This window comes from Ulvibacter sp. 2305UL32-6, from assembly GCF_058148545.1.
Genome location: NZ_JBYVKA010000002.1, coordinates 403,700 through 865,072 on the forward strand (window position 1 = coordinate 403,700; position 461,373 = coordinate 865,072).

A 461,373-nucleotide genomic window follows, 5' to 3' on the forward strand; every position below is an offset into this window, starting at 1 on the left:
GTTTTCTGAAGGAAGGACCTCACTTCCAAATTTCTTCTGAAATTCATGCATCAAGTCTAAAACCTCCTCGGCTTTTGAATAATCTCCCGTTTGTCTCGCATTCCGAAGACTATCAAAATACAAGGGAAGTACAGATCGTGTAAATAAAGAATCCTTTCCTTTGATGTTGCTTTCGGCTAACTCTGGATACGAAACCCATTTGTTTCCTTCATCATTCGGAACTGGAAAGATCTTTAAGATACTACCACTCAACGCTTGATTCAGTAAATAGACATTCTCATACGTTTTTACGAGGTCTTTTTGAATCTGATTGGGTGTATTGGTGCTCGTAGCAGCTTCGAGATAAGGTTCCAATTTATTATTCCCTCTGGCATCAAAAAGATCGATCAAAGCAATGCGCGATGCGCCTTCTTCGGCTCCTACAAGATGCCTTATACTATCGTTTTGCCACTTTACAGCAATTAAAGGAGTTTGTACCCATAGCTTCGGAAATTCGGTCATCGAAAGAAACACTTGATTGGCATCTAAGCCTTCATAGCTATTCTTTCTGCTTATTTTCCGAAGTAATTCGCTTGCAAATGTGTTTACAGGCTTCATTCTACCATTGTCCTGTAAAATAAGCCGCGCAAACTTCTCGGCGTGCTCCTTACTTACAGCATTGGCCTGAATAATAGAATCTATTTGCGCCTTGTTTTCTATACTGTGCTGCCCATTATTTGACGTTTGCGCCATGCTACTTCCAACGAATAAAAGCAAGGCCATTACCGTTAAAGAGGCCTTTTTTGCTTTTACTTTATCCAACGATCGTTTTAGGGAAGCGAAACGCGTATACCCATCAAACATAATGGCCATCAGGCCTATGTAGAGCAAGAAATATCCAATATAAGTGATCCATGTTCCAGCCATATCATGATTTACAGAGAGAATTGTTCCTTTTTCATCAGGATCAAATCCCGACTGGAAAAAGCGATATCCCTGATGATCCAGAACATTATTCATAAATATTTCGGTATCAAAAAACTCCGAATCACTATCGTTTACAGTTACTTTACTTTTAAAAGCTGAATATCCTTTTTCGGTTCCAGGATATTTATCGGCTATAAAATCGTTTAAAGTGATACTAAAAGGTAGATCGATTTTTCGCGAGCCATAGCTTAAATAGACATCGAGATCACCTACTTGCACCAATTCAGGATCGGGCTGCGAGCCTTTCCCTCCTAGCAACTCAATGGTTTTAGTTTCTCCATTTCCAGAAACCTCAACGATCAATGCATTTACGTTAGTTTTTTCGGGTGCTTCCGCTTTTACAATACCGTATGTTCCCGTCACCACTGGTTCTGGAATTACAAAGGCCATACCTGCCATTTGATACAGTGAACGCAGCATTAAGGGTTGGATACTATCGCTTTCTACGCTACCTCGCATTTGATCAGCCATTCTCATATACTCACCTTCAAACGGAGATGCAATGCTGTAGGCGTCTTCGGCCTCATCATATTGAATATTGATCGCGCCTTCGGTAGGTTTGTTGAGCGAAAATAAAATATTGTGAATATTGGCTACCTGCCCTACTTTTAGCCAGTGATCGTGTCTGTTTCCATCGCCAGCTTCGACTATCTTTAAATACTGCTCACCAGCATCAGACAGTAAAAGATCTTCCTTGGCATTTTCAATAAAGTCTTTGTAAGTAACCGTTACAGGAACTCCGTTATAATCGGTTTCTAAAGTAAAATCGTTATTTAAACGCTCTGAGAGTCGTAATGCTTTCGAGCTAAAATTACGTCGTTGTAGCACGCCGTCAATCTTATAATCGCCGTCGATCATCCCTTTTAAATAGGCTTCGCTTGACAAAATATGATTTGCCGTTGCGCCCTCACGAATGTGCATTACGCCTTCATAACCAATATAGCGCGTAACAAACGCCCCAACCAAGATGAGGATAAACGATAAGTGCAGTGTAAGCGTTGCCCACTTTTCTTTTCGGAAAAGATTAAAACGAAACATATTGCCTATAAAGTTGATCACAAAAAGGACCATAATGGCTTCAAACCACCAAGCATTGTAAATGAGCTCACGTGTATAGGGTGTTGGAGAAGTTTCAGAAGACGCATCTAAAAATGTTCCCACGGCCATAGCAATGGCAAAAACAATAAATAATGTGGCTGTTAATCGAGTTGAAAAGAGGATTGCGGCAAGTTTCTTTTGCATGCTGGCTATTTTTGTGCAAATTTAGGCAATTATGTCCATACGGTTTAGTTAAAATTGCTTCGAAATTCCTTCAAAAAAGTTAGTAACTTCGCAATATGACGAGCGTAGTTATTTTAGGGTATGGAAATGTAGGAAAACACCTTTGTAGCGGGTTCCACAAGGCTTCAGATGTTACTGTAAAACAGGTTTATAACAGAAAGAGCATCCGACTCACTTCGGAAGTAAAAGAAATTCCTTTTACCACCGACTTAACCGCACTGGAAACCGCAGATGTTTATATCATTGCTATTCCAGACGACGCTATCGCTTCCTTTTCCGAAGGTATTCCGCTTAAAGACGCGCTGGTCGTACACACCTCGGGCTCTGTACCCATGGAAATATTAGCCGATAAAAATAGAAAAGGCGTTTTTTATCCGTTGCAGACATTTTCAAAAGCGAGCAAAGTCGATTTTGCTGACATTCCTATCTGCATTGAAGCTGAAAAACCATCCGATTTGCAATTACTTCGGAAATTGGGCAATGCGCTTTCAAAAAAAGTGGTTGAAATTTCTTCCGAAGAACGGGCAAAACTGCATCTTTCGGCAGTGTTTGTAAATAATTTCGTCAATCATTTATATTATATGTCTGAAGCTTATCTGAACGAAAATCATATTGACTTCGACCTACTAAAACCATTGATCGCAGAAACAGCACGTAAAATGGAGCATCTTACGCCTACCAAGGCACAAACGGGCCCAGCTAAACGAAACGATCAAAAAACCATTGAAAAACATTTAAAATTAATGGGACCAAGCCCTATGGCAACTCTTTACAAACAATTTACCGACGCTATTCAACGAACCACAAAATCAAAAAGCAACTAACCACATATGGAAAAAAGCTATAAAGAATACCTTAATCACATCACCACTTTGGTTTTTGACGTCGATGGCGTGCTAACTGACGGCTCGGTCCATATTACAACCGACGGACAACTATATCGAACCATGAATATAAAGGATGGTTTTGCACTTAAAACGGCGGTTGATAGAGGCTATCATATCTGTGTGATCTCTGGCGGAAGCAATGAAGGTGTGCGCTTGCGTTTAGAAGGTCTAGGAATAAAAAATATTCACTTAGGAACCCATCACAAAACCGAAACACTCCGTAAATTTATGGTTGACAACCAAATTAAAGTCGAAAACGTGCTGTATATGGGTGATGACATTCCAGACTTAGACGTTATGCAACATGTAGGTCTGCCTGTTTGTCCGCAAGACGCCGTACCCGAGATCAAAGCCCTCTGTAAATATGTTTCTCATAAAAAAGGTGGTGAGGGATGTGTACGTGATATTATTGAACAAGTATTGAAAGTACAAGGAAAATGGATCAGCAATGGACCAACGAGCGCGAGCTATGATTAACTGCCTCCGACGACTCATCACCGACGAACGAAGTGAGAGGATGATGCCGAGAGGAAGACACTTCCACAAGCCTTGAAGTTTTTTATGAAGCAGGAAGCGCGAGCTAAGAGCAAAGATCAAAGACAAAATGACCATTTAACCACTCACCAATTTAACCAATTACCCATTCAACCATTTACTCATTAGTTCACTAAATCATTGAATCATTGACCCTCGCTTACCTCAAAATAATCCGTCCCATCAACCTCCTTCTTATGGCGGTCATGTTTGTGGTTTTTAAATACGGGTTTTTAGAACAATTGTCCATTGAACTCACATTAAACACACTTCAATTTACACTTTTAGTAATCGCTGTACTACTGATTGCCTCAGGTGGTTATGTGATAAATGATATTCAAGATATTACGATAGACAAGGTCAACAAACCAACACAGGTTTTAATTGGTAAAAAGATAAGCGTCAAGCGGGCTAACCAGTACTTTATCTTCTTAAATGTTTTGGGTGTTGGTATTGGGTTTTATTTAGCGAACAGTGTTGGGCATCCCGGATTTGCAGCTATATTTATTATGGTCTCCGGACTCCTTTATATGTACGCTACAAGTTTAAAATCGAAGCTACTTATTGGTAATCTCACCATCGCTTTTTTGGTCGCCCTCACCCCCATCATGCTCATCTTGTTTGATATTTTTCCTGCCATAACTACCGATGTTATGGATGGTCAGGTGATCGCTTCGGGAATCTTACTACATTATGCGTTCTTTGCTTTTCTGCTGAATTTTATACGCGAGATCGTAAAAGATCTGCAAGATGTAAACGGTGATAAAAAAGGCGGAAGAGCCACATTACCTATCGTTATGGGACGAAAATGGACGCATAAACTTGTTTTTATTCTTTGCGTGATCACCACACTTACCATTGTTTGGTACATGTATCATTTTCTGTATGCCTACCAAGCCATGGCGCTTTATTTCCTACTAGCCGTGCTTGCTCCCTTGTTATTTGTTTGTATCAAAGCATGGACGGCAGAAACGCTCAAAGACCTTTCACTCCTATCCAATATGCTGAAAGTGATCCTTTTTTTAGGTGTCTTGTCCATTTTTTTCTATCCAAAATTGTTACTTGTATGAAATTCGATACCTCTAAAAACATAATTATTGAAAACGATCGTGTTAGATTAACACCGCTTACTAAGGCTCACTTTAAAACACTTTTACCTTTTTCTGAAAACGAACCTGAACTTTGGACCTACTCCTTAGTTTCCGGCAGTGGCTCTGAAAACCTTAAAAAATATATGGATCATGCCTTTAAAAAACGTGAGTCGGGCGACAGCTATCCGTTTCTAGTCTTTGACAAGTCTACCCAGCAATATGCGGGAAGCACTCGTTTTTATGATATTCAGCAGCAACACAACACCCTACAATTAGGCTATACGTGGTATGGCAAGGATTTTCAAGGCACAGGACTCAATAAGCATTGTAAGTTTTTACTACTCTCATATGCTTTTGAAACACTAAACGCGGCACGGGTTGAGTTTAGAGCCGACGCAAAAAACGCGCGTAGTATCGCAGCAATGAAACGTATTGGTTGCACAGTTGAAGGTATTTTACGAAGCAATTGTGCAGGCCCCACAGGTCGACGAGATAGTATCGTTTTGAGTATTCTTAAAAACGAATGGGACAATAACAAAAAAGGTCAATTAAAAACACAGTTACAGTAAGCTCCAAATATGCTCAACCAAAAACTCAGCAATTACAATATCATCCTCGCCTCGGGTTCTCCGCGAAGGCATCACTTTTTTAATGAACTCGATGTCAATTTTACCATTGACGTTCGCGAAGTGGAAGAAGTATACCCAGACCAACTCAAAGGCGCTGAAATCACAGATTATCTCGCACAACTCAAAGCATCAGTGTTTACAGACCTTTCAGAAAAAGATATCGTCGTCACCAGCGATACCATTGTTTGGAAAGACAACAAAGCTATTGGAAAACCCAAAGATGCAGAAGATGCCAAAAAAATGCTCCGAAATCTCAGCGGCGCCATGCACGAAGTCATTACTTCGGTGTGTTTTACATCTAAAGATTTTCAGAAAACGGTGAATGACACCACCAAAGTTTGGTTTAAGCCTATTTCCGAAGAAGAAATTAACTACTACGTTGACACCTACAAACCCTTCGACAAAGCCGGCAGCTACGGCATCCAAGAATGGATCGGTTATATTGCCATCGAACGCCTCGAAGGCTGCTATTTTAATGTCATGGGCCTACCAACACGCCTTGTTTATAAAACCTTAATGGCGATTGCTAACAGCTGATTTTGTGTTATTTTTGTAGAAAGATCACACTATGAAATTGTTTAGTAAAGGCTTTCTTATTGCGTTGTTTTTCTTCGGAATCTATGCGTGCGGCGAAAAAGATAGTTCGTCGCCCAAGAATGTATCAGACGTAAAGCCCGTTTCTGTAACCGTTAAGGACCGAAACCTTTCCGAAGACTTCAAAAACTATTGGTATGACGGAACAGCCGAAATCACTTCGTATCAGCTTACCCAAGCGCGCTATGGCGAACTTCGTGAAGGCACAGCCGTAAACATTTTTGTCACCGAAGATTTTCTTCCAGAAATACAAGTCAAAGCCGATAAGGTTTCCGAAGAAAATATTCCCGTATTAAAATTTAACCAGACCAAAGACTTTAATACCGGCATCTACCCCTATTCTATCATGACCAGCACTTTTAGTCCGCTGCGATCAACCGCACACGCGCTAAAAGTAAGTCACTCGATGCAGGAATGGTGCGGACAAGCTTACGTGCAACTTAACAATCGTAAAGATTTTGAGATCCGTTCGCATTCGTACTTCCAAGGCGAAGCAGATGCTGAATTTAATCTACAAAAAACGTGGCTTGAAACCGAACTATGGAACCTCATTCGCATCAACCCAGAAGAACTTCCCACGGGTGATCTACAGGTGATTCCTTCTTTTGAATTTCTTAGAATGTCACATCAAGAAACAAAAGCATATGAAGTTTTTGCCAGTTTAAAACAGGGCGATTCGCTTACCAGTTACAAATTGATGTATCCCGAATTAAAACGTGAATTGATCCTCTATTTTAATAGTACCTTCCCGTTTGAAATTGAAAAATGGGAAGAAACCAACGCGCCTAGTAATGCTGAAGGCGAAGGACTTTCCACGACGGCAGTTAAAATGAAACGTATAAAAACTGCTTACTGGCAACAAAAAAGCAAAAACTTTGAATCGCTTCGCGACTCTTTAGGGCTGAAATAGATATGATGATATTTGAAGAGTATTTTCCGCAAATTGTAAAATCTGGGATTGTTTTAATCACCTTGTTCGTGCTTCGGTGGTCGCTTGTCTTTACCGTAAAACGCGTTGCAAAGAAATCGGAACGCCTAGAACATCGTACAGGACTTATTGTTAAGCTTATTAGCTACCTTATTATCTTTTTCCTCATCATCGGCTTTATATTTATTTGGGGTGTACAGATCAAAGACCTCGGACTGGTCATGTCTTCGGTTTTTGCCGTTATTGGTATCGGTTTTTTTGCACAGTGGTCTATCCTATCGAACATTACCAGCGGTGTGATCATGTTTTTTACCTTTCCATATAAAATTGGCGACTACATTAAAATTCACGATAAAGAATTTCCCTTTGAAGGATATATTGAAGACATTAAAACCTTTCATATTGTTTTGCGAACCCATCAACACGAAGAGGTAACTTATCCAAATAGTATGATGCTACAGAAAGGTGTGACGGTCATAAAACCAGAAGATTTCACCGAAATGGAAGCTAGGTTGGAAGAAGAAGACAAAAATGTGACCGAGCAGGCTTTAGATTAACTTTTCTTCGGAAGTTAAAAACTGTTAAAGAAATCGAAACGCCCCAAATCAATCAGTCATTTTGGGTATCTTTGGAAGGAATCTCAATGTACTAATCCATGCTCGCATTCCGCTTAGTTGCGCTTCTTTTTCTAGCTAGTTTTACTTCAACATTTGCGCAACAACCACAAAAACCAACGTCCTCCGAAATTTATCACAATCTCAAGAAATTAAATTTTCTAGGATCTGCCCTCTACGTAGCTGCACATCCCGATGACGAAAACACCAGATTAATATCTTATCTCGCAAATGATGTGTTTGCTAGAACCGCATATCTATCTCTTACACGAGGTGATGGCGGACAAAACCTGGTAGGTCCTGAAATACGTGAACTTTTGGGCGTAATACGAACGCAAGAGCTTTTGGCTGCGAGACGAACCGACGGCGGACAACAACTTTTTACTCGCGCCAATGATTTTGGATATTCTAAACATCCCGACGAAACCTTGGCTATTTGGAATGAAAAGGAAGTGCTAGGAGACGTAGTACGAGCCATTCGAAAATTTAAACCTGATGTGATCGTCAATCGATTTAATCATCGTACGCCAGGCTCAACACATGGGCATCACACTTCTTCGGCCATGCTTAGTTTTGAAGCATTTGACATGGTAGGAGATGCATCTAAATACCCTGAAACCGCTTCCGAATTTGGCGCTTGGCAACCCAAACGTCTCTTGTTCAATACTTCTTGGTGGTTCTACGGAAGTCAAGAAAATTTTGAAAAAGCCGACAAAACGAACTTAGTAGAAGTGGAAACAGGTAACTACTACCCTGCTCTCGGGCTCTCAAACGGCGAAATTGCCTCTTTAAGTCGGAGTATGCACAAATCGCAAGGTTTTGGAAGTACTGGATCACGTGGGAGTCAAACAGAATACTTAGAATTCTTAAAAGGTGAATTTCCAAAAGATAAAACAAACCTCTTTGAAGGCATTGACACAAGTTGGTCGCGCATCGAAGGTGGTGCCGCGGTTGGCAAGATTTTAAACCCGCTAGAAAATAAATTTGATTTTACTGATCCTTCGGCCATTGTACCCGACTTAGTAAAGGCATATACGCTACTAAAACAAACTAAAGAAAGTCACTGGCGCACCATTAAAATGAAGCAATTAGAACAGCTTATAGTAGACTGTTCTGGGCTTTATTTGGAAGCTGTTGCGAATGTGCAAGCAGCCGCGCCCAAAGAAAACATCAAGGTTACTGTTGAAGCGATCAACAGATCGAACGTGCCTGTAAAGCTCAATTCGGTTACTTCAAGCGTTATCGGTTTTCCTTCTACACTAACGGCCACGCCTCTTCCGAAGAACAAAAAATACGAACTTGAAAATACCGATTATACATTTTCAGCAACAAAATTAAGTGCGCCGTACTGGCTGCAAGAAAAAGGTACATTAGGAATGTATCGCGTTGATGATAAAAGCTTGATCGGTTTACCCGAACAGGTCGATCAGTTTCCCGTTACCTTTAACCTAAATATTGCTGGCGTTGAACTTTCGATTCAAAAAAATATCGTTTATAAATATAACGACCCAGTAAAAGGCGAAGTGTATCGCCCCTTTGAAGTACTTCCTACAGTGACTTCAAGTATTCCTGAAAAAGTGATCATTTTTGCTTCGGAAGCAACAAAAGACATTCCTGTAAACATACGCGCAGGCGCCGATAATGTCACGGGAAGTGTTACGCTACAGCATCCAAAAGGTTGGGTTGTAAGCCCCGCGAGTCAAGTATTTAGCTTAGCGCGAAAAGGCGAAGAACATACCGTGATATTTAAGGTCACTCCTCCAAAAGAACAAAGCGATGGCTATCTAAAACCTCGTGTTTCGGTAGGTGATCAATTATATGATAAAGAATTGGTTACTATAGACTATGATCATATTCCGTATCAAAGTGTGCTGTTACCTTCGGAAGCGAAAATAGCACGGTTAAACATTCAGAAAAAAGGACAAAGTATTGGGTATATTGATGGCGCGGGAGATGCCATTCCGGAGAGTTTAAAACAGATCGGCTATGAGGTTACTACCTTAGAACCTTCCGAATTAAACGCAAATGAACTCTCACAATTTGATGCTATTGTCATTGGTATTCGAGCGTATAACACGGTTCCAGAACTTGCATTTAAAAGAGCCGAATTAGACACTTACGTCGCCGATGGCGGGACGCTTTTGTTACAATATAACACTTCCCGCGGTTTAGTAACTGAAGATCTCGCGCCGTTTCCACTTTCGTTGTCTAGAGATCGTGTTACGGATGAGTTTTCCGAAGTGAAAATTTTAGCACCACAACATGAAGTGATGAATAGTCCGAATAAGATCACAACAGCCGATTTTGACAATTGGGTTCAAGAACGGGGATTGTATTTTCCTGACAAATGGGACGACAAGTTCACTCCTATTTTGGGGATGCACGACAAAGATGCACCGCAAAGTAATGGATCCTTATTAGTTGCTAAACATGGCAAAGGGCATTATATTTATACGGGGCTAAGTTTCTTTAGAGAATTACCTGCCGGTGTTCCGGGAGCTTATCGTCTTTTTGCAAATTTACTATCGATTGGAAATTAAATCTATGGAAGAACAGGACCAAAACAACATCCCTGAAAAAACCAAATTTGTTTGGAGTCATCGCTATACCTTGGTATTGTTCTTTAACGCGGCCTATATTTTATTCTTTTATTATCTTATGAAAACGTACGCCTAATGGAGAATATTGATTGGTACATTCTCATAGGAACCTTACTATTTATTGTACTCTACGGAACCTTTAAAACACGAGGAAACCAAAACGTAACCGATTACCTCAAAGGTGGAAATAGCGCCCGCTGGTGGACGATCGGACTAAGCGTTATGGCAACGCAGGCAAGTGCCATCACTTTTTTATCGACACCCGGACAAGCCTTTCATGACGGATTGGGTTTTGTGCAATTTTACTTCGGATTGCCAATCGCTATGGTGGTCATTTGTTTGGTTTTTATTCCTATTTATCATCGTCTCAATGTTTTTACCGCCTATGAATATCTCGAATCACGTTTCGATTTAAAAACACGTACGTTAACAGCTATACTTTTCCTGATCCAAAGAGGCTTGGCAGCAGGAATCACCATTTTTGCGCCGTCCATTATTTTGTCGGCTGTGTTGGGCTGGAATTTAATTCACTTAAATATTATCATCGGAATTTTAGTGATCATCTACACGGTAAGCGGTGGAACCAAAGCGGTAAGCGTTACTCAAAAACAGCAAATGCTGGTGATCTTTGCGGGAATGCTCTTTGCCTTTTTGATGATCCTCAATTATCTTCCGTTGGATATTAGTTTTGATAAAGCACTCGATATCGCTGGTGCCAACGGAAAATTAGATGTCCTTGATTTTTCGTTCGATTTTGAAAATCGTTATACCTTTTGGAGCGGTATCATTGGTGGAACCTTTTTAGCCCTCTCCTATTTCGGTACAGACCAAAGTCAGGTGCAACGTTACCTTTCAGGAAAATCGTTAAAAGAGATGCAGATGGGAATGATCTTTAACGGTCTTCTAAAAGTTCCAATGCAGTTCTTTATTTTGCTAGTAGGTGTTATGGTTTTTGTCTTCTATCAGTTTAATAGTTCACCTCTACATTTCAATCCGAGTGCGGTGAAAGATGTCATGGCTTCGGAATATGCTCAGGAATACGAGGCATTAAGTGATGAGAAAAGATCCCTTGAATTACAACTCAAAGAAAAACAAATTAGTTATGCCCGTCTCGAAGATCCTACGAGTAAGCAAACCTTGCTTTCGGAAATAACCGCCTTAAACACACAGGAAAATTCCTTACGCGCACAATCGAAAGAGCTGATTAAAAAGGCGAACCCGAATGCCGAAACAAACGATAAAGATTATGTATTTATACATTTTATACTGAACAACCTCCCTCGCGGATTGATAGGCTTATTGTTGGCCGTTATTTTAAGCGCAGCCATGTCTTCAACCGCTTCCGAATTAAATGCTTTAGGCTCTACCACAACGATCGATTTGTACAAACGTAACAAAAGTGGTAGGAGTGAAAAACATTATGTCTATGCGTCTAAGTGGTTTACGCTCTTATGGGGTGTTATTGCCATATTTGTTGCTTGCTTTGCCAATTTGTTTGATAATTTGATCCAGTTGGTCAATATCATAGGTTCTCTTTTCTACGGAAATATTCTGGGTGTATTTCTATTGGCTTTCTTCTTTAAGTACGTAAAAAGTCGGGCAGTATTTATCGCAGCCTTGATCAATCAAGTTTTAGTGATCGCACTTTATACCATGGACAAATTTGAGATCATCAATATTCCGTACTTATGGTTAAACTTTGTGGGTTGTGTAACGGCGATCGTAATTGCGTTTCTTTTACAAGCGGCTTCTGGCAATAATGACAAGGTTATTGAAGCATAAAAAGATTTCGCATATATTTATACGAACCAACCATCTAAAATTACACGTATGATTCTTTCTGAACTCATTGGTCAAAAAATTTCAAAGATCCGTTATTCACATAAAGTAGGCGACGGAATGCAACAATTTCAATCCTATATTAGACTTGCCGACAAAAAGATCATTTGTCTACCCAAGGGTCCCGATAATTCACTAGATCTGGAAGAATATTACAAAAAGCACAAAGAATGTTCATTTGAAGACGCTAAACGCTGTGCCTTAGCCTCCCGATTGCTTTTCAGAAATAAAAAGATCGTAGATATCCATTTTGGCTATTTGGACGACGAAGCTCGCGAAGACATGAGTGGTATTTTAGAACTGGAGAACGGTATTTTTATTACTGAGAACAATGCTGGACCGGAAGAGCGTGGTGATATTGACCTGCTTATTTTAAAGCGAGATCAATTTGAGGCATGGAAGGATGAGGAAACCGAGTATCGATCGTTTAAAAATTCGATTCATTCGTAGCAATCACTGCTCCGTTATTTAACTTTTTAAACAAAAAAAAGCCTCGATAAATCGAGGCTTTTTTTATTCCGAAGAAAGCAAAATTACATTGCTCCCCATTCTTTTAATGATTTTTTATTCAATGCTACGTAATCTGCATTTCCTGCTTTTTCAGCAAGTTCCATTGATGATTTAGCCGCTTTGATCGCACCTTTCTTATCTCCTGCTTTCGCATAGATAAGTGATTGTTGTCTTTGGTACCAAAAAGCTTCTCCGTTCATACTAACAGCTTTATCGATCCATGTTTTTGCTTGATTGATATCTTTACCATTTTCAAGGTGATATACAGCTGCAGCGTAGTAATCGTTAGCAGTAGGGCCATTCATTACTTGTTTGATACTTTCAGAAACTGCTTTGTCTGTATTTACGGTAATTGGCACAGCAACATAGCTCTTTTCCCACATGATACCTAAATTCACACTGCTTCCTGTAAGATCGTCAAAACTGATCGTAAAACTTTCAATATTCATTGGTATTGGATATACGTCAGCTTTTACCATAGCAACTACTTTAGCGTCATCCCAATTTTCTGGTGTTCCCCAATTGCTTGAATCGCTATAAAAATATACATCCCAGCTAGCTGAATTTGGTTTTGTAAATAAAGCATAGGTACCTGCTTTCACTTCTTTTCCACCAATCTTTACATCTTCACTAAAAGTGATTTTTGTATTGGCGTTCGCTCCAGTTCTCCACATCTTACCGTATGGTACTAGATCTCCAAAAATAGTTCTTCCACGCATTGCAGGTCGCGAGTACTCAACGGTCATCTCGGTTAAACCAACGGTCTGGGTCATTGTTTGCGCCGGACTAGCTGCTGGTGTCTTGATTTGTGCGTAACTACCCATGGTCATAACTATGGCAGCTACGTAAAAGAATGCTTGTTTCATAATGGTTTTATTTTGTTTTTAGATTGTAGCGAAGATACGGATAGACCAGAGGCAGAATAGTTAACAAAAACATAAAATGAACTCAATTTTTTTCTGAAAACACGATAATATTACCGGTATTTCCAATATTTTAGAATCGCTTCTTTTAAAAAAACATTAAAAGCTAACTCGTTCTATCTTAAACCAAATGATCGCTTACTAAAGAAATTTGTTAATGTTTTGTTTAAGGACATTTACAATTCGTGAAACAGCATTATCTTTAAACAAAAACAAAAATGGCAACGATTCTGAAAAATTTTTTAGCACTGTTTCGCTTCCGCAGAAAAAACAATCGTCGTGATTACGACAAGTATAGATTGCTTCAAATTAATAAGCGTGTTTTACACAAACGTGCCTATTAGATGAAGATATATACACTGCACGCAAAACAGAAACTACCAATTACCACCAAGCAAGCTTGGGATTTTCTTTCAGATCCTAAGAACTTGAAGGTCATAACGCCAGATTATATGGGTTTTCATATTCTTTCTGGTGCAGACAGACCTATGTTTGCTGGTCAGATCATTCAATACATTGTGACGCCTATTCTTGGAATAAAAACCAAATGGGTTACCGAGATCACGCATGTAAAAGATGGTAAGTATTTTGTAGACGAGCAACGATTTGGACCTTATGCGCTATGGCATCACAAACATTTTATCCATGAATTTGAAGGTGGCGTTGAAATGGAAGATATTATAGATTACAAAGTACCATTTGGCATTCTTGGTCGGATGGCTCATCCTTTTTTAGTAAAACCAAAATTGCAAGAGATTTTTGATTATCGCAAGCAAAAGCTAACCGAACTCTTCGGAAGTATCCAAAACTAAACAGCAGCATGGCTCAAAAAGTAAATATATTTTGGTTCCGAAGAGATTTACGATTAGAGGATAATGTGGGCTTTTCAAAAGCACTTCAAGGCAAATTCCCAGTATTACCACTTTTTATTTTTGATTCTGAAATTTTGGAAGAACTTCCAAAAGATGATGCTCGCGTAAGCTTTATTTTTGACAGACTGCAGGAAATGCGGAATGAACTTCAAGAACATGGGGCAAGCCTCGCGATGTATCACGGTAAGCCTTCCGAAGTATTTAAGGCGCTCTGTGCCGAGTTTGAGGTTCAAAATGTGATCACCAATCGCGATTATGAACCTTATGCGAAAGAACGTGATGCGCAAATTAAAAAGCAACTCGAAGCAGACAACATTGATTTCAACACCTATAAAGATCAAGTGATCTTTGAAAAAAGTGAAGTGGTTAAAGGCGATGGCGATCCCTATGTGGTGTATACGCCTTATATGAAAACGTGGAAAAGCACCTTCAATGCGCAAAAACATTTACAAGATCATGCTACCCAAAAGTACTACAACAATCTTATTGAACATTCTAGATTAGCTAATCTAACACTTTCAGATATGGGCTTTGAACGTTCTAAGATAGAAGTTCCAGAGTTCGATATACGTCCCAAAACCATTCAAAACTATGAGAATACTCGTAATTTTCCTTCGGAAGAAGGAACATCGCGTATTGGTCCGCATCTACGCTTTGGCACCGTAAGTATCAGACAGGTTGTAAAAAAAGCCATTGCCGAAAAAAATGAAGTATTTTGGCAGGAACTCATTTGGCGTGAATTCTTTATGACCATTCTCTGGCATTTTCCAAAAACCGTTGATAATGCCTTCCGAAGTAAATATGATCGCATAAAATGGCGCAATAATAAAGAAGAATTTGAGCTTTGGAAAGAAGGCAAAACAGGTTATTTACTTGTTGATGCTGGGATGCGAGAGTTAAATAAAACGGGCTATATGCACAATCGTGTGCGGATGTTGGTCGCGAGCTTTCTGTGCAAACATCTACTTATTGATTGGCGTTGGGGAGAGGCCTATTTTGCCGAGAAGCTACTCGACTATGAGCTTTCAAGTAATGTTGGAAATTGGCAATGGGCTGCAGGAAGTGGTGTTGACGCAGCGCCTTATTTTCGGATTTTTAATCCGATGACGCAAGTTGATAAATTTGATAAGGACAAACAATATATCAAAACATGGATCGACGAATATGACACTAAAGATTATCCTGAAAAAATGGTAGATCACAAAGAAGCGCGTGAGCGTTGTCTTCGCGTTTATAAGGAAGCTGTTTCCTAAGTAATTCAAAATAAATTCTTGAAAATTGTGTTTTGTCGATAATTTTAATACTTTTATCGATGTTATTATGATTTAGGCCTGCGAAGTCGTTCGCCCCAAACGAAACGTACTGTAGCACATAACCCCCAAATGTATGCTTATGGAAACCTATCAAAACGAATATAGTAATGGTGAAATTACCGTTACTTTTGCTCCCAGAAAATGTATTAATGCTGAAAAATGTGCCAAGGGACTTTCGGATGTTTTTAGGACCACTGTGATCCCTTGGATCAATTTAGAAGGTTCAGAAACCAGCAAAATAGTCGCACAGATCAAAAAATGTCCGTCGGGTGCGCTCAATTACTGTAGAAGTAATGCTTCCATGGCTGTTAAATAAAATCTAATTTTCTTTAAAAATTGGGCAGTTTTGCACAATTTTTCTACTCTTGTAGTGTTAAAGAGCCACAACAACCTAACATTAACAAAACCATGAAATTATTTACAGCTGTAATCCCTATGTTGCTTTTTTCTTGTGCACTATTTGCACAGGAAAGCAATACGCTAGAAGCGCAATTTGAAGCGACTATTGATAAATCTAACAATTATCAGGAATTTAAGGTTATTGAAAAGCGTAAGCTCGCTATTCTACGCAAAAACATACTTGATTCGGTTGCGAATCTTGAAACCGAAATTAAAACGCTGAACAATCAGATCGACACTCAAAAAGGAGAGATCACATCACTTACCAATAATCTTAATAAAGCCAATGAAGATCTAACGGTTTCTATGAGTAAAGAAGACGGGATTGAAGTTTTTGGTATGCAGACGCAGAAAACAACGTATAACACGATCATGTGGTCTATTATTGGGATTCTTTTAGCGTTTCTTGGACTCTTTATTTATAGATTTAAAAATAGTAATTCAGTAACGCGAGATGCAAAAATACGATTGGCTGAAATTGAAACGGAATTTGAAGAACACCGTCAGAAGAAGCTTGAAGAAATTCAGCAAATAAAAAGAAAGCTACAAGACGAATTAAATAAAAATAAAAAGGTTTAGTAGCATTATAAACTTATCAAGCATAAAAAAGCCCCGCTTTAAAAATTAAAGCGGGGCTTTTTCTATATAATATATTAAAACTGCTAGGCATCGATTCGGGTGATCTTTGCGCCAATGGCACGAAGGCGCTCATCTATATTTTCATAGCCACGATCGATCTGTTCTATATTGTGTATCGTACTTGTTCCTTGAGCCGACAAAGCAGCGATCAATAGTGAAATACCTGCTCTAATATCTGGCGAAACCATGGTTGTGGCTTTCAGGTTAGACTGAAAATCATGTCCTATTACAGTGGCGCGGTGCGGATCACATAAAATGATACGCGCTCCCATGTCAATCAATTTATCGACAAAGAACAGTCTACTTTCAAACATCTTTTGATGAATAAGCACGCTACCTTTGGCTTGCGTACAAACCACGAGAACGATACTTAAAAGGTCTGGTGTAAATCCAGGCCAAGGCGCATCGGCTACAGTAAGTGTAGAACCGTCAATATAGCCTTGTATTTCGTAATTTTCTTGAGACGGAATATAAATATCATCGCCTTTACGCTCTAAAGTGATTCCAAGTTTTCGGAAGGTATCAGGAATCAGTCCTAAGTTTTCCCAACTTACATCTTTGATCGTGATCTCGCTGCGAGTCATGGCAGCTAAACCGATCCAACTTCCTATTTCAACCATATCTGGAAGAACACGATGTGTACAACCGCCAAGGGCTTCCACGCCTTCAATGGTAAGTAAATTTGAACCAACGCCTGTAATTTTGGCTCCCATGCGGTTAAGCATATTACACAACTGCTGTAAATAAGGCTCACAAGCCGCGTTGTATATGGTAGTCGTTCCTTTTGCAAGTACTGCCGCCATTACAATATTGGCGGTTCCTGTAACAGAAGCTTGATCAAGCAACATATAGGTACCGGTAAGACCATTGGGTGCATCAACACCATAAAAGCGTTCTTCTTTATTATATCTGAAATTGGCTCCCAAACGAATAAATCCTTCGAAATGAGTATCGAGTCGTCGTCGTCCGATCTTATCTCCACCTGGTCTGGGAATATATCCTTTTCCAAAACGTGCCAATAAAGGTCCAACGATCATAATAGAACCCCGCAACGAACTTCCTTCCTCTTTAAATAATTCAGATTCAAGATATTCTAAGTTGACGTCATCTGCTCTAAACGCATATTTGCCTTTACCCAGTTTTTGAATCTTTACTCCAAGATTACTTAAGATCCCGATCAGCTTATTTACGTCACGAATGTCTGGAATGTTTTCTATTATCACCTCTTCAGGTGTTAACAGTACAGCGCAAAGTATTTGCAGGGCTTCGTTTTTGGCTCCCTGCGGACGGATTTCACCTTTTAGTCTGTGACCGCCTTCAATTTGAAAAGTTCCCATAAAAAATACGGTGGTTTTTAGTGACGCTTTCTACCGCGATTGTTATTCTTGTAGTTTTTCTTGGCTCCAGTATTGCTACTATTTGTATTGTAACGTTTTTTATTCTGAAGTAATTTTCCAGAATTACTAAGACCTTCATCACTATCTTTTAAGTTAATCTTTCCTTCTGAAAGTTCAAAAAGGTGATTAAAGATCACATCGTCTTCTACAGTATCCTTGTTCCAATTCAGAAAACATTTTTTCATGTGATTGGCAATGGTGTAAATAAGGCCATCTTTCATTTCGCCATCTTCCCAATTAACCGCTACATCGATCATTCGTTTTATATTATTTCCGTAGAAACGATACTTAGGATGATTCTGCGGATATGCAAGAGGCTCAGGACGAGCTGTTAGTTCTTCACGAGAAGGCTTATCGTAAGGTGAATCTGCATCCAGCTTAAAATCTGCTATAATAAATAACTGATCCCAAAGTTTATGTTGAAAATCGGGTACGTCACGCAGATGCGGGTTTAAATTACCCATCACATTAATGATGCTTTTTGCGTATTTATTGCGCTCTTCTTTGGTTTCTTTGGCTACTGCCTGTTCAACCATTTTTTGTATATGACGGCCGTATTCAGGAATTATTAAATGCGGGCGTTCTGTATTGTATTCTAAATCGTCTATTAAAACCATGTATTTTGTAATATATTCAAGGAAAGTTGTCTCTATGCCGCTATGAAAGATACTCAACGGCTTATGTCACGCAAAATACTAAAATTATAGAGAAATGACACCCTCGACCTTAGAAACTTCAAGATATTTTTCAATTACTGCATCTGGCGATTCCATCATAACTTTAATAGAAACACTCGTATATGTGCCTTTAGATGATTCTCGTGTATTGATCGTTGCCTTCAAAGTATCAAAAATACGCTCTATTTCAGCAATTTTCTCATTACTTGCAGGAACGATAAACTTGTATAAGTATGGAGCGGGCCAGTTTGTATCAGACTTAAGCTGTTCGCGTAAACGCTCGTAAAAGGCTTCAGATTTGTTTTCTTCTGTCATGCGGTAATTTTAAAACAAAGATACAATATTGGAATGAAAGTATGTTGTAGGCGGAAAGCTAGGTGCGGGATACTAGGAGTTCAATATTTAATTTTGGGTTTTATAGATCTACTCTTTTACTTATCGCATTGGAGGCGTAAATTGTTTAGTTCCTTTATGTTTATTCACGAATTACTGGATAGCAAATCACATCAATGACCTATGATTCCATAAATATTTCCGAACTTTGCTAATAAAGCTTTGTCTCATTAAAATATTCAATCTTTGACACCTAAAAGAATTGTCATTACTGGCGGACCCGGGTCTGGAAAAACAACACTTATCGAATTATTGGAAGCAAAGGGCTTTCCAGTCATTCATGAAATCTCTAGACAAGTGATTCAAGAAGCCCAAGCAGCAGGTATTGACCAGCTATTCCTTACAGATCCTTTATTGTTTAGCCAAAAATTAATGGACGGGCGCTTAAAACAGTTTGAACAAGCTAAAGATCATTCAGAAAAACATCTTTTTTACGATCGGGGTTTGCCAGATGTAACATCATATATGCATTATATTGAGGCAAAATATCCAGCTGCGTTTGATGCTCCTTGCTTTAACAATTGCTACGATCAGGTATTTTTACTTCCTCCTTGGAAATCTATCTATACACAGGATAATGAACGTTACGAATCATTTGAACAAGCCGAAACCATACACGATCACCTGCTCAAAGGATATGAAAAGTATGGTTATGACGTACAATTAGTACCTGTAGGAACTCCTTCAGAACGCATTGATCATATCTTAGAAAAACTAGAAATATTTTCTTGAAATCGCCCTCACATATCTTAACCGAGTTTTGGGGATATGCATCCTTTAAACCGATGCAGGAGGATATTATCAACTCGGTATTAGACGGAAAAGATACGGTGGCATTATTAACAACGGGTGGAGGTAAATCAATTTGTTTTCAAGTTCCTGCCCTTGTCATGGAAGGTATTTGCATTGTTATTTCTCCCCTTGTTGCCCTAATGAGTGATCAGGTTAAAAACTTGAAGACACGAAATATTAAAGCACTAGCCTTAACTGGCGGCATTTCTTTTGATGAATTAACCACACTTTTGGATAATGCACTCTACGGAAATTACAAGTTTTTATATCTATCGCCCGAAAGGCTGCAGCAAGAAGTGGTGCAAAATACAATCAAGCAAATGAACGTAAACCTTATCGCTATCGATGAGGCTCACTGTATTTCACAATGGGGAAATGATTTTAGACCTGCATACAAACAGGTCACTATTTTACGAGAACTACATCCCTTGGTACCCGTGATCGCTTTAACGGCAACCGCAACTCCTGAGGTTTTAACTGATACCATTTCTGAGTTAAAATTAGAACTCCCAGCCGTTTTTAAACAGTCATTTGTACGTGCTAATCTGGCCTACCTAGTCCAAAAAACCAATGATAAATTATATCGCACAACTCAGTTGCTAAAAAACAACACTGGCTCAGCTATTGTTTATGTGCGCAGTAGAAAGAGTGCTATTGAAACGAGTAATCATCTCGATAATATGAGCATTAGCAGCACCTTTTATCACGGTGGAATAAGTAAAAGCGAAAAACAAGATCGTTTAGAACAATGGAAAAATGGTCGTGTATCAACTATGGTCGCTACCAATGCTTTTGGAATGGGTATTGATCATCCAAATGTACGTTTTGTGATCCATATTCAACTTCCGGAAAGTTTGGAAAGCTATTTCCAAGAAGCAGGGCGTGCGGGGCGTGATGATCAATATGCGCAGGCGGTAATTCTGTATAACGATTACGATAAGGTTTTAGTTAAAAAACAATTTGTTGATGCGTTAGCGACCCCCGATTTACTAAAAAAGATCTACCGAAAATTAAGCAATTACTTTCAGATCTCTTATGGAGAAGGCGCTTTCACCCAACACAGCTTTAATTTTATACATTTTTGTGATGCTTATAAGTTAAATACACTATTTACATACAATGCATTGAATTCGCTTGATAGACTAGGCATTATTCAACTTTCTAAAGAATTTGGAAGAAAGTCGATTATACAGTTTATAGTTTCTTCGGAAAGAGCCCTGAATTATTTCGCCGGAGATCAAAAAGCATCTGTTATAGGTAAGACCATGCTTCGTCTCTATGGTGGAATTTTTGAAACTGCAACCAATGTCAATTTAGATCTTTTAAGTAAAAAAACCGGGCAGACTGTTGAAAACATCATCCCCGTACTTGAAAAACTAGAAAGGGATGGCATTATCGAACTGAGTTTGCGGGTGACAGACGCCACCATTACCTTCCTTAAACCTCGCGAAGATGACCGCACTATCAATGTTGTTAAGAAGGAAGTAGAAGTCTTAAACACCAGAAAAACTAAGCAAGTTGCATCGGTGATACGTTATATTGAAAACGACACAGAATGTAAGAGCAGACAATTAGTTAACTATTTTGGGGAATCAACTTCGGAAAAGTGCGGAATATGTTCGGTATGTGCTTCCCAAGAAACAATGGCTAGCAAAGATGAAATGAAGCTCATTTCCGCAGAAATACGCATCTTTTTAGAAGAAGAAGCGATGAGTTCGCGTAGCATTTCAGAAAAAAGTACCTTTGCCGAATCAAAGATCATCCACGTACTGCGATTACTTGTTGATAGTGGAAAAATAAGTCTGAACACCAAAAATCAATATTATATAAACTAATGAAAGATTTGCGAATTGTCTTTATGGGAACCCCCGATTTTGCTGTGGGAATATTGAAAAAACTGGTAGAATCGAAGGCCGACATCGTGGGCGTTATTACCGCCCCCGATCGCCCTGCTGGGCGTGGCCGCAAAATGCGCCCGTCGGCCGTAAAGGAATATGCCTTGTCTCAGCAACTCACTATTCTTCAGCCAAAAAATTTAAAAAACGAAGACTTTTTAGCCGACCTTAAAGCGTTAGATGCCAATCTTCAGATCATTGTAGCATTTAGAATGTTGCCAAAAGTTGTTTGGAATATGCCTAAATACGGAACCTTTAACCTGCATGCATCATTGCTTCCGCAATATCGTGGTGCGGCTCCTATCAATTGGGCGATAATCAATGGAGAAACCAAAACTGGCGTCACAACCTTTTTTATTGACGAGAAAATTGATACTGGAGCAATTATTAAAAAATCTGAAATTGATATTGAACCCCGAGAAACTGTAGGTACACTTCACGATAAGCTGATGAGTTTAGGTAGTGATTTAGTAATAGATACAGTAGATGCCATTGCCAATGGCTCTGTTACAACAGAAGTTCAGCCAAACAGCAGTGATCTAAAAGCTGCTCCTAAATTGTCTCCCGAAAATACACGTATCGATTGGAAACAAAGTGCTCAAGCGATAGATGCCTTGGTACGCGGACTTTCACCTTATCCTGTTGCATGGAGTCAACTTGAAGATAAAGAAGAAACGCTAAAGGTTAAGGTCTACGATACTAGCATTGATCTAACGACACATTCTGATGCTGTTGGAACTATTTTTACGACAAAAAAAGAAATTAAAGTAGCCGTAAAAGATGGTTATATATATATTAAGGAGTTGCAACTTCCTGGGAAAAGAAAAATGGATGCTGCCTCACTCTTAAATGGGTTTTCTTTTTCTGAAACCGCTAAAATGTCGTAAACCCCTATTCCCACTCATATGGCGATAATGCAACACAAAAGCAGTTTGGTTATTAACAAACGCTCCAAGTTATCAACAAATACGGCGATTTCCCGCGCTATTCCTTGCGTGAACCGATAATCCGATTAAATTTGTAGGGCAATTCATTTATGTTTAATCAACAATTTAATTTTTAATTATTTAACTATGAACAAATCAGATTTAATTGATGCAATGGCAGAAGATGCCGGTGTAACAAAAGCAGCAGCAAAAAAAGCATTAGAGTCTTTCCTAGGAAATGTAGAAGGATCTCTTAAAAAAGGAAACAGAGTATCTCTAGTAGGTTTTGGTTCTTGGTCAGTTTCTAAAAGAGCTGCAAGAGAAGGAAGAAACCCACAGACAGGAAAAACAATCAAAATTGCAGCTAAGAACGTAGTAAAGTTCAAAGCAGGATCAGATTTACAGAGCAGCGTAAACTAATTGCATATCCGCATTAATCAGCCCGTTTCAACCTAGTTGGAACGGGCTTTTTATTTTTGGTTAGTATAACTCCAAACGCTTTTCTGTTGTCTATCTAATTTTTTATGTTTAGATTTATTTTACCAAATAACCAAGATGACCACTCTAAAACCAAACAAAGGCGTGCTTCTCGTTGCTGAACCCTCTATTATTGGAGATGTTTCTTTTAATAGATCGGTCGTTCTTTTGGCTGAATATAGCGAGAATGGCTCTGTTGGTTTTATTCTGAATAAACCCTTACAACACAAATTAAAAGACTTTATTCCAGAGGTAGCTTCTTCACTAACAGTCTATAATGGTGGCCCAGTTGAGCAAGACAATCTGTATTTTATCCATCGAATTCCCGAATTGATCCCAGGAAGTGTTGAAATTTCTAACGGAATTTATTGGGGAGGTGATTTTAATGCGATCGTTGATCTACTCAAGGACGATCAACTTACCGAAAATCAAATTCGTTTCTTTTTAGGGTATTCTGGCTGGGAAAGCGAACAACTGGACCAAGAATTACTCGTAAATAGTTGGGTTGTGACTCCAAATTCTGATAAGAATGAAATTATAGGAAAGAGTTATACCGATTTCTGGAAAGAAAAAATGCTCGAATTTGGTGGCGATTACGTTTTATGGTCGAACGCTCCTGAAAATCCAAATCTCAACTAACCCAATCGCGCCTTTACATTAACCTTTGCTAATAATTCCTTCGGAATAGTTACCGAATACTCCTTTTTACGATACTTAGTAATTGGCTGAATTCCTGTGATCACATTGGTAATAAAAAAAGCATCAGCCTTTTGAAGTTCAAACGGAGAAACCGATTCAATCTCCAACACATAATCTGGTATGGTTTGAATGATCGAAATTAGCTGCTTGCGCATAATCCCGTTAAGACAGCCATCTTCTAAGGGTGGTGTTTTAATTTTATAGCCGTTAACCAAAAAGATATTTCCATTAAGCGCTTCGACCACTTGCTTCTTTTCATTCAATAACAAACAATTCTGATACGCATTCTCTTCAGCAAAAATGCTTCCTAAGACATTGATAATTCTGTTATTCGACTTTAAAGTAGACAACAGACCAGATGTGATGTAGTGATCTTTAAAAAGCTCTACTTCGTAGGCTGTTTCTGAAAGGGTATAAAACGGACTCTCAATAACTTCCGTAGTAATTAAATAGTCTACCTCTCGCGATGTTGGAGTGTACTTCCCTCCTGCTTTTCGCCAGACCTGTAGTTTAATTCGTAAAGTATCTTTTGAATTGGACGAAGCAACAGTCTTTTCAATTTCCGAAGCTAAAAATTCCATGGTGAAATTCATCGGGATCTCCATACGCATAATTCGCATAGATGCCATAAGTCTGAAATAGTGATCTTCCCAGAAAAAGATCTTTCCTGCCGAATATCTCAAGGTTTCAAAAACCGCGTCGCCATAGGCCAAACCACGGTTATCATGAGTGATAAGTACCGCTGAAGAATCGAAAAGTGTTCCGTTTAAATTTACCATAAAAAAAGCCGTTCTACTTATTTTAGAACGGCGCAAAGATAGTATTTTAGTTCAAGAATTATTTAGAACCTAAGATCTGCTTTAGCTCAGAGATCATATTCTGCCATAGCATTTTGCCTTCCTCTATTTCATCCTCTTCGGCAAAATCGGTAACCATAAGCGAAACATCTTTCGTTATTTCATCTACCTGAATACGCAATTCAAAATAATAATCGGTTCCTTCATCGTCCATCCATCTAAATTTGATGCGTTCCGGACTTTTCTTTGTGAGTAGTTTCGCTTTTTCTTCGCTTCCATCCCAGATAAAGGTGAAAAATTCTCCGCGTGAATTCACGTTATCGGCGTACCATTCACTCATTCCTGAAGGAGTTGATATATATTGGTATAGTAACGATGGAGATACTTGTATCACGAACTCCATCTCGTATTTTATCTTGTCGCTCATAGTTTTGTTAGTTGCAGCCCAATATATAGATTAATTTAAAACTTAGAAAGAAAGCATTGCGATTATTCTATTAATTTTGACTGAAAACAAAAAAACCTAATACTGCGTGTTTTTAGGTTTTTAATTTCCTATTGTCTGAAAGCAAAATTTTACTTTTTGCCAATCTTACTATCGAGAATTACTTCAACTTACATTCTGCACCCTCGGCCAGTCTTTTGGGAAGGCCTTGCCTAGTCCTCCAAAACACTTCGTGTTTCAGCACTGTAAATAAAAACACCCAATACTTTCGTATCGGGTGTTCTATGTAGCGAGATCGAGACTTGAACTCGAGACCTCCGGGTTATGAATCCGACGCTCTAACCACCTGAGCTACCTCGCCATATTTTGAGGTGGCAAATATAAAAACAAAAATAGCTGCCACAAAGATAAGTTCCTATTATTTTCTAAAGTTGAGTGTTATATTTTTAGGCCTTTCTAATTGACCCTTATTTTTCTCCTTTAACTTAAAAACCTTTGAAGCGCAGGACCTTTTAGCATTTATTCCACAAAAAAAACCGCTCCTAACTTCAGCAAACATAGTACTTGACACAGTATTTCTCAATGTATTTAAAAAATAACAATAATCAGAGGGTAACAATTTGGGTAGTGAGAGTATATAGAATAAAGAAGCAATCTTAAAAACTTCGATTGCATTTACTAACTCATAAAAACAAAAATTATGAAATCAATTATCAAATTAACCCTAGTAACAACTGTTCTTTTATCGGCTCTGGTTAGCTGTTCAAAAGATGAAATTAGAAATGAAGAAAACGCTGATCTGTCTGAACAGGTGGTAGAACAATCAAGATATCACAACTTCCCGTGGGTGTATATCATGGATACCAATTTCAGTAAAGAAACCTGCGCTACCGGGCCTGGTGTTTGCTTCCAAAATGAAGGTGGTGATATACTTATTTACGGCAACGGTGGCAATGGAGGTGGTAATAACGGCAATTATGTGGAAGAAGTGAGAGATCAAATGGCTATCCTTATGGAAGGAAACAATGATCCAGACAAGGGTGTTGTAGCGTATCGATTAGTTGACAAAACGCTTCAGATCGTTTTTTCCAGATCCTTAGAAGAGCAAAACTTAGTAGTGTTAGAAAACTATGAGCTTCGCAGCGACTTAGCAAGAGCTTTTAAAATGTCTGGGCTAAAACTTCCCCAAGGCGAGTATCAAGTGGATCGCAGCAATTTTGAACACGGTGAAGTGCGTCTTTCCTTACGATAGTATTTGATGCACTAAAACAAAAACCCCATCATTTCTGATGGGGTTTTTCTATATTGTGGAAATTTAAAAATATCCGTTATGAAATACCTTTTATCATCATTTATGATCGTATTGCTGTTTTCAGCCTGCTCTAAGGACAGCGAAACAACCGAAGATGATAATACACCACAAACTGCTTTAAAATTGGTGAAAGAAGCTGTATCCGTATTCAGGCCAAATGGTGATGAGGAGCAATATACGTTCCTTTACTCCTATAATGAAAATGGCACTTTACATCAATTTACCAATCAGACTCCTGATACGACCTATATCAATACGTATGGATATGATGGAGATAGAGTTATTTCTATTGAATCAAACATTGCACAATTTGTGACCTTCGAATATGAAAATAATCTTATTTCAAGTAGGCTATATCAGTCCGAGACTGATATATTCACTGAGGAATATATCTATAATACTTCTAATCAAATGATTCAAGTAAGAAAATATTTTGAAAATAGTTTATCCTGTACGCATGAATATGACTACTCATCCAACAATAATATCATTACCATTGAAAATGAATGTGAAATACGTAATTTCGAGATGGAATACAACAATATTAAAAACCCTCAACATCTAGTCCACTCTCAACCATATACTAAAGCTGTTGGCATCAGTCCGAATCTCACTTCCTCCCAAATTATTACAACAAATCCCGTCAACAACCCTGTTTCAGTAGAATCTACGTTTACCTACGAAACAAATGAGCAAGGATATCCTACCCGTTCAAATAGTTTTGTTGGTGATGAATTAAGGCATACTATTGTACATACCTACGAAACCATTGAAATAACTGATTAACGATTTTTATTCGATCGAATCGATCACACTTCCACACGTTAACATTTGCTCCCCGTAATACGGATTGCGAATATCTTTTTCAGTGCTTAACCAAAAAGCACCTTTATTATTATTCGCCATTGGGCATTTCTGAACATACATTACAGGCTTGACAATTTCAACATTCATCGCTATAACAACCATATTTTCATTTAAAATCACAAAATGTTCACGCTGATTCTCAAGATCATCACTTTCAGCAATAACATCGAGCATCTCAATACTTTTCGCGACATGTGCTTGTTCCATTTTTCCGAGATCTTTAATATTAACCAACTTAAAAGACTTCGACGCGACTTTTGCGAATGTTGAAACTTGCCCTGCATTACTTGCTATAAAAGCATCTTTCATCTCTAAATACGCATTGAGCACTTCTTTAAAAGGCATATGAAAGCTTTTCGGAAATGTAATTTTCATTGCGGTTATTGGCATCGAAACTACATCCTCATTATTTCCTTTATACATCATTGATTTCTTTCCTTGTAATTGAGCTGCCGCATCTACGGTAAACGTACCATGGGTTACAATCTCCTCTCCTATTTTTAGGCCGTCTATAATTTCATAATTTTCTCCTCTTCGATTACCTATGGTTACTTCTCGCATTTCAAATACCGCTTCACTAGGCTTGGTTTTTACATAAACCAATGAGCGTTCCCCGGTCCACATCACAGCGGTTGCAGGAACGAGAAGTGTTTCTGAAATATTCACCACAACTCCTTTAAGTTTACCCGTTACAAACATGCCAGGTTTAAAGAGATCATCCGTGTTTTTAAGCGTTGCTCGTACAGTAACCGTACGTGTTGCATTATTGAGTATAGGATCTATAAAAGACACTAAAGCGTCAAACTCTTTATTCGGATAAGCATTGGTTGTAATTTTAATTTTTTGTCCTTCTTTTAACTCTGAAATTTGACTCTCATAGGCATCAAATTCTGCCCAAACAGAGTTCAAGTTACTTACTTTAAGTATTGGCTGCCCTTGCTTTACATAATCGCCTTCTCGTGCCATTACTTCGGAAACAGTTCCTGATACAGTTGCGTAGATCGAAAAATTATCTCGAACCTTCCCTGAAGCTTCTATGGCGTCAATCTGATTATCTGAAAGTTTCCAATTCTTTAATTTATTACGGACCGCTTTATACAATGCAGGCTGTGATTCTTTTAAAGAAGCTGTGGTAATAAGTTCTTGCTGTGCCGCGACCAAACTAGGTGCATATATGGTTGCTAATAACTGACCGCGATTCACTTTTTGACCTTCAAAATTTACATTCAGGCGTTCAATACGGCCATCAAAATAGCTTGCTTGTACCGAGTTGTTTTCTTCGTTGGTCGCAATCTTTCCTGAAAGCGAGATCATTCCATCGTCGTTGGCTGCTGCACCACTTCCTACAACTGTGGTTTGAATATTAGCCAGTGCCATTGCATTTTTAGTAAGCTGTATCTCATTGACAGCAAGATCTTCAGTGTTAGCTTTAAGAGGAATGAGCTGCATCCCACAAATAGGACAGTCGCCCGGCTCAGATTGTCTAATTTGAGGATGCATAGAGCAGGTCCATAGCTGTTCGGAGTTTTCTCCCGAATGATCATGGACATCTATTTGTTCCTTGTTTGAGATGGGTTTAGACGTATTATTTCCAAACAAAAGCCATCCCAGCAAAAGACCAACTACTACTGCAACTCCTATATATAAAATATTTTTATTCATAATTTCTGTTTTTAATGGTATCACTACACTGCGCTAGGGATAGGAGTGAAAATCCTTTTTGTGAGGCACGAGCAAAAAGATTGTAACAAATAGCCCGCTCGAGCGCCCAAAATCTTTTAGTCCTTAGTTTCCAATCGTTTGATCATCGCCTTCATTTCTTCAATTTCTTTTCGTTGCGCCTTAATGATATCATTGGCCAATTTTTTCACTTCTGGATCTTGGATATCAGCGCGTTCGCTGGTCAAAATTGCTATTGAATGATGAGGAATCATGGCCTTTAACCATAACACATCGCCAACAATTGGGGCTTGAGCACGAACCAATCCGAGGGCTCCAAAAAAGAGCAGACTACTTACTATTACAATGGCTATATTCTTCTTTCTATTTTTGTACATAGCGCGCATCGCAACAAACATTATGATCGCCATGGTAGCAATACCCATGCAACTCATATAAAATCGAGTTAGGCTAAAATACACATGGTCAATCGCGTACGTATTGAGATACATAGTGACATACATTGCTATAAAGGATGCTGCGAGCATGCCTACAAATTTTGTGTATTGATTTTTATTCATTGTATCCTTTTGTTCCATTTTGCTTAATTTTAATGGTTATTGAATTGATTTTGATCGTAATCGCAAGGCATTTGCAATGACCGAGACCGAGCTAAAACTCATGGCGAGCGCTGCGATCATAGGAGATAATAATATTCCGAAAAACGGAAATAGCAGCCCTGCGGCAATGGGAATGCCTAGGGTATTATAAATCAGTGCAAAAAATAGATTTTGCTTGATGTTTCGCATAACAGCATGACTCAGATTTCGGGCTTTTACAATTCCATGAAGATCTCCTTTGACCAAAGTGATCATGGCACTTTCTATTGCGACATCGGTTCCTGTTCCCATAGCAATACCCACATCACTTTTAGCAAGTGCCGGAGCATCATTGATCCCGTCGCCAGCCATTGCCACTACTTTCCCTTCTGCTTGTAATTTTGTGACCACCTGAAGCTTGTCTTCTGGCAACATGCCAGCTTTGAAATCGGTTAAGTTAAGCTCACCTGCTACAGCTTGAGCGGTATCATAATTATCGCCCGTAAGCATAATAACGTCAATACCTTTATTTTGTAGTTCTTTGATTGCCTTGGCGCTCGTTTTTTTAATCTTATCGCCAATGACAACATAGCCCGCAATGACCCCGGCTACTGCCAAATAAGAAACAGTTTTACCTTGTTTCTGAAAAGATCGCACTTCTGTTTCCATTTCCGAAGATATCGTAGCCTTGGCGTACTCCATCATCTTTGTATTACCCAAATCAAGATTTTTGCTGTCAACCGTCCCTTCCACCCCTTTTCCTGTTACGGCGCTAAATTTTTCAGTTTTTGAAAGTTTAGTTTTCCGTTCCTTAGCATATTTTACTGTTGCTTCGGCAAGCGGATGTTCGCTAGCGCTATTTAAAGAGGCGATAAAATGTAAAATTTCATTTTCACTAAACGCCTTACCAAAAACTCCAATTTTTTCTACGGTAGGTTTTCCTTCGGTAATGGTTCCCGTTTTATCCACAATAAGTGTATCTACCTTGTCCATTTTTTCTAAAGCTTCGGCATTTTTTATTAGCACGCCGCTCTGCGCACCTTTGCCGACGCCAACCATGATCGACATAGGTGTTGCAAGCCCTAAAGCACACGGACAAGCAATTATGAGTACGGCTATGGCATTAACCAATGCAAATACGTAGGCCGGATCTGGACCCCAAATAGCCCAAACCCCAAAAGTGATCAAGGAAACGATTACAACAACCGGCACGAAATATCCCGAAACAGTGTCGGCTAGTTTCTGAATTGGCGCCCGACTGCGACTGGCATCGTTTACCATGTGTATAATTTGAGAAAGCAAGGTGTCGCTACCTACTTTTTCGGCCTTCATTAAAAAAGATTGATTGCCGTTGATCGTTCCACTGCTTACTTGATCATTTTCAGCTTTATTGACAGGAATAGGTTCTCCTGAAATCATCGATTCATCAACGGTCGTTTCGCCTTCTGTTATTTTGCCGTCTACTGGAATTTTATCCCCAGGCTTAACACGTAAAATATCGCCTTTCTCAATCTGATCTATGGAAACCTCTTCTTCATTTCCTTCTTTGACACGAATTGCTTTGTTGGGTGCGAGTTTCAATAATTCCTTTACGGCGGAATTGGTCTTACTATGGGCACGTGCCTCCAAAACCTGTCCCATAAGCACGAGTGTGAGTATTACGGTAGCCGCCTCAAAATAAACGTGTACGGCTCCAGATGCTGTTTTGAATTGCGCAGGGAAGAAGTCGGGAAACAACATTCCAAACACACTAAATACCCAGGCAACACCGGCTCCAATACCAATGAGCGTAAACATATTAAGATTCCATGTCTTGATGCTTCGATAAGCCCGCTCAAAGAACATCCACGTGGCATAAAATACCACGGGAAGTGACAGACCGAATTGAATCCAGTTCCACCATTTTTGTTCCATTAGGTCATATAACGGATTATTCGGAATCATTTCGCTCATCGCAATCAAGAATATGGGCAATGTAAATGCAAGCGCAAGCCAGAATTTACTCAAGAGCTTTTTATATGTTTTTTCTTCGGAAGATAGATCTGCCTGCAAAGGAACTAGGTCCATTCCGCAAATCGGGCAAGCACCAGCTTTATCTTTAACTATTTCTGGATGCATGGGACATGTCCATTGTTCACCTATGCTAACCGATATATTTTGTTCTTCTACGAGATCCATTCCGCAGACCGGACAATCGCCTGGTTTGTTATACGTTTTGTCGCCTTCGCAATGCATGGGACAGTAAAACGTTCCTGTTCCTTTGCCCTTGGGTTTTTTTAAAACTTCTTTCGAAGAAGCATATTCGCCAAGATTATTAATAGCGTAGCTTCCGCCATCATCTTCTAGCGCTTTTTGAAAATTCGCTAGCGGAATATGCATTTTCATTTCAATCGTCGCTTCTGCTTTTTCTAGATCTACGGAAACATTATTCACACCTTCCACTTTAGAAAGTGTCTGTTCAACGTGGTTTCGGCAACCATTACAGGTCATTCCGTATATTGAATAGGTATGTTTCATTTTACTTAATTAAATAATTAATAATAGACTGTTGCACAAAATACTGTTGCACAGATGCTATTTGATTGATTTGAAATTTTAATTGTAATTCCTGAATATCGAGTACATCATTAAAATCAATGGTTCCCGTCTCATAATTCTTAATAAGAATCTCTTCAGCATCTTGGGCCTGTTTGAGGTTTTTTGCTTGTGTATTGAATTTGATGCGCGCTTGATTCCGTTGCGATATCGCTGTTGCAAAAGCAGATTCTAACACGTTCAGTCGTTGCTCTTTTTGAATCTTGATCTCCTGTTGTCGCAATTCGTTCTGTTTTGTGATCGACTTATACTTATTGTTGAAGATAGGTATGGAGACCGAAACCATTGGCATCAGTATATCTTTTCCATTATCAAAAAGATCCATATCAGTTCGTTTGCTAACCGTTAGATAATCTATGCCAAAACCTATCATTGGCAATCCGTCTCGCTGATTGAGTAATTCAGATTGCGCAACCGATTCGTACAACTTATCATATTTAAGCAATTCAGGATTTAGCGATAATGCTTCATGACCAAGGTCTATGTTATTTTCAGGGAGCGCTAAAGTTAAAGCCGTTTCTATTGTTTCGTCGTGTTCCCGATTAAGTAGATTATTGAACGTTGTTTGAACGGAAATGGCTTGTTGCATTAAGACTTCCTTTTCTTGCGATAATTCGTTTTGTCTTATTTGCAGGCGCAATACATCCACGGCCGATGCTTTACCCACTTCTACCGATGTTAGCGCAAGACGCTCATAGGTTTTTAAAAGTTGAATATTATCATCGAGGACCTTTTGTTTCGCTCGTATTTCATATAGTTTGTAGTAGGTTTCGGCAACCGATAATGCCAATTTCCTTTTTGCTATAGTAACTTCAACATATTCGGTTTCTGCCATAGCGGAAGCATAATTTTCGCGAGCAGAAATAGTTCCAAACCAAGGTAACATCCGTTTCACCCCAATTTTTGTGCGCTGTGCGCCTACTCTAGTTTCGGGCTCACTTATAAAATAACCGGCGCTAATTTCGGTATTAGGTATCCAATTTGCCTCATTTACTTTTTCTTCCGCAATGTTATGGCGAAGCTCAAAAGCTTGAATTTCAGGATTATTCGACATTGCTTCTTCAATATATGATTGCAATTGCTGAGCATTTCCTGTAGCCGAAACAAACAAGAGACAGACTATGATTTTTATATTTTTCATTTGTTAACTCTTTTAAGTTGGTATTCTTTTTTCCAGCTATATAAAACGGGTACGAGAAAGTAGGAAGTAATATCGATAAGCATTCCACCAAAAATTGGAATAGCCATAGGAATCATTATATCGCTTCCTTTTCCGGTCGATGTAAGAATAGGCAATAGCGCAAGTATCGTTGTTACCGTGGTCATTAAACACGGACGAATACGTTTGCCAGCGGCTTCCATTGTTGCCAGTCGGATGCCTTTTTTATTATTCGGACTCTCTTTATTAAAGGTCTGGGTAAGATAGGTAGCCATGACCACCCCATCATCTGTAGCAATACCAAACAAAGCAATAAAACCTACCCAAACTGCCACACTTAAATTGATTGTTTTCATATTGAAAAGCGTCCGCATATTTTCACCAAACAGATTAAAATTGAAGAACCAATCTTGGCCATAGAGCCATATCATTATAAATCCTCCAGCAAAGGCTACCGCTATTCCTGTAAATACCATCAGTGAGGTAGAAACCGAACGAAACTGGAAATAGAGAATCAAAAAGATAATAAGCAATGCTAATGGGACCACCACTGAAAGTGTTTTCTCTGCACGCAACTGATTCTCATAGGTTCCCGTAAATCGGTAACTAATTCCTTGCGGAACCACTAAATCACCATTCGCAATTTTTTGTTGAATCAGTGATTGTGCATTTTCAACAACATCAACTTCGGCGAAGCCATCGAGTTTGTCAAAAAGTACATAACCCACAAGAAAAGTATCTTCACTTTTTATGACCTGAGGACCTTGCTCGTACCGTATCTCAACCAATTCGCCTAAAGGTACAGGGCTTCCCTTTGCAACAGGAACATAAATATCTTTTATGTCATCAGGATTAGCACGCAATTCTCGCGGATAACGGACTCTCACGCCATAGCGCTCTCTGCCTTCAACTGTTTGAGTAAGCGGCATCCCGCCCACGGCAACTTGCAGCACTTCTTGCACATCCATGATAGAAATTCCATAACGTGCTAATTGTTCACGCCTGATGTCAATAAGCAAATACGGTTTCCCTACAATGCGATCTGCAAAAACGGCTTGCTCTTTTACACCTTCAACCTGTTTTAAAATTCCTTCTAATTCAATTCCGAATGCTTCTATAGTTTTCAAATCGGGACCTTTTACCTTTATCCCCATCGGTGCTCGCATTCCGGTTTGTAGCATTACAAGACGCGTTTCAATAGGTTGTAATTTGGGTGCAGACGTCACTCCTGGAAGGTTGGTTACCTTTATAATTTCATTCCAAATGTCATCTGGGCTATTTATTTCGGGGCGCCAGTTTCGGAAATATTCACCGTCATCGTCTTCTATCAGCTCTTTGCTTGTTGGATGGAACATATTGGAAATAGTACCCTTTTGCTGTGCGTTTTCGACGGCACTGGATCTGACATCACTATTTTGGTTGTGGTACAATTTTTCATTTTTCAGAATAAATAAACCATCATCGTTTACCCGATAGCGTTGTCGCTCGCCATTGGCATTTCGCATATACTCAGACTTATACTGAATTATATTTTCATACATCGAAAGCGGCGCAGGATCGAGCGCAGATTCTGTTCTTCCTGCTTTTCCTACAACAGTTTCAATCTCAGGAATACTAGCTACAGCCATATCCAATTGCTGAAGGACACGTTTATTCTCTTCAACTCCGGCATGTGGCAGCGACGTAGGCATCAAAAGGAATGAGCCTTCATTAAGCGCTGGCATAAACTCCTTCCCTGTATTGCGCATAATGACCACACCTAAGATCAATACCGTGGTTGGAATAGCCAAAAATAAGAGTCGGTTGTGCAGCGCCCAACGTAAAATACTATCATAATACCTTCGGAAGACAGAAAACACACCCAGCAATCCGAAACAAATTATAGCCACAAAAATTAGGTTTATTAATACACTTCGATCAAAACCAAGCGGTCGCCAATATTCGGCAAGTAGAATTACAATTGCAATGGTGGAAATGATGATATTAACGAGATTTGCTCGCTTAACAGCGAAGAAATCCCGAATTCTAAATAAAGCAACCACGCCAAAAGAAATCAATATCAGTCCTAACCAATAACCATAAACAATCGCTATGATTCCGAGAATGATCAGTAAACCATTCAGAATATACTTTGAGCGTTCTCTTATATTACTTTTTCTAAAGAGGAAAGCTGCAAATGGTGGTAATAAGAAAAGTGCGACCACCAACGATGCCGTAAGCGCCATGGTTTTAGTAAATGCTAAGGGTCTAAAAAGCTTTCCCTCGGCACCAATCATTGTAAATACAGGTATAAAACTTATGATCGTTGTTAAGACTGCAGTCAAAATGGCGCCAGAGACTTCAGCGGTTGCGTTATAAATTATTTCATTGGTGGTGTATTCAATGCCGCTTTCGCGAAAGCGTAATTTTTTATCTTCCAAATGCCGAATCATATTTTCGGCAAGTATAACTCCTACATCCACCATGGTTCCAATCGCAATGGCGATGCCCGAAAGCGCTACAATGTTGGCATCGACATTAAAAATTTTCATCGCAATGAATACCATTAAAATCGCAACAGGTAACAACCCAGAAATTAGAATGGAGGCTCGTAGATTAAATACCATCATAATAATGACTAAAATGGTAATTAGAATTTCAAGTGTAAGCGCTTCGTTAAGCGTATGTAATGTTTCTTGAATAAGTTCAGTTCGATCGTAAAATGGGACAATGGTAACCTGTGAGATACGTCCATCTGCCAATGTTTTACTGGGAAGCCCAGAGGAAATCTCGGCTATTTGATCTTTAACATTATTGATCACTTCCAGCGGATTTGCGCTATAACGAGCCACAACGACACCTCCAACTACTTCTGCGCCTTCTTTGTCTAAAATACCACGTCTGGGTTGGGGGCCTAATTGTACTTTGGCAATATCTTTAATTCTAATGGAAGTAAAATTTTCGGAAGTAATCACAGCGTTTTCGATGTCTGCAACCGACTTGACATAGCCTAGACCGCGTACTAGATATTCGGCTTGATTGATCTCAAGCGTTTGCGCACCAATATCCTGATTGCTTTCCTTGACTGCTTTTACAACTGCGCTTAAACCAATGTTATATTGACGCATTTTTTCAGGATCAACGTCTACTTGATATTCCTGAACATAACCTCCTATAGAGGCTACTTCGGAAACACCACTTGCCGAAGACAATCCATATTTTACGTAGTAGTCTTGAATACTTCGTAGTTCCTGTAGATCCCAGCCACCTGTTACATTTCCGTCGGCATCTCTCCCTTCGAGGGTGTACCAAAATATTTGCCCTAAGCCTGTTGCGTCTGGCCCTAAGGCCGGATTAACACCATCGGGCAGTAGATTTGCTGGAAGAGAATTGAGTTTTTCAAGTATGCGGCTCCGCGACCAGTAGAATTCGACATCCTCTTCAAAAATAATATAGATACTTGAAAACCCAAACATGGAAGAACTACGGATGGTCTTAACTCCTGGAATTCCTAGCAATGATGTGGTAAGCGGATAGGTAATTTGGTCTTCAATATCCTGTGGCGACCGGCCCTGCCATTTGGTAAAAACAATTTGTTGGTTTTCGCCAATATCTGGAATTGCATCAACGGCAACGGGGTCTGTTGGTAAAATACCAGTCTCCCAATTAAAAGGTGCATGAACCACTCCCCAACCCACAAATAAAGCGAGCAAGAGAACCGCCACAAGTTTATTTTCTATAAAGAACTTAATGCTTTTATTGAGCATACTTTTGATTATTAGACAGTTATACAAATAAAGTTTCGCTTGTATTTTAAAAACTAAAAACAACAAAACCTCCCCAAAACGGCGTGCCGCTGGGCTTATTTCCCGATTTCACTCGGGACTGGCTACTAAATCAAATTAAAAATGTCTGGTGCAGGACTTGCACATTCCGTTTGACAAACGGTGGTGAGTCATCTGTAAAAGGAACTTCCGTAGATTCGGTTCCCTCAAAAAGACTGATATACGCATATGTGAATGAAGCAACAAAGACTTGCTGCTCAAATGTAAGCTTGTCAAATGAAACTTTCAGATCGTTGGTACCTTCCTTGATCAATTGCTTATCTGTACAGCATGACTTTTGGGAGAGCGCATCATTATCACAAGCCGAAGTGTCCTGCGCCTTTTCCATTCCGCATGTTTCTGCTTGCTGAACAAACGAAAAATCTACTAAGGTATCTCCACAATAATGCATAGCAACAGAAAACGACATCGTAGTCATAAGAACTACGGCTGCCATAAAAACTGCCATTGATTTGTGGATAAATTGTTTCATTTACTACAAAGCTAGCGATTAATTTGACAATTGCGTGAGTTTTAACGCTTTGTTAGGTATTAACTCGCACCTACATAATGGCAATGCTAGCCTCTTTCTCTTCTGAAATTACTATAGCAAGAAGCTACATATATAATATAAACTATCGTTTTAATTTATTAGATTTTGACTACCCACGAAAATACATCGCTCAGGCGGCACTCGACTAGACAATTTTGATATGTTTATGTCAGCGCATTTATTAAACTAGCGAGATCTGTACCTTCCTGCTCCCCAGTCTTCATATTTTTTAGCGTAAATTTTTCTTCGGAAATTTCTTTGGAACCTGCCAAAATTGTGAACTTTATGTCACATTTGTCTGCATAACCAGCAATTAGTCTCTTCTGGCCTATCGAAACTTTTTCGAAAAATTTGAAGTGAAGTCTCCGTAAAATTTTAGGCTGCCTGAGCCAGCCCAATTAAGATCATAGGAATTATTTTAACGGCGAGTTCCTAAAATTTAGGAGATGAACAATGAATTTAGATAAAGTTTCGTAAGCCTAGATTTTTTTGGTTCGTTTTTTCATCAATGGAAAAAATGAACATGTTGAATTACGTCAACGACTTTATCAAACCAGCGAGATCTGTACCTTCCTGCTCCCCAGTCTTCATATTTTTTAGCGTAAATTTTTCTTCGGAAATTTCTTTGGAACCTGCCAAAATTGTGAACTTTATGTCACGTTTGTCTGCATAACCCATCTGTTTGCCCATTTTGGCTTCATCGGGATACAGTTCTGCTGAAATGCCAGCCTGACGTAACTTCTGAATAGCTTTCATTGCGTATAAGGCTTCTGCCTTTCCGAAGTTTATAAACAATACTTTGGTGGTTGCTGAAACCGTTTCGGGAAACAAATCGAGTGCTTCGATAACGAGATAAATTCTGTCTAATCCGAAGGAAATACCAACTCCACTCATATCTTTCATTCCGAAGATACCCGTAAGATCATCATAGCGTCCGCCGCCACCAATACTCCCCATAGCCACACCTTCTGGAGCACTCACTTCAAAAATCGCTCCCGTGTAATAGTTGAGTCCGCGTGCCAAAGTCACATCAATTTCTAAGCTTGCGGTTTGCAATCCTAAAGCGGTCACATTATCAACGATAAATTGTAATTCATCTACGCCTGCGAGTCCGATTTCGGAAGTACTTAAAAGACTTTTTAGCAGATCTAATTTTTCTGAAGCATCACCAGATACTTCGAATAATGGATCTAACTTTTCAATGGCGTCATCGCTAATTCCTTTTTCGCGCATTTCTTTGACCACGCCTTCTTTACCAATTTTGTCGAGTTTATCGAGTGCTACGGTAAAATCGATAAGTTTATCTTCGGCGCCAATTACTTCTGCGATCCCGCTTAAGATCTTTCTGTTATTGATCTTGATGGTTGTCCCTTTGAGGTTTAATTTTGAAAAAACCGTGTCGTATAACTGCACCAATTCTACTTCTTGCCAAAGTGAAGTACTACCAACGACGTCGGCATCACACTGGCAAAACTCACGAAAGCGTCCGTTTTGGGGTCTATCGGCGCGCCAAACGAGTTGCATTTGGTAGCGTTTAAACGGAAAAGTAATCTCGTTTTGGTGTTGCACTACATAACGTGCAAAAGGCACGGTAAGATCATAACGAAGGGCTTTTTCAGAGATCTTTGGTGTGATTTTTTGGCTGTCTTTTGTTGAATATAAATTATCATCTACTTTTCTAAGAAAATCGCCACTGTTTAAGATCTTAAAAATAAGTCGGTCGCCCTCTTCTCCATATTTCCCCATGAGAGTATCGCTGTTTTCGAAGCTTGGTGTTTCGATAGGCTGAAAACCAAAGTTCGCAAAGCTTTCACGAATGGTGCTCATTATATAATTACGCTTTGTCACTTCCTGTGGAGAAAAGTCGCGCGTGCCTTTGGGTATGGATGGTTTTTTAGACATTTTTTGTTCGTTGGGTGTTTGGTGTAAAGTTTAAAGTTTAAAGTTTAAAGTTTAAAGTTTAAAGTGAAGTATAACACTTCGCATCATTCTTATTCGATATTACACCAAGTGTTTTCATTTTTATCTTTATTCTTTGTTTCATGAGAATTTTTGGAGTGTGATTTCTCGCGCTACTCGAAATGACAAATAATTCTTCTCGCTCCTATTGCAAATATCTTAATTTCTGAAAGAACTATAAACCAAAATGATGCTTTGTTTTGAGAAGCCAGAGCCGCGTTAGGGTTTGAGCGCCCAGACTGCGCTCGGCGCAGGCAATGTTTGAGCTCACCAGCCGCTTCGGTCTGGTAGCGAGAAGCGAAAGCCCGACCGAGCCTTAGGCTCGGTAACGCCCAAAAAAGCAATATTAAATAAAACAATATGTGTAACTTTATCTTCGGAAAGGAGTCTAACGATAAACCGCCACTCAAAACTATGTTTTCATTATTTAGAGAGAATGTCCGAATTGCCCTCGACGCTATCAAGAGTCAGTTGCTACGTACCATTTTAACCGTGATCATTATTGGTATCGGTATTTGGGCCTTGGTTGGCATTTTAAGTGCCGTAAAAGCGCTTGAAAGCAATATTGCGGGGAATTTTGAATCGATGGGTGCAAATACGTTTAACATTCAACGCTATGAATTTTCGTTCGACAATAATAATGGTCGTGAGCGTAAAAAGGTAAATCCAGTAATCGACTATAACGACATTCGTGAATTTATTGCTAAATACGACTATCCGTTAACGCAGACCTCGGTTTCTTTCAGAGGTACTTCGGTTGCCGAAATACGTTACGAAAGCGACAAGACAGATCCCGAAGTACAGGTTTATGGAATTAATGAGCATTTTATTGACAATACCGGTTCAAAGATAGAAACGGGACGAAATTTTACCGTTTTTGACATTGACAATAACAATAAGGTGTGTTTGTTGGGTTCCGATTTTGTTTCAGGACTTTTTAAAGATGATAACCCGATTGACCAAACCATAAGTGTTCGCGGTGTTAAATTTAAGGTGGTTGGTGTTTTAGAGTCGAAAGGTTCCAGTTTCGGAAACAATCAGGATCTTACCGTATATCTGCCTATTCAGGTGGCCCGAGGAATCTATACAGACGCTAATATTAACTATTCGATGAGCGTTAAGGTTGACAACAAAGATATGATGCAACAAGCACAAGACGACGCTATTGTGACTTTCAGAAACATACGCGGACTGAATCCCATTGAGGAGAATAACTTCGGAATTGTGCGCTCTGATGATCTATTGAATCAGATCAATGACATAAGTAATATATTGCAAGTTTCGGCTTGGATAATTAGTATAATTACCATTCTTGGTTCTTCTATTGCCTTGATGAATATCATGCTGGTTTCTGTGACTGAACGAACCCGTGAGATCGGTGTGCGAAAAGCATTAGGAGCAAAAAATTCAACAATTTCTACACAGTTCTTTATTGAAACAATTGTTGTTGGACAGTTTGGAAGCGTACTCGGTATCATCCTTGGCGTTCTTACTGGCTATGCTTTTGCCAAAGGATTTGACTTTGAATTTACCTTACCCTGGACCGCAATGATCTGGGCAACTATAATCACCTTTTTGGTAGGCGTTATTGCAGGGAGCTATCCGGCTTCAAAAGCAGCCAAATTAGACCCTATTGAGAGTCTGCGGTATGAGTAGAGTTGATTGGGTAACTAGCAACTATGTGGCTAGGTACTGGGTGTTTAAATGTTTGAAGTGCGAAAAGCGAAGCATGTAATTTCGGGTAAAAATATGACATCTATTTTTTATCCATATTTTGCCTTTCCTCTTTTTAGGGATTCAGGATCTTATGAAAAAACTCGTAAAGTTCTCCTTTAGTGATGTTAGCTCCTTGTTGGATCAAAGAAAAAATATCTGCGTTTTTATCTCCTGAAAATTTCTTTTCCGAAGTAAAAAATTCGACCGAATCACCTGCAAAATTTTCTTGCAACCAACGATATCCAGTTGCTGTATTGATATCTTTAGTAAGATCTGTCACTTTAACCATAATAAGTTTTATGACATCTTCTTCTACTTTAAACAAAAATAATTGTTGCGAAGAAATATTTTCAAGGTATCTAGCTTTACTTAACACACCTTCCCATACTAGGTCGCTGAATATATCAATTTCTTCTTCTGCAACTTCAGGCTTTTGATCTTTGATATCATTCCATTCACTTGCTGTTATAGATTGAGTAGCTAAAAAGGTGATAAATTCTTGATGCAATTCGTCAAGTTGTTCTTTTGTGAGTCTTGCGTATTTCATTGTATTAGATAATAGGTGTTATGTGCTGGGTACTAGGTGTCTTGTTTCCGAGGCGAAAGGTACGAAAGGAAGACACGAGCGATTTCCTAGCAGTGGCACTAAAGAATTAAAGTCTGAGGTATAAACTTTCTAGTTGAACAATTAGAATCGTCTTGCGTCTTTCTCTAAAAGAAAAAACCCTCCTCAATAAAGAGAAAGGTTTTCCTATTAATTTCCGAAGAAAGATTATTTAGCTTCTGCTACCACATCAAATGAGAATGTTGAAATAACATCTCTGTGGAAACGGATGGTTGCTTCGTACAAACCTGTACGCTTAATAGCTCCACCAGCGATAGAAATAAATTTCTTATCGATAGAAATACCTTGCTTCTCTAAAGCTGCTGCCAGGTCTAAGTTAGTTACAGAGCCAAATAATTTGTCTCCTTCACCTGTTTTAGCCGTGATCTTGAATTCCTGTAATTGGTTCAGTTTATCAGCTTCTTGTTGCGCTGCGTCAACAATTTTCTTCTCTTTATAAGCACGTTGCTTTAACGTTTCTGCTAATACTTTTTTAGCAGAAGGAGTTGCCAATATCGCGTGACCTTGTGGAATCAAGAAATTTCTTCCATAACCGTTTTTTACAGTAACCAAGTCATCTGTAAAACCTAAGTTCTCTACGTCGTTTTTTAATATAAGTTCCATGTCCTTTTGCTTTTTATTTTAATAAATCTGCTACGTAAGGCATTAATGCCAAGTGGCGTGCACGTTTTACGGCTACAGCGACTTTACGTTGGTATTTTAATGAAGTACCTGTTAAACGGCGTGGTAAGATCTTACCTTGCTCGTTTACAAACTTCAATAAAAAGTCTGGATCTTTATAATCAATATATTTAATACCCGACTTCTTAAAACGACAGTATTTCTTCGCTTTATTTGTCTCGATATTTAACGGAGTTAAATATCTGATCTCTCCGTCTTTCTTTCCTTTTGCTTGTTGTTGTAAAGTTGCCATGGATTACGCTGTTTGTTTGTTACGGTTTCTTCTTTTCTCTGCCCAAGCAATTGCATGCTTATCTAAGGCAACAGTTAAATAACGCATCACGCGCTCGTCACGTCTAAAAGCTAATTCCATTTCATTGATAGCTTCACCGTCTACGGTGTACTCAAATAAGTGGTAAAATCCACTTTTCTTGTGTTGGATTGCGTAGGCTAATTTTTTTAGCCCCCAGTCCTCTTTTGATATCATCTTAGCACCTTTAGAAACAAGAATATCTTCGTATTTCTTTACTGTTTCCTTTATCTGTTCTTCAGATAAAACGGGATTTAAGATGAAAACAGTTTCGTAATGATTCATAAATAAATCGGTTCAATTATTATTATTAACTCTAGGCACCCTGCCAAGAGCGTGCAAAAATACTACTTTATTTGCAATCTACAAACCTATTTTACGGAAGAAATTAATACCCCATATTCTTAAAATAAAATTATAAATCGGATGAAACGGTTAACTTTTACGATAAAAGTTAAAAAAAGTTGTCATTCATCGATTTTTTGGCTATCATTGTAAGAATATAAAAGACAAACCCCGTGGATAAACCTGTACTTAAATGTGCTATCGTGGACGACTCTACGTTGCAGCGACTCTCTATCGTAAAACTCATTGAGAATCACCCCTCATTAAATTTAGTTGCTGAATATAACAACGCAATTGAAGCGAAGATGGGGCTGGCAAATACCGATATCGATCTTATCTTTCTTGATATTGAAATGCCTATTCTCTCTGGTTTTGACCTTTTAGATGATCTTACTCACAAACCGCAAATTATTTTTGTGACCGGTAAGACCAAATATGCCTTTAAAGCATTTGATTATGACGCGGTTGATTATCTTCGGAAACCAATATCAAAAGAACGTTTTTTAAACGCTGTCCATAAAGCGCTTACAAATTACAAGCTTAAAAATGATGATGGTTTTGATGATGAAGATTTTATCTTTGTAAAGAGCAATTTGAAAAAACGGAAAGTATTTCTGAACGAACTCCGTTACATAGAGGCGTTAGGTGATTATGTTAAATTAGTAACCGAGCACGATGCCCTTGTTGTACTTTCTACCATGAAAGCTTTTGAATCATTGCTTCCTGCAGAACGTTTCTTACGAATTCACAAATCATATATTGTAAATCTTGATAAGGTTGAACGTTATAATAGTAAGGTCATTGAACTCGACAAAGAAGAACTTCCTTTAAGTCGAAACCGAAAGGCCGATCTTATTGAAGCGCTTTCAGCACAACTTCGCAATTAATAGTGATCTACGTCTAGCGTAACTCGTACAGTTGAAAATTCTTTCAACGCATTAAAGCTTCGCTGAATTTTCCCTATATACGTTTTGGTCTTTGCCAAAGATTGTTTCTTCGGAATTTTAATCAATACATTGGTGATGTACAGATTCCGAATTCTAGAAACTGGCGGCGCCTCTGGACCCAGAACATTTTCTTTTAATTGCATTTCCAACGCTTTTGCATACCAAACAGAAGCTTTCTGCATTTTATGAAGGCTCTTATCCTTAAAAGTGATCTTGATCGTTCTATAAAACGGCGGATATTTATATTGATGCCGCTCTGTTGTTTGCTGATCATACATTTCCTGATACGCATTGGTACTCACCTGCTGCAAAATCTGATGAAACGGATTGAATGTTTGAATTAATACCTTTCCACGGTTTTTGGTTCGCCCTGCCCTACCCGCAACTTGTTGTAACAATTGAAAACTTCTTTCGTGTGCTCTAAAATCTGGGAAATTCAATAAATTATCTGCATTCATCACACCCACCAATCGAACATTCCTAAAATCTAAGCCTTTGGCCAACATCTGTGTTCCCACCAAAATATCGATCTCCATATTTTCAAGTCGGTCGATCAATTTGGCATACGCATGCTTCCCCTTAGTGGTATCCTGATCCATCCGTGCAATATTCTTCTCTGGAAACAAAGCTTTTAGCTCCATTTCGATCTGCTCAGTACCAAAACCTTTATTATCTAAGGTTTCACTTCCGCAGGCCATGCATGAAATAAGCATTGCCATATGATAACCACAATAATGACAGCGCAATTCATTTTTATATTGATGATAGGTTAAACTCACATCACAATTTGGACATTGGGGTGCGACCCCACAGGTTGTACACTCTATGATTGGCGAAAAACCACGTCTATTTTGAAACAGTATTACTTGCTCTTCATTCGCTAAAACCTCCCGTATTTCTTCCAATAAACGATCACTAAAATGACCCGTCATCTGCTTTTTACGGTGCTTCTCCTTAATGTCGACCAATTCTATTTCGGGCATGAGTACATTTCCAAAACGCTTTTTTAAGGTCACCAAACCGTATTTACCCGTTTCAGCATTGTGAAAACTCTCCAAGGAAGGCGTTGCACTTCCCATTAAAATTTTTGCCTGATGTAAATTACCTAAAACGATGGCAGCATCGCGTGCGTGATAGCGTGGCGACGGATTGTATTGTTTAAACGATGGCTCGTGTTCTTCATCCACGATTATGAGTCCGAGATTCTGAAACGGCAGGAACAAGGAAGATCGCGCTCCAATCACGATCTGCGCTTTCGGTTTGGCGCTCAATACGTTTTTCCAAACCTCTACCCGTTCATTTACAGAATATTTTGAATGATAAACGGCTACTTTTTCAGCAAAGTAATGCTGCAATCGGCCAATAAGTTGGGTAGTTAGCGCAATTTCTGGTAGCATATATAAAACTTGCTTTCCTTTTTGAATTGCTTCGGAAATAAGTTGGACATAAATTTCCGTTTTTCCGCTTGAGGTCACGCCGTGAAGCAAGGTCACTTCCTGACTTTTAAATGTTTCTTTTATTTCTGAAAGCGCTACTTGTTGCGCCTCGCTTAATGTTTTCACTTCGGAAGCGGCGTCTCCGGCATATTCTATTCGGTCTTTTTGAATAAAATATTCTTCGAGAACTCCTTTATCAATTAGCGCTTTAAGCACCGAAGCAGTGACATCACTTTTCTTTTGTAGGCTAACGGAATCGATTCGCTTTTTACTTTGCGATTGCAACATAAAAAGGGTCATTAACACGGCACGTTGTTTAGGTGCCCGAGTCATATCATCTAAAAGCAACCGGAGTTGTTCCTCGTCTGTATAGCGTGCATTCAGTTTTACGTAGCGTTTCAACTTTGGGGTATATTGTTCATAGACCTCCTCGTGAACTGTTATCACCTCTTTTTCCAACAAGCGCTGTAATACCTTTACTACATTATGTTGGTCTAAAATGGAGCGTATATCATTAATATGAAGTTGCGATTGGTGTTGTAACGCTTCGTATACTAAGAATTCTTCATCTGTTAATGAATTTTCTTGATCCTTGCTATCCGAATCACTTTTAAGCGAGATGATTGTTTCACTCTCTAGTAAAAATGCACTAGGCAGGGCAGCTTTAATCACTTCGCCCAAAGTACACATATAATAAGAAGCCATCCATTCCCAGTGTTTTAACTGAACTTGCGTGATCAACGAAGTCTCATCGAGAATATGATCAATCGATTTGGTTTCATAACCTTGTGGTGCCTGATCGTGTACTTGATAGACAATCCCGGTATAGATCTTAGATTTTCCGAAGGGAACTGCTACGCGAAAGCCTTGTTTTAAAAACGCCGCCTCATCCTTATTTACACTATATGTAAAGGTTTGTTTTAAAGGGATCGGCAATATGACGTCTATAAAGAACAAATCGGCTGTTAATTAATTAGTTAATCGGGTAATTGGTGTTGGGTGTTCATTCAAAAATGGTATTTATTATTTACCATTAAACGATGAGTAAATAGCTATTATCTGCTCACAGCTCATTATTTACTCGCCTAAACGATAAAAATAGAAAAGGCTGTCCAATTAACGAACAGCCTTTGCTTTAATTTATGAACAAACCTTAGTCGGCTCGATACCAGTATTGTGTTCTTCCTAACAAGGAAAAACCAAGATAGCCTCGAACCTTCAATTTATTAGGTTCTTCGAGTGCAATATAACATTTGTATACCTTTCCGCTTTCAGGATCTAAGACCCGTCCATCGGTATATTCATCTCCGTCTTTAGATAGATCTTTAATAAAAACGAGGCCGATAATAGGCACATTAGCGTCATCACCCGGACAGTTCTGGCAGGTTGCATTTTTGGGTGCATTGGGGTCGAGTAATTTCAAGATCTTTCCGTAGGCCATACCGTCCTTTTTAAAGATCTCAACAATCGATTTTTCAACACCAGTTTTGTCGTCAATGGTCTTCCATGTTCCGAAGACATCTTGCGCTGTTACATTTCCGAAGAAAGCCAACGCAAACAAAAAACTTGTGATAGATTTTATCATTTTTTATTTTCCTAACATGGCTTTTTTAAGCTTGTTATCTGCTGGATCGCTACCTAACCAAATTCCGAATAAAGCCTTTTTAAACGCCATTCCCTGAATAGTTCCAAGCTCTTTTCCATTTTTATAAGCAACAACACCTTTGCCTTCTTGATGTGTAATATCAAAAATATTTCCTTCGGTGATCTCTTCGCTAAAAAATGTGATAAACTTGTCGATCTCTGTTTTTAAAGGAGCCATATTACCATCTGTAGAAGCTTCGAAACCGTCTAAAACAGCCTCACTCATCGCGTCACTTGACACAAAACTAGAAGTAATGACCAATTTGATTGCCATATTACCTGTTCCATTAATGATCGCTTTAGCATCACTTGACTTGCTCGGCAGGTATAATCCGCCTGAGTACAACTTTAAAACCATCGCCTTTTTACGAATTCCTGCACCATTAAGCATAAGTTCAGCTCCTCCAAAATTAACTGTATTTGGCAAAGTAACTTCGCCAACTTGGGTTTGAGCTGTCGCAAGATTCATACTTACTAAGGCCACAAAAATCATGAGTATTTTTTTCATCTGTTGGGTTTATTTAATTAATTATTATGTTCGTTATTCATTTTATCTTTTAATCGTTGCAGCGATACGTTTAATTCAAAACCCAGCAACAATAAGTTTGAATTTATCCAAATATAAAACATCATGATCAAAATAGCACCTAACGAACCATAGAGTTCGTTATAAGTTGAAAAATTATTGATATACACTCCAAAAAAGTAGGTGGTCAATAAAAACAACAAGGTTGTGACTAAAGCACCTGGTGAGAAGAAACGTGAGCTTCTACCTTCTTTTGTACCAAAGTAATAGAGTGTCGCAACAGCTAAATAAATCAGACTAATAAAGACCGTAATTTGTAGGGTTTTGATCCAAAACAGATCGTTACTTATATAATCGTACCCCTTAAATGTATTGATAGCATATTCACCATACAATATCACTCCTACCGTAACAAGCAACAACAATGCCAAAACAATGGAAACTCCCAAGGCAGCAAAATATTGGCGGAAGAACGTACGGTTTATCGTTACATGTACCGAATACTCAAAAGCGCTAAAAATAGAATTCACTCCGTTGGCCGCTAAAAAAACAGATAAAATTATTACAAAGGAAAGCAATCCGCCTCTTGGATTTACAGCAATATCAGCAATTACTGGATAAAACAGATCTGAGGTTTGCGCGGGTAATAAGGATTCAATAAAAATTAAAAAACGTGTTTGAAAGCCTTCAACTGGTATATACGGGATCAAGTTTAGAATAAATAGAAGAAACGGGAATAAAGCAACAAAAAAACTATAAGCTACTGAACTCGCTCTGGAAGAAAAAGTTCCTTCTATAATACCATTGATATAAATGGTCAATAGATCATGGAGCGATAATCCTTTAAACCCGGGGATGACAATACGTTTGCTTAGGTTTACAAAAAAAGCCCAAAGCGGGACCAGCGTTCGATTATAAAGTTTGGTGACCCACAAGAGCACTTTACTTTTTGATTTCGCCGAATTCTCGTCCGTCATTAAACAGCTTTTAAACTAAGGTCCATATTATAGACCGAATGCGTTAATGCACCGCTACTAATATAGTCTACACCACATTCAGCATATTTTCTGGCAGTTTCTAAGGTGATTCCTCCACTTGATTCTGTTAGGCAGGTATCGCCTATGAGCGCAACGGCTTTACGGGTATCTTCGTAATTAAAATTATCGATAAGTATACGATAAACACCTTTCGACTGCAAAATCTCCTCAATTTCGGCAAGATCACGAGCTTCGACAATAATTTTAAGGTCGAGATTGTGATCTTTAAGATATTCTTTGGTTTGTGCGATGGCCTTTGTAATTCCTCCGCAGAAATCGATATGGTTATCTTTAAGCATGATCATATCATACAACGCAAATCGGTGATTTTCTCCCCCACCAATCTTTACCGCCCATTTTTCAAGCGCTCTGATCCCTGGAGTTGTCTTTCTGGTGTCCAAGATCTTTGTACCAGTACCTTCAAGTAATTTTACATAGGCATTGGTCTTTGTGGCAATCGCACTCATACGTTGCATGGCGTTTAAAACCAGGCGTTCACTTTTTAAAATGGACTGAGAGTTTCCTGAAACGTAATAAACGATATCACCGTACTTCACTGGAGATCCGTCAGGTATTTTGATGTCCATTTTTAATCCCGGATCTACAAAATCGAATACCAGTCTAGCAAATTCAACACCAGCAATAATACCCTCATCTTTTACCAAAAGTTTAGCCATTCCTTGTGCGTCATAAGGAATACAGGCCAACGAACTATGATCGCCATCACCCACATCTTCGCGGATAGCATTCGCAATTATCAAATCCACTTCTTTATTGAATCTTTTATCTGAAATCATGGCAAATCAATTTTTAGCTAATTTATAAAAACCGTAGCAGTATGCCGCGCACCTTATGAGATTTTTAGCACGATAACTATTCAATGGTCATGTAAAAATTTATTCGGTTATTAAAGCTTTAATTACCTTTACAAATAATACGCGCAACATGAAGATCACACTTTTGGCCATTGGCAAAACCGACAGCAAACAGCTAAAACAGCTAATCGACGACTATACAAAGCGCCTTGGTCATTATGTTTCTTTTACTGCCGAAATTATTCCAGATCTAAAAAAAGTGAAACATCTTTCGGAAGCGCAACAAAAACAGGCTGAAGGTGATGAAATTTTAAAAAAATTGCAGGCCAGCGACGTGCTTATTTTACTGGATGAAAACGGAAAAAGCTATGATTCGGTTGGATTTAGCGGATTTCTTCAGAAGAAAATGAATAGCGGACTCAAAAACCTTGTCTTTGTTATTGGCGGATCCTACGGTTTTAGCGATGACATCTACAAACGTGCTAACGGAAAAATTGCCCTTTCGGCAATGACATTTTCACACCAGATGGTTCGTCTATTTTTTATTGAGCAATTATATCGTGGCTTTACCATTCTTCGGAACGAGCCCTATCACCATAGATAAACCTATCGCTTTAGCAAGAAATAGTCGTAACTATTCGATGCGGATCTTTTTGTAATCCGACTTCTTTGCGAAGAGAAAGCGATACGAATTTACACCTTCAAAATTAGGTGGAATAGTGACCTCAATGATCTGTCCTCCTTTTCGGTAAATCTTTACAATATTGCCTTCGCGGGTTTTTGAATCGATCAACTTAAATTTTAAACTTGCAATTTGACTTAAGAAAGATTCGTAGTAGATCTTATCGCGAAAATAAATTTCAATAGCACTTGAATCGTCCACTTCAGAATAATAATACGTACTAAAATATACGGCAGTATCTTTCATCGGATCGAACTTCGGACGATCGAATACAAACTTTGCATTTCCGTAATTCTTTTCAGTTTCATCGGTCGCTAAGTAGAAATGCCAATTATTAGAAGTCATATATTCTTGAACTTCGCCAAGACTTTGATCACATAGATCGATAAGCTTTGTGCTGGTTAGTCCTTGCGCAATTGAGAGGCTGCTAATCAAGAAAACGGTTAGTATAAGTACTTTCTTCATAATCATTTTTGATTCTTCAATATTACTATTTATTGTCAATATACGCAACTGAGGTTTCAACAAGCGTACCAAAGTTTTACATGAGGGAACAATCCAGGAAGTCGGTTGCCATATGTAAGAGCAATCCGATGGCTACAATTCTGGTTTTCTTCGGAAGTAATAAAAGCAAATATACAGCGATAGCATAATATGAATGTAACGGATGAAACCCAACACTACAGCGGTCTGCCATAAACACAGGATTAGCAATGAGATGATCAAGATCAACCAACATGGTCGCTAATAGAATTAGATAAGCTTTTACCCAATAATCTCGAAAGAAAAACCATGCTATAAATGCTGGGAATAGAAGATGCAGGCTGTAATGAATGATTGTTTGAAACATTATAAATATTTCAAAATTTTCTTTTTCCATTTTGTATATGGAGAAAATTTAATGGGTAATTCGAACCAGGTAGGTTTATCTAAGATGCTTTTAAAATGACTAAACGTTTTAAATCCTGCTTCGCCGTGATAGCTCCCAATACCACTGTTCCCTACTCCACCAAAAGGCAGATTTGGGTTGCTAAAGTGCATTACGGCATCATTGATGGCGCCGCCGCCAAAAGATAACTCATTGAGTAATTTACGTTTTTGCTTGTTACTAGAAGTAAAAACATAGCACGATAATGGCTTAGGTAATCGTCGAACTTGTTCAATGGCTGCATCTATTGAAGTGTACGATATAACAGGTAAAATAGGTCCAAAGATCTCTTCCTGCATAACCTTATCATTAAAAGTAACGTTCTTTAATAATGTAGGTTGAATATACCGCTTTGTCTTATCTTTTTTTCCTCCATACACCAAGTCGCCCGAATCTAACAGCTTTTCTAAACGTTCAAAATGCTGGTCACTAATAATTTGCACATAATTTTCATTGTCGAAATGATATTTTGCACTTTCGATCTCTTTTTGGGCATATGCTATAAATTCTGCTTCTATCTTGGCATCTATCATTACATAATCTGGAGCAATACAAGTTTGCCCCGCATTTAAGAACTTAGACCAGATAAGCCTTTTTGCAGTCATTTTCAGATTACAATTGGCTGTTACAAAGGCTGGACTTTTTCCGCCCAATTCAAGTGTCACAGGTGTCATGTGCTTTGCTGCTGCTTGATAAACAATCTTTCCTACTTTGGTACTTCCGGTAAAGAATATTTTATCAAATTCTTGTGCTAGCAATTCGGTTGTTTCAGGAACACCCCCTTCAATTACCTTTAAAAAAGATGGATCGAAATTTTCATTGATCAGTTTGCCAAGTAGTTTAGAGGTTTCCGAAGCGATCTCACTAGGCTTAATTATGGCTGTATTGCCAGCTGCTATAGCTGCAACCACTGGCCCTAATGTAAGTAGATACGGATAATTCCAAGCACCAATAATCAAACAGACACCAAGTGGTTCGGGAATGATATAACTAGAAGCTGGAAAATTTGGGATGTTTGTAGGAACCTTGTGTTTTTTTGCCCAACGTCCTAAATGGTGTTTGGCTTCGCTGATATCTTTAAAAAGAATTCCTAATTCGGTAAGATGGGTTTCAACAGCAGATTTCTTGAAATCGGCGTAGATTGCTTTATTTAGTGAACTAAGATTGTCTTTAAGCACTTTTTCGAGGCGCTTAAGCTCGTTAAGTCGAAAGGAGATCTCTTTTGTAGCGTTCGTGTTAAAGAAGGTTCTTTGTGTATCTATATATTTTTTCATTGGGAAGCACTTAAACTATAAAAATAGAATATGAAGCTGGCTTTTAATTGATGTTAACCAATTTTTAGCATTTCCGAAGAAAAAAAAATCTACTTTTTCCTATTCAGTACGCGATACTCTTCATAACATTCGCTGATCGCATCGAGAATTTGCAAATCGTTTGCGGTTCGAATAAAGTCTTTAGAATAGCTACACTTATTGAGAATTTCGTCAATATCGACGCGCTCCAATTGTAGTACGGCCATCAATGTTTCACGATCGTATTTAGATTGCAATAAGGTTCTGATCTCGTCATCTTCTTTCATCTTACGCAATTTCCTCATTTGTTGAGGCTTTGTGCCAAAGACATTGTATAGAAAATCGGCTGGATTAAAGATTGCATTAAGCACTTTGGTTACAGCGCCGGGCGAGGTGCTTCCACCCTCATATCCTGTGCTCAAACCTGAAATTCTATAGCGATAGTTATCATAAATAGGGATGGTTTTGGCATCCACTTCAACATAACCGGTCAACTGTACTGGTCGTACCACAACTTCTTCAAGCGCAATCCCCAATTCGGTCATTTTGATCTTGATATCGCCAAATTTTAGCCAGTCGTTATTCACACGAACACGAATAGATTTAAAACCTAAGTAGCTAAAATACAAGGTATCGTTAACAGTTGCCCGAATTTTAAACTCCCCCTTTTCATTAGAGGTAGCCCCAATTACACTGTTTAGATTTACAATGTTCACATTCTCCAAAGGTTTGTTATTTGCATCATTCAGTACAGTTCCCTCAATAATTGGAGGTTGCGCGATTGATTCCTGAGACCAGGCACCCATAGAGCAAAGTATTAGAGAAACAAGGAGAATTATTTTTTTCATAATAAGTACATCATAAATATACGATATAGACGATAAGTTTACGGTAAAATTTCGTCCGACTTCAAATTAATGTTGAAAAAATAAAATCGGACTTATACCAAACTAGTCACGTTTTCGGCGTCTACCACCAGTACCACCAGCATTAGGCTTCGCTTTTCCGCGACGCTTCCCGCTAAATTTTGATTTGCTGTCATCGCTTCCGCCATAACCACCACGTTTTTTAAATCCGCCTCGGTTTCCGCCACGATCTGAAGATTCGTCACGTCCTCTTCCTCGTCCGCGTCCGCGATCTCTTCCACCGCCTCCACCGCTTCGTCCGCCGCGACCTCCGCGATCTGTTGAGATTTCAATATTGATCTTACGACCTTCTAATTCAAAATCAGCAAAAACAGACATCACAACCTCTTGATGTTTTTTATCAGTATTAAAGAATGAAAAAGTATCCTTAACATCTACTTTATATACATCGTCTTTATCTAAACTTAATACATCACGTAAAAAGTCTTTTAAACTCATCCAGTCGAAGTCGTCTTTACCTCCAATGTTCAGAAAGTAACGTACGCTATCAACATCTTCGGTATAACTAGTTGGATCACCAGCTGAGCTATTAAGGTCTTTCGCTTTTTTATAATAATTGTAAAAACGAGTAAACTCTACTGAAAATACCTTTTTTATCAATTCTTCTTTACTGAAAGATTCCAGTACTTCATTGATATTTGGCAAATAAGCATCAATATCGTGATTGATCTCAGTTTCTTTAATATTGTTAGCCAAATGAATTAATTGGCGCTCACAAATTTCCATTCCTGACGGAATTTCCTTTTTAACAAAACTCTTTTGAATGATCTTTTCAATACTTCTGATCTTTCTAACTTCACTTTTAGAAACGATCACCATAGAAATTCCATCTTTCCCCGCACGACCAGTACGACCACTACGGTGAGTGTATGTTTCGATCTCATCGGGAAGCTGGTAATTAATTACGTGAGTAATATCATCCACATCAATTCCACGTGCAGCAACATCAGTCGCTACAAGCATCTGTATTTGGCGTTTTCTAAAAGAATTCATCACCATATCACGTTGATTCTGACTTAGATCTCCGTGAAGCGCACCTGCGTTGTAACCATCATTAATTAATTGCTCAGCAACTTTTTGTGTATCGCGTTTCGTTCTACAAAACACAACCGAAAAGATATCGGGATTGGCATCTGCCAGACGTTTTAGCGCGGCATAGCGATCTCGAGTATTTACGTGGTAATATTCATGAGTCACATTTTCGGCACTCACGTTTTTTGAACCTACAGTCACCTCAACAGGATCATGCATAAATTTCTTAGCAATACTTGACACTTCTTTAGGCATAGTTGCACTAAAGAGCCACGTACTTTTTTCTTCTGGTGAATGCGAAAGAATCTCAGTAATATCTTCGTAGAAGCCCATATTCAGCATCTCATCAGCCTCATCGAGAACACAATATTCAATTTTTGAAATATCGATCATACGACGACCGATCATATCTTTCATACGACCTGGTGTCGCTACTATGATCTGAGCTCCTTTTTTTATCTGTCTAGCTTGATCAGAAATACTGGCGCCACCATAAATAGCAACTACATTAAGCCCTTTCATGTACTTACCATATTGATTCATCTCATTGGTGATCTGCATACACAGTTCACGTGTTGGAGAAAGAATAAGGCCTTGAGTTGTACGACTTTCGACGTCAATTTTTTGAAGCATCGGAAAGCCAAAAGCGGCTGTTTTACCGGTACCTGTTTGAGCTAAAGAAACCAAGTCGGTATCTTGCTCTAAAAGAATTGGGATTGCTTTTTCTTGTACTTCAGAAGGTTTTTCAAAACCTAAATCTGTGATAGCCTTTAGTAAATTTTCGTTAAGGCCTAACGATTGAAATGTAGACATAAATCTGTTTAAAATGTTTATTTGTGTTGTCTTGAAGCGATAACAAATAAACCACAGCTTCTACAACACCCCTCACCCTGAGGATCTTCGGTTTCTGAATTCTTCAGATTACGAAGCGGCAAAAGTACATCTTTATTTAGGAATATGAGTCAACAAGCTGTTATTTGTGATATTGTTGGGAAATGGCAGTACAAAAAACTTGCTATATATCTTAAAATGAGGTAATTAAAATAACGCGTTGCGTATGTAAATTAAAAAATCATCCATAGTCCATCATCCATATTCCATATTCCACCTTCCCTCTCGATTTCGCTACGCTTTAGACAGAAATTCAATAAGCTGCCTCATTGCCTTTCCTCGATGACCGACTGTGTTTTTTTCTTCGGAAGTCATCTGGGCAAATGTCTTATGGTGATCCTTCGGCATAAAGATAGGATCATAGCCAAAACCTTTTTCGCCTTGGCGATCTTCGGTGATTTTTCCTTCACAAATACCTGTAAATAGGAATTCCGAAGTACCCTGAAGCAAGGCTATAACCGTTTTAAAATGTGCTGATCTATCCCGTTTTCCTTCCAAATTTGTAAGAAGCTTGCTCATATTAGCTTCGGCGTTATTTTCTGGCCCCGCATATCGAGCACTAAAAACACCAGGTTCATTATTTAAAACAGCTACCTCTAAACCAGTATCATCGGCAAAACAATCGTAGCCGTAATGCTCTTTCACGTAACGCGCCTTTAATAAGGCATTCCCTTCAATGGTGGCTTCAGTTTCAGGAATGTCTTCACGACAATCAATATCGTTTAGACTTAAGACTTCAAAATGCTTAGGAAGTATAGATTGAACTTCTTTTAGCTTATTCTGATTATGGGTAGCAAAAACGAGTTTCATGGTTTTAGAATGATTGAATGATTGAATGATTGAATGATTGAATGATTGAATGATTGAATGATTGAATGAAAATAAACTATTCGCCTAAGGAATTTATAAATGAATTTTGGTACACGAAGGTGAAGTTTTAAATTTCAAATTCGATTTTACCGTCGATCACCAGATTTTTTATTTCCGCGAATGCAAAGCGATCCTATTGCCTTCCGAATCAATAATAACTGCCATAAAGCCATGTTCGGGTGAGATTTGCGTTTTTCCTTGGCGTACCGTTCCCCCAGCTGCATCTACCCGATCTAACTCAATTTGTACGTCTTCCGAAGAAAAATACACCAAACTACCTTTTTCGCTTGGAATATAAGCTTCATTCTTAATAAGACTCCCGCTTGCACCAGGCGCATCTACTGCATTTGGAAACCATCCCATGACAACACCTCCAAAATCCTGAACAGCGATCTTACTATTGAATACGCTTTCATAAAAGGCTACGGCTCGCTCCATGTTGGTCACAGGAATTTCAAACCAGCCTACCATATTAGTTTTCATTTACTCTTTTTTTATCGTTAAAGCGCTCAATAATTTCATCAGCACTTTTGATGGTTTTCTTTGCCCAATTTAACTCAAGTGCCATTTTTTCTTCTTCGGAAAGTTGCCAGGCAACATCGCTTGCTTTTAGGCGCGTGACCAATTCCTGTAAAATAATAGCTGCTGAAACTGAAATATTAAAACTTTCAGTAAATCCGTACATAGGGATCTTTAAATATCCATCTGCCGCTTGCATGGCTTCCTCGCTTAATCCGTCACGTTCTGTTCCGAAGAAAAACGCTGCTTTTTGACTTACATCAAAATCTTGTAACAACTGTGAATCGTTGTGCGGTGTGGTCGCAATAATTTGGAACCCTTGATCTTTTAGTTCAGAAATACATTCCTTTACAGAACGGTGCCGTTTAACATCAACCCACTTTTGGGCACCCATAGCGATCTCCCGATCCATTTTCTTCCCTAAACGCTCTTCGATGACATGAAGATCCTGTATTCCGAAAATATCACAACTTCGCATCACCGCACTTGTATTATGCAACTGATAAACATCTTCGGTAACCACCGTAAAATGACGGGTTCGTTCAGCAAGTACTTTTTTAAAGAGCGAGCTACGCCTTTCGGTCAAGTACGTTTTCAAATGCGAAAGTAAGGCTGGGTCTGTCTGTTTCATCTTTGCGAAGATAAAAAGATTCGGGATATGTTGGGTGTGGGATGCTAAGTACTGGATATTCTCTCCGACGAGTGATGTACAAACTAGAGGAAGACACAAACTACATGTTGGGTGCTCTTTAAAAATTCTTCCAGATTCTAATTTTTATATTCTATTTACTGACTTCTTCCTCTTTGTCAAATAATAATTACTTTTATTGCAAAAGGAAAACTATGAAGATTGTCGTTTTAACCGGCGCTGGGATAAGTGCTGAAAGCGGACTCAAAACATTTCGGGATAGCAACGGACTCTGGGAGGGGCATGATGTTATGCAAGTAGCAACTCCCGAAGGCTTCCAAAATGATCCTGCCTTGGTTCTCGAATTCTATAATCAACGTCGAAGGCAATTACTTAAGGTGTTACCCAATTTAGCACACACAGCTTTAGCTGAATTAGAATCAGCACATGATGTGACTATTGTTACGCAAAATGTAGATGACCTGCACGAGCGCGCCGGAAGCACCTCCGTAATACATCTACACGGTGAGTTGTTAAAAGTTAGAAGTTCCAAGAATGAGAGCTATATTCTGGATTGGAAAACTGACGTACGCATTGGTGATCTTTGTCCGAATGGCCATCAACTTCGTCCGCATATCGTTTGGTTTGGTGAGGCGGTACCTATGCTCGATCTTGCCATTGACCATGTGGAAAAAGCAGATGCACTTATTATTGTTGGAACCTCTATGCAGGTTTATCCGGCGGCTGGTTTGATGCAATATGTGTCAAATAATGCGCCTATTTACTTTGTTGACCCTAAGCCTTCAATTGATTCATCAAACCGAATCACCGTACTCGCCGACAATGCAACCGTTGGTATTCCGAAGGTTATTAAAATGCTAACCTAATTTTTAAGGTTTAGGCATTCATCTTTAAAAATTGCTAATTGTAATCTGATTTGGAGACACTTTACGAAAAATTAAACAATATCAAAGCCTACCGGCAAACACGGTTGGATGTTGCACGCTGGGTGTTAGACCGACCCGAAACGATCGACGAGTTGTTGTCTTTTTGCTTTGAAGTAGATGCTGAAATTTCATATAAAGCAACATGGATACTTGAATTCGTGTGCATTGAAAAGCTCGAATTGCTATACCCGAGGTTAGATCTCTTTTTTAAAAATCTTCCAAAAGTATATCGCGATCAGGCGTTGCGCCCCCTGGCAAAGATCTGTGAAATGCTCACCAAGGCTTATTACAAAGAAAAGAATGTGTCGGCACTTCAATTTTTAAATTCTTCACATAAAGAGCAGATGACATCACTTTGCTTTGATTGGCTCATCACAGATCAAAAAGTTGCTGCAAAGGTTTACGCCATGACCGCATTGTATTTTTTAGGAACAGAATACAAATGGATTCATCCCGAACTTGAATCAATCATAAAGCAAAATATCTATAATGCTATGCCCGCCTACAAAGCACGTGGAAAATATGTGCTAAAACAGTTAGCAAAAACGCAAGCCTCAAAACGTAAAAAATAGGAACACTTCCCTATCTTTGCGTTTTTCTAAATTATAGATATGTCGATTCACGCACTACAAGCTATTTCTCCTATTGATGGTCGCTACGCAGCAAAAACAGCGCCTTTAGTTCCTTTTTTTTCTGAAGAGGCCCTCATTCGTTATCGCGTATTGGTAGAGGTCGAGTACTTTATTGCGTTGGTCGAATTACCACTTCCGCAGCTTAAAGATTTTAATAAAGATCATTTTGAAGCGCTTCGGAAATTATATACCGAATTCACTACGGAAGATGCGCAACAGATCAAAGACACCGAAAAGGTGACGAATCACGACGTAAAAGCTGTTGAATACTTTATCAAAGAGAAATTTGACGGTCTCGGATTACAGAAATACAAGGAGTTTATACACTTCGGACTCACATCACAAGATATCAATAATACGGCGATCCCTTTATCATTAAAAGATGCCATGAACGAAGTTTATGTGCCGCAATTCTTTGCCGTAAGAGATAAATTAAAGTCGTTAGCCCAAGAATGGGCCGATATTCCTATGCTTGCGCGTACACATGGTCAACCCGCTTCTCCTACTCGATTGGGGAAAGAGATCAATGTATTTGTAGTTCGTTTGGAAGAGCAATTTGATCTATTGAACAACATAAAAAGTGCTGCGAAATTTGGCGGAGCCACAGGAAACTTTAACGCACACAAAGTTGCATATCCTGCAATAGATTGGAAAAAATTTGGTGGCGAATTTGTTCAGCAAACCTTAGGTTTGCACCACTCGTTCCCAACCACGCAAATTGAGCATTACGATCATATGGCGGCCTTGTTTGATTGCCTTAAACGCATCAACAATATTCTAATTGATCTAGACCGTGACATATGGACCTATGTTTCTATGGACTATTTTAAACAAAAGATCAAAGCGGGAGAAATTGGTTCTTCGGCTATGCCACATAAAGTAAACCCAATAGATTTTGAAAATAGTGAAGGTAATTTAGGCATTGCAAATGCAGTGTTTGAACATCTTTCGGCAAAATTACCTATTAGCCGTTTGCAACGTGATCTAACAGATAGTACAGTGCTTCGAAATGTAGGTGTTCCGCTTGGACACACACTCATTGCTTTTGCCAGCACTTTAAAAGGACTAGATAAACTATTATTAAATGCTTCAAAATTTGCAGAAGATCTAGAAAATAACTGGGCTGTTGTAGCTGAAGCTATCCAGACTATTCTACGTCGGGAGGCATATCCTAATCCGTATGAAGCTTTAAAGGGTTTGACCCGCACAAACGAAGCAATTAACAGAGAGTCAATAGCTAATTTTATAGAAACCTTAGACGTTTCCGAAGATATCAAGAAAGAACTTCGCGCTATCACTCCTTCTAATTACACCGGTATTTAAAACAAGTAAAATCAAAAGGCTCCTTGATAAATCAAAGAGCCTTCTTCTATATTGCCTATCCTAGCGACTCTAGGGTCTCTGGCAGTGGGGTTTCCGTGCTATACAAATATAGAGTAAAAAACATCTCAAACAATACGTAACGCACTGACAAACAGCGGTTTTCGACTATAAGCAATGCTTTTTCGCCAAAATACAAGAATAATAATCTTTAGGGGGAAATATCTGAGAACTACATAAGCCATTTCAACAGTAATAATAGAAAGAGGATCAGTGATAATTAATTGGTTATCAAATTTGCACCCCAAATAAGTTGTTAGTCACAACTGATCTCAATTGATCATGTCTGGGAATAAACTGTCTATATTTTAAGATTGTGAGAATCAAAAAAGCCCCGAAATTTCTTTCAGGGCAAAACGCTTATAACCTATCTCTGAGGAAGAGGTCTCTGGCTATTTGGGGAATGATTCTTTACCTTAGTTTCATGGGGCTCATAAACAATCACTCGGTTAGCGTTCGATAAAGTTACATCATCTTTAGAACATTTGAAAATGCCTTGTTAGCGTTTTCAATAAAATACAATATGGAAATATAAGTCCATAAAAAAAGCTTCAGCGGGGAAACTGAAGCTTTGATTTAGTCATTTAACCTATCTTGATGGTTACAAGGTCTCTGGCTAAAGAAGTAAATATAAAATTATTTTTTAATTAGGCAATAGTTATTCAGCCAATTCAAATTTTACACTTTCATCTTTTGGTAGATCCAGAAGATTCCCAAGGCTTTTTAAACTTGAAACATCAATATCTCCTTTGTCAATTCCTTTCATCAACTTAAGCATATCTTCAGGTCTCATATTATCGCCCAACAATCGGAATACAGCAAAACCCATTTCATTATCGCTCGCAAAAACGATGAGTTCATCAATGGCTTCTTCTTCTCCAAGGTACTTAAGCGTAGCGCCTCGAGAGTTAGAACCATACTTCATCAAGGTTTTATACTTTTCTTGCGAAAGCACATCGATAGCATTCTGTTTTTCGATCTCGTATTCAGCCATATTATCATCCGTTAATGGAAAGGCAACTACATTGATCTTCTTAACAGTGTTAAGGATGTTTTTTTCTTCTTCAGAAAAATCATTTCCTTCAGCCTTCAAGAGACTTGTTGCTAGGTCTATCTTTACAAAGTTATTGTCATCTTGCTTTTCAACCAGATACTTTTGTAAAGACTTGTCGTTACTACAACTTGTGAGTGCCATTGCGGCCATCACAGTTGCAATTATATATTTAAGAACAACGCTCATGGTTATTGCTTTTTATTTCCAACATTCTTAAGAGCATCGCCCCCAGGAACATTTAAATCCTTTGTAAGTTTAGAGATCTTTTTAAGATCGATATTTCCGGTAATGCTCATAATCACAGTCATGTTTTTACCATCAACATCACCTTGAAGGTGCATTAACAGCTCACTTACAAAGTTCTCATTTTTACCTTCCTTTGAATAGAATTTAATATTGTTTCCGTCATCCTTAACCCGCATCAATTCAGCAAGTCCTTTAGATTTAGAGATATACGAAGCGACAGCACTATTCATTCTTCCTGCCACTACCGGGTTTTCTGTGGTGTAGATCTTAATATTTTCAAGATTATCTACAAGTTCCATATATTCCTTTACTTCTGGATCATCAGATTCAAGGTCGATCTTGCTCAATAATTTGAACATATTCTTTGTAACGACCACAGAGGATACGTCTTTGTCATTTTCAAAAGCATCAAATGCATTTTGAGCCGAAGCGACCATTGGCGCTACTATAAATACGAGTAATAAAGCTAATTTTTTCATTATAATTGTGTTTAGATTATTTTAAAATTTTGTTTGTTGTTTTTGTAAATTGATTGATTAGACGCAACTCTTCTGCGCCCTTGTTAAAATTCTGAGACAATAAACGCATTGCGTCTTTGCTTTCTTCAAAAGCCGCTAATGCTTCTTGCTCTTCTTGGGTAAATGATGGTTGATTGAACATGTAATTACCAAGGCCAATGGCAAGTACAAATGAAGCGGCAATACCATACCACCAAATCCGAACGTTCTTCGATTTGCTCATAGGTAATTTCACCTCTTTTTTAGAAACCTCTTGCTTAGCAATATCTAAACCAATAAATAACGGTCTATACATCTCTAAATGGGGAGCTACATCTTCTTCAGAAAAATACGTGCGCAATGTACTTTCTTCTAGCAAAGTGGTATTTCCTTCAAAATAAGCCTCTAAAAGTTGTTCAATTTTAGCTAATTCCATAATTGTATTGTTTCAATAATTGTTCTCTTACTGTTTTGCGTGCTCGTGATAAACTCACTCGCACTGCTGTTTCATTACTATCTAGCATTTCAGCGATTTCTTTGAATTCATATTGTTCAACATCGCGCAATTGTAAAATGATACGTTGTTGCTCTGGTAATGATTCCATTAATTTAAAAACCATTGAAACACCATCGTTAGCCTCAATCTGCTTTTGTAAATTATCGCTGTTATGATAATTACTATGCACGATTTTTAAATTAGAGGCCTGCTTCGATTTTAGCCGATCTAAACAATAATTCTTCGTCATTGTCATAGCAAATGCCTCCGGGTTCTTATAATCTTTGATCTTTTCTTTTCCTTTCCACAATTTCAAAAAAACTTCCTGTACAGCATCCTCAGCTTCATCTGTTGAAACCAGTATTCGTCTAGCAAGTCTGTACAACTTGTCTTTTAACGGCAGTACCATGGCTGTAAATTCTGTCTGCTTCATCATGCTATCCCTACGGGATCTTTTTGGTGGTTGAAAGGTTCAAATTAAGCGCCTTCTATTAGTACGACGAACCACCCTATTTTTTGTTACAATTTATTTTAAGTTCGCAATAATGTCCCTAAATTAGGAGTTTAGAAGATATATCCAATTCCACACAATGAAAAAAAAGCTACTTATAGTCCTTATCGCCATAGCAGCAGTCTGCCAATCTTGTTTTGAAGATCTTGACGACAATCAAACCCTCGCCTCCAATCTTGATATCCAAAACTTTATTTATCGCGGACTCAATTACTATTATCTCTATAAAGCTGATACGGCTGAACTTGCAGATGATGCATTTGACACACAGGATGAACTCAATAATTTTTTAGACAATTATAATTCACCCGAAGATCTGTTTGCTTATCTCAAATCTGACACCGATCGCTTCAGCATTCTCGTAGATGATTATGTGGCTTTAGAAAATGCACTCGACGGAACTACTGTCAACAATGGAATGGAATACGGACTCGTACGCTATCCAGAACAAGACGGACGGGTATTTGGTTATGTACGCTATGTTTTACCAAATTCGTCGGCCTCCGATGGCGGATTAAGTCGCGGGGATATATTTAATACCATAGATGGTACCCAAATCGACGAAAACAATTTTACCGATTTGCTAAACCCCACTTCTTACACCATTGGTCTTGCCACCTTTGATGGTACAACCATAATCCCAACAGGTGAAGATGTAAATCTTATTAAAGAAGAGATCACAGAAAACCCAGTTCAAACCGTTCGTACCTTGAACGTACAAGGTCAAGCCATCGGTTATTTACACTATACTGGTTTTGTACAGGACTTTGACAGTCAGTTGAACAGTGCTTTTGCGCAGTTTAAAGGAGATGGTGTAACCGATCTTATTTTAGATATGCGCTACAATGGAGGTGGATCTGTTGAGACTGCAGTTGATCTAGCCGGAATGATCACGGGACAATTCAACGGACAAGTATTCTATTCGGAACAATGGAACGCCGACAGACAAGATCAATTTGCCGAAAACGGCTTGTTTGATGGTTCGATTAGTAATGGGCAAGCACTCAATAGCTTAAATTTAAATCGTGTTTTTGTAATCACTTCCTCGCGAACTGCATCTGCAAGTGAATTGATCATCAACGGACTCACACCTTACATCGATGTTATTCAAGTGGGCGATTTTACTACGGGTAAATATCAAGCCTCTTTCCTTCTCTATGATTCACCAGATTTTAGACGCTCAGGTGCTAATATAGGACACACCTACGCGATGCTCCCCTTGGTTTTCAAGACAGCAAACAAGAATGGTGAAACCGATTTTGACGAAGGTTTACCACCAGATATAACGATCAACGAAGATTATGCCAATTTGGGCACTTTAGGTGATGTGAATGAGCCTTTATTGGCTGCTGCACTGAATGAGATCTTTCCAGGACCTCAGCCAGTACAACAGACAACTTCTTTGGAACAAATTTCAGATAGCAAAACGCATGCTCCCCTAGACGGAATCATGATCGCTACACCTTCAATAAATAATTAGAGGCTCAAACGAAATCCAATTCTCGCATTTCTTCCTGTGGTTTGATAACGATACAATTCTTCGTATTCTGAATCTAGCAGGTTAGAAATACTTGCAAATACCTCAAGATTTTTTGACACGTTTGTTCCGAAGGAAAGTCCGAGTAAATTATAGCTCTCCAAAGCGATGGTTTCGTTTTCAAAAGTTTCAGAATTAAAGAAAGAATCGTCACGCTCCCCTACATATTGAAAAGTCAATCCAAGATTCGTAGCCTTTCCGAAGGTATAGGCAGCACGTACATTTGCCTTATGCTCTGGAATTCGCAATGAAAATCGGTCGTCGGGCGTAGTGTTGGTATAATTTGCTGTAAGCATTAATTTTTTGGCGATGGTCGTAGCCACTTCCACTTCAATTCCGCTTGCGGTAAATTCATCACCCACATTTTGGTATTCGTAAAGAAACAGATCTGGATCAACAGTCACAAAATCTACAAAGTTATTTTCGTTTCTTCGGAAGTAAACAACGCTTGCTCGTAACGGCGATTGGTTCGAAAATTCTAACCCTGCTTCAATCGTTGTATTTTCTTCTGGCTCCAACTCGGCATTACCGTAAATTGGGTCGTACAATTGAAACAATGAAGGCGTAATATAAGCCGTGCTATACGAAGCCAATACCTTTAAAGTGTTTTTTCCGAAGTCAAAATTATACGACGGATTTAAATTATAAACCACATGCGTACCATAATCACTATGGTTATTTAATCGGCCACCAGCATTAATTGTGAGTCCGAATTTTGAAGTATACACCACATTTACATACGGATCGATACTTGAGTACTTCGCGTTTTCCTCATCAACTTGTTGCTCGAAATCATTTGCTCCAAAAGGAATTGAAAAGGAATTGAACTTGGCATTTACATACTGCAAACCAACCAAAGCGGTAATTGATTCACTGAAATTATAGGTTAGATAATTGTCTAATGTATAGTTTTTCGCATCGTATTTAGCTGGATACGACGATTCGATCTCACGTTCTAACCACGTATAACTATCGTTAAAAACATAGACTCCTTTTTTATATTTCCACTGAAAATTTCCGCCCGTTCTAATTTGGCGACTCACAGATCGATTGTTGGCATCCACATAACTAAAGTCATCAAAACCAGTCTTGAATTTATCTAAACTCACAAACTGACTAATTTGAATGTCTTCGGAAATATGCACCCCGAGATTAAGGCGCGTATTGAAGGTGTTATAATCATCTGCATCAAAAGCTTCTACTCCTTCGGGCGCTGCTACAGCCGACAACCCGTCGATATAACGCTGTCCAAAATCGGCTTTATAAAAGAACTTGTTTAATGTCCCGTATATCGAAGCTGCATTGGTGAATTCGGCAATTTGATACTTTTTGTCTTCCGTTTCCGAAGAACTATTGCTCCCTACACTTGAAGTAAAAGTAGCCGCAATGGGTTGTTTCGATTCAGGCTTGGTCGTTAAACTAATGACTGCAGTTCCCGCTCCCGAACCATACAAGACGCTAGACGCACCTTTAATGATCTCGATCTTGGAAAGTGAACTTGCGGCCACCAAACGAAGGTCATATTCGTTGTTGATACTAGACGGATCGGTTAACGGCACCCCATCAACCAAAATAACGACTTGACGGCTATTTCCGCCACGCGCAAAATAGCTCAAGTTCTGTCCGGCGTTACTTCGCGAACCATTGATCTCAATACCTGAAACCTCATTGATAAGCGTTGCAACATCAACGCCTGGACTGTTTTGAAGGGTTTCTTCTGAAATGGTGGTGATCACTTTTCCACTTTCCTTACGCGGACGTTGGATTTTGGAGTCAATAAATACCGAATCGAGTTGTGATACGGTTTGTGTTTCTTGAGCGCTGGTAAGAGCGGCAGTTGCAAGAAATACGAGCATACATAGGTTTTGTTTCATTTTTACCAATTATTGCTCGGGAAAAGATACGTAGGGCTCATGGTCGCTCAAAATATGAGCTTCCATAGGCTTTAGTGTCTCAAACTTTTATCCCGAAAGTTAGACTTGTGAAAATGGGCAGGTCTCCTGGCTTGTCGTTGTGTACCTTCCCATCCTATTATGTAAAGGACAGTGGTTTTGAAGTTTCACACTCCGCTGAGGCGGAGGACTTACAGTTGCGGGAACAGCTTCGGCATTAAACCGAATTCCCTTTTAAGAGTGATTACTCACCAAAATTCGAGTGCGAAAGTAGGACAAAATTTTAATCGAAACTAAATTCTATACATAAAATGCTAGTCTTTACTTTATGCATGTCTGAGATTTGCGATAGAAGTATTTTGGAACTTAGATCGCTTCAATTTTCAAGAAAAATCAATAATGAAATAGGCAATCGTTTAGTGTTACAAACAAATAATCTTATTTTTGGGCATGAATAAAATTATCCTTGCTTTTATTGTGATCATTTGCTTTGGCTGTAAAGAAACTCCCAAAACTCCCATTGTAGAAAATAAAGTACCTAAAGAAGGTATTCGTTATGCCAAAGGGTTTACGCTTGAAAAAATGGGCGAGCACACCGTGATCAATATTAGTAATCCGTGGCCGGGTGCAGACAAAACCTTTCGTTATATTCTAGTAAAAGACAAGGCAAATTTTGTTACTCAATATGCTTTTGATGCTATCGTGGAAGTTCCTATAAAAAATATGATCGTTACGTCAACCACCCATATCCCGTCTTTAGAACAATTAGGCGTGCTCGAAACGCTCAAGGGATTTCCTAACTTAGATTACATCTCTTCTGAAGCCACCCGCAAGCTCATTTCCGAAGAAAAGATAAAAGAAATTGGTAAAAATGAAGATCTCAATACCGAGGTGCTTATCGAACTTGCGCCTGATGCCGTGGTGGGTTTTGCGGTAGATGGAAACAACGACACCTTTAGCACCTTACGCAAGGCCCGAATTCCTGTGCTTTACAATAGCGATTGGACCGAAACTCATCCGTTGGGAAAGGCCGAATGGATCAAGTTCTTTGGTGCGCTCTATGGAAAAGAAAAGGAAGCCGATAGTTTATTTAATCGTGTAGAAGCGGCATATTTGGAAGCAAAAGCCATTGCCGCCAAAGCATCAAAAAAACCAACTGTTTTAAGTGGTGCCATGTATAAAGACGTTTGGTATCTTCCGCAAGGAAATAGCTGGGCCGCGCAATTTATTGCTGATGCGAATGGTGATTACTTATGGCATGAAAGTCAAGGTACGGGAAGTTTATCTCTCAACTTAGAGGCTGTTTTGGATCAAGGAAGAACGGCTGAGTTTTGGATCGGTCCGGGTCAATTTAGTAGTTTGTCACAATTAAAAGAGACCCATTCGGTCTACCAGCAATTTGATGCTTTTAAAAATCAAAATGTCTTTAGCTTTACTAATAAAATAGGTGAAACGGGTGGTGTTCTTTATTATGAACTTGCTCCCAATCGCCCAGATATTGTGCTAAAGGACATCATTAAAATTTTACATCCTACCCTCCTTCCCGAACACGAATTGTACTTTTTTTCTAAATTAAAGTAATGGAAACGAGCCAGACATATCGCGGCTATTTTATAGGTCTTACAGGACTTTTGGTCGTGCTATTTTTGATCAATATGAGCTTAGGTTCGGTGGCTATTCCTTTTAAAGATGTGTTGGCGAGTCTTTTTACAACTAATATCTCCAAGGAGAGCTGGCACTATATTATTATAGATTACCGCTTACCCAAAGCGCTCACAGCCATTATGGCGGGTGGTGGTTTGGCTGTTTCAGGACTATTGATGCAAACGCTATTTCGGAACCCACTTGCGGGTCCGTTTGTATTAGGCTTAAGTAGTGGTGCCAGTTTGGGTGTTGCAATTTTGATCTTAGGCGCTGGTGTTTTTGGTGGTTTCTTCGGAAGTGTACTATTAAGCGAATGGAGCTTGGTGATCGCTTCGGCATTAGGTAGTTTTCTAGTATTACTAGCTGTACTCGCAGTCACCTTCCGAATAAAAGACACCATGGCTATTTTGATCATCGGACTCATGTTTGGAAGTGTCACGGGAGCTGTGGTGGCCGTTTTATCGTATTTCAGCAATGCCGAACAATTACAGCAGTTTATTTTTTGGTCCTTCGGAAGTTTAGGAAATCAATCGTGGTATGGCGTGTTTATTTTAGCACTTTGTTTTGGTTTAGGAATTGTACTCAGTTTGGCAAGCAGCAAAGCATTAAATGGTTTGCTACTTGGCGAAAATTACGCCAAAAGTATGGGCTTGCGGATCAAACGAACCACTTTAATGATCATTGTTGCCACAAGTATTTTGGCGGGAAGCATCACAGCCTTTGCGGGACCGATCGCTTTTGTTGGGCTCGCGGTCCCGCACATCACACGACAATTTTTTAAAACATCCAATCATCTCATATTACTTCCTGCCGTACTACTTTGCGGAAGTATTTTAATGTTGATATGTGACACTGTAGCGCAATTACCCTTTAGCGAATACACCTTACCTATTAACGCTATTACCTCCTTGGTTGGTGCTCCCGTGGTGATATGGTTATTAGTTCGAAAACGAAAATTATTGTTTTAATGACTTCGGAAATGGAACATATCGTTTTAAGAGCCAATGCATTATCGATTGGATATGCAACGAAGAAAAATCGCAATTTGATCGCCGAATCAATAGATCTTGCCCTTCCGAAGGGAAATTTAATTGGACTCGTAGGTGCTAACGGTATTGGGAAATCTACGTTATTGCGGACCTTAGCAGGTATGCAAGCACCGTTGCAAGGTTCTATATCGCTTTTAAATCGAGATTTATTAGATTACGCGCCCATGGAGTTAGCGTCCAAATTAAGTGTTGTGCTTACTGAAACGCCTGCTTCTCAGAATTTAACGGTAAGCGAATTGGTCTCTCTTGGAAGACAACCCTATACCAATTGGATGGGAAAACTCACTTCGGAAGATCTTTTGGCTATTTCACACGCCTTAGAAATTACCGACACAAAAAAACTGGCGGAACGAAAGTGTTTTGAATTGAGCGATGGTCAACGACAGCGGGTGTATATCGCTCGTGCTTTGGCTCAAGATACACCTATCATTATTTTGGATGAGCCCACAACCCATCTTGATCTATATCATCGCGCCTATGTTTTAAAATTATTAAAACGACTCGCTTCCGAAGAAAAGAAAACCATCCTTTTTTCTACACACGAAGTCGATCTGGCCATTCAACTATCAGATCAAATGATCGTCATGACGCCGCAGGCTACCTATATCGATGATCCGTGTAAATTGATTGAAGCAGGTTGTTTTGAAAGTCTTTTTCCGAAAGAGATCATTCAATTTGACAAAAATAACGGTCGGTTTACGATTAAACCTTAAGCCTTCTACGGAAATAGAACTTTTTATACGCCAAGCCAAGAAGACGTAACCTTTAGCTTTTATTAAATTTAAATGAGCTATTTAATTTTTCATATTGTTGGAAATGCGCATTGAGCTCCATCATCAAACTCTCAGCACCCAACATCCAACTTCTTCCCCGCTTCTTTCTTCTTTTGAAATCGAACTTACTATCTTTACGCTTTACATCACAATACAATGAACGAAACAATCCTTTTTCTCCTTCTGGCTGCATTTTGCATCCTCGTTGGTGCCTTTCTAGGTAACCTTTTCGCACGTCTTAAACACAAAAGTGAGAATAGTAAGCTGGAGGAACGCTTAGCACAGGCGGCAGATCAAACGGAGCGTTTGAATGAGCAGTTTGAACGAACCATTCAGGAACGTGAGCAAATTCGAAGTGAAAAAGATTTTCTAAACGGTGAACTTATTAAACGTAATGCAGAGTTTGACAATGTTGAAAATAAGCTACGTGAGCAAAAACAGGAGGTTGAAAAATTGCAGGAAAAATTTACAATAGAATTTGAAAATTTAGCAAACAAGATCCTAGATAGTAAAAGCGAAAAATTCACCAAACAGAACAAAGAGAATATTGATGGTATTCTAAAGCCGCTTCAAGAAAAAATCGAAAAATTTGAAAAAAAGGTAGACGATAGTCATAAAGAAAGTATCGATAGACACGCCATGCTTCGTCAGCAGATCATTGGTCTAAAAGAACTCAACGAGCAAATGAGCAAAGAGGCCACCAACCTTACAAAGGCACTCAAAGGAGATTCAAAAATTCAAGGAAATTGGGGCGAATTGGTGCTAGAGCGAGTACTTGAAAAAAGCGGCCTCGAAAAAGATCGTGAATATTTTGTTCAAAATAGTTTTACCACAGATGAGGGTCGCCGCGTATTGCCTGATGTTGTACTACACTTGCCAGATAACAAACGGATGATCATTGACTCTAAAGTTTCGTTGGTGGCATACGAGCGCTTTGTTAATGAAGACGATGATGATTTGCGTGGGCAACATTTAAAAGAGCATATAGCCTCCCTTAGAAAACATATTGACCAATTAAGTGCAAAGAACTATCAAGATATCTATCAAATTGAAAGTCCCGATTTTGTGCTTCTTTTCGTTCCTATTGAACCAGCTTTCGCTATAGCGATCAATCAGGATAACAATATTTACAATTCGGCTTTTGAAAAGAATATTGTGATCGTTACACCAACTACACTACTCGCTACACTTCGTACTATTGACAGTATGTGGAATAATGAGAAGCAGCAGCAAAATGCCCTAGAAATTGCCATACAAGCTGGAGCGCTTTATGATTCATTTACCAATTTAACCGACGAACTTATTAAAGTTGGAAAACAAATTGGAACGGTTCAGGGAAGTTATGAAAATGCCATGAAAAAACTTACCGGAAAAGGTAATCTAGTACGGCGTGTGGAGCGTTTAAAGAAACTGGGAGCGAAAGCAAGTAAAACTATAGACGAAAAACTTCTTAAGCGAGCCGAGGAAGATGAAACTGATTAAGCTTTTAGAATTAATTTGGGCTGCAATTCAAATTTTGATATTGGTAGTTCTAGGTATAGGCGTTCTAGGAGGTGGAATTTATGAAGTAATAATATCGCAAACCGAAACCTTTGAAAAAGAATATCAGACAGGTATGCATCTAGGATTAGGCATTCTTTTTATCATTGTTGGCTTACCGGTTGCTTGGGCGTGTTTAGTACACATCGTTACTATCTACCGAAACTATTGAGTTATTGTTTGACAAATTTTCGTGTCATCACAGCGTCACCCGATTTCAGTTGGAGAAAATAGACTCCTGATGCTAATTCAGAGATAGGCAGCGATACGTTAGCTTCATTTGATGAAGTCTTAGACATACGTTTTCCGAAGATATCATAAACTGTGAATTCAGTATCAATCGCTTCCTTAAAGGTGATATTAACTTCTTCGGAAGCTGGATTGGGATATATAACTGCCAACTGTAGCGCTTGCTCCGCAATATTTAGCAATTGATCAACATATATTAGTTCTATTTCTAAGGTTCCAACAACTTGATCTCCGTCAAAGCTAAAGTTTTCATTGTGAAAAACTCTCATTTCTTGCACATCTGCCATCGTCTCCTCTACAGTTCCTGAGCCTGAAACCACTGCTAAATGCGGAAAATAGGGTTCTAAAAGCAAACCAGTCCAATCTGAGTTCGCTGGTAGTACAGCTGCGTTCTGAGAAGCGACAAGAGTCCCGTTAGCACCCACAAAGCCTATTCGGATATGAAGGTCGAAGGCATTTTGATTTCTAGTAACTACCGTAAATTCTCCAAAACAATTAATTCCACTAGGATCATCACAAGTATAATCTCCGTTATAATCAAATCCATTTACAATAGCCATAAGTCCTTCGCCACTTAAGCTACCATCGGTGATCTTTTGTAGATACATACTGCCGGGATCTCCTTGTACCGACATACCGTCTGTTGTGGCATCAACATTTAGCCAATTTTGTAAGGTACCATCTTCAAAGTCACTAAAATAAGTTTGAGCAGTACAAAAAGATGCAAAAAATAACGAAAAGAGTAGGGTATAAATAGTTTTCATAGCCAAGGTTTTGATTAAATTTAAGGATTATTAGCAATAAAATCATGAAAAAGGTTCTTTTTATTATCCTCGGAAGTCTGTTAGCGCTCTATTTACTGTACTTCGCATTTGTCTATTTTGTGCCTTATTCTGAAGGAACTCGGGCGGGCGAGCTTATAAAATTTAGCCATAAAGGTGTAATTGTAAAAACATGGGAAGGCGAGATAAGTCAAGGGATTAGCGGTGCCCAGATATTTCCTTTTTCAGTATTAGACAATGAAGAGGAAGTGATTAAAAAGATGCAAGAATATCAGGGTAACTATGTCAAACTTACCTATATTGAGCGCTTTGACACCTTCTTTTTCTGGGGAGACTCTAAGTATTTCGTCACGGACGTTTCAAAGGAGAATTCGCCGCATTTTAATAGAAACTAGAATACGCGGCTTAAGTTAAATCCGAAGAAAAAATCACCATCACTCCAATCGCCTTGGCCATTTACTATAAAGCCTTCTTCAAACATAGCTTGCGCATTGGTAAAATGCATCTGGAAAACATGGCCTCCTGTTTCTAAATCAAATCCAATAGATAGTGGGTTCTTATATACTGAATTCTCATTTCGGTTTAAATGCACACCATAATCCATATTTATACTCCAACGATTCGTTAGTTTATAGCGTCCTCCAAGACCGACGGCAAATTGATTGTTGTTCTCATCAAAAGTATTCGAGCCACCCCCAAACATGGGTACTATGCTTCGTGTAGCTACATTCTCATGGATAAAGGTTGGCGCTAGCAGTAACGAAAGATCCTCAGAAAACTTTCTTGATATTAAAATTTGCGAAGTATATGTTAGCTTATCACTAAGATCAATGTTTGGATAAATGTCCTTATCTAAACTTGTATTTATCGTAACCAAGTTATAACCTACAATTGTAACAGGAAAGCCTTCCTCCTCTTGCTGCCTTAGTCTGTATTTAATGTGCGCGCCATATTTTTTCAGAAAAGAGCTTCTCGCGATTCCCACATTTAACCATTCCTTTATTCCGTAGATAAATTTTATTTGTGTTACAGCATTATCTAATCCGAAGAAATCATCAATACCATTTTGAACAGTTCCAAATCTATGAGAAACGACAAGAAAAAGGTCTTTATGACTGGCAAGTTTAGTGGATTCGAAATTAACAACCTTTAAACCTTTGAAGGCGGCTATCACCGAATTATCTCGAACAAGCCCCTCTTCAAGTTCATCTAGCAAATCATCTTGTGCCAATAAACAAAAAGGAGTAAAGAGCATGAAAATAATGAGTTTCTTCATAGGAGTTATTAGTTAATGATGGAACATTGGTCCAATTTTACAATTTCGAATAAATCATCATAGCCTATACACCGTCCTTTTACAACAACCTCGTCCCCTACTTCTACTTCTAATGGCAAGCTTGAGAAGCTACAGTGTACCATTTCATCTAAGGTAATTCCACCTTCCTCCATCTGAGTAACGGTGCCTTTGACCATTACAGTTTGATTTAAAACCTTTGGCGTGCTTGAATCGGTAAATAGACGGACGATTCCTTCACTATCTGTTTCTAAAAAAGTAGTTTCCGTTTGAATATCGCGGTGCTCCTGATAGAGATAATGATAGCCGAAATAACTTCCAATAAGCAACAATATTAGAGCAATAAGCATTCGTTTTCTTCGCATAAGTCTATTAATTACTTAAGTTGAGTTGTGCACTAACATTTACTTCTTCGGCTACTTTGTTACGAACAATTCCGGGGATCTTTATTCCAAATGCTTCTGGTTTTAGCGTAAAATTTGCTGTTATTTGAATGATTCCGCCAGAAGACTGTTGCAGCATTATAGGAATAAGCAATTTTTGTTCTTGTCCGTGTAAATTGATCACACCTTCAAGTTCATATTCCAAGGGCGATGTACTTAACTGATCTACATCAAAATTTTTGAGTGTTCCTCGTACGATGGCTTTTGGGTATTTGGAGGATTCAATATAGTTTTCATTGAAGTGTTCCTCCATAAGAGCCACTTTAAACCTAAAACCTTTGACTAGTGCAAGGGCGGCGAATTCTGCCGTGTCGGTATTAAAAATAGCACTAACATTGGTGTTCTCTGCCTTTACTTCTTCAAAAGAAGGAACGGAAGCCTCAAAGTGAATAGTGCCTGTTTTGGTCGTGTATTTAGATTGAGCAGTGAGAAGTGAAAGACTCCCAATGCTTATCCCTAAAATTAAAATAATTCTTTTCATAGCAATTTTTTAATTTTCTATTAGACCATCATCAACCCATTGTACAATAAGATTTATTGATGTTTGCGGTAATCGTGGTCCACCCAATGGCATAAGCCCACTTTCTCCTTCGTTTCTGCTAATTCTATTTAGTAAACCTCGAGTATTTACAGCATTGACAACAGCATCAAAGGTCATCAGCGACATGGGGGCACCGTTCTGTGGCGGATTTGAATGGCAAACAATACAATTATTAACGAATATTGGCTGTACATCTTGATAGACCACAAGCTCCATTCCACCATCGTCATCCCCTTGTTGTATTCCCTCCAAATCATCTATGGTATTATTAGTACACCCAGCGAATAGGAACCCTACCAGAAAAAAACACACGAGATAAAACTTCATATAAGAATGATTCTAATTTTTAATAATCTTTTGAGATGCAAAACCATTTTCGGTTGAAACATTAACCAAATAAAGACCTGTAGATAATGCTGAAATATCAAGGATTGTACTTTTTTCTGAAATTACAGTTTGCTGAACAGCTTGTCCGAGCATTGAATACAATGTAATGGTTGCTGAACCACTATTAAAATCTGCAATAGATACGGTTACTAAATCTGATGCTGGAACTGGGAATATCTTCAAATTATTAGATAAACTTTGATCATTTACTCCCAATATAGGTTCTAAAGCCACAACAATATCATTTTTATTATTTGCTCCGTGATAACTTAAAGTATCTGTTCCATCACCATGTGCCCATACAAGTAAGATGCTCGATGCAGTATCGTCAAAAGTAAAATCTGTAGCATCAGAACCTGTAAGTGACCTGGTAACAACCAAAGTACGAACGCCACTAGCAACATCGTTAGAAACCACGGTCCAATCTTGTGTATCTGTTGTAGGAGGAGTTCCTATTCCCAAAAATTGACGATCATTAAAACCTGTTGAGTCATGTGTAATTACATCACCACCATTGGTCATAGAATCAACGCCAAATCCAAGTCCGAGCCATAAATCACTAGGCCCAATTAATGTAATAGTGACATCTGTATTGTCAATTTCGATCGTGCCGGTGTATCCTGCTGTAAAATTAATCACACCAGTTGTTACTTGAGCATTCATTGCAAATGCGAAAATTAAAGCGAATAAAGTGGTAATTTTTTTCATTGATATTGATTTAAAAGTTTGATTAGTGTTTCGTTTTGTCTCAGTATTGCGTAATCTAATGCGTTATTGCCGGTATTGTCCTTCAAATTAGTCGTTGCTCCTGCTTTTAAGAGTTTTTCTGCGATAGTATTTAACCCAAAAGTGGAACAATACAGCAAGGCTGTTTTGCCGTTAGTATCTTGTATGTTTGGATCTGCTCCATTGGCTAAGAGTAAATCAACAATTGCCTCATTATTTTTAACGGTAGCTGCCATGATAGGTGTTCCATATTTACTTTTTCCGTCGATAACCGCCCCTTTCTTGACTAAATAGGTAGTCATTTCTATATGTCCATAATAGGCCGCTAACATCAGCGGAGTATAACCTTCGGCATTTGCTTCATTTAAAATTTCCGCGGTAGACCCACACAAAGCCTCCATGGTCGCCACATCTCCTTTTCTCGCGGTTTCAAAGACATCCTGAGCCATGGTGGTCATGCTAATAATTAGAAAAATGCAGCTAAGTATTTTCATTCTATATTGTTTTCTTTTATCCTATTCTATAAATAGAACAACTCAAACACAAAAACTCCGAATTTTAGAGTAAAAAAAAATCCCTTACTTTAAAAAGTAAGGGATTTTCTCTAGAAGAAAGCTTGTAATTATTTACTCAAGTACATTTTTCGTCTTGAGTACAGATCGTAGAACTGATCGTCTTTCAAACTATCAATAAATAGGATGCTTTCACCTGTACTTTTCATTTCAGGTCCTAGCTGTTTATTCACATTTGGAAACTTATTAAAGCTAAATACTGGTTGCTTTATCGCGTACCCTTTGAGTTTTGGCTCAAATTTGAAATCGGTTACTTTCTTTTCACCAAGCATTACTTTGGTTGCATAATTTACATATGGCTCTCCATAAGCTTTGGCAATAAAAGGAACGGTTCTCGATGCTCTAGGATTAGCTTCAATAATATAAACCTTATCGTCTTTAATAGCAAATTGAACATTGATCAAACCTACTGTGTTTAGCGCTAATGCAATTTTCTTGGTGTGATCTTTTATTTGTTGCATTACAAACTCACCAAGATTAAATGGTGGTAAAGTTGCGTTTGAATCTCCAGAATGGACACCACATGGTTCAATATGTTCCATAATACCAATGATATACACATTTTCACCGTCGCAGATCGCGTCTGCTTCCGCTTCTATCGCTCCATCGAGATAATGGTCTAGCAATAGTTTATTATTCGGAATTTTCCGAAGCAGATCTACTACGTGATCTTCTAATTCTTTTTTGTTAATTACGATCTTCATTCCTTGTCCACCAAGAACATAAGAAGGTCTTATCAATAGTGGAAAATCTAGGTGATCTGCAAGCTGCAGGGCTTCTTCAGTTGTTTCAGCAACACCAAATTCAGGATATGGAATGTTGTTTTCCTGCAAAATTCTGGAAAAGCTTCCACGATCTTCTGCTAGATCTAGGGCTTCAAAACTTGTCCCCATGATCTTGATACCGTATTTCTCTAGCTTTTCAGCAAGTTTCAGAGCTGTTTGTCCACCAAGCTGTACAATAACACCCTCAGGTTTTTCATGCTGAATGATATCATAAATATGTTCCCAAAAAACAGGTTCAAAATAAAGCTTATCTGCCACATCAAAATCGGTTGAAACAGTTTCAGGATTACAATTGATCATGATAGTTTCGTACCCACATTCGGCGGCAGCAAGTACACCGTGTACACAGCAATAATCAAATTCAATACCTTGACCAATCCGATTAGGACCAGAACCAAGTACGATTATTTTTTTCTTATCGGTAACTACGCTATCGTTTTCGGCATAACGATTACCATCTGCCGTCTCCATGTCATTTTCAAAAGTTGAATAATAATATGGTGTTTCGGCTTTAAATTCGGCAGCGCAGGTATCCACTAATTTGTAAACACGCTTAATATTTAATTCCTGACGTTTTTTATGCACCTGGCTTTCAAGACATTTCAGCATATGAGCGATCTGTCTATCTCCATATCCTTTCTGTTTCGCTTCAAGGAGTAATTCTCGCGGTAAGGTATCAAGTGTAAATTTTGAGATTTCCGTTTCAAGCATGTATAATTCTTCATATTGCTTGAGATACCACATGTCAATTTTTGTGATCTCGTGGATCCTACTTAGTGGAATTCCCATTTGAATGGCATCATAAATAACAAATACGCGATCCCAACTTGCGTTCTCCAGTTTATCTAAGATCTGTTGGTAATCTGTATAGCTTTTTCCATCGGCTCCAAGACCATTTCGTTTGATCTCTAAAGACTGAGTAGCCTTGTGCAGGGCCTCCTGAAATGATCGGCCAATACCCATTACTTCTCCAACTGCCTTCATTTGCAATCCTAATGTTCTGTCTGAGCCTTCAAATTTATCGAAATTCCAACGCGGAATTTTTACAATAACATAATCTAAAGTAGGTTCAAAAAGAGCCGAAGTTGACTTCGTAATTTGATTATCCAATTCATTTAGATGATACCCAATAGCCAATTTTGTCGCGATCTTAGCAATTGGATAGCCAGTCGCTTTTGATGCAAGTGCAGATGACCGAGACACTCTAGGATTGATCTCAATAGCGATGATGTCTTCCTTTTCATCCGGACTTACAGCAAACTGTACATTACATCCCCCCGCGAAATCACCAATACTGCGCATCATATGGATTGCCATATCACGCATACGTTGGTAGGTTCTATCGCTCAATGTCATCGCAGGAGCCACGGTGATTGAATCACCTGTATGAATTCCCATGGGATCCATATTTTCGATGGCACAAATAATAACGACATTATCGTTTGAATCACGAAGTAGTTCTAATTCGTATTCTTTCCAGCCCATCATGGCCTTATCGATCATTACTTCATGGATGGGTGATATTTCTAATCCGCGGGTAAGTAATTCATCAAAATCTTCTGGCTTATGAACAATCGATGCTCCAGCTCCTCCTAAGGTATAAGACGCTCGTATCACTAATGGAAACCCAAATTCTTGTGCAATCTCCTTACCTTTTAAGTAAGAAGTTGCTGTAGCTTGAGGTGCCATAGCCACACCTATCTTTTCCATTAAAGTTCTAAACTGTTCTCTATCTTCAGTAATGTTGATCGCGTCAATATCTACTCCAATAAGTTCAACGCCAAAATCTTTCCATATTCCTTTCTCATCAGCCTCGATGGCTAAGTTAAGGGCGGTTTGGCCACCCATAGTAGGAAGTACCGCATCAATTTGTGGATGCTCCTTTAATATCTGTATAATTGATTTTGTTGTTAATGGCAGTAAATAAACATGATCTGCCATGGAAGGATCGGTCATGATGGTTGCCGGATTTGAATTGATCAAAACGGTCTCAATTCCATCTTCTCGCAACGAACGTAAAGATTGGGATCCGGAATAGTCAAATTCACATGCTTGACCAATAACAATAGGGCCTGAACCGATAATTAAAACTGATTTTATTTGCTCGTTTTTTGGCATTTCGAAGGTGCTTTTTAGAGTTCGGTAAAATTACGACGCATTGGGGTATAAAAAAAAGGTGTTGCTTATAAAACAACACCTTTTTATTTATGACTTATCAACATTATTTTTTGTGACGAGTTTCAGAAGACACAGAAAGTTTCTTTCTACCTTTTGCTCGACGAGCAGCAAGTACTTTTCTACCGTTTACAGATGCCATGCGCTCTCTAAAACCGTGTTTATTTCTTCTTTTCCTTTTCGATGGCTGAAATGTTCTTTTGCTCATTATAGTATAACTTTAATCTACTGATATATCTTAGTGCTTTTCAAACCTTTTTATAAGGTTCTTCTACCAAAGCAACATATGTATGTTTGCGTAGGCGGGTGCAAATATACAATCTTTTTTTTCGTACCCAAATGTAAAATGTAAATATTTTTCATTGTTTTTCGTACCTTTGCGCGTTCAAAACCTTAAAGCCTTGATCATGGCTTTCATCGCACATAAAACCTATACATGTTCAACAAAAATATAAAATTAGTTTTAGCCGTATTAGTTATCGCAGCAGCCGTTTGGCAATTTGTAGAAGGTAACATTGGTAATGGCATCATGTTCATCCTTCTTGCTGGAATGTTTGTACTCCTCTACTTTAAAAATGAAATGATACTGTTAGCCTTTTTACGACTTCGGAAACAAGATTTTCCTGGAGCAAAAAAATGGTTGGATCGTATTAGTAATCCCGAAGGTGCGCTTGTCAAAAAGCAACAAGGGTACTATAACTACTTAAATGGTCTTATGGTTTCACAAACCAATATGAATGAAGCCGAAAAATACTTTAAAAAAGCCGTTAGTCTTGGTTTAAGTATGGATGCCGATATGGCCATGACAAAACTCAATCTTGCAGGGATAGCAATGACCAAAAATAGAAGACGTGACGCTGAGATCTTGCTTTCGGAAGCAAAGAAGTTGGACAAACACAATATGCTCGACGATCAAATAAAAATGATGAAGCAGAATATGAAACGTGCTGGACAGCCAAAACAACAATATGGCGGTGGACGAGCAGGACGAGGTGGTAGACGCTAAATTCCTTCAATACAATCTGTTACTGACAGAATTGTCTTACTAAAATTAGTAATTCAACGATTATTTAATTAATTTGGTCGAATAGTTCAGGCTACATCGATTCTGACTACGTACTTTTGTACCATAAATTTCACAGAGGCGTATGGTAAAAAAACTACTCCTATTGATCTTATTGGTTACTTTTTCAGCTCAAGCACAAGACTTGGAGCCAAAGAACCTATTCTCTCAAGCGATTGGTAAAAGTATTAAGAAATATAATCGCCAAGCTGCAGAGGCATATGCTATGCAAGATTTTGAACGCGCCGAATTTCTTTTCGATTCTCTGGTTAACAACGTGATCAACAAAAGCTACCTTGATAATTTTAAAGTAAGAAAGCTTTCTGGCCGAAAAGTAGAACTCAATGATTTTGAAAAACCAGTCTTTTTAATGACCTATGCCTCATGGTGTACACCAGGTAAAGGAGAGATCCCTGCTCTAAATGGTATAGCCAAGGAATACTCAAAATATATTGATTTCGTAGTACTGTTCTGGGACAGCAAAAGCAAGGTTCGCAAGGCGTCTAAAGAATATAGCAAGAACATAACTATTTTGTATGTTGACGAAACGGAGAACACCCATGATCATATAGTGGAAACCATGAAGCATAGCTTAGGCTTTCCTACTTCCTTTTTTATCAATAAGGACAAAATGATCGTTGATGTGCGCCGCGGGGTATTACATCCCTATAATGAAGAATATGAGATCTCTTTCGAACTCAATTACAATGCCTTTTACAACGGGATTTCTTTGTTAAAGAACTTTTCAGACGACAAACAAAATGATTTGGTGACTCAAGATGATCCAAAACCATAACTCATAAAAACCAAAGTAACAAAAAGATCGGCCTAAGGCCGATCTTTTTGTTTAAAGCAAATTTATAAGTATTCTAAATATTAAGTTTATTTCTTATTGAGGATTTCTTCAGAAGAAAACTATTTCCCAAAAAACATCTTGATCGCGGCAATAACTAATATAACGGCAAAGATCTTTTTTAATACGTTTTGATTGATCGCGACAGCAAACTTTGAGCCTAAAAAGCCCCCTATTACAAAAAAAACAGCGATTACAAGGGCAAACTTCCAATTGATAGGATGTCCGGAAGTATGGTAGGTGTATGCGGCTACAAAAGTTACGGGAATCGCTAATACCGCCAAACTCATTCCTTGGGCTTCGTGCTGATCAAACCCAAGCAACATCATCATTAGCGGAATCATTACTACTCCGCCTCCAACACCCATAAAACCGCTAAGAATTCCTGCCAATAGACCAATGATAACTAGCGATAATATTAATGTCATGTTCATAGAATTGTCTGGTTTCAAAAGGATACTAATTATAGGGTAGTTCTTTATTGTCCAGTTGAGTAAAAGCCTGTTTCTGGGATCTCAATATAGTACTGTTTTCCAGAGGCATTTCTTAAATATGTATCTCGTAGCCACGGATTGTGAATTTTTAAGATCTTATAATTGATCCCAAATCGCTTAGCAAACTGAGCAAAATCGGTGACCGCAGTATCAACTAAAACTTTATTGGTTGGCACGGCAGTATAGAGGTCTTTATCTCTATAATTAAAACCATATTTCTTCGGATTATTTAAGATCTCCTTAAATGCAAGTATTCTAAATACATATCTGCTGGTCTCGCTATTAAGCAACAGATCGTAATAATCATCAACATCCTGGCGCTCCATTTGTTTACTTACACCTGCATTTCCGGCATTGTAAGCCGCACAAGCCGCAGTCCAACTACCAAAACGAGATTTTGATTTTATTAAATACTCAGCCGCAACTTCGGTTGCCTTCTCTAAGTGGTAGCGTTCATCTACATATTCATTGATCTCTAAGCCGTATTCCTTACCCGTACTTTTAAGAAATTGCCAAAATCCGGCAGCACCGGCTGGCGATTGTACATTGTCTAATCCGCTTTCAGCAACCGCTAAATATTTAAAATCGTCTGGCAAACCATGCTTGGCAAGTAAAGGTTCAATGATCGGAAAATATTTATTCGCTCGTTTGATCATGATGAGCATATTAGACTGCCAATAAGTATTTACCAACAACTCACGATCCATACGCTCGCGTATGTCTGGATTATTTAAGGGCACAGGTTCTCCCGCAAACTCCATATAATCTGGTAGTTGCAAGGCATAAACGTTGTAATCATTAATCAACTTCTTCTCTAAAGTTTCGTCGGTTGGCGGCTCTTGAACGGCATAGGTACAAAGCGCTCCAACTGCTATAAGTATAGTCAGCAGACCGATTTTTGAAAGTAAAGACATATCCTCTATTTTTTTTTAAAGATAAAAATTAAGTAGCCTGCTCAAAAGGAAATATCATTAATTATTTTCAATGATATCTATCAATTTATCTGAGATCTGACGCGCCTTATTGAGGATCATTACATGAGTCCCTCCTTCAATGCAGATAAAATTGCTGATATTTTTGGAAGGAAGTACCACATCTCCGTCTCCATGTATATGCACCACTTGCTCTAAAGGTTCTTCTCGTTGCCAACAAACCATATTTTCAATAGCCCAATCGAGATATTGCTTATTCCGAACATGCAGATATTCGTTGTAGATCGCCAAGCGCTTTCGCGAACGAGGCCCTACAGCATAATTAGTAAGATCTTGAGCACTCAAAATTAAACCCGTAGGCACCAATCTATGAAGCCTTGTTTTACGGGTAAGTTTTAACCGAGCAGGTAACTCAGCCTTGCTTTTAATACTTGAAATAATGATCAGTTTCCGAAGTGATAAAAATAAACTCATCTCTTGCGCCACAACACCTCCAAATGATATTCCAACCAAGATGGCATCTGTTTCAATTATCCGTGCGGCCATTCGCTGGGCGTAGGACTCCATAGGTTCTTTCTTTTCCGGAATAAGCCATTCCAATATATGAACCTCATATCGATCCCTTGGAAGATCAATGTTTTTAAAGATTTCCTTTCCCGCCGCTAAGCCCGGAATAAAATAAATTGCTGTTTTTTTATTGTGCATATTGCTTTGTAAGCCGATTTAATGGGTTACAACAAAGATATTTCGTAAATTTACATAACCTGTGAGAAAAAACGCTCAAGAATTGAGCATTCTTATGAAAAACATCCTACATGTTATCGCTTCAAAACCCGCTTTTTGCAACGATAATGACAAGAAAACTAACCAAGAAAACCAACGTAGCTATATTTTCGTAATTAACGGCACTGTACTTGCTGATAACGAGGCACTTGACAGTACAATTCAAACTTTGAAAACACATTTTGTTAAAAGTTTGAAAAATAACGAGTTACAGCGGTTTTAATGAAAAACTAATTGAATCAAAACAATTCCCTATGATTGAAGATGTAGAAATAACCGATAACGAATTCTTAAGACAATTCGAGCTGGAAGTGGGCGACAACATGGCCCGCATTGAATACGCGCTTCAAGACCGCAAAATCTTCTTGACCAAATATGAGATGTGCGAAGAAATGGAAGAACAAGGCTTCCGTGAAATTTTTATAAAAGCTGTATTTGAAGAGGTCAAGAACAGAAATATAAGTCTCGTCCCCACCAGTCCCGAAATTGCTGGTTTCCTTCGTAAAAATCGCAGAAAATACAAATCGTTACTTCCTGTAGGTATTAATATTTAGTTGGGCATGCCCCTACTCGCACATTGTAATCCAATGTACGAGTAGGGTCGCGCTTTCGGCAGTCGCTTTACACTTTTAGCGTAAGAGCTCCAACAAAGCCTCAATCGCTCATGCAAATTCGGCTACAACAAATTTAGCTTACGCAAATACAGGACGCTGTACAAAATCAAAACGTACAGAACCGTCTTCATCAATTTTACTGAGCTCAACCTGATGTAAAGTATTAACTAAGCCTGGGTTCCATGGAGTTTTCACCTTGACATAGTTTTCAGTAAACCCATGAATATATCCTTCTTTGTTCTCGCCTTCAAACAAAACACTTTGAACACTACCTAATTGCGCTTCATAAAAAGCGCGCCTTTTTTTAACCGATAATCCGCGTAGCATCTTACTGCGTTTAGCCCGAACCTTCTTCGCTACAACACCGTCCATGGCAGCAGCAGCGGTATTTTCTCTTTCCGAATATGTAAAGACATGCAAATACGAAATATCGAGTTCATTTAAAAAGTGATAGGTATCCAAAAAGCATTCTTCGGTTTCCCCGGGAAATCCTACGATTACATCAACACCTATACAGGCATGAGGCATAACTTCCCTAATTCTCGCAACCCGTTCAACATAAAGCTCACGCATATAACGACGACGCATTAGCTTTAAGATCTTATTGCTTCCACTTTGCAACGGAATATGGAAATGAGGCACAAACGTACGTGAATTCGCTACAAAATCGATTGTTTCATTCTTTAACAAATTGGGCTCAATCGATGAAATTCGCAGGCGTTCAATGCCTTTAACCTCGTCAAGGGCTTCGCAAAGTTCAAAAAATGTGTGCTTGTGTTTTTTATTCCCGAATTCTCCCTTTCCGTAGTCACCAATATTAACTCCAGTAAGAACGATCTCTTTAATTCCCTTTGCAGAAATTTCCGAAGCATTTTGCAACACATTCTCTAAAGCATCGCTTCTTGAAATACCACGCGCTAAAGGAATGGTACAATAGGTACATTTATAATCACAACCATCCTGAACTTTAAGAAAAGCCCGGGTGCGATCGCCAAAAGAATAAGAACCCACATAGAAATCGGCTTCCTCAATTTCACAAGAATGGATCTCAGCACCATTTGTTATTTTTTCTGGATGCGCCAAAAGGTCGTTAATGTAGGCTGTGATATTAAATTTTTCGGTAGCTCCTAAGACCAGATCTACGCCCTCAACATCAGCCAATTCATTCGGTTTTAATTGTGCATAACACCCAATAGCGGCAACAAAGGCATCCGGATTGGTCTTTTGCGCTTTTTTTACGATACTTTTAAATCGCTTATCAGCGTTTTCGGTTACACTGCAGGTATTGATCACATAAACATCAGCCTTTTCGGTAAAATCTACACGCTCAAATCCTTCCGAAGAAAACCCACGCGCGATCGTAGAGGTCTCACTGAAATTGAGTTTGCAACCTAAGGTGTAAAATGCGACTTTCTTGTTGTTTGACATATACTTTTGATGGTTTGCAAAGATAAGAAGTTATTTTGAAGAGTGAGACGGTTACTTGTTGGATGCTGGGTGTTGGGTGTTATTGTAATAATTGCCGTATCTTTATTCTATGAACTCTATACTAACTTTAATTTATTGATGAATATGACAATAGCGCTTAGACACACCTTAAAAAACAACTAAATTATCTTGTTCTCTTCAACTAGCACCCAGTTCCCAACACCCAGCATTAAAATCTATTTGCTCCTCATCATTATCTTAGGAGTAACGTTCTGTGTATCCTGTAGCGACAGTAAAGACTCCTCAAGAAACCACCTCGTCTTCCGCTACAACGAGCATAGCAATATCGCTTCTTTAGATCCTGCCTTTGCCCGAAATCCGCAGACGATCTGGCCAAGTAATCAGTTATTTAACGGCCTTGTACAATTAGACGATTCACTCAATGTACAACCAGATATTGCAAAATCATGGACGGTAAACGACTCGACAAACACGTATACCTTTTATCTTCGGAATGATGTATTTTTTCATAAAAGCGAAGTATTCTTAGCTGATTTCCCAAGCGATTCAACACGACAGGTTGTAGCCCAGGATTTTGTCTATAGTTTTGACAGACTTACTTCAGATGCGCTCGCCTCTCCTGGAAGTTGGGTTCTACAGAACGTACATAGCTATCATGCCGAAAATGATTCTACTTTGGTTGTACAACTCAAACAGGCCTTCCCTGCTTTTATTGGGCTCCTTTCTATGCGCTACTGTTCGGTGGTACCTAAAGAGGCTATTGATCGCTACGGAAATAAATTCCGCAGAAACCCCGTGGGCACCGGCCCCTTTCAGTTTAAATTCTGGGAAGAAAACGTCAAACTCGTCCTTAGAAAAAATCCGATTTATTTTGAAAAGGATGATCAAGGGAATCAACTACCCTATTTGGAAGCTGTTTCAATTACTTTTTTACCCGACAAGCAAAGTGAATTTTTACAGTTTGCTCAAGGTAAAATCGATTTTATTTCTGGTTTAGACAATTCCTATAAAGATGAGATCATTACAACCACAGGAATATTGCAACCCGCATACAAAGACAAGGTCACTCTTTTAAGCACTCCATATCTTAACACCGAATACCTGGGGTTTTTCTTAGGCACGAAAACTTCAGAAATCAATTCAAAAGCACTCCGGCAAGCAGTAAATTATGGCTTCGATCGCGTAAAAATGGTGAAATATCTTAGAAATGGTATGGGAATTCCCGCCGTACACGGTTTTATTCCAAAAGGACTCCCAGGTTTTGATGCCATTGAAGGATATCATTATGATCCCGAAAAGGCGCGCATCTTAATTGAACAATACAAAGAGGAAACTGGCGACACACAACCCGAGATCGTGATCGGCACAAATAGTCAGTATCTGGATATTTGCGAATATATTCAGCGCGAACTTGAAAAATTAGGCATACAAGTCACAATCGATGTGGTGCCTCCTTCTACGCTACGACAAATGAAATCAAGTGGCGAGCTGGATGTCTTTAGAGCAAGTTGGGTAGCAGACTATCCCGATGCCGAAAACTATCTTTCCTTGTTTTACAGCAACAACTTTACGCCAAATGGCCCCAATTACACCCATTATAAAAATAAAACTTTTGATAGCCTTTATGTGGCTTCTCAGCAAATTTCAGCAATTGAGCAAAGAAAAAAGCTCTATACCCAAATGGATAGCATCGTGATCGCAGATGCACCAGTGGTTCCGCTATATTATGATATGGCAGTTCGTTTTGTAAGTAATAAAGTAAGCGGCTTAGGTATTAATCCGCAAAACTTCCTTATTTTAAAACACGTTAAAAAAACAGAGTAATTGGTTAAAAAAATGCTTTTTTTAAGGAGAATTGAGCCTTTTTTGTGCATTTTGACCTAAAAACAGCAAAATATTGTAACATTTCTATCTTCTACTGCGTACAATATAGAAAGAGAATATGAAGTATAAAAGTACAGGCACACGACAAGGGCATAAAATTTTCGTTCGAAAGCGAGAGACAGCCTTTGATGCGCCCTTGGGTCAAACCCAAAGTACTTTTGGCACTTTTGAAGATCATATTGAAATGAAGACTTGGCAATATGCTGCCTTTCAGAAGGAACAATTCTCAAAGAAGAGAAAAGAGAAACGTAAAAGACGTATTGTTCTAGTTTTATCGCTAATTATTGCAATAACCTTTATCGCTTTTTTACCATTGATCTTACGATATATTATTGATTCAACAGTTGCCTAACTTCTAGTAGCCCTTTCGCCATTTTGCAGTTTCCTCAAACACATGCTCTAGAATTCGAACATCGGTTTGTGTAAAATCGATTCCGCGTCGGCTCATCACAACAGTGGCAACCTCAAAGGCCTTATCGGTTTTATAGGTTGTCATACCTGCGCTTCCACCCCAGCTAAAACTTGGAACAAAATTACGTGGAAATCCGCTTCCGAAGATATTCGCACTCACACCAACCACAGTTCCCGTGTTAAACATAGTGTTAATTCCACATTTACTGTGATCGCCCATCATGAGACCACAAAATTGTAATCCGGTACGCGCAAACCCCTCGGTTTCATAATCCCAAAGCCGCACTTCAGCATAATTATTTTTAAGATTCGAATTATTTGTGTCAGCCCCAAGGTTACACCATTCTCCGATGACAGAGTTTCCTAAAAAGCCATCGTGCCCTTTATTTGAATATCCAAAAATCACGGAGTTATTGACCTCACCTCCTACTTTACTATGCGGACCAACAGTGGTAGCGCCATAGATCTTGGCTCCCATTTTAAGTGTTGCGTGATCGCATAACGCAAAGGGCCCGCGTACCATACAGCCTTCCATGATCTCGGCATCTTTTCCTATATAGATAGGTCCGTTTTCAGCATTTAAAGAACATAAGGGTAGTTTTGCACCTTCTTCAATAAAGATCTGCGCGCTATTAAAGGCTACGGTAGTTTCAGGAATTGGCTCAGAAGTTCTTCCTTTGGTCAGCAATTCAAAATCACGCGCGATTGCCATGTCATTTTTTGAAAAAATGTCCCATGTATGTTCAATTCTTATAACATCATCATAAGTATACTGAATAACTTCATAGGTATCAAAATCTACTTCTTGCTCGTCTTCGGTAAAAAACGCAAGCGGCTCATCATCATAAAAAATAGCCTGATTTGGTGAGAGTCCTTTTATAAGATTCGTTAAATTTTCCGAAGGTAAAAAAGAAGCGTTGATCAAGACATTTTGCTCAATTTCAACCATCGGATACTTTTCAGTAAGATATTCTTCGGTAATTGTAGTTGTAGTAAACCCCAAATGTTTTTCCCATTTCTCACGAATGGTCAGGATCCCTACGCGGATATCGGCAACAGCACGCGTATAGGTAAATGGTAATAATTGATCGCGAACAACGCCGTCAAAAAGAATATAGTTCATAAAAAGGTATTTAGATGTGAGACGCTGCCAATGCATCGCAGCATTTTACAAAAGTAAATATACTAAAGATGCCTTAGAAAAAAATTTGGCACTAAAAAAGCCTTCGATTTCTCGAAGGCTTTCTATATATCTAATACGAAAGACTATTCTTCTTCCTGAACTGCAGCAGCAGCAGGCTTCTTGAATTTTGCGTATTTGTTCTTAAACTTATCAATACGACCAGCAGTATCGATCAATTTCGATTTACCAGTGTAGAAAGGGTGTGATGTTCTAGAAATTTCCAACTTCACTAAAGGATATTCAACACCATCTACTTCTAGGGTCTCTTTTGTGTTGGCAGTTGATTTTGACAAAAACACCTCTTCATTTGACATGTCTTTGAATGCAACTAATCTATAATTTTCAGGGTGGATACCTTGTTTCATTTTCTTGCTCTTTTAAAATATTCTTTCCCGACCTTTCCGGAAACGAGAGTGCAAATTTAAGCATTATTGGTAAATCTACAATATTTTTTAATTTATTTTTTCTGAAATAAAGCACATCTAAGATCTGCTAACCAAATTTGAGACATTGTGTTATGATTTCCGAAGAAATCTTCTGTAACATTTCACTACATTTGTTTACTAACTAGCCGAACCATTCCGTAGCTAATTCGGAACCAAAAATTTAAAAAACATGGAAACTCAACAAGCATCACTTAAAAAAATCGCTATTAATTATGGCCTTATGCTATCATTGATCACCATTGCAGTATCTGTAATCGTATATGTTATGGGTATGACCTACGATCAACCTTGGTGGCAAAGTGCAATTAATTTTATTGCCATGACGGCTATTATTGTATATGCTATAAAGGCATTTAAAGCTGACAACGGCGGATTTCTATCTTTAGGCGAGGCATTAAAGGTAGGTTTAGCTATCGCACTTGTTGCGGGGCTTATAGGCTCAGTTTTTACGTATATTTTTGTAGAATTCATTGAACCAAATTTTGTAGAAAACATGCTTATAGTTACCCAAGAACGCATGATCGAGCAAAACCCTAGCATGACCGAAGAACAAATGGATATGGCAATGGGAATGACAGAAAAAATGTTAAGTCCAACAATCATGATCGCTATTGGTATTATTGCTTCTCTGTTTTTTGGCTTTATTATTTCGCTTATCGCAGGGCTGATCATGAAACAACCTAGACCTGTTCATCAATAGACAATATGAATCTCTCTATAGTCATTCCACTTCTTAACGAAGAAGAATCTTTGACCGAATTACACCATTGGATTGCACAAGTTATGCAGTCCAATGGTTTTTTGTATGAAATTATTTTTATTGACGACGGAAGTACAGATACGTCTTGGGAACATATTAAGACGCTATCTAACAAACATCCCGAGGTAAAAGCAATTCGGTTTTTAAAGAACTTTGGAAAATCGCAAGCGCTGCATGCAGGCTTTGCCATGGCAAAAGGCGAAGTGGTTATCACTATGGATGCAGATCTTCAAGACAACCCCGAAGAGATACCAGAGCTTTATAAAATGATCTCCGAAGAAGGCTTTCAGCTCGTTTCAGGATGGAAAAAGAAACGCTATGATTCTGTGATCTTTAAGAACATGCCGTCTAAACTCTTCAATTTGGCCGCCCGAAAGACTTCTGGCGTAAAATTACACGATTTTAATTGCGGACTCAAAGCCTACAAAAACGAAGTGGTCAAAACCATCGAGGTTACTGGCGAAATGCATCGCTATATTCCTGTTCTTGCAAAAAATGCCGGTTTTAACAAGATTGGCGAAAAAATAGTATTACATCAAGCACGAAAATACGGAACGACCAAATTTGGCGCCGAGCGCTTTATAAGAGGCTTTTTAGATCTTATTACCATATCTTTTCTGTCAAAATTTGGCAAAAGACCCATGCATTTATTTGGAGCATTGGGCGCAATCACTTTGTTTATTGGATTTTGTTTTGCGCTTTACCTAGGTATAGACAAGTTGTTTATTAATCCTGAAGGAAGATTGATCACCGAGCGTCCCGAATTCTTTTTGGCACTTACAGCCATGATCTTAGGAACACAGCTTTTTCTCGCCGGATTTTTAGGGGAACTCTTCCTAAGGAGTAAAAAAACCGGACAAAACTATATAGTTAAAGAAACAATCGGATAATAACTTCTTGAAAAAGAGTCATTCTTTGTTGTTTCTTGCTAATTGACAATTGCCTATTGATTCCCTTCTCTATCCTTTCCTAAAATCTTATTTTTGCTGAATAATTTGTAATTCATGATTTACATAGATCCAAAAGTTTTAGAACGCGTTAACCAATGGCTTACCCCAGTTTTTGACGAGATCACCCAACAAGAGATCAAAGAAATGATTGCTAGCGATCCTGAAGGACTTGAAGATAGTTTTTATAAGAACTTAGCCTTCGGAACGGGTGGAATGCGTGGTGTTATGGGCGTTGGCGATAACCGTATCAATAAATATACCCTCGGAAAGAACACCCAGGGAATTTCAAATTATCTACATAAAGAATTTCCCAATCAACCCATAAAAGTAGCGATAGCTTACGACTGTAGACACAACAGTAAAGAATTGGCCAATGTGGTAGCCGATGTCTTTTCAGCAAATAATATTGAAGTTTTTCTTTTTTCTGAATTACGACCGACCCCCGAACTGTCTTTCGCGGTAAAACATTTAGGATGTCAATGCGGTATAGTACTTACAGCATCCCACAATCCGCCTGAGTATAACGGCTATAAGGTGTATTGGGAAGACGGCGGGCAACTTGTACCACCACAGGATGGCGAGATCATTGCAGCGATCAATGCGCTTCAATATGGCGAGATTAAATTTGAAGCAAATAATGAATTGATCACCTTAATTGATTCTGAAGTCGATAAAGCCTTTGCCAAAGCATCTGTTCAAAACGGAAGTTTTAATACCCCGCAAAGCGCTAAAGATGATCTAAAGATCGTATTTACCTCTTTGCATGGCACATCTATTACTATGATCCCGAAGGTACTTGAAATGGCTGGCTATACTAATGTTTCAGTTGTTGCAGAACAAGCTGAACCAGATGGAGATTTTCCAACCGTAGCTTCACCAAATCCGGAAGAACCAGAAGCGCTTTCCATGGCAATCGCCTTAGCCGAAAAGCAGGGAGCTGATATTGTTATTGGAACCGATCCCGATTGTGACCGTTTGGGAATTGCCGTTCGTGATTCCAATAATAAAATGATCATTTTAAATGGGAATCAGGCAATGGTCCTGAAAACGCATTTCTTACTCGAACAATACAAGCAAGCTGGGAAACTAAATGGTAAACAGTTTATAGCGTCAACGATTGTTTCTACACCTTTGATGCGAAAAATTGCAGCAGCATATAATGTAAAATATATGGAAGGCCTCACAGGCTTTAAGTGGATCGCCAAAATGGTAAAAGACTTTCCGGAACTTGAGTTTATTGGAGGTGGAGAAGAAAGCTTCGGATTTATGGTTGGCGACTTTGTACGCGATAAAGACGCGGTGACCGCTACCCTATTGGCATGTGAAATGGCCGCTCAGAAAAAAGCGGCGGGAAGCAGTCTTTATAACTATTTACAAGAAATTTTTAAAACCTACGGAAGCTACCAAGAACACCTTATTTCTATTGTAAAGAAAGGAAAAAAAGGTGCTGAAGAGATCACTAAAATGATGAAAGATCTTCGGGAAAAACCCTTTACTACCATTGCAGGATCGCGCGTGGTCTCTATTGAAGATTACGCGAGTAGCGAAAGACGCAATATGATTAAAGGTACTTCGGAAGCGATTGACATTCCGAAATCAAATGTACTCATCTATTATACAGAAGATGGTTCTAAAGTCGCAGCCCGTCCTAGCGGAACCGAACCCAAGATCAAATTTTATATCAGCGTTCAAACCTCTGAAGTAGCCGAAGGCACTTCCGAAGTACTTCAGAAAAAAATAGCCGATATTCGTACTGAATTAAATAATCGTTAGTGGAATACATTAAAAAAATATATAAATATGTGGTGCCGTACAAGCGGTTCGCCATAGGAAACATTGTTTCAAATATCTTTTACGCTTTGTTTGGAAGTTTAGCATTTGTGTCGTTGATGCCCATGCTTAAAGTACTTTTTGACGATAAAAAAGAAGTATACAGTATGCCTACATACGAAGGCATCATGCATATTGGAGATTATCTTGAGCAGTATATCAACTTCTATATCACCGAAAAAATTGCGGCGATCGGTGAGATGAATACGCTCATGATCATGATCGTATTGGTGATTTCTACCTTTTTGCTGAAAAATTTCTTTGGTTATTTAGGTATGTGGTTTATTACCTTTCTTCGGAATGGCGTTTTGGAAGATATTCGCAACGACCTCTACCACAAAACGGTTGATCTCCCTGTTTCTTTTTATTCTGAAAAGCGCAAGGGTGATACCATTTCGCGTATTACGAGTGATGTTCAAGTGGTACAATCATCTTTTTTATCGATTCTTGAATTAGTAGTTCGCGAACCATTGACCATCATTTTTACCATTATTATTATGGTAATCCTAAGTCCGAAACTCACCATTTTCGTCTTTATCTTTATTCCGATCTCAGGATTTATCATCTCTAGAATTGGTAAAAATTTAAAGAAGAAAAGTGATCGGGTACAACGTGAACAAGGATTCTTTCTATCGATTCTCGAAGAAACGCTTGGCGGACTAAAAATCATTAAAGGTTTTAATGCTGAAAAAAGGTTTGATGATAAATTTCAGGAATCAACACGTCGATATTACAAATACTCAAATAGCTTATTGAATCGTCAAAATCTAGCATCTCCGGTAAGTGAATTTTTAGGAATTGTTGTGATCGCTATTCTTTTATGGTTTGGCGGACGCATGGTACTTGTTGAAGGCACCTTAGACCCTGCTGCGTTTATTGCCTATATGGGATTGGCCTACAACATCTTAACTCCAGCCAAAGCGATCAGCAAGGCGAGTTATGGTGTAAAAAAAGGAAATGCAGCTGCCGCACGAATTCTCGAGATCCTAGAAACGGAATCGGCCATTAAAGATGCGCCTAACGCTAAGGTAAAACAAGGATTTACGTCACAGGTTTCTTTAGAGAACATTTCGTTTAAATACGAAGATGAATATGTCTTAAAAAACTTCTCACTACAAGTGCCAAAAGGCCATACGGTCGCTTTAGTAGGACAAAGTGGTAGCGGAAAAAGCACCATTGCTAACTTGGTGACTCGTTTTTACGATGTAAATGAAGGTGCTATAAAAATTGACGGTGAGAATATTAAAGACATTACCCAACGCTCACTTCGTGACCTTTTAGGATTAGTGACTCAAGACTCTATACTTTTTAATGACACCATAAAGGATAACTTACTAGTAGCAAAGCAAGATGCTACGGAAGAAGAGATCATTGACGCATTAAAAATTGCGAATGCCTGGGAATTTGTAAAGGACTTACCTCTTGGTATTCAAACGAATATTGGCGATAGTGGTAATAAATTAAGCGGCGGACAAAAACAACGTCTCAGTATTGCACGTGCTGTACTGAAGAATCCTCCTATTATGATCCTCGATGAGGCCACTTCTGCCCTTGACACAGAAAGCGAGCGTTTGGTTCAAGATGCTTTAGAGAATATGATGAAAAACAGAACTTCTATTGTTATAGCGCACCGTTTATCTACTATTCAAAGTGCCGACAATATCGTGGTACTCTCAAAAGGCGAGATCGTCGAGCAAGGAAAGCATGATGAATTGATGGCAAAGGAAGGTGTTTATCACAGTCTTGTTGCTATGCAGTCACTCTCATAAACAACATCTTCAAGAGAAAAAATCTTGTAACTATTTATATTTCAAGGAATTATTTAAACAAAAAAAAAGAGCGATTTGGGGCTTCGCTCTTTTTGTTTTTTTTGCTAGCATCTTTGGGGCTGATGCTAACAAAGCACATAAGTATTTCAATATGGTGTAAATATAGAATGGTTTTTTTAATTCACAAAGAAAAAATACACTTTATCTTAATTTAAATACACTTTATCGGACATTCCCCTATTAAATGTTAATGAATTTCCTACAATAATTTGATTAATTCGATTAGCGATATTATAGAATGAAAAAACGGGTCAGCCCCCGCTAAGACCCGTTTTTAGGTTGTTTTTATTACGCTTGGGGCTAATAATAAAAACTATACATAAGAAGTATACCCCAAATGTAGGGTAAAAATTCCTACAAAAAAAATAATATTGTCATTTATCCTTAAAATTTGCTTTTTGTCGGTTTTTTTAGAGAAAAACTACTGGAATAGAAGTCTAGAAATTTTGTTGCGTCCACTTGCAAAGGCTATCGAATCGTTTACAAAAGACAAGGCGTAAAAACCTTCAGATGATAATTCGGTCCAAGTGTCGCCTTGATCTGCACTATAAGAAATTCCAGGTGATCCTACAGCTACAAGTCCGTTGCCATTTGTACCAGGCACAAACGCAACCGCAGATCGGTATCCAGGACCAGAACCGTTGCTTAGAAGTTTCCATGTTTTACCCCCGTCATGTGTAATGGCCTTATTTCCTTCATTAAAATCTTTTTTATCCCAGTTACCTCCAAAAATTACGCCTGTATGCTCGTCAAAAAAAGTAATGCTATAAATACCGGTCATTGCTTTACCTTGTACTATAGGTGTATTAAAGACTTCCCAGGTCTTCCCACGATCGGTAGAGTGAAAAATACGTGCTCGCTTCCCTCCCGATGCGATCCAAACATGATCATTTACAATGGCAATATTTGTATTGCTTGCAGCAAATGCAGCTTCTTGATCTTCTGTTTTGGGTAAATTTGTACATGGAATTTTCTTCCAGTTGTTTCCTCCATCTCTGGTGATTATTATAGACAGGCAGTCTTCAGTGGGATCGCCCATGGCAATACCTTCATTATCATCCCAAAAAGCCATAGCATCATAAAACACCTTCTCCCCTTTTTCAACATATACCTCCTCAATGGCAGACGCTTCGTTCTTGTCGACACTTATTTTATATAAAACACCGGGATTTCCAATACTCAAAACAAAAACAGCGTTTGGTCGGACAGCTATAGAGCGAAACTGCAACAAGGAGTCTCCGTATTTAATATTAGCAAGCTTTGGTATTTTACCGTCAATAAATCCAACCCTACCTTTGTTAGCCGCAAACCAAACTTGATCTTCAGAAATAGGTGCAATAGCACGAATGCTTAGACTGTCTTGAAAAACAGGAGTGATCGTCACCTTTGAAAATGAATCTGATTTTTCCGAAGTACACGAAAAAACTAGCGAACTGATTAAAACAAATAAAATAATGCGCATCTAGAATTTTTAACCAAAAGTAACTAAAATACTAGTGCTTATTATAATACCTTTGCAGGCAATTAAGATAAAATGAAGTTACACAGAAATTTAGTATTTGCTACCATTGATTCCCTTGATATGATCTTCAATGAGGGCAAACAAGCTGATAAGGTACTGCGAGGTACTATTAAGAGAGATAAACGTTGGGGTGCACGCGATCGTGGTTTTATTGCTGAAACCACTTATGACATTGTACGTTGGAAGCGTCTTTATGCCGAAATTGCCGAAGTAAAGGAACCTTTTTCACGGCCCAATTTATTTCGTCTATTTACCGTTTGGGCTACGCTTCGCGGAATTAAACTTCCAGATTGGAAGCAACTCGAAGAAACACCTACACGCCGTATCAAAGGAAGGTTTGACGAACTTTCAAAGGATCGAAAAATTCGTGAATCCATTCCAGATTGGTTGGATGAATTAGGACAGAAAGAATTGGGAAAACGATGGGAGAAAGAACTTGCTGCGCTGAACCAACAGGCCGATGTTGTGCTTCGTTTGAATCCGTTAAAAGCCGAGATGCAAGCCCTTCAAAATGAGTTATTTGATCAAGACATAGAAACCGAAAGAATTAAAGGCTATCCGCATGCCCTTAAATTAAAGGAACGCGCCAACGTTTTTGTTACAGACCAATTTAAAAATGGTTGGTTTGAAGTTCAGGATGCTTCTTCTCAAAGAGTAGCTGCAGTCTTAGACCCGAAGCCCGGAATGCGTATTGTTGATGCCTGTGCAGGTGCTGGAGGAAAGAGCCTTCACATTGCCTCTTTGATGGAAAACAAAGGTCAGGTGGTCTCTATGGACATTTACGAAAAGAAACTCGTTGAATTAAAACGCCGTGCCCGTAGAAACGGTATTCATAATATTGAAACGCGGGTAATAGAATCAAGCAAGTCTATCAAAAAATTATTAGGAAAAGCAGACAAAGTACTTATTGACGCTCCTTGTAGTGGTTTAGGTGTTTTAAGACGAAATCCAGACACCAAATGGAAGTTGACGCCAGAGGCTTTAGAGAATATTAAAAAAACTCAAAAAGAAATTCTTGAATCGTACTCTCGTATGGTTAAGGACGGTGGTCAACTTGTTTATGCTACCTGTTCAATATTACCTTCTGAAAACACAGAGCAGGTTGCTAGTTTTCTTGCTTCGGAAGCAGGAAGTGATTTTACCCTTGAAAAAGAACATAAAATTTTTGTGAGCGAATCTGGTTATGACGGATTCTATATTGCGCTCCTACAGAAAAAATAGAAAAATGAAAAAATTACTACTTTCTTCTTTACTTTTTATTGTCGTAAGCAGCCTATTTGCACAACAACCTTACTATGATGATGTTGATCTAACACTTACTGGTCAAGATCTTTATTTCGAATTACAGGCTAAAATTAATATTGCCAGTGGCTCTTTTACGTACGGAGACATTAGAGATACTGTAAAGTTCACGGACGAAGACCCAGGTAACAGCAACAACGTTTTGCTTGTATATGGATATGACGATACAGGAAGTTGTACTACCGATCGCAGTCGTGATAAAGATGATTTTGGAGGAACCTCTTGCGAATACAATAGAGAACACGTTTTTGCTAGATCGAATGCTAGTCCGGATATGGGAAGCGTTAATAACAGCACCACAGGTATTGGCGCCGATCCGCATAATCTTCGCCCTAGCGATCAACAAATGAACAATGACAAAGGGAATAAAAAGTTTGCAGACGGCTCGGGTAATGCAGGAAACGTGGGTAGTGGAAACTGGTACCCAGGTGACGAATGGAAAGGTGATGTAGCTCGTATGATGATGTATATGTACACACGCTATGGTGATCGTTGTCTTCCGTCGTTAAACGCAGTTGGGACAACCCAAGGAAGTACTGATATGTTACAGATCTATTTACAATGGAATGTCGATGATCCCGTGAGTGCTCTCGAGGAACAAAGAAATCCGTATTTAGAGCCTAATTACGGAAATAGAAATCCGTTTATAGACAATCCAGCTCTAGCGACAATAATTTGGGGAGGGCCAGTTGCTGAAGACACTTGGAATATTTTAGAAATTTCTGAAGTTGCTTCGGAAAACATCTCAATTTATCCTATTCCAGCGCAAGAGATCCTTTGGGTACAATCAACATCTGCTTTTCAACCTTCTGAATTTGCGATGTACGATATCAATGCGCGTAAAGTGTTGGGAGAAGTTCTAAATACTTCAGAAGGAATTAACGTCTCTTCTCTAGAAGCTGGTATTTATTTCTTAGCGCTCACTACTTCCGAAGAAAAAGTAGTTAAAAAGGTGATCATTGAGTAGTATTACTAACTTTTACACTCTCACAAATATGATTCAAATTAAAAGACCTGTTTTGGTTATGGCCATCCTTATGGCTATGAGTTGCAATAAAAAGGATGATACAGGTAAAACAGACTTACCAGACGAAACGGCACTCAGTTTGGTGACTGGCATCAATGCTCGAGAGACTCCAGGTCAATTACCCTTGACGTTAGGAAACCCAAATGTGTTAACACTAAGCACCTTATCTGTTTACCCTACAGTACCCAGAAGCATCATAAATATTGCTTCAAATAATACCATTACAAGCGTTTGGATCATTCCTGCTACAGCCGAGAAAATTTATCAAGAAGTTGACTTCGGAAATGTGCTCAATAGCAGTTTATATGCTGAATCTGAATTAGAGACCGCCTCTATAATAAGTTTAAACAATCAGTCTTCGAACGTTTTATCGGTTGATTTAGAGAGTACACCAACAGGTTACTATCGTGTATTTGCAAAGATTTCAGGTGTTATTTACTGGGATAATATTTACGTCTTAGATGATTCAGAAGAAATTGAAGATCTAATTGATTTCTGGAATTAACAACGCATTATGTTATCAAACAAAAAGCCCTCCAATTTGGAGGGCTTTTTTTATATAGTAGTATGATCTAAATTCTTAACGAACTAGGATCTGCTTGCTTGTTGTATCGGTACCATTGGTAATTTGAACAATATAAACTCCAGTTGCAGCAGCACTTAAGTTTACACTATTTTTGTAACCATTACTTTGCTTATCTAACGTTCCAGTTCCAAATACCTTACCAGAGATATCAAGTACTTTGTAGTTGATATTTCCGTAGTCGGTAGTTGTAGAATAAAAGATCTCATAGGTACGTGTATCACGGATAGGATATATTAACAATCCTTTTTCACCTAGACTTACGTCATTTGTACTAAGAACATCATCACGAAATTGTTTCATAACACTATCGTTAGTTCCTAATTGGTCACCAGATAGATCTGTAGTTACTTCGATTTCATAATCTGTATTAGGAACAGACATATCAACCGTTTGTACAAAAGTGAAAGCCTCTGTTGTATTTGGCGCAATAGTTCCTGTAAAGGTTTCTGTAGCAACCAAAGTACCATCAAAACGCAATTCCACGTCAAAATTTGACTGAGGAGAAGAACCGTAGTTGTAAAGATCAACTGTTACATTTTCAGCGGCCGTATACGGTCCTGAACCTGATGGTGATGTAATGCTATAAGCTCCAACATCATTAGACAGGTCGGAAACAATTTTAAAACTTGCAATACGTGTTGCCCAAGAATTAATAAAAGCGAAATACTGACTTGTAAACCAGAAAGTACTTCCGTCAGGGTCTAAAGTCATTTGTGCGTAATCACCATAACGATTTGAGATCGATTGGTAGCTACCTCCTGGGAAAATTTCCGTTTCAGGAAAGGTCATAACGCCAAGTGGATCGCCATCAAGACGTCCAGTAAAACGAAGACCTGTTTTAGTTTCTGGGCTCACCACACTATATGCTAATGCTATGTTTCCGTCTTGATCCATTGCAGTACTACCCATAAAGCGACTTACTCCATCTGGAATCGTCCAAGTTCCTTCTTGATACAATGAAAATGGTCCCGTACCAGTGTTACGTAATTCAATCCAACGAATACCAGAAGTGGCAGCACCAAGATCTGAGTTAAAGTTAAGAACGAATGAGTTATGCCCTGGGAAGCTTCGGTAATTAGCCATATAAGACACAACACCGGCTTGGCTGTCTAGTTTTTGATTTGTAGTAGGCTGTAATAAATCTCCTGAACCAAAAGGTGCAAAGAAACTATCAAAATTTGCTACTGGAATTACTTGAGGTGCAGAGATAGTACTTGTTCCTCCAAAATTTACATCAATTTCCCATACTTTTAAATGGTCATCAGAAACACCTGGCCATCCGTCATCTTGCATGTATACAATTAGCCCTGGAGCACCTGCAGGCACTGTTGTACCAAGTAAGTTAGCAGGTTGTGCACCAAAAACAGTATTAGGGTTTCTAATCAAACCTGGAAGGTCAAATCCAACAAGGGCTGGATTTGGATCACCTGCTATCATTGCTGCACGATCAAATGCATAGGTTGTATTTCCAACAAATTTATTGGCTGTAAGATAGTATGCATCTGGCCAAACTCCATAGTGTGGGTAATCTGGGAACGCATCTAAAGGAAATTCATAAACATTATATGTTCCTGTGGGATCTGATGTTGTAGAAATACCAATAATTAAAGCATCTGTTGCGATTTCAAACTGACTTACAAAGTAACGATCAGCTAATTGGTCATACATTACAATTGGATCTCCATTATTTGAACCATTTCCTAAGAAAGTTCCTAATTGGATAGGTCCTGCTAATACATTTCCAGTTTTATCAAATATTTTAACAATAGAATTTACAGCATGTACATAGTGATTTGGCCCTACAGCACCAGATGGATCTGGAGGTATAAAACCACCTGATTCACTAATTCCTGATCCTTGAAAGTTTTGTAAAATATTAATTGATTCATGATAAGGTGCTTCCGTTTGCATTAATGGATCGTGACCATCTGGAGAACCTTGCACTCTTGATTCTGTTCCCTGAACAAATTTTTGGTTGATAGTTCCTTTAAGTTCACCACCGGTCCATGGCTGAGCCAAAGGAGCATCGCGGAGCGCGATAGTCTCTCCTCGTAGTGTTCCTTGCGAAATACTCACTGGAGGAAACGCCTCTTGTGCTACAAGTCCGATACTTGCGAAAAGAGCAACCATCAAAAGTAATTTTTTAATTGTCATAATAATTTTAGTTTAATTTTTAATAGAACGCAAGATATTGATTATATACCATATATACCAAGAAACAAATAAAAAAGACCCCTGGTTTTCACCAGAGGTTTTTTCCAAATATTTAACAAAATTTACTTAACAATAATCTTTGTAGATACCGCTTTAAAAGCACCTTGGCTTCCCATTTTTATAAAGTAGACACCTGCTTGTGCTACAGACATGTCTAAATTTACTCGATATACATCACCGTCTTTAGCAACGTTCTTAAATTTTAATTGTTGACCCAGTGCATTGTAAATACCAATATATACTTGACCATCAATATCTGCTCTTAATGTAACTTCAAATTGATTATTTGGAAGTGTTGTAGCAATTAATTCGGCATTTTCCAATGCTATATCCTGCACACTTAACGTTCCTAAAAAGGCAGTATAATCTTCGGTTTCACCAAAATCAGTATCGTCACAAGCATTGGTTGGCACTGGTGCATTCCAGTTTGTTTTAGCGCGCATGATATGTGACCCTGCTGTTGCATTTGCAGGAACAACTAGATCCATCGTTTCTGTATATGAACCAGCACCTTGTCCTGAAGCGATCACGTAATTATCAACTACAACTTCGTTGGTTGTAAAAATAAAATCGTCATTATAATCGATCCAAACCGTTACAAATTGATCTCCATACCCTGTGGTTACTGTAAGTTGATTTGTTGAATCAATCCCAAAGTTCGCCACCTGCGTTCTAAAGTCGCCATAACCTTCACAAGCCGAAGGATTATTGATCTCTGCTACTGAAAAGAGCTGAAAACCATCCCCGAAAGAACAATCTGCCGATGGCTGACACAACAAATTCTCAACCATAACAGTCACCGTATCATTTGAAGCATCTGAGTCTCCTACTAATAACGTAGTAACTTCAATAGTGTATACTCCCAATACCGAAAGATCGGCTTGTGTCGCAAAATCGAAAACTAGGTTTTCACCAGACGCGATTGTAGGCATATATGTTTCCACTACTGGAGTATCGCCATTAATGGAATACTGAATATCAAAACCGGTTTGTGAACTTGCTCCAAAATTCTCAAGAGCAATAGAGATGGTTTCCATCCCTAATCCTGATCCTGTTTCTGGAGATAATACAGCGGTTGGTCCTATATCGTTAGCGAATAGATGACTAATCTCTTTTGTAAATGGGTCATTATTTGTAAACTCATCACTACCTAATACGGTCTTAGCTTCAAGACTGTATGTTTGACCTTGTGTAGACATATCAACCGTTTGAGCAAAAGTGAATGTTTCCACATCGCCTGGATTGATAGTTCCAACAAAATTTTCAGTTGCTACCAACGTTCCATCTAATCGTAGTTCAATAGGGAAATTTGTTTGTGCAGCCGACCCGAAGTTTCTAACACTTACTTCAACCGTTTCAGCAGCAGTCAATATACCATCTATTGGTGTTACAATATCATTGATCCCTAGATCATTACTAAAGCCTCCCGATAAAGTAAAGGATGCCACTCGTGAAACCCAGTTATTTGTGCTTGAAAAGTACTCTGCCGTATGCCAGAATGTAAAATTATCTGGGTCCATAGTTAAGTGCGAATAATCTCCAAAACGATTTGAAAATGTCTGTACACCTACTCCATCAATAATAGTGGTTTCAGCAACCGTCATCAATCCTAGTGGATCTCCATCAAATCTTCCTGTATAGCGAATTCCAGCCGGAAGCGTTGCACTTGCAACGTTAAAGGCTAACCCTATATTTCCTGCTGCATCAATGGCTGCACTTCCCATAAAGCGACTGATGCCATCTGCTGGTGCGTAAGTTCCTTCTTGAAATATACTCCAATCATTCGAAGCGTCATTGCGCAATTCGATCCAACGAACTCCAGAAGTGTCATTTCCATCTACATCTGTGTTGAAAGTAATAACCCATGAGTTATGCGTTCCGAAGCTTCTATAGTTTGCTGCATAAGAAATAATCCCACCAATCATATCAATTTTTTGACTAGTTCCTGGTTGTGCCACATCTCCTGATCCAAATGGTGCAAAAACCGAATCAAAAGGTGCTGTCGGGATCTCTAAAGCAGCAGAAATAGCCGAATTACCAATGGTAGCCCAGTCTAAAGTGATCTCCCATACTTTTAAATGGTCAAAGCCAATTCCACCCCAACCATCATCTTGTAAATAAGTTACATAACCTGGTACATTAGCAGGATACGAAGTACCTAGCAGGTTTGCTGGCTCCGGACTTAAAACTGTATTTGTATTTTGAACGCTTCCCGGTAAAGGAAAACCAACGATCTGCGGGTTTGCTCCTCCTGCGAGCATTACATCACGTTCTAGGGCATATACTTTATTTGTCCCCCCTTTGTTAGCTGTTAAATAGTAACCATCGGGCCAAACACTAAAGTGCGGGTAATCAGGGAATGAATCAAAAACAAATTGATATACACTATAAGTTCCTGTTGGGTCTGGTGTATCAGAAACACCAACAACTATCGAATTACTTGCTGCTCCAAACTGACTTACAAAATAGCGATCGGCTAAGTGATCATACATCAAAATTGGATCTCCACTATTATTCCCCGAACCTAAAAAGCTTCCTAGATCTGTTGGGCCAGCCAAAACCGTTCCTGATTTATCAAAAATTTTGATCGCAACATTTACTGCCGCTATGTAGTGATTAGGTCCTGCAGCTCCTGTTGGATCTGGAGGAGTAAAACCTCCACCTTCACTGCTGTTTAGGCCATCAAAGTTCTCTTCTAAAGCATAACTGTAAATTCCGCCTATATCAGCCTGACGTAAACCATCACCGTTTAACGGAAGTGCATTTGCATTAACCTTTTCGTTTCTTCTTAGATCATTTGGTATGATCTTAATGTCTTTGACTCCATATGACTCATTTGGGTCAACCGTTGGGAAATCCCGCAGTGGAATGGTCTGACCAATAAAAGTTCCATTAAAAACCTCTGTTGGTGGAAAGGTTTGACGTTCTTGCGCCCAACTGTTTATGCTAAAAAGCACAGCAACCGCAATGAGTAGATGTTTGAATTTCATAGTTTTAGATTAAGTTTTTTAAAAAGAGTTTCAAATATAGAACTAATTTTTCACTCCAAAAACCTAGTAGATCAGTGGGTTAATAAAAGAAGTGGCCTGCTAGAACCACTATTATATATTAACCCACATTTCACGAAAATTCGCTATCTTTGTTTCTTACAAAATCGCTTAAAACCGCATAGGATGATCTACTTTTTTGGAGACGTAAATAATACTGTTTTTGCTGTCCAAACCACTTCCGAAATAAATAATGACGCCGTTCAAAAATTAGTATGGCTCTTTGGTAACCAACCAAAAATTGACAAATCCGTTCTTACGGATTTTTTTATTGGTCCGCGCGCCGCCATGATAACCCCATGGAGCACTAACGCTGTTGAGATAACCCAAAACATGGGGATTTCAGGCATTGTTCGAATTGAAGAATTCAAAAACACTTCCAAGGAAAAAGCAAACTTCGACCCCATGCTTTCGCAACGTTATCAAAAATTGGATCAAAATATCTTCACTATTAATATTGAGCCAGAAGGAATTCTGGAGATCGATGATATTTCAGCATACAACCAACAAGAAGGACTTGCACTTAACGATGAGGAGATCGACTATCTCAACGCGCTTTCAGAAAAACTAGACAGAAAACTAACCGACAGTGAAGTTTTTGGTTTTAGCCAAGCTAATAGTGAGCACTGTAGACATAAGATCTTTAACGGAACCTTTATTATCGACGGAAAAGAGATGCCTTCCTCTTTGTTTAAATTGATCAAAAAAACCTCGCAAGAGCATCCAAACGATATTGTTTCGGCATATAAAGACAATGTTGCCTTTGTTAAAGGTCCGAAAGCCATTCAATTTGCTCCTAAAACAGCAGATAAACCCGACTTTTACCAAAACACACCTTTTAATAGTGTTATTTCAATAAAAGCGGAAACTCATAACTTTCCTACTACCGTAGAGCCTTTTAATGGAGCTGCTACAGGAAGTGGTGGTGAGATCAGAGACCGCCTCGCAGGTGGAAAAGGCTCTTTACCACTCGCTGGAACTGCGGTTTATATGACTTCATATTCTAGACTAGAAGACAATCGCCCGTGGGAAAAAGGGATGACCGAACGCAAATGGCTTTATCAAACGCCACTGGATATTTTGATCAAAGCGAGTAATGGTGCTTCCGACTTCGGAAATAAATTTGGACAACCCCTGATTTCAGGCTCTGTACTTACATTTGAGCACGAAGAAGACGCCCGTAAACTTGGTTTTGACAAAGTCATTATGTTAGCTGGCGGAATTGGCTACGGAAAAGCCGATCAAGCCCTAAAAGACATTCCTAAAACTGGTGATCAAATCGTAATTCTCGGGGGTGAAAACTACCGAATTGGTATGGGTGGTGCCGCTGTTTCTTCGGCAGACACTGGTGAATTTTCAACAGGAATTGAACTTAATGCCGTACAACGTTCCAATCCAGAAATGCAAAAAAGAGCAGCAAATGCTATTCGCGGAATGGTAGAAAGCGAACACAACCCGATTGTTTCTATTCATGATCACGGGGCTGGCGGCCATCTTAACTGTTTAAGTGAATTAGTAGAAGATACCGGCGGATTGATCGATTTGGATAAACTTCCAGTAGGTGACCCAACTCTTTCTGCTAAAGAAATTATTGGCAACGAATCGCAAGAACGTATGGGGCTTGTTATTGGAAAAGACGATATCGATATGCTCCAGCGTATCGCCGATAGAGAACGCTCTCCAATGTATAATGTTGGTGAAGTAACTGGTGATCATCGATTCACATTTCAGAGTAAAAAATCTGGCGCAAAACCAATGGATTATGCCTTGGAAGATTTCTTCGGAAGTTCTCCTAAAACCATTATGAATGATATTTCGGTAGAACGAAACTACAAAGCACCTTCTTATAACATTTCCGAAGTGAAAAAATATGTAGATCTCGTTCTACAACTTGAAGCAGTGGCTTGTAAAGATTGGTTAACGAATAAAGTAGACCGCTGTGTTGGCGGTCGCGTAGCAAAACAGCAATGTGCAGGACCTTTACAACTCCCGCTTAACAATTGCGGTGTTATGGCGCTTGATTTTGCTGGTAAAGAAGGTATTGCAACCAGTATTGGGCACTCCCCTATTTCTGGCTTGATCGATCCTGTAGCAGGTTCGCGAAACGCCATTACCGAAGCACTCACCAATATTCTATGGGCACCTTTAGAAAAAGGCTTAACAAGTGTTTCACTTTCGGCAAACTGGATGTGGCCTTGTAATAATGAAGGAGAAGACACTCGTTTGTATCAAGCGGTTGAAGCAGTTAGTGAGTTCGCGATCGATTTGGGAATCAACGTACCTACAGGTAAGGATTCACTGTCAATGAAGCAGAAATATAAAAATGAAGAGGTCATATCTCCAGGAACGGTGATCATCTCAGCGGCAGGACATTGCAGCGACATTAAAAAGGTTGTTGAACCTGTATTGCAAAAAGATGCCGGAAGTATCTATTACATTAATATTTCACAAGATGCATTTAAACTAGGCGGCTCATCGTTCGCACAAGTGATGAATACGGTGGGTAATGAAACGCCAACTGTTCAAAGTGCGAGCTATGTTAAAAATGTGTTTAACGCTATGCAGCAGCTTATTTCTGAAGGAAAGATTGCTGCAGGACATGATGTGGCTTCAGGTGGATTGATAACAACCTTGTTAGAACTTTGCTTTGCTGATGTCAATCTGGGCGCACGTTTAGACCTTTCTGGACTAAACGAAAACGATATGGTCAAGGTGTTACTTTCTGAAAACTGCGGAATTGTGATTCAGGCGGCAGAAGATGTTTCGGTGGAAGCTCTCTTAAACAAAAACGCAATTGATTTTGTTAAGCTAGGGACAGTTTCCGAAGGAAACGAACTTTATATAAAGAATCATTCCGAAGAACTTACTTTTAATATTTCGGAAACACGCGATACCTGGTTTAAAACCTCATATCTATTAGATCAGAAACAAGCGGCTGGTAGCACATCGCACGACCGCTTTAAAAACTATAAAAATCAGCCACTTCACTTTACATTTCCGAAGCATTTTACAGGAATTCTTCCCCAACGCCCTGCGACAAATCGCCCGAAAGCAGCAATCATTCGTGAAAAAGGAAGTAATAGCGAGCGTGAAATGGCAAATGCCATGTATTTAGCTGGCTTTGATGTAAAAGATGTCCATATGACCGATTTGATCGCAGGTCGAGAAACACTGGAAGATATTCAGTTTATTGGAGCTGTAGGTGGATTTTCAAACAGTGATGTGTTAGGTTCAGCAAAAGGATGGGCAGGCGCTTTTCTGTATAACGAAAAGGCAAATACGGCACTTAAAAAGTTTTTTGAACGTGAAGACACACTCTCTGTTGGAATTTGTAATGGATGTCAGTTGTTTTTGGAACTTGATCTTATCAACCCAGATCACAAAAAGCTTTCTAAGATGAAACATAATGATTCGCATAAACATGAAAGTAGCTTTACAAGTGTGACAATAGAAGAAAATAATAGTGTAATGCTTTCTTCTATGGCAGGAAGCACCTTGGGCGCATGGATCAGTCATGGCGAAGGCAAATTTGATCTTCCTATGTCTGAAGATCATTACAATATAGTAGCGAAATACGGCTATGAAGGCTATCCTGCAAATCCAAATGGCAGTGATTACAATACAGCTATGTTAACCGACAAGACTGGACGTCATTTAGTGACCATGCCGCATATTGAGCGCTCAACCTTTCAATGGAATTGGGCGAATTACCCTGCACATCGAAATGATGAAGTTTCTCCTTGGCTGGAAGCGTTTATTAATGCACGTAACTGGTTAGCAGACAAATAAAACAATTTTTTAACAAAGCATTCGTTGTTAATTCAAATACTATAAACCAAATAACTATGAAAAAAGTTCTACTTCTACTCCTTATTCTCGTTACTCAGCTTGCAGTGGCTCAAGAATTTCAAGAGCAATATCAACACGCAAAAATTAATTATCATACCGCTTCAGATCTGTCTCGTTTAGAGGCGATGGGCGTTCCTGTAGAACATGGAAATCATAAAAAAGGTTTTTATGTGATCTCCGATTTTTCAGTATCTGAAATTGCCAAGGCTAGAAATGCAGGCTATGATGTTGAAATACTTATTGAAGATTCTAAAGAATATTTTCTTCAGCAAAATAGGAATCCAACTTCATCAAGACAAAATTTAAATTGTGATAACCCAAGTGATGATTACCAAACACCTGCCAATTTTCATCAGGGTTCAATGGGCGGTTATCTTACTTATCAAGAATTACTGGATGAACTCACGGCAATGCAGGCAGCTTATCCAAATTTGATCACAGCACAAGCTAATGTGGGTAATTTTTTAACCGAAGGAACTTCGGACAACAGCACGACTCCTTCTATTGGTGGCAATCCGTTAAAGTGGGTAAAAATTAGTGATAACCCAAATACTTCCGAAGCAGAACCACAAATATTATATACCGCAGTACATCATGCCCGGGAGCCTGCTGGTCTTTCGCAACTCGTTTTTTATATGTGGTATCTATTGGAAAATTATGACACCGATCCCGAAGTAAAAGGCATTGTAGACAATACTGAACTTTACTTTATCCCAGTTCTTAATCCCGACGGTTATCTGTACAATGAAAAAACCGACCCGAATGGAGGTGGATTTTGGCGTAAGAACCGTAAAAATACCTACGGAACTGACTTAAACAGAAATTACGAATATTTTATTAATGGTGATCCCAACAACGGTATGTGGGGTGGTGATGGATCTTCAGGAGATACTGGTGATCAAACCTATAGAGGGCCGTCGCCTTTTTCAGAAGTTGAAACACAGGCAGTCAAATTTTTTGTAGAGAATCACGATTTTATTATGGCTATTAATAATCATACCTACGGAGATTTACTTCTATATCCTTATGGATATACACAAAATTCACCAACACCCGAGGATGATCTTTTCCGCGGTATTTCTGAAGAACTTGTTTCTAAAAATGGCTTTAACAATATATTATCCTCAGAGCTGTATTCGGCTGCCGGTGATAGTGACGATTTTATGTACGGTACGGTAGGAACACACGACAAGATATACGCAATGACCCCCGAAATAGGTTCTGCTTTTTGGCCTCCTGCTAACCAAATTGAAGAGATTTGCAAAGGAATGATGTATTTTAATCTCACGTCAGCTAAAATGGTAAATAATTTTGCTTCCTTGTCTGATACATCTCCTCAATATACAGGAAACCTACCAACCGCGTCACAGGATTTTAGCCTTCGGCGTCTTGGCATATCGGGCAACGGAAACTTTACCGTGACCTTTGTACCCGTTTCTTCAAACATTACTGCTGCAGGATTGCCTGTTACCTTTACGGGAATGGATATTCTTGAAACTGAAAATGGCACCATATTGTACACTCTTGCACCCGGTACTGCTGGGGGTGATGATATCACCTTTGACCTAGTAGTGAATAATGGCTCTTATAATACTACCACTAGAGTAAACAAAAAGTTTGGTGCATTGACGACTATCTTTGAAGATGCTGGTGATAGCGTTACCGATAACTTTGTCAATAACGGTTGGGGCACAACCACACAAACATTTGTATCGCCGTCAAGTTCAATAACGGAATCGCCAACGGGAAATTATCCAAATAATGCCAACGAGACCATTACTTTATCTAATGAAGTTGATCTTACAAATGCTATTGGAGCTAACGTGACCTTTTATGCTAAATGGGAGATCGAACCTGATTATGACTATATTCAATTTGAGATCTCTATCGATGGTGGAAACAACTGGATTCCACAATGTGGAAAATATACAACGGAAGGAAGTACCAACAGTTCACAACCCACTGGAGAGCCACTGTATGATGGGTTTCAAACTGATTGGGTATTAGAAGAGATCAATTTAAGTGACTATATAGGAGAAACCTTATTAGCTCGCTTCCAATTTAGATCAGACAACGGATCCAGAGAAGACGGGTTTTATTTTGACGATCTAACATTTAATGTTGTGGAAGACGACGTTCTTAGCACAAATGATGTGGCTGCAAGTCAGTTTTCTATTTATCCTAATCCTGTTTCAAACTTGATCAACATAACAACTCCTGTATCAAACTATGCTATCGATATTTATAATATCCAAGGGCAACTTGTGGCTTCGGAAGTTAACAAAGTAGGTTCACAAACGTTTGATTTTAGTGCATATGCCTCCGGGTTATACCTAATCAAACTTACCTCTGAAGGTGCGAGTGAAACATATAAGATAGTGAAGGAATAGGCTACATTTTTAAAATTACAAGCTAAAAAATAGAGACCGCCAATTGGTAGTCTCTATTTTTTTTATGGCTGAATCTGGAGGATCCACTTCTTGTCCTTCACTGCTATTTACATCTGCTTGCTAATTACTTCGGAAAGTAAATAGCGTGGTAAGGCGATTATGGCATATAAGGTTACATCGCGATCTAATGCAGTACCAAAACTCGATAAATCGTTTCGCTGCGTTCGTTCTTGGCAATAAAGAAGGTTCCGTTACTAAAGCGTATCATCTTCCCTCGTATAAAATTAAATTACTCTGCTATCTCTTCTTAGTCAAAATGGTTAATACATCAATTGAGGATGACCATTCATCAATTAACACCCAAAACATGGCCAGTACAGAATTAGTTTTGGGGTATTAATCTTAAAAAACTTATTATGAAAACAATTCTATTAAAAACCTATTTGATGCTGACGGCACTGTTTGTCACATCAATAACTTTTGCCACTGAAGATATCCTTGTCCCGCCAGACAATGATCTTATTGAAAATGCTATCAATTTAAATTTTGGCCCATCTCCTTATCTTGAGAACGATGTTAATTTCCCAGAAGCAACAACTACAAACGACCAAACCTTTCCTGGTAATGGATGCTCTTTAACACAAGCAGCCGTTTGGTACAAATTTACAGCTACGAAAGCAGGGAACGTGGCCGCAGGAATTTTAAATCCGGATGGAGCTGTTGTTGTATTCTTTTCAGGGCCTGAAAATGCCACTAACGGACAGAATTTAATTTTTGTTGATCAAAGCAATAACATCTGCGGTAATAGTCCGCTAGGAAACATCAATACTACTGCGGGCACCACATATTACCTTTATATGCGAAATGCAATAACTTCGGATGTGTCAATCAATGTTTCCGCAGCATTTAAAGCACCAGACAATGATCTAATAAGTAATGCTACGAATTTAAATGGAGAGATCAATTTTTCGGAAGTTGTACATTTTTTGAATGCAACCAACACTGATGATGGCGGACAGATAGATTGTCCAAGCAACGAATTGATTGGTATTTGGTATAAATTCACTGCAGACATAGATGGTGAAGCTTTAATTGGTTCAAATCTTCCAATTCAAAATAGTGCTTTAATATTTTATTCCGCTGAAAATGAAAATGCAACTACAGGAGCCGATGTAACCCATGTTGATCAACCCACAAATCCGTGTAACGTTGGGAATTTAGCATCAATCAATGCGGTAGCAGGAACTACCTATTACATTTTAGCGGTAACCGATTTACCGTATGTAGAAATTACAGTTAATCTTTCTGGCGTTCTGGGTACTGCAGATAATCAATTAGATGGTTTCGATTTTTATCCAAATCCAGTAGCTAATGAGATCAATTTAAGCGCAAGTACAATCTTGAATGAAGTTTCTATTTATAATGTCTCTGGACAAAAGGTGTATGCCGAAGATGTGAATGCTACAAAAAAGAGTATAAACCTTTCAGCTTTAACAGCTGGTTTATACATTCTTAATGTTTCTTCCGAAGGAAAAAATGCAAACTTTAAAATAATAAAAGAATAGATATAAGTTTTGATTCCCCACTATATCTATTTCACGGAAGTCGTTCATTGTAAAATTTGAACGGCTTTTTTATTGCTACCATCCACCTTTACCCATGTATCAATTTAAAGCTACCATTTATCAATTTGCAAAAAGTAAACGTGATTATTGACGCTATTTTTAAAGTATTCATTTTAAATAAAAACTATCACGCTGCGCACATTAACGATTGCAATGGTCCCTGTTGAAAAAATAGTAATGATCGAATGATGTGGTCTAAAAAAAACTGTTCTCAATTAAACTGGAACAGCTTAATAAATTCCCGCACATTCAACGTATAGAGAGCATAATCCCCCTTTTAATTTAATGATTCAGAATTTGAGAACAGCATATACAGAAAATTCAAAACAATTTACCTCAGATCAATTTGAAGAAATCCTAGTTTATTTTTTAAAATCAATTCACGGTAAAGAAAACGAAGATGAGATCTTTTGGGATCTTGCAAAAAATTGCATTGCGAAATTAGGTCTTGTAGATTGCGTTGTTTATACGGTTGATCACAAGAGCAATCAATTAATTCAAAAAGCTGCTTTTGGATCGAAAGACGCTAAAAACAATGAAATTTATAGTCCGGTGGCCATCAAATTAGGTCAAGGAATTTCTGGTAGTGTTGCTCTTTCGGGAATTCCAGAAATAGTTAGTGATACCTCAAAAGATAAAAGATATATTCTAGACGATGAAAATCGACTTTCAGAAATAGCTGTTCCAATTGAGATCAACAGGGGTGTTATTGGTGTTATTGATTGTGAACATCCTGAAAAAGGATATTTTACACAACAACATCTTCGTATGCTTACGGCGGTTGCATCTATCTGCGCCATAAAAATTCAAAATGTACGAGCAGATAAAAAGATTAAAGAGGAACAAGAAAAGCTCTTTAAAATACGAGAGGAAATGCTTCATTTAAAGCTTAAGGCCTTTCGTTCACAAATGAATCCGCATTTTATTTTTAACGCATTAAGTGGGATTCAATATTTTATAACCTCTGGAAATAAAAAGCAAGCCTTAAATTATCTCTCCGTTTTTAGCCGGCTTATTCGATTTTATCTAAAACACATCGAAAAGGAGACTGTTCATTTAGCCGACGAAGTTGCAATGTTAAAGGGGTATTTGATCCTTCAGAAACTAAGATATAGCGATCATTTTAATTACAACATTTATTTTGAGGAAAGCTCGAAAATAGAGGCTACTATTCCTTCTTTCGTGCTTCAAACGCTATTTGAGAATATTATTGAACACGCAATTTATAATCAATATAGAAATTACACCATTCAGGTTGTTTTTAAAACTACCAAGAAACATGTACTAATAAATATCGCCTTTACATATGATATTACAAAAAAGGAAGATGTGAAATATATTCCAGACTATAGAGAACAAGTAATAAAATGGCAAGATCAAATTCGTTTACTTAACAAGTTTAAAAGTTATAAAATCGAAAAAAAGGTTACTTTTAATAAGAATTCTGCTTTAAACGGAGGAACCATTGAATTAATCTTACCCAATTTGTCATAGCTAATGCTGCACTATCTAAAGTTGCTTTTTTTCTTCAGTCTACTTTTAAATAGTATTAGCTCTCTAGTGCACGCTCAGAAAATTACTGTTGAAAAAGAAAACTTCATTCCGTTTACGGTCTACAAATCTGAAGGTGATAGCCTTAAAATTGCTTCTCTGATTAACAATTCCAACTTATTTACAACCTCAAATATAAATACTGGAAAGACTAATACGAGTAATGCATATTGGGTTAGAGCAGATTTATCAACTTATCTACCTCTTATAGAAAGTGATAGTTTGTGGTATTTGCAAACTGGTAGTTTTTATGATATAAGCTTATATTTTCAGGGAAGAAATGCCATTGAATCCAAAGCATTTGGTCCTCTAAACACCGAAGAAAAGTACTCTTATTATTCGCCGAAAGACGGAGCTTATTTTAATGCAGAAAACCTTATAGATGGAAGATATTTATTTTTAAAAATTAAATTTTATTCATCCAATCAAAATTTCAATTCATTAAAATTAAATCTTCGCAGCAGTGCTTCCAAAGAAATTGAAAGTAATTATTACCGCTGGGAAGATGTTGTTGAAGCTTCCCGAGACTACTTATTTGTTGGGGCATTTTTTTTTATTTTCATCTTTACATTTATAACGTATTTTGTTTCGAAAAAACTAGAATTTCTATTCTATTCTCTCTATACCTTGACGTTGTTGCTATATTTAGGAAGAAGCGCCTATAATGCCATCGTTTTTATTACTTATGATTACACTATTTTCTCTCTCTGGTTACATTCAAGTTTACAAATATTCATCAATTTATTTTATGTAGCCTTCGCCAAGTATTATTTAGAAACTAGTAAACACTATCCGAAATTAAATAAGGCAATTTTGGGTATTTCGATCTATCTTGTTTTAACAATTATTTTCAACTCATATTTCACTATTACATTTCAATTAGATGAATATACCGTGGTTATGAATATTCACAGATTGGTTATGTCACTTTTTGCATTAAGCGCAATAATCTATCTCCTTATATATGCAAAAAACTCCCTCGCCTATTTTATTATTATTGGGTCACTAACCTTTACCACTGGTGCTTTAATTATGCTTTTTACTGAAGACAGACATTATATGATGCTAGGGAGCGTAATTGAGGTTCTCCTATTTGGTCTAGGTCTTAATTACAAGATGCGAAAGGACAACGAAGAAAAAATAATGTTGAAACAAAGCGCATATAACAATCAAATAAGTGCCTTACGTGCACAAATGAATCCGCATTTTATTTTTAATTCATTAAGCTCTATTCAACATTTAATTACTTCAGATAAAAAGGAATCTGCTGTTAAGTATTTAAATAAATTTAGTCTTCTAATGAGAAATCTATTGGAAGGTTCAATTGAAGCAAATGTGGTGTTAGCCGAAGAGATTCTGTTACTTGAAAAATACCTTGAACTAGAAGCGCTTCGTTTTAATAATTCATTTCATTATAGCATTACAGTCGAGGAAAATCTAGATCCAAAAGCCGTTGAGGTGCCTTCGTTAATTATTCAACCCTTTGTAGAGAATGCGATACTTCACGGACTTTTAAAGAAAAGAGAAGATGACAAGCAAATACTAATTCGTTTTAGGAAACAAGACAGCTTTATTATCTGTGAAATTGAAGATAATGGTATTGGAAGAGATGCTTCGGAAGCAGTGAAATCTGTTTTAAAAAATTCCAAAAAATCAAGAGGAATAGAAGTTACCGAAAAAAGGTTACAATTACTTAACCATTCCGAAGAAAACAGCATTCAAATTATTGATAAAAGAAATAATCAAGGTCGGCCAACAGGGACCTTAGTGATTATCAAAATCACTATCGAATAAACTCACCTAACTATGAACCTAAAAGCAATTATTGTAGATGATGAAAATCACAGTAGAGAGACCTTAAAAAATCTTATTGAAGAATTTTGTATAAATGTTGAAGTGTTAGCATCAGTAAATTCTGTTCAAAAGGCTCTTATAGAAATTCCCCGTCTTAAACCTGATGTTGTATTCTTAGATATAGAATTGCAAACAGGAACGGGATTTGACATCTTAGAACAATTAGACACAATTAATTTTGAAGTAATATTTACTACAGCTTTCGAGCAATATGCTATAAAAGCTGTAAAATTTAGTTCATTAGACTATTTACTTAAACCAATCGATTTAGAAGAACTTCAAAAAGCTGTTGAAAAAGCCAAAAAAGCAAAGGATAAGAACGTTTATAATAAACAACTTGAAATGCTCCTTTTTAATTTAAAACAAAATCACTCGGGTCTTACTAAATTATGCCTCTCAACGGCAGACGGGTTTGAATTTATAGAAGTGGATGAAATACTATATTGCAAAGCAGAGGGGTCATATACTAGCTTTAAACTCAAAAACAATGAATCTCTTTTAGTGAGCAAGCATTTAAAAGAGTATGAAAATTTACTTAAAGATCAAAAATTCATGAGAGTGCATAATAGTTTTTTAATAAATCTTAAGGAAGTTAAAAAATATTATAAATCTGACGGCGGTTATATTTTAATGAATAACAATGACCCTGTGAGTATCTCACGAAATAAAAAAGATCAATTCTTTGAGGCAATGAACTTTAAATTATCATAGTAAGCATCTGAATTACATGTATTTATAGGTATAGTAAAATAATATTAATTCTTCGCAACTTATTTTTTGGCAGATGTCAAAAGATTTCCAAACAGAAAGCATAGTAGTGGTTGGAGGCAGCGTTTATGGCTAACACCCTAATTTTGAGTCAAGCATCTAATGATCAATTTAAGGAGTTAAGAGAGTTGTTATTCCTGTCAACAGTATTAAAAAACTGAAAAAAAATCCCTAATTTGCATTATTGTAAAAACGCGAACATGACCGAAGTAAAAAGACTCTTTGACTTTCCATATTACCAATTAGAAAATTATCCACAAGACGGCGCTTTAGTAAGTAAAGTCAATGGTACTTGGATAAAAACATCTACACAAGAATACATTGATAAAGCGAATGCTATCAGCCGTGGGCTCATTAAATTAGGGGTTCAAGCTAACGACAAAGTAGCCATTATCTCGATGACCAATAGAACAGAATGGAATATCTGTGATATCGGAATTTTACAGATAGGTGCTCAAGATGTGCCTATTTACCCTACTATTTCAGAAGCAGATTACGAGTACGTTCTGAACCACAGCGAATCAGTTTATTGTTTTGTTTCCTGTACTGAAGTCCTTGCTAAAATAAATAAGATAAAAGCAAATGTTCCATCGTTAAAGGGTGTTTATTGCTTTAATACCATTGATGGATGTGCAAATTACAATGAGGTCATCAAGCTCGGAAATGAACACATGGAGCTTCAGGAAGAAGTTGAAAAAAGAATGGCGGCGGTGCACGAAGACGATCTTGCTACCCTAATTTATACTTCTGGAACCACAGGAAGGCCAAAAGGAGTTATGCTCTCTCATAAAAACATTGCAAGTAATGCAAAACACAGTAAGGGAAGATTACCTATTGAACTCGGTAAATCTAAAGCGTTGAGCTTTCTACCTGTTTGTCATATTTATGAGCGAATGCTATTATATATGTATCAGTATTGTGGCGTAAGTATTCATTTTGCTGAAAGTTTAGAAACTATTAGTGACAACCTAAAGGAAGTAAATCCACAAGTTATGTCGGCCGTTCCTCGTTTGCTTGAAAAGGTATACGACAAAATTATCGCTAAAGGAGCAGATTTGACAGGTGTTAAGAAAAAACTCTTTTTCTGGGCTGTTGACTTGGGTCTCAAATGGGAACCATATGGCCAAAATGGATGGTGGTACGAAAAACAACTCAGCGTTGCTCGTAAACTAATTTTTAGTAAATGGCAAGAAGCACTAGGCGGAAACTTAAAGGCGATCGCTTCTGGAAGCGCCGCATTGCAACCACGTTTAGCGCGAGTATTTAATGCAGCCGGATGTCCTGTCATGGAAGGATATGGTTTAACCGAAACTTCTCCAGTAGTGAGTGTAAACGATATGCGCAATGGTGGCTTTAGAATTGGAACCGTTGGAAAACCCTTACCCGATACTGAAGTTAAGATCGCACAAGATGGTGAGATCCTAATTAAGGGTCCACAAGTGATGTTAGGCTATTACAAAGATTCAGATCAAACGAGCGAAGTTTTAAAAAACGGATATTTTCATACGGGTGATATTGGTGAAGTCGATAGCGATGGATTTTTAAAAATCACGGATCGTAAAAAATCGATGTTTAAGACCTCTGGCGGAAAATATGTTGCACCACAGCTTATAGAAAATGCCATGAAACAATCAAATTTTATTGAGCAGATCCTAGTGGTGGGTGATGGTGAGAAAATGCCAGCCGCCTTAATACAACCAAATTGGGAATTTATAAGCGATTGGATCGATAAAAAGCAAAATGGCGTCTCTAAAGATCCTGCGGAAGCTGTGAATGATGAAAAATTAATTGCGCGCATTCAAAAGGAAATTGACACTTATAATGAACAATTTGGAAAATGGGAAAAAGTAAAGACCTTTCAACTTACGCCCGATGTTTGGAGTATTGAGGGCGGGCAACTAACTCCTACCATGAAGGCCAAACGCAAAGTAATCAAAGAAATGTACAAAGATTTGTATGAGAAGCTCTATGGAAGGGCCTAGATCCTTCCCCCAACTTTTGCAGGAAGAATAAGAAGGATATAATGATGATTGAGCTTTTCAATCTGTTCCCTATTGCCATCTCTTAGCGAGACGTTGGAGCCCTATTTTGCTAAAATTGAAGTGGATGGAATTAAAGCTATCAAAAAAATTATTAAGCAATGATCTAGCTTCATTTTTTTTCAGCTAACAAGCTGTTAGACCAACCCCTTAAAAATTAACACAAGTTTTACGTTGCTCGTGCAATGATGTCCTAACTTTACGATAGCAATATGCGTTATGAAGATCGTGAGAAAACTTGCCGTTTTAAGCAGTATGAGTCTGATGCTCATGGCGTTTCAATGTGACGATGATTCATGTGATTTTGAGACCTTTGGAGGCTATAAAATTTCAGTTGAAAACAACAACAGATCTTATGCTGTAGATGATACATTCTATCTAACCGCTTCAACTCCTCCCCGACTCACAAACTATTGTGATGGCAGTCAGGCTAGTGCTTTTATTAATGAACCTGAGCGATTCTTTGATGGGTTTTTCTTTGTTAAACTGAAAGAACCAACAGATCTACCACTTCCTTATAATGGCGATCTAGCAAAAAATAATTTTGAACTTGCATTAGAAATTGGCAATGAATACAACCGTGACCTTTGTGAATCGAACAAATTGTTTGAACTACTTCCAGCACTAACTACAGATCAAACCCTATTTCAGTACAAGCTGGCCATAACCCCAAAAATACCTGGTGACTATGCCCTTACAATCGCTTACTACGGAACATTTACCGAAATTACAGATACGCATCAGGATATATTAAACCCTTATAGCGAAACTGCAACTCTAAGGTTTATGGGTTGTAATGATCGTATATATGAAAGATCGTGGAACGATGAAACCTTTTATTTTACAGTCACTGAATAGCTCAAAAGGGTTTGAACGTTTACTGGGTCTGAAATGATTGTATTTTTTACTTATTTTACTATGCGTGCATAGTAAATTTTTGTATCTTTGAGTTATAAAAATAATTTTTGAACTCTTGAAAGAAAAAACCATCGATTACATACTGCGTTCAACTTGGATGAGTGTAATGAAAATGTATAACGAAGAAGCTGGGAAGAAAGGTAGTACGATGGCAACCGGATTCGCACTAATTAGCATTGATCCCGAAGAAGGAACCCCATCAACAGCTTTAGGCCCTAAAATGGGTATGGAAGCTACAAGCCTGTCACGGACTTTAAAGTCGATGGAAAGTAAAGGTCTAATTGAACGTAAACCAAATCCCTTAGACGGACGTGGAGTACTTATTCATCTTACTCCCTTCGGAAAAGAAATGCGCGCATTCTCAAAAAATGTCGTACTCGGTTTCGACGAAGCCGTGAAAGAAAATGTTTCTGCAGAAGATCTAGCTACTTTTAAAAAAGTAGCTAGTACAATTCTGGAACTGATTAACACAAAAAAGATTTATTCTCCTAAAAAACACACTATATAATATGTCAAAAAGAAGAATCAACAAAGTAGCCGTTATAGGCTCAGGTATTATGGGAAGCGGTATTGCTTGTCATTTTGCCAATATTGGTGTGGACGTCCTATTATTGGATATTGTACCACGCGAATTAAATGATAAAGAAAAAGCTAAAGGCCTTACCCTCGAGGACAAGGTTGTTAGAAATAGGATGGTAAATGATGCACTAGCTGCGTCAATTAAATCAAAACCTGCACCTTTATATCATATCGACTTTGCACAGCGTATCACTACTGGTAATCTTGAAGATGATATCGCCAAAGTTGGGGAAGCAGACTGGATCATTGAAGTGGTTGTAGAACGCTTAGACATTAAAAAACAGGTGTTTGAAAATCTGGAAAAGTACCGCAAACCAGGAACGTTAATTACCTCAAACACATCGGGAATTCCTATTAAATTTATGAATGAAGGTCGAAGTGAAGACTTTCAAAAGCATTTCTGCGGAACACACTTTTTCAATCCGCCACGCTACTTAAAATTATTTGAAATCATTCCAGGACCAGACACCGATCCCGCTGTTCTTGAATTCTTAAATAGTTACGGAGAACAATTCCTTGGAAAAACAACCGTAATTGCAAAAGATACTCCGGCGTTTATAGGAAATCGTATTGGAATCTTCGGAATTCAAGCCATGTTCCACCTTGTTAAAGAAATGGGACTCACTATCGAAGAAGTTGACAAATTAACAGGTCCCGTTATTGGAAGACCAAAATCTGCCACCTTTAGAACTGTAGACGTTGTTGGATTAGACACTTTGGTGCATGTAGCCAATGGTATTTATGACAATGTTCCTAATGATGAAGAACACGACATCTTTAAGCTGCCGGACTTTATCGCAACCATGATGGAAAACAAATGGTTGGGTAGTAAAACTGGACAAGGTTTCTATAAGAAAGTAAAAAAGGACGACGGAAGTAGCGAAATTTTAGGTTTAGATCTAGATAGTCTTGAGTACCGTCCGGGTGCAAGAGCTAAATTTGCGACCTTAGAATTAACCAAAGCTGTTGATAATGTCGCAGACCGCTTCCCTATCCTTGTGAATGGAAAAGACAAAGCTGGCGAGTTTTACCGTAAGAATTTTGGGGCAATGTTCGCCTATGTTTCTAAACGTATTCCAGAGATAACGGACGAACTTTATAAAATTGACGATGCTATGAAAGCTGGTTTTGGCTGGGAGCATGGTCCGTTTGAAATTTGGGATGCTATCGGTATTGAAAAAGGTATTCAACTAATAAAGGATCTTGGAAAAGAGCCTGCAGCTTGGATCACGGAAATGACTTCGGAAGGAAAATCATCTTTCTATACGGTTAAAGACGGAGCTACCTTATATTATGACATTCCGAAGAAATCATACGAAAAAGTACCTGGGCAAGATGCATTTATCATTTTAGATAATATCAGAAAGTCTTCCGAAGTATTTAAAAATAGTGGCGTTGTTGTAGAAGATTTAGGCGATGGAATCCTAAATGTAGAATTCCGTAGTAAAATGAACAGTATTGGCGGTGATGTTCTTGCCGGGTTAAACAAGGCTATAGATATGGCAGAAGCCAATTTTGACGGACTTGTTGTAGGGAACCAAGGCACTAACTTTTCAGTAGGTGCTAATATTGGAATGATATTTATGATGGCTGTTGAGCAGGAATATGATGAGCTTAATGCCGCCATTAAATACTTTCAAGATACTTGTATGCGCTTGCGCTATTCATCAATCCCAACTGTGGTTGCGCCTCATGGCATGACCTTGGGTGGAGGTTGTGAGATGACCTTACATGCAGACCGCGTTGTAGCCGCTGCAGAAAGTTATATCGGCCTTGTTGAGTTTGGTGTAGGTGTAATCCCCGGTGGCGGTGGTTCAAAGGAAATGGCACTTCGCGCGAGCGATTCATTTGCTGAAGGAGATGTTGAATTGAATCGTTTACGTCAGCATTTTCTAACTATTGCGATGGCTAAGGTTTCAACTTCAGCTTATGAAGCATACGATCTTGACATTTTAAAACATGGCAAAGATATCGTTGTGGTAAACAGAGCACGCCAAATAGCTACGGCTAAAATGGTTGCAAGACAAATGGCAGACATAGGTTATACCAAACCTGTACCTAGAAAAGATATAAAAGTATTGGGTAAACAAGCTTTGGGGCTCTTTATGGTAGGAACAGATTCTATGGAAGCTAGTCGATATATCAGCGAACATGACCAGAAAATTGCCAATAAGTTGGCTTGGGTTATGGCCGGTGGAGACTTATCTGAACCTACGTTGGTGAGTGAGCAATATCTATTAGACCTAGAACGTGAAGCTTTTTTAAGTCTTAGCGGAGAACGTAAAACCCTTGAACGCTTACAACATATGATTCAAAAAGGGAAACCGTTGAGAAACTAAGGTTTCAGCTATAAGCCTTATGCAATACGCAATAGGCATCAATTAAAAACCGCTTAAAGCCTAGCGCTTAAAGCCTAAAGCAAATAAAAAATGAAACAAGCATATATAGTAAAAGCATATAGAACAGCTGTTGGCAAAGCTCCAAGAGGTGTCTTCCGTTTTAAAAGAACGGATGAATTGGCTGCAGAGACCATTCAGTATATGATGAACGAATTACCTGGTCTAGATAAAAAACGTATTGATGACGTGATCGTAGGTAATGCCATGCCAGAAGGTTCTCAAGGATTAAATGTTGGTCGACTTATCTCGTTGATGGGTCTAGACATAGTTGATGTACCCGGAATGGTTGTCAATCGTTTCTGCTCCTCTGGAGTTGAAACCATTGGAATTGCAACTGCGAAGATCCAAGCGGGTATGGCCCATTGTATCATTGCTGGAGGAGCAGAAAGTATGAGCTCGGTTCCTATGTCTGGTTATAAGCCAGAATTAAACTACAATGTTGTTAAAAGTGGTCATGAAGATTACTATTGGGGTATGGGTAATACCGCTGAAGCCGTTGCAGATCAGTTTAAGGTTTCACGAGAAGACCAAGACGAATTTGCATATAACAGTCATATGAAAGCCCTTAAAGCCCAGGCTGAAGATCGTTTTCAAGATCAAATTGTTCCTATTGAAGTTGAGCAAACCTATGTTGATGAAAACAACAAAAAAGCAACTAGAACATATACTGTAAATAAAGATGAAGGCCCCCGTAAAGGGACTAGCTTAGAAGCTCTCGCAAAATTACGCCCTGTATTTGCACAAGGCGGAAGTGTAACCGCTGGTAACTCATCACAAATGAGCGACGGCGCTGCATTCGTTATGGTAATGAGCGAAGAAATGGTCAAAGAATTGAACTTAGAACCTATTGCGCGTATGGTAAATTATGCCGCTGCAGGTGTTGAACCTCGAATTATGGGAATCGGCCCTGTAAAAGCAATTCCAAAAGCATTAAAGCAAGCAGGATTAAAACAAGACCAGATCGAGCTTATCGAATTAAATGAAGCTTTTGCTTCACAATCATTGGCTGTAATTCGAGAACTTGGTTTGAATCAAGACATTGTAAATGTTAACGGTGGCGCAATTGCATTAGGCCATCCTCTAGGATGTACCGGAGCTAAACTCTCGGTGCAATTATTTGATGAAATGCGCAAACGAAACATGCAAGGTAAATATGGTATGGTAACTATGTGCGTTGGTACTGGTCAAGGTGCCGCGGGAATTTTTGAATTCTTAAAATAAAACAAATGATTTATGTACGGTTGAGCGTAGTCGAGACCTAATAAATTGATAATTTAATTATAAAAATATGGCAACAGAAGCAACAAATAAAGAACTCTTACGAGGTGGACAATTTTTAGTAAAAGAAACAGCTTGTGAGGACGTTTTCACACCAGAAGATTTTACAGAAGAACAACTAATGATGAAAGAAGCGGTGATGGAATTTAACGATCGAGAGATCGTAGCCCACCGCGACCGATTTGAAGCAAAAGATTACGCATTGACCGAAGAGGTGATGCGAAAAGCTGGAGCCTTAGGCTTTTTAGGTGTTGCTGTACCCGAAGCTTATGGCGGATTGGGTATGGGTTTTGTTTCTACCTTGCTTACCTGTGATTATATTTCGAGCGGAACCGGTTCCTTTAGTACGGCTTTTGGAGCACATACAGGAATAGGTACCATGCCGATCACTCTTTATGGAACAGAAGAACAAAAGCAAAAATACGTTCCCAAATTAGCTACAGGCGAATGGTTTGGCGCTTATTGCCTAACTGAACCAGGCGCGGGTAGCGATGCTAATAGTGGTAAAACCAAAGCCGTGTTAAGCGATGATGGTACACACTATAAAATCAGCGGACAAAAAATGTGGATCTCAAATGCCGGTTTTTGTAACCTTATGATTGTATTCGCCCGTATCGAAGATGATAAAAACATTACAGGATTTATCGTTGAAAATGACCCTAGTAATGGAATCAGCATGGGAGAAGAAGAACATAAATTAGGGATTAGAGCTTCATCTACACGTCAGGTCTTTTTTAATGACACGGTAGTTCCTGTAGAAAATATGCTTTCTGAACGTGGAAATGGTTTTAAGATCGCTATGAACGCACTTAATATAGGACGAATTAAATTAGCTGGAGCTTGCTTAGATTCACAAAGAAGAGTTACCTCAACGGCAGTTCAATACGCTGTTGAACGAAAGCAATTTAACACCCCTATTGCAGAATTTGGCGCGATCAAACAAAAAATTGCTGAAATGGCTACCAACGCATATGTAGGCGAATCGGCTACTTATCGTGCTGCAAAAAATATTGAAGACCGCATCAATTTACGTGTGGCAGCTGGAAATACGCATCAAGAAGCTGAACTTAAAGGCGTGGAAGAATATGCTATAGAATGTTCTATTCTGAAAGTGGCTGTTTCTGAAGATATTCAGAACTGTGCCGATGAAGGAATTCAGATTTTCGGTGGAATGGGCTTTTCAGAAGACACCCCTATGGAAGCAGCTTGGCGTGATGCACGTATAGCTCGCATCTACGAGGGAACCAACGAAATTAATCGTATGCTTTGCGTAGGTATGTTGGTTAAAAAAGCGATGAAAGGACATGTAGATCTTCTCGGACCAGCACAAGCTGTTGCGGCAGAATTAACAGGTATTCCATCTTTTGATACTCCAGATTATTCAGAACTTTTTTCAGAAGAAAAAGAAATGATCGCTAAATTGAAAAAAGTATTTTTAATGGTTGCAGGAAGCGCAGTTCAAAAATATGGAGAAGCCATAGAAGAACATCAGCAAATGCTCCTATCGGCCTCTAATATTTTGATCGAGATCTATATGGCAGAAAGTGCTATTCTTCGTACCGAAAAGAACGTGAAACGCTTTGGTGAAGACAAACAAAAAGAACAAATTGCTATGGCTAAATTATATTTGTACCATGCAGTTGATGTTGTTGAAACAAAGGCAAAAGAGGCCATTATTTCGTTTGCCGAAGGTGACGAACAACGCATGATGCTTATGGGACTAAAACGTTTTACAAAATATCAAAATATGCCAAATATTGTTGGCCTTCGTAAAACAATTGCAGAAAAAGTAACCGCAGAGAAAAAGTATTGTTTCTAAGCACATAAACTCTTTAAACGCAGTAAAAGCCGCTTCAATTGAAGCGGCTTTTTTATACAGGTAATTCATGAATGGCGAGTACTAAAACGGAAAGTAAATTTTAATTTTTATATCTTTAGATGTAACCAAATCAAAGTTATAAGGATGAAAAGACAACTATATCTCGTTTTGATATCATTTGTTATGATGTCCTTTTTTGTTTCAGATACGGACAATTTTAAGCTTTTAGTCATTAATAAGCTAAACACTTATATTACCACCTCCTATCCTGAAAAGGTGTATGTTCATACCGATAAAACCTATTATGTTGCGGGCGAAGATCTTTGGTTTAATGCGTATTTGGTTAATGGAGTTACACATCAAAAATCCAACAAGAGTAAAGTAGTTTATGTTGAGTTGATCAATGAATTAGATAGCGTCGTAATCTCAAGAAAATTATTTACTGAAGAAAATCGTGTTAAAGGAGATATTGAACTTCCCATAAAAATGAAGGCGGGTAAGTATGTCTTACGCGCGTATACCCACTATATGAAAAATGAAGATCAGAGCTTCTTTTTTCAGAAAGAAATCCCAATATTCTCTTTTAATGATCGCCAAAAAGTACGCTCAACAGATTCAATCAGTACAACTTCTTCAAAATTACGCAATCCTACAAGGGCAATGTTTCCAAACATTGAGTTTTACCCCGAGGGCGGATATCTAATTGAAGGGCTCACAACGAAAGTTGCGATCAAAGACAAGAATCAATCATTATCCAGCCCAAGTATCGTAGGTTTTATTGAAGATACTCAAGGGAATTGGATCACTGATTTCAAAACCTTTGAATTTGGATTAGGCTCGTTTTTTCTGAAACCAGAACCTAATAAGACCTATCGCGCGGTTATTGAAACTGAACATGACAGGTTTGAGTATCAACTTCCAACGGCTCTAAAAAAAGGCCATACAATGTCTGTTTTAAATATTGAAAAGGAATTACGGATTGATGTTAAGACCAATCTTAAAAATGGATTACACAATAGCTTTATTATTGCACATCAAAGAGGTATCATAGCCTTTGAGCGAACTTTAAATACTAAAGAAAAGCATAAATTATTAAGAGTTCCTAATGATATCTTGACTTCTGGAATTTTAACGATCACCTTGTTTAATAATGATAAAAAACCCGTAGCAGAAAGGTTAATTTATATAAACTGTGAAAAAGATAAAGTTGATATCAAGATCAAGCCGAATGCTGAAAGTTTTACCACCAAAGACAAAGTTCATTTAAACATACAGGTAGAAAATGCCCAAGGACAAGTTTTACCAAGCACATTTTCAATGGCTGTGCGAAATACTGATATAGTTCCTCAAGATATCTATTCTGAAAACATTAAAACCTATTTACTTCTTAACTCTGACCTTCGTGGAAATATAGAATCTCCTTCATATTTTTTCCAAAAAGGAGATACAATAAAAAAAGCGTATCTCTTGGATCTTGCAATGCTTACTCATGGATGGCGGCGATTTACCTGGCAAGAATTACTGGAAGAAAAATCTAAAGCTCATTTTGAGCCAGAAAAGGGATTGTACATCAAAGGTGTTACGGTATCGACGGAACCACCGTATCTACAAAAAGCTGCAAACACAAGACTTACTTTCAAGCGACATAATGGTTTATATCAGGAAATGCAAAAAACCGCAGTCAATGGCGTCTTTCAATACGGCCCATTTGTGCATCATACTCCCATAGATATTGTAATTGAAGCAAGTACCGATGCTTTTTCGTTAAATGCTCTTGTAAACCGCACTAGTGTAGGTATTTTATTGAAGGATACCATTGTAAATAAAGTAAATATTGTACGCAACCCTACTAAGGAAAAGACTATTATTTCTGAAGAGGTTTTGGATAAGTTTTTAAAACAATCAGAACATTTAGCAGAATCTAGGTATTACTTTGACAAAGACCGAGAACAACTGAATGAAATCACAATTCAAGCAAAACGCAAGAACCAGGCAAGTAAAAGAAGAATGGCACTTAACAAACGTACACGCTATGGCACACCATCGCATCGCATTATTGTTGAAGATCTTGGGTTTACCGGTGCAGTTAATTTTTTAGACCTTTTAGCAAATCTACCTGGTGTTTATGTTAGATCATCCATTCAAGCCACTAATGCTGATCCACAAGTCACTATACGCGGATTGCGTCCAGCTTTCTATTTAAATGGCATTAAAGTCCCTATCGATTATTTAATAGATCTGAACTCTGATGAAATTGAATTTATCGATGTTCTAACAGGGTCAAATGCAATGGCATTTGGTCTTGAAGCCCAAGGGGTAATTGTTGTTTATACCATGGGCGGAAGCTCTAGAAGGTATAGAACAAAAGAAGTTGTTTCAAACACAATTAACTTTCAATCCGAAGGTTTCTATTCGGCACGCGAATTTTATTCCCCTAATTATGCCAATGAATTTTATCCGAAGAATTTACAAGATCTTCGTAGTACACTCTATTGGGATGCCTCATTAGCAACTTCCAAAAAAGATAAAACCATTGTATCCTTTTATACATGTGATGAAAAAGGCAACTACATTATTGAAATTGAAGGCATGACAAATACTGGAATTCCTTTTTATAATACGGCCATGTTCGAGGTTGAGTAAATTATGTTGCTGTTTCTATTGGAATTGTTCAAGATACGCGAGTATTGTTTGTAGATTTTCATTGTTGGGTAGCGCCACATCATATACATAACTAAGGTCGTTATAAAAACAGTTCATATACGCTTGCTTTAATTCTCCGTTGATACTTCTGGCTTTATCATCAATAGTTGTTTTTGCATTTTCTACCCAATAGGATTTGTTTATATTTTCTTCTAAAGACCGAAGGTATAATTGTGCTCGCATAATATTAGTCTTATAATACGAACTATTATCATCTTTATAATTTTGAATAAATTCAATTTCTGCACGTGTAAGACCCTTGTACTTTTCTTCCATGCAATACTCGCCATGTTTTGTCACAACAGTTTCCATTTTCATAATAATCTGATTGGTTTCCGTTAGATTAGGATTCGCTTGTTTGTTTGCAATAGGATTACCACTTAAAAGACCGTGCTCTTCCTTAACACTTGCAAGCCTTTCCTTTAATGCATCTAAAGACATACGACCTTTTAATTCACAGGATTTAATTCTAGAGGCCACGTGGTCAATATCTTTTGCAATTTTATCTAGAGCTGCTGAAGAACTATCTCCTGCCGTTCCACTCGCTTGGTCAGCTTTAAACGAACTAAGTTCACTTTCTATGGAAGCTATTTTTGGAGTGATCAAACGTTCACACATATTTTGTGCGCTTAAGCCTGAAATATTAAATGATATGATAATGGCAAAAACATAAAGCTTCAATGATAAATGTCTCATAGTTCTAGTTTTAAATTTTTAAAATACTCTTGAATTATTGTTTGATGATTTTTTCGGAATATATATTGCCTTCCGTGCTGGTGATCGCTAGAAAATAAATCCCTGGTGATACACCTGAGAAATTGACCCTATTTCCCTTCTGAATCGAAAGGATGCTACCTTGCACATCGTAGACAGCAACCGTTTCGATCAAAATTTCCGAAGCGATATAAAGCACATCCGTTGTTGGATTAGGATATATTGAAATCACAGCCGCGGAAACTGGATCTACACCCAATAACATACAGTCATAACTGTACATCGCAGTAGCATCTTTAAACCAACCGGCAGGAGGATTGTTCAAGTCAATATCCCCATCTACCTGAATACATTCGAGATTTGGATTATCTATAACCTCCATGTCTTCTAAAACAGTATTGCTAGTACCCGTAGCAATGTTTAAATTGACTAAGGCATTGTCACGAAGGTAGAGTCCGCGTAAAGCCGGATTATTAGACAAATCAACGAAGATCAGATTATTTTCTTCTAAATCTACGACCTCCACATTGAAATTCTGAGACAGATCTATCGCGTTTATGCCATTACCCGTAAGGGTTAACGTTCTTAATTCCGAGTTTTGTGTTAGATCGATTGAAGTAATATTATTTCTACGTGCCCCAAGATTATCAAGCAAAGGAAGGTTGGTCACATCTAGTGACGTCAAGTTGCTATCTGAAATAATTAGGTATGTTATCTCCGTATTTTGCGAAACATCCAGCGAGCTTAGGTTTGTTTCTTTTAAGTAAAGACTATTCAATTGAAAGTTTTGAGTTATGTTTAATTCAGAAATTTCAGAGTATCCAGCATCCAAACTTACTAATTCAGAGTTCTGTGTAACGTCTAAGGCGGTTAATGGATTGCTGCGTAGATTTAACTGTTTTAGATCGTCGAGAGCCGTGACATCAGTCGCTGAAATCGCATTTAGCTGTAAGTACACATTTGAGACATTGATGAATTGCTCAAGACCCACAGTGCTTGTAATTCCCATATCGATACATTCTATAGTTCCTGTAAATGAGGTCGCTTCACTTAATTGTATTTCCCCATCACTATTGGTGTTGATCGCTGCATTTGCCAACAGACACGCCTTAAAATTTGAATCAGGAATAGTAATAGGTGGAGATGCTATAGAACAATCATAGCTCAACGAAGTTCCCGAACCAAGTATCCAACCCAAAGGAGGATTAGCAATGTCTATAGTATTATCAACTTCAACGCAGAAAAGGGAAGTACAATTATCTACATTCATTGAGGTGATTACATTATTATTTCCCGAAGCCAAAGTAAGTTCCGAAAGCATCGGTGATGATGAGAGTTGCAACACTTCTAAAGCAGTATTTGCAGAGAGATCTAAGCTGGTGAGTGCTGAAGCTTGATCAAAATATATTTCCTTGATCGCAGGGTTATTCGTCAGATCCAGATTTTCTAGCCCTGCTTGATAAAAAAGCACCTTCTCTAGATTTGGATTGTTCGAAAAATCTATTTGCAACATCGTGTTCTGCTGACCCCAAAATTCTTCCAACGCGGGTAAACCTGAGAGATCTACCGAGCTAAGCGATGTATTATCCACCACTAAGGTTTCGAGATTATTATTTCCAAGGGTTAAACTTGTTAAGGGCGTGTACCCAATAATTAATTCTCTTAGCGCTGGAAATTGTGATGCATCAAAACTTGTAAAATCGTTGAATTGAATAAAAAAGACTTCCAATTGATTTAATCCCGTTGCGTTGATATTGGTAAGATCACAGTTTTCACAGGTAAAAAACCTCAAATTGGGACTATTTGACAAATTTATTGTTCCTATCGGATTACCGCTGAGGGTCACACCATTTGCAAGCGCTGTGAATGCTTCGATACCTGTTGTATCTGTAATTCCAAGTACGGTACAGTTTATTGATCCTGCAAAATTTTGAGCTTCAGTGAGCTGTACTTCGCCGTCGCCATTGGTGTCAATATTAGGATTGGAAACAAGGCAAGCTTTAAAATTAGCGTCTGGGATATTCACATTTTGCGCTAAGGTGGAGATCGAGACTAGAAATAGTACTATTGTTAACTTATACATAGGGCTGTTCATTTACATGTGATATGTAAAGAAACTATTTACTATGTGCCAAACACAACGCTATTTCATGAATCGCTATTTTCAATTCACAAGCTGTAAAAGTCATCACTACAGTCGGATATCCTTAACATACGCTTCAAAATCTGACTTCTTATCTCTGGCGACGCGTATGGTTTTTTTATTCTGAAGTAAAAGATAACTTTCTGCCTTCGAGTATTTTTCAATAAAATTGATATTGATGATCGCTGAACGATGCACCCTAAAAAACTGATTGCGATTTTCTAGCAAAAGTTCAAAATATTTTAACCGCTTACTCACCATGATCGTTTTTTCATCTCGGCAAGTTACATGCGTATACGCACCGTCTGCCTCAATACAAACGATCGCATTGACATCAACAAAAAGGAGTCCGTCAAAAGTAGGAAGCGCAATTTTATAGATTTCAGCCTGTTTTAAATTTTCCTTTAGCGCTTCTAGACGCTCTTCCATAGTATAATCTTTTGCCTTTTTCACCTTAGCCACAGCATTTTCTAATTGATCAATTTGAATGGGCTTCAGCAAATAATCAATGGCCGAAACTTGAAATGCTTTTAATGCGTATTCGTTATACCCCGTAGTGAAGATAATCTCAAAGGTAATTTCAGTAAAAAATTGAAGCAATTCAAATCCCGAATAACCAGGCATTTCGATATCTGTAAAAACTACGTCAGGCTGCGTTCTGTTAATCGCTAAAACCGCATCTGGGACATTGCTACAAACTTCAAGTATTTCAACTTCTGGGCAAAATTGGGTCAATAAATTTGTGAGTACCCGACGTGCGCGTTCTTCATCATCTATTATTATTGCTCTGATCATCTTAGAAATAACGGAATTTTAATTAGATTTTAGCCATACCGCTTTATAAAGTGTGGTTTACAATTCATCAATCGGAAAATAAAGAAAAACAGTTGTGCCTGAAGCTTTGCCATTAGCTTGTTTATCAATTATTTTAATTTTAATTTTTTTCTCGCGCTCTGCATTTAGTAGATCAATACGCTCTTGATTTGCCTGTGTAGAAAACCCAAGGTGATTTCCTTTCCCTTTAGATCGAATCTCATTCGCCTTCTTCCGTCCCACCCCATTATCATCAATGGTACAAACCACATCGTGATCATTTTTATAAAAATGTATTGTTAACTTTTTAGTTCCCTCTTTGTGCAGTAGGCCGTGCTTTAAGGCATTTTCGATATAGGGTTGAATAAACATAGTTGGAAGAAAAAAGTCTTCACTGATCTCTTCAGAAACATCATTAATAAATACAATTTGTAATTGCTCCCCAAAGCGTAATTGCTCTAATTCAGCATATAATTTTAGCGTTTTTATTTCTTCGGAAATACTTACAGAACCCACGTTGCTACTCGTTAAAATTCGTCTAATAAGATCACTGAATTTCCCCAAATATTTATTCGAATTACGAATGTCTTGCAGCAAAATAAGATCCTGAATACTATTCAAAGCATTAAAAACAAAATGCGGATTCATCTGTGAACGCAATGCCTTTAATTCGGAAATACGAGTTTGCTGCTCTAACCGAAGTCGTTTTTCAGATTCCTGTAACTGAAGCGAAAGCACCTCTTGCTTTTTCCTCGATTTAAATCGGTAGAATACAAATAATGCCACAGCCAAGATCAATGCTCCCAATGCAGCCATGGAAATAGCAAAATTTTTATTCGTTACAGCCTTTTGCTGCGCCAAGGCTGTATTTGTTTCAGCCAACTCCTTATCCTTTAAAATACGATCTGTCTCGTATTTGGTTTGCAACTCTTTTGTGATCCGTATTTTTTCAATTTCAGTGATTGAATCCTTTAACGTAGTGAACAGCGCTAAATGTTGATACGCCTTACTCCATTGTTTCTTTTCAGAATACAATTCATACAAAGCCTTTTCATTACTTAAAAGCGCCTCATGGTTGTGCGTTTCACTCGTAAGCATATTAGCTTGAAGAAGATAACTTTCGGCTTTTTTCAAGTCTCCCTTTTTGTGATAAATAATCCCTAGGGTATTATAACTTCCCGCTTCTCCATTCTTATTATTCATCAATTTATAAGCAGCTAACGCCTTTTCCATATACTCGATACTCAAGGTATCATCCCCTTCCTTGCTGGCGATCATTGATAAATTACCATAAGCATTTGCCAAGCCGTTGATGTCCTTTAGTTTTTGCTTAATGGCGATTGATTGCTCAGTATATTTTTTAGAGTTTTCAAGATCTCCTAACTCATTGTATGTGATGGCAAAATTTGTATATAGCGCACTTTTGCTACGTTCATCCTTTTCACTCAATAAAGCTTCCGCTTTTTTATAGTAATTAATGGCTTCTTTATGATCCCCTTTCGTGCTTAGTAAGATCCCAAGATGTGTGTTGGTGGCTAGTCTGCCTTGCTGAAAATCAATCGTTTCAAACAGTGAATCTGATTTGATAAGTAGCGCAATACTTTCAATATAGTTTCCACGGGCTTTTTCGATGTTTGAAAGTCTTGAATACGCATTTCCTATATTTTTTGCACTTCGGAAAAATGGAATAGCCTCTTTATAGTAATAGTACGCTGAGTCATAATGATCTGCTTTCTGATAATGTGATGCGATCTCGGAAAGCGCAATTCCCTGCGTTTTTATATCCGAAATCTTCTGAGCCTCGGTCTTTGTCTTTCTTGCGTAGAAAAGTTGTTCTTCCGGATTGGTTCGTCGATTCAATTTAGCTAGTTTTAAATAGATTCCTATTTTATGAGAACTACTTAGTGTATCTGAAGTTTTTAAAACTTGCTTTAAACTATCAATTTGCGCTGTATCTTGAGCACTCACTATTGGTGAACAACAAAGACAACCAACACTAATTGCAATAATAAATAAAGGTTTGAGACGAGACAGAGCGCTGTTTTTTTAGCATTAGATGTACTAAAATAGAGAAAACGATTCTAGTAATAGAAATAATAGTAATAGAAATTTTAAATCTCGTAAAACCGTACTTCCATAAATCTCGTATATAAATTGTTCTACGTCATTGTGAGGATGAGTATGCGCAGAGCAGCAACTTTTAATGAAACAACCTGCCCCAAAGAGTTGTTATCTTATAAGTTTTAAAGTCGTTTTTTAGTAAAAAAGCGACTTTTTCTTTGCCGTAAACTTTGGTATCTTTCCATCAGATTTATACGAAATGAAAACGATCACTCAATTGCTCGCTGCACTTCTCTGTAGCCTTACTATACACTCTCAAACTAATCCCGATGTCTTTTTAGCAGACATCAACGCCAATTCGGACAATCTTGAAATTACGAATATTCGTAATGTTTCAAACGACTCTGGCTATGATAGCCAACCATCGTTTTTAGCAAATGATCAATTGTTATTTGCCGGAAACAACAAAGGGCAAACAGACATTGCGTATTATAATCTAGAACGATCGCAGAAATTATTTTTAAACAAACCCACTTCAGGTGGTGAATATTCGCCTCAAATAATTCCGAATTCTCCAAATATTGCAGCGGTTCGATTAGACACAACGGGCAAACAAAGACTCTATCGTTATGGTTTAGCCGAGCAAACTTCCGAAGAAATTATTCCCGATATTCAAGTTGCTTATTTTGCTTTTTATGATCAAAACACCATCCTCGCATCAGTCCTTTCAGACGATCGTTTAGATCTGGTTCTTATAGACCTTCAGAAAAAAACAACAGACACGCTATTGTACAATAGTGGAAGATCCATTCATAAAATCCCTGGCAAGAATGCTATGAGTTATACAGCCGTCAATGAAGAAGGGAATATGGATATCTACCAATTTGATATTGACGATCGTGAAAGCTATTTTGTTTGTCAGTTGCCAATTGGTATACAAGATCATATTTGGTTAGATGAATCACGCTTGCTTATTGGTAGCGGAAGTCAGTTATTTTTGTATGATCTCTTCGGAAAAGGTGAATGGAAACCTATTGCCGATCTAAAAGAGAAACACATTGCCAACATCTCCAGACTCGCCATCAGTCCCGACAAAAAATCCCTCGCGCTCGTTGCTGAATCAACACAAACCGATCCTAGTAAAATTGTGCAACGACACATTGAACCCTTTAACATGAGGGATCTCGATGCCTTTGCTACGTGTTTTAGTGAAGATGTTGTGGTTGGCAGATTTCCAAATGATGTAATATATACAGGAAATGAAACGCTTAAAACTGAATACGCCCGTTTTTACGAACGCACCAAGGGCGAGATCAATGTGCAGGTATTGAACCGTATTGTTTTTAAGGATATCGTTATTGATGAGGAGCAGGTGACATTGGCAGGCAAAACAAAAAAACAGGTAACGATCTATTCTGTAGACAAAGATAAGATCTCAAGTATGACCTTTATTGCCGACCAAAAGCTTTCCACCAGCCCAGAAGGTATTGTTCAAAAGCAACTTGACGCATATAATAATCGAGATATAGAAGGGTTTATGGCAACGTATGCCCCAAAAATAAAGATCATGCTTTATCCGGATACATTAATTTACGACGAGAAAAACAGTGTGACTGAAAGCTATAGTCAGTTTTTTGAATATACGCCTGACCTTCACGCAGCAATCAAAAATCGAATTGTAATAGGAAATAAAGTCATAGATGAAGAGTATGTAACCATGGATGGGAAAAATTTTACGGCCATTGCAATTTACGAAGTTGACAATGCACTTATAAGCAAAGTATATTTTATCCGTTAATAGTTTCTCGCTCTTTTCTGAACTTACCCGGCGTCATTCCTGTACATTTTACAAATGCTTTATTAAAGGTAACATTATTATTAAAACCACATTCGAAAGCAACGGCCAAAATTTTTAGATCATCCTTTTTAGGATCTTGTAGAATACACTTAGCCACAGCTACCCGATGTTCATTTACAAAGCTGGAAAAAGAGGTTGAAAATTCCGAAGAAAAAACTTGAGAAACATGATGCGGCCGCTCCTCGATCTGATCGCAAAATTCGGTTAATTTTAAATTACTATTTAAGTAGATTTGTATATCTCCAGAAACCTTTTCTATCTTAGAAATAATTCTTTTCCTATCAGACTCCTTCAAATTACTGCTAAAATACTTCTCCTGAAATCGTTCCAACAATTCTGGGTAGCTGTATAATACAATTCCCGCAATCAAAAAGATAGTTGCTGCCAAAAAGAAATACAATGAAAATTGCCGATAACTATCAGCAAAACGAGTCAAATACGATTGCAGCACGGCCGTAAAGAAATAAATTACTGCGATCAAGGTTAGATAAATTCCTTGCCGATTACTTTTGTAAAGTCTTTCTTTTATAATAACAAAAACCATCATTATTCCGTAGAGCATAACATGAGTGGTTCTAATATAATTAAGCGGCATCATATAATTATTAAAATTCTCACGAGTGTATTCTATGCGCGCCATTCCTTCCAAACGAAGTATGGGTGCCAACAAAAAACCAACAAAAAACAGAAAGGGAAGAACATGGAGTAATTGCGTGTATGTAAATTTGCGATCTGGGTTTTTTATAAATGTAAAGTGTAGCCATAAAGTGGGACCAAAAAGCAAACAAATAGGATAGATATACAAATAATATTGTGGATACATAAGTACAACATCATTAGTGGTATATAGGAAATCTATAAGTTCAAGAGTGAAGAGAAAAATATACACCGCCATCATTATATTGGCCGGTGACCGTTTATTAAAGAATAATCCACCAGAAATAAAGATCCCTACAAAACAATAAAAGAAAATAAAATATCGTAAAAATTCCACCATATAAAAATAGCGGCTTAATATCGTTAGCCGTTTAAGAATTATTATTATTACCTAAAAAGGTACAGAAAAAATTCGATTGCCATCTATCATCTCATACCTTGTAGTAAAAAAAACCATGAGGTATTTTGCTCTAATTGTCATTCCCGTAATACTCTTTACCTTCTGCTCCAGCGATTCCAACTTTCAAGCAGCGGATGGGAGTCAGAATCAAAATGATGACCCAAACTCAACAACGGGTTGTGATGTTGAATATCCCGATTGGAAATCATCACCCTATGTGCTTCCCTATCCAATTTCGCGTACCTATCGTGTTAACCTAAGTCATTGTACGAGTTCTTACCACAGACCCGGTTCACCAGATCAATTTGGGATCGATTTTGACATGGAAATAGGAACGTTTATTACCGCTGCGCGCGAGGGAGAAGTTGTGCATATAGAAGAAAGCGGTTATGACGGAAGTTTTCCGAACAATATTGTCATAGTAAAACACTCAGATAATACCTATGCTCAATACATGCATCTCACAAATCAAGGTGCTTTAGTTGATGTTGGTGATCTAGTTACAAAAGGCGACACTATTGGCTTAAGTGGCTCTACAGGGCTTGCTGGCTATCCACATCTCCATTTTATTGTCACAATAGGTGGTTATATGTACCCTTATACAGGAATTCCGTACAATTTCAGTAACACAAGTGCCAACCCGAAAAGCTTAAAACAAAACCGCTCGTACACAGCAAAACCTTATTGAACTTTTATTCTGAAAAGTCTGTACATAAAAGAATCTTTTACTTATTTTTAGGCAAAAGTAAGTACTATGAAAAAATATTTTTTGGGATTACTGTTTCTAATCTCGACAGTGATGTTAGGGCAAACAGATTCCCGTATCTACAACATCATCGAGGCCGTTTCTTCTGAAAGAATTGAAGCAGATATTACAACACTTACTAATTTTGGAACACGAAATACCTTTAGCGATACTATAAGTAACACACGAGGAATCGGTGCGGCGCGTAGATGGATCAAAAAAGAATTTGAAACTATCTCGCAAAACTGCAATAACTGCTTACATGTTTTTTATCAAAAAGATTTTGTCAAAGCCGAAGGTAACCGCCGCGTGCCTCAAGACACTTGGATCGTTAACGTTGCGGCTGTACAAAAAGGAACGAAATATCCCAATCGATATATTATAATGAGTGGTGATATTGATTCAAGAAATAGCGACGGATCTAACTTTACAAAAGACGCTCCGGGAGCGAACGATAATGCGAGCGGTATGGCTGGAGCCATTGAAGCTTCTCGGGTTTTAAGTAAATACAAATTTGAAAACAGTATTATTTACCTTGGCCTCAGCGGTGAAGAACAAGGTCTTTTTGGAGGTGCTGGATTTGCCGCTTATGCAAAAGAAAAAGGATGGGAGATCATTGGGGTTCTTAACAACGATATGATTGGAAACATCAAAGGAGTTGATGGCGTAATAAGCAACGTGGATTTTAGAATTTTTTCTGAACCAGTTCCACCAACCGAAACTGAACGCGAACGCAACGCAAGACGCTTTTATGGTGGCGAAGTTGACGGTATTTCTAGACAGCTAGCACGTTATGTACATAAAACAACAAAAACATATATGCCGGAAATGAATCCCATGCTGATTTACAGGCTGGACCGTTTTGGTCGTGGCGGACACCATCGACCGTTTAACGACTTAGGCTGGGCGGGTATCAGGATCATGGAAGCCCATGAAAACTACACCCAACAACATCAAGATATACGCACTGAAGACGGTATTGAATATGGCGATCTCTTAAAATTCGTCAATTTTGACTATGCGAGAAAATTAACCGCTGTTAACGCTATCAATATGGCGAATCTCGCTTGGGCACCACCAGAACCGAAAAATGTTTCTATTGGTGGTATTGTGGAACCTTCAGCTAAGTTTAAATGGAACAAAGTAGACGGAGCTGTGGGCTACAAGATCTATTGGCGTGATACCACCTCTCCTACTTGGGACCATAGCAGGTATGTTGGTGATGTAAATGAATTTGTTTTAGATGGCATTGTAATTGACAATTATTTCTTCGGAATTGCTTCCGTAGGAAAAGATGGTCATGAAAGTGTTGTCGTTTTTCCTAATTCGGTTTTTAGATAAAAAATATCCATGAAATTACTTCTTACCTCACTTCTTATCTGCTGCTGCCTAGCAGTGTCATATGCCCAAGATTTCACAAAAGCCGACGAGCTCCGTGGATCCATAACCGAAGAACGCGCCTGGTGGGACTTGCAGCATTACGATCTCCGGGTGGAGGTTTTTCCGAAGAAAAAAGAAATACAAGGAACCAATACCATTACCTATCGTGTATTGGAAGAAAAAAATACCATGCAGATCGATTTGCAGGAGCCTATGCAAATTGATAAGATCATTCAGGATGGAAAAAATGTCAAATTTAAAAGTAAGGGTTCCGCTCATTTCCTAAAGCTGAAACAAGATCAGAAAGTTGGCGAAGAACAAACCATTACCATTTACTTTTCTGGTGCTCCTAAAGAAGCGGTTCGCGCGCCTTGGGATGGCGGATTTTCGTGGGACAAAGACACAAATGGTAAAGATTTTATCGCTACATCAAACCAGGGAATTGGCTCGAGCATTTGGTGGCCCAATAAAGATCACCCTGCCGACGAGCCCGACCGCGGTGTGGATATGCAAATTACAGCGCCTGCCGACCTTACAGCTGTTGGAAACGGACGATTGATTGAAACCACAGATAACGGAAGCACTAAAACATGGCACTGGAAAGTTATCAATCCTATAAATAATTACGGGGTTAACATCAATATGGGAGATTATGCACATATCAGTAAAAAATACGAAGGCCTACAAGGTGAATTAGATACCGATTTTTATGTGTTAAAATATAACGTAGAGCGCGCTGAAGATCAATTTAGTCAAGTACCTATGATGCTTCAGGCTTTTGAATACTGGTTTGGCCCATACCCCTTTTATGAAGATAGCTACAAATTGGTTGAAGTACCTTATTTGGGTATGGAACATCAAAGTAGTGTTACCTACGGAAATAAATTTCAGAATGGCTATTTAGGGCGTGATCTCTCGGAATCTGGCTGGGGTTTGCGTTTCGACTTTATTATCATTCATGAATCTGGTCACGAATGGTTTGCAAATAACATAACGAATAAAGATGTAGCAGATATGTGGATCCACGAAGGATTTACGGCCTATTCAGAAAATCTCTACCTAAATTATCACTATAGCGAAGAAGCCGCAAGTGAATATGTCATAGGCACAAGGCGTATGATCCAAAATGATCGTCCGTTGATAGGTGTTTATAACCGAAATCACGAAGGAAGTGGTGATATGTACTACAAGGGTGCAAACACGCTCCACACGCTTCGCCAATGGGTGAATGACGATAAAAAGTGGCGTCAAATATTGCGAGGTCTAAATACCGAGTTCCGTCATCAAACGGTGACCAGTAAACAGATCGAAGATTTTATGGCGCAGCAGAGCGGTTTGGATCTTACCGCTTTTTGGGAACAATATCTACGGACGACAAAAATTCCTAAATTACAATACAAAAAAGATCATAATTCGCTCCAATATAAATATGATAACGTGGTGGATGGCTTTACTATGCCAATCATTATGATGATGAATGGAAAGGAAGAGTGGATTACACCAACTTCGGAATGGCAGACCCAAGATTTTACAGGGGATATTAATGAGCTGTATGTTAAACCTGATTTCTATATAGATTCTGAAGAAATAACCGAATAAGCTTCCGAAGAAAAACGTAAAAAATGAAACCTTGAACGAGCGACCTGAACTTTATTTTCATAGAGATGTTGATTGGTACGACTGGCTTCTTGATAATCATAAACAACATCCACAAGGAATTCATCTTATTTTCTATAAATTAGAAATGAATCAACCCACCATGCGCTGGGAAGAAGCTGTAAAAGTTGCGATTTGCTTTGGTTGGATCGATAGTACGGTTCGAAGTCTGGGTGGCGGGAAGCGCTTACAATATTTCTGTCCTAGAAACCCCAAAAGTACCTGGAGTGCGCTCAATAAAAGTTATGTTCTAGAACTGCAAGCAACAAATCTTTTACACCCAAGTGGCCATAAGATGATCGAGCTTGCTAAAAAAACAGGAACCTGGACCGCCATGGAAGGACCTGACGCAGGAATTATCCCACAGAATTTACAACAAGCCTTCGACGAAAATATTGAAGCTTATAATTTTTTTCAAAGTCTTACGCCAGGATACCAAAAAAGTCATTTACGCTGGTTAGCTACCGCAAAACGACAAGAAACACAAAACAAACGCATTGCAACCATTATTTCATTATGCGAACAAAAAATAAAATCGAGATAGCATCAATTTAAAACTTAAAACGCATTGACTATCTTTAAAAACTAAATACTCTAATCATGCGAATCAAAATTACACTGCTGCTGCTTGTAACCACTACCCTTCTATTTTCACAGAAAAGTAAAAAAGAAGAAACGGTTTCTTGGGATGTTGCCAATCCGGGTAAAGATTTTAACTACAAAACTCATAAATTCACCACAGAGGAAGGAACATGGATGAATCTTGATGTAAGTCCGAATGGCCAAACGATCGTCTTTGATATGTTGGGAGATATCTACAGCATGCCAATTTCGGGAGGTGATGCCAAGGTATTACGTAGCGGGATCCCTTTTGAAATACAACCTCGGTTTAGTCCGGACGGTAAGAAAATCTCTTTTACTAGTGATGCCGGCGGTGGCGATAATATTTGGACGATGAATGTTGACGGAAGTGACGCCAAACAAGTAACTAAAGAAGACTTCCGATTACTCAACAACGCAGTGTGGACGGCAGACGGAAATTATCTGATCGCCCGCAAACACTTTTCTTCTGGGCGGAGCTTGGGCGCTGGTGAAATGTGGCAATATCATAAAACAGGCGGCAGCGGACTCCAACTTACCGAACGCAAAAATGATCAGCAGGATGTCAATGAACCCTTCGTTTCTACGGATGGTAAATATTTGTATTATTCTGAAGACATGTATCCCGGAGGCTTCTTTCAATATAACAAAGACCCAAATCAGCAGATCTATGTCATCAAACGTTATGATTTTGAAGATGGAACCACGGAAACGATCACAGGTGGCCCCGGTGGGGCAGCACGCCCTACAGTTTCGCCAGATGGGACTTTACTGGCTTTTGTAAAGCGAGTTAGAGAAAAAACAGCGTTATATGTTCACAATTTACAAACTGGTGAAGAATGGCCTTTATATGACAAGCTAAATAAAGACCAACAGGAAGCTTGGGCTATTTTTGGGGTCTATCCAAATTTTGACTGGCTTCCTAACAACAAAGAGATCGTTTTTTGGAGCGGAGGAAAAATCAACAAAATAGACATCAATAGCTTGCAAGTAACCAATATACCCTTTAAAGTAGATGTGAAAATTGATCTGGCTAAAACAGTTCATACCTCTACGCCTATTGAAAGAGATATGATGACCGCCAAGGTTATCAGAAATGCAATTACCGCTCCTAATAATAATTTTATTATCTTTAACGCGCTGGGTCAATTATGGAAAAAGGACCTTCCTAACGGAATACCGAAAAGACTAACCACCGGCACCGATTTTGAGTTTGAACCTAGTATCTCCCCAAACGGTAGTGATATCGTTTACGTAACATGGAACGACGTAGAAAAAGGTGCCCTTTTTAAAGTACCAGCCACAGGAGGCACGCCTGTAAAAATTTCTTCGGAAAAAGGTATCTACCGCACCCCTTCCTTTTCGCCTAACGGAACACAAATTGTCTTCAGAAAAGAAAACGGAAACACAGATCAAGGACTAACTTTTGGTAAGAATGAAGGAATTTATACCATCTCTGCCAATGGACAAAATCTAAAAAAAGTAAGTAAAGAAGGTGAGTATCCTACCTTTACAAAAGATGGTGATCGCATCTTCCTTCAAACTGGCGGAACCTATTTTGGTGATAATACCAAAAAATTGATCAGTGTTAATCTCAATGGAAACGAGCAACGAGAACATATTATTTCAAAATATGCGAATCGAATAGTCCCTAGTCCAGATAACAAATGGGTGGCGTTCTCTAACCTACATAAAGTTTATATTGCTCCTATGGTGATGAATGGATCACCTATCACCTTAGATGGTGCAAGTAAATCAGTTCCCGTACAACAGATCGCTAAAGACGCGGGAATCAACATTCATTGGTCAAAAGATAGCCAGAAAGTGATGTGGACTCTTGGCGATGAATATTTTAGTAATACGCTGCAAGAAAAATTTAGTTTTTTATCAGGTGCTTCGGAAACACCTTCGGAAATGCCAACCAACGGACTCAAGATCGGTTTAACTGCGCCCGTTGATAAACCTAGCGGACGAATTGCTTTTACGAACGCGCGAATTATTACGATGAATGGCAATGAAGTGATCGAAAACGGAAATATTATCATCAATGGAAATACAATTGAAGCTGTGGGACCAGCAGACAAAACACCTGTGCCTGCAGACGCTAAGATCTTTTCGGCAGCAGGAAAGACCATCATGCCTGGAATGGTAGACAGTCATGCGCATATTGGTGCTTTTCGCTACGGAATCCCAGCACAGCAGAATTGGCAGTTTATGGTGAATCTGGCTTTTGGCGTAACAACGGCGCATGATCCTTCAGCAAACACAGAAACCGTATTTACGCTTTCAGAATTACAAAAAATTGGAACACTTGTTGGTCCAAGACTCTATTCTACGGGCTTCATTCTATACGGAGCTGACGGCGATTTTAAAGCCGTAATTAATGATATTGAAGATGCTCGTAGCAGCATTCGTCGTACGAAAGCCTTTGGCGCTAAAAGTGTAAAAAGTTATAATCAGCCGCGCCGAGAACAGCGCCAGCAAGTATTGCAAGCCGCACGTGAGCAAGGTATTAATGTAGTTCCCGAAGGCGGATCCACCTTTTTTCATAACATTTCTATGGTGATCGATGGTCATACTGGTGTTGAACACAATATTCCCGTTGCTCCTGTTTATAAAGATATTTTGGAAATTTGGGGTCACAGTGGTTCAGGCTATACACCAACCCTTATTGTAAATTATGGCGGTCTCAATGGTGAGTACTACTACTACCAACGTGACAATGTTTGGGAGAATGAAAAGCTTCTCACGTTTACGCCACGCGGTATTATTGACGGCCGCTCACGCCATAGAACGATGGTTCCACAGAAAGAATATGAAAATGGTCACATTTTAGTTTCTGAAACAGCCAATGCCCTAAGTAAAGCTGGCGTTAAAGTGAATATGGGTGCGCACGGCCAGATACAAGGCTTAGGCGCACACTGGGAAACATGGATGCTTGCTGCCGGAGGTATGAGCAATCATGAAGCGCTAAAAGCTGCTACTATTAATGGAGCAGAGTATATTGGTGCTGGCAATGATATAGGTTCTTTGAAAAAAGGAAAACTGGCCGATATTCTTATTTTAAGCGAAAACCCACTTGAAGATATCGAAAATACCCAAAGCATCGAAAAAGTGATGGTAAACGGTAGACTTTATGATGCTAATACACTCAATGAGATCGGAAACCACCCAAAAGATCGTATGCCGTTTTTCTGGGAAAACAATAAATACAATGAAGCTTTTCCATGGCACGAAAAATCACAAGGTTTTATGGATGGCGGATGTACTTGTCATTAAATCGTTATGACTTTTTGAATAAGATGGCCAATTACCCATTAATTCAATCAATCATTAAATCATTAATTCATTTAAAAATACATGTCTCTAAGACCTTATTGGCACTATTATAAAAATTGCTTTCCGTTTATTTTCGGATTTGGATTTTTCTTTGTTCTTGCCTTCGGTTGGATCATTGGTGCTTTTATTTTTTGTACGATTGCCGTATGGATAGGTCATCTCGCCGTTGCAGTTTACAAAAGCGATCAATACTATTTTTTCTATAATATGGGAATTACCAAAGCCAAGCTTTTAAAAAAAAACTTCCTTATTAATTTATTTGTTGCCATTCCAGTAACCCTTATTTTCTTCTTAATTTCTCAGCTCATTGGCAACCCTTCAGTTACATAAAATTTCTAAATCGTATGGAGCCAAAGTGATTCTAAAGGAGGTCTCTTTTGATGTTAACACTGGGGAGATCTTGGGAATTTTCGGGCGTAATGGCTGTGGAAAGTCAACTTTATTAAAAATGCTCTTCGGAACAATGAGCGGTGGAATTGTTAACCTGACCATTGACGATGTGCATATTATACCTTCGGAAGTCATCGCGAAACAACACATTGCCTATCTTCCGCAGCATCCTTTTTTACCTAAATCACTTCTAGTTCGTGATATCATTCCAATGTATTATTCCGAAGAAAAAGAACAAGACGCTATTTTCTACGATCCGCATATTGCGGTGCTCACCAAAAAACGAGTGGGCGAACTTTCTTTGGGAGAACTCAAGTATTTGGAAGTTATTCTTGTAGGGAATGGCAAACACCCCTTCTTAATGCTCGACGAACCTTTTTCGATGGTTGATCCACTGAAAAAAGATGCACTCAAAGCTTTTTTTAAAAAGATCATTAAAACCAAAGGACTTATTTTAACCGATCATTATTATGATGATGTTTTGCAAACCACTACTAAAAATATTGTTTTAAAAGATGGAGTTTCTTTTGAAATTACTTCGGAAGCTGATTTGCAAAAATTTGAATATCTTCGGAAGAGAGATTGATCAAGCATGAAGTTAAAACTTTGAACTTGAAACTTGAAACTTTAAACTTTAAACTTGAAACTTATTCCACATGCATTTAGCCCAATTGAATGTTGCACATGCTCTTGATGATATGGAAAGTACTGTAATGTCTGGCTTTGTCAACAATACCGAACGGATCAATACGCTTGCAGAAGGTAGTCCGGGCTTTATATGGCGTCATAAAGGCTATGACAGTGATGCCGATGAAATTGCGAGAATCTTTGGGAACAACCGTACAGTAGCCAATATGAGCGTTTGGGAGAGTAAAGACCATTTATTTGAGTATGTTTATAATTCTGGACACAAGGAGATCTTCCGAAGAAAAAAAGAATGGTTCCATAAAATGCCAAAAATGCACGCTGTGTTATGGTTTATTCCGAAAGGTCATATTCCCACACTCGAAGAGGCTAAAGAACGCCTTAACCATTTACAAAAACGGGGCGAGAGTGCGTATGCTTTCAGTTTTAAAAGCACTTTCACGCCGAAAGATTTAACAAACTAATATTCCTACATGAAAAATAAACTAATTGCTTTATCCTTTATTTTAGCCTGTGTTTCGTGCACAACTAATACCGAAAAATCTACGAAACAAACCACTCCAGAAGTCGATTATTTGTCTTATGAAGGCCGTAATGATCAATTTACGGGTGGTGTAAAGATGATTCCAATTAAAACACCAAAAGGAACGTTTGATGTTTGGACAAAACGGGTAGGAAACAATCCGAAGAAAAAGGTGCTTTTGCTGCATGGCGGCCCAGGAATGACGCATGAGATCTATGAATGTTTTGATGGTTATTTTCCGCAGGAAGGCATTGAATATTACTACTATGACCAATTGGGTAGTTATTACAGCGATCAACCAGACGACTTGAGTTTATGGGATACAGCACGTTTTGTGGAGGAAGTAGAAGAAGTGCGAATTGCTTTGGGCTTGAATAAAGATAATTTTTATTTATTCGGACAAAGTTGGGGAGGGATACTCGCGATGGAATACGCCTTAAAATATCAACAAAATCTAAAAGGATTGATCATTAGTAATATGGTTCCATCAATTCCCGATTATATAGAATATAGCGATAAAGTACTTGCACCCAAGATGGATCCGGAAATCCTAGAAGAGATCATGCTATATGAAAATGCTGAAGATTATAGCAACCCCAGATATCTTGAACTTATAGTAAATAATTATTATACAGAACATGTGATACGTATGCCTGTTGACAAATGGCCAAATTCGGTGAATCGTGGATTCAATCATTTAAATCCAAAAGTATACGTAACGATGCAAGGGCCCAGCGAATTTGGTGTTAAGGGAAATCCAGTCTTAGAGAATTGGGATGTTAAAGATCGTTTAAAAACCATCACCGTCCCTACCCTGTCTATTGGTGCCGAGTACGACACTATGGATCCAGAGCAGATGGAATGGCTTGCTAATGAAGTTCAAAATGGGCGATACCATCATTGCCCCAATGGCAGTCACTTATCACAATATGACGATCAAAAGATATTTTTTGAAGGCCTCATTGGGTTTATACACGATGTTGATGATGAATCAAAAGAATGAGAATAAAAAAAGGCTTCCATCTGGAAGCCTTTTTAAGTTTTAAAGCATGCTGTATTATTGCTTCGGCATAATTACTTTATCAATGGCATGAATAACACCATTTGAAGCATCTACATCAGCCATAACAACAGTTGCAGTACCTCCTTTGGCATCTTTGATCATTACTTTTCCATCTTTAACCGAAAGAACAATATTTTCACCTTGTAAGGTAGTTACGTTGTAAGCGTTCTTGTTATCTGCGATTGCTTTCATAACTGCAGGTGCTTTCCACTCACCAGCTACTACGTGATACTTCAATAAATTTTGAAGTTTTGCCTTGTTCTCATCTTTCAATAAGTTGTCAAGTGTAGCCTTCGGTAATTTAGCAAAAGCATCATTTGTTGGTGCAAATACAGTGAATTCATCTTCACCCATAAACGTACCTGCCAAGTCGGCTTGTTTTAATGCAGTAACAAGTGTCGAAAAATTTTCATTTCCCATAGCGATCGATGCAATGGTATTCTTCTCAAATTCCATTCTTGCCATTTCCGCTTCTTTCTCGGCTTCAGCTGCAGCAGTTTTAGCTTCCATTTCCATTCTTTCTGCTTCAGCTTTTGCTTCAGCTTCCTTTTTCTTTGTGTCATCACAAGAGACAAATAGCATACCTACTGTGGCTAATGATAGCACTAACATTTTAAATTTCATAGTTTGTTTTTTTAAGGTTGACTCCAAAAGTAGCTATATGGATGTTGCATTTATATTAAGGATTCACTAATGTTTAGTTAAATATGAGTCCAATCGGTTAAACTTTCCCAATAAACGAAAACACGATTTTTTAAAGGTATTTTTTAAAAGCTTTTAGAAAACTAAAATTCAATTTTTGTATCTTTAAACCTCAACTTATAAATAACAGAAAATGGTTAAAGCAAAATATCAGAAAGTCTTGGATCTCGGTGAAGAGTTAAAAATTCAAAACGGTGATGTAAAAGAAGAAGGTGGAAAACTTCACGTAACAGGAACAGCCAATACGCAATACGAGAAAAATCAATTGTGGGACGCTATTAAAGCAGCTGGAGGAGAAAACCCTGCAGATATCGTTGCAGATATTAAAGTAGCTGATTCTACAGTATATGCACGCCATACGGTATCAAGTGGAGAATCTTTAAGCAAAATTGCGAAGCACTATTATAAAGACCCTATGAAATACAATGCCATTTTTGAGGCAAATAAAGATATTCTTAAAAACCCAGACACCATTCATCCTGGGCAAGAGTTAGTGATTCCTAACTTATAAGCGCTGACTTGAATTCATAAATTAAAAACTCTCAACACAAGTTGAGAGCTTTTTTTATGTTTTACAGTCAAAGATTACAGCCCACTAATATAACTTCCGTAGACATCTTTAAAACGGATTCCGTCAGATAAATTATACTTACTCAGTTTTTTAAACTCAACCAAGGCCCAAAGCACAAATTCTTTAAAAAACGGTCTATCTGCTTCGGAAATATCTGGGGTGTACTTATCTAGCAAAGCTTCTAGTGGTGTGATCTTATTCAATTCTGCAATATACTCGGCGTCCGAAAGAGTATCTAATAGTTCAAAACCACTTTCTTCAAAAAACCAGTTTACCACATCGGCATACGGATCTACATCGCCTTCCTTTTGTAACTTTTCTATCTTCGGAAAATAATTTAAAAACTGAGTACGCACCGCATCAGCGATCAATTGCTTAGCTACCTCGTTAGCTCCTTCCTGTTCGCCTTCATATACCAACTCTACTTTTCCCGTGATTGCCGGAATAATACCCATAAAATCGCTCAATCGTAAGGTGGTTGTCTTATCACCATTATGAAGCGCTCTACGTTCGGCAGTACTTAATAAATTTTCGAAAGCCGTAATGCTCAAACGCGCACTTACGCCACTTTTGGCATCAATAAATTCACTTTCCCGAGCCTCAAAACTGATCTGCTCCAAAATATCTTTGGCAATTTCAGGAATATAAACATGTTCTTTTTCTAACGCAGCCAAGGCTGTTTCTTGTTCTGTAATGGTTCGCGCTATGTCTATATCACTCGGATAATGTGTTAGAATCTGAGAACCAATACGATCCTTAAGTGGTGTTACAATACTTCCTCGGTTGGTGTAATCTTCAGGGTTGGCCGTAAATACAAATTGAATATCTAAAGGCAATCGAACCGCAAAACCACGAATTTGGATATCACCTTCTTGCAAAATATTGAAAAGCGCAACTTGAATTCGAGCTTGTAAATCGGGCAACTCATTAATCACAAAAATACAGCGATTGGCTCTTGGGATCATTCCGAAGTGAATCACACGATCATCGGCATAGGTTAATTTCAAATTTGCAGCTTTTATTGGGTCTACATCACCAACCAAGTCTGCTACCGTCACATCCGGCGTTGCTAACTTTTCAGCAAAGCGATCTGAACGATGCAGCCATGTTATAGGCGTATTATCTCCTTTTTCATGAAGGAGTTCTTTTGCGTAACGTGAAATAGGCTGAAATGGATCATCATTGATCTCACTTCCTTCAACAACAGGAATATATTCATCCAATAATTCGACCATCTGACGAGCCAAGCGTGTTTTTGCTTGTCCGCGTAATCCTAAAAGATTGATATTATGTTTTGAAAGAATAGCGCGTTCCAACTCTGGGATAACCGTAAACTCATAGCCGTGGATACCCGTAAACGTAGTTTCCTTCTTCATCATTTTCTGAAGAAGATTACGCCGTAATTCTTCTTTGATCGTTTTGTATTCGAATCCGGCTTTTTTAAGTTCGCCAAAGGTATTTATATTCTCTATTTTCATAATTTTTCTTTACTTTTTACTTTTCCCCTCACCAATCACTCTTTACACTTCACCTTAATTTCTTCTTCCTATTTGTTTCATAATCTGTAAAGATCATTTCGCCTAATCCCTGAATACCCGTATAAAATGCCTTTCCCTGATTGGCAGCTGTAAAATTATCTACAAATTGCTGCAAATAAGGATCGGTCGCGATCATAAAGGTAGTGATAGGAATATGTAATTTTCGCGCCTGACTCGCCATTGCGTAGCATTTATTTACAATAAACGGATCTAAGCCATTGGGATTTTTATAATACTGACCATCGGGCATTTGTAAGCAACTAGGCTTTCCATCGGTGATCATAAAGATCTGCTTGTTTGTATTTTTCTTTCGTCGTAACATGTCCATTGCCAATTGCAATCCAGCAACCGTATTGGTATGATAAGGTCCTACATTTAAATAGGGAAGATCCTTGATCTTGATAGGCCATGCATCATTTCCGAAGACCAAAATATCTAAGGTATCTTTTGGGTAGCGCGTAGTGATCAATTCTGAAAGCGCCATCGCTACTTTTTTTGCAGGTGTGATTCGATCTTCGCCATAAAGAATCATACTATGGCTAATATCGATCATAAGCACCGTGCTCATTTGCGCCTTGTACATGCTTTCTTCAACAACAAGATCATTTTCAGTAAGATGAAAATCACCTATTCCGTGATTGATCTGTGCATTGCGAAGACTTTCGGTCATTGAGATCTTATCTAATGCATCACCAAACTGATAGCTTCGGAATTCTCCCGCTTGTTCATCACCGCGACCCGTTAGTTTTGTTTTATGGTTCCCCGCCCCACTGCGTTTCAGCTTTCCGAAGATCTGATCTAAAGCTCGTTTCCGAAGAGACCGCTCTAATTTTTCTGTGATCGAAGTTTTTCCATCTTCCTTACCACTGCCTTTACCATTGGGAACAAATTCTTCTCGAATAAAGCCTTTATCTTTTAACTCCTGAATAAAATCGTCAATGGTATAGTCGTCTGTTGTGAGTTTGTATTCTTTGTCTAATTGTCGTAACCAATCGATCGCTTCATCAAAATCTCCCGAAGTATGGGTTATAAGCTCTTGAAAGATCTCAAAAAGTTGTTCAAACAAAGTTTGCTCTTTTGGGGTGTGCTTGGTAAAAATAAAGCCGCTCTTTCTGTCATTCTTCATACCTTAAAAATACTACATTTAACCTCAAGACTGCACCTATTAACATCCCTTTAAGAGTTTGCATAGTTGTTTTCACTAACTTTAAATCGTAAACCATTTAGTCAACTATTAGCCAACCCATTATGAGAAAAATTATTTTCCTGTTGCTTATTTCTATTGCAACCACTTTATCTGCACAACAACTTACCAATGACCTTTTAAAAGACATGAAGCCTCGAAATATAGGGCCTGGCGGAATGTCTGGTCGTGTCACAGCTATTGATGTCGTAACCTCAGATCCCGACGTGATGTATGTGGGTACTGCTTCTGGCGGACTGTGGAAATCGAATAGCGCTGGTATCACTTGGCAGCCTGTATTTGACAATGAAAAAACCGCATCTATTGGAGCGGTTGCCATTCAGCAATCGAATCCATCAGTAATTTGGGTTGGAACGGGTGAAGGAAATCCACGAAATAGTCTAAATGGTGGCTTCGGAATTTATAAATCACTCGATGGCGGAAAAACATGGAAGTCGATGGGACTTGAGAACACAAGACACATTCACCGTGTGATCATTGACCCAACCAATCCAGATGTCGTTTATGTAGGTGCTATTGGATCTCCATGGGGAATTCACCCAGAACGTGGTGTCTTTAAAACTATGGATGGTGGAAAAACGTGGAAGAAGATTCTCTTTCAGAATGACAAAACGGGTGTTGCCGATATGGTGATGGATCCAACAAACCCAAATAAACTCATCGTCGCGATGTGGGAACACAAGCGTGACCCTTGGTTCTTTAAAAGTGGTGGTGAAGGCTCCGGTCTTTTTATAACATACGATGGTGGCGAAACTTGGGAAGAACGTACCGATAAAGACGGGCTTCCTAAAGGAGAACTCGGACGTATTGGTTTATCTATTGCTCCCAATAAACCAAACATCGTTTACGCACTGATAGAAGCCAAAAAGAATGCCCTTTATAAAAGTGAGGACGGCGGATTCACATTTAAAAAGATAAATGATAAAAGTGATATTGGTAATCGTCCGTTTTACTACAGCGATATTTTTGTAGACCCTCAAAATGAAAATAGAGTGTATTCAGTGTTCACCTATGTTAATGTTTCGCAAGACGGTGGAAAGAATTTTGAAGAACTTATGCCTGCTTATGGTGTAGATAATGGTGTGCATCCAGATCATCACGCATGGTGGATCCACCCTACCGATGGTAGTTTTATGATCGACGGAAATGACGGTGGTATGAACATCACACACGACGGAGGTAAAACATGGCGTTTTGTTGGAAACCTTCCCGTTGCGCAATTCTATCATATTAATGTCGACAATGAATTTCCGTATAATGTTTACGGCGGAATGCAGGATAACGGTAGCTGGCGCGGACCCGCATACGTATGGAAAGCCCAAGGGATTCGTAACAGCTATTGGCAAGAAATAACCTTTGGGGATGGTTTTGACGTGGTGCCAGACCGTGACGATAGCCGTTACGGTTGGAGTATGAGTCAGCAAGGTTCTGTAAGCCGCTATGACCATATCACTGGAAATAATTATACGGTAAAACCTACGCATCCAGATCCAGACGTATTTTTACGTTTTAACTGGAATAGCGCGATCAATATAGATCCATTCGACAATAATACCATTTACTTCGGAAGTCAGTTTGTACATAAAAGTAGTGACAAAGGACTCACTTGGAAAGTGATCTCTCCCGATCTAACTACAAATGATCCCGAAAAACAAAAACAAAGCGATAGCGGTGGAATCACTATGGATGCTACTGGTGCCGAAAACCATACAACCATCTTGGTCATTGAACCATCTCCATTAGAACGCAACATGATATGGGTAGGAACAGATGATGGTCGGGTACATTATACGCAAAACGGTGGTGCTACTTGGACTGATATCTCAGGAAATTTAAAAGGCCTACCGAAAGGCAGTTGGATCACACAAATCAAAGCATCTAATAAACGCAAGGGCGAGGCGCTCTTGGTTGCCAATGACTACCGAAGGTTTAATTACACTCCTTACGCCTATCGCACTACAAATTATGGAAAAACATGGGAACGCATTGTTGACGCAAACGATGTGGAAAGTTATGCTTTAAGCATTCTTGAAGATCCCGAAGAGAAGAATCTACTCTTTTTAGGTACAGACGACGGATTGTATATTTCAACCAATGCAGGAAGTTCATGGATGAAATGGACGCATGGTTTCCCTACGGTTTCAGTAAAAGATTTAGTTATTCAGCCAAGAGAGCACGATCTCGTAATAGGTACCTTTGGAAGAGCAGCTTGGGTGTTAGATGATATTAGACCGTTGCGCGCTATTGCCCAAAACAACAATATATTGAACAGTAGCATAACTGTGTTTGAGGCACCCACTGCCTATCAGGCAGCTTATCAACAACCCACAGGAAGCAGGTTTGGAGCAGATGCTATGTACCAAGGAGAAAATCGCGAATACGGAGCAGCTATTTCATATTTCTATAAGGCTTCGGAAACTGCTAAGACAGAAAAAGCTTCCGAAGAAGATGATTCAGATAACAAAGACGATAAAGACGAAACCGCTTCCGAAGAAGTTGAAAAAGGGGCATCTAAAGATTCTATTTATATGGATATTTATGACGGAAAACGTCTTATTAGGAGTCTAAAACGTAAAAATCACGATAGTACTGGCATTTATAAATGGTACTGGTATCTTGACGAAGCTGGTGTTGACAGACCTTCGAGAAAGATCAGAGAACGTAAAAATGAGCCAGGCGGAACAGATGTAAAGCCAGGTACGTATACCGTTGTTTTAACAAGCAATGGCAATGCAACCGAAACAAAAGTTACCGTAGAAAGTGATCCACGTTTAACTGTTTCAGAAAAAGCCATAACCGATGCATACAATGCTTCCAAACAATTAGAAGCAATGACACAAACTGCGGCAGATGCGGTGAAACAATTGGTTGAGAGCAAATCAACGGCAAGTGAATTCAGCAAAAAAATGAAAGCCGACGATGATAAAAAGTATAAGGATGAGCTGGAAGCGACCAAGGAAGTAAACAAAAAAATAGATGAATTGATTGCCCTTTATATAGGCAAAGAAGATAAACGTCAAGGAATTACTAGAAATCCGGAGATCAATGTTATGCAGCGCCTTCGTTCGGCGCGCTGGTATAGCGGAAGCAGACCTAATGGACTTACAGATACCGAACGCACTTTGATAAAGCACGCCCAGAATGAACTCAACGATGCTCTAAAAGAAACAAATGCATTTTTTGTAACCGAATGGGCAGATTATCAGTCTAAAATGAAAGACGTGCAAATTTCACCATTTACAGAAACAACCACCTTTAAAACTAACTAAAACCAGCTCATATGAAAAAATTAATCGTTCTATCACTCGCCCTACTGGCATTTACTGCCTGTAAGGAGGAAAAAAAGGAACCCGTTAGCGAACCGGTATCTGTTGCTCAATATACTATTGAACAATTCATGGATAATGAAAATGCTTCCGCGAATGGATATTCGGCAGATAAGACAGAAGTACTTGTTACAAGTAATCGTTCTGGTATTTACAACATGTATACAACCAGTGCAAAAGGAGGCGATCTAAAGCCTATCACACAAAGTGATAGTGCATCTGTGTATGGTATTTCATTCTTCCCAGAAGACAATAGAATTCTCTTTAGAATGGATGGAAATGGCGATGAGATCTTCAAGATCTTTATGAAAGATGGAGAAACCATTAAACGTCTAACACCCGAAAAGAATGTGCGCGCCTTGTTTAGAGGCTGGGCAAAAGACGGGAAGAGTTTTTTCTACGGAAGCAATGAACGTGATCCTAAATTTATGGATCACTACGAAATGAACCTTAGCGATTTTAACTCTAGTATGATCTACAAAAATGAAGACGGTATGAATTTTCAAGGCATGACCGAAGATCGCACCTACGTGGCGCTCTCAAAATCGATCAATACCAATGACACCGATCTGTTTATTTTAAATACTAAAACAAATGAAAAGCAAAAAGTAAATGATAATCAGAGTGGTAATAGTGCCGAAGACTTCTCTCCAGATGGGAATTGGTTATATTACACCACCGATGATGGATCTGAATTTAGCTACGTAATGCGCTATAATCTGAAAGATGGCACAAAAGAAAAAGTCCTAGAAAAAAATTGGGACATTAATGGATACATATTTACTCAAAACGGAAAGTATCAGATAACATATATTAATGAGGACGGCGCAAACGCATTGGAAGTTAAGGATGTTGCTACCAATAAAGCGGTTGAATTTCCAGCATTTGATAATAAAGAAATTACTGGTGTTTCTTTCTCTCGTGATGAATCTATGGCCTTATTGCGTGTAGGGGGTTCGCATACTCCTAGCGACTCATATTCGTATAATTTAGCGACCAAAGAACTAAACCAACTTACTACCAATTTAAATAAGGATATTAATGGTGACGACTTGGTTACAGCTGAAGTGATTCGTTATAAGTCGTTTGACGGACTCGAAATTCCGGCTATTTATTACAAGCCTAAGCAAGCTTCCGCAGAAAATAAAGTACCCGCCCTTGTTTGGGTACATGGTGGGCCTGGCGGGCAATCACGTCAAGGGTTTAATTCGACCATACAGTATCTTGTAAACCATGGATATGCTGTTTTAGCCGTAAACAACCGTGGAAGTAGTGGTTATGGAAAGTCTTTTTATAAAATGGATGATCTAAATCACGGAGATAAAGATCTAAAGGACTGTGTAGCGGGAAAAGATTGGCTTGCTGAGCAATCGTATATCGATGCCGATAAAATTGGTATTATTGGCGGTTCGTATGGTGGTTATATGACGATGGCAGCACTCACCTATACGCCGGAAGAATTTAAAGTAGGTGTAAACATTTTTGGTGTTACTAACTGGATTCGAACACTTAAAAGTATACCGTCTTGGTGGGAGTCACAAAGAGAAGCACTCTTTTTAGAATTAGGAAATCCAAATACTGCAGACTCTGTACGTCTGCGAGAGATCTCTCCCCTATTCCACACTGAAAAAGTGACCAAACCTTTAATGGTGCTTCAAGGAGCCCAAGATCCACGTGTGTTGCAAGCCGAAAGCGACGAAATTGTTGCAGGTGTTAGAAAAAATGGTGTACCTGTAGAATATGTGTTATTTGAAGACGAGGGGCACGGTTTTGTAAAAAAGGAAAATCAGATTGAAGCCTACGGAAGTATTTTGGAGTTTTTAGACAAGTATCTCAAAGGAGAAGGAATGCAGGCTATGGATAGTGAGCAAACCGAATCAATCGAAATTGAATGATTTAAAAAATAGGGTCTAAGACGCGTTATACCAAGTAGCGTCTTTTTGTCTAGCTTTAAAGCAAAGTATGTATCGTGCTGTAAGAAATATTTATTTTTTGCAGCACGATATTCAGTTATACCGTTAGTTTCAAACATAATTACCGACTTATATTAAAACCTGTCATTATGAAATCAAGTAAAATATCTTTTCCAAATCACCACGGTAAAATGTTATCAGGGCGTTTAGATCTTCCACTCGACCAAGACCCGCATAACTTTGCTATTTTTGCCCATTGTTTTACTTGTACAAAAGATTTTAGCGCTGTTAGGAATGTCAGTAAAGCACTGGCAAGTGAAGGATTTGGGGTATTGAGATTTGATTTTACAGGCCTGGGTGATAGTGATGGGGATTTTGCAGACACTAATTTTTCGAGTAATGTAGCTGATCTAATAAGTGCAGCCAATTTTTTAGCGAAAGAGCACAAGTCGCCTTCTCTTTTGGTCGGTCATTCTTTAGGAGGCTCCGCAGTCATTTTTGCAGCTTCTGAAATTGAAACTGTGCAAGCCCTTGCTACAATTGGTGCACCAAGTAACCCTGTACATGTTCAGAAACAACTAGGTTCACAAGTTGATGCTATCGAAAATAATGGAGAAGCAGTAGTAAGTTTAGCAGGTCGTGATTTTACGTTTAAAAAGCAATTTCTGGATAATTTAAAGGAACAATCTTGTCAAGATGCCGCTCGTAATTTAAAGAAAAAAGCATTACTCATCATGCACTCACCACAAGATGCTACTGTATCAATCAAAAATGCGGAGGAGATCTATCAAGCTGCTCACCACCCAAAGAGTTTTATTACCTTAGATGGTTCCGAACATTTATTGATCGATAAGAAAAGTGCGGCCTATGTAGGAAAAGTAATTGCCGGTTGGGCAGCGCGCTATATTGATGTACCTTCCGAAGAGATCATTCGAACAACACATAATGTTGTGGCTAGTTTAGATGACGAAGACGGTTTTACGACCAATCTAAAATTGGGTAATCATTATTCTAAGGCTGACGAACCGTTACGGGCGGGCGGAAACGACTATGGTCCTACCCCTTATGAACTCCTTGCGGGAAGCTTATCTGCATGTACTGCCATGACCATCCAAATGTATGCAAAGCGCAAGGGTTGGCTTATTGAGAATGTTGAAGTACATACCAGTTATTCAAAAGATTACGCTGCCGATTGTGCAAGCTGTGGAGATGATCCTTCTGCTAAAATTGACACCTTTCATAGGGAGATAAAATTGACAGCCGATTTAGACGAAAAACAGCAAAAACGTCTTCTTCAGATCGCAGATAAATGCCCAGTGCACAAAACGCTCCATAGTCAAACTCAAGTTATTTCGACCCTTGTTTAGTTTCACCAATAGTGAGATCAAGAAATCACCAATAGCCGGTACTGTTTGTCTATACAACATACAATGCTATGAAAATGATCTATTCTAGACCCAGTTCCTCGTTATAGTTGTGTTACATTATAGCTACAAAGACACTTTTTTTCGCAATAACTAGAGCGTTAAGATTGCTCTAAAATGTTGTGAGTGCTAAATTTGTATAGTACCTTTAATACAGAATAATCAAACAAAACAATCAAAATAACATGAAAAAAGTAGCAATCACATTGACAGCTTTCGCTTTATTAGCTCTAACCGGCTGTAAAGACGAAAAAAAAGACGCTGAAAAAAGCGCTGAAAAGGTAATAGAAAAGGTAGCTGATGACGCTCCTTCAGAAATCAAAAAAGTTACATTTAATTTAGAATCAAAAAGCAATTCGACCGCAACTGGAACGGTTGTTTTTTCTGAACAAGATGGAATTGTATCGTTAAATGCCAATCTATCTGGACTCGAACCAGGAACTCATGCGATACATATTCATGAAAAAGCAGATTGTAGCTCAGAGGACGCTACCTCTTCTGGAGGGCACTGGAATCCAACATTTAAAAACCATGGTAAGTGGGATGATCCTGCTGGCTATCACAAAGGTGATATCGGAAACTTTGACGCCGATGCTGATGGAAATGGTTTTGTATCGATGAAAACATCTGAATGGTGTATTGGTTGTGATGATCCTAATAAGAACATTTTAGGCAAGGCGATCATTGTCCATAAAGGTGCTGATGACTTTACTTCTCAACCTTCCGGAGCGGCTGGAGCTCGTGTAAGTTGTGGCGGAATTATTATGTAAAAAAAAGGAACAAACAAAAACCCCGATGGATATCCATCGGGGTTTTTTAATTTAGGACCAGTATGTTTCTTCTTAGGGGCACAGTACTATTTTAGTGCTTACTTTATGTTTCATAAGGACCCTCAAATGTATAGAATCAAATACAATACCAAAAGCTTTATTTAATAAAAAACCCGCCATCTAAAAGATAGCGGGTTTGTTTAATATTAAATGATCGTTATTAATTCTTAATGATCTGTTTTACAATACTTGCATCTTCGGCAGTAATGTTTACAAAGTACATTCCTGCTGCTAATTTAGCTATAGAGAAATTTGTCTCAATTCCTGCTGTAGATAAATCTAATTGCTGAATTATTCTACCATTAACATCCATAATTGTAGCATTAACTAATCTACTTGTGCTATTATTTACAAGGGTCAAGTTACCAGAAGTTGGGTTTGGATAAAGAGTAACATTTGCATTAAACTCATTATCATTAACACCAAGAACATCTTCGATTACCGTCACAGTAAATGTACAAGTATCTTCATTTAATGCTTCATCTGTAGCTGTCATTGTGACAATTGTATCTCCTGCACCGACTTGTGTTCCTGCTGCCGGACTTTGAGTAATTGTTGGTGAAGCTGTACAGTTATCTGTTGCAGAAGCTAGACCTGTATAATCAGGCATAGTAAACATAGTTCCATTTGGAATTGTTACCGTTTCATCTGCTGGACATGTGATCACTGGAACTTCTGTCTCAGCATCAACAGCCGTAGGTGTTCGTGCTGCTAAACATGCACCACCATCTAAATTAATATCGTCGTTTGGCGCGCCGTAGCTTGCTGCAAGACAAACATCAAGCCAGTCTGAAGCATCATCATTATCACCAATTCGGTGGAATGACTGACCACTACACGCCTGCGTGAATGATGTTCCAGGACCAGTCCAATCTAGGTCTGCTGCTGTTATATTGAATCCATTAATAGTTACATTGAATGTCGCGATATCTCCTGCTGAGAAGCCCCAGAATACAGAATCAACTACATTACCTACGTCATCAATAATAACAACCCATCCTGTCTGGCCACTACCCCAGAAAATATTACTTCCCCAGTATCCAGGTTGTCCATTATCATCAGTATAGTCAACCACCGAGTTCGCTGCCATATTTCCTAAAGTTGCAATATCTGAGTTTACAACATTAATATCGGCATAGGGGTCAGAACTAACTGCAACGCTATATCCTGTGTAATCTGTAGCAATTCCAACATTTTGTATTTCAAGTCTGTCTGGAGTTTCCAAAGTGACTTCAGAAATAACCAATTGAGACAATGGACCAGGAGCTTGCTCTTGGGCGTATACTGTGGTACTTATTGTTGGATTAAAGGTATATGATGTTCCTTCAAATAAGAAGTTTCCTCCGGTCAAAGCGTCATACCAGCGAATAACATTTGCTGGGTCACTTAATGTAGAGGTAACAGTAACCGAATCACCAGGGCAGAAATCTGAAGCACCTGTGGTCGTTGGGCCATCTGGCACATCAATCACTTCGACAATATCTGTATCTGAAGAAGCAATAGAACATGCTCCCGCTTGAACGTCATACGTGATAGTATGGAAACCAACACCTGCTACTGTAGGATCAAAAGAATAGGTATTCCCATTTCCGTCGTCGGTTACACCAGGTCCCGAGTATACTCCACCAAATGGAGTTCCTCCACTAAGACCCGTAAGAATTGGTGAGCTTTCACAAACATCACCAAAGGCAGTAAGACTTGCTACACCAGATGGTGTATCAAAAGCTTCCGTTCCATCACTTCTACTTCCAGAAGATCCTTGAGAAGCGCTAACTCCTAATCCTCGCGCAGCGAAAACATCCCAGATCAAGCATTCGTTTGCTCCTCCGTAAAGGGCAATGTCTGCTGCAAAAATGGCATCTCTACCATCTACAAAACCTGGATTACATGGTTGTAATTTCATTCCTTCCATAACAAGTGCCATGGCTTGAACGTTACCTTTATCAAGGGCTACATCACCAGCAAAGTTAAATATATCTGCATCATAACCGTATTGATCAACTAATGCCCAAGTAAGATCCCAAAGCATTGTTGCCCATACAGAACCTACACCATGAGGTACTGATTCTGTTTTAATATCGTCATATGTAAAAGGATTTACTGATGTATCTGTACTATAAGGGAATGATCTAATACCTCCCGCGTTTGGACCTTGGCCGAATAAATAAGTACCAACGCCACGAGCGTCTGTTCCTACATCCCCTGGCTCAATAGTTAAAACCGTTCCTAAATAGTCACTCCATCCTTCACCCATTTGTTCCGAATTTCCAAGACAGGAAGTATTTGCTCCTCCTCCAGTAAGTCTATTTGATACGCCATGACCATATTCATGAAATACAACCAGATTATCAAAATCTCCATCTTTATCGTTACAGATAAACATATTCATTGAAGGATTTTGTCCATCAGGAGGTGTTCCGAAAGAGGCATTACAATTTTGTCCAATTTGGGCGCCTGCATTTACAGAGTCACTTCCGCTTCCGCCATTTCCGTAGTTATTTTCTTGAAAATTACCAGCAGCTTCATCTAATCCATATGCATAAACGATATCGTGAAGCGCATTGTTTAAATAGAATAAATTAGTAATAGAAGCGTCTTCATACTGATTTGCGTTGGTATAAACTTGATCGAAAGGATATCCAACAAACTCCAATGTAGCACCACCATCTGGTTGGTAGCCTGTGTTTGCATCTTCAGCGTTTACGTTGTTACCTTGTGTTACCGTAAATTCTGCTCCAGGAGATCCGTCGGTATCATGCCATCCAAATGGCGATGCTGTAGGATTTGCAGCTGCTGTTAAGATCGATCTAGTTCCGTAGTACGGACTTTCTAATGGTAGTGCAAATACCTCATAACATTCTGTACATCCTGCTGTTGCTTCTGCAACTAACTCATCATAGTTAGGAATATCAAATAAATTTGCATTATAATCTAACAATTCAGCATGATCCTCGCTGTGGTCGTGCTCGATAGCACAACTAAGCATCCAGTTTAGCTGATCTATAATTGCTCCATTAGAAGCATCTACACGAACACTCCACCAGTTCTCTCTTGACACTTCTTCTATAGAAATATCCCAAGTTAAAACCAATTGGTTGTTGCTATCCTTAAAGTACACTAACTTAGCTGGGATGCTGCTACGAGAGATCCCTCCATCAGTTAATAAATATTCTTTATTACTCTTATTCTGAATAACAGAAACTGAACCAGAAATATTATAGTTTAATTGAGATGCCGCTGCTTGTACAGCTTCAACAGCATTCAATGTTGGTGGTACATCACTAATACGTCGTGCCGCATTATTAATAAAGTTATTGTTAGAAGTAAGTGTTTTACCATTTGGTAAAATATGAATACTGGAGTCAGTTCCATATACTTCAAAACCATTAGCTACCTGCCTAAAGTAAATGTGGTGAACGCCACTCGTTTTACTAGTATGTTGGCTCGTTATAGCATAGTTAACATCTTGTGCTAGCAATTGGCTATTCTCAATAAGCTGTTCAAAATGTGCGTTTAGATTCGGACTTGAATTTTGGGCAGTTAATTGTGTAGCAAAGACACATGCTAAAATAAGCAAACTGCAGAGTAGTTTCGTTTTCATAGAAAGATGTTTAAATTAAATACTGAATTGATGTAAATTTATTAAAAAATGAAGCTTTTACCAACAATTATTGAATTTCTTGCAAACTTTAACTATAACAGAATGAAACTGTATAAATAAATGGGTATTAAACCGATACCTAGCTCATTGTTTTATAATTCGTTTTAGGATCAATTCTTTTGAAGTGTGAATAGTCATGAAGTACAAGCCAGCATCAAGTTCAGATAGAGACAATTGATAAACAGCTACTTTGGGTGTAAGCGGTATTGTCTTTATCAGCCTACCTCTTACATCAAAAAAGGATACTTTATCAATATCTAAAAGCAGATCATTAAATAACTCAAGAGAGCCATCTGATGGGTTGGGAGATACTTCAATTGAAGCATCGAGTAAATCCTGTGGAATCGACACACGCTCTACTTCAACCATAAACGAGCACTCAGAAATATTTCCGGAAAAATCTTCAGAGTACAAAGTTACTTGTTGAATACCTAATGAAAAAACCTCCCCAATAGGTGGCAACTGACTTACTACCGGGTTTTTATCACATTCATCATAGGTACTAACGCGTCTTGTATAGTCGGGAACCAATGGCAAAGCTTCTGTTGTCATCTCTATAAGAACGTCATTACCACATGTAATTTGAGGGGCAGTTTCATCGAGGTAAATGGTTAGGTTGGCTACATTTGAAGAAGCAATACTACAATCAGTATCCATTACCTCATATGTTATTATATGTTCTCCTTGTCCCGCCTCAGCGATATCCAAATTAAAAGTTAAGCCGTCTCCATTATCTATAACCCCTGGCCCACTGTAAACACCTCCATAAGGTAATCCCCCAGACAGGTTTGTTACAATTCCGTCTCGATAGCAAATAAAAAAGTCATCAGTAAAATAAGCATAGTAGCTAGGCTCGGCATATGATTCAATACCATCGGTAATGGTATCTTCATCACCTTGTGATGCCCCTACGCCAAGCCCTCTTTTTGCAAAGGCTTTCCAAATCAAACAATGGTTTCTTCCTTGATAAATAGCTATATCTGCCCTAAGAATTGCGTCTCTAGCACTTACAAAACCAGGCTCGCAAGGTTGTAGTTTCATTCCTTCGGTAACCAAGGCAAGTGCTATAATGTTGCCGGCATCTTGATTAACATCTCCTGTAAAAGCGGTTAGATCTTTATTAAAACCGTGGCTATCTATTAATTCCCAAGTCATTTCCCAAAGCATATTTGCCCAAACCGAACCCACTCCATGCGGAATAGACGCGCTCTTAATATCGTCATAAGTATGTGGATTTATGGCAAAGTCTGTACTGTATGGGTATTCTCTAATTCCAGGGCCATCTGGACCTTGGTCAAAAAAGAATTTTCCAATATGCCGTGGCGTATTTCTGGTATCTTCTTCTTTCATGGTTAGCATCAGGGCATACCAATCTGCTACGCCTTCAACTGTTCTCTCAGCATTGTACAAACAAAGAGTAGAGTTAGGGCCGCCGGTAAGGCGTCCATAAATCCCGTGGCCATATTCATGGATGATCACGGTGGCATCATAATCTGCATCTCTACCTCTACATATATTAGTGGTCATAACGCCTTTAGCGCCATCCGGCCCAACACCAAAGGAAGAATTACATTTATTTGGACTCTTTTGTACTTTCGCCTCAACATGATCACTGCCAGCTCCTCCTAAATCAAAATTTGTTCGTTGAAAATTTCCTGCAGATTCATTAAAACCATACACAAACAAAATATCATGAACTTTGTTGATCAAATAGAACACATTCGTGATTGATGCGCTTTCATACTGATCATTTTCTGAATATTCATCTCCAAAATCAAAACCTGTAAAATCAAAATCCTCTCCTCCATTGGGTTGATACCCATAATTGTCGTTTGCGTCAAATGCAACTACATTATTTCCAGATGTCGTCAATGCTGTTGTAGTAGACCCTTCCACAAAATAATGCCAACCTCTAGGCGATGCTACAGGATGCGCTGGATCAATAACAATCTGCCGTTCTGCTTCATACGGACTCTCAAATGGCAGAGCGATGACCTCATAGCAGTTTGAGCAATTTGTACTTTCTCCTAGCTTAGATCTATAATGATCTTCCAATTGAGGAAAAAGAACCATTGGGCTAGATTCTTCTGAAATAGTACATTCCTGAACCCAGTCTAAAATTTGAATGATGTTTCCTGTTTGTGCGTCTACAATGATGGTCCATCCCGCCCCGCTCTGATCCTCCTGAATGAGAAACTGCCAAATAAGTTTGATCTCTTCGGAAGGCATTCTAAGCCATTTCAAACTTGCTTTCGCCATACTAAAGGTCATGTCCTCATCCCCAAACTCAATATTTTTTGCATTTTTCGCTTCCGAAGTGATCTTTAAATTTTTCAATGAAGTATAACCAAGAGAGTGTATTGCCGTTTTAAAACCTTTGAAGGCAGTGACTCCTGGTGTACTATTTTGAGATTGTCTTTTTAAATCGCTAGAAAGAAAGTTGATATTTTTAGAGATCTCATCTCCAGATTTTGTTGTATGAAGTGATGATTCTGTACCTAAAATTTCTAGACCATCGAGTTCTTGTGAAAAATATATATGCGTGGTCTTGCTTACGGAACTTTCGTAACCACTCGTAATTACAAAGGAGCTTCCAAGCGGTGTTAATTGAGCACTTTGTACGTGACTAGCATATTTCTGAAATGCAGCTGTATATTTCTTTTGTGCATGAACACTTCCGAAGAAAAAGAAGAAAACAAAAAGGCAGATAACAAAAACTCTCATAATGAAGGTATTAATGGTTGACTAGAGCGCAGGTGAGTTACAAAGCCATGAGTAAAGTAAGTAAAAAATATTCAAAAAAAAAATACGCTACTCTCATTATCAACTAATTAAACCAAATCGCTTAATTTAGGGTAATTTGAAAGCTCAAAAAGTTTAAAAAGTACGGATCATTTTTTTACAAAACGTCTTACGGCATCTGATGATGGTGTCTGTATAAGCGCAAAATAGAGTCCGTCAGCCAACTCCCCAATAGCAATCTCTGTCAATTCTAAAGGTCCTCCAACCGGTATTGTTTTAATCAATCTTCCCTGAACATCAAACAAGCGTATGCGATCAATATTTAGCAAGGTTTTGTTGGTAACAAACAATGCAGCGGACGTGGGATTTGGATATAAATGAAAGGTATCTGAATCTTCTAGTTGGTCTTTATCCAATACATTGATTAAAAATTGACAGCTATATGAATTACCTGCAACATCTGTTGCGCTCATGGTAATATAATTTTTGCCCAGCACTAATGTTTCTCCTGGTAGTGGGTTTTGAATAAATTCAAGATCTGGATCACATTCATCGTTATAATCAATAAGATATGCATACGATTCAACTAATACCTGTCCGTTATCTGGCATTTCAATTTCTTGAGGATGCGGACAAGCAAAAACAGGGTCTGAATCATCTAGCGTTAAATATAATTGTGTGGTGTCACTGGAAGCTACAGTACAATCTCCATCGAAAACCTCGTATATAACCTCGTGTGTTCCCACACTTAAATTTTCTAAATTTAGATCAAAACTCAAACCATTTCCATGATCCACAACCCCTAGCCCACTATAACGACCGCCCACAGGCTTTCCTCCAGAAAGATTGGGGTATGTCACGGTTGGGTTAAAGCAAAAGGAAAATGTATTATCAAACTGCGCATATGGTGTAGGCATATCAAAAGACTCATAATTATCATGAATATTTGTCACGCTACCTTGGTGTGCATTAACACCTAATCCTCTTTTAGCAAAAGCTTTCCACAAGGCGCAATTATTTCGTCCGTTATAAATTGCCTCATCCGCCCGAAACATGGCGTCTCTCGCATCAACAAATCCGGGTTGGCATGGCTGAAATTTTAGTGCTTCTGTAACTAATGCAAGAGCCATAATATTTCCTGCATCTTCTTCATAATTACCGGTGAAGGATGATAAATCGCTATTATATCCATGCGCATTAATGAGTTCCCAAGTAATCTCCCAAAGTATATTGCCCCACACTGCCCCCACCCCATGCGGTACAGTCGCTAAATCAATGGAAGCATATGTTTGTGGGTTTACCGCTATGTCAGTGCTAAACGGATAATCTCTAATCCCGGGTCCATCAATGCCTTGATCGTAAAAGTATTTGCCAATCTGTTTCGGTTTGTCCTCTGTGTCTGTTGCTTTCATCGTTAACATCGCCGCATACCAATCTGCAATTCCTTCGGTAGGACGTTCGGCATTATAAGAGCACGTTCGGGAAGCTGGACCTCCCGTAAGTCGCCCGTAGATTCCGTGGCCATATTCATGGATAACTACTGTACTATCAAAAACACCATCTCGATCCCTACATATATTGAGTCTCATAACGCTACGTGTGCCATCACGACCAAAACTTAACGAAGCATTACACCGATCGGGATCATACTGTGCTATGCCCTGTATACGATCATTTGGTTCCCCCTGATCTATTGGATTATTTTGCTGAAAATTCCCAGAATCTTCATTAAAGCCATAATGATACAAAATATCGTGCGTCCTATTCAGAAGATAAAATAAATTGGTAGCTGACGCCGATTCGTAACGCATTTGCTCGCTAACATATCCATTCCAATCATATCCTGTAAAGTTAAATTCGGCACCGCCATCTGGTCTAAAACCATTCTCTTCCACCATTGAAACAATTGCATTATTACCTTCTGTAGTTCTGTTTAGCTGATTGTCTACTTGATGCCAACCAACATATGAAGCTTCTGGATCCATGGGGCTTTCAATAATTTGACGATCGCTTTCATACGGGCTTTCGAAAGGCAACGGAATCACTTCATAACAATTTGAACAACTCGTCTCGCCTGAATGTTGGCCATTTTCTTTAAAATAAGACTGTGGCTGGGGAAATATTGCTACCGAACTATCTTCAATTTGATTTGAAAAACATGCATGTTTCCATGAAATACGTTCCAAGAGATTGCCAGAATTTGCATCCATCAAAACGGTCCAGCCGTCTCCTGACTGTTTCTCTTGAATATCAAATTGCCATGATAATTGGAGTTTTTCGTCGGAAGTCTTAAAATATACCAATTGGGAAGATACATCTTCAAAGGCGCCACTAGCATCTTTCCAAATGCGTTCTCCTTTTTTTACTTCTTCTGAAATATCACTAAAACCAGTATTTGTATAGGAAGAAACACTCGAAACCGCTTTTAGAAGAGCTGTTCTTTCCGAAATCCCCGGATGGGCAGAAACGGCTTGCTTTTTGTTTTGATCTGTTAAGAAATGATTTTGTGCAGATACAAGTCGGCCATCACCATTAATATGCAGCGAAGATTCAGTTCCAACGACTGTTAATCCATTTATGGTTTCAGATAAATAAATATGTAAGATACCTGTGGGCGCACTTTTATAGGCACTGCTAATTATGAACGATTGTTCATCGCCAAGTATCTTGGCATCCCTAACGTGTGACTCAAAAATCTTGAATGGGTTAGATCTATCTTGCTGTCCCGAGACACTTCCGAAGAAAAAACCAAAAAATAAACACATGAAAAATAATCTCATTGTAATGGTTTAAGTTGATTAAAAAAATGCCGGTGAGTGCAAAATGCACTAGTAAGTTACAAAAAAAAGATTAGTTCCTTTGTGTTATTTAAATTAGTGAATTCATTATTTGATATTTGGCAAATGTTATACCTTAGTTCAAAATCTAAGAAACTGTATTAATTATGGAGCAACCAAATGACCTAATCATCAAAATGCAAAATGGTGATGAAAGGGCCTTTTCTATTTTATATGATAATTATTCAGAAGCTTTATATGGAATTATATATAGCATTGTGTTGAACGAAGATGTAGCCCAAGAGGTATTGCAAGACGTTTTTATAAAGATTTGGGATAAATCTAAAAATTATGATATCAACAAGGGGCGATTCTTTACTTGGATTCTCAATATTGCTCGCAATAAAGCTATCGACTTTACTAGATCAAAGGCTAGTAAGAATGCTAAAAAAAACTTAGAGGCTGCAAATTTCGTACATATATTGGAGTCTAATGATAATCTAGAAAACAAGACAAACGGCATCGGACTCAAAAAATTGATAGACGCGCTTAAACCTGCGTGTATAAAAATAATAGACCTCCTATACTTTAAAGGTTTTACGCAAGTAGATGCTGCAACAGAATTGGATATACCTTTAGGTACGTTAAAAACAAGAAATAGAAATTGCATCAACGATTTAAGAGGAATGGTATTAAATTAAAATATGACCACAGAAGAATTAATATTATCGGGACAGCTAGAACTGTATGTAACGGGTTCATTACCTCCAGAAGAGGCTGATGAAGTAGAACAGGCTATAAACAAGCATCCTGAAGTAAAAAGAGAAGTAGAAAAGATTGAAGCAACACTACTTCATCTAGCGAAAGCAGTCGCTCCAGGAACACTGCCCGTTCGATTATGGGCGTATGTAACAGGGGCTGTTCGCGGTGTGCGAGGCTTAGACACTACACAAACAAAAGCTACAAATTGGGCTTCTATGATAGGTTGGGCCGCTGCGATCCTATGTTTCGGGGGAATTTTCTGGATGTTAAAGCAAAATAACGGACTTCAAGATACCATTCAGTATACAACAACACAGAACACGATATTAAAAAAGCAGAAAGAAAATGCACAAAATGATCTTGAAAGTGCGAACGCGATGCTATCAGTATTACGTTCAAAAGATTATAACGTGTATACATTGCCAGGAAATCAAGCGGTTGCTCCAAATGCATTTGCGAAAGTCTACTATAACAAGGAAGAACAAATTGCTTATATCGATACCAATGGGCTACCTGAAGTCCCAAGAGATAAAGTCTATCAAGTATGGTCTTTAATCATGGAACCTCTTACACCGAGAAGTGTAGGTCTTATAGAAGCTGTTTCTGAAGTAGAAAACGGAATCTTTCGCTTTGAAAATGTACCCGACCCTGAAGCATTTGGCATTACCCTTGAGCCTGCCGGCGGCAGCGAAGGACCAACTCTTTCTCAATTGTATACTTTAGGAACTGTAGGCCAATAAATAAACACCAACCACTAGTTCATACTTGAAGGGTAGAGTTCTTATAACAAAAGATACTTTACCCTTTTTTCTTTGCTTTTTCCTTGTCTAGACAAGGCTCTTAGACTTCTCACAATACAAATGATTGGCAATTGTTACTTTATACTTGAAAAATTAAAATCAAAAAAAAAAAAGCGCCCTAACCACAGGGCGCTTCAACTAACAAAAAACTCTGAAAAACTGGTCATACCAGCGATTGATTTTGTACTTGAGAACTTATTCCAAAATCAATCTTCTTATTCTATATACGTAAGGCAAACGCGAACGGTTTTCTAATTATTAGAGATTTTTTATTTTAGACAGCATAACAGGACCTAATTCAAATCCAGCCTCCATTAGCTCTTCTTTCAGTGCTTCCACTTTGGTTGGCATGTTATTGGCTTTATAGACCAACGCGCTATAATACTGAGCCATGGGCTCAAAAGTCTTTCCTTCCACATGTTGCTCTATGGTTTTTAATGCAGCTTCCTTATCATTATTCTGAAGTTGTGCATATGCTAACAATTTATATGTTTCGGGTGTTGCTCTATTACTAACTTCTTTTTGAGCTAACGCAAGTGCTTTTTTAGGATCTGATTCGGCATAAAGTTCTATAAGATAGGTATTATACATGTTTCCGTAATTACCTTCGTTTACTGCTTTAGTAAAGGATTGTTGCATTTTCTTTACTTCGGAAGAGTTTTCGTCAAATTCAGCCATTTCGGCCTTTAATAAATAATAATCAGGAAGTTTATGATTTACCATAAGCGAATCTAATAGCCGATTAGCTTCAGTGGTATTTCCTTCTTCGGAATACAAGATCCAAGCGATTCCCTTTATTGAATAGGCATTTTCAGGATCTAATTCGAGCGTTTTTAAATAATGAGTATAAGCATCATCAATTCGGCCAGCATGTCCATAAAAATCTGCTATATTACTATATGTCCAAATTTTTAACGGTTTGCTGTCTCGTGATTCGGCAATGGCCATGGCTTGCTCTAAATATTTAATGGCGGCATCTAGATTTCCTTTATGGTCGCTCCATTTTGCCAAACGAATTAAATAATTATAGTCGCTGTTATTTTTTAATTTTCCTAAGAACTCATCTGCTTTATCATATTCTCCAAGCTCCATATAGACATCAAAAAGCATATATTCGGTAGATCGTTTGTGAGAAACACCAGCGTAGGCTTTTTCTAGAACTTCTTTTGCTTCTTTAAAGCGGTGTTGCGAAATATAATTATGCGCAAGTGCTCTGGTATAACCATCCGAATTAGTATAAGAAAACTCGATCCCTTTTTTGTACAGCTTTTCGGCATCGTGAAGATATGATGCCTTCCCTGTAGCGACAAACATTTTTTCATAGGCTCCACCAAGGGGTGCTAAATTTCCAACACCAGTACTATCTGGAGTAAGGCGTTCTGACCAGAATTCTTTTTCGTTCAGCGCACTTTTGTACGTTTCATTTGACGCAGTAGTTAAGTATTGATCGTATTGTGCCTTGTTTGTAATAGGTTCTTTTTTTTCTTCAGAACAAGAAATAAGAACAAATAGTATGCTAATAAATAGTATGGGTTTTATCATGGCTCTTTTTCAGAAATAAATAAATTAACAGCAAATGTTATAAAACAAGAAAAGAGCAAATTCATGCCCTTTTCTTTAATTTTTCTTGTAAAAACTATTGGTTTGGAGCTTCCAAATAAGGAAAAGCACCTACGATACGATCTCCAAAATCAACACCATCGCTGGTAAGTTGTGGCGTCCCGTTGTTACCGTCAAAACGATCTCCGTTCATACCACCAAACATTAGGGTAAGGGATACATCGATCACATCATCTGGAATTCCACGACCTGTTAAAGCTACTCCTGTATCTCCGTCATAATAGACTGTTTGTCCCGTTGGAGAAACCTGCAAAGCATCAAAGTTGGCTAATACCGTTGTAAAGGTCGCTGCATCTAATCCTAAGATATTTGTTTCGTAATCGATATCAACACCTAAAGCATCACCATAAACATCGTGATATAACTCTAATTGATCCTGAAATCCTTGTTGGAAAGAAGCACGATCACTTGTAGCTGTTACGTTGTATGAGTTCTTAATTTCATTGGTCGCACCAAATACAGTATTAATACCGGGGCGTCCCATTACGTCTTCTTGTACCCAGTTTCCTGAGAAATCGACTGCCACTGCACAAGGTTCGCATTCAGTACCACCACAATCTATACCTTCTTCGTCACCGTTTTTAACGCCGTCTTCACAAGTTACCAAGTCGATTACATTTCCATTGTCATCATCATCACCACAAGCTACCAAGAAAAGAGAGGCACAAACAGCAACAACTAGTATATTGAATTTATATATTTTCATTTTTTTGTATTTTTTTAATTGATCTTATTATTGCTTTCTCTTTGTTGCTACCCACATATTATATGAATTTGGCAGTGCCCCCGGAGGAAATAATCCCGCAGTGACAGCAATATGTTCTGGTGCAGTACCTAGAAGGGAATTTGGCACTTCAACTACAAGCGCTAGAACATTTAAGTTCTCAAAGAAATCTGTTGCTTCGCCTGGAGGTAAAAACCCTTCCGGAGCTACCGCTCCGCTTGCAACCATATTAAATCGTTCAAAATCAAAGAAAAACGCATCCCTACGCGGTCCGGCATAAAATTTAATACCGTTCTCGGTAGTGATTTCAAGATCATCTGAAGTAGATATTTTCACTACACTTGGAGTTTGTTGCGTATCTATAGTACTTGTAAGTCCAGCAGCTGCTTTCATATAAGGACCGAAGAAATACATAGAGTCTCCACGACGAACCGCCTGAATAACAAGATCTTCTATAAAGTCGCCAGTATTATCGATGTTAAATTCAATCATGACGTCTTCATCAAATGCTGCTGTATTGGTTTGCTCGCCTGGCATTAATGGACCTTGCGTTGTTGCAATCAGTACAGTATTACTAGGATCATCCCCTTGAAACGCGTAAAAATCGGCAATGTCTGATGTTTGGCCAGCTACCGATGGAGCATCTACGTGATCTGCAGCGATCAAGAATACAGATAGCACTGCTATACCGATTCCGCCAATGGCTGCAAAAAGTTTTGTTTTTTTCATAATTGAATTTGTTTCTTATTAATTAATTTTACTTCTTATTATAACATCTACGACGAAAATACTCCTATGGTTTTTTTTGATGAGTTAATAGTATGTTAATCTAAATAAAACACCTTTACTTGATGCTAACCTATTTATCTATATATTACCTCATCGCATGAACCCATCGGCATCAGATTGGATATCTAAATTCCTCGATCTTTATTCAGAGGATCACCTCTTTAAACACTTTGACGACGCAGCACAACTCTATGAAGCATTGCGCAGCGCTGGTTTCGCCTATGGCTTATCTCAACAATCTATTCTTGGCAACAATATTAGCAGCTTAAAACTAACCAAAGACGAATTTACGAAGGTTAATCTTTTCCATGCGTTATTGTATACCTATTATAAACATAAAAAAAATCCCAGTATTGTTGATGGAATAAATGAATGCATAAAATTCTACAAGTCGTTGGACAAAGGTAAAACAGGTTTTCTAAAAAAATTGTCCTTTTCTCAAAAACCTACCCACATCTTAGAACAAATTATGTCGGCTAGGCTATATGAGACCAATCATATCCTTAGAAAAAACACAATTTCTATTTTTACCTATGCATTTTTATATATTGACATTCTCGCTTTTGATCATTGGCTAAAACATCCTAAGACGGTAAAGTTATATGCTTCGGAAATGGAAAGCAGTACGATTACTTGTTGTTATCTCGCTTTAAAATCGAAAGCAAAAAAAAATAAGTACGATCGGCTTCTTATCGAACTCTTTGAATCGTCTTCCAATTATCTTATTGAATCTTCCGAAGTAAACCAGCTACTCTCTTTAAAGAGTATCTCTTACCTTAGTCATCGCTCTAGACTGGAAAAACAATTTATTCTTGACCTTTGTTGTATTGCAGTTTGGGATGATCACACCATGGATGAAAGCGAATTGCTATTCTTGAAAGAAATGAGTGCTATTTTAGTTATTTCTGAAGAAGATCTTGCGCTTAGTATCAATCAGCTATTGGTTTTTTCTGAAAAGAACACCAAAAAAGTTAGCCTCTTTGAATACGCAAATCCAGTAAAACAATTTTATAAGCAATCTACAGCAACGGTGAAATTATTAATTCTTCGGAATAAAAATCGTCTGCTCAAAGAGTTAGATGAGAGTGGAGAATTGGTTGTGTTGTTAGGGCAATCTGCCATTAGAGAACTTTCTGAAGAAGAGAAGGACAAAGTTAAAAATCAGTTGCTCGATATTTGTAAAACCATTCCGTCATTAACTATCTTTCTTTTGCCGGGAGGAACTATTTTACTTCCACTACTCGTTAAGTTTATCCCTAAACTATTGCCCTCTGCCTTTGATGAAAACAGAGTAAAGAAAAAGGGCTAGACGTTATTTGTCTCGCGACGGCTGTCGCCTATTTATAAAATTTAGGATAACTCGCTTTCGGTCTATTAAAAAACATTCCATATCTTTATGATTATCAAACGAATACACAAATAAAGACACATGAATGACCAGGAATTAGGTGAAGCCCGGCAACGAGCACGCATGCGAAATTTGGAAAATGTACCAGGCACCAATGAACGCAACTCAAGTTATGTAAAGCCTAGTACGCCTAGTTATACCGCACCAAACTACAAAAGCTCTAATGGTAGTTCAAACAATAATACACAGCAAACGCGGGCTTCAAGAAACGGTGGACGAACTACAACGAAGTCGGTGTCAAATGCTAGAAATAATACGAATTCAGCACGGACAATTATTACAATCGCTTGTGTTTTGGCCGCTGCGTATTATGCCACCATTTGGCAAGAAGAGGAACAAAACTTAATTATAACGGGTATTGCAGCTGCAGTAGCTGGTTTTATAGGTTATAAATTATACCGTGTTATAGGGGTTGTCCTTTTTTGTATCGCTGGGTATTATATCTATCAATGGCTCGAAGCCTAATACGCTATTCTAGCCACGTTTTAAAATCTTTGACCCTTTCCCGCGCAACAATTACCTCGTGATCTTTATAACTATTGAGTTTTAATTGCAAACGCGAATTGGTGTAACTGATAATGTCTTTAATGGCATTGATATTTATATAATACTTTCGGCTGATTCTAAAGAATGTTTTAGGCGATAATTCTTCTTCGAGTTGTTCTAGGGTAGTGTCTAAAAGATAGTCTCGTCCTTCAACAGTATGAGCATAAGTACCTTTATTTTCAGAATAGAAACACTCAATTTCGTCTACCGAGATCATTTTTATATGCTGACCTATTTTGGTAGTAAAACGCTTTTTATACTCGCGTTCCAAAGGATTGGTAAGTAACTTCTTAATATCCTCAAAATTAAGCTGCACATTCGTTTCTTGCGGTTTTAGTTTTTTATACTTTGTAACAGCTGTCGCGAGTTCTTCTTCGTCAATAGGCTTTAACAAATAATCAATACTATTGAGTTTAAAGGCCTGTAGCGCATATTCATCAAAAGCTGTGGTAAAAATAATGGCACTTTTAACATCAACAACATCAAAGATCTCAAAGGAGAGTCCGTCACTCAATTGAATATCTAAAAAAATAAGGTCGGGATGTGGATTATTTTGAAACCATTCAACAGATTCTTCCACGCTATGCAACATTTTATTTGCGTTGACATCTTGTTTTTCCAGCATACGCTGAAGGCGTCTTGCCGATGGTTTTTCGTCTTCAATAATGAGTACGTTCATGATTTGGTTGTTACTTATTATTTGGTTCGTTTTCTTGGCGCTCTATAAATTGTTGGATCTTTCGTTCTTCCCATTTTCGTATGGGAGTTATATTATATCCAAAGGTCTTCAGCCCATGAAAAAGCAAGGCAATACCCCAAAAGATCGGTGTTGTAAAATATCCCCAATGCGGCATATAGAGTGCGTCTAGGCTACCATTAAAAACGCCCATAGCATTTAATAATAACAGGGTATTAATGATTAAATAGATCGTTAGATGTGAATAAAATCCTTTGATCTGTGCAACTCGTTTTTTAGCTAATTCGTATTTGGTTTGTTCTGTTGGACTCATCATCGCTAATCTTCTTTATTTTTTTGATCTTCTTTGTTCATGTATTCTTTTATTTTTCGCTCTTCCCACTTTTTTAGGAAATTAAATTTTTCGTGAAATACAAAAACACCGTGTAATAGCAAGCCTATGCCCCAGAGAAAGGGTGTGAATAAGGCGTTCCATGTGAGCCAACGTTCAAAGCCAATCTCAAAAGGCGCATCACTGACTAAAGGAATGATAAAAAACCGAAGCACTAAAAGCATAAAATTTATGATAATATAAGCGCGTAGGTGCGTATAAAATTTCTTTATCTTTTCTACGCGTTGTTGCGCGCGTTCGTATTTTGACCGATTTTGATCTTGCATGACGTTGGTTAAAATTTCCATGTCTCCTCGTTTTTATCCTCTTCCTCCATAAACTCTTTTAGTTTACGCTCTTCCCAGCCTTTACTTACAAAAGGATTCCAGTCAAACGCTTTTGCGGCTTGAAAGACCAGGCCTATGCCCCATCCGAAAGCTGCCCAAAGAAACCAAGGATAACTCCAACCTGTAGTATAATAATTGACCCCTGCCAAAAAACCAATGAAAATTACATATGCCATGAGACCTGTGTAAAACTTTTTCATTTCACGAACCCGTTCTTGCGCTCTGTAGTACTTATTGTCTTTGTTTGGTGTTTCCATGATGCTGTGTTTTTAAATTCCTTATAAAAGTACTTCGGAAGCGTTAATTTTAAAAAAGTGAGAGACTCAATTGTCGATTTATACTTCCGAATTGTAAGGCTAGTCTTCCTTGTCCATCAATTCCCTAATTTTTCGCTGCTCCCAATCTTTTCCGAAGAAAGGATTCCAATTGAAAGTGTCGGCGGCATGACCTGCAACCCCAAAACCCCAACCTGCAATAGGGAAGATAGCCCAGGGGAAATTCGCATTTGAAATATAGTTTAGGTAAATAAAAATAGGCACAAAAATAAGGTAGATAGTAAAATGCACATAAAAGCCCTTTAACTTTTCTACATGTTCCTTAGCGTTTGCGTATCGCTTTTCTGAAATATATTGATCTTGTGTATTCATGGTCATTGTTTCTTTAGTGAGCATGGGGATGGCAATACTAAATTCTTTATCAGATTGCTGAATCATCACAGCTCGATTTGTAATTAATTTATAACGTTGGGTAATATTTTGAAGCCCCACACCACTACTCTTTCTAACTACTTGTTTAGGCTGCAAATTATTGGTGACCCGAAGCATCCCATTATCTTCGGAAATGGTTATATGCAATTTTTTGGTAGGTGTGACCATATTGTGCTTTACCGCGTTTTCAAGTAACAACTGAAGCGACAACGGAACTACCTTTGCTTCTTCATTGCTGATGTTTTCTGAAATCGTAAAAACAATACTATCTTCAAAGCGCAACTGAATAAGCGACATATACAGTTTTGCAAATTTCAATTCTTCGGCAACGGTCACCAGATCCTTATTTTTTTGTTCCAAAACATATCGATACACTTTAGACAATGCTGTAGTAAAACGTGTTGCTGCCTCCGGATTCTCTTCAATTAAGCTGGTAAGTACATTCAGACTATTAAATAGAAAATGCGGATCTAATTGATTTTTTAACGCGTCAAATTTCGCCGATGCCGTTCCCGCAATAAGTTTCTGCTCTTTTACTTTATTCTCTTGGGTATGACGATAATAAAAAACAGAATAAAATATACTATTTACCACCATGGAGATCACAAAAGAAATAGTGTAATATTCACTTTTCTGATTGGCTAAAAAGTAGGCAACCGACTGACCATTGACTCCCACTGAAATAACAAAGTGAATGATAAATAATGTTGCCAGTGTAATGCTAACGCCTCCTACAAAACCTTTAAAAAGATTTTTCTTTGTAAATAATTCACCCTTGTACTTCCGAAGCAAATACATGATCAATCCGGCATTCGCCAAATAGAGCGAAACTGCGTACAGCTGATTGTATCCAAAATCTTTAAGAACTCCTATAACACTATTGTAGGTATAACCATTAAGGTATCGAACCACACCTAGTACTAAAAACACTAGGGTTCCTACAAAAAATGCCTTTAAAAATTCTTTCAACAATCTATTCATCTTATTCTTTTTTACAGCTCTCCGCTAATACTTGCTGCGCACGTTCTAGTCCGCCACGTGGATGGAATGGCGTCTCAGGCTCGAAGCTTGCAAACAATTCAATTGCGTGTTCAATGTCTTTACAATAAGGTTCTGTAGGTTTTCCCCAAAACTTGGCGCTTCCCATATCCCACTCTGCTTTTCCTAATGCAACTCTGGGATTGTTTGGAGCAATGGCAGCTGCCCTTTGGTAGATCTCAGCAACTTTTCCAGCATAGGTCATTCCGTATTTCTGACCATCAAACGCGATCCAAGCTGTGTATAATTGCGCTTCTACAACCAATAACTCTGGATTCTCTTTAGAAATAGCTGATGCATCATTTAAAAAGTCACGGGCTTTTTGAAGTTGTGCGGTTAATTTAGCTTCGTCTTTTTCACCAAAACTATAAACTACATTGATCTGTGCTGCATAATAAGAAGGCAACCAATTATCAGGTTCAGCCTGTGCTATGCGCTCAAAGAGATTGGCTGCTTCCCATGGCTGATTGTTTTTCCATAAGTCAAAAGCTTTGCTCATACCTTTTTCAAAATTACCTTGTGCAATTGCAAGTGTAGAAAAAAGAAGCGTACAAATAAAAATGATCTGTTTCATAAGGTGGGTTTTAATGGTTAGAATGATACCACTCACTAAAAGTAGCATTTTGAGAGTAAAACAAAAATTATAAGTGGGTTAACTTTATTGGTATTGAAGTTTGCTGATCTAAAACTTGATCTCAACGTTTTTTACTTCGCCGTTACTAACCTCAAATTTCGCGTCAGACCATTTTGGGGGTCCAAACATCCCCGTAGCGCCATTGGAACAAGCATAAGGCTCTTTTGGGAAAAATCCCATATACATGTCAAATTTATTGTTGTCATTTTCATCATGATAGCATGAAATTGCATACGTGCCATCTGGAATATCGGTAAAAACTACAGATGCCTTTTTTCCAGAGATCGTTGCGCTATCAAATTTGTAGCCTTGTTCAAGGAAATCTCCTTCCGAATTATACAACCCTATTTTGACGGTTCCGTTGTCACTTTTAAAATTATTCATGGAAACTTCAACAGTATTTTGTGCTTGCATGATCACGCCAGTAAGCAAAATGGTTAAGTAAGTGAGTACAGTATTCATAGTTGAAAATTTTTAAGAGTTAATACGTTTTTATTGATAGGTCAAAGATGCTGCGAAACCAGAACTCTTGAAATTGTGTTTTACTGAAATGTAGATTTAAATGGATGAATTGTAACAGGGCGAGATAGGCGAATGATGGATGATGGATGATGGATGAAAATGGAATATGGAATATAATTTTTTACGTTACATTCCATTCTTCCTCTTTCAAGCATTCTATTCCATGTATCTTCTATAAATTATCCAACTGGTTATCAGTTCCATCATCGCTGATGGTCCAAAAGAAGCCCACAAAGAAAAATTGATCGGCTGCTGGTCGTAGCGCTCTGCGGTTAAAAGTACCTGAAGCGTCTGGCGCATTCGCATATTGGTAGCCATTGATATTCTGAAAGCCCAACACATTATTTACAGAAAAATACAAGATCTGCTGTTGGCTAATTAAATAGGCCCAATTCAGACTTAATCCATTATAATCGTTTGTTTTTTCCTGAAGAAACCCAGAACGGTTTGGATTGGTATAGGTACGCCCTGAAGCATATTGATAACTCATTCCTACTTGACTCTTCCAATCGGTGATCCAGTATTTTGCCACTACCGAAACATTATGTGTATTGGCGAACGATGGCGTTGCTTCGGAAGGATAATTGCGATACTTTCTTTGACTGTCTAAAAACGAATAACTCAACCAATAATCTACATTTTTTATACTGGTATTATCGCGCCAAAACAGATCGATTCCTTGTGCATAACCATCCCCTTCATTTCCGAAGTTGCTTTCAAACGAAGCTTCTTCGGTATCAAAAGTGATCAAGTTATTGTATTCCTTGCGATACGCTTCTGCTCTAAAAATTCTATTGTTATGGCTGTACTGATAGTTCATGATGTAATGCTGTGTCTTTCTAGCCGAAAGATCTTGATCAAACTTTAGCACTTCACTGTTAGGCTGTTGGTAAAAGTCGCCGTAAGCCACTGACAACTGACTCTTCTTCCCTGTTTTGTATGCAACACTTACACGTGGTGAAACCGTTAGCTCATCAAACAATTCACTATACGATGTCCGAAGCCCTAGCTTTACGGCAAACTTTCTACTAAAAATAAGGTCGCTCTCAGCAAAGGCTGCGGTAATATTATTATTAAAACCATAGGTTCCTGTAAAAAATTCACTTCCAAGGTCTTCAGAAAAATCTGTAAGAAATTGCTCAACCCCAAACGCAAGTTTTACCCGACTACTAAACCGTTTTTTGAATTTTAGCTTTAGATGGGCCGAGTTTTCGGTGTCGGCAATTGAAGTATCTGTAAGTCCGATGTCCGTTTTTGCAATGGTATAACTTCCACCACCAAAGATCTTCCATGTATCACTTAGATCACCGTCATAGCTTACATTGGTGTAAAAATTATTGTTTTTAAGTTTAATATCTACTCCTTCGGGTACATTAATATCTTCTTGCGTCAATTCAAAATTAGTGGTGTCGAAAGCACCATATACCTTCAATATTCCGTTGTCGAATTGTCTTCTAAAAACACTCTCTCCTGCGATGGCCTCAAAAGGCTTTTCCCAATCATTTCGTCCTGGAAATACGGCGATATAAGGCGCTAGATTGATATAAGAAGTATTAACACTCAACGAGCTTTTTTCCCACTTCTGAGTATTTCCAATACCTCCACCAACGCTCATTACGGCTATTTCAGTTTTTTCTTGATCTGGTGAATCGATCGTATTTAAAAGTAATACAGACGATAATGCTTCTCCATATTCTGCGCTATACCCTCCGGTTGAAAAAGTTATTCCATCGAAAAGAAACGGGCTGTATCTTCCACGTGTAGGAATATTGTTTGTTGTTGGCGTATAAGGCGTAAACACGCGAATTCCATCGATAAAAATTTGAGTTTCACCGGCATCACCTCCCCGAACAAATAAGCGTCCATCTTCGGCCACAGTACTAGTTCCTGGTAGTGTTTGCAAAGCACCAACAAAATCACCTAATGCACTCGCCGTTGTCACAACGTCTAGCGGTTTTAATACTGAAACCTTGCTGTTATCGCCTGCTTCAAAAGTACCTGCCGAAATAACAACCGTATCTAAGGAGTTGACATCTTCACGTAATACAATAGAAAGATTAGCTAGTTCTGCAACATCTGCTATCTTTCGGTAGGTTTCAAAAGATAAAAATGAGATCACTAAGGTTTGTGTTCCTATTTCCGAAGTAGTAAAAGAAAATCTGCCATCTTCAGACGAAGTAGCACCGTCATAAGTTCCCTCTAAGTAGACATTAGCGCCTAATATAGGTGTGCCGTTTGCTTCGGTGACAGTTCCGTTGATTGTGGTTTGAGCTATAAGAACATAACTAAACAAAAGTAAGAATAAGGTGATTTTTAGTGTTTTGGTTTGAAAGAAAAGAATCATGATGATGAATTTTTAAGTTGAAACAAAGATGTGATGTCTTTGTGTTTTTTCAGAAAAAAACAAACTGAATTGTCTATTTTTAATGCTCAACTGTAATTTGAAAAATAGTTTCATTTTCTGTTATCTTTAGACAAAACCAATCAAATATAACATGCTAAGACCTTTGTTTATGTATTCAGGCAGCTATTCTATGAAAAATGTTAACCAATTAGGTTGTGCTACCCTTACATTTGCTATGGTTTTTATTATTAAAAAGATCACGATATGACCACTTCACAAAAGATCCAACAATATATTGAGAAGCACGCTCACTTTAAAACAGAGCTTACTATGCTTCGGGAAATATTGAACGAAACTGAATTGATAGAAGAAGTTAAATGGGGAGCCCCTGCTTATACATTCAATGGTAAGATATTGCTCGGGCTAGGAGCATTTAAAAATCATCTTGGGCTTTGGTTTCATCAAGGAGTGTTTTTAAAAGATGACAAGAAAAAGCTGCTTAATGCTCAAGAAGGGAAAACAAAGGCCCTCAGACAGTGGCGCTTTCACAAAGGCGATGTCATCGAAAAAGAAATAATTCGTGATTATATTCAGGAAACGATTGAAAACTGTCTGGCTGGAAAAGAAGTTAAAGCGGTTAAAGCAAAGGCCTCTATGCCATTACACCTACTTCTAAAAGAAGCCTTGGAGCAGGATCATTCATTAGAAAAGGCCTATAAAGCACTTACCCCCGGCAAACAAAGGGAGTACAACGAATATATCCACGAAGCAAAACGAGAAGCTACACAACATAGCCGTATGGAGAAGATCAAACCAATGATCTTGGCCGGGCAAGGGCTTCACGATAAATATAAAAATTGCTAATGAAAACAAAGTTTCAAGGATGGAACAGCCTCCAATGGTGGTATTATGTACGAAGAGCCTTTTGGATACTGTTTTCGTGGCTGCTCATCTCAACCCTCTTCTTTTTCTACGACTATTTTACACTTCGGGAAAATGGGGTGTTGAGCTCGGCATACGACTTTAAACAAAGTTTTACAGCGCATTTGATCGTTGCCATTATTGCTGGTATTGCAGGCGGAACTATAACTGTTAACATAATGGATCGTTGGCTACGAAGGCATCCATTTTTAAAGGCGCTTACCTATATCGTACTACTCTACCTTAGCACTGCATTGATAGTGAGTTTGGTTGGAGCGCTATACTTTTACAGCGAAGAATTTGGATTACCATTTTATGACCAAAAAGTAATACAAGAAGTGGTACGGTTTTCTGGAACCTGGTTTTTTCTAAAACAAATTCTGGTATGGCTCTTTATTGTAATTGGAACCCTCATTGTTTTGATGGTAAATGATAAATACGGACCAGGAGTGTTTCCCGATTACTTAAAAGGTCGCTATTTTAGACCTAAGAACGAGCGACGAATCTTTATGTTTGCAGATATTAAAAATGCTACCGGAATCGCCGAAGAATTGGGCGAAGAAAAATATTTTAATTTTTTAAAAGATTTCTTCCGCGATATCGCTCCTGCCATTGTGCAAACCTACGGTGAAGTATATCAATACGTGGGTGACGAAGTAGTTGTGTCATGGAAAATGAAACAAGGTCTTAAAAAAGGAAATGCCATTCGTTGTTTTTTTGAAATGAAAGCAATAATTAAACGGAAGAGAAAACGCTACCTCAGCAAATATGGTCATCTTCCCGAGTTTAAGGCTGGGTATCACTTCGGAAATGTGATGGTGGGCGAAATTGGGCAAATCAAACGGGAGATCGTTTTTTCTGGAGATGTTCTCAATACGGCCGCTAGAATTGTTGGGCAATGTAACGAATACAATGTCGATATTTTAGCTTCGGAAGTATTTGGAAATGTAGCTTATCAACTTCCGAAGAAAGTAAAAAAAGTTCCCATGGGCGAAACCGAGATCCGTGGTAAATCTGAGGAAATAGGACTTGTCACCTACATTCGAAACTAGCAATCAGACCTTTTCAAAGAGCGAATATTGCCGTTTTTATACGATTCACATCGCTTTATTAAAATTAACGGCATTAAAATTGTTGATAATTCCGAAGAAAGGATATCAGTTTAAAATTGACGCCTTTTATAAAAGTATTGTAGAATCCATAAAAAATCATCTTATGAAAGCAGATCTTTACACCAAAACTATCCTAACTATTATCGCTATTTGTTTAAGTCTAAACGTTGTGCAACAATTAGATCTTATTCCAAAGGCTTATGCTGCTAGTCCGGAGCCTAATGCCGAGATTTCAACTCAATACCGTTTAGTTCCAATCAATGAATTTGACACAATGGACGTTCGTATTGTAGATATCAATACCTATGATGAACTCAATGTAAATTTAAAGAGCGTTGACACCTATGATGAAGTTAAAGTGAATATTAAAAGTATTGACACTTCAGACGAGTTGGATGTCAACATTGATGAGATTGGTGGTGGTTGGATTTCAAATGGAGGTCCAATTAAGGTAAAGGTAGAGTAGTTATTTCCTTTTAAAAGGTCTAATAATAAGCCTAGCCGCACGATCATAATTAATATAATTGTAGGTCCAATTAAAAAAGGTAACCACCCGATTTCTAAACCCTACAAGAAACCAGAGATGAACAAACATCCATAGGAACCAAGCAAAGGCACCGCCAAAATGTAGTTTTTTAAAATCTACAACTGCTTTATTTCTACCTACAGTAGCCATAGAGCCTTTATCGAAATATTTAAACGGCTGCATTGGTTTTCCAGCCAATTTATTTTTAAAATTTTTTGCAAGCTGTCTGCCTTGTTGAATTGCAGGTTGTGCAACCTGCGGATGCCCTCTGGGATAATCATCTAATTCCATCAGCGCAATGTCACCAAGGGCATAAATGGCCTCTTGCCCTAAAACCTTGCTAAAAGGATCTACACGATATCTATTGGATCTTTCCATTAACGAATCGCCACCAATACCCGCAATTGGCGCACCAGTAACACCCGCCGCCCAAATAAAAGTGGATGTTTTAAAACTCAAGCCATCTTTTGTTTTTACCAGTTCCCCATCGTAATCAGATACATATGTATTTAAATGCACCTGCACACCTAAACCTTCAAGAAAAGTCTGAGCTTTTTGAGAAGCAGTTTCACTCATGGGCGGTAAAACACGATCTCCTCCTTCCAACAGGTGTACTTCCATTTGTGCTTCTGTAAGCTCACGATAATCGTGCTCTAAAATTCCTTTTCTGAATTCAGCAAGGGCACCAGCTAGTTCTACGCCCGTGGGACCCGCCCCTGCAATGACAAAGTTGAGCAGCTTTTTTTGTTCTAAAATATCTTCGGAAACCGCCGCGGCTTCAATATTTTGCAAGACTAGACTACGAATATTAAGCGCTTGTGGCACAGTTTTCATAGGCATGCTATTGGCTTCAATGTTCTTATTTCCGAAGAAATTAGTACGCGTCCCCGTAGCGATCACTAAATAATCGTAATGAAGCTCCCCAATAGACGTTTTTAAGATCTTTTTTACAGAATCAACATGCTCTACATCTGCCAATCGAAAATGAAAGTTGTTATTTTTTCTGAATACCTTCCGAAGAGGATAAGCGATAGAATCGGGTTCCAAGCCCGCTGTAGAAACTTGATATAACAAAGGTTGGAACGTATGGTAGTTATGTTTGTCGAAAAGAACGATCTGCACAGCGCTTTTACGTAATTCCTTTATAAATGAAATACCCCCAAATCCACCACCTACTACTACTATTCTCGGCAAACTCGATTCTGGAATATTCATATATAAAAAGCTATGCTACAAAGGTACTATATGCTTTGTTTTTAGGTGTAAAATTCGCTTATTTTTAGCATTTTTGTAACAAAGAATTACTTCTGTATACTAATGGTATAACCAATAACCAACCATTGAACAAAGAACTTGAACATCGTTTTGTGACTCAGCTTGAGGAGAACCAGAACATTGTGCATAAAATTTGTCGCTTATACACGAACAACAGCGATGCGCACAATGATCTGTTTCAAGAGATCACCATCCAACTATGGCGAGCATTTCCCAAATTTCGGGGAGATTCTAAGTTTAGTACGTGGATGTATAGAGTTGCGCTAAATACAGCAATTACGTTGTATCGTAAATCAAAACGCTCTGTAAAGACACAGGATTTTGAGGGGGTCAGTTTTAAGATTTCTTCGGAAGCTTATGACGATACCGTTGAAGAACAATTAAAATTGATGTATAGTGCGGTGAAAAACCTAAATGACATTGACAAAGCATTGGTTTTTCTGTATTTAGAAGATAAAAATTATAAAGAGATCTCACAAACTTTAGGTATTAGTGAGGTTAATGCGAGAGTGAAAATGAATCGTATAAAAGAAAAATTACGTAAAGTACTTAATCCGTAAGCCCGATGGATGAATTAGAATTATTAAAACAAAAATGGCAAGCAAGAGAGCAAGATCTCCCAACATTGTCTTATAACGATATTTATAAGTTGATTCTTAAAAAATCGTCATCCATTGTAAAGTGGATCTTTATTATTGGTGTACTCGAGCTTTGTTTTTGGATCGGGCTGGTTTTGCTCACACCAGAATCTCAAATGAAAGTTATGAATGACATGGGGCTAAAAACTGCCTCTGTGATCACCAATGTTATTCATTTTGCGATCATCGCTGTATTTATCTGGTATTTTTACCGCAATTATAGGTCTATTCAGGTAACCGACAACACAAAGATGTTGATGAAGAATATCTTAAAGACACGTAAAACAGTTCGCTATTTTGTTTTCTATAACCTAGCGATGTATGCTGTATCGAGTATTGTGATCGTCACGTATTTCTATATGAATAGCGGCCGTTTGTATAGCGTAATGGACTTTGCAAGTCGGGGTATTTCGCCTGAAAACTTTGACAACCGTTTCTTGATAGGCTATATTATTGTTAGCGTTCTCTTTATTGGCATCCTCATGCTCTTTTACTGGCTTATCTACGGAATTCTATTGGGAAGACTAAAGCGTAATTACAAAGAATTAAAACGAATGGAAGTATAATGCTAGTGGTATGAATTTAGGTGACAAATAAAAAATATCAGATCAACATTCTAGTTAATCCTTAATTCATTTAGTATCTCCATTCGCGCTCTTTATTGAGTTCTTCTTCACTTTTTAGTTCTTCGGAAGGAATTACCTTTAAAAAAGAAGGGTGTTGCTCAATAGCATACTCTAGTTTTTCAACGATGGTCTTTACATCATCATTTTCGTAATCAATATCAAGAGGTGGCTTGATCTCCATAGATTGGAGAATACCTCGCTTTTTAATTCGTATCCCTTTTTTATCGAAAGATCGTCTAAATCCGTCGATAACAATAGGTACTACGATCGGTTTATTCTTTTTGATCAAATGTGCTGTTCCACGTCGAATAGGCCTCCAAGGTTTGGTAGTCCCCTGCGGAAAAGTGATCACCCAACCATCATTCAATGCTTTTGTAATATTACTTACATCACTCATCTTTACCTGTCGGTTAACATCTTTTCCTTCGGCACGCCACGTACGTTCAATACTTATAGAACCCGCGTAGGCCAAAATTTTTGGCAATAACCCCGATTGCATGGTTTCCTTAGCTGCTACAAAATACAGATTCAGCTTAGGCTTCCACAAATAACCGATATTCTTAATATTATCATCTCGCCCACTAAGGCTCGCGTTAAAGACATGAAACATGGACACCACATCAGCAAAATAAGTTTGATGGTTTGAAACAAATAACACATTTGTATCAGGCAGTTCCCGAAGAATCTCACTACCCTCAATTTCCAGCTTGTTAAATCCTTTAAAACGCCGATGTGTAAGCGCCCCTAAAATTCGGATAAGCCAAAGTTTTAAAAAAAGAATATGCCCAAAAGGATTTTTCTTAAAAAGCCCCATACATTGATTTAATTGGTTTGTCTGTAATTTTTTTTTAAGAATAAACAGAACTTCAAAGATACAAAAATAGAATGTTACAGCAGCGTTTTAAGGATTTCTCGTACCTCGCTCAGCATCATTGCTGTAGCGCCCCAGACAACATGTCCGTTAAGTTCATAGGCAGGTACTTTGATGTCAATGGCATAACTTGTGGTCAAGGTTTTTGTAATAATAACAGCTTCATCCATTAAATGCGCTAGCGGCACTTCAATTAACGCTTCTACTTCTTCCTCCTGCGGAATGAATTCAGGCATTTTATCTGTATATCCCAGAAATGGTTGCACAAAAAATTTACTTGGTGGAATATAGATCTCCGTGAGTTCGCGTAAAACTTGAATGGCTTGCCTGGGAACACCTACCTCTTCTTCAGTTTCTCGCAAGGCGGTATCTTGCATAGAAGTGTCTTCTGGTTCTGGTTTTCCGCCAGGAAAACCAACTTGAGCAGAATGAACGCCTTTGTATGTTTTTCGAAGTATTAATATAAGGTGGGTTTCTAAGTTTTCATTCGGATAAAAAAGTACCAAAACTCCTGCCCTTCGCGCTGAATTGTCTTTATACGCTTTTGCCTTGAGATCTTCTAAACGTTCAATAGGTGCCATTTTCATGTGCGCAGCCTCGCCAGGAAGTTGCATTTTTCCTACTTTTACAATTGCAGTTTTAAATTCTGAAAATGTCATATTACAAATTAGGTTTGGCGCTTGTGTTTACCTGTTTTACGCTTTGCACAAGTTGTGAAGATACTAAAAAGCGAGATAATCTTTCATCAGATCCAGTTGTGGAAGATTTTGATAAGGTTGATCTTTCCGAAGAAAAAACAAAGACAATAGATAGTTTGAGAAAAGATCTATTTCCGAAGTTAACAACCGAAAATGCTGTTGATTTTCTCACTAAATACGGTAAAGAAAATAATGAAACTCAGGTGCGTATTAAAACACAACACGGCGATATTGATATTGAACTCTATACAGACACCCCTATTCATAGAGCTAATTTTATTTATTTAATCAAACAAAAGGTATTCGATGATAGTTTTTTTCATCGCGTGGTTCCAAATTTTATCATTCAGGGTGGAAATGCCGATACAAGAGAAGTACATGAAAAACGGGCTGAAATTAGTGCTGGCTACCTGCTTCCGTCCGAAATTAATAATAGAAAGCATACCTACGGAAGTGTTTCTGGCGCTAAAGAATATCGTAAGAATCCCGACAAAAAAACTTTTCCATTCGAATTTTTTATCTTCTTAGGTCCACAGACGAGTACCAGCCATCTCAATGGTAATTACACCATCTTCGGAAGAGTAACCAAAGGAATGGATGTCGTCGAGAAAATAGCAAACTTGCCAACCGACCCAGATAGTGATTGGCCGCAAGTGAATGTATTTATTACAGCTGAGGTTCTAGAGTAATAAAATCAGTCTTTCTTCCGAAGAAAAACCAACACGACTTTCTGTAATTCAATTTCGAGACAATTTTAAATGTTTACTCAACGCATTTGAAATAGTTGGCTACGCTTGTGCATTCCCTATTGCACAGCTATTATAATACACTCATCTTTAGTAAAGTATAGCGAAAGTCGCTCTTCACATTTTTTCAACAACACTAAAACTCACGTATTATGAAAAAGCTATTACTAGTATTTGTCTCCTTACTTTGCACCAGCCTCATGTTTGGGCAATTTGATCTCTTGGAAAGCAATCTTGGCTACGAAAAAGCCCTACGTTTTAATATGAATAATGGTTTGAACATCAAGGCTATTCAACTTATTTCTAAGTCGGATGAAGGCTTACACTTCCAATCTAAAGCTCATAACTCTTGGAGCACTTCCATGATCCTAAAGCAGGGTAAACTTGGGATCGGGACAACCACTCCTTGGGAAATGCTTGATGTGAATGGCTCTGCTAAAGTGAAGACATTGGTTATTGCTCCTACCGCCAATGGTAATTTTTTACAAATGGGACCAGTCACTGGTCTCGGACAGCGGGTTTTTAGTTTTAATTCTAGCGGAAGTTATGCGGGCTTTAATGTTTTAAATTCTACAGGAATTCAACGATTAGCTTTTAGTTCAAACAATACAGACTATTGGTTTGGAATGAAAGACGATAATGGTCTTGAGATTTTTAAAGCAGCTCGAAATCCAGAATATGGTTCTTTTGTTCACTTGCCGCAGTCTGACTCCCGATTAGTAATAGGCGATTATGGAAGCTACTTGCATGACAAAGGGTATAAATTAGTCGTAAAAGATGGAGATGCCATTGTTCAAGGAACATTAGTTGCCGAAGAGGTTGTAGTTAGTTTGACCGTACCGCCAGATTTCGTTTTCGAAAAGTATTATAAAGGTGAATCTACTCTTAAAGCAGACTATACCATGCCAACTCTAGAAGAGGTTGCTGCCTTTACGAAAGCTAATCACCACTTACCAGAGGTGCCTTCCGCCAAAGAAATTCAAAAAAATGGTATGCAAGTTAGTGAGATGACAAGTCTTTTATTGCAGAAAGTTGAAGAATTGACATTATACACCATTGAGCAACAACAGCAAATTATGGAACTGAAAAAGCAAGTCACCGCATTAAGTCAGTCAAGTCACTAATCTTAATACGGACATTATGAAACTATATAAATTTAAAATAAAACTGCTCTCTATTGCGCTGCTGTTATTTGGAATGGGTGTGTTTGCACAACAGGAGAATGACAAATGGAATTTTGGCCAAAACCAATGGGATTTTAATGGTCCCAATTTTACATCAAGCCAATTTGGATATTACAATAAGTATGCGACCGCCTCTATTAGTGATAAAACAACAGGACAATTACTCTTTTATTCTAACGGACTTGCCGTGTCAGATAGAAACGGAAATTTAATGAGTAATGGAAATGAGTTGGTTGGTCCTAATGCTGCGTTTTATGATTCCGCAGCGATATGTGGGGGAAATATGACAAGTCAAGGAGTTGTGATTTTACCAAAACCTAATAGCCCCAATCAATATTACGTGTTTACTACAGTATCCACTCGATTTGAGGATTGTTCTTATGCTGGTAATATTAATTACAATTTTGGAGTGCGCTACGCGATAGTCGATATGTCATCGGGATTAGGTACAGTCACTAGTAAAAACAATATTATTCAAACTGAAGCGAGTAAAGGTCTTACCCCTGTTTTAGCAAGTGACGGTACATCTTATTGGATAATTGTCACGAATGCAGGAAGTTTTAACGCCTATAAAGTTGACAGTAGTGGTATAAGTAGTTCACCAATTGTGAGCACAGTTGCCACATCTTCTAATTTCTATGCTAAAAATGCCATAAAAGTATCTCCAAATTCAGAGAAGTTGCTTTATGGTTATATGCTGTATGATTTTAATAATGCAACAGGCCTCATTTCGAATCCAATTGATATCACAGCCAGTGCCCCTCCTTTCACATATTATGAAGACCAATCTGTGCATCTGAGCAGTACTGAATTTTCTGAGGATAGTAATATTATTTATTTTGTAAGCGCCCTACAATCTGGCACAGTAGGACAAACCATTATTGCTAGCGGACTTTGTATGTATAATATTGGTACAAATCAACTATTTGGAGCTGATCCAAACGGTGGGTATATCAATGAATTCATTTATCCTGGTGCTGCGTATGGTGCTAACATACAACGGGCGGCAAATGGTAAGATTTATCTTATTTTTAATCAGCAAACAGAAGAAGCCCCTTTTTATGATCAAGAGGTGAATTTTGGCTATTCAGATTATCAACCTCCATTCACCTACCATTCTTACGATTGGGGGGTTATTAATAATCCAAATGTTTGGAACACCACTTCCAATCCAGTATCGTACATATCCGTGCCTTTGGGTATGAAGAATGGTTATGTTTTTCCGCAGTTAATTCCAGAAGGGCCAACCTGTGTAGCCGACCTCATCATTACGGCAAATGTTCTTTCCGGACAAACAGACATCCAGGAAGCGGGTAATACTATAATCGCAACAAACACCATATTTAATGGTGGTACCGCGGAGTACGATGCTGGGTCTACTATATATTTAAAACCCGGCTTTAGATCAAACGCTGGCTCCGAGACACGACTCTACATCGAAGGTTGTACACAACCAAAACCTATAGGCGACGATGGTGACATCAAATCGATGAACAATACAGTCTCGGGCTTAAAAAGTCCAATGAACCCATCAAAGGTTTTAGATCTGTATCCAAATCCTACGTCAGGGAGTTTTAGTTTAAAAAGTAAGCACGAAATGCTCGATTGGGAAATCACCAATCAGGTAGGTAGTATACGCTATACCGACCTTATGCAAGACGCCAATCAAACAGAAATAGACATTAGTAGATTTGCGACGGGTGTTTACTTCTTAAAAGTGGCGTTTAAAGATGGTGACATTGTTATGAAGACCATTATCAAAGAATAATAGTCTTAACATTTTTATTTGGTGAATGAGCAAGTTGTGTAGTAAAATATACAGCTTGCTTTTTTTATTCTTCGGAAACCTCTTTTACAGTATAAATAGAAGGTAATGACCAATTAAATGTCACTGCTAATAAACGTACAGTGATCACAATAGATCCAGAAATGATCACGATCCAATTTTCAGTCAAGCTTGTTTTCAGCAAGAGAAAGTAAAAAATCCCTCCCAAGATGCAGGCGGTTGCGTAAATATTCTTTCTGAAGATCACAGGAATCTCATTACATAAGATATCTCTAATTACCCCACCAAAACATGCAGTCATAGTACCTAAAGCAATGCAAATCAAGGCCGGCAGCCCCGCAGCTATACCTTTTTCTATCCCTACCATCGTATACAATGCAATTCCGATAGTGTCAAAAAGAAATAATGATTTTCGAACGTAATTGAGTTTTTTGCGGAAGATAATCGCCAAAATCGTTGTAATAGCGATCACATACACAAATGTTAGATCCCGCATCCAAGTAATATTTGCATCCAATAATAGATCTCGAAGGGTTCCACCTCCAACCGAAGTAACAAAGGCGATGATAAAAATTCCGAAGAGATCCATCCTCTTTTTCATAGCCGTAAGTGCGCCTGATACCGAAAAAGCTATGGTTCCTAAAATATCAATAATTAAAAATACGCTCACATGTTCTGGGTGTAATAGTTATAATCTTTAATAACCTTATCAATAAATGATATGGGAGTTTCTTCAAAAGTAATATCCATAACATTTGATACTTTAACCGCCAATTTTAGAACAACGTTGTGGTTTCCTCCATATTTCGCTTTGGTAAAAACATCTTTGATCGTTTGCATTTCAGAATCTGAAAAAACAGTCACCTGTGGATATTTAGGCTGGTAATCTTCAGGAAGATCCATAACAAGCATTTGCGAATGATGAATAGGCGTCTTTTCTGAAATAACTGTAGTTGAAGCCGCCAGATCGCCCAAACGTTGTCCGCGCCCGTTGATCAAGATCGTGACCAGAGCTACGGCCCCACTTGCCAAACTAATATCGATAACACGCAATAACCAGCGCAACAAATAATTTGAAAATGCAGGTTTTGAACCGTCGAGTTTTACAACGCGTATTTTCATAACACGTTTGCCAGGGCTTTGTCCGTTCCAGAACATTTCAAAAACGAGATGATATACCAAAATGGGAAGCACTGCGACCATAAACAAAAGGAACAAAGCACTATCTCCGAGGTTCATTTCAGAAATAATAAAACCTATAATAATTATATATAAAATAAAGATATAGGCAGCAATAAGTAAACTATCAATGATATAGGCAACAATGCGGTCGCCAATGCCCGCTACATTTTGAAATATGTTGACATTTTGGGCGGTTTCTATTTGAAAATTATCCATTAAATCTGTTTCTTTGGTAAAAAACACTGCTACCCATGCGTGAAGCTGCTTTTGCGAAGCAAAATAAGGATAAATGGTTAAAATTTGAAAGTGTTCTTCGGAATAATATTCAAATAAATCCCGATGAACTAAGCGCGCTCTATATTGAAATTACCGACCACCTTAGTTACGCCCAAACTTTTTATCCCAATAGTAACACACATCGCTACCTAAACGGGATTTCGGTATTGGCACATCAAAAAATTTATAAGACCAAGCGCGAATCTCGCAAACGTTTTATAACATTCTACACCCAAGAATTTCCATTATTTTTTTCGCAGTACCACAAACAATTGCTTATCGCATTTCTAACCTTTACACTGTTTGCCGTTATTGGGGCTTTCTCGGCTGCTACAGATGGTGATTTTGTTCGCCTTATTTTAGGGGATGGTTATGTAAATATGACTTTACAAAATATTGAAAACGGTGATCCTATGGCAGTTTATAAAGACATGGAGGAAGTCCCCATGTTCTTAGGAATCACAGTCAATAATATTCGCGTTGCACTAATGGCTTTTAGTTTTGGAATCTTACTTTCTTTGGGCACCATCTACATTATCATGCGTAACGCCATTATGCTGGGCTCATTTCAATACTTTTTTTATGAAAAAGGTCTTCTCTGGGAATCGGCTAGAACGATCTGGATACACGGAACTATCGAAATTTCAGTGATCATTATTGCTAGCTGTGCCGGTCTGGTTCTGGGTAACAGTATTTTGTTCCCAGGAACATATACCCGACTTCAATCTTTTGTGCGTGGTGCCAAAGACGGAGTCAAAATATTAATAAGTACTATCCCTTTCTTTATTATCGCTGGCTTTTTAGAAGGTTTTGTTACAAGACATACAGAAATGCCAGATTGGCTTGCTATTTTAATTATAGTGAGCTCCTTGTTTTTAATTATATATTACTACGTAATCTACCCCATAAAACTCAAAAAAAGATATGCTGCAGCGGAACTTCGTCAACTTTAAACAACAACGAGATCTAGGCTCTATTCTAACGGATACTTTTAAATTTATTCGTTTAGAGTGGAAACAACTCTTCACCCTTGTATTAAAAATTGCAGGACCTGCATTGCTTGCGGTTATAGCAGCCTATGTTTTTTATATGAGCACTACCTTGGGTAGCTTTGGTCAATTGGGCACTGGGCCAAATCCGTTTGGCGATTTTACTTTTAATACCATCCTCTCTGTCATACTGCTACTTATCGCAACGATGGTCTTCTATTCTCTCCTCTACGGAACAGTCTTACACTATATTAAATCATATGTCCAAAATAACGGTATGGTTGATCCGAACGAGGTAATGGCTGGAGTAAAAGCTAAATTTTTAAGCCTTACGGGGCTCAACTTCCTTGTTGGAATGATCGTTGTTGTTGGATTTTTACTGTGTATTTTGCCTGGTTTCTATTTCGGGACCGTCTTATTTTCTGCCTATGCGATCCACGTATTTGACAATAAAAGTGCAACCGATTCGATCAGCTATAGCTTTGAACTCATTAAAAATGAATTTTGGATCACCTTAGCAACCATTCTTGTGGTCGTTATGTTGTATTATTTTATTTTAATGATCTTTAATGTACCGCAATACATCTACTTTTTTATAAAAATGTTCACATTCGCCGAACAATCGTCACCAGATCCGGCCGAGATGTTTGATTGGGTGTATATTGCACTTACGGCTTTTGCTTCATTATGCCAACATATTCTACATACCATTCTTGTAATTTGTGGCGCGCTGATCTATTTCAATCTTAACGAACGTAAAAACTTTACAGGAACCTTAGAAACGATCGATCGCCTAGGAAATTCTCAAGAATAAATGCCAAATTATCTTTTTTTACTGTTTTTTCTTTGCTTCGGAAATGTAACAACTCCGCAGGAAACGGCTATTCAAAAAACACAGAAAGAGGTAAAATACGATCGTGACAGCACTCAACAGCCGTTAGATTTTGATGATAAAAAGCTTTCGGAATATAAAGAAGACAATGCCTTTAATTATGTTGAAATAGAGGAAGAGGAAAATCTATGGACCCGTTTTGTGCGCTGGATCGGAAATCTTTGGGACCGTTTTTGGAGATGGGTCTTTAACGGTGTTGAGCCTGGTCCGTTTTGGGGATTTATAGTGCGGGTGCTCCCCTACCTTATTGCAGCAGCCATCGTTATCTTTATTGTTTGGTTGTTTTACAAACTAAATCCTGGGGCGACGCTTTTCGGAAAAAAACCGCAGCCTGAAGTTTTCTTTACCGAAGAAGAAGAGATCATCAAAACTAAAAATATTCAGAAATTGATCGACAAAGCCGTACGAAACAAGAATTATCGCCTTGCGGTACGGTATCACTACTTATTGATCTTAAAAAAGCTTTCGGAAGGAGAACATATTGATTATGAGTTCGACAAAACAAACAACGATTATATTTCAGAAATAACTTCAGAAAACATTCGATTTCCATTTTCAAAGGCAACCAATATCTATGATTATATCTGGTATGGCAGCTTTGATGTTGTAGAAACAGATTACCACAAGGCGCGTAATACATTTATGAATCTAGAAAAAAGCATGAATAAACAATGAGCAAACTGCAAAAAATATTGCTCGGGTTATTCATTGTTCTACTCGGCCTCATGGTCTACGCAGAAGCAACAAAGCGTCCGCCTGTCAATTGGTTTCCAAGCTACAATCAATTAGACAAAATCCCCTTAGGGACGTATGTGCTTCACGATATGCTAGAAGAATCATTTAGCAGTCGTTTTACTGATGTGCAAAAACCTCCCTTTGAACAATTAAAGGATTCTACCTTTCAAGGCACCTATTTTTTTGTGAATGATCGTATCAATTTTGATGAAATAGAGCGCAATGCACTACTAGATTGGGTAGCTCAGGGAAATACTGTTTTTATTGCTGCCAATAGTTTAGGGCACCATTTAAAAGACACCCTGCAACTAGTTATCCGAAATGAGGTCTTATTAGACCGCATGAGCACAGAACCTTTACTAAATTTGACCAACAATCATTTAAAAGCAGATTCGCCCTACCATATAAAACGAGATCTTTCGATTCGTTTTTTTGAAGAAATTGACACGCTCTCACAAACAGTATTGGGCGTCACACAAGCATATCAAGACACTTTACAAATAACAAAACCCTTGATCAATTTTCTTAAAGCTCCTATTGGCAAAGGGGCATTTTACTTACATACGCAGCCAGAAGTTTTTAGCAATTATTTTTTATTAGAAGATAAAAATAACCCTTCGTACACAGAAAATGTTTTGTCTTATATTAATAACGAGAACCCTCTTTATTGGGATATGCATTACAAATCTGGTAAACGCATCAATGTATCGCCACTACATGTTATTTTAAACAGTAAATACTTAAGGTGGGCATATTATACGGTTTTACTTGGTGCGCTGTTATTTGTTCTTTTTGAAGGAAAAAGAAAACAACGCAGCATTCCAATTGTAACTCCCCTCTCTAATAAGACCTATGAGTATACCCAAACCATTTCTGGGATGTATATTGATAAAAAAGAATATCACCAAATTGCCAAAAAACAAATAGTCTTATTTTTTGAATATGTACGTACCCAATTACGCGTACCTTCTGAACATATCAACAAACGCTTTTTTACAGCTGTTGCAGCTAGAAGCGGTAATACCATAGAAGATACCCAACAACTCTTTACTTTTATGGAAAAAGTACAAAATCAGCACAGCACTAGCGAAGCTGAACTTTTAAAATTATACGATCAAATTAGCACTTTTAAAAATAAACTCGATGGAAAATCCTGAAGCACAAAACGAAGAACTACATTTTAACAATCGCATTCCATTGGATGAGCTTAAAACTGCTGTTGCTGCCATAAAAGAGCAACTTGGCAAGATCATTATAGGGCAAGAAGATTTTATTGAATTACTTATTGTAAGTCTTTTAGCAAAGGGACATGTGCTAATAGAAGGCGTTCCTGGAATTGCTAAAACAATTACGGCTAAACTGTTTGCGCAGACCTTGAAAACTAATTTTAGTCGTATACAGTTTACCCCTGATCTTATGCCAAGTGATGTTTTAGGTACCTCTATTCTTAATATGAAATTATCGGAGTTTGAATTTAAAAAAGGCCCTATTTTCTCAAACATTGTACTAATTGATGAGATCAACCGTGCGCCTGCAAAGACCCAAGCCGCACTGTTTGAAGTAATGGAGGAACGTCAGATCACCATGGATGGTAAACGCTATGTTATGGAATATCCATTTATGGTATTGGCAACACAGAACCCGGTGGAACAAGAAGGAACCTATGCTCTACCTGAAGCCCAATTAGATCGATTTTTGTTTAAGATCAAAGTAGGATACCCGAAAGTAGAAGATGAAGTAACCATCTTAAAAACACACCATGTTCGGAAACACCAAGATCCAAAAGATCTTATTGAAAGCGTTATGAGCACAGATGATCTCAAAAAATACAGAGAGCAAGTCCAAAATATATTGATCGAGGACAAGATTTTCACCTATATCGCTCAGGTCGTAGATAAAACCAGAAATCATCCGCATCTCTATTTAGGAGGCTCACCCAGAGCGTCCTTAGCTATCATGAACGCGTCTAAGGCTTTTGCGGCCATCAACGGACGAGATTTTGTGACACCAGATGACGTAAAACGCGCTTTGGTTCCCGTGCTTCGTCATCGAATAATTTTATCGCCAGAGCGTGAAATGGAAGGCATGACCCCAGAAACAGTTATTGATATGATCGCACAATCTATTGAAATTCCTCGCTAGTGATCAAATTCATTAAATCATTATACTTAACGCCGCGTTTTTTTTACGTGTTGACAGGTATTGCCATACTTTTCCTATTGTCATATTGGTTTACGCCGCTCTACGGAATCACTTGGCTTATTGTGTTCACAATTTTCCTACTCACCATTTTTGAGCTAAGCATGCTATACAGTAAAAATGGATTGGAAGCAGCACGAGTACTCCCCGAAAAATTTTCAAATAGTGATATCAATGAAGTGATCCTTCAGTTAAAGAATAAATATGCATTCCCAATTGAAGTCGCCATTATCGATGAATTGCCCGTACAATTTCAGAAGCGAGATTTCTTCCGAAGCACAAAAATACCTGCTAGACTTTATACAACGTATCGATATAGTGTACGTCCTGTAGATCGTGGTGAATATATCTTCGGAAATCTAAATTGTTATACAACGACTGTTATTTCGCTGCTTCGCAGGCGCTATACATTTAATAAGGAACAGATGGTAAAAGTGTACCCATCGTTTATTCAGATGAAGAAATACGACTTTCTAGCTATTGATAACCGTTTGTCGCATATCGGACTCAAAAAAATAAGACGTATTGGTCACACCATGGAATTTGAGCAAATCAAAGAGTATGTGGTGGGCGATGATGTACGTACGGTTAATTGGAAATCGACTGCCAAACACGGGCAGCTTATGGTTAACCAGTATCAAGACGAAAAAATGCAGCCTGTCTATTCGATCATTGATACGAGTCGCGTGATGAAGATGCCTTTTGGAGGATTAAAGTTAGTCGATTACGCGATTAACAGTGCTTTGGCCTTTTCAAATATTGCCCTTAAAAAGAATGATAAAGTAGGACTGATAGACTTTAGTAATGAGATCGGTGGTTTTTTGCCCGCCAATGCAAAGAAAACCTATCTCAATGCTATTATGGAAAATCTATACAATGTAGATACAAAGTTTTTAGATTCAGATTTTGGCGTTTTACAATCACTGGTCAAAAGGCGTATCAACCATAGAAGCTTGCTACTCCTCTACACCAATTTTGAACATATCTCATCACTCCATAGACAACTTCCGTATTTAATGGCTATTGCTAAAAAACACGTATTGGTGGTGATTTTCTTTGAAAACACTGAACTTAAAACCTTAACAGATTCTAAAGCTGATAATGTTCATGCTATCTTTGACCAAACCATTGCACAGCAATTTGAGTTTGATAAAAAAGTGATGGTACGGGAACTACAACAACGGGGCATCCAAACTGTTTTAACGCAACCAAAAGACCTTACGGTCAATACCATCAATAAATATCTGGAGATCAAAGCCAAAGGACTTTTATAATATTTTGTGCTTAATAAACGCCTAAAAATGAGTACTTACTTCTAGCTTTAAACTTCCCGCCTCCAATTCCTAGCATCAAACTACAATTCATCCTAAACAATCAACAGTTGGGTATTCCATAGTTTTTCTGAAGGCGCTTCTGCCGCATCTTTGTTTCAGAAATTAATAACAACTAAAATATATCTTTATGAAAACTGTACTCACCACCCTCGCATTAGCATTCGCACTTTTAACAGCAACAGCACAAACTACGCCTACCGTAACTACTAGCGGAACCTCAATCACCGTAACGGTTCCTGTTCAAAGTAATGAAGGTTCGGTATTCTTTGCATTACATACTGAAGAAACTTTTCTGAAAAATGGACTTGCAACTATGGAAGCACCAATTGTAGATGGATTTGCTACGGTAACTTTTAACAACGTTACTGAAGGCGAATATGGAGTTACCTTATTTCACGATAAAAACAGCAACAAGAAAATGGATTTTGAGCCAAATGGTATGCCAAAAGAAATGTACGGAGTTAGCAACAACATAATGAGTTTTGGACCACCACAATGGAATGACGCAAAATTTGAAGTCGCTAATGAGCCAATTACGATGGAAATTAGAATGTAAATTTCACTAAAAAACGAATATAAGCTCTCCATTGGAGAGCTTTTTTTATAGTCTAACTCTATTCTACATGCTACTACAATAAATTATTACGATTGATCTTTGTATCTTCGTCAAAAGCATCTTGAATATGACGATCACCCAATTAAAATATGTCCTTGCAGTAGCTGAACAACAAAATTTCACCAAAGCGGCCCAAAAAACTTTTGTTACGCAGCCCACCTTGAGTATGCAAATTCAGAAGCTGGAAGAAGAACTTGATATTTTGATCTTTGACCGGAGTAAAAAGCCCATTGAGCTTACAGCAGTGGGAAATAAAATTGTGAATCAAGCGCGGAGTATTGTCAATGAAGCTGCGCGTATGCAAGATGTGGTGGATCAAGAAAAAGGGTTTATTGGTGGGGATTTCCACCTAGGAATCATCCCAACAGTGATGCCTACATTGCTTCCTATGTTTCTAAAAAGCTTTACAAAAAAATATCCAAAAGTTCATTTAAAGATCGAAGAGCTCACCACCGACGAGATCATTTATAAGATCAACGAGGGACATTTGGATGCTGCTATTGCTGCCACTCCTTTAGAAAATGATAAGATCAAAGAACGCCCTTTATACTATGAGCCGTTTGTGGGTTATGTTCCAGATAATCATCGTTTAGCGAGTAAAACTAAGCTCGATAGTAAAGATCTCGATCTCGATGATATTTTACTATTAGAAGACGGTCATTGTTTTCGGGATGGAGTGATAAATTTATGTAAAGCGTCAAAACTTCACCCAGACGATACTTTCCAACTACAAAGCGGAAGCTTTGAAACCTTGATCAAATTATCAAATGAAGGCCTAGGCATGACCTTACTTCCGTTTTTACATACGCTTGACATTTCAGAAAAGGACCAGAAACGACTTCGTTACTTCAACGAGCCATCACCCGCTCGGGAGGTCAGTATTATTTACAGTAAGAATGAATTAAAGATGCAAATTATCAATGCGCTCTATGATCTAATTGCTAGTATCATACGCGGTGCCATTGCATTCCAAGACGTTAAAATTATTAGTCCGAAGCACAACTAAAAAAGCCTTCGATTTCTCGAAGGCTCCTATTTATGTGTTTAGATGAATTAGACATTGATTTAATTGGGGGTTCTGTTTAATTAGGTCGTCGACCCAAATCTTCAGTTCTTCAATTTCATAAGGAAGTAATCTAGACATTGCTTTTTGAAGCTCCTTACAGAACAAATTTACATCAAAGCTAACTTTATTAAGCACCGCTTTGGTGTAATCATACATAGCTCTAGCCATAGGTGTTCAGAATTTAAGGTTAAGTAGTTTACAATCTATAGGCGCTGTTTTTTTGATTAGCTGTCCTTAAAGGTAACGAAAAAAACAATGCGATCTTGATCCTACAATTCTTAAAAAAATGTTAAAAACGATTATCGCCGTCCAAAAGGTCGCCTAAGCCCCCTAGAATACTCCCCTCGCCTTTGTCTTTACCGCCTCCTTTTGGTGCAGCTGCCCAAACGCGATTTGCGAGTCTGCTAAATGGTAAAGATTGAATATAAACCGTTCCAGGGCCCGTGAGCGATGCAAAGAACATTCCTTCACCACCAAACAGTGTATTTTTTATCCCTCCTACAAATTCAATGTCGTAGTCAACTGTTTGATCAAAACCAATGATACAGCCTGTATCCACCTTCATCTTTTCACCAACCGCTAGCTCTTTTACCGCGGTAGTACCTCCTGCATGAACAAACGCCATTCCATCCCCCTCTAGCTTTTGCATGATAAAACCTTCGCCTCCAAATAAGCCTCGACCTAGTTTTTTAGAAAATTCAATTCCAATAGATACACCTTTTGCCGCACAGAGAAAAGCATCTTTTTGGCAGATAAACTTACCTCCAAATTTATTGAGATCTATAGCGATGATCTTACCTGGATAGGGAGATGCAAAACTCACGCGTCTTTTGCCTGTAAAAGCGTTGTAAAAGGCAGTCATAAATAGACTTTCTCCTGTAAGTAAACGCTTTCCGGCACCGAATATCTTACCCAAAACACCTTGATCCTTTGAAGAACCATCACCAAAAATGGTCTCCATCTTGATACCTTCCTCCATCATCATAAAGCTACCAGCTTCGGCAACCACGCCCTCATTAGGATCGAGTTCGATCTCCACATACTGCATTTCTTCGCCATAAATAATGTAATCTATTTCGTGTGCTGTCATATTTTTAAAATTTTAGGTTTGACGCTTATTTGTAGAATGTCAAAGCTATTTGTTACAAAAGTCGACTAGTTTTGGTCTGCCTTTTTATTCAGAAAAAACCATTGGACAGCTACCAGCGATTTTGCATCTGTAAAACACTGCGATATTCCTCTCTTTAATATTTCAGAAAGAGCCATTTTTACCAATGCAATATCTTCTTTTTCTGAAACCAACCCGCCTCCCATTGTTGTTTTATCTTCGGAAGTGACTTCAGCATAAAACAAAAAGATCCGCTCTGAAGATCCGCCGGGAGAAGTAAAAAATGTAGAGATAAGCTTTAATTCGTGAAGTTGGTAACCTAGTTCTTCGGAAACTTCCTTTTGGGCTCTTTCTGAAGGCAAATCACCTTCCTCCATGCTTCCTGCGGGAATTTCAAGGATCCAACCATCACCATCGTTAACTGTTGGGTATCGAAACTGTTTGGTAAACAATAGACTATCTGTGTCTTTTTCATATATAAGGACAGCCACCGAGTCACCACGCTCAAAACTTTTGCGTTTTACTTGAATTTTCCCTCCTTTAAAGGTGTCGTGTAGAATGGAAGCCTCTTTTATTTTGAAATAGTCATCAAAAACAACGGTTTCATCTTGTATTTTATATTTCATTTAGTTTTAGAATATTGACTAGCATTAGCGTTTGGTTCTAAGTGTCCACTCAAAATGAAATGTTGAAACTAGATCCCCGGCTTCGTCTACACCTTTAGATTCCATCCAAATGGTCTGCCCTTCGCCTGTTTCAATAGCCTTAGCTATCGCTGCTTTGCATGCGAGTCCGTCGTTACATGTAAAGGTAATTCTCCCGCGGGCTTTCTTACTAAAATTACCCTTGTTGTTTAAAACGAGCATAGATATAGGCGTATCAAATTCTTTAATATAACCCATTACCAAAGCGCCGGTGCTCAACTCGGCGGCCATTCCTTGTATGGCCCAAAACATCGATTTAAACGGATTTTGATTGATCCAACGAAATTTAACGGTGGTGATACATGAAGTATCATTAATAGATTTTAACCGAACACCCGTAAAATATGCCGAGGGCAATTTGGCCATTAGAAAAGTGTGTATTCCTTTGATTTTATTGGGCATTGAAAGATATTTTCGGCTAAGATATTACATTTTAAACAAATTCAATTTCTTAAAGTTTTGTTAAATTTTAGTACTATGCGTAACATAATACCTTCTTAAAGACATATATTTGTATAAGATTCTAATCAACTATGGAAACAAACCTTATAACAACCAACGAAAAAAATGCAGCAGCACTTATACATGCTTCTACATTTTTAAAATATTTTTTTCCATTGGCCAATTTTTTTGCGCCACTATTACTTTGGACTTTTAATAAAGAAAAGTCCTTTGTAGATGAACATGGAAAACAGGCCATTAATTTTCAACTAAGTATTATGGTATATACCATAATAATAGGTCTGTTATGCCTCCCGTTCTTTATCATTTTTGCAACAGACTTTATATCGTTGATCGAAGCACTAGATCGGGCAAGTGATACAATTTCGATCCAAGAGATTAAAAATATCTCAGGATATATTGCTCTGTTCGGCATTGCTGCCATACTTCTCTTCGGACTTTTTGTCTTTGAATTGTATTGTGTGATCAATGCCACTATGCATGCTGCTAAAGGCAAAATGTATCGTTACCCTTTTACTATTTCGTTCTTAAAAACTATAACCAACTCCGAACCCGTTTCGGAACAAAACCAACCAGACCATGAGCACGCTAGTTAATTTATTAATCGCCGCGGTATTAAGCGTTCTAGGCCAAGATGTTGCCCAGAATGTTTCAGAAATCAGCATCCAAAACGTCATAGAGTGTATTCAACAAACAGAACAAACTGCACTAACTATTTATCCCTTGGATGCCGCAAAATTTGAAATGAAAGAGATCTAAGGTAAAAAAGCATCAATCAAACCTATGCGATAAAACATGATCAAACATGAGCGTAGGTAAATCAAAACGAACACCATTAACAATGTAAATCAAGCAGATGAAAATTGAAAACACAAAAGCGCAAATGCGTAAAGGGGTTTTAGAGTATTGCATCCTTTCTATCCTAAAAGATGGTGAGGCTTATACAAGCGATATTCTCGACACCTTAAAAGACGCAAAAATGCTGGTGGTAGAAGGCACAATTTACCCTCTACTCACTCGCCTCAAAAACGCAGGACTGCTCGCTTATCGCTGGGAAGAATCTACCAGTGGGCCGCCACGTAAATATTATGATCTGACTGAAACAGGCAGACTATTTTTAAAAGAATTAAATACGACCTGGAGCGAATTGCAACAGGCAGTAAATAAAGTAACAAGCGAAACCACCAAAAAATGAAAAAGACAGTCAATATTAACCTAGCCGGGACTTTTTTCCATATCGATGAAGATGCCTTCGGAAAATTACAACGCTATCTAGATGCTATTAAACGTTCACTGAGCGATCCGCAAGGAAGCGACGAGATCATTCGTGATATTGAAGCGCGTATAGCCGAACTTTTTTCAGAAAAACTAGAGACGCAGTCGCAAGTCATTTCAATCAAAGAACTCGACGAGGTGATAACCGTAATGGGACAACCCGAAGACTATATCGTAGATGAAGAAATTTTTGATGATGTTCCGCTTTCAAAAAAAGTAGATCACTCTTCGTACAAACAACTCTATCGAGATATCGATAACAAATTTGTTGCAGGGGTGTCTTCTGGATTAGGACATTACTTAAAAATAGATGCCATTTGGGTTCGACTTCTTTGGATCCTCCTAACCATTGCTACTAGCGGATTATTCATCCTAATTTATATTATGTTTTGGATCTTGGTTCCGGCTGCGATCACAACAACAGATAAACTTAAAATGGGCGGTGAAGCCGTAAACATCTCCAACATTGAACGTAAGTTCAAAGAAGGATATGAAAACGTGGCAGATCGTGTAAAGAATGCTGATTATGACAAATACGGCCAACGTGTAAAAACAGGGACAACGAGTTTTTTTGATACGGTGGGCAAAATAATCATGACGTTGCTTACAATTTTTGTAAAACTCATTGGCGTATTTCTTGTATTTATTTCGCTCACAACCCTTATTGCATTGATCGTAAGTTTATTTACAGTAGGTACTGTAGGTATTTGGGGTGATAATGAGGTGATGGATTATATCACCATTGCTGATGCCACAAACACACCTGTTTGGGTCATTTCGTTACTTGCGTTATTAGCTATTGGTATTCCATTTTTCGCCCTCTTTATCTTAGGTCTGAAGATGATCGTAGACAATCTTAAATCGATTGGAACCACAGCCAAAATTGCCTTACTCGTAATCTGGTTTGCTTCGCTTATTGGAATAGGTGTCGTAGCCGTACAACAAGCAACAGAACGCGCATATGATGGTGATGTAATTTCTGAAACGATGATCCCAATTAAAGCTGGAGAAACAATTCGTATGGCAATGCGCGCAGATAATCAATACGAATACGAAGTGTCTCGTCAAGGCGGACCGCAATTAAAATATGACCAAAATGACAATCAATTTATCTACTCCAATGATATTCGATTGATCGTTCGTTCTACAAAAGATTCGGTTGGAAAATTACTTGTGGAGCGCAAAGCACAAGGAAGCAGCTCGTTACAGGCAAAAGAACGTGCTGAAGACATCATCTATAACTATTCATATAAAAACAACATTCTCCTACTCGATGGTTTCTTTATTACCGACACCGAGAATAAGTTTAGAGATCAAGAAGTAGAACTCGTGTTGTATTTACCAATTGGAACCATTCTAATTGCTGATGAAAACACTTATTCATTCCATCGAAATGATAGCCGTTATCACGATATTTTAGACAATGGAGATGAAGGACGGCAATTACTTATTCAAGACGGACTTACAAAATGTCTCGATTGTCCAGTTTCAAACGAAACAGAAGACAACGATTGGCCGAACGATGATAAAGACACTGATGATAGCCCTTCGGAAAATTGGGAGCAGGATATCAATAACTCCTTTTCTGATGATGAAGCACCCATTAAAACTCCAGAAACTCCTGAGGTCACAACCCCTTCCGAAGTTCTAGAAAATACAACTATACAAACCGATTCTATTAACAACTAAACCAATACTTATGAAAACAATTCAGCTATTCATTTTAAGCATTACGGTACTCTCATTAAGTGCTTGTAATTTTGACCTTAATATTGGTCAAACCAATGGTAACGGTAATGTCACTACCGAAACTAGAAATATTGAACATGACTTTACAAAAGTAAAGGGTTGCTGCGGACTCGATATCTACCTTACTCAAGGCGACGAAAACAAAGTTGTTGTAGAGGCGGATGAGAACCTACAGGAACAAATTGAAACTTATGTTGACAATGATCGTTTGGTGATGCGCGTGGAGGGAAATATTGGTCGGTCGAAAGCTAAAAAAGTGTATGTAACCTATAAATCTATTGACGAAGTAGACGCTAGCAGCGGTTCAGATATGATATTTAACTCGGTACTTAAAGCGGAAACCATTTCTTTAGAATGTAGCAGTGGCGCCGATATTGAAGTTGAAGTTTTTGCTAAGGAAGTACTAGCAGATTGTAGTAGTGGCGCCGATATTGAAGTATCTGGAAAAGCTACCTCGCTACGTGCTGATGCCTCTAGCGGTAGTGATATCGTAGCTAAAGATCTCTTAGTAGTAGATTGTCGAGCCGATGCCTCAAGCGGTGGTGATATCACTGTTAATGTAAAAAACAAATTAGTGACTGAAGCTAGTAGTGGTGGTACCATTAATTACTACGGAAACCCTTCGGAAATCTCAAAAAATAAAAGTCGCTCAGGCAGTGTTCGGAAGCTGTAATTAGCTATTGACTTACTTCCGAACCTAAAACTCCGAAGTTCTTTCCATGGCTTCGGAGTTTTTTAACTTTAATAATCATCAAAATGAAAAATACCATATACCCTATTAGTTTCTTTGCCCTTTTTTTCTTCGGAATGGTACAGGCACAAGTTCCTACCGATTCAGAATTATATAAAACATTTATTCAAAAAGATAGCATCTTATTCGACGCAGGGTTTAATAACTGTGATCTAGTGGCCTTAGAAAGTGTTTTGGCAGAAGACTTAGAATTTTATCACGATGTGGCCGGAATTCAAGACAAAGCTTTATTCATGAAAGCCATGAAGGAAAATATTTGCTCATCGCCAGAACGTAAACCCATACGAAAACTAACTCCAAATACGGTTAAAGTATATCCGCTCTACGAGAATAAAGTACTTTATGGTGTGATTCAAGAAGGTGTTCACGAGTTTTACATACAAGAATCTGGTAAAGAATTATATCAAACAGGTTCTGCCCTATTCTCTATTCTTTGGATTAAGGAGAATGAAAATTGGCTAGCGAAACGCATTTATAGTTATCATCACCAAGCGAAATAAGCAATGCTTTTTGCATTATACAGAAAATGAAATAAAAAAAAGCCTTAGATATCTCCAAGGCTTTTTTTTGTTATAGCATCATTTTTTAAGCTGTAACTTCCGTTTCAATAGTTGCCAAATAGCGTTCTGCATCTAGTGCAGCCATACATCCAGTTCCCGCAGCAGTTACTGCCTGACGATATTCCTTATCCTGTACATCTCCGCTTGCAAACACACCTGGAAGATTGGTTTTTGTAGACTTTCCTTTGGTGATCAAATAGCCAGTGTCGTCCATATCAAGCTGTCCTTTAAAAATATCGGTATTTGGTTTATGTCCGATAGCAATAAACAAACCAGTGATCGCGATCTCTTCCTTTTCGCCCGTTTTATTATTCACCATTCGCAGTCCTTCAACCACCATATCACCCAGTACTTCATCAACTTCCGTGTTATAACGTAAGTCTATATTTGGCGTAGAAGTCACTCGATGTTGCATCGCCTTACTTGCTTTCATGTAATCTTTACGAACTAACATGGTTACCTTATTACAAATATTAGCAAGATACGTAGCCTCTTCGGCAGCTGTATCACCGGCGCCTACGATCGCCACGTCTTGTCCTTTATAGAAAAAACCGTCACAAACCGCACAGGCTGAAACTCCACCACCACGAAGTTTTTGCTCACTTGGGATCCCTAAATATTTTGCTGTAGCTCCCGTTGAGATAATCACAGTTTCGGCTTCAATTTGCGTTGTATTATCAACCGTAACCTTATGTATTCCACCAACTTCTTTGCTGAAGTCTACTGCCGTTACCATTCCAATACGTACTTGGGTTCCAAATCGCTCAGCTTGTTGTTGTAGTTGAACCATCATGGTAGGACCATCGATTCCTTCAGGATACCCCGGAAAGTTATCCACTTCGGTGGTAGTTGTCAATTGCCCTCCTGGTTCCATCCCGGTATACATAACAGGTTTTAAATCTGCTCTCGCAGCATAAATAGCCGCCGTATAACCTGCAGGCCCAGAGCCTATGATCAAACATTTAATTCTTTCAACTGTATCTGACATAATAGTATTCTTTGCGTTTTATAAGCCGTAAAAATACCCAATTTAGTTATGCTAGTAAAGTAAAAGTTATTAAGAATTGTTATGATAATATTTGGGAAGACAATAGTCTTGTATCTCTATAAATATCCATTAAAAAAAGTGCTTCAAAATTGTGATTTCTTTAATCATTTTGCGCTGCTTTAATAAATATCTTTAAAATGCTAATCGAATAATATGGAGCTAGAGGTCATTTATGTTTTTGCTATTATTATCATCACAATTGTATTATTTATTACTGAATACTTTCCGATCGATAAAATTGCCTTCTTTATCATCGTAGCCCTGCTACTCCTCAATCTTACGACACCCCAAGAAGCCATTAGCGGATTTTCAAACCCCGCAACGATAACTATTTTAGCACTCATGATCCTTGCGGTTGGACTCGAAGAGAATGGCGTAATTCAATGGCTCACCGACGGGATCAAAAAACTTAAAATACTTCCCCTTGTTCTTCTCACACCAGCCTTTATGATTGTTTCGGCTGGAATCTCAGCATTTATAAGCACCACAGCTGTTGTAATAATTTTTATAAAGATCATCTCTCAACTTTCTGAAAAGTATAATTTTTCGAGCTCAAAACTACTTATGCCTATCTCATTCGCTGGAATTCTAGGAGGAAGTTGCACCTTAATGGGGACTTCAACGAACCTTTTAGTAAACGCTATCGCCCAAGATCTTGGAGCCGAAAAGCTTGGCTTTTTTGAGTTTGCCCTTTTCGGTTGCATATTCGTAGCGATCGGGATCGTATTTATGACGCTTGCCTCTCGATTTCTGCCGAAAGACGCAAAAACCAATATGTTGGATTCCTATCATTTAGATAACTATATGTTTACAGTGAATGTAGGAGGGGAATCTGACCTGATCGATAAAAAAATTGGTGATATTGACATGTTTACTAATGGTTCCGTTTCTATTGTTAAGCTCGTACGAAATAAACAAGTGATCAATGCGCCCGGAAAATACATTGAACTGAAAGAAAATGATAGCCTCATTTTAATGAGTGATCTTGATAATGTAAATACCTTACTTACTGACAAAGGTTTACATTTTCATGAAAAAAAGACACAGCTAGAGAACGCTTCCGAGGAACAAGAGAAAATACCATTAGAAAATCTCTCTTATGTTGAACTTCTTATTCTTCCAGGTTCAAATCTTATCGGAAAAAACTTAAAGCAATTGCGGTATATGATTTTAGAGGGCGCCTACCCGATCGCTATAAAAAAACGTAAGAACATTCGAAATACGAAAGAGCGTTTAGTTCGGAAAAATTTAAACCAAATCAACTTAAAACCTGGAGATCGAGTTCTCGTAGAAATGCAAGAACAATCCATAAATAAACTATACAATCTTCAAAATGTCGCGATTCTTAATCAACACGACTTTATTTCATCAAAATCATTTGGTAAAAAGCTTACAGCCTTACTCATACTACTAGGTGTTATTGGTTTGGCAGCTTCTGGAGTTCTTACCATTTTAACGGCTTCTCTAACCGGTGTAGCGGCCATGTTACTTACTAAGTTGATCTCGTTGGAAAATGTATATCAAAAAGTGAACTGGCAAATCATTTTTTTACTTGCAGGTATGATCCCTCTTGGCGCTGCAATGGCTAATACCGGTGCAGACACTTGGCTCTCGGAGCAATTACTTCAATTACTAAATGGACAAAAACCAATGATCGTAATCGCTATACTTTTTGGTTGCACCATGCTTATTAGCGGAACCATTTCAAACAATGCAACCGCCATCATCATGACTCCAATTGCCATAGCTATAGCTAGCGGACTCGATCTATCGTTAAAACCATTTATCCTAGCAGTCATGTTTGGTGCCAACTTTAGCTTTTTTACGCCTGTAGGCTATCAAACAAATACCCTTATTTACGGTACAGGAGCCTATCGATTTAAACATTTTTTACTAATTGGTGGAGGCTTGTCTGCCATATTATGGGTTGTAGGAACGCTTTTATTAACCACGTTACTATAAGAAATATATAAATTAGACATAAACTTTAGATTCTGATTGCCCTTAAGGCTATTATTAAATACCAAACTTTAACTCAAATTACTAAACAAAGAAATCTATTTAAAGAATTTAAACTAAACTATCATGAAGTCGAAGCAGCACATTTCCGAAAAAATAAACGCCGCCATTACTTTACATAACGATCATCATCGTATTTTTCTTGACGCAGTAAGTATGGCAGATGCAAAATCACTTCAAGGTTTTTTAAAACTTCAAACCGAACTTCGTAGGAAATTTGCACAACAACTAATAAGCGCACTAAAAATATTTGACCCGCAGGCTTCTATTGATGTAGACGGCAGTTTTGTTGGTTCTTTAAAACGTGGTTGGCAGGATATAAAAAGTAGTTTTGCGATGGAAAATGATTTTGACCTCATCAACCAAAGTATGGAACTTGATGCCGAAGTTATACAACATTACACTAAGGTTTTGCAGAAGCATGAGCAAGATCTTACAGAGGCTTTACTCAAGGTGATCAATGAACACCAGACAAAACTGGAATCTCAACAGGATGCCGCTAAGAATTTAGAGGATTTGATGTGATTACTTTACCCAAAGACTGTCGGTAAAATATTGCTTGCTATCTTTAAAATGCGTAAGCACCTTAAAGCCCGACGTTTCAGCTAATTGTTCAATTTCAGGAATAGCGTATTTCTTTGAAAGTTCAGTCCAAAGCAATTCATTTTTTTGAAATTGAAAGCTCTTTTTAAGTCCTTTGATCTCAACAACTTGGTCTTCTAAACTTACAAGATAACTTTTCACCTCCCCAGTTTCCGGACTGTAATGACAATAGAAATCGAATGCTTCGAGATCAAAATCTGCTTCAAACTCACGATTGATCCTTTTTAGCAAATTGATATTAAAGCGCTTAGTTATTCCGTGACGATCAAAATAGGCTTCATGGATGGTTATAGGGTTTTTCTTAATATCCATACCAATCAAAAGCTTGTCGCCTTTATCCATATTTTGATAAAATAATTGCAACAATGCTAACGCCTCTGCTTCTAAATAATTTCCAATATTTCCACCAAGAAAAAGCAGTAAGCTAGGGGTTTTATCGGCTTTGGTTTCCTTTAGCATTTCAAAATAATCGCCCACTTTTGGCTGAATAGAAAGTTGCGGCAACTTCTCTTTTAACTTTTCTGAAAGGATATCGATCGCTTCTTGAGAAATATCTATGGGTGTATAATGGAAATCAACTTTTTTATTAACCAAATATTTAAGCAACTGAAATGTTTTTGAACCATCTCCAGCTCCTAATTCTACAATGTTAAACGGTTCCTTAAACTGAAGCGCACTGTAAATTTGCTGACCTTGCTCTGAGAGGATCTCAAATTCGCTATTGGTCAAATAATATTCGGGCATTTGCATGATCTCCTGAAAGATCCTACTTCCCGCATCATCATAAAAATACTTCGAAGACAGGTGTTTTTCTGAAGCAGAAAGCCCTGAAATGATATCGTTTGCAAACTGTTTATTCATCTATTTTGCGAGTCTAATTCCTGAAAACAACCAACGGTGCTGTGGGTGAAAAAAATTGCGATATGTAGTCCGGCAATGTCCTTTTGGCGTGGCTATAGAGCCTCCACGAAGTACATGCTGACTCACCATAAATTTCCCGTTATATTCGCCTAAGGCACCTTCATCTTTGGTGAAGTTAGGATATGGCAGATAAGCACTCCCTGTCCACTCCCAAACTTGTCCGTGTTTTATTTGTGGCGCCGCAATTTCCCATTCAAATTCGGTGGGAAGTCGCATTCCTTTCCATTCGGCATAGGCAAAAGCTTCATAAAAACTCACATGCATTACAGCTAAGTTAGGATCTACTTTTTTTAAACCATCGTAATCGTAATAATGCCATTCACCGTTTACTTTGTGCCAATACATCGGTGCTTTTATATCGTTATTCCTAATAAAATCTAAACCTTCTGCATGCCAATAATTAAAATTTTTATAGCCGCCGTCGTTTATAAATTCTAAATATTCTCCATTGGTAACGGGAGCCATTGCTATTTTATAATCTTGCAGATACACTTTATGAGCGCCCATTTCATTATCAAAACAAAATGAATCATCCTTATGTCCTACTTCGTAAATGCCTTTAGCAATATGAACAAAGGAAGGCGTATTTTCAACGGGCGACAAATGCATTGTAGTTTCATATGAAGGCAACAGCGGTTGATGTCCTAAAATATATTTTATATCGTAGGCCAATAATTCTTGGTGTTGCTGTTCATGATTTATGCCGATCTCAAGTAAATCTAAAACAGATTCATCTTCAGTTTGCTCCAATAGATCCAAAACATGTTGTGTCACATACTTTCTATAGGCATATACTTGCGAAACTGTAGGACGCGTCATGAGGCCACGGTTGGGTCGAATGACACGATCACCAGCATTGTTGTAATAACTGTTAAATAAATACGCGAAATCTTTATGAAAATCTTGATAGTTGACGTCAAACTTCCGAAGTAAAAATTCTTCAAAAAACCACGTAATATGGGCAAGGTGCCATTTGGGCGGAGACACATCAACGATGGGCTGAATACTGTAATCTTCAGTTTCTAAAGGCTTACAAAGCATTTCTGTTTGCGCGCGCACTGCTATAAAAGCATCAGTGAGTTTCCTTTTTCTAGTCGTTATGGTCATATGGTTGTTAGTGGTAAGCTACGCTCTGTACGCAGGTGTAAACCAAATTTTTCACGTAACATGTTTAACTTAGGATCTATATAGCGCTCGCAAAATGGCCTATTGGGATTGCTGTAATAATAATTTTTTAAAGACTGTCTTGAATGCTTGAAGATACCAAAATCGTATATTTTCGTCACCAAAGTTTTGTTAAAAGATAACTGAAATTTCTTCGACAAAAGTATCGCTTCTTCTTTTTGTTCTTCGGAAAAGGTATAAATTCCAGATCGGTAGCGTGAACGTAAAGCGTGATCGGAGGCACTTTGATGCGTTCTTAAGTGAATTTCAATCAAGGTTTCAAGTGTGATGATTTCGGAAGAAAACACTACTATAATTCCTTCTGAAAAAGATCCAACTTCCTCTGCGGAAGAAATATAGCCTTGCGCTACACTCGAAACACCTTTAAGCGATTGAAAAACAGCTTCGGTACACCAATGGCAACCGCCACTTAAGCCAATTTTTGAACTATTCAACAATTTCAACTCCTTTCCAAAAAGCTACATACCCTTCAATTTTCTTTGCTAATGCAGAAACTTTTGGGTAGTACCAAGCCGCGTCTTTGTTTTGTTCGCCATCTACCTCAACATTATAGTACGAGGCTTCACCTTTCCATGGGCAATGACTATGAGTTTCACTGGGTTTAAAAAACTCCTTGTGAATACTTGCTGCCGGAAAATAATGATTTCCTTCAATGACAACAGTTTCATTGCTTTCTGCAATGACGGTATTATTCCAAATGGCTTTCATACATTGTTTATTTATATAGGCTAAGTCTCTTAAAGATACGGAGCATTACACGGCCCTCCGAAAACTTATAAAATGTTTAACAAACAGCTACGCATCGTAAGGATTCCTTTCATTCATCAATTATTTTATAGCCAATGGGTTTAAATGAGCCGCCGTTGCTGTCTTTTGCCGAACAAGCCGTAAGACCAACGATCAAATCCATTTGTGCTTTAAAACAAATATGGTCGCCCGCTTTGGACGTTGGAGGCACTACTTTAATTTTTCCAGCGGAATCAAAAGTAACATTCATAAAAATGTTGAAAGCCGAAGGTATATCGTCCTTTTCTATTCCAAATTCTTTTAGATTTTTATATAAATTTCCAAAACAACTGGGGTGATCGCCTGTCATATTATAAAAGTGTTTAAATGTTTTCGGGTCACACGGTGCTAAGAGAAAATCATTTCTCCCATTAGTATCTTCCAGAATTTCGACCATTTTATTACTCCTATTGCTCCACAAATAATTTCCTTTGGTCAATAAAATAGTTTCTTCATAATCGAAAGTCTTACCAGAGGAGATCTTTTCTTTAATATCTGAAGCATTATACAAAAGCATATCAGAAACTTGCCGACCTTCAATATCGTAAACTTTTAGGGTTTGGCCTTTTTTTAAATGAAAGGCAACGCCAGATTTTACCGGAATTATATTCATGACTCTTTATTAAAATGATAGGGACATTTCCAGCTTGAATCTACTGCACGGCCACTATATTGTCTTGCTTCACTATTTGTTCCGAAGTCTTCTAGCATGGGGTTGATGGATCCTTGGTAGGCTTTATCTCTTCTCCGAATGATGTTTCTAACTCGATCATATCTGCCTGCACTTCGCAATAGTTCAAATTGCCCATGTAAATTAAAAACGATCATAGGAAACGGCGATTGTCTTGCATTTCGCGAAGATTCTGGATGCATTCCAACGATATAGAAAGATGTGCCAAATAAACTGTAACTGAATTTCGATGATTCGGGATCTGAGCTTGTGGTCTCATCCCACGGACGATCATCTATTTTATGAAGAGCATAAAGCAATTGCCACAATTTGTTCTCAAATTCAACCTCCGTAGATATATTTTCAGTTTCAAAAACGGCAATAAATGTTTGAAACTTCATACTATCAGAATTGACATCATCAAGATATTCCTGCAAATCCTGAAGCAGCTTAGTCTGGGTTAGTACATCGTTCATGACTCCATAATTACAGATCGTTAAATTATCATCTGCAACGATACTCTGTGCCATAACACAGGGATGATCGTCTAAAATAAATTCACGAACGGCTTCTTCAATATGTGTTATGGTATATTCTTTTTCACTAATATTTTTCATTTTCCTTATTTTTAGATTTGAAATAAATAATAAGCATCGTGCCGTTTAAACAGAAAGACACAGCATTCGTAATAATAATGGGCCAGTCGCTTTTTACAATGCCGTAATACGTCCAGAGCCCTACTCCTATTAGTAGGATCGAAAAGAAGGTTGGACTTATATCCTCAGCTTTTCCTGTTTTGATCGCCTTTAAGATCTGTGGAATTACTGCCACCGTAGTAAAGATCCCCGCAAGGATCCCGATCACGTCTGTAAAGCTCATATTACGCGCCCTTTACATTAAAACCTTTTACCCCTTGTAGCAATTTCTCCATAAGTTTTTTGTCTGAATTCGTATGAAGCACAGACATATCTCCTGTACTTTCTAAAACAACAGCAAGAACTTCGTCAAAATGGATCACATTAGCTTCGCGTAGCTTAGCGATAAGATCATCCTCCCCAACATTCGTCTTATTCAGATTTTCATAATAGATCTTACCATCTTTCATAAGAATGATGGGATCATTTGTAAAAAGTCTATTTAAAGTCTTTGATTTTCTAACCGCAAAGGCAAAAGAGGTTTGAAAAAGTACAATAGCCGATAAAGCGATCGCTCCTTTGACCAACGATTGGTTAGTATCGAGAATAATGGTAGCTAAGATCGAACCAATAGCAATGGTTGAGGCAAAGTCAAAACTAGACATCTTGGCAAAGGTTCTCAATCCTGATATTCGTGTAATGGTTATAATTATCGTAAAAACTATTATAACCGATATTGCTACCTTTCCTAAGATCGGCAGCGAAGCATAGACCCAATTTTCCATATTTTCTAGATTATAAACCCGCCATTGTTGGGAGTCATATTTAAATTAATGGTCTTATTTAACTTTTTATTTAGACCATTTCTTACTAATCTAGCACAATCAGGCAACAATTCATTTTAAAGAAATCATAAAACTTATTGTTCAAAGCATTTGGGTTACACATTTTCTGAATAATGTTAAAACCAATCCTTTTTATGTTAAAATATGCGCCTACACGAGCTAACTTGACAAATAAGGGACAAAAAAAACCTGTGAGAGATCTCACAGGCTTTAGATAGTTTTATATATATGTTTCCTAAGTTTTAAAACAATTCATTTTTTACTTTGTCGTAATAAGAATCACTCACAGCAATGATATTAGTCCCGATCAATAGATCTCTACCTTTCATTCCTGTCACTGCATTTTTATTCACAATGTAAGATCGATGTACACGCATAAAGCTAGCGGCTGGTAGTGTTTCGACCAACGATTTTAAGCTTTGGTAGGCCATGATTTTTCGGTTTTCTAAATAAAACATCACATACTCACTGTCACTTTTTATATAAAGAATATCAGCCAAATTTACCTTGTGAAGATCATAGCCCGATTTAATAGTGATAGTTTGTATGCTACTTTCTGAAGTTCCTTCCGAAGCAATTTTCACCTTATTCACCGCTGCGAGAAAACGCTCAAACGTAATAGGTTTTAAAAGGTAATCTATTGCGTTCAATTCAAATCCATCTAAGGCGTATTCTGAATATGCCGTTGTAAAAATGACACGCGTGGTTGCTGGGATAAGCTTCGCAAAATCGGTTCCTTTAAGTTGTGGCATCTGAATGTCTAAAAAAACCACGTCGACTGGTTGGGACTTCAGTATTTCCAAGGCATCCAATGGATTCTCAAACTCACCTTTAAATGTCAAAAAAGATAGTTTATCGACATACGATTTCAATAAAACTCTCGCCAATTCTTCGTCGTCTATGATGATACAGTTAAGCATGGATTTTAAGTATTAATTCGACCTTAAATATTTCGTTTTCTTCGGAAATGTTCAAGGTGTGTTTATTGGGATATAATATAGCCAGTCGTTTTTTGACATTTTCTAAACCAATACCACCAACTTCATCTTTTGTTACCTCGTTCTCAGCAAGGGTATTTTCAATTTTAAAAACAATCTGGTCGCTATCGGAATCAATTTGAATCTTTATAAGTGTATTATCGATCTTTTCAATATTACTGTGTTTAAACGCGTTTTCAACAAAAGGAATTAAAAGCATCGGGGCAATTTCTACATGGGCATCTGCCATTGAAAATGCAGTATATATAGGATAGTCCTTGCTGCTTTTTAAAACAAATAGCCTAATATAATCTTCAATATAGTCAACTTCTTTCTGAAGCGACACATAGGGTCTTTCACATTCATACAATACATAGCGCAACATGTTTGAGAGGTAGCTAATACTTTTTTGAGTTTTATTGGCATCTATAGCAGACAAAGCGTAGATATTGTTGAGTGCGTTAAATAGAAAATGCGGATTGATCTGCGATTTTAATAACTTAAGTTCAGTTTCTAAGGTTTCCGTTTTACTCAAAATTAAATCGGCTTCCTTTCTTTTTGCAAAGAGAAAGATCTCGATTACCGATGTCAAAACAAAGGTTAGACACAGTAATAAAAAGTTGATCAGAAAAGGTGAATTTAGTAAGCGTCCAAACGGATTTAACTGTCCGCGACCTTTTCTAATAGGGGGTCTCCGAGCATCATCGTTGAGAGAATCTTCCAACGTATCGTACTCTACACCATCTGGCGGCCCTAATGGAAGTTCATCTGCAGAATGTTGTTCAACCCCCTGAGGCGGATGATTTGGAGGTAAAATAACTGAGAATTGATATGCTAAAAGCGCACTTAACAGAAGTGAAACTAAACCAAACGCAATAAGTAGTTTGGTATTTTTTTTCGACAATATCTTCTGCGCCAAAGTGACTGTAATAGTTACAATTATAATAACCTGAATGACACAGATCATCCAATTCTTTTCAAGGAAATCAACCTTGTTCTCATGCCCCAACGCAAGGATAACCCAAACAATGGCCCAAAAGATAAGCTGAAAAAGGATCTTTTTAAACGCTTTCATGCTGCAAATAAAACGAAATAAAAAGTAATGTTCTTTAGAATTGACAGAATCTAAGCGTGTTAAAACCAAGTTTCAACAAATGAAATGTGCCATTCGCTGAAAACTTTAGGCAATTCACTGAAAACTCAAATTCTATATAAGTGATACTCGCACCTTTGTACTTCAATTTAAAAACTTTTCTGATAGATATGGAACCAAAAACACTACAATTAAAATCATTATTCACGCTTGTTTTGGGCATTATGCTAAGCGTTTTTGCAACGAGCACATCCTTTTCCCAAGATTTCTACGACATTGCTGATATTCAGACCATCGAGATCGTATTTACACAGTCTAACTGGGATGAGATCTTAGACCTTGAAAAAGCAGGTGACAATAATTACACAGAAGCCGAATCTGTTACCATCAACGGTGAAATTTTTAATCAGGTTGGTGTAAAATATAAAGGAAATAGCTCTTACAATCCTAACTTTGATAAGAATCCGTTTCATATTGAACTTGATACTTATGTAGATCAAGACTACGAAGGTTATAAAGACATCAAACTGGCCAATGTTTATTTCGATCCATCTTTTGTTCGGGAAACAGTTTCGTATGCCATTGCCGGACAATATATGGATGCACCAAAAGCAAACTACGCCAATGTATATGTTAATGGTGTTCTTATTGGCCTTTATACCAATACCGAAGCCATTACTAAAACGTTCGTCGATTCTAGATTTGGTTCAAAAAGTAACGCCTTCTTTAGTTGTAGCCCACCCGATGGAGCTGGCCCTGGAACAAGTAACTACCCTAACTTAGAGTATTTAGGAACCAATAGCAGCAATTATGAAGAAGCTTACGAAATAAAATCTGATGGCACTGATGATTGGAATGATCTTATTGAATTGACCAATATCTTAAACAATGACATTACAAATATCGAATCTGTATTAGATGTTGACAGAGCCCTTTGGATGCTTGCATTTGATAATGTGTTGGTTAATCTAGATAGTTATATTGGAGCCTTTAAACAAAACTATTATTTGTATCAATCGGATGCAGGTGTATTTAACTCGGTTGTTTGGGATTTGAACATGTCATTTGGCACTTTCAGTATGACAGGTTCTGGTGGCGGCCCTGGTGGCGGTGATTTAAACACTACAACAGAAAAGGCCGAAATGGATCATTTGTTACACGATGATAGTAATGACTTCCCATTGGTAAAAGAATTACTTGCAATTCCTCGTTACAAAAAAATGTACTTAGCCCATTTTAAAACAATTCTTACTGAAAATATCACAAATTCGAATTATTTGACGATGGCAAACGACTATCAAAATATCATTGATGCAGCGGTTCAAGCCGATTTCAATAAGTTTTATACCTATGCTCAGTTCAACGGAAATATTAATACAGACTATAATTTAGGTATGAACACTGCACCAGGGTTAACCAACCTTATGGGAGCCCGAGGAAATTATTTGTCTGCACTCAATGATTTTACCGTTGTGCAGCCAACTATTTCTAATGTGAATGTTTCAAATACAGATCCAACGGTTGGTGATGTGGTAACCTTTACTACTACTGCCGTTAATGCCAATACAAACGGTGTTCTATTAGGGTACAGAACCGATCAGTACGGACCATTTACAAAAACTCAAATGTTTGATGATGGCGCACATAACGACGGTGCAGCTGGAGATAATGTGTATGGCGTTGACTTTACCATTACAAATGATTATACCCAATACTTCATCTATTCAGAAAATGATGATATTGGAGCTTTCTCACCAGCTAGAGCTGAGCATGAATTTTATACGGTAAACGCAACCTATGATCCATTACCAGTAGGTTCTATTGTGGTAAATGAATTAATGGCAGACAATGAAACAACTGCAGCCGATCAGGATGGAGAATTTGATGATTGGTTAGAATTGTATAATAATTCTGCCGAAACGTTAAGTTTAGATGGTTTGTACCTTTCTGATGATGCAAGCGATCTATTAAAATGGGAATTTCCAGATGGCCTTACGATGGCTCCAAATAGCTATCTCATTATTTGGTGTGATGGCGATCTTGAGCAAACCGGACTACATGCCGATGTAAAGTTTTCAGCAAATGGTGAAAGCGCTATTTTATCGTATTCTGATGGAACTATCATTGAGAATATTACCTTCGGTGAACAAGAAACAGATCTGAGCTATTCGAGAATACCCAATGGCACAGGAGATTTTATCATTAAAGACCCCACCTTTGGATATGACAATGAATTGATCCTTGCGGTAGACTCCTTTGATGCATTGGCAGCTTTACAATATTATCCAAATCCAACGAACAACTTGCTAACTATTGAAAATCCATCAGCGGCTATTACGTCGGTTCGAGTTCAATCGGTTTTAGGACAAGTACTACACAGCGAATCATTTAATAGTTCTTCCCCAATCCAAATCGATTTTTCAGGTTTTTCTGAAGGAATGTATCTTGTTACGATCAATGATACTAAGGTGATCAAGATCCTTAAAAACTAAACATTCGTTAGAATCAACAAGCCGTAATTTAGAAAAAGACCCTACGATTTAATCGTGGGGTCTTTACTTTTATAGCAACTACTAAAACCAATTTGAATTAAACAGCACTTTTACTTAAAAGTGGTGTAGATTCACTGAAAACGCACCTTTCACATGTATCTATTCGCGACATTTGTTCTATCAAATATCAATTTAAATTATTGACAGTATGAAAAAGATATCTTTAAAAACAGCAGTATTGGTAGTAGCCTTTGTTTGCTTCGGAATTACATTTTCAAATGCACAATCGAAACGCGAAAGACCAAAAAACCCACCAACTTTTAGTGAAGTGGTAACCGAATTGGATAAGAATGATGACGGAAAACTTTCGCTCTCGGAAGTTAAAGGACCATTAAAAGAAATGTTTGCAGATATAGATACAAACGAAGATGGTTTTATCACGGAAGAGGAATTTGAAAAAATGCCCAAGCCCGAAAAAAGAGAACGGCGTTCAAATTAGTTCGAACGACGCTAACAAAATCTTAAAAAACAATTTTTTTATAGTTGTTAGGTTAGTTGGTCAGTGCCTCGTAAATGATGGCGAGGCACTCATTTAATCACACCTCTAAAAAAACAAAATCATAATTATCAAAATAAAAACCCTGATGCCATTATCAACTTACCTCCGTTACACTTTTTTCATGGGAGCGCTTTCAGTTATAACAAGCTGTAAAAATAGTGCGAATCATGATGCACACTCACATGATGATAGTAATCACACCCACGAAGTAGTAAATTATTTTGAATCCTATACACTCGATGACGAACAATACGGAACGAAAACCGTAGTTACGGTGAATGGCAGTATGCGCAAAATTGAAACCAATGCCCTACCAAACCACAAAACCGGAACCTTTCCTAATGAAGGAAACCCAAACACGATCAAACCACAAAACAGAAGCTATACGTTGCCCGTAAACCCTAAATATATTGGAAAAGCGGAATGGATTCGAGAACCCGGTGTTGCGCTAAACGGAATCAAATTTGAACCCGAAACTGCCGAGGTTGTACTCTGTGATACTGGTGAGCGCTATCGTGTGGAGGCAAAACAAGATCTAATCGATATGGGGTTAGATTTTAACAATGCGCATGTACAACCCACAGGTGCATATCATTATCACGGTACACCAACCTCAATGATAGAAAAATTTGATACGGGAGAAGATTTAGTCCACGTTGGGTTTGCAAAAGATGGATTCGCTATGTATTATTCCAAAAGTGGCGTTTATAGCCCCAGTTATAAATTGTATGACGAAAATCGTGAAGGTGAAGATTGTTCTTATAACCGACCAGGGCACCATTTAGATGTTCCTATCGACACGAGTCATCCCGACGGCACCTTTGTATCAGACTGGGAATATGTAGAGGGGTTAGGAGATCTCGATGCCTGCAACGGTACCGAGATAAATGGAACTTATGCCTATCTAATTACGGACAAATACCCTTATGTGCCTCGTTGTTTAATGGGTGAATTTGAAGAAGAGCATCACGGTCCACCACCAGGTCAAGGCCCGCCTAATGGAGAAAGACCAAGAGAAGACGAAGGTGATCTTAACCAACCTCGCAGATAGTACATCCACCCATTAAATTTGCTGGTTTAATTTTTCAAACTATCAATAAGAACTTAACTCCTAGTTGAATTAGCCGTTCCTACTAAACGAGTTATTCCTTTGCGAGGGGCTTTAATTATCATTAAAGCCCCTCAATGGGATATATAAAGGCTCTCTACACACTATTTAATTCAAAATGCTAATGACGTTTTTCGGGAAATTTCGAAGAAAGATGATACTCAATGGTAAGTTCAAAAATTACCTGCTCTATGCTATCGGAGAAATTCTATTGATCGTAATAGGGATCTTAATTGCATGGAAGATCAACGATCTAAACGAAATAAGAAAGAATAGAATTGTTGAATTAAAGATCTACGACAGTTTATATGAGGAGTTGCGTACAAATCTAAACGTCTTGGATAGTGCTATCGTTCGATATGATAACAACGTACTATCTCTACAAAATTCGCTTCAATACGTAGGCGAACAGAAACAACAATTACCGCAAGAGACAAAAGATCTTATTGTACAGGTAAAATTCAGAAATACAAATTTGAGAAATGATGCCTTGCATTCGATCAATAATACCAACAAATTTGAATTTCTTCAAGACGAGTCACTAAAGAGTCAAATTGTAGCCTACCCAAATGAAATCACCATATTTAAAAATCAGGAGGTAAAGATCAGAAACATTGTTGACAACCGACTAAAACCAGTGATTGAAAAACACATTTCATTAATTGATTTGCTTCCGAAGACAAACAAAAAATATGCTCAAGTAAGAAGCGTCGTGCAGCAATCAAATTATTCAGATCTTTTAAATAGCAGAGAATATCAAAATACCGTCATTGATCAATTATTACAAACTGAAATTCATATAGGGCTTACAAAAAACCTTCGAAAAAAAACAGAAAACCTTGCTGTCAAATTAAAAAATGAATTAAAAAAGTGACCCCTGCTATCGTTTTATGATTTCAAATATTGCTAGTTCTTTTCCACCGAAATAATAGTAAAAATTCTTTCTGAAAATCTGATCATTTTTATTTAACTGAATAAAACTGCGAGTTCGCTTAAAGTTAGTACCTGTAGGTTGATTGATACATTTTGGTATCCTTGAAGTGATTACTTTGGTGTAGCATTAAAGCAGAATTCACCAATAAACACATAATAGTATGAAACGAACAACCTCTCTGAAAACCGAATTCCGTTTCGTTCCAGCCGGTTCAGATTTTACCTACGAACGTTCATTTAAATCAAATTATTCAAATTCTTACAATCAATTAAAAAATAAAAAAGATGAAAAATTCCTTTAAAATAGTACTCCTAACAACCGCGTCTTTCCTTGCATTTTCAGCCTGTTCAAGTGACGATTCAACGACACAGGAAGAAGATGAAGAAGTGGTAACTGAATTACACGCTGCTTTTTCGGCTTTTAACACCGAAGCGACCACGATCTATTTAGATGGATCTAACGTAGTTATTGAAACGACAGGCTTACCCAACCACGAAACAGTATATTGGGGAGAGGGTCACCCGTTATATAGAGAGGAACCAGATGTAGAGACTACACCTTCTATTATGTCGAGCAACAATAATGCAGTTACCATTACTGTAGATGCTACACCAAACTTAACTGGAAGTACTGTTGCTACCGAGTTAAATACCATTGGGATTGCCGTGAGTGGAGCTTCCATATTTAATGACCAAGAAGGTAATGGCCCGTTAGATCAGGCGGCTGCCAGCTTAGATTGGACAGGAGCTCACATTGGCCCCGGTGTATATCACTATCATTTAGAGCCTAAAGCCTTTACTAACGATGATGAAAATCTAGTAGGAATCCTTATAGATGGTGTTTTTCTCTACGGAAGAAAATGTAATTCTACCGGAACCTATCCTACAGATCTCGATGCATCGGGAGGTCACACAACTACGACACAATATACGCTAGGCGAAGAAGAGTACCACTATCACATAATTAATGAATTATACTCTAATACAGGTTCTTACATTGCCTTTACTGGTCCGTATCAAGGTTATTAATCTATACTGTATGAAAACACTTCTTTTAATACCTCTTATGCTCGTCCTTTTTGCTAGTTGCAATAAAACGTTGGTGGCGAATGACAAAGTTGAGAAAGAGGAAACGATCGTGATCGAAGATACTGAGGTATTAAAAGAAGAATTGGTCTTGAATCAGATAGAAGGAGAATGGTACTACAAAAATGAACCTTACTCTGGTTATTCCTTGAGATTCTACCCAAATGATACTTTGGCAGAACGTATTGGGTACTACAAAGGAAAACGAGAAGGTATTGCCAGAAAATGGTCCGAAAATGGGGTGCTTCGTATAGAATCCTATTATAAGAACAACCGCTTAGACAGTGTGTATAAAAGCTGGTGGGGAAATGGTGTTTTATCTGCGGAAACCAACTATACAAATGGTATCAAGCAAGGTATAGAAACGGAATGGTATCCTACAGGACAACTAGCAAAACAAAGACAACTTATCGATGGTAAGGAAAATGGGTTGCAAAAGGCTTGGTTAAAAAATGGAACCTTATATATTAATTACGAAGCCAAAAATGGACGAATTTTTGGTATGCGCAAAGCAAATTCGTGCTATGAATTAAAAAATGAAAAAGTTATTAGAAATAAAAAATTATAGCCTTATAGTATGTCTACTGCTTGTATTTGGTACGGGTTGTGATAATACGTCTAAAAAGGAAAATAAGACTGTTGTTGAAACGAGCAGAACTGATTACCTCCCCTATTATAAGGAAGAATCTTTTACACCAATCTGGTTGACTCCAGGCTCTAAGGAGGAACAAGATTTTCATAAAATCCCTGATTTTAAACTAACAAATCAGTTAGGAGAAACCGTTACCCAACAAACATTTCAGGATAAAATCTATATAACCGATTTCTTCTTTACAATCTGCCCCGGTATTTGTCCGCAGATGACCGATAATATGTCAAAATTACAGCAAGAATTTAAAAATGACTCGGACGTGCTTTTGCTTTCGCATTCCGTGATGCCATCGTCAGATTCAGTGCCCGTTTTAAAAGAGTATGCTGAAATTCATGATGTTATTGATAATAAATGGCATCTAGTTACTGGTGATAAAGAACAAATATATAAGCTGGGTAGAGATTCGTATTTCGTTGAAAATGACTTGGGAGAACCTAAAAGTATGGACGATTTTCTGCATACCGAAAACTTTTTACTGATTGACAAAAACAAACATATTCGAGGGATCTATAATGGATTGAACCGAGCTTCCATAATGCAATTGATCACAGATGTAAAGACATTACAATTGGAAAAGTAATGATAAAATTGCTTTTCCAAAATGTCTAAATAGCCCTTTTGTACCCTTTATTTTAAGCACAATCTAAAAAATGGGGCCTCCTAAAGAATCTACTAAAAAACGCTTTAATGAACTATTAACTCAACTCACTGAAAAGTAAGACTTGTTGGCTGAAAACTCATTTTTGGTGTCTATTTAAACTGGATATTTGATCTTATAAATAATGAATTTAAAAAATAATACTATGAAAAATATAAATTTAAAAACCGCTCTACTTACTGTAACTCTTGTTTGCTTCGGAATTACCTTTTCAAATGCACAAGAAAAAGGTGAACGCCCTAAAAAGCCACCAACATACAAGGAGTTGTTGAAAGAGATGGATGCTAATGAAGATGGAAAACTTTCCGCAGATGAAGTAAAAGGACCTTTAAAAGATGACTTTGCCAAGATCGATGCGGACGAAGATGGTTTTATTTCCGAAGCAGAATTGAAGAAAGCTCCTAAACCAAAAGGCAGAGAAAAACGCGCGAACAAATAATCAGTTAAAACAACATTCTATGAAATCAAGTTTTATAAAAATACCGATCCTTGCCATTGCGATGATCGTTGCCGCCTTAACAAGCTGTACATCATGCTCAAGTGATAACAGTTCTAGCACAGATGATGAAACTACAGATGATGTTGTGGTAAACGTAGATGCGTCCCTCTTCTATACAAATGACGGATCGGTTATTATTACTACTGTTCCATGCACACTTTCAGACGAAACAACCACCAATTGTTACCAAATTGTAGCTACAAGCACCCCTGCCGATCATGAGATGGGGCCTTGGTGCCCAGACAATATTACCGATGGTGCAGAAGCTGGAGGTATTTGGTTAGAAAACGGACAAGTATATGATGTTGATGGCGCCTTTATCGAAAATATGGCAAGCTTTTACAATGATAATACTTGGCTTATGTATGATGCCAATGGTGATATCTACACCACCGATACGGAAGAAGATTGTGCCAATGCAGCAAATCCAGATGTAGGTGAAGAGTATGAAAATTTTTGTGTAGAATGCCTGCCATCTTATGTAACTGGTTTAACTCAAACATATCTAATACCCATTACTCCTGTAAAACAATCAACCTCAACAGATTTTGGCGGTTTTGGTCCTCCAGGACAAGGAAATGGTCCCTCAGTAAGAGGTCTTGCCTTTAATGGCGTCCGGTTTGATGCTCCGGCACCCACAGATGTAATTCTAAGTGCGTATACCTTAGCTCCTTTTGACGATGCGGGTGGGCATATCAATTTAAACGCTGGCTACCACTATCATGCGGCAACTGGGGGAAGTACGCAATTAGCACAAACCGATGGGCATGCTGCGATGATCGGTTATGCAATTGACGGCCATGGCTTATATGCAGAACTCGATACCAACGGTAATGAAGCGACAGATCTTGACGACTGTAGAGGGCATACCGATGAAACCAGAGGGTATCACTATCATGTGGATAATGCAGGTACTAACAATTTTATCAATTGCCTATATGGGGCCTATGCCGAATAGAGCTGCGATAGGTCAACTTTAAAAATAGTTTATCATGAAAAATCTTTTTTTGTTTTTAACCATCTTGACCGTATCTGCGAAGGTATTCGCGCACCAACCCGATGTCTCAACCACTATGTTCGTAGAGAAAGAAAACAATACTTGGGTATTACAGGTTAGCGCTTCTTTAACTGCCTTTCAGTATGAAATAAAGACTCACTTTTCTGAAACCCCGTATAAAACACCTGAAGAATTTCAAGCAATGGTTTTGGCCTATGTCAAAAAGAATTTGGAATTACAAATCAATGGATTGCAGATTGCATCCTTTGGTGACGGAGTGGTAAAATTAGGTCATGAAACAAAAGTTGTTTTTGAAGTCTTCGGAATACCTTCGGAAATACATTCGGCTGTTATAAAGAACAATGCTTTTAAAGATATTTATAAGAGTCAGAGTACGCTTATCATAGCAAAGGAAGGTTTTAAAAAAGAACATTTTGTGATGAATGATGTAAATGACCATACAATTGCTTTAAAAGTAACCAATGAGGCGTTCATTTTGCGACCTGAAACTACCAATATTATCAGCTTTAATTCCCCTAAAAAACTTTCTCTCGGGATCGCTATGTTGGTTGTTTTTACTGGTTCATTTTTTTGGATCTTTCGGGTTATTCGGGAGAAAAAAGAAAATATATAACTGTACCAACCCAAAATTCAGCATTAAAAATTTCATTTTGTAGTTAGTTGTTTGTTCAGTAAAAGCTTCGGGAGAAATCGCGAAGCTTTTTTAATTCAGAAAATCCTTAATAATCTTATTTCGTCCAAGAACAAAGCTATATGCTTTATATATTCTGGTTAGATCTATACATTTTAAGGCCATGACAACCGTCATTTTTTAATCTTTTTGGCTATCTTACTTTGGCACTGTAAAATTCAGAAAAATGAAGAATATCCTTTTACCTACAGACTTTTCAGCCAATTCAATGAATGCCATTGAATATGCGATGCACTTTTTCGAAAATTGGGAGTGTAATTTCTACATCCTCAATGTTCAAAAAATTTCAGAATATATCAGTGATGATCTGGTTGCAGGATCTAAAACAGATTCAATTTACGAAAGTATCGCTAGCGATAATAAAAAATTGATCAATGAATTGGTCAAAAAATTAAGTAAAAAGTATAAGACCCAATCTTACACTTTTCAGGGCTTGTTTGATTATGACGATTTTGTTGCTGCAGTAGATCAAGCCGTAAAATTTCATTCTATCGACCTGATTATTATGGGTACTAATGGAGCAACCAGTGCCAAAGAGGTTGTTTTTGGCAGTAATACATTGCAGATAATTAGAGGAAGTAATTGTCCGATGTTAGCCATTCCCGAAAATTATAAGTTCAAAAAAATTAGCACCGCTATGTTTTGCAATCAAAACTCTGAAGATTTTAGCGAACAAGAAGTAAAACCACTAAAAGACGTGATATCGATGCATCAAGCAGTTCTAAAAATTGTTGAACTTGATGAAAATAAAACAGCTTTGAAAGATCAGAAAGAAAACACCAACCTGAGTACGCTTTTTAAAGATATTCCGTATACGTATTATTCACTTGATCAGCTTGCAGGCTGGACTGCCATCAATACAGCTACTCAGTTACTGAATGTTGATCTAAATGCGATTTTCGTTGAAAACAAAACACTTTTAGAGCGGCTCTTTTTTGGCTCTGACACTTCTGCAATGCTCTACGGAACAAAGGTTCCCCTCCTATTACTTAAAAGATAAGTGAAAAATAATTAAGACAGCTCGTTTATAGCATGTTTTCCACTATCCCAGGCATTTAAATTTTCGAAAGTTGCCATAGCAATATTTTCTAAAGCTTCTTTGGTTGCAAAGGCTTGGTGCGGGGTCACTAAAGTCTTATTATGACATAAAAGTTCGTGAAGAATAGGATCCTTTGGTGGATCTGTAGAACGGTCGTAAAAGAAAATACCATGCTCATGTTCATATACGTCCGTGGCATAACCGCTAACGAGATTCTTATCTAATGCTTTTAAAATTGCATCTGTTTTAACGATTGCTCCCCTCGCTACATTTACGATCACAGGATTTTTTTTAAGAGAACTCAAATAATCCTCATCGAAGAGATGGTGTGTAGTCGCTGTAAGTGGCAAGCAAATAAAAATGACTTCGGCTTCCATAGCAATTGAGTCTTTTGAAATATACTCTACGTTAAAATCCTTGATCAAAATTTCATTACTGATTGTATCATTAGCTAAAATAGTACATCCAAAACCATGCAGCATTTTTACAAGTTCAGTTCCTATGTTGCCCGTACCTAGAACTCCAACTGTTTTTTTGTGTAAATCGAAGCCAATTAAATTGTCTAGCAAAAAATTATGTTGAAGAATCTGAATTTGTGCTGTAGTGATATGTCTATTGAATGAAAGAAATAACGCCATGGCATGCTCAGCCACCGCATTCGGAGAATATCTTGGTGTGTTAGCCACTTTAAGTTTTAACTTACGTGCTACCTTTAAATTAATATTATCATGACCAGCAGAACGCAATGTGATATACCGAACTCCAAAGTCACGTAACTTTTCTAATACGATAGGAGAGGCATCATCAGCAGAAAAAATTGATATGGCATCATAATTCAATGCCAGCATCGCTGTTTCCGAGGTGAGTCTTTCTTTGGTGAATTCTAGTTTGTGTTTTCCAGAATTTGATGCTTTTAGTAATGGAATTTCAAATGGTTTTGCGCTATAGATAAATACCTTCATTATTCGAGTAATAGTAATTTATTTTCTTTTAAGGTTTTGAATAATACAGAGATATAACTATTGATGTTCCTGTTTATTTTATCTGCATCTACGACTTCTATTTCTCCGCGCCATAGCAATTCTCGTTCTTTTCCTGGGCAAATGCAATAAAGAGAAGTTTCTGTAGTGTATACTTGGTATTGTTCCTTCCCTTCTTTAAAATACAGATGCTGATTTCCATAGTAGTAATCTTCAAATGTTTGATAGCTCTTCGCGAAATTTCGGTATGCATCTACCATAGTGACTCTACTTTCTTGATCGGTAATCTTTGTTACGAGAATGGCATCAAATCCCGCTTCGAGTAATCTATTCTCAATTCCGTTAAGGTCTTCTAGAGATTGTTTATTATTAGAAAATGCCGATTCGAAAAAATCCATACTTTTTACAGCAATAACGTCTTCCTTCTCTAAGGCATCTATCATTCGCTTTTCATAGGATCGACGAACTTCTTTATTTCCAGAGATACCAACTACTAGCACCTTATTGGCTTCAAAATTGATCGTATCCGGGTTTTTATACTGTTGTGTTATCTTTGTAGTCCCACATCCCAGCATGAGGATAGAGAGTAATAGAACGGAACTAAATACAATAGAATTTTTCATAAGGTTGCTTTTGTTAATAGGTACCATTTACTTGGCTAGCCTTTCTGGATGCTTATTTTTCATTATTTTCTTTAATTCATCAAAAAGTGATGTCTTCGTTTCTCGATATGCACTAGTATAACGATTTACATCTAATTTGAGGTAGTAATGAGCCTCTTCGTAGGCCTTTTTTATTCTTGGATCACTTTGAGTGTCAAATAGTTTTTCTACCATATTGCGATGGTCTTTAACACGGTCTATTAGATCCTTTAGACTCTTCTCTTCTTTTAACAAACTACTAACTATAGGCAGCGAAGTATCATAAACCTTTGATGCGATCAAAGGAATAGTATAATCTGTAATGAGTTCGTTCAAGAAAAGTTGCTCATCTCTTATAAATTCTAATTGAGACAACCAAAGCACACACTCCTCGTGCAATTCTTCTGGTGTGCTCCACTGTATTATTTTATAGGTTATATTTTTCATGTTGAGCTGATCCTGATCAGGAAAGTTTTTTTTGTTTACTCTTTTTCATTATTTCTGAAAGCATTTCAAAAATGGCTCGCTTTGTCTTTTTAACATCTGAATGAAAATCCATTTCTTCCAAAATAATTTTGTAATGTTCATCCTTGTACATTTTCACTTCTCCCGGAACCTCTTTATTGTCTAACAATATTTGAAGCTTATTACTATGAGCCTCTAATTCTTTAAGTAATTTCTTTAACCTTTTAGTATGACCAGTTAGTTGATTAAAAATCGTCTTACTTTCTTCGGAAGATTTTCCGGAGATAAGTTCTAGTGTATGCTCGGCTACCAAGTCTGTTAAAAACTGAAGCTCATCCTTTAAAAACTTCAGATCTGAAAGTGATCTCATTGTATCTTCGTGAAGTCCCTTCGGGTCACGCCATTCAATATACGTGAAATGGGTTGTAGTTTTCATAGTAGATTTATTTATGAAAGGTAGCGTTCGTCTTTAAAAGTGACACGCTGCCTTAAAATTAAAAATTAGACATTCTTAAGAGTGTGAAATTAACTGACATTCAGCAAATAAGAAATGATAAATATCAGTTTCTATTGCTAAATGGAACGCTCAGTTTGTGGCTGTAATTCTATTTCCGAAGTTTATACAAACTGAGTGTATAAACGACCTAATAGCTATGAGCTTTATAAAGTTATTTCGACAACTTCATTTAGTTTAGGAATAGTAACATGCCATGAAAAACTGTCTTGGATTTTAACTCTAAGCGTTTGTAAAGCTGTTGGCTCACCGTGTATCAAAAAGGTGTTTTCAGGAATATTTTTTATTTCACTTAACCAATCTAAAATTCCAGCTTGATCGGCATGTGCCGAAAGGCTTTCTAAATGATCTACCTGAGCTTTTACGGGATAATATCTACCAAAGAACTTTAGTTCATGTGCGCCTTCCAGCAATTGCCGCCCGCGGGTTCCTTCGGCTTGAAAACCAACCAACAAAACCGTTGTTGTTGGCTCATCAATTAACTGCTTTAAATACGTAAGTACTCTCCCTCCTGTTATCATTCCGCTACCCGCAATCACTATTTTGGGACGTGGGTCGTCTATTGTTTCCCATGTTTCTTTATACGAACTAATAATATTCATACGTTGTTTCATCGCGCTAAATTCAGCTAGCGGAATTTTATGCCATGATGCAAATCGTTCAAAAACGCCTAATACGTTATTCCCCATAGGACTATCAATAAATATTGGGAGTTTTGGAATACGGCGCTCATTGTACAATTTCCAAAGAATAAACATTAAAGTTTGAAGTCGTTCTACCGCAAATGATGGAATAATCAAACTTCCTCGATTGTGTACAGTACGGTTTATAAGCTCAACTAGCTTATCAGACACACTTTCCTGTGGATGCAGCTTATTTCCATACGTGCTTTCCATAAATAAATAATCTGCCCACTGAGGTCGCTCTGGTGGAAATAACAGCAAATCATCATGTCGCCCAATATCCCCAGAAAAAACAAAGGTCTTACCAAAGATCTCTAGCTCGATAAAGGTGGCTCCTATGATATGGCCGTTATATCTAAAGCGATATTTAATATTTTCGGTTAGTGTATGCCATTGATCTTTTTCACTTGGAGCAAACATTTTAATAGTTCTTTCTGCATCCTCAATAGTATAGAATGGAAGCGCAGGATGGTGCTTACTATAGCTTTCTTCATTGGCTCGTTTTGCGTCTTCTTCGTTAATTTTAGCACTATCTAACAAAATGATCTTGGTGATCTCTAAGGTTGGAGCTGTACCAATAATACTCCCTCTAAAACCCTGTTTTACTAATCGTGGCAAATAACCTGTATGATCTAAGTGGCCATGTGTTAACAAGACCGTGTCTATACTTGCAACATGAAAGGGCAATTCCTTCCAGTTTTGTTCTCTAAGCTCTTTTAAGCCTTGAAACATTCCGCAGTCAATAAGAAGGTTATGTTCAGGGGTTTCCAATAAGAACTTAGAACCTGTTACCGTTCCGGAAGCTCCTAAAAAATGGATTTTTATTTTATTCATGATGTTGAGGATTACAAAGCATTGAAATTTCGGAAAGGATCTTTGGTTTTCTGACTTCAGAAATACCCAAATGATCTAGATAAAATACATCTTGCAATAATTGGCGGCAGAGCACAATGTCCCGACTCAATAAAAATTGCTTTTCTCTATTTGTAAGCAGGGTTGAAACAGTGATGGGATACAATCCTAATCGGTCAATACGATCTTTAAGTCCGTTGTCTTTGGGATAATCCCAACTTAACAGAAACAGTCCTACACATTTTCCGTAGGTAATTGCATCTGTAGTAAAACGCGTATTGGTAACAACCCAGCCTTCATTTGGGCAATTCGGTGAATTTTTATACTGGGTCACCACGTCGTTGTACCTTGAGTTGATATACAAGGGTACTTTTACATTACAGGTTGTGGTTTTTTCATTGTGAAACTTACATTCTGCCATTATGTGCTGTCCGTTTTTAACAGCCATAACATCAATCTCATGAGCAACACATTTTCCTTGAACGACTTTTCCAACTTCTACCTTGAATCCTGAGTATTCCATTAGGGCTCCAATAAATTTTTCAAAAGGAAAACCGGTTGGCCCCAATTCATAGATCGCTTTTTTTAGTTTGTATTTGGAAGCATAAATTGATTTGCTTTTTTTTAGTAAGGCAAATGCTCGATTATAAATTTCCTTGGTTGAAATACCTTGGTATAATTCGTCACGAACCACATTTAGAATGTTATCGACCGTTAATTCATCGGCGCCGCTTCTATATAAGCTGTTTCTTAACTTTGAAATAGAAAAATCAACTTTTTCTCCTGACGATTTGATTACTTTAAACGTTTTATCATTCATAGTTTTAGTTACGTAAATCGTGTAAGGCAAGAACTGGTACTTTGGCATTATTCCCTAGGTTCTTAACCATCGGATTTGAAAATATGGAACTAAAAAAGCCGTGCTTTTTATTTATAAAAGCAATCATTTCGCTATTTCGGCTTTCAATAAAAGCGTTCAATCCGGCTTGTACATTCGTATCCTCTTGGAAATGAAAAGTATATATAAGTCCGTCAAAACACTCTTCCAAAAGTTCTCTTTTCTCCTTTTGAATTGTAGAAAGTGCTTCTTCCTTCCCTACGTGCAGAATGCGGATTGGCGCGTTGGTTATTTTAGCAATTTCATATAAGTGAATCAGCTCTTTGCGTTTAAAATGTGTTTTAAAGCTTGTTGGAAATACAATTTCGTTGGGTTCCTTAAAGGTTGTTTCTGAAGGGATCATAAAGACAGGACAGTTACGTACCTTTTCCATAAAATCAATGGTATTGCTTCCTATGAGAATATCGATAGCATCTGTTTCTCCTTTATTACTAACTACAACCAGATCAATATCTTTATCTTCAACAAAAGTTTTGACCGCATCTAAAGGAAGTCCGTAAACTGTTTTTGTAAAATAGCTGTGGTTACTAGGAACCATGAGAATTTCGATCCGTTTTAGTAGTTTTTGTAAGCCGAGTTCCGAATTAGATTTTGCATCGTCGTAGTATTTTTCACCTGGCTCTGGGATCATCATATTGTCAATAGAATAATTTTGCACCATAAATGCGTTCAGCAGAAAAAAATCTACTTCTTCATGTTTATACAATTCACTGGCGTATCTAAGCGCATCCCACGCGCTTTTAGAAAAGTCTGTTGGTAAGAGTATCTTCTTTTTCATTTTGATTACTTTATAAGTTGATGTATGTTAAAAGTAATCCACATGTGTGCAACTAACAATGATAAATATCAGTCGCGTGACGGTAAAATCAAAAAGGGAATCTTACTGTATTTGGCAATATTTTTAACGGTAGCCTCTCTAAACAATCGTACAATTGCATTGTGCTTATAATAGATCATTGCCAGCAAATTGATTTTTTCGTTATTGAGAAAAGTATTTATTGCATCGTAATTATCTGAATCATCTGGCAACCAATTACTCTCGGGGTCGCTATCTCTTAAAATATTAAAAAGGTCATGGAAATTGGCTCGCTGGTCTTCGGTCATTTTTTCTCTTTTATAGACATGCAAAACCTTTATGGTAGCATTATTCAAAGATGAAATATAGATCAAAGGTCTTAGCTCACTTTTTAAATAGGCTCGCTTAAAGCCCGTAGCGAAAGCAATATTTTGAATGGGTTTATAAATATAGCCTCCAGGAATAAGTAACAATGGCGCCTTTTTTATCTTCTGTATCATTGAAAGCGCATTACTTCCAACCAAAATATCACTTGATCCAGTATTTCCTTTACTCCCCATAACCACAAAGTGAGCTTGTTCTTTTACAATCAGCTTATTGATGGCGCTAGACAGTGACAAAGAAGTAACTGTGGCTGTATAATGATGATTTTCATTTGGGGCGTTTAAATTTATCTTTTCTATAAGTTTATCACATTTTGCGTCGCTGGTAGTATATAATTCCTCTACAATAGCTTCTGTTTTGCCAATATCAATTCTACTTGTAAGGTTGGTTACTTGATTTTCGAAGGAGTGTAAAATTATAAACTTACAGGGTCCTTCAGCAAATAATTGTGTGGCACAATAAAGTGCTTTATACGCATTTTTAGAGAAGTCTGTAGGTACAATAATAGTTTTCATATCTCTTACTCTTTTTATTGTCTTTCTACGGAAGGAATCACCAAAAATGGAACATTAGTATGATATACAATTTGATTGATAACTGGTCTGAAGAGCAGGTTTTCCAACAGATTATGTTTGTTATGGATCATTACTAAGAAGTTAATTTTGGCATTAATCTGAAATTGAGCAACAGCTTCAACTATATCGACATCTGTTGCAATATGAAAAAGATGTGCGTTGTCTATAAAATAGGCATCTAAAAACGCCTTGGTATCTAGTTGTGCCTCACTTAACGGCGATTCATGATAAGCATTGAGAATATGCAATCTTGAAACATTTGCGTCACATATGTCACGCAACAATGCAAGATATTTGTTTTTTCTATCGACGTTGTAGTCTGTGGGAAATAATATTTCTTTGGGCGTCTCATAATGAAAATTAGAGGGAACCGCTAATACTGGGCACTTCATCTTTTTGATAGCGTACATTGTTTGCGTACCTAGAAAAACTTCTTTGGCTCCTGTAGCTCCTTGAGTCCCCATGATCACAAAGTCAATATTATTGTCGGTTATTAAGTTCTTCATTTCAGCGATCAACATATTAAAAGATGCTGTAGAGACAAAGCTATGATTCTTGTTTGGAAACTCACTGTGTATTCTTTTTTCTAAAGTTTCTAACTTGTTCTCAGCAGTTTCTTGTGCAATTTTCTGTAAAGTTAGAGCCGAATAACTATCTATCATACTGCCCGAACTTACCAGAACGGGTGTGTATGTATGTAATAGGAAAAATTCACAAGTATCTTGCTTAAATAATTGAACAGCATATTTAATAGCATTAAATGCATTTTCCGAAAAATCTGTGGGTAATAAAATACGTTTCATAATAAGTAAGTTTAGTTGCGTTGTAAGTTTTGAAGAACCAAGAATGGAATTTGTATATTTAAACCTATTTTTTCTATAGTAGAGGTATAAAGAATATTCTCTAAATACGAATGACGAGAATTCACCATTACCAACATATCTATTTCATTGTCTTTGATAAACTGATTAATTGCTGCTGTAATATCTTCGCCTTCTAATTGTAAAAAGGTGATCTTATTTTTTGCAAAACTGAATTCTAAAAGCGCCTTGTTATCTTGCTGTCTATTAGATAATTCGTCAAATTTTGACAAATGCAGACAAAATATTGAAGCAGTAAGTCTTTCGGCCATCGTTCCAACTAATTTCAATTCCCGCTGTTTATAGGGAAGCATATAATCTGAAGGAAACAATATCTTTTTAGGCAGGATCTCTTGATAGTTCTCAGGAACGGCTAAAACTGGACAATTCACATACTTTATTACTTGTACTGTATTGCTCCCAAAAGTAACATCCTTGTCGTTTGTAGCTCCTTTAGTTCCCATAACAACTATATCGATATTTTCCTTCTCCACGAGATCATTAACACAATCTACAATGGCACAAAAGGTTGACTTTGTAAAAATAATATGCTTTGGGTTGTGAAAGTGATCAATTAAACGAGTTTTAAATTTTTGAAGTTTAGCATCCGCCTCTTTTTCATTTTCCTTTTTCAGATCTTCGAAAATGGCTCGCTGCATTGATATTTTTTTGCTGTATACCTCATCAGCATATGCATGTGTTATAAATATTTCGCACTTAAAATATTTAAACATTTCTAATGCATATTTCGCTGCATTAAAAGAATTCTCTGAAAAATCTGTTGGGATCGCTATCTTTCTCATCTTCAAGTAATTTTATTTTCAAAAGTAATTGTAAGTCGGTCGCAGAAAAATGATATATATCAGGCCTTTTCAGAAAAAATTTAAGAAATATTTAAAAGTAAAAATGCGAAACAACGTGTACCTTGTAGTTAAAAAATGAAAAATTCTGGCATTCCAATTTTAATAATCACATCGATTATTTTAATAATAACTGTTGTTTTCTCTGGGTTAGACCTTCCTTTTGGATGGGTTTTTTACAGTATGGTTTTAGGGCAGGCGGCTCTTGCTGTTTCAGTATATCGAGTACTTAAAGATGAGTATTACACAACTAAAACATTTAAAGATTTTTATGAAGATAAGCCTATTGCAGATTAATTTTTATTCGTGCAGTACCAAAAAGGGAATATGTACGTGATAACTTATTTTTGCAACCTTTGGTTTAAATAAAATGCGTTCAAAAAAATTGAGATTCTTTGCTATCATGGCGACCATATCTATTTGCATGGTAGAAATAAATAATTGCAAAGCATTCTCTAAATTAGGATGCTCTATTACATGAAAGCTGTGAGGAATTTCACTTAAGTATTCCTTTAAGATGGTTCGGTTGTTATTTTGAAAGTTATCCAATGGTTTTTGGGTCTGGGCCACACGCAGTACTTTAATAGCGGAATTATGCATTTCGGCAATCTCACGTAAGGTATTGATTATTTTATCTCTGTAAAGCAAATTGAAATCTGTAGGAAATCCTATGTTGAGCAGTTCCTTAAAACGTGCCTTCTCTGGAACTACCAAAATAGGGCATTTTACGCGAGTTATGATAGCTCCTGTTTTACTCCCTATGGTCATCTCCTTTAATCCGGAAACGCCTTTAGTTCCCATCACAATAAATTGAATATCGTTTTTAATGAGATATACGCGTACTCCTTCTACAAATGGAGCCTCTAAGATGGACTGTTCAAAGGTGTGTTTCGGATTTGGGTAGTTAACTTTTACTTTTTTGACCCAATCGTGCATTTTTAATTTTATCTCCTTAGAAATTCCTTCCCTCGCAGATAAACCAGCACTGTGAAGTTCTGAATCTTCAAAAGTCTGTAATGAGACTGCTATATGTAAAAAATGAAATGTAAGCTTTTGAGCATGGAAAAACCGCATTGCATAGGCTGTAGCGTTCCAGGCATTCTCAGAAAAATCGGTAGGTATTAATACGCGCTGCATTGTAACTCTTATACAAGCAAATGTATCTAGAGGTTTACTGGTATTCTATGATATAAATCAGTTTGACGCTTATTCAACTTCTTCCAAAGCTTTTAATTGTAGGATCTTAATATTTCTGCCTTCTATTTCAATCAAACCATTTTTTTTGAATTCTGAAAGCGTTCGTATAAGACTTTCGGTCGCGATCCCAGCTACACTGGCTAAATCGCTACGCGAAATTTTAATGGCATCTTCTGTGCGTTTGTTTAAAATACCTGCAAATTGAAGTATGGTTTGAGCAGTTTTTTTTCGTACCGAACTATACGCCATTTGTAATAATTGATCTTTTACTTGAGAAACCGTATTAGTAAGCACATTCATGATCTCTAGCGAAACATTTTGATTATTTTCAAGAATTTTAACTAATTCGCTCTTGCGCAACCCAGCAAGTGCGACGTCCTCAATTGCGGTTGCGGTTTCTTGATACGGAATAGCATCTAAAAACGAAGTGAACCCTAAAAACTCATCAGGCCTATTGAGTGCCACAATTAGTTCCTTGCCATTTTCTTCCATTTTATGACTTTTTACTACCCCTTTAAGAATAAGATAAATGTAATTAGAATGCGCCCCTTCATGATATATAATCTCACCTTTTTGAAAGGAATTTACTTCTCCTGTATCATCAAATAGATTTTTTAATTCGTTTAAATTGCGAATAGATTCGTTATTCTCGTTTTCTTCTGTAGCTACATGAATCGCATTCGATAGAATTTCTGCCTTTGCCAATCTACTCGCTAATGCGCTTAAGAGCTCCTCTTCTTCAAAGGGTTTGGTTAGGTAGTCATCGGCACCTAAATCCATTCCTTTTCGTATTTCCTTATGTTCTGTACGTGCCGATAAGAAAATAAAAGGGATATGGGTTGTGGTTGGTTCCAAAGATAGTGCCTCTAATACACCATATCCATCTACTTCTGGCATCATGATATCGCAGACAACAATATCTGGCAACGCACTTTTAGCTAGTTTAATACCTATACTACCGTTTGCAGCTGTGAGCACAGCATAATTTGCCAACTCTAATAATTCGGCTGTATTCTCGCGCAAAGCGGTATCATCTTCAATTATAAGAACGGTTTTCATAGTGTTTTCTCTTGGCCTAATGGAATGGTGACAGTAAATGTGGTCCCAATATTTTGTTCGCTGTTAAAGGTAATAGTACCCCCCAAATTTTCCAAGTGTGTTTTTACAATATTAAGACCTATACCCGTTCCTTGATCCAGCAGTGCATTTTCTGCCCTAAAATAACGATTAAAAATATATTTCTGCTCCTCTTTTGGGATACCTATACCTTCATCCTGAACAATTAAAACTAAAATATGCTTTTCTTCCTTGGCCTTTATACGAATGGTAGAATTTTCAGAAGAATATTTAATCGCATTGTTGACTAAGTTGGTTAAAATAAGTTCAAGTATTTTTTCATCAAAATCAATAAAGATAGCATCAATTCTTTCAGGATATTCTATGTGCTGTCCTTCCTTAAGTAACATATTAGCATCGTAGATAACTTCATTCACCACCTTACTTAAAGGAAAGTGGGTAAACATATAATTTACCTTGCCACTTTCTAAGCGTTCAATAGATAAGAAGTCGTTTATAATATGATTGAGATATTTTACTTTGCCTTTTATGGTCTTTAAATGTTTTTCCCGCTTTGTATGATCCTCCTCTTTTGGGTATTTTCCAGCGAGTGTGGCAGATGTCATTATTCCACTTAATGGAGTTTTAAATTCGTGAGAGACCAGCGAAAGAAACTTCGTTTTTAATTCGCCTAGTTCCTTTTCTTTATTTAAAGCTTCTTCCAATTGCCTTGTTCTTTCTGTAACCGTTTTTTCAAGCTTTTGGGTATATTTCTCTTGCTCTGTAATATCTAAAATTATGGCAACTAACGTATTCTTATCTCCAGCAACAGATTTCTGAAGATGTACTTCTACCGGATAGGTCGTACCATTTTTACGTTCATGAACAGTATTAAATATAAGCTTATCTGTAACGTTCTTAAGCAAAGGTTCTATTTGATTTAGAAATTGCTCTTTGCTTAAATTGGGTTTAATATGAACCGGTGTCATTGTTCTAAGCTCATCTAATTCATACCCTATGTTTGCCAGGGCGCCTTTGTTTACATCAATAAATTGCAGCGTTTTTGCATCGAAGATATAAATTTCATTAAGCGACTCATTAAATATATTAGCCCAATGTTTTAGTTCTTGTTCGGCTTCTTTTCTTACTGAAATATCAATAATTAGGGCCATGACATAATCAGTTTCATACACTGTAAATGGGTTTAGCCCTGCCTCTACTGGAAATTGAGTGCCGTCTTTGCAAAGACCAAAAAGATCGCGGCCATGACCCATTTGCCGCTTTCCACTCTTACTCATAAAATCACTCACGTGTTTGTGATGATTATGGTGATATGTCTTCGGAATAAGTATATCGAGATGCTGTCCGATCAATTCCTTCTCTTTATAACCAAACATCTCGTTGGCAGAAGTGTTCGTTCCAACAATCACTTGTTCTTTATTAACAATGATAATTCCTTCTGAAACAGCTTCAGAAAGAATTCTAAAGACGTTACTTCCTTTTTTGAAAACTTCCATTGTATAAAGATACGGAATTATGGAACTGATAAATATCATAGTCCAACTCATTTTCTGAAGGTATTTTTACTTCATTAATACCAAAAAGTGATGAGTAAAGTAAATACACCAGAATTGTTATTTTATCAAAAACTTGGAGAACTTTTTTATGCTATTGCAGCATCAGATAAGATCGTTCGAGAAGCTGAATATAAAGCACTCACAAAACTTGTAGAAGAAGAGTGGAAAGTCATGGACGACTACGAAGATGATTTTAAAACCGACGCCGCTTATCAGATCTCAATTGTTTTCGAATGGTTCGATTACGAACGTATGGATGGCAATGATTGTTATGAAAGTTTCGTTGATTACTATAAAGAGCATAAAAATCTTTTTTCAGAAAAAAGAAAAGATCTTATTCTTCAAACCGCTAAGAAGATCGCTTTTGCTTTTCGAGCTGCAAATAAAAGTGAACTTATCATGCTTACTAAGCTTGAACTGCTTTTAAATAAAAAATAAAACCTCAACTATGAGATACATTCTATTACCCCTAATTGTTTTTCTGTTGTTTTCTTGCAAAGACGAAAAAGCAAATACCGATACAACAAAACCTATAGATAATGAGTCGGTTATCAAAAGTGAAGAATCCTTTGAAGATGTGCTACCATTTGATTCTATCTACACTAATAATGATACAGAATTAAACAAAACTAAATCTGTAGTGATTAAGCGGCAAAATCTTATAGACAAAAAGGATGATAAGGTAGAATTAAAAGCATTAGTGATTCAAAAAACCTTTAAAAAGGACGAAGATCTTTACTTGATTGATTTTACCTATCCGTATTTAAACGAAAGTTTAAAACCCTCGTATCATAATTTTAACGAGTATTTAGAAGAAACCTATATGGATCTTGCAGGAGTTGAATCAAGCATCTTAGAGGATAAAGAAACCATTTGTGATACGCTCCGAATTAACAGGTTTAAAGAAAAACGCTTTGTAGATTATAAGGTCTATAATCTCAACGAGAAGCTAATTAGCGTGTTATTCTATAAAGAAAATTATTATTCCGGAACCTTGCACCCCTCCTACACTTTTGATTGTCTCAATTTTGATTTAGAACGTTCTGTATTTATGAATTACGAAGACTTTTTCAATGAAGGCAGTGAAGAAGAAATGACAGAGATTCTTAATGAAGTACTTTCCGAAAAAATGCAGCGAGGTGATATTTATTTTGATTGTTGGGAAATTGAATTTGACGATTTCTTTGAATACAAAGACAATTTTGTGATCAACGATCTGCAAGTAGAATATTACTTCGACGATTGTGTTATTTGTCCGTCATATACAGGAACCTTTTCCGTGGAAATTCCTCTAAAACGCTTACTGCCAATTCTTAAACGATATAGCGAGAATCCGCTCATAATATAAAATGAGACTATACGCTTCCATATATGTTTTAGCTTACATATTGTTGATCACAGTTGCCTTAACCGCTACTCTTTTCAGCGATACTAACATGACCCTTATCGGAAATTCTTTAAGCGAGTTAGGGGCACAACAAACGAGCGAAAACTGGATCATAAATATCTCATTTGCTGCTATGAGCCTGGCTACGCTTATTTATGGCTCTTATATTTTAAAACGTCATTGGATACCCTTTATAGCCTTGTATTTTTTTGGGATCTCCTTCGGAATGACAGCCATATATCAATTAGCAGGTTTCAATAGTTTAATACATTATAACTACACACACGATGCCTTACATTCGCTATTTTCTGTGTTATCAGGTTTTGGGTTTATAGTACTATGTTTAAGTATTTTCACTAAAAATATAGGAAAAACGCCTAAAATACAGACAGCTATAGTCTTGGGATTGACCATTGTATTATCAATTCTTCAATTTAGCTTTCCAGAATATGTTGGACTCTTTCAGCGATTGATGTTCCTAATCTGCTTCGGATGGTTGTTTTACGCACTTACAAGTTATAAATTTGAAAAAATAGAGCCATAGTATTTCAACAAAAAGAAGGAATACCAAAACTAAAAACACAACTCTTGAAAAATGAAAAGTAATTTTAAAACCATAATAAGTTCTGAAACTCCAGTGCTTGTTGACTTTTTTGCTGAATGGTGCGGGCCATGTAAGACCTTGGCGCCAATATTAAAACAAGTAAAAGAAACATTGGGCGACAGCATAAAAATTGTAAAGATCGACGTTGACAAAAACCAACCTCTCTCTGCAGAATATCAAGTTCGCGGTGTCCCCACTATGATCCTTTTTAAGGGTGGAAAGCAAGTTTGGAGACAATCGGGAGTACTCTCAAAAAACGACCTAATAACTATTATAAACTCGAAGTAATTTGACAAATCTGCACACCTATATTGAGCATACAAAGTTAAAGGCTACTACCTCCGTAGATGATATTATCAAGCTTTGTGATGAAGCGAAGCACTACGACTTTTATGGAGTTTGTGTAAATAGCTGTTACGTATATTTGGCTGTAAATGAACTAAAAAACCACCCAGCCAAGGTGATCGCGACCGTTGGATTTCCTTTGGGAGCAACTTCTACAAAAGCAAAAATACAGGAAGCAAGACAGGCGGTTAAAGAAGGTGCAGATGAAATTGATATGGTTATAAACTTGGGCTTCTTAAAATCACAACTCACTAAATCTGTTAGTGAAGAAATTAGAGCCATTAAAAAAACGATAGGTCGCCGAAAGCTTAAGGTGATTATAGAAACTTGTTATCTTGATGCTACGGAAATTGAACTAGTCTGCGAAATTGCACGTATCGCAGGAGCCGATTTCATCAAAACTTCCACCGGATTTGGCAAAAAAGGAGCGCTCTTAAAAGATGTAAGACTGATTCATAAAAAAGTAAAAGACAAAATGGGGATTAAAGCCTCTGGCGGAATTAAAACGGCAAAACAAGCCATTGCATTTATTCAGGCGGGTGCTACACGAATTGGCACCTCAAATGGAGTTGCCATGGTTTACGACCCAGAAAACCACACCAAATGAGCACACATATAGAAGCCAAAAAAGGAGAAATTGCCGAAAATGTATTATTACCAGGCGATCCGATGCGTGCCAAATGGATCGCAGAGAATTTTTTAGACAATCCTAAATTATACAATGATGTACGCGGAATGCTTGGATATACCGGAACGTTTAAAGGTGTGCCTATATCGGTTCAAGGAACAGGAATGGGTATTCCTTCGGCACTTATATATTGCCATGAATTGATCAATGATTACGGAGTTAAAAACCTTATTCGGGTAGGAAGTGCAGGTTCTTATCACAAAGACATTAAACTTCGCGATATTGTGATTGCCATGGCCGCTTCGTCTACTTCAGGAATTAATAATTCGCGATTTATTAATTCCGATTATTCTCCAACTGCCAATTTTGAATTATTTCTAAAAGCAGCTAAATATGCAGAGCAACACAATATTTCAATAAAAGCTGGTAATGTTTTGTCAAGTGACGAATTTTATGAAGATGATCTGGACAGTTATAAGAAATGGGCCGCTTTTGGCATACTTTGCGTTGAAATGGAAGCTGCAGGTTTGTACACAATAGCTGCCAAGCACAATGTAAAAGCCTTAGCAATATTAACGATCTCAGATTCACTGGTGACCAAAGAAGCCACTTCAGCAGATGATCGTGAGACTAGTTTTTCGACCATGATCGATATTGCACTTCACACTTTATTATAAATAACAATGGATTATTCGATCAAGGCAACATCTTTTTCAGAAAAAGAAGGAACAATACATTTAAAAAAAGTAGAGGTTCCCTTCGGAATAACGAGTGAAACTCAAGCTATTCTCTCGAGTCCGGCAGACATATACTTAAGCTCACTAGCGGCTTGTATCCTAAAAAATATTGAACGTTTTTCAGGAATGATGAAATTTCAGTATGACCAGGCCACTATTGAAGTAACAGCAACCCATTTTACCAAGCCCGCGAGGCTAGAAAATATTGTATATCAGGTAATTCTTATTAGCCGAGACGATAAGATCAATCTTGCGCTCTTAAAAAGAAATCTTGAAAAATTTGGAACTATCTACAATATGGTCAAAAAGACAACTACAGTTACTGGAGAGATCATTCATAAAAAAGCATAATTAGACCACTTCGCAGCTTATCTACACTTTAAAAGTCATAATAGGTAGATCGCTATGATTTACAATTGCTTCACCTATGTTTTCTGAAAAGAAATGGGCCAAGCCTCTTCTCCCATGCGTAGGAATTACCACTAGATCTGCCTCGTAAGAATTAGAGAAGCTATAAATACCGTGTTCCAATCGGTAATCGCAATAGTACACTATATTGTCAAATACCTCTGTATTCTCTATCCCACTCTGCAACATAAACTTAAATGCGCGTTCCTCCATCTGTTGGTTGCTTAAAAATTTCTCGGGTGTATTAATAAATACAACCTGAAATTCAGTTCCGAGTTTACCAAAGAACTCCCAAGCCTTTTTAAAAGGTTCTATAAAGTCTAAGTTAAAATCGCACGCAAATACAACTCTTTCCATTTCAAAGTGCTTCATGCTATTTTTTACAACAAGTACAGGAATATCTGAAGTACGCACCACCTTTTCGGTGTTTGACCCTATAAAGACTTCTTTTACACCGCTAGCGCCGTGTGATCCCATAACGATTAGATCGACAGCAAATTCTTGAGCAACTTGGTTGATCTCATGAAATTCTTTATAGTTTTGAACGGTGGTTTCAATTGAAATCCCTTTGAGATAATCGCGATCTAAGAAATCTTCAAATCGCTTTTCAGCTAATTTCATATAATAAATCGCTTCAAACATTTCTTGGGATTCGTTTTTGGTTAAAACGGCTTCCGACAATCCCATCATGTGAAGAACAACCAAAGAAGCATTATGCTTTTTGGCTAAGGTAGCTGCAACTTTTAAGGCATATTCTGAATGTTCAGAAAAATCGATAGGTATAAGTATCTTTTTCATCTAGGAGGATATGTTTTGGTCTGTAAATTTTCCTTTTCGTTTTTTGAGTTGCGTTTCAATGTCGCTTATGGTCTCTTTTACTGCCACTTCAAAATTCTTTTCATTTGAAGTTGCAAATATCTTTGGACCCGGCAGACTTACTTCCATTTCGCAAATATGTCCTTTTTCGGTTGGGTCATTTTCCATTTTGAAAAACACATCAACATTGATCACCCAATCATACTTTTTCGAGATCTTCTGAAGTTTTTTAGTAACGTATTCAGACATGCTATCGCTCGTCTTCATTTTTACAAATTGAATATTGATCGTCATAATTTTTGATTATAAGATTAGCTTAAAATTAAGCATCATTCGGAAAATAAACTATGACAAATATCAGCTCAACTAAAATCACTTACTCATTTTAATCTCAGGAATTTTAATCACTTCAACAGTTGCTGATGCTAGCTGTACCAATCCTTCGGTGTCATTTATCTTATTGTGTATATTGTCGAATAACAAATGCTGAGTAACTCGCCGCTTTTTATAATCTACTATATATCTCAAATTAAATTTTACCCAATTATCGGTTAGTGTAATAGCGAGGGTAGGATCTAAAATGGCATCTTCTACATAAAATTTGTTTACCACTTGTTCCCATTGTTTTTTTGAATCGGCCGTATATTTGCTTAAGACCTCCGAAGCCACAGAAATAACGATCTCTTTCGCTTTATCCATATCAGACTGATACCTTATTAAAATATTCAGTTCGTCCCATATAAATGGAAAATCCTTAGAATAATTATATACAGGACCTTTAAAAACAAAGGCGTTACTGAGTTTAACAATTCGTCCGCTATAATTATCGCTGGTTACCCATTGCCCAATTTCCATCATAGTTGTATAAATACTATCGATGTCAATAACGTCACCTTTAATTCCGTTAATTTCAATTCGGTCTCCGGGTGAATATACTCGAACCAAAAAAATATAGATAGATCCGGCTAAACTCAGAAAGAGTTCTTGAAGGGTTATAGCAATACCCGCTGAAAACAAACCTATTGCTAAGGTAAAGTCCTTGATATTTCCTGTAAAATAAGAAATGGTCAAAATAATGATAAAGAAATATCCAAAAATCTCAATCGCTTTTTGTGCCTTGTATCGAGAAGAGGTCTCGGGCATTTTTTTCTTTAAAAACCTTCGGAAAAATTGAATTACCCCTATTACAAAAACGACCCAGAGTAAATATTTAAAAACACTTGTGGCGGTTGGGTGATTAGAGAACCATTCTTTTAGTAATTCAAAAATATCCATTGTATTTTCTTGTTTGTTTTCGGAAGAGGTGCGCTACCTACCGTTAAATTAGTTTGGAAAACAGTTTTAGTGACTGAAGATAAAGAACTTTAAATTACTGTCAGCAAAATGATCTACAGTTAAAAATAACTGCTATTCTCAATGAATAATTTTTTCGACCTTCTCGATAATAGCATCTGAATAATCGCTCGCATTTTCGAGTATGGATTCTCCAGATAAAGCGTCGATTCCTTCTATTTTATTTGTGCCTTGTCCAGAAGTTGAGAATACGATCAATTTATCCTTCGCTACCTTATGGGCTTCAATAAAATTGCTCACTTCTTGCGGAGGATTTCCGTATTCCCAAGTATGTATGATAATAATGACGTCATATTGATCGAATGATAAGGTAGCTAAATTTGATATATCAAAAACATTTATATAAACACTGTCCTTTTTATACTGATTAATGATATTGGTCACAACGGCTTCCTTAAAGGCACTACCTTGAGTTGCAATAGCAATTTTATTAGGCATTTCTTCTGAATTGACCGAATATGCAGAAATTTCTTCCATCTTATAAGTTGCGCGATACCACATGGCAAAAGCAACTAATAGCAACGCTATTATTCCGAAAAAAACCAGTATGTTTCTAAATTTTGATCCCATTATGTTTATATTTTAGTTGTTTTATACTTCAAAATTAAAGACTGTAAACTTCTAGATGCTGCGATTCATTCGAATTGATCAGCCCATTTTCAAACAATTTTTCTACAATAGTCTGTGCAAAATCATTTACACTAATTGACGTAAGTTGATAATCATAGAAACCAATGCACAAAGAACCCACCAAAGAAGAACCGTTATCATGGAGTTTAAAAACGTTTGTAGTAAAGTGATAAATTTCGAAGTCTCCGAAATAGCCTTCAGCATCAAGTTTTGTGTGTTCGATATCTGTTAAAGCTGAAATAAGCAATCGGCTAAAGCCTTTTTTCGACAAGGATTTAATTAATTTTTCAAGTTCTATTTTAGTTGAATTATCTTGCGTGAGACTCTTCGGGATGTAATCAGAACTATTCTCAGCATGAACACCATGAGCTAGTAATTCTCTTTTCATTTCAACCTCAAAAGAGGTTCTAAATTCGTCTACAGGAGACAAGCAAAGCACCATGGTCTTTCCAATAACCACAGGTTTTTGAAGGTTCAATTCCCCTACTTGAGCTGATTCTTGTACTCCGCAGTTTGCGAATATAACACTCAAAATAAACAACACTAACCATTTCATAGTTTATCCAATTTCCGAGTGTAAAGTATACAGTTGACACTATAATTACCATGATAATTATCATGTTGCGACGAACCTAAACGAACTGACAATTATCATTTCGATTGTAATGCATTTGTTCCAATTTTGGGAAAAAGTGTACTAAATGCAAAAATTATTATGGATCGTCACGATAGCAATTGTTTTCAATGCCTGCAATAAAAAAGAAACTACAGTAAAACCAGTCGTTGGAACCATCACTAAATCTGTCTATGTTTCCGTTACCGTCCAACCCGATAGTTTGTATGAAGTATTTGCCAGCGTAAACGGTATTTTGGAAAGTAATTTGGTCTCTGAAGGTACTCTGGTACAAAAGGGCACTCCTTTATTTCAGATCACAAACAGCAATCCTAAGTTAAATTCAGAAAATGCAAGACTTGCCTATGATCTAGCCCAAAAGAACTACAGCGGCAATAACGCGGCACTACTCGCCATTGAAAATGAGATCAAAGCTGCACGACTTAACTTGCAAAACGACAGTATCAATTACTACAGACAGAAAAATCTTTGGGAACAACAAATAGGCTCTAAAGCACAACTAGATGCAAAGCAACTTGCATTTGAACTTAGCACAAATACGGTTGCTACACTTCAATCAAAATATGAACGCACCAAAAATGAACTACAAACCCAGCTAAACCAAGCCGCCAATACTTATAAAAATTCGGTCATTACTACGCAGGATTACACGATAAGCAGTAAAATGAACGGCAAAGTTTATGCACTCTTCAAAAATCCAGGGGAGGTTGTAAACCCTCAGCAACCACTCGGACTCGTGGGAAGTAAAGACAAATTTCTCTTAGAAATGCTGGTCGATGAAGTCGATATTGTGGCTATTTCTAAAGAACAGAAAGTAGTTGTTGCACTCGATGCCTATCCAGATCAAATTTTTATAGCACATGTCACAAAAATTTATCCAAACAAAGATGAACGCAACCAGACTTTTAAAGTTGAGGCCATTTTTTCTGATGCACCCAATACACTCTATCCAGGTCTGTCTGGTGAAGGGAATATCATTGTGGAAATAAAGGAAGACGTTCTTATTATTCCTCGCGATTATCTCTTCGGAAATAATAAGGTTAAAACTGCCTCTGGGGTCGTAGAAGTAACTACAGGCCTGCAAACACAAGATCAAATAGAAATAGTTTCTGGGATAACGGCCGAAACCATATTGCTAAAACCCGATGCTTTATGAACAGTCGTTTACTTCTAGGGATTGCAAAAACTCATCTACTAACCAAATTAAAACAAACGGCCATTGCGGCCTTAGGAGTCACTTTCGGGATTGGTTCTTATATTACCTTGGTTAGCTTTATGACAGGCCTCAATGAAATGCTCGACAGCCTTATTCTAAATCAAACGCCTCATATACATATCTATAATGAAATAGAACCATCACAAAAACAGCCAATTGCTAAGTATTTAAACTTTAAAGATGCAATAAACATAGTACAATCTGTTAAGCCAAAACAAACCGAGAAAAAAATACACAATGCACTCCCGCTCATCAATAAACTAAATACAAACGAAAAGGTTAGAGGGGCACTTCCGCAGCTAAACAGCCAATTATTTTATATTTCAGGACCTATAGAATTGGCAGGTAATTTAAAGGGCATCGACGTACTAAAGGAAGTAGCCTTATTTAATTTTGGAGACTATATTATAGAAGGAACAGCTCAGGATTTACACAATAACAGCTCAGGAATCTTTCTTGGGTCTGGTGTTGCCGAAAAAATGTCGCTACATGTTGGAGATCGCATTCAAATAAGTACTATTGATAATGGAATTTTCCCTTTAAAAATCGTTGGGATCTATCAGAGCGGGATTGCCGATCTAGACAATGTTCAGAGTTATGCAAATCTTAGTACTGTTCAGCGAATCTTAGGTGTGACCAACAATTATATCACAGATATCAATGTAAAATTGCACGACATAGAAGATGCACCCGAATTAGCCAAGACCATTGCATCTCAATATCAACTGAAAGCAGTTGATATTGCAACGGCCAACGCACAATTTGAAACGGGCACAACTATAAGAAACCTCATAACTTATGCAGTCTCAATTACCTTACTAATTGTAGCTGGCTTCGGAATTTACAATATTCTAAATATGCTTATTTATGAAAAAATGAACGATATCGCCATCCTAAAGGCCATTGGATTTTCTGGGAAAGATGTGCAATTTATATTTTTGAGTCAGGCGATGATTATCGGACTGGTGGGCGGAATTCTCGGCCTTGGTTTAGGCTATTTACTTTCAGCAATGATTGACCGTGTACCTTTTGAAACCGACGCATTACCAACTATTTCAACCTATCCGGTTAATTTTAACGGTTGGTATTATATTATCGGGATCTCCTTTGCAATGATCTCTACATTTCTTGCAGGGTATCTTCCCTCACTCAAGGCTAAAAAAATAGATCCAGTAGAAATAATTAGAGGTCAATAAATAAAAAATGGTAGTACTAGAAGCAAAAAATATTAATAAGCATTTTAAGAAGCCTGTAGATTTTCATGTGCTAAAAGATATCAACTTTACTATTGATGATGGTGAGTTTGTCTCTATCATGGGAAAATCTGGCTGCGGAAAGTCTACGCTCCTCTATATTCTTTCTACAATGGATACTAATTATGACGGCGACCTCCTTATTCAAGGAGAAAAAATCACGGGTAAAGGTAGTGATGAGCTTTCCCACATACGAAATAAACATATCGGTTTTGTTTTTCAGTTTCACTATTTGCTTTCAGAATTTAGTGTATTAGAAAATGTAATGCTTCCTGCAAAAAAACTAGGCGAAAAATCATTGCCTCAAATAGAAAAAGATGCTATAGAAAAACTTAAGATCTTAAATATTGAACATCTGGCACACAAAAAGGCATCTCAAATTTCTGGGGGTGAAAAGCAACGAGTTGCGATTGCCCGCGCGCTTATCAATAACCCATCTATCATTATGGGCGATGAACCTACAGGAAATTTAGATAGTCACAATGCTGAAAATGTTTTTTCAATTTTTAAAAAATTGAGTGACGAACACGGTCTGTCATTACTTATTGTAACACATGATCTTGATTTTGCAGAGAAGACTGATCGGATTATTGAAATGCTCGATGGTTATATTATTAATCCATAGTTGCTATATGAGGCTGAAATTCTTATGTTAACTTTGCATCAGATCGACAGATAATTTTACAATGAAAACAGGTTTAGTTTTATCAGGTGGTGGTGCTCGCGGAGTGGCCCATATTGGCGTCCTAAAAGCACTGGAAGAAAATAAAATTGAAATAACACACTTGTCTGGCACTAGTGCCGGCGCAATTGTAGGCGCCCTCTTTGCAGCAGGTCATACATGGCAGACCATCTTCGATTTTTTTAAAAAGGTTCCCATCTTTCATTATACACGATATGCCCGAAATAAACCAGGCTTTATAGATACCAGTAAATTCTACAAAGATTTTTTTCCGTTTTTTACATTAGACGATTTTGAAATTCTAGAAAAAGAACTTTTTATCTCCGCCACCAATCTGATTGAAGGGAAGGAACGAATTTTTCATAAAGGAGAGCTTATAAAACCTATTCTAGCGTCGGCTGCCTTCCCAGGAATATTTACCCCCGTAATTATTGATAAGATCCCATATGTTGATGGCGGCGTTTTAAACAACTTTCTTGTGGAGCCCCTAAAGAGTCAATGCGATACGATTATTGGAGTGTATGTAAATCCGCTTCAAGATATGTCTGTTGGTCAGCTCAAACATTCATATCAAGTGGCAAACAGGGCTTACAATATAAGTTTTGACAGTCAGTGTGCCTCCAAATTCAAAGAAGTCGATCTTTTAATCGCTCCCAAAAAACTTGAACAATACGGGATGTTCAATCTAAAAAACATAGATGCCATTTTCGAAATTGGTTATGAGGCCGCAATGGAAAGTCTAAAAAATTTCAAATTTTAAGAAGGGCTATAGCCTACTTTCGTTCTTTTATTTGGCACCTCCCACTGAATCATTTCCTTTAGAAAATCATCTACTTTGTCAATGATCACTTTCTCGGTAATTTCTGAAGGATTCATGATCCCAAACTCTATCATATTATTTTCGGTAGACGTTGCTTCTATTTCAGGATATAGCACAAAAATGTAAACGTCTCCACTATAAGTTTGCGAAAAAACCAAGGCACCTCCTGGTATAAACTGAAAGGTGGGAATTCGGTTGGTGCAATCCATCAACTCTTCGGGAAATGATTCAAAACTAATATTAATAGCCTCACTGTTATAGATCCAATTAAGTTCCTGCACTTTCCAGCCGATCTTGTATTTGGAAGCAACGGCTTTTAGTGTTTTTAACAGCAAGGGTTTGGTGCTCTCTTTCCATTTTGTCTTTTTAGTGACTACGGTTTCAATGGAAGTTTTATAATCTAATATCCGTTCTTCTAAGTGTTCTACTTTCATGCGTTCTAATCTTTAATTGATTTAGCATTTTTTTTGGCTTCTCGCTCCTGCTTTCTAAAATAAGCTCGGAAGAGGAAGTTATGCTTTAAAGCTTCCATATTTTCATTTAATTTGGTCGAAGCCGCTTTTATCTCTTGCATCGTTGAATCGATCGTTTTGGGCAACCTCGTGTCTTTTGTAAGATAATTGAAGGTGCTTTCCGCAGAATTCATGTCGGAAACTAAAATTTCAAGTTGCTGTGTGGTTTCCGTGATAGATTCACTTGAAAGCTCCAAGTTTGACACCAAACTTTCAATTTTATTTCCAACAACTGTGTCATTCAATAAAACCCCGGCAGCACTATCTTTCATGTCAATTTGTGAAAATTTGTAGTTCAGCGTAGATACCAATCGATTGGCACCTTCTGTGGTCTGTTTTAAATTCGATAGTGTTAACTGTATGTCTTTAGAAAGTAATGAATCTGTGATCAAAGTACCCAACGCACCTTCTCCATTTAAAATTTTATTGGTGATCTTTAATAAATCGGCTGTAAGTAATGCAGCATTCTCATTGGTTACATTGAGTGTTGATAGCATATCATCTGCACCAATTTTGCTGTAGGTTGGTATGGTATCCCCAGAAGTGATGGCTAGTAAATTTTCTTTCCCTGGCAAAATATTAACTACCATACTACCTACTAGTCCATCAGAACCTATAGTGGCAATGGCATCTTTTCTAATAAATGCTCCCGTTTTTTCTTCAACCATCATTTGTACCACAATCGTCGCTTCATCAATCATTTCTATCTTTCCTACGGTTCCTATATTGATGCCTGAATAGCGAACGTTATTGCCTAATTGTAAACCATTGACATTTTGAAAAACCGCATATACCTTTATGTTTTTACTAAAAATATGTTGCCTATTTCCGATAAAATACAATGCGGCAACTAGGACAAGGGTGCCTAGAACAACAAACAATCCGACGCGGGTTTTATGAGTAGCTGATTTTTTATTCATAATAAGATCTTTGTTAAACGAGAAAATTGATCGCCCCTGTCATTCTTCTCATTTTGTCTATACATTGAAAATGGGCTTTTCATATAAATCAATTTTTAAAAAAGGCTTTAATTTTTGGGTCTTCGGAAGTGGAAAGCTCCTGAAATGTTCCTTCGGCATAATTAATCCCATCAACAAGCAAAATCATCCTGTTACTAATCACTCGTGCACAGTCAACATCATGCGTTATGATCAAGGATGATGTTTTATACGTTTTCTGAATGCTTCGCATTAGTTGAATGATCTCTTTTGAAGTAATTGGGTCTAGCCCTGTGGTGGGCTCGTCATACAAGATGATCTTTGGTTTTAAGATCAACGCTCTCGCCAGCGCTACCCGTCTTTGCATTCCTCCAGAAAGTTCGGCTGGCATAAGATCTATTGCATCTAATAAACCAACATTTTTAAGGGCTTCCACCACCAATTCTTCAGTTGTTTGAGAACCACTGATCTTTTCGCGATTTCTTCGCAAAGGAAATTCAAGGTTTTCTCTTACGGTCATTGAATCGTATAGGGCGCTTCCTTGAAAGAGAAACCCAATTTCGGTGCGCAATACATCCAATTCTTTTTGGCCCAAAGAGGTAATGTCTAAATCTCGGATCCTGATCGATCCGCTATCTGCGGCCATTAAACCAACCAAACACTTTATCATAACCGATTTGCCAGAACCAGATTTCCCCATGATCACCAAGTTCTCCCCTTCGTACAGTTGTAAACTAAAACCATTCAAAACGTGGTTATCACCAAAGCTTTTGTGTAAATTTTTTATTTCTAAAACAGGTTGCTTCATATATCAAAGAATATATCAGTTAGAAATACAGCTATAAAATCGATAACAAAGAGCAGCATAGATGTATATACTACCGCAGCGTTAGAAGCTTCCCCTACTCCTACCGTTCCTTTAGAGCAGTTATAACCTTTATAACAACCTATTAAACCAATGGCGAAACCGAAAAAGAACGATTTAATTGTTGCAGGAACCACGTCACTAAATTTTAATGCATCAAACACTTTATTAAAGTACAATACATAAGAAACCTCCCCTTTTAAATTTTCAATGATCGCAGAACCCAAAAGGGCTATTGCGTCACCCATGATAATAAGTAATGGGAGCATGAGCGTCGTTGCTAAAATGCGGGTTACAACCAAATATTTAAACGGATTGGTTCCTGAAACTTCCATGGCATCAATTTGTTCGGTCACTTTCATACTACCTAGCTCTGCACCAATCCCCGACCCGATCCTACCTGCACAAATAAGGGCAATGATAACAGGTCCAATTTCACGAACTATAGATATACTCACCATGGAAGGCATCCAAGATGCGGCTCCAAATTCAAGCAAGGTGGGTCTTGATTGCAACGTAAATACTAAGCCAAGAATAAATCCCGTGACGCCTACCAATAGAAATGAGCGATTTCCCATATAGTAGCATTGCCGAATGAACTCTCTCCATTCAAAAGGCTTTGTAAATACTTCCTTAAAGAATCGGATAGCGAAATATGTAATATCGCCCACCTCTTCAAAAAAGCGTTTTGCTTTAAATACTATTGTATTTGTCTCGTTCAATATTTATGAATTAGTTCGAGTAAAAATAGCTCGCATGCAAAGAAGGAGAAATGATATCGGTCAGTTGTGTAAACTGATTTATATCATGTTTAAAACATTGCTTATGATGTATTTTTATGTCATAGTATTTCTTAGGAAAAAGAAGGGCTACTTTAAAAATAGCTGAACAGACTTTTGACTAGAGAAATTCAGAAAAATCATAAAACTGATACTCTGGATATAATACTAGCTAACCTAATTCCCAAGACCAGAAGCAGAATATAATTTCAAAGCTGATCTTGGGATTTTTTTGGCCGATAGATTCAAATAGATAGCTCTTGTTTTCAAGAAAACAAACGTTCCACTATTTCTTGCGAGTGCATTGGGTTATTGTCCATTTATGACCACTATTTACTGCTATTTAATATACCACAAGTAGTTTCTATGATGAACGCTAACAACATAAATATCAAATAATAAAGATAAAATGACCTAGGTCATTTGGCACAATAAGTCCCTTATCTACATTTATAATCTAAAATTTCCTATTATGAATAAGATAAATATTAATGACCTTCTTTGGATGTATCGTGCTATGAAAAAGTCAAGATATTATGAAGAAAGGATCGAAAAGGCTTACTTAGAAGGTAAACAACCAATATTTAACATTGGAGCGGGCCCTATCCCGGGAGAAATGCATCTATCTAACGGACAGGAACCATCTGCTGCGGGCATGATCGTTCATCTAACAAATAATGATACGGTTTCAGCTACGCATCGTCCGCACCACCAAGCCATAGCCAAAGGTGTAGATCTAAAGAAAATGACCGCAGAAATTTATGGCAAGAAAACAGGTCTTGGAAAAGGAAAAGGCGGGCATATGCACTTATTTGATCCCAATGTGAAATTTTCCTGTGGTGGTATTGTTGGAGCTGGGATTCCTCACGCTGTAGGAGCTGCTTTAGCAAATAAGAAAAAAGGGACCAGTGATATAGCTGTTGCTTTTATAGGTGAAGGTGCGGCCAATTCGGGAGCTTTTCACGAGTCTATGAACTTGGCAGCACTATGGAACTTGCCTTTCATATTAGTGGTGGAAGATAATTCTTGGGGGATCTCTGTTTCTCAAAAAGCTTCAACCAGTGTATCATCTAACGACTTAAGGGCTCGAGGATATGGCATAAAAGGCTATTTGGTAAAAGATAATGATCCTCTTGAGATGTACAGAGTAAGTAAAGAAGCTGTTGAAAGAGCAAGAAAGGGTGAAGGACCCTCTATTATAGAAATTAAAACCTATCGCTACCTCGGTCATTTTCAGGGAGATCCTGAATTATATCGCAATAAAGAAGAAGCTCCAAGTTTAAGAGCAAAGGATCCTATTGAACGGTTAAAGGAATATATACTAAAAGACAATTTGTCAACTACAGAAGATATTGATGCTCTTGAAAATGAAATTTATACAGAAGTAGATGGCGCTTTTGAATTTGCGATTAAAAGCAGCTATCCAAAACCAGAAGAAGCCTTAGAGAATGTGTTTTATTAACCGTGTAATGGCAGGTAAAAATTTAAAATAGTATAAGATGGAAACAACAAAAGAAAAAATAAAAAAACTCACCGGAAGCAAAGCCATGATTCAGGCTTTAGAACAAGAAATGGAAAGAGATGGCAGCATCTTTATAATGGGTGAAGATGTAGGGAAATATGGAGGAATCTTTGGCTCAACCACAGGACTGTACGATAAATTTGGAGGAGAAAGAATTATGGATACCCCTATTTCTGAAACAGGATTTATAGGAGCTTCGGTTGGTGCAGCAGCAGCAGGATTGCGCCCCATTGTAGAGTTAATGTTTGTTGATTTTCATGGGGTAGTAATGGATCAAATTTACAATCACATTGCTAAAATACCGTATATGAGTGGTGGCAATGTAAAATTGCCAATTGTCATCTTAACAGCAGTTGGTGGCGGTTATAGTGATGCAGCGCAGCATTCTCAAACCTTATATGCCAGTTTCGGACATCTGCCTGGTTTAAAAGTAGTAGCACCTACTTTCCCTCAAGATATAAAAGGAATGTTGATTTCAGCAATTCGCGATGACAATCCAGTTATTTTTATGTTTCATAAAACCCTACAAGGTCTTGGATGGATGGATCAGTTGGATGCTTCTTTAGGACCTGTGCCGGAAGAAGCTTACACAATACCTTTAGATAAAGCGAATGTCGTTAGAAAAGGTAGTGATGTCACCATCGTTGGAGTGCAAATGATGACGGTGAAGGCGCTAGAAGCAGCTAATGAATTAGCTGGCCTAGGAATTGAGGCTGAGGTAATCGACCTACGTTCTATAAAACCGATTGATAAGAAAACCATTTTAAAATCGGTTGAGAAAACGGGACGCTTGTTGGTAGTCGATGAAGATTATTATTCCTACGGAATTACCGCCGAAATAAGTGCAATAGTTGCTTCGGAAGGGTTTCATTACTTAAAAGCTCCCATAGTAAGATTAGCTATCCCAGATGTTCCAATTCCGTATAGCCGCGTGATGGAACATTACGTGATCCCAGATGCCAAAGACATCGTAGCCGCAGTAACAAACATGAAAATAGTTTAATATGTCAAAGCTGAAAGAAATAGTTCTTCCTGAAGAATTAGGAGAAGGAACCGAAAGTTCTATAGTACTCTGGTATAAAGAACCCGGGGATTCTTTTGAAGAAGGAGAAACACTCGTCGAAGTACAGACTGAAAAAGTAGCCTATGAAGTAGCAGCACCTTTTTCAGGAACACTTAAAGAAATAAAAGTAAAAAGAGGTGAATCGGCAACGGTTGGGCAGGTTATTGCCATGGCTGAACCAAACTCATAACAACGTAATAAATAAATCTAAATATGAACGAATTCAGAAATAGGCCAAAAGATGATTACATTCTAGAAGCCGATTGGTCAAAACTATATGTTCTAACAGAACATTGGAAGTCAGATCTCTTATTCTATAAAGATGATCTAACATTTCTACATCATCTAATCGACAAATATTTTCTATATCTCTCAAAGAGAGAGAATATTGATAGGGTGCAGGAAATTGAAGTAAACTTGCTTAAAGTGGATAAACAATGTGCTTCATTATTGGAAAAAACAACAAAACATTTAATGCATCTTGCAGAGCTGATGGATAATCCGTTTGCTTACGATTCACATAAATTTAGAGAGGAACATGCCAATCTAGAAGATGGACTCGCTCAATTTGTAAAAGACTTCAGAAAAAACAGAAAGGAAGTTTTTACTATTACAGAACACATAATTGATGGAGAAGAATTAGTGCGCCAGCTTAACCTTCTTTCTAAATAACCTATTCAAATTCACTTTTACCCATCGCATTTATTGTAACAGCATATGTTGCATTAAGTGCGATTTTTTTTTTGGCAACTAATTCCAAACACTGACCTATATCATAAGAATAATCCACGCAACTACATAGATTTGCCATTACAAAGTTGAATACAATGAAAAAGTACAGATGGTTAATACTACTAGTTATAGCAATTGCGGCAATAGGCTATTTTTATGTTATGCCAAAATTAGAGTCCAAAAAACTTGATTATACCTTCACCTCATTACAAAAAGGAAATATTGAAGCAGATGTTTCAAGTACAGGTACAGTTGAAGCTATAAATACTGTAGAGATAGGAACCCAAATTTCAGGGACTATCAAAAAAATAAATGTGGATTATAATGACAAAGTAACTGCAGGACAAATTTTAGCAGAAATGGATCTAAAGCTACTAAGTACCAATCTTACTAGTGCACAAGCAAATTTGGGAGTAAGTGAGGCACAACTTGCGCAAGCCAAAGATGAATATGAGCGAAATAAAACGCTTTTTGAAAAAGGTGTAATTGCAACGAAAGAATTCAACACCTCTAAATTTACTTACAACCAAGCTTTAAGTGCAAAGAAAGCGTCTGCCGCCTCCGTAAATAATATTTTGGTTAATATGGGATATGCACATATTACTTCTCCTATTAATGGTACCGTCATTGAACGTAGCGTAGAAGAAGGGCAAACCGTAGCGGCCTCTTTTTCTACGCCTACCCTATTTGTAATTGCTGAAGATCTTTCTAAAATGCAAATTCTGGCAGATATGGACGAAAGTGATATAGGCTATATCAAGAACGGAATGCAAGTTCGCTTTACAGTTCAGACATATCCCGAAAATGAATTTCATGGTACTGTTAGTCAAATTAGACTACAACCTATCGAGATTAACAATGTGGTCAATTATCAAGTCGTTGTTGATGTTGATAACAAAAATGGCTTGTTGTTACCCGGAATGACGGCTAACTTAGAATTTATCACAAATTCGGCCAAAAATGTATTATTGATTAATAATTCAGCATTGCGATTTAGACCTAATGAAACTATGCTTGAAGAAATCAAACCCGTTCTCCAAGAAAAGGCAAAAACTATACTTCCAGATTCGTTGCAAACTCAATTTAATGCGACAATTAATAATGAAGAATTATATACTCCTACAAGTTTCAAAAACAATTTACCCTCCAATATTGACGGTTTCTTTTATGAAAACGAACAAGGAAAATTAGACTTTATGTTTATTGAAGTTGGAATTAAAACAGGTTTACAATCTGAAATCAAACGATTTATGGACGGGACAGCTTTATTTGAAAATAGTAAAGTAATCAATGGAATCAAATCGAAAAAATGATCATATGCCTGCAAAAAAAGTAATAGAAACAAAAAAATTAAGTCGGATATTCAAAAACGGCGAGATTGAAGTTCGGGCACTTACTGATGTCGATATGATTATTGAACAAGGCGAATTTGTAGCAATCATGGGAGCATCGGGCTCCGGAAAATCAACACTATTGCATATTATTGGATGCTTAGACCGAGCAACTTCAGGTGAATACAACTTAGACGGCGTTCGAGTAAATTCACTTAACAAAAATCAATTGGCTGATGTTCGAAATCAAAAAATTGGTTTCATATTTCAGAGCTATAATCTATTATCTAGAACAACAGCCTTAGAAAATGTAGAATTGCCTCTCATTTATGATAGAACCGGGCAGTTTTCAAATTCAAAAGAAATTGCCAAAAAGGCATTAGAACAAGTTGGTCTAGCAGATCGTATTTATCATAAAACCAATGAACTATCTGGTGGACAGCAACAACGAGTTGCCATTGCCAGGGCATTAGTGAATAATCCAGCCCTTATTTTGGCCGATGAGCCTACTGGAAATTTAGATAGTAAAGCCAGCATCGATATCGCCAACCTTTTTGTACAGTTGAACAATAAAGGAAAGACAATTGTAATGATCACTCATGAACCCGAGATTGCACAGTTTGCGAAACGTATGATCTATTTAAGAGACGGACGAATAATTTCTGATAAGATTATAGAAAATAGAAGCACTAAAGAATTCGCTCTAAAAGAATTGGAAAAACCTGTAACACCATAAAAATATACTAATGAGAAGGTTTTTTAAAATATTTAAAGTTGCTTTCCATTCTATTAATAAAAATAGAACCCGAAGCTTATTGACTATGCTCGGCATCATCATTGGTGTGGGTGCTGTGATAATGACGATTTCCGCAGGAGAAGGAGCTACACTACAAGTTCAAAATCAAATATCCGGTTTGGGGACAAATTTATTGATGATACAGACTAAGTCTGAACATAAAGCGGGAATAAATGTAAGAATGGGTCGCCCTATTGATAAAAAGGACTTTGACATGTTACAAAAAAACTCGGTTTGGATGCCTCAATTATCTCCCTTAGTAGCAATTGGAGCTCAGGCCATTGGTCCAAATGGATATATGTCTACAACTGTTTATGGTGTCTCATACGACTATTTTTATATTACGAGCAAAGAAATAGAATTAGGAAATTTCTTTACAAAAGAAGATGTAAAAACAGCTAAAAAATACTGTGTTATTGGCGAAACGATCCGACAAGAATTATTTCCAGGACAAGACCCTATTGGAAGACAAATACGCCTCGACAAAGTGCCTTTTACTGTAGTCGGATTATTAAAAGAAGAAGGAACTGGCGGTATGGGACAAGATATGGATGATATAGTAATTGCACCTTATACCACCGTTCAAAACAGATTATATGGTCATCAGCGAGGTTACAATTTGATCATGGCAAGCGCATTGAGTGAAGACCACATTGCAGATGCTGAAATAGAAACTACCGAGTTGTTACGAGAGTCACATAAAATAAAAGATGGAGATGACGATGATTTTGAGATTACCACACAAATCGAACTTCAAGAAATCACAGGAAATATTACCGGTATATTAACTATTTTACTAGGAGCTGTAGCGAGTATTTCTCTTATTGTTGGCGGGATTGGAATTATGAACATTATGTTGGTCTCTGTCACAGAGCGTACGCGAGAAATAGGTACCCGATTAGCTATAGGTGCTAGAGAAAGCGATATTTTGACTCAATTTCTAATCGAGGCCATAGTATTAAGCCTATTTGGAGGAATTTTAGGGGTAATTTTTGGAGTGATCGGGAATCAAATTATTTATAAAGCAACCGGCTTCTTCATTCCAACCGCCGTATACTCAATATTGATCGGTTTTGGATTTTCAGCTTTGGTAGGTGTTGCATTTGGATATTTTCCTGCCCGAAAAGCAGCAAAATTAAATCCAATTGATGCATTGCGCTATGAATAACAAGAATCATAAATATAGGATTAATCAAACAAAAATTAGATGAAAGATTTAAATAAAATACTAAGAGAAATAACACAACTTACTACAAATATTGAAACAAATTATCCAGAGCTCTATCGCTCTTTAGATGAAGATCCATTGACCTTAACAACTTCTGGTCATCCACACGTAGATAAGAACGCAATGCAGGAATATCTAGAAACTTTAAAACAGGTATTGGAGCACTATTTAGAAGAATGTAAAGTAAAGAAGAATAATATTTAACATCAAAACCATGGGAGAGATCGCAACATCAAATAGACAAATAACACTTTTTTATAGCTCTAAATCTGTAAGAGCTAAACAAACCTTAGCGTATGCCAAAGCAGAAGGATTAAAGATCGAAGAAATTGATATCCTTAAAACAAAGCTAACGGGCACGCAAATTGTAGAACTTGCAGGCCGATTACATCTTGTTGTATCTGAATTGGTTAATCAAGAACACCCGTCTTACAAATCACATTTTGAGCACCATGATTTTTCTACCGATGATTGGATAAAACTAATACAACATAATCCAGAGATTATGAAACAACCTATTGCTTTACGAGGAGATATTACTATTTTAGTTGAAACTCCCTCAGACATTATCAAGATATAGTTTTTTAATTCACCATAGAGAAACGAGCCTGCAAAACCCTCTATATCGATAATAAAGATCCTTCCGTTAGCCTTCTAGGCAAATATTTAAAATAACCATTTTTCCATATCTGGCATTGTTCTTAAGTGGTTGACTAATTCCGTAAGATTCGATCATTAAAATTATTCACGCACTGGAGAATGTACTCTAATAGTCACAAAATATTAGATCAATTAACCATAGTAAAGATTGAAATGATTAGAGATTAAAAAAGAGTTGTCATCAAAAGATAAAATCACTGTAGAAAATCATTGACACAAGTTTTTAAAGACTGATCTAAGTCATTTCAAATATCACTACAAAACGAAACCTTTGCATAAACTAATAACACATATAATATTATGGAAAAAGAAATTCTATATAACTCCAATATGCATTTCGAACACGAGCAGTGGAAACTTGAACTTGCCTTTTGGAAGGACGAGCTAAAATCTTTCAATAACAGATTAAGTGAGCTGGTTACACGTTGGACCGATAAAGACGTACTCGCTCAATTAGAACATTATCAAAATGAATTTGTTCTTCATGGTGATGTTATTGAAGATCTACAAGAGATCATTGAAAAACATGAAGCCCGAATAGCCGGACAAAGCAAAATTGGTGAAGACGCAATTGACTCACAATTAGCAAAAAAACATATTGAGTTTAGAAATCAAATAGAAACTCAGAGACACATATATTCAGAACTTAAAAAAGAATTTTTTAGGTTTCTTGAAAAATATATGTAAACCCACATTTCATATGATAGGCCTAAAACTTTCCAAGAAAAGGGAGATTATGAGATATAATAAACTTTTTAGTGTACTCACAAAGTATGGCTTTGAAGATGTTATGGCGAGTAGTCAACTTAAGAAATTAGTTCCAAACAGCTATCTCAAAAGTCATCCTGAGACTCAAAAATTGCTCTCGTTTACAAAGTATGAGCGCATTAGAATGGTGTTAGAAGAATTAGGCCCATCGTATGTTAAACTGGGGCAGATCTTTAGTAATCGGGAAGATATGCTACCGCCAGATCTAGTTAAAGAACTAGCAAAATTACAAGATCATGTTCCTACGCTAAAACACTTTATTGTCGATGAAATGGTTGAAAAAGAACTAAACATTTCAATTTCAGACCATTTTAAATATATAAACCCTACCCCTCTTGCAGCTGCCTCTTTGGCCCAAGTACACAGAGCACAATTACTCTCTGGAGAAGAAGTAGTTATTAAAATTCAACGGCCAGATATTGAAGAAATAATTGATGCAGATATCTTGGTAATGACCCAAGTTGCTAAAAGTTTGCAAAAATATAGTAGTAAGGCCAAGGCGATACAACCAATGCGCATTGTAGCATCTTTTGAAAAAAGTATCAAAGAGGAGCTTCATTTCTTAAAGGAGGTTGGCAATATGGAACGCTTTGCCTTGGATTTTAAGGGGAATGAAGCTATTTATGTACCAAAAGCGTATCGAGAGCTATCTACCGATCGTCTTATTTGTATGGAGTTTATTGATGGTATTAAAGTATCTAATACAGAAGCACTCCATTCTTTACATATAGATCCCACTGCGGTGGCAAAAGTAGGTGTAGATTTATATTTGAAGCAAGTATTAGAACACGGTTTTTTTCATGCCGATCCACATCCAGGAAACATTTTTGTACTACCACAAACTCAGCAAATCTGTTTTATAGATTTCGGTATGATGGGAACTATCATGCCTAATGATAAAGAGACATTGGGTGATCTTTTACTTTATTTCTTACAAAAAAACGTCAAGAAGATCATCACTCTATTGGAGAAAATTGCCGTAAACGTTGAAATTCCAGACTATAAAAAGTTAGAATACGATTTGTATGAACTAATAGAAGATGTTAGTAATACATCTCTTCAGAATATCAAACTAAGCAGCGTTCTCGGTCAGTTTAAAACAGTTTTATATGAGAATAAAATAACACTCCCTCATTATTTATATATGCTTATACGAGCATTAATAATTATTGAAGGTGTTGGCGTTAAATTAGATCCAGCATTTAATATTACTGATAACTTACAGCCTTATACTTCAAAAATTACGCGAAAACGCTTTAACCTAAAAAGATTATTTAAAAAGAACATAAATCGCATTCAAGACATAAATGAACTTGTAGATACCCTACCCGATGATATTAACACCATCCTAAAGAAAATAAAAGAAGGTAAATTAGTCATTATTCATGAACATAAAGGGCTTAAAGAATTTCAAGACGCATCAAGTAGCGCTGTCAATCGTCTCGTATTTGCTGTTATTATTGCCGCTCTATCTATTGGCTCTTCGCTTTTAGTTATGGCAAAAATGCCGCCTTTAGTAAACGGCATTCCGTTATTGGGAGCTATTGGGTTTTTATTATCAGCTATCTTGGGGTTTTATATTGTCATCTCAATTTTTAGAAATAATCAATTTTAGAGATATATTTACAGTAAATTGAAAGAAATTTATGGACGTATTTCAAGGAATAAACGAACTGTTTGGGTCGTATATTCTAGGAGTTCTAATTAGTTTGGGGATTGGCCTTATTATTGGTCTAGAAAGAGAATACGACAAACTCAAGGAAGAAAACGGTATCGCCGGAATACGCACCTTCCCTATCGTTGCTATTTTAGGTTTTTCGTTGGCGAACCTCACTACCCTATTTACACCCTGGTTACTCATTATAAGTTTAAGCGCTTTTATCTTGTTTTTGGCGTTTTATCACTTTTCACGAAAACAAGAAGATCATGGTCAGGGTCTAACTACTAATTTTGCATTAATAGCAACTTTCGTTTTAGGTATTATGGTTTCTGCTTCCTATTACAGAGATGCCGTGGCAACCGCAGTCATTATTGTTACACTGCTATCTCTAAAAACTAGATTTCGTTCAGTCATAAGCAATATTACTTCCGAAGAACTTTTCGCGTTTATAAAATTTTCAATAATTGCACTGTTGATACTCCCTTTTCTACCTAACAAAGAATACGGTCCAGACAACTTATTGAATCCGTTTGAAATTGGCTCCATTATAGTAATTGTTTCTTTTTTAAATTTTATAGGCTACTTTTTAGTAAAATTTGTTGGCTCCAAAAAAGGTATTATCCTAACCGCTCTTTTAGGCGGACTCATCTCCAGTACAGCAGTTACATGGAATTATGCGTCGAGAAGCAAAGAATCACCAGAACTCTCCAAAAAATATAGCGCAGGAATTATTGTGGCATCAGCCATTATGTTCCCAAGACTTGCCTTATTAGCCTATATTTTTAACAGTGAAATTTTAAAATATCTAGCATTGCCATTTGGCTTACTTACGCTGGTCTGTACTGTTGCAGCTGTAATCCTGATGCGCGGAGACAAAAAATGTACCAATCACCAACATCAAACTTGGCAATCCCTTAAATATGCTAAATGCTATAGGCTTTGGTGCGGTATATGTAATTATTCTATTCGCCGTCTTCTATAGCAATCTATTTTTTGGAGAGAGCGGTTTGTATTACTCCGCTTTAATCGCAGGTTTAGCCGATACTGATGCTATCACTATCAGTATGTCAAAATTTTCTTTAGAAGTAGAAAAACTCAAGCTTGCATCATCGGTCATCATTGCCGCCACCATCAGTAATATGCTGGTAAAATTGGTCATTACCTTGTTAAAAGGTTCTAAAACTACGGCTAAGTTAGTAGGCTATGCTTTCGGAATTGTAATTCTTTTGGGCATTATGTACATTCTTGTTAGTAAAGGTTAATTGAAAAAGTTGGGCGTGACCGCAAGGGTCAGGCTTTCCGTTCCAATTCCTCGCATCTCCTTCGTCATGCTGCGGGATTTCCACTGCAATCCTTCACGCAAAAATTCTGTGCTTATTTATTAAAATAGATCCTTTCTTTATTTACTACACTGATCTAGATCAGTTTACTCCCACTGACCCAAGTCAGTGTTCAGGTTATTATAACCCATTAATTTTGATCTCATCATTTATAACAGGATTATAAAAAATACAAATACTATAAAAGAAAAAAAATGGAAACAAGATCAGAATTTTTAAGTGAGGCAATGGTTACGTTACTTAACTACCGTGTAGAACAAGAAGAGTTTTCTTCACGATTATACTTGGCTATGTCTATATGGTTAGACGATAAAGGATTTGTAGGAGCCGCAAAGCTTTTTAAACAATATAGTGATGAAGAAACTGTACATGCGGTTAAAGCGAAAAAAATGCTTCTAGCAAATGGTATTAGACCTATTACACCCGCTCTAGAAAAACCTAAACAAGATTACATAAGCCTTCCCGATGTGATAATATCAGCATTAGCACACGAAAAAGAGATCACCACACAATGTTACGCACTCACCAAAGCTGCCCACGATGAGGAAAATTATATGGTGGTAGAACTTGGTCTGTGGTATTGCAAAGAACAGGCAGAAGAACTTAGTAAAGTACAATACCTAATTGATCGACTGGAAGCCTTTGGCGAAGAGTCCATTATGTTAAGAGAATTAGATGAGGAAATGGGTGAGCTAGCAGCGTAATCCATCCATTAATAAAAAATAAATAACAATTAGTACTAACAGTAAAAATCAACAAAAATGGCAAATATTATCGTAGTTCCATTTAAGGACGAAACAAAAGCTATTGAAGCCTTGCACAGAATTAAAGAACTGGATGCTTATGGAGATATTACCCTCTATGAACATATAATGATCCGTAAAACAGAAAATGATCGATATGAAGTATTAGACGACACAACCGATGGAGAAGGATGGAGAACATTTACTGGAATGGCGCTCGGCGGACTCGTAGGAACGTTTGGAGGACCTCTCGGATTAATTATTGGTCTATATACGGGCACAGCCATTGGTGCCATTTGGGATGTTAGTCGTTATGACTTTGAAGATCAATATATTAAAGAAGTTAGTAATAAAATGAACATAGGAACCATTGCCATTGTAGCCGAAGTAGCCGAAGATAGCGCTGTGTTTATTGATGATGCGCTTAAACCGTATAGTTCAGAAATTATAAGAAGTGAAAGTGAGGCCGGAGTAGAATTTGACGACTATGTAGACGAACAAATACTAATATTAGAAGAAGAGATTGAAGGTGAGCGCGAAAAGCTCAAAAAAGCAACAGCAACCGAAAAAGCTAAAATTAAAACTCAAATCGCCAATTTAAAAGTAAAGCGCATCGCTAAAATGAATGAGTTTAAAGCAAAAAGAAAATCTGCATTAAAGGAAATCAAGGAAAAGACGAAATCAAGAATTAACAAATTGGAATCAGACCTTAAGGATTATGAACATACTGTTTCTGATTCCTACTCCAAAGCAAGAAAAAATAGACTGAAAAAGAAAATCAAGAGACAAGAAGAAAAGTTGTACCAGTTGCATAGTGCATTAGGCGAAGATATGGTGGATTGATTGTCAAGAAGTAAGGTTAATGCATAATTTCAATATAAAATAGAGATGGGAAAGCTAATATTGGTGAGGCACGGAAAGAGCTTTTGGAATAGCAAAAACATCTTTACGGGATGGACAGATATCGATCTTGCTCCTGAAGGAATTGTAGAAGCCAAAATAGCCGGAGAAATTATCAGAAGTCAGAATATTACGGTAGACATCTGCTTTTCTTCCTATCTAAAAAGAGCCATAAGAACGGCCCTAATTATCCTAGATACTGCAGATCTGATGCATGTCGATTTTTTAAAGAGCTGGAAATTAAATGAGCGAAATTACGGCGCTTGGCAAGGTCGAAATAAGAATGATGTAAAAATGGAAGTAGGAGAAGATCTTTTTTGGTCGATTAGAAGGGGCTATAGCACGCCTCCACCGAGTCTCTTAAGAGATGACGAAAGACATCCAAGATTTGATCAGAAATACGATAATCTTAATATAGCCGACTTACCCGTAGGAGAATCTCTGGAACAAACACAACAAAGAGCTGTTCAGTATTTTTTTGAAGCCATCATACCAGAACTAGTAAAAGGAAAGACTGTTTTGGTTTCGGCGCACGGTAATTCTATTAGAGCCTTGATGGGCTATATTGAAAACATAGCAGCTACCGAAATTTCTAAACTCGAGATGCAAACAGGAGTACTTCATATCTATGAGTTTACTAGTGCTATGCGCTTAAAAAATAAATATTCTTTGAATCAAGAAAGTCAAGTATTTATTTAAATGACTGTGAATATGAAGCGTAAATTTATGTTTCCAATGGTGTTCGTATTACTAGCAGGAGTAATTTCTGCAAGTTGCGGTGCGCTTACAAAAAAGGATAAAAAAATCGTCTTAGAAAACTCGAAAGAAACAGAATTGTTTTCAAATCAGTTAGAAAACACGTCGCAAGACCATACTAAATTAACAGAAGAGGTAGATTGGAGAAAATTTTATAAAGCCTCCCTAATTGAACTTAACGAAAGAAAAGTTCAATTAGAACAAATAAGAGGAGCCATTTCTCAAGCCAGTAAAGAAAAACAACAAAGATTGAACCGTGCACTTGATTCTTTAGATAAGAAGTACGGTGATCTCAAAGTGAGATTAGTTCACATGAATACTAGGCTCAAAGTAAATATGGAACATATGGCTGATTCACAAGAGCTAATAAAAATAGCTTTTGAGAGAGCTTTTGTTCGCGATATGAATGAGCTCCTAGCAGAGCTCAAAAAATTAGATAAAAACAAACAATAAACACTTAAAACAATTCATTATGAAAACACGTATTCTATCCTTAATCGTAATAGCACTTCTGGCGGGAACCATTTTAACAAGTTGTGGCGAGACATCAAAAAAAGATGTGAAATCGGCACAAGAAAACCTAAAAGAAGCAGGAGGAGATCTAAATCAGGCCAGAAAAGATGCTGAAGCAGAAATCAAAAAGACGGTACAATCTGACTGGCAGAAATTTAAAATGTCATCTGAAACTTCTATAGAAAACACCAAAAATCAGATTCAAGAAATCAGAGCGAAAATTGCAAAAGCAAGTAAATCTGAAAAAGAAAAATTGACTAAAGAACTCGATAAGCTCGAACAAAAAAATAAGGAACTTGAAGAAAAGTTAATGCAAAGAGGCAAAGAGTTTAAAGAAGATATGATCGATTTTAATGAATCGGCAAAAGCGAATGAACAAAAGTTTGAACGCGAGTTTACAAACGATATGGATGAGTTAGGAACCGCTTTAAAGGACCTATTCAAAAATAACGTTAACTAATTGTTTCCAAAAATATAATTATGACAACTACAATTTTAAGTTCAACAAGGTCAGTAATAAAAAATTGGTGGATATCGCTTTTATTAGGAATCTTATATCTTTTCGCAGGGGTATGGGTATTTCAAACACCATTGGAAAGTTATGTGTCATTAAGTATTCTTTTTAGCGTATTTATATTCGTTTCAGGAATATCTCAAATTGTTTTTTCAATTTCGAATAGAAAAAACACACATAATTGGGGCTGGTACCTAGCTGGGGGTATTTTAGATCTTATGATAGGATTACTGCTAATAACTCATCCATTAATGACAATGTCCATTTTGCCATTTTATGTTGGCTTTTGGCTGTTATTTCAAGGGTTTATGGCAATTGGTCTTTCATTTCAATTTAAAGCGGTTGGCGTTTCGTCATGGGGATGGATGTTACTTTTCGGAGTTTTAACCCTGGTTTTTTCCTTTCTTTTATTAGCTAATCCAGTTTTTGCAGGTTTAAGTATCGTTTATATGACAGCTATGGCACTCATTACTACGGGTGTCTTTAGAATATTTTTAGCTTTCGATTTAAAGAAAGCCAAAAAACAGCTTGAATAATAAGTTAAAGCAGTGTTATAATTGTGAGAGGATATATGCTTCTTTAGTTTGGTCTCTGTTGGTTGTTGTGGCGTGGTTAAATTCTTTCGTTTACACTACAGATATCAAAATTGAGTTTATAGAAAATACGCTAACGGTCATTGCACTGCTTTTTTGGTAGTGAATATAATTTTATTAAAAAAAGTGGAAATATGGAAAACAAGAAAAGCGTTTTAATCCTTGGATGCAACTTTGCCGGACTTACAGTTACTCGTTATCTACATAGCGAAGCGGGTGACCATATAAAGATCACAGTTATTGACCGTAAAAACTACATTAATTTTATTCCTAATATTCCTATTGAAGTTTTTAACAACCACAATCCAGCTGATACTTTAGAATTTCAATTTCAAAAATTTTTAAAATCGGATGGAAGTGAATTCATTCAGGGAGAAGTGGAGAATATTGATGCGGCCAATAAAAAGGTATATTTTACACCTAATGAAAGAAAAGGTTCAGCTCAAGAAAATATAGATTATGATTACTTGGTGGTCGCTTTAGGTTGTAAACTAGCTTACGATAAAATTGAAGGATTTGCCGAATTTGGACATACATTTTCTGACACTTTTTACGGTAATGAAGTTCGAAAATATTTATACAACGATTACAAAGGTGGGAATATCGCAATAGGGTCAGATCGTTTTATTCAGGGTCAAAGTCGAAAGCTTCCCAAAATACCTACTGCAATGGCAGCTTGTGAAGGGCCTCCCGTGGAAATAGCTTTTTCTATGGCTGATTGGCTAGAAAAACATAAAAAAGGAAATACAAAAAATATCACTTTATTTACGCCAGGTGAGGTTATTGCTGAAGATGCGGGTAAAACTATTCTCGATCAATTACTTCCAATGGTATCCGGAATGGGCTATGGTTATAAAACCAATACGGTAGGAATAAAAAGAATTTATAAGGAAGGAATAGAATTTAAAGATGGAACTAGCTTAGATGCCGAAATGAAAATTGTCTTTCCAAATTGGGAACCACATCATTTTATGAAGGGCCTTCCTTTTGTAGATGATCAAGGATTTGTTATTACTGATCTATTTATGAGAAATCCTGATTATCCAGAAATTTTTGCAGTAGGCGATGCAGCAGCCATTACTGTTCCTAAACTAGGCTCTTTAGGTCATATGGAATGTGAAATTGCATCAAAAGTTATTGCGAATGAAATTCTTGGAAAAGAAGAGCAAATAGCGCCTTTACATCCTATGCTATTGTGCTATGGAGATATGGGAAATCACAAAGGGTTTTATATGCATACCGATGAATGGTGGGGTGGCAAAACAAGCATCTTAAAAATGGGGTATACCCCGTATGTTTTAAAAATGGGTTTTAAAACAATGTATCAAACCTTAGGAGGAAAAGTACCAAGTTGGGGACTTCCATTGTCTGAAATAGTTGGCGATCGTTCAATAATATAAACGATAATCACGCACAATGTACCTTTAAGAGTAGATAAAAAACGCTAAATTTGATTGAAATAACAATTAATCAATGGTTGCGTAATTTGACGGGCTGGAACTCAAAAATCCTTCTCTCTCTATAACCAAACCGTTATAATTATAACTACGTATGCGTTGGTTGGTCTTTTTTAGCCTATTGTTTATCGCGGTATGGGCAAATTCATTGATTGGCACTACTGACGTTAACAATTGGCTTATAGAAAACACGCTAACGGTTCTTTCTTTACTTTTTTTAATTTTCACCTACTCCAAGTTTCGTTTTAGTAATTTTAGTTATTTCTTGATTTGTATTTTTTTATGTCTACACGTTTACGGTTCAAAATATACCTATGCAGAGAATCTATTTGGCTATTGGCTTCAAGATTTACTTCATTCTTCCCGAAACCAATATGACAGATTGGTTCACTTTAACTTTGGCTTACTTCTGTACTATCCCTTGCAAGAATACCTTTTAAAATGGTTTAAAATTCCGAAGTATACAGCATTAAAACTGCCTGTTTTAATTATCCTTTCAGCAAGTGCTTTATATGAAATTATAGAATGGTTAGTCGCCGATGTTTTCTTTGTAGAGGAAGGTATTTCGTACTTAGGAACTCAAGGAGACGTATGGGATTCGCAAAAAGATATGGCAGTGGCCTTTTTGGGTGTTTTACTCGCTTCACTACTTCATTATCTGTACCGACGATCAAAACCTACCAATTAGAACATTACTTTAAAACATTAGACTTTCCGAAGTTTTAATAATAATACTCTAACCTGATGTAGGTCAGTGTCAATATATTAGAACCCTCATACCTTTGATCTATTATTAATATAAACATATAATATTATGAGATCAGATTTCAGTATCAAAGAAGATGTCTTGGATGAATTAGAATGGCAACCAAGTATCGATGAAACCCAAATTGGGGTTGTTGTAAAGGATGGTATCGTAACGCTATCGGGAACTGTAGACAGTTATGTAAAAAAGCGTGAGGCAGAAAAAGCTGCTAAAAGCGTGGCTGGAGTAAAAGCAGTAGCAGAAGATATCGAGGTTAAATATGGTGCTTCCTCGCAAAAATCAGACACGGAAATAGCAACCGCAGCAGTAAACGCTTTAAAATGGAATATCTCGGTGCCTGAAAATAAAATCGATGTCAAAGTCGAAGATGGCTGGATATATTTAACCGGTGAAGTGATGTGGGCTTTTGAAAAAAATGCAGCTAAAAAAGCCGTAGAAACTCTTCCAAGTGTAAAATATGTAGTGGACAATATTACATTGAAAAATACAGTAAATGCTGGTGATATTAAAACAAAAATCAAAAAAGCATTTGAGCGTTCTGCAAATATTGACGCGAAAGGCATTACGGTAACAGCCGAAGGTCATACCATAAAGTTAACAGGTAAGGTACACTCGTTAAAAGAAAAGGATGATGCAAGACGAACTGCTTATTATGCACCTGGTGTGTGGGCTGTAGATAATGAGTTAGAAATTGTGTTTTAATGTTTTTCTGAAGCTATATAGGAAGTCGAAAAATATTCTTTCCTATAGAAATTGCCCTAATTCAGTAAAACGAATTAGGGCAATTTTTTATCACTGATCTGGGTCAGTATTTAGTAAAATTGACTCTGCTAATTTTGTATTAGCTATTCCTTATCAAATCAAAACATAATAAAATGAAAACAGATTTAGAAATAAAAGAAGATGTATTAGCGCAACTAGCATGGCAACCCAATATAGATCAAACCCAAATTGGCGTAACGGTTAAAGATGGTATTGTGACACTTACAGGTTTAGTCGACGATTTTTCAAAAAAAGGCATCATTGATATCGCCGTAAAAAGTATTGCTGGAGTAAAAGCAATAGCAGAAGATATTGAGGTTAAGCATAAATATAAGGATGAATATTCAGATGAAGAAATTGCTAAGGCCGCAATCAATGCTCTAGAATGGAATGCCTCTGTCCCTTCAGAAAACATTATCGTAGAAGTGGAAAATGGAATTATCCATTTAACAGGTGAGCTGGAATGGGCTTATCAAAGGGATTTCGCAAAAAGAACAATTGAACATTTGATCGGTGTAAAAGAAGTTGTAAATAATATACAGTTAAAGCCTAAATCAACAGTTGTTGACGTAAAAAATAAAATCGAGAAAGCATTTGAACGTGCTGCAAATATTGATTCAAAAAACATCATCGTTACACTGGATGGGCCAACCGTCATATTAAGCGGAACTGTTCATTCCATCAAAGAAAAAGATGATGCAGAAATAGCTGCCTACAAGGCTCCTGGAATTACTAATGTAATAAACGATCTCAACGTAGAATACTATCCAATATACATGTAATAGTAAGATCGTATAACCTTGTTAGGAAAAGTGCTTTCAGTTTTTTTAGTAAATAATGCTGTAAAAATTAAAAATATGACCATAACTGAAAGAGGTATTCTTGGATAGTACATTGCGATAAAATTAGTTTTTTTTAAAATAGGCGTAAACCAATTCTATAGGTTTCGTTATATGGCTACTGAAGAAGATGAATAATATGTCGGGCTTACAATAATCATGAAAAAACATAAAAAATTAAGTGAATTAGCAGCAACTGCAATATGCGGAAATGATATCAGCTCATCCGTATTATATGTGTCTGCTTTGGCCATAGCTTTTGCTGGACAATATGCTTGGATTACGTTACTAATCGTTTCTTTGGTTCTTTACTTATTCAGAAAAATTTATGGAGAAGTAGTTGGAGCTTTACCATTGAATGGTGGTGCTTATAACGCTTTGTTAAATACAACAAGCAAGTTTATGGCATCCTTTGCTGCCACATTAACGTTGTTATCGTATATGGCAACGGCTGTTATTTCAGCAAATGAAGCTATTCATTATCTACATCATTTAGTTCCTGCGATTTCTATAATAATTTCGACCATAATACTTCTTAGCTTTTTTGGAGTTCTAACAATTATAGGAGTTTCAGAATCTTCCAAAGTCGCGATAGGCATTTTCCTTTTTCACTTATTATCTTTTGCCGTATTAAGTGGATTTATCATTTACTTCTTGCTAAATAATGGGCTTGGCTTATTTCTAGAAAACTGGCATTTTCCTACAACATCAGGAAGTATCACGAACGCTATTTTTCTTGGTTTTGCCGCTTCCATGTTAGGTGTGTCTGGATTTGAAAGCTCTGCAAATTTTGTAGAAGAACAAAAAAAGGGAGTCTTTCCAAAAACACTTAAAAATATGTGGATGGTAGTAAGCGTTCTTAACCCCCTAACTGCATTATTCGCTCTTTCTTTGTTTGCAATACCTTTATTACAAAGTGACTCATATCAAAACACCCTTTTAATTGAAATGGCATCGCACGTAGGAGGCAATTGGTTAGCGATCTTGATAGGAATTGACGCATTTTTAGTGCTAAGCGGAGCTGTACTAACTAGCTTTGTTGGCGTTTCGGGACTATTGGAACGGATGGCACTAGATAGAATTTTGCCTCAATATTTTCTGAAGAAAAATAGCAGAGGAAGTTCTTATCGTATTATAATTATTTTCTTAGCCTTAACCATTTCGGTTTTACTTATTACTAAAGGTGATGTAAAACTCTTAGCCGGTGTTTATACGATCTCTTTTTTATCTGTAATGGCTCTCTTCGGAATAGGAAATATTCTGTTAAAAGTTAAACGAAATAGTCTACCACGTCCTGAAAAAGCAAGTTGGATAGCTATAATAATCGCGATTACGGCTGTAATAATCGCGTTGGTAGGAAATATTACAATGCCAACAAAAGATGAAGGCCCCAGTAATTTTACAGTCTTTCTAGATTATTTTATTCCTGCAATTATATTTACCACTGTAATGCTTAATAGAACTTTGTTGTTAAAACTTTTATTAAAATTGATTCATTCAGTTTTTGACCCGGTACGAGGTTTCGTTATGAAAACAGACAATAAAATATTGTCGGTAATAGATGCTATTAATTCTCAGGAGTTTGTTTACTTCACCAAAGATGATGATGTGGAAACACTAAATAAAGTACTCTTATACATTCAACGAAACGAACATACAAAAAAATTGAAGGTCGTTACCGCTGTTAAAAATGGAAATGTAATTACCGAACAATTTCGAAATGATATAAATGTAGTGGATCGAGAATATCCATTAATTAAAATTGAATTTATTGAATTAGATGAGAATTTCGGACCAGAACTAATTACTAAATTATCGAAGGAATGGAATATCCCGATCAATTTTATGTTTATTGGTTCACCAGGTGATCATTTTCCATATAAAATTGAAGAATTGGGTGGCGTGCGATTAATCATTTGATTGGAATAACAGAATATTATTTGAACTCGAAAAACGAGAGATACAAAAAGATTTGTTTACTTTATAGTTACTCTAGATCACAAAATGGATTGATACTGTAATTTCTGAAAAAATCAATTTCAATCGCTTATGCGAAGGCAAAAGTTGTAATGTCTGTAAAGATCAGCAGCTATTAAAGTATTTATAAAACAACCTATTTTGTGCCAGGTTTATCGAGAATAGAAATCGAATTGAAAGTAATAGATCACGTATTATTCAGAAAAAAAAAATATGAAAATTATCTCTTGGAATGTAAATGGTATACGAGCTATTGTAAAAAAAGATTTTTTTGAATCTATTAAGACATTGAATCCCGACGTATTGTGCCTGCAAGAAACAAAAGCGCAAGATAAGGAAGTTGAAAAAGTGCTTTTATCAATGAAGGATTATAATCACTATTATAATTCAGCAAATAAAAAAGGATACTCAGGAACAGTTATACTAACCAAAACAGAGCCATTATCGTTTCGCAATGATATCAACATTACTGAGCATGATACTGAAGGAAGAGTGCAATGTGCTGAATATAAAGATTTCTTTTTGATAAATGTTTATGTACCCAATTCTGGCCAACAATTGGATCGATTAGCCTATCGAAAGAAATGGGATGCCGATTTCTTGGCTTATTTAAAAGATTTGGAGAAAACCAAGCCGGTTGTAATTTGTGGTGACCTAAACGTAGCACATACATCAATCGATCTAAAAAATGATAAGGCTAATTACAATAAAACAGCCGGTTATACACAAACTGAAATTGATGGCATGGATAATTTTATCAAAGCAGGATTTGTAGATGCCTTTCGATATTTGCATCCAAATGATATCGCATATACGTATTGGAGCTATCGTTTTAAGGCCAGAGAACGGAACACGGGTTGGAGAATTGACTATTTTTTAGTGAGTAATTCTTTGGTTGAGAAAATAAAATCTGTGAATATATTATCCAGCTATTATGGGTCAGACCATTGTCCCATTAGTTTAGAGATTACTTTTTAATTTTATCATGCAATCAAAATCACCCGTTGAGATATTCCTTCTTGATATTAGGAGATGACACCTTGTAAAGAGCGCACCACTTCGTGTAGAAGTCGACTAAAATAATTGTTTTATAATTGATATACTTTAAAATTATCTTCCCATATTTTTATTACCAATTCTATGTATAAAACGAAGAAGAAAATTTTGAAGTAATCTGAAATGTTCTATGATAAAAATCTGGTGAAATTCACCTAAAAAATTATCGCCCATTAACCTTATCGTATTCCAGGGGTTACTATTGAAAAAGGAAAACTATTCATTATTTGCGATATTTCTCAATTTAGGTTTATCCAATAAAATAAGTCTTTTATTGGGTTCTGAACTAATTAATCCTTCATTTTTAAATTCAGTCAACATTCTAATAGCCGTTTCTGTGGCAGTCCCAATTAGTCCAGCAAAATCTTCACGAGGAATATTAATTCCTTCGTGGTCTTCATTTTTGATCATTCCTTTTTCATCTAAGTCTAGTAGTGCTTTTGCGGTTTTTTGTCTCACAGTTGCAAATGCCATAGCTACCAATTGCTCTTGCAATTCAATTACATTATTAGAGATCATATCAACAAATTTATTTGACACTTCCCGGTTTCCATAGAGTAGTCTTATAAAATCTTGCTTCGGAATAGGGTAGATCTCTGCATCTTCTAAAACACTGGCAGTTTCAACATAAGTGCCTGAATGACCTAGTAGGGATAAATGTCCTATAAAATCTCCAGCACCGTACAAGCCCGTTACAAACTCTTTGCCTGTCTCTGTTGTTCTATATGTTTTTGCATTTCCACTCTGAAGAAAGTATAATTGATGCGCCGCACTCCCTTCAGTAAAAATATCTTCCTTGTTCTTGTAAGTAATAAGACTTCTATTTTTAGATAAATCTTCAAGATTTAAATATTCTGAAGCTTCGTTTAAAAACTCATTGATACCTTGAAGATCTTTTGAAAACTCCTTTTTTAAAAAATCATTTTTTTTCAAACGACATGTGATAACATCCAATAGTTCTTCTTCTTCAAAAGGTTTGGTTAAATAATCATCGGCACCTAAATTCATTCCTTTTCTTACATCCTTTCTTTCAGTTTTAGCAGTAAGGAAAATAAAAGGTATACTCGCTGTTTTTGAATTATGACTTAAGTGTTCGAACACACCATAGCCATCCAACTCGGGCATCGTAATATCGCATAGAATTAAATCTGGAATATCCTTTAAAGCTTTCTCAACCCCTATTCTACCATTTTCAGCAGTAGTGACATCGTAATTTTCTAACTCAAGAATTTCAGCAGTATTTTCCCGTACATCTCGATTGTCTTCAATTAATAATATTTTTTTCATCTTATTTAGTATTTAGAGGAAATTCAACATAAAAAGTAGACCCTATGTTTAGGGTGCTTTTAAACGATATGTTACCACCCATTAATTCGGTATATTGTTTTACGATATTTAAACCTAAACCCGTTCCTTGGATAGTAATAGCGTTATTTGCGCGAAAAAAGCGTTGGAATAAATAAGGTTGATTTTCAATAGGTATACCGATACCTTGATCTGTTATTTCGATGAACAAATGCTCTTTATCTCGATCAATTTTAAATGTAATTTTCTTGTTTTCATCCGAATATTTAATAGCGTTTACAAGGAGGTTAGATAAGATGTGCCGCAACAATTTTGGATCCAAATAAACTTCAATACATGGAGACTGACATTCGAATATCAAGGTTTGCCCTTTCTTTTTATTAACTTTCAATTCATCTACCAAGGATTTCGAAAAAGCGGCAAAATCAAAAAATTCAGGTTGTGCTGCTACTTTCCCCTCTTGTAATTTACTCAGCGAAAGGAAATCATTGAGGATCACCACAAGATTTTTTACGTTAGTTCTTATTTTAGACACATGGTGGAGTCTTTTCGCTTCTTTTCCTGCTTCATTTTGTTTCTCAATTAATATAGCAGAAGACAGAATAGCACTTAAAGGAGTTCTAAACTCATGGGATGCCATCGAAATAAAACTCGATTTTAATTCACTCAGTTCCTTCTCTTTTTCAAAAGCACTAAACGTTTCAAGTTCAGCCTTCTTTTGAAGCGTGATGTTGTTATGCACCAATAAGACACGATCTATCCTATTTGCTTTATTAAATAATGGTGTGGTATTGACCAGATAATATCTGTTTTGAAATGTAATTTCGAAAGAGCAATGTTCACCTTGAAGCGTTTTTTTTATTTTATCTTTAATTAATGCCTTTACGTTTTCTGGAACTCCTATAACGTCATCAAATTTAGTTTTGCTATCTGCCAAATTCTTAAAGCCTAACTCATCCACTTCCTCCCCTTTGATAAATACAGTTGAAAAATTTGAATCGACAACTGCCACAAACCCTCTTGGAAAGTTGTGAAAAATGTCATCGAGCATTTGCTTACTTCCCAAAGCTTTATTTTCTATCTCTTTGGTTTCTTTTATCTGGATTTCGAGATTTAAATTAGATTCCATCAACTTTTGAACAATGTCTTTCAATTCTGCAGTACGTTCTGCGACTTTGTTTTCAAGTTGTTCAGCGTATACCGCAAGCTTTTTTGAACTTTGCTTTAGGGCATTACTTGAATTGTTTTGTTCAATTGCAACACTTGCTACACGAGTGATGTCTTTAATAGTATCCAGTTCAGTAATCAACGGCTCTCTTGCCTCCTTAGAATAAATGGCAAAGGTGCCCAACACTTCTTGGTGGGAAGAAAATATTGGAAAAGACCAGCACGCCTTTAAGTTATTGGCTAGCGCTATTTCTCTATAGTCTTCCCAAAGAGCACTCTGTTCAATATCAGAAACAATTATTTCTTTTTTTAAATAGGCAGCAGTACCGCATGAACCCATATTCTGGCCTATTAAAACTCCTTCTATGGCTTTGCTAAATGATTTCGGAATTTTGGGTGCCGATAATTTGTGTAGCGTGTTTCTCTCTTTGTTCAAGACCAAAATAGACCCCATGCAGTTAGGGATGGCTGTTTCTATCGTTTCAATTATTTTATCTCCTATTTGTTTTAAAGGTTTGTGTTGAATGATCATATCCATCACATGATTGCTAGCACTTTTAAAGAATTCTTCTTTTTTACGCGTCGTAATATCATTCTGGACACTAATAAAATGCGTCAAGATATTTTCGGAATTATAAATTGGTGTAAGTGAAATCTCATTCCAAAATTGTGACCCGTCTTTTCTATAATTACGTAACACGACATTGCAGGCTTGACCTTCCTTTATAGCAGAAGACATAATTTTAATTTCTTCTTGATCTAAATCTCCGCCCTGTAAAAAACGGCTATTCTTCCCAATAAAATCAGTCCTTTTATAACCTGTAGTATCTAAAAAAGCTTGATTTACATAAATGATGGGTGTATTTGGTTGTTGCGCATCGGTAATAACAATACTACTACTAGCACACTCCAATGCTCTATTTCTAATTTGAAGAATATTCTCAACGGTCTTTTTAGCAGTAACGTTCCTTGTGATCGTTAGAAATTTACCATTTCCTTTTGACACGATTCGTGCCTCATAATATTTTAAATCTCCCGCAACTTTAGTGGAATACTCAAGGGTTTTAACCTCTTTCGTCTTTTCACTATCCGCCATGACCCTTTTCAATTCTTCACAACGCTCTTTTGGGTGAAAATCGTAAATTGTTTTACCTATTACTTCTTCAATGGGGACTGGGAATATGTTTGGATCGGGTGCATATAGATTTAAATATGTTCCTTTCTTATCGAATACAGTTATTATATCTGGCAAGGCCTTTATCATAGCCTTATTCTTTATTTCACTTTCCTTTTTTTCGGTTATATCCTGTAGTGTTCCAAATATTTCTATTGGCTTGCAATTCTTGTTGGTGGTTACTTTGCCATTGGCAATAACATGTCGTATGGTACCATCTGGTCTTACAATGCGTTTCTGATATTGATAAGGTGTTTGGTTCTTAATGGCAAGATTAACCGCATTTATTGCTTTCTTTCTGTCTTCTGAATGAATAAAATTAACTGCTGTTTCCGCGTTTAGGCGTTCGTCACCTGGTGGAAGTCCACAGATCCTATAGAATTCGTCAGACCAGCTTCTTTCATTGGTTTGTAGATTCCAATGCCAGTTTCCTACATGTGCAATGCGCTGGGCTTCTGTCATTCTACGCTCACTTAAGATCAATGCCTGTTTTGAAGACATCCGTTCTGTGATGTCTATTACAAAAACTATGACTACTGATTTAGCGTCAATTTCAGTTGGACTTAAACTTATTTCTATTGGGAACTGTGAACCATCTTTTTTTAATCCCCATAAATCTAAATCCTGGCCCATCCGACGTGCTTTCGGCTTTTTGGCATAGTTGGCTCTATGTATTTTGTGGTTTTTCCTAAAAGAATCAGGAATCATTGCCTCCACTTTTTTGCCTACTAAATCTCCAATTTCATAACCAAACATTTGTTCACTGGCGGGATTTGCTTTTAAAATAGTGCCATCATCAGATATAAGGAGAATTCCTTCGAGAGAAGCATCGAAAATTTTATGCAAAAACAGGGCTTCGTCTACGCTATTATTCATTTGCTCTTATTTTACAATCTTTTAATTAGTTCTATTATTCTCCGATAGTCGAATAGCAGGAAGGCAATCTGTATAGTTTTCCTGAATAAATTCAATCAATTTTTCTCTTACGATACAACGTAAATCCCACACATCTGAAGCATTTTTCGCACTAAAAGTCGCCCGTAACTCCATTGTACTTGAATCGGTATTGGTCACTAATAATTTTGCGACATTTTTATCCCATAAGGCATCATTCTTCAATACCTCCAACAACTTTTCTCTCAACACTTTAACGGGGAATACATAATCTACATGTATAAAAACACTTCCTATTATTTCCTTTGAATTAAAAGTCCAATTGACAAAAGAATTATCACTGAAGTAATTGAGTGGTAGAACCAGCCTTCTCCAGTCCCATGTTTTAATGACTACATAGGTTAGTGTTATATCCTCTACCGTACCAAACTCTCCTTGTATCATTACCTCATCATCTATTTTAATAGGTTGTGTAAATGCTATTTGAAAGCCTGTAATAAGATTGGCAATTGATTTCTGAGCAGCAACGCCAGCTATGATACCTATAACTCCAGCTGATGTCAATATTGTGGTGCCAATTTTTCTTGCAGCAGGAATATTCCATAATATGGCGGCGGTGGCGAGAGTGATAATAATGACGATGGAGACACTTTTCATAAAGCGCAGTTGCGTTAGTACTTTTCTTTCTTTTGCTTGATGATCTCCATCAACAGTAAATTTTTCTTTGATTACTTCTTCCGCTGCATTTAATAAAGCAATGACAATCCATGAAAAATTGATAATAATCAGACTTTCAGTAATCTTATGCCAAAATAAATCCAACTGAAGAATGCTATGAGAACTATAGATAAATAGAAGGGGAAGTAGAAATTTAGCTGGTGTTCTTAAGTGTTTTAGCAGTTGTACTTTTAAAACTGTTGGTTTTCTTCGATTAGAAAACTTAATCACTGAAAATAGGACCCATCGCAAGAGAAGTCCGAGTAAAATACAGCCGAGGATAACAATAATATAAGTGATCCCTGACTCTAAATTGAATAGTGTTTTTAATTTAGTGATATCCATATAGTATAGCAAAACTATACGAACATCTATTCATTAAAAATGATATACGTCATGCTCTTAGGATGAATTCGAGATGGAGATCTATTTTACAATACTACTTGTGAAGATATTTCCATTTTCTTCCAAAACCTTCTTGGCAGTGTTATAACCTAGTTCGAAAATGGCATCTATATTATTCATTTCAAACGTTGCAAAATTCACTAAGCCCTGAGGATATATTACTACATCACAATCTGCGAATTTAAACATTGATTCCGCAGCAACTTTAATTTTGTAAGCTCGTTCAACTACTGTATAGGAATGTTTTAAATCTTTAATACTAATCTTTTTTAGAGGATTGACATACACACCAATAATTTTATCACATACCGGTTTTAATGGTTCTACAGGAAAATTATTTAAAGTACCTCCATCTACGTAAAACTTTCCGTTAATTTCGGTTGGCGTAAAAACGCCTGGAAACGAAGCAGAAGCTATAATAGGCTTTATTAGTTGCCCTTTGCTAAAGATCTTTAACGTTCCGTCGATTATGTTTGCTGCTGTAACAAACAATGGCTTTTCTAAAGAATCGAAGTTGTCTTTTATAAAATAAGCTTGGAGATCATCATAAAACTTTTCGGTATCAATAAATCCAGGTTTATTTCGTGCATATCTGTTGGTTTGAAATATAGATATGGTTTTAAAGAAATTTAACATTTCAGACCAACTTACGCCTGCGGCGTATAAAGCTCCCACTATAGCACCAGCACTCGTACCCGAAACATGGGTTGGGAATATCTCATGCTCTTCCAATGCCTTGATCGCTCCTATATGAGCCGCTCCTCGCGCGCCACCACCAGAAAGCACTAATCCTGTATTCATTTTGATTTCTTTTTGTGTTGCATCAAAGGTATCACGTTGATCGTAATTGAATTATGACGACCGTCAGTTTATCATAAAATAGGACTAAATACTTTCGCTATTCCTTCTTTTAACCTTTCTAATTTAGACCTTTTTAAATGTTCTTGATAATCCATTTGAACACTTTTTTTGTAATCCTTCAAAAGGTCACGCTTTAAATTTGTGGTTATATCTTTGTCGTAGATCAAAACATTTACTTCATAATTTTGCTCAAAGCTTCTAATGTCAAGATTGGCGGTTCCAATAGAGGTTAACTCATCATCCGAAATAATAACTTTTCCATGTAAAAATCCATCTGGATATAAGTAAATTTTAACTCCCGATTGAAGTAAATCCTCAAAATAAGAACGAACATTCCATTTTACTAAAACACTGTCTGAATTAGTAGACAGCAGTAATCTAATGTCTATTCCGCTCATTGCTGCTACTTGCAAAGCTTCCATTAATGCCTCTCCAGGAATAATATAAGGGTTTGTGATATAAACGTATTTTTTTGCACTATTAATTATTGAAAAATAAAGTTGCTGAATGGAAGAAAAGTCGGAGTCCGGACCACTTGCCACCACTTGTGCAACTGATTTACCTGGATAAGAATGCTTTAAAAAATAGTGTGTGTTTAATAAATCATCAGTTCCACTGGCAAAGCTCCAATCCATTGCAAAAACCGCCTGTAAGCTATTAACCGAAGTACCTCGTAACTGCAGGTGCATATCGTACCAATTTCCCAAAACAGGGTCACCCGTAATGTATTTGTCAGACACATTGATCCCACCGGTAAAACCAATAAGGCCATCTACAATAACAATCTTCCTGTGATTTCTATAATTAATAGATGAGAGAAGTCTTCCTAAGCGCATCGGTAAAAAGCTATTCACTTGTATTCCTGACTCTTTTAGCTCGTTAATATATTTGTTGCTTAACGACCGACTGCCTAATGCATCGTAAAGAAAACGAACTTCAAGGCCTTCTTCTGACTTCCGTTTTAGTATTGTTTTAAACTTTTCAGCCAGATCACCATCTTCAAAAATATAATACTGAATATGAATAAAATGTTTAGCAGATTCCATCGCTTTAAAAATCGCGTCAAAGGTGGATGCTCCATTTATTAATGGAATTAACTCGTTTCCCTTGCTAGGTAAGAACTTTGATCCTGCAGAAATTAGTTTTGCTAACTTAATATGCTCTTTTATAACCGTTGGAACATTACTTTCTTTGTTCTCATCCAAAGAATTATAGTATTCTTCCACTTTACCATAATACTGAGAGATCTCTTTGGTTTTTTTTAGTCTATAAAATTTATTTTTTTTTCTGTTTCTACCAAGAATAAAATAAAATAGCATTCCTCCTACAGGAACGGTAAAAATAGCCAAGAGCCAAGCCAAGGTTTTAGTTGGCCTAATTCCGTAAAGAAGCAATCTTCCCATTAGGGCGAATGCCAATAAAAAATATAATGAAATTGCCAGTATCATAGTCTAATTTTTATTCTTTGCAATGATTTCAAATGAAATAACGCCACTATCAATAGTTGCTTCTTTCAAAACGCCCGCTTCATAATAGTATATATTTTCATTTCCTTTTGAATTCACTTTTTTGTACGTGTGATTTCCCATGGCTAGGATGGTATTAAAACTACCATTTTGCTCTGAATAACACGTTCTAATATCAACAGGTTCTTCAAAAAATAACTGTATTGTGGCAAAAGAAATAGAATCTCTCATGGTTTTTTCTATTTCGTCATTTTTTATTATTTGATAACTTGGGTCTGTCCATTGCGTCGATGTTTCAGCATGAGGTTTTTCATTTACAGAAATATGAACATCTGCCTTTTCTAACAAGGCAGCATCAAAAACTACATCGTACATATAATTTACACGAATATCTTTTATGATTCGAGTCTCGATCGTGGTTGAGCTCTGATAATAGGTTTTAGCCCCTTTGATCGTTTTAGTAGCTTCTAAGTTTCCAATTACCCGCTTGTTATGCACCACATCAAAATAAACACTTTCTTCCGAAGAATTAAAAGAACTCCAAGAAGTAATTAACGCACTAATAATCAATACACAATACATCATATTACAAAACTCAATTATGTTGTTACAAATTACGTCATTCAAAAAATCAAAAAGCCTGACCTAAGTCATTTCAAGATATAACACCTATCCATAATTTTGGCTTATTAAATAAATGTTTTATTAAATAATACAATAGTTATGGAAACAATACAAGAAAAAGAGCAGATAACACCAATGCCAAGAATAGGAGATGAAGCGCCAAATTTTAACGCAGTAACCACGCAAGGAAATATTAACTTTCCAGATGATTACGCTGGTAAATGGGTTATACTATTTAGTCATCCAGCAGACTTTACACCAGTATGCACTTCCGAATTTATAACATTTGCACATCTTGAAGATAAGTTTGACAAAGCCAATTGTAAGTTAGTTGGTTTATCTATTGATGGTTTATACAGTCATATTGCGTGGTTGCGAACCATAAAGGAAAAGATTTCCTTTAATGGGATGAAAAATGTTGAGGTTAATTTCCCTCTAATTGAGGACATTACTATGGAAGTAGCCAAAAAATATGGAATGGTCCAGCCTAACGAAAGTAAAACACAAGCGGTAAGAGCTGTATTCTTTATTGACCCATTGGGCATTATTAGAGCTATAATTTATTATCCTTTGAGCCTTGGAAGAAATTTTGATGAAATCTATAGAGCTTTAATAGCAATGAAAACTGCAGATGAATTTTCAGTTGCAACCCCCGCAGATTGGAATCCAGGTGATGACGTCATCGTTTCACCCGCAGGTTCTTGTGGAGTTGCCAAAGAACGCATGGAATCTCCAGACGAAGAATTAAAATGTGAAGATTGGTTCTTCTGTACCAAAAAGCTAGACAAGGAAGAAGTACTAGCTGCTGTTCTAAAAAAATAATTACTTCCTTAACTCTAATCTAAGAGTAAATCATTAAACCTAAACTTAACAGATAATAAATGAAATCACAAAAAAACATAGGCATTTGGATGGATCATTCAAACGCAAATCTGATTGACTTAAATTCCAAAGAAGACAGTCATTCGATAGTATCAAAATTTAAGCTTAATACAAAGGAAGAAGCTTTGAAAAGAAGCGAAAATATTATGCATAATAAGGAGCAGCAAATGACTGAAGCCTACTACAAAAAAATTGCAAGTGAGCTAATAAATTATGACCATTTGCTGTTGTTTGGTCCAACAAATGCAAAAGCAGAACTACATAATTTATTGAGCAAGGATTTACATTTTAAAGACGTTAAAATTGACGTTGAATCCACGGATAAGATGACGGACAATGAAAAAGTTGCTTTTGTTAAAAAACATTTTCAGCAGTAAATTTTTCTTGAAAAGCAATCAAAAGCTTAATTAGTATAATCTTGTTAAAATGAAACTTCGTATGAAATATGTACTATCATTCATGATAGTACTCGTGATTATTTCCTGTAACAATTCAGAAAAAAAACCTTTGGATACGAATACAGATGTAAAAACTACTGAAATTGAACCTATGTATTCAATAGATACTTCAGGAAGTACTATAAATTGGACCGCCTATAAATTTACAGATAAGGTTGGCGTAAAGGGAGGTTTTGACAATATTATACTATCTCCAAAATCAAAATCTGGGTCTGTTGAAAATATTTTGCTGGCATCCAAAGTAACTATTAATACAATGTCGGTTAACTCTGGGAACGAAATACGGGATCCAAAATTAAAAGAATCCTTTTTTAAGGTATTTCATACCGATACTATTAAAGGAGAAATTTTAAAAGTTGATCAAAATAAAGGATTATTGACGCTAGAGATGAATAACATAACGAATGAGATCCCTTTTAACTACGCGCTTAAAACCGATACTATTTTTATGGAGACAACCATTAATTTGAAGGATTGGAAAGGAGAAGAAGCAATTAGTTCTTTAAACGAAGTATGCTATGATCTTCACAAGGGCGCTGATGGAATATCTAAACTCTGGCCAGATGTGGATGTGGAAATTAAACTTCCCATTACTAAAACGCTGCTTGCAAAAGAATAACGTTAAATATGTTTCCATAATAACAAAGAAAAAGCAGGAGATAATAGTTTTATCTCCTGCTTTTTCTTTAATAGATTTTGAGATTATGCAATCTCTACTTTCTTTGGTTTGTGATTTTTAGATTCCTCTTTTTTGGTAAGATTAAAACTAAGAACACCATCTTTATACTTAGCCTTTACATCTTCCTCTTTTACTGAATCAGGAAGTTGCAATCTCTTCTCAAAAGAATTGTAACTAAACTCTTTACGCGTATAGTTGTCTTCTTTTTTCTCTTTAGCGTTTGAACTTTCAGCAGAAATATTTAGGCACCCATTGTCAATGGTTACTTCAAAATCTTTCTTTTCAAATCCAGGAGCCGCCAATTCAACCTCGAAAGCATCATCTGTTTCTTTTATGTTTAATGCAGGTTCGTCCAATTTCTTGTTCCATAAACGATTGTCAAAAAAATCGTTATTGTCAAAAAAATCTGATGTAACAAGATTGTTCCAAGGTTTTCTGTTAAATTTCACTAGTGACATAATTTTATGATTTTAAGTTAAACAATTATTACATAGCTAAATTAGAACCAAGACACGACTAAAGAAATGACCTGGATCAGTTGAACTTGTTAAATATTAAGACTCTAGAACCTATTTGAAAAGCTATGCTCTCCACATTTATGAAGAAAAAAAGCCAGCAAGGTTTTGCTGACTTTCTTGGTCGGGATGACAGGATTTATAGAATCTCTTTACATCGCTTTAATTTTATCTAAAGCAAAAAAGCTTACTTAAGAAAATAAATTTTCTACGTAAGCCTTTCGCTTTAGTTTGTCGGGATCACAGTCCTCGAAAGCTATTTATATATCCTTTCACTATTTAGTACTTCAGTTAGACTAAGTACTAATAATAATGCTATTTATAAAATTTAGTCATTAACTCACAATACAAAATTCTGTTTCAATAATTTCTCTAATTTCTTTAATATTCGTAAATTTATGTTCCTAATGTGTTCTTTATAAGATAATATGAGTTATTCCAAAGTTACTCTTTATAAACAAAACAGTCAAAATGAATCCTTTGTGGTCGTCTACTACCAACACAATGGTTCAGCGGTAAGACAGCGAACTAGTGTGACCGTTTTGAAGAAAGACTTTGACAAGAAATCTGGAATGGTGAAACGAAGTGATTCAGATTCAAAGGTTAAAAATGAAGTTATCGCCCAACATTCCTCTATGGTTGAGGGAATCATTACCAACTTTATAACAGAACATCAGTTCAAACCAAGCTCTGAGTATGTTAAGTCTCAAATCAGTTCCGAATTCAACAAAAAAATGAGCATACTGGGTTCTGACATATTGGACCACTTTGCAGAATTCTTTGAAGAAAAACGAATCCAATTCAACTCACCTGATTTTAGCTCTAGCTCGCTTAAAGACTATCTGTCTACACTTAATGCACTTAAAGATTACAGCGTCGTTGCGGGAACTATTAATCCATCAGACCTCAACAATCGTGTTTGGCTTGATAAGTTCAATACCTTCTTAAGTGACAAGAGACCTAAAATTAAAGGGTATAGGTTTCTCACTGGAAAACAAAATGATAAAACTAGACACAAAAGATTTGGAGTGCTGAAGAGCTTTGGGAATTGGATGGTAAAAAACGGACACATAAAAAATATCGATGTCTTGGTAGATTTCAGAGTAAAAGTGGTCAAAAAAGTATACTACACCCCAAACCTTGATGACATTAAAACCATACAATGTGCTGAGTTCAAGTCACCAACTCATCAAAAAGTGGTGGACCTTTTTATTGTTGCTTGTCATACTGGGGTGAGGTTCAGTGATGTTGCTAGGATATCAAGGGCTAGAGTTAAAAAAAAGAGTGAACTTCCTATATTGATATTAAACAACCAGAAAACTAAAGAAAGAATCGAAGTGCCACTCACAAATAAGGTGATGGAGATTCTTGAAAAATACAGCTATAATCTGGATATTATGACCAGCCAATCAGTCAACAAGTATCTACACACTGCTTTGGCAACCATTGAAAGATTTCAACTACCGCATGAATTTGGAACCGATGGACATACCAAGCCGATTTATGAACTAGTTACGTTTAAGACTGGTAGAAGAGCATTTATAACAAACTTGGTTAATAATAATGTGAGTCTAAATGCTATTATGAAAATGACTGGTCATAAGAAACTATCAACACTTCAAGGGTACGTCAATCCCGATTATGAATTGATGATGGGAAATGTTCAAATTTTTAATAATCTGTAACTATGAAAAAAAGAGAGGCAAGAGAGATTATCGAATATTTTTATTCTTTCAAAAAGACAGACAATAAGAATGTGGATGAAAATATTCAATCGGCAATGGACGAATGGGTGGACGAATTCTTCATAAATAACCCTGGTACTTCTTTAAAGGTTTTAAAGAGAACATTTATTATGAGGTCGGACAGATTGAAACGTGAAACGGCAAGGGCTATGATAAACAAAATCTCCAAAATATATAAAATTCAAGGAGATGATTCTTCCATAACAGATAAACCTGAAAAAGAATACATCATTAAAGAGGCGTGTGAAATATTGAGCCTAACACCTCAACATGTAAATAGTATAATTCGAAAATATGACCTCCCTTATCGACAAGTGTCACCAAGAAAAAAATATATCAGCGAATCGACAATGGAGTTAATTCGAAGTGGTAACTACAAAAATTTGAAATGATTGAAATTTTAAACAAAAACTATGGAAGACCCAATAGATAAATTAAGAAAGGAGATAATGGAATCTATCTTAACTAAGGCTTCTGATTGGCAAGAAAAAGTCTATGATTCTCAACAATATCAGCAAGAAATTAAATCTCTTGAAGCGGTATCAATGGATTTTATCAATGCTGTTAGAGCTGTTTCCATTTATTCCAAAAGAGGGGGAGATATTTACAATAACTTTTTATGTATCAGAACAATTGACGATTTAATTCAGTCGGCGATTGGAATTCAAACAATGATAGAAAATGGGATTCACAATACTGTTAGAAGAGAACTAAGATATCTTATTGAAATGACAACCAAATATGTTTTGGTTGATTATGCAAAAATGGGAGAAAGTTTCGACACAAAAACAGAGTATTTGAGAGACCAGGTTCCTAATTCATCAATTGAAGTAATTGAAGATTATTCGACTCCTTTTTCTGATGACTTAAGATTGCAGTTCAGAAGTGAGGTAAAAGATTTCTTTTATAAAGCCTGTGCTTACGTCCATCCTTCTAAAAGACAGATTGACGAGCAAATGACCAATTATGAAAGAAAAAATACGATTGGATTTGAATCAGCTAAAATGTTTACCGATATAAATAAAATTGTATTCCGAGCATACGATATGATTTTACTTATGGTTTTTCACAGCTTTGGTCACTCAATGTCTAAAGATTTATTTGAACAAATCTTTGATGAAAATCCTAAATGGAAATTCCACAAAGGGAAGTATGTGAAAGAATTTAGAAAAACCCTATTTAGCTAACAAGAAATAGAATAGCGGTAACACCAAAACATCTCTTCTGGCGAAGTTATATAACATAATTGAAGGCGAATTCAATAAAACTGAATAAACATATCTCAAAAATTCTCTCTAAACCTAAGTTGCATCTGATTTGAAGTCGTTGGCTATACTGCTGCATATCTATAAATATGACCTTAAAAGACGATTACATTACATATCAAATCAAACTTTTAGAAACAAACAAATTTATTTTTGTTAATTTTCAGTATTAATTGTAAACCATAGTAAAAATGGGGTTCTGGGTCTGGGTAAAAAAGAATATCGGTATAAGTTATAATCAAGAGATGCTTGATACTCTTGCAAAGAGCATAACCGAACAATCACATGAAATTCAAGGGAACAAGGAAATTATTAAATCACTAAAAGAAGGAATTGAGATTCAATCTGAGGAAATTAGCAAAACCCAGTCAATTAGTGAACAGATTTTAACAAAATTTGAAAACAAGGATGAAATAATAGCCATAAAAGACCTTACTGACATACATTTGAAAAACTTACACAATAAGTCATTATTAAGTTTTGTTCGACTCGATGAGTCTCTGAAGAAAAAAAAGAGAAAATTAGTATCCAATGAACAGATAATTGGAGGGTTAAGCTCAATACCTGAAATTACTTCAGGTTTGTTTCTCGCCGATTCTTATGCCTTTAAAATACCAAGTGGAATATCCAATTATAATGTGATTGGTATTGGAAATGGACAAGGAACAGCTTTAATAGGCACGAACGGGAAAATCATAGGACATGGTCATTATATACAGCAACTCACAGAGGCAAGTACTTTGTTAGCAATAGGTGCTGCGAATTTGATAATTGAACAGCATTATTTGGCTCGAATATCAAAACAACTAGACGCAATGTCTGAGACATTGAGCTTTATAGAGTCTTTACATTTCATACAGAGAGAATCAGAGATAGATTCTCTTATTCAATCATTCGGAGAATGGTCATCGGAGCTTCATCATAATTTAAAAGACAATGTTGTTAAGACAGCAGTATTGACGAACATAATTTTTGCGAATACTAAAATTAAGGAACTCATACTTTGGTATACCAAGATTATAAATGGAATTGATTTAACAAAAGCGGAGCAAATAAATTTGGATTATCTACGCTCCCTTCAAGAACTTTTCTTGTATGGTAAACTTTTAGAAATATCTTACAAGAGTAGATTTGATGATAAAACCATTTCTTCATTAATCAATGAATGTAGAGATGCTAACGAATCATTTAGGGTCTTGTATAATCAGATAATAGATTTACAGAAAGAAAACAAACTTATTATTGAAAGACCAAAATGGTACGACTGGATAAAGGGAAATAAAGGCTCCAAAAAGGAAAAACGGGATAATATAGTAATTGAAAGCATTACGCTTCTAGAGACTCTGCAAAAAGATGGTGACAACAGCTTCCAAGCTAGAAGAAAACTGCTTATGGAATTAAGGGAGAAAAATTCCCAAGAAACGATTGTTATTGTTGAAAAAGGAAGAGTTTATGAGTTAGTCGACTAATTTTATCCCCGTAAGTGAGTTTCTAGACGAACGAAATAGGTAACAGAATCAACTATTGAACTGATTAGAACTGGTAAGTACAGATAATAATTAATTGAATATTAAACAATGTATATACATAGTCTTTTAAATTACTCGGAATACCAAAAAAAAATTATGAACCACTCGGATGTATATACAAATTAACACGAAGGAGTGCCTATGTAAGAGGGTTCACATTGTAGTTCCTTTTTTTTGAACTAAAATTTTATCATTGATGGTTGAATGACTTCATATAAAAAGCTGAATAATACACGTACGACACGATTTGGACAAAGTATATACATCGTTTAGGGGGAGATGAGAGGTACAAAACGGAATAATGGAAAACAGACTAAATCTCTCTAAATATTGTAGTTCATTTTTTTTTATTTGAAAGTTTCTGGCATTTTGTATAAACACGCAATATTTATTAGAATAACATTCAACTTATTGAAAAAAAAAAAAAAACCAAATGAAATTACCAAATCCAGAAAAGAACGAAGTATTTATAATGCGTATTAGTAAAACAATGAAGAAGAAGCTGGAAGACCTGGCCAAATCACCTAACTATAATAACAACAGTTCTGAAGTGGTTCGCTCTCTTATCGAATCAGAATACGCCAAGAAACGATTATAGATTCCTTATAAAAATGATTATTAAGTCTAAACGTAAGAATAAGTCATGACATTTATTATATTTTCGGTATAGTTAAAATATGGGGAATACTACTAAATATAGGAAATATAGAACCTTTTACCTACCAAAGGTAATAGTGGATTATTTGTTTATTAAACTTAGTGAAAATAAACCTAATGAGGAACTTGATGTAGCCATCTTGATTTCTATAATCAATGAAATATTAACTAAAAGTAATCAGAATAGAAAGAATGAGGAATATCCATATCATGTATGTCCACTAGATTCAAGATATCTTAAAGCAAAATATGGTCATAGATATTATAAACATATCAGATGGTTGGATACCTCTTCATTTACAATATGGAGTGATAAACCATATAAAGGAAGAACAACACATTACTACTTACAAGATTTCTTCTATTATAAAAAATATTGTGATGAGTACCTACTAACTAACATCCCCTATACCTATTGTATCTCAAATAACCTAGACATAACCATTAAAGCCATTGTTAATAAAGGGATTGAAGACGTTCAAAAAAATAGGATTTATAAAGAGTGGTGTTCAATAAAACTACTTATCACAAAGAGTAACATCAAGTTCTTGACATACCAGTATAAGAAGGATTCTATCGAAATTAACAATGCTGCAAAACACATCAAAAAAATGGGCAGTCACTTTCGTAAAAACTTAAAAATATATAGAAATGAGGCCATTACCTACTGCGAGTTATTTTTAGACGAAAAATTGGCTAAGTCCAAAACTGAGGAAGAAAAAAATAAAGCATTTAAACGTTACAGTACACGCATTGCCTCTGTTGAAGCTATTGAAAATGGCAAAAACAATAAGAGTCTTAGATTCAGTAGAAATACTACCAATAATAGATTGGATACAAATTTAACCAACATGGCAAGCGACCTAAGACCATTTATTGTTGGATATGAAAATATGTCTTATCTGGACCTAAAGAACTCACAACCCGTATTGTTTAATATTTTATTAAATAAACATCGCAAACATGCTTCAAACAGTCTTATCGAAGAACTTGACAAATACTTTGATTTAACCACATCTGGCAAATGGTATGAGGCTCTGCAAAAAATATACAATCAATCTAGAGATGAGTGTAAAGAAAGATGGATGGAAATAGCATATTCAAAAAACCCACACTACAAGGAACAAAAGGATGTCTTCGAGAAAGAGTTTCCATTAATTTATAACATCATAAAAAAGATTAAGCGAACCGAACATAGTGAATTTGCTATTCTGTTACAGAAAATAGAAAGTCACATATTCATAGATGAAATATGCAAAGAACTAGGAGGTCGCAATATAATTCCATATTCTATGCATGATGGGTTGTTGGTTCCCAAGCAAAATGAAGCGGAAACTTTACAAGTTATGTCAGATATATTGAAATCTTATCTGGGGAAAGCACCAACAATTTCCGTAGAATAATTGGCAGTCATCTCTCAAACTTCATTTCTTCTAAAAAACTTTTACTCTTCCTATGGGGAGAAAAACTAACAATCCAATAGTGATATTATTCACAGTTAAATTGGTACTTTTATATCAATATTTTCCGATAGTATTAAAATTATATCTATGAACAGAATCAAAGAAGTTCTGGAAGAACAAGGAAGAAGTCAAAAGTGGTTGTCCGAAAAGGTTGGCAAAAGCCATAATACTGTCAATTCTTATGTTCAAAATAGAAGTCAACCAAGTGTTGAAGTACTTTATAAAATATCAGAATTACTACAAGTCAGTGTAAAAGATTTATTAATTGACAACAAAGAATTAGAAAACTAACTATGACAAACGTAAAAGAATCAGCAAATTTTATATGATCAATTGCAGACCTTTTAAGAGGCGATTATAAGCAAAGTGATTATGGTAAGGTGATATTGCCATTAACGGTTCTACGGCGGCTGGACTGCGTTCTGGAGGAATCCAAAGCTGAGATACTGAAGAAGTTTGCCCAAGTTAAGAGTATGCACATTCAAAACCTGGACCCAATCTTAAATAAAGTCGCTGGATACAATTTCCATAACAGAAGTCAGTTCGATTTTAACAAGTTGGTTGCGGACCCAAACAATATTGCAGCCAACCTTAGAAACTACATCAATGGTTTTTCTGAAGATGCTAGAGAAATTATCGAACAATTCGAATTCGAGAACCAGATAGCTAAGTTGGAAGATAACAACTTGCTTTTTATAGTACTTAAACGATTCCAAGAAGTGGACTTGCATACCGACAAGATATCCAGTATGGCCATGGGTTATATGTTTGAAGAGTTGATTCGAAAGTTTGCAGAGATATCAAATGAAACAGCGGGTGAACACTTCACTCCTAGAGAAGTGATACGACTGATGGTGAACCTATTGTTTATGGATGATAGAGAAACCTTAACAAAGAAAGGGATTGTTAAAACAATATATGATTGTTGTGCTGGTACTGGTGGTATGCTATCGGTAGCCGAGGAATATTTACATGAGCTTAACCCAAATGCTCGATTAGAGGTGTTTGGTCAAGAACTGAATCCAGAATCTTACGCCATTTGTAAATCAGATATGTTAATTAAAGGACAGAACCCCACCAACATAAAAAAGGGTAACAGTATTTCAGATGACCAATTGGCAAATCAGAGATTTGATTACCTCATCACCAATCCACCATTTGGGGTAAAATGGAAGAAAATTGAGAAAAAGGTAAAAGCTGAACATGAAGAATTGGGTCATGGTGGTCGGTTTGGTGCTGGACTGCCTTCGATTAGTGATGGTTCATTCTTATTCTTGATGAGTTTAATGAGTAAGATGAAACCAGAAGGGTCTCGATTGGCTATTGTGTTCAATGGTTCACCATTGTTCTCTGGTTCACCTAGCAGTAAAAAGAACGAAAGCAGCATCAGACAATGGGTGATTGAAAACGACCTCTTAGAAGCCATTATAGCACTGCCTAATCAATTGTTTTACAATACTGGTATTAGTACTTACATCTGGATAATAAGCAACCACAAACCAAAAGAACGCAAGGGAAAAGTTCAATTGATTAACGCAGTTGATTTCTTTAAGAAAATGAGCAAATCGTTAGGAGATAAGCGAAATGAATTGAGTGACCAACACATTGCAGACATTACCAAATTGTACGGTGATTTTGAATCAACCGAATACTGTAAGATTTTTGACAATAAAGACTTTGGGTACTCAAAAGTAACGGTGGAAAGACCGATACGGAACGCAAAGGGGGAAATCATAAAGGATAAAAATGGTAAACCAAAAGCCGATAGTAGCCTTCGTGATACTGAAAACATTCCTCTAAAAGAAAATATAGATGATTATATTAAGCGTGAAGTAATACCACATGTTCCAGATGCCTGGGTGGATGAATCTAAGACGAATGTGGGCTACGAAATCAACTTTACCAAATACTTCTATCAATACAAGCCTCTGAGGTCGTTAGATGATATTAGAAAAGACATACTTGCCTTAGAAGAAGAAACAGATGGGTTAATTAAAAAAGTGATTTTATGATGTCGGTTTCAGAAAAAACACTTGAAATAGCAATAACCCATGAAATCCTATCATTAGCCGATAATTTTTTAGGGTTTTCATATTTGTATCGTCATCCATATAGAAGACATTGGGCAAAGAGACTACCCTATGTAACGGGTTTAACTTTAGATGCAGAGAAAAAATCTGGATATGATGTGAAAATAACATTGCCTAGAGATTTTACTGGTTTCGGTGCTCCCTACATTTACTTTTTACAGTTCAAAAAAGGATATCACAAAGATTTTTCAACCATATCTTCTAGTGTATTCCGTGGTAGTGTTAACAACAAGCAAAAACATATGCTTTTTGGAATAAATAATAACTCTAGCAAAGACCAACATATTAAGTTAAGGAATCTTTACAACTCGAATAGAACTAATAATCGGGTATTAGTAGGATATGCATTACCCTTAATTAATAGTTCGAAAATGTATAAGAACTGTATTGGAGACTTGCTAATTAGAACACCTATTTACGAGATTAGGGATGTTGACAACCTTGCTTCAAGTGGAAGGGTTGGAACAATAGTCTCTGGCAGTGAACATCATATAGCCATAAGTTATGATGGTTCAAGAAAGGAAATTCGCTCAACACCTCAAGAGATTAAACCTAAAGATATTTCACTGGATTTCTTTAAAGAAATTTTTGCAGTTAGATGGTATAAGTCAATTCAATATTACGGAAATCAGTATCCTCGAAACTTTGGTATAAGTATCAATGGATTTTTTCAAACCCTAGTAGGGCTAGGAATTTATTTAAAGGTCGAACCAGAAATAATCGAAGAATCCATTTCAAACTTAATTTATGAAAATAAAAACAACATTCAAACTGAAAATATAGACTCTGTTATTAGACATGTTAAAAGAAGTATCCGTTTTAATCGAGCAGAAAAAAGAAATTTAATGGAAGGGGATGAACAATCAAAACTTCTATTTATTCGGAGACAAGAGCTTTATAACCAACTAATAGATACAAGCTGGGAACTTTATTTGGAATTCGATTCAGATAATGAAAAAATTAGACCATTGGAGGATATAATCCAGATGAAATACTTATCACCATTAGAAACGAAGAGGCATCAAATCACATTAAATTTTGACGAAATTAAATTGAAGGATACAAATCTTAAAGGTATTAGCTATACAATTATATGAGCCAGGTTATAGACATAGTAAAAGATATTGAAACTCTTTCGAGTTTGTTGCCAAAACTACCCCCTAAGCGGAAAAAGAACTTCTTTGATATTTTGGGTGTTCGTAATAAAGAAACTATCAATTCAAGGGTGATTGCTTACTTTTTAAGAAGCCATGAAGAACACGGACTTAATAGTTTGTTTTTTGACAGTCTATTGGAAGTTTTAAGAAGAAAGTTAAGTGAGAAACCAGATAACTATTTCGATAATTTTTCTGGGGATTATCAAATTACCACCGAGGAGTCTACGACTCAAGCAGAAGAAGACTTTAATAAGAAAATAGATATAGCCTTAACGGGAAATAATTGGGCTATTATTATTGAAAATAAGCTTTACCATAACCTGAACAACCCATTGTTAGCTTACTGGCAACATGCCAAGGCATATTCAGTTAATGTTATAGGAATCGTGTTGTCTATTCATAAACGAACTGAAAATGAGTGTAGGATAGATGATAATTTGCATTTTGTGAATATCACGCATCAAGAATGGATAAAGCAAATTGAAGATAACCTAGTCTTAAGTGACATAACCAACACTTCAGTCAAATTTTATATCACCGAATATATTAAAACCATAAAATCACATTACAAACAAAAAATGGACGAACCAAAGATGAACGATTTAGTAAACACCATTGCTCACCATCACGATGAGGTCAAAAGGATTCAAAATAAGGTAAATGAATCATTATTGTTTTTAGAACAACAAACTATCGAAGTATTTGAGTCCTTTGGCTATGAAAAAACGGGAACCTGGTTTACCAATCGGAAATACTCACACGAGCTTTTCTTCTATATGGCTCCCGTCCAAGAAATTCTATTAAACAATAGACTTTGGTTTTTTTATGAGGTACGAAATACTACTAACAATTTGTATAAGAATAAAATAAAACCCAACGAATTAAAAATTCACTTTAAAGAGGTCATTTACGATAAAAGCAAAATAACAATAATAGGAAATGATAAAAAGACCCATCATTCGCATATTGCCAAATATGGAGAACACAATTTTTTAGGTGATGGAGAATTTTTTAAAGATAAATTAACCCAAATTCTTGCCACGCATTTTATGAACAAAGGCGGTATTGTAGATGAAACTATGAAGTTTTTAAATAGCAAACTAATTTCATGAAGCAATATAACTCGTATAAGGATTCTGAAAGACCCTATTTAGGGGAAATCCCTACGCATTGGGTTCCAACTACATTGAAAAGAATTGCCGAAGTTAAAGATGGTACTCATGACACTCCAAATTATGTAGAAGACGGGGTTCCTTTTATAACAACTAAAGACATAGGTCCAAATGGTATTTCCTTTAATGAGTGTAAATTCATTTCATATGAGGATTATATACAAATAAATAAAAGGTCGGATGTTCAAGAAGGAGATATAATAATGCCTATGATTGGAAGTATTGGTTCTCCAATAATTGTTAAAACAAATAAACCTTTTTCAATAAAGAATCTTGCTCTTATAAAGAAAGGTCTTTTATGCAACATAAGTTATGTCCGCTATTATATTGATTCAGAAGCCACTAATTATCAATTTGGTCTTAATACTGCTGGGGGAGTACAAAATTTTGTTTCCTTGGGAACTTTAAGGAATCTGGGTATACCGAAGATTCCGATAGACGAACAAACTCAAATCGCCAACTACTTAGACCACAAGACGAAGCAAATAGATAACCTCATCAGTAAAAAGGAGCATTTAATTGAACTATTACAAGAAGAGCGTACCGCAATTATTAATCAAGCTGTCACCAAAGGATTAAACCCTAATGTCCCAATGAAGGATTCGGGTATTGAATGGTTGGGGATGATTCCAGAGCATTGGCAGTGTGCAAAGCTTAAATTATTTGTAGATAAAATCACGGACGGTTCTCATCACAGCCCACCATCTGAAGAAAAAGGCAAAAGATATTTGTCCGTAAAGGATATTGGTAATAATGAAATACTTTTTGACAATTGTAAACTTATTTCTGATAAAGAGTTTGAGCTACTTGTTCGCAATGGATGTCAACCAATCGAGGGAGATATTTTATTAACCAAGGATGGAACAATTGGAAGGGCAGCAATTGTATCAATTGACAATGATTTTGTGGTATTATCCTCTTTAGGTATCATAAGGCCAAACCCAGCAAGCTTTGATTCAGAGTTTCTCAGAGAGTGGTTGGTTAGTGACTTAAATGTTAATCAAATGTTGAGCTTTATAAAAGGTGCGGCTCTTACTAGAATAACAATTACCATCATAAATAATTTAATTGTGGCTGTGCCTCCAATTACTGAGCAAAAAGAAATAATGCAAAATCTAAATTCATCCATCGAAAAAATGGACAAAATAATGGATAAGGTATTAAAGGAAATAGAATTATTAAAAGAATATAAAACAACACTAATTAGTGAGGTAGTTACTGGTAAAGTTGATGTTAGAGAAGAGATGATAAATTAGATAGATTATGGAATTTAAAGGAAGTGCTAAACATGTTTTAAAATTAATCGATAGCCCCAAATTTCTTACAACCATAAATAAAATTTTAACTCCATTCGATGCGGTTTTAAAGAACAATAAAACAATACAACCTAAAGGTAAAATTGATTATTCGGAATACGCATTGCAACATTATATTAACAAACATAAACTTGCCAATACATTCCCTAATCTTGCTATTTTTAATTTCAATTCATGGTGGAACCCTCGTGGTGGTAAAGCTCCAACATGGGATATGATATCTTTGTGCAAACTAAATGGAAAAGACGCCCTTTTGTTGGTTGAAGCCAAGGCTCATGTCAGCGAATTTAAGACTAATAGAAAACGAGTAGTAGCTAATCCAACTGCTGGGTCAATCGAGAACCTTACCAATATCGAAAATAGAATCAAAGAAGCTTGTGATGATTTAAACTGTATTAACAATGGTTTTAATATTTCAATAAATACACATTATCAGTTAAGTAATCGACTTGCATTTTCTTGGAAATTAAATCAACTTAATATTCCAGTAGTATTACTTTATATTGGTTTTACGGGAGACAATCATTTTAATGATTGTTTTACTGATAATAGCCATTGGGAACAACAACTTAAGATTTACTTGCAAGATGTAGTACCGTTTAGTTTTTTAAATTCAACATCCTCAGATTTTTTATTCATCCATTCATCAATACCAATATAGTTATGAATAACAAAATGAACTTAAAAGAGTTTTTACACCCAAAAATGGATTTGTTATTTGTGGCTTTAAATGCACCCAAAAATTCGAATAGAAATGCACATTGGTTTTCGAACAACTTGTCTTTTTGGAATCTCTTGCATCGAACGGAAATTATTACCCGACCAATTTTTGATAAACTTGAAGGAGATGTGAAAATCTTTGGAGATAATACCATTAACTATAAAAATTGGAAAATAGGTGTTACTGACCTCAACCGAAGAGACGTTGAAACAAATAGTAATAATGTGATTGTACAGCCAAATGACGTTCATAGGGTGCTTTATCTAATTAAATCCAATAAAGTACGTAAAGTATGTTTAATGCATAGTCACGTGGGCAAAGCGTTCCGAGATTATGCTCATGAGGTAAGGTTTAATACAAATCGATATGGTGAAATAGGTAGGATGAATAAAACTAAAATTTTTGAAGTGCCGTTTCACTCAGCGATGGTAAAAAATAAGGAACTATATTATAAATTGTTACTGGATTAATATTAATGGAACATTTAGTTAAAAGGGTAAAAAATATAATTGGTATTTGTTGGGAGAGTTTCTCGGCAAAGGTGGGATGTGGATTAATTGGAGTTAACAAAGAAGCCTCGATGCAACTTCAGTTTGCTTATATTTTAAAGAATACTATTGATTTAGCTGTATATCATGAAGATGAAATAGTATCTATTGAATTAGAAACGGGGATAAAGATTGATGGAAGATTACGGGCTTGTGATATTGTTGTTCATATTCGTAAAGGCGAGGAAGAAAGGTTTTTACCCATCGAAGTGAAATGTTACAAAACCAAGACCTCCACTGGAAAATTGAGAGGAGCACAAGATATATTTAAGTTGGGGGTTTATGAAGACCTTTTGTTATTAGAGTCATATAGAAACGAAACCATGTTATCTGGAATTCAATTAACGATGACAGATAGTAGAAATTTCGTGTGGCCAAAAAGTAAAGATGCGAAGAGTTGGGATTATGATATTTCCCATGGTGCTAAAATTGAAAATGGTATTGATTTAACCACCCCAATTGGAGGCAAACCAGTAAACATTAGTTTAGTTGGCACTTATCATTTTAATTGGGTTGAGGTGGGTGAATTTTATTTTTTAAAACTAGAAAATCATGGATAATTGGGTTTTTAAACATAATGTAGATGATTCAGTAAGATACACTTTGGGTAATCTTGGTGAGAATAATTTGATATGCATAGGAATCAACCCAAGTACAGCAACGCCAGAAAATTTAGACAAAACGGTTAAAGGCGTTCGTGAAATAGCCAGGCTAAATGGTTATGACGGATGGTTGATGTTAAATGTATATCCCCAAAGAGATAGGAATCCAGAAAATATTCATTGCGAAGAGGAACGTGAAATAATCGAACTTAATCAAAATGCCATACGAGAAATATTATCCAAACATAAGTTTAAAACCGTATGGGCAGCCTGGGGAGTAGAAATAGACCGTAGGCCATATCTGTACAATTGTTTAAAGGGATTGGTACAATGCTTTGATGACAAGTACAGATGGATAAATTATGGCAATCTAACAAAGTATGGTCATCCACGTCATCCATCAAGAATGTCATATTCTGAAAAGTTCTCTACATTTGATATTAAGCAATATATTAAAAAGCGATAATGGCAAAAGGAATACATACCGAACTTACGTTTGAAGCTGCAATTGAAACTTCTCTACTAGAAGATGGGGGTTATATAAAAGGTTATTCAGAAGACTATAATCCAGAGTTAGGGCTCTTCTCTAAATATATTATCGGTTTTATTCAAGAATCACAACCCAAGGAGTGGGATAAGATTGAAAATATTCATAAAGGTGAAGTTGAGAACAAGGTAATTAACCGACTACTTCGTGAGTTAGATTTAAGAGGGACTCTGGATGTACTCCGTAATGGTTTTACTGACTATGGTGTTAAATTCAAAATGGCCTTTTTTAGACCAGAAAGTACCTTGAACCCAGATGCTGAGGTTTTATACCAAAAGAATCATTTATCCGTCACCAGACAGCTTTATTATGAGCGTGAAGGGAAGAACTCATTGGATATGGTATTAAGCCTTAATGGACTTCCCATAGCCACTATTGAGCTGAAAAATCAGTTCTCTGGTCAGAATGTATCGAATGCGAAGAAACAGTACGTATATTACCGAGAACCAAGCGAACCTATTTTTCATTTTAAGAAGCGTTCTTTGGTTCACTTTGCCGTAGATACTGATGAAGCATTCATGACTACACGCTTGGCTGGAAAGAATACCAGATATCTGCCTTTTAACCTGGGATATCAAAATGGAGCGGGTAATCCTCCAAATAAAGATGGATACCGAACGGCTTACCTCTGGAAATACGTCTGGACCAAAGACAGTTTAATGGATATTGTTGGGAAATTCCTTCACCTTAACGTAGAAGAATATCAAATTAGTGGAATTAAAAAGAAAAAGGAAACCATGATATTCCCACGGTATCATCAAATGGATGTCGTGAGAAAATTAACTGCCGATTCCCGCTTAAAAGGTGCTGGTGTCAATTACCTAGTTCAGCATTCGGCTGGTTCTGGGAAGTCAAATAGTATTGCATGGCTATCTTATAGATTGTCTAGTTTACATGATAACTTGAATAAGAGGGTATTCGATTCTGTAATTGTTATTACCGACAGACGAGTCTTGGATAACCAGTTACAGAACACCATCTACCAGTTCGAACATAAAGATGGTGTGGTAGTAAAAATAGATAAGGATTCCCAACAGTTGGCTGATGCCATTGCTGCGGGTTCAAATATCATCATTACCACTTTGCAGAAGTTTCCATTTGTATTGGACAAAATTGGTGAAATACCAAATAGAAAATATGCAGTTATAATTGATGAAGCTCATTCCTCTCAAGGAGGTGAGGCAACTAAAAAGATGAAGGAAGTATTATCAGCCAAATCTCTGGAAGAAGCTGAAAAAGAAGAAGTTTATTCTGGTTTAGATGAAGACGCGGAGGATGAAATAAGAAAATCGATGGAAGCTAGAGGAAAACAAGATAACCTCAGCTTTTTTGCATTTACCGCAACTCCAAAACCCAAAACAGTGGAGGTGTTTGGAACTCCAGACTCTTCTGGAAAGCCAAAACCTTTTCATTTGTATTCAATGAAACAAGCCATCGAAGAAGGGTTCATCCTTGATGTGCTAAAAAATTATACTACTTATAAAACTTACTTTAAATTATCTAAACAAATTGAAGAGGACCCTAACGTAAATAAAAAACAAGCGGCAAGGGCAATAGGAAGATTCTTGTCATTACACCCACATAATCTTGCCCAGAAAACCGAAGTCATTATAGAGCATTTTAGACTAGTTGTGTCTAAGAAGATTGGTGGTAAAGCCAAGGCAATGGTGGTGACAAGCTCAAGATTACACGCTGTTAGGTATAAAGAAGAATTTGATAAATATATAGAAAGTAAAGGCTATACCGATGTAAAAACTTTGGTGGCCTTTTCTGGAAAGGTAATTTATAATGGTCACTTAGAAGGTGTGACAGAAGTAGAATTAAACGGATTCAAGGAAAAAGAACTTCCTAAGAAATTTTCCACAGATGAATATCAAATCCTATTGGTGGCGGATAAATACCAAACTGGATTTGACCAGCCTTTGCTACATACCATGTATGTTGACAAGAAATTATCTGGAGTAAGATGTGTGCAAACTCTTTCAAGGTTGAACAGAATGCATGCGGGTAAGGAAGATACGTTCGTCCTTGACTTTGCAAATGACACAGAGGATATTCTTAATTCCTTCCAACCATATTACGAATTAACGACAGTCGAAGAAACTACTGACCCTAATCATTTGTATGATTTGAAAGGCGAAATTGAAAAGGCACATGTCATTTGGGATACTGAAGTTGATTCTTTTTGCAATGTGTTTTTTAAATCGGCTAAGTCGTTATCGGTTAAAGAACAAGGCAAGCTGAATGCATATATTGACCCAGCAGTTGAAAGATACAAGCAATTACCAGAAGAGAGTTCAAAAGAGGATGTAATGGGAACTGAGATAACTCAAGAAGATTTTAAGAATGCTCTTCAATCCTTTACCAGGCTTTATTCATTTTTAACCCAAATTATGCCCTTCACAGATGTGGATTTGGAGAAATTATTCACATACAGTAGATTCTTATTAAAAAAATTACCCCGCAAGAATCAAGCAGATAGATTTAAGTTAGGAGATGAGGTTTCTTTGGAATATTATAGACTTCAAAAAATAGCAGAACACAACATAGCTTTGGAAGACCAAGGAGAATATGGACTGGATGGTAGCATAGCTTCTGGTATTCGAGGTACGAAAGAGGAAAAAGTAGCTTTATCTGAAATCATTGAGGTATTAAACAAACGCTTTGCGACTGAATTTAATGATGCTGACAAGCTTTTCTTCGACCAGATTGAAGCTGAGTTGGTGGCAGACGAAAAACTCTCTGAACAAGCTAAAAACAACTCCATGGCCAACTTTAAGTTTGGTTTTGACGATGTCTTTATGGATAAACTTATTGGCCGAATGGACCAGAACCAAGATATCTTCACAAAAATGATGGACGACAAAGATTTTGGTAATTTAGTAAGGGAATATATGCTTAAGAAAGTTTTTAACCGATTGAATAAGTAGTATGACAATAGGACTTTCAATTGAAGAAGAAATAATGTGAGTTTATAATGGTGCATGAGTGGGTTCACCTTCATGAACGGAATCACAACGACCGCTTCATTGGGTTAATGGACCAGTTTATGCCAAAACGGAGGCTCCACCGAGATTAATTGAACAGCCTACCAATCGTACATAATGATTGGGGGTATTGAATTTTTAAAATTCGGTGGTATTAATAAAATTGTGAGTAAAAGGATAACTCAACTGATAATAAATTAAAACTGAAAAAATGAGACTTCTAATGATTCTTTTCTTATCAATTCTGACTAGCTGTCAATCAGACACATCACGAGTACCTTTAGTCAAAGAAATTCCAGAGCGTAGCTATGCGGGAAATGTTAAGACCATTGTCGAGTTTCACTGTGAAAGATATTGGACAAATGAAACTCCAATGAAAATTGACAAACAAAGTTGTAAGATTTATGAAATCTCTGAATTCAATCGGGAAGAAGTTTTAATTAAACAAAGGACATGGTATGATTTAGACTATCCAAATGACCCTGGGTTTATTGAAACCGTGAAGATTAATGACTCTGGTCAAGTCATTGAAAAAAATTCTAAACAATTTGATGGAATCGATTTTAATGTAAGAAGAAACTATTCATACAACCCTTCTGGTTTCAAAACAGAAGAGATAGTATATAGAAAAGGTGAATTCTCTAACAGAGAAGAGACTATATACGATGAATATAATTGTCCTATTAAAGAAATTTCTTATGGTGAGAATAATAAAATGAGGCACTATTATAGCAATGAGTTTGATAACAAAAATCGGGAGGTAATAACCCAAAAATTTGACAGTGATAGTAGCTTAGTTTTCAAATCGGTCAAAGAATATGAAGGAGATAGTAAATCTTGGGTAGTGAGAAATACATATAATGCTGAAGGTGAATTAACTGAAACAAAAGATAAAAGAGACTCCTATAAGACAAATAAAGTTGACTATTTGTATACATCAAGTTTGCCAAACGAAGATTTTAAGGATATTGAGTATTATCCAAATGGGAAAATCAAAACATGGCATTTCAAAAATCAATATAACAATGATGTTTATCAAACTTATGACGAAAGTGGTAGACTCATTGAACGAAAAATATATAAAAATGATGAATGGTTAGAGTCTTTTACCTGGAAATACCGAGAAGATGATGTAATACTGGAAGAGAGTAATAGCAAATCTACAATTGTCGGTATGGCATATTACAAAAAAACGACTCATTACAGAATTGACGTAAAAGGCAATTGGATTGAGAAATATTCTATTGATAGTGAAGGAAATGTTACAGAACTTGTCGTTCGGGAAATTGATTACTACTAATTTTCTATTCTTAATCGTTAAACAAATAAATATAAAATCGTGTGACTATGGATAAGCATTTAAAAACTTTCTTTTGGATTGCGCTGGGACTTCTGGTAATAACTATATTATATCCAATTGTTCTATATTGTTTTTTTGGAGATTGGACAGAGAGTGGAACATTTGGTGATTCGTTTGGAGCATTAAATGCACTTTTTTCGGGCCTTGCATTTACTGGGGTAATTGTAACCATCTTAATACAGAAGAATGAACTGCGTCTTCAACGACAAGAACTCACCTTGCAAAGAGGTGAAATGGCTCAAACAAGAGAAGAATTCTTGCTGAACAGAACTACGAATATTGTATATCAACAACTAGAAAGGTTTGAAAGGGCATTGGCTGGATTTGAAATAATTTACAACGGTGACTCCTATAAAGGAGATAATGCCTTATTTATACTTGATGAGCATCGTACTCAAAATCCCACATATGACCACACATTGTCCGAAGCAGATAATCTAGAGAAGAAAAAGGTTGCCTTAAGCGAAATGGCAAAAGTTCACAACGAAAATGAGCAATCCATCGAAATGCTTGCACATGCACTGTATAATTCGATTACTGCTTTACAAGGCTTATTTTATAAGTCTAACCTTTCACCAGACATAATTAATGACCTTAGAAATACTTTTTTCGACAATATTGGATGGATAAATATGGGGGTGATTAAAAATATTTATAAAGTTCAAAAAGAGCAAATTGATGTTTTTGAAACCAAAGATTATTTGAGATTTAATTTAGGTGTAGGAGTTATGATGCATACTAATATTTTTATCGAACCAATTATAGAGTTCTGTGACACGAAAATCGCCAATGAGAATTTCAATGAATTGAGTGCTAAATGGCTTAAAGACCATGCCAGATAAATACTTTTTTATCTATCTGACTGTTTTACTTTGTGTTGCATTTTATAATTTAATATCCTATTTTTTTGTGGGAGAGGGTAAACCCAATCTTCTCCTAGCATCCTTGAGGCTCTCTATCAATAAGGGGATAGGTTAAAATGTTCTAATAAGTCTCAAATCGAGAAGAAATGGAATAATATTATACCAAGTTAGGACTCGGAATGACCACTGGAGCGAAACCAAAAAAGAAAGAGTAGTTTCACTAATTTCATAAAAACTAAAAATTAAGCAAAAATCAGTGCTAGAAAGGCCAAAATCCTTCTTTAGTGTTCCAATTGTGTTCCTTAAAAAATAAAAAGACTTAACTATCAAATAGTTAAGTCTTAATTTAGTCGGGATGACAGGATTTGAACCTGCGACCACTTGACCCCCAGCCAAGTACGCTACCGGACTGCGCTACATCCCGAATTTTAATTTTGTCAAGATATCATTACTAGCTCGACTCTTTATCTGGTACCTATCTATGTTACTCTACACGATATGCGAAAATAAGAATTTAATGGCATCCAACATATTACAATATTGTTTAAAATTAAGATTGAAATAACCTTTTTAACTTTATATAAACTTTAACTGCGAACAATGAAAAAGAAAGTACATTTAAATGACAAAATGAGTAACACGGATTGAAACCATATAAATTCATCTCTAGAGCCAAAATTCATCAATAAAATTATAATTTAAGTAACACTAATTTGTAACTTTCAGAAGTCATAAAAATTGAAACGCCGTTTAACCTAGTGAGAAACATTTGAAATGTAACGAGTTTATAAATCGATTCATCTATTAAATCATTCGAATTATGATATTAAAGATAATTGCAATTGGAATACTGTCCACCTTAGCTATGACTGCTTTTAGTTATGCGCTTTCAATACTTACCAAAAATAAGTTTGAAGAACCTCAATTATTAAATGAACTCATAGGCAGATTACCCAAAGTTCATATTACGCTACCGCGAGAGCATGTTCTTGGATGGCTACTTCATGTTTTAGTCGGAATTTTTTTTGTCGGAATATACGCTGTATTATATCACTATAATATTGTGACCCGTTCTATTCTTTCGGGCGGTATATATGGATTTGCCGCGGGACTCTTTGGAGTTCTTATTTGGGCGATTAATTTATCTATTCATCCCAATCCTCCCGTATTAAACAGGCTTGCCTTTTATCTACAATTGGTACCAGCCCACGTTATTTTTGGTATCACCATGATCTTACTTTATTGGTAGAAAAACCAAAGTACTGAAGACTGAAATACAGAACTTTTAGCATAGCCTATCATCTCCGATAAGGCCTTTAGATTTCTATAATCCGTAAAAAGATACTACAAGGGAATATTCCCATGCTTGCGTTTTGGCGAATCAACATGTTTCGTCTCTAACATGGCAAAGGCTTTCAACAGTTTTCGTCGTGTTTCCTTCGGAAGGATAACCTCATCAATAAAACCACGCTGTGCCGCTTTAAAAGGATTTGCAAATTTTTCGGCGTATTCTGCTTCTTTTTCTGAAAGTTTTAAATCCGGATTTTCAGCAGCAGCAATTTCTTTTCTGAAAATGATCTCACTCGCTCCCTTCGCTCCCATTACAGCAATCTCGGCTGTTGGCCATGCAAAGTTCATGTCTGCGCCAATATGTTTACTATTCATCACATCGTATGCACCACCATACGCTTTACGGGTAATTACTGTAACTCTCGGAACAGTGGTCTCACTTAACGCGTACAGCAATTTTGCGCCGTTTAATATAATTCCATTCCATTCTTGATCGGTTCCTGGTAAAAATCCAGGAACATCCACTAAAACCAATAAAGGAATATTAAAACAATCGCAGAAGCGCGTAAAACGTGCTGCCTTTATAGAACTTTTTACATCTAAAACACCTGCCAAAATCATAGGTTGATTAGCAACAATACCGATACTTCTACCTCCCAAGCGTGCAAAACCTACAATAATATTATCTGCATAGTCTTTATGTACTTCAAAAAAAGAATCTTTATCTATGATCCTCTTGATCACCTCATGCATATCGTAAGGCTTATTTGATGAATCGGGTACAATGGTTTCTAGCTCTTCCCGTATTTCATCACCTAATTCATAAGGCAAAGTTTCTGGAGTTGTCTTATTATTTTGCGGAAGATAGCTCAGTAATTGTTTGATCTGTTTTAAACAAACAATATCACTGCTTGCCGTAAAGTGAGTTACACCACTTTTGGTTGCGTGTGTTCTGGCACCACCTAATTCTTCGGAAGTAACCGTTTCATTCGTAACCGTTTTTACCACATTAGGCCCCGTCACAAACATATAACTACTATCCTGTACCATCAGCGTAAAATCGGTCATGGCAGGCGAATATACCGCTCCTCCAGCGCAAGGTCCCATGATCGCGGAGATCTGCGGAATGACCCCCGAAGCCTGCACATTTCGGTAAAAAATATCTGCATATCCTCCCAAAGAACGTACGCCTTCTTGAATTCTCGCTCCCCCCGAATCATTCAGACCAATGAGCGGCGCACCTACCCTGAGGGCGTGATCCATCACTTTACAGATCTTTTCTGCATGCGTCTCCGAAAGCGCACCTCCAAAAACCGTAAAATCCTGCGCAAACACATAGACCAGTCGGCCATCTATAGTTCCATATCCTGTTACTACGCCATCTCCGTAATAGATTTCCTTATCCATTGCAAAGTCTGTAGTACGATGGGTCACCAAAATTCCCATCTCTTCAAAAGATCCATCATCTAACAAATACTGAACCCGTTCTCTTGCGGTTAGCTTCTTTTTATTGTGTTGTTTCTGAATGCGCTTTAATCCGCCACCCAAATGGGCTTCAGCAATTTTTTCCTGTAATTTTTTAATATTCTTACTCATAACTGCATTACAAATTATTTATTGGGAAGACGTACTAATTTCATGTCCTTAAAATAGGCTTGCAACGCAATTTTTGCTGCAATTTCAGCTTCCGCTCTTAATAAAGCTTCCATTTTTTCTTCGGAATAATACATTTTTACAAAATGCGTATTAAAATTTCCGCTTCGAAAGGCCTCGTGTTCAAAAACAAACCTTCCGAAGGGCAAGGTCGTACTCACCCCTTCTACTTCAAACAGCGAAATAGCATCGAGCATGTATTGTATTGCTTCATTTCTGGTTTTTCCGAAGGTAATCAGTTTAGAAAGCATTGGGTCGTACTGAATAGGAACTTCCATTCCTTCTTCATATCCGTCATCTACACGAATATGTACTCCTGACGGCGGACGATAGACATCTAATGTACCTACACTAGGCATAAAGTTATTCAGGGAGTCTTCTGCATAGATTCTAAGTTCCATAGCATGTCCCTTGATTTTTAGATCCTCTTGTTTAAAAGAAAGACGTTCTCCATTTGCCACCAGAATTTGTTGCTCAACCAGGTCGATCCCAGTTATTAATTCGGTTACGGGATGTTCTACCTGAAGGCGGGTATTCATTTCCAGAAAATAAAAATTTAGATTTTCATCCAATAAAAATTCTACGGTACCTGTCCCTACATAATCACAGGCTTTTGCCACTTTCACAGCCGCCTCGCCCATTTCTGTTCTTAGTTTTGGTGTAAGAACCGAAGAAGGCGCTTCTTCTACTACCTTTTGGTGTCTTCGTTGAATACTGCATTCCCGTTCAAAAAGGTGAACAATATTTCCATGTGTATCGGCCAGTACTTGTATTTCAATATGGCGCGGAGATTTTACATATTTTTCAATAAAAACAGAGCCATCTCCAAAAGCATTTTCAGCCTCACTGATAGCGCGTTTCATTTGTTCTTTTACTTCTGAAGGGTTTTCTACAATACGCATTCCTTTACCGCCACCACCTGCAGAAGCTTTGATAAGAATGGGGAAACCGATCTCTTTGGCTATCTCTGAAGCCTTTTCAACATCTGTTACGGCTTCATCGATTCCCGGAACCATAGGAATACCATAGCCTTTTACTGCATCTTTAGCGGCCAGTTTACTTCCCATTATTCGAATAGCGTGAGATTTTGGTCCGATAAAGATCATGCCACTATCTTCTACTTTTTCAGCAAATTCGGCGTTTTCACTTAGAAATCCGTATCCTGGATGAATAGCATCCACATTCAATTTTAATGCAACTTCGATAATATGTTCGCCACGTAAATAGGATTCATTGGAAGGTGGCGGCCCAATTAAAACGGCTTCATCTGCAAATCGCACATGAAGTGCATTCCTATCTGCTTCAGAATAAACCGCTACAGTTTTAATGCCCATATTACGGGCAGTCTTCATAACCCGCAATGCTATTTCTCCTCTATTTGCTATGAGTATTTTCTTTATCATCATTAGGATTCAAATTCAATTAACAAATCTCCTTTATCTACTGTGTTACCTTTTGAAATATGAAGTGCTTTTATAATACCATCACGCGGAGACATCAATGCGTTCTCCATTTTCATGGCTTCCAGTACACAAACCGACGCTCCTTTTTTCACTTCTTGTCCTTCAGCAACACTCACTTCTATGATCAACCCTGGCATGGGTGCATGAATTTCATTAGCAACCGTGTTTTCTCCCACCGCAAGTCCCATTTCAGCGATTAAGGCATCTAATTCATTTTCAATACGAACGTGATAGCGATTGCCATTTACTTTAACCGTATATTTTCTGTTTAAAAAATCGGTATCAGTAATTTCTGCTGATATCGAAACTCCTTTTTCAATTATATGAAGTTTATTTTTGGAAGCGATCAAATCGAACTGCTCTAATTGATCTTTAGACATCTTAAAAGAATGGAGATCATCTACAATTACAGTAAACATTGGTTTCATAAAGATTAATTTTTGATAAAGGTAAGGTTTGTGCTTTTATACAGCAAAGGCGCTAAAACGATTTTTAAAACCAAATGCACTATTTCTAATATATAGAAAAGGTCAAAGAAGCGAAAACTATTTTTTTTGAAGAGACCTACTTGCGGTAACCCCTTAAAGACTTTGGCAATTCCTAGCAACAAGGCTTTTACATTTCCGGCATTTTTTAGTATCTTTTCCTACCAATACTCTTGCTATGTTTAAATACAGTTTTCTTCTAATCACCCTCTATATTTTCACGGGCTGTCAACCACCAAAAAAGGAAAAAGACGTTGCCTTAAATACTAAACAAAGAACCTATGCCATTGAGTCTGTAATTGATGGTTTGAACAATCCTTGGGGTATGACCTGGTTGCCCAATGGAGCCATGCTTATTACTGAAAAAAGCGGTGAATTGATCTATTTTAAAGACGGAAAAAAAACAGAGGTAACCAATGTTCCTAAAGTTTATAACCGTGGTCAAGGTGGTTTATTAGACATTGAGTTGCATCCTAAATATGCTGAAAACGGTTGGATCTATATGACATACGCTTCTTCCGAAGGCGACGACAACGGTGGAAATACGGCGCTTATTCGCTGTAAACTCAAAGATGATATGTCGCTCGACAACATCGAAAAACTTTATAAAGCAACCCCAAACACTACTCGCGGGCAACATTTTGGCTCCCGTATCGAATTTGATAATGAAGGCTATCTCTACTTCTCCATTGGCGAACGTGGAGATCGAGATGTAAATCCACAAGACATTAATCGCGATGGCGGAAAAATTTACCGACTTCACGATGACGGAAGCATCCCTAAAGACAATCCCTTTGTGGGCAAAGATGGTTTAGACGCTATTTATACCTACGGAAATAGGAATCCTCAAGGTATGGCCCTTCACCCAACTACAGGTAAAATATGGATCCATGAACACGGTCCTAAAGGTGGAGACGAGATCAATATCGTTAAAAAAGGCGCCAATTATGGTTGGCCTGTGATCTCTTATGGCGTAAATTACAGCGGCACCAAGTTTACAGACGAAACCGAACGACCTGGGATGACACAACCTATCTATTACTGGGTCCCTTCTATCGCGCCCTGCGGAATGGCTTTTGTTACCGGGAATATCTATCCAGAATGGAAGGGAAAACTATTGGTGGGATCCCTAAAATTTAACTATGTTGAGCTGCTTACACTTAAAGGCGATAAGGTAACCGACCGACAAAAAATAGCCGAAGATGTTGGGCGGGTTCGAAATGTAAAGCTAAGTCCCGACGGTTATATTCATATCGCTATTGAAGGCCAGGGTATTGTTAAAATGGTACCCAATTAAAACTGAATCAAAAAAAAAATAACTTCTATGAAAATATTTTGGCTTCTTTGCCTTGCTGTAATCTTTGTATCCTGTAATACTTCCGAGGAAAAAAATAGTTCGAAACCCGACCTTCAAATAGGTAAAAACAGCAACTCAAAAGTTCTACAACAAACGGATTTAGAAAAAAGCATGGAACGCGGTGCGCTTGTCTACAAAGACTTTTGCAACCAATGTCACCGTCCAAAAGGCCAGGGTGTGGGTAAAAGCTTTCCGCCTTTGGCTGGTTCCAACTGGCTTACAGAAAAACGCGAAGAAAGTATTCGTGCCGTTAAATACGGACAAAAAGGAGAGATTGAAGTGAATGGGCAGGTCTATGATGGTGTTATGATGCCCATGGGGCTCAGTGATGAAGAAGTTGCTGATGTAATGAATTATGTGATGAATTCATGGGGAAATATCCAAACCGAGATGGTCACCGAAGAAGAAGTGAGCGCTGTTGAAAAGTAAAAGGCTTCGATCGAAACCGAAGCCTCATTTTATTTACTTCTTAGCAGGTCTATTCGCGCTTTTGTTGGTTTCAACAAACATCAATTCAGAGATTATTGGATTGGGTTGCTGAACCGTGAAATTGGTGATCGTGATGTATTCACCAGTACTAATCTGACCGTTAAAGATGCCAACCTGACCTAAAACATCGACACGAATTTGAAAGGTCGCCGGTGATGGTCCGCTATAATGATCAAGCGCCACCACATACTGCCCTTGAGGCGCTGTTCCTGTTAGCCAGAATATGTTTTCGGGTCCGAAGCCATCCACATCATCAACATCTAGTTCTCCGCCACTATCGGAAGATTCATTTGAGTATGAAATGGTTTCTCCAAAAGGATCGGTCACATACAGATCCAGATCGGATGTATTATTCCACGTAAGTGTCACCTGAATATCACCATACCCATACATCAAAGCGGCTTCCGTAGCATTGATGGTATCGGCATACGTATCTTGGTGATTGTTTCCTGCGTTGACCAACAAGCTAGAAATATCAATAACATATCCAATGCAGCTTCCTGCATCTCCCGTTACACACCCAATTGTATTGGCATACGTACTAAATCCCGCTGCAAAGGCGTCTGTAGGTGTGTCATTGGGATCTAAAGCACCAATAATAGCCAATAAAGTAGACCCACAACTTACGGCTGGTAAAACAAATGCCAGTCCGCCGGTTCCTGTTGCAAGCGCAAGACCTAACGCACAATTAAATACTCCTACCCCAATACCAGCCGCTTGTAAGGCCGTTCCTAAATCGTTAGGTTGACGAAACTGATCAAAATTATACCCTTCTAAAACAAGGTCTCTAAAAATATAGGATTCGCCACTAGGATCAATTACCGCCATATCCAGGGTGTTTCCATCGTAATTATCGAACAAAAAGGTGTGTTCTAGCATATAACCTCTTGTTGGAAGTCCGTTTTCAGCAAACTGAATCACCGCCTCCTCATCGCCGTTAAAATAAACGGCACTATCTACCAAATTTGTCTGTGCATTGGTATGTAATACTAAATGCTCTCCATCTTCGTGATTGATGATCAACGGAAATTCTGCATCGGCTGTCTCAACCATGGCAAATTCTAAAAATTCGTCTTCTTGATCTGACTCCTTATCAGAATCACATCCAACCAAACCCAATACAAAGGTCACTACCAATAAATAAGCTGTTTTTTTCATAATATCTTCTTTTATAATATGTTGATGTATAAAACTTAAAATAATCGACGCTGTGTAATTACAATGCAATATAGTTGCCTCAACATGTGGAATAAATACCCAATACTGGGGAATTTCAGAAAAGAATATAGTTGTCAATAGACGTAAAAATGACATAATTTTCTACCTTTGAACAAACCATAATTTATGCTCATTATTGGGATCGCAGGCGGTACAGGCAGCGGAAAAACAACAGTAGTACAACAAATTATTAGCCAACTTCCAAAGGATGAGGTATGCGTGATTTCACAAGATTCGTATTATAAGGACACGAGTCACCTCACTTATGAACAACGCATAGCGATCAATTTTGATCATCCCAACTCGATCGATTTTGCCCTTTTGGCTGAACATCTCGCGCTATTGCGTGACAACAAACCCGTTGAGCAACCTGTGTACTCGTTTGTAGATCACAACAGAACAAAAGAAACCGTAACCACTTATCCCAAAAAAGTGATCATTGTTGAAGGGATCTTAATTCTTACACACCCCGAGATCCGAGAACATTTTGATATAAAGATCTATGTGCATGCCGATAGTGACGAACGCTTGATACGCCGACTCAAACGCGACATTGCAGAACGCGGTAGAGACCTCGAAGAAGTCCTTACACGCTACCAAACGACACTAAAACCGATGCATCAACAGTTTATTGAACCCACCAAGGAGTTTGCTGATGTCATCATTCCTACCAATCGATATAACACGGTTGGAGTCGATCTAATTCGCTCCATTATTCATCAAAAACTAGGTTAATGGCAGCGAAATTTTCAGAAATAAAACAGCAAAAATGGTTCAAATTTATCAGCAATAAATACGTGCTGATCGTTCTGCTTTTTTTTGTGTGGATGTTTTTTTTCGATACCAATTCGTGGTTTATTCATAACGAACTAGATGGCGATATCGAAGCGCTCAAGGAGAATAAAGAATTTTATCAAAACGAAATTAAAAAAGACAAAGCCTTCATTGAAAAAATGCAGGATAGCAACGAACAAGAAAAGTTTGCGCGTGAAAAATACTATCTAAAACGCGAAAATGAAGACATTTTTATCATCGAACACGAGGATAGCTTAAAGCAAGAAAAAGATCATGAGTAAGCCTTTATTTACAGCCTTTGAACCCGTTTCTTCCAAAGCTTGGAAGCAGAAAATTCAATTTGATTTGAAGGGAGCCGACTATAATGAGACGCTCGTTTGGCAGTCGCTCGAGGGGATTAACGTAAAACCGTATTATCATCGCGATGATTTTTCGCAGCCGTTCAACGCAATCCCAGGACACCCAACCCATTGGGATATTGGTCAGCATATCTATATTGGCGATGAGAACATTACTAACAAATTAACACTTGATGTCTTAGATCGTGGTGCCGATGCCCTGATCTTTACTTCAGAAAAAGTCTTTGACCCTAAGGTTATTTTTGCTGGGGTTGACTTCGGAAATGTAACGATCTACTTTCAATGGCGCTTTCTCGACGCTTCGTTTGTCAAGACGCTTCGCTCCTTTTTCACTTCGGAAAATGCCCGCGTTTTCTATACTATCGACATTATCGGAAATCTAGCAGCCACCGGAAATTGGTATCACGATCTCAAAACAGATCACCAAATACTCGATACGCTCATTTCCGAAGCACCTTCAGAACAAATCATAAGCGTTGATACTACTCACTATCAAAATGCAGGCGCTAATATGGTACAGCAACTCGCATATGCCATGGCACATGCCAATGAGTATCTCAATCATTTTGATGGCAACAAAGACCTCAACATGAGCTTTCAAATTGCCTGTGGCAGTAACTATTTCTTTGAAATTGCCAAGATCAGAGCCCTTCGTAAATTGTATGCAGCTTTGGCCAAAGAATACAATTTTTCAGAAAGGTGTCATATTGTTGCTGTTCCTAGCAAACGAAATAAAACGATCTACGATTACAACATCAATATGTTGCGTACCACTACCGAATGTATGAGTGCCATTTTAGGCGGGGCAGATATGATCTATAATCTACCTTATGACGCGCTTTACCATAAGAGCAACGAGTTTGGCGAACGAATTTCCAGAAATCAACTATTAATTCTGAAAGCAGAGAGCTATTTTGATATGGTGAGCAATCCCGCCGATGGATCTTATTATATTGAAGCACTTACCAGCGAACTTGCCGAAAAAGCCTTGAGCCTCTTTAAAAATATTGAGGAAGGTGGCGGATTTCTAGCACAACTCAAAGAGGGAACGATTCAACGAAAGATCAAAGAATCTGCTCAAAAAGAACAAGCCTTATTCGACGATGAAAAGCTGATCTTACTAGGTACAAACCGACATATAAACCCAAAAGATCATATGAAAAACGATCTTGAATTGTATCCTTTTGTAAAAATGAAAGCGCGCAAAACGCTCGTCGCGCCTATTGTAGAAAGAAGACTCGCTGAACAAATTGAACAAAAACGTTTAGAAACCGAATCATGAAAAAAATCTTATTCCTTTTTAGCATGATCATCCTTATGGGATGCAAAGAAACGATCGACTTCAAATACACCGATCGAGATAAAGTGCTTAACTGCAAAGATGCAGATAACAAACTGATGCACGAGGCATTGTATAGTTTTCAGGATGACATTGGAAAAGCTACGCCTAATAATCGCTATAAGGAGGGCACTCCTCCGTACTACAAATTTGCCTATGCAAATTACATTTATAAGGGTGTGAATGAAGAAGCCAACTACCAAGAAATAGCCAGCCTACATTCTATTGCCATTGCCGATCTTTTACATGATGACCAGGATCTATGGGTAGGAAGCAAGCCCAATATAAAGCTCAATTATCAAAGCGATTATGTGCAATGCCTGATCGATAATTTTGACAATAAAGCCGTAAAACAGACTTTTCAAAATTTAAACGAAGCCAATTCGTTGTCATTGCGATTACTCGTAGACACTTTTATGCTTAATATAAAAGATACCGAAACCGATAAAGACTTTGCTCTATTTATTGCACTCGACACCTATTATCGGCCGTTGTTAAATCGTGATTTTTCTAAATAACCATGTAATGAGTAGAAAAAATATTCAACATATCAATTTAGACGTTGCCGAAACGGTTTCAGAACAAACCATACTTGCTGTCGATACTGCCGAAGGTATTTCAGTAAAAAAGGAATATCACGCAAGCGATCTGGAAAAACTTCATCACCTCGATTTTGTGGCGGGAATTGCGCCCAACCTTCGTGGCCCCTACTCGACCATGTATGTGCGTAGACCTTGGACCATTAGACAATACGCAGGTTTTTCTACCGCGGAAGAAAGCAATGCCTTTTATCGCCGAAATTTAGCTGGCGGACAAAAAGGGCTCTCTGTTGCATTTGATCTGGCAACCCATCGCGGCTATGACAGTGATCATGATCGCGTGGTAGGTGATGTTGGAAAAGCAGGCGTTGCAATTGATAGTGTGGAAGACATGAAGATCTTGTTTGACCAGATTCCGTTAGATAAAATGAGCGTTTCTATGACCATGAACGGCGCCGTTTTGCCCATTATGGCGTTTTATATTGTCGCTGCGGAAGAACAAGGTGTTTCACCTAAAGATCTGGCGGGAACCATTCAGAATGATATTTTAAAGGAATTTATGGTGCGAAACACCTACATCTACCCACCTACGCCCTCAATGAAGATCATCAGCGATATTTTTGAATACACTTCGCAAAACATGCCGAAATTCAATTCGATCTCTATTTCTGGTTACCATATGCAAGAAGCTGGCGCCACCTGCGACATTGAACTTGCTTACACCCTGGCAGACGGAATTGAATATATCAAAAAAGGTCTCGAAGCAGGTATGGATATTGACACCTTCGCTCCCCGACTCTCCTTTTTCTGGGCCATCGGGATGAATCATTTTATGGAGATCGCTAAAATGCGCGCCGCGAGAATGCTTTGGGCAAAGCTCGTTAAACAATTCAATCCAAAAAACGAAAAATCATTAGCACTCCGAACCCATTGCCAAACCAGTGGTTGGAGTCTTACCGAACAAGATCCATTCAATAACGTAGCAAGAACCTGTATTGAAGCCTCTGCTGCGGCTTTCGGTGGAACACAGTCGTTACACACCAATGCTTTAGATGAAGCCATTGCGCTGCCAACCGACTTCTCCGCGCGTATTGCTCGAAATACACAGATCTATTTACAACAGGAAACCCAGATCACCAAAACGGTTGATCCTTGGGCAGGGAGTTATTATGTAGAATCATTGACCAACGATATTGCTGAAAAAGCCTGGGAACTGATTCAAGAAGTAGACGAACTCGGCGGAATGACCAAAGCCATTGAAGCGGGTATTCCGAAATTACGTATCGAAGAAGCTGCTGCAAAAAAACAGGCGCGTATTGACAGCGGACAAGACATCATTGTAGGTGTTAATAAATACCGATTAGACAAAGAAGATCCACTGCAGATCTTAGATGTCGATAATGAAAAGGTACGCCTATCACAATTGGAGCGTTTGGCAAGTGTTAAAGCCGAGCGTAACGATGCTAAAGTGAAAGCTGCCCTTTTAAAATTAACCGAATGTGCTAAAACAGCTGACGGAAATTTATTAGCTTTAGCTGTTGAAGCAGCTCGCGAACGTGCAACACTAGGTGAAATAAGTGATGCGTTGGAAGTGGTCTTCGGAAGATATAAAGCACAAATCAAATCATTTAGCGGTGTATACAGTAAAGAAATGAACAACGATCCCTCTTTTGAAAAAGCGCGTGAAATGGCCAATCAGTTTGCTGAATTGGAAGGGCGTCGCCCGCGCATTATGATCGCAAAAATGGGTCAAGATGGTCACGATCGTGGGGCCAAGGTAGTGGCTACAGGCTATGCCGATGTAGGCTTTGACGTAGATATTGGTCCGTTGTTCCAAACACCTTCCGAAGCTGCACAGCAAGCTATAGAGAATGATGTTCATATTTTAGGCGTATCTTCCTTAGCTGCAGGTCACAAAACCCTGGTACCTCAAGTGATTGAAGCTTTAAAAAGTCACGGTCGGGAAGATATTATGGTGATCGTTGGTGGTGTGATTCCAGCACAGGATTATCAATATTTATTTGATGCAGGCGCCGTTGCGGTTTACGGCCCGGGAACGCGTATTAGCGATGCTGCGATCGAAATGTTGCAAATATTAATTGATTCGGTGGCGTAAAATATAATTATGAAAAATATAGGTTTACTTATTGTGATGACCCTACTCCTCTGCTCCTGCCGAGAAGAAACGGCGATGAGTTCTATTGACCCTGAGAATTGGACGATACGCGCTGCGACGATCAAAGCTTCAGATTCATTGGAATACGGCAAGTCGTACCTATCTATTTATTCACAGATCTATAGCATGTCTGAACACAAAACACACAATCTTACCGCCATGGTGAGTTTGCGAAATACCAGTGACAAAGACACTATCTACCTCCTTCGAGCCACCTATTACGATACCCACGGAAAGGAAGTGCGCACCTATTTTGATACGCCTATTTATTTAGGCCCCATGGAAACCACCGAGATCATCATCGATGAAAAAGACGTTGCAGGGGGTACAGGCTCCAATTTTATCATTGAATGGAACAAACCAAACGATAGCCCCGAACCCCTTTTTGAAGGCGTTATGAGTTCTATTATTGAGCAACAAGGGCTTTCTTTTACTACGCAATCGAAAAGAATTCAATAATTCAACAGCACCTTAAAAAATTAGGTGTAAAGTAATAGATTAAAAAAAAATGCGTTCTCTTAGGGTAACTATTAACCTCCCATTTATGAAACGTGTCCTTTTTTATGTATTCGGAATTCTTGTTTTAAACCTTACATTGTCTTGTGCTTCAGATGATTCAAAAAGCAGCAACGATGGTGACCCGTTGGCTAATGTGGTAATCTCATCTAAAATCGAAACCTCCATAAATACAGCTGTGGATCCCGCCGATGACAACTATACCATTGTAGAAAACACACCCCTCAACGCTAATAAATATACAGAGACAACGAGCGAGTTTTATACAAATGATATATTGACAACTAGTTCAGTTGATACTGAATATGAGTACAATAATGCTGGCTTTTTAACCAATCAAAATAACGCTGATATTATATTTTCACGTGAATACTTCTACGATACAAGTAATACTGTGATCGCTGGATATCTTTATTTAGACAATGGAGCGGTTTCCTATTACCGTTTTGTAAGTCAGCCAAATAACGTTTATTTCCACGAACGAATAGACTCACCTCATACTGACCCTAGTGCCGAGATCATCAGAAGAGTGATCATTGAGTTAAATGATAACGGACAGGTAGTTTCCGCAGGAAGAGATATTGATCTGGACGGCGCTATAGATAATGTTCGCACTTTTACATATGCCGAAAACGGTAATTTATTGACCGCTACTGACACCTCTCAAACGTTTATTTTCTCTTATACAGATATAATTGACACCGAAAATTTTATTCAGAATGAAATGATTGGCGTAAAAAATATCTCTATTATTTACGGTGAGCTTTATGGGTTGTATGAACTTGATAGGCTTTATGAAGATCCTAGTTCTTACAATCTTTCTACGGAAGAAGCTGCCAATGCTACTTATGAAGTAAATCAGGCCAACTTTTACACCAAAATTACCTACCCTGAAAATAACGATGGAAGCCACGTTAACACACGAACGGTTGAGTATCTGTTTGCCAATTAATGAATGCATATTTAATTCAAACAGCACGACTCGGACTTCGGAATTGGATCGAAAATGATCTTGTCCCTTTTGCTGAAATGTGCGCCGATGCTGAAGTTATGCGCTACTTTCCGAAGCCATTAACAACTTCCGAAGTTGCAGCACTAATTGAACGTTTTCAGAAACACTTTGACGAATTTGGCTACACCTATTTTGCGGTTGATGAACTGGCTACTGGTAAATTTATTGGTTTTACGGGCTTGATGTATCAAACATACGAAGCACCATTTACACCCAATGCCGATATTGGCTGGCGTTTAAAGCAAAGCGCCTGGGGAAAGGGTTTTGCTTCGGAAGCTGCCACGGCTTGCCTCGATTATGGTTTTAAAACCAAAAAACTTTCGGCGATCTACGCTGTTTGTCCGAAGCAGAATCAACCTTCCGAAGGTGTGATGAAAAAAATTGGCATGCATTACGATACAAAATTTATACATCCCGCCCTTGACGATTATCCGGTACTAGCCGAATGTTTGCTCTATAAGATCGAGCCGTAGATGCTAAGGCGAATTGGCTATATCGTGCTACATTTGATAGTTGTTTTACTGCTAACGGCCCTTACACAGGTTGGCGGACTCGTCTATCTTTTGGTCATTCTTTTTATTAGATCGAATTTAAACCGCTATCGCCTAAAGCGCCTTGCTTTATTTATGACGGTTTATCTTTTGGCAACCTTACTGATCGTTCCTTTTGTGGCGCCTTTCTTCGGAAGAGAAAAAATTAAAAATACAGAGATTGTTCGTCCGCACTCCCTTTTTTACACCCTTGCCAACCGAAACTACGTCACACCGCAACTCAATGAAGCGTTGCAAGCGATCTCAAAACGTTTTGCAGGCACATATCCCAACATTGAGATCCGCTATTTGGATGCAAATCTGCCGTTTGTAAATGGCTTTCCGCTACTGCCGCATTTAAGTCATAAGGACGGAAAAAAACTGGATATCACGTTAGTTTATAAAGATGCGGAAGGTGTTAGCAATAGGAAACCTTCGGTAAGTGGTTATGGCGTATATGCTGACCCAACAGCTTCAGAATTTGATCAAACCCGTTTTTGCAAAGAAAAAGGTTATTGGCAATATGATTTTCCGAAGTATTTATCATTAGGCGCCATCAACGATGATCTTTCCCTTTCCGAAGAAGCCACCGCCACCCTAATCAAAGCGATCGTAGCGCAACCCGAAATTAGCAAGGTTTTTATCGAGCCGCACTTAAAAAACCGACTGCGACTTACAAGTCCAAAGATCCGTTTTCACGGCTGCCAGGCGGTGCGGCACGATGATCATATTCATTTGCAGGTACGGTGAGTTTGGGAAAGCTCTATACGGTTAGAGCGAATTAATTTATTCTATGATCGCATAGTCAATACTTAATTTTCGTAACGCTCTTAAAGCAGAACCCGTATTTTTATCTTTTAACTCGATATCTACAGCATCTCCTTCCAGCAGGATATCGGTAAGTTCATTCGACAAGGATTCGTTCATGTTTGCTGAAATTTCAGCAATACATTTGGCTATGGCTCTTTCATCGGGCCGTTGGGCATCACAAGACAACAAGTTTATTTTCATAATTACGTATCTGCATACAAGATACGAGCCTTAGGGTCATGCCGGAGGCTTTTTCTAAATTAATATCGTTTTCGTTTTCGGTGTTAAAAACAGAATGCTTTACTTTTTGACATAATTCATCTCCCTTTCTACGATTGCACACGCCAATTTAAAGAGATATTCATCAATACTGTGTTCGTCAATTTGCCCTGTTTCGAAATCCGTTCCGTAGCCCATAGAAGCAGTTTCATGTGGGTTAATTCTTAAAAAGGCTGAAGACCTTTTAACCGATTTCGCCACTTGGTCCATTTGTATTCTCAGCTTTTCTTGTACTTCCGGGGCTAGCTGCTCAAAGGTGAGTTCCTTTGCTAGACTTACCGCTTTTCCTGCGGTATTTAAGGCTGTGATCTTGTGACCACGCATAAATTTGCGCTCCAGATCCCCCAAATGAACAAAACCCATGATCTCTGGCGGAATGGCAGGCACCAAATCTTTATCACTGGTGTGTAAGAATGTTTTTTTCGCTAAGCGCGCATCATAGGCCGCTTTAAAATCTGAATTTCCAACGCGCGGAGATCCGTAGGTATATACGCCAGAAACCGTATAATTTTTTAGTGTAAGACGATAGGCTAATAATTGTGCGAGTCCGCCACCAAGACTATGCCCCGTAACGATGACCTTTTTATTTTTATCAATGCTGGTTTCTAGTTTGTCCCAGACCTCATTCAGTGCATTTTGAAAGCCAGCGTGCACCTTCCCATTTCCGCCAAAAGCTTGTTTTTTATTGAACTTTAGATCTGTCAGTATATCGGTAACGCTGCTGGTTCCTCTAAAACAAATGATCTGGTAGTTACCTTTTTGCGACAGAAAAACTTCGGTATCTAAGCGTTCCCCTTTGATCCATTTAAAAGACGAAAAACCACGAAGTGCGAGTTGTTTTTTTATGAATTCAGGATCGAAGTACGAGAGATTGCTAAATTCGGCTAGGATCGCTGCATTTTCCAGAGTGTACCCTTTTCCGTTGAAATCGAATGCCGTTGGCGGAATCACATCAGGTCTTCCGTAGCGGATCTTGTTTACTGTAATACCCGCCGCTCGTAGACCAAAGAAATCAATTTGGCCGCAGCTTTCACAGCTGACTGCGCTATCTGCCAAGTGAAAACGATCTGGCCCGCTTCCGCTGACGCTAAAGTTTACACCATGTAATCGTGCATATCGGGTAAGCAGCTCCTTGAACTCGGTGGTGGTTGGTTTGCCTTTTACCGCATAACCGTTGTCTGTATTCACCACATAATGCATAAAAACGGTTTCGATGGCTTGTTGCATGGTCGTTTCTTCGGAAATCGCCTGCCTCAGTTGTTTTCGGAAAATAATAAGTGTCTCTGCGAGGTCTTTGTTTTGGGTGTGTATTTTAAGTAACAAGGCATTTTGCGCGGCTAGGTTTGCATAACTGTAGGCAAAGCCTCGGGTGATGGTTGCAATATGCGACGCACCTAAACTATTTTTCTCTAAGGCGATCATTGCCAAACCTAGGGTTTCTTCGGAAGGCATGTGCTGTGCGTCTACAGGCTGTAAAAACGAAATGGATTGGTCTGACGTTATGTTTTGCGCAAACGAGACGAGCTGTAACAAAGAAAAAAGAAGCGCGAAATAGATGGTTTTGGCGGTCATGCGGAGGCTTATAAAATATGCAGTTAAGATACTCAAAAAGAATACATTATAAGCCTTAACACATCAGATTTACAAAACGTGTTAGCCAGGAACCTAGGGAGTCGTAGAATGAAGACTCACAAGTTTATTTTTAATTTTATTCAAAAGAGAATATACTTTATTGCACCGCTTTATTCGAATATTCTATCTTTAAATAATTCTCTTAGGTCGTCAAATGACTGTTTTGGCTTTTTACAAATATAAATATGCTGATGTAGTTCTTCTTCATTTTCTGAGTAGGGATTGTAGACTGTTTTTACTTTAACCACTTCATTGAAATATCCTTGGAAAAAATCCCCAACATTGTAGCCCAAGGCTATCGTTACAACTGGCATTTCTCCTTTAGGCCCCCAATTATAGAAGCTACCGTGTAAAGAAAATGCCTCTGGCAAATCATATTGCTCGTTGAACAAGTTGACGGCTCCTGCCTGTGCGTAATGTTTTCCCCAAATGATCGTATTTTGTTTTTCAGTGTTAGATAATCCATTATAAACATTTTGTAATTCCTTTAATGTTGTCTCCCATTTGTCCTTTGAATATCTTTCATCAAATCGGACGTTGTACTTTCCTCCTGGTACAATTTCTCTATTTTCATGTGGATAATCATGTTTTAGATAACTTTCTAAAGGAAATATAGGCATACCAAAAGGAATTAGAAAAATGCCCGTTAAAAGAATAACTGTTATTGGATAAATCAACCATTTTCTTTTTATGAGAATTATATTTTCCCAAAAAACACCCCCGAATGTTAAAATAGTAAGTGCAATAGGAAAGAAATAATATCCTTTCCCTTGGCTAAAAGCTAACAATAAGATGGATAGTAATATAGAGACTGATAGTGCTCTGTATTTCTTCATTGAATTATGAAACATTGAGATGATCGCCACAATTAAAATTATTGATGTCATTGGGTTCAATGCCATAAGCAATCCTTGTAAAACGTCTAATGGTGCTTGTTGATCTAATTGGGTTTCGTAAAGTCGGTCAAACATTTTTAAGACAGGAAAATCATTTACAATTTGCCAAATAATATTAGGACTAATCAAAAGGAGAAAAACAATGATATTCCACCAAAATTTGTGTTCTATTAACTGTTGTCTTGTTGGCTTGAAGAGTAACAAGGATGATACTCCGAAAATAAAAAATATAGCATCATACTTTGTTAGAAATGCCAATGCGGTAAAAATTGTTAAGAGCCACAGGTATTTTTTGTCGAGGTATTTCACATATTTTGTTAGAAAGTAGAAATTCAATACCCAAAACAATTGACTAAAAACAACAGGCTGAAATAACTGTTGAGAGCGGCCAAATGCGGGGGCTATAATTATACATAGTAATACCAAAAAAACAGCTTTTGCTTTTCCACCTAATTCTACAATGATCTTAGAAATGACAATAAGTATTAAAATTGCTGAAATATGGGAGAAAATATGATGAATGAAGACAGCATTTGACTGAAACAAATTTTGAATAAAAGCAATAATTCCAATTAGTGGCGGAAACTCCATAAACCCAAACGCAAGATGGTTTCCTGTTTCAATATGTAGCAGTTCATCTCCTTGAAAACCCGAATTCATATCGGCTATTAAATGAAGCGCCAATTTGATAATGCAAAAAGCAAATATGATACGTTTGATTTGTTTATTCATCTATTTTTTTTGCATTATCGCGGTTTTTTAAATGGCACACAATGCTTTTGCATACGGCCCCTAGGTTGCAAATTATAAAATTATTTTTAGATGAAGTACAAGGTGAATTTTTAAATTTTATTTAATAAATATCAGCCAAAATTAAAGTTTGGCGACTTTCACCATCTTTTATATATACTGTTGTAAGCAGTTTATTTCAGAGTACTTTCGTCAATCCAAGTTATTCTGAATCTATCACAAATCGCGCTAAACATTTCTTTATCAAGTGGCTTTGTGTCTCTTAAAGTTGCTCGACCCTATTTTGTGCGAAAAGAACAGGCTGTAGCAAAGAAAAAAGAAGTGCGAGATAGATGGTTTTGGCGGTCATGTTTAGGTTGATAGAATATGTAGTTAAGGTACTTAAAAAGAATAAGTTAATGAACTTACAGTCAGAGATTTACTTTCTTTTAGCAAAAAACAATTGTTGGTAGGGTTCTTTGCTTATTGTAGGATTCTATATGTATGAAATTTTCAGAGCTGTTTAGGGTGAGGGTGGTGTGAAATTAAAATAAGAAAAATCCTATTCTACGATATGTTTTGCGATAGCTTCTGGCCAAATAACGAATCTTCCGTATTGCCCTTCTTTTTCAATCCCGCCGACTTCTTTGCCTCTTTTGGTAGTGACCCAATTATCGTCTTTCTTATACATTAGCTTGTTATCTGTAAACCAACTGTTTACTTTTCTACTACTTAAGCCTGTTAGAGTTGATAATTCTTTAGTTGTTAAAAGTTTTGAATTTTTTATATCTTCAGTTTTTTTGACATTAAGAATGGTTTGTTCAGTCTGCTTCTCAATTTCTTTGTCCACTTTTTTTACCGAAACTCGAATTTCTTCACTGATTGTTAAAAGCCTTTGAACCTCATTATAAATATCATTATATAAATCGCCGTCTTCCTCCTTGGTAACGTGAATGCCCATCTCATCATTGTTTTGTTGAGAAAAAGAATACAAATTCATAGAAGTAACAATGGCCTCGTTTTCATTTAGATAACATTTTGCATGCAATGTGCTACAAAGGCTTGTTCTAATACCTATTTGACTTTCAAGCCAGTTGCTCTCCTCAACTTGCAATTTGTTTTCACGGTAAATAATTCTAATATCCCTTTTCTGAATATTGAGGTTTTCTAAATGATCTTTTATTCTTTTATGAAATTGAAGATATGGACTAATTAAAATAAGTCTATCAGTAGTAGTCTTTATTAGTTCTTCTAAATGGTAGGAGACACCTGTTGTGTTTAAAAATTTTGCCATTACTTATTTAAGTTTGATCGGTTTTAAAAATTCACAATAGTTATTGGGTATTGCCACTAATTGAACACCTAATTTAGCAAATACAACCCAAATAGAAAATCTACGAGGATTTTCGTAAGTAGGCTAGAACAAGCAATTACTTATAGCCATTGTTGTGTATAGTGCTTTTACTTTTTAATTATTACTTCAAATTTCTCAGATGTCATAATTTGGTTGTTTTTAATTATCTGACAAATTAGCTTATGTTTTCCTTTGTATGCTGTTCTTTCCCAATGCGAAAAAGAACTTGCATACACGTTTTCATCTAGCGTTTCGTGACCTAAGTCCGGTATAGCTTCTGCTTCATCACCTTCATTTTCAACTATCCATTTAACATCAAAAGGCGCAGGAATACTTGTGGTTGCAGTAAATTTCAGCCACATTTTCTTTGGGATTTTCATTGAGCCATTTGGAACATTAGAATTTAAGCGAAAGCCTTTTTTGCTAATATGTAAACTTGCATTTAAATTGATTTGACTTGAAGGAAGAAAAATACTTTCATCTAAAAAACTAAATGCTTTTGTTTCTATTTTCCAAAAGTCAGAATTGAAAACCCATTTCCAAGCGCTATAAGCTTTTTCTTCATCACAATCAGAACTTGATAAAATTTCTAGCTTTCTTACAGCTTGTTTTAATTTATCTTTAAGTCTGTTTACTTCGTTTTTATATATGCTTTTTTCAGTTAATTCTGAAGCTTTATCAGTCGGATTAAAAACTTGGTTATTATATTTAAGTCTATTGTATATTGATTCAATTGTTTTAACTAATGAAACATCATCTCTATGATAATCTGGAATATAGCATTCTGATGCTAAAATAGAGATAACCAAACCGCCTGGTAAACTCCAGTTTTCCCTTGATTTTGTGAATTTTTTAAGTAGTCTAACAATTCTTCTAAATTGCCCATTTTCAACTGTTGCCCCATTTGTTTTTTGCGGACTATTATTCATAACAAAATTGTTAAACCAAATTGTAATATCTTGAGGATTCCTGTTTTGCCAATCAGCACCTGCGTGTTCGTATATAGTATTGCCAAAAAAATCAGTTGATTCTCTATAGACAGCAAAGTCTACGTGATAACCTTCACTATACCATATAGTCACTGCATTTGTCCTTGCTTCAGGTTGTTTTGAAAAATTACCCGTTTTCTCTCTTAATGCTTTTTCTATTAATTTTCTTGAATTTAAGGCACTTGATGGCAAACTATCTTTTGGAAAAATAATAGCAATATCAATGTCATAATCATTATCATCGTGCCGATTAGCCGTATGCATTGCTATACTTCCTTGTTCTAAAACAGATGGATGTGGATACGATTTATTTTCTTTTTCATTAATCGAATCAATTCCTGAATTTAATCTATCAATATTTAGCTTTTTATATTCTCTAAGTTTATTTCTGTCCGCTTCTTTGAGTCTTACAACGTCATTATAAAAATCACTTAGTTTAGTGTTAAGGTTGTACATCAATTAATTACGATTTTGGAAGAGTCATCTTCATTTAAGTTTATTGCCCATTTATATTTTGGTATAGCATTACTCATATAATTATAAACTAAAAATTTTGGGTCTGTTCTTTTGCTGATTTTACGACCTAAATTTATAGCTAAAGAAACTGGGCCAGAATAGAATAAGTGAATTAAGGTTATATCTGGATGTTCGCTTATTATTTGGTCTACTGACTCTCTAAACATTTGAGAAATAACTTTTATTTCAGTGGTGTTGTTTATTGAATCTAATTTAATTGGATTTAGTGAAATTGATTTAAAAATAGCAATATTAGAGACTACATCTTGTATCAATATATCATTTATTGGGTAACTTATTTCAATTTTTATAACAGCTTCTTTTATTTGACTATCTCTTGAAACACAGTTTTGATTTATATCTAAATTATTTTCTCCTTTATCCAAATAATCCCAATGATAACTATTGCGATTATACTCAAAGAATTCAATTTTAAATTTATCTGCTATTTTTGAGCCAATATCAAAAAGAAGAGGAATATGGGCTAAACCAAAATAAGCAATTTCTGTGTTTGGATTTGTCCTTGTTAATGTAGCTAATTCAGATATAAGGTTTTGCTGTTCAAATACAGCGTAATCAGGAAAATTTAATTCACCAGATTTATATGTCTTAGTTTGGTTAATTATTATTGTTTGGACTTCATAATCTTTATAATAGCCATTTCTTATTTTTGAAAAACTAGGATTTAAGAAATCATCTATTGATTTATGTAAAATTGCTATCAGTAACTTGGGCTTTTCTTTATTCTTTTTATCAAACCATTTATTTAAAAAGTAAATACCTAAACCAATTAAAAAAAGTGCAAATCCTATAATCGTGGTCGACCATTCAATAACTGTTATACCTAAATCGGTTCCATATTGTTTTTTTAATTCTTCTTTCGCTATGTTTAGAGCTATTGCAACCCACCAAGATATTCCAGTGAGACCAGCAGTCACTAAAGCTAATCCTGTCCGAATACAAATCTTTACAACCCATCTGTCTAATCGAGGTTTGTAAATAGATATTATTTTAAATATAAATTGTTCTAGTCTATTCAACCTGTTTTTTCGTTTTTCGGCATTATACACAACGGTCTCGTATAAGAATAGTAAGGGATTAAAATATACTAACTTTCATATCTAGCACTTAGCCAAATTTACAATTTTACCGTTATTTTCTTTTAACCGTCAAATTGTAAATTTGGCGGACTTTGTTAATATGTACCAACTTAGGGTTTGGCACTTAACCCTTATTATTTGTATACATTGTTACCTGCTGGCTTTTATTCCGTTTCCATTTGTTCATCCATCATCATTTCATAATGTTCTCTACCGATATTATTGAATATTTCTTTAAAAACATCAAATAAAAGTTGTGGCAATTCACTAGATACCTTTTGATAATATACTCCATCTAATGCTGTAACTTTATGGCTTTCGTCATTTATAGAAGCAACAAAGGCATATTTTAAATAATATTCTGGACTTTGTCTATCATCATTTAGTATCGAACTCCAAGCATCATTTCCTATTCCAATGAAGTGTACATAGCTTTCAATTATCCTTCTCATTGAGTTTGATATTAGAATATTTAAATCAGAATTTTGTGGAAGATTTGCCTTTAATTCTTTTATTGTATTCCAAAGTAAAGCGTAGTCATCCGTTATTGTTTTATCCCTCTGTCCTTGAATTAGGGACGAGTTATTTACTTTGGAAATTTTGTAATGCCAATAATCAGTACACATTGGTCGTTTTGCAAAAGAAACTTCTTTATAAAAATAAAGATTATGAGTTAGGATAAAGACTTGGTTAATATTCTCATTTTTAAATAATTTTTTATCTGGACGATTATTACCTTTCCTTAATATTAGTTGATGAATTAATGATGAGATAACAAACAACGATTGACTATCAAGGCTAGAAACAGGGTCATCTATCACTATGATTTTCTTTTTCGTACTATTCGTAATAATATCATCTGTTCCAACACATAATTGATAAAAATATAAAAATGAAATAAAGCTTTTTTCACCTTCACTTAGTGTTTTGAAAACTGGGTTTTCATTTGTACTGTTTGGTCTTTTTAAATAGTATTGAGAAATATTATTGACACTATCTTTTTCTTTAATCTCAAAACTTTCAAAACCTGAATTTTTTAAAATTAAATTGATATTATCTACCGCATCTTGTGTGTTTACGGTTTGACCTCTTAGAGTTTCAATTTCACCTCTCGTAGTGATTAACTCTGTATCATAATTGGTAATGAACTCGTCTGATAATGTATTTATCCTTTCATATTTATCTTGCCTTAGTTTAAATTCTTCAATCTTTACTTTACTTTTATTAGCCATATAGACCCAAATTGAAGAGATAAGATTTTTTTTATTTTGGTCTAATTCTAATAGAGCCTGATTGTTGATTTTAATTGATTTTACTATTGCTGACAAAGAGCTTTTAACAGTATTTAAAGAGATTATTTGCTTTCTCTCATTTGAGTTTAGAATTTTCGATTCAATTTGCTTTATGTTATCAGAAAATAATTGTTGTAAGCTAATATAAGTGTTAGATAAAATACTCTTAGGATTATGTAAACTTTGTATTTCAAATATGTTTTCCAAAAATGAATTGGTTTTTTCTTTGTATTGTGTTAAAAGTTGTTCAATATTTTCTATCTCTTTTTTTGATGTTTCATCAAAGTATTGATTAAATTGAGTTCTTAAATTTTCATTTATGGTTTCTTGCTGACAAAAGGGACAAATGCTATCTACTTTTTTTATTAGCTCAAGCCCTGATTCTACCCAGCTTCTAGAGTCTAAGGATTTTATTAATCTGTCTATATCAACATCCTCATTACCGACAATTATTTTATTTAGCAATGGGCCAAATTTCAGTTCTAAATATCTAATTTCTTTGTACAAGTTTGAATTGACTGTAGTTTGAATTTGAGATATTTCTTTCTCGTAATATTCATTATACTGGTCAGTTAATTCTCTTATTGTTGGAATATCTGTCGGAAGTGACCCTAGAATTTGTTTGAGCTTATTAAGATGATTTGGTTTACTGCCTGGATATTGAAGGCTTAATTTTGTGAAAGAATTGAAAGCATTCCTTTTATTCCAACAAAAGCCAAGAAGTTGGGTGTTTTTGTTCTGTTTATCTGTTTCAAGATTTCTTTTTACTGCTATTCTTTTTGTCTTTAAATCTTGAAGATTATTAATTCTATCCTGTTTACTAGCAATTTGCCTATCAATTATGTCATTGGTCTCATTTAAAGAGAACACTCCTTTTAAAAGTGGGTTTCTATTAAAATTAACTTCTACAAAGTTTTCGTCATAAACTAGAATTTGTTGATTTGATTCATCATAGCCACTATTAGTGCAATCAGCAAATAATTCATCTCTATTGGCTGATTCTTGCCCTATATTGAAAAGATATTTAGCTATGGTTGATTTTCCTGAACCGTTAGAACCAAAAAAGAAATTTAGCTTTTTCAAATCGAATAATTCAACTCCATTTTCTGGTTCATAAGAAGCAATATTTTTTAATAGAATTGATTCAATCATTTTTTTTCTTGGTTTTTTAGCTTGCAGGTAAACATTCTTACTTACAGGCTTTTACTTTCTTTCAAATCTTATTAATTGTCTTATTCCGAAATATTCATATAAAATATCTTCTAAAATAAGTAGTTTATCAGTTGTTGTTAATTTCTCTAAAATCAAGTCAGAATTATCTTTTCTATCATTGTTAGAAATTCTATTGATTGAGTTTTTTATAATGTTCTCGCTGTCTTTAGAACCCCTTTCTAAATTAAAAAAATCAGGAATTGAATTAAATATTTCTGAAACTTGCATTTTAGTATTATCTTTTTTTTCAGCTACAACTAATTCTCTAATAAAACTCAATAAGTTTTCTGATTTAGAGTTTTCAAGATTTATCGGTTCACTATGAAATCCGATTTTTAATTCTTTACAATATGAGTAATGATGACTAGATTCTTGGTCATTAATACTATTGTGAGGTGTTATTGTAATTGAATCTTTAAAAAATCTGATGTTAGAATATTGATGTTGGTTTTTAAACGTAAAATCGTATATTGAAATATGATCAAAATAGCTGGGAATTATTCTGTTTCCATAGCTTTTCAATCGAGTCAAATCTCTACTCTTGTAAAATAAGGGTGCAACGTAAGAAGCTTTTGCTTTTTGTGATAGTAGATACATTGTATTATGTTGGTCGAACCTACCATTTTTCTTTAATAACTCTAAAGCATAAAATCCGTGATTCGTTGGTAAAGAAACCGAATCTCTATCAGTTAATAAAGCTCCTTTAAATTGTGGTGAATAAAAATACGAACGTTTAAACTGAATGTAAAAAGGAACTATAGTTGACAAAACTCCATCATAGCCTAATTCATTTTCATCAGTTTGTGATATTCTACGGATTTCAATTTCTTTCTCTCGATAATAGAGGTTTCTGTTCATAGCTGTTTCTATCGCAGAAATATAATCTTCTTCTGTAAAATCAGGAGTACTTTTTTCTCCTTGTCTTTTAATTATTCCCATAGTTTTTTCAGCTTGCAGGTAACTCCTTATAAAATAAATTCACCGCTGATACCCCACTCCATTCCCGGGATACCGACAATAAACGCCCAAGCTACAAAATCGTATAACTGTCTAAACTAAGTGTTTTTACGTATTTTACACAAAAGGCCCTGCCAATCAATCAATTGCCTCGGCGCATTTTATCTTAATTAGTTGTTTCCGTACAATTTCTATCAAAAGTTTGAGTCGTACCTACGGGTTTCCGTAAAGCCCTCAAAATTTCTCGCTCATAACCCATAGTTTTCTCGGGATAAGCACGATAAAAGTCCAAGCTACAAAAGTTCAGCATGCTAACAAACAGGGTTTTCCCCCTTTTTTGTTAATGAGGGAAGGAAGAGGTTTAAAGTTGAAAGCTGAAAGTTGAAAGTTGATGGTTAAAAGTTAATGGTTAATGGTCAAAAGTGCTAACCTGTCCATATTCCATACTCCATATTCATACGGGTCACTATTCACCGCTCACCTCTCACTATTCCTGAGCTATTGTCCACACAATGTTATTCGATTTTGCAAATTCTTGAATGGTTGTGAGTCCGATTTCTGCTCTTCTTTGATTGACAAAGGCAGGGTCCTTAATTTCGTAAAAAGCAGGCGTTTCGAGATCATAATTTATCTGACTCCCATAAATTTGAGGCTTATTGGCATTGACCAGCATTCTATCTATCATGCGTGCATAATGATTGGGTTGTGACTCATTTTTAAGAACCGATGCCTTTAGCAAGGGACCGTATTTTTCTTTGGAAGCATTGGTGCCGTGCTGTAAAATAGTCCATTGCGCTGCATTCGCTAATCTGCCCACCTGAGAAATTCCGAGCCAGCCAAAGGTATCTACCATGGTTGTCAATTTTTTTTCAAATATCTTATCCTGCGCCTCAACCACTTCCCAAAAGTATTCCATTTCAAAAGAATCCTTTCCCAACTTCTCCTCCGCCTCTACATAAATGCGCCTAAAGGTTTGATCTTTTCTAAACAAAACCTCTAATTCGGTTCTTAACGAATCCAATTGTTTCGTGGTTGGAATTTTAGTAGGTGAACTTACTTGTGCGCATGACGCGCATGTAATGCAAAAAAACAGCACGAACGTAAAATTTTTCATATCAAATCTTCTAAGATCCTCAAATATAACTAAATTATTAGTTTAAACTAAGTTTTTAGTTGAAATAGTCGTTAGTGGCTGTAGGCTAAAAGTTCAAAGCTGATGGTTGAAAGTTCAAAGTTGAAAGTTGAAAGCTGTAGGCTGTAGGCTGTAGGCTGTAGGCTAAAAGTTCAAAGCTAAAAGTTCAAAGCTAAAAGTTCAAAGCTGAAAGTTCAAAGCTGAAAGTTGAAAGTTGGAAGTTGGAAGTTGAAAGTTAATGGTTAAAAGTGCTAACCTGTCCATATTCCATACTCCATATTTTTACTGGTCACAGCTCACCGTTCACAACTCACCACCCGCTACTCACCATAAACTGTTTCCGCCAAATGCGCGTCCATCTCTGCATCGGCGACATATAAAAACAACACGGCCATCATATCGCTAAAGCCATCAGACGGATTATTGGTTTCTAAGATCAGTTTGTAGCGATGCTCGGCATACAGCTGAATCCCTTCCGCACTACTGTAAACAGGCACGTTTTTGAGTCCGCGTTTTTCATCGTAATTATCGCAGTCAAAGGTATACACGATTTCGTTCGCCGTTTCGTCAAATAATGTGAATTGGGTCGCAAAAGGATGCAAATGCGCTGCCATAGCATGTACGCGAGTGTCCTTGAGCAAATACAATTGGTAGGTGATATCAAATTCGTAATGTTCTTCGCCCTTGGGCAAGATCCAATGTGACGACAGTGGCTTTCCGTCTTTGCTGTTAAACGAATGATTTTTTAGATCTAATGGCAAGCAAAGTGAAGGATTTTCGTCGTGGTTGGGGTTATTCGGACTCTTATAATCGTATTCTCTTAGCAAGACCACGGCCTTGGGCGAAAGTGCCTTTAACGGTTTTGCACCATCTTCCATATAGAAATCGATCGTGTGTTTTACCTTAAAAAACGGATCTTCAATATTGTGGTTGAGGGTTCGGGAAGCAACGATAAATTGTTCGTCATGCGGTATCGGAAATCCAAAACCTTCGGGGAATTTAATTTCGTTGATCCCGTTGGAAAGCGTTGTTAAGCGCGGGTAGCGCTTTTTCATGCGCCTCGGAATGTTCAAATTTCGGAAATGGATCGCATCGTAATAATCTACATTGGTATGACATAAAAAATCGTTGTTGTGCTGCTGCTCCCCTTCTCTAATGACTTCGGTTCTAAAGCCCGTGATCCAACGCAACCGCTCGCTGTCTGGATTCATATTGACGTTGATCAGTGATTGCGGACCATCCATCGATTCGTAGATATCATCTACAAGGAGATCGGGCGTGGTAAGGCTAAATTTATTGGGGTTGTCAACGATCTCCCAGTCGGGATCCATCCAATGTACAAAGTGCAATACTTCAGTTTTTACAATGGCTTGGTGTCTTTTGGAAAGTTCGTTATACCAAATGGCAAACCCGCCAACGCCTAAAGCGAATAGCAACAGCAACATTTTGGGTTGTAACAATTTCCGAAGCACAAAAAATAGATTTAGATACGGCACAAAGATAGCGATAAAGATGGCTTACAGAACCAACGGTTTTGCGTATTGCGATCGTTACATTGGGCAGGAAAAAACTTGTTCACTATCTGTTAACAAATTTCATTTTCTATCCGCATAATTAATCGTAATTTTAACCCTTAATTCCAAAAAATTAATGGGTAAGATCATTGCCATTGCAAATCAAAAAGGAGGGGTTGGTAAAACCACCACTTCAGTCAATCTAGCTGCGTCATTGGGCGTGTTAGAGAAGAAAGTACTACTTATTGATGCAGATCCACAGGCCAACGCTACGTCTGGTTTGGGGATTGATGTAGAAGCTGTAGAACAAGGAACCTACCAGCTCTTAGAGCATACAGCCAAAGCAAAAGATGTGATCATAAGCACCTCATCGCCCAATTTAGACATCATTCCGGCGCATATCGACCTAGTTGCTATCGAGATAGAACTCGTTGACAAGGAAAACCGCGAATATATGCTGAAACAGGCGCTCGACGGACTCGCAGATGACTACGACTTTATTCTTATTGATTGTGCTCCGTCATTAGGCCTTTTAACGCTAAATGCGCTTACCGCGGCACATTCGGTATTGATTCCTATACAATGTGAGTATTTTGCCTTAGAAGGGCTAGGAAAGCTATTAAATACGGTGAAGAGTGTTCAGAAGATACACAACCCAGATCTCGACATTGAAGGCCTGCTATTGACCATGTATGATTCTCGTCTGCGTTTGTCGAATCAAGTGGTTGAAGAAGTAAAAAAGCACTTTGATGAAATGGTCTTTAAGACAATCATTCAACGAAATGTGCGTTTGAGTGAAGCACCTAGTTATGGCGAAAGCATTATTAGTTATGACGCGGGTAGTAAAGGTGCCAATAATTACTTAAGTTTGGCACAAGAACTCATAGAAAAACAGTAAACAGTACCCACCTACGTGGGCAATAAATATGGCGAAAGCGACTAAAAAACAGGCCTTAGGGCGCGGTTTATCTGCCTTGCTCAAAGATCCTTCAAATGATATCACCTCGGCTAGCGATAAAAACGCTGATAAAGTTGTGGGCAGTATCGTAGAATTGGAATTGGGCACCATTGAGGTGAATCCGTTTCAACCGCGAACAAGTTTTAATGAAGAGCAACTACGTGAATTAGCCTCTTCGATCAAAGAATTGGGCGTGATCCAGCCTATTACCGTGCGTAAAATGGATTTCAACAAGTACCAATTAGTAAGTGGTGAGCGACGTTTTCGTGCTTCCAAACTCATTGGATTGGCTACGATTCCTGCTTATATCAGAATTGCCAACGACCAAGAATCTTTGGAAATGGCACTGGTTGAAAATATTCAGCGTGCAGATCTTGATCCTATTGAAATTGCACTTTCATACCAACGTTTGATCGAAGAAATTTCGGTTACCCAAGAAGAATTAAGTGACCGTGTAGGTAAAAACAGATCGACCATCGCCAATTATTTGCGTTTGCTGAAATTGGACCCTATTGTCCAAACAGGGATGCGCGACGGCTTTATTTCGATGGGCCACGGGCGTGCACTGATCAATATTGAAGACACCAATGATCAGTTAGACATCTACGAAAAGATCGTGAGCAATAAACTTTCGGTACGTGATACCGAAGCACTAGTTCGCAACTACAAACAACCTGGAGAAAATACTTCGGCTAAAAAAGAAAAGACGGCGATCCCAAAATTTGCAAAAGAAGCAAAATCACAACTTTCAGATTATCTAGAAAGCAAGGTTTCTGTAAAGGTTTCACCAAAAGGCAAAGGTCAGTTGGTAGTTCCTTTTGCCAATGAAGACGAATTGCTACGTATTTTGAACTTAATGACCCGTGAGAAGTAAACTGGCCTATATCGTCCTGCTTTTCTGCGCAACTACCTCCCTCTTTGCTCAAAATACTGATGAAGTTGTTGAGCAGAAAAAGGATACGGTTGTCATAAAAAAAGGCACTTCAATTGTAGTGGATAAAGCAGTGGTTTCTTCGGAAGAATACGACCCTTTGGCGCCTTCCCGTGCTGCATTCTATTCGGCTGTTGTTCCTGGACTCGGACAAGCATACAACAAAAAATACTGGAAGATCCCCATCATTTACGCCGGAATGGCGAGTGGCGTTTATTTCTATATCCAAAACGACAAAGATTATGATCGCTTCCGAGACGCCTATAAAAGACGTCTTGCAGGCTATACCGATGACGAATTTTTTGGCGATGGCGAAACGGCTGCGATCTCCAACGACCGACTGATCACCGCACAAAAATCGGCACAAAAAAATAAAGACGTAAGCATCATTGTGACACTCGCTTTTTATCTTGTTAATATCGTGGATGCCAATGTAGACGCGCATTTAAGACAATACGAGGTTTCTGAAGACCTCTCACTACGCCCTACATTTGATTCAAACCCGGTGTTTGCACAACCTAATTACGGACTCACACTCACCTATTCTTTCAAATGAAAATAGCATTATTGGGATACGGAAAAATGGGGAAGATCATTGAAACCCTAGCGAAGCAAAAAGGTCATAAAATTGTTTTTACCGCTTCGCGAAGTACTTCGGAAGGAAAACTTACCGATGCCGATGTCGCCATTGAATTTTCAACACCCGAAGCCGCTGTTACCAATCTCACCGCTTGTTTTGAAAACGGAATTCCCGTAGTTAGCGGAACTACCGGTTGGCTGGAGGACTATGATAAAATGCTAAAATTATGTGAAGCCCGTAACGGAAGCTTTATCTACGCGTCCAACTTCAGCGTTGGCGTGAACTTATTTTTTAAGATCAACGAACAACTGGCAGCATTGATGGCTCCATGGAAGGAATACCATGTGGATGTGGAGGAAATTCATCATACTGAAAAGAAAGATGCACCAAGCGGAACAGCCATTACCATTGCCGAAGGTATTTTACCTCACAGCGACAAGCAAAATTGGCAATTGGATGCTTCCGAAGAAAATATGCTGAACATTTCAGCAAAGCGAATTGATGATGTAAAAGGCACACATATTGTTTCATATACATCCGAGATCGACACGATCTCAATAAAACATGAGGCTCATAGCCGTGAAGGTTTCGCGAAAGGTGCTATTTTAGCAGCCGAATGGCTTGTGAACCGAAAAGGTGTTTATACCATGCGCGATGTGTTAGGGCTTGAAGATTAAAGTGAAAAGCTTTAAAAATATAATAAGGAAATAAACAAATTTAGATATGAGTTGGACAGGATGGTTACTTTTTATACTTGCAGTGCAAGTGATCCATTTTTTAGGAACTTGGAAATTATACGTAAAAGCAGGAAGAAAAGCTTGGGAAGCGGCAGTACCCGTTTATAACGCGGTTGTCTTGATGAAGATCATCAACAGACCATGGTGGTGGACGATCCTTTTGTTTATCCCTATTGTAAACTTGATCATGTTTCCCGTAGTTTGGGTAGAAACCTTACGTAGCTTCGGAAAAAACAGTACCGCAGATACTTGGTTGGGTATTTTAACCTTCGGACTCTATATTTACTACGTCAATTATACACAAGACGTCAAACACATTAAAGATCGAAGCTTAAAGCCTAGATCGAGCGGCGGAGAATGGATCAGTTCTATTTTATTTGCTGTGGTTGCTGCTACCATCGTACACACCTATGTGATGCAACCGTTTACCATTCCTACTTCGTCTTTAGAGAAAACATTGTTGGTTGGCGACTTCCTTTTTGTAAGTAAGTTTCACTACGGCGCACGTGTTCCAAAGACACCTATCGCTTTGCCTATGGTTCATGATGTGATTCCGTTTACAAAAATGAAATCGTATTTCTCTGGACTTGAATTGCCGTATTTTAGATTGCCTGGCGTACAAGATATTGAGCGTAATGACATTGTAGTATTTTCGTGGCCAGTAGATGAATACGAAGATATTGGTCCGCCACCAAGTGGCAAAATGTACAAACCCATCGATAAAAAATCGAATTATGTAAAGCGTTGTGTTGGTCTTCCTGGCGATAGCTTAGAAGTACGAGATGGCTATGTTTATATCGACGGAAAACAAAACGATCTTCCAGATCGCGCTAAGTTGCAGTTTGCCTATGGTTTTAGAACCAAAGGGCAAATGAATCCGGATATTTTTAAAGAACGCTATGACATCACCGATGGCGTAGGAATGGATAAGGAAAAGAATGCCTATTATTTACCAGCCGTTTCGGAAGAAGCATTAGAAAAATTAAAGTCGAACCCAATGATCACCGAGGTCTTTCCATATAAAAAGGAAAAAGGCGTTCGCGATGCACAGATCTTTCCGCAGAACGAAAATTACAATTGGAATGCAGATAACTTCGGACCCTTATACATTCCGAAGAAAGGTGCTAAAGTGGCTATTACACAAGAAAGTTTACCCTTGTACAAGCGCATTATTGAAACTTACGAAGGTTCAGAAATGGGCGTTGACAACAAAATATCGTTAAATGGATCTCAGGTCTTGCTAAATGGTACACCAATCACGGAGTACACGTTTAAAATGGACTACTACTGGATGATGGGTGATAACCGAAACAACTCCCAGGATGCCAGAATGTGGGGCTTTGTACCGTTTAATCATGTAGTTGGAAAACCAGTGATGGTTTGGTTGAGTTACGACAGTAATTTAGGTAAGTTCCGCTGGGATCGTATGTTTACCACCGTAAAAGGAACTGGAAAACCAACATCATATCTTTGGGTTTTTATTCTAGTGATCGTAGGCCTTTTTGGCTGGGATTTCTACAGAAGACGAAAAAAGAAGGTTAACAAATAGAGTTAAGGTTCAATTTGTTGGTTGATTTGTTTATTTGTTGATAAACTATGTATACGTACGCCTTTGAAAAACTTCATGTTTGGATTGCTGCTAAGGACTTAGCAAAAGATCTATATACTATACCAGAATGTTTTCTAAAGGAAGAAATGTACGGTCTGACTTCACAAATTAGGCGTGCTTCTGTATCTATTGCTTCGAATATCGCTGAGAGAGCAGGTCGAAGAGATAATCAATATGCTTAAATGCTCTTCGGAAAGGTCAAATCAACAAATAATCGTATCAACAAATAATTATCTACAATGTCAATTTTAATTCATCCTACCTACTTCCCAAACATCGCACAGATGGCGGCGGCGGTTCAAGCCGATGAATTGGTATTTGAAGGTGATGATAACTATCAAAAACAAACCTATCGAAACAGGGCGTATATTGCAACCAGCATGGGGCGGTTGCAACTCAGCGTACCTATAAAGCACAATAAAGGGATCCGGCAAAAATATTGTGATCTTCAAGTTGACGAAACGTTTCCGTGGCAATCACAGCATTGGAAATCATTACAAACGGCTTATAGAACCTCACCGTATTTTGAATTTTACGAAGACGAGCTAGTACCTTTATTTAAAAGACCGGTTACCCATCTTATGGAACACAATTTGGCGGTCTTTGATCTGTTATGTGAGCTATTACAGGCGGAGATCCCCTATTCGCTTACCGAAGAATATTTTAAAGATCCTGAGCAAAAAGATCTGCGGTTTCTGGCGGAAGTTAAACAACCAAAGAATTTTCTACCAACAGCCTACAATCAGGTATTTGGAGAAAAACATGGCTACTTGCCCAATTTGTCCGTGTTAGATCTGCTTTTTAATGAAGGGCCCAACGCACTGTATTATTTAGAAAGCGAAAAGTTGGCTTTTCTACCCTAATAACACTACCAGCCTACGGTTGCGCGCACTGGATAATGATCTGAAAAAGTGTTTTTGAGCGTCTCGAAATTTAAAACATCTAAAGTTTCCGAAGTAAAAATATAGTCGATCCGCATCGGGTAGCCATCAAAGTTAAAGGTGGTTCCTAGGCCGCTTCCGCGCTCTAAAAAAGCATCTTGCATATCTTGATTTAAAGTACGATAAACGTATGAAAAAGGCGTATTGTTGAAATCGCCAGCAACTATCGTTGGATACGGAGATTGTCTGCGATGCTCAAGAATTTCGATAGCTTGTTTTTCTTGAAGACTAAAAGCATTCGCGATACGAGCCCGAAGTCTATCCTTATCACCTTCCTGTAAATAATCTACCTTCGGGAGTATTCCTAGCGACTGTAAATGTAAATTGTAAATGCGCAAGGTATCAGTACCTTTTACAATATCGACATACAGTGTGTTGTTGTACGAGTCTTTAAAATCGAATGCGCCACTATGTACGATGGGAAACTTTGAAAATACGGCATGCCCTAATTTGGCGTTTTTGTTTTTAAAGTGAATATATTGGTAAGGAAAGGCGTCAAAATTCGCCTTAGGTTCTCTATAAAACTCCTGAATGCTAAACACATCGGGTTGTTCTTCTGCAATGATCTTTTGTATTACTTCGGAAACATTATCGGTATTATTCTCTTCATAGGCATTAAACAATCGAACGTTATATGAAACAATTCGCAGGGTATTTTTATATGCTGAAGGGTCGCCTTCCGAAGAAAATTCAAAAAATGAACTAAACTGGAAAGAGGCAATGACCAATACTGCAAAAGAAAGCCAGAACGGGCGTTTAAACCGAATGAGCCAATAGAGCGCGAATAATAGGTTTAAAAGGATCAATGGTGAAACTAGCAGACTTAACAGCGAAAGCGTAGGAAATGACGACGGTTTGAGGTATGGGAGCACAAAAGAAACCACCAACAAAAATGCTACAAGGCTATTGCACCAAAAAATCAACTTTCCGAAAAACCCCAATTTCTTCAAAATGTTTACGTTTTATTAGTCTTGCTTCCCTGCCTTGAAAAGGAAATCCTTTTCGGCTTTGGTAAGGCTATCATAGCCACTTTTGCCAATTTTGTCTAATATGGCATCTACTTTTTTCTGATGCGCAGAAACGTCTTTAGCACTTGACTTTGCTCTTGGTGTAGCCGATTTGGTTCTGTGTACTTTCTTAAAGGGCTTTTTTTTCTTCGGAAGAAATAACCCTTCCACCCAATCCATGATATTTTCAAACCATTTACCAATATCATTTCCTTTTGCCATTTGAATGGCGTAGAAATATCCGAAGATCGCTCCCCCTACATGTGACAATAAGCCGCCTGCATTTTCAGAGATCGAAATACGAACCAGATCGAGTAAAAAGAGTGTGAGTCCGATTTGCCATAGTTTTACCCGCCACTTAATGATCATCACTTCTGTATTGGGCGTAAATGTGGCAATAAAGATCATAATTGCGGTTACCCCGGCAGAGGCACCATATAGAATCCCATTGCTGTTAGCGAATACTGGGAAAACATTATAAGCAAGCATATAAAACACTCCACCACTTATAGCTCCCAATAAATAAACCGTTAAAAATCGCTTGGCGTTAAACAGGTTAAGAACAATGCGCCCAAACCAGTACAACATATACATATTAAAGAAAACATGAAAAAAGCCATGATGAATAAACGCATAGGTAAGTATAGACCAAGGCTGCGTGATAAAATCAGACATATTCTCAGGAAGCGCAAACCATCGCGTGAGTTCGATTGGTTTTAGATTCATAAAAAAAGCTGCGAGACGCACTATCAAAAAGATTGCTGCATTGATGACAATGATCTTTGTGACAATGTTTGCTGTCTTATACTGATATGTTAACGACTTTGCTGCCATTTAATAGAGACGTGTATTATCAAAACTATTTTTCTTCCAGTAGTACGCCATTATAAATCCAAAGAGCGCTCCGCCTAAATGCGCCCAATTGGCGATATTCTGACCAAACAATGAAAAACCAGTAAGTCCAGAAAATAAATCCAGCAGTAATAATGCAGGGATAAAAAACTTGGCCTTTATAGGTATAGGTAAAAATATAAGCATTAGCTCTGTATTAGGATACATTAGACCAAACGCTACAAGAATACCATAAATTGCTCCCGAGGCCCCAACGGCTGGTGTATGGAAAGCTGCAAACATAGCATCGATCTTTTCCATAGGCACGGCTTCCAGTACTGCTTGACTTCCACCCTTTCCTGTAGTTAAATAACTTTCTAGATCTGCTGGGCTCCATCCTCCAGAGAGCAGGGCGTCCATTGTATCGTGAATTTGTATATAACCAACAAGGTTATGAATTAAAGCAGCTCCAATTCCTGCCGAAAAGTAGAAAAAGAGAAATTTATTTCTACCCCACATGGCTTCCAGCGGCGACCCAAACATATAGAGTCCAAACATATTGAACAGAATATGCATAAAACTATTACTGTCATGCATAAACATGTGAGTAATGGGCTGCCAAACCCTAAAGTTTGGATTTTCAAAATAGTACATCGATAAAAGCCGGTATGCTGCCTCCCCGGTCATTAAAGACCCTACGTAAAAGATAACATTTATAATGATTAATATCTTTACCGTTTCTGTTATTCTTCCCATTTATCTAAATTTTTTATCAAAATCGGTGACATCCATGGTGATGAGTACCGGTCGATTATCTGGTGAAACACTGGGTTCCTTACAAGCAAAGAGTTGATTTACCAAATGCTCTTGAGCTTCTTTACTCATGGCTGTTCCTGTACGAACCGCCATACTTTTTGCCATCGATTTGGCCAAAAGATCATTTTGACTAAATCCCGAATCGGGAACTTCCTCTTTGATGTCGTCAACCAATTGTGTCAAAATTGCTCCTGCCTGGCTTTCGGTAACCATTACCGGAATACCACTTACTTCAATATGTTCTTCATCCATACTAGAAAAAGCAAAACCTGTAAATTCTAGCTGCTCCTTGATTTTTTTAATGATCGCAGTATCAGATTTAGCAAATTCTAACTGTAAAGGAAATAGTAATTGCTGACTCACAGCTTCCTTAACCGTAATATTTTTTAGTATTTCTTCATATAGAACACGCTGATGCGCCAAATGTTGATGAATCACCATCAAGCCACTTTTAATCAGGCTAATAATGTATTTATTTTGAAGCTGAAAGGTAACTTGCCCGGCTTCATGTGTATCATCGGCAAATAAATTTGCAGCAACCACTTCAGTTTCACCTTCAAAAGTATCATCTTTTAAACCAACATATAACGACTCCCATGAAGCGGCTGTTGAAGTTTCGCGCTTATAAGGAAATTTTATATTACTTTGTTTTGCTTCCGTTTTAAACGGATTGAATGATCTATCTACCTCTATGGTTGGTGCTGTAGGCGACTTTTTACTGTACTCATACGGCGTGTCAAAACCACTATCCTTATTAAAATCAAGCACGGGTGCAATACTAAATTGCCCTAAACTATGCTTAATCGTTGCGCGAAGCATGGCATAAATAGCATGTTCGTCGTCAAATTTGATCTCGGTTTTAGTAGGATGAATGTTAATATCGATAGACTTAGGATCGACATTCAGAAACAAAAAGTATCCCGGATGCAATCCGCCTTTTACTAAACCTTCAAAAGCCGAATTCACAGCATGATGCAAGTAAGAGCTTTTAATAAAGCGATCATTTACAAAAAAGAACTGCTCTCCCCTGCTTTTTCGAGCAAATTCAGGTTTTAAAACAAAACCATTTACCTCTAAAATTTCTGTCTCTTCGGAAACAGGCACTAATTTTTCGTTGGTCTTACTTCCGAAGATATTTACAATACGCTGTCTCACATTGCTCACAGGCAAGTTAAATACATCGGCGCCATTATTGATCATACTAAAAGCAACCTGCGGATGTGCCAGCGCCACTCTGTGAAATTCGTCAATGATGTGGCGGGTTTCCACCGGATTACTCTTTAAAAAGTTACGTCTGGCAGGAATATTATAAAATAGATTCTTTACGGCGATGGTGGTTCCTTTTGGCACCACTGCTGCTTCTTGAGATGTTACCTGACTTCCTTCGATACAGATCTTAGTGCCAACCTCATCGGTTTCCGTTTTAGTTTTAAGCTCTACATGTGCGATCGCGGCAATTGATGCTAAAGCTTCCCCACGAAAACCTTTGGTATGAAGGTTAAAAAGATCTTCAGCTGCTTTTATTTTTGAAGTTGCATGACGCTCAAACGACAAACGCGCATCGGTGGTACTCATCCCCGAACCATTGTCGGTTACCTGCACTAATGTCTTTCCTGCATCTTTGATCACTAAAGTAATCGATGTAGCTTTGGCATCGATAGCATTCTCCAGCAATTCTTTCACTACCGAAGCGGGTCGTTGTACGACCTCACCGGCTGCGATCTGATTTGCAACGTGATCGGGTAAAAGTTGAATGATATCTGCCATTAATAACTTCGGAATATGGACAAATCGAAATCAATGATAAAGAGGAAGATGAGTATTAAGACAGCGGCAATGATAATAATTCGACGGTTTGCTGCAACTCTTGGTGAAACATTAATTTCCGAAAAAGCAGATTTGAATTTACCAACAACCCCCTTATTCTCGCCTACTGTTGAACGAAATTTATCAAATTTATGTTCCATTTGAAACGGACTCCCATCACGATCACTCTCGTAATAACGTGGGGTGTAACCAAATTTTTTGTTCTTTCTTGTCTTTAAAAAACCCATAACTCTTCGTTGTGTAAATGTACGTAAATCACAGCAGTTTTTGAAGCCTTTCACTGCGGTTTATTCAAAGCAAATATTGTTCCGTTTTTGGTGGTGATTAGTGAAGGGTGATTGGTGAACAGTGGCAGAAGCGTTAAGCGTTAAGCGTTAAGCGTTAAGCGTTAAGCGTTAAGCGTTAAGCGTTAAGCGAAAATGAAAAAAATTAACTATTTGTTGAATGCCCGCAACCACTGCGAACAATTCGCGGTCCTTTAGAAGCAAATTACAATACCTTATGCTTTGGCTAGAACTTCGCCTCTTTCCGAAGTTGCGCCATTTTAATGGCCGCAATCGCTGCTTCTGTACCTTTGTTACCGTGTTTTCCACCACTTCGGTCAATGGCTTGTTGCAGATTATTGTCGGTTAAAACACAAAAAATAACTGGTATATCACTTTGTACGTTCAGGTCCTTAATACCTTGGGCTACTGCTTCACACACATAGTCGAAATGCTTGGTTTCTCCCTGTATCACACTGCCAATTGCAATGACCGCATCGAGCATTTCATAACTTTGCTGTATTTTTTTACAACCATAGATCAATTCAAAGCTCCCAGGTACATCCCAGCGAACGATATTCTCTTTGATACCGCCACAATCTATGATAGCATCAAAAGCACCTTGAAACATCCCCTGAGTTATATTGTGGTTCCATTCAGAAACAACGATCCCAAATCGAAAGTTCTTCGCATTTGGGATCGTTGCCTTATCGTAAACCGATAAATTATTGTTGGTCGTTGCCATATTCATTGCCCGCGTAGGCGGCTAACTTTATTTATTGCATTGCTTCAGCCTTCCCTAGATACACCTTAGCCTGAACAGCTTGCTGTACTGTTGGGTATTCATCTACGATCGTTTGAAAATGTTTAAGCGCCTTGGCCGTTTGTCCGGCGTTTAATGCTGTAACACCAGCTTTAAGAAGGAAACGTGGTGTAGTAAAATCATTCTTAACCATCGTTGCAGCTTGTTCGTAATATTTAAGCGCTTCGTCATTTTGCCCTAATTGAACAAAAGCATCACCAATAGCACCTTTTGCCATTGGAGCGATAGTCATATCGTCGCTTTTAAACTTGTCTAAGTAATTGATAGCATTCTGGTAATCTTTTGTATTCAAATACGAGATCCCAGCGTAGTAGTTTGCCAAATTTGCTGCATCAGTACCGCTGTATTTGTCTGCGATCTCAATAAAGCCATAACTCTGTCCTTGACCATTTAGAGCCCAACGGTACAAACTATCACCGTCTGTTGCCGTAAGCGCCTGCTCGTAATATGTCTGCGCCTGATTCATTTCGTTCATTGCCTCTTCCTGCTTAGGCGCAAGAATAAATTGGGTGTATCCTAAATATCCTAAAACACAAACCAAAGCTGCAATTACAAAACCAATAATATACTTTTGGTTCTTTTCTGCCCAAGCCTCAGTTCTTGAAGCACCAGCATCTAATGAGCTAAAAACTTCAGCAGTTGTGCTTCCGTCTTCTAACTCAACTTCCTTCTCTACTTTCGTTTTAGGTTTATATCCGCGTTTCTTATACGTTGCCATAGTTCTATTATTGAGCGGCAAAAATAAAATTTTTATTATAATTTGAGGGGAAAATATTCCTTATTTTTCAATAATTTGCAGGGCTGTTCGTGCTGCCTCGTCCAAAAACCCATTCTATAATAAATCTGGCAACCTTACTTGCACTATGGTATTACAAAGCTTATCTCTTTTAAACTACAAGAATTTTGATTCAAAAACCTTCCAATTTGACCCGAAGATCAACTGCTTTGTAGGCCATAATGGTGTAGGAAAAACCAATATTTTAGACGCTATTTACCATCTTTCCTTCGGAAAAAGCTATTTCAACCCCATTACAAGTCAGAATATAAAGCATGAAACCGACTTTTTTGTGGTTGAAGGAATCTACGAAAAAGACGATCGAAAAGAAAAAATTGTGGTGAGCGCCAAACGCGGTCAGAAAAAAATGATCAAGCGGAATGGCAAGAGTTATGATAAATTTAGTGATCATATTGGCTTTTTACCCTTGGTTATCATTTCTCCAGCAGATCGCGACCTCATCATCGAGGGAAGCGATACAAGAAGAAAGTTTGTAGACGGTGTTATTTCGCAGGGAGATCAAAACTATTTACAAATCCTGCTCAACTACAATAAAGTACTAGCACAGCGCAATAGTTTGCTTAAATATTTTGCACTCAACAACACCTTTAACCAAGATACGCTCGACATTTACAATAGCCAATTGCATGACTTCGGAAGCGTGATCTACGAAAAAAGGAGTAAGTTTCTAAAAGCCTTTTTACCTATCTTTTTAAAACGCTACGCCTCTATTAGCAGTGGACCCGAAACCGTTGACCTCACATATAAAAGTCAGTTAGACGAAAGTGACCTTATCTCGTTATTAAAAGAAAATCAAACAAAAGATAAAATAAGTCAGTATAGCAACTTCGGAACACATAAAGATGATCTTGTTTTTGAGATCGACGGGCATCCAATTAAAAAGTTTGGTTCTCAAGGACAGCAAAAATCATATCTTATTGCCTTGAAACTCGCACAATTCGATTTTATCAAGGAACAGAATAAAGTCAATCCAATTCTTTTGTTAGATGATATATTTGACAAATTAGATGAAAAACGTGTTGAACATATCATTACCTTAGTAGACGGAGAACAATTCGGGCAACTATTTATTAGTGATACCCACGCCGATCGTACGGAAGCCGTGATCAAAAAGGTATCACAGACCTATAAAATGTTTCCTTTAGAACGTGACGAAGTCAATAAATAAAACATGGGAAGCACAAATTTGTGCTATTTAAAAAAGAATCTAAAACATGAATTTTAAAAAACATCCTTTCTTTTATTTCTTCGGAATTGCGCTGTTATTCTTAAATAGCTGTGAGCAACCCTACACCACGCCCAATGCGGAAGCGCTCAACGGCTATTGGGAAATAGAGAACGTAACCCTAGCTGATGGTTCTATCAAAGAATTTTCAATCAATTTGAACATCGATTTTATAGAAGTAAACAATATGGAAGGAGTGCGTACCAAAGTAGCGCCCCAACTCGATGGCTCTTACCTAAATTCTGGAAATACCGAACAATTTAACATCCGCATCGAAAATGACAGTCTTAATCTGTACTATAAAACGCCTTATGACACCTGGAAAGAGACCGTCCTTTTAGCAAAAGACAGTATTTTGGAAGTACTCAATAAAGACGGAAAAAGATATCGCTATAAAAGGTATTCGCCTTTAGTGATTGGAGAGTGATGAGTAAAAACGAAATAGTTAACTTTAAGCTTTAAACTGAAAACAAACAATGGCAAAAAAATTTCAACGCGACGGTCAGAACACCATAGGAGACGTATTGCAAAACTTTATCAAGGCCAATCGGCTAGATAAAGGTCTGGATCGCGTGGAGGTTAAAGACGCGTGGAATAGCGTTATGGGACAAGCCATTACAAAATATACAACAGCAATTTCGCTGGAGCGCAGCACGCTGTACGTTCAATTAAGCTCGTCTGTATTACGAGAGGAATTAAGCTATGGAAGCAACAAGATCATTCGTTTGCTAAATGATCACCTCGGAAAAGAGCTGATCAATAAGTTGGTGCTTCGCTAAAGGAATTTGCACGGTTCTTAAAAGCCTACAGCGGAAAAAATCACTAATTCTTCCGTTAGACTTTCTTTTGAGATCGTCCTTGAATTTTAATGCAATCACAAACGGAAAATCGCTTCACAAAGCCTATATCTGCGAACAAAGCAGCCTCGCTTCACATTTCCGAAGTAAAAAATAGACTGAATTTATGGCAAAACTCTTTAGAAAATCGTACTATTATAAAATTGATTAAAAAACCAAATAACCAATGAAATTATTTCGACTTTACCTGTTGGCGCTACTTCTTGCTCCTTTTGCTATCAATGCACAAGATTATGTGGCTCAAAACATCAGTTTTAATCCGCCGCACTCATACATACAAATAGGAACCGCTTTAAATGTTGACGACCGATTTTCTGAGGTCATTCCTTTAGGCTTCGATTTCGATTTCTACGGAAATACCTACAACTCGGTGGTCATTGGAACCAATGGCGTTTTGACCTTCGACCTCTCACAGGCAGATGGATTTTGTCCGTGGAATTTTGATACCGATATTCCGGATCAAAATTTTGAGATTCTCAATGCGATCTTTGGCGTCTATCATGATATGGATGTTAGCGCTAGTTTTGAGGCTGAAGTAAATTATGGGCAATATGGAACTGCACCAAGCCGACGCTTTGTAGTAAATTTCTTTAAAAATCCGCATTTTAGCGGAAATTGTAATAGTCAGGAAAGTACCATTCAAATAGTATTATCTGAAACTACCAACAATATTGAGGTCTATATGCAAGACAAGCCTGCTTGCGAACTCTGGAACGACGGAAATGCCATTCTAGGGATCATGAATGAAACTGGGCAGTTGGCAACCGTAGCTCCAGGTCGCAACACCAGTGATTCTCCTTGGATCACAGCCACCGAAGCATGGCGTTTTAGCGCTTTTCAAGGTACAAATGTAGAAGCATATAATACAACATATACAGTCTGCGACATGGGTAACGGCGGGTTTGAAGCTTTTAACCTCGACCTTATCATCCCAGACGTGATCGGAAACCAATCTAATGTTACAGCCACCTTTCACGAGACCTTTTTAGATGCAAATAACAACCTCAATCCACTTGCTACACCATATTTGAACACGAGCAATCCACAGACGATCTACGCACGTGTGGAAGACGCTGGTGGTTTATATGCCACGTCGGAAGTAACCCTGAGCGTGATCAATTGTATAGATAACGATAACGATGGTGTAGATACCGCTGCTGAAGATGTTAACGGCGATGGGAACCTCAACAATGACGATACCGATAATGACGGAATTCCTAACTATCTTGATAGTGATGACGACAACGACCGTGTTGACACAGCCCTCGAAATTACAGGTATTGGTGCTGGTGCCACTGGTGCTTATATTTTTATTGACACCGATGGCGATGGCATAGAAAATTACCTTGACAATGACGACGACGGCGATGGTGCGCTCTCTGCGCAAGAAGATTCGAATGAAAACGGAACTCCTCTCGACGATGACATTAACAATAACAACATTCCAGATTTTCTCGATCCAGAAGTCGTGGTAGTAGTCATTGTGGTGCTTGACACAGAAGATGTGCTGCAAACCGAACTCCAATTATTCCCGAACCCAGTTTCAAATATCTTGACGATTTCTGGAATTCAAAGTGCTTCGGAAATTTTAGTTGAAATGTATACTGTGAACGGACAAAAAGTCTTAGCGCGCTCGTTAGATTGTGCAAACGGAACCGCAGGGCTGAATATGGAACAACTTGACAACGGACTCTACTTCCTGCGAATTTCAGATGGAAATAGTACGGTGACCAAAAAGATCATTAAAAAATAAACGGCTTTTTCATAAAGGTTTCTAAAAAGCTCTCGACTATGTTGGGAGCTTTTATATTTTTACAATACTTAAAACGCCATCATCATGAAAAATATCCTATTGCTTGCCGCTTGTAGCCTCGTATTTATTTCCTGTAAAGACAATAAAAAGGAAGAGGAACTAGTCATCCATGACACGGTAGAAATTTCAGAAATGACTAAAAAGACCTATCCGAAAGAGATCGCTGCTATTTTTGAAGCCCACGGAGGACTCGCAACGTGGAAGGAAATGAATAATCTATGTTTTGAGATCGATGGAAGAAATGGTACCGAGGTACATTCTACGTCTTTAGGCAATCGAATGACGAAAATAGAAACAGACGCTTGGAGTATAGGTTACGACGGAAATGAGGTTTGGTTACTGAATAACAATCCGAAGAAGGCATATCAAGGAAACGCGCGATTTTATCACAATTTGATGTTTTATTTTTACTCCATGCCTTTTATCCTTAGCGATGACGGCATTCAGTATGAAAATGTACCCATGACTGAACTCGATGGTAAAAAATATGCCGGAATAAAAATAAGTTATAATGACGGCGTAGGTAACTCTTCTGACGATCAATATATTCTATACTACAACCCAGACAGCAACCAAATGGAATGGCTAGGCTATACGGTTACCTTCGGAAAAGAAAACAAAAGTGATGATTGGCATTTTATTAAATATGACCAATGGCAGTCTGTAAACGGACTCATGCTTCCGAAGAAACTAACATGGTATAATGTTGAAAACAACAAGCCTACCGACGAACGTAATGATTTGTTGTTCTCTAAAGTTACCGCTACAGAAACGATCATTCCAGACTCAGTATTCGCCAAGCCCGAAGGTGCCGTTGTTGTAGAGTAAACTTTTGTGCGCGCTATGGTTTGTTTGTCTCTACATCACGTCGGATGACTTTTTTGTAGAACCACTCCATTAAAAAGCAAAAAACAATGATCCCAAGCGCCACAATAACACCTGTTTTATTCTGTGGAAATTGTTGAATGATCAACGTACAAAAAGCTAAAAGACACAGCAGACTTGCTACGAGATGAATCCACTTTTTAGACGCTAGCTCGCTGTGTTTTTTAAAACCAATATAATTTACAATACAGAAGATCAATAAAAAACCAGCGCTTCCCGCAGTTGATATACTCTGTAAATTAAAAAGGTTGACTAAAGCAATAGATAATATTGCTGTAATGAGTAAACCTACTGGTTTGCCCCAAAACATATGACAAAAATATCTCGGTAGTTCGTCATCTTCAGCTATGTCATAATTAACTCTACCGCTTCCCAATATGGTTGCATTGATCGCAGAAAATGTAGAGATCAAAGCGGTGATCGTAATAATGGTAAAACCAATCCCGCCTAAGGTAGGCTCGGCTGCTTTGGCTAAAACATAATCTTTTGCATCTGCAATTTCAGAAAATGGCAATGCTCCTACCGTCACGATCGCGATCAGGATATAAAGCAGCACAACAAAACCCACAGCTCCAAAGTATGCCTTCTCTGTATTTTTCTCTCTGTTTTTTAAGTCTGAAATAGAATTGGCTATAAGCTCAAACCCTTCATAAGCAACAAAAATCACCATCCCTCCAGAAAGCAATAGCAACGGACTCTCCCAATTGCCAGGAGATAATTGCGACAGATTTTCTGGGTGAAGTGAAAACCCGTAAAAACCGATACCAATAAAAGCGATTAGAATAATTAGTTTAACCACAACCGCAACAGATTCTATTCCACTAACCAATTGAACGCTTAAATAATTTATAAGCAAGGCAAGCACAATGATCGCTGTCTGACAGATCTGCACATCAATTTCCTTATCACCAGTAATTGCAAACAACTCTGCGCCATACGAGCCAAATGCCGAAGCATAAAGCGCTAACATGACAATGTAACTTATCCAAAGTAAGTTGTTGATAGCGCCCGCAAAAATACCGTTTCCAAATTGCTGATGAACAAACCGAACAGTTCCTCCACTTTCAGGATATTTTTTAGAGAGTTTCGCATACGAATACGCAGTCAAAAGGGCGATAATACCTGCAAAAAGAAAAGCAACAGGTGTTCCTCCTTTAGCCAACGACACCGCAAGCCCAAGTACAGCAAAGATACCACCGCCAACCATGCCGCCAATACCGATGGAGATAGCGTCTTTAAGTCCGATCTTTTTACCCATTCCTATTCCTTAGGAAACATTTATTGTCCATTATACTTCTCAGAATACCGTTTCCAAAGTTCTGTTTGGTGTGTTTCTAGCGAGATGTTTCGACCATCGATAAAAGCATGTGTCAAAATATTGGTTCGCATATCTAGCGCATCTCCTTCAGAAACAAAGAGCGTCGCGCTTTTTCCTACTTCCAGCGTTCCGTAGTTCGCATCTATTCCTAAGATCTTTGCCGAATTTCCAGTGATCAATTGTAGTGCTTTCTCTTTGTCTAGGCCCTGCCCCACGACTTGCCCAGCGTAAAATGGTAAATTCCGTGTTTGAAAGTTAGACGCACTTGAATTTTGCAAGGCAACTGTGAGTCCGCCATCCATAAGTAATTTTGGCAACTTATACGGAAAATCATAATCGTCGTCATCGCGTTCTGGCGTATTATGTGTAAACTGAACTAATACAGAAACGCCTTGCGCCTTTAAAAAAGGAATTACTTTATACGCTTCATAACCACCAACAAGAACCACTTCCTTTGCTCCTGCTTCTTTTAAAGTTGTAACCGCGTCAATGATCTCTTTTTCACCATCTGCATAGACATAGGTCTTTTTTGACCCGTCAAATACACCTTGCATCGCTTTAAATCCTTCGTTAACCGATTTTTGACCGTTGCCGTTTCCGTAAGCTTTGGCATTTGCCATATAAGCTTTTAATTCGTCCAGTTGTTTTTGGTAGTCTTTATTAGGTTTCCAACCGCGTTCTTCGCCTACCCACCATCGTCCACGACGATAGCTACTTGGCCAGTCAACATGGATCCCATCATCCACTTTGATCGCCGCATCTTCCCAATTCCAGGCATCAAACTGTACAATAGAAGATGTTCCAGAGATACGTCCGCCTTTTGGAGCGATCTGTCCTAATAAAACGCCGTTAGGTCGCATAGACTCGATCACCTTACTTTCTGCGTTATAAGCAACAAGACTGCGAATATTTGGAATAAAATCTCCTATCTCTTCTTGGTCATCACTGGCACGTACTGCATTGACTTCGACCAATCCCAAGGTTTTTGCCGGAGCGATAAAACCTGGATAGATATGTTTTCCATTTGCATTGATTGTAGTTCCTTTGGCGGGTGTTTCAGGACCTCCCAATGCTGTAATGGTTCCGTTTTCAAATACGAGTGTCGCATTCTCAATAACACTTCCGTTTCCAATATGTGCCGTAGCACCTATAATAGTCATTGGCTGCTGTTGTTTTGCTGCCGGGGTTTGTTGTGCAAAACCATTCATTCCGAAGAAAAAGGCTGCAATTACAAAAATTTGTTTTACTGTCTTCATAGCTTCTTAGTTTATGGTTTCACATTCAAGATCACGTTTCATTTTTCGCTTGGGAGGTTTGGTTTTTCCGCCACCTTCTTTTTCAGAAAGCATCATCTTTATAAGCTTGTTTCGTTCAGCTGCGATTGCTGCGCGCTTTGCTTTGTCAGCTTCAAGGTCGAAGTAAGTCACACCTTCAATAATGGTCTTTTCAGCCTTCGCATATATAGATAACGGATGATCATTCCACAAAACAAGATCTGCATCTTTTCCTTCCTTGATACTTCCTACGCGCTCGTCTAAATGTAGAAGCTTTGCTGGGTTGATGGTGACCATTTTCCACGCTTCTTCCTCGCTCATACCACCATATTTGACCGTTTTGGCAGCTTCTTGATTTAATCTACGTGACATTTCATCGTCATCACTATTGATAGCTACCGTGATTCCTTCTTTTGCCATGATCGATGCATTATAAGGAATTGCATCATTCACTTCATATTTATATGCCCACCAATCACTAAAGGTAGAACCGCCAACACCGTGTTCTTTCATCTTATCGGCCACTTTATACCCTTCTAAAATATGCGTAAAGGTGTTTACTCGGAAATTGAACTGCTCTGCGACCTTCATCAACATATTAATTTCGCTCTGCACATAACTGTGACAGCTGATATATCGCTCGCCATTTAAAATTTCGGCGATAACCTCCATCTCTTCATCATAGCGGAACGGTTGCCCACTTTTCTTTTTCGCATCATACTCTTTTCCGCGGTTAAAGTAATTTACAAACAATTGCTCTACCCCCATTCGGGTCTGCGGAAATCGGCTAAAACTCTGCCAATTAGATTGCTTTACGTTTTCACCAAGGGCGAATTTTATGAACTTCGGACTATCATCATAGATCAAACCATCGGCGTCTTCGCCCCATTTCAGTTTAATAATAGCCGAACGTCCCCCAATAGGATTTGCCGAGCCATGCAAGATCTGGATTGATGTTACACCCCCTGCTAGATTGCGATAGATATTGACATCTTCAGGGTCTACAACATCTTCAATGGTAACTTCCGCAGAAGAATTATGTCCGCCCTCATTGATAGAAAGTGCAGCAATGTGCGAATGTTCATCAATGATACCTGCGGTTAAGTGCTTTCCTGTTGCATCAATGACCTTTGCTCCTCCAGCTGATAAGTTTTTGCCAACCTGCGCGATCTTTCCGTTTTTTACCAAAACATCTGTGTTTTGTAAAACTCCGGCGCTTTCACTCGTCCATACCGTAGCATTCTTAAAGAGCATGTTTTGTGCTTTCGGTTTGCTATTAAAGCCATACCCTACATTTGGATAGGTCAACGGTAATAGTTCGTGTTTTTCTTTTTCTTTTGAATCGTCTTTCTTTTCATCTTTTTTGGCGATACCGCGTTGATGTTGTGCATTAAACGACGTCTCCGCACCACTTGGCAAGATCATTCTTCCCGAAAACGACATATTATCTTTCGGAATAATAGCAGTCGTTCGGTAGACATCATTCGTATCAGGGTCTGTAAACGAAAGTGTGACCCAATTTCCCTCATAATCTAACTTCGATTTATATTCTTTATCGCCAATCTTTACGGTAGACGAGGGTTTTGAAGCACTTCCTGCGATCTCCACAGTAAAACTCTTTCCGCCAGCAGAAATACTGTAGTTACCACGGATATCTTTTTGGTCTTTATCATTGATGACATGCTTTGTTCCCTGCACCCAATTTTCGTATAAAGTAGTTTCTTCGTCAAAAATATCACCTGACGTGATCAAAAAATTGGCATAACGTCCATTTTCCAAAGAACCTATTTTATCGCTTTTCCCTAATAATTGCGCTGGCACCGTTGTAAGAGCTTCGAGTGCTTTGGTCTTATCATAACCATACGTAAATGCTTTCTTTAGGTTTTCTGTAAATTCTGAAGGTTTTTTCAACTTAAAAGTTGTTAAAGCAAAGGTGATATCTTTCTCACTCATTGCCTTTGGGTTCATGGGTGCCTGATTCCAAGTCCGCATATCTTCCAAGGTGATATAACTCGCCATATACGGATTAGTAACATCATAAGCCTCTGGAAAATCTAACGGAATAATAAATCGCGCATTGGTCGCTTTAATGCTCTCAATACGCTCATATTCATCACCACCGCCCACAATCACATAATTCACATTGAATTTATCTCCGATCTTGTCTGCGCGCATATCGTTGCCCTTGTCGCCTGCTTCAAAAAAAGAAGTGAGTTCGCGATTGGCAATTAAAGCTTCTAAAGAACGATCTTCGGTCTCTATATTCCCTTTGGCATACCAATCTGCATCCCAATACATTTGGCGTAAGAGCGCCATGGATCCCATAAGCGATCCTGGATACGACTGTTTACTGACAACGCTTTTTTCAAAAGAAAAATATTGACCCGACGCGTCATCAAGAATGCGTTGCGCATTTCCGTCTTCATCATTTAATGCAACCAAAACCCCGGTTCCGCGCGCAATACCATCCATAAGATGTGTATTTACCACGCCAAAACCTTCCTTTCTGAGGTCTTCAGCCGATTTCTTGTCGTATTCAAAAGACATGATCGCTTGTTGTTCTGATCGAATATGATCATTCCAATAAAAACCTTCGCGCGTTGCTTCGTATTGTGGCGATCTTCTGCTCCCTGATGGCCGTTTCGGCTTTTCAACGCCAAAATCGGTATACGAATCAATAAACGACGGATAGATGTGTTTTCCTTCAAGGTCGATAACCACAGCATTCTCAGGGATAGAAACCGATTTCCCTGAAGCGATTACCTTTCCATTTTGAATAAGTAATGTTCCCTTATTGATTTTGTTGGTTGGCGTCACATAAAGTGTTGCATTAGTAAACGCAGTGTAATTTTGGTTCTCTTCTTTTACGCCGTCGTTCTTTGGAAAATAATCTTGAGCGTAGATTCCGCAGGACACAAAAGAAAGTAACATGGTAACAAGCAATTTTTTCATACTAGATTGGTTTGGAAGTTTAAAGCATTAAATATAGACAATAATCTAGGTACTTAAAAGTTGCAAAATGCCAATTAACACTTAACCACCATAGAAAGATGAAGTATATTAGAAGGGTTTGTCTTCAAAATAATTCACCACCAAAGCTACCATATAACTGTAACTCATTATACCATCGCTTTGATTGCTAGCTTTTAGAAACTGATCCCAGAATGCCTTTGAGATATCTTCCAACGGATTTTGATAACTCTCCCAGAATTCACGCATCTCCCGGTAACTTTCCAAGATTCCCGGATGCACGGTAGCAATGAGACGGTCATACTCACTCATGTCGCGGCGCGCCAATTCATTAACACAATACCGAAGCGCAAAGATGTAACCGCTATATTGAATGAACGGATCGTCATTATTAATAGTAGCAAGGGTAGCAATAAAATTTGCTTCATTTTCGGCAGCATACCCAATTTGATGTGCCTGCTCATGACAACTCACCACAGGAAACTTATAGGTTTTTATCAATCTATTAACTTGGGCTTCGCCCGAAAAGGGATTGTAATACCCACTGTACCCCATATAGGTCAACCCCAGGCTCCAACCACTTTTCTTAATGCTTTTGGGTGAATATGCCAATGCTGGAAACTCCTGTTCTAAATTTTTATACCCGTTGACCGATCTTTTAAAAATCTCAGATTGTGTAAATGGAAGATCGATCTTGACACTATCTGCGTAGCCCAATGCATTATGCATCGTATTCGCCTTTGCAATGAGGCGTTCTGTTGTAGTGATGAGTTGTTCTGTAGTATAATCACGCTCTAAGTGGAGCGTTTTATGCAAAGGCTCTCGATAATAGTTAAATCCCCATAGCAGATGAAACACAAAATAAACAAGTGATAAGGTTGCAAGAATATCAAGCATAAAAGAAATTGGCTGCAACCAGAGTCTTCTACCGTTTTTATAGATCCAACGAAAGGCCAGCAAAACTATGCACAAATAAAAAACATCACCCAATGAGAAAGGCAACCATCCAAAAAGATAGCGACTCACCTTTGAAATAAGAGGATACAAGCCTTGACTGTAATACGTTTCTACAAAACCAGGGAAATTCTTCAAGATCTGAAGTCCCACGATCTGAAGCGGAAAAAGTAAAACTAAAACGAGACGGGATTTATTCTTTAAAAAAGATAGGTTCATTTGTGGGATCCATGGAAAATGATACGTTTCAGAATTACACCCCTAAAACGTTTTATAAAAGTAATAAATCCTTGTAACTTTACAGAGGAGATCTTTAATTGGTTATTCGTAAAAATCAAATCGCTAATTACAGTGCTTCAAACACCAAAATAAAAAGTAAAAGAAAAACTATGAACGAAAGTATTCGCAAGCTCGAACCAAAAGCCATCTGGAATAAATTTGCCGATCTCAATGCGGTGCCGCGCCCTTCAAAAAAGGAAGAGCGTGTTATTGCCTTTATGAAAGACTTCGGAAAAAAACTTGGCCTCGAAACTATAGAAGATGAAGTTGGAAATGTGATCATTCGAAAACCAGCCACAGCAGGTATGGAAGACCGTATGCGCATTGTAATGCAGTCGCATTTAGATATGGTGCATCAAAAAAATAATGACACCAACTTTAATTTTGACACTCAAGGCATTGAAATGTATGTTGATGGTGACTGGGTTCGTGCAAAAGGCACTACACTTGGCGCCGATAATGGCTTGGGCGTTGCAACCATCATGGCGATTCTAGAAAGTGATTCAATTGCGCACCCAGCTTTGGAAGCGCTTTTCACTATCGATGAAGAAACGGGAATGACTGGTGCCATGGGATTAAAAGGAGGTATTCTACAAGGCGATATTTTACTAAACCTCGATACCGAAGAAGATGACGAAATTGGTGTAGGCTGCGCGGGAGGTGTCGATATCACTGCCACCAGAAACTACAAAGAAGTTGATGCTCCTAAGGGCGAAACATTTACCATTAGCGTAAAAGGCCTGCAAGGCGGACATAGTGGGATGGATATTATTAAAGGTTTGGGCAATGCTAATAAACTGATGAATAGACTTCTCTACGCAACACAGAACCATATGCGGATTGCATCGGTTCATGGTGGAAGTCTTCGGAATGCAATTCCGCGTGAAAGTGAAGCAAAAGTGGTTGTAACCGATGTTGCTCTTTTTTCTTCGGAAATGGAACAAGCTAAAAAAGGAATTGTAGACGAATATAAATTATTAGAGGCCGATCTTGAGATCACTGCCGAACAAACTTCCGAAGAAATCAAAACGGTAATGGACGAAACGGCTCAGAAATTATTTCTTCAAGGCGTTTATGCTGCACATAATGGAGTGTACCGTATGAGTCCCGCAATTGAAGATCTCGTGGAGACCTCAAATAATATTGCAAAAATCACTGTTGAAAATGGTTCGCTTAAAATTGCGTGTTTGACGCGTTCTTCCGTAGAAAGTTCAAAAGATGATCTTGCAAATGCCTTAAAAGCAGCTTTTAATATGGCAGGATGTGACGTTTCTCTTGCGGGTGAGTATCCAGGTTGGGCTCCCAATATGGAGAGTCCTATTTTAAAAGTTTTAGATCAACTCTACGAAAAAATTAACGACAAAAAAGCGCATGTAGCTGCTTGTCATGCTGGATTGGAATGTGGGATCTTAGGGCAAAATTACCCTGAAATGGATATGATCTCCTTTGGCCCTACCATCAAGGGAGCACATTCACCTGATGAACGTGCTAGTATCTCTTCAACACAAAAGTATTGGACATTTGTATTAGAAATTTTAAAAAATATTCCAAAAAAATAATTTTTTACAAAAAAAGTAACAGTGGCTTACTATTTGCTTTACATCATTTGTAAGCTTAATATTCACCCTTAAAAACACAAACAAACAATGGGATTATTTACATTTATTAAAGATGCTGGTGCGAAAGTCTTCGGAATTGGCAAAACATCGACCGAAAAGAAAGCAGAAGCACACGCAAAAGAAGTAGCTCGCGAAGCTGCCGAAGACAGACAAGCCGAAAAACATTTGGCAGAAGTTATTAGTGACTTAGGCCTTGAAGTAGAAAATTTACAGATCGCTATTAACGATGATATAGCAACCGTAACTGGTATGGCTGGCGATCAAGCTACAAAAGAAAAGATCGTATTGGTTATTGGGAACTCTGTTGGTATTGCAGCAGTTGATGATAATATGACGGTAGAAATTCAGGAACCAGAAGCTATTTTTCATACCGTTGAACGCGGTGACAGTCTTAGTAAGATCGCAAAGAAGGTATACGGAGACGCTATGAAATATCCTGTGATCTTTGAAGCGAACAAGCCTATGCTTACGCATCCAGATCGTATTTATCCAGGACAGGTGCTTAGAATTCCAAATTTAGACTAGCACATTTTAAACCATATAAAAAGCCTCTTGTTTTTTCAAACAAGAGGCTTTTTTATTAGATCATATTTATACTATTCCGAAGCTAAACCTACTAGTTCTAATTCAAAAACTAGGTCTGAGTTTGCTGGAATCATTGGTGGATAACCACGTTCTCCGTACGCCAAATGTGAAGGAATATACACAATGGCTTTATCTCCAATAGACATTTTTAGCAAGGCCTCACGAAAACCAGGAATGAGTCTCGCATCTTTGCTATAATCTGTTTCTGTAGGGATATATTTGTTTGCTGCCAAACGTTGCTCATCTACATTTTCGTATTTCTCGGCAACGTCTAAACGGTTTGTGTCAAAAACAAAACCATTGCTTAAGTAACCTGCATAGTTCATTAATACCTTAGATCCTTCAGCAGGAACTTGCCCCTTACCTTTCTGTACCCAGTGAATTTCAACGCCAGAATCAAGTTTTTCAACTTCTTGTCGTTTCATTGTATGTTCTACCGCCGTTGCTATTCCTATTTGCTCAAGGCGCTTCCCTTTGGCCATTCGCTCTGTTTCCAAAATTTCCATTTCTTTTGAAAACGCAGGAACTTTTACGTTTCCTTTTCTAATAATATTCACCTCATTGATAACGACAGGTGTAACTGGCTTATCTCCTGGTTTTGACGTTTCAACTTCACCGATAGCATCTACAATTTCCTGCCCGATCACTACTTTTCCAAAAATAGTATGTTTTCCATCTAACCATGGAGTTTCCTTTAAGGTTACGAAAAACTGACTTCCATTGGTTTCCGGACCTGAGTTTGCCATTGACAAAATTCCTTTTTCAGTATGCTTTAATGAATCAACAAATTCATCTGGAAAACGATATCCAGGATTTCCACTTCCAGTACCTAGCGGGTCGCCCCCTTGAATCATAAAATCTTTGATAACACGATGGAAAGTGATACCATTAAAGAATTTTTTACCCTTATAGATTGAATCTACCATTTCATTGGTTCCTTCAGCAAGTGCCACAAAATTGGCAACCGTTAAGGGCGTAGCATCATTGTATAGCTCGGCAACAAAAGTTCCTTTACTTGTATTGAATTCGGCATAGACCCCTTGTCCTAAATCTGGGTACTTTGTTTGACATGAGCCTAAGCTCAGGGTTAATATTAAAACTGCAAATGCTAATTTTCTCATTGTTTTAAAGTTTAATTTTCTAATGATTGTTCAATTGATTTTAAAGTAACTGTACTCTGAATAGGAACATTGGTTCCTAATTTATTTTCAATACCGTAATACCCAAAGGCTTTATATGATGGAAGCAGAAAAGTAACACGCTCTCCTACTTTCATTAACTTAACACCATCGCGCAAGCCTGAAATTAGATCCTGATTACTTTGGTCGATCCGATACGCCTGAACTCCGTTTTCTTCCTCTGAAATAATGGAAGTTCCGTCTAATTTTTTAATATCGAATGTAAAAGTGATCTTGTCGCCATAATCGGGCATCTCTGTGGCTGTTGTATCTTTTGTGTTATAGAAGTACCAAAAGCCGCTATCTGAAGCAAAATACGGTGTGTCTGGATTAGCATCCATGATTTTTTTGATCTTTGCCGTTTCGGCCTCAAAGATCTTTTTGTTTCGCTCTACCGATTTATTAATAAAGGTTCCACTAGCCTGCTGCTCGGGTCTACGTGCCTCCGGACTCTTACATGAAAGAGCAACAAGACAAAAAAGAATCATTATAAAAGCATTACGCATCATGAGACAATTCATTTTTAAAGGAGCGTAATATACTAATAAATTCAGTAATGGTAGCATCTAAGGACTGAGTACTTCTTCCGCCCGCTGCATTGATATGGCCGCCCCCTTCATAGTGGTTTCGTGCAAATTCATTCACCGAAAAACTCCCTTTACTTCGGAAAGAGATCTTTACAATATTCTCTTGCCTATTTTCAATAAAGATCACTGCAAACTTGACCCCTTCTACGGAAAGCGCATAATTTACAAATCCTTCAGTATCACCTTTTCTGAAATTATGCTCATCCAGTTCAGCTTGCGAAAGCGTAATATAAGCGGTGTGATATTCCAGGAGAATGTTTAAATTTTTTAGCGCCACACCCAACAAACGCATACGGTCTGGGCTATTAGTGTCATAAATTTGTTCGTGAATCTGTGATCCGTTGGCACCCGCTTCCAGTAAATTTGCAATAACTCGATGCGTTGTAGCTGTAGTAGACGGAAAACGAAAAGATCCCGTATCGGTCATAATACCCATATATATTAAAGTGGCAATTTCCGAAGAAATTAAAGCCGAATCACCCAAAGCATCAATAAAATGATACACCATCTCACAGGTTGAACTCATACTTGTATCACTATACGTTGCCACGGCATAATCATCAGGTTGTTGGTGATGGTCGATCATGATGAATTTAGCCTCACTGGTCTCCAAATGCTGGGCTACATCACCCGTTCGGTTAAATGCATTAAAATCTAAAGTACATATTATATCGGCGTCTTTTATAACTTCTACACTTTGAGCGTGTTCTTTTTCATACGTTAGTAAGCTATCACAACCCGGAACCCATTTAAGGAATTTTGGAAAGTCATTTGGCATTACAACCTGTGCCTCGTGTCCTTTCATTTTTAAATAAAAGTAGAGTGCCAAACAAGAGCCAACGGCATCGCCATCAGGATTCTTATGACCAATAATTACAATTTTTTTAGGGTGTTCCAACAGTTGAGAAACTGTTGCAGTTATTTCAGCATTCATAGAGCGCGAAGATACAATTTATTAACGTTATAAAAGATACAGATTATGTACTTTTACCATTGAAACCAACAACTGTAACTATGAGAATATTTGTTTTGCTTCTTACCTTTATTAGCCTCTACGCTTGTAAAGAAAAGACAACTTCAGAAATGACAACGAGCGCCGAACCTAAGGAAACAACCCCAGCCTTTGCGTCAGATTTCACCATGGTTTTTGCAAGTTGCAACGACCAAAAACGCGAACAACCTTTATGGAACGAGATACGAAAACACAAACCAGAAGTTTTTATCTGGGGCGGCGACAATGTGTATTCCGATACCGATGATATGACCAAAATGAGAGCCGACTATAACATGGTTTCGGCAAATCCAGACTACGCGGCACTAGCCAATGAAACCCAAATTATTGGAACCTGGGATGATCATGATTACGGACTCAATGACGGGGGTGTTGAATGGGTAAAGAAAGATGAGGCAAAAGAAGTACTTCTCGACTTTTTAAACGTTCCCGCAACCGACTCGTTACGGCAACAAGAAGGATTATATCACGCAAAACTTTACAACACCACAAAAGGGAAGATCAAAGTTATATTGCTCGACACCCGATATTTTAGGTCTGAACTCAAAAAAAGTGATCGAGAAGGATGGCGCTATGAATCATGGAACGACGGTAAAAAACGTACCGTTCTAGGAGACAAACAATGGCAATGGCTAGAAAAAGAATTACAAGATGAAGGGGCTGATTTTAATGTGATAATATCGAGTATCCAAGTTCTAAATTACAATCATGGATGGGAAAAATGGAACAACTTCCCTGCTGAGGAAGAAAAATTGCTGCATATGATCAATAACGCTAAAGCACACAATATCATGATCCTATCTGGTGATCGTCATCAAGCGGAAATTTCGGTGATGAAAGACGAACAGCTAGGCTATCCGCTAGTCGATTTTACAAGTAGCGGACTTACACATGTATTCCCAGACGGCTTCACTGAAACTAATGAATATCGCGTGGGCGATGTCTATAAAGTACTCAATTTTGGTGTATTGCATTTCGACTTTGACACGAAGCAAGTTCAATTTGAAATTCGAGGAGTTGGAGATACATTATACAACACCTTTACACAACAATATCAGTAAGACACTAAAAACCGTATCATTTTTCAAGGATTTGAAGCGATAACTAACTGTTTCGTAACATCGGTTCGAAAAAAATAATGTAGTTTTGCACAAATTTTAAAAAAATCATGAGAACAGATAGAACATTTACAATGTTAAAGCCCGATAGTGTTGAAAAAGGACACATTGGCGCTATCCTAGAAAAAATTACAGCTTCAGGTTTTAGAATTGTAGCTTTAAAATTAACACAAATGACCACGGCAGATGCTCAGTCATTTTACGCTATCCACAATGAACGTCCGTTTTTTGGCGAATTGGTAGAGTATATGACACGCGGACCGATCGTTGCGGCTATTCTTGAAAAAGACAACGCTGTAGAAGATTTCCGTACGTTAATTGGTGCTACTAACCCAGCTGATGCTGCCGAAGGAACCATCCGTAAATTATATGCTGCCTCTATTGGAGAAAATGCAGTACACGGTAGTGATAGTGACGAAAACGCTGCAATTGAAGGCGCATTTCACTTTTCTGGAAGAGAGATGTTTTAATAAACAGACCCCTTAGTTATATAAAAAACCTCTCAGGGTCATCTTGAGAGGTTTTTTTTGATCGTTTCTGAATACTCCTACATCCTAAAATACGAGCTAAAAAACTACCTTTGCAGTATGCACAAGCAAATCTCCAGTCTTCAGAATCCTTTGATAAAGCAATGCATCGCTTTGCAAGAAAAGTCGCGAGAGCGCAAAAAATCAGGACTGTTCATCATTGAAGGTCAGCGGGAAATTGAACTTGCATTACAAGGCGGATATACAATTACAACCATCTTAATTTGTACTGAAATTACTTCGGAAGAAAGTATTACTGCGCTTCTCTCTTCGGAAGTTGAAATTATTGAGCTATCGCTTCAAGTATATCAAAAAGTGGCGTATAGAAGCACTACCGAAGGTATCATCGCCCTCGCTAAAACGAAGGCGCAAAAACTTCGTGATCTAAAGTTTCCGAAGAAAAACCCACTCATATTAGTTGCCGAAGCACCCGAAAAACCTGGAAATATTGGCGCACTTTTACGTACCGCAGACGCAGCAAATGTTGATGCAGTTATTATTGCCAATCCAAAAACAGATCTCTATAATCCAAACATCATACGGAGCAGCGTGGGATGCGTTTTTACGAATCAAATCGCCATAGGCAGCACAGCCGAGGTGATCGCATTTCTGAAAGAGCAGCAAATAAGCATCTATTGCGCCGCCTTACAGGCCTCAGTTCCATATAATAGCTGCGATTTTATACAGTCATCAGCCATTGTGGTTGGAACCGAAGCCACTGGATTAAGCGCAGAATGGCTAGATCAAAGTAATCAAAATATCATTATTCCGATGCAAGGCGTCATTGACAGCATGAATGTTTCGGTCGCCGCCGGAATTCTTATCTTTGAAGCCAAACGTCAGCGTAACTTCTCTTAATCGACGTTTCATTTATGACTCCAAACACGCTTTTTTATATAATTATCGCCGTTATTCTGCTCAGTTTTATTCTTGAAACCTATCTAGACGCGCTAAACGCCAAACATTTTAATGATCCATTACCCCTTGAGATAGCAGATGTATACGATACCGATGCTTACAAAAAATCACAGCATTACAAAAAGGAACGCTATCGCTTTGCATTATTTAGTTCACTCATTAGCCTGATTGCAACAATCTGTTTCTTCTTTTTTGACGGGTTTGCATATGTAGACGGGATTGCGCGATCTTTTTCTGAAAATAGTATCCTTGTCGCTTTGATCTTCTTCGGAATTATCATGCTAGCGAGTGATATTTTAAGCACACCTTTTGGATATTACAGCACCTTTGTAATAGAAGAAAAGTACGGTTTTAATAAAACCACAAGAGCTACCTTTATTTTAGACAAACTCAAAGGCTGGTTGATGTTAGCCGTTGTTGGTGGCGGTTTATTGGCTGCGATCATTTGGTTCTACGAACAAACAGAAAACACCTTTTGGCTTTATGCTTGGGGCTTAGTGACCGTTTTTACGGTCTTGACGAACTTATTTTACGCCCGACTCATTGTTCCTCTATTCAACAAGCAAACACCTTTAGAGGATGGTATGCTGCGCTCGAAGATAGAAACCTACGCAAAAAAAGTTGGATTTACGCTTGATAAGATCTTTGTGATCAATGGATCGAAACGAAGCACCAAAGCAAATGCTTATTTTTCTGGCTTCGGAAGTGAAAAACGCATTACTCTTTACGACACTTTGGTAAACGACCTTGAAGACGATGAGATCGTTGCAGTCTTAGCACACGAAGTAGGTCACTATAAAAAGCATCATGTCATTATTAATTTGATCGCCTCCATCCTGCTCACCGGATTTACCCTATGGCTGTTATCGTTATTTGTGGGAAGCGAGTTATTATCTCAAGCCTTGGGTGTAGCGCAACCCTCTTTTCACATAGGGCTAATTGCCTTTGGAGTGTTGTATAGTCCAATTTCAGAAGTAACGGGTCTTTTTATGAATTATCTCTCCCGTAAATTTGAATACCAAGCTGATAATTATGCAAAAAATACCTTTGCTGGTGAACCGCTAATAAACGCATTAAAAAAACTTTCAAAAAACAGTTTGAGTAATCTTACACCACACCCAGCTTATGTTTTTGCGCATTACTCGCATCCTACGCTATTGCAACGCTTCAAAAATTTGAGACGTAAAAATGATTGAAGTCAACCTCTTTTAGTTGTATGAGCTAGACGCATTGGTCATGAGACGAACTGCGCTATTTTTTAAATTCTCAGCTTCCAACATTGAAAGAATCGCCCGTTTTTTCCTTAGGAATTAGATGAAGACCAATTGCTAAGCATTGATAGCAAATAATCTTGCTTTATAAAAAGCAATGTTCTATTTTTAATCTATGACTGAAGCCGCCCTAGAGAAAGAAAAGAAACAGCTCACCAAAGAATATAAAGAACTGCTTAAAATTAGTTATAGAACGCTTTCTTCGGAAGACAAAAAACTAATTCGAAGTGCGTTTGATATCGCTGTGGACGCACATAAGGATCAGCGTAGAAAGTCTGGCGAAGCTTACGTTTTTCATCCAATTGCCGTAGCTAAGATCGTAGCTTCTGAAATTGGCTTAGACGCAACCTCCATTGCAGCTGCCTTACTTCACGATGTTGTTGAAGATACAGAATACACGCTTGCTGATATCGAACAGCTCTTTGGTGAAACCGTAGCGCGAATCGTTGACGGGCTTACCAAAATCTCTAAAATGCCTTATGATGGCGATGTTTCATTACAAGCAGAGAATTTCCGAAAAATGCTTCTTACGCTTAATGAGGACATTCGGGTGATCATCATCAAGATCGCCGATCGATTGCACAATATGCAAACAATGGATTCTATGCCGCCCGAAAAGCAAGTAAAGATCGCTTCGGAAACACTCTACATCTACGCGCCCATGGCGCATCGTATCGGGCTTTATAACATTAAAACCGAATTGGAAGATCTAGGGTTAAAATATACAGCTCCCGAAGTCTACGAAGATATTCATAGTAAGATCAAGGAAAGCAAAGAGGAACAAGATGCTTATATCGCAGCTTTTTCTAAAACTATTGAGGATTCGCTAAACGCAGAACACCTCAACTATGAAATTAAGGGACGACCAAAATCCATCTTTTCTATCCGTCGTAAAATGATCGCCCAGAATGTGAGTTTCGACGAGGTATACGACAAATTTGCGGTTAGAATCATATATAAAAGTGATAGAGAAAATGAAAAGTTTCTCGCCTGGAAAATTTACTCGATCGTTACAGATCATTTTAGACCAAACCCCATACGTTTACGCGATTGGATCTCCTCACCGAAATCTACAGGTTATGAAGCCCTACACATTACGGTAATGGGACCTAAAGGCCGCTGGGTAGAAGTACAGATTAGAAGCGAGCGAATGAACGAAATTGCCGAAAAAGGCTTTGCAGCACACTATAAATACAAACATAAGGATAGTGATGATGGCGGACTCGAAGATTGGCTCAACAAATTGCAAGACACTTTAGAGAATAGTGACATTAGCGCAGTTGATTTTGTTGAAGAATTTAAACTGAATTTGTATTCAAAAGAGATCTTTGTCTTTACACCTAAAGGAGATCTCTATTCGCTTCCAAAAGGTGCTACCGCCTTAGACTTTGCTTTTCATGTGCATACCGAAATTGGATATCATACACGAGGTACACGGGTCAACGGGAAATTAGTTCCACTAAGCCATGAGCTCAAAAGTGGCGATCAAGTTGAAATAATGACTTCGGAAAAGTCGAAACCTACTGCAAACTGGCTAGACTATGCAAATACTGGACGAGCACGATCAAAGATCAAATCGTCACTAAAAGAAGACAAAAAAGAAATTGCCAACGAAGGAAAAGAAATTCTAACCAGAAAACTTAAGTCCCTAAAGATCGCTCTTGATGAAAAAACCATCAATCAGCTCGTTCAATACTTTAAGGTAAAAACAAGTTTAGATCTGTTTTATCGCGTAGGCGCGGGTATCATTGACAATCAGAAATTAAAAGATTTTGCCGCTTCGAGAAGTAACGCTTTAATGAGTTTCTTCAAAAACCGGATGCGCAAGCCCTCAAATCCTTCCGAAGTAAACAGAGAAGAGATCACCGAAAAATTTGATCAACTCGTTTTTGGAAAGGAAGAAGAAAAACTTGACTATAAAATGGCCAATTGCTGTAACCCCATACCGGGGGATAACGTCTTTGGGTTCGTCACAGTAAATGAAGGGATCAAAGTTCATAAAGTGAATTGCCCCAATGCGGTTCAATTACAGAGCAATTACAGTTATCGGATCATGCCCGCCAAATGGATCGATTCTACCCAACGAGAATTTAAAGCACAGCTCAATATTACAGGAATTGACACTATTGGTCTTGTAAATGAAGTGACAAAAGTAGTGTCAAACAACCTGCTTATTGATATGAAAAGTGTTCATTTTGACAGTGACGATGGCGTCTTTTTAGGCAAGATCATCGTGGTGGTCAAAAACAAGACTATTCTTGATAACTTAGTGGAAAAGATTAAAAAAATAAACGGTATTGATAAAGTCACACGCATTTAATTTAAGTAACTTTACCGCTCTGTTATGAGTTCGAAAACCGACACAAACAACCAAGCTATCGTCAAGAATGTTTTTACTGCATTCTTGGAAAAGAACGGACACCGAAAAACCCCCGAACGATACGCTATACTTCAAGAAATTTATGATCAAACAGTGCATTTCGATATAGAATCGCTCTACATAAATATGAAGAATAAAAATTACCGCGTAAGCAGGGCTACACTCTATAACACCATCGAATTACTGCTCGATTGCGGTCTGGTTAGAAAACACCAATTTGGTCAAAATCAAGCTCACTACGAAAAGTCGTATTTCGATAAACAACACGATCACGTGATCCTCTCTAATGGCGATGTCATTGAATTCTGCGATCCACGTATACAATCGATCAAAAAAACCATCGAAGAGGTCTTCGATATTGAAATTACAAACCACTCTCTTTATTTCTACGGAAATAAAAAAGACAGCGCAAATAACAGCGACACCAATTCTTAAATATTATGGCAGTAGATTTACTACTTGGATTACAATGGGGCGACGAAGGCAAAGGAAAAATCGTTGACGTACTCACAAAAAACTATGATATCATTGCTCGTTTTCAGGGCGGTCCTAATGCAGGGCACACCTTAGAATTTGACGGAATCAAGCATGTACTTCGCACCATTCCTTCCGGAATTTTTCACAAAAAATCTGTAAATGTCATCGGAAACGGCGTTGTTATCGACCCTGTGGTATTTGTAAAAGAATTAGACGGGTTAGATCAATTTGACATCGATTATAAGTCGAAGTTGATCATTTCCCGAAAAGCACACCTCATTTTACCAACGCACCGTTTACTCGATGCAGCTTCCGAAGCATCCAAAGGAAAAGCTAAAATTGGTTCAACACTTAAAGGAATTGGTCCAACATACATGGACAAAACTGGTCGGAACGGTATTCGTGTTGGCGATCTTGAATTAAGCGACTGGAAAACAAAATACCGTGCACTTGCTAATAAGCACGAAGCGATGATCGCTTTCTACAACGTAGATGTACAGTATGATCTGGCCGACATGGAAAAGGAATTCTTTTCGGCGGTTAAACGATTAAAAGAACTCACATTTATCGATAGTGAAGAATACTTAAATCAAGCGATAAAGAACGGCAAAACTATTCTTGCTGAAGGTGCGCAAGGCTCGTTGCTCGATATCGATTTTGGAACCTATCCCTTTGTAACTTCCTCAAACACCACAGCTGCTGGCGCTTGTACCGGACTCGGAATTGCTCCAAACAAGGTAAAAGAGGTCTACGGAATTTTTAAAGCATACACCACCCGTGTTGGCTCAGGCCCCTTCCCTACCGAACTTTTCGACGAAGTAGGTGCCGAAATGGCAAAAGTAGGTCGTGAATTTGGTGCCGTGACAGGCCGCCCAAGACGTTGCGGATGGCTCGATTTAGTAGCACTGCGCTACACTTGTGAAGTGAATGGTGTAACCCAACTTATGATGATGAAGGGCGATGTGCTTTCTGGTTTTGAAAAGCTAAAAGTATGTACAGCCTACAAATACAAAGGCGAAACTATAAAACATTTTCCCTACAATATCGAACCTGAAAATGTAACACCTGTCTACTCCGAATTTGATTGCTGGAAACAGGATCTTACAAAGATGACAGACGCGAATCAATTTCCAAAGGAACTCAACGCTTATATCGATTTCCTTGAAAAAGAACTGGAAATTCCTATCAAAGTAGTTTCTGTTGGACCAGACCGTACGCAGACCATACATCGCTAGTACACGATTTGTCTTTCGATAACGTTATATTTGCACGCAAAACACGGCTTAATTGAAGGCAACGAAAACCTATATCAAATTTTTCTTTCTTTTTTTTCTCTTCGGAAGTATTTCCGTAGCACAAGAGAAACAGAAAGTCGATATCAAATCAGGTTACCTCGAAATTAAAGAGGAATTGCCAGATGCTGTCATTTACACCAAAGACAATACCGGGCAAGTATACATTGTACACGAAGGTGTCGAAATGTGGTGCGACCAAGCTTATGTTTATCTTAAAGATAATTTTGTAAAAGCCTACGGAAACGTTCGTATTTCACAGGCCGATACGGTAACGATGAGCAGCAAGTATGCTGAATACAACGGCAATACTCAATTTGCTTTTGCGAGTGGCGATGTGTTTATGAAAAACCCACAAACCACACTTAGAACAGACACACTCTATTTTGACCGTATCAAACAACAAGCCTTTTATCGCAGTGGCGGAACAGTTGTGGATACCGCTAGTACATTAACAAGCCGTATTGGTCGGTACTTCGCCGAAAGCAAAAAATATCAGTTCCTCTCAAACGTAAAGATCGTTAACCCAAAATACACCGTAAACAGCGAGCAGCTCGATTTCTATTCTGAATCTGGAGGTGCCTATCTCTACGGAAAATCAACCATTGTAAGCGAAACGAGCACAGTTTACTGCGAACGTGGCTATTACGACACACGACAAGACAATGGCTATTTCGTTAAAAATTCACGTGTTGACTATAACAACCGTATTCTTTATGGTGACAGTATTTACTTTGACCGCAATCGAAGTTTCGCTTCAGCAACCAACAACATCAGAGTACTTGACACGGTAAATAAAAGTATTATTCGCGGGCATTATGCCGAGGTTTTTCGTGAGAAAGATTCTGTTTTTATAACCAAACGTGCAGTTGCAGTTACGGTTCGCGACAATGATTCTATCTATATTCACGCAGATACGCTGCAAGTAACGGGGAAACCCGAAAATAGAATTATCAAAGGATTTTATAGAGCGCGCATGTTTAAGCAAGGTCTTCCAGGTGAAGATCCAACAAGTGGCATGTGCGATAGTATTTATGTCAATCAGAAAAAGGGAATCACCAAATTGTTACGAAATCCGGTGCTTTGGAGCGGTCTGAGTCAGATGACGGGCGATACCATTCATATTCTTTCAAATACCAAAACCGAAAAACTAGACACTCTAAAAGTGTTTAACAACGCGTTTTTATCACAAAAAGATCCAGATGGTTATAACCAAGTAAGTGGAGAAAAACTGATCGGTTTGTTTACCTATAACGAATTAGATACGGTAAATATTAACAAAAATGCCGAGGTTATTTTCTTCTCCCGCGATGAAGAAGAAAAATTAGTGGGTATAAATAATACGGTTTCCAGCTCCATTCAAATGTATTTGGAAGCACAGGAAATACAAGGTATTCGGTTTATTAAAAAAGGAAAGGGAAAATTATATCCGCCCTCTAAATTCCCCGATAACGTTCGAGAACTCCCAGGCTTTAATTGGCGTGGTTATGATCGTTTGCTTCGGAAGGAAGATCTTTTTAGAGGAAAACCCGCACCGATACTTCCGAAGATAACAGGAATACCACTACCCGAAGATGAAGGCCAATTTTTTGACGATGTACCGGAAGATGAATTAGACCTTCCAGAAGCCTCAAAACTGAAACCGAAAGATCTTCAAAATAAAGCCGACGACCCTAAACCTAGAACGCAAACAGATCCAGAAGGTGATGGAGATGATGGTGAACAGTGATCGGTGAGCTTTGCGCTTTTAGCTTTTAGCTTTGCGCTTTTAACTTTTAGCTTTTAACTACTCCGTTTTATTTAAATGAAAGAAGATTTCTTTACATATCAAACACAAACAACACCACATCCATTAGCGATGGAGGTGTCGCATGCCATTGGAAGCTATATTTATGATACTTCGGGAAACAAGCATTTAGATTTTGTCGCTGGTGTTTCGGCTTGTAGCTTAGGTCACAGCCATCCCCGAGTTGTAGAAGCCGTTAAAGGGCAATTAGACAAGTATATGCATGTTATGGTTTACGGTGAATATATTCAATCACCGGCAGTTGAACTCACAAAATTATTAGCTGAGAATCTGCCAAAGCCACTGGAAACCACCTATTTGGTAAATAGCGGCGCCGAGGCCATCGATGGCAGTATAAAGTTAGCACGTCGTGTGACAGGCAGAACTGAAATACGTTATGCGCATCACGCCTACCACGGAAATACCTACGGTGCGCTAAGCGTCATGGGCTACGAAGAGCGCAAAAAACCTTTTGCCCCACTTATTCCCGATTGTCATCCTATTACATTTAACAATATAGAAGATCTGCAAAAGATCACGACTAAAACTGCAGCAGTTATTTTAGAAACCATTCAAGGAGGAGCTGGTTTTATCATGCCTGAAAATGATTATTTAAAACGTGTTCGAGAACGTTGTAATGAGGTTGGAGCACTGTTGATCTTAGATGAAATTCAACCCGGTTTTGGACGTACGGGAAGACTCTTTGGTTTTGAGCATTTTGACATTATCCCCGATATTTTAGTGATGGGCAAAGGCATGGGTGGCGGACTCCCAATTGGCGCTTTTACAGCTTCTCAGGCACATATGGCATTGTTAAAAGAGAACCCGAAGTTAGGTCATATTACAACATTTGGCGGTAATCCGGTAATTGCTTCGGCAGCGCTAGCCACCTTACAGGAAATTACAGAAACCCGTTTGATCGCTCAAACGCTAGAGAAGGAAGCCTTGTTCCGAAGTTTACTAATACATGAGCAAATCGTTGAAATTAGAGGCAAAGGGCTGATGCTCGCACTGATCATGGAGACTGCCGAAATAGCTTCCGAAGTCATTCTACAATGTAAAGAACGCAGACTCATACTCTTCTGGCTGCTCTTTGAATCACGCGCCATACGCATTACGCCGCCGCTGAACATTTCGGAAGGAGAAATTAGGGCTGGATGTGACATACTGACGGATGTGCTCAATAATCTACACCGAAAGTAGCGACCTCCTAAACAGCTGTAATACAATATTATACACCTCAAAACCACTGTTAATAACCGTGTTAACAAGAATAACGGCATATTTATTGAATTGCCCTATACAATGTTACCTTTAAATTAGAAGAAAACAGTTAAACCCTGCGTATGCAATTGAGCCCTAACGAGCATAACAATTTTTCACTTACCCGTTTTGAATCGATGTTGAAAACCAACAACGTTCTTTTCTTTGATGCCGACGAATTTGAAGAGATCATTCATCATTATTTGGAGAATGGGAAGATCGCTTTGGCTAAAAAGGCAACTAAAATGGGGCTTGAACAACATCCTTCATCAATAAGCCTAAAGCTTTTTCAGGTTGAGATGTATATTTTTGAAAATGAACTGGACGTTGCAGATGACCTTCTTGAAAGACTACATCAATTAGAGCAATCTAACGAAGAAATTTATATTCAAAAGGCGAATATTCTATCGCGAAGAGATCGTCATAAAGACGCTATTGACCTTTTACAACAAGCTTTAGCTATTACTTCCGACGAAAGCGATGTGCTCTCTTTAATTGGAATGGAGTATCTTTTTCTGGAAGATTTTGAAAATGCCAAACTGTATTTTATGAAATGCGTTGAGGCAGATGAAGAAGACTATTCGGCGCTTTACAATATTATTTACTGTTTTGAATATCTAGACCAAGAGGTGGCGGCAATTGAATATTTAAACGATTTCTTAAATAAGAATCCGTATTGCGAAGTTGCCTGGCACCAGGTTGGAAAGTTGTACAGCGATGCAAAAGAATACGATAAAGCAGTGGCAGCATTTGATTTTGCGATCATTAGTGACGACCGTTTTATTGGCGCCTATCTTGAAAAAGGACGTGTACTTGAAAAGCTCAAAAAATTTAATGAAGCCATAGAAAGTTATACCATTACATTAGGCATTGATGACCCAACCTCTTTTGCGCTTCTTCGTATCGGGAAATGTCATGAGAAGCTAGGAAATGAAGAAATGGCGCTTCAATTTTTTACCAAATGTGTTGAAGAAGACAGTCTTTTAGACAAAGGCTGGATCGCTATAACCGATTATTACATGCGGAAGCGGAACTTCCAAAAAGCACTGTATTATATTGATAAAGCCATCAATATTGATAGCGAAAATGTACTTTATTGGAAACGCTATGCAAAGATCAATAAGCGTTTATCTCTTTATGAGGAAGCTGAACACGGTTTTAGAAGAACGCTTGAACTTGGCAATTACGAGTTAGAAACGTGGTTAATGCGCTGTGATATTCTGATTAAATTAGGTGAAAACCAAGCCGCCGTAAAAAATTTATTTCAAGCGATAGAATTCTATCCAGAAAATGCCGAGATCGAATATCGATTAGCAGGTTTATTTTATAATCTTTCGGAAACAAGAAAGGCTGAGTTTCATTTAAAAAATGGTTTGAATTTAGACCCTGAGTTTATAATTATTCTGGAAGAGCTTTTTCCGAAGATCTGGGTAAAAAAAGCGGTTTCTCAAATAATCAGTAATCATAAAAACCCGTCGCATTAATTTGTGTATTTTTGAGGTAAATTCTTTTCTTTTATGGCCTCAAGAAGTTTTCTACAATACCTAACAATAACCGCTAAAGGTCTTGCAATGGGGGCTGCCGATGTTGTTCCAGGCGTTTCTGGAGGAACCATTGCTTTTATCTCTGGGATCTACGAAGAGTTAATCGAAACTATACATAATCTAGACTTTGGAATTTTAAAACGCTGGAAACAGGACGGACTAAAAACCGCTTGGAAAGCCTATAATCTGTCATTTTTAGTAGCACTTTTCACTGGTGTGTTTATCAGCATACTATCTCTGGCCAAAGCCATCACATGGCTCTTAGAGAACCACCCCATCATGGTTTGGTCGTTTTTCTTCGGATTGGTAATAGCAAGCATTCTATATGTTGGTAAACAGATCACTCAATGGAATACAAAGATTATTATTGCATTGATCATTGCCATTGGAATTGCTTACGCCATCACTTTAGCCAAACCGCTAGGATCAACAGATAGTACCTGGTTTCTATTCCTCGCTGGTTTTATTGCTATTATCGCTATGATACTTCCTGGTATTTCAGGCTCATTTATTTTATTACTTCTAGGAGCCTATACAGGTGTAATTGGAACACTCACTCAGTTTGGAAAGGGAATCACCTCCCTTAACTGGGAATTGTTCTGGAGCGCTTTTACGCGGCTATTTGTTTTCGCAATGGGTGCTATTGTTGGGCTCAAATTATTTTCCCGAATTTTAAACTGGATGTTTAAAAACCATAAAAACCTTGTCCTGGCTGTGTTGACGGGCTTTATGATAGGAGCGCTAAACAAAATATGGCCGTGGAAGGAAGTTCTTGAATACCGCATTAGTCATAGTGGCATTAAAGTGCCCTTTCTCGAAAAAAGCATACTACCCACCCATTTTGATGGAGATCCTAAAATTGTTTTAGCATTAGTTTTTATGCTTGTTGGTTTTTTAAGCATCTATCTATTAGAACGTATCGCAAACCATAAAAAACCGAGTTAATGCAAGTAAAACGGTCTTTTGGCGATAAAATATGGCTGATTCTAAAAGGACTGGGGATGGGCGCGGCAAACAAAGTACCAGGCGTATCTGGTGGCGTTGTTGCCTTTGTGGCGGGATTTTATGAAGAATTTATTTACTCGCTACAAAAGATCAATCGCAAGGCTTTTGGCCTGCTTATCAATCGTCGTTTTAAAAGTTTCTATCGGTATATAAACGGCCAATTTCTATCGTTGCTTATTCTGGGAATGATCATCAGTTATTTTAGTGTATCTAAAATTTTAGACTTTTTGATCATCCATTATGAATTATATGTTTGGAGTGCTTTCTTCGGAATGATCGTAGGCTCGATCTATTATATCGCTAAAGATTTTGGAGATTGGAACAGAAAATACATTGCCTATTTGCTCTGCGGAATTATTGCCGGAGTAGCGATTAGTTTTTTAGAACCCGCTAAAGAGAACGATAACCTGCTTTTTGTTTTCTTTTGTGGAATCATAGGGGTGTCGGGTATGACTTTACCCGGACTTTCGGGCTCGTTTATTTTAATTCTCTTCGGAAATTACGTGTTGCTTTTGGTAGATTCTGTGAATGCGCTCTTTGATACGTTCACCGATATTTTTAGTTGGGACTTTTCCTTTGTAAATGATCCCGAACGAATACAGTTGCTTAAAGTACTGAGTGTTTTCTCATTAGGATCACTTGTTGGATTAATTTCGCTGTCACATTTATTGGCATACGTATTAAAACGATACAAAAAGGCAACCTATGCGGTCATTATTGGTTTTATTGCGGGATCCCTAGGCGTTGTTTGGCCTTGGAAAGAAAAAGTATATGCAATCGATATTGCCGGAAACATCAAGATCGACGGGAACGGACGAGAGATCATCACCGATTATAACAGATATCTACCATCGGAATTTTCTGTCGAAACCATGTTAGCCATTTTGTTTATGTTTGTTGGTATAATCATCGTACTCAGTCTTGACTGGTACCAAAAATTACGATCTCCCCAACATGGCTAAATATGGACTTATAGGTAACAACATAAGTTATTCCTTTTCAAAAACGTTTTTTACCATAAAATTCGAACGTGAAAATAGGTCAGATTCTTATCATAATTTTGATATAGAATGCATCGAAAAATTAGAGGAAATTTTGAAGAAGCATCAAGACCTAAGAGGTCTAAATGTAACCATTCCATATAAAGAATCTGTACTTCCAATGCTCGATTTTGTAAACAAAGAGGCAAAGGCTATCGGCGCAGTAAACACCATTAAAATAAAAAACAACGGACGCCTATATGGATATAATACAGATCACTACGGATTTGCAAAGGCACTTACTCCTTTCCTTCCGTTGGAACAAAATACAGCTTTGATCTTAGGAACGGGCGGTTCTTCAAAAGCGGTTGCGTTTGTTTTAGAAACGTTGGGTTTTTCAGTGTCTTATGTTTCTCGCACCAAAAAAGATAACGCCTATACTTACAAAGAGCTCAACAGAGAGATCATCCAAAAACACGCCCTTATTGTTAATTGTACCCCATTGGGAACATTTCCAGATATTTATGATTGTCCAAATATCCCGTATGAATTTATAGGAAAAGATCATGTTTTGTTTGATCTCATCTACAATCCGAAACAAACCGAATTTCTAAAAAGAGGCTTTTTACAAGGCGCAAAAATTAGTAACGGAATCAAAATGTTAGAATTTCAGGCAAAAAAAGCCTGGAAGATCTGGAAATCGTAGTTTCTTTTATTTCCAAAAAATTCGTTCAGCCATTGCTGTTTGCACAGTTGTTAGTATCTTGACACATGTTACAGAATTTCTCTATAGCAATGACCTATAACGAACCTAAACATTGAAAGATATGTCTGACGAGAACAAGAAAGAAGAGCACGAAACACCTGAAACAAATCCAAATCCCCCTGTTTCAGAAGGAACTGAAAAGCAAGTTGACACTCCTAAAAATGTCGACGAAGCGAAAGCCGATTCAGACGAAAACAAAACCGAAGTCGCTGTCAACCAAGAAAGTGAGGCCGAAAAAGCTGCGCCCGTTCAAGTTTCAGAAGAAAAAATAGACACGACAAAAACCATCGACGAAGCGAAAGCCGATTCAGATGATAACAAAACCGAAGTCGCTGTCACCCAAGAAAGTGAGACCGCAAAAGCTGCGCCTGCTCAGGTTTCAGAAGAAAATAAAACCGAGAAAGTTGCCGATACTGTCGCCACTAAAACTGACGATGACGAAGAAGCAACCGACGATGATGAAGAGGAAGTAGCCTCATCTGATGAGGAGGAAACCGAAGAAGAGGAAGAGGTAAAAGATTATCACGCACTTACAAAAAAGCAATTGATCGCCGAGTTAGCGTCACTGCTAAAAAGTAAACCTATTCAAGAAATTAAAAATGACGTTGAAGAGATCAAATCTGAATTCAACGCTAAATTTGCGGAAGAGGTTGCAGCTAAAAAGGAAGAATTTCTGGCTCAAGGAGGAAATATCATTGACTTCCACCACTCTACTCCTTTAAAAAAGGAGTTTAGTTCGCTTTATTTTGATTACAAAGAAAAACGCAACACACATTATAGAAATCTAAAAAAAGATCTTCAATCTAATCTAGAAAAACGACTAGAACTTATTGAAGAACTTAAAGGCTTGCTGAATGCTGAAGAAAGCATCAATGCAACCTACAATCATTTTAAAGACATACAGTCGCGTTGGTTTGAGGCGGGCGCGATCCCAAGAGATAAATACAACACTGTTTGGAATACCTACCATCACCACGTTGAGAATTTTTACGACTTCTTACATCTTAACAGAGAGTTTAGGGATCTAGATTTTAAACACAGTTTAGAGCAAAAACTCAAATTGATCTCGCGTGCTGAAGAGCTTGCAACAGAAGAAAACAGCAATCGTGCATTTCGAGAATTGCAAATGCTTCACAAAATGTGGAAAGAAGAAATTGGGCCTGTTGCAAAAGAGTTTAGAGACGAGGTTTGGGACAAGTTTAGCGCCGCAACTAAAGTCGTTCACGATAAGCGCCAAGCGTTTTTAGAGGAAGAAGAAAAGCATTACGAGACTAATTATGAGACTAAAATGAGTCTTATTGCTCAGATCAACGAGATCGTTTCGCAAACCAAATCGGCACATCAGTCCTGGCAAAACGCCATTAAAAAGGTACAAGAAGTTCGTGATCTGTATTTCGCAACGGGGAAAGTTCCACGTAACAAAAACAAAGAAACTTGGAACGCTTTTAAAGAAGCAACACGTAATTTCAATCATAATAAAAACGCCTTTTATAAAAATCAGAAGAAAGAACAATTCACTAATCTTGAAAAGAAGCGGGAACTTATTGCCACTGCGGAAGCGAATAAAGACAGTGACGATTTTGAGGCTACAACGCCATTGATGAAGAAGATCCAAGGTGATTGGAAAAAAATTGGCCACGTACCCCGAAAAGACAGTGATAAGATCTGGAAGCAATTTAAAGCAGCCTGTAATCATTATTTTGATCGCTTGCACGCCGAAAAGAATGAAGCCAACAAAGAAGAGGTTGCTAATTTTGAGGCGAAGTCTGAATTCCTAGAAGCCTTTAAAACGATGGAACTTTCTGGTGATCATGTGGAAGATCTTAAAACAATCAAAGGCAAGATCTCTGAATGGAAACAACTAGGACGGGTTCCGTATAATAAAAAGAATATTGACCAGAAGTTCAATAAAGAGTTAGATGCTGTCTTCGGAAAACTAGACCTTGGAAAAAAAGAAAAAGAGCTCATCATGTTTGAAAACAAGATAAGTACCATGGTTTCGCAAGAAGATGATCGTAAGCTACAAAACGAGCGCTTCTTTATTTCTAAGAAAATTGATGAAACAAAAGCTGAAATTAACCAGTTGGAAAACAACCTTGGTTTCTTTCAACATGTTCCAGACGACAATCCTATGGTAAAAGAAGTTCATAATAACATTAACAGACACAAGGAACAATTGGAAGTTTGGAAGGCAAAGTTGCAAAAGATCAAATCGCTTGCATAGCAAACAATGGTTTGTCCGTTATGTAAAAATATCAACCCGAAACGTCAGCAAGAAATTGCTGGCGTTTTGTTTTTAACATGCTCGCAATGTGGATCACTTTTTAAGCATTCCACCCATTGGCCTACTTTAGAAGTAGAAAAAGCCCGCTACGAAACTCATAACAACGATGTAACAGACCAAGGCTATCAAAATTTTGTGATGCCTATTGTCAAGGCAGTGAAAAAAGATTTTAAAACTACAGCAAACGGACTCGATTTTGGCGCAGGCACAGGTCCTGTTATAACCAAATTACTCGCAAATGACGGATACCAACTTAAACTTTATGATCCCTTTTTCTATCCAGATACTGCGGTGCTCAACAAAACATACGACTTTATTATTTGTTGTGAGGTGATAGAGCATTTTCACCATCCAAGCCTTGAATTTCAGCGCCTTTACGATCTTTTAAATGAAGACGGAAAATTGTATTGTATGACCGAATTAGTTCCAGAAACACCTCTAAATAATTGGCATTATCAACGAGACCTAACGCACGTTATTTTTTATTCCGAAGAAAATCTGATATGGATTCAGCAACACTTTGGTTTTAAAAAACTGACCATTGATGGGCGGTTGACTATTTTTGAGAAATAGAGGGAATTTGGTTTCTGGGATCTGGTAAAGTTTCTTAAATACCAACAATCCAACCATCAAAGATACTAGCTACAGCTTTTTTGCCTCATTCCAATACACATCCATCTCTGCTAGGGTCATATCGCGGAGTGCCTTTCCTCCTGCTCTTGCCTTTTCTTCTAAATACTGAAAACGTTTGATAAACTTTTTGTTGGTGCGTTCTAAGGCATTTTCGGGATCAATTTTTAGAAAACGCGCGTAGTTGATCATTGAGAACAATACATCGCCAAATTCGGCTTCCATTTTTTCTTGATTTTCCGCTTCCACTTCGTGTTGCAATTCGCCTAGCTCTTCTTGAAGTTTTTCAAAGACCTGTTCTGGTTTTTCCCAGTCAAAACCGACGCCAGCAACTTTATCCTGAATCCGGTTTGCTTTTACCAAAGCAGGTAACGATTTAGGAACACCTTCTAAAACGCTGTTCTTTCCTTCTTTGAGTTTTAGCTTTTCCCAGTTTTGTTTTACTTCTTCTTCGTTGGCAACTTTTACATCACCATAAATATGTGGATGACGAGAAATCAACTTTTCACAGATCTGGTTGGCAACATCGGCAATATCGAAATCCTTTGTTTCACTACCGATCTTGGCATAAAATACGATGTGAAGTAGTAAATCACCCAACTCACCTTTCACTTCGTTTAGGTCTTTTTCAAGGATGGCATCGCCTAGCTCGTAGGTTTCTTCAATGGTGAGATGACGTAGCGTTTCCATGGTTTGTTTTTTATCCCATGGGCATTGCTCCCGCAGTTCATCCATGATGGTTAGCAATCGGTCAAATGCTTGGAGTTGTTCTTTTCTAGAATTCATAACTACAAAACTAGTAGAATTGGGTTTCGGTTAGAGAAAGAGTTATTAATTTATGTAAACAATATATAATTCTCTATCTTTAAACGAAAGCCTTATGCCATTTAATAATATTAATACGCCCCCTCCTAAACTTAACGCTATGAAACTTATAATAAAAACATGTGTTTTATGTCTTGGGTTTTGTTTCTCGAATGTATTATTAGCCCAATACACGGCAATCCCCGACCCTCAATTTGAGGTCAAATTAATTGATCAAGGTATTGATACCGAAGGTACATTAGATGGTCAGGTTTTAACCGATGATATTGATCATATAATTTTACTTGATTTAGACAATTTAGCAGGACCAACCATAACCGACTTAACAGGAATTGAAGACTTTATTGCTTTAGAGATATTAATGTTTCCAGAGCATCTTGTGGAAAATATTGATCTTAGTAATAATATTAATCTGAAAGTCTTAAATTGCAAGTTTAACAATCTAATTAGTTTAGATCTTACGAACAACCTTTTATTGGAAGAGTTAGACGCGACGAATTGTTTTCCTGGCACTTGCAATCAAGAAAATTTGTTTACTAGCTTGGACCTAAGCAACAACCCCAATCTCAATTTTATTTTCATTAACTATTCTAACACTTTAACCGAATTAGATCTAAGCAACAACCCTTTGCTAGATCGAGTGGGTGTATCTGGAAATAGTATTCTAACTAGTTTGAACGTCAAAAATGGTAATAATACTTTTCTAGAGAGCTTGAAAGTGCTTGACTATGAAAATGGAATCCTTAACTGTATTGAGGTCGACGACCCTGTCGCGGCAACTAATGCCAGCACACCTCCTTATGATATGTGGGAGGTTGATCCCGGTATTATTTTTAGTAAAGACTGCACCTTGAGTGTCCAAGATGTACTTGAAGCAAGTATAGATATGTTTCCTAATCCTGTTAAAGACATGCTGTATGTTTCTTCTACACGCTACCCCATTATAAACATTACAATATATAATGTGCTTGGCAAGAAGGTTATATCTGTATCGGATAATTTTCAGCAGATCATTATGAGTCAACTACCTTCTGGTTTATACAGTATCCATATCGCTATGGAGGAAGGAGTTGTGGTTCAGAAACTATTGAAAGAATAGTATTAACAATGTGATGCTAGAAGCACGCATGCTCTTCCGCCGCTTTAGCGACAGCGGGAAGCATAAAGTTGGTAGTTAAACGTCAGACTTTAAAACAAAAAACCCACCGTTTTTTTTAAACGGCAGGCTTCTTTATATCTTTTATCTCTAGAAACAACGAACCATTGTTCACTGCTCACTTTTCACCTCTCACTAATTACTTCTTCCGCGCAGCCGTATTCTTGCTAGCGCCGCCTTTGGCAGATGATGAGGCTTTAGGTGCCGCTTTTTTAGCAGGTGCAGCCTTGGCTCCGGTTACTTTCGCAGCTTCAATTGCTTTGCTCACAGAAGCATCTTCACCTTTAGCATCTTCTTCAGGCTCAGAGAAGTCGGTAATCCCACTCTTATGAAGCAAATTATACCATTGCATTACCTTTTTTATATCACTTGGATACACACGATCTTCATCATAGTCTGGTAATACTTCAAAGAAATATTCTTCCAATTCGATCTTCGGTGCTTTATGACTGATCGCCTCGCCACCGTTTTCTTTTGCCGCAATTTTTTCAAACACTGCACGCAACGGCACTTCTTCCGTCAAGGTATAAATAGCGATCTCACTCAACAAACTTACGTTGTTACGAGCACTCACACTAATACGTTTGCCATCCCCTAAAGATTCAGCAAGAAAGCCTGTTCTTGTTTGGGTTTTCAATTGATAAAGGCCAGGTTTCCCTGAAATAGATAAAATTTTCTCTAAACTCATAAACTAAATTTCTTTTTGGGTCTGCAAATATGTTTTCTTTATTTAATATATGCAACCGTCTTAACGTTTCTTTTTGGCATTTGGATAGCGCATACGATATGCCACATCAATATTTCCTTTAGATATATTTGCCAATTTACCTTTAAGCAAACGCTTTTTTAGCGGCGATAGTTTATCGGTAAACAAAATTCCTTCAATATGGTCGTATTCATGTTGTATGATACGAGCTACAATGCCATCAAAGGTTTCGGTGTGTTTTTTAAAGTTTTCATCATAATATTCCATCGTAATGGTTGGTTTTCTGAAAACGTCCTCATTCACAGCTGGTATACTCAAACAACCTTCATTAAAAACCCACTCGTCTCCTTCTTCCTCCAAAATTTTAGCATTGATAAAAACACGTTTAAAATCGGATAATATTTTTTGCTCTTCTTCGGAATACTCTTCGTCGTCTTCAAAAGGTGTTGCATCTACCAAAAACAAACGAATTGGCAATCCTATCTGTGGCGCAGCCAAACCGATGCCTCTTGCACCGTACATGGTTTCAAACATATTTTCAATGATGCTATCCAATTTCGGATAGTCTTTTGTGATCTCAGCACCTACTTTCCGAAGAACCGGATCGCCATATGCTACTATTGGTAAAATCATACTACTTTATTCAATTTTTAATGAATCAATGATTCAAGGTTTTAATGTATCGCCCATACTCGATGAACTACTGATTGTACAGGTATTCCTGCAAAATAATGGTAGCGCTAATTTCGTCGAGCAAGGCTTTATTTCTGCGCTGCTTTTGTTTTAGTCCGCTATCAATCATCGTCTGAAACGCCATCTTACTGGTATAACGTTCATCGACACGAGAAATAGGCATCGTTGGAAACAATTTTTCAAATTGCTCAATAAATTTCAGAATATGAACCTCAACATCACTGGCGTTGCCATCCTTTTGCTTTGGTTCCCCAATAAGCACACGTTCTACAGACTCGTCTGTAAGATACTTCTTAAGAAACTCTAGCAACTCTTTTGTAGCCACTGTAGTTAATCCCGAAGCGATCAATTGAAGCTCGTCGGTTGCCGCAATTCCCGTGCGTTTTGTTCCGTAATCTAATGCTATAATGCGTCCCATTTCAACTGCAAAAATACGGCATTCGTGAATAGTATACTAAATAGTGGCACTTTTTCCTTTTGGAGCGTATCTTTGTGATGTATTCTGAAAAATTAAAATCGCACTACAACATGATCCAATTACAAGAAATCATTGAAAAAGCATGGGACGATCGCTCCCTTTTGACCGACACAACCACAATCGCAGCGATTCGCGAAGTCGTTGATCTTTGTGACAAAGGCGAATTGCGCTGTGCGCAGCCAACGTCAAATGGATGGCAAGTGAATGAATGGGTCAAAAAAGCAGTGGTTTTGTATTTTCCTATTCAGAAAATGGAAACCTTTGAAGTGGGAATTTTTGAGTATCACGATAAAATTCCGCTAAAAAGAAACTACAAAGCACGTGGTATTCGCGTTGTACCGAACGCCGTTGCACGACATGGAGCTTATATTTCAAAAGGGGTAATTATGATGCCAAGTTATGTGAATATTGGAGCCTATGTTGATGAAGGCACCATGGTAGACACATGGGCAACTGTTGGTAGTTGTGCGCAAATTGGAAAAAATGTTCACCTTAGTGGTGGCGTAGGTATTGGTGGTGTTTTAGAACCGTTACAGGCCGCTCCCGTAATTATTGAAGACAATGCATTTATTGGCTCACGTTGTATCGTGGTCGAAGGTGTTCGCGTTGAAACAGAAGCCGTTTTAGGTGCCAATGTAGTGCTTACAGCTTCTACAAAGATAATCGATGTAACAGGCGATACGCCTATAGAGCGCAAAGGAATTGTTCCTGCACGATCGGTTGTAATTCCAGGTAGTTACACCAAATCGTTTCCTGCAGGCGACTATCAGGTACCTTGTGCGCTAATTATTGGTACCCGTAAAGAAAGCACCAATAAAAAGACATCGCTTAACGATGCCTTACGCGAATATGATGTGGCCGTTTAATAAGGGTTTAACGCAACAGTAGTCTGAAAAAAATTCTCATCATACAGCAAAAGATGATCGGCGATGTGCTCACGAGCAGCGTCTTATTTGAGGTACTCAAAAACCATTTTCCGAAGGACGAATTGCACTATCTTATCAATTCGCACACACAAGCTGTAGTGCAAGGCAATCGTAATATTGACAAATTAGTTTTGTTTACTCCCGAAATGGAACAAAACAAATTGCGGTTTTTTTCTTTTCTGAAGGAAATTAAAAAAGCAAAATACGATGTGGTCATTGATGTCTACGGAAAATTAAGCAGCAAACTAATTTCCAAAGCAAGCGGTGCCAAGATACGTATCGCTTATAAAAAACAAGCGAATGGCCTCTTTTATACACACCAAATAAAACGCCTTAAAACACCTAAGCACCATGCAAGTCTCGCCATAGAAAACAGACTGAGATTATTGGAGCCTTTAGGTATTTCTTTTGAGCCCACAGCGCCAAAGATCACGCTTACAAATGCGGAAACAGATCAAGCGAAAGCCATTCTTACAACCGCTGGAATTTCTTCGGAAGAAAAACTTTATATGATCAGCGTACTTGGCAGCGATCCTTCAAAGACCTATCCGTTTGAATATATGGCGCAGCTTTTAGATGAAATGATCAAGCTACAGCCAAAAGCCCAGGTGTTGTTTAATTACATTCCGAAGCAAGAAAAAGAAGCCAAAGCGATCTATGATGCTACTTCGGAAGTCACTCAAAAACAGATCTATTTTGAGGTCTTCGGAAATAGTCTTCGTGAGTTTTTAGCACTGACCAAACATTGCGATGCTATGTTCGGAAACGAAGGCGGCGCCGTTAATATGGCGAAAGCACTCAACATTCCTACCTTTATTATTTTCTCGCCACACCTAAACAAAGGAAATTGGTTTGGGGAAACAGAAAATACAAAGCATGTGGCTGTCCATTTGGATGAATTTATACAACACACCAAAGAGGATCGATTATTAGCTAAAAAAGATCCAAGATCGTACTATTTAAAATTTAAACCTACCTTTATCGCGCCGTTACTGACAGACTTTTTACGCGCCTTGTAATGCAATACCGTTTCCTTATTTACATATCATATAGTTACTCCATCCCCATTGGGAATCCGCTGGAGGAAGAAATACGTTCGCGCGGCTATGATGTGATGTGGTTTGCCGATGAGGATGAGGGTATGGATAAGCTGGCTTCGAAAGAGAATGTATTTCACACCATTAAAGAAGTTGTTGATTATAAGCCACACATTGTGCTGACGGCAACCAATATGGTCCCCGATTTTATCTCCGGGCTCAAAGTTCAGGTCTTTCACGGGTTTTTAGCTCAGAAAAGACCTTCAAAACGTCATATCTTTAGTGAATTTCGAATTAGAGGTTTCTTTGATCTCTATTGCACCCAAGGGCCAAGCACCACTTCTATATTTAAAGAGTTGGAGAAAAAACACGGTCATTTTAAAGTAATTGAAACGGGCTGGAGCAAGGTAGATCCACTCTTTCCGTTGGCAGAGAGACAACCACATACGATTCCAACGATCATGATCGCCTCCACGTTTACCGAGCGATTGAGTTTAGCATATAATGAAGAGGTCTATCAAGAAATCAAGCGCCTTTCAGAAACAAATTTGTTTCAATTTAAAATGGTGCTTCACCCAAAAATTCCAAGGCACATCATAGATAAATGGAAGCGACTAGAAAACGAACATTTTCATTTTTACGACACTACAGATCTCATTCCTCTTTTTAGAGAATCAGACCTGCTTTTTGCAGATACTACGTCGGCAATTCAGGAATTTTTGCTTCAAAAGAAGCCTGTGGTCGCTTTTAATCACACATTTCCTCATAATTATTTAATTCACGTTTCCGAAGCAAGCAAAATAGAAGCCGCTTTTAATCAAGGACTTACACCCAGTAAAACGCTTCTTAAAAATATTGAACGATTTATTTTAGAACTTCATCCCTATTTTGATGGTAAATCGAGCCAACGTATTATAGATTCTTGCATCTACTACGTACACGCAGATAAAAGTGAGTTAAAATTAAAGCCAATTAATTTGATACGTAAGTTTAAAATAAGAAATCGTTTGGGGCATATGATATTAGAAACCGACCGTCAGCCGTTTACCCTCAAACCCGTAAAGGACGAGGATATCTACCAAGCGAAACGTGCCAAAATTACGGCGATCATACCTACAGGGAATGAAATTCACAATATTGAAGAAGTAATTGCTTCGGTATCCTTCGCCGATGAAATTTTAATTGTAGACAGCTATAGTACAGACGGCACCTACGAGAAAGCTACCAAATTGGCCGATAAGGTCATTCGAAGGGAGTATCAATATTCAGCTTCACAAAAAAATTGGGCGATTCCACAGGCAAAACACGATTGGATCATCCTCGTTGATGCAGACGAACGTGTAACACCAGCCCTTCGGAAAGAGATCATTGGCATTCTTGAAAACCCACCAAAAGACGACACCGTTGCCTACTGGATTGGCAGAAATAACCACTTTATGGGGGAACCTGTAAAACACAGTGGTTGGAAGAACGACAAGGTTATTCGCCTTTTCAAAAGAGATGCCGTTCGTTATCAAGACAAGCATGTGCACGCCGAGATCATCGCCGATGGTAGCATTAGCCGACTCACAAATAAATTATATCACGATACGTATATCACGCTCGATAAATATCTTGAAAAGATGAATCGATATGCGTGGTGGCAAGCCAAAGACTACGATAAAAAAACAGGTAAATTAACACCGTATCACTTCTTTATTAAGCCGTTCTGGGGATTCTTTAAGCATTATGTAATTCAAGGAGGTTTCCGTGATGGCGTTGTAGGCCTTACCATTGGCTACATTCAGGGATATACAGTTTTTATGCGTTATGCCAAATTATGGTTACTTCGCCGTAATCGCAGTTAAGCTTATTTCTTAAGATACTTTTCTTTTAGATGCTTCTTTCGGTAGAATTTCTTCTGAAATTGCTGTGTTTTACCCCACATTAAGTTATAAATTTCGTCATAACTCCACGACGTATGTTTGGCATACTCATCGCTCATGATCGCCACCATATCTTCTCTGGAAGTTAATCGCGTAAAGTTAATGATGCGCTCTTCAAAACTGAGTTCTTTAAAATCCATCCGATTAAGATCAACCAAATAAAAGTGATATTCAGTCCCAATTTTTTTGATCAAGGTGTTTCCTGGCGAATGATCTTTAAACAGAATTCCGTTTTCGTGTAATTTTAGCGTAAAAACCGTAAATTCTCTAAGAATTCGTTCCCGTTCAGGATATTCCGGCTGCCTAATTAACTCTCTATAGGTAAGATCTGCGTCAATAAATTCACTTATATAAAAACTCTTTCCTAAACTCAGAGCCATCTTTTCTTCTAAAAAAGCGATGGGTGCCGGCGTACCTATACCGTGCTCCAGCAAATAAGTTGCATTATTAAACGAGCGTTCGGCTTTCGATTTTCGGAAAAACCGATACACCACTTTATTAAGAATATTTGGAATTTTAAATGCCTTAACGTTAATAACCAAACCATTAACATCAAAATTTTTAATGACATTTCTATCTCCCTTGCCCACTTTTTCTCCTGTGTGATGAAAGCTTTCCAATACAGCAAGGATCTCTTTTTTCTTCGGAAGATATTGAGGTGAAAAATGGACGTTCATCATAGATTTTTAATCTTGAGACAAAAGTACTATTTTAATTCTTCTGAAGATCAAACCATAAGGCACTTCTAAAATTATGGTATCTTTGAGCAAGCTTTTTGGTATGCAAAACGTCTTTCTAGAATCTCATAATATTAAGAACCTAAATTTTGGGTTCGGACAGTTCAATTACCACCTAATAAAGGCGCTTTCAAGGATAGAAACTCCAGATTATAAGATCACCCTGCACGGAAAGGATACGGCATGGCTACGAAAGGAATACGGCGATGCATTTGACTATAAAAAAAGTTATTCGCTACGACGTTATCCGTTGTTTCGTATTCGAAAAAAATACGATCTGTGGCATTCACTCAATCAAAACATTAAAATTGAACCTTTTAGCGACATCCCGTATTTATTGACTGTTCACAACATCACCCACATTAAAGATCCACAGAACTACCTCCATGAGAAAGTACATCAGCGTTTTCAACAAAAATTAAAACGAAGCACAGCGATCGCGTATATTTCGGAATACGCAAAAAGCTCAACACATCAATTTTTTGAGGTGCCGAAGGTGCCGGAATACGTGATCTACAACGGAAACCCGATGACTGATATCTCAATTCCACAAGGTTTTCAACCACCGTTTAAACCAACAAAACCGTATTTGTTTTCTATCGGTCAGATCACAGGAAGAAAAAACTTTATTTCGGTTGTGCGTATGATGGTTCACCTAAAAGATCATCAATTGGTTATTGCTGGAAAAAACAGTACAAGTACTGCGGAAGAAATTCTTTCCGAAGCAAAAAAATTAAACGTTCACGATCGCGTTTTCTTGATCGGAAATGTTAGTGGCGATGCCAAAAAATATTATTTCCAACATTGTGATGCCTTTGTTTTTCCTTCGTTACGGGAAGGCTTCGGACTCCCAGTAATTGAAGCTATGCGCTTCGGAAAACCCGTTTTTACTTCAAACAATACATCACTTCCCGAAGTAGGCGGCGATTTAGCCTATTATTGGGACCTATTTGACCCAAAATACATGGCCGATGTTTTTGAAAATGGAATGCATCATTTTTCAAAAGATGCAGAAATGCTCCAAAAGAAAATGATTACCCGAGCACAAAGCTTTAGTTGGAACAATGCCGCGAAAGCCTATGACGAAGTGTATAAATCTATATTAAAATAACATGGTATTTAAAAAACTTGCGGGTTCCTTACAACGAAAAAAGACACGACGCGAAACCGTGAAGGCGATCTTATCCAGTGAGCAACATAATAATGATGTAGTTAACATTCATCGTTTAGACACCAAAAATATTGGTGATTTTTACTGCGCTCCGCACCATTATTTTGATATTCTACATGGTAAAAAGCTCGATATTTTTGATAATAAGAGTCAGGATAAAGAAGTGACCAAAAATTTTACGGAGACCATTAGTAACAATGCGCTGATCATTGGTGGCGGCGGACTCCTAAACCGCAACGGTTTTAAGCTACAAATGAAGCTTTTTGAAACACTTGCAAAAACCACTTCTAAAAAAACTGTCCTGTGGGGCGTTGGTCACAACGAAAAATCACCAAAAACCTACGGAAAAGTAACAAAATACAATGTGGATGTTACCAAATTTGGACTCGCAGGAACACGAGATATTTCTATGCCAGGCGAATATGTACCTTGTGTAAGCTGCTTACATCCAATCTTTGACGAAACCTTTAATGAAACTGAAGAAATTGGCATCATATTTCATAAAGACACCGTTAAAAAAGCACAGATCACAAAACAATTTGATGGAATACCAAGCACTTCAAACACAACGAATCTCGAAGAACTTATTTCTTTTATTGGTAGTTGTAATATTGTTTTAACAGATAGCTATCACGCTATGTATTGGAGCATGTTATTGGGGAAACGTGTTGCGGTGATCCCAAACTCATCAAAGTTTTACGATTTTAAAGAAAAACCCGTTTTTACGAACTTTGACGACGCCTTAAAAGACGCAAAAAAAACAAACCCATATTCTGGCGTTTTAGAAGAATGTCGTGAGTTAAATCACGCCTTCTACGAAAAAACGGCAAATTATCTAAACTTTTAATATGTACGACGAAATTAATAATGCGCTAGAAGTTTTAAAACGCGGCGGACTCATACTTTACCCTACAGATACCGTTTGGGGAATTGGTTGCGACTCTACACATCCCGATGCTATTGAGCGCATTTATGCCCTAAAAAAGCGCACTGATAGTAAAGCAATGATCTGTTTGGTTCACGACTTTAAAATGCTCAATCAGTTTGTGGAAGACGTTCCAGAAGTAGCATACGACATCTTGAGATATGCCGAAAAACCAACCACTATCATCTATGACGACCCTATACGTGTCGCTGAAAATCTGATTGCTGAAGATAATTCGTTAGCCATACGTGTGGTTCAAGATGATTTTTGCAAAAAACTTATCCGAAAGTTTCGTCGTCCTATTGTTTCTACTTCCGCAAATATTAGCGGAGCAAAAACACCTACCGAATTTAAAGAGATAAGTCCGGAGATCATTGCAGGCGTTGACTACGTAGTAAATATAAATCGCTCTAAAAAATCGGCTAAACCTTCGGCTATTATCAAACTTAAGAATAATGGAAGTGTTACGGTCATCAGAAAATAACATTCGTCTAAATCGTTTCCAAAGAAAAGTAGATCTTCTTTTTTTTGCTTCGGAAAGGCAATAAATAGCGATCTATATTTTGGATGACCTATTCTATGTCGTAAATTTGCAAGACGCACTATTGCTTCAAAAAATACTCGTGAATTCGTGGCAAAAACAACCAATTACACAACTGCTTTAACCAATCCGATTTTCAGAACAATAGCACAAGCTGCTACAAATTTAGGTTTAGAAAGTTATGTTATAGGTGGTTTCGTTCGTGATTTTATTCTAAAAAGAGGCGATGCTAAAGATATTGATGTTGTTGCAGTAGGCAGCGGGATCGAATTGGCAAAAGAAGTTTCAAATTTATTGCCTGGAAAACCCAAGGTATCTATTTTTAAAACCTACGGAACAGCAATGCTTAAAACAGGTGGCATTGAAATTGAATTTGTTGGCGCTCGGAAGGAATCGTATAACGAGGACAGCAGAAATCCTGCCGTTGAAAACGGAACACTTGAGGATGATCAAAATAGACGAGATTTTACCATTAACGCCCTTGCATTAAGTTTAAACGAAGCCACTTTTGGAGATTTACTCGATCCTTTTCAAGGTGTGGAAGATCTTCAAAGAAAGATCATAAAAACACCATTAGAACCTGATGTAACCTATAGTGATGACCCATTGCGTATGCTGAGAGCTATTCGGTTTGCGACCCAATTAAATTTTATCATTGATTCTGAATCTCTTGAATCTATTACGCGCAACGCAGATAGGATCAAGATCATTTCCAAAGAACGCATCGTTGATGAGATAAATAAAATTTTACTTGCAGAAGTTCCTTCCAAAGGATTTGCACTGCTCCATAAAACTAAATTATTACCGCATATTTTTCCTGAATTAGTTGCGCTCGAAGGCATTGATGAAAAAGAAGGACAACGCCATAAAGACAATTTCTGGCACACCTTGGAAGTTGTTGATAACATAGCACAGAGAACGGATGATCTTTGGCTCCGATGGGCCGCATTATTACATGATATTGGCAAAGCACCAACCAAACGCTTTGATAAAAAAGTGGGTTGGACATTTCATGCGCATGAATTTGTAGGCTCGAAAATGGTCTTTAAATTATTCAAACGACTAAAAATGCCGCTGAATGATAAAATGAAATTCGTTCAAAAAATGGTACTGATGAGTTCCAGACCTATAGTTTTAGCTTCGGAAGTAACCGATAGCGCTGTGCGCCGACTCGTCTTTGACGCTGGTGATTACGTGGAAGATCTTATGACTTTGTGCGAAGCAGACATCACCACAAAAAATCCAAAAAAATTCAGAAAATATCACGCCAATTTTCAATTGGTTCGTGATAAGATCGTGGAGGTAGAAGAACGTGACCATGTTCGTAATTTCCAACCACCCGTTAGTGGCGAAGAGATCATGAAAGCCTTTAATTTAAGACCCTCAAGAGAGATCGGAATTATTAAAGATGCCATTAAGGAAGCAATTCTGGAAGGCGAAATTCCGAATGAATATGAAGCCGCAAAAATCTTCATGCTTAAAAAAGGAACTGAAATTGGACTAATACCAGCATCATGAAAGATCTAATTTTAGAAACAGAACGGCTAATACTTCGCCCATTCACCATGGATGACGTAGATGGAGTACTTGAATTTAGTTCCAACCCGGAAACACAAAAATATACGGGAGATGTAACGCGCACCACCAAGGCTGAAGTTGAAAATATTATTCAAAATGTATGGTTTAGCGACTACAAAAAGTATGGCTACGGCCGATTTGCCGTTGTTCACAAACAAGACAACAAAGTTATTGGGTTTAGTGGCATTAAATACCTACCCGAAATGGACGCTACAGACCTGGGATATCGCTTTCTACCTCAATATTGGGGCAAAGGGATAGCTACAGAATCGTGTGTCCCAATTTTAAAGTACGCATTTCAGGTGCATAATCTTAACGAAGTCATTGCTATTGTAGAACCTGAAAACTCGGCATCTTCGGCAGTTTTAAAGAAGTTGGGCTTCTCTTTTAATAAATCAGCGCCTTATCCTGCTGAGGAAGACCAAGGGGCTGTAGAATGGTATACTTTGACTAAAAAGGCTTATAATGAAAGACAATAAAAAGGTCATTTACTGGCTACTTACGGGTTGTGCACTTATTTTCATTATGGTAGTGGTTGGCGGAATTACTCGCTTGACACATTCAGGACTTTCTATTTCTAATTACAAGCTAATTTCGGGTACCATTCCGCCTATGAATGAAGTGGAGTGGCAGGAAGCGTTTGAATTGTACAAACAATATCCTGAATATCAGAAGATCAACAACCGTTTCTCATTAGAAGAATTCAAAGATATCTACTTTTGGGAATGGATCCATCGTGTGATTGGGCGATTTATAGGCTTGGTCTTCGTTATTCCTTTTCTTTATTTTCTTCTGAAGAAACAACTAACTAAAGCAACCATCAAAAAGTGTTTGCTGTTACTTTTTTTAGGCGGATTTCAAGGTTTTTTAGGATGGTATATGGTTAAAAGTGGTTTAGTAGATCAACCCGATGTAAGTCATTTCCGGCTAGCTATGCACCTTACAACGGCCTTTATAACTTTTGCTTTTACACTTTGGGTAGCGCTTGACCTTTGGTTTCCGAAGAAAAAAGAGATCAATAAAAATATTCGCAATCTGATCCGTTTTGGACTCATCGTATTGATTGTTCAAATTATTTGGGGAGCATTTGTCGCTGGTCTTGACGCAGGCTGGGTACACAACACCTGGCCCATGATGAGCGAAGGTCAGTTTATGCATGATAGTGTGACCATAGAATATTCCCCCGTTTGGAAAAACTTTGTAGAAGGTAAAAGTGGTGTGCAATTTATTCACAGAAATCTCGCATATGTGGTCGTTGCCATGATCGCCTTGATCTGGTGGAAAACGCGACGTATGACCTTGACACTCTTACAACAACGCGGTGTTAATCTCTTACTTCTACTTGTGCTTGTACAATTTCTTTTAGGTGTCTTGACCCTGCTTTATCACGTACCGGTTTGGTTAGGCGTTTTACATCAAGTTGTAGCCTTTTTCTTATTAGCCGCAATGACGTTTACATTGCATCGTTTTAGTAAATAAGCCAATGACTTTTCGCTAAAAAACCAATATCTTTGTACTATCAAAATTTGAGTTATGATCTATCGATTTCGAGTAATACTCGACGCCAATGAAGATGTTTTTCGCGATATAGAAATCGAAGCCAAAGCTAATCTGGAAGACCTCCACAACGCAATTACGCAGGCTTTCGGATTTGCTGGTCAGGAAATGGCCTCTTTCTATGTAAGTAATGATGCTTGGGAACAAGGAGAAGAGATCGCTCTCTTTGATATGAGCGAAACGCCAGGTGCATTACGTGTGATGAGTGAAACCATTCTTGAAAATACAGTGTGGGAAAGACAAACCAAACTTATCTATGTTTATGACTTCTTGAACATGTGGACTTTTCTCGTTGAATTGGCTGAAATTGCTGAACGCGAAGAAGGACGTATCTACCCTAATTTAATGTTCGCGCATGGAGAAATTCCGGAAGAGGCCACCGAACTTGAATTTATCGCTGAAGGCGACGAAGACGATGATGATTTTGAAGAAGACTATGATCTTGATCCCGAAGATTACGACAATCTTGACTTCGATGAAAACTGGAATTAAGCCAGTAAATTCAACAAACTACAACATTTCCACCTAGCTAATATTCTAAACGAATGATCAATTTATATTCTGCGCATATTGCTTCATTGTCTATCCACCGCGTGGGTAACAAAAGCAAAAATGAATCCCTTCTTCTTTCTGAAGCTCCTTATCAAATGGATGACGAGATCGCTCCCTTACTAAAAGAGTTTTTTCTAAAACCTTTTCGCGACAAAGAGGAAAGTTATTATCAATTTGCGCATGATACCGATCTTGAATTTCATGATCTATTTTCAATAGCTTCGGAAATCTTCGATCAGCCAGAAAATATCCATACCCTGAGCAAAAAAATAACAACACATCTTTTTGAACAATCAATGCACCCTCATATCAAGAGCGGTGAAGTATATATTGCTTTTCTCGAAAATCTTCAAATAGACAATGAAAAAGTAAACGGGATTGGAATCTTCAAATCGGAACTAAAACAAGATTTCCTTCAATTCTCTGAAAAAGGAAGTCAGTTAGAAGCACAACTTCAACAAGGTGTTAACCTCAACAAACTAGATAAAGGCTGTCTTATTTTCAACACAAAAAAAGAAGAAGGTTATAAAATTCTTTCTGTTGACAGCAATCGTTACGACGCACGCTATTGGTTAGAAAGCTTTTTAGGAGTAGATATCTGCGCCGATGACAACTTCCACACTAAGAAATATTTAAAATTCTGTCAGGATTTTGCTAAAGACGTCGTACTTCCTGCTGAAGACAAAAAAGAAGAAGTATTATTTATGAACCGTGCTGTAAACCATTTTGCTAAAAATGATCAGTTTGAAGAGACGGCATTCATGAATGACGTGATTGAAAATCCAGCGCTAATCCCTGAATTTGCTCATTACAAGCAAGAAAAAGCTCCAAAGTACAGTATTGAAGATCTAACTACTTTTCCTATTGCAAACACTGCTGTTACCGCGGCACGAAAGAAAATCAAAAATGTTATTAATCTAGATACCAATATCCAGATCAAGTTAGATTTTGTAAACGCAGAAAGTGCCGATAAATTTGTTGAAAAAGGCTGGGACGAAGAAAAGCAGATGTATTACTATCTTGTCTACTTTAACAAGGAAGAAAAAAGCTAAGCAAAAAACAAGCAACTTTCTTAAACGATAAACAGACCTAATATTTTTTAGCGTCCGTGTTATTCTCTAAATATTCACTAAGTTTTATATTTGGTGTAACAAAAGTCACCCTATTTCGTCATACTTATAACCAACCACCAAAATAAGTTTTTGTGAATACTATACTCACGATTAACAATCTAACTAAAAAATTTGGCCCCATCACTGCGGTCAAAAATCTTTCCTTTACCATTGAAAAAGGAAATGTTTACGGCATCTTAGGTCCTAACGGAAGTGGAAAATCAACCACACTGGGTATCGTATTGAACGTTGTAAATAAAACCTCCGGAGATTTCCATTGGTTTGACGGCAGCGGCTCTACCCATCAAGCCTTAAAAAAGGTTGGCGCGATCATCGAGCGACCTAATTTCTACCCGTATATGACGGCATATCAGAATCTAGCACTCGTGTGTAAGATCAAGGAAGTGCCTACACTTAAAATTCAGGAAAAACTTAGTATTGTTGGTCTGGAAGAACGCATGCATAGCAAGTTCAGCACCTTTTCTTTAGGTATGAAACAACGTCTAGCGATTGCTTCTGCCCTCTTAAATGATCCCGAAATTTTAATTTTAGACGAGCCTACAAACGGCCTCGACCCGCAGGGAATTCATCAAATTAGAGAGATCATAAAAAAGATCGCTTCCGAAGGAACAACGATCCTATTGGCATCACACCTTCTAGACGAAGTTGAAAAAGTATGTACGCATGTGGTTATTCTTCGGAAAGGTGAAAGCCTCTACACAGGTAGTGTGGATAATATGAATGCTAGTCATGGCTTCTTTATTTTGAGAAGTGCAGACATGGTAGCATTACAAGCGGCTTTGGAAGGGCACAACTCCTTCGGAAATATAAAACATGAAGGAGATACCTTAGTAGCCTATCTCAATGAACCTATGGATTCTTCCGAACTAAACAAACTAATGTTTAACCAAGGTATTATTCTTTCACATCTTGTAAAACGAAAAGAGAGCCTTGAAGAACAATTCCTTGAACTGACCAAAACTAAATAAGATGCTTAGACTACTTAACATAGAACTTCAAAAACTGAAGTACAATCGGTCGGCCAAGGTTATCTCGATCGTTTATTTTGCGCTTATCGGCTTTACAGCATTCATCGTTTCCATCGAATTTAATTTTGGTGGTGTCAACTTTCGCGTAGCCGACCAAGGCATCTTCAATTTTCCTTTTATTTGGCATTTTAACACTTGGGTGGTTGCATGGCTCAAGATCTTTTTCGCCATCGTTATCGTTTCCATCGTTTCCAACGAATACAGTTATCGTACGATTAAACAAAATCTCATTGATGGTCTTAGTAAACGCGAGTTTCTTACGTCTAAGTTTATCACAGTTGTTCTATTTACGGTGATCTCAACGATCGCCCTGTTTCTAGTTTCATTGATACTCGGACTCATATTCTCTGACTATACAGAATTCTCGATCATCTTTAGCGATATGCAATACATATTTGCTTATTTCTTAAAGCTACTGACTTTCTTTAGTTTCTGTATGTTCTTAGGTTTTTGGATCAAACGATCTGCATTTGCTTTAGGATTTTTAGGACTATGGCAGGTGATCGAAGGCCTTATCGCGATACTATTTCAGTATATAAAAATAAAAACAGACGTCAATCTCTTTGATACAGTCTACAATTTTTTACCCCTCAATGCCATGTCAGATCTAGTTCCTGAACCTTTTACCCGCTTTGGCGCCGTGCAATCTGCTGCCAATCAGTTGGGCGAAAGTTTTAACAAAAACTATGACGTACCTTGGTTGTCGGTAGGTATTTGTATTCTTTGGACCATCATTTTTGTTTACGGTTCATATGCGATTCTAAAAAAGCGCGATCTCTAAATACCTCCTTATTCGCTAACTCATTTACAAGGCTGAGAGATTATATGTATATTTAGCATACAATCTCTTAGCCATGCGTTTTTTACGTTTATTTCTGAAATATATTTTGCTGCTTTTCTCCACCATGGTCTGGAGTCAAGATATAGCACTCTTTGAGCAGTTTAATGGGCGTTATGACTATCTTTCCTTCGGAAACACACTCAACATTCAAGAAAATGGAGGCGGCACAGCCTGTGATATCCTTTCTGAAAGCGCGGCAGATTTTGAACTACAACCCGGACAACAGATTGTTAAAGCATATCTTTACTGGGCTGGCTCTGGAACGGGAGATCTTGAGGTCGCTTTAAACGGAACTCCCGTTGCTTCGGAAAGAGAGTTTTCCTATTCATACGATGCTGGAAATGGAGTTGAATACTTCTATTTCGCGGCTCAAGCCGATGTTACTAGTATTCTTACTTCCGCAGGAAACGGAAGCTATACCTTATCAGATCTAGACTTATTTGATGCGATACAACCCTTCTGTCAGCTAAATGGTGGCAACGCTACTAATTTCGGAGGCTGGGCCGTAACCGTGATCTACGAGGATGCATCCTTAACCTTAAATCAAGTAAACCTTTTTGACGGTTTCGAGTCTGTTTCCTCAGTAAACCAAGAAATCATTATCGAACTTAACAATTTAAATGTTTTAGACAACAACGGCGCAAAAATTGGTTTTCTAGCTTGGGAAGGTGATGTTAATATCGCCAATAATGAGACCCTTCGGTTTAATAATTCCATATTGAGTAATGCTCTAAACCCTGCAGACAACCAGTTTAACGGTACCAATAGTTTTACCGGTAGCAGTGAAATGTTTAATATGGATATCGACTTTTACGACATCGAAAACAATATCCAACCAGGTGATCAAAGTGCATTAGTTCGTATTACTTCTAGCCAAGACCTGGTTCTGATCAATAATGTAGTCACCGTGCTCAATACAGAACTTCCCGATGCGACAATAGAAGTTGATAATATTGAAGGAGGAACCGTATGTGGTGATCGCGAACTTGTTTTAGACTATACGGTTTACAACATAAACAGCACAGCAGTACTTCCTGCCAACACACCCATCGCTTTTTATGCTAATAGTACGCTTATGGGGCAATCGGCTACACAAAGTGATATCGCTATTGACGGACAAGAAAGTGGAAGTATAACGCTAACAGTACCAAATGGTATTCCAGCCGATTTTCAAATTCGGGTGTTTGTAGATGACGACGGAAACGGAAACAGTACTGTCAATGAAACGAATGAAGACAATAATTTCTTTTTTGTCGATTTTCATCTTTTACTTTTTCCTGAAATAGTAGGTTTACGAAATATTGAGATCTGTGATGCCGTTGGGCTCGAACTCTTTGACCTTACTTCAGTAACCAGTCAAATTGATCCTATCAATACGATAACGTATCATATTTCCGAAGAAGATGCAGAAAATAATGTTGACCCCATTCCCAACCCCGAAGCCTACGAAAACATCGAAAATCCGCAAACTATTTGGATTCGTGTGTCAAACCCTGATTGCTTTGTAATTGATAGCTTTGAGATCGAAATTATTATTTGTCCGTTGCCCGATGCAACCATTATGGTCACCAACGACTTAAACGCTTGTAGAAAGCGTGATCTGCAAGTTGACTATCTAGTGAGCAACGTCGAAGCTACCGGACCGTTGCCAGCTGCTACGCCTATTGCTTTTTATGTTGACGGACTGCTTCTAGGTCAAGCCGAAACACAAAATATCATTCCCATTGGAGGTAGTGAGCCAGGTAGTATTGTTTTAATGCTTTCTGAAGATGTCCCTGACACATTTATGCTGTTGCTTGTTGCTGATGATGTTGGCGATGGCAGTGGCATTGTAGAAGAATTAAATGAATTCAATAATGAATTTGAGATCGTTGTGCAATTTGGAAGCATCCCTCCTATTCCCATACTGCCAGATCTAGAGGCTTGTGACACTGGAAATGGTATCGGAATTTTTAATCTGCGGTTACAAGATCCGCTTATTTCTAGTGACCCAAATGACGTGATCGATTACTTTACAAATTTCGACGATGCCGTAGCAAATGTCAACCCAATCGCAGATCCTGAACAATTTCAAAATCTTACCGATCCACAAGCCGTGTATGTTCGTCAAGAAAACGAGATCTGTTTTGCGGTAACGTCGTTTTTGGTCACTACCATAAAGTGTGAACCTACCATTTATGAAGGCATGTCGCCCGAAGGTGATGGTAAAAATGATGTGTTTATTATTGAAGGCTTGATCGATGTGTTTAAAGATTTCAACCTTAAAATATACAGCCGAGAGGGAAATTTGATCTATGAAGGCGGAAATGAGGACGGACTCTGGGATGGCATCCCGAACACAGGTTTATTATATAAAGACGCTCTCGTACCTGTTGGAACGTATTATTACGTACTTCAATTAAATGACCCTAAATTTCCAGATCCGTATATTCGGTTTATTTATGTTAATTATTAGATAACATTCCGCCGAAAGCACACAAAATCGACCAGCAACTGTATGATATTCTTTATTTTTGATACTTCTGAAGCAACGCCATGAAATTCAAAATTAAATCAGAGTTCGAACCAACCGGAGATCAACCACAAGCTATAAAAGCGTTGGTTGACGGACTTAATTCCGAAGAAAAATACCAGACACTTCTTGGTGTTACGGGTAGTGGTAAAACCTTTACTGTAGCAAATGTAGTTGAGAGCGTTCAAAAACCGACCCTTGTCTTAGCCCACAACAAAACGCTTGCCGCGCAACTTTATACAGAGTTTAAAAATCTCTTTCCTGAAAATGCCGTGGAGTATTTTGTTTCTTATTACGATTACTATCAACCCGAAGCATTTATTCCATCAAGCGGAACTTATATCGAGAAAGATCTATCGATCAATGAAGAAATTGAAGTGATGCGTTTAAGCACGACTTCCTCCCTACTTTCAGGGAGACGGGATGTTTTAGTGGTTGCTTCGGTTTCATGTCTCTACGGAATTGGAAACCCAGCGGAATTTCAGAAGAATGTGATTTCGCTCCAATCTGGTCAGGTCATTTCTCGAACAAAACTATTACACCAGCTTGTTCAGGCATTATACGCCAGAACTGAAGTAGATTTTCACCATGGCCGTTTCAGAATAAAAGGCGACACAGTAGATGTATTTCCAGGATATGCAGACCATGCGTTTCGGATTCATTTCTTCGGAGATGAGATCGAAGAGATCGAATCGTTCGACCCGAAGACCAATGAGGTCATCATGAAATATGACAATCTGAATATTTACCCTGCCAATATGTTTGTAACCTCTCCTGACGTTTTACAAGGAGCTATAAAAAACATACAGGATGACCTTGTTAAACAAGTTGATTATTTTAAAGAAATAGGGAAACATTTAGAAGCAAAACGTCTTGAAGAACGCACCACTTTCGACCTCGAAATGATTCGTGAATTAGGCTATTGTAGCGGAATTGAAAACTATTCGCGCTATTTAGATCAGCGTTTACCCGGCTCGAGACCTTTCTGTTTGTTAGATTTTTTCCCAAATGACTATTTAATGATCGTGGACGAAAGTCACGTTTCTATTCCTCAAGTTGGCGCTATGTACGGCGGTGACCGCTCGAGAAAGGAAAATTTGGTAGAATATGGCTTCCGATTGCCAGCCGCAATGGATAACCGTCCTTTAAAGTTTGAAGAGTTCGAGGCAATGCAAAATCAGGTGATCTATGTGAGTGCTACGCCAGCCGACTATGAACTTGAAAAGAGTGACGGGGTTTATGTTGAACAGGTCATTCGTCCAACAGGATTACTGGATCCACCTATTGAAGTACGACCTAGCCTGAATCAAATCGATGATCTTCTTGAAGAAATTCAACTGCGAATAGAAAAAGATGAGCGAGTTTTAGTCACGACGCTTACAAAACGTATGGCAGAAGAACTCACCAAATATTTAACCCGTGTACAGATACGCACACGTTATATACACAGTGATGTTGATACTTTGGAGCGTGTTGAGATCATGCAGGACTTACGTCTTGGACTGTTTGATGTACTTGTTGGGGTGAATCTATTACGTGAAGGGCTTGACTTACCTGAAGTTTCTTTAGTGGCAATTTTAGATGCAGACAAAGAAGGATTCTTACGGAGCAATCGCTCGCTAACACAAACGGTTGGGCGAGCCGCTCGTAATTTGAATGGAAAAGCGATCATGTATGCCGATAAGATCACCAAAAGCATGCAGCTCACTATTGATGGTACAAACTACCGAAGAGAGAAGCAAATTGCTCATAACAAAGCCAATAATATAACACCAACACAGATCAAAAAGTCATTCGACAATGCCCTTACAAAATCGAAGCAAGAGGCTTATATGTTTGAAACTGCGGAAAGTTTAGCTGCGGAAGCTGCCAATGAATATTTGACAAAACCACAGATCGAGAAAAAAATTCGCGATACGCGTAAAGCGATGGAGAAGTCGGCTAAAGACCTTGATTTTATGATGGCGGCTAAGTTACGCGATCAGATCAAATCACTTCAGAAGCAATTAGAAACAGCGTAAAAGCGAATAGTTTATCATGCTCTTAACACAATATCTTTACATCCTTTTGTATTTTCCTCTTTCTATGATTTCAACTAATGCAATTGATCTACAATCGAAAGTTATTCCGAAGAGCATCGAAAAAGAAGCGCTATCGGCTTTATCGTATTATCCAGAATTGAAGGATACTGAGATTACTTTTAAATTTAAAGATCACATTAAAAAATCGACCATGCAGGCGCAGCCAACTGTTGGCAGTTTTTTTAAGTCGAAGGAAAACCGAGGTTATATAATTTTGATCAGCAGAAAAATACAAATAGATGGCGAGCATTTTTCGATTGACGATATACCAAGTGATGTGATCATTGGTTGGCTAGGTCACGAATTAGGTCATGTGATGGACTATAGAGAGCGCAGCAATGTAGGGATGCTTATCTTCGGAATGAAATATCTGTTTTCAAGCGGTCATATCAAGGAAGTTGAACGGGCTGCTGATACTTTTGCTATTCAACATGGGATGGGTGATTATATACTAATGACTAAAAATTTCATTCTCGATCACGCGAGTATTTCAGAAAAATACAAAGCAAAACTACGTCGTTTGTACATGTCTCCGGAAGAGGTAATGCATTTGATCAATGATCAATCAGAAAAACTTGAAGAACAACTAATTGATCACTAATTAGCTGTTTTCCGAAACAAAAGATTTCCATGCTTCAAACTTTTCTTCATTCATAACCCGCTCCATTTTTACCTGTCCGCCTTTCTTCTTATTTTTCGCGTTCCACTCATAAAAAACCGCTGGTTTTACCGTATCAACGATCACACCCTTTAGCGCTTTTGACCGTGCTACTTTATAATTTTTATTAGCCTCCTTTAGTGCCTTATCTAAGGCTTCTGCAAGCTGCTTACCGTCAGTATTTGCATCTGTTCCTAGGTACCAATGATGGTAAAATTCGCCATCGATGTTGATCGCTGCCAAGGTGAATTCAGGAATTTTAATATCAAACTCATGCTCTAGTTCGCGTAAAGCGGTTTCCATTTTATTTACAGAAAGCTGTGAACCCACAACATTTAAAAAGAACTTGGTTCGCCCGGTGATCATGATCTCAGCGCGCGCTACGTCGGTAAAGGCGATAGTATCGCCAATAAGGTATCGCCAAGCCCCTGAAACCGTGCTAATAATTAATACATAATCTTGATCTGTCTCTACTTCTTCCAAAGTAAGAATAGGCGCATCCTGTGAAATACTTCCGTCTTCTTGTATATATTCAGGTTGAAATGGAACAAATTCAAAGTAGATCCCATTATCGGTTACGAGTCGCATAGCAGTTGTATCGGGACGCTGCTGAAAGGCAATAAATCCTTCCGAAGCAAGATAGGTATCTATCACGGTCACAGGCTTAGATAACAGTTGTTTAAAGCTTTTTTCGTATGGCTGGAAGGCAACTCCACCACTCGTATAGACTTGTAAATTGGGCCAAATTTCATGGATATTTGCTACCTTATGATATGCAATAACTTCCTTCATCATCAATTCAATCCATGACGGAATACCGCTTAAAGCACCAATATCCCAAGATTTTGCCTGTTCTGCAATGGTTTTTACTCGTTTATCCCAATCGTCGATTTTGGCAATATCCTCACCGGGCTTATAATACCCTTTAAACCAAAATGGAATGTTGCTAGCACTGATACCACTGATCTCACCTTCCAAAAATTCATCTCGTTCATTGAGGTCTGTAGAACTTCCAAGCATCATGATCTCTTTTTCGAAAAAATCGGTTGGAAGATCAAAATTTGATAAGGCGCCTACTTGTTTGATTCCTGCGCCCCGAATGGCATCGATCATCGCATCGGTAACAGGAATTCGCTTACTGGTTTTTCCTGTAGTTCCACTACTCAGGGCAAAATACGAAGGCTTTCCTGGCCAAGTTATATCTTCAAATCCCTTTTCTACTCTGTTCCACCAATTGGATTGCATTTTATTATAATCGTGAAATGGAATCTCTTTTGCAAAAAGGCTTCGGAAATCATCCGATTCCAAAATACGCGTAAATCCATAATACTTTCCAAAGGCTGTATCCTTTGCTGTATTCAGTAAATTTTTAAGCACTTCTTTTTGTGCCTCAACGGGTGAAGTTTCAGAAACCAACGAATCCCGAAGATCAATTGCTCCTTTAATAATTGAACCTAAAATTGCCATAGTACAAGTTTATTTCTTAAAAATACATTTTTCGATAAATTTTGGAAGTGGCTTTAAAGTAAGTTTAACCTTTAACCTCAATATAGTACCTTTGTAATATGGCACATCATCCAGATTCTACAAGGCTAAATAAAGCAATAAGCGATAGTGGTTACTGTTCGCGAAGGCAAGCCGACACGCTTATTGAGCAAGGTCGCGTTACCTTAAATGGCGAGCGAGTGTCTCTTGGCGACAGAGCAATGCCTAACGACGAAATTAAGGTCGATGGAAAGCTTATTACTGAAAACGATACGCTTGTTTATATCGCCTTAAACAAACCCGTTGGCATAACATGTACAACAGATCTCCGTGTCGAAGGAAATGTAGTTGAATTTATTGGTCACAAGGAACGCATTTTTCACGTTGGAAGATTAGATAAACCCAGCGAAGGCCTGCTTTTAATGACCAATGACGGTGATATCGTAAATAAGATCCTACGCGCAGGAAACAGACACGAAAAAGAATATGTAGTAAAAGTGGATAGACCAGTCACGGATGATTTTATCAAAAAAATGAGTGGGGGAATTCCGCTACAGGAATTAAATACAACAACAAAACCGTGTAAAGTTGAGCGCGTTAGTAGATTTGTTTTTAAGATTATTCTCGTTCAAGGACTAAACAGACAAATTAGACGTATGTGCGAATATTTAGGTTATGAAGTAGTAGAATTAAAACGACTTCGCATCATGAATATTAATTTGGGAGACCTACCTACAGGAGAATGGCGGGATTTGACTGCAGCTGAATTAAAGGGATTGCGAGATTCGGTAAGTGAATCTGATAACAGTTCTTTTGTTGATGTTGAGACTGAAAAGAAGGAACGACGAGGAAGACGCGGAAGGCAATCGTAATTTTTGGGCATAAAAAAACCACGCACCGATTGAGTAATGCGTGGTCGTTTCAACTAACTAACCAAATTAAATTTCAATTATGAAATCTCAACCATTTTCTTCAATTCTTTCTTCTCTTCTAACTTTGGAAGGACTATCGATAAGATACCGTCTTCGTAAGTTGCTTTAATATCTTCGACATCTACCGTTTCTGGTAGGACAAAGCTTCGTGAAAAATTCTTGTAATTAAACTCTTTTCGAGTGTATTTTATTGTGTCTTTTGTTTCGGTTTGCTCTTCTTCTGTCGTAATTTTCGCTGAAACTTTCAAAGTTTTATCTTCTACTTCAATCGAAAAATCTGACTTCTTTAACCCGGGTACAGCTAAAGCCACGACAAAGTTCGTGAAATTCTCAGATATATTTATCTTGGGAATGCTAAAGTTTTCATAATTAGGTACATCCAATCGATTCTCTATCAAAAGATCGTCCAAAATAGTGGGTAACCAGCCGTTTGTTTTATTTAATACTCTCATTGTCTTTGTTTTAAAATTTGTATTCTTTGGGTTGAGTATAGCAATTAGAATTCCAAAACATAAACACAGTCAACTTGTCTTAAATTAAGTGGTTTTGCATGTCTTTTTGTCTTGAATCGCATGGAAATCACTTGTTTTTACCGAATTTTTAAGAAAAAGCGAGTTATATATAAGTACTTTTAGACAAAAGATTTTTAATGAAAGGACTTTACATTCGCATTATTTCGTTTTTTAATACTATTCAAGGGAAGATCGCCTTTTACCCAACGCTTCTCGCGATCTTAGGTTTTAATTTTGCCTTTGCGATGGCCGCTTTAGAAAACACTGGAGTTTCTAAGGCCTTGATAAAATATGTTCCACAGTTGATGCTAGAAGACGGCGATACTGCATTAACCATCATTAGTGTTTGTATTGGAGGACTCATTTCTATGATGGTCTTTAGTTTTTCTATGGTAATGCTGTTGCTGAGTCAGGCATCTAGTAATTTCTCACCGAGACTCCTACCCGGTCTCATAAGTGATAAAAAAAATCAAGTGATATTAGGCACCTATTTAGCCAGCATACTTTATTTGATCTTTACCATGTTCGCCATAGAACCAGATGATAAAAAGTACGCTTTGCCTGGTTTGTCCATTTTAATAGGTATTATCTTAACAATTGTATGTTTAGGGTTGTTTATCTACTTTATTCATAATATGTCCCAGAGTATACAGATCAACAATATTCTCGATGGCATTTTCGATAAATCGAAAAAACGTTTAACCGAAATGATCGCACAAGAAGGGCAACAAAAAAACTATAGCGTTAAAGGTTTTCCAAATACAGATAATTGGTTTAGTTATACTTCCAAACACAGTGGATACCTGCAAAACATTTCAGAAAAAAACATGTGCAACTTTTGCGAAGAGAATGGAACACGCTTTCACATTTTGGTTCCTAAAGGTTTTTTCGTTTTAAAGAACCTACCTCTACTAAGATCGGAGAAGGAGCTTTCAGAAGAAGACGTAGACAAAATTTTATCAAACATCAATTTTGATCGTGGAGAATTTGTAGAAGATAACTATGTGTTAGCCTTTAAACAAATCACCGAAATTGCTGTCAAAGCAATGTCTCCAGGCGTAAATGATCCTGGTACGGCTATCAATGCCATAGATTATTTGACCGAGCTTTTTGCATTGAGGATGAAAAAAATAGATGGTTCAATTCTCACTAAAAATGATACATCTTACGTGAAAATAAACGCAGTTTCATTTAAAAATCTATTGTATCAATCTATGGCATCGCTAAGGACGTATTGCAAACACGATCCAGTGATCGTTCAGAAGCTCATTTTGATGCTTTCTTACTTAAAAGTCCAAGAAAATTGCGGAGATCCAGCATACCAGAAGTCGGTTTCCAAAGAATTAAAAACACTCCTTAAAGATGCTAAGCGCGCTATTTCAGCGAAACAAGACTGGAAAAAAATTAAGAAACTAGTACCAAAGTCTTAATTGTAGTAGGTTTGGAATATTTGGATCAAATGTTGGGGAGGAATGATCTTATCTTCGAAATTCTCCATTTCGATAAGCACACGATTAATGGCTCCTGGTCGAATTCCCATACGAATACCAAATAATCGAATAGTATGCACTTCATTTTCATGTGTTTCCCGATCAACATTCATCAATAATACCAATTTGTGAAAATGAGTAATACGTTCTACTTCTGTAAACGAAGTTTTTGAAGGTAACGGATCTTTAAATAAAAGGTCAATTTCTTCCTTAGAAATATTCATGCGTTTTGCAACTCTTGTTATAAAGTCATATTCTGCATCAGTAACCTTATCGTCAGCATGAGCCAACACTATTAGATCACTTAAAAGGGCTTGGTTATTTTTATTCATACTAAATGGAAGCATTAAAACGATTTCATTTCAAATATAAAAAAACCCGGATGATGAGGCCGGGTTTTCAATTAAATTTTAGTTTCCTTACAATTCATAATGAATTGACACAGGAACCTCGTAGGTACGCCCAACGATCAATTCACTATTAATCTCCTTGTAATTCAAGCGATTCTTAACGAAGGTTTCAATCTGCTTGTTTGACGTTTCTACAGAAAGTACTACAATTTCGTGCTGCTTATTAACCGTAAAAGTTACATAGGCGCTTTCATCTGCGGAAATGTCTAAATTCGGATTAGCTAATAAACTGCGAATTTGCTCGGAAGTAGGACCCTTTTCGTTGTCTGAAGGAACATTTTCAGCAACTGTTACACTTGTAATGGCTAGCGCGATGGCCACCATAATTAAACTTAGTTTTTTCATGATTTGTTCGTTATTAATTGATTACTATACTTAATAGACATCATTGGAAGCCAATACGTTACATCCAAATATAGACTTTAACAATTTCTTAACAAACCACGAAAGCCCTGATCAAAAAGAAAAGGGCTTTTAGTTATAAAAATAACGGAGTCTTATGCTAAAACTGCTTGTACTTTATCTGCAGCTTCTTGAAATTCGATTGCACTTTGTACATCGAATCCACTATTATCAATAATTTCTTTAGCTAGATCAGCATTTGTTCCTTGTAAACGAACAATAATAGGTACATTAATGGTTCCCATTTTTTTATAGGCGTCAACAATTCCTTGAGCTACACGATCACAGCGAACAATTCCACCAAAAATATTGACCAATATCGCCTTTACATTCGGATCCTTTAAAATAAGTTTAAAAGCTGCCTCAACACGCTCGGCATCTGCAGTTCCTCCTACATCTAAAAAGTTTGCTGGCTCACCACCAGCTTGTTTGATAAGATCCATTGTTGCCATTGCAAGTCCGGCTCCATTTACCATACATCCAACATTACCATCAAGATCGACATAATTAAGACCAACTTTACCTGCCTCTACCTCTACTGGGTTTTCTTCACGAAGGTCACGCATAGCTGCATAATCTTTATGACGGTATAATGCATTATCATCGATAGACACCTTTGCGTCTACTGCAATGATTCTGTCATCACTTGTTTTTAAGACTGGGTTTATTTCAAAAAGTGAAGAATCACTGTTGCTATAAGCATTATAAAGCGCAGTAACAAATTTAGTCATTTGTTTAAATGCTTGTCCGCTTAAACCTAAATTAAAGGCTATTCGTCTTGCCTGAAATGGCAATAATCCCACAGCTGGATCAATTTCTTCATGAAATATCAAATGTGGTGTTTCTTCTGCCACGGTTTCGATATCCATTCCACCTTCCGTAGAATACATAATCATATTTCTTCCTGTACCTCTGTTGAGAAGCACACTCATATAATACTCTTCTGGCTCGCTATCCCCAGGATAATACACATCTTCGGCAACAAGAACTTGATGTACTTTTTTACCTTCCGCGCTGGTTTGCGGCGTGATCAAATTCATTCCTATGATGTTTCCTGCGATCTCCTCAACTTCTTGAAGATTCTTAGCAAGTTTTACTCCACCACCTTTACCACGTCCTCCTGCATGAACTTGGGCTTTAATAACATGCCATCCAGTTCCTGTTTCCTCGGTAAGTTTTTTAGCTGCAGCAACCGCTTCAGCTGGAGTTTGAGCTACGATACCGCGTTGTATTTCAACACCAAAACTCTGTAATATTTGTTTTCCTTGATATTCGTGTAAATTCATGGGTTTTGTTCTTTTTTCGAAGGACAAAAGTAAGAAAATGTAAAACATCTTACGATACTTTTTAAAGGAAATATAGACTTGATCCCGTGGCTAATAAAAAAGATGAGCCATTCGCGCTTATTGTTTCATGCCAATGCTTATAAATTATTTTTATTCGAAATTAAAATTTCAGAAAAGATTATGTAAAAAATAATCTCTCGCTAAGCCATATAGTTTTACTTTTACTCTCTTATTTTTTAACCTTTTATCAATTTAAAATCAAAACAAAATGACGCGCAGAGACCTTTTAGCGATCGCAGAAGAGTACGGGAGTCCCGTATATGTGTATAATGCTTCTAAAATGGAAGAACAATATAAACGCTTAACAGGTGCTTTTAAGGGTGTCAAACAGTTAAAGATTAATTATGCGGTAAAAGCGCTTTCAAACATTTCTGTATTAAAATTTATGATAAAAATGGGCGCCGGCTTAGACACCGTTTCTATTCAGGAAGTAAAATTAGGCCTCGAAGCTGGTGCAAAGCCAAGTGACATTATCTTTACTCCCAACGGAGTTTCGCTTACGGAAATCGAGACGGTAGCCGCATTGGGCGTGCAGATCAATATTGATAATTTGTCAATTCTCGAACAATTTGGAACCAAACACCCAAAAACTCCCGTTTGCATACGCGTAAATCCGCATGTAATGGCAGGTGGCAATACGAATATTTCGGTAGGACATATTGATAGTAAATTTGGAATTTCAATCCATCAACTCCCACATGTAGATAGAATTGTAAAAAATACGGGCATGAATATCAATGGTATTCATATGCATACGGGAAGCGATATTCTAGATATTGATGTATTTTTATATGCTTCGGAAATTTTATTCAACGCAGCCACGCATTTTAAAGACCTTGAGTTTATTGACTTCGGAAGCGGATTTAAAGTTCCATACAAACCGGGAGATATCGAGACCAATATTGAAGAAATGGGCGCCAAACTTACCGAACGTTTTAATGAATTTTGTAAAGACTACGGAAAACAACTCACACTGGCATTTGAACCCGGAAAGTTTCTGGTAAGTGAAGCCGGAAAATTTTTAGTAAAAGTAAACGTAGTTAAACAAACCACATCAACAGTATTTGCTCAAGTTGACAGCGGATTTAATCATCTTATTCGCCCCATGCTTTATGGTTCGCAACACGAAATACACAATATTTCTAATCCAAAAGGTCGCGAACGTTTCTATAGCGTGGTTGGCTATATCTGTGAAACAGACACTTTTGCAAATAATCGTCGTATCTCAGAAATAAGCGAAGGCGATATTTTAGCTTTCAGTAATGCTGGAGCTTATTGTTTTAGTATGGCGAGCAACTACAATTCTCGTTACAGACCAGCAGAAGTGCTTTGGTACGAAGACAAAGCTCACCTGATCAGAAAACGTGAAACCTTTGATGACATCATAAATAATCAAGTGATTGTAGCCTTGTGATATTAGTGTTTTGGATGCATATGAACTAAATAAGAACACCTATAATTCTTTAGCCTCCCAATACTTAAAGCGATTTATGGATTGGGATGGCTATCACAATAGCTATGATGATTTTTGCAAACAGCTGCCAAAAAAGGCCGTGGAAGTTTTGGAAATAGGCTGCGGACCAGGAAATGTAACAAAGTACCTACTACAAAAGCGACCCGATCTAAATATCTTCGGAATTGATTTTGCGCCCAATATGATCGCGTTGGCTAAAGAAAATAACCCTAAGGCCAACTACGAAGTATTAGACTGTAGAGATATTAGTACGCTCAATCAAAAATTTGATGCGATATTCTGCGGGTTTTGTGTTCCTTATATTGATCGCGATGCTACCGTACAACTTATAAGAGACAGCGCTAAATTAGTAAACGCAAATAGTCTTTTTTATTTAAGTACCATGGAAGGTGACTATAATAATTCTGGAATACAGGGTTCTGCATCACATTCCGAAAAAGTATTTATTTATTATTATGAGAGCTGGTTTTTAGAACAGCAGCTGGAAGAAAATAAATTTCAAATTTTAGATATCCGAAGGCAAAACTATGTTTCACCCGATGGCCAGGAAGCAGTAGATTTGTTTATAATTGCCAAAAAACTATAATTTTAAAGCATGAAAAATCTATTAGCCTTGTTAATGATCTTTGTTGCTAGTAGCTGTTCAAAGAAACCCATTCCCGAATCGACGCTAGAAAAAGCACTAAAAAGTGAATTTCCATCCATCAAAGCGGTTATGACAGATCTGGAAGCACATGAAGTTCAGATTATGTATACTCACATCGATCGAGATAAAAAAGGAAATGTAGTCTTTAAGGATGAAACTTTTCAAGTAGATGACAGCAACTACTTCTATCCCGCAAGTACCGTTAAATTACCTGCAGCCATTTTAGCTCTGGAGTATGTAGACGCACATCCAAATATAACGCCTCAAACCCCCTATTTTATTGAAGGTGACACTATCTCACATAATTTAGCAGATGATCTAAGACAGATCTTTGCAGTAAGTAATAATGAAGCATACAATCGTTTATATGAATTCCTCGGAAGAGATTATATAAACGAAAAGCTTCGCGAAAAAGGGATCAAACCTGTACGTATATCGCATCGTATTGAGACTGAAAATGCTTCAGAAGCAAAACGAAAACCATTACATTTTGTAGTCGACTTAGACACTATTTCTTTGGGCGGCGGAAATGACTCGGCTATCGAAAGAATTTCCGTAGAAAATCAACAAAAAGGAATTGCTTACTTACAAGATAGCACGCGCGTAAACGAAGCAATGGACTTTTCAGAAAAGAACTATTTCCCCGTAAAAAGTCAACAAAATTTAATGAAACGTTTGTTTTTTCCGGAGGCATATAAAGAATCAGAACGTTTTCAGCTTTCGGAAAACAGCTTGTTAGTTTTAGAGAAAAGTATGTCTACTGTAGCCCGTTTGCAAGGATATCGAGAAATTGATTATTGGGATGGCTATGTCAAATTCTTTATGTTTGGAGACGAAAGAGGTCGTATTCCTAGCAATTTTAAAATATACAACAAGGTTGGATACGCCTATGGAACGCTTACCGACACGGCCTATATTGTAGACACCCGAAACGATATTCAATTTATCCTTACAGCTACTATTTTAGTTAACGACAATGGTGTTTTCAACGACAATATGTATGAATACGAAAACATAGGAGTCCCTTTTTTAGCCGAATTAGGGCGCGAACTCTATCGACTAGAAATTGCACAAAAGCAAGCAAAAGAGCCGAAGCAGTAAATAGCAATGACATTTTCCTTATTATTTTCTGAAGAAATGGTTGTACCCTTTTTTACAAGTTTAATAACAAAGTAAACCTAACTTATAGCGCACAGATTTCTGCTTTAGCCTGCTTGAATTCCGCCAACATATCGGCAACAATTTCGGCTGCTGGTTTTATATCGTGAATCAAGCCTGCAACCTGACCGATCTCCAATTCTCCTTCCACCAGATCACCTTCAAACATGCCTTTTTTGGCTCTCGCTCGGCCTAAAAGTTCAATGAGTTGTTCCTTCGTTGGGTTTGTCGCGTAAAGCTCCATCACATCCTGAAAAAATTTATTTTTCAGCATCCGAACCGGCGCTAATTCTTTTAATGTAAGTTGCGTATCACCTTCTTTTGCGTCAACGACCAACTGCTTAAAAGCACGATGCGCACTAGACTCTTCCGAAGCTACAAATCTACTTCCTACTTGCACGGCATCTGCGCCCAGGATCATGGTAGCGAGCATTGCCCTACCTGTTGCAATTCCACCTGCGGCTATTAAAGGAATAGAAATTTTTTCTTTGACCATCGGGATCAAAGCTAAAGTTGTGGTCTCATCTCGGCCGTTATGTCCTCCCGCTTCAAAACCTTCGGCAACCACCGCATCAACCCCTGCTTCTTCAGCTTTGAGCGCAAATTTTACACTACTTACTACATGTACCACAGTGATCCCGTGATTCTTTAAATGCTGTGTGTACGTTTTAGGATTTCCTGCGGAAGTAAACACGATCTTCACCTCTTCCTCAATAATAATACCTATGATCTCTTCGAGATTTGGATATAGCATAGGAACATTTACTGCAAAAGGTTTATTTGTAGCCTTCTTGCATTTCTGAATATGTTCGCGAAGTACATCCGGGTACATTGAGCCTGCGCCCAAAATTCCGAGTCCGCCAGCATTACTAACAGCACTTGCTAATCGCCAACCACTATTCCAGATCATTCCCGCTTGAATGATGGGGTGTTCTATTGCAAAAAGCGTTGTAATTTTATTCTTCACTACTTTTTAACGACTTTAAAACTGTTGCTTTTTTCTTCGGAAGTAATATTTAAGACATACATCCCAGGCGCCAAACCTGACATAACAATAGTGTTTTCTAAGGAAGAGATTGTTTTTTCTGAAATTCTCTTTCCGAAGATATCATAAAGAACTGCGGTAGCATTTTCTACTTGCTTCGGAAATGATATGTTTACCAGATCCTCTACTGGATTGGGATAGATCGCAAATTGATTCTCTAAGAGTTGATCTTCCACTCCTAAATTTTGAAGTAATGACCAGGCCATTTCAAAATTTGGTATTCCATAGCCCATCTGGTCTGTGGGGTTTTCATAAAGATGAGCAGATTCTCTAACTACACGAATGATCCTAAAATTGGGCACTTCTGGACGCGATTGCCACAGGGACGCCACTGCTCCCGCCATAATAGGAGAACTAAAGGAGGTTCCACTCGAAAAGGTCACATTACCACTAGGATCTACAACAGCTGCACTAGCGCCTTTTGCCATAACATCTGGCTTTATTCTACCATCAACTGTAGGTCCAATAGAACTAAAATTGGCATAATCGCCATTTGAATCTACCGCACCAACGGTAAGAACTCCAGGAGCATCGGCTGGTGTTGCTACGAATGTAAATGTCTGTCCGTCATTACCTGCAGAGGTCACCAACAACATTCCTTTTTCCCAGGCAAGATTAGCTCCGCGAGCTGCAATGGTGGTCTGACCGTCAAGATCTTCATAACTATGGTCATAGGCTGGATTATCGTAATCTTGGTAGCCTAAAGACGTATTTACTACATCCACACCTAAGCTATCTGCTCGTTCTAAGGCTTCCACCCACCAAGCTTCCTCCACCGGGTTTTCGGTTGGAGCATATTCTGTACGAAACAAATAAAATGAGGCATCGGGAGCTGTTCCTACAAAGTTATCTTCGGGATTAGGGTTTCCGGCAACAATAGCACCTATATCACTACTTGTACTTGATCCATGAGTTCCCGTTCCATCTACATTGGTTTGACGTTCAGCAAAATCATAAGTGCCCAGTAATCTTCCTTCAGAAACAATATGAGCAAAAGCTGGATTATTCGCAAAATTAGGAAATCCACTATCTAAAACCGCTATTACCATATCTGCACCCGTCAAATTTTCTGAATGCAAATAATCAACACCCAACATGGTTGTTTGATTCTCGGCAGCTCCGTAATCGTATTCAATACGTGAGGTTTCTACTTCCATTGCAAATTTATCTGGAGCCGGATCGTTCCCGCCCCAAAAATTAAGCGATTTATCCATAAATTCAACACTCGTCACGAAAGTTAAATTGGTTAAATTTTCGATGTTTGCTTGCGAACCGCGAACATATACAGCGTTCATCCATTTCGATTTGGACAAAACCTCTATGCCCGAAGTATTTTTTAACTGCGTAATATATGCCTCATTAACGGGTACATCACGCTCATCAATAGCTGTGTTGTGGAGTTGTTTTCTGTCAATTGCATCTTGTGTTAAGATCGATATAGGGTTGGCAAGGGAAGCAGCAACATTCTCTTTGTCGGCTAGAAATACTAGCGCATCTTCTTGAGCGTACACAACTCCAAGAGTCATGAATGCCATTAAAAATAAAAACTTTTTCATAAACTTTTTTTTAGGAGATCACACCGCTGCCTAGCAATTCATCATTGCGATACCATGCGACAAACTGACCTTCGGTAATAGCAGACTGCGGATTCTCAAAGATAACATAAAGTCCGGAAACAGTTTGATACAGGGTAGCTTTTTCCAGCGACTGTCTATAACGAATACGAGCCATGACATCCATGGTTTCGTCTTCCTGAAGACACAAGTCTGGTCGAACCCAGTGTGTTTCTTGCTTTGTTACATACAATCCACGGCGGTATAGACCCGGATGATCCTTACCTTGCCCAGTATAAATAATATTCTCAGAAACATCTGTATCAATAACAAACAAAGGTTCTGGAGTACCTCCTACACTTAAGCCTTTTCGTTGGCCTTTGGTAAAATAGTGCGCTCCTTGATGTGTTCCCACCGTTTTTCCGTCGGTTTTAGTGTAAACGGGTTTTTCAGAAAGATAAACGAGTTCTTCTTGTTTATTCTGAAAAGTGCTCACTTCTCTTTTATAAGCTGGAAATTCGGAAGGTACTTCAATAATAACACCTTCTTTGGGCGCTAATTGTTGTTGTAAAAACTCCGGCAAACGAACTTTTCCAATAAAACACAAGCCTTGCGAATCTCGTTTTTCGGCTGTAATTAAATTTTGCGTCGAAGCAATTTTACGTACTTCGGGTTTTAATAATTCACCAATTGGAAATAAGGTCTTAGACAATTGTTCTTGTGATAATTGGCAAAGAAAATACGACTGGTCTTTATTTGGATCTTTTCCAGAAAGTAACTGATAGGTTTCTTTCCCATCTTTTTCAAGAATTCCTTTTCTACAGTAATGCCCTGTGGCGACGAAATCTGCGCCAAGATTTAGTGCAATTTTGAGGAAGACGTCAAATTTAATTTCTCTATTGCAAAGTACATCCGGATTTGGGGTACGTCCCATTTTGTATTCGTTGAACATATAATCAACGATTCGCTCTTTATACTCTTCGCTTAGATCGACCGTTTGAAAAGGTATCCCTAATTTTTCTGCAACCAGCATCGCGTCATTACTATCTTCTAACCATGGGCATTCATTAGAAATAGTGACCGAATCATCATGCCAATTTTTCATAAAAAGCCCTATAACATTATAGCCTTGTTCCTTTAAAAGGTAGGCTGCAACGCTAGAATCAACTCCACCGCTAAGTCCGACAACTACTGTTTTTTTCTGCATCATTTCTACAGTGCAAAATTACGATAAAAATTTTTTGAAACTAAAGGAAGTTTCTGAAGTGTTTTTTGAAGATCCTTCAGAATTAAAACTACTGTGCTTTTTTTAATGGCTTCGGAAAGGTTTCTTCACGATCTAACTTTCCATTGGTATAATATTTCCAGACACCGTGTTTTTTATCATCTTTATAATTCCCTTCAATACTCTTTTTTCCGAATTCATCATAGTACACCGCTAAACCTTCCATCTTATCATTTGCATAGTTTAATGCCTTTAGCAATGTTCCATTTGGGGCGTAATACTTATTCTCGCCGTGCAACAATCCTTCTTTATAAGTTGTCTCTTCAGCCACCCTGCCATCAGGATAATAGACCGTTTTAGGGCCGTGTAATTTCCCTGCTTTATAGTTTTCACGGGTCATTATATCATCGCCTTTTTTATGGTAATAAACCCATTCTCCAACACGGTCTTTTCCGTTCATTTCTCCTTCGCTCACCTTTTTCCCCTTGGCTGTAAAATAAGTCACTTTGGAAATATTAGTATCGGTGTTAAATTCTTTAATAACAGAGGGAACATTTTTGCAATCTTCACAGTAAAAACTAAAGGTTCCTATTTCTTTACCATGTTCAAACTGGCCGCGATAGCGAAGTTGCTTGCTATTTGGATATTTTTTTTCCCAAATACCATGACGTTTTCCGTTGGCATCGGTCTGGTTAATCTCGTTTTGGGACACGGCTGGATTTAATCCAACTAATATTCCGAAGAAAACAATAAATAACAGCTTCATAGCATTCATTTTTTAATAAACGCACAATTTTGATTTCTATTGAATGTGCTTACGAAAGTTATTCCAAAAAGAGTGCCATCTTAAATGAGGCACTCTTTTAGAACATTAAATTAAAAGATCTTATTACTTCTTCTTTTTACTAGATTTCTGTTGTTGCTCTGCCTGATCCATCATTTCGGCCATTTTCTTCTGAAAACGATTCTGCTTTTTAGGCGTAGCTTTTTTCACTTGGATCTTAGCATGAATTTTATCTTCATCTATGATAAAATTTTTGATCACTAACATAATACCAATGGTGATCAGGTTAGATACAAAATAATACAGTGACAATCCACTGGCGTAGTTGTTAAAGAATACCAGCATAAACAAAGGCGACAAATACATAAGGAATTTCATATTTGGCATCCCTGGTTGCTGCTGTGCCTGCATACTCTGACCTGTACTCATCATCATATAAACAAAAATGGCTAAAGAGGCCAATATTGGGAACAAACTTACGTGATCCCCATAGAATGGAATATGAAAAGGCAATTCGGCTATGGTATCATAGCTAGAAAGATCTTCAGCCCACAAGAAACTCTTTCCACGAAGATCAAAGGCAGTTGGGAAAAATGTAAACAAGGCGTAGAACACCGGAATTTGAAGAATGGCGGGCAAACAACCTTTTAACGGGCTCGCTCCGGCAGCATTTTGCACCTTCATAGTTTCCTGCTGAATTTTCATCTTGTTGTCACCATACTTTTCACGAATGGCATCAAGTTCTGGTTTGAGAACTTTTAGCTTAGCCTGAGACAAATACTGTTTGTATTGTACTGGAGACAGCATTAATTTAATAAGGATCGTTAAGACAATAATGGCGATACCAGCTGGTAAAAAGCCACTTAGGAACCCAAATAAAGGTATGATCAACCATTTGTTTATCATACCAAAAATACCCCAACCCAATGGCATAGCTTCATCGAGATTACGATCATACTTTTTAAAGATCTTATAATCTGTTGGCCCGTAATACATATTCATATTCTGAGTAATGTCACCGCCTTTAACGTCAAGTAACATTTTTGCGCCGTACTTCTTTGTATAAATTGTATCAATTTCTTCGTCCTTTACTAGGTCGATAGAAGAAAGAGCAACCTCTTTAAAAGGTGTATCGGTCAAAAGCATAGAACTCCAGAAATGCTGACGGAAATTCATCCAAGTAACATCTTTTTCAACTTCAGCGTCTTCGCCTGTTGGATCTAGCTTTGAATGATCTCCATTTTCATATTCATAGGTAAGTCGCGAATAGCGGTTCTCATAACTAATACTTTTTGCATGGCGATAGCCTTTCAATTGCCAATCTAAATATACTGGCTCTGAGGTATTGATCACCCCATCTAAACCTTGAGTTTTAATACTAAAGCCCATCATATACTCGCCTGGCGTAAGCTCATAGCGGTATTCAACATAGCTATCGGCAGACGATTTTAAACGCATGGTTAGTACGCTGCTTTCGCCTTTTTGTGATAACGAAGGTTCAAAAAACAGATCTTTCGTATTTAACGTTCTGTTTTCTGCTGAAAACTGCAAGTTTAACGAAGCATTTCCATCTTTAATCATATAGATCTGTTCTCCGTCATACATGGTATGTTGCTTCACCATAGCTTTGGTGATATATCCTCCCTTATTGCTCACTTCTAGGCGAAGTACATCATTTTCTAAAACAGTAACAGCGTTTGTTGCTGAAGGTAATGTTCCTGAATATGCAAAAGAGCCGAGTCTGCTTTTTAATTTCTCGATTGCAACAGAATCTTGTGCATTTGCAGCCGACAGCTCTTCGGTCGCTTCAACAAGTGTCGTTGTATCTTTTTTTACTTCGGAAGCAGCTTTTTCTATTGCTGCAGCTTCAGTTTTAGCCTTTTCTGCTTGAATTTCTTCTTCAGTTGGTTTGTTCATATATAACATCCAAACCAAGATTCCTCCAATTAATACAAACCCAATTAGGGAATTGACATCAAACTTTTTACTTTCCATATGTAGTTCCGCGTTACGGTAATCTTTTTTCCGAAGATAACTTCAGAATTATTTATAAATCGTTAGACCAACAATCTCGCCCATTTTTACAAAGCGACATATTGTCGGATTAATAATATTCGTAGGTATAGTTTTGTACTGAGCCATTCAAAAACGTTCGTACTTCAGTTATTGGATAATCCAGATCATTATATTCAAAAATGCTAGTAAATGAAGCGGTTTCTTCAACCTCATCATTCTCATTGTATCTCGTTTCAGAAAGAATATTGTGCTTTGGACTGATATTAGTCTCCCGAATATACGTACTTGCAAAAGCAAATTTACCTTTATCTCGAATTCTAACATATTTAATCACGACATCATTTATATAGGTCGCAACTTCTGTATCGTTACATTGAATCCCATTATACTCAAAAATTTGAGAGTAATATTCACTTCCATCAATATAATAGCCTAACCTGCTATTTATTCCACAACCCTCTGGTGTATGATTAACGATAAAATAAGAATCTTGATTTGGAGCAATTGGTTCGTAAACCCGATCACTTCTGTACGAAGTTGCATTTATACGATAATAGGTATCTGTTAGTAACAATCTTTCCGTTACATCATAGATTCTTAGAATGCTATTGTCTCCGACATATTCATATAGAAAATATATACTTCCACTACCAACGGTTGGTATTCTCTTGCTCACCCTTTGCTCGCTATCATACTCATAATAATCAAATAATTCACCGTCACGATAAACACTTTTAAGAAGTAATCCTTCCGACGCATCATCCATTTGGTCATCAGAAACGGATGTCTTGTCGTCAGAAGAACATCCTGCCAACAATATGATCGCCGCGAATACTAATAAATATATGTGCTTCATTTTTTCTTATTTCTTTTCTGAATAATCATGCGCAGCCTTTACAAAAGCTACAAATAGTGGATGTGGATTGGCAACAGTACTTTTATACTCAGGATGATACTGTACCCCAACAAACCAAGGATGCGTTGGAATTTCAACGATCTCCACCAAACCAGTTTCAGGGTTTATTCCTGTGGTCTTAAGCCCTGCCGCTTCAAGTTGTTCTCTATACGCATTGTTGAATTCATAACGGTGACGGTGGCGTTCATTGATACTATCTGCATTATAAACTTTAGATACTATACTATCTTTTACTAGATCACATTTCCATGAGCCGAGTCGCATAGTGCCGCCCATGTTTTTAATGTTTTTCTGTTCCTCCATAAGGCTGATCACGGGATGTTCGGTTTCTACGCTCATCTCGCTAGAATTAGCATCTGCAAGACCTAGTACATTCCGACTGTATTCTATAACCGCCATTTGCATTCCTAAGCAAATCCCTAAAAAAGGAAGTCCTGTTTCACGCGCATAGCGCACTGCTTCAATTTTCCCTTCAATACCGCGTTCTCCAAAACCAGGAGCGACTAAAATTCCGTCCAGATTTTTAAGTTCGTTCGCTACATTTTCGGCGTTAATATGTTCGGAATGAATTGGCTTTACTTTTACTTTAACTTCATTCTCTGCGCCAGCATGAATAAACGACTCAAGGATAGACTTATAGCTGTCTTGTAATTCAACATACTTCCCGATCAAACCAATTCGCACCTTACCTTTTGGATTTTTATGTCGCTTTAAAAACTGATTCCAATGCGTTAGATCTGGCGCCTTCGTATCTTCTAGATTCAATTTCGCTAAAGTTACCTTATCAAGTCCTTCTTCGAGCATCATATTAGGTACATCATAAATAGTAGATGCGTCAATAGACTGAATAACAGCTTCTTTTCTCACGTTACAGAACAAAGCTAATTTCGCTTTAAGTTCTTCGGAAAGCTCATGTTCGGTGCGACAAACAAGGATATCGGCACGAATACCGCTTTCCATGAGTAATTTTACTGAATGCTGTGTAGGTTTTGTCTTTAGCTCACCTGCAGCCGAAAGATAAGGCACAAGTGTTAAATGGATCACCATGGCATTATCATCACCCAGCTCCCATTTCAATTGACGTACAGATTCAATATAGGGCAGTGACTCAATATCGCCTACAGTTCCTCCTATTTCAGTAATGACAATATCAAAATCGCCGCTTTTACCTAAGATCTGAATACGCTCTTTAATTTCGTTTGTGATATGCGGAATGACCTGTACGGTCTTCCCTAAGAATTCGCCACGGCGTTCCTTTTCAATAACACTTTGATAGATACGACCAGTAGTTACGTTGTTCGCTTGTGATGTTGGAACGTTAAGGAAGCGTTCGTAATGCCCTAGATCCAAATCGGTTTCTGCGCCGTCGTCGGTCACATAACATTCGCCATGTTCATACGGGTTTAACGTACCTGGGTCAACGTTAATATACGGATCTAGCTTCTGAATAGTCACGCGATAACCTCTCGCCTGCAACAGTTTTGCTAGCGATGCCGCTATAATTCCTTTTCCTAAAGATGATGAAACCCCGCCCGTAACGAAGATGTATTTTGTAGTGCTCATGAATGCCAATGCTAAGTTACCTTACGGGATGCAAAGGTAGGGATTTCTTGGAGAAGGCAATGCAGATTCTTTTTAAAATTGGACGGTTTTTACAGAAAGTAAAACCGTGGCATACCAACCAATAGAAGTTAACGCAAAATGCTGGATGCTAGAACCAAACTCATGAATCAACGTATTTATTACGGGGGCAAGTCTTAACAATACTAGCTAGGCACTACCACTTATGCTTTGAATTGATCAACGGACGTAGCATATCTTCAAGACCGTTGATCTTGATCTCATGCATTTCATGCATTAGATTCCCCAATTTCCCTTCCGGAAAACCTTTTTGTTTAAACCAAACATAATATGTTTCGGGTAATTGGATAAGGAGTTTTCCTTTATACTTTCCAAAGGGCATCTTGTAATTTGCCAAGATCTCAAGATGTTTAGGATCTGGTCCTATAAAGTTATTTCCAACGGTCATAGATCTGTAATTGTTGAGCGACATAAACCTCCCATTGCTCCTCGCCCTCCTCGTTTTTTGAATGATCACTTTCTAAATCAAAAGCATCTTGCATGGCTTTTCGTTTCTGCTCAATATCGTGATAGATAGTTTCAACTTCTTTTTTTAATTCATCTGAAAAATGAGCTGCCTCAAGGCGTTTCTTAAGTTTACGCGCATGCAGTTCAGAAATATCAAAGTGTGTTTGTTCATGTTTTAAGATATAGGCGTTTACTTCGCCCTGCAAATACCAAGATTCAAGAGGATAGAAAAAGCTTGAAACTTCAAACTGTGTGCTGCGTTGGCCGTTAGTTATTTTATACGAATACGAAAAGGAAATACCAGAATTGGTGCTCGCAACAAAACCTAATGCAGGCTTGGGTTTACCTTTAAAATCTGACCACTGTAGCGGACGCTCTTGATTCCATGTCATTTTTTCTTCGGAAGCAGAAGTGGCTTCCATCTCAAGATCTGTTGGAAGAAAGCCAACAATAGAAAAGAATATAATAATTAGAAAGCGCATCATTCAGAGAAACGGAAAAAATATCATTTTATTGGATGTTCACTTCCGAAGCCTTACGAGCCCCATTGAAATTTTATAACTTTTTCAATATCGGGGTGCAGACTATAATGAACAGGACAGGTTCTCGCTGTATTTTCTAAAATCTTTTTGTGCTTATCAGAAATATCAACAGGCAATTCTAGAAACACTTCTATTTTGGAGATACGTCTAGGATTTGCCGCCATCGTTTTTGTGACCATCGCCACAGTTCCGTCCAAAGTAATTTTTAGATCACGGGCTTTTATCCCCATCATAGTGAGCATGCAATTTGCAAGACCAGTAGCGACCGTGTCGGTAGGTGAAAAAGCTTCTCCTTTGCCATTATTGTCGGTTGGAGCATCAGTGATATATGTACTTCCTGATTTCAGATGTTCACATTCGGTACGCAGATTGCCGATGTATGTTACTTTTGACGTACTCATTTTACAACTTGAAATTGAAGTGTTAGTGTATATTTTATGATATACATTGCATTGTTTTGATACCCTGAAAACATTTTTTTACTGTAGCGAAACTTATTTTCTACATATTCGGTTTCATAGTCGGTATCTGATGCATCGTAGATATTATCTGCACTCGCAAGGCGGAGCAAAACATCGTAGGTTATATCAAAACCACGTACGGCATATCGATTAGGAAGCACACCGTATTTATTTTTATAACTTATCAGAAATGCGTCTTTATCTTTATAATTGTAACTTTTATTTACACTAGGAAAAGTAAAACTCAATTTTGCAAGATTTCGGTTAGAAATATCGTCAAAATCGAACGCGTCATTTTTGTCGAGCGTAAATAATCTCAATTTATAATCGTCTGGCATCCCGTGCAATAAATTGACCACATTACTAACGATCACAGGATCTGCCGAAGCCAAAATAACCCAATTATCTTTTCCTTTTTCAATTTTTGAGGCAATATCAGTTTCGTATAAAAATCCTTTAGCACGCGGCATAGCCGATTTTGCATTCGGGAAAACCGCTAAAATCTCAGATTTACTTTTGGCGTGTTTTACGTCAGAAATAATAATAAAATTCTTACCCATTTCATTGCGCTGGAGGTATTCGATCATTCCGCGCTTAAGCATCTCATCACTTGGGAGCGTTTGAAAAAGGTTAGAAGACATTTTCACAGTTTTATTGCTCAATGGCGAAAAGACAGGGGTTTTACTGCTTCTTAGATCCAAGGCCGCCTGCTCAACATTTTTACCGAGTAACGGACCAATAACAGCATCTGCATCTTTGATATTATTCCCTGAAATAATGCTACTCACTTTTCCTGCACTTCCTTGGGTATCATAAACATCAATACGTGTTGAGATCCCTTTATCCTTTGCAAACTCTGCAGCCATTAAGATTCCACTGTGAAAATCTAGGGCGACACGCATTATACCGTTTTCTCTAATCAGATCGACATTTGTTTCCGTAGAATCTCCAACTGCTTTTTGAAGTTGAAATGGCAATAAAACCGCAATTCGTTTTTGATCGCGATTAATGATCATGCTTTCTAGATTTACGGGCTCAACAGAACCTGAAATAGACACGCTTGAAGACTGTTTAGGGATTTTAAGGATCATTCCTTCCTTTAGACCATCTTTAGCATATGGGTTGAGCTGTATGATCTCTTCTTCGGAAAGACCTAAATTCACTTTGAGTCTGTAGAATCCTTCCTGCTTTTTAACTTCGTAAAAATCGTATTCCTCATCTTCTATGGTTGCACTTTCGGTAACTGAAGTATTAGGCACATTAAGAATCATTCCTATTTGTAAACCATCACCCATACCTGGGTTGAGCGCTTCTAATTCGGCAATAGTAACACCGTACATTCTTGCAATACCGTACTTTGTTTCTTTTGGCTGAACGATGTGTTGTTTAGCAGCGGGATCAGTACCGATCACATTCTTGTCTTTTGGATTGACCGCCACGCTTGATGTGGTCTCAAATCCCATAGGGATCTGTATTTTTTCTCCCTTTTTTAGTTGTCGCGAATAAAGCTCCTTATTATATTTTTTGATGTCGTCTTGCTCAACGCCGTACTTTATTGCAATACTGTATAAGGTCTCTTTTCGACGAACCTTATGTGTTTTAAATTTCATCTTTGCGGTACCCGTACTTACAAAGGCTTCCGAAGGTATCACAAGCACATCATTTTCCTGAAGCCCACTAACAGCATTCGGATTTAGCTTATAAATATCAACGGGTTTGATTTTATAGAGTCTCGAAATACTGGAAACTGTCTCGCCTTTCTGTACCGTGTGACTCTTATACTGGGTTTGCCCCATCGCTCCATATGAAGTGACACAAAGCATTATGATGATGATATAACTGAAATATTTCACGTACTATATAGGTTTATTTTCTTCTGAAAAATACAATAATGAACTGAGCTTCGTCTTAAAATTCCTTTAAAACTTAGACCTTCTACTCCCACTCGATCGTTGCAGGTGGCTTTGAACTGATGTCATATACTACTCTATTAACGCCTTTTACTCTGTTTATGATATGATTGCTTATCTCCTGCAAAAATTCGTAAGGTAAATTCACCCAATCTGCCGTCATACCATCAGTTGATTCAACAGCACGTAAGGCAACTACTTTCTCGTAGGTACGCTCATCGCCCATCACTCCAACACTATTTACTGGTAAGAGAATAGCTCCTGCCTGCCAAACTTTGTCATATAGATCCCATTTACGCAAACCATTAATAAATATAGCATCTACCTCTTGAAGGATTCGCACCTTTTCAGCGGTGATATCACCTAAAATTCTAATTGCGAGCCCAGGACCAGGAAAAGGATGTCTTCCAAGTAAAACTGGGTCGATACCCATTTCGGCACCTACGCGACGTACTTCATCTTTAAACAACATACGCAATGGCTCAACGATCTTTAATTTCATAAAGTCTGGTAACCCTCCTACATTGTGATGCGACTTAATAGTCACTGACGGCCCATTAACGGAAACACTTTCTATCACATCAGGATAGATTGTTCCCTGTGCCAAATATGTTACATCTGTAATTGAAGTAGCCTCATCGTCAAAAACTTCAATAAACGCATTACCAATTGCCTTTCGTTTTGCCTCAGGGTCACTCTCTCCTTTAAGCGCATCCAAAAAACGTGCCGAAGCATCTACGCCCTTTACGTTAAGCCCCATGTGCTTGTATTGATCCAGAACACTTTCAAATTCGTTCTTTCGAAGTAAGCCATTATTTACAAAAATACAGTAGAGGTTTTTTCCGATCGCCTTATGCAATAATACAGCGGCTACGGTAGAATCTACCCCACCACTTAAACCAAGAACAACGCGATCGTTACCAATTTTATTTTTCAACTCGTGAACCGTACTATCCACAAAAGCAGCAGGCGTCCAAGATTGCGCAACACCCGCAATATGAACTAAGAAATTTTCTAACAGATGTTTTCCTTCCTTAGTGTGATATACTTCAGGGTGAAACTGAATAGCATAAGTCTCTTCTCCTTCAATGCGATACGCTGCATTAGCAACATCATTAGTACTTGCAAGACGCACACCCTTTTTGGGGAGCTTCGCGATAGTATCACTATGACTCATCCAGACCTGCGTATTTTCTGAAATCCCGGCAAAGAGTCCGTCGTGACTTAGGATAGTGGTAAGATTTGCTCTTCCGTATTCCCGAATATTAGAAGGCTCAACGCTTCCTCCATTAAAATGTGCTAGATACTGCGCGCCGTAACAAACCCCAAGCAGGGGTTTGTGCCCTTTAATTCTTGAAAGGTCTGGATGCGGAGCATCCTCGGCGCGCACTGAAAATGGGCTACCCGATAAAATGACCGCTTTAAAACTGGAAAGATCTTCTGGAATTTTATGATAAGGATGGATCTCGCAATAGATGTTCAATTCACGCACACGTCTTGCGATAAGCTGTGTGTATTGCGATCCAAAATCTAGAATAAGGACGTTGTTTTGCATGCGCAAAAATACGTTAAAATTTCATTTTGAAACGATTCGAAATTAGAAAAAATTTAAGGATTTTACGGCAAGTTCAAGATCGTAAATTTATGTTCTAACGGCTTTAAATCTTTCTTTAGAAGGTCTATAAGCAAATCACCATATTCTAAATACCTCTCTGAGAAATTGACTGTTCGTTCTTGTAAGCTTTGCTTTGGAAAGAGATCATCTTGTATAATCATCAAACGATCCAAGGCATCTGCTAAGTTTCTTTTTTGGGCCTTTAGCAAGCGATTTTCCAGATGATCTAAGCCGTTAAGCTGTTTCTTTTCTTGCGCCGCAACAGCTCCCACAAATGATTTGTCTGTTTTACTTGCCAACTCATACAGTTCTTTAAATTGCTGCTTTAAATAGCCTTTCTGTTTCGAAAAATCGATGTCGATCGTAGATAATTGACGTGTATATGCACTTTTCAATTCATCCTGATCTAGAAATAATTGTTCTATATCAACTTGCAGTTTATTAAGCTTTTCTGAGAATTTATTCGAAGAAAGCAGTGCCGAATTCCGCAGTAAAAGAATAGGAAAGACCACCTCAACTTCTTTAAAATAATCTTGTAACTGAAACCAATATGCTAATTCGCCACCACCACCCACATAACATAAGTTAGGTAAGATCACCTCTTGATATAAGGGTCTTAACAATGCATTTGGCGAAAAACGTTGTGGATTTGATTTAAGCTCTTCTAAAATTTCAAATTCACTAAAACTTAGATTTGTGTCATTGACATAAAACTTTCCGTCACGTTCAATGATACGTTCGCGCAGTCCTTCAGTAAGATAAAATAAATTGATCTCCCTTGGATGAACTTGCTCAGGATATCCTAATCCGGTTAAGCGCTTTGTCGTGTCACTAATACAGTTATAGGAAGTTTGTTTTGTAAGTTCCTTTTCAGCAAAGGGAATAAAAGCTTTTTTAAGTTCTTTGTCGTTGCCATCTACAATGACCAATCCATCATTTTTGAACAAGGCATTGCCAAGATAGCGCGTGGCGTCGGCGAGATTATCATGCTTTATATAAGCTTCCTCAAATAAATCTAAAAGAAATTTTGCATGATCTGTAGTACCAAACTCACCTTTTAATATCTCTAAAACATTGTCTAAGCCGTCTGTTGTGAATTCTCCAACAGCACCGCCGCTTTCACGTTCCCAAACAATTTTTTTCCCTTTAAAATTAAAGTAATTGATCTCATCAAAATCATGATCCTCGGTGGCCATCCAATAGACTGGCACAAAGTGATTTTTAGGGTACTTCTTTTTAAGATCTTTGGAAAGATTAATTACTGAAATAATTTTATATAAAAAATACAGGGGTCCAGTAAAAAGATTCAGTTGATGCCCCGTGGTTATTGTGAAGGTATTGTCCGACTTTAACGAATCAATGTTTTGTTTTGTGACTTCGGAAGGTTCTAATTGGGCATACTGCTTATTCAATTGAGTTACTAAACGTTTCCGAAGCGACGAATCAAAACTCGCTTTCTTAGCTTCTACTTGTGCCTCAAAATTTTCTATCTCAGGAAAGTTTCCGTAGAAATTGTCTAAAGTGATCTCTTTATTGAGATAATCGCACATCAATTTAGAAAAATAGCCGGTTTTTTGATACGAAAGAGTGCTTTTTGACATTATTTATTGAGAAGGTTCAAGCAAAAATACAGTTTAAATCATAATTGTGAATTCGTAAAGACGAATTTGAGAAAACTTTAGTAGTTTTATCATTATCATTAAAAACTTCCGCATGAACCGTATTCTTTCTGTATTCTTCCTGTTTGTTGTTGCAAACACATTCGCGCAATTACAATCACCTTCCGAATTTTTAGGCTATCAAATTGGAACACAATTTACGCGTCATGCCGATGTAGTAAATTATTTTGAACATGTCGCTGCCAATAGTGATATGGTGACTTTTGACACCTACGGAAAAACGAACGAACGCAGACCCCTTACCTATGCCGTGGTTTCCACATCACAAAACCTCGCAAATATTGAAACCATACGGACCAACAATTTAAAGAATATTGGTATTGCTAATGGGAGCGCTAATCCCGACAAAGCTATTGTTTGGCTAAGTTATAATGTGCATGGCAATGAAGCTTCAAGTACCGAAGCCGCAATGAGTACCTTATATGAACTCATCACAAAAAAAACCGCTTGGTTGCAAAATACCGTGGTAATTATCGATCCTTGTGTAAATCCAGACGGGAGAGACCGTTATGTAAACTGGTATAACCAAGTAAAATCAACACCCTACAATGTAAAACAATCGGCCATTGAACACAACGAACCGTGGCCAGGTGGACGACCAAACCACTATTTGTTTGACCTCAATCGTGATTGGGCATGGGCAACGCAGGTTGAAAGTCAGCAACGTCTTAAAATATACAATAAATGGATGCCGCACGTACATGTCGATTTCCATGAGCAAGGTATTAATGAGCCTTATTATTTTGCCCCTGCTGCAGAACCGTTTCACGAAATTATCACCGATTTTCAACGTGATTTTCAATCGGAGGTGGGCAAAAATCACGCTCGTTATTTTGACCAAAATGGTTGGTTATTTTTTACCAGAGAACGTTTTGACCTACTATACCCTAGCTATGGTGACACCTACCCTATGTTTATGGGCGCCATTGGAATGACCTACGAACAAGCAGGACACGGTCGTGCAGGATTAGGTATTAATACAGACGAAGGATTTGTCTTGACACTCGTAGACAGGGCAGCACACCATACAACTACGGGACTATCGACGGTTGAAACCGCATCTAAAAATGCGTCTCAACTAAATACAGAATTCAAGAAATTTTTCAACAATAGTAATCTAAAGTACAAAAGCTACGTAATGCAAGGGCATCCTGACAAGATTCATGCGTTAACCGAGCTTCTAGATAAGCACGAGATAAAATATGGCTTCACCAATAGTGGTACCGTTAGCGGATATAATTATTTAAAAAGCGGAAATGGTAGCATGGATGCCGCTGGAGCATTGGTTGTTAGCACCAATCAACCCAAAGGAAAAATGGTAAAAGTATTGTTTGAACCCGATGCAAAATTAAGTGACCCTCTTACCTATGACATCACGGCCTGGAGTGTTCCGCATGCCTATGGATTAGAAACGGTTGCTAGCACATCTTTGGTGGCTGCGAATGGTGGAAACCCATATATTAAAACGGTTAATCAAGTGGTGCGCGCCAATGCCGGTTATGTTGTTTCTTGGAACAGTTTGTACGACGCAGCATTTCTTTCAGAACTATTACAGAATGATATTCGTGTTCGTTTTTCTGAAAAAGATCTTCGCTTTAGCGGAAAAGAATTTAAAAAAGGAAGCTTGGTTATCACTAAAAGCGACAACCGTACCAATGAAAAATTTGACGAAACGGTTACCAAGATCGCAAATAAACACGAGCGCTCACTGTTTGTAGCTAACAGTAGCTTTAGTGATACAATGACCGACTTTGGGTCACCAGATATCAAACTAATCAATACCCAACGTATTGCAATGCTACGTGGTAATGGGACTTCCTCTCTGAGTTATGGAGCTCTTTGGCACTTTTTTGAACAACAACTAAAATATCCAGTGACCTCTATTGATACTGATGATTTTAGCGCGCAAACCTTATCACAGTTTGATGTTCTTATTATGCCAGATGGTTGGTATGGAAGATTTCTAAATGAAAACACACTGGATAGCCTAACTGATTGGGTACGTAGAGGTGGAAAAGTTATTGCGATCGGAAACGCGGTTTCTAGTTTTGCCGGGAAGGATGGCTATGGAATAAAAGCTAAAGACAATGATGCTTCCGAAGAAAAAGATAAATCAAAAAAGGAAAATTTAACTCCTTATGATCAGCGTGAACGTGAGGGTGTAAAAGATCTTATTACAGGTAGTATCTACAAAACAACACTAGATGCATCACACCCAATGGCCTTTGGATATGGTGATACCTATTACAGCTTAAAAATAGGAAACGACGCTTACGACTTTTTAGAAAGTGGCTACAATGTAGGTTATATCAAAGGTGATCCGATTACTGTATCCGGGTTTTCAGGAACCGATGCAAAAGCCGGATTGGCAAACTCGGTAACATTTGCTGAAAATAGAATGGGAAGTGGCAGTATGATCTACCTAGTTGATGATGTGCTATTCCGCTCTTTTTGGGAAAATGGAAAACTATTTTTAGTGAATAGTATTTTCTTTGTTAACAATAATAAATTTACTTTATAAAAATAAGCCAATACTCTTTAAACTATTGGCTTATTTTTATTTCAGTTAAGACTGTTGCTCTTCCTTCATAGCTATAAAAGGACGCTCTTGCTCATCAGTGTAGAGCCACTCTGTATCTTCGTCTAACAACATAGATTCTTCCATGTCATAGTACGATTGTGACTCAACAACTTTGTAAAGCCATTCTAGACAATTTCTAGACTTTCTTTTAAAGGTGTATGTTAGTACTTGTTTCATTTTCTTAATTTTCATTTTTCGACTTGAAGACTCAAAGTCACTTGGTTAGATGCTAAATGTAGGAGAATGATTTCAAATAAAATACAATTCGTAAGTTTTTTCGTACAATAGTATAAAATTACCGATGAACTGTTTTTCTTGATTCGTACTGGTACGTATTGCACCAAGTCAGATTTCAATAAAGATTCATTCTGTTACACAATATTAGTATAGATTAACGAAGATCACAATAGGTAAAAACCCCTAATTTGAGATGTTTTTTCCTTGAAAAGAGAATTATATAGATGAATGGGCATTCTTTTGCTCGATCCACTTACTCAAGTACTTAGTACTTTGAAGCGTGTGGTGTTGAAGAATTTGTCCGATAAAATGAGCTTCACGATGATTTTTAAGTTCTGCTGTAAGCTGATGGATTGTTTGTATAAATTCTTTGGAAAAATTGCGCATTGCAAATCGCTCTTCTATTAGCTGATAACCATTAAGCTGAGCCTTATTCCAAAGCTTGTTTTGATTGTATAGTGCTACTGAAGCCTCCACAAAATCTTCATCGCTTCCCGCAACAATTCCACCAAAAGCTAGACTACCGCACATCCCTTCCGCCCCTATTGGTGTCGTTACAGAAGGTGTTCCATGCATCATCGCATCGAGCAGTTTTCCTTTTAACCCAGCGCCAAACCGAATAGGCGCCAAACACACTTTGGCTTTTTGCATCACTCGCTTGAGATCACTTGTCCAACCAACTACTAGAAAACCTTCATATTCGTTGTGAAATTCTTTGATCTGCTGCGGAGCGTAAGCCCCATAAACACGTAGCTGAGCATCGGGCAGTTGCATCCTGATCCTAGGCCAGATTACTTTTTTTAGTTGACGTACTGAATCAATATTTGGCGCATGTAATAAATTCCCCACTGTTATAAAATCTTCCCGTTCGTCAAAAGTTAGATTTTCTTTTTTATTTTCTTCGGAAGGCGGAGTTACTAAAAAAGGAAGATACCACAGCAGCGTCTTCGGAATTTTAAATTTTTCTTCTAGCAGCTGTATTTCTACTTCGGAAATGATCAGCGAAAGATCACAACGCAAAATACTTGCAAGTTCCCGCTTTGCTGTTTCCGAAAACAGATCAGCTTCCGAAGTCGGAAAACCCTTTAAAACCGCCTCTTGCCTTGCTTTCCGAAGAAAATGTAGATCTTCAGTATCTAGAATCCGTACCGCGTTACTGCACACTTCAGCAACGCGCCAACCAAACTGTTCTTCAGTTATAAAACGATCAAACAAAACAACATTAGGTTGTAATTCGGTTAGAAAATCATCAAAAGAAGGATCATTTAATTGAATTGCCTCGGCAGTAATTCCTAAGTTCTGTAAGTTTACAGACCGTTCCGAAGCCATTGCTGTGCAAGCAAACGTTACGGTAAATCCTCCTGCCTGAAAGAGGGCTATAAGTTGCATCATACGCTGACCAGCCGCTGTAGTTGCAGGTTCAGGAAACGTATGACCAATGATAAGAAGTTTTGCTTTCGGGCTACTCATTTTTAGGTTGCTACCTTTGCGCGTCTAAACTTAAAGAGTTCTTTAATGGTAATAGCATTGAGGGGAAACTCAAAAAACACATGAAGGATACTCAAAAAGTATAAAGCGATCAGGCCGGTATAAAAATCGTATAGATATAGACTCACAGCTGCAGCCCAAATAAGTACAATGTAAACAGTTTTCCTCGTAGTTAGAGCGTTCTTCCAGCCAATAATCGAGGTTTTAGAAAACCAATTCAAATAGTGGTAAGTGTATGCGAAGGCAATAAATATCTGTGCTTTGATCGCAATGGGCGACAGCGCTATAAATTGTCCGTCTCTAAGCCCGCCAAACAATTTGGTAATGGCTGCCGTAACCATGATCATTCCACTACTACTGTAAATATTGGATGTTTCTTGAGAAACACTAAAATCACTTGGATTGATATTTATAAATGCAATTATAAAGGGAACAAGTAATAAAAGTACCGCTCCACCGTAACCTACCTTACTTGACGATTTTGAGGCACCATAAAGCATAAAAAGCCCTGTAAAAAAATATACATGAATAATAGTAGGCAAAAACAATCCCACAAAAAATGCTTCCGTAGGAAGAAAGTAATAAAGCAAAATAGAGAGCAGAATGCTCACTGCCAACATAATAATTAGGTGAGAAATTTTCTTAAAAAATATCAGCCCGATAGCAAAGAGAAAACCTGACAACAACAGAAAGCTCGTATTCTTTAAGGCAAAAGTGACACCCTGCATAAATGAATTATCGATGCTAAAATCTATGATCTTATATACTGGATAAATAGAAACCAATATGGCAAATAATAAGAACACACGAATCCATTTGCTGTTTTTCTGTACGAAATACTTCTTATCCTTTAACCAATTGATCTCGGTCAAATAGTGAAGCGGACCTAAAATTGCATAGGAAAACAAGAACAATTCAAACGGAAGCATCACAGCGATGATCAAGGATACGATGATGAGGCCAATATTTAACAGATCAATTTTGTGAGACATATTGAATGTTGATTTCTTACCGCTAAAGATATAAAAGTAAAATTAAAACACATCCAGACCAAGACGCGCTGTCTGTATTGATTTTTTCGAGGCATCATCGCTATCTATCACGGTCCATGCGGCATAAATAAAACCATTCAATATTTCTATCTGCGGAAAACCGCTCGCTCTAGATGCGCTAGTGGTTGCAAGCGTAACTACATCGCCTTTACTACCGTTACTTCCTACCTTTAAAAGTTGAATAAGAGTGTCATCACCTATGGTTTCGATCCAACTCACAACGGCTTCATTTTCAGAAATTATAGAAACATCTACCCGTCCCAAGGTATCATGACTATCTACCCGAATTGGGAGTCCGAAACTCGCTCCTCCATCTTCAGAAAAGATCACCTGCACCTTAGGTTTGTCTTTGGCGGCCGTATACCAGGCTACAACAACATTATTTCCTATAGCATCTGTTGCAGGGCCATTTACGGGACAGCCAGCAATTTCCCAATTATCTTTACTTACCGTTTCAGGTTCTGTCCAAACATTATCTACCCAACGAACAATTGAGATATCCCTCACCTCATCTTCACTACGATCACGATATACTACTACAGGTCCATTGCGTGTCATAGCCGCGCCCGTGCTACAACAATCGCAAATGCGTTCATCGAGCTGCAGATCGTTATAAATAGTTCCGTCATTTTTTACAAATGCCCCTCGAAGCGTCATTGCACCACCTCCCGAATCATGATGGTGATCATCATGACCTCCAGCTGTATTTCGTCCATCTAACCAAGTGGCAAAAAAATCGCTTTCTTCAAAAGGCAGTATGGAAACGAAACCATGTTCACTTTTGGTGTTATCATCGTGGAGTATAAGATCTTTATTCCATTTTTGCTCTTCAGCATTATAAATAGCTAGCTTGATATCATAGGTGTAGGTCGCTGTGTCTGACTTCTGAAGGTAATTGGATAAAATATTTCCGTTATTTTCCGCGATCGCTGGAAAATCGGCCCAATTAGTAAACCAATCTGTTCCCTGTGCGATTTCCGAAGGAAGAGACCAAACGTCATTATTGAGTACAGCATAATGTAACTTATCGCTGTTATCTACAGTAGTTACCCATGAAAAGTAAAGCGCTTTACCCGTACTAAAAAGTCTTGGCAACTGACTATTTTCTTCGGAAGGATTACTAAACTGAACAACTGTCTTAAGTTCTTCTTCGGAAATAGGATCTTCCGTTTTTTTGTCGTTTTTACAGGAAATAAATAGCCCAATGGCTAAGCAGATCAAGGCAGCGTGTTTTTTGAGCATTTTGGTGGTCTCTTTACTTTCCGTATAAAAATAAGGAAAGCTGTATATATAAACGGTAATTGCTTATAAATTCTTGTAGACAATCATATCGCCCACTGCTGAAGTTCAAGCGATGAAACATACAATAAAATCAGATAATCTATTGAAAAAGACTATGTAGTGAAACCTTAAGGACTAATCTTTTACCAATTCAGCATAAAGATCGAAGTCTTCGGCCGCTGTGATCTTTACATTCACAAACTCACCAGTACGAATGTAGCCTTCTTCGGCATTGATTAGCACTTCGTTATCTACATCTGGGCTGTCAAATTCGGTTCTTCCCACAAAATAGCTTCCTTCTTTACGGTCAATTACGACCTTAAATTCTTTACCTATTTTCTGTTGGTTCAATTCCCATGAAATTTGCGACTGAATTTCCATGATCTTGTTGGCGCGATCCATCTTTACATCTTCAGGAACATCGTCTTCTAAATTATAGGCATGTGTATTTTCTTCATGAGAATAGGTAAAGCAACCAAGACGTTCAAAACGCATTTTTTCAACCCAATTCTTTAACGTTTGGAAATCTTCTTCGGTCTCACCAGGGTAACCAACAATTAAAGTGGTTCTGATCGTCATATCTGGAACTGCTGTGCGAAAATCTTCTAATAATTTGGTTGTTTTCGCTTCCGTAGTACCACGACGCATTGACTTTAAAATAGGGTCTGCAATATGTTGTAATGGAATATCAATATAATTACAAACCTTAGGTTCGCGTTTCATCACGTCTAATACATCCATCGGGAAGCCTGTTGGAAATGCATAATGCAATCGAATCCACTCGATACCTTCTACTTTGACTAAATTTTCAAGTAGTTCGGCTAAATTTCTTTTCTTGTAAAGATCTAGTCCGTAGTAGGTAAGATCCTGCGCAATAAGGATAAGTTCTTTGACACCTTCGGCAGCCAATTTTTCGGCCTCTGTAACTAGGTCTTCAATAGGTGTTGATCTGTGTTTTCCGCGCATAATTGGAATTGCACAGAAGGAACACGGACGGTCACAGCCTTCGGCTATCTTGAGATAAGCGTAATTTTTTGGAGTAGTTGTTAATCGCTCCCCAATAAGTTCATGTTTATAATCAGCTCCCAGAGCTTTCAGTAAACCTGGTAATTCTGTTGTTCCAAAATACTGATCTACATTTGGAATCTCTTTTTGCAAGTCTGGCTTATAACGTTCACTTAAGCAACCCGTTACAAATACTTTGTCTACTTCACCATCCTCTTTTTTCTGAACGTACTCGAGAATAGTATTTACGCTCTCTTCCTTGGCATTTGCAATAAATCCACAAGTGTTAATTACAACAATATTCCCTTCTTCTTCATGAACCACTTCTTTATTGTTGGCACGTAATTGCCCCATGAGCACTTCACTGTCATAGACATTTTTAGAGCAACCCAAAGTCACAACGTTGATCTTATTCTTCTTAAGTGTTTTAGTACGCATTTCCTGTATATTGGTCGGCAAAGATACGATGATTTTAAACCTTTTACGCTAGCAATAGTCTAAGAATAAAATATTGTTCTATGTCCCTATACATCATGCTCGATTTATGTAACACTGCACATGATCACTAAAGTAATAAATGCATAAGGCAAGTTATAGCTGAACCCTATAACTTGCCTTATGCACTGCAACAACTGCTTGTAAAGAAAACTAATACTACAGCCGATAACTTAAAAATACGATATCGCTATTCAACGATAAGTTTATGTACAAAAGAGGTTTCATCATTTGTAAAACGCAAGAAATAAGTACCTGAAGCATTTAAATCTTGAATGATGGTATCTCCTAAAATCTGTTTTGTGTCAATAATTCTACCCAACAAGTCTATGATCTCTAGGTTGTAACTATCATTTGTTTTAATATTAATGATTCCTTTTGATGGATTTGGGTATACTAATAGCTTGTCTTGGTTAAATTCGTCTGTACCTAGAATAATACCATTAAAGCCCATTTCATAAATAACTTCCCGCTCGTCGAAACCGGAGCCATCGTCAAATCGTTTGTCATTCCATACCACATGAATATTTCCGTCAGGATCAAACTCGCAGCTTGGTGGGTCAAAAGCAGGATTTTCATTGTTAATGACTAAAGGCACGCTAAAACCATCAGTGTCATTGTATTCTAGAAACGTATTACTATTTGCTAAGAAGTCAGTATACACAATACCACAATCGTTATCACCATTGCAATCCATGTCAATTCTTTTAATATTTCCTGCAGCGGAAGAAATTTCTGTAGTGTCTATCATTTCAAATTCGTCTGCACCAGCGTTATATTTAAATACAGTAAATGCCGCGCGAATCGGGCTCTCTTCGGTATGCATAGTAAGAACGCGCATGTCGCCATTTCCATCTTGTAGTAAGGTGTATTGTAGACCAGACACGTTTGTCACTGGAATGGTTTTAGGTACACTTAGCGTGTGTGTTGTCTCATCATAAATTCGATAGTTTAAAGCAAGGCTATTTCCAGGGATTAATTCAGAATAAACGATCATGGCAGTGCCATTTCCCATACTTTCAATATGTGGAAAACCTGCGTTTAAACCGTCGGTAATATCAGATACGGCCATGTCGGTTGACCAGGTGGCCCCATCAAAATAAGACAAATAGATTTCTTCATTTGTTAAGTTTTCGCGATAATCATATCCCCAAACCACTACAGGTAAGTTATTGGCGGTGCTATAGATTGCATGGCGTCCGCTGGTATGATTTACAGTTCCGTTTAAGTCTGATACCTTAACACCATCACTCCAAGTTTGGGTTGCTGCATTATAATGTGAGTATCCAACATAGTTACGCACGTTTTCAAAGGCCCAAACGTTGTAACTTACATGAAGATCTCCATTGGGCGAAACGGCAATAGAAGGAAAGTGATTATTTCTACCTCCAATTTCTCCTCCAGCATCAACAAATATTTTGTTCGTCCAATCGCCATTAATATCTCTTCGTCTATACATGATCTTTTGAAGACCATTTGTATGATTATCATTGTAAACTACATGAGCACTGCCATCGCTCCCCACTGCAAGTCGTGGATCCCATGAATCTACAGTTTGATGGTTAGAAACATTATAATCGGAACCACTCCAATCTAAGTCTAACGCGGCGTTATTTCTAAACGTGTTTTGAATGGGTAAGTCTGTTGCATTTTGACTACTGAAAAAGATCTTACCGTTTGAATCGGAAGTAAGCAAGGGTTCGTTTTGCGAAGACGCAATAAAAATAGAACCAAAAAAGGCAACAGAAAGGAGTAATTTACTTTTCATAAAAGGGGGAGTTTAAATAGTTAATCTTCCCAAATATAATTATGAAATGTACAAGAAAAAAGCTTTCAGAAAATCTTTCCGTTTTTTAACATAAAACGGAGATTCTAAGAAATGCCTAAATTTTGATAGAATTTAACTGAAAAAAGAATCGACAAACTCAATTTTATTAAATACCTGTAAATCTTCTATACCTTCACCTACACCAATATATTTTACAGGAATTTGAAACTGATCACTAATACCAATAACGACACCACCTTTTGCCGTTCCATCGAGTTTGGTCACTGCCAAGGAAGTAACTTCGGTTGCTGCAGTGAATTGTTTGGCTTGTTCAAATGCATTTTGACCCGTTGAACCATCTAAAACCAATAATACATCATGTGGTGCATCTGGAACAACTTTTTGCATGACCCGTTTTACTTTGGTCAATTCGTTCATTAAATTTACTTTGTTATGGAGACGTCCAGCAGTATCTATGATAATCACGTCGGCATTTTGATTTACACCACTCTGTAGTGTATCAAAAGCAACACTTGCCGGATCACTACCCATGTCTTGCTTTACAATAGGAACACCTGTACGATCTGCCCAAACCTGTAATTGATCAATAGCCGCGGCTCTAAAGGTATCTGCTGCGCCAAGAACTACTTTTAGACCAGCATTTTTAAACTGATAGGCTAATTTACCAATGGTTGTTGTTTTACCCACACCATTCACACCTACTACCATAATCACGTGCGGACCAGTTTCGTGTTTTGGAATTTCAAATTGCGTAGCATTTCCACCATCGATCTCGCTTAGTAAGGCGGCGATCTCTTCCCGAAGAATAGTATTAAGCTCGTCGGTTCCAAGATATTTATCTTTTGCAACACGGGCTTCAATTCGGTCAATGATCTTGAGTGTTGTGGTCACACCAACGTCACTTGACACGAGTATCTCTTCGAGGTTGTCTAATACGTCATCATCTACTTTACTTTTTCCAGCAACGGCCTTTCCGAGCTTATCAAAGAAAGAAGTCTTTGATTTCTCTAGCCCTTTATCAAGGGTTTCTTTTTTTTCTTTGCTGAAAATTTTCTTAAAAAAACTCATATTCATTTCCCGCGAAGGCGGGAACCTTTTTATTATTAATTAAACACTTCTAACAACACCTTTTATAACCTCACTAGCTTCGCGTTAGCGATTGAGGCACTGTTGGAGCTCTCCAGACACAAGTGTCTAGAAGCGACTGCCGAAAGCGCGACCCAGACCGAGTCTGAGTACACCGAAGCTGTATGGCGAGCGTCTGGGAAACGCCCAACCAATTCTTCCTGACTACAAAATTAACATTTATATTGGTCTAAAACTATAATACACCTCAGCATTTCGCTTTGGTGTATATAGAAAAAGCCACTCTCGTAAAAAAGTGGCTTATATTATAATGTCTTCTGGAGATTATTTTTTGCTCATCCAGTCATTTACCAATTCTGGTGCCATGATGGCCTCGGTAAATACGTATGCTCCTGTTTTAGGCGACTTAACCATTTTGATTGCTTTGGTTAAACGCTTAGATCCTGTTTGTAACGATGCTACTGATTTCTTTGCCATGATGAATTATTTTATCTCCTTGTGAACAGTCATCTTTTTCAAGATAGGGTTGAATTTCTTCAACTCCATACGGTCTGGAGTGTTCTTTTTATTTTTTGTAGTAATGTAACGCGAAGTTCCTGGTTTCCCAGAATCTTTATGCTCTGTACATTCTAAAATTACCTGTACTCTATTTCCTTTTTTAGCCATGATGCTAGACTTTTACGTTTCCTGAAATTACTTTGTTAGAATTCCGTTTGCACGGGCTTCTTTAATAACTGCAGAGATGCCTTTTTTGTTAATATTTTTGATTGCTGAAGTGGAAACACGAAGTGTAATCCATTTGTCTTCCTCAGGAATGTAAAAACGCTTTTTCATCAAGTTTACATTAAACTTGCGCTTGGTTTTGTTCATCGCGTGAGAAACATTGTTCCCAACCATTGCCTTCTTTCCGGTAAGCTCACAAACTCTAGACATTGCTGTAAATTATTTAGTTATTTTTAAACAGGCTGCAAATTTAAGTAATTATCTTGGTTTGCACAACAAATGAAATTCAATTTTTTAAAATTTCTTTTAGTAACAATTCGAATGCTTTATTTGTTGCTTTGCCAATAACGCGTTCACGGGCATTTCCGAAGTTAAATTTATAACTACTAACTCCCTTAGGACCAGCGATACCGATACAAACCGTACCCACATCATCTTTTCCGTCTCCTTTGGTCGGACCGGCGATTCCTGTAGTTGAAATAGCGTAGTTCGTTTTAAATAATTTATTTGCGTGGGTTGCCATGGCTTCAGCCACAGGTAAACTCACCACTGTATATTGCTCAACTAGCTTCGGATCGATTCCAAGTACATCCGATTTGAGTTCGGTTGCATAGGGAACTATACTTCCGCGGAAGTAGGCTGACGCTCCTGCTTTACTTGTTATTTCTTGTGCAATAGCCCCACCAGTGCAACTTTCTGCCAAGCTGAGTGTTTGGTGGCGTTCTTGCAATAACTCACCAATACGTTCCTGAATACTCGCTTCATCTTCATAGCCAACAACAATATCGCCTAATAGCACCTGTAAGGCATTCATTTGAATATCAATACCTATTTTAAGGGTTTCTTCATGGGTTCCTGAAGACGATAAACGTAAACGAACCCTTCCTAAGGAAGGTAAATATGCCAGTTTGATTTCGGCAGGAAGTGCTGCTTCCCAATTTTTAATTATCTCCTGAATTTCGCTTTCACCTTTTCCGTAGGTAAGTAAGGTTTTATGATATATATAAGGTCTATCAAACTTTTTTAGAACTCGGGGAATCACTTCATTTGAAAACAATCGTTTCATTTCATACGGCACTCCTGGCATTGAAACGAATACGGTATTATCTTTCTCCATCCACATTCCTGGGGCCGTTCCGAAGGGATTATGTAATATAGTCGCCTTGCTTGGCACCATAGCTTGAGACAAGTTAGAGGGCAATGGTTCCCGCTCAATAACTTGTTTAAAGATAGTTTTAATGTTTTGTAAGACCTCTTTATTTTCTACCAGAGTATCGTTAAAATATTCTAGAAAGGTTTCTTTTGTGATATCGTCTTTGGTAGGCCCTAATCCTCCCGTCACCAAAACGAGATCTGCGTGATTTTGGGCGTTGGAGAGTGCTTCAAGAATATGCTCTCGTTCGTCTTGAACTGAGGTTATTTGGAAGACCTTTACCCCTATTTTATTTAGTTCTTTGGCAATAAATACCGAATTGGCATCTACAATCTGACCAATAAGAATTTCATCGCCTATAGTGATGATTTCTGCTAACATTTATAAATGGTAATCTGCTTTTAATTCTTTAAAAACCTCTTGCAAAATATCATTTACTTTTGCGAGATGATTATCTACTACTGCATTGCTTTTGGAAGTGCGTGTCCAATCTTCAATAAAGGTTATTTCCTTTTTTAGTTCAATGCCCAACATTTCAAAATTGGGTTCCATTTTGTGTGCGAACTGATATGCTAACTCTTTATTATCGTTAGCAATAGCTTCATTCATCGCTTGAAGATCTGGAGGGATTTCTTCTAGAAACGTTTTTGCTACTATAGCCATAAAGTCGGAGTCTCCTCCGGCAATTTCATTTAGGCTGTCTTTTTGATAATGCTTACTCATCTATTTGATTTTAATGGAAAAAACCTTCGTTTCTTCAATATATCCTGTTAGGTTGTCTTCAGGGTTAATTTTACCTACACCACTTGGTGTTCCTGTAAATATAATATCCCCAATTTTTAATGTAAAAAACTTTGAAACATATTCAATTAGCTCATCAATCTTCCACAACATCAGTGCTGTGCTACCTTTTTGAACAACTTCTCCGTTTTTTTCCAAGCGGAAAAGTATGTTATTTATATCGGAAAACGAACTTTTTTGTAAAAAATTACCTACAACAGCCGATCCGTCGAAACTTTTTGCCTTTTCCCAAGGCAGGCCTTTTTCTTTTAATTGCTTCTGAAGATCCCTTGCAGTAAAGTCTATTCCGAGTCCGATCTCATCATAATACGTATGCGCAAATTTGCGGTCAATATGTTTGCCTATTTTTTTGATCTTCACCAAAATTTCAACTTCGTGATGGATTTCTTCTGAAAAAGTAGGAATAAAAAACGGCTGTTTCTTTAGTAAAATAGCAGTATCTGGCTTCAGAAAAACAACAGGATCTGTAGGTTTTTCGTTATCAAGTTCTTCAATATGAGCCGCATAATTCCGGCCAATGCAGATAATCTTCACAGCGTAGGTTTCTTGGTTAGTCTATAAATCGATGTGAAGTTACAAAATATGTTTCAAATTTTATCGCTCCTTTTTTCGCAACGTTTTAAAGCTTATTATTCAATTTACTTAACTTAATACGGGTGAGCACTTTCTTCGTATATAAAGGAAAATCGGCATTTAAGAGCCATCCAAAATAGCCTGGTTCTTTTTCCATCACTTCATCAACGGTCTTTCCTTTGTGTTTTCCGAAGCTAAAGATCACCTCCCCTTTTTTGTTATAACCAATATAGCCAGCAAAGTCAACAAATTTGTGATGCGCGCTAAATTCAGACAAGTGGTTTATGTCATTCTTAAGATCGGAATACATATCTAATTGGGCTTTTAAAACCTCATAGGTGGCATTGGTATCGGCAGCAGCACTATGGGCATTGGCAAGATCTTTATCGCAATAAAACTTATAGGCAGCCTCTAGCGTACGCTTTTCTTTTTTATGAAAAATAGTCTGTACATCTACAGATAATGCTTTTTTCATGTCAAAATCAATTTCCGCACGAAGCATTTCTTCGGCAAGAAGTGGTATGTCAAATCGATTTGAATTATATCCTCCAAGATCACTATCCTTGATCAAGGCGTATATTTTAGTCGCCAATTCCTTAAAAGTGGGTTCATTGGCAACCATTTCATCGGTAATACCGTGAATGGCACTTGTCACTGCCGGAATGGGCATTTCTGGGTTAACACGCCATGTATGGCTCTCTTTGTTTCCGTTTGGGAAAACCTTTAAAATAGAAATTTCTACAATGCGATCTTTGGCTATATTGACGCCTGTAGTTTCAAGATCAAAAAAACAGATGGGCTTGCTTAGTTTTAACTCCATGGTATAATTTATGCAGTAAAGGTAGTAATTGTTACTTTTGTCTACCTATGATTCAGAAAATTCTATTAACAGTTGCGCTTTGCCTTGCACAAGCTTCTTTTGCCCAACAAATTAAGGTAAAACTCACCGAAAAGAAAAACGGAAAACGTTTGGTTTTAATTGCCGAAAACACAACAAAAGACACACTCAATGTGTTTTTAATGGTTACTTCGGAAGGTTACCGCCGCAGCGCCTCTAGACCTGTTATAAAAAATATTCCTCCACAATCTAAGATTCCAATGATTACTATGATCGAGATCACCGGACAACAGCAAAGCTATACATATGACCTAATCGTTAATGAGGAAGAAAACCACTTGTCATTGAATTTTGACGATAAACCTAAAGATATCGAACAACTTATTAAAAATAAGCTTGTTCTTTTTACAAAGACTGCGTGTAAAAAATGTGACGACCTTAAAAAGGCTCTCACGGAAGAGCGCATTACACATCAAAGTTTTTCACTCGACAACGATCCGTTGATCTACCGACAGTTTATGGCGCTGATCGAAAAGGATTTTACGCTTGAAACCCGCATTCGATTCCCAATTATCTGGAACAAAGACCAAGTGTTATTTAGTTATGAAGAGCTAAACGAAATGGTTATTCGACTTGGGGGACAGTGATTTATGGATTCAATGAAAGAATGATTCAATGAAAGAATGAATGATGCAATTCTGGTTTGAAGCGTTATGCTTAAACCAGTTTTAAATCCTTAATACACTAAAATATCAACTTAGATCTCTCTATTAGAATCCCAAGCCTCAAGATAATCTGCCACTTGCTTAACAAACTGTCCGCCAAGCGCTCCATTGACCACTCGGTGATCGTAGCTATGTGACAAGAACATTTTGTAGCGGATACCAATAAAATCGCCCTCAGCAGTCTCAATAACCGCAGGCACTTTTCTAATTGCGCCAAGTGCTAATATCCCTACTTGAGGTTGATTAATAATAGGTGTTCCCATTATACTTCCGAAGGTACCAACATTAGTAACCGTATACGTTCCGCCTTGAATGTCGTCTGGCTTTAATTGACCGTTCCGAGCACGACTTGCAAGATCATTCACGGCTTTAGACATACCCACTAAATTCAATTGATCTGCATTTTTAATCACGGGAACGATAAGATTGCCATCTGCAAGTGCAGCAGCCATCCCTAGGTTGATGTTTTTACGTTTTATGATGCGATCTCCGTCAAGAGCGATATTCATCATTGGGAAGTCTTTTAGTGCTTTTGCAACCGCCTCCATAAAGATTGGTGTAAAGGTTAAATTTTCACCTTCGCGCTTAGCGAAAGCAGCTTTAACTTTACTTCTCCAATTCCATATTTTAGTGACATCGGCTTCAATAAACGATTGAACATGCGCACTTGTTTGTGTACTTTCCACCATGTGGTGCGCGATGAGTTTCCCCATACGCGTCATCTCAATAATTTCGTCGCCTCCATTTACAGAAACGGGCGCAGCAGTTTTAGGCGCAGGCTTGGTAGCTTCCTTATTTGGTGCGACTTGGGTTACCGTTTCGGTTTTAGCCACTTCTTTTGGTGCGGTTCCACGATTTTCAATGTAACTCAACATATCGTTTTTTGTTACGCGTCCATCTTTACCTGTACCAATAATTGCATCCAATTCACTTTGCGAAATACCTTCTTCCGAGGCCATATTCTTAACCAAAGGCGAATAAAAACGATCTTCACTACTTGCAACAGCTGTAGGCTGAGTAGCGGCTTTGGCAGTAGAAACTGTTTCTGCAACAGCAGCGACGGTTTTTGGAGCTGGGGCGGTCATTTCATTGCTAGATGCTTCCTGCGTATCAGCAGCAGTAGCTTCACCATCAATTTCAATGATCGCTATTGTTTGTCCGACTTGAATAACATCGTCTACTTCAAATAATTTTTCAACCAAAACCCCGTCCACTTCACTTGGAACCTCGCTATCAACCTTATCGGTTGCGATCTCAAGCACTGCTTCATCGGCCTCAATACTATCACCTACTTCCTTTAACCAACTCGTCAAGGTAGCTTCGGCAACACTTTCACCCATTTTCGGTAACTTCAATTCAAACTTCGCCATAATTGTATACTTGCAATGTAATTATTGATATATAATTGCTTTGTGTGGTATTACAAAGCAGCTGCAAAATTAGTTATTTTTTGGCTGTTTGCCATTTCAAATTCACGAAAAAACGATCACTTCGCCTTTTTCATCACTTTTATCACTTCCAATAATAAAAGAAGCGCGCGGAGGCCGTATGCGGAACTGATTCCCTCGATTCTTCAATTGCTTCATTACTGAAAAGATCTGTTGGTAAGATATATATTCAGCATCAAATATAAACAAGGTGTCATTAAACAAACTGTCTTGTAAAATTGCTTTAGATGCAGATTTTAGCGGTATTTCCATTGCTTCGGAAAGCCCTTTAAGCAATTGCAAATTTTCAGTAAAAACATAGGCTGTCTCAGGTTGCTCGACAACTAGCTGTTTTTTGTCTATTTTCTTCTTTCGAAGTACTTTAGCAAAGGAAACACCCACTTTAACAAGGCCGTTAAAAACAGCGTTGGTTTGAAAATGCTTTCCGTAAAAAATGTCCATAGCCCCGTAAAAACGATCTAAGTAAGCGGCATCTTTCTGGGTACTTTCTCCTTTATAATGCAGCACTTTGGATGTTCCCAAATAATGATTTTCATAGCCAGCTCGAGTGATCTTGTAGGAGAGATCTATATCTTCACCATACATAAAATAATCTTCGTCAAACCCACCAACCTCATTGTAAATCTCTCTCTTTAAAAACATATAGGCCCCAACCAAAACCGCTACCTTTCCTGCGCTCTCATTAGGCACTTTATATGCATAATACTTTTTAACGAAGCCCAATAATTTAAGTAGAGAAGCTTTGGGTGTAGGGACATTTCGTTTACTTTCTGGCAAAAAGTTTCCCGTACCATCCATCAAATAGGTTCCCAATGCTCCCATGTTTGGAACAGTTGCAGCATAGTTGAGACACTGGATAAATGTTTCTTCTGAAACGGCTGTATCTGGATTTAAAATACATAAATATTCTCCCTTTGCTACTGCTACAGCTTGATTGTTTGCCTTACTGAATCCAACGTTATCTTTATTCTCAATAAGGGTAATTTCTGGAAATAAAGCTCTCACCATGGCACAACTATCATCTGGCGAATTATTATCAATCACAATGATTTCTGCATCAATATTTCGGATAGCTGTTTGTACACTACGTATGCACTGCTCTAAGAAATATCGTACGTTATAATTTAGAATGACGACCGATAGCTTCATGAATTATGAACTTTTTAATGAAGATTCAAACGGAATTCTGTGCAGAATACTTCGTCCTAATGTCACCTCATCTGCGTATTCTAATTCATCACCCACAGAGATACCTCTGGCGATTGTGGTGGTGATCACCTCAGCAGATTCGATCTGCTTAAAAATGTAGAAATTGGTAGTATCTCCTTCCATAGTTGAGCTAAGCGCAAAAATCAATTCCTTTACGGCTCCTCCTTTTACTTTAGCCACCAAGGGTTCGATATTTAATTCACTTGGTCCTATACCATCCATTGGCGAGATTTTACCGCCTAAAACATGATAATGACCTCGATACTGGCTTGTATTTTCAATAGCCATTACATCGCGAATATCTTCCACCACACAAACAAGGCTTGCATCCCGATTTGGATTCGCGCAAATTTCACAAAGCGTCGTATCTGAAATATTATTACAGTTATCACAAAAATTGATATGCTCCCGCATTTGCTGTAAACTCTTTGCCAGCAATTGGGTTTGATCTGTAGGTTGTTTTAAAAGATGCAGTACTAAACGGAGTGCCGTTCGCTTTCCAATTCCCGGTAGCTGTGACATCTCGTTGACCGCATTTTCAAGCAATTTGGATGAGAATTCCATGGGTTGCAAGGTAAAAAAAATGCTTCAGAAAAATATTACATTTCCTGAAGCATTCTCAATAAATTATTTACCGAAAAACTATTTTTTTATAAGCTTTTTGGTCACTGTTCCTATTTCAGAATTCATTCGAATAAAATACACGCCTGAAGAAAGCGTATTTATTTCCAATGTATACGAATTGGCAGCTTGTACATCGCGTTTGTAGATCATTAACTTTCCGGAGACATCAAACACTTTAATATCCATTTCGATGGTTTGTGGCATGGTGATTATCACTTCGGAAGAAGCCGGATTAGGATACATTGCGATCTGTTTAGCCAAGGTACTCTCTGTAGTACTTAAAATAATATCCTCTACCAAAGGTGATTCCCACAAACCTCTACCGTAGGTTCCTGCATAAAGCATATTTGTCTCGGTATTGATATCTAGTTCGTTAATGATCACATTTGGCAGGTTATTATTATATGGTTGCCAATCGGTAAGGGTATCGTCAATATAAAAAATTCCGTAATCCATCCCTACATATAGGCCGTTGGCATTATTATCGTCCCATACAAGTGCTAAAGCACTAAAGGCTGGAAGGTTTTTCTTGTAGTTTTGCCAATTAGCACCGCCATCATCAGAAACAAAAACTCGATTAGTACTTGTTGTTGCAGCAGCAATTAGATTAGGGTTCGTCGGGTGTATAGCGATAGAATTAACAGTACCACCTGGACCAGCAAAACTAACCCAATCTGTCGCCCCGCCATCTGTTGTTTTAAACATAGCATTACCTCGCGCTGCATACATAACTTGGTTATCTGATGCTGCGATCTTTAGATGGTCTAAATTTCCACCTAAAATTTGAGAAATTTGCGTCCAAGAGTTTCCTCTATTTGTCGACTTATAAACTCGATTATAACCTAAGTATATTACATCAGTAACTAAAGGATCTTGCTCAAACGGCGTTACCCAGTTTCCTGAGCCAGCACCTGGTTCGTTCAATTGAAGTAAGTTTATCCCTGCATCTTGTGTGCGATAGAGTTGTCCGTTTTGACTTGTACCATACATGATCGAGCTATTATCTTTATCAATAAACCCTTCCATACCATCTGCACCAATCCAATCTATCCAGCCATTAGCTTCAGTAAAGAAAGAACTACCATTGTCTTGTGAACCACCAGTTACAACAACCTCGGCCGTTTGCGAAACGCCAATACGATACCATTGTCTAATTCCGAGTCCTTTTGTGATATCACGGTAATAATCAGGATCTACTATAGTGGTATCATCGGCAAGAAAAATTCCTCCATCAGACCCAACATAAAGCGTAGTTCCCATAAATTCTAAAATATCAACATCGGCATGATGATATCCTTTATTGTCTGCAGCTGCTTGCTGCGGAATCCAATCGGAAGTATTACTAAAGTTAACCCCTGCGTCGGTAGATCTCCAGGTAAGTACTCCTGCTATATGAACTTCGTCAGCATCCGTTGGATTTATAGCGATATCCATATCACGTGGTGCTTGTCCGCCTGGATCAAAGCCATCTGTATCATATCCGAAGTAATTTCTACCTGCATGATCTAATGTAGTAAAGGTATCACCGCTATCGGCTGAACTATAAAGCCCACCAAAACTACCGCCATTGGCTTCTAATACATATAATCTTGAGGGATCATCTGCTGAAACTCCCATCATTTTTGCGCCATTACCTCCAACAGCTATCGTTGTAAAAGTTAACCCATTATCTGTTGATTTATGGAAAGAATTTCCAGTAGCATATACTGTATTCGTATCGCCTGGTTTGAATTCGATATCATAGCCTCGGGTATCGTTAGCAACTTCAACCCATGTGTTTCCTCCATCATCAGATCTATAAAGACCAGTATTCTGAGAAGAAGCATACATAATATCGGTGTCGTTTGGATTGATCAATATTTTATTGACGATAGAATTGCTAATATCTGCGATCTGATTCCAAGTTGCGCCCGCATCTATAGATTTATAAATTAATCCTGAACTCGAACCAAAGAAATAAGTGTCTGAATTCGTTGGGTCTATCGCTACTGAGTAGACGTATAGATTTGGAAAATTATCATTTAAAGGTGTCCAATTGGCACCTTCGTCTATAGTTCTCCAAACACCTCCTGTATTGGCTCCAACTATAATGTGATCTGTGTTTGTTGCGTCAATAGCAATACCCGTAATTCTACCAACACCCGGACTCCAGGCTGTTGAAGCATTCCAATCATCAGGCCCTTTTTCTACCCAGTTATCAACAAGCACCATGCGGTCTTCTGCTGTTTGATTGAGGTATGCATTATAGTTTTCTAATTCTTGGATGCGCTCAGTAGGTGATGTTAAATAGCCGTTTTCGTTTTTTAGACGATTGGCCATATACTCCCAACGTTTAAATTGTTTATAACCTGTTCCGCGACCTTGATCTTTACCTTCAAAATAGGCCTCAGCACTGTCAATAATTTCTTGAACGGGATAGGTACCTGCATCGATCATTTGAAGATACTCTTGTGCCTGTACCGTAAAACCGGTAACACATAAAATTGCAATAAGTAAAAGTTTCTTTTTCATGGGAATATATTTGGTTTGGCTAACTAGTTAATTTTCAATAGCGATTTCAAAAGTATTAAATTTTACCTTTGTTAGCTGCTCGATGTTTGTATTTTTACAAATATCAAAATAAATACGTCGCTCTTTTTATGCAACCCTTACATATTTTATTACTTATTGGAGGATATTTCGGTGTGCTCTTGCTTATTTCTTATTTAACCAATAAAGGAGGTAGCAATGCCGATTTTTTTAAAGCCGGAAAACAATCTCCCTGGTATTTAGTCGCTTTTGGGATGATTGGCGCCTCGCTTAGCGGCGTTACCTTTATCTCTGTTCCTGGATGGGTAGAAGCTTCAAAATTTAGTTATTTTCAAGTGGTTTTAGGCTATACGGTTGGTTATGCGGTTATAGGAACTGTCTTACTTCCACTGTACTACAAACTTAATCTTACTTCTATATATACATATCTTGACGAGCGCTTCGGAAATGCTTCCTATAAAACTGGCGCCTCATTTTTCTTGCTTTCGCGTATCGTTGGAGCGAGTTTTAGATTGTATTTAGTAGCTATTGTACTACAGAATTTAGTATTTGATAGTATGGGCGTTCCTTTTTGGGCCACCGTATCTATCACTATCCTTCTGATCTGGCTTTATACTTTTAAGAGTGGAATTAAAACAATTGTCTGGACCGATACGCTTCAAACACTCTTTATGCTTATTGCTGTTGGGGTCGCTATTTATTTTGTTTCTTCGGAATTAGGTATTGAGGGCAGCAATCTTTTTTCTTTTATTGCTGATAGTGATCTATCTCAACTATTCTTTTTTGACGATTGGAAAAGTAGCGATCACTTTGTAAAGCAGTTTCTCAGTGGGGCATTTATCGCTATCGTGATGACTGGTTTAGACCAAGATATGATGCAAAAGAACCTCACCTGCCGAACACTTAAAGATGCCCAAAAGAACATGTTTTGGTTTACCGTTGTGCTTACTATTGTTAATTTGGTCTTTTTAACACTCGGACTCTTACTTACTGTATACGCACAACAAAATGGTATAGATGCTCACAAAGACCAATTATTCCCAACAATTGCTACTCAAAGTGGCTTGGGTATTGGTTTGGCGATATTTTTTCTCTTGGGCCTTATTGCCGCAGCCTATTCAAGTGCCGATAGCGCACTTACATCACTAACAACCTCCTTCAGTATTGATATATTAGATATAGAAAAAAAATATAGTCCCGAAAAACAAGTACGAATACGAAAACGTATTCACGTTGCTATGTCGTTAGTACTTATTTTCGTTATTATCTTTTTTAACTATGTGATTGGAGATGCTTCAGTTATTGCTAAGGTCTTTACTTTTGCAGGATATACCTACGGACCCTTACTGGGACTCTATGCTTACGGACTTTTAACTAAATGGAATGTTAAGGATCGCTTTGTTCCTATTGTTGCGGTGCTGACACCTTTTGCAGGCTTCGCATTAAGCTATCTATTAAAACAGTTATTTGGTTTTGAAGTAGGCTTTGGAATATTGATACTTAACGGATTAATAACCTTTTTCGGCTTAGTATTGATCCGTTCCCAAAAGAACTAAGGTACACGCGACCTCTACTTCTATATTATTTTGCTTCAGCAATTGATAAAATTCGGGATTTTCAGTGCCTGGGTTAAAAATAACCCGCTTAGGTTTTAACGAAAGTAAATAGGTGTAATAAGGGGCTTGCCTTGACGCATTTAAATAGAGCGTAACCGTATCGATATCTTTATACGGAATGGCTTCCGAAGTAATAGAAATCCCTGCCACTTCACCTTCACGAAGACCAATTGCAACTACCTCGTGTCCATTTTTTACAAGTCTGTGAATTGCAATATTTGAATAGCGATCGGGCTTTAAACTAGCTCCTATGACCAAGGTTTTCTTTTTCATTGATTTTGTTTTACAGATAAGTTTCTCAAAAATAGCTGCCTAAAAAATCAATTCATTTAAAAGTATGTTAAAAAACAATTTATGTGTAACAAACTAGGTTTTGCTCCGTCTATATAATAGAAATATTTCAAGCTTTACTGCGAAAATTTTTACGTTGATGGTTAGTGTTAATAATTGCAGTGAAGTTACAAGCCCGAGGTCCAAGTGCCACGGGCTTGTTTTTTAAACAAAACTGAAATATGTTAAAAAATGTTAAAATAAAATAAACGGTGCAACGTTTTGCGCAGTTTTTAAGTCTATATAGTAGAAAGCCGAAAAGCAATTTATGAATTATTTGAATTAGCCTTCTTAAAAAATAAACTGTTTGTTGGTAAAGAGCCTTCCGAAGAAAATCTAGGAAGGCTCTTTTTTTTATTTAAACGTTTGTAGTATAACGACTTCTATCTTGATGTGATTTCTCTTTAAGCGCAAAAGGACAATTCAATCAATTACCCAGTTAACCACTTACCAATACATCCTACATCTGTCTTAGATCAACCGTCATATTACCACCTCATAATTACACTTCCCCAGGTAAAACCACTTCCAAAAGCGGCCAAAACCACCAAATCTCCCTCTTTAATCTTTCCCTGTTCCCAAGCTTCTGTGAGGGCAATGGGAATTGAAGCAGCAGTTGTGTTTCCGTATTTCTGTATATTATTAAAAACTTTTTCGTCTGGCAATTTGAATTTACGCTGAATAAACTGCGATATTCTCAAATTGGCTTGATGTGGTATCAACATATCGATATCGGAAACATCTAGTCCATTCGCGGCTAAGCCTTCGTTGATAACTTCAGAAAACCGAACCACCGCATGTTTAAAAACAAACTGACCATTCATATGCGGATAATAAGGAATATCTTCCTGTGGATTGTCTGCAATAATCTGGGGTACCCAATAACTTGTACTCGGGCCTTTTAACACTAATTCATCTTTATGCTTTCCTTCACTGTGTAGATGCGTTGATAAGATCCCGCCTTCTCCTTCATTTCTAGAAACTACAGCGGCACCAGCACCATCACCAAAAATAACCGAAACACTTCGGCCTCGATCGGTAAAATCTAAACCACCGCTATGATTTTCGGCACCAATAACCAGTATATTTTTATACATCCCAGTTTTTATAAATTGATCGGCTACAGACATTGCATATACAAAACCGCTACATTGATTGCGAACATCTAAAGCGGGAATGGTTCGCATACCCATTAAATCTTGTACCTCCACTCCACCGCCAGGAAAATACATATCGGGGCTTAATGTGGCAAAAACAATCATATCTATATCATCAGGTTTTAATTTAGCGCGTTCTAAAGCTATCGTTGCAGCTTTGACACCCATAACCGACGTAGAGTTACCATCACCTTTCTTTATATGTCGGCGTTCCTCGATCCCAGTTCGCTCCCTGATCCAGGCGTCATTGGTATCCATTAATTTTGCTAAATCGTCATTTGTGACAACATTTTCAGGTACGTAACGACCCAAGCCAGTAATTTTAGAAGTATACATTTGCATTTCAATTATTTGATGAAAGCAAGATAGTTATTCGGTTTTACCAAGAGAAGTTTTTTATGATTAGTTCCTATGCACGCATAGCTTCAGCGTGTATTGATAACAGTAATTTTACATTTTAGGCAGATAAAATTGTAGCGATTTGTAAATTGAATTCTGCTTATTTTCCTTCCGAAACACCCCAAAAAATAAAGGGCGCGAAACCGCGCCCTTTAACAACCTAACCAAATAGTAGTAGATTACTTTTTCATAGCAATTAATCATCCCACTACACCATAAAGATAACCCAAATGTTTAATACATTTTCCCAACGATTAAACAATTTTATGTTAAAGTTGCGCTGCTGTATGAAGTTTATATTTGTTAATTGAAACCCGAGCTCCCAAATCGTGCATCAAGTTATACAATCCAAAAAATGTTCTGTTAATATACAAAAAGTGCTTTGAGCCTCTGTTTCCGTTCATCTTTCTAATTTCAGTGTCTTTTGAATATTTTTCACCTAGTTTAGCGATCCTTCCGAAGAAATCCTCATCACTAAAATCAAAGGTTTCTCCGTGGAACGGCAACGTAAATAAACTCAACATTTCGTGAAACAAGGCGGAGAAAAAAGTAATTTCTTCTTCCGTATCATTCGGTAATAGGATCTCTAAAGCATAAAGTTTTTCTCTAAAAATTTCCGGGTTGTTAATACTTTCGGGTTTTGCCAATTCAAAATACGGATCGTAAAAGCTATCGGGAACTTGTTTTATACAACCAAAATCGATCGCAATAAGTTCTCCTTTTTCAGAAACCAGAAAATTCCCAGGATGCGGATCAGCATGAATACTTTTAAGCTCATGCATCTGAAACATATAGAAATCCCATAAAGCCTGCCCTATTTTATCGGCTTTTACACGATCGGTATTGCTTTTGGTAAATTCTGAAAGATGCTCCCCTTCCATCCAATCCATTGTAATGATCTTTTGCCCAGACAGTTTTTTGTAATACTTCGGAAATTTTAAATTCGGAATATGCTCGCAAGCCTCCGTCATTTGCGTACTTTGAGCCAATTCTAAGTCGTAATCTGTCTCTTCTAAAAGCTTCCCTTCTACTTCTTTAAAGTATTTGTCACTGTCTTTTCCTTTAATATTAAACATTTTCATAGCGACAGGTTTTACCAAGGCGAGATCACTGCTAATGCTAGCTGCAACTCCGGGATATTGAATTTTAACCGCCAATGTTTTGCCGTCTTTAGTGGCTTTATGTACTTGCCCGATACTCGCCGCAGCAACCGAATTAGCGTCGAACGTGTCAAACAAAGACTCTGGAGTATCGCCAAAATACCTCAAAAAGGTTTTACGCACTAAAGGCGCTGAAAGTGGCGGTACCTGAAACTGCGCCAATGAAAATTTTTCTACATAGGCTTTAGGCATAATGCTTTTGTCCATGCTCAACATCTGCGCAACTTTTAGAGCAGATCCCTTTAAATTTTTGAGTCCGTCGTAAATATCTTCAGCGTTACGCTCATTGAGTTTTTCTTTGGTTGTTTCTGAATTGACGATCTTTTCGCCATAGTATTTTAGATAATTCCC

At 37.7% G+C, this 461,373-nt stretch carries 435 protein-coding genes, 2 tRNA genes, 1 pseudogene and 1 riboswitch (2 of these 439 only partly in view); of the genes and pseudogenes, 238 read left to right on the plus strand and 200 right to left on the minus strand.

Annotation, left to right across the window (positions count from 1 at the left end; genetic code table 11):
• Window positions 1-2,208 carry the 5' portion of a cytochrome c biogenesis protein gene (locus ACY2RU_RS07650; RefSeq protein WP_490137848.1) on the minus strand. 966 nt of this gene lie to the left of the window's left edge, so 2,208 of the gene's 3,174 nt are visible here — the first part of the coding sequence; the start codon lies at window positions 2,206-2,208; its stop codon lies beyond the left edge, outside the window.
• 95 nt (window positions 2,209-2,303) lie between these two features.
• Here ACY2RU_RS07650 and ACY2RU_RS07655 point away from each other — a divergent pair, with 95 nt between their 5' ends.
• The 11 genes from ACY2RU_RS07655 to ACY2RU_RS07705 all read left to right on the plus strand — a co-directional run bounded on the left by ACY2RU_RS07655 (window position 2,304) and on the right by ACY2RU_RS07705 (window position 12,413).
• Window positions 2,304-3,071 carry a Rossmann-like and DUF2520 domain-containing protein gene (locus ACY2RU_RS07655; protein ID WP_490137849.1) on the plus strand — a complete coding sequence of 256 codons (768 nt, stop codon included), beginning with the start codon at window positions 2,304-2,306 and terminating at the stop codon, window positions 3,069-3,071.
• 6 nt (window positions 3,072-3,077) lie between these two features.
• The gene (locus tag ACY2RU_RS07660; RefSeq protein WP_490137850.1) at window positions 3,078-3,611 is read left to right on the plus strand and encodes a KdsC family phosphatase; all 534 of its coding nucleotides are present in this window, start codon (window positions 3,078-3,080) and stop codon (window positions 3,609-3,611) included.
• Between the two features lie 206 nt (window positions 3,612-3,817).
• Window positions 3,818-4,738: a geranylgeranylglycerol-phosphate geranylgeranyltransferase gene (locus ACY2RU_RS07665; protein WP_490137851.1), complete on the plus strand. Its 921-nt coding sequence runs from the start codon at window positions 3,818-3,820 to the stop codon at window positions 4,736-4,738.
• Window positions 4,735-5,328 carry a GNAT family N-acetyltransferase gene (locus ACY2RU_RS07670; protein WP_490137852.1) on the plus strand — a complete coding sequence of 198 codons (594 nt, stop codon included), beginning with the start codon at window positions 4,735-4,737 and terminating at the stop codon, window positions 5,326-5,328. Before ACY2RU_RS07665 ends, ACY2RU_RS07670 begins: the two co-directional genes overlap by 4 nt.
• A gap of 9 nt (window positions 5,329-5,337) precedes the next feature.
• Entirely contained in the window at window positions 5,338-5,925 is a 588-nt protein-coding gene (locus tag ACY2RU_RS07675; protein WP_490137853.1) for a Maf-like protein, read from the plus strand.
• 31 nt (window positions 5,926-5,956) lie between these two features.
• Window positions 5,957-6,892, plus strand: coding sequence for a septum formation inhibitor Maf (locus ACY2RU_RS07680; RefSeq protein WP_490137854.1), 936 nt, complete (start codon window positions 5,957-5,959; stop codon window positions 6,890-6,892).
• Window positions 6,893-6,894: 2 nt separating this feature from the next.
• Entirely contained in the window at window positions 6,895-7,467 is a 573-nt protein-coding gene (locus ACY2RU_RS07685; RefSeq protein ID WP_490137855.1) for a mechanosensitive ion channel domain-containing protein, read from the plus strand.
• 98 nt (window positions 7,468-7,565) lie between these two features.
• The gene (locus ACY2RU_RS07690; protein ID WP_490137856.1) at window positions 7,566-10,064 is read left to right on the plus strand and encodes a PIG-L family deacetylase; all 2,499 of its coding nucleotides are present in this window, start codon (window positions 7,566-7,568) and stop codon (window positions 10,062-10,064) included.
• 4 nt (window positions 10,065-10,068) lie between these two features.
• Window positions 10,069-10,200: a hypothetical protein gene (locus tag ACY2RU_RS07695; protein ID WP_490137857.1), complete on the plus strand. Its 132-nt coding sequence runs from the start codon at window positions 10,069-10,071 to the stop codon at window positions 10,198-10,200.
• Window positions 10,200-11,906: a sodium:solute symporter family transporter gene (locus ACY2RU_RS07700; RefSeq protein ID WP_490137858.1), complete on the plus strand. Its 1,707-nt coding sequence runs from the start codon at window positions 10,200-10,202 to the stop codon at window positions 11,904-11,906. Before ACY2RU_RS07695 ends, ACY2RU_RS07700 begins: the two co-directional genes overlap by 1 nt.
• A 48-nt stretch (window positions 11,907-11,954) precedes the next feature.
• Window positions 11,955-12,413 (plus strand): hypothetical protein, encoded by a 459-nt coding sequence (locus ACY2RU_RS07705; protein ID WP_490137859.1) that lies wholly within the window; start codon window positions 11,955-11,957, stop codon window positions 12,411-12,413.
• Between the two features lie 83 nt (window positions 12,414-12,496).
• Here ACY2RU_RS07705 and ACY2RU_RS07710 read toward each other — a convergent pair whose 3' ends face one another.
• Window positions 12,497-13,339: a DUF2911 domain-containing protein gene (locus ACY2RU_RS07710; protein ID WP_490137860.1), complete on the minus strand. Its 843-nt coding sequence runs from the start codon at window positions 13,337-13,339 to the stop codon at window positions 12,497-12,499.
• Window positions 13,340-13,740: 401 nt separating this feature from the next.
• On the opposite strand from ACY2RU_RS07710, the gene ACY2RU_RS07715 reads away from it, so the two are divergent.
• The 4 genes from ACY2RU_RS07715 to ACY2RU_RS07730 all read left to right on the plus strand — a co-directional run bounded on the left by ACY2RU_RS07715 (window position 13,741) and on the right by ACY2RU_RS07730 (window position 16,559).
• A complete protein-coding gene (locus ACY2RU_RS07715; RefSeq protein ID WP_490137861.1) occupies window positions 13,741-14,208 on the plus strand; it encodes an SRPBCC family protein in 468 nt (155 codons plus the stop codon).
• An 8-nt stretch (window positions 14,209-14,216) separates the two neighbouring features.
• The gene (locus tag ACY2RU_RS07720; RefSeq protein ID WP_490137862.1) at window positions 14,217-15,521 is read left to right on the plus strand and encodes a cryptochrome/photolyase family protein; all 1,305 of its coding nucleotides are present in this window, start codon (window positions 14,217-14,219) and stop codon (window positions 15,519-15,521) included.
• A gap of 139 nt (window positions 15,522-15,660) precedes the next feature.
• Window positions 15,661-15,897, plus strand: a complete 237-nt coding sequence (locus ACY2RU_RS07725) for a (4Fe-4S)-binding protein (protein WP_490137863.1) — start codon at window positions 15,661-15,663, stop codon at window positions 15,895-15,897.
• A 92-nt stretch (window positions 15,898-15,989) separates the two neighbouring features.
• Window positions 15,990-16,559: a hypothetical protein gene (locus ACY2RU_RS07730; protein WP_490137864.1), complete on the plus strand. Its 570-nt coding sequence runs from the start codon at window positions 15,990-15,992 to the stop codon at window positions 16,557-16,559.
• 83 nt (window positions 16,560-16,642) lie between these two features.
• Here ACY2RU_RS07730 and murA read toward each other — a convergent pair whose 3' ends face one another.
• From murA to ACY2RU_RS07745, 3 genes are all read right to left on the minus strand, one after another.
• Window positions 16,643-17,956 (minus strand): UDP-N-acetylglucosamine 1-carboxyvinyltransferase, encoded by a 1,314-nt coding sequence (gene murA, locus ACY2RU_RS07735; RefSeq protein WP_490137865.1) that lies wholly within the window; start codon window positions 17,954-17,956, stop codon window positions 16,643-16,645.
• A 17-nt stretch (window positions 17,957-17,973) separates the two neighbouring features.
• Complete coding sequence (locus ACY2RU_RS07740) at window positions 17,974-18,633, minus strand: DUF4290 domain-containing protein (RefSeq protein ID WP_490137866.1); 660 nt, start codon at window positions 18,631-18,633, stop codon at window positions 17,974-17,976.
• Window positions 18,634-18,717: 84 nt separating this feature from the next.
• The gene (locus tag ACY2RU_RS07745) at window positions 18,718-19,008 is read right to left on the minus strand and encodes a DUF493 family protein (protein WP_490137867.1); all 291 of its coding nucleotides are present in this window, start codon (window positions 19,006-19,008) and stop codon (window positions 18,718-18,720) included.
• Between the two features lie 264 nt (window positions 19,009-19,272).
• Here ACY2RU_RS07745 and ACY2RU_RS07750 point away from each other — a divergent pair, with 264 nt between their 5' ends.
• The 5 genes from ACY2RU_RS07750 to ACY2RU_RS07770 all read left to right on the plus strand — a co-directional run bounded on the left by ACY2RU_RS07750 (window position 19,273) and on the right by ACY2RU_RS07770 (window position 23,815).
• On the plus strand, window positions 19,273-19,818 hold the full coding sequence (locus ACY2RU_RS07750; protein ID WP_490137868.1) for an AAA family ATPase: 546 nt from the start codon (window positions 19,273-19,275) through the stop codon (window positions 19,816-19,818).
• A complete protein-coding gene (locus ACY2RU_RS07755) occupies window positions 19,815-21,713 on the plus strand; it encodes a RecQ family ATP-dependent DNA helicase (protein WP_490137869.1) in 1,899 nt (632 codons plus the stop codon). The genes ACY2RU_RS07750 and ACY2RU_RS07755 overlap by 4 nt, the downstream gene beginning before the upstream one ends.
• A complete protein-coding gene (gene fmt, locus ACY2RU_RS07760) occupies window positions 21,713-22,660 on the plus strand; it encodes a methionyl-tRNA formyltransferase (protein ID WP_490137870.1) in 948 nt (315 codons plus the stop codon). The genes ACY2RU_RS07755 and fmt overlap by 1 nt, the downstream gene beginning before the upstream one ends.
• A gap of 168 nt (window positions 22,661-22,828) precedes the next feature.
• Entirely contained in the window at window positions 22,829-23,119 is a 291-nt protein-coding gene (locus ACY2RU_RS07765) for an HU family DNA-binding protein (protein ID WP_490138278.1), read from the plus strand.
• 135 nt (window positions 23,120-23,254) lie between these two features.
• The gene (locus ACY2RU_RS07770; protein ID WP_490137871.1) at window positions 23,255-23,815 is read left to right on the plus strand and encodes a YqgE/AlgH family protein; all 561 of its coding nucleotides are present in this window, start codon (window positions 23,255-23,257) and stop codon (window positions 23,813-23,815) included.
• Here the strand turns inward: ACY2RU_RS07770 and ACY2RU_RS07775 are convergent.
• From ACY2RU_RS07775 to ACY2RU_RS07785, 3 genes are all read right to left on the minus strand, one after another.
• Window positions 23,812-24,654 (minus strand): aminotransferase class IV, encoded by an 843-nt coding sequence (locus ACY2RU_RS07775; RefSeq protein WP_490137872.1) that lies wholly within the window; start codon window positions 24,652-24,654, stop codon window positions 23,812-23,814. The two genes, ACY2RU_RS07770 and ACY2RU_RS07775, sit on opposite strands and share 4 nt — an antisense overlap.
• A gap of 58 nt (window positions 24,655-24,712) precedes the next feature.
• Window positions 24,713-25,099, minus strand: coding sequence for an START-like domain-containing protein (locus ACY2RU_RS07780; RefSeq protein ID WP_490137873.1), 387 nt, complete (start codon window positions 25,097-25,099; stop codon window positions 24,713-24,715).
• Window positions 25,100-25,404: 305 nt separating this feature from the next.
• Window positions 25,405-25,478 (minus strand) — tRNA-Met (locus ACY2RU_RS07785).
• A gap of 339 nt (window positions 25,479-25,817) precedes the next feature.
• Here ACY2RU_RS07785 and ACY2RU_RS07790 point away from each other — a divergent pair.
• Both ACY2RU_RS07790 and ACY2RU_RS07795 read left to right on the plus strand, forming a co-directional pair.
• Entirely contained in the window at window positions 25,818-26,369 is a 552-nt protein-coding gene (locus tag ACY2RU_RS07790) for a hypothetical protein (protein ID WP_490137874.1), read from the plus strand.
• A 78-nt stretch (window positions 26,370-26,447) separates the two neighbouring features.
• Entirely contained in the window at window positions 26,448-27,215 is a 768-nt protein-coding gene (locus ACY2RU_RS07795) for a hypothetical protein (protein ID WP_490137875.1), read from the plus strand.
• A 6-nt stretch (window positions 27,216-27,221) separates the two neighbouring features.
• Here the strand turns inward: ACY2RU_RS07795 and ACY2RU_RS07800 are convergent, their stop codons facing one another.
• From ACY2RU_RS07800 to hisS, 8 genes are all read right to left on the minus strand, one after another.
• Window positions 27,222-28,958 carry an efflux RND transporter periplasmic adaptor subunit gene (locus tag ACY2RU_RS07800; RefSeq protein WP_490137876.1) on the minus strand — a complete coding sequence of 579 codons (1,737 nt, stop codon included), beginning with the start codon at window positions 28,956-28,958 and terminating at the stop codon, window positions 27,222-27,224.
• 116 nt (window positions 28,959-29,074) lie between these two features.
• On the minus strand, window positions 29,075-29,554 hold the full coding sequence (locus ACY2RU_RS07805; RefSeq protein ID WP_490137877.1) for a DUF305 domain-containing protein: 480 nt from the start codon (window positions 29,552-29,554) through the stop codon (window positions 29,075-29,077).
• 18 nt (window positions 29,555-29,572) lie between these two features.
• The gene (locus ACY2RU_RS07810) at window positions 29,573-32,071 is read right to left on the minus strand and encodes a heavy metal translocating P-type ATPase (protein ID WP_490137878.1); all 2,499 of its coding nucleotides are present in this window, start codon (window positions 32,069-32,071) and stop codon (window positions 29,573-29,575) included.
• 1 nt (window position 32,072) lies between these two features.
• Window positions 32,073-33,290, minus strand: coding sequence for a TolC family protein (locus ACY2RU_RS07815; RefSeq protein WP_490137879.1), 1,218 nt, complete (start codon window positions 33,288-33,290; stop codon window positions 32,073-32,075).
• Window positions 33,287-37,054: an efflux RND transporter permease subunit gene (locus ACY2RU_RS07820; protein ID WP_490137880.1), complete on the minus strand. Its 3,768-nt coding sequence runs from the start codon at window positions 37,052-37,054 to the stop codon at window positions 33,287-33,289. The genes ACY2RU_RS07815 and ACY2RU_RS07820 overlap by 4 nt, the downstream gene beginning before the upstream one ends.
• 130 nt (window positions 37,055-37,184) lie before the next feature.
• Window positions 37,185-37,604 (minus strand): HYC_CC_PP family protein, encoded by a 420-nt coding sequence (locus tag ACY2RU_RS07825; RefSeq protein ID WP_490137881.1) that lies wholly within the window; start codon window positions 37,602-37,604, stop codon window positions 37,185-37,187.
• Between the two features lie 224 nt (window positions 37,605-37,828).
• Window positions 37,829-38,062 (minus strand): His/Gly/Thr/Pro-type tRNA ligase C-terminal domain-containing protein, encoded by a 234-nt coding sequence (locus ACY2RU_RS07830; RefSeq protein WP_490137882.1) that lies wholly within the window; start codon window positions 38,060-38,062, stop codon window positions 37,829-37,831.
• A gap of 133 nt (window positions 38,063-38,195) precedes the next feature.
• Complete coding sequence (gene hisS, locus ACY2RU_RS07835; protein ID WP_490137883.1) at window positions 38,196-39,566, minus strand: histidine--tRNA ligase; 1,371 nt, start codon at window positions 39,564-39,566, stop codon at window positions 38,196-38,198.
• A 471-nt stretch (window positions 39,567-40,037) separates the two neighbouring features.
• On the opposite strand from hisS, the gene ACY2RU_RS07840 reads away from it, so the two are divergent.
• Window positions 40,038-41,279, plus strand: a complete 1,242-nt coding sequence (locus tag ACY2RU_RS07840) for an ABC transporter permease (protein WP_490138279.1) — start codon at window positions 40,038-40,040, stop codon at window positions 41,277-41,279.
• 133 nt (window positions 41,280-41,412) lie between these two features.
• On the opposite strand, the gene ACY2RU_RS07845 is transcribed toward ACY2RU_RS07840, so the two are convergent.
• From ACY2RU_RS07845 to rpsF, 4 genes are all read right to left on the minus strand, one after another.
• Entirely contained in the window at window positions 41,413-41,886 is a 474-nt protein-coding gene (locus tag ACY2RU_RS07845; RefSeq protein WP_490137884.1) for a DUF6495 family protein, read from the minus strand.
• 225 nt (window positions 41,887-42,111) lie between these two features.
• On the minus strand, window positions 42,112-42,567 hold the full coding sequence (rplI, locus tag ACY2RU_RS07850) for a 50S ribosomal protein L9 (protein ID WP_490137885.1): 456 nt from the start codon (window positions 42,565-42,567) through the stop codon (window positions 42,112-42,114).
• A gap of 13 nt (window positions 42,568-42,580) precedes the next feature.
• Window positions 42,581-42,877, minus strand: a complete 297-nt coding sequence (rpsR, locus tag ACY2RU_RS07855) for a 30S ribosomal protein S18 (RefSeq protein WP_490137886.1) — start codon at window positions 42,875-42,877, stop codon at window positions 42,581-42,583.
• Between the two features lie 3 nt (window positions 42,878-42,880).
• Window positions 42,881-43,219 (minus strand): 30S ribosomal protein S6, encoded by a 339-nt coding sequence (gene rpsF, locus ACY2RU_RS07860; RefSeq protein WP_490137887.1) that lies wholly within the window; start codon window positions 43,217-43,219, stop codon window positions 42,881-42,883.
• Between the two features lie 233 nt (window positions 43,220-43,452).
• Between rpsF and ACY2RU_RS07865 the strand changes: the two genes are divergently transcribed.
• Window positions 43,453-44,166 carry a LytR/AlgR family response regulator transcription factor gene (locus tag ACY2RU_RS07865; protein WP_490137888.1) on the plus strand — a complete coding sequence of 238 codons (714 nt, stop codon included), beginning with the start codon at window positions 43,453-43,455 and terminating at the stop codon, window positions 44,164-44,166.
• On the opposite strand, the gene priA is transcribed toward ACY2RU_RS07865, so the two are convergent.
• The 5 genes from priA to nadC form a co-directional block, all read right to left on the minus strand.
• The gene (gene priA, locus ACY2RU_RS07870; RefSeq protein WP_490137889.1) at window positions 44,163-46,619 is read right to left on the minus strand and encodes a replication restart helicase PriA; all 2,457 of its coding nucleotides are present in this window, start codon (window positions 46,617-46,619) and stop codon (window positions 44,163-44,165) included. The two genes, ACY2RU_RS07865 and priA, sit on opposite strands and share 4 nt — an antisense overlap.
• Window positions 46,620-46,815: 196 nt before the next feature.
• A complete protein-coding gene (locus tag ACY2RU_RS07875) occupies window positions 46,816-47,247 on the minus strand; it encodes a DUF2147 domain-containing protein (RefSeq protein WP_490137890.1) in 432 nt (143 codons plus the stop codon).
• Between the two features lie 3 nt (window positions 47,248-47,250).
• Window positions 47,251-47,814 carry a chalcone isomerase family protein gene (locus ACY2RU_RS07880; RefSeq protein ID WP_490137891.1) on the minus strand — a complete coding sequence of 188 codons (564 nt, stop codon included), beginning with the start codon at window positions 47,812-47,814 and terminating at the stop codon, window positions 47,251-47,253.
• 17 nt (window positions 47,815-47,831) lie between these two features.
• Complete coding sequence (locus tag ACY2RU_RS07885) at window positions 47,832-48,809, minus strand: YihY/virulence factor BrkB family protein (RefSeq protein WP_490137892.1); 978 nt, start codon at window positions 48,807-48,809, stop codon at window positions 47,832-47,834.
• A complete protein-coding gene (gene nadC, locus ACY2RU_RS07890) occupies window positions 48,809-49,666 on the minus strand; it encodes a carboxylating nicotinate-nucleotide diphosphorylase (RefSeq protein WP_490137893.1) in 858 nt (285 codons plus the stop codon). Before nadC ends, ACY2RU_RS07885 begins: the two co-directional genes overlap by 1 nt.
• A 148-nt stretch (window positions 49,667-49,814) precedes the next feature.
• Between nadC and rlmH the strand changes: the two genes are divergently transcribed.
• Window positions 49,815-50,288: a 23S rRNA (pseudouridine(1915)-N(3))-methyltransferase RlmH gene (rlmH, locus tag ACY2RU_RS07895; RefSeq protein WP_490137894.1), complete on the plus strand. Its 474-nt coding sequence runs from the start codon at window positions 49,815-49,817 to the stop codon at window positions 50,286-50,288.
• A gap of 30 nt (window positions 50,289-50,318) precedes the next feature.
• On the opposite strand, the gene ACY2RU_RS07900 is transcribed toward rlmH, so the two are convergent.
• From ACY2RU_RS07900 to ACY2RU_RS07935, 8 genes are all read right to left on the minus strand, one after another.
• Complete coding sequence (locus ACY2RU_RS07900) at window positions 50,319-50,831, minus strand: hypothetical protein (RefSeq protein ID WP_490137895.1); 513 nt, start codon at window positions 50,829-50,831, stop codon at window positions 50,319-50,321.
• Between the two features lie 76 nt (window positions 50,832-50,907).
• Window positions 50,908-51,216 (minus strand): DUF6122 family protein, encoded by a 309-nt coding sequence (locus ACY2RU_RS07905; protein WP_490137896.1) that lies wholly within the window; start codon window positions 51,214-51,216, stop codon window positions 50,908-50,910.
• Window positions 51,216-52,568 carry an aldehyde dehydrogenase gene (locus ACY2RU_RS07910; RefSeq protein ID WP_490137897.1) on the minus strand — a complete coding sequence of 451 codons (1,353 nt, stop codon included), beginning with the start codon at window positions 52,566-52,568 and terminating at the stop codon, window positions 51,216-51,218. Before ACY2RU_RS07910 ends, ACY2RU_RS07905 begins: the two co-directional genes overlap by 1 nt.
• Window positions 52,569-52,657: 89 nt before the next feature.
• Window positions 52,658-53,434 (minus strand): carboxypeptidase-like regulatory domain-containing protein, encoded by a 777-nt coding sequence (locus ACY2RU_RS07915; RefSeq protein ID WP_490137898.1) that lies wholly within the window; start codon window positions 53,432-53,434, stop codon window positions 52,658-52,660.
• A 102-nt stretch (window positions 53,435-53,536) separates the two neighbouring features.
• Window positions 53,537-55,357: a DEAD/DEAH box helicase gene (locus ACY2RU_RS07920; RefSeq protein ID WP_490137899.1), complete on the minus strand. Its 1,821-nt coding sequence runs from the start codon at window positions 55,355-55,357 to the stop codon at window positions 53,537-53,539.
• Window positions 55,358-55,669: 312 nt separating this feature from the next.
• The gene (locus ACY2RU_RS07925; protein ID WP_490137900.1) at window positions 55,670-56,245 is read right to left on the minus strand and encodes a non-canonical purine NTP diphosphatase; all 576 of its coding nucleotides are present in this window, start codon (window positions 56,243-56,245) and stop codon (window positions 55,670-55,672) included.
• Between the two features lie 168 nt (window positions 56,246-56,413).
• A complete protein-coding gene (locus ACY2RU_RS07930; RefSeq protein ID WP_490137901.1) occupies window positions 56,414-56,788 on the minus strand; it encodes a VOC family protein in 375 nt (124 codons plus the stop codon).
• On the minus strand, window positions 56,778-57,455 hold the full coding sequence (locus ACY2RU_RS07935) for a TrmH family RNA methyltransferase (protein ID WP_490137902.1): 678 nt from the start codon (window positions 57,453-57,455) through the stop codon (window positions 56,778-56,780). The genes ACY2RU_RS07930 and ACY2RU_RS07935 overlap by 11 nt, the downstream gene beginning before the upstream one ends.
• Before the next feature lie 212 nt (window positions 57,456-57,667).
• Between ACY2RU_RS07935 and ACY2RU_RS07940 the strand changes: the two genes are divergently transcribed.
• The 3 genes from ACY2RU_RS07940 to purB are packed head-to-tail and all read left to right on the plus strand — an operon-like array spanning window position 57,668 to window position 60,354.
• Window positions 57,668-58,339 carry an SIR2 family NAD-dependent protein deacylase gene (locus ACY2RU_RS07940; RefSeq protein WP_490137903.1) on the plus strand — a complete coding sequence of 224 codons (672 nt, stop codon included), beginning with the start codon at window positions 57,668-57,670 and terminating at the stop codon, window positions 58,337-58,339.
• A 50-nt stretch (window positions 58,340-58,389) separates the two neighbouring features.
• A complete protein-coding gene (locus ACY2RU_RS07945; protein WP_490137904.1) occupies window positions 58,390-58,971 on the plus strand; it encodes an adenylosuccinate lyase in 582 nt (193 codons plus the stop codon).
• Window positions 58,972-59,010: 39 nt separating this feature from the next.
• Entirely contained in the window at window positions 59,011-60,354 is a 1,344-nt protein-coding gene (gene purB / locus ACY2RU_RS07950) for an adenylosuccinate lyase (protein ID WP_490137905.1), read from the plus strand.
• Between the two features lie 715 nt (window positions 60,355-61,069).
• Here purB and ACY2RU_RS07955 read toward each other — a convergent pair.
• The 4 genes from ACY2RU_RS07955 to ACY2RU_RS07970 are packed head-to-tail and all read right to left on the minus strand — an operon-like array spanning window position 61,070 to window position 63,137.
• Complete coding sequence (locus ACY2RU_RS07955) at window positions 61,070-61,651, minus strand: DUF4252 domain-containing protein (RefSeq protein ID WP_490137906.1); 582 nt, start codon at window positions 61,649-61,651, stop codon at window positions 61,070-61,072.
• Between the two features lie 2 nt (window positions 61,652-61,653).
• On the minus strand, window positions 61,654-62,190 hold the full coding sequence (locus tag ACY2RU_RS07960; RefSeq protein ID WP_490137907.1) for a DUF4252 domain-containing protein: 537 nt from the start codon (window positions 62,188-62,190) through the stop codon (window positions 61,654-61,656).
• A gap of 16 nt (window positions 62,191-62,206) precedes the next feature.
• A complete protein-coding gene (locus tag ACY2RU_RS07965) occupies window positions 62,207-62,644 on the minus strand; it encodes a PG0215 family putative anti-sigma factor (protein ID WP_490137908.1) in 438 nt (145 codons plus the stop codon).
• Entirely contained in the window at window positions 62,631-63,137 is a 507-nt protein-coding gene (locus ACY2RU_RS07970) for an RNA polymerase sigma factor (protein WP_490138280.1), read from the minus strand. The genes ACY2RU_RS07965 and ACY2RU_RS07970 overlap by 14 nt, the downstream gene beginning before the upstream one ends.
• Window positions 63,138-63,294: 157 nt before the next feature.
• Here ACY2RU_RS07970 and ACY2RU_RS07975 point away from each other — a divergent pair, with 157 nt between their 5' ends.
• Window positions 63,295-64,695, plus strand: coding sequence for a S41 family peptidase (locus tag ACY2RU_RS07975; protein ID WP_490137909.1), 1,401 nt, complete (start codon window positions 63,295-63,297; stop codon window positions 64,693-64,695).
• Here the strand turns inward: ACY2RU_RS07975 and ACY2RU_RS07980 are convergent.
• Window positions 64,692-66,608: a TonB-dependent receptor plug domain-containing protein gene (locus tag ACY2RU_RS07980; protein WP_490137910.1), complete on the minus strand. Its 1,917-nt coding sequence runs from the start codon at window positions 66,606-66,608 to the stop codon at window positions 64,692-64,694. The genes ACY2RU_RS07975 and ACY2RU_RS07980 overlap by 4 nt on opposite strands.
• Before the next feature lie 117 nt (window positions 66,609-66,725).
• Window positions 66,726-66,915: riboswitch (cobalamin riboswitch) on the minus strand.
• Between the two features lie 179 nt (window positions 66,916-67,094).
• Here ACY2RU_RS07980 and ACY2RU_RS07985 point away from each other — a divergent pair.
• The 5 genes from ACY2RU_RS07985 to ACY2RU_RS08005 all read left to right on the plus strand — a co-directional run bounded on the left by ACY2RU_RS07985 (window position 67,095) and on the right by ACY2RU_RS08005 (window position 71,821).
• Window positions 67,095-68,225, plus strand: a complete 1,131-nt coding sequence (locus ACY2RU_RS07985; protein ID WP_490137911.1) for an ABC transporter substrate-binding protein — start codon at window positions 67,095-67,097, stop codon at window positions 68,223-68,225.
• Window positions 68,225-69,256: a FecCD family ABC transporter permease gene (locus ACY2RU_RS07990; RefSeq protein ID WP_490137912.1), complete on the plus strand. Its 1,032-nt coding sequence runs from the start codon at window positions 68,225-68,227 to the stop codon at window positions 69,254-69,256. Before ACY2RU_RS07985 ends, ACY2RU_RS07990 begins: the two co-directional genes overlap by 1 nt.
• Window positions 69,256-70,050 carry an ABC transporter ATP-binding protein gene (locus tag ACY2RU_RS07995; protein WP_490137913.1) on the plus strand — a complete coding sequence of 265 codons (795 nt, stop codon included), beginning with the start codon at window positions 69,256-69,258 and terminating at the stop codon, window positions 70,048-70,050. The genes ACY2RU_RS07990 and ACY2RU_RS07995 overlap by 1 nt, the downstream gene beginning before the upstream one ends.
• 216 nt (window positions 70,051-70,266) lie before the next feature.
• On the plus strand, window positions 70,267-71,592 hold the full coding sequence (locus ACY2RU_RS08000) for a DNA recombination protein RmuC (protein ID WP_490137914.1): 1,326 nt from the start codon (window positions 70,267-70,269) through the stop codon (window positions 71,590-71,592).
• A complete protein-coding gene (locus ACY2RU_RS08005; RefSeq protein WP_490137915.1) occupies window positions 71,579-71,821 on the plus strand; it encodes a hypothetical protein in 243 nt (80 codons plus the stop codon). The genes ACY2RU_RS08000 and ACY2RU_RS08005 overlap by 14 nt, the downstream gene beginning before the upstream one ends.
• Before the next feature lies 1 nt (window position 71,822).
• Here the strand turns inward: ACY2RU_RS08005 and ACY2RU_RS08010 are convergent, their stop codons facing one another.
• Complete coding sequence (locus ACY2RU_RS08010) at window positions 71,823-72,662, minus strand: T9SS type A sorting domain-containing protein (RefSeq protein WP_490137916.1); 840 nt, start codon at window positions 72,660-72,662, stop codon at window positions 71,823-71,825.
• Between the two features lie 44 nt (window positions 72,663-72,706).
• Between ACY2RU_RS08010 and ACY2RU_RS08015 the strand changes: the two genes are divergently transcribed.
• Window positions 72,707-73,075: a DUF8785 domain-containing protein gene (locus tag ACY2RU_RS08015; protein ID WP_490137917.1), complete on the plus strand. Its 369-nt coding sequence runs from the start codon at window positions 72,707-72,709 to the stop codon at window positions 73,073-73,075.
• Here ACY2RU_RS08015 and ACY2RU_RS08020 read toward each other — a convergent pair.
• The 8 genes from ACY2RU_RS08020 to rpmH all read right to left on the minus strand — a co-directional run bounded on the left by ACY2RU_RS08020 (window position 73,072) and on the right by rpmH (window position 79,811).
• Window positions 73,072-73,956: a DUF5777 family beta-barrel protein gene (locus ACY2RU_RS08020; RefSeq protein WP_490137918.1), complete on the minus strand. Its 885-nt coding sequence runs from the start codon at window positions 73,954-73,956 to the stop codon at window positions 73,072-73,074. The two genes, ACY2RU_RS08015 and ACY2RU_RS08020, sit on opposite strands and share 4 nt — an antisense overlap.
• Before the next feature lie 8 nt (window positions 73,957-73,964).
• Complete coding sequence (locus ACY2RU_RS08025; RefSeq protein ID WP_490137919.1) at window positions 73,965-74,339, minus strand: OB-fold protein; 375 nt, start codon at window positions 74,337-74,339, stop codon at window positions 73,965-73,967.
• A 7-nt stretch (window positions 74,340-74,346) separates the two neighbouring features.
• Entirely contained in the window at window positions 74,347-74,898 is a 552-nt protein-coding gene (locus tag ACY2RU_RS08030) for a YceI family protein (protein WP_490137920.1), read from the minus strand.
• Window positions 74,899-74,907: 9 nt separating this feature from the next.
• Entirely contained in the window at window positions 74,908-75,285 is a 378-nt protein-coding gene (locus ACY2RU_RS08035; RefSeq protein WP_490137921.1) for a hypothetical protein, read from the minus strand.
• 12 nt (window positions 75,286-75,297) lie between these two features.
• Window positions 75,298-76,053 carry a T9SS type A sorting domain-containing protein gene (locus tag ACY2RU_RS08040; RefSeq protein WP_490137922.1) on the minus strand — a complete coding sequence of 252 codons (756 nt, stop codon included), beginning with the start codon at window positions 76,051-76,053 and terminating at the stop codon, window positions 75,298-75,300.
• Window positions 76,050-76,565, minus strand: a complete 516-nt coding sequence (locus ACY2RU_RS08045; protein ID WP_490137923.1) for an ankyrin repeat domain-containing protein — start codon at window positions 76,563-76,565, stop codon at window positions 76,050-76,052. Before ACY2RU_RS08045 ends, ACY2RU_RS08040 begins: the two co-directional genes overlap by 4 nt.
• 128 nt (window positions 76,566-76,693) lie before the next feature.
• Window positions 76,694-79,546, minus strand: coding sequence for a carbamoyl-phosphate synthase large subunit (carB, locus tag ACY2RU_RS08050; RefSeq protein ID WP_490137924.1), 2,853 nt, complete (start codon window positions 79,544-79,546; stop codon window positions 76,694-76,696).
• 103 nt (window positions 79,547-79,649) lie between these two features.
• Window positions 79,650-79,811: a 50S ribosomal protein L34 gene (rpmH, locus tag ACY2RU_RS08055; RefSeq protein WP_084677430.1), complete on the minus strand. Its 162-nt coding sequence runs from the start codon at window positions 79,809-79,811 to the stop codon at window positions 79,650-79,652.
• A 228-nt stretch (window positions 79,812-80,039) separates the two neighbouring features.
• On the opposite strand from rpmH, the gene ACY2RU_RS08060 reads away from it, so the two are divergent.
• Both ACY2RU_RS08060 and ACY2RU_RS08065 read left to right on the plus strand, forming a co-directional pair.
• On the plus strand, window positions 80,040-80,609 hold the full coding sequence (locus tag ACY2RU_RS08060; RefSeq protein WP_490137925.1) for a DUF2892 domain-containing protein: 570 nt from the start codon (window positions 80,040-80,042) through the stop codon (window positions 80,607-80,609).
• A gap of 142 nt (window positions 80,610-80,751) precedes the next feature.
• On the plus strand, window positions 80,752-81,462 hold the full coding sequence (locus ACY2RU_RS08065) for a TlpA family protein disulfide reductase (RefSeq protein WP_490137926.1): 711 nt from the start codon (window positions 80,752-80,754) through the stop codon (window positions 81,460-81,462).
• Window positions 81,463-81,581: 119 nt separating this feature from the next.
• On the opposite strand, the gene ACY2RU_RS08070 is transcribed toward ACY2RU_RS08065, so the two are convergent.
• From ACY2RU_RS08070 to ACY2RU_RS08080, 3 genes are read right to left on the minus strand one after another with little or no spacing between them, the layout of a single operon-like run.
• Window positions 81,582-81,947 (minus strand): TSUP family transporter, encoded by a 366-nt coding sequence (locus ACY2RU_RS08070; protein ID WP_490137927.1) that lies wholly within the window; start codon window positions 81,945-81,947, stop codon window positions 81,582-81,584.
• 50 nt (window positions 81,948-81,997) lie between these two features.
• Window positions 81,998-82,927, minus strand: coding sequence for a lytic transglycosylase domain-containing protein (locus ACY2RU_RS08075; protein WP_490137928.1), 930 nt, complete (start codon window positions 82,925-82,927; stop codon window positions 81,998-82,000).
• Between the two features lie 57 nt (window positions 82,928-82,984).
• On the minus strand, window positions 82,985-83,650 hold the full coding sequence (locus ACY2RU_RS08080) for an alpha/beta fold hydrolase (RefSeq protein ID WP_490137929.1): 666 nt from the start codon (window positions 83,648-83,650) through the stop codon (window positions 82,985-82,987).
• Between the two features lie 94 nt (window positions 83,651-83,744).
• On the opposite strand from ACY2RU_RS08080, the gene ACY2RU_RS08085 reads away from it, so the two are divergent.
• Both ACY2RU_RS08085 and ACY2RU_RS08090 read left to right on the plus strand, forming a co-directional pair.
• Window positions 83,745-83,951, plus strand: coding sequence for a hypothetical protein (locus tag ACY2RU_RS08085; RefSeq protein WP_490137930.1), 207 nt, complete (start codon window positions 83,745-83,747; stop codon window positions 83,949-83,951).
• Between the two features lie 31 nt (window positions 83,952-83,982).
• Window positions 83,983-84,282, plus strand: a complete 300-nt coding sequence (locus tag ACY2RU_RS08090; protein WP_490137931.1) for a GNAT family N-acetyltransferase — start codon at window positions 83,983-83,985, stop codon at window positions 84,280-84,282.
• 138 nt (window positions 84,283-84,420) lie between these two features.
• Here ACY2RU_RS08090 and mtaB read toward each other — a convergent pair whose 3' ends face one another.
• Window positions 84,421-85,770: a tRNA (N(6)-L-threonylcarbamoyladenosine(37)-C(2))-methylthiotransferase MtaB gene (gene mtaB, locus ACY2RU_RS08095; protein WP_490137932.1), complete on the minus strand. Its 1,350-nt coding sequence runs from the start codon at window positions 85,768-85,770 to the stop codon at window positions 84,421-84,423.
• 249 nt (window positions 85,771-86,019) lie between these two features.
• Here mtaB and ACY2RU_RS08100 point away from each other — a divergent pair, with 249 nt between their 5' ends.
• Window positions 86,020-87,615 carry an ABC transporter substrate-binding protein gene (locus tag ACY2RU_RS08100; protein WP_490138281.1) on the plus strand — a complete coding sequence of 532 codons (1,596 nt, stop codon included), beginning with the start codon at window positions 86,020-86,022 and terminating at the stop codon, window positions 87,613-87,615.
• A gap of 118 nt (window positions 87,616-87,733) precedes the next feature.
• Window positions 87,734-88,027, plus strand: a complete 294-nt coding sequence (locus ACY2RU_RS08105; RefSeq protein ID WP_490137933.1) for a hypothetical protein — start codon at window positions 87,734-87,736, stop codon at window positions 88,025-88,027.
• 3 nt (window positions 88,028-88,030) lie between these two features.
• Here the strand turns inward: ACY2RU_RS08105 and ACY2RU_RS08110 are convergent, their stop codons facing one another.
• Together ACY2RU_RS08110 and ACY2RU_RS08115 are read right to left on the minus strand one after the other, a co-directional pair.
• Complete coding sequence (locus ACY2RU_RS08110; RefSeq protein WP_490137934.1) at window positions 88,031-89,209, minus strand: GlmU family protein; 1,179 nt, start codon at window positions 89,207-89,209, stop codon at window positions 88,031-88,033.
• 143 nt (window positions 89,210-89,352) lie between these two features.
• A complete protein-coding gene (locus ACY2RU_RS08115; RefSeq protein ID WP_490137935.1) occupies window positions 89,353-89,634 on the minus strand; it encodes a type B 50S ribosomal protein L31 in 282 nt (93 codons plus the stop codon).
• Between the two features lie 250 nt (window positions 89,635-89,884).
• On the opposite strand from ACY2RU_RS08115, the gene ACY2RU_RS08120 reads away from it, so the two are divergent.
• The 4 genes from ACY2RU_RS08120 (at window position 89,885) to ACY2RU_RS08135 (ending at window position 95,024) form a co-directional block, all read left to right on the plus strand.
• The gene (locus ACY2RU_RS08120; protein WP_490137936.1) at window positions 89,885-90,415 is read left to right on the plus strand and encodes a DUF4199 domain-containing protein; all 531 of its coding nucleotides are present in this window, start codon (window positions 89,885-89,887) and stop codon (window positions 90,413-90,415) included.
• 5 nt (window positions 90,416-90,420) lie between these two features.
• Window positions 90,421-91,365, plus strand: coding sequence for a glycosyltransferase family 2 protein (locus ACY2RU_RS08125; RefSeq protein WP_490137937.1), 945 nt, complete (start codon window positions 90,421-90,423; stop codon window positions 91,363-91,365).
• 114 nt (window positions 91,366-91,479) lie between these two features.
• Window positions 91,480-93,198, plus strand: coding sequence for a phospho-sugar mutase (locus ACY2RU_RS08130; RefSeq protein ID WP_490137938.1), 1,719 nt, complete (start codon window positions 91,480-91,482; stop codon window positions 93,196-93,198).
• Complete coding sequence (locus ACY2RU_RS08135) at window positions 93,198-95,024, plus strand: ABC transporter ATP-binding protein (RefSeq protein WP_490137939.1); 1,827 nt, start codon at window positions 93,198-93,200, stop codon at window positions 95,022-95,024. Before ACY2RU_RS08130 ends, ACY2RU_RS08135 begins: the two co-directional genes overlap by 1 nt.
• Window positions 95,025-95,505: 481 nt before the next feature.
• On the opposite strand, the gene ACY2RU_RS08140 is transcribed toward ACY2RU_RS08135, so the two are convergent.
• On the minus strand, window positions 95,506-96,546 hold the full coding sequence (locus ACY2RU_RS08140) for a WD40/YVTN/BNR-like repeat-containing protein (RefSeq protein WP_490137940.1): 1,041 nt from the start codon (window positions 96,544-96,546) through the stop codon (window positions 95,506-95,508).
• 72 nt (window positions 96,547-96,618) lie between these two features.
• On the opposite strand from ACY2RU_RS08140, the gene ACY2RU_RS08145 reads away from it, so the two are divergent.
• Genes ACY2RU_RS08145 through ACY2RU_RS08155 form a run of 3 tightly spaced genes read left to right on the plus strand, consistent with a single transcriptional unit; the run spans window position 96,619 to window position 99,440 of the window.
• A complete protein-coding gene (locus ACY2RU_RS08145) occupies window positions 96,619-97,827 on the plus strand; it encodes an RsmB/NOP family class I SAM-dependent RNA methyltransferase (RefSeq protein ID WP_490137941.1) in 1,209 nt (402 codons plus the stop codon).
• A gap of 4 nt (window positions 97,828-97,831) precedes the next feature.
• A complete protein-coding gene (locus tag ACY2RU_RS08150) occupies window positions 97,832-98,875 on the plus strand; it encodes an endonuclease (RefSeq protein WP_490137942.1) in 1,044 nt (347 codons plus the stop codon).
• Between the two features lie 28 nt (window positions 98,876-98,903).
• Complete coding sequence (locus ACY2RU_RS08155; protein ID WP_490137943.1) at window positions 98,904-99,440, plus strand: hypothetical protein; 537 nt, start codon at window positions 98,904-98,906, stop codon at window positions 99,438-99,440.
• A 75-nt stretch (window positions 99,441-99,515) separates the two neighbouring features.
• On the opposite strand, the gene ACY2RU_RS08160 is transcribed toward ACY2RU_RS08155, so the two are convergent.
• Both ACY2RU_RS08160 and ACY2RU_RS08165 read right to left on the minus strand, forming a co-directional pair.
• Window positions 99,516-101,675 carry a T9SS type A sorting domain-containing protein gene (locus tag ACY2RU_RS08160; RefSeq protein ID WP_490137944.1) on the minus strand — a complete coding sequence of 720 codons (2,160 nt, stop codon included), beginning with the start codon at window positions 101,673-101,675 and terminating at the stop codon, window positions 99,516-99,518.
• A 122-nt stretch (window positions 101,676-101,797) separates the two neighbouring features.
• Window positions 101,798-104,725, minus strand: coding sequence for a GEVED domain-containing protein (locus tag ACY2RU_RS08165; protein WP_490137945.1), 2,928 nt, complete (start codon window positions 104,723-104,725; stop codon window positions 101,798-101,800).
• Window positions 104,726-104,908: 183 nt separating this feature from the next.
• Between ACY2RU_RS08165 and purL the strand changes: the two genes are divergently transcribed.
• From purL to ACY2RU_RS08230, 13 genes are all read left to right on the plus strand, one after another.
• On the plus strand, window positions 104,909-108,571 hold the full coding sequence (gene purL / locus ACY2RU_RS08170; protein ID WP_490137946.1) for a phosphoribosylformylglycinamidine synthase: 3,663 nt from the start codon (window positions 104,909-104,911) through the stop codon (window positions 108,569-108,571).
• 56 nt (window positions 108,572-108,627) lie between these two features.
• Window positions 108,628-111,021, plus strand: coding sequence for a M14 family metallopeptidase (locus ACY2RU_RS08175; protein ID WP_490137947.1), 2,394 nt, complete (start codon window positions 108,628-108,630; stop codon window positions 111,019-111,021).
• A 416-nt stretch (window positions 111,022-111,437) separates the two neighbouring features.
• The gene (locus ACY2RU_RS08180) at window positions 111,438-112,586 is read left to right on the plus strand and encodes a T9SS type A sorting domain-containing protein (protein ID WP_490137948.1); all 1,149 of its coding nucleotides are present in this window, start codon (window positions 111,438-111,440) and stop codon (window positions 112,584-112,586) included.
• Between the two features lie 345 nt (window positions 112,587-112,931).
• Entirely contained in the window at window positions 112,932-114,140 is a 1,209-nt protein-coding gene (locus ACY2RU_RS08185) for a histidine kinase (RefSeq protein WP_490137949.1), read from the plus strand.
• Between the two features lie 66 nt (window positions 114,141-114,206).
• Window positions 114,207-115,991 carry a sensor histidine kinase gene (locus tag ACY2RU_RS08190; RefSeq protein ID WP_490137950.1) on the plus strand — a complete coding sequence of 595 codons (1,785 nt, stop codon included), beginning with the start codon at window positions 114,207-114,209 and terminating at the stop codon, window positions 115,989-115,991.
• Between the two features lie 12 nt (window positions 115,992-116,003).
• The gene (locus ACY2RU_RS08195) at window positions 116,004-116,762 is read left to right on the plus strand and encodes a LytR/AlgR family response regulator transcription factor (protein WP_490137951.1); all 759 of its coding nucleotides are present in this window, start codon (window positions 116,004-116,006) and stop codon (window positions 116,760-116,762) included.
• A 257-nt stretch (window positions 116,763-117,019) separates the two neighbouring features.
• Window positions 117,020-118,801 carry an AMP-dependent synthetase/ligase gene (locus ACY2RU_RS08200; protein ID WP_490137952.1) on the plus strand — a complete coding sequence of 594 codons (1,782 nt, stop codon included), beginning with the start codon at window positions 117,020-117,022 and terminating at the stop codon, window positions 118,799-118,801.
• A gap of 276 nt (window positions 118,802-119,077) precedes the next feature.
• Complete coding sequence (locus ACY2RU_RS08205) at window positions 119,078-119,716, plus strand: hypothetical protein (protein ID WP_490137953.1); 639 nt, start codon at window positions 119,078-119,080, stop codon at window positions 119,714-119,716.
• 115 nt (window positions 119,717-119,831) lie between these two features.
• A complete protein-coding gene (locus ACY2RU_RS08210) occupies window positions 119,832-120,284 on the plus strand; it encodes a MarR family winged helix-turn-helix transcriptional regulator (RefSeq protein WP_490137954.1) in 453 nt (150 codons plus the stop codon).
• 1 nt (window position 120,285) lies between these two features.
• Complete coding sequence (locus tag ACY2RU_RS08215; RefSeq protein ID WP_490137955.1) at window positions 120,286-122,694, plus strand: 3-hydroxyacyl-CoA dehydrogenase/enoyl-CoA hydratase family protein; 2,409 nt, start codon at window positions 120,286-120,288, stop codon at window positions 122,692-122,694.
• A gap of 90 nt (window positions 122,695-122,784) precedes the next feature.
• The gene (locus tag ACY2RU_RS08220) at window positions 122,785-123,975 is read left to right on the plus strand and encodes an acetyl-CoA C-acyltransferase (RefSeq protein ID WP_490137956.1); all 1,191 of its coding nucleotides are present in this window, start codon (window positions 122,785-122,787) and stop codon (window positions 123,973-123,975) included.
• Window positions 123,976-124,042: 67 nt separating this feature from the next.
• Window positions 124,043-125,851: an acyl-CoA dehydrogenase FadE gene (locus tag ACY2RU_RS08225; protein ID WP_490137957.1), complete on the plus strand. Its 1,809-nt coding sequence runs from the start codon at window positions 124,043-124,045 to the stop codon at window positions 125,849-125,851.
• Between the two features lie 144 nt (window positions 125,852-125,995).
• On the plus strand, window positions 125,996-128,494 hold the full coding sequence (locus ACY2RU_RS08230) for a TonB-dependent receptor (protein WP_490137958.1): 2,499 nt from the start codon (window positions 125,996-125,998) through the stop codon (window positions 128,492-128,494).
• A 15-nt stretch (window positions 128,495-128,509) separates the two neighbouring features.
• Here ACY2RU_RS08230 and ACY2RU_RS08235 read toward each other — a convergent pair whose 3' ends face one another.
• The 4 genes from ACY2RU_RS08235 to ACY2RU_RS08250 form a co-directional block, all read right to left on the minus strand.
• Window positions 128,510-129,250 carry a hypothetical protein gene (locus tag ACY2RU_RS08235; protein WP_490137959.1) on the minus strand — a complete coding sequence of 247 codons (741 nt, stop codon included), beginning with the start codon at window positions 129,248-129,250 and terminating at the stop codon, window positions 128,510-128,512.
• Between the two features lie 34 nt (window positions 129,251-129,284).
• Entirely contained in the window at window positions 129,285-131,351 is a 2,067-nt protein-coding gene (locus ACY2RU_RS08240; protein ID WP_490137960.1) for a T9SS type A sorting domain-containing protein, read from the minus strand.
• Window positions 131,352-131,459: 108 nt separating this feature from the next.
• On the minus strand, window positions 131,460-132,206 hold the full coding sequence (locus ACY2RU_RS08245; protein WP_490137961.1) for a LytR/AlgR family response regulator transcription factor: 747 nt from the start codon (window positions 132,204-132,206) through the stop codon (window positions 131,460-131,462).
• 57 nt (window positions 132,207-132,263) lie between these two features.
• Entirely contained in the window at window positions 132,264-134,192 is a 1,929-nt protein-coding gene (locus ACY2RU_RS08250; protein ID WP_490137962.1) for a tetratricopeptide repeat-containing sensor histidine kinase, read from the minus strand.
• Window positions 134,193-134,544: 352 nt separating this feature from the next.
• Between ACY2RU_RS08250 and ACY2RU_RS08255 the strand changes: the two genes are divergently transcribed.
• On the plus strand, window positions 134,545-136,083 hold the full coding sequence (locus ACY2RU_RS08255) for a nuclear transport factor 2 family protein (RefSeq protein ID WP_490137963.1): 1,539 nt from the start codon (window positions 134,545-134,547) through the stop codon (window positions 136,081-136,083).
• Here ACY2RU_RS08255 and ACY2RU_RS08260 read toward each other — a convergent pair.
• Window positions 136,073-137,140 carry a helix-turn-helix domain-containing protein gene (locus ACY2RU_RS08260; protein WP_490137964.1) on the minus strand — a complete coding sequence of 356 codons (1,068 nt, stop codon included), beginning with the start codon at window positions 137,138-137,140 and terminating at the stop codon, window positions 136,073-136,075. The two genes, ACY2RU_RS08255 and ACY2RU_RS08260, sit on opposite strands and share 11 nt — an antisense overlap.
• 115 nt (window positions 137,141-137,255) lie before the next feature.
• Here ACY2RU_RS08260 and ACY2RU_RS08265 point away from each other — a divergent pair, with 115 nt between their 5' ends.
• The 9 genes from ACY2RU_RS08265 (at window position 137,256) to ACY2RU_RS08305 (ending at window position 147,481) form a co-directional block, all read left to right on the plus strand.
• On the plus strand, window positions 137,256-137,888 hold the full coding sequence (locus ACY2RU_RS08265; protein WP_490137965.1) for a M23 family metallopeptidase: 633 nt from the start codon (window positions 137,256-137,258) through the stop codon (window positions 137,886-137,888).
• A 66-nt stretch (window positions 137,889-137,954) separates the two neighbouring features.
• Window positions 137,955-139,286 carry a M28 family metallopeptidase gene (locus ACY2RU_RS08270; RefSeq protein ID WP_490137966.1) on the plus strand — a complete coding sequence of 444 codons (1,332 nt, stop codon included), beginning with the start codon at window positions 137,955-137,957 and terminating at the stop codon, window positions 139,284-139,286.
• A gap of 9 nt (window positions 139,287-139,295) precedes the next feature.
• Complete coding sequence (locus ACY2RU_RS08275; protein WP_490137967.1) at window positions 139,296-140,924, plus strand: M1 family metallopeptidase; 1,629 nt, start codon at window positions 139,296-139,298, stop codon at window positions 140,922-140,924.
• A gap of 31 nt (window positions 140,925-140,955) precedes the next feature.
• Window positions 140,956-141,525 (plus strand): YdeI/OmpD-associated family protein, encoded by a 570-nt coding sequence (locus ACY2RU_RS08280; RefSeq protein ID WP_490137968.1) that lies wholly within the window; start codon window positions 140,956-140,958, stop codon window positions 141,523-141,525.
• 56 nt (window positions 141,526-141,581) lie between these two features.
• Window positions 141,582-144,860 carry an amidohydrolase family protein gene (locus ACY2RU_RS08285; RefSeq protein ID WP_490137969.1) on the plus strand — a complete coding sequence of 1,093 codons (3,279 nt, stop codon included), beginning with the start codon at window positions 141,582-141,584 and terminating at the stop codon, window positions 144,858-144,860.
• Window positions 144,861-144,941: 81 nt separating this feature from the next.
• Window positions 144,942-145,250 (plus strand): hypothetical protein, encoded by a 309-nt coding sequence (locus ACY2RU_RS08290; RefSeq protein ID WP_490137970.1) that lies wholly within the window; start codon window positions 144,942-144,944, stop codon window positions 145,248-145,250.
• Window positions 145,228-145,896 carry an ATP-binding cassette domain-containing protein gene (locus ACY2RU_RS08295; protein WP_490137971.1) on the plus strand — a complete coding sequence of 223 codons (669 nt, stop codon included), beginning with the start codon at window positions 145,228-145,230 and terminating at the stop codon, window positions 145,894-145,896. Before ACY2RU_RS08290 ends, ACY2RU_RS08295 begins: the two co-directional genes overlap by 23 nt.
• Before the next feature lie 70 nt (window positions 145,897-145,966).
• Entirely contained in the window at window positions 145,967-146,419 is a 453-nt protein-coding gene (locus ACY2RU_RS08300) for a DUF3291 domain-containing protein (RefSeq protein ID WP_490137972.1), read from the plus strand.
• 9 nt (window positions 146,420-146,428) lie between these two features.
• Window positions 146,429-147,481 (plus strand): proline iminopeptidase-family hydrolase, encoded by a 1,053-nt coding sequence (locus tag ACY2RU_RS08305; RefSeq protein ID WP_490137973.1) that lies wholly within the window; start codon window positions 146,429-146,431, stop codon window positions 147,479-147,481.
• A gap of 54 nt (window positions 147,482-147,535) precedes the next feature.
• Here ACY2RU_RS08305 and ACY2RU_RS08310 read toward each other — a convergent pair whose 3' ends face one another.
• On the minus strand, window positions 147,536-148,165 hold the full coding sequence (locus tag ACY2RU_RS08310) for a fasciclin domain-containing protein (RefSeq protein WP_490137974.1): 630 nt from the start codon (window positions 148,163-148,165) through the stop codon (window positions 147,536-147,538).
• Window positions 148,166-148,376: 211 nt separating this feature from the next.
• Here ACY2RU_RS08310 and ACY2RU_RS08315 point away from each other — a divergent pair, with 211 nt between their 5' ends.
• A complete protein-coding gene (locus tag ACY2RU_RS08315; protein ID WP_490137975.1) occupies window positions 148,377-148,754 on the plus strand; it encodes a LysM peptidoglycan-binding domain-containing protein in 378 nt (125 codons plus the stop codon).
• A 74-nt stretch (window positions 148,755-148,828) separates the two neighbouring features.
• On the opposite strand, the gene ACY2RU_RS08320 is transcribed toward ACY2RU_RS08315, so the two are convergent.
• Together ACY2RU_RS08320 and ACY2RU_RS08325 are read right to left on the minus strand one after the other, a co-directional pair.
• Complete coding sequence (locus ACY2RU_RS08320) at window positions 148,829-150,292, minus strand: magnesium chelatase (RefSeq protein ID WP_490137976.1); 1,464 nt, start codon at window positions 150,290-150,292, stop codon at window positions 148,829-148,831.
• 49 nt (window positions 150,293-150,341) lie between these two features.
• Window positions 150,342-151,478, minus strand: coding sequence for a vWA domain-containing protein (locus ACY2RU_RS08325; protein WP_490137977.1), 1,137 nt, complete (start codon window positions 151,476-151,478; stop codon window positions 150,342-150,344).
• A 122-nt stretch (window positions 151,479-151,600) separates the two neighbouring features.
• On the opposite strand from ACY2RU_RS08325, the gene ACY2RU_RS08330 reads away from it, so the two are divergent.
• The 4 genes from ACY2RU_RS08330 (at window position 151,601) to ACY2RU_RS08345 (ending at window position 158,989) form a co-directional block, all read left to right on the plus strand.
• Complete coding sequence (locus ACY2RU_RS08330; protein ID WP_490137978.1) at window positions 151,601-154,825, plus strand: VPS10 domain-containing protein; 3,225 nt, start codon at window positions 151,601-151,603, stop codon at window positions 154,823-154,825.
• A gap of 11 nt (window positions 154,826-154,836) precedes the next feature.
• The gene (locus ACY2RU_RS08335; RefSeq protein ID WP_490137979.1) at window positions 154,837-156,777 is read left to right on the plus strand and encodes a S9 family peptidase; all 1,941 of its coding nucleotides are present in this window, start codon (window positions 154,837-154,839) and stop codon (window positions 156,775-156,777) included.
• Between the two features lie 167 nt (window positions 156,778-156,944).
• Window positions 156,945-158,162 (plus strand): bifunctional alpha/beta hydrolase/OsmC family protein, encoded by a 1,218-nt coding sequence (locus ACY2RU_RS08340; protein WP_490137980.1) that lies wholly within the window; start codon window positions 156,945-156,947, stop codon window positions 158,160-158,162.
• 242 nt (window positions 158,163-158,404) lie between these two features.
• On the plus strand, window positions 158,405-158,989 hold the full coding sequence (locus ACY2RU_RS08345) for a superoxide dismutase family protein (RefSeq protein ID WP_490137981.1): 585 nt from the start codon (window positions 158,405-158,407) through the stop codon (window positions 158,987-158,989).
• 220 nt (window positions 158,990-159,209) lie between these two features.
• Here ACY2RU_RS08345 and ACY2RU_RS08350 read toward each other — a convergent pair whose 3' ends face one another.
• The 3 genes from ACY2RU_RS08350 to ACY2RU_RS08360 all read right to left on the minus strand — a co-directional run bounded on the left by ACY2RU_RS08350 (window position 159,210) and on the right by ACY2RU_RS08360 (window position 168,232).
• A complete protein-coding gene (locus ACY2RU_RS08350) occupies window positions 159,210-162,650 on the minus strand; it encodes a M36 family metallopeptidase (protein WP_490137982.1) in 3,441 nt (1,146 codons plus the stop codon).
• Between the two features lie 144 nt (window positions 162,651-162,794).
• Window positions 162,795-165,434, minus strand: coding sequence for a M36 family metallopeptidase (locus tag ACY2RU_RS08355; RefSeq protein WP_490137983.1), 2,640 nt, complete (start codon window positions 165,432-165,434; stop codon window positions 162,795-162,797).
• A gap of 167 nt (window positions 165,435-165,601) precedes the next feature.
• On the minus strand, window positions 165,602-168,232 hold the full coding sequence (locus ACY2RU_RS08360; RefSeq protein ID WP_490137984.1) for a M36 family metallopeptidase: 2,631 nt from the start codon (window positions 168,230-168,232) through the stop codon (window positions 165,602-165,604).
• 164 nt (window positions 168,233-168,396) lie between these two features.
• Between ACY2RU_RS08360 and ACY2RU_RS08365 the strand changes: the two genes are divergently transcribed.
• On the plus strand, window positions 168,397-168,930 hold the full coding sequence (locus ACY2RU_RS08365) for an RNA polymerase sigma factor (protein ID WP_490137985.1): 534 nt from the start codon (window positions 168,397-168,399) through the stop codon (window positions 168,928-168,930).
• A 3-nt stretch (window positions 168,931-168,933) separates the two neighbouring features.
• Window positions 168,934-169,731, plus strand: coding sequence for an anti-sigma factor (locus ACY2RU_RS08370; RefSeq protein ID WP_490137986.1), 798 nt, complete (start codon window positions 168,934-168,936; stop codon window positions 169,729-169,731).
• A 318-nt stretch (window positions 169,732-170,049) separates the two neighbouring features.
• Here ACY2RU_RS08370 and ACY2RU_RS08375 read toward each other — a convergent pair whose 3' ends face one another.
• The 3 genes from ACY2RU_RS08375 to ACY2RU_RS08385 all read right to left on the minus strand — a co-directional run bounded on the left by ACY2RU_RS08375 (window position 170,050) and on the right by ACY2RU_RS08385 (window position 172,864).
• A complete protein-coding gene (locus ACY2RU_RS08375) occupies window positions 170,050-171,333 on the minus strand; it encodes a tetratricopeptide repeat protein (protein WP_490137987.1) in 1,284 nt (427 codons plus the stop codon).
• Window positions 171,334-171,427: 94 nt separating this feature from the next.
• A complete protein-coding gene (locus ACY2RU_RS08380) occupies window positions 171,428-172,117 on the minus strand; it encodes a hypothetical protein (RefSeq protein WP_490137988.1) in 690 nt (229 codons plus the stop codon).
• Window positions 172,118-172,144: 27 nt separating this feature from the next.
• Window positions 172,145-172,864, minus strand: a complete 720-nt coding sequence (locus ACY2RU_RS08385; protein ID WP_490137989.1) for a DUF4331 family protein — start codon at window positions 172,862-172,864, stop codon at window positions 172,145-172,147.
• Between the two features lie 157 nt (window positions 172,865-173,021).
• Here ACY2RU_RS08385 and ACY2RU_RS08390 point away from each other — a divergent pair, with 157 nt between their 5' ends.
• Both ACY2RU_RS08390 and ACY2RU_RS08395 read left to right on the plus strand, forming a co-directional pair.
• Complete coding sequence (locus tag ACY2RU_RS08390; RefSeq protein WP_490137990.1) at window positions 173,022-174,233, plus strand: LETM1-related biofilm-associated protein; 1,212 nt, start codon at window positions 173,022-173,024, stop codon at window positions 174,231-174,233.
• Between the two features lie 120 nt (window positions 174,234-174,353).
• On the plus strand, window positions 174,354-174,797 hold the full coding sequence (locus tag ACY2RU_RS08395; protein WP_490137991.1) for a hypothetical protein: 444 nt from the start codon (window positions 174,354-174,356) through the stop codon (window positions 174,795-174,797).
• A gap of 4 nt (window positions 174,798-174,801) precedes the next feature.
• Here ACY2RU_RS08395 and ACY2RU_RS08400 read toward each other — a convergent pair whose 3' ends face one another.
• The 8 genes from ACY2RU_RS08400 to ACY2RU_RS08435 form a co-directional block, all read right to left on the minus strand.
• Window positions 174,802-175,557, minus strand: coding sequence for a LytR/AlgR family response regulator transcription factor (locus ACY2RU_RS08400; RefSeq protein WP_490137992.1), 756 nt, complete (start codon window positions 175,555-175,557; stop codon window positions 174,802-174,804).
• 10 nt (window positions 175,558-175,567) lie between these two features.
• Window positions 175,568-175,891: a 2TM domain-containing protein gene (locus ACY2RU_RS08405; protein WP_490137993.1), complete on the minus strand. Its 324-nt coding sequence runs from the start codon at window positions 175,889-175,891 to the stop codon at window positions 175,568-175,570.
• A 2-nt stretch (window positions 175,892-175,893) separates the two neighbouring features.
• The gene (locus tag ACY2RU_RS08410; protein ID WP_490137994.1) at window positions 175,894-176,253 is read right to left on the minus strand and encodes a 2TM domain-containing protein; all 360 of its coding nucleotides are present in this window, start codon (window positions 176,251-176,253) and stop codon (window positions 175,894-175,896) included.
• Window positions 176,241-176,549, minus strand: a complete 309-nt coding sequence (locus ACY2RU_RS08415; protein WP_490137995.1) for a 2TM domain-containing protein — start codon at window positions 176,547-176,549, stop codon at window positions 176,241-176,243. The genes ACY2RU_RS08410 and ACY2RU_RS08415 overlap by 13 nt, the downstream gene beginning before the upstream one ends.
• A gap of 99 nt (window positions 176,550-176,648) precedes the next feature.
• Window positions 176,649-177,980: a 2TM domain-containing protein gene (locus tag ACY2RU_RS08420; RefSeq protein WP_490137996.1), complete on the minus strand. Its 1,332-nt coding sequence runs from the start codon at window positions 177,978-177,980 to the stop codon at window positions 176,649-176,651.
• Between the two features lies 1 nt (window position 177,981).
• Complete coding sequence (locus ACY2RU_RS08425; protein ID WP_490137997.1) at window positions 177,982-178,611, minus strand: hypothetical protein; 630 nt, start codon at window positions 178,609-178,611, stop codon at window positions 177,982-177,984.
• A 108-nt stretch (window positions 178,612-178,719) separates the two neighbouring features.
• Complete coding sequence (locus ACY2RU_RS08430) at window positions 178,720-179,133, minus strand: DUF2141 domain-containing protein (RefSeq protein ID WP_490137998.1); 414 nt, start codon at window positions 179,131-179,133, stop codon at window positions 178,720-178,722.
• Between the two features lie 232 nt (window positions 179,134-179,365).
• Window positions 179,366-181,537 carry a TonB-dependent receptor gene (locus ACY2RU_RS08435; RefSeq protein ID WP_490137999.1) on the minus strand — a complete coding sequence of 724 codons (2,172 nt, stop codon included), beginning with the start codon at window positions 181,535-181,537 and terminating at the stop codon, window positions 179,366-179,368.
• Window positions 181,538-181,801: 264 nt separating this feature from the next.
• Here ACY2RU_RS08435 and ACY2RU_RS08440 point away from each other — a divergent pair, with 264 nt between their 5' ends.
• The 3 genes from ACY2RU_RS08440 (at window position 181,802) to ACY2RU_RS08450 (ending at window position 184,036) form a co-directional block, all read left to right on the plus strand.
• The gene (locus tag ACY2RU_RS08440) at window positions 181,802-182,401 is read left to right on the plus strand and encodes a YdeI/OmpD-associated family protein (RefSeq protein WP_490138000.1); all 600 of its coding nucleotides are present in this window, start codon (window positions 181,802-181,804) and stop codon (window positions 182,399-182,401) included.
• Complete coding sequence (locus ACY2RU_RS08445; protein WP_490138001.1) at window positions 182,401-183,510, plus strand: adenylate/guanylate cyclase domain-containing protein; 1,110 nt, start codon at window positions 182,401-182,403, stop codon at window positions 183,508-183,510. The genes ACY2RU_RS08440 and ACY2RU_RS08445 overlap by 1 nt, the downstream gene beginning before the upstream one ends.
• Before the next feature lie 163 nt (window positions 183,511-183,673).
• A complete protein-coding gene (locus tag ACY2RU_RS08450) occupies window positions 183,674-184,036 on the plus strand; it encodes a hypothetical protein (RefSeq protein ID WP_490138002.1) in 363 nt (120 codons plus the stop codon).
• Here the strand turns inward: ACY2RU_RS08450 and ACY2RU_RS08455 are convergent, their stop codons facing one another.
• Window positions 184,037-185,311, minus strand: coding sequence for an NAD(P)/FAD-dependent oxidoreductase (locus ACY2RU_RS08455; RefSeq protein ID WP_490138003.1), 1,275 nt, complete (start codon window positions 185,309-185,311; stop codon window positions 184,037-184,039).
• 125 nt (window positions 185,312-185,436) lie between these two features.
• Here ACY2RU_RS08455 and ACY2RU_RS08460 point away from each other — a divergent pair, with 125 nt between their 5' ends.
• Together ACY2RU_RS08460 and ACY2RU_RS08465 are read left to right on the plus strand one after the other, a co-directional pair.
• The gene (locus tag ACY2RU_RS08460; RefSeq protein WP_490138004.1) at window positions 185,437-185,931 is read left to right on the plus strand and encodes an RNA polymerase sigma factor; all 495 of its coding nucleotides are present in this window, start codon (window positions 185,437-185,439) and stop codon (window positions 185,929-185,931) included.
• A 5-nt stretch (window positions 185,932-185,936) separates the two neighbouring features.
• The gene (locus ACY2RU_RS08465; RefSeq protein ID WP_490138005.1) at window positions 185,937-186,575 is read left to right on the plus strand and encodes a DUF8845 family protein; all 639 of its coding nucleotides are present in this window, start codon (window positions 185,937-185,939) and stop codon (window positions 186,573-186,575) included.
• A 70-nt stretch (window positions 186,576-186,645) separates the two neighbouring features.
• Here the strand turns inward: ACY2RU_RS08465 and ACY2RU_RS08470 are convergent, their stop codons facing one another.
• Window positions 186,646-187,449, minus strand: coding sequence for a lysophospholipid acyltransferase family protein (locus ACY2RU_RS08470; protein ID WP_490138006.1), 804 nt, complete (start codon window positions 187,447-187,449; stop codon window positions 186,646-186,648).
• 74 nt (window positions 187,450-187,523) lie between these two features.
• Window positions 187,524-188,165: an NUDIX hydrolase gene (locus ACY2RU_RS08475; RefSeq protein ID WP_490138007.1), complete on the minus strand. Its 642-nt coding sequence runs from the start codon at window positions 188,163-188,165 to the stop codon at window positions 187,524-187,526.
• Here ACY2RU_RS08475 and ACY2RU_RS08480 point away from each other — a divergent pair.
• The 3 genes from ACY2RU_RS08480 (at window position 188,159) to ACY2RU_RS08490 (ending at window position 191,902) form a co-directional block, all read left to right on the plus strand.
• Window positions 188,159-188,893: a peptidylprolyl isomerase gene (locus ACY2RU_RS08480; RefSeq protein WP_490138008.1), complete on the plus strand. Its 735-nt coding sequence runs from the start codon at window positions 188,159-188,161 to the stop codon at window positions 188,891-188,893. The two genes, ACY2RU_RS08475 and ACY2RU_RS08480, sit on opposite strands and share 7 nt — an antisense overlap.
• Before the next feature lie 209 nt (window positions 188,894-189,102).
• The gene (locus tag ACY2RU_RS08485; RefSeq protein WP_490138009.1) at window positions 189,103-190,074 is read left to right on the plus strand and encodes a hypothetical protein; all 972 of its coding nucleotides are present in this window, start codon (window positions 189,103-189,105) and stop codon (window positions 190,072-190,074) included.
• Between the two features lie 16 nt (window positions 190,075-190,090).
• Window positions 190,091-191,902, plus strand: coding sequence for a 3-coathanger stack domain-containing protein (locus ACY2RU_RS08490; protein WP_490138010.1), 1,812 nt, complete (start codon window positions 190,091-190,093; stop codon window positions 191,900-191,902).
• Window positions 191,903-191,966: 64 nt separating this feature from the next.
• Here the strand turns inward: ACY2RU_RS08490 and ACY2RU_RS08495 are convergent, their stop codons facing one another.
• A complete protein-coding gene (locus ACY2RU_RS08495; RefSeq protein ID WP_490138011.1) occupies window positions 191,967-192,590 on the minus strand; it encodes a trimeric intracellular cation channel family protein in 624 nt (207 codons plus the stop codon).
• Window positions 192,587-193,318, minus strand: a complete 732-nt coding sequence (locus ACY2RU_RS08500) for an RDD family protein (RefSeq protein ID WP_490138012.1) — start codon at window positions 193,316-193,318, stop codon at window positions 192,587-192,589. The genes ACY2RU_RS08495 and ACY2RU_RS08500 overlap by 4 nt, the downstream gene beginning before the upstream one ends.
• Before the next feature lie 35 nt (window positions 193,319-193,353).
• Here ACY2RU_RS08500 and ACY2RU_RS08505 point away from each other — a divergent pair, with 35 nt between their 5' ends.
• The 8 genes from ACY2RU_RS08505 to ACY2RU_RS08540 all read left to right on the plus strand — a co-directional run bounded on the left by ACY2RU_RS08505 (window position 193,354) and on the right by ACY2RU_RS08540 (window position 201,149).
• Window positions 193,354-194,331, plus strand: a complete 978-nt coding sequence (locus tag ACY2RU_RS08505; RefSeq protein ID WP_490138013.1) for a stage II sporulation protein M — start codon at window positions 193,354-193,356, stop codon at window positions 194,329-194,331.
• Window positions 194,303-195,181, plus strand: coding sequence for a hypothetical protein (locus ACY2RU_RS08510; protein WP_490138014.1), 879 nt, complete (start codon window positions 194,303-194,305; stop codon window positions 195,179-195,181). The genes ACY2RU_RS08505 and ACY2RU_RS08510 overlap by 29 nt, the downstream gene beginning before the upstream one ends.
• Window positions 195,182-195,934, plus strand: coding sequence for a DUF4129 domain-containing protein (locus ACY2RU_RS08515; RefSeq protein ID WP_490138015.1), 753 nt, complete (start codon window positions 195,182-195,184; stop codon window positions 195,932-195,934).
• Window positions 195,931-197,151, plus strand: a complete 1,221-nt coding sequence (locus ACY2RU_RS08520; protein WP_490138016.1) for a DUF4350 domain-containing protein — start codon at window positions 195,931-195,933, stop codon at window positions 197,149-197,151. The genes ACY2RU_RS08515 and ACY2RU_RS08520 overlap by 4 nt, the downstream gene beginning before the upstream one ends.
• Window positions 197,138-198,136, plus strand: a complete 999-nt coding sequence (locus ACY2RU_RS08525; RefSeq protein WP_490138017.1) for an AAA family ATPase — start codon at window positions 197,138-197,140, stop codon at window positions 198,134-198,136. Before ACY2RU_RS08520 ends, ACY2RU_RS08525 begins: the two co-directional genes overlap by 14 nt.
• 2 nt (window positions 198,137-198,138) lie before the next feature.
• Window positions 198,139-199,467 (plus strand): DUF58 domain-containing protein, encoded by a 1,329-nt coding sequence (locus ACY2RU_RS08530; protein WP_490138282.1) that lies wholly within the window; start codon window positions 198,139-198,141, stop codon window positions 199,465-199,467.
• Window positions 199,468-199,654: 187 nt separating this feature from the next.
• Window positions 199,655-200,083, plus strand: a complete 429-nt coding sequence (locus ACY2RU_RS08535; RefSeq protein WP_490138018.1) for a DUF2141 domain-containing protein — start codon at window positions 199,655-199,657, stop codon at window positions 200,081-200,083.
• 127 nt (window positions 200,084-200,210) lie between these two features.
• A complete protein-coding gene (locus ACY2RU_RS08540; protein WP_490138019.1) occupies window positions 200,211-201,149 on the plus strand; it encodes a LysR family transcriptional regulator in 939 nt (312 codons plus the stop codon).
• Window positions 201,150-201,179: 30 nt separating this feature from the next.
• Here ACY2RU_RS08540 and ACY2RU_RS08545 read toward each other — a convergent pair whose 3' ends face one another.
• The 4 genes from ACY2RU_RS08545 to ACY2RU_RS08560 all read right to left on the minus strand — a co-directional run bounded on the left by ACY2RU_RS08545 (window position 201,180) and on the right by ACY2RU_RS08560 (window position 203,423).
• On the minus strand, window positions 201,180-201,377 hold the full coding sequence (locus ACY2RU_RS08545) for a hypothetical protein (protein ID WP_490138020.1): 198 nt from the start codon (window positions 201,375-201,377) through the stop codon (window positions 201,180-201,182).
• Between the two features lie 121 nt (window positions 201,378-201,498).
• Window positions 201,499-202,299, minus strand: a complete 801-nt coding sequence (locus tag ACY2RU_RS08550) for a TIGR00266 family protein (protein ID WP_490138021.1) — start codon at window positions 202,297-202,299, stop codon at window positions 201,499-201,501.
• A gap of 65 nt (window positions 202,300-202,364) precedes the next feature.
• Entirely contained in the window at window positions 202,365-202,943 is a 579-nt protein-coding gene (locus tag ACY2RU_RS08555) for an NUDIX domain-containing protein (RefSeq protein ID WP_490138022.1), read from the minus strand.
• A gap of 24 nt (window positions 202,944-202,967) precedes the next feature.
• Window positions 202,968-203,423: a DUF4442 domain-containing protein gene (locus tag ACY2RU_RS08560; RefSeq protein ID WP_490138023.1), complete on the minus strand. Its 456-nt coding sequence runs from the start codon at window positions 203,421-203,423 to the stop codon at window positions 202,968-202,970.
• A 131-nt stretch (window positions 203,424-203,554) separates the two neighbouring features.
• On the opposite strand from ACY2RU_RS08560, the gene ACY2RU_RS08565 reads away from it, so the two are divergent.
• The 6 genes from ACY2RU_RS08565 to ACY2RU_RS08590 all read left to right on the plus strand — a co-directional run bounded on the left by ACY2RU_RS08565 (window position 203,555) and on the right by ACY2RU_RS08590 (window position 207,758).
• Window positions 203,555-204,079 (plus strand): DUF4870 domain-containing protein, encoded by a 525-nt coding sequence (locus tag ACY2RU_RS08565; protein WP_490138024.1) that lies wholly within the window; start codon window positions 203,555-203,557, stop codon window positions 204,077-204,079.
• A complete protein-coding gene (locus ACY2RU_RS08570; protein WP_490138025.1) occupies window positions 204,063-204,242 on the plus strand; it encodes a hypothetical protein in 180 nt (59 codons plus the stop codon). The genes ACY2RU_RS08565 and ACY2RU_RS08570 overlap by 17 nt, the downstream gene beginning before the upstream one ends.
• A gap of 97 nt (window positions 204,243-204,339) precedes the next feature.
• Window positions 204,340-204,678 carry a PadR family transcriptional regulator gene (locus ACY2RU_RS08575; RefSeq protein ID WP_490138026.1) on the plus strand — a complete coding sequence of 113 codons (339 nt, stop codon included), beginning with the start codon at window positions 204,340-204,342 and terminating at the stop codon, window positions 204,676-204,678.
• Window positions 204,675-206,447 carry a PspC domain-containing protein gene (locus ACY2RU_RS08580; RefSeq protein ID WP_490138027.1) on the plus strand — a complete coding sequence of 591 codons (1,773 nt, stop codon included), beginning with the start codon at window positions 204,675-204,677 and terminating at the stop codon, window positions 206,445-206,447. Before ACY2RU_RS08575 ends, ACY2RU_RS08580 begins: the two co-directional genes overlap by 4 nt.
• 10 nt (window positions 206,448-206,457) lie before the next feature.
• Entirely contained in the window at window positions 206,458-207,180 is a 723-nt protein-coding gene (locus ACY2RU_RS08585; protein ID WP_490138028.1) for a head GIN domain-containing protein, read from the plus strand.
• Window positions 207,181-207,263: 83 nt separating this feature from the next.
• The gene (locus ACY2RU_RS08590; RefSeq protein ID WP_490138029.1) at window positions 207,264-207,758 is read left to right on the plus strand and encodes a nuclear transport factor 2 family protein; all 495 of its coding nucleotides are present in this window, start codon (window positions 207,264-207,266) and stop codon (window positions 207,756-207,758) included.
• Window positions 207,759-207,843: 85 nt separating this feature from the next.
• On the opposite strand, the gene trxB is transcribed toward ACY2RU_RS08590, so the two are convergent.
• On the minus strand, window positions 207,844-208,806 hold the full coding sequence (trxB, locus tag ACY2RU_RS08595; RefSeq protein ID WP_490138030.1) for a thioredoxin-disulfide reductase: 963 nt from the start codon (window positions 208,804-208,806) through the stop codon (window positions 207,844-207,846).
• 213 nt (window positions 208,807-209,019) lie between these two features.
• Between trxB and ACY2RU_RS08600 the strand changes: the two genes are divergently transcribed.
• On the plus strand, window positions 209,020-210,828 hold the full coding sequence (locus ACY2RU_RS08600) for an SLC13 family permease (protein ID WP_490138031.1): 1,809 nt from the start codon (window positions 209,020-209,022) through the stop codon (window positions 210,826-210,828).
• Between the two features lie 123 nt (window positions 210,829-210,951).
• Window positions 210,952-211,410 carry a DUF2383 domain-containing protein gene (locus ACY2RU_RS08605; RefSeq protein WP_490138032.1) on the plus strand — a complete coding sequence of 153 codons (459 nt, stop codon included), beginning with the start codon at window positions 210,952-210,954 and terminating at the stop codon, window positions 211,408-211,410.
• Here ACY2RU_RS08605 and ACY2RU_RS08610 read toward each other — a convergent pair whose 3' ends face one another.
• The 10 genes from ACY2RU_RS08610 to ACY2RU_RS08655 form a co-directional block, all read right to left on the minus strand.
• Complete coding sequence (locus ACY2RU_RS08610; protein ID WP_490138033.1) at window positions 211,411-212,349, minus strand: L-histidine N(alpha)-methyltransferase; 939 nt, start codon at window positions 212,347-212,349, stop codon at window positions 211,411-211,413.
• Window positions 212,350-213,516, minus strand: a complete 1,167-nt coding sequence (egtB, locus tag ACY2RU_RS08615; RefSeq protein WP_490138034.1) for an ergothioneine biosynthesis protein EgtB — start codon at window positions 213,514-213,516, stop codon at window positions 212,350-212,352.
• Window positions 213,513-214,028, minus strand: a complete 516-nt coding sequence (locus ACY2RU_RS08620; RefSeq protein ID WP_490138035.1) for a peptide-methionine (S)-S-oxide reductase — start codon at window positions 214,026-214,028, stop codon at window positions 213,513-213,515. Before ACY2RU_RS08620 ends, egtB begins: the two co-directional genes overlap by 4 nt.
• A complete protein-coding gene (locus ACY2RU_RS08625) occupies window positions 214,021-214,302 on the minus strand; it encodes a DUF427 domain-containing protein (protein WP_490138036.1) in 282 nt (93 codons plus the stop codon). Before ACY2RU_RS08625 ends, ACY2RU_RS08620 begins: the two co-directional genes overlap by 8 nt.
• Window positions 214,303-214,411: 109 nt before the next feature.
• Window positions 214,412-214,993 (minus strand): DUF1989 domain-containing protein, encoded by a 582-nt coding sequence (locus tag ACY2RU_RS08630; RefSeq protein ID WP_490138037.1) that lies wholly within the window; start codon window positions 214,991-214,993, stop codon window positions 214,412-214,414.
• Complete coding sequence (gntA, locus tag ACY2RU_RS08635; RefSeq protein WP_490138038.1) at window positions 214,990-215,667, minus strand: guanitoxin biosynthesis heme-dependent pre-guanitoxin N-hydroxylase GntA; 678 nt, start codon at window positions 215,665-215,667, stop codon at window positions 214,990-214,992. Before gntA ends, ACY2RU_RS08630 begins: the two co-directional genes overlap by 4 nt.
• A complete protein-coding gene (locus ACY2RU_RS08640) occupies window positions 215,654-215,929 on the minus strand; it encodes a SemiSWEET family sugar transporter (protein ID WP_490138039.1) in 276 nt (91 codons plus the stop codon). The genes gntA and ACY2RU_RS08640 overlap by 14 nt, the downstream gene beginning before the upstream one ends.
• 1 nt (window position 215,930) lies before the next feature.
• Window positions 215,931-216,470 carry a DUF421 domain-containing protein gene (locus ACY2RU_RS08645; protein WP_490138040.1) on the minus strand — a complete coding sequence of 180 codons (540 nt, stop codon included), beginning with the start codon at window positions 216,468-216,470 and terminating at the stop codon, window positions 215,931-215,933.
• A 302-nt stretch (window positions 216,471-216,772) separates the two neighbouring features.
• On the minus strand, window positions 216,773-217,450 hold the full coding sequence (locus ACY2RU_RS08650; protein ID WP_490138041.1) for a LytR/AlgR family response regulator transcription factor: 678 nt from the start codon (window positions 217,448-217,450) through the stop codon (window positions 216,773-216,775).
• On the minus strand, window positions 217,443-218,582 hold the full coding sequence (locus ACY2RU_RS08655; protein WP_490138042.1) for a sensor histidine kinase: 1,140 nt from the start codon (window positions 218,580-218,582) through the stop codon (window positions 217,443-217,445). Before ACY2RU_RS08655 ends, ACY2RU_RS08650 begins: the two co-directional genes overlap by 8 nt.
• Before the next feature lie 188 nt (window positions 218,583-218,770).
• Between ACY2RU_RS08655 and ACY2RU_RS08660 the strand changes: the two genes are divergently transcribed.
• The 11 genes from ACY2RU_RS08660 (at window position 218,771) to ACY2RU_RS08710 (ending at window position 229,296) form a co-directional block, all read left to right on the plus strand.
• On the plus strand, window positions 218,771-221,092 hold the full coding sequence (locus ACY2RU_RS08660) for a CotH kinase family protein (protein ID WP_490138043.1): 2,322 nt from the start codon (window positions 218,771-218,773) through the stop codon (window positions 221,090-221,092).
• A gap of 208 nt (window positions 221,093-221,300) precedes the next feature.
• Complete coding sequence (locus ACY2RU_RS08665; RefSeq protein WP_490138044.1) at window positions 221,301-221,591, plus strand: EF-hand domain-containing protein; 291 nt, start codon at window positions 221,301-221,303, stop codon at window positions 221,589-221,591.
• A 181-nt stretch (window positions 221,592-221,772) separates the two neighbouring features.
• A complete protein-coding gene (locus tag ACY2RU_RS08670; RefSeq protein WP_490138045.1) occupies window positions 221,773-222,702 on the plus strand; it encodes a YHYH protein in 930 nt (309 codons plus the stop codon).
• A gap of 181 nt (window positions 222,703-222,883) precedes the next feature.
• Window positions 222,884-223,633 carry a hypothetical protein gene (locus tag ACY2RU_RS08675; RefSeq protein ID WP_490138046.1) on the plus strand — a complete coding sequence of 250 codons (750 nt, stop codon included), beginning with the start codon at window positions 222,884-222,886 and terminating at the stop codon, window positions 223,631-223,633.
• 344 nt (window positions 223,634-223,977) lie between these two features.
• The gene (locus ACY2RU_RS08680; RefSeq protein WP_490138047.1) at window positions 223,978-224,721 is read left to right on the plus strand and encodes a YHYH protein; all 744 of its coding nucleotides are present in this window, start codon (window positions 223,978-223,980) and stop codon (window positions 224,719-224,721) included.
• A gap of 10 nt (window positions 224,722-224,731) precedes the next feature.
• Window positions 224,732-225,346 carry a toxin-antitoxin system YwqK family antitoxin gene (locus ACY2RU_RS08685; RefSeq protein ID WP_490138048.1) on the plus strand — a complete coding sequence of 205 codons (615 nt, stop codon included), beginning with the start codon at window positions 224,732-224,734 and terminating at the stop codon, window positions 225,344-225,346.
• Window positions 225,315-226,010 carry an SCO family protein gene (locus ACY2RU_RS08690; RefSeq protein ID WP_490138049.1) on the plus strand — a complete coding sequence of 232 codons (696 nt, stop codon included), beginning with the start codon at window positions 225,315-225,317 and terminating at the stop codon, window positions 226,008-226,010. The genes ACY2RU_RS08685 and ACY2RU_RS08690 overlap by 32 nt, the downstream gene beginning before the upstream one ends.
• Before the next feature lie 223 nt (window positions 226,011-226,233).
• On the plus strand, window positions 226,234-226,527 hold the full coding sequence (locus ACY2RU_RS08695; RefSeq protein WP_490138050.1) for an EF-hand domain-containing protein: 294 nt from the start codon (window positions 226,234-226,236) through the stop codon (window positions 226,525-226,527).
• A gap of 19 nt (window positions 226,528-226,546) precedes the next feature.
• Entirely contained in the window at window positions 226,547-227,545 is a 999-nt protein-coding gene (locus tag ACY2RU_RS08700) for a YHYH protein (RefSeq protein WP_490138051.1), read from the plus strand.
• 34 nt (window positions 227,546-227,579) lie between these two features.
• Window positions 227,580-228,218, plus strand: a complete 639-nt coding sequence (locus ACY2RU_RS08705; protein ID WP_490138052.1) for a hypothetical protein — start codon at window positions 227,580-227,582, stop codon at window positions 228,216-228,218.
• Window positions 228,219-228,462: 244 nt separating this feature from the next.
• Window positions 228,463-229,296, plus strand: coding sequence for a universal stress protein (locus ACY2RU_RS08710; protein WP_490138053.1), 834 nt, complete (start codon window positions 228,463-228,465; stop codon window positions 229,294-229,296).
• 11 nt (window positions 229,297-229,307) lie between these two features.
• Here ACY2RU_RS08710 and ACY2RU_RS08715 read toward each other — a convergent pair whose 3' ends face one another.
• The 10 genes from ACY2RU_RS08715 to ACY2RU_RS08760 form a co-directional block, all read right to left on the minus strand.
• The gene (locus ACY2RU_RS08715; RefSeq protein ID WP_490138054.1) at window positions 229,308-230,297 is read right to left on the minus strand and encodes an NAD(P)-dependent oxidoreductase; all 990 of its coding nucleotides are present in this window, start codon (window positions 230,295-230,297) and stop codon (window positions 229,308-229,310) included.
• Window positions 230,297-230,938: a hypothetical protein gene (locus tag ACY2RU_RS08720; RefSeq protein WP_490138055.1), complete on the minus strand. Its 642-nt coding sequence runs from the start codon at window positions 230,936-230,938 to the stop codon at window positions 230,297-230,299. The genes ACY2RU_RS08715 and ACY2RU_RS08720 overlap by 1 nt, the downstream gene beginning before the upstream one ends.
• 27 nt (window positions 230,939-230,965) lie before the next feature.
• A complete protein-coding gene (locus ACY2RU_RS08725; protein WP_490138056.1) occupies window positions 230,966-231,403 on the minus strand; it encodes a hypothetical protein in 438 nt (145 codons plus the stop codon).
• A 16-nt stretch (window positions 231,404-231,419) separates the two neighbouring features.
• The gene (locus ACY2RU_RS08730) at window positions 231,420-231,857 is read right to left on the minus strand and encodes a hypothetical protein (protein WP_490138057.1); all 438 of its coding nucleotides are present in this window, start codon (window positions 231,855-231,857) and stop codon (window positions 231,420-231,422) included.
• A 224-nt stretch (window positions 231,858-232,081) separates the two neighbouring features.
• Window positions 232,082-233,452: an MBL fold metallo-hydrolase RNA specificity domain-containing protein gene (locus ACY2RU_RS08735; RefSeq protein WP_490138058.1), complete on the minus strand. Its 1,371-nt coding sequence runs from the start codon at window positions 233,450-233,452 to the stop codon at window positions 232,082-232,084.
• Complete coding sequence (locus ACY2RU_RS08740; protein WP_490138059.1) at window positions 233,445-234,290, minus strand: ATP cone domain-containing protein; 846 nt, start codon at window positions 234,288-234,290, stop codon at window positions 233,445-233,447. The genes ACY2RU_RS08735 and ACY2RU_RS08740 overlap by 8 nt, the downstream gene beginning before the upstream one ends.
• Window positions 234,291-234,294: 4 nt before the next feature.
• Window positions 234,295-235,146, minus strand: coding sequence for a universal stress protein (locus ACY2RU_RS08745; RefSeq protein WP_490138060.1), 852 nt, complete (start codon window positions 235,144-235,146; stop codon window positions 234,295-234,297).
• Window positions 235,147-235,214: 68 nt separating this feature from the next.
• On the minus strand, window positions 235,215-236,063 hold the full coding sequence (locus ACY2RU_RS08750) for a universal stress protein (protein ID WP_490138061.1): 849 nt from the start codon (window positions 236,061-236,063) through the stop codon (window positions 235,215-235,217).
• Window positions 236,064-236,077: 14 nt separating this feature from the next.
• Window positions 236,078-236,926: a universal stress protein gene (locus ACY2RU_RS08755; protein WP_490138062.1), complete on the minus strand. Its 849-nt coding sequence runs from the start codon at window positions 236,924-236,926 to the stop codon at window positions 236,078-236,080.
• Window positions 236,927-236,937: 11 nt separating this feature from the next.
• A complete protein-coding gene (locus ACY2RU_RS08760; RefSeq protein ID WP_490138063.1) occupies window positions 236,938-237,786 on the minus strand; it encodes a universal stress protein in 849 nt (282 codons plus the stop codon).
• Window positions 237,787-237,921: 135 nt separating this feature from the next.
• Between ACY2RU_RS08760 and ACY2RU_RS08765 the strand changes: the two genes are divergently transcribed.
• Window positions 237,922-238,140: a hypothetical protein gene (locus ACY2RU_RS08765; RefSeq protein WP_490138064.1), complete on the plus strand. Its 219-nt coding sequence runs from the start codon at window positions 237,922-237,924 to the stop codon at window positions 238,138-238,140.
• A 3-nt stretch (window positions 238,141-238,143) separates the two neighbouring features.
• Here the strand turns inward: ACY2RU_RS08765 and ACY2RU_RS08770 are convergent, their stop codons facing one another.
• From ACY2RU_RS08770 to ACY2RU_RS08780, 3 genes are all read right to left on the minus strand, one after another.
• Window positions 238,144-238,980: a universal stress protein gene (locus ACY2RU_RS08770; RefSeq protein WP_490138065.1), complete on the minus strand. Its 837-nt coding sequence runs from the start codon at window positions 238,978-238,980 to the stop codon at window positions 238,144-238,146.
• Between the two features lie 69 nt (window positions 238,981-239,049).
• A complete protein-coding gene (locus tag ACY2RU_RS08775; protein WP_490138066.1) occupies window positions 239,050-240,099 on the minus strand; it encodes a response regulator in 1,050 nt (349 codons plus the stop codon).
• The gene (locus ACY2RU_RS08780; RefSeq protein WP_490138067.1) at window positions 240,096-241,613 is read right to left on the minus strand and encodes a sensor histidine kinase; all 1,518 of its coding nucleotides are present in this window, start codon (window positions 241,611-241,613) and stop codon (window positions 240,096-240,098) included. Before ACY2RU_RS08780 ends, ACY2RU_RS08775 begins: the two co-directional genes overlap by 4 nt.
• Before the next feature lie 90 nt (window positions 241,614-241,703).
• Between ACY2RU_RS08780 and ACY2RU_RS08785 the strand changes: the two genes are divergently transcribed.
• The 7 genes from ACY2RU_RS08785 to ACY2RU_RS08815 are packed head-to-tail and all read left to right on the plus strand — an operon-like array spanning window position 241,704 to window position 245,725.
• Window positions 241,704-242,111, plus strand: coding sequence for a hypothetical protein (locus ACY2RU_RS08785; protein ID WP_490138068.1), 408 nt, complete (start codon window positions 241,704-241,706; stop codon window positions 242,109-242,111).
• A gap of 10 nt (window positions 242,112-242,121) precedes the next feature.
• Window positions 242,122-243,021, plus strand: a complete 900-nt coding sequence (locus tag ACY2RU_RS08790; RefSeq protein WP_490138069.1) for an RsiV family protein — start codon at window positions 242,122-242,124, stop codon at window positions 243,019-243,021.
• A gap of 1 nt (window position 243,022) precedes the next feature.
• Window positions 243,023-243,604 carry a DUF998 domain-containing protein gene (locus ACY2RU_RS08795; protein ID WP_490138070.1) on the plus strand — a complete coding sequence of 194 codons (582 nt, stop codon included), beginning with the start codon at window positions 243,023-243,025 and terminating at the stop codon, window positions 243,602-243,604.
• A 51-nt stretch (window positions 243,605-243,655) separates the two neighbouring features.
• Complete coding sequence (gene trxA, locus ACY2RU_RS08800; protein WP_490138071.1) at window positions 243,656-243,952, plus strand: thioredoxin; 297 nt, start codon at window positions 243,656-243,658, stop codon at window positions 243,950-243,952.
• Between the two features lies 1 nt (window position 243,953).
• Window positions 243,954-244,616: a deoxyribose-phosphate aldolase gene (deoC, locus tag ACY2RU_RS08805; RefSeq protein WP_490138072.1), complete on the plus strand. Its 663-nt coding sequence runs from the start codon at window positions 243,954-243,956 to the stop codon at window positions 244,614-244,616.
• Window positions 244,613-245,314, plus strand: a complete 702-nt coding sequence (deoD, locus tag ACY2RU_RS08810; protein WP_490138073.1) for a purine-nucleoside phosphorylase — start codon at window positions 244,613-244,615, stop codon at window positions 245,312-245,314. Before deoC ends, deoD begins: the two co-directional genes overlap by 4 nt.
• A gap of 6 nt (window positions 245,315-245,320) precedes the next feature.
• Entirely contained in the window at window positions 245,321-245,725 is a 405-nt protein-coding gene (locus tag ACY2RU_RS08815; RefSeq protein WP_490138074.1) for an OsmC family protein, read from the plus strand.
• Between the two features lie 21 nt (window positions 245,726-245,746).
• Here ACY2RU_RS08815 and ACY2RU_RS08820 read toward each other — a convergent pair whose 3' ends face one another.
• From ACY2RU_RS08820 to ACY2RU_RS08840, 5 genes are all read right to left on the minus strand, one after another.
• On the minus strand, window positions 245,747-246,580 hold the full coding sequence (locus ACY2RU_RS08820) for a universal stress protein (protein ID WP_490138075.1): 834 nt from the start codon (window positions 246,578-246,580) through the stop codon (window positions 245,747-245,749).
• Window positions 246,581-246,892 (minus strand): ribosome hibernation-promoting factor, HPF/YfiA family, encoded by a 312-nt coding sequence (gene hpf / locus ACY2RU_RS08825; RefSeq protein ID WP_490138076.1) that lies wholly within the window; start codon window positions 246,890-246,892, stop codon window positions 246,581-246,583.
• 78 nt (window positions 246,893-246,970) lie between these two features.
• Entirely contained in the window at window positions 246,971-247,873 is a 903-nt protein-coding gene (locus tag ACY2RU_RS08830; RefSeq protein ID WP_490138077.1) for a mechanosensitive ion channel family protein, read from the minus strand.
• A gap of 138 nt (window positions 247,874-248,011) precedes the next feature.
• On the minus strand, window positions 248,012-248,521 hold the full coding sequence (locus ACY2RU_RS08835; protein ID WP_490138078.1) for a hypothetical protein: 510 nt from the start codon (window positions 248,519-248,521) through the stop codon (window positions 248,012-248,014).
• A 34-nt stretch (window positions 248,522-248,555) separates the two neighbouring features.
• On the minus strand, window positions 248,556-249,137 hold the full coding sequence (locus tag ACY2RU_RS08840; protein ID WP_490138079.1) for a hypothetical protein: 582 nt from the start codon (window positions 249,135-249,137) through the stop codon (window positions 248,556-248,558).
• A gap of 145 nt (window positions 249,138-249,282) precedes the next feature.
• Here ACY2RU_RS08840 and ACY2RU_RS08845 point away from each other — a divergent pair, with 145 nt between their 5' ends.
• From ACY2RU_RS08845 to ACY2RU_RS08860, 4 genes are all read left to right on the plus strand, one after another.
• Window positions 249,283-250,371, plus strand: a complete 1,089-nt coding sequence (locus ACY2RU_RS08845; RefSeq protein ID WP_490138080.1) for an efflux RND transporter periplasmic adaptor subunit — start codon at window positions 249,283-249,285, stop codon at window positions 250,369-250,371.
• On the plus strand, window positions 250,368-251,627 hold the full coding sequence (locus tag ACY2RU_RS08850; protein ID WP_490138081.1) for an ABC transporter permease: 1,260 nt from the start codon (window positions 250,368-250,370) through the stop codon (window positions 251,625-251,627). Before ACY2RU_RS08845 ends, ACY2RU_RS08850 begins: the two co-directional genes overlap by 4 nt.
• A gap of 7 nt (window positions 251,628-251,634) precedes the next feature.
• Window positions 251,635-252,309, plus strand: a complete 675-nt coding sequence (locus ACY2RU_RS08855) for an ABC transporter ATP-binding protein (protein ID WP_490138082.1) — start codon at window positions 251,635-251,637, stop codon at window positions 252,307-252,309.
• A 61-nt stretch (window positions 252,310-252,370) separates the two neighbouring features.
• Window positions 252,371-253,126, plus strand: a complete 756-nt coding sequence (locus tag ACY2RU_RS08860; RefSeq protein ID WP_490138083.1) for a patatin-like phospholipase family protein — start codon at window positions 252,371-252,373, stop codon at window positions 253,124-253,126.
• Here ACY2RU_RS08860 and ACY2RU_RS08865 read toward each other — a convergent pair.
• The 4 genes from ACY2RU_RS08865 to ACY2RU_RS08880 all read right to left on the minus strand — a co-directional run bounded on the left by ACY2RU_RS08865 (window position 253,123) and on the right by ACY2RU_RS08880 (window position 256,223).
• The gene (locus ACY2RU_RS08865) at window positions 253,123-253,620 is read right to left on the minus strand and encodes a hypothetical protein (RefSeq protein WP_490138084.1); all 498 of its coding nucleotides are present in this window, start codon (window positions 253,618-253,620) and stop codon (window positions 253,123-253,125) included. The two genes, ACY2RU_RS08860 and ACY2RU_RS08865, sit on opposite strands and share 4 nt — an antisense overlap.
• Before the next feature lie 5 nt (window positions 253,621-253,625).
• The gene (locus ACY2RU_RS08870; RefSeq protein ID WP_490138085.1) at window positions 253,626-254,618 is read right to left on the minus strand and encodes an MlaD family protein; all 993 of its coding nucleotides are present in this window, start codon (window positions 254,616-254,618) and stop codon (window positions 253,626-253,628) included.
• 88 nt (window positions 254,619-254,706) lie between these two features.
• On the minus strand, window positions 254,707-255,444 hold the full coding sequence (locus ACY2RU_RS08875; RefSeq protein ID WP_490138086.1) for an ABC transporter ATP-binding protein: 738 nt from the start codon (window positions 255,442-255,444) through the stop codon (window positions 254,707-254,709).
• Window positions 255,441-256,223: an MlaE family ABC transporter permease gene (locus ACY2RU_RS08880; protein WP_490138087.1), complete on the minus strand. Its 783-nt coding sequence runs from the start codon at window positions 256,221-256,223 to the stop codon at window positions 255,441-255,443. The genes ACY2RU_RS08875 and ACY2RU_RS08880 overlap by 4 nt, the downstream gene beginning before the upstream one ends.
• Window positions 256,224-256,752: 529 nt before the next feature.
• Between ACY2RU_RS08880 and ACY2RU_RS08885 the strand changes: the two genes are divergently transcribed.
• From ACY2RU_RS08885 to ACY2RU_RS09000, 24 genes and pseudogenes are all read left to right on the plus strand, one after another.
• Window positions 256,753-257,742 carry a thiamine pyrophosphate-dependent dehydrogenase E1 component subunit alpha gene (locus ACY2RU_RS08885; protein WP_490138088.1) on the plus strand — a complete coding sequence of 330 codons (990 nt, stop codon included), beginning with the start codon at window positions 256,753-256,755 and terminating at the stop codon, window positions 257,740-257,742.
• A 37-nt stretch (window positions 257,743-257,779) separates the two neighbouring features.
• Window positions 257,780-258,805 carry an alpha-ketoacid dehydrogenase subunit beta gene (locus tag ACY2RU_RS08890; RefSeq protein ID WP_490138089.1) on the plus strand — a complete coding sequence of 342 codons (1,026 nt, stop codon included), beginning with the start codon at window positions 257,780-257,782 and terminating at the stop codon, window positions 258,803-258,805.
• Window position 258,806: 1 nt separating this feature from the next.
• Window positions 258,807-259,055, plus strand: coding sequence for a lipoyl domain-containing protein (locus ACY2RU_RS08895; RefSeq protein WP_490138090.1), 249 nt, complete (start codon window positions 258,807-258,809; stop codon window positions 259,053-259,055).
• Window positions 259,056-259,078: 23 nt separating this feature from the next.
• A complete protein-coding gene (locus ACY2RU_RS08900) occupies window positions 259,079-259,537 on the plus strand; it encodes a hypothetical protein (protein ID WP_490138091.1) in 459 nt (152 codons plus the stop codon).
• 155 nt (window positions 259,538-259,692) lie between these two features.
• Window positions 259,693-260,910 carry an efflux RND transporter periplasmic adaptor subunit gene (locus ACY2RU_RS08905; RefSeq protein WP_490138092.1) on the plus strand — a complete coding sequence of 406 codons (1,218 nt, stop codon included), beginning with the start codon at window positions 259,693-259,695 and terminating at the stop codon, window positions 260,908-260,910.
• 4 nt (window positions 260,911-260,914) lie between these two features.
• On the plus strand, window positions 260,915-261,664 hold the full coding sequence (locus ACY2RU_RS08910) for an ABC transporter ATP-binding protein (RefSeq protein WP_490138093.1): 750 nt from the start codon (window positions 260,915-260,917) through the stop codon (window positions 261,662-261,664).
• A gap of 85 nt (window positions 261,665-261,749) precedes the next feature.
• Window positions 261,750-262,892: an ABC transporter permease gene (locus tag ACY2RU_RS08915; RefSeq protein ID WP_490138094.1), complete on the plus strand. Its 1,143-nt coding sequence runs from the start codon at window positions 261,750-261,752 to the stop codon at window positions 262,890-262,892.
• 39 nt (window positions 262,893-262,931) lie between these two features.
• The gene (locus ACY2RU_RS08920; protein WP_490138095.1) at window positions 262,932-263,156 is read left to right on the plus strand and encodes a hypothetical protein; all 225 of its coding nucleotides are present in this window, start codon (window positions 262,932-262,934) and stop codon (window positions 263,154-263,156) included.
• Between the two features lie 10 nt (window positions 263,157-263,166).
• Complete coding sequence (locus ACY2RU_RS08925) at window positions 263,167-263,532, plus strand: arsenate reductase family protein (protein ID WP_490138096.1); 366 nt, start codon at window positions 263,167-263,169, stop codon at window positions 263,530-263,532.
• A 380-nt stretch (window positions 263,533-263,912) separates the two neighbouring features.
• Window positions 263,913-264,299 carry a hypothetical protein gene (locus tag ACY2RU_RS08930; protein ID WP_490138097.1) on the plus strand — a complete coding sequence of 129 codons (387 nt, stop codon included), beginning with the start codon at window positions 263,913-263,915 and terminating at the stop codon, window positions 264,297-264,299.
• A gap of 49 nt (window positions 264,300-264,348) precedes the next feature.
• Window positions 264,349-265,995, plus strand: coding sequence for an ABC1 kinase family protein (locus ACY2RU_RS08935; protein ID WP_490138098.1), 1,647 nt, complete (start codon window positions 264,349-264,351; stop codon window positions 265,993-265,995).
• Between the two features lie 31 nt (window positions 265,996-266,026).
• A pseudogene (locus ACY2RU_RS08940) lies at window positions 266,027-267,302 on the plus strand (MgtC/SapB family protein).
• 272 nt (window positions 267,303-267,574) lie between these two features.
• A complete protein-coding gene (locus ACY2RU_RS08945) occupies window positions 267,575-268,084 on the plus strand; it encodes a ferritin (RefSeq protein ID WP_490138099.1) in 510 nt (169 codons plus the stop codon).
• Window positions 268,085-268,141: 57 nt separating this feature from the next.
• Window positions 268,142-268,966, plus strand: a complete 825-nt coding sequence (locus ACY2RU_RS08950; RefSeq protein ID WP_490138100.1) for a DUF1269 domain-containing protein — start codon at window positions 268,142-268,144, stop codon at window positions 268,964-268,966.
• Window positions 268,967-269,011: 45 nt separating this feature from the next.
• Window positions 269,012-269,722, plus strand: coding sequence for a 2,3-bisphosphoglycerate-dependent phosphoglycerate mutase (locus tag ACY2RU_RS08955; protein WP_490138101.1), 711 nt, complete (start codon window positions 269,012-269,014; stop codon window positions 269,720-269,722).
• 12 nt (window positions 269,723-269,734) lie between these two features.
• On the plus strand, window positions 269,735-270,232 hold the full coding sequence (locus ACY2RU_RS08960; protein ID WP_490138102.1) for a hypothetical protein: 498 nt from the start codon (window positions 269,735-269,737) through the stop codon (window positions 270,230-270,232).
• A gap of 19 nt (window positions 270,233-270,251) precedes the next feature.
• Complete coding sequence (locus ACY2RU_RS08965; protein WP_490138103.1) at window positions 270,252-270,752, plus strand: hypothetical protein; 501 nt, start codon at window positions 270,252-270,254, stop codon at window positions 270,750-270,752.
• Window positions 270,753-270,772: 20 nt separating this feature from the next.
• Complete coding sequence (locus tag ACY2RU_RS08970) at window positions 270,773-271,342, plus strand: HdeD family acid-resistance protein (protein WP_490138104.1); 570 nt, start codon at window positions 270,773-270,775, stop codon at window positions 271,340-271,342.
• 191 nt (window positions 271,343-271,533) lie between these two features.
• Window positions 271,534-272,799, plus strand: a complete 1,266-nt coding sequence (locus ACY2RU_RS08975; RefSeq protein ID WP_490138105.1) for an NAD(P)/FAD-dependent oxidoreductase — start codon at window positions 271,534-271,536, stop codon at window positions 272,797-272,799.
• 151 nt (window positions 272,800-272,950) lie between these two features.
• Window positions 272,951-273,544 carry a DUF2238 domain-containing protein gene (locus ACY2RU_RS08980; RefSeq protein WP_490138106.1) on the plus strand — a complete coding sequence of 198 codons (594 nt, stop codon included), beginning with the start codon at window positions 272,951-272,953 and terminating at the stop codon, window positions 273,542-273,544.
• 126 nt (window positions 273,545-273,670) lie between these two features.
• Complete coding sequence (locus tag ACY2RU_RS08985; protein WP_490138107.1) at window positions 273,671-274,324, plus strand: BON domain-containing protein; 654 nt, start codon at window positions 273,671-273,673, stop codon at window positions 274,322-274,324.
• A 173-nt stretch (window positions 274,325-274,497) separates the two neighbouring features.
• Complete coding sequence (locus ACY2RU_RS08990; protein WP_490138108.1) at window positions 274,498-275,166, plus strand: BON domain-containing protein; 669 nt, start codon at window positions 274,498-274,500, stop codon at window positions 275,164-275,166.
• Between the two features lie 216 nt (window positions 275,167-275,382).
• Complete coding sequence (locus ACY2RU_RS08995; RefSeq protein WP_490138109.1) at window positions 275,383-277,143, plus strand: APC family permease; 1,761 nt, start codon at window positions 275,383-275,385, stop codon at window positions 277,141-277,143.
• 270 nt (window positions 277,144-277,413) lie between these two features.
• On the plus strand, window positions 277,414-278,178 hold the full coding sequence (locus ACY2RU_RS09000) for an exodeoxyribonuclease III (protein ID WP_490138110.1): 765 nt from the start codon (window positions 277,414-277,416) through the stop codon (window positions 278,176-278,178).
• 294 nt (window positions 278,179-278,472) lie between these two features.
• On the opposite strand, the gene ACY2RU_RS09005 is transcribed toward ACY2RU_RS09000, so the two are convergent.
• The 6 genes from ACY2RU_RS09005 to ACY2RU_RS09030 all read right to left on the minus strand — a co-directional run bounded on the left by ACY2RU_RS09005 (window position 278,473) and on the right by ACY2RU_RS09030 (window position 286,830).
• Window positions 278,473-279,543, minus strand: coding sequence for a response regulator (locus ACY2RU_RS09005; protein WP_490138111.1), 1,071 nt, complete (start codon window positions 279,541-279,543; stop codon window positions 278,473-278,475).
• A gap of 1 nt (window position 279,544) precedes the next feature.
• Window positions 279,545-282,778, minus strand: coding sequence for a PAS domain S-box protein (locus tag ACY2RU_RS09010; RefSeq protein ID WP_490138112.1), 3,234 nt, complete (start codon window positions 282,776-282,778; stop codon window positions 279,545-279,547).
• 21 nt (window positions 282,779-282,799) lie between these two features.
• Complete coding sequence (locus ACY2RU_RS09015) at window positions 282,800-283,858, minus strand: mechanosensitive ion channel family protein (RefSeq protein WP_490138113.1); 1,059 nt, start codon at window positions 283,856-283,858, stop codon at window positions 282,800-282,802.
• A gap of 81 nt (window positions 283,859-283,939) precedes the next feature.
• Window positions 283,940-284,719, minus strand: a complete 780-nt coding sequence (locus tag ACY2RU_RS09020; protein ID WP_490138114.1) for a patatin-like phospholipase family protein — start codon at window positions 284,717-284,719, stop codon at window positions 283,940-283,942.
• A gap of 71 nt (window positions 284,720-284,790) precedes the next feature.
• Window positions 284,791-286,227: a cardiolipin synthase gene (gene cls, locus ACY2RU_RS09025; protein ID WP_490138115.1), complete on the minus strand. Its 1,437-nt coding sequence runs from the start codon at window positions 286,225-286,227 to the stop codon at window positions 284,791-284,793.
• A 3-nt stretch (window positions 286,228-286,230) separates the two neighbouring features.
• Window positions 286,231-286,830 carry a DUF6134 family protein gene (locus ACY2RU_RS09030; protein ID WP_490138116.1) on the minus strand — a complete coding sequence of 200 codons (600 nt, stop codon included), beginning with the start codon at window positions 286,828-286,830 and terminating at the stop codon, window positions 286,231-286,233.
• A 138-nt stretch (window positions 286,831-286,968) separates the two neighbouring features.
• On the opposite strand from ACY2RU_RS09030, the gene ACY2RU_RS09035 reads away from it, so the two are divergent.
• The 3 genes from ACY2RU_RS09035 to ACY2RU_RS09045 all read left to right on the plus strand — a co-directional run bounded on the left by ACY2RU_RS09035 (window position 286,969) and on the right by ACY2RU_RS09045 (window position 288,828).
• Window positions 286,969-287,691 (plus strand): peroxiredoxin, encoded by a 723-nt coding sequence (locus ACY2RU_RS09035; protein ID WP_490138117.1) that lies wholly within the window; start codon window positions 286,969-286,971, stop codon window positions 287,689-287,691.
• Between the two features lie 59 nt (window positions 287,692-287,750).
• A complete protein-coding gene (locus ACY2RU_RS09040) occupies window positions 287,751-288,128 on the plus strand; it encodes a hypothetical protein (RefSeq protein ID WP_490138118.1) in 378 nt (125 codons plus the stop codon).
• Window positions 288,129-288,189: 61 nt separating this feature from the next.
• Window positions 288,190-288,828 carry a YceI family protein gene (locus tag ACY2RU_RS09045; RefSeq protein ID WP_490138119.1) on the plus strand — a complete coding sequence of 213 codons (639 nt, stop codon included), beginning with the start codon at window positions 288,190-288,192 and terminating at the stop codon, window positions 288,826-288,828.
• An 83-nt stretch (window positions 288,829-288,911) separates the two neighbouring features.
• Here the strand turns inward: ACY2RU_RS09045 and ACY2RU_RS09050 are convergent, their stop codons facing one another.
• On the minus strand, window positions 288,912-289,346 hold the full coding sequence (locus ACY2RU_RS09050) for an Hsp20/alpha crystallin family protein (RefSeq protein ID WP_490138120.1): 435 nt from the start codon (window positions 289,344-289,346) through the stop codon (window positions 288,912-288,914).
• 485 nt (window positions 289,347-289,831) lie between these two features.
• Here ACY2RU_RS09050 and ACY2RU_RS09055 point away from each other — a divergent pair, with 485 nt between their 5' ends.
• The 18 genes from ACY2RU_RS09055 to ACY2RU_RS09140 all read left to right on the plus strand — a co-directional run bounded on the left by ACY2RU_RS09055 (window position 289,832) and on the right by ACY2RU_RS09140 (window position 309,404).
• The gene (locus ACY2RU_RS09055) at window positions 289,832-291,088 is read left to right on the plus strand and encodes a tyrosine-type recombinase/integrase (RefSeq protein ID WP_490138121.1); all 1,257 of its coding nucleotides are present in this window, start codon (window positions 289,832-289,834) and stop codon (window positions 291,086-291,088) included.
• Between the two features lie 2 nt (window positions 291,089-291,090).
• Complete coding sequence (locus ACY2RU_RS09060) at window positions 291,091-291,540, plus strand: hypothetical protein (protein WP_490138122.1); 450 nt, start codon at window positions 291,091-291,093, stop codon at window positions 291,538-291,540.
• 21 nt (window positions 291,541-291,561) lie between these two features.
• Window positions 291,562-292,335 carry a hypothetical protein gene (locus ACY2RU_RS09065; protein ID WP_490138123.1) on the plus strand — a complete coding sequence of 258 codons (774 nt, stop codon included), beginning with the start codon at window positions 291,562-291,564 and terminating at the stop codon, window positions 292,333-292,335.
• A gap of 269 nt (window positions 292,336-292,604) precedes the next feature.
• Window positions 292,605-293,882 (plus strand): hypothetical protein, encoded by a 1,278-nt coding sequence (locus ACY2RU_RS09070; protein ID WP_490138124.1) that lies wholly within the window; start codon window positions 292,605-292,607, stop codon window positions 293,880-293,882.
• Window positions 293,883-294,619: 737 nt separating this feature from the next.
• Complete coding sequence (locus ACY2RU_RS09075) at window positions 294,620-296,002, plus strand: hypothetical protein (protein WP_490138125.1); 1,383 nt, start codon at window positions 294,620-294,622, stop codon at window positions 296,000-296,002.
• A gap of 147 nt (window positions 296,003-296,149) precedes the next feature.
• A complete protein-coding gene (locus ACY2RU_RS09080; RefSeq protein ID WP_490138126.1) occupies window positions 296,150-296,353 on the plus strand; it encodes a helix-turn-helix transcriptional regulator in 204 nt (67 codons plus the stop codon).
• Between the two features lie 41 nt (window positions 296,354-296,394).
• Complete coding sequence (locus ACY2RU_RS09085) at window positions 296,395-298,074, plus strand: type I restriction-modification system subunit M (RefSeq protein WP_490138283.1); 1,680 nt, start codon at window positions 296,395-296,397, stop codon at window positions 298,072-298,074.
• A complete protein-coding gene (locus tag ACY2RU_RS09090; RefSeq protein ID WP_490138127.1) occupies window positions 298,071-299,249 on the plus strand; it encodes a hypothetical protein in 1,179 nt (392 codons plus the stop codon). Before ACY2RU_RS09085 ends, ACY2RU_RS09090 begins: the two co-directional genes overlap by 4 nt.
• Window positions 299,246-300,421 carry a PD-(D/E)XK nuclease family protein gene (locus tag ACY2RU_RS09095; protein ID WP_490138128.1) on the plus strand — a complete coding sequence of 392 codons (1,176 nt, stop codon included), beginning with the start codon at window positions 299,246-299,248 and terminating at the stop codon, window positions 300,419-300,421. Before ACY2RU_RS09090 ends, ACY2RU_RS09095 begins: the two co-directional genes overlap by 4 nt.
• Window positions 300,418-301,737: a restriction endonuclease subunit S gene (locus ACY2RU_RS09100; protein ID WP_490138129.1), complete on the plus strand. Its 1,320-nt coding sequence runs from the start codon at window positions 300,418-300,420 to the stop codon at window positions 301,735-301,737. The genes ACY2RU_RS09095 and ACY2RU_RS09100 overlap by 4 nt, the downstream gene beginning before the upstream one ends.
• A 7-nt stretch (window positions 301,738-301,744) precedes the next feature.
• On the plus strand, window positions 301,745-302,458 hold the full coding sequence (locus ACY2RU_RS09105; protein ID WP_490138130.1) for a hypothetical protein: 714 nt from the start codon (window positions 301,745-301,747) through the stop codon (window positions 302,456-302,458).
• 2 nt (window positions 302,459-302,460) lie between these two features.
• Window positions 302,461-302,988: a uracil-DNA glycosylase family protein gene (locus tag ACY2RU_RS09110; protein ID WP_490138131.1), complete on the plus strand. Its 528-nt coding sequence runs from the start codon at window positions 302,461-302,463 to the stop codon at window positions 302,986-302,988.
• A gap of 5 nt (window positions 302,989-302,993) precedes the next feature.
• Complete coding sequence (locus ACY2RU_RS09115) at window positions 302,994-303,626, plus strand: hypothetical protein (protein ID WP_490138132.1); 633 nt, start codon at window positions 302,994-302,996, stop codon at window positions 303,624-303,626.
• The gene (locus tag ACY2RU_RS09120; protein ID WP_490138133.1) at window positions 303,619-304,134 is read left to right on the plus strand and encodes a DUF1643 domain-containing protein; all 516 of its coding nucleotides are present in this window, start codon (window positions 303,619-303,621) and stop codon (window positions 304,132-304,134) included. Before ACY2RU_RS09115 ends, ACY2RU_RS09120 begins: the two co-directional genes overlap by 8 nt.
• Window positions 304,134-307,145 carry a type I restriction endonuclease subunit R gene (locus ACY2RU_RS09125; protein WP_490138134.1) on the plus strand — a complete coding sequence of 1,004 codons (3,012 nt, stop codon included), beginning with the start codon at window positions 304,134-304,136 and terminating at the stop codon, window positions 307,143-307,145. The genes ACY2RU_RS09120 and ACY2RU_RS09125 overlap by 1 nt, the downstream gene beginning before the upstream one ends.
• Window positions 307,146-307,192: 47 nt before the next feature.
• Window positions 307,193-307,294 (plus strand): YgjP-like metallopeptidase domain-containing protein, encoded by a 102-nt coding sequence (locus tag ACY2RU_RS09130; RefSeq protein WP_490138135.1) that lies wholly within the window; start codon window positions 307,193-307,195, stop codon window positions 307,292-307,294.
• A 119-nt stretch (window positions 307,295-307,413) separates the two neighbouring features.
• Window positions 307,414-308,502 (plus strand): hypothetical protein, encoded by a 1,089-nt coding sequence (locus ACY2RU_RS09135; protein WP_490138136.1) that lies wholly within the window; start codon window positions 307,414-307,416, stop codon window positions 308,500-308,502.
• 47 nt (window positions 308,503-308,549) lie between these two features.
• Entirely contained in the window at window positions 308,550-309,404 is an 855-nt protein-coding gene (locus ACY2RU_RS09140; protein ID WP_490138137.1) for a hypothetical protein, read from the plus strand.
• Window positions 309,405-309,775: 371 nt separating this feature from the next.
• On the opposite strand, the gene ACY2RU_RS09145 is transcribed toward ACY2RU_RS09140, so the two are convergent.
• Window positions 309,776-309,849, minus strand: a tRNA-Pro gene (locus tag ACY2RU_RS09145).
• 396 nt (window positions 309,850-310,245) lie between these two features.
• On the opposite strand from ACY2RU_RS09145, the gene ACY2RU_RS09150 reads away from it, so the two are divergent.
• Window positions 310,246-310,674, plus strand: a complete 429-nt coding sequence (locus tag ACY2RU_RS09150; protein ID WP_490138138.1) for a hypothetical protein — start codon at window positions 310,246-310,248, stop codon at window positions 310,672-310,674.
• Window positions 310,675-310,769: 95 nt separating this feature from the next.
• Here ACY2RU_RS09150 and ACY2RU_RS09155 read toward each other — a convergent pair whose 3' ends face one another.
• From ACY2RU_RS09155 to ACY2RU_RS09165, 3 genes are read right to left on the minus strand one after another with little or no spacing between them, the layout of a single operon-like run.
• Window positions 310,770-312,311 carry an acyl-CoA carboxylase subunit beta gene (locus ACY2RU_RS09155; protein WP_490138139.1) on the minus strand — a complete coding sequence of 514 codons (1,542 nt, stop codon included), beginning with the start codon at window positions 312,309-312,311 and terminating at the stop codon, window positions 310,770-310,772.
• 14 nt (window positions 312,312-312,325) lie between these two features.
• Window positions 312,326-313,768, minus strand: coding sequence for an acetyl-CoA carboxylase biotin carboxylase subunit (accC, locus tag ACY2RU_RS09160; protein WP_490138284.1), 1,443 nt, complete (start codon window positions 313,766-313,768; stop codon window positions 312,326-312,328).
• 5 nt (window positions 313,769-313,773) lie between these two features.
• A complete protein-coding gene (locus ACY2RU_RS09165) occupies window positions 313,774-314,259 on the minus strand; it encodes a biotin/lipoyl-containing protein (protein ID WP_490138140.1) in 486 nt (161 codons plus the stop codon).
• Window positions 314,260-314,494: 235 nt separating this feature from the next.
• Here ACY2RU_RS09165 and ACY2RU_RS09170 point away from each other — a divergent pair, with 235 nt between their 5' ends.
• Together ACY2RU_RS09170 and ACY2RU_RS09175 are read left to right on the plus strand one after the other, a co-directional pair.
• Window positions 314,495-315,613, plus strand: a complete 1,119-nt coding sequence (locus ACY2RU_RS09170) for a PQQ-dependent sugar dehydrogenase (protein WP_490138141.1) — start codon at window positions 314,495-314,497, stop codon at window positions 315,611-315,613.
• Window positions 315,614-315,640: 27 nt separating this feature from the next.
• On the plus strand, window positions 315,641-316,102 hold the full coding sequence (locus ACY2RU_RS09175) for a c-type cytochrome (RefSeq protein ID WP_490138142.1): 462 nt from the start codon (window positions 315,641-315,643) through the stop codon (window positions 316,100-316,102).
• A 33-nt stretch (window positions 316,103-316,135) separates the two neighbouring features.
• Here the strand turns inward: ACY2RU_RS09175 and ACY2RU_RS09180 are convergent, their stop codons facing one another.
• Entirely contained in the window at window positions 316,136-317,320 is a 1,185-nt protein-coding gene (locus tag ACY2RU_RS09180) for a YfaP family protein (RefSeq protein WP_490138143.1), read from the minus strand.
• A gap of 186 nt (window positions 317,321-317,506) precedes the next feature.
• On the opposite strand from ACY2RU_RS09180, the gene udk reads away from it, so the two are divergent.
• The 9 genes from udk to ACY2RU_RS09225 all read left to right on the plus strand — a co-directional run bounded on the left by udk (window position 317,507) and on the right by ACY2RU_RS09225 (window position 325,396).
• On the plus strand, window positions 317,507-318,115 hold the full coding sequence (gene udk / locus ACY2RU_RS09185; RefSeq protein WP_490138144.1) for a uridine kinase: 609 nt from the start codon (window positions 317,507-317,509) through the stop codon (window positions 318,113-318,115).
• A complete protein-coding gene (locus ACY2RU_RS09190) occupies window positions 318,115-318,456 on the plus strand; it encodes an FtsB family cell division protein (protein ID WP_490138145.1) in 342 nt (113 codons plus the stop codon). The genes udk and ACY2RU_RS09190 overlap by 1 nt, the downstream gene beginning before the upstream one ends.
• Window positions 318,449-319,816: a methylmalonyl-CoA mutase subunit beta gene (locus tag ACY2RU_RS09195; RefSeq protein ID WP_490138146.1), complete on the plus strand. Its 1,368-nt coding sequence runs from the start codon at window positions 318,449-318,451 to the stop codon at window positions 319,814-319,816. Before ACY2RU_RS09190 ends, ACY2RU_RS09195 begins: the two co-directional genes overlap by 8 nt.
• Window positions 319,813-320,391: a hypothetical protein gene (locus ACY2RU_RS09200; protein WP_490138147.1), complete on the plus strand. Its 579-nt coding sequence runs from the start codon at window positions 319,813-319,815 to the stop codon at window positions 320,389-320,391. Before ACY2RU_RS09195 ends, ACY2RU_RS09200 begins: the two co-directional genes overlap by 4 nt.
• 7 nt (window positions 320,392-320,398) lie before the next feature.
• Window positions 320,399-322,528 carry a methylmalonyl-CoA mutase gene (gene scpA / locus ACY2RU_RS09205; RefSeq protein ID WP_490138148.1) on the plus strand — a complete coding sequence of 710 codons (2,130 nt, stop codon included), beginning with the start codon at window positions 320,399-320,401 and terminating at the stop codon, window positions 322,526-322,528.
• A 9-nt stretch (window positions 322,529-322,537) separates the two neighbouring features.
• Window positions 322,538-323,047 (plus strand): DUF3124 domain-containing protein, encoded by a 510-nt coding sequence (locus tag ACY2RU_RS09210; protein WP_490138149.1) that lies wholly within the window; start codon window positions 322,538-322,540, stop codon window positions 323,045-323,047.
• Window positions 323,048-323,132: 85 nt separating this feature from the next.
• Entirely contained in the window at window positions 323,133-324,056 is a 924-nt protein-coding gene (locus ACY2RU_RS09215; protein WP_490138150.1) for a hypothetical protein, read from the plus strand.
• The gene (locus tag ACY2RU_RS09220) at window positions 324,056-324,589 is read left to right on the plus strand and encodes a GNAT family N-acetyltransferase (RefSeq protein ID WP_490138151.1); all 534 of its coding nucleotides are present in this window, start codon (window positions 324,056-324,058) and stop codon (window positions 324,587-324,589) included. The genes ACY2RU_RS09215 and ACY2RU_RS09220 overlap by 1 nt, the downstream gene beginning before the upstream one ends.
• Window positions 324,590-325,396 carry a hypothetical protein gene (locus tag ACY2RU_RS09225; protein ID WP_490138152.1) on the plus strand — a complete coding sequence of 269 codons (807 nt, stop codon included), beginning with the start codon at window positions 324,590-324,592 and terminating at the stop codon, window positions 325,394-325,396.
• Between the two features lie 36 nt (window positions 325,397-325,432).
• Here ACY2RU_RS09225 and ACY2RU_RS09230 read toward each other — a convergent pair whose 3' ends face one another.
• The 10 genes from ACY2RU_RS09230 to ACY2RU_RS09275 form a co-directional block, all read right to left on the minus strand.
• Entirely contained in the window at window positions 325,433-325,657 is a 225-nt protein-coding gene (locus ACY2RU_RS09230; protein ID WP_490138153.1) for a hypothetical protein, read from the minus strand.
• A 99-nt stretch (window positions 325,658-325,756) separates the two neighbouring features.
• Window positions 325,757-327,307: a lipase family protein gene (locus tag ACY2RU_RS09235; protein WP_490138154.1), complete on the minus strand. Its 1,551-nt coding sequence runs from the start codon at window positions 327,305-327,307 to the stop codon at window positions 325,757-325,759.
• 170 nt (window positions 327,308-327,477) lie between these two features.
• Complete coding sequence (locus ACY2RU_RS09240; RefSeq protein WP_490138155.1) at window positions 327,478-328,995, minus strand: ArnT family glycosyltransferase; 1,518 nt, start codon at window positions 328,993-328,995, stop codon at window positions 327,478-327,480.
• A 559-nt stretch (window positions 328,996-329,554) separates the two neighbouring features.
• Window positions 329,555-330,286, minus strand: coding sequence for a phospholipase D family protein (locus ACY2RU_RS09245; protein WP_490138156.1), 732 nt, complete (start codon window positions 330,284-330,286; stop codon window positions 329,555-329,557).
• A gap of 167 nt (window positions 330,287-330,453) precedes the next feature.
• Complete coding sequence (locus tag ACY2RU_RS09250) at window positions 330,454-331,791, minus strand: nucleotide-binding domain-containing protein (protein WP_490138285.1); 1,338 nt, start codon at window positions 331,789-331,791, stop codon at window positions 330,454-330,456.
• On the minus strand, window positions 331,791-332,891 hold the full coding sequence (locus ACY2RU_RS09255; RefSeq protein ID WP_490138157.1) for an SAVED domain-containing protein: 1,101 nt from the start codon (window positions 332,889-332,891) through the stop codon (window positions 331,791-331,793). Before ACY2RU_RS09255 ends, ACY2RU_RS09250 begins: the two co-directional genes overlap by 1 nt.
• 224 nt (window positions 332,892-333,115) lie before the next feature.
• Window positions 333,116-335,395, minus strand: coding sequence for an AAA family ATPase (locus ACY2RU_RS09260; RefSeq protein ID WP_490138158.1), 2,280 nt, complete (start codon window positions 335,393-335,395; stop codon window positions 333,116-333,118).
• 51 nt (window positions 335,396-335,446) lie between these two features.
• Complete coding sequence (locus ACY2RU_RS09265; protein WP_490138159.1) at window positions 335,447-336,394, minus strand: hypothetical protein; 948 nt, start codon at window positions 336,392-336,394, stop codon at window positions 335,447-335,449.
• Between the two features lie 505 nt (window positions 336,395-336,899).
• Window positions 336,900-337,433: a DUF6624 domain-containing protein gene (locus ACY2RU_RS09270; RefSeq protein WP_490138160.1), complete on the minus strand. Its 534-nt coding sequence runs from the start codon at window positions 337,431-337,433 to the stop codon at window positions 336,900-336,902.
• Window positions 337,434-337,864: 431 nt separating this feature from the next.
• Window positions 337,865-339,040, minus strand: coding sequence for a hypothetical protein (locus ACY2RU_RS09275; RefSeq protein WP_490138161.1), 1,176 nt, complete (start codon window positions 339,038-339,040; stop codon window positions 337,865-337,867).
• 154 nt (window positions 339,041-339,194) lie between these two features.
• Between ACY2RU_RS09275 and ACY2RU_RS09280 the strand changes: the two genes are divergently transcribed.
• From ACY2RU_RS09280 to ACY2RU_RS09310, 7 genes are read left to right on the plus strand one after another with little or no spacing between them, the layout of a single operon-like run.
• Window positions 339,195-339,956, plus strand: coding sequence for a ParA family protein (locus ACY2RU_RS09280; RefSeq protein ID WP_490138162.1), 762 nt, complete (start codon window positions 339,195-339,197; stop codon window positions 339,954-339,956).
• 28 nt (window positions 339,957-339,984) lie between these two features.
• Entirely contained in the window at window positions 339,985-340,890 is a 906-nt protein-coding gene (locus ACY2RU_RS09285; RefSeq protein WP_490138163.1) for a ParB/RepB/Spo0J family partition protein, read from the plus strand.
• Window positions 340,880-341,503: a DUF5683 domain-containing protein gene (locus ACY2RU_RS09290; RefSeq protein WP_490138164.1), complete on the plus strand. Its 624-nt coding sequence runs from the start codon at window positions 340,880-340,882 to the stop codon at window positions 341,501-341,503. Before ACY2RU_RS09285 ends, ACY2RU_RS09290 begins: the two co-directional genes overlap by 11 nt.
• Window positions 341,500-342,204, plus strand: coding sequence for a 4-hydroxy-tetrahydrodipicolinate reductase (gene dapB, locus ACY2RU_RS09295; protein ID WP_490138165.1), 705 nt, complete (start codon window positions 341,500-341,502; stop codon window positions 342,202-342,204). The genes ACY2RU_RS09290 and dapB overlap by 4 nt, the downstream gene beginning before the upstream one ends.
• Window positions 342,205-342,250: 46 nt before the next feature.
• A complete protein-coding gene (gene lepB, locus ACY2RU_RS09300) occupies window positions 342,251-343,813 on the plus strand; it encodes a signal peptidase I (protein WP_490138166.1) in 1,563 nt (520 codons plus the stop codon).
• Between the two features lie 47 nt (window positions 343,814-343,860).
• Window positions 343,861-344,055, plus strand: coding sequence for a four helix bundle protein (locus ACY2RU_RS09305; RefSeq protein WP_490138167.1), 195 nt, complete (start codon window positions 343,861-343,863; stop codon window positions 344,053-344,055).
• 57 nt (window positions 344,056-344,112) lie between these two features.
• Complete coding sequence (locus ACY2RU_RS09310; protein ID WP_490138168.1) at window positions 344,113-344,736, plus strand: WbqC family protein; 624 nt, start codon at window positions 344,113-344,115, stop codon at window positions 344,734-344,736.
• Between the two features lie 5 nt (window positions 344,737-344,741).
• Here ACY2RU_RS09310 and ACY2RU_RS09315 read toward each other — a convergent pair whose 3' ends face one another.
• From ACY2RU_RS09315 to ACY2RU_RS09345, 7 genes are all read right to left on the minus strand, one after another.
• Window positions 344,742-345,764 carry an endonuclease/exonuclease/phosphatase family protein gene (locus ACY2RU_RS09315; RefSeq protein WP_490138169.1) on the minus strand — a complete coding sequence of 341 codons (1,023 nt, stop codon included), beginning with the start codon at window positions 345,762-345,764 and terminating at the stop codon, window positions 344,742-344,744.
• 15 nt (window positions 345,765-345,779) lie between these two features.
• Entirely contained in the window at window positions 345,780-346,655 is an 876-nt protein-coding gene (locus tag ACY2RU_RS09320) for a rhomboid family intramembrane serine protease (RefSeq protein WP_490138170.1), read from the minus strand.
• Window positions 346,656-347,408: a rhomboid family intramembrane serine protease gene (locus tag ACY2RU_RS09325; protein ID WP_490138171.1), complete on the minus strand. Its 753-nt coding sequence runs from the start codon at window positions 347,406-347,408 to the stop codon at window positions 346,656-346,658.
• Window positions 347,409-349,235 carry a DNA mismatch repair endonuclease MutL gene (gene mutL, locus ACY2RU_RS09330; RefSeq protein WP_490138172.1) on the minus strand — a complete coding sequence of 609 codons (1,827 nt, stop codon included), beginning with the start codon at window positions 349,233-349,235 and terminating at the stop codon, window positions 347,409-347,411. It lies immediately after the preceding gene.
• Entirely contained in the window at window positions 349,235-349,522 is a 288-nt protein-coding gene (locus ACY2RU_RS09335; protein WP_490138173.1) for a riboflavin synthase subunit beta, read from the minus strand. The genes mutL and ACY2RU_RS09335 overlap by 1 nt, the downstream gene beginning before the upstream one ends.
• 283 nt (window positions 349,523-349,805) lie before the next feature.
• Window positions 349,806-350,303 carry a 6,7-dimethyl-8-ribityllumazine synthase gene (gene ribH, locus ACY2RU_RS09340; protein WP_490138174.1) on the minus strand — a complete coding sequence of 166 codons (498 nt, stop codon included), beginning with the start codon at window positions 350,301-350,303 and terminating at the stop codon, window positions 349,806-349,808.
• Between the two features lie 31 nt (window positions 350,304-350,334).
• A complete protein-coding gene (locus ACY2RU_RS09345) occupies window positions 350,335-351,099 on the minus strand; it encodes a tetratricopeptide repeat protein (RefSeq protein ID WP_490138175.1) in 765 nt (254 codons plus the stop codon).
• Between the two features lie 145 nt (window positions 351,100-351,244).
• On the opposite strand from ACY2RU_RS09345, the gene recF reads away from it, so the two are divergent.
• The 5 genes from recF (at window position 351,245) to ACY2RU_RS09370 (ending at window position 355,900) form a co-directional block, all read left to right on the plus strand.
• Entirely contained in the window at window positions 351,245-352,345 is a 1,101-nt protein-coding gene (gene recF / locus ACY2RU_RS09350) for a DNA replication/repair protein RecF (RefSeq protein WP_490138176.1), read from the plus strand.
• Between the two features lie 46 nt (window positions 352,346-352,391).
• Window positions 352,392-352,829: a lipocalin family protein gene (locus ACY2RU_RS09355; protein ID WP_490138177.1), complete on the plus strand. Its 438-nt coding sequence runs from the start codon at window positions 352,392-352,394 to the stop codon at window positions 352,827-352,829.
• 49 nt (window positions 352,830-352,878) lie between these two features.
• A complete protein-coding gene (locus ACY2RU_RS09360) occupies window positions 352,879-353,181 on the plus strand; it encodes a DciA family protein (protein ID WP_490138178.1) in 303 nt (100 codons plus the stop codon).
• Between the two features lie 244 nt (window positions 353,182-353,425).
• Window positions 353,426-355,012, plus strand: coding sequence for a T9SS type A sorting domain-containing protein (locus ACY2RU_RS09365; protein WP_490138179.1), 1,587 nt, complete (start codon window positions 353,426-353,428; stop codon window positions 355,010-355,012).
• 84 nt (window positions 355,013-355,096) lie between these two features.
• A complete protein-coding gene (locus ACY2RU_RS09370) occupies window positions 355,097-355,900 on the plus strand; it encodes a DUF6503 family protein (protein WP_490138180.1) in 804 nt (267 codons plus the stop codon).
• Between the two features lie 13 nt (window positions 355,901-355,913).
• On the opposite strand, the gene ACY2RU_RS09375 is transcribed toward ACY2RU_RS09370, so the two are convergent.
• The 4 genes from ACY2RU_RS09375 to ACY2RU_RS09390 form a co-directional block, all read right to left on the minus strand.
• A complete protein-coding gene (locus ACY2RU_RS09375) occupies window positions 355,914-357,215 on the minus strand; it encodes an APC family permease (RefSeq protein WP_490138181.1) in 1,302 nt (433 codons plus the stop codon).
• 20 nt (window positions 357,216-357,235) lie between these two features.
• Complete coding sequence (locus ACY2RU_RS09380; RefSeq protein WP_490138182.1) at window positions 357,236-358,531, minus strand: amidohydrolase family protein; 1,296 nt, start codon at window positions 358,529-358,531, stop codon at window positions 357,236-357,238.
• A gap of 6 nt (window positions 358,532-358,537) precedes the next feature.
• Complete coding sequence (locus ACY2RU_RS09385) at window positions 358,538-361,501, minus strand: amidohydrolase family protein (RefSeq protein WP_490138183.1); 2,964 nt, start codon at window positions 361,499-361,501, stop codon at window positions 358,538-358,540.
• A gap of 108 nt (window positions 361,502-361,609) precedes the next feature.
• Window positions 361,610-362,692 carry a DUF3810 domain-containing protein gene (locus ACY2RU_RS09390; RefSeq protein ID WP_490138184.1) on the minus strand — a complete coding sequence of 361 codons (1,083 nt, stop codon included), beginning with the start codon at window positions 362,690-362,692 and terminating at the stop codon, window positions 361,610-361,612.
• A gap of 170 nt (window positions 362,693-362,862) precedes the next feature.
• Here ACY2RU_RS09390 and ACY2RU_RS09395 point away from each other — a divergent pair, with 170 nt between their 5' ends.
• Together ACY2RU_RS09395 and lysM are read left to right on the plus strand one after the other, a co-directional pair.
• On the plus strand, window positions 362,863-364,311 hold the full coding sequence (locus ACY2RU_RS09395; RefSeq protein ID WP_490138185.1) for an aminoacyl-histidine dipeptidase: 1,449 nt from the start codon (window positions 362,863-362,865) through the stop codon (window positions 364,309-364,311).
• Between the two features lie 87 nt (window positions 364,312-364,398).
• Window positions 364,399-364,896, plus strand: a complete 498-nt coding sequence (lysM, locus tag ACY2RU_RS09400) for a peptidoglycan-binding protein LysM (RefSeq protein WP_490138186.1) — start codon at window positions 364,399-364,401, stop codon at window positions 364,894-364,896.
• Between the two features lie 71 nt (window positions 364,897-364,967).
• On the opposite strand, the gene ACY2RU_RS09405 is transcribed toward lysM, so the two are convergent.
• The 3 genes from ACY2RU_RS09405 to ACY2RU_RS09415 are packed head-to-tail and all read right to left on the minus strand — an operon-like array spanning window position 364,968 to window position 367,655.
• Window positions 364,968-366,077 (minus strand): peptidylprolyl isomerase, encoded by a 1,110-nt coding sequence (locus ACY2RU_RS09405; RefSeq protein ID WP_490138187.1) that lies wholly within the window; start codon window positions 366,075-366,077, stop codon window positions 364,968-364,970.
• Between the two features lie 11 nt (window positions 366,078-366,088).
• Window positions 366,089-366,643 (minus strand): gliding motility-associated peptidyl-prolyl isomerase GldI, encoded by a 555-nt coding sequence (gene gldI, locus ACY2RU_RS09410; protein WP_490138188.1) that lies wholly within the window; start codon window positions 366,641-366,643, stop codon window positions 366,089-366,091.
• The gene (locus ACY2RU_RS09415; protein WP_490138189.1) at window positions 366,633-367,655 is read right to left on the minus strand and encodes a DHH family phosphoesterase; all 1,023 of its coding nucleotides are present in this window, start codon (window positions 367,653-367,655) and stop codon (window positions 366,633-366,635) included. The genes gldI and ACY2RU_RS09415 overlap by 11 nt, the downstream gene beginning before the upstream one ends.
• An 80-nt stretch (window positions 367,656-367,735) precedes the next feature.
• Between ACY2RU_RS09415 and ACY2RU_RS09420 the strand changes: the two genes are divergently transcribed.
• From ACY2RU_RS09420 to ACY2RU_RS09490, 15 genes are all read left to right on the plus strand, one after another.
• On the plus strand, window positions 367,736-368,794 hold the full coding sequence (locus ACY2RU_RS09420; protein WP_490138190.1) for an alkaline phosphatase D family protein: 1,059 nt from the start codon (window positions 367,736-367,738) through the stop codon (window positions 368,792-368,794).
• 107 nt (window positions 368,795-368,901) lie between these two features.
• Window positions 368,902-369,321, plus strand: coding sequence for a nucleoside-diphosphate kinase (locus ACY2RU_RS09425; protein ID WP_490138191.1), 420 nt, complete (start codon window positions 368,902-368,904; stop codon window positions 369,319-369,321).
• Window positions 369,322-369,438: 117 nt separating this feature from the next.
• Window positions 369,439-370,236, plus strand: a complete 798-nt coding sequence (locus ACY2RU_RS09430) for a TrmH family RNA methyltransferase (RefSeq protein WP_490138192.1) — start codon at window positions 369,439-369,441, stop codon at window positions 370,234-370,236.
• Between the two features lie 14 nt (window positions 370,237-370,250).
• Window positions 370,251-371,492, plus strand: coding sequence for a M48 family metallopeptidase (locus ACY2RU_RS09435; protein ID WP_490138193.1), 1,242 nt, complete (start codon window positions 370,251-370,253; stop codon window positions 371,490-371,492).
• A 190-nt stretch (window positions 371,493-371,682) separates the two neighbouring features.
• On the plus strand, window positions 371,683-373,887 hold the full coding sequence (locus tag ACY2RU_RS09440; protein WP_490138194.1) for a RelA/SpoT family protein: 2,205 nt from the start codon (window positions 371,683-371,685) through the stop codon (window positions 373,885-373,887).
• A 24-nt stretch (window positions 373,888-373,911) separates the two neighbouring features.
• Window positions 373,912-374,382 carry a Fur family transcriptional regulator gene (locus tag ACY2RU_RS09445; protein WP_490138195.1) on the plus strand — a complete coding sequence of 157 codons (471 nt, stop codon included), beginning with the start codon at window positions 373,912-373,914 and terminating at the stop codon, window positions 374,380-374,382.
• Window positions 374,383-374,387: 5 nt separating this feature from the next.
• Window positions 374,388-375,659: an adenylosuccinate synthase gene (locus ACY2RU_RS09450; protein ID WP_490138196.1), complete on the plus strand. Its 1,272-nt coding sequence runs from the start codon at window positions 374,388-374,390 to the stop codon at window positions 375,657-375,659.
• 52 nt (window positions 375,660-375,711) lie between these two features.
• A complete protein-coding gene (locus tag ACY2RU_RS09455) occupies window positions 375,712-377,445 on the plus strand; it encodes an OstA-like protein (protein WP_490138197.1) in 1,734 nt (577 codons plus the stop codon).
• Window positions 377,446-377,520: 75 nt separating this feature from the next.
• Window positions 377,521-378,705 carry an aspartate aminotransferase family protein gene (locus tag ACY2RU_RS09460; protein ID WP_490138198.1) on the plus strand — a complete coding sequence of 395 codons (1,185 nt, stop codon included), beginning with the start codon at window positions 377,521-377,523 and terminating at the stop codon, window positions 378,703-378,705.
• A gap of 143 nt (window positions 378,706-378,848) precedes the next feature.
• Window positions 378,849-380,249, plus strand: coding sequence for a tetratricopeptide repeat protein (locus ACY2RU_RS09465; RefSeq protein ID WP_490138199.1), 1,401 nt, complete (start codon window positions 378,849-378,851; stop codon window positions 380,247-380,249).
• 33 nt (window positions 380,250-380,282) lie between these two features.
• Window positions 380,283-381,254, plus strand: coding sequence for a DUF368 domain-containing protein (locus tag ACY2RU_RS09470; protein WP_490138200.1), 972 nt, complete (start codon window positions 380,283-380,285; stop codon window positions 381,252-381,254).
• Window positions 381,254-382,276 carry a DUF368 domain-containing protein gene (locus ACY2RU_RS09475; RefSeq protein WP_490138201.1) on the plus strand — a complete coding sequence of 341 codons (1,023 nt, stop codon included), beginning with the start codon at window positions 381,254-381,256 and terminating at the stop codon, window positions 382,274-382,276. Before ACY2RU_RS09470 ends, ACY2RU_RS09475 begins: the two co-directional genes overlap by 1 nt.
• Window positions 382,269-383,000: a shikimate dehydrogenase family protein gene (locus ACY2RU_RS09480; RefSeq protein ID WP_490138202.1), complete on the plus strand. Its 732-nt coding sequence runs from the start codon at window positions 382,269-382,271 to the stop codon at window positions 382,998-383,000. The genes ACY2RU_RS09475 and ACY2RU_RS09480 overlap by 8 nt, the downstream gene beginning before the upstream one ends.
• A 121-nt stretch (window positions 383,001-383,121) precedes the next feature.
• Window positions 383,122-385,284, plus strand: a complete 2,163-nt coding sequence (locus ACY2RU_RS09485; RefSeq protein ID WP_490138203.1) for a DUF349 domain-containing protein — start codon at window positions 383,122-383,124, stop codon at window positions 385,282-385,284.
• A gap of 6 nt (window positions 385,285-385,290) precedes the next feature.
• Window positions 385,291-385,917: a class I SAM-dependent methyltransferase gene (locus ACY2RU_RS09490; protein ID WP_490138204.1), complete on the plus strand. Its 627-nt coding sequence runs from the start codon at window positions 385,291-385,293 to the stop codon at window positions 385,915-385,917.
• Window positions 385,918-385,986: 69 nt separating this feature from the next.
• On the opposite strand, the gene mazG is transcribed toward ACY2RU_RS09490, so the two are convergent.
• Entirely contained in the window at window positions 385,987-386,760 is a 774-nt protein-coding gene (gene mazG / locus ACY2RU_RS09495) for a nucleoside triphosphate pyrophosphohydrolase (protein WP_490138205.1), read from the minus strand.
• Window positions 386,761-386,899: 139 nt separating this feature from the next.
• Between mazG and ACY2RU_RS09500 the strand changes: the two genes are divergently transcribed.
• Window positions 386,900-387,898: a T9SS type A sorting domain-containing protein gene (locus ACY2RU_RS09500; protein WP_490138206.1), complete on the plus strand. Its 999-nt coding sequence runs from the start codon at window positions 386,900-386,902 to the stop codon at window positions 387,896-387,898.
• Window positions 387,899-388,094: 196 nt separating this feature from the next.
• Here the strand turns inward: ACY2RU_RS09500 and ACY2RU_RS09505 are convergent, their stop codons facing one another.
• From ACY2RU_RS09505 to ruvX, 3 genes are all read right to left on the minus strand, one after another.
• The gene (locus ACY2RU_RS09505; RefSeq protein ID WP_490138207.1) at window positions 388,095-388,643 is read right to left on the minus strand and encodes a DUF5606 family protein; all 549 of its coding nucleotides are present in this window, start codon (window positions 388,641-388,643) and stop codon (window positions 388,095-388,097) included.
• Between the two features lie 60 nt (window positions 388,644-388,703).
• Complete coding sequence (gene def / locus ACY2RU_RS09510) at window positions 388,704-389,294, minus strand: peptide deformylase (protein WP_490138208.1); 591 nt, start codon at window positions 389,292-389,294, stop codon at window positions 388,704-388,706.
• Window positions 389,295-389,361: 67 nt separating this feature from the next.
• Entirely contained in the window at window positions 389,362-389,772 is a 411-nt protein-coding gene (ruvX, locus tag ACY2RU_RS09515) for a Holliday junction resolvase RuvX (protein WP_490138209.1), read from the minus strand.
• 110 nt (window positions 389,773-389,882) lie between these two features.
• On the opposite strand from ruvX, the gene ACY2RU_RS09520 reads away from it, so the two are divergent.
• The 3 genes from ACY2RU_RS09520 to ACY2RU_RS09530 are packed head-to-tail and all read left to right on the plus strand — an operon-like array spanning window position 389,883 to window position 393,642.
• Window positions 389,883-390,698, plus strand: coding sequence for a 2,3,4,5-tetrahydropyridine-2,6-dicarboxylate N-succinyltransferase (locus tag ACY2RU_RS09520; RefSeq protein ID WP_490138210.1), 816 nt, complete (start codon window positions 389,883-389,885; stop codon window positions 390,696-390,698).
• Between the two features lie 53 nt (window positions 390,699-390,751).
• Window positions 390,752-391,777, plus strand: a complete 1,026-nt coding sequence (locus ACY2RU_RS09525; protein WP_490138211.1) for a glycosyltransferase family 9 protein — start codon at window positions 390,752-390,754, stop codon at window positions 391,775-391,777.
• A complete protein-coding gene (locus tag ACY2RU_RS09530; protein ID WP_490138212.1) occupies window positions 391,777-393,642 on the plus strand; it encodes a glycosyltransferase in 1,866 nt (621 codons plus the stop codon). Before ACY2RU_RS09525 ends, ACY2RU_RS09530 begins: the two co-directional genes overlap by 1 nt.
• Window positions 393,643-393,644: 2 nt before the next feature.
• Here ACY2RU_RS09530 and ACY2RU_RS09535 read toward each other — a convergent pair whose 3' ends face one another.
• Window positions 393,645-394,400, minus strand: a complete 756-nt coding sequence (locus tag ACY2RU_RS09535) for a lipopolysaccharide kinase InaA family protein (protein ID WP_490138213.1) — start codon at window positions 394,398-394,400, stop codon at window positions 393,645-393,647.
• A gap of 100 nt (window positions 394,401-394,500) precedes the next feature.
• Here ACY2RU_RS09535 and ACY2RU_RS09540 point away from each other — a divergent pair, with 100 nt between their 5' ends.
• The 13 genes from ACY2RU_RS09540 (at window position 394,501) to ACY2RU_RS09600 (ending at window position 408,977) form a co-directional block, all read left to right on the plus strand.
• The gene (locus tag ACY2RU_RS09540) at window positions 394,501-395,568 is read left to right on the plus strand and encodes a glycosyltransferase family 4 protein (RefSeq protein ID WP_490138214.1); all 1,068 of its coding nucleotides are present in this window, start codon (window positions 394,501-394,503) and stop codon (window positions 395,566-395,568) included.
• 1 nt (window position 395,569) lies between these two features.
• Complete coding sequence (locus ACY2RU_RS09545) at window positions 395,570-396,475, plus strand: polysaccharide pyruvyl transferase family protein (protein WP_490138215.1); 906 nt, start codon at window positions 395,570-395,572, stop codon at window positions 396,473-396,475.
• Between the two features lies 1 nt (window position 396,476).
• Window positions 396,477-397,037: an L-threonylcarbamoyladenylate synthase gene (locus ACY2RU_RS09550; protein WP_490138216.1), complete on the plus strand. Its 561-nt coding sequence runs from the start codon at window positions 396,477-396,479 to the stop codon at window positions 397,035-397,037.
• A 147-nt stretch (window positions 397,038-397,184) separates the two neighbouring features.
• The gene (locus tag ACY2RU_RS09555; protein ID WP_490138217.1) at window positions 397,185-398,612 is read left to right on the plus strand and encodes a CCA tRNA nucleotidyltransferase; all 1,428 of its coding nucleotides are present in this window, start codon (window positions 397,185-397,187) and stop codon (window positions 398,610-398,612) included.
• Complete coding sequence (locus ACY2RU_RS09560; protein WP_490138218.1) at window positions 398,609-399,151, plus strand: GNAT family N-acetyltransferase; 543 nt, start codon at window positions 398,609-398,611, stop codon at window positions 399,149-399,151. Before ACY2RU_RS09555 ends, ACY2RU_RS09560 begins: the two co-directional genes overlap by 4 nt.
• A complete protein-coding gene (locus tag ACY2RU_RS09565; RefSeq protein WP_490138286.1) occupies window positions 399,135-400,151 on the plus strand; it encodes a COX15/CtaA family protein in 1,017 nt (338 codons plus the stop codon). Before ACY2RU_RS09560 ends, ACY2RU_RS09565 begins: the two co-directional genes overlap by 17 nt.
• Before the next feature lie 54 nt (window positions 400,152-400,205).
• Window positions 400,206-400,721, plus strand: coding sequence for an IS1096 element passenger TnpR family protein (locus tag ACY2RU_RS09570; protein ID WP_490138219.1), 516 nt, complete (start codon window positions 400,206-400,208; stop codon window positions 400,719-400,721).
• A 53-nt stretch (window positions 400,722-400,774) separates the two neighbouring features.
• Entirely contained in the window at window positions 400,775-401,833 is a 1,059-nt protein-coding gene (locus ACY2RU_RS09575; RefSeq protein WP_490138220.1) for a nucleoid-associated protein, read from the plus strand.
• Window positions 401,834-401,985: 152 nt separating this feature from the next.
• Window positions 401,986-402,882 carry an ABC transporter ATP-binding protein gene (locus ACY2RU_RS09580; RefSeq protein WP_490138221.1) on the plus strand — a complete coding sequence of 299 codons (897 nt, stop codon included), beginning with the start codon at window positions 401,986-401,988 and terminating at the stop codon, window positions 402,880-402,882.
• 1 nt (window position 402,883) lies between these two features.
• Window positions 402,884-403,723 carry an ABC transporter permease gene (locus ACY2RU_RS09585; protein WP_490138222.1) on the plus strand — a complete coding sequence of 280 codons (840 nt, stop codon included), beginning with the start codon at window positions 402,884-402,886 and terminating at the stop codon, window positions 403,721-403,723.
• 73 nt (window positions 403,724-403,796) lie between these two features.
• Window positions 403,797-406,238: a T9SS type B sorting domain-containing protein gene (locus ACY2RU_RS09590; RefSeq protein ID WP_490138223.1), complete on the plus strand. Its 2,442-nt coding sequence runs from the start codon at window positions 403,797-403,799 to the stop codon at window positions 406,236-406,238.
• Window positions 406,239-406,318: 80 nt separating this feature from the next.
• Entirely contained in the window at window positions 406,319-408,316 is a 1,998-nt protein-coding gene (gene uvrB / locus ACY2RU_RS09595; RefSeq protein ID WP_490138224.1) for an excinuclease ABC subunit UvrB, read from the plus strand.
• 16 nt (window positions 408,317-408,332) lie between these two features.
• Window positions 408,333-408,977 carry a hypothetical protein gene (locus tag ACY2RU_RS09600; RefSeq protein WP_490138225.1) on the plus strand — a complete coding sequence of 215 codons (645 nt, stop codon included), beginning with the start codon at window positions 408,333-408,335 and terminating at the stop codon, window positions 408,975-408,977.
• On the opposite strand, the gene ACY2RU_RS09605 is transcribed toward ACY2RU_RS09600, so the two are convergent.
• Complete coding sequence (locus ACY2RU_RS09605; protein ID WP_490138226.1) at window positions 408,978-410,501, minus strand: GH3 family acyl-acid amido synthetase; 1,524 nt, start codon at window positions 410,499-410,501, stop codon at window positions 408,978-408,980. It lies immediately after the preceding gene.
• Window positions 410,502-410,599: 98 nt separating this feature from the next.
• On the opposite strand from ACY2RU_RS09605, the gene rluF reads away from it, so the two are divergent.
• Window positions 410,600-411,391, plus strand: a complete 792-nt coding sequence (gene rluF, locus ACY2RU_RS09610) for a 23S rRNA pseudouridine(2604) synthase RluF (RefSeq protein WP_490138227.1) — start codon at window positions 410,600-410,602, stop codon at window positions 411,389-411,391.
• 77 nt (window positions 411,392-411,468) lie between these two features.
• On the opposite strand, the gene ACY2RU_RS09615 is transcribed toward rluF, so the two are convergent.
• Entirely contained in the window at window positions 411,469-411,903 is a 435-nt protein-coding gene (locus ACY2RU_RS09615; RefSeq protein ID WP_490138228.1) for an Hsp20/alpha crystallin family protein, read from the minus strand.
• Window positions 411,904-412,100: 197 nt separating this feature from the next.
• Here ACY2RU_RS09615 and ACY2RU_RS09620 point away from each other — a divergent pair, with 197 nt between their 5' ends.
• Window positions 412,101-413,393, plus strand: a complete 1,293-nt coding sequence (locus ACY2RU_RS09620) for a DUF2254 domain-containing protein (RefSeq protein ID WP_490138229.1) — start codon at window positions 412,101-412,103, stop codon at window positions 413,391-413,393.
• On the opposite strand, the gene ACY2RU_RS09625 is transcribed toward ACY2RU_RS09620, so the two are convergent.
• The 3 genes from ACY2RU_RS09625 to sucC all read right to left on the minus strand — a co-directional run bounded on the left by ACY2RU_RS09625 (window position 413,390) and on the right by sucC (window position 415,551).
• The gene (locus tag ACY2RU_RS09625) at window positions 413,390-413,800 is read right to left on the minus strand and encodes a tellurite resistance TerB family protein (RefSeq protein WP_490138230.1); all 411 of its coding nucleotides are present in this window, start codon (window positions 413,798-413,800) and stop codon (window positions 413,390-413,392) included. The genes ACY2RU_RS09620 and ACY2RU_RS09625 overlap by 4 nt on opposite strands.
• Before the next feature lie 72 nt (window positions 413,801-413,872).
• Complete coding sequence (locus tag ACY2RU_RS09630; RefSeq protein WP_490138231.1) at window positions 413,873-414,208, minus strand: hypothetical protein; 336 nt, start codon at window positions 414,206-414,208, stop codon at window positions 413,873-413,875.
• A gap of 152 nt (window positions 414,209-414,360) precedes the next feature.
• Entirely contained in the window at window positions 414,361-415,551 is a 1,191-nt protein-coding gene (sucC, locus tag ACY2RU_RS09635) for an ADP-forming succinate--CoA ligase subunit beta (RefSeq protein WP_490138232.1), read from the minus strand.
• A 268-nt stretch (window positions 415,552-415,819) separates the two neighbouring features.
• Between sucC and lysA the strand changes: the two genes are divergently transcribed.
• Genes lysA through ACY2RU_RS09650 form a run of 3 tightly spaced genes read left to right on the plus strand, consistent with a single transcriptional unit; the run spans window position 415,820 to window position 418,832 of the window.
• Entirely contained in the window at window positions 415,820-417,025 is a 1,206-nt protein-coding gene (gene lysA / locus ACY2RU_RS09640; protein ID WP_490138233.1) for a diaminopimelate decarboxylase, read from the plus strand.
• Between the two features lie 10 nt (window positions 417,026-417,035).
• Window positions 417,036-417,671 carry a methyltransferase domain-containing protein gene (locus tag ACY2RU_RS09645; RefSeq protein WP_490138234.1) on the plus strand — a complete coding sequence of 212 codons (636 nt, stop codon included), beginning with the start codon at window positions 417,036-417,038 and terminating at the stop codon, window positions 417,669-417,671.
• A 9-nt stretch (window positions 417,672-417,680) separates the two neighbouring features.
• Complete coding sequence (locus ACY2RU_RS09650) at window positions 417,681-418,832, plus strand: serine hydrolase (protein WP_490138235.1); 1,152 nt, start codon at window positions 417,681-417,683, stop codon at window positions 418,830-418,832.
• Between the two features lie 82 nt (window positions 418,833-418,914).
• Here ACY2RU_RS09650 and ACY2RU_RS09655 read toward each other — a convergent pair whose 3' ends face one another.
• The 13 genes from ACY2RU_RS09655 to bshC form a co-directional block, all read right to left on the minus strand.
• Window positions 418,915-419,856, minus strand: coding sequence for an NAD(P)H-dependent flavin oxidoreductase (locus tag ACY2RU_RS09655; RefSeq protein ID WP_490138236.1), 942 nt, complete (start codon window positions 419,854-419,856; stop codon window positions 418,915-418,917).
• Window positions 419,856-421,490, minus strand: a complete 1,635-nt coding sequence (locus ACY2RU_RS09660) for a S8 family peptidase (RefSeq protein ID WP_490138237.1) — start codon at window positions 421,488-421,490, stop codon at window positions 419,856-419,858. Before ACY2RU_RS09660 ends, ACY2RU_RS09655 begins: the two co-directional genes overlap by 1 nt.
• A gap of 10 nt (window positions 421,491-421,500) precedes the next feature.
• Window positions 421,501-422,697 (minus strand): tRNA 2-thiouridine(34) synthase MnmA, encoded by a 1,197-nt coding sequence (mnmA, locus tag ACY2RU_RS09665; protein ID WP_490138238.1) that lies wholly within the window; start codon window positions 422,695-422,697, stop codon window positions 421,501-421,503.
• An 85-nt stretch (window positions 422,698-422,782) separates the two neighbouring features.
• On the minus strand, window positions 422,783-423,478 hold the full coding sequence (locus ACY2RU_RS09670) for a toxin-antitoxin system YwqK family antitoxin (RefSeq protein ID WP_490138239.1): 696 nt from the start codon (window positions 423,476-423,478) through the stop codon (window positions 422,783-422,785).
• A 123-nt stretch (window positions 423,479-423,601) separates the two neighbouring features.
• A complete protein-coding gene (yidC, locus tag ACY2RU_RS09675; protein WP_490138240.1) occupies window positions 423,602-425,491 on the minus strand; it encodes a membrane protein insertase YidC in 1,890 nt (629 codons plus the stop codon).
• A gap of 109 nt (window positions 425,492-425,600) precedes the next feature.
• Window positions 425,601-426,368: a hypothetical protein gene (locus ACY2RU_RS09680; protein WP_490138241.1), complete on the minus strand. Its 768-nt coding sequence runs from the start codon at window positions 426,366-426,368 to the stop codon at window positions 425,601-425,603.
• A gap of 6 nt (window positions 426,369-426,374) precedes the next feature.
• The gene (gene pyrG, locus ACY2RU_RS09685; RefSeq protein ID WP_490138242.1) at window positions 426,375-427,991 is read right to left on the minus strand and encodes a CTP synthase; all 1,617 of its coding nucleotides are present in this window, start codon (window positions 427,989-427,991) and stop codon (window positions 426,375-426,377) included.
• Window positions 427,992-428,205: 214 nt separating this feature from the next.
• Entirely contained in the window at window positions 428,206-428,457 is a 252-nt protein-coding gene (locus ACY2RU_RS09690) for a DUF3820 family protein (RefSeq protein ID WP_490138243.1), read from the minus strand.
• A complete protein-coding gene (locus ACY2RU_RS09695; protein ID WP_490138244.1) occupies window positions 428,441-429,001 on the minus strand; it encodes a DUF922 domain-containing protein in 561 nt (186 codons plus the stop codon). Before ACY2RU_RS09695 ends, ACY2RU_RS09690 begins: the two co-directional genes overlap by 17 nt.
• A gap of 50 nt (window positions 429,002-429,051) precedes the next feature.
• The gene (locus ACY2RU_RS09700; RefSeq protein WP_490138245.1) at window positions 429,052-429,459 is read right to left on the minus strand and encodes an OsmC family protein; all 408 of its coding nucleotides are present in this window, start codon (window positions 429,457-429,459) and stop codon (window positions 429,052-429,054) included.
• Complete coding sequence (locus ACY2RU_RS09705; protein ID WP_490138246.1) at window positions 429,456-431,372, minus strand: LysM peptidoglycan-binding domain-containing protein; 1,917 nt, start codon at window positions 431,370-431,372, stop codon at window positions 429,456-429,458. Before ACY2RU_RS09705 ends, ACY2RU_RS09700 begins: the two co-directional genes overlap by 4 nt.
• A gap of 82 nt (window positions 431,373-431,454) precedes the next feature.
• Window positions 431,455-432,984 carry a glutamine-hydrolyzing GMP synthase gene (gene guaA, locus ACY2RU_RS09710; protein WP_490138247.1) on the minus strand — a complete coding sequence of 510 codons (1,530 nt, stop codon included), beginning with the start codon at window positions 432,982-432,984 and terminating at the stop codon, window positions 431,455-431,457.
• Between the two features lie 62 nt (window positions 432,985-433,046).
• Window positions 433,047-434,645, minus strand: a complete 1,599-nt coding sequence (bshC, locus tag ACY2RU_RS09715) for a bacillithiol biosynthesis cysteine-adding enzyme BshC (protein WP_490138248.1) — start codon at window positions 434,643-434,645, stop codon at window positions 433,047-433,049.
• Between the two features lie 112 nt (window positions 434,646-434,757).
• Between bshC and ACY2RU_RS09720 the strand changes: the two genes are divergently transcribed.
• Window positions 434,758-437,244: a M14 family metallopeptidase gene (locus ACY2RU_RS09720; RefSeq protein WP_490138249.1), complete on the plus strand. Its 2,487-nt coding sequence runs from the start codon at window positions 434,758-434,760 to the stop codon at window positions 437,242-437,244.
• A gap of 45 nt (window positions 437,245-437,289) precedes the next feature.
• Here the strand turns inward: ACY2RU_RS09720 and ACY2RU_RS09725 are convergent, their stop codons facing one another.
• The 14 genes from ACY2RU_RS09725 to ACY2RU_RS09790 all read right to left on the minus strand — a co-directional run bounded on the left by ACY2RU_RS09725 (window position 437,290) and on the right by ACY2RU_RS09790 (window position 449,807).
• Window positions 437,290-437,481 carry a hypothetical protein gene (locus ACY2RU_RS09725; protein ID WP_490138250.1) on the minus strand — a complete coding sequence of 64 codons (192 nt, stop codon included), beginning with the start codon at window positions 437,479-437,481 and terminating at the stop codon, window positions 437,290-437,292.
• A 276-nt stretch (window positions 437,482-437,757) separates the two neighbouring features.
• Window positions 437,758-439,011, minus strand: coding sequence for a glycosyltransferase family 4 protein (locus tag ACY2RU_RS09730; RefSeq protein WP_490138251.1), 1,254 nt, complete (start codon window positions 439,009-439,011; stop codon window positions 437,758-437,760).
• 2 nt (window positions 439,012-439,013) lie between these two features.
• On the minus strand, window positions 439,014-440,021 hold the full coding sequence (locus ACY2RU_RS09735; protein ID WP_490138252.1) for a hypothetical protein: 1,008 nt from the start codon (window positions 440,019-440,021) through the stop codon (window positions 439,014-439,016).
• Between the two features lie 42 nt (window positions 440,022-440,063).
• Entirely contained in the window at window positions 440,064-441,323 is a 1,260-nt protein-coding gene (locus tag ACY2RU_RS09740) for a hypothetical protein (protein ID WP_490138253.1), read from the minus strand.
• Between the two features lie 174 nt (window positions 441,324-441,497).
• Window positions 441,498-442,805, minus strand: coding sequence for a 30S ribosomal protein S12 methylthiotransferase RimO (gene rimO, locus ACY2RU_RS09745; protein WP_490138254.1), 1,308 nt, complete (start codon window positions 442,803-442,805; stop codon window positions 441,498-441,500).
• A gap of 247 nt (window positions 442,806-443,052) precedes the next feature.
• Window positions 443,053-444,630 (minus strand): T9SS type A sorting domain-containing protein, encoded by a 1,578-nt coding sequence (locus ACY2RU_RS09750; RefSeq protein WP_490138255.1) that lies wholly within the window; start codon window positions 444,628-444,630, stop codon window positions 443,053-443,055.
• Window positions 444,631-444,762: 132 nt separating this feature from the next.
• A complete protein-coding gene (ftsY, locus tag ACY2RU_RS09755; protein ID WP_490138256.1) occupies window positions 444,763-445,719 on the minus strand; it encodes a signal recognition particle-docking protein FtsY in 957 nt (318 codons plus the stop codon).
• A 342-nt stretch (window positions 445,720-446,061) separates the two neighbouring features.
• The gene (locus tag ACY2RU_RS09760) at window positions 446,062-446,214 is read right to left on the minus strand and encodes a DUF4295 domain-containing protein (protein ID WP_490138257.1); all 153 of its coding nucleotides are present in this window, start codon (window positions 446,212-446,214) and stop codon (window positions 446,062-446,064) included.
• Window positions 446,215-446,220: 6 nt separating this feature from the next.
• Window positions 446,221-446,403: a 50S ribosomal protein L33 gene (gene rpmG / locus ACY2RU_RS09765; RefSeq protein WP_203293183.1), complete on the minus strand. Its 183-nt coding sequence runs from the start codon at window positions 446,401-446,403 to the stop codon at window positions 446,221-446,223.
• A 27-nt stretch (window positions 446,404-446,430) separates the two neighbouring features.
• The gene (gene rpmB / locus ACY2RU_RS09770) at window positions 446,431-446,670 is read right to left on the minus strand and encodes a 50S ribosomal protein L28 (RefSeq protein ID WP_490138258.1); all 240 of its coding nucleotides are present in this window, start codon (window positions 446,668-446,670) and stop codon (window positions 446,431-446,433) included.
• A 76-nt stretch (window positions 446,671-446,746) separates the two neighbouring features.
• Window positions 446,747-447,994 (minus strand): competence/damage-inducible protein A, encoded by a 1,248-nt coding sequence (locus ACY2RU_RS09775; protein WP_490138259.1) that lies wholly within the window; start codon window positions 447,992-447,994, stop codon window positions 446,747-446,749.
• Complete coding sequence (locus ACY2RU_RS09780; RefSeq protein WP_490138260.1) at window positions 447,995-448,336, minus strand: Hpt domain-containing protein; 342 nt, start codon at window positions 448,334-448,336, stop codon at window positions 447,995-447,997.
• Complete coding sequence (locus ACY2RU_RS09785; protein WP_490138261.1) at window positions 448,337-448,948, minus strand: fumarylacetoacetate hydrolase family protein; 612 nt, start codon at window positions 448,946-448,948, stop codon at window positions 448,337-448,339.
• Between the two features lie 85 nt (window positions 448,949-449,033).
• Window positions 449,034-449,807, minus strand: a complete 774-nt coding sequence (locus tag ACY2RU_RS09790; protein ID WP_490138262.1) for an exonuclease domain-containing protein — start codon at window positions 449,805-449,807, stop codon at window positions 449,034-449,036.
• A gap of 47 nt (window positions 449,808-449,854) precedes the next feature.
• Between ACY2RU_RS09790 and ACY2RU_RS09795 the strand changes: the two genes are divergently transcribed.
• Window positions 449,855-450,472: a glutaredoxin domain-containing protein gene (locus tag ACY2RU_RS09795; RefSeq protein ID WP_490138263.1), complete on the plus strand. Its 618-nt coding sequence runs from the start codon at window positions 449,855-449,857 to the stop codon at window positions 450,470-450,472.
• Window positions 450,473-450,582: 110 nt separating this feature from the next.
• On the opposite strand, the gene ACY2RU_RS09800 is transcribed toward ACY2RU_RS09795, so the two are convergent.
• The 4 genes from ACY2RU_RS09800 to ACY2RU_RS09815 all read right to left on the minus strand — a co-directional run bounded on the left by ACY2RU_RS09800 (window position 450,583) and on the right by ACY2RU_RS09815 (window position 456,342).
• A complete protein-coding gene (locus ACY2RU_RS09800; RefSeq protein ID WP_490138264.1) occupies window positions 450,583-451,920 on the minus strand; it encodes a dihydrolipoamide acetyltransferase family protein in 1,338 nt (445 codons plus the stop codon).
• Between the two features lie 102 nt (window positions 451,921-452,022).
• Window positions 452,023-453,147 carry a glycosyltransferase family 2 protein gene (locus tag ACY2RU_RS09805; RefSeq protein ID WP_490138265.1) on the minus strand — a complete coding sequence of 375 codons (1,125 nt, stop codon included), beginning with the start codon at window positions 453,145-453,147 and terminating at the stop codon, window positions 452,023-452,025.
• A gap of 3 nt (window positions 453,148-453,150) precedes the next feature.
• A complete protein-coding gene (recR, locus tag ACY2RU_RS09810) occupies window positions 453,151-453,771 on the minus strand; it encodes a recombination mediator RecR (protein WP_490138266.1) in 621 nt (206 codons plus the stop codon).
• Between the two features lie 78 nt (window positions 453,772-453,849).
• A complete protein-coding gene (locus ACY2RU_RS09815) occupies window positions 453,850-456,342 on the minus strand; it encodes a T9SS type A sorting domain-containing protein (RefSeq protein WP_490138267.1) in 2,493 nt (830 codons plus the stop codon).
• A gap of 128 nt (window positions 456,343-456,470) precedes the next feature.
• Between ACY2RU_RS09815 and ACY2RU_RS09820 the strand changes: the two genes are divergently transcribed.
• Window positions 456,471-457,916 carry a sodium:solute symporter gene (locus tag ACY2RU_RS09820; RefSeq protein ID WP_490138268.1) on the plus strand — a complete coding sequence of 482 codons (1,446 nt, stop codon included), beginning with the start codon at window positions 456,471-456,473 and terminating at the stop codon, window positions 457,914-457,916.
• On the opposite strand, the gene ACY2RU_RS09825 is transcribed toward ACY2RU_RS09820, so the two are convergent.
• The 3 genes from ACY2RU_RS09825 to ACY2RU_RS09835 all read right to left on the minus strand — a co-directional run.
• Window positions 457,887-458,249 (minus strand): CoA-binding protein, encoded by a 363-nt coding sequence (locus tag ACY2RU_RS09825; RefSeq protein WP_490138269.1) that lies wholly within the window; start codon window positions 458,247-458,249, stop codon window positions 457,887-457,889. The two genes, ACY2RU_RS09820 and ACY2RU_RS09825, sit on opposite strands and share 30 nt — an antisense overlap.
• 545 nt (window positions 458,250-458,794) lie before the next feature.
• Window positions 458,795-459,799 carry a 3-oxoacyl-ACP synthase III family protein gene (locus tag ACY2RU_RS09830; protein WP_490138270.1) on the minus strand — a complete coding sequence of 335 codons (1,005 nt, stop codon included), beginning with the start codon at window positions 459,797-459,799 and terminating at the stop codon, window positions 458,795-458,797.
• 332 nt (window positions 459,800-460,131) lie between these two features.
• Window positions 460,132-461,373, minus strand: the 3' portion of a protein-coding gene (locus ACY2RU_RS09835) for an ABC1 kinase family protein (RefSeq protein ID WP_490138271.1). The gene runs 78 nt beyond the window's last position; only the last 1,242 of its 1,320 coding nucleotides appear in the window; the start codon falls outside the window, past its right edge; its stop codon occupies window positions 460,132-460,134.

Excerpts from the sequence above, each read along its gene's own strand:
- ACY2RU_RS09405 (WP_490138187.1), bottom strand. The coding sequence starts at position 366,077 with ATGAGAAAATTAGCATTTGCAGTTTTAATATTAACCCTGAGCTTAGGC.
- ACY2RU_RS07880 (WP_490137891.1), bottom strand. The coding sequence starts at position 47,814 with ATGAAAAAAATACTCATGATTTTTGTGGCCTTAGTAAGTATGAATCTT.
- ACY2RU_RS08415 (WP_490137995.1), bottom strand. The coding sequence starts at position 176,549 with ATGGAAACACCAAACAAAGACAATAAGTACTACAGAGCGCAAGAACGG.
- ACY2RU_RS09000 (WP_490138110.1), top strand. The coding sequence starts at position 277,414 with ATGAAAATTATCTCTTGGAATGTAAATGGTATACGAGCTATTGTAAAA.
- ACY2RU_RS08960 (WP_490138102.1), top strand. The coding sequence starts at position 269,735 with ATGAAGCGTAAATTTATGTTTCCAATGGTGTTCGTATTACTAGCAGGA.
- ACY2RU_RS09040 (WP_490138118.1), top strand. The coding sequence starts at position 287,751 with ATGAAATCACAAAAAAACATAGGCATTTGGATGGATCATTCAAACGCA.
- ACY2RU_RS09215 (WP_490138150.1), top strand. The coding sequence starts at position 323,133 with ATGAAACGTGTCCTTTTTTATGTATTCGGAATTCTTGTTTTAAACCTT.
- ACY2RU_RS08375 (WP_490137987.1), bottom strand. The coding sequence starts at position 171,333 with ATGATAAAACCCATACTATTTATTAGCATACTATTTGTTCTTATTTCT.
- ACY2RU_RS08300 (WP_490137972.1), top strand. The coding sequence starts at position 145,967 with ATGCATTTAGCCCAATTGAATGTTGCACATGCTCTTGATGATATGGAA.
- ACY2RU_RS08630 (WP_490138037.1), bottom strand. The coding sequence starts at position 214,993 with ATGAATATAATTCCGGTAAAATCTGGCGTTGCCTTTCATTTAAAAAAA.
- ACY2RU_RS08420 (WP_490137996.1), bottom strand. The coding sequence starts at position 177,980 with ATGAATAGATTGTTGAAAGAATTTTTAAAGGCATTTTTTGTAGGAACC.
- ACY2RU_RS07680 (WP_490137854.1), top strand. The coding sequence starts at position 5,957 with ATGAAATTGTTTAGTAAAGGCTTTCTTATTGCGTTGTTTTTCTTCGGA.
- ACY2RU_RS09195 (WP_490138146.1), top strand. The coding sequence starts at position 318,449 with ATGAGTAAGCCTTTATTTACAGCCTTTGAACCCGTTTCTTCCAAAGCT.
- egtB (WP_490138034.1), bottom strand. The coding sequence starts at position 213,516 with ATGACCATAACGACTAGAAAAAGGAAACTCACTGATGCTTTTATAGCA.
- ACY2RU_RS07805 (WP_490137877.1), bottom strand. The coding sequence starts at position 29,554 with ATGGAACAAAAGGATACAATGAATAAAAATCAATACACAAAATTTGTA.
- dapB (WP_490138165.1), top strand. The coding sequence starts at position 341,500 with ATGAAAATAGCATTATTGGGATACGGAAAAATGGGGAAGATCATTGAA.
- ACY2RU_RS09775 (WP_490138259.1), bottom strand. The coding sequence starts at position 447,994 with ATGTTAGCAGAAATCATCACTATAGGCGATGAAATTCTTATTGGTCAG.
- ACY2RU_RS08580 (WP_490138027.1), top strand. The coding sequence starts at position 204,675 with ATGAAAAAGACAGTCAATATTAACCTAGCCGGGACTTTTTTCCATATC.
- ACY2RU_RS08090 (WP_490137931.1), top strand. The coding sequence starts at position 83,983 with ATGATTGAAGATGTAGAAATAACCGATAACGAATTCTTAAGACAATTC.
- ACY2RU_RS08725 (WP_490138056.1), bottom strand. The coding sequence starts at position 231,403 with ATGAAAAATATAACCTATAAAATAATACAGTGGAGCACACCAGAAGAA.
- ACY2RU_RS08010 (WP_490137916.1), bottom strand. The coding sequence starts at position 72,662 with ATGAAAACTATTTATACCCTACTCTTTTCGTTATTTTTTGCATCTTTT.
- ACY2RU_RS08640 (WP_490138039.1), bottom strand. The coding sequence starts at position 215,929 with ATGAGCTTTACAGACGTGATCGGGATCCTTGCGGGGATCTTTACTACG.
- ACY2RU_RS07670 (WP_490137852.1), top strand. The coding sequence starts at position 4,735 with ATGAAATTCGATACCTCTAAAAACATAATTATTGAAAACGATCGTGTT.
- ACY2RU_RS08535 (WP_490138018.1), top strand. The coding sequence starts at position 199,655 with ATGAAAACTGTACTCACCACCCTCGCATTAGCATTCGCACTTTTAACA.
- gldI (WP_490138188.1), bottom strand. The coding sequence starts at position 366,643 with ATGATGCGTAATGCTTTTATAATGATTCTTTTTTGTCTTGTTGCTCTT.
- ACY2RU_RS07730 (WP_490137864.1), top strand. The coding sequence starts at position 15,990 with ATGAAATTATTTACAGCTGTAATCCCTATGTTGCTTTTTTCTTGTGCA.
- ACY2RU_RS09620 (WP_490138229.1), top strand. The coding sequence starts at position 412,101 with ATGAAAGGACTTTACATTCGCATTATTTCGTTTTTTAATACTATTCAA.
- ACY2RU_RS09500 (WP_490138206.1), top strand. The coding sequence starts at position 386,900 with ATGAAACTTATAATAAAAACATGTGTTTTATGTCTTGGGTTTTGTTTC.
- ACY2RU_RS09305 (WP_490138167.1), top strand. The coding sequence starts at position 343,861 with ATGTATACGTACGCCTTTGAAAAACTTCATGTTTGGATTGCTGCTAAG.
- ACY2RU_RS09235 (WP_490138154.1), bottom strand. The coding sequence starts at position 327,307 with ATGACCGCCAAAACCATCTATTTCGCGCTTCTTTTTTCTTTGTTACAG.
- ACY2RU_RS08405 (WP_490137993.1), bottom strand. The coding sequence starts at position 175,891 with ATGATGAGTCCAACAGAACAAACCAAATACGAATTAGCTAAAAAACGA.
- trxA (WP_490138071.1), top strand. The coding sequence starts at position 243,656 with ATGAAAAGTAATTTTAAAACCATAATAAGTTCTGAAACTCCAGTGCTT.
- ACY2RU_RS08370 (WP_490137986.1), top strand. The coding sequence starts at position 168,934 with ATGACCACAGAAGAATTAATATTATCGGGACAGCTAGAACTGTATGTA.
- ACY2RU_RS08575 (WP_490138026.1), top strand. The coding sequence starts at position 204,340 with ATGAAAATTGAAAACACAAAAGCGCAAATGCGTAAAGGGGTTTTAGAG.
- ACY2RU_RS07970 (WP_490138280.1), bottom strand. The coding sequence starts at position 63,137 with ATGAAGCAGACAGAATTTACAGCCATGGTACTGCCGTTAAAAGACAAG.
- ACY2RU_RS09530 (WP_490138212.1), top strand. The coding sequence starts at position 391,777 with ATGCAATACCGTTTCCTTATTTACATATCATATAGTTACTCCATCCCC.
- ACY2RU_RS08120 (WP_490137936.1), top strand. The coding sequence starts at position 89,885 with ATGGAAACTCAACAAGCATCACTTAAAAAAATCGCTATTAATTATGGC.
- ACY2RU_RS09450 (WP_490138196.1), top strand. The coding sequence starts at position 374,388 with ATGGCAGTAGATTTACTACTTGGATTACAATGGGGCGACGAAGGCAAA.
- ACY2RU_RS08345 (WP_490137981.1), top strand. The coding sequence starts at position 158,405 with ATGAAAAAAGTAGCAATCACATTGACAGCTTTCGCTTTATTAGCTCTA.
- ACY2RU_RS07885 (WP_490137892.1), bottom strand. The coding sequence starts at position 48,809 with ATGACGGACGAGAATTCGGCGAAATCAAAAAGTAAAGTGCTCTTGTGG.
- ACY2RU_RS09035 (WP_490138117.1), top strand. The coding sequence starts at position 286,969 with ATGGAAACAATACAAGAAAAAGAGCAGATAACACCAATGCCAAGAATA.
- ACY2RU_RS07685 (WP_490137855.1), top strand. The coding sequence starts at position 6,895 with ATGATGATATTTGAAGAGTATTTTCCGCAAATTGTAAAATCTGGGATT.
- ACY2RU_RS08885 (WP_490138088.1), top strand. The coding sequence starts at position 256,753 with ATGAATAAGATAAATATTAATGACCTTCTTTGGATGTATCGTGCTATG.
- ACY2RU_RS08835 (WP_490138078.1), bottom strand. The coding sequence starts at position 248,521 with ATGGGATCAAAATTTAGAAACATACTGGTTTTTTTCGGAATAATAGCG.
- hisS (WP_490137883.1), bottom strand. The coding sequence starts at position 39,566 with ATGTCTAAAAAACCATCCATACCCAAAGGCACGCGCGACTTTTCTCCA.
- ACY2RU_RS09095 (WP_490138128.1), top strand. The coding sequence starts at position 299,246 with ATGAGCCAGGTTATAGACATAGTAAAAGATATTGAAACTCTTTCGAGT.
- ACY2RU_RS08975 (WP_490138105.1), top strand. The coding sequence starts at position 271,534 with ATGGAAAACAAGAAAAGCGTTTTAATCCTTGGATGCAACTTTGCCGGA.
- ACY2RU_RS08195 (WP_490137951.1), top strand. The coding sequence starts at position 116,004 with ATGAACCTAAAAGCAATTATTGTAGATGATGAAAATCACAGTAGAGAG.
- ACY2RU_RS08175 (WP_490137947.1), top strand. The coding sequence starts at position 108,628 with ATGAAAAAAGTTCTACTTCTACTCCTTATTCTCGTTACTCAGCTTGCA.
- ACY2RU_RS08380 (WP_490137988.1), bottom strand. The coding sequence starts at position 172,117 with ATGAAAATATATAAATTCAATATACTAGTTGTTGCTGTTTGTGCCTCT.
- ACY2RU_RS08890 (WP_490138089.1), top strand. The coding sequence starts at position 257,780 with ATGGAAACAACAAAAGAAAAAATAAAAAAACTCACCGGAAGCAAAGCC.
- ACY2RU_RS08475 (WP_490138007.1), bottom strand. The coding sequence starts at position 188,165 with ATGACATTTTCAGAATTTAAAACTGCAATTGTAAAAGTAGGAAAAATG.
- ACY2RU_RS08660 (WP_490138043.1), top strand. The coding sequence starts at position 218,771 with ATGGAACCAAAAACACTACAATTAAAATCATTATTCACGCTTGTTTTG.
- ACY2RU_RS09180 (WP_490138143.1), bottom strand. The coding sequence starts at position 317,320 with ATGAAAAAAACAGCTTATTTATTGGTAGTGACCTTTGTATTGGGTTTG.
- ACY2RU_RS08505 (WP_490138013.1), top strand. The coding sequence starts at position 193,354 with ATGCGTGAAGCTGCTTTTGCGAAGCAAAATAAGGATAAATGGTTAAAA.
- ACY2RU_RS08140 (WP_490137940.1), bottom strand. The coding sequence starts at position 96,546 with ATGCGCATTATTTTATTTGTTTTAATCAGTTCGCTAGTTTTTTCGTGT.
- ACY2RU_RS08145 (WP_490137941.1), top strand. The coding sequence starts at position 96,619 with ATGAAGTTACACAGAAATTTAGTATTTGCTACCATTGATTCCCTTGAT.
- ACY2RU_RS09120 (WP_490138133.1), top strand. The coding sequence starts at position 303,619 with ATGGATAATTGGGTTTTTAAACATAATGTAGATGATTCAGTAAGATAC.
- ACY2RU_RS09520 (WP_490138210.1), top strand. The coding sequence starts at position 389,883 with ATGATCCAATTACAAGAAATCATTGAAAAAGCATGGGACGATCGCTCC.
- ACY2RU_RS08115 (WP_490137935.1), bottom strand. The coding sequence starts at position 89,634 with ATGAAACAAGGTATCCACCCTGAAAATTATAGATTAGTTGCATTCAAA.
- ACY2RU_RS09045 (WP_490138119.1), top strand. The coding sequence starts at position 288,190 with ATGAAATATGTACTATCATTCATGATAGTACTCGTGATTATTTCCTGT.
- ACY2RU_RS09575 (WP_490138220.1), top strand. The coding sequence starts at position 400,775 with ATGATCAATTTATATTCTGCGCATATTGCTTCATTGTCTATCCACCGC.
- ACY2RU_RS09360 (WP_490138178.1), top strand. The coding sequence starts at position 352,879 with ATGGCAAAAAAATTTCAACGCGACGGTCAGAACACCATAGGAGACGTA.
- ACY2RU_RS09135 (WP_490138136.1), top strand. The coding sequence starts at position 307,414 with ATGAGACTTCTAATGATTCTTTTCTTATCAATTCTGACTAGCTGTCAA.
- ACY2RU_RS08045 (WP_490137923.1), bottom strand. The coding sequence starts at position 76,565 with ATGAAAATACTTAGCTGCATTTTTCTAATTATTAGCATGACCACCATG.
- ACY2RU_RS09615 (WP_490138228.1), bottom strand. The coding sequence starts at position 411,903 with ATGAGAGTATTAAATAAAACAAACGGCTGGTTACCCACTATTTTGGAC.
- ACY2RU_RS07935 (WP_490137902.1), bottom strand. The coding sequence starts at position 57,455 with ATGAAACAGACAGACCCAGCCTTACTTTCGCATTTGAAAACGTACTTG.
- ACY2RU_RS09130 (WP_490138135.1), top strand. The coding sequence starts at position 307,193 with ATGGTGCATGAGTGGGTTCACCTTCATGAACGGAATCACAACGACCGC.
- ACY2RU_RS07740 (WP_490137866.1), bottom strand. The coding sequence starts at position 18,633 with ATGGTTTTAATAGACGATTTAGAATACAATACAGAACGCCCGCATTTA.
- ACY2RU_RS09830 (WP_490138270.1), bottom strand. The coding sequence starts at position 459,799 with ATGTATACTTCTAAAATTACTGGCTTGGGTCGTTACGTACCTGAAAAT.
- ACY2RU_RS08935 (WP_490138098.1), top strand. The coding sequence starts at position 264,349 with ATGAGATATAATAAACTTTTTAGTGTACTCACAAAGTATGGCTTTGAA.
- ACY2RU_RS07940 (WP_490137903.1), top strand. The coding sequence starts at position 57,668 with ATGAAGATTGTCGTTTTAACCGGCGCTGGGATAAGTGCTGAAAGCGGA.
- ACY2RU_RS08065 (WP_490137926.1), top strand. The coding sequence starts at position 80,752 with ATGGTAAAAAAACTACTCCTATTGATCTTATTGGTTACTTTTTCAGCT.
- ACY2RU_RS09310 (WP_490138168.1), top strand. The coding sequence starts at position 344,113 with ATGTCAATTTTAATTCATCCTACCTACTTCCCAAACATCGCACAGATG.
- ACY2RU_RS08350 (WP_490137982.1), bottom strand. The coding sequence starts at position 162,650 with ATGAAAACGAAACTACTCTGCAGTTTGCTTATTTTAGCATGTGTCTTT.
- ACY2RU_RS08920 (WP_490138095.1), top strand. The coding sequence starts at position 262,932 with ATGAAAGATTTAAATAAAATACTAAGAGAAATAACACAACTTACTACA.
- ACY2RU_RS08285 (WP_490137969.1), top strand. The coding sequence starts at position 141,582 with ATGCGAATCAAAATTACACTGCTGCTGCTTGTAACCACTACCCTTCTA.
- ACY2RU_RS09430 (WP_490138192.1), top strand. The coding sequence starts at position 369,439 with ATGCACAAGCAAATCTCCAGTCTTCAGAATCCTTTGATAAAGCAATGC.
- ACY2RU_RS08985 (WP_490138107.1), top strand. The coding sequence starts at position 273,671 with ATGAGATCAGATTTCAGTATCAAAGAAGATGTCTTGGATGAATTAGAA.
- ACY2RU_RS08015 (WP_490137917.1), top strand. The coding sequence starts at position 72,707 with ATGAAAAAGGTTCTTTTTATTATCCTCGGAAGTCTGTTAGCGCTCTAT.
- ACY2RU_RS08695 (WP_490138050.1), top strand. The coding sequence starts at position 226,234 with ATGAAAAATATAAATTTAAAAACCGCTCTACTTACTGTAACTCTTGTT.
- ACY2RU_RS09720 (WP_490138249.1), top strand. The coding sequence starts at position 434,758 with ATGAACCGTATTCTTTCTGTATTCTTCCTGTTTGTTGTTGCAAACACA.
- ACY2RU_RS07960 (WP_490137907.1), bottom strand. The coding sequence starts at position 62,190 with ATGAAAAAATTAGCTTTATTACTCGTATTTATAGTAGCGCCAATGGTC.
- ACY2RU_RS09550 (WP_490138216.1), top strand. The coding sequence starts at position 396,477 with ATGTACGACGAAATTAATAATGCGCTAGAAGTTTTAAAACGCGGCGGA.
- ACY2RU_RS08750 (WP_490138061.1), bottom strand. The coding sequence starts at position 236,063 with ATGAAAACTATTATTGTACCTACAGACTTCTCTAAAAATGCGTATAAA.
- scpA (WP_490138148.1), top strand. The coding sequence starts at position 320,399 with ATGAGTAGAAAAAATATTCAACATATCAATTTAGACGTTGCCGAAACG.
- ACY2RU_RS07795 (WP_490137875.1), top strand. The coding sequence starts at position 26,448 with ATGAAATACCTTTTATCATCATTTATGATCGTATTGCTGTTTTCAGCC.
- ACY2RU_RS08245 (WP_490137961.1), bottom strand. The coding sequence starts at position 132,206 with ATGATCAGAGCAATAATAATAGATGATGAAGAACGCGCACGTCGGGTA.
- nadC (WP_490137893.1), bottom strand. The coding sequence starts at position 49,666 with ATGATTTCAGATAAAAGATTCAATAAAGAAGTGGATTTGATAATTGCG.
- ACY2RU_RS08110 (WP_490137934.1), bottom strand. The coding sequence starts at position 89,209 with ATGAACTATATTCTTTTTGACGGCGTTGTTCGCGATCAATTATTACCA.
- recF (WP_490138176.1), top strand. The coding sequence starts at position 351,245 with ATGGTATTACAAAGCTTATCTCTTTTAAACTACAAGAATTTTGATTCA.
- ACY2RU_RS08205 (WP_490137953.1), top strand. The coding sequence starts at position 119,078 with ATGAAGATCGTGAGAAAACTTGCCGTTTTAAGCAGTATGAGTCTGATG.
- ACY2RU_RS08425 (WP_490137997.1), bottom strand. The coding sequence starts at position 178,611 with ATGAAACAGATCATTTTTATTTGTACGCTTCTTTTTTCTACACTTGCA.
- ACY2RU_RS08305 (WP_490137973.1), top strand. The coding sequence starts at position 146,429 with ATGAAAAATAAACTAATTGCTTTATCCTTTATTTTAGCCTGTGTTTCG.
- ACY2RU_RS08670 (WP_490138045.1), top strand. The coding sequence starts at position 221,773 with ATGGGAGCGCTTTCAGTTATAACAAGCTGTAAAAATAGTGCGAATCAT.
- ACY2RU_RS08745 (WP_490138060.1), bottom strand. The coding sequence starts at position 235,146 with ATGAAAAAGAAGATACTCTTACCAACAGACTTTTCTAAAAGCGCGTGG.
- ACY2RU_RS09545 (WP_490138215.1), top strand. The coding sequence starts at position 395,570 with ATGGTATTTAAAAAACTTGCGGGTTCCTTACAACGAAAAAAGACACGA.
- ACY2RU_RS08075 (WP_490137928.1), bottom strand. The coding sequence starts at position 82,927 with ATGTCTTTACTTTCAAAAATCGGTCTGCTGACTATACTTATAGCAGTT.
- ACY2RU_RS07955 (WP_490137906.1), bottom strand. The coding sequence starts at position 61,651 with ATGAGCGTTGTTCTTAAATATATAATTGCAACTGTGATGGCCGCAATG.
- ACY2RU_RS08020 (WP_490137918.1), bottom strand. The coding sequence starts at position 73,956 with ATGAAGAAACTCATTATTTTCATGCTCTTTACTCCTTTTTGTTTATTG.
- ACY2RU_RS07840 (WP_490138279.1), top strand. The coding sequence starts at position 40,038 with ATGTTTTCATTATTTAGAGAGAATGTCCGAATTGCCCTCGACGCTATC.
- rpmH (WP_084677430.1), bottom strand. The coding sequence starts at position 79,811 with ATGAGCAAAAGAACATTTCAGCCATCGAAAAGGAAAAGAAGAAATAAA.
- ACY2RU_RS08470 (WP_490138006.1), bottom strand. The coding sequence starts at position 187,449 with ATGGGGCTTTTTAAGAAAAATCCTTTTGGGCATATTCTTTTTTTAAAA.
- ACY2RU_RS08915 (WP_490138094.1), top strand. The coding sequence starts at position 261,750 with ATGCTCGGCATCATCATTGGTGTGGGTGCTGTGATAATGACGATTTCC.
- ACY2RU_RS09670 (WP_490138239.1), bottom strand. The coding sequence starts at position 423,478 with ATGAAGCTGTTATTTATTGTTTTCTTCGGAATATTAGTTGGATTAAAT.
- ACY2RU_RS09345 (WP_490138175.1), bottom strand. The coding sequence starts at position 351,099 with ATGGCAACGTATAAGAAACGCGGATATAAACCTAAAACGAAAGTAGAG.
- ACY2RU_RS09125 (WP_490138134.1), top strand. The coding sequence starts at position 304,134 with ATGGCAAAAGGAATACATACCGAACTTACGTTTGAAGCTGCAATTGAA.
- ACY2RU_RS09750 (WP_490138255.1), bottom strand. The coding sequence starts at position 444,630 with ATGAAAAGTAAATTACTCCTTTCTGTTGCCTTTTTTGGTTCTATTTTT.
- ACY2RU_RS09730 (WP_490138251.1), bottom strand. The coding sequence starts at position 439,011 with ATGAGTAGCCCGAAAGCAAAACTTCTTATCATTGGTCATACGTTTCCT.
- ACY2RU_RS08180 (WP_490137948.1), top strand. The coding sequence starts at position 111,438 with ATGAAAACAATTCTATTAAAAACCTATTTGATGCTGACGGCACTGTTT.
- ACY2RU_RS09725 (WP_490138250.1), bottom strand. The coding sequence starts at position 437,481 with ATGAAACAAGTACTAACATACACCTTTAAAAGAAAGTCTAGAAATTGT.
- ACY2RU_RS09380 (WP_490138182.1), bottom strand. The coding sequence starts at position 358,531 with ATGAAGACAGTAAAACAAATTTTTGTAATTGCAGCCTTTTTCTTCGGA.
- ACY2RU_RS09570 (WP_490138219.1), top strand. The coding sequence starts at position 400,206 with ATGATCTATCGATTTCGAGTAATACTCGACGCCAATGAAGATGTTTTT.
- ACY2RU_RS08965 (WP_490138103.1), top strand. The coding sequence starts at position 270,252 with ATGAAAACACGTATTCTATCCTTAATCGTAATAGCACTTCTGGCGGGA.
- ACY2RU_RS09010 (WP_490138112.1), bottom strand. The coding sequence starts at position 282,778 with ATGAATAATAGCGTAGACGAAGCCCTGTTTTTGCATAAAATTTTCGAT.
- ACY2RU_RS08735 (WP_490138058.1), bottom strand. The coding sequence starts at position 233,452 with ATGAATAAAATAAAAATCCATTTTTTAGGAGCTTCCGGAACGGTAACA.
- ACY2RU_RS08200 (WP_490137952.1), top strand. The coding sequence starts at position 117,020 with ATGACCGAAGTAAAAAGACTCTTTGACTTTCCATATTACCAATTAGAA.
- ACY2RU_RS09005 (WP_490138111.1), bottom strand. The coding sequence starts at position 279,543 with ATGAAAAAAATATTATTAATTGAAGACAATCGAGATGTACGGGAAAAT.
- ACY2RU_RS08905 (WP_490138092.1), top strand. The coding sequence starts at position 259,693 with ATGAAAAAGTACAGATGGTTAATACTACTAGTTATAGCAATTGCGGCA.
- ACY2RU_RS08315 (WP_490137975.1), top strand. The coding sequence starts at position 148,377 with ATGGTTAAAGCAAAATATCAGAAAGTCTTGGATCTCGGTGAAGAGTTA.
- ACY2RU_RS07915 (WP_490137898.1), bottom strand. The coding sequence starts at position 53,434 with ATGAAAAAAATAATTCTCCTTGTTTCTCTAATACTTTGCTCTATGGGT.
- ACY2RU_RS07775 (WP_490137872.1), bottom strand. The coding sequence starts at position 24,654 with ATGGTAAATTTAAACGGAACACTTTTCGATTCTTCAGCGGTACTTATC.
- ACY2RU_RS08950 (WP_490138100.1), top strand. The coding sequence starts at position 268,142 with ATGGCAAATATTATCGTAGTTCCATTTAAGGACGAAACAAAAGCTATT.
- ACY2RU_RS08900 (WP_490138091.1), top strand. The coding sequence starts at position 259,079 with ATGAACGAATTCAGAAATAGGCCAAAAGATGATTACATTCTAGAAGCC.
- ACY2RU_RS08600 (WP_490138031.1), top strand. The coding sequence starts at position 209,020 with ATGGAGCTAGAGGTCATTTATGTTTTTGCTATTATTATCATCACAATT.
- ACY2RU_RS09690 (WP_490138243.1), bottom strand. The coding sequence starts at position 428,457 with ATGACCGTTGGAAATAACTTTATAGGACCAGATCCTAAACATCTTGAG.
- lepB (WP_490138166.1), top strand. The coding sequence starts at position 342,251 with ATGAGTTGGACAGGATGGTTACTTTTTATACTTGCAGTGCAAGTGATC.
- ACY2RU_RS08560 (WP_490138023.1), bottom strand. The coding sequence starts at position 203,423 with ATGCCCAATAAAATCAAAGGAATACACACTTTTCTAATGGCCAAATTG.
- ACY2RU_RS08060 (WP_490137925.1), top strand. The coding sequence starts at position 80,040 with ATGTTCAACAAAAATATAAAATTAGTTTTAGCCGTATTAGTTATCGCA.
- ACY2RU_RS08700 (WP_490138051.1), top strand. The coding sequence starts at position 226,547 with ATGAAATCAAGTTTTATAAAAATACCGATCCTTGCCATTGCGATGATC.
- ACY2RU_RS07780 (WP_490137873.1), bottom strand. The coding sequence starts at position 25,099 with ATGAGCGACAAGATAAAATACGAGATGGAGTTCGTGATACAAGTATCT.
- ACY2RU_RS09660 (WP_490138237.1), bottom strand. The coding sequence starts at position 421,490 with ATGAAAAAGTTTTTATTTTTAATGGCATTCATGACTCTTGGAGTTGTG.
- ftsY (WP_490138256.1), bottom strand. The coding sequence starts at position 445,719 with ATGAGTTTTTTTAAGAAAATTTTCAGCAAAGAAAAAAAAGAAACCCTT.
- ACY2RU_RS09260 (WP_490138158.1), bottom strand. The coding sequence starts at position 335,395 with ATGATTGAATCAATTCTATTAAAAAATATTGCTTCTTATGAACCAGAA.
- ACY2RU_RS08860 (WP_490138083.1), top strand. The coding sequence starts at position 252,371 with ATGAAAACAGGTTTAGTTTTATCAGGTGGTGGTGCTCGCGGAGTGGCC.
- ACY2RU_RS08730 (WP_490138057.1), bottom strand. The coding sequence starts at position 231,857 with ATGAAAACTACAACCCATTTCACGTATATTGAATGGCGTGACCCGAAG.
- ACY2RU_RS07705 (WP_490137859.1), top strand. The coding sequence starts at position 11,955 with ATGATTCTTTCTGAACTCATTGGTCAAAAAATTTCAAAGATCCGTTAT.
- ACY2RU_RS08665 (WP_490138044.1), top strand. The coding sequence starts at position 221,301 with ATGAAAAAGATATCTTTAAAAACAGCAGTATTGGTAGTAGCCTTTGTT.
- ACY2RU_RS07900 (WP_490137895.1), bottom strand. The coding sequence starts at position 50,831 with ATGAAGAAAGTACTTATACTAACCGTTTTCTTGATTAGCAGCCTCTCA.
- deoD (WP_490138073.1), top strand. The coding sequence starts at position 244,613 with ATGAGCACACATATAGAAGCCAAAAAAGGAGAAATTGCCGAAAATGTA.
- ACY2RU_RS09805 (WP_490138265.1), bottom strand. The coding sequence starts at position 453,147 with ATGAAGCTATCGGTCGTCATTCTAAATTATAACGTACGATATTTCTTA.
- ACY2RU_RS09825 (WP_490138269.1), bottom strand. The coding sequence starts at position 458,249 with ATGAAAAAGAAAACCTTGGTCATAGGAGCTAGTTTAAAGCCCGATCGC.
- rluF (WP_490138227.1), top strand. The coding sequence starts at position 410,600 with ATGGCACATCATCCAGATTCTACAAGGCTAAATAAAGCAATAAGCGAT.
- ACY2RU_RS09140 (WP_490138137.1), top strand. The coding sequence starts at position 308,550 with ATGGATAAGCATTTAAAAACTTTCTTTTGGATTGCGCTGGGACTTCTG.
- ACY2RU_RS07820 (WP_490137880.1), bottom strand. The coding sequence starts at position 37,054 with ATGCTCAATAAAAGCATTAAGTTCTTTATAGAAAATAAACTTGTGGCG.
- ACY2RU_RS09445 (WP_490138195.1), top strand. The coding sequence starts at position 373,912 with ATGAGTTCGAAAACCGACACAAACAACCAAGCTATCGTCAAGAATGTT.
- udk (WP_490138144.1), top strand. The coding sequence starts at position 317,507 with ATGCTCATTATTGGGATCGCAGGCGGTACAGGCAGCGGAAAAACAACA.
- ACY2RU_RS08525 (WP_490138017.1), top strand. The coding sequence starts at position 197,138 with ATGGAAAATCCTGAAGCACAAAACGAAGAACTACATTTTAACAATCGC.
- ACY2RU_RS09150 (WP_490138138.1), top strand. The coding sequence starts at position 310,246 with ATGATATTAAAGATAATTGCAATTGGAATACTGTCCACCTTAGCTATG.
- ACY2RU_RS08320 (WP_490137976.1), bottom strand. The coding sequence starts at position 150,292 with ATGAAAATAGAGAATATAAATACCTTTGGCGAACTTAAAAAAGCCGGA.
- ACY2RU_RS08515 (WP_490138015.1), top strand. The coding sequence starts at position 195,182 with ATGCCAAATTATCTTTTTTTACTGTTTTTTCTTTGCTTCGGAAATGTA.
- ACY2RU_RS08765 (WP_490138064.1), top strand. The coding sequence starts at position 237,922 with ATGAAAAATTCTGGCATTCCAATTTTAATAATCACATCGATTATTTTA.
- ACY2RU_RS09465 (WP_490138199.1), top strand. The coding sequence starts at position 378,849 with ATGCAATTGAGCCCTAACGAGCATAACAATTTTTCACTTACCCGTTTT.
- ACY2RU_RS08260 (WP_490137964.1), bottom strand. The coding sequence starts at position 137,140 with ATGGTGGAATTTTTACGATATTTTATTTTCTTTTATTGTTTTGTAGGG.
- ACY2RU_RS08035 (WP_490137921.1), bottom strand. The coding sequence starts at position 75,285 with ATGAAGTTTTATCTCGTGTGTTTTTTTCTGGTAGGGTTCCTATTCGCT.
- ACY2RU_RS08400 (WP_490137992.1), bottom strand. The coding sequence starts at position 175,557 with ATGAACGTACTCATTATTGAAGACGAAAAACCATCGGCAAGACGCCTT.
- ACY2RU_RS09800 (WP_490138264.1), bottom strand. The coding sequence starts at position 451,920 with ATGGCGAAGTTTGAATTGAAGTTACCGAAAATGGGTGAAAGTGTTGCC.
- ACY2RU_RS09060 (WP_490138122.1), top strand. The coding sequence starts at position 291,091 with ATGAAAAAAAGAGAGGCAAGAGAGATTATCGAATATTTTTATTCTTTC.
- ACY2RU_RS07675 (WP_490137853.1), top strand. The coding sequence starts at position 5,338 with ATGCTCAACCAAAAACTCAGCAATTACAATATCATCCTCGCCTCGGGT.
- ACY2RU_RS08895 (WP_490138090.1), top strand. The coding sequence starts at position 258,807 with ATGTCAAAGCTGAAAGAAATAGTTCTTCCTGAAGAATTAGGAGAAGGA.
- ACY2RU_RS09490 (WP_490138204.1), top strand. The coding sequence starts at position 385,291 with ATGGTTTGTCCGTTATGTAAAAATATCAACCCGAAACGTCAGCAAGAA.
- ACY2RU_RS09735 (WP_490138252.1), bottom strand. The coding sequence starts at position 440,021 with ATGTCTCACAAAATTGATCTGTTAAATATTGGCCTCATCATCGTATCC.
- rpsR (WP_490137886.1), bottom strand. The coding sequence starts at position 42,877 with ATGGCAACTTTACAACAACAAGCAAAAGGAAAGAAAGACGGAGAGATC.
- ACY2RU_RS09210 (WP_490138149.1), top strand. The coding sequence starts at position 322,538 with ATGAAAAATATAGGTTTACTTATTGTGATGACCCTACTCCTCTGCTCC.
- rpmG (WP_203293183.1), bottom strand. The coding sequence starts at position 446,403 with ATGGCTAAAAAAGGAAATAGAGTACAGGTAATTTTAGAATGTACAGAG.
- ACY2RU_RS08760 (WP_490138063.1), bottom strand. The coding sequence starts at position 237,786 with ATGAGAAAGATAGCGATCCCAACAGATTTTTCAGAGAATTCTTTTAAT.
- ACY2RU_RS08500 (WP_490138012.1), bottom strand. The coding sequence starts at position 193,318 with ATGGATAATTTTCAAATAGAAACCGCCCAAAATGTCAACATATTTCAA.
- mnmA (WP_490138238.1), bottom strand. The coding sequence starts at position 422,697 with ATGATGCAGAAAAAAACAGTAGTTGTCGGACTTAGCGGTGGAGTTGAT.
- pyrG (WP_490138242.1), bottom strand. The coding sequence starts at position 427,991 with ATGAGCACTACAAAATACATCTTCGTTACGGGCGGGGTTTCATCATCT.
- ACY2RU_RS08680 (WP_490138047.1), top strand. The coding sequence starts at position 223,978 with ATGAAAAATTCCTTTAAAATAGTACTCCTAACAACCGCGTCTTTCCTT.
- ACY2RU_RS08025 (WP_490137919.1), bottom strand. The coding sequence starts at position 74,339 with ATGCGAAGAAAACGAATGCTTATTGCTCTAATATTGTTGCTTATTGGA.
- ACY2RU_RS08520 (WP_490138016.1), top strand. The coding sequence starts at position 195,931 with ATGAGCAAACTGCAAAAAATATTGCTCGGGTTATTCATTGTTCTACTC.
- ACY2RU_RS08485 (WP_490138009.1), top strand. The coding sequence starts at position 189,103 with ATGAAAAAGCTATTACTAGTATTTGTCTCCTTACTTTGCACCAGCCTC.
- ACY2RU_RS08720 (WP_490138055.1), bottom strand. The coding sequence starts at position 230,938 with ATGAAAAATTCTATTGTATTTAGTTCCGTTCTATTACTCTCTATCCTC.
- ACY2RU_RS07695 (WP_490137857.1), top strand. The coding sequence starts at position 10,069 with ATGGAAGAACAGGACCAAAACAACATCCCTGAAAAAACCAAATTTGTT.
- ACY2RU_RS07720 (WP_490137862.1), top strand. The coding sequence starts at position 14,217 with ATGGCTCAAAAAGTAAATATATTTTGGTTCCGAAGAGATTTACGATTA.
- ACY2RU_RS08865 (WP_490138084.1), bottom strand. The coding sequence starts at position 253,620 with ATGAAAGTAGAACACTTAGAAGAACGGATATTAGATTATAAAACTTCC.
- ACY2RU_RS08780 (WP_490138067.1), bottom strand. The coding sequence starts at position 241,613 with ATGGAAGTTTTCAAAAAAGGAAGTAACGTCTTTAGAATTCTTTCTGAA.
- ACY2RU_RS08775 (WP_490138066.1), bottom strand. The coding sequence starts at position 240,099 with ATGAAAACCGTTCTTATAATTGAAGATGATACCGCTTTGCGCGAGAAT.
- hpf (WP_490138076.1), bottom strand. The coding sequence starts at position 246,892 with ATGACGATCAATATTCAATTTGTAAAAATGAAGACGAGCGATAGCATG.
- ACY2RU_RS08970 (WP_490138104.1), top strand. The coding sequence starts at position 270,773 with ATGACAACTACAATTTTAAGTTCAACAAGGTCAGTAATAAAAAATTGG.
- ACY2RU_RS07825 (WP_490137881.1), bottom strand. The coding sequence starts at position 37,604 with ATGAAACAATTTATCCACAAATCAATGGCAGTTTTTATGGCAGCCGTA.
- ACY2RU_RS09335 (WP_490138173.1), bottom strand. The coding sequence starts at position 349,522 with ATGGGTTTTTTAAAGACAAGAAAGAACAAAAAATTTGGTTACACCCCA.
- ACY2RU_RS08815 (WP_490138074.1), top strand. The coding sequence starts at position 245,321 with ATGGATTATTCGATCAAGGCAACATCTTTTTCAGAAAAAGAAGGAACA.
- rpsF (WP_490137887.1), bottom strand. The coding sequence starts at position 43,219 with ATGAATCATTACGAAACTGTTTTCATCTTAAATCCCGTTTTATCTGAA.
- ACY2RU_RS08555 (WP_490138022.1), bottom strand. The coding sequence starts at position 202,943 with ATGAAATATAAAATACAAGATGAAACCGTTGTTTTTGATGACTATTTC.
- ACY2RU_RS08510 (WP_490138014.1), top strand. The coding sequence starts at position 194,303 with ATGCTGCAGCGGAACTTCGTCAACTTTAAACAACAACGAGATCTAGGC.
- ACY2RU_RS08255 (WP_490137963.1), top strand. The coding sequence starts at position 134,545 with ATGAAAACGATCACTCAATTGCTCGCTGCACTTCTCTGTAGCCTTACT.
- ACY2RU_RS08040 (WP_490137922.1), bottom strand. The coding sequence starts at position 76,053 with ATGAAAAAAATTACCACTTTATTCGCTTTAATTTTCGCATTTGCAATG.
- ACY2RU_RS07985 (WP_490137911.1), top strand. The coding sequence starts at position 67,095 with ATGAATAAAATTATCCTTGCTTTTATTGTGATCATTTGCTTTGGCTGT.
- ACY2RU_RS08675 (WP_490138046.1), top strand. The coding sequence starts at position 222,884 with ATGACGTTTTTCGGGAAATTTCGAAGAAAGATGATACTCAATGGTAAG.
- ACY2RU_RS09695 (WP_490138244.1), bottom strand. The coding sequence starts at position 429,001 with ATGATGCGCTTTCTAATTATTATATTCTTTTCTATTGTTGGCTTTCTT.
- bshC (WP_490138248.1), bottom strand. The coding sequence starts at position 434,645 with ATGTCAAAAAGCACTCTTTCGTATCAAAAAACCGGCTATTTTTCTAAA.
- ACY2RU_RS09390 (WP_490138184.1), bottom strand. The coding sequence starts at position 362,692 with ATGAACCTATCTTTTTTAAAGAATAAATCCCGTCTCGTTTTAGTTTTA.
- ACY2RU_RS08690 (WP_490138049.1), top strand. The coding sequence starts at position 225,315 with ATGAAAAAGTTATTAGAAATAAAAAATTATAGCCTTATAGTATGTCTA.
- ACY2RU_RS08685 (WP_490138048.1), top strand. The coding sequence starts at position 224,732 with ATGAAAACACTTCTTTTAATACCTCTTATGCTCGTCCTTTTTGCTAGT.
- ACY2RU_RS08715 (WP_490138054.1), bottom strand. The coding sequence starts at position 230,297 with ATGAAGGTATTTATCTATAGCGCAAAACCATTTGAAATTCCATTACTA.
- ACY2RU_RS08070 (WP_490137927.1), bottom strand. The coding sequence starts at position 81,947 with ATGACATTAATATTATCGCTAGTTATCATTGGTCTATTGGCAGGAATT.
- ACY2RU_RS09230 (WP_490138153.1), bottom strand. The coding sequence starts at position 325,657 with ATGAAAATAAACTTGTTGTCTTGTGATGCCCAACGGCCCGATGAAAGA.
- ACY2RU_RS08790 (WP_490138069.1), top strand. The coding sequence starts at position 242,122 with ATGAGATACATTCTATTACCCCTAATTGTTTTTCTGTTGTTTTCTTGC.
- carB (WP_490137924.1), bottom strand. The coding sequence starts at position 79,546 with ATGCCAAAAAACGAGCAAATAAAATCAGTTTTAATTATCGGTTCAGGC.
- ACY2RU_RS09115 (WP_490138132.1), top strand. The coding sequence starts at position 302,994 with ATGGAACATTTAGTTAAAAGGGTAAAAAATATAATTGGTATTTGTTGG.
- ACY2RU_RS09460 (WP_490138198.1), top strand. The coding sequence starts at position 377,521 with ATGAAAGAAGATTTCTTTACATATCAAACACAAACAACACCACATCCA.
- ACY2RU_RS09535 (WP_490138213.1), bottom strand. The coding sequence starts at position 394,400 with ATGATGAACGTCCATTTTTCACCTCAATATCTTCCGAAGAAAAAAGAG.
- ACY2RU_RS08410 (WP_490137994.1), bottom strand. The coding sequence starts at position 176,253 with ATGGAAATTTTAACCAACGTCATGCAAGATCAAAATCGGTCAAAATAC.
- ACY2RU_RS09790 (WP_490138262.1), bottom strand. The coding sequence starts at position 449,807 with ATGGAGTTAAAACTAAGCAAGCCCATCTGTTTTTTTGATCTTGAAACT.
- ACY2RU_RS07990 (WP_490137912.1), top strand. The coding sequence starts at position 68,225 with ATGGAAACGAGCCAGACATATCGCGGCTATTTTATAGGTCTTACAGGA.
- ACY2RU_RS08565 (WP_490138024.1), top strand. The coding sequence starts at position 203,555 with ATGGAAACAAACCTTATAACAACCAACGAAAAAAATGCAGCAGCACTT.
- ACY2RU_RS08820 (WP_490138075.1), bottom strand. The coding sequence starts at position 246,580 with ATGAAAAAGATACTTATACCTATCGATTTTTCTGAACATTCAGAATAT.
- ACY2RU_RS07930 (WP_490137901.1), bottom strand. The coding sequence starts at position 56,788 with ATGAAAACTAATATGGTAGGCTGGTTTGAAATTCCTGTGACCAACATG.
- ACY2RU_RS09820 (WP_490138268.1), top strand. The coding sequence starts at position 456,471 with ATGCAACCCTTACATATTTTATTACTTATTGGAGGATATTTCGGTGTG.
- ACY2RU_RS08840 (WP_490138079.1), bottom strand. The coding sequence starts at position 249,137 with ATGAAATGGTTAGTGTTGTTTATTTTGAGTGTTATATTCGCAAACTGC.
- def (WP_490138208.1), bottom strand. The coding sequence starts at position 389,294 with ATGATTTTACCAATAGTAGCATATGGCGATCCGGTTCTTCGGAAAGTA.
- ACY2RU_RS08335 (WP_490137979.1), top strand. The coding sequence starts at position 154,837 with ATGAAAAAATTAATCGTTCTATCACTCGCCCTACTGGCATTTACTGCC.
- ACY2RU_RS08325 (WP_490137977.1), bottom strand. The coding sequence starts at position 151,478 with ATGAAGAATGACAGAAAGAGCGGCTTTATTTTTACCAAGCACACCCCA.
- ACY2RU_RS08225 (WP_490137957.1), top strand. The coding sequence starts at position 124,043 with ATGGCAACAGAAGCAACAAATAAAGAACTCTTACGAGGTGGACAATTT.
- ACY2RU_RS07975 (WP_490137909.1), top strand. The coding sequence starts at position 63,295 with ATGAAAAAAAAGCTACTTATAGTCCTTATCGCCATAGCAGCAGTCTGC.
- ACY2RU_RS08990 (WP_490138108.1), top strand. The coding sequence starts at position 274,498 with ATGAAAACAGATTTAGAAATAAAAGAAGATGTATTAGCGCAACTAGCA.
- trxB (WP_490138030.1), bottom strand. The coding sequence starts at position 208,806 with ATGTCAGATACAGTTGAAAGAATTAAATGTTTGATCATAGGCTCTGGG.
- cls (WP_490138115.1), bottom strand. The coding sequence starts at position 286,227 with ATGATACTGGCAATTTCATTATATTTTTTATTGGCATTCGCCCTAATG.
- ACY2RU_RS08930 (WP_490138097.1), top strand. The coding sequence starts at position 263,913 with ATGGAAAAAGAAATTCTATATAACTCCAATATGCATTTCGAACACGAG.
- ACY2RU_RS09200 (WP_490138147.1), top strand. The coding sequence starts at position 319,813 with ATGAAAAAAATCTTATTCCTTTTTAGCATGATCATCCTTATGGGATGC.
- ACY2RU_RS08275 (WP_490137967.1), top strand. The coding sequence starts at position 139,296 with ATGAAATTACTTCTTACCTCACTTCTTATCTGCTGCTGCCTAGCAGTG.
- ACY2RU_RS08355 (WP_490137983.1), bottom strand. The coding sequence starts at position 165,434 with ATGAGAGTTTTTGTTATCTGCCTTTTTGTTTTCTTCTTTTTCTTCGGA.
- rpmB (WP_490138258.1), bottom strand. The coding sequence starts at position 446,670 with ATGTCTAGAGTTTGTGAGCTTACCGGAAAGAAGGCAATGGTTGGGAAC.
- ACY2RU_RS09355 (WP_490138177.1), top strand. The coding sequence starts at position 352,392 with ATGAATTTTAAAAAACATCCTTTCTTTTATTTCTTCGGAATTGCGCTG.
- ACY2RU_RS08650 (WP_490138041.1), bottom strand. The coding sequence starts at position 217,450 with ATGCTTAACTGTATCATCATAGACGACGAAGAATTGGCGAGAGTTTTA.
- ACY2RU_RS08870 (WP_490138085.1), bottom strand. The coding sequence starts at position 254,618 with ATGAATAAAAAATCAGCTACTCATAAAACCCGCGTCGGATTGTTTGTT.
- ACY2RU_RS08385 (WP_490137989.1), bottom strand. The coding sequence starts at position 172,864 with ATGAAAAAAACAAAACTTTTTGCAGCCATTGGCGGAATCGGTATAGCA.
- ACY2RU_RS08330 (WP_490137978.1), top strand. The coding sequence starts at position 151,601 with ATGAGAAAAATTATTTTCCTGTTGCTTATTTCTATTGCAACCACTTTA.
- ACY2RU_RS08795 (WP_490138070.1), top strand. The coding sequence starts at position 243,023 with ATGAGACTATACGCTTCCATATATGTTTTAGCTTACATATTGTTGATC.
- ACY2RU_RS08165 (WP_490137945.1), bottom strand. The coding sequence starts at position 104,725 with ATGAAATTCAAACATCTACTCATTGCGGTTGCTGTGCTTTTTAGCATA.
- ruvX (WP_490138209.1), bottom strand. The coding sequence starts at position 389,772 with ATGGGACGCATTATAGCATTAGATTACGGAACAAAACGCACGGGAATT.
- ACY2RU_RS07725 (WP_490137863.1), top strand. The coding sequence starts at position 15,661 with ATGGAAACCTATCAAAACGAATATAGTAATGGTGAAATTACCGTTACT.
- ACY2RU_RS09020 (WP_490138114.1), bottom strand. The coding sequence starts at position 284,719 with ATGAATACAGGATTAGTGCTTTCTGGTGGTGGCGCGCGAGGAGCGGCT.
- ACY2RU_RS08770 (WP_490138065.1), bottom strand. The coding sequence starts at position 238,980 with ATGCAGCGCGTATTAATACCTACCGATTTTTCTGAGAATGCCTGGAAC.
- ACY2RU_RS08605 (WP_490138032.1), top strand. The coding sequence starts at position 210,952 with ATGAAGTCGAAGCAGCACATTTCCGAAAAAATAAACGCCGCCATTACT.
- mtaB (WP_490137932.1), bottom strand. The coding sequence starts at position 85,770 with ATGTCAAACAACAAGAAAGTCGCATTTTACACCTTAGGTTGCAAACTC.
- rplI (WP_490137885.1), bottom strand. The coding sequence starts at position 42,567 with ATGGAACTTATATTAAAAAACGACGTAGAGAACTTAGGTTTTACAGAT.
- ACY2RU_RS08655 (WP_490138042.1), bottom strand. The coding sequence starts at position 218,582 with ATGAAAGCGTTTAAAAAGATCCTTTTTCAGCTTATCTTTTGGGCCATT.
- ACY2RU_RS09700 (WP_490138245.1), bottom strand. The coding sequence starts at position 429,459 with ATGAGTACGTCAAAAGTAACATACATCGGCAATCTGCGTACCGAATGT.
- ACY2RU_RS09480 (WP_490138202.1), top strand. The coding sequence starts at position 382,269 with ATGGCTAAATATGGACTTATAGGTAACAACATAAGTTATTCCTTTTCA.
- ACY2RU_RS07995 (WP_490137913.1), top strand. The coding sequence starts at position 69,256 with ATGACTTCGGAAATGGAACATATCGTTTTAAGAGCCAATGCATTATCG.
- ACY2RU_RS08875 (WP_490138086.1), bottom strand. The coding sequence starts at position 255,444 with ATGAAGCAACCTGTTTTAGAAATAAAAAATTTACACAAAAGCTTTGGT.
- ACY2RU_RS09225 (WP_490138152.1), top strand. The coding sequence starts at position 324,590 with ATGCTAAGGCGAATTGGCTATATCGTGCTACATTTGATAGTTGTTTTA.
- ACY2RU_RS09165 (WP_490138140.1), bottom strand. The coding sequence starts at position 314,259 with ATGAAACCAATGTTTACTGTAATTGTAGATGATCTCCATTCTTTTAAG.
- ACY2RU_RS09220 (WP_490138151.1), top strand. The coding sequence starts at position 324,056 with ATGAATGCATATTTAATTCAAACAGCACGACTCGGACTTCGGAATTGG.
- ACY2RU_RS09080 (WP_490138126.1), top strand. The coding sequence starts at position 296,150 with ATGAACAGAATCAAAGAAGTTCTGGAAGAACAAGGAAGAAGTCAAAAG.
- rimO (WP_490138254.1), bottom strand. The coding sequence starts at position 442,805 with ATGCGTACTAAAACACTTAAGAAGAATAAGATCAACGTTGTGACTTTG.
- ACY2RU_RS08160 (WP_490137944.1), bottom strand. The coding sequence starts at position 101,675 with ATGACAATTAAAAAATTACTTTTGATGGTTGCTCTTTTCGCAAGTATC.
- ACY2RU_RS09630 (WP_490138231.1), bottom strand. The coding sequence starts at position 414,208 with ATGAAAAAACTAAGTTTAATTATGGTGGCCATCGCGCTAGCCATTACA.
- ACY2RU_RS09320 (WP_490138170.1), bottom strand. The coding sequence starts at position 346,655 with ATGGCAGCAAAGTCGTTAACATATCAGTATAAGACAGCAAACATTGTC.
- ACY2RU_RS07845 (WP_490137884.1), bottom strand. The coding sequence starts at position 41,886 with ATGAAATACGCAAGACTCACAAAAGAACAACTTGACGAATTGCATCAA.
- ACY2RU_RS08455 (WP_490138003.1), bottom strand. The coding sequence starts at position 185,311 with ATGAATATTCCAGAATCGAGTTTGCCGAGAATAGTAGTAGTAGGTGGT.
- ACY2RU_RS09055 (WP_490138121.1), top strand. The coding sequence starts at position 289,832 with ATGAGTTATTCCAAAGTTACTCTTTATAAACAAAACAGTCAAAATGAA.
- uvrB (WP_490138224.1), top strand. The coding sequence starts at position 406,319 with ATGAAATTCAAAATTAAATCAGAGTTCGAACCAACCGGAGATCAACCA.
- ACY2RU_RS07905 (WP_490137896.1), bottom strand. The coding sequence starts at position 51,216 with ATGTTTCAAACAATCATTCATTACAGCCTGCATCTTCTATTCCCAGCA.
- ACY2RU_RS08910 (WP_490138093.1), top strand. The coding sequence starts at position 260,915 with ATGCCTGCAAAAAAAGTAATAGAAACAAAAAAATTAAGTCGGATATTC.
- ACY2RU_RS08710 (WP_490138053.1), top strand. The coding sequence starts at position 228,463 with ATGAAGAATATCCTTTTACCTACAGACTTTTCAGCCAATTCAATGAAT.
- ACY2RU_RS08755 (WP_490138062.1), bottom strand. The coding sequence starts at position 236,926 with ATGAAACGTATTTTATTACCCACAGATTTTTCGGAAAATGCATTTAAT.
- ACY2RU_RS08230 (WP_490137958.1), top strand. The coding sequence starts at position 125,996 with ATGAAAAGACAACTATATCTCGTTTTGATATCATTTGTTATGATGTCC.
- ACY2RU_RS07715 (WP_490137861.1), top strand. The coding sequence starts at position 13,741 with ATGAAGATATATACACTGCACGCAAAACAGAAACTACCAATTACCACC.
- ACY2RU_RS09470 (WP_490138200.1), top strand. The coding sequence starts at position 380,283 with ATGGCCTCAAGAAGTTTTCTACAATACCTAACAATAACCGCTAAAGGT.
- fmt (WP_490137870.1), top strand. The coding sequence starts at position 21,713 with ATGAAAGATTTGCGAATTGTCTTTATGGGAACCCCCGATTTTGCTGTG.
- ACY2RU_RS08785 (WP_490138068.1), top strand. The coding sequence starts at position 241,704 with ATGAGTAAAGTAAATACACCAGAATTGTTATTTTATCAAAAACTTGGA.
- ACY2RU_RS07810 (WP_490137878.1), bottom strand. The coding sequence starts at position 32,071 with ATGAAACATACCTATTCAATATACGGAATGACCTGTAATGGTTGCCGA.
- ACY2RU_RS08465 (WP_490138005.1), top strand. The coding sequence starts at position 185,937 with ATGGATGAATTAGAATTATTAAAACAAAAATGGCAAGCAAGAGAGCAA.
- ACY2RU_RS08390 (WP_490137990.1), top strand. The coding sequence starts at position 173,022 with ATGAACCCATCGGCATCAGATTGGATATCTAAATTCCTCGATCTTTAT.
- ACY2RU_RS08365 (WP_490137985.1), top strand. The coding sequence starts at position 168,397 with ATGGAGCAACCAAATGACCTAATCATCAAAATGCAAAATGGTGATGAA.
- ACY2RU_RS08740 (WP_490138059.1), bottom strand. The coding sequence starts at position 234,290 with ATGAATGATAAAACGTTTAAAGTAATCAAATCGTCAGGAGAAAAAGTT.
- ACY2RU_RS09370 (WP_490138180.1), top strand. The coding sequence starts at position 355,097 with ATGAAAAATATCCTATTGCTTGCCGCTTGTAGCCTCGTATTTATTTCC.
- ACY2RU_RS07815 (WP_490137879.1), bottom strand. The coding sequence starts at position 33,290 with ATGAAAAATATAAAAATCATAGTCTGTCTCTTGTTTGTTTCGGCTACA.
- ACY2RU_RS08445 (WP_490138001.1), top strand. The coding sequence starts at position 182,401 with ATGAAAACAAAGTTTCAAGGATGGAACAGCCTCCAATGGTGGTATTAT.
- ACY2RU_RS08980 (WP_490138106.1), top strand. The coding sequence starts at position 272,951 with ATGCGTTGGTTGGTCTTTTTTAGCCTATTGTTTATCGCGGTATGGGCA.
- ACY2RU_RS08855 (WP_490138082.1), top strand. The coding sequence starts at position 251,635 with ATGGTAGTACTAGAAGCAAAAAATATTAATAAGCATTTTAAGAAGCCT.
- ACY2RU_RS09265 (WP_490138159.1), bottom strand. The coding sequence starts at position 336,394 with ATGGGAATAATTAAAAGACAAGGAGAAAAAAGTACTCCTGATTTTACA.
- ACY2RU_RS08540 (WP_490138019.1), top strand. The coding sequence starts at position 200,211 with ATGACGATCACCCAATTAAAATATGTCCTTGCAGTAGCTGAACAACAA.
- ACY2RU_RS07745 (WP_490137867.1), bottom strand. The coding sequence starts at position 19,008 with ATGACAGAAGAAAACAAATCTGAAGCCTTTTACGAGCGTTTACGCGAA.
- ACY2RU_RS09585 (WP_490138222.1), top strand. The coding sequence starts at position 402,884 with ATGCTTAGACTACTTAACATAGAACTTCAAAAACTGAAGTACAATCGG.
- ACY2RU_RS08435 (WP_490137999.1), bottom strand. The coding sequence starts at position 181,537 with ATGATTCTTTTCTTTCAAACCAAAACACTAAAAATCACCTTATTCTTA.
- ACY2RU_RS08080 (WP_490137929.1), bottom strand. The coding sequence starts at position 83,650 with ATGCACAATAAAAAAACAGCAATTTATTTTATTCCGGGCTTAGCGGCG.
- lysA (WP_490138233.1), top strand. The coding sequence starts at position 415,820 with ATGACGCGCAGAGACCTTTTAGCGATCGCAGAAGAGTACGGGAGTCCC.
- sucC (WP_490138232.1), bottom strand. The coding sequence starts at position 415,551 with ATGAATTTACACGAATATCAAGGAAAACAAATATTACAGAGTTTTGGT.
- ACY2RU_RS09815 (WP_490138267.1), bottom strand. The coding sequence starts at position 456,342 with ATGAAAAAGAAACTTTTACTTATTGCAATTTTATGTGTTACCGGTTTT.
- ACY2RU_RS09190 (WP_490138145.1), top strand. The coding sequence starts at position 318,115 with ATGGCAGCGAAATTTTCAGAAATAAAACAGCAAAAATGGTTCAAATTT.
- ACY2RU_RS07660 (WP_490137850.1), top strand. The coding sequence starts at position 3,078 with ATGGAAAAAAGCTATAAAGAATACCTTAATCACATCACCACTTTGGTT.
- ACY2RU_RS08270 (WP_490137966.1), top strand. The coding sequence starts at position 137,955 with ATGAAAAAATATTTTTTGGGATTACTGTTTCTAATCTCGACAGTGATG.
- ACY2RU_RS08645 (WP_490138040.1), bottom strand. The coding sequence starts at position 216,470 with ATGGAAAATTGGGTCTATGCTTCGCTGCCGATCTTAGGAAAGGTAGCA.
- ACY2RU_RS09170 (WP_490138141.1), top strand. The coding sequence starts at position 314,495 with ATGTTTAAATACAGTTTTCTTCTAATCACCCTCTATATTTTCACGGGC.
- ACY2RU_RS07925 (WP_490137900.1), bottom strand. The coding sequence starts at position 56,245 with ATGAAACTCGTTTTTGCTACCCATAATCAGAATAAGCTAAAAGAAGTT.
- ACY2RU_RS09650 (WP_490138235.1), top strand. The coding sequence starts at position 417,681 with ATGAAAAATCTATTAGCCTTGTTAATGATCTTTGTTGCTAGTAGCTGT.
- ACY2RU_RS08570 (WP_490138025.1), top strand. The coding sequence starts at position 204,063 with ATGAGCACGCTAGTTAATTTATTAATCGCCGCGGTATTAAGCGTTCTA.
- ACY2RU_RS07690 (WP_490137856.1), top strand. The coding sequence starts at position 7,566 with ATGCTCGCATTCCGCTTAGTTGCGCTTCTTTTTCTAGCTAGTTTTACT.
- ACY2RU_RS09375 (WP_490138181.1), bottom strand. The coding sequence starts at position 357,215 with ATGGGTAAAAAGATCGGACTTAAAGACGCTATCTCCATCGGTATTGGC.
- ACY2RU_RS07875 (WP_490137890.1), bottom strand. The coding sequence starts at position 47,247 with ATGATAAAATCTATCACAAGTTTTTTGTTTGCGTTGGCTTTCTTCGGA.
- purB (WP_490137905.1), top strand. The coding sequence starts at position 59,011 with ATGTCGATTCACGCACTACAAGCTATTTCTCCTATTGATGGTCGCTAC.
- ACY2RU_RS07920 (WP_490137899.1), bottom strand. The coding sequence starts at position 55,357 with ATGTCTACATTTCAATCGTTAGGCCTTAACGAAAATTTACTAAAGGCT.
- ACY2RU_RS09795 (WP_490138263.1), top strand. The coding sequence starts at position 449,855 with ATGATTCAGAAAATTCTATTAACAGTTGCGCTTTGCCTTGCACAAGCT.
- yidC (WP_490138240.1), bottom strand. The coding sequence starts at position 425,491 with ATGGAAAGTAAAAAGTTTGATGTCAATTCCCTAATTGGGTTTGTATTA.
- ACY2RU_RS09175 (WP_490138142.1), top strand. The coding sequence starts at position 315,641 with ATGAAAATATTTTGGCTTCTTTGCCTTGCTGTAATCTTTGTATCCTGT.
- ACY2RU_RS08310 (WP_490137974.1), bottom strand. The coding sequence starts at position 148,165 with ATGAAATTTAAAATGTTAGTGCTATCATTAGCCACAGTAGGTATGCTA.
- mutL (WP_490138172.1), bottom strand. The coding sequence starts at position 349,235 with ATGGCAGATATCATTCAACTTTTACCCGATCACGTTGCAAATCAGATC.
- ACY2RU_RS08220 (WP_490137956.1), top strand. The coding sequence starts at position 122,785 with ATGAAACAAGCATATATAGTAAAAGCATATAGAACAGCTGTTGGCAAA.
- ACY2RU_RS08085 (WP_490137930.1), top strand. The coding sequence starts at position 83,745 with ATGAAAAACATCCTACATGTTATCGCTTCAAAACCCGCTTTTTGCAAC.
- ACY2RU_RS08150 (WP_490137942.1), top strand. The coding sequence starts at position 97,832 with ATGAAAAAATTACTACTTTCTTCTTTACTTTTTATTGTCGTAAGCAGC.
- ACY2RU_RS09485 (WP_490138203.1), top strand. The coding sequence starts at position 383,122 with ATGTCTGACGAGAACAAGAAAGAAGAGCACGAAACACCTGAAACAAAT.
- ACY2RU_RS09385 (WP_490138183.1), bottom strand. The coding sequence starts at position 361,501 with ATGAAAAAATTGCTTGTTACCATGTTACTTTCTTTTGTGTCCTGCGGA.
- ACY2RU_RS08585 (WP_490138028.1), top strand. The coding sequence starts at position 206,458 with ATGAAAACAATTCAGCTATTCATTTTAAGCATTACGGTACTCTCATTA.
- ACY2RU_RS09760 (WP_490138257.1), bottom strand. The coding sequence starts at position 446,214 with ATGGCAAAGAAATCAGTAGCATCGTTACAAACAGGATCTAAGCGTTTA.
- guaA (WP_490138247.1), bottom strand. The coding sequence starts at position 432,984 with ATGCAAAACAACGTCCTTATTCTAGATTTTGGATCGCAATACACACAG.
- ACY2RU_RS08550 (WP_490138021.1), bottom strand. The coding sequence starts at position 202,299 with ATGACAGCACACGAAATAGATTACATTATTTATGGCGAAGAAATGCAG.
- ACY2RU_RS08705 (WP_490138052.1), top strand. The coding sequence starts at position 227,580 with ATGAAAAATCTTTTTTTGTTTTTAACCATCTTGACCGTATCTGCGAAG.
- ACY2RU_RS09280 (WP_490138162.1), top strand. The coding sequence starts at position 339,195 with ATGGGTAAGATCATTGCCATTGCAAATCAAAAAGGAGGGGTTGGTAAA.
- purL (WP_490137946.1), top strand. The coding sequence starts at position 104,909 with ATGATCTACTTTTTTGGAGACGTAAATAATACTGTTTTTGCTGTCCAA.
- gntA (WP_490138038.1), bottom strand. The coding sequence starts at position 215,667 with ATGAAAAATATTAGTGAAAAAGAATATACCATAACACATATTGAAGAA.
- ACY2RU_RS09605 (WP_490138226.1), bottom strand. The coding sequence starts at position 410,501 with ATGGCAATTTTAGGTTCAATTATTAAAGGAGCAATTGATCTTCGGGAT.
- ACY2RU_RS09435 (WP_490138193.1), top strand. The coding sequence starts at position 370,251 with ATGACTCCAAACACGCTTTTTTATATAATTATCGCCGTTATTCTGCTC.
- ACY2RU_RS09250 (WP_490138285.1), bottom strand. The coding sequence starts at position 331,791 with ATGTACAACCTTAACACTAAACTAAGTGATTTTTATAATGACGTTGTA.
- lysM (WP_490138186.1), top strand. The coding sequence starts at position 364,399 with ATGGGATTATTTACATTTATTAAAGATGCTGGTGCGAAAGTCTTCGGA.
- ACY2RU_RS09155 (WP_490138139.1), bottom strand. The coding sequence starts at position 312,311 with ATGAGTAAGAATATTAAAAAATTACAGGAAAAAATTGCTGAAGCCCAT.
- ACY2RU_RS09600 (WP_490138225.1), top strand. The coding sequence starts at position 408,333 with ATGCTCTTAACACAATATCTTTACATCCTTTTGTATTTTCCTCTTTCT.
- ACY2RU_RS08430 (WP_490137998.1), bottom strand. The coding sequence starts at position 179,133 with ATGAATACTGTACTCACTTACTTAACCATTTTGCTTACTGGCGTGATC.
- ACY2RU_RS09100 (WP_490138129.1), top strand. The coding sequence starts at position 300,418 with ATGAAGCAATATAACTCGTATAAGGATTCTGAAAGACCCTATTTAGGG.
- ACY2RU_RS09240 (WP_490138155.1), bottom strand. The coding sequence starts at position 328,995 with ATGAATAAACAAATCAAACGTATCATATTTGCTTTTTGCATTATCAAA.
- ACY2RU_RS08625 (WP_490138036.1), bottom strand. The coding sequence starts at position 214,302 with ATGAAAGCCATTTGGAATAATACCGTCATTGCAGAAAGCAATGAAACT.
- ACY2RU_RS09590 (WP_490138223.1), top strand. The coding sequence starts at position 403,797 with ATGCGTTTTTTACGTTTATTTCTGAAATATATTTTGCTGCTTTTCTCC.
- ACY2RU_RS08450 (WP_490138002.1), top strand. The coding sequence starts at position 183,674 with ATGAAAGCAGATCTTTACACCAAAACTATCCTAACTATTATCGCTATT.
- ACY2RU_RS08155 (WP_490137943.1), top strand. The coding sequence starts at position 98,904 with ATGATTCAAATTAAAAGACCTGTTTTGGTTATGGCCATCCTTATGGCT.
- ACY2RU_RS08440 (WP_490138000.1), top strand. The coding sequence starts at position 181,802 with ATGACCACTTCACAAAAGATCCAACAATATATTGAGAAGCACGCTCAC.
- ACY2RU_RS09425 (WP_490138191.1), top strand. The coding sequence starts at position 368,902 with ATGAGAACAGATAGAACATTTACAATGTTAAAGCCCGATAGTGTTGAA.
- ACY2RU_RS08290 (WP_490137970.1), top strand. The coding sequence starts at position 144,942 with ATGTCTCTAAGACCTTATTGGCACTATTATAAAAATTGCTTTCCGTTT.
- ACY2RU_RS09440 (WP_490138194.1), top strand. The coding sequence starts at position 371,683 with ATGACTGAAGCCGCCCTAGAGAAAGAAAAGAAACAGCTCACCAAAGAA.
- ACY2RU_RS09780 (WP_490138260.1), bottom strand. The coding sequence starts at position 448,336 with ATGAGTAAGCATTATCAAAAAGACAGCCTAAATGAAATTGCCGGAGGA.
- ACY2RU_RS09110 (WP_490138131.1), top strand. The coding sequence starts at position 302,461 with ATGAATAACAAAATGAACTTAAAAGAGTTTTTACACCCAAAAATGGAT.
- ACY2RU_RS08005 (WP_490137915.1), top strand. The coding sequence starts at position 71,579 with ATGAAACTGATTAAGCTTTTAGAATTAATTTGGGCTGCAATTCAAATT.
- ACY2RU_RS09680 (WP_490138241.1), bottom strand. The coding sequence starts at position 426,368 with ATGAAGCACATATATTTATTAGTATTCGCGGCGATCATATTGTTGGCA.
- rlmH (WP_490137894.1), top strand. The coding sequence starts at position 49,815 with ATGAAGATCACACTTTTGGCCATTGGCAAAACCGACAGCAAACAGCTA.
- ACY2RU_RS08925 (WP_490138096.1), top strand. The coding sequence starts at position 263,167 with ATGGGAGAGATCGCAACATCAAATAGACAAATAACACTTTTTTATAGC.
- ACY2RU_RS08480 (WP_490138008.1), top strand. The coding sequence starts at position 188,159 with ATGTCATATTACAAATTAGGTTTGGCGCTTGTGTTTACCTGTTTTACG.
- ACY2RU_RS08490 (WP_490138010.1), top strand. The coding sequence starts at position 190,091 with ATGAAACTATATAAATTTAAAATAAAACTGCTCTCTATTGCGCTGCTG.
- ACY2RU_RS09105 (WP_490138130.1), top strand. The coding sequence starts at position 301,745 with ATGGAATTTAAAGGAAGTGCTAAACATGTTTTAAAATTAATCGATAGC.
- ACY2RU_RS09245 (WP_490138156.1), bottom strand. The coding sequence starts at position 330,286 with ATGGCAAAATTTTTAAACACAACAGGTGTCTCCTACCATTTAGAAGAA.
- ACY2RU_RS08945 (WP_490138099.1), top strand. The coding sequence starts at position 267,575 with ATGGAAACAAGATCAGAATTTTTAAGTGAGGCAATGGTTACGTTACTT.
- ACY2RU_RS07800 (WP_490137876.1), bottom strand. The coding sequence starts at position 28,958 with ATGAATAAAAATATTTTATATATAGGAGTTGCAGTAGTAGTTGGTCTT.
- ACY2RU_RS09625 (WP_490138230.1), bottom strand. The coding sequence starts at position 413,800 with ATGCTTCCATTTAGTATGAATAAAAATAACCAAGCCCTTTTAAGTGAT.
- ACY2RU_RS08610 (WP_490138033.1), bottom strand. The coding sequence starts at position 212,349 with ATGAATAAACAGTTTGCAAACGATATCATTTCAGGGCTTTCTGCTTCA.
- ACY2RU_RS09030 (WP_490138116.1), bottom strand. The coding sequence starts at position 286,830 with ATGATGTATTGTGTATTGATTATTAGTGCGTTAATTACTTCTTGGAGT.
- ACY2RU_RS09070 (WP_490138124.1), top strand. The coding sequence starts at position 292,605 with ATGGGGTTCTGGGTCTGGGTAAAAAAGAATATCGGTATAAGTTATAAT.
- ACY2RU_RS08000 (WP_490137914.1), top strand. The coding sequence starts at position 70,267 with ATGAACGAAACAATCCTTTTTCTCCTTCTGGCTGCATTTTGCATCCTC.
- ACY2RU_RS07965 (WP_490137908.1), bottom strand. The coding sequence starts at position 62,644 with ATGGAATTAGCTAAAATTGAACAACTTTTAGAGGCTTATTTTGAAGGA.
- murA (WP_490137865.1), bottom strand. The coding sequence starts at position 17,956 with ATGGGAACTTTTCAAATTGAAGGCGGTCACAGACTAAAAGGTGAAATC.
- ACY2RU_RS08030 (WP_490137920.1), bottom strand. The coding sequence starts at position 74,898 with ATGAAAAGAATTATTTTAATTTTAGGGATAAGCATTGGGAGTCTTTCA.
- ACY2RU_RS09540 (WP_490138214.1), top strand. The coding sequence starts at position 394,501 with ATGCAAAACGTCTTTCTAGAATCTCATAATATTAAGAACCTAAATTTT.
- ACY2RU_RS08130 (WP_490137938.1), top strand. The coding sequence starts at position 91,480 with ATGATTTACATAGATCCAAAAGTTTTAGAACGCGTTAACCAATGGCTT.
- ACY2RU_RS07700 (WP_490137858.1), top strand. The coding sequence starts at position 10,200 with ATGGAGAATATTGATTGGTACATTCTCATAGGAACCTTACTATTTATT.
- ACY2RU_RS08545 (WP_490138020.1), bottom strand. The coding sequence starts at position 201,377 with ATGGCTAGAGCTATGTATGATTACACCAAAGCGGTGCTTAATAAAGTT.
- ACY2RU_RS09560 (WP_490138218.1), top strand. The coding sequence starts at position 398,609 with ATGAAAGATCTAATTTTAGAAACAGAACGGCTAATACTTCGCCCATTC.
- ACY2RU_RS09505 (WP_490138207.1), bottom strand. The coding sequence starts at position 388,643 with ATGAGTTTAGAGAAAATTTTATCTATTTCAGGGAAACCTGGCCTTTAT.
- ACY2RU_RS09475 (WP_490138201.1), top strand. The coding sequence starts at position 381,254 with ATGCAAGTAAAACGGTCTTTTGGCGATAAAATATGGCTGATTCTAAAA.
- ACY2RU_RS09015 (WP_490138113.1), bottom strand. The coding sequence starts at position 283,858 with ATGGATATCACTAAATTAAAAACACTATTCAATTTAGAGTCAGGGATC.
- ACY2RU_RS09740 (WP_490138253.1), bottom strand. The coding sequence starts at position 441,323 with ATGCTCAAAAAACACGCTGCCTTGATCTGCTTAGCCATTGGGCTATTT.
- mazG (WP_490138205.1), bottom strand. The coding sequence starts at position 386,760 with ATGAATTCTAGAAAAGAACAACTCCAAGCATTTGACCGATTGCTAACC.
- ACY2RU_RS08850 (WP_490138081.1), top strand. The coding sequence starts at position 250,368 with ATGAACAGTCGTTTACTTCTAGGGATTGCAAAAACTCATCTACTAACC.
- ACY2RU_RS07655 (WP_490137849.1), top strand. The coding sequence starts at position 2,304 with ATGACGAGCGTAGTTATTTTAGGGTATGGAAATGTAGGAAAACACCTT.
- ACY2RU_RS08125 (WP_490137937.1), top strand. The coding sequence starts at position 90,421 with ATGAATCTCTCTATAGTCATTCCACTTCTTAACGAAGAAGAATCTTTG.
- ACY2RU_RS09365 (WP_490138179.1), top strand. The coding sequence starts at position 353,426 with ATGAAATTATTTCGACTTTACCTGTTGGCGCTACTTCTTGCTCCTTTT.
- recR (WP_490138266.1), bottom strand. The coding sequence starts at position 453,771 with ATGGAATTCTCATCCAAATTGCTTGAAAATGCGGTCAACGAGATGTCA.
- ACY2RU_RS07710 (WP_490137860.1), bottom strand. The coding sequence starts at position 13,339 with ATGAAACAAGCATTCTTTTACGTAGCTGCCATAGTTATGACCATGGGT.
- ACY2RU_RS08995 (WP_490138109.1), top strand. The coding sequence starts at position 275,383 with ATGAAAAAACATAAAAAATTAAGTGAATTAGCAGCAACTGCAATATGC.
- ACY2RU_RS08395 (WP_490137991.1), top strand. The coding sequence starts at position 174,354 with ATGAATGACCAGGAATTAGGTGAAGCCCGGCAACGAGCACGCATGCGA.
- ACY2RU_RS09420 (WP_490138190.1), top strand. The coding sequence starts at position 367,736 with ATGAGAATATTTGTTTTGCTTCTTACCTTTATTAGCCTCTACGCTTGT.
- ACY2RU_RS09325 (WP_490138171.1), bottom strand. The coding sequence starts at position 347,408 with ATGGGAAGAATAACAGAAACGGTAAAGATATTAATCATTATAAATGTT.
- ACY2RU_RS08590 (WP_490138029.1), top strand. The coding sequence starts at position 207,264 with ATGAAAAATACCATATACCCTATTAGTTTCTTTGCCCTTTTTTTCTTC.
- ACY2RU_RS08845 (WP_490138080.1), top strand. The coding sequence starts at position 249,283 with ATGCAAAAATTATTATGGATCGTCACGATAGCAATTGTTTTCAATGCC.
- ACY2RU_RS08360 (WP_490137984.1), bottom strand. The coding sequence starts at position 168,232 with ATGAGATTATTTTTCATGTGTTTATTTTTTGGTTTTTTCTTCGGAAGT.
- ACY2RU_RS07980 (WP_490137910.1), bottom strand. The coding sequence starts at position 66,608 with ATGCTCGTATTTCTTGCAACTGCCGCTCTTACCAGCGCTCAAGAAACA.
- ACY2RU_RS09415 (WP_490138189.1), bottom strand. The coding sequence starts at position 367,655 with ATGAATGCTGAAATAACTGCAACAGTTTCTCAACTGTTGGAACACCCT.
- ACY2RU_RS07770 (WP_490137871.1), top strand. The coding sequence starts at position 23,255 with ATGACCACTCTAAAACCAAACAAAGGCGTGCTTCTCGTTGCTGAACCC.
- ACY2RU_RS08240 (WP_490137960.1), bottom strand. The coding sequence starts at position 131,351 with ATGTATAAGTTAACAATAGTACTATTTCTAGTCTCGATCTCCACCTTA.
- ACY2RU_RS09525 (WP_490138211.1), top strand. The coding sequence starts at position 390,752 with ATGATCGGCGATGTGCTCACGAGCAGCGTCTTATTTGAGGTACTCAAA.
- ACY2RU_RS07790 (WP_490137874.1), top strand. The coding sequence starts at position 25,818 with ATGAAATCAATTATCAAATTAACCCTAGTAACAACTGTTCTTTTATCG.
- ACY2RU_RS08215 (WP_490137955.1), top strand. The coding sequence starts at position 120,286 with ATGTCAAAAAGAAGAATCAACAAAGTAGCCGTTATAGGCTCAGGTATT.
- ACY2RU_RS08340 (WP_490137980.1), top strand. The coding sequence starts at position 156,945 with ATGAAATCAAGTAAAATATCTTTTCCAAATCACCACGGTAAAATGTTA.
- ACY2RU_RS09075 (WP_490138125.1), top strand. The coding sequence starts at position 294,620 with ATGGGGAATACTACTAAATATAGGAAATATAGAACCTTTTACCTACCA.
- ACY2RU_RS09285 (WP_490138163.1), top strand. The coding sequence starts at position 339,985 with ATGGCGAAAGCGACTAAAAAACAGGCCTTAGGGCGCGGTTTATCTGCC.
- ACY2RU_RS07910 (WP_490137897.1), bottom strand. The coding sequence starts at position 52,568 with ATGAAAAAATATATAGATACACAAAGAACCTTCTTTAACACGAACGCT.
- ACY2RU_RS08265 (WP_490137965.1), top strand. The coding sequence starts at position 137,256 with ATGAGGTATTTTGCTCTAATTGTCATTCCCGTAATACTCTTTACCTTC.
- ACY2RU_RS09050 (WP_490138120.1), bottom strand. The coding sequence starts at position 289,346 with ATGTCACTAGTGAAATTTAACAGAAAACCTTGGAACAATCTTGTTACA.
- ribH (WP_490138174.1), bottom strand. The coding sequence starts at position 350,303 with ATGGCAACGACCAACAATAATTTATCGGTTTACGATAAGGCAACGATC.
- ACY2RU_RS08830 (WP_490138077.1), bottom strand. The coding sequence starts at position 247,873 with ATGGATATTTTTGAATTACTAAAAGAATGGTTCTCTAATCACCCAACC.
- ACY2RU_RS08105 (WP_490137933.1), top strand. The coding sequence starts at position 87,734 with ATGAAGTATAAAAGTACAGGCACACGACAAGGGCATAAAATTTTCGTT.
- ACY2RU_RS09090 (WP_490138127.1), top strand. The coding sequence starts at position 298,071 with ATGATGTCGGTTTCAGAAAAAACACTTGAAATAGCAATAACCCATGAA.
- ACY2RU_RS08185 (WP_490137949.1), top strand. The coding sequence starts at position 112,932 with ATGATTCAGAATTTGAGAACAGCATATACAGAAAATTCAAAACAATTT.
- ACY2RU_RS08235 (WP_490137959.1), bottom strand. The coding sequence starts at position 129,250 with ATGAGACATTTATCATTGAAGCTTTATGTTTTTGCCATTATCATATCA.
- ACY2RU_RS09065 (WP_490138123.1), top strand. The coding sequence starts at position 291,562 with ATGGAAGACCCAATAGATAAATTAAGAAAGGAGATAATGGAATCTATC.
- ACY2RU_RS08955 (WP_490138101.1), top strand. The coding sequence starts at position 269,012 with ATGGGAAAGCTAATATTGGTGAGGCACGGAAAGAGCTTTTGGAATAGC.
- ACY2RU_RS09395 (WP_490138185.1), top strand. The coding sequence starts at position 362,863 with ATGAACGAAAGTATTCGCAAGCTCGAACCAAAAGCCATCTGGAATAAA.